433 protein-coding genes, 5 tRNA genes, 3 other RNA genes, 12 pseudogenes and 1 other annotated feature (1 of these 454 cut by a window edge) are annotated in these 461,373 nt (G+C 55.6%); of the genes and pseudogenes, 211 read left to right on the top strand and 242 right to left on the bottom strand.

What is annotated here, in order from left to right; all coding sequences use genetic code 11:
* The 3 genes in view from celB to K2184_RS03615 are tightly spaced (at most 4 nt apart) and all read left to right on the top strand, a layout consistent with a single transcriptional unit that may run on beyond the window.
* Positions 1-739, top strand: partial view of a PTS cellobiose transporter subunit IIC gene (gene celB, locus K2184_RS03625; RefSeq protein WP_004102253.1) — the 3' portion only. It extends 581 nt beyond the left edge of the window; only the last 739 of its 1,320 coding nucleotides appear in the window; its start codon lies beyond the left edge, outside the window; the stop codon is at positions 737-739.
* 4 nt (positions 740-743) lie between these two features.
* Positions 744-1,697: a N(4)-(beta-N-acetylglucosaminyl)-L-asparaginase gene (locus tag K2184_RS03620; RefSeq protein ID WP_163525260.1), complete on the top strand. Its 954-nt coding sequence runs from the start codon at positions 744-746 to the stop codon at positions 1,695-1,697.
* Positions 1,698-1,699: 2 nt separating this feature from the next.
* Positions 1,700-3,157: a leucyl aminopeptidase family protein gene (locus K2184_RS03615; RefSeq protein ID WP_163525258.1), complete on the top strand. Its 1,458-nt coding sequence runs from the start codon at positions 1,700-1,702 to the stop codon at positions 3,155-3,157.
* Between the two features lie 289 nt (positions 3,158-3,446).
* Here the strand turns inward: K2184_RS03615 and K2184_RS03610 are convergent, their stop codons facing one another.
* Positions 3,447-4,646 (bottom strand): MFS transporter, encoded by a 1,200-nt coding sequence (locus K2184_RS03610; RefSeq protein WP_024274212.1) that lies wholly within the window; start codon positions 4,644-4,646, stop codon positions 3,447-3,449.
* Positions 4,647-4,754: 108 nt separating this feature from the next.
* Between K2184_RS03610 and K2184_RS03605 the strand changes: the two genes are divergently transcribed.
* On the top strand, positions 4,755-5,711 hold the full coding sequence (locus K2184_RS03605; protein ID WP_024274213.1) for an AraC family transcriptional regulator: 957 nt from the start codon (positions 4,755-4,757) through the stop codon (positions 5,709-5,711).
* Here the strand turns inward: K2184_RS03605 and K2184_RS03600 are convergent.
* The 7 genes and pseudogenes from K2184_RS03600 to K2184_RS03570 all read right to left on the bottom strand — a co-directional run bounded on the left by K2184_RS03600 (position 5,708) and on the right by K2184_RS03570 (position 10,494).
* The gene (locus K2184_RS03600; protein ID WP_016807429.1) at positions 5,708-6,496 is read right to left on the bottom strand and encodes a pyrroline-5-carboxylate reductase family protein; all 789 of its coding nucleotides are present in this window, start codon (positions 6,494-6,496) and stop codon (positions 5,708-5,710) included. The genes K2184_RS03605 and K2184_RS03600 overlap by 4 nt on opposite strands.
* A gap of 12 nt (positions 6,497-6,508) precedes the next feature.
* Positions 6,509-6,938: pseudogene (locus K2184_RS03595) on the bottom strand (VOC family protein).
* Positions 6,926-7,448 (bottom strand): annotated as a pseudogene (locus K2184_RS03590) (L-2-amino-thiazoline-4-carboxylic acid hydrolase). Before K2184_RS03590 ends, K2184_RS03595 begins: the two co-directional pseudogenes overlap by 13 nt.
* Positions 7,449-7,452: 4 nt before the next feature.
* Complete coding sequence (locus tag K2184_RS03585) at positions 7,453-8,295, bottom strand: transporter substrate-binding domain-containing protein (protein WP_163525256.1); 843 nt, start codon at positions 8,293-8,295, stop codon at positions 7,453-7,455.
* Entirely contained in the window at positions 8,285-9,037 is a 753-nt protein-coding gene (locus K2184_RS03580; RefSeq protein WP_053064904.1) for an amino acid ABC transporter permease, read from the bottom strand. Before K2184_RS03580 ends, K2184_RS03585 begins: the two co-directional genes overlap by 11 nt.
* A 9-nt stretch (positions 9,038-9,046) precedes the next feature.
* Positions 9,047-9,745, bottom strand: a complete 699-nt coding sequence (locus K2184_RS03575; RefSeq protein WP_163525283.1) for an ABC transporter permease subunit — start codon at positions 9,743-9,745, stop codon at positions 9,047-9,049.
* 8 nt (positions 9,746-9,753) lie between these two features.
* Entirely contained in the window at positions 9,754-10,494 is a 741-nt protein-coding gene (locus K2184_RS03570) for an amino acid ABC transporter ATP-binding protein (RefSeq protein WP_004102264.1), read from the bottom strand.
* A 333-nt stretch (positions 10,495-10,827) separates the two neighbouring features.
* On the opposite strand from K2184_RS03570, the gene K2184_RS03565 reads away from it, so the two are divergent.
* Together K2184_RS03565 and K2184_RS03560 are read left to right on the top strand one after the other, a co-directional pair.
* Positions 10,828-11,037, top strand: coding sequence for a YdgH/BhsA/McbA-like domain containing protein (locus tag K2184_RS03565; RefSeq protein WP_004102265.1), 210 nt, complete (start codon positions 10,828-10,830; stop codon positions 11,035-11,037).
* Between the two features lie 71 nt (positions 11,038-11,108).
* On the top strand, positions 11,109-11,297 hold the full coding sequence (locus K2184_RS03560; RefSeq protein WP_004113223.1) for a hypothetical protein: 189 nt from the start codon (positions 11,109-11,111) through the stop codon (positions 11,295-11,297).
* A gap of 41 nt (positions 11,298-11,338) precedes the next feature.
* On the opposite strand, the gene K2184_RS03555 is transcribed toward K2184_RS03560, so the two are convergent.
* Positions 11,339-11,614: a VF530 family DNA-binding protein gene (locus K2184_RS03555; protein ID WP_004102267.1), complete on the bottom strand. Its 276-nt coding sequence runs from the start codon at positions 11,612-11,614 to the stop codon at positions 11,339-11,341.
* A 271-nt stretch (positions 11,615-11,885) separates the two neighbouring features.
* On the opposite strand from K2184_RS03555, the gene K2184_RS03550 reads away from it, so the two are divergent.
* From K2184_RS03550 to K2184_RS03535, 4 genes are read left to right on the top strand one after another with little or no spacing between them, the layout of a single operon-like run.
* The gene (locus K2184_RS03550; RefSeq protein ID WP_016807426.1) at positions 11,886-12,914 is read left to right on the top strand and encodes an isopenicillin N synthase family dioxygenase; all 1,029 of its coding nucleotides are present in this window, start codon (positions 11,886-11,888) and stop codon (positions 12,912-12,914) included.
* Positions 12,915-12,943: 29 nt separating this feature from the next.
* Positions 12,944-13,750 (top strand): MetQ/NlpA family ABC transporter substrate-binding protein, encoded by an 807-nt coding sequence (locus K2184_RS03545; RefSeq protein ID WP_004134110.1) that lies wholly within the window; start codon positions 12,944-12,946, stop codon positions 13,748-13,750.
* The gene (locus K2184_RS03540; protein ID WP_004113226.1) at positions 13,747-14,538 is read left to right on the top strand and encodes a methionine ABC transporter ATP-binding protein; all 792 of its coding nucleotides are present in this window, start codon (positions 13,747-13,749) and stop codon (positions 14,536-14,538) included. The genes K2184_RS03545 and K2184_RS03540 overlap by 4 nt, the downstream gene beginning before the upstream one ends.
* Complete coding sequence (locus K2184_RS03535; RefSeq protein WP_016807425.1) at positions 14,535-15,194, top strand: methionine ABC transporter permease; 660 nt, start codon at positions 14,535-14,537, stop codon at positions 15,192-15,194. Before K2184_RS03540 ends, K2184_RS03535 begins: the two co-directional genes overlap by 4 nt.
* A 31-nt stretch (positions 15,195-15,225) precedes the next feature.
* Here the strand turns inward: K2184_RS03535 and K2184_RS03530 are convergent, their stop codons facing one another.
* Complete coding sequence (locus K2184_RS03530) at positions 15,226-16,272, bottom strand: NAD(P)H-dependent flavin oxidoreductase (RefSeq protein ID WP_032746019.1); 1,047 nt, start codon at positions 16,270-16,272, stop codon at positions 15,226-15,228.
* 91 nt (positions 16,273-16,363) lie between these two features.
* Here K2184_RS03530 and K2184_RS03525 point away from each other — a divergent pair, with 91 nt between their 5' ends.
* Complete coding sequence (locus K2184_RS03525; RefSeq protein WP_023329750.1) at positions 16,364-17,200, top strand: LysR family transcriptional regulator; 837 nt, start codon at positions 16,364-16,366, stop codon at positions 17,198-17,200.
* Here the strand turns inward: K2184_RS03525 and K2184_RS03520 are convergent.
* The 7 genes from K2184_RS03520 to K2184_RS03490 all read right to left on the bottom strand — a co-directional run bounded on the left by K2184_RS03520 (position 17,183) and on the right by K2184_RS03490 (position 24,780).
* Positions 17,183-18,370, bottom strand: a complete 1,188-nt coding sequence (locus tag K2184_RS03520) for a YbfB/YjiJ family MFS transporter (RefSeq protein WP_163525254.1) — start codon at positions 18,368-18,370, stop codon at positions 17,183-17,185. The genes K2184_RS03525 and K2184_RS03520 overlap by 18 nt on opposite strands.
* Positions 18,371-18,578: 208 nt before the next feature.
* Positions 18,579-19,199, bottom strand: coding sequence for a LysE family translocator (locus tag K2184_RS03515; RefSeq protein WP_163525252.1), 621 nt, complete (start codon positions 19,197-19,199; stop codon positions 18,579-18,581).
* A gap of 115 nt (positions 19,200-19,314) precedes the next feature.
* On the bottom strand, positions 19,315-19,836 hold the full coding sequence (locus K2184_RS03510; RefSeq protein ID WP_163525250.1) for a hypothetical protein: 522 nt from the start codon (positions 19,834-19,836) through the stop codon (positions 19,315-19,317).
* 22 nt (positions 19,837-19,858) lie between these two features.
* Positions 19,859-20,911 (bottom strand): fimbrial protein, encoded by a 1,053-nt coding sequence (locus tag K2184_RS03505; RefSeq protein WP_163525248.1) that lies wholly within the window; start codon positions 20,909-20,911, stop codon positions 19,859-19,861.
* A gap of 20 nt (positions 20,912-20,931) precedes the next feature.
* Positions 20,932-23,424, bottom strand: coding sequence for a fimbria/pilus outer membrane usher protein (locus K2184_RS03500; RefSeq protein WP_163525246.1), 2,493 nt, complete (start codon positions 23,422-23,424; stop codon positions 20,932-20,934).
* A 35-nt stretch (positions 23,425-23,459) separates the two neighbouring features.
* Entirely contained in the window at positions 23,460-24,173 is a 714-nt protein-coding gene (locus tag K2184_RS03495; RefSeq protein ID WP_004102279.1) for a fimbrial biogenesis chaperone, read from the bottom strand.
* A gap of 55 nt (positions 24,174-24,228) precedes the next feature.
* Positions 24,229-24,780 carry a fimbrial protein gene (locus K2184_RS03490; RefSeq protein ID WP_004102280.1) on the bottom strand — a complete coding sequence of 184 codons (552 nt, stop codon included), beginning with the start codon at positions 24,778-24,780 and terminating at the stop codon, positions 24,229-24,231.
* Between the two features lie 715 nt (positions 24,781-25,495).
* On the opposite strand from K2184_RS03490, the gene K2184_RS03485 reads away from it, so the two are divergent.
* On the top strand, positions 25,496-25,885 hold the full coding sequence (locus K2184_RS03485; protein WP_004102281.1) for a VOC family protein: 390 nt from the start codon (positions 25,496-25,498) through the stop codon (positions 25,883-25,885).
* Positions 25,886-25,888: 3 nt separating this feature from the next.
* Here K2184_RS03485 and K2184_RS03480 read toward each other — a convergent pair whose 3' ends face one another.
* Both K2184_RS03480 and K2184_RS03475 read right to left on the bottom strand, forming a co-directional pair.
* Complete coding sequence (locus K2184_RS03480; RefSeq protein WP_004113236.1) at positions 25,889-26,107, bottom strand: DUF7661 family protein; 219 nt, start codon at positions 26,105-26,107, stop codon at positions 25,889-25,891.
* A gap of 57 nt (positions 26,108-26,164) precedes the next feature.
* Positions 26,165-26,611, bottom strand: a complete 447-nt coding sequence (locus tag K2184_RS03475) for a glyoxalase/bleomycin resistance/dioxygenase family protein (protein WP_004102284.1) — start codon at positions 26,609-26,611, stop codon at positions 26,165-26,167.
* A gap of 195 nt (positions 26,612-26,806) precedes the next feature.
* On the opposite strand from K2184_RS03475, the gene K2184_RS03470 reads away from it, so the two are divergent.
* Both K2184_RS03470 and K2184_RS03465 read left to right on the top strand, forming a co-directional pair.
* On the top strand, positions 26,807-27,997 hold the full coding sequence (locus K2184_RS03470) for an MFS transporter (protein ID WP_016807413.1): 1,191 nt from the start codon (positions 26,807-26,809) through the stop codon (positions 27,995-27,997).
* A 193-nt stretch (positions 27,998-28,190) separates the two neighbouring features.
* Positions 28,191-28,481 (top strand): hypothetical protein, encoded by a 291-nt coding sequence (locus K2184_RS03465; protein ID WP_026055937.1) that lies wholly within the window; start codon positions 28,191-28,193, stop codon positions 28,479-28,481.
* 35 nt (positions 28,482-28,516) lie between these two features.
* On the opposite strand, the gene K2184_RS03460 is transcribed toward K2184_RS03465, so the two are convergent.
* The 6 genes and pseudogenes from K2184_RS03460 to K2184_RS03435 all read right to left on the bottom strand — a co-directional run bounded on the left by K2184_RS03460 (position 28,517) and on the right by K2184_RS03435 (position 36,251).
* Positions 28,517-31,630 (bottom strand): efflux RND transporter permease subunit, encoded by a 3,114-nt coding sequence (locus tag K2184_RS03460; protein ID WP_163525244.1) that lies wholly within the window; start codon positions 31,628-31,630, stop codon positions 28,517-28,519.
* Positions 31,627-33,096, bottom strand: coding sequence for an efflux RND transporter periplasmic adaptor subunit (locus K2184_RS03455; RefSeq protein ID WP_049128601.1), 1,470 nt, complete (start codon positions 33,094-33,096; stop codon positions 31,627-31,629). Before K2184_RS03455 ends, K2184_RS03460 begins: the two co-directional genes overlap by 4 nt.
* A pseudogene (locus K2184_RS03450) lies at positions 33,096-34,335 on the bottom strand (TolC family protein). Before K2184_RS03450 ends, K2184_RS03455 begins: the two are co-directional and overlap by 1 nt.
* Before the next feature lie 13 nt (positions 34,336-34,348).
* Entirely contained in the window at positions 34,349-34,717 is a 369-nt protein-coding gene (locus K2184_RS03445) for a copper-binding protein (RefSeq protein WP_004113246.1), read from the bottom strand.
* A 73-nt stretch (positions 34,718-34,790) separates the two neighbouring features.
* Positions 34,791-35,210, bottom strand: coding sequence for a hypothetical protein (locus K2184_RS03440; RefSeq protein WP_004113252.1), 420 nt, complete (start codon positions 35,208-35,210; stop codon positions 34,791-34,793).
* A 234-nt stretch (positions 35,211-35,444) separates the two neighbouring features.
* Complete coding sequence (locus K2184_RS03435) at positions 35,445-36,251, bottom strand: MBL fold metallo-hydrolase (protein WP_016808762.1); 807 nt, start codon at positions 36,249-36,251, stop codon at positions 35,445-35,447.
* A gap of 183 nt (positions 36,252-36,434) precedes the next feature.
* Between K2184_RS03435 and tam the strand changes: the two genes are divergently transcribed.
* The gene (tam, locus tag K2184_RS03430; RefSeq protein WP_163525242.1) at positions 36,435-37,187 is read left to right on the top strand and encodes a trans-aconitate 2-methyltransferase; all 753 of its coding nucleotides are present in this window, start codon (positions 36,435-36,437) and stop codon (positions 37,185-37,187) included.
* A 249-nt stretch (positions 37,188-37,436) separates the two neighbouring features.
* Here the strand turns inward: tam and K2184_RS03425 are convergent, their stop codons facing one another.
* From K2184_RS03425 to sad, 7 genes are all read right to left on the bottom strand, one after another.
* Complete coding sequence (locus K2184_RS03425) at positions 37,437-37,877, bottom strand: GNAT family N-acetyltransferase (RefSeq protein ID WP_004102305.1); 441 nt, start codon at positions 37,875-37,877, stop codon at positions 37,437-37,439.
* A 325-nt stretch (positions 37,878-38,202) separates the two neighbouring features.
* Positions 38,203-39,654: a tagaturonate reductase gene (locus K2184_RS03420; protein WP_049127543.1), complete on the bottom strand. Its 1,452-nt coding sequence runs from the start codon at positions 39,652-39,654 to the stop codon at positions 38,203-38,205.
* 292 nt (positions 39,655-39,946) lie between these two features.
* Positions 39,947-40,474 (bottom strand): GNAT family N-acetyltransferase, encoded by a 528-nt coding sequence (locus K2184_RS03415; protein WP_016808765.1) that lies wholly within the window; start codon positions 40,472-40,474, stop codon positions 39,947-39,949.
* A gap of 91 nt (positions 40,475-40,565) precedes the next feature.
* A complete protein-coding gene (locus K2184_RS03410) occupies positions 40,566-41,978 on the bottom strand; it encodes a GGDEF domain-containing protein (RefSeq protein WP_016808766.1) in 1,413 nt (470 codons plus the stop codon).
* A 107-nt stretch (positions 41,979-42,085) separates the two neighbouring features.
* Positions 42,086-42,460, bottom strand: coding sequence for a DUF4186 domain-containing protein (locus K2184_RS03405; protein WP_004102313.1), 375 nt, complete (start codon positions 42,458-42,460; stop codon positions 42,086-42,088).
* On the bottom strand, positions 42,460-43,386 hold the full coding sequence (gene glsB / locus K2184_RS03400) for a glutaminase B (RefSeq protein WP_023329760.1): 927 nt from the start codon (positions 43,384-43,386) through the stop codon (positions 42,460-42,462). The genes K2184_RS03405 and glsB overlap by 1 nt, the downstream gene beginning before the upstream one ends.
* Before the next feature lie 202 nt (positions 43,387-43,588).
* A complete protein-coding gene (sad, locus tag K2184_RS03395) occupies positions 43,589-44,974 on the bottom strand; it encodes a succinate-semialdehyde dehydrogenase (RefSeq protein ID WP_163525240.1) in 1,386 nt (461 codons plus the stop codon).
* A gap of 105 nt (positions 44,975-45,079) precedes the next feature.
* Between sad and ptrR the strand changes: the two genes are divergently transcribed.
* Positions 45,080-45,958, top strand: a complete 879-nt coding sequence (ptrR, locus tag K2184_RS03390; RefSeq protein WP_004102317.1) for a putrescine utilization regulator PtrR — start codon at positions 45,080-45,082, stop codon at positions 45,956-45,958.
* On the opposite strand, the gene K2184_RS03385 is transcribed toward ptrR, so the two are convergent.
* Positions 45,912-46,394: a GNAT family N-acetyltransferase gene (locus tag K2184_RS03385; protein ID WP_004113275.1), complete on the bottom strand. Its 483-nt coding sequence runs from the start codon at positions 46,392-46,394 to the stop codon at positions 45,912-45,914. The two genes, ptrR and K2184_RS03385, sit on opposite strands and share 47 nt — an antisense overlap.
* 144 nt (positions 46,395-46,538) lie before the next feature.
* Between K2184_RS03385 and K2184_RS03380 the strand changes: the two genes are divergently transcribed.
* A complete protein-coding gene (locus tag K2184_RS03380) occupies positions 46,539-47,483 on the top strand; it encodes an L-lactate dehydrogenase (protein WP_004102319.1) in 945 nt (314 codons plus the stop codon).
* A 13-nt stretch (positions 47,484-47,496) separates the two neighbouring features.
* On the opposite strand, the gene K2184_RS03375 is transcribed toward K2184_RS03380, so the two are convergent.
* From K2184_RS03375 to dtnK, 3 genes are read right to left on the bottom strand one after another with little or no spacing between them, the layout of a single operon-like run.
* The gene (locus K2184_RS03375) at positions 47,497-48,258 is read right to left on the bottom strand and encodes a DeoR/GlpR family DNA-binding transcription regulator (protein ID WP_004102327.1); all 762 of its coding nucleotides are present in this window, start codon (positions 48,256-48,258) and stop codon (positions 47,497-47,499) included.
* Position 48,259: 1 nt separating this feature from the next.
* Positions 48,260-49,246: a D-threonate 4-phosphate dehydrogenase gene (locus K2184_RS03370; RefSeq protein WP_004113279.1), complete on the bottom strand. Its 987-nt coding sequence runs from the start codon at positions 49,244-49,246 to the stop codon at positions 48,260-48,262.
* Entirely contained in the window at positions 49,239-50,477 is a 1,239-nt protein-coding gene (gene dtnK, locus K2184_RS03365; protein WP_123830327.1) for a D-threonate kinase, read from the bottom strand. The genes K2184_RS03370 and dtnK overlap by 8 nt, the downstream gene beginning before the upstream one ends.
* Positions 50,478-50,653: 176 nt before the next feature.
* Between dtnK and K2184_RS03360 the strand changes: the two genes are divergently transcribed.
* The 6 genes from K2184_RS03360 (at position 50,654) to K2184_RS03335 (ending at position 56,545) form a co-directional block, all read left to right on the top strand.
* Positions 50,654-51,799, top strand: a complete 1,146-nt coding sequence (locus tag K2184_RS03360) for an iron-containing alcohol dehydrogenase (protein WP_163525238.1) — start codon at positions 50,654-50,656, stop codon at positions 51,797-51,799.
* Positions 51,800-51,817: 18 nt separating this feature from the next.
* Positions 51,818-52,702: a dihydrodipicolinate synthase family protein gene (locus K2184_RS03355; protein WP_163525237.1), complete on the top strand. Its 885-nt coding sequence runs from the start codon at positions 51,818-51,820 to the stop codon at positions 52,700-52,702.
* 112 nt (positions 52,703-52,814) lie between these two features.
* Complete coding sequence (locus K2184_RS03350; protein WP_004113287.1) at positions 52,815-53,576, top strand: TerC family protein; 762 nt, start codon at positions 52,815-52,817, stop codon at positions 53,574-53,576.
* Positions 53,577-53,605: 29 nt separating this feature from the next.
* Positions 53,606-54,778 carry a sialidase family protein gene (locus K2184_RS03345; RefSeq protein ID WP_032728314.1) on the top strand — a complete coding sequence of 391 codons (1,173 nt, stop codon included), beginning with the start codon at positions 53,606-53,608 and terminating at the stop codon, positions 54,776-54,778.
* Positions 54,775-55,245 carry a YhcH/YjgK/YiaL family protein gene (locus tag K2184_RS03340; RefSeq protein ID WP_032728315.1) on the top strand — a complete coding sequence of 157 codons (471 nt, stop codon included), beginning with the start codon at positions 54,775-54,777 and terminating at the stop codon, positions 55,243-55,245. The genes K2184_RS03345 and K2184_RS03340 overlap by 4 nt, the downstream gene beginning before the upstream one ends.
* Positions 55,246-55,264: 19 nt before the next feature.
* Positions 55,265-56,545: an SLC13 family permease gene (locus K2184_RS03335; RefSeq protein WP_004113290.1), complete on the top strand. Its 1,281-nt coding sequence runs from the start codon at positions 55,265-55,267 to the stop codon at positions 56,543-56,545.
* Between the two features lie 134 nt (positions 56,546-56,679).
* On the opposite strand, the gene K2184_RS03330 is transcribed toward K2184_RS03335, so the two are convergent.
* Together K2184_RS03330 and K2184_RS03325 are read right to left on the bottom strand one after the other, a co-directional pair.
* A complete protein-coding gene (locus K2184_RS03330) occupies positions 56,680-57,486 on the bottom strand; it encodes a PhzF family phenazine biosynthesis protein (RefSeq protein ID WP_004113291.1) in 807 nt (268 codons plus the stop codon).
* 9 nt (positions 57,487-57,495) lie between these two features.
* Positions 57,496-58,287 (bottom strand): PhzF family phenazine biosynthesis protein, encoded by a 792-nt coding sequence (locus tag K2184_RS03325; RefSeq protein WP_004102346.1) that lies wholly within the window; start codon positions 58,285-58,287, stop codon positions 57,496-57,498.
* A gap of 205 nt (positions 58,288-58,492) precedes the next feature.
* Here K2184_RS03325 and K2184_RS03320 point away from each other — a divergent pair, with 205 nt between their 5' ends.
* Positions 58,493-59,692 (top strand): sugar transporter, encoded by a 1,200-nt coding sequence (locus K2184_RS03320; RefSeq protein WP_023321061.1) that lies wholly within the window; start codon positions 58,493-58,495, stop codon positions 59,690-59,692.
* 72 nt (positions 59,693-59,764) lie between these two features.
* On the opposite strand, the gene K2184_RS03315 is transcribed toward K2184_RS03320, so the two are convergent.
* Positions 59,765-60,433 (bottom strand): MarC family NAAT transporter, encoded by a 669-nt coding sequence (locus tag K2184_RS03315; RefSeq protein ID WP_004102348.1) that lies wholly within the window; start codon positions 60,431-60,433, stop codon positions 59,765-59,767.
* A 260-nt stretch (positions 60,434-60,693) separates the two neighbouring features.
* Between K2184_RS03315 and marR the strand changes: the two genes are divergently transcribed.
* From marR to marB, 3 genes are read left to right on the top strand one after another with little or no spacing between them, the layout of a single operon-like run.
* Positions 60,694-61,128: a multiple antibiotic resistance transcriptional regulator MarR gene (gene marR, locus K2184_RS03310; RefSeq protein WP_004102349.1), complete on the top strand. Its 435-nt coding sequence runs from the start codon at positions 60,694-60,696 to the stop codon at positions 61,126-61,128.
* A gap of 17 nt (positions 61,129-61,145) precedes the next feature.
* A complete protein-coding gene (marA, locus tag K2184_RS03305) occupies positions 61,146-61,526 on the top strand; it encodes an MDR efflux pump AcrAB transcriptional activator MarA (protein WP_004102351.1) in 381 nt (126 codons plus the stop codon).
* A gap of 31 nt (positions 61,527-61,557) precedes the next feature.
* Positions 61,558-61,776 carry a multiple antibiotic resistance protein MarB gene (gene marB, locus K2184_RS03300; RefSeq protein ID WP_004102353.1) on the top strand — a complete coding sequence of 73 codons (219 nt, stop codon included), beginning with the start codon at positions 61,558-61,560 and terminating at the stop codon, positions 61,774-61,776.
* A gap of 32 nt (positions 61,777-61,808) precedes the next feature.
* On the opposite strand, the gene eamA is transcribed toward marB, so the two are convergent.
* Positions 61,809-62,708, bottom strand: a complete 900-nt coding sequence (gene eamA, locus K2184_RS03295) for an O-acetylserine/cysteine exporter (protein ID WP_004113294.1) — start codon at positions 62,706-62,708, stop codon at positions 61,809-61,811.
* 193 nt (positions 62,709-62,901) lie between these two features.
* Here eamA and ydeE point away from each other — a divergent pair, with 193 nt between their 5' ends.
* Both ydeE and K2184_RS03285 read left to right on the top strand, forming a co-directional pair.
* Entirely contained in the window at positions 62,902-64,095 is a 1,194-nt protein-coding gene (gene ydeE / locus K2184_RS03290; RefSeq protein WP_004102357.1) for an efflux MFS transporter YdeE, read from the top strand.
* A gap of 118 nt (positions 64,096-64,213) precedes the next feature.
* Positions 64,214-64,684, top strand: coding sequence for a helix-turn-helix domain-containing protein (locus tag K2184_RS03285; protein WP_004113296.1), 471 nt, complete (start codon positions 64,214-64,216; stop codon positions 64,682-64,684).
* A 260-nt stretch (positions 64,685-64,944) separates the two neighbouring features.
* Here the strand turns inward: K2184_RS03285 and urtE are convergent, their stop codons facing one another.
* The 7 genes from urtE to K2184_RS03250 all read right to left on the bottom strand — a co-directional run bounded on the left by urtE (position 64,945) and on the right by K2184_RS03250 (position 72,271).
* On the bottom strand, positions 64,945-65,643 hold the full coding sequence (gene urtE, locus K2184_RS03280) for an urea ABC transporter ATP-binding subunit UrtE (protein WP_004102361.1): 699 nt from the start codon (positions 65,641-65,643) through the stop codon (positions 64,945-64,947).
* A 9-nt stretch (positions 65,644-65,652) separates the two neighbouring features.
* A complete protein-coding gene (gene urtD / locus K2184_RS03275; RefSeq protein ID WP_049591920.1) occupies positions 65,653-66,450 on the bottom strand; it encodes an urea ABC transporter ATP-binding protein UrtD in 798 nt (265 codons plus the stop codon).
* A complete protein-coding gene (gene urtC, locus K2184_RS03270; RefSeq protein WP_004102363.1) occupies positions 66,450-67,523 on the bottom strand; it encodes an urea ABC transporter permease subunit UrtC in 1,074 nt (357 codons plus the stop codon). The genes urtD and urtC overlap by 1 nt, the downstream gene beginning before the upstream one ends.
* Positions 67,523-69,097, bottom strand: a complete 1,575-nt coding sequence (gene urtB, locus K2184_RS03265; RefSeq protein ID WP_004113300.1) for an urea ABC transporter permease subunit UrtB — start codon at positions 69,095-69,097, stop codon at positions 67,523-67,525. The genes urtC and urtB overlap by 1 nt, the downstream gene beginning before the upstream one ends.
* A gap of 81 nt (positions 69,098-69,178) precedes the next feature.
* Positions 69,179-70,450 carry an urea ABC transporter substrate-binding protein gene (urtA, locus tag K2184_RS03260; RefSeq protein ID WP_004102365.1) on the bottom strand — a complete coding sequence of 424 codons (1,272 nt, stop codon included), beginning with the start codon at positions 70,448-70,450 and terminating at the stop codon, positions 69,179-69,181.
* A gap of 175 nt (positions 70,451-70,625) precedes the next feature.
* Positions 70,626-71,729 (bottom strand): cobalamin-independent methionine synthase II family protein, encoded by a 1,104-nt coding sequence (locus K2184_RS03255; protein ID WP_024274235.1) that lies wholly within the window; start codon positions 71,727-71,729, stop codon positions 70,626-70,628.
* Positions 71,730-71,878: 149 nt separating this feature from the next.
* A complete protein-coding gene (locus K2184_RS03250) occupies positions 71,879-72,271 on the bottom strand; it encodes a rhodanese-like domain-containing protein (protein WP_004102369.1) in 393 nt (130 codons plus the stop codon).
* Between the two features lie 67 nt (positions 72,272-72,338).
* Between K2184_RS03250 and ftrA the strand changes: the two genes are divergently transcribed.
* A complete protein-coding gene (gene ftrA / locus K2184_RS03245) occupies positions 72,339-73,349 on the top strand; it encodes a transcriptional regulator FtrA (protein ID WP_064370149.1) in 1,011 nt (336 codons plus the stop codon).
* Between the two features lie 339 nt (positions 73,350-73,688).
* Here ftrA and K2184_RS03240 read toward each other — a convergent pair whose 3' ends face one another.
* Positions 73,689-73,814: a hypothetical protein gene (locus K2184_RS03240; RefSeq protein WP_004102372.1), complete on the bottom strand. Its 126-nt coding sequence runs from the start codon at positions 73,812-73,814 to the stop codon at positions 73,689-73,691.
* 242 nt (positions 73,815-74,056) lie between these two features.
* Between K2184_RS03240 and K2184_RS03235 the strand changes: the two genes are divergently transcribed.
* The 3 genes from K2184_RS03235 (at position 74,057) to K2184_RS03225 (ending at position 75,464) form a co-directional block, all read left to right on the top strand.
* Positions 74,057-74,191 carry a hypothetical protein gene (locus tag K2184_RS03235; RefSeq protein ID WP_254925826.1) on the top strand — a complete coding sequence of 45 codons (135 nt, stop codon included), beginning with the start codon at positions 74,057-74,059 and terminating at the stop codon, positions 74,189-74,191.
* A gap of 191 nt (positions 74,192-74,382) precedes the next feature.
* Positions 74,383-74,478 (top strand): protein MgtS, encoded by a 96-nt coding sequence (gene mgtS, locus K2184_RS03230; protein WP_004102377.1) that lies wholly within the window; start codon positions 74,383-74,385, stop codon positions 74,476-74,478.
* Between the two features lie 707 nt (positions 74,479-75,185).
* Complete coding sequence (locus K2184_RS03225) at positions 75,186-75,464, top strand: hypothetical protein (protein WP_024274236.1); 279 nt, start codon at positions 75,186-75,188, stop codon at positions 75,462-75,464.
* A 237-nt stretch (positions 75,465-75,701) separates the two neighbouring features.
* On the opposite strand, the gene K2184_RS03220 is transcribed toward K2184_RS03225, so the two are convergent.
* The 5 genes from K2184_RS03220 to K2184_RS03200 all read right to left on the bottom strand — a co-directional run bounded on the left by K2184_RS03220 (position 75,702) and on the right by K2184_RS03200 (position 81,508).
* Positions 75,702-76,733, bottom strand: a complete 1,032-nt coding sequence (locus tag K2184_RS03220) for a methionine synthase (RefSeq protein WP_004102381.1) — start codon at positions 76,731-76,733, stop codon at positions 75,702-75,704.
* Positions 76,734-76,760: 27 nt separating this feature from the next.
* Complete coding sequence (locus tag K2184_RS03215) at positions 76,761-77,738, bottom strand: DUF1852 domain-containing protein (protein WP_064370147.1); 978 nt, start codon at positions 77,736-77,738, stop codon at positions 76,761-76,763.
* A gap of 320 nt (positions 77,739-78,058) precedes the next feature.
* Positions 78,059-79,288, bottom strand: a complete 1,230-nt coding sequence (locus tag K2184_RS03210) for a diguanylate phosphodiesterase (protein ID WP_064370145.1) — start codon at positions 79,286-79,288, stop codon at positions 78,059-78,061.
* Positions 79,289-79,589: 301 nt separating this feature from the next.
* Complete coding sequence (locus K2184_RS03205) at positions 79,590-80,048, bottom strand: GNAT family N-acetyltransferase (RefSeq protein ID WP_004102387.1); 459 nt, start codon at positions 80,046-80,048, stop codon at positions 79,590-79,592.
* 389 nt (positions 80,049-80,437) lie between these two features.
* Positions 80,438-81,508 (bottom strand): LacI family DNA-binding transcriptional regulator, encoded by a 1,071-nt coding sequence (locus K2184_RS03200; RefSeq protein ID WP_004102389.1) that lies wholly within the window; start codon positions 81,506-81,508, stop codon positions 80,438-80,440.
* A gap of 207 nt (positions 81,509-81,715) precedes the next feature.
* Between K2184_RS03200 and K2184_RS03195 the strand changes: the two genes are divergently transcribed.
* Together K2184_RS03195 and K2184_RS03190 are read left to right on the top strand one after the other, a co-directional pair.
* Positions 81,716-84,823, top strand: coding sequence for a beta-galactosidase (locus K2184_RS03195; protein ID WP_064370142.1), 3,108 nt, complete (start codon positions 81,716-81,718; stop codon positions 84,821-84,823).
* Positions 84,824-84,878: 55 nt separating this feature from the next.
* Positions 84,879-86,129 carry an MFS transporter gene (locus K2184_RS03190; RefSeq protein WP_004113311.1) on the top strand — a complete coding sequence of 417 codons (1,251 nt, stop codon included), beginning with the start codon at positions 84,879-84,881 and terminating at the stop codon, positions 86,127-86,129.
* Between the two features lie 73 nt (positions 86,130-86,202).
* On the opposite strand, the gene K2184_RS03185 is transcribed toward K2184_RS03190, so the two are convergent.
* The 3 genes from K2184_RS03185 to K2184_RS03175 all read right to left on the bottom strand — a co-directional run bounded on the left by K2184_RS03185 (position 86,203) and on the right by K2184_RS03175 (position 87,937).
* Positions 86,203-87,291: an AAA family ATPase gene (locus K2184_RS03185; RefSeq protein WP_016808790.1), complete on the bottom strand. Its 1,089-nt coding sequence runs from the start codon at positions 87,289-87,291 to the stop codon at positions 86,203-86,205.
* Between the two features lie 102 nt (positions 87,292-87,393).
* Positions 87,394-87,654, bottom strand: a complete 261-nt coding sequence (locus K2184_RS03180) for a hypothetical protein (protein ID WP_024274240.1) — start codon at positions 87,652-87,654, stop codon at positions 87,394-87,396.
* Positions 87,655-87,682: 28 nt separating this feature from the next.
* The gene (locus tag K2184_RS03175) at positions 87,683-87,937 is read right to left on the bottom strand and encodes a hypothetical protein (protein WP_004102396.1); all 255 of its coding nucleotides are present in this window, start codon (positions 87,935-87,937) and stop codon (positions 87,683-87,685) included.
* 275 nt (positions 87,938-88,212) lie between these two features.
* Between K2184_RS03175 and K2184_RS03170 the strand changes: the two genes are divergently transcribed.
* Together K2184_RS03170 and K2184_RS03165 are read left to right on the top strand one after the other, a co-directional pair.
* Entirely contained in the window at positions 88,213-88,539 is a 327-nt protein-coding gene (locus tag K2184_RS03170) for a hypothetical protein (protein ID WP_004102397.1), read from the top strand.
* Positions 88,540-88,647: 108 nt separating this feature from the next.
* Positions 88,648-88,920 carry a DUF883 family protein gene (locus K2184_RS03165; RefSeq protein ID WP_004102398.1) on the top strand — a complete coding sequence of 91 codons (273 nt, stop codon included), beginning with the start codon at positions 88,648-88,650 and terminating at the stop codon, positions 88,918-88,920.
* A 233-nt stretch (positions 88,921-89,153) separates the two neighbouring features.
* Here K2184_RS03165 and K2184_RS03160 read toward each other — a convergent pair whose 3' ends face one another.
* Complete coding sequence (locus K2184_RS03160) at positions 89,154-89,465, bottom strand: hypothetical protein (RefSeq protein ID WP_163525234.1); 312 nt, start codon at positions 89,463-89,465, stop codon at positions 89,154-89,156.
* Between the two features lie 208 nt (positions 89,466-89,673).
* On the opposite strand from K2184_RS03160, the gene K2184_RS03155 reads away from it, so the two are divergent.
* Both K2184_RS03155 and K2184_RS03150 read left to right on the top strand, forming a co-directional pair.
* Positions 89,674-90,213: a DUF2058 domain-containing protein gene (locus K2184_RS03155; protein WP_064344407.1), complete on the top strand. Its 540-nt coding sequence runs from the start codon at positions 89,674-89,676 to the stop codon at positions 90,211-90,213.
* Positions 90,214-90,322: 109 nt separating this feature from the next.
* Complete coding sequence (locus tag K2184_RS03150; protein WP_032728331.1) at positions 90,323-90,805, top strand: cold-shock protein; 483 nt, start codon at positions 90,323-90,325, stop codon at positions 90,803-90,805.
* Between the two features lie 227 nt (positions 90,806-91,032).
* Here K2184_RS03150 and K2184_RS03145 read toward each other — a convergent pair whose 3' ends face one another.
* Entirely contained in the window at positions 91,033-91,485 is a 453-nt protein-coding gene (locus tag K2184_RS03145; RefSeq protein ID WP_004102406.1) for a hypothetical protein, read from the bottom strand.
* Positions 91,482-92,042, bottom strand: coding sequence for a UDP-N-acetylglucosamine acyltransferase (locus K2184_RS03140; RefSeq protein WP_004102408.1), 561 nt, complete (start codon positions 92,040-92,042; stop codon positions 91,482-91,484). Before K2184_RS03140 ends, K2184_RS03145 begins: the two co-directional genes overlap by 4 nt.
* Positions 92,043-92,447: 405 nt before the next feature.
* On the opposite strand from K2184_RS03140, the gene K2184_RS03135 reads away from it, so the two are divergent.
* Positions 92,448-93,119, top strand: a complete 672-nt coding sequence (locus K2184_RS03135; RefSeq protein ID WP_163525233.1) for an SOS response-associated peptidase — start codon at positions 92,448-92,450, stop codon at positions 93,117-93,119.
* Positions 93,120-93,294: 175 nt separating this feature from the next.
* Complete coding sequence (locus K2184_RS03130; RefSeq protein WP_163525232.1) at positions 93,295-93,906, top strand: transporter; 612 nt, start codon at positions 93,295-93,297, stop codon at positions 93,904-93,906.
* Positions 93,907-94,000: 94 nt separating this feature from the next.
* On the opposite strand, the gene K2184_RS03125 is transcribed toward K2184_RS03130, so the two are convergent.
* From K2184_RS03125 to K2184_RS03110, 4 genes and pseudogenes are all read right to left on the bottom strand, one after another.
* The gene (locus tag K2184_RS03125; RefSeq protein WP_163525231.1) at positions 94,001-95,269 is read right to left on the bottom strand and encodes a Y-family DNA polymerase; all 1,269 of its coding nucleotides are present in this window, start codon (positions 95,267-95,269) and stop codon (positions 94,001-94,003) included.
* Position 95,270: 1 nt separating this feature from the next.
* Entirely contained in the window at positions 95,271-95,690 is a 420-nt protein-coding gene (locus tag K2184_RS03120) for a translesion error-prone DNA polymerase V autoproteolytic subunit (protein ID WP_004102417.1), read from the bottom strand.
* A 985-nt stretch (positions 95,691-96,675) separates the two neighbouring features.
* Positions 96,676-96,797 (bottom strand): annotated as a pseudogene (locus K2184_RS03115) (hypothetical protein); the annotation flags it as partial.
* 196 nt (positions 96,798-96,993) lie between these two features.
* Positions 96,994-97,401, bottom strand: a complete 408-nt coding sequence (locus K2184_RS03110) for a DUF4354 family protein (protein ID WP_064372184.1) — start codon at positions 97,399-97,401, stop codon at positions 96,994-96,996.
* Positions 97,402-97,925: 524 nt separating this feature from the next.
* On the opposite strand from K2184_RS03110, the gene K2184_RS03105 reads away from it, so the two are divergent.
* The gene (locus tag K2184_RS03105; protein ID WP_004102425.1) at positions 97,926-98,285 is read left to right on the top strand and encodes a hypothetical protein; all 360 of its coding nucleotides are present in this window, start codon (positions 97,926-97,928) and stop codon (positions 98,283-98,285) included.
* Between the two features lie 355 nt (positions 98,286-98,640).
* Here the strand turns inward: K2184_RS03105 and K2184_RS03100 are convergent, their stop codons facing one another.
* The 4 genes and pseudogenes from K2184_RS03100 to K2184_RS03085 all read right to left on the bottom strand — a co-directional run bounded on the left by K2184_RS03100 (position 98,641) and on the right by K2184_RS03085 (position 101,147).
* A complete protein-coding gene (locus K2184_RS03100; protein WP_064370137.1) occupies positions 98,641-98,994 on the bottom strand; it encodes a nuclear transport factor 2 family protein in 354 nt (117 codons plus the stop codon).
* A 419-nt stretch (positions 98,995-99,413) separates the two neighbouring features.
* Positions 99,414-99,693, bottom strand: a pseudogene (locus K2184_RS03095) (SAM-dependent methyltransferase); the annotation flags it as partial.
* A 362-nt stretch (positions 99,694-100,055) separates the two neighbouring features.
* A complete protein-coding gene (locus K2184_RS03090; RefSeq protein ID WP_004102429.1) occupies positions 100,056-100,691 on the bottom strand; it encodes a DUF421 domain-containing protein in 636 nt (211 codons plus the stop codon).
* A gap of 9 nt (positions 100,692-100,700) precedes the next feature.
* Entirely contained in the window at positions 100,701-101,147 is a 447-nt protein-coding gene (locus K2184_RS03085; RefSeq protein ID WP_004102431.1) for a DUF3290 domain-containing protein, read from the bottom strand.
* Positions 101,148-101,608: 461 nt separating this feature from the next.
* On the opposite strand from K2184_RS03085, the pseudogene K2184_RS03080 reads away from it, so the two are divergent.
* A pseudogene (locus tag K2184_RS03080) lies at positions 101,609-101,800 on the top strand (colicin-like pore-forming protein); the annotation flags it as partial.
* Positions 101,801-102,076: 276 nt separating this feature from the next.
* Here the strand turns inward: K2184_RS03080 and dcp are convergent.
* Positions 102,077-104,119, bottom strand: coding sequence for a peptidyl-dipeptidase Dcp (gene dcp / locus K2184_RS03075; RefSeq protein WP_163525523.1), 2,043 nt, complete (start codon positions 104,117-104,119; stop codon positions 102,077-102,079).
* Between the two features lie 160 nt (positions 104,120-104,279).
* Here dcp and ydfG point away from each other — a divergent pair, with 160 nt between their 5' ends.
* The gene (gene ydfG / locus K2184_RS03070) at positions 104,280-105,029 is read left to right on the top strand and encodes a bifunctional NADP-dependent 3-hydroxy acid dehydrogenase/3-hydroxypropionate dehydrogenase YdfG (protein ID WP_004102434.1); all 750 of its coding nucleotides are present in this window, start codon (positions 104,280-104,282) and stop codon (positions 105,027-105,029) included.
* A gap of 88 nt (positions 105,030-105,117) precedes the next feature.
* Positions 105,118-105,804, top strand: a complete 687-nt coding sequence (locus tag K2184_RS03065) for a GntR family transcriptional regulator (RefSeq protein WP_004102435.1) — start codon at positions 105,118-105,120, stop codon at positions 105,802-105,804.
* 51 nt (positions 105,805-105,855) lie between these two features.
* Here K2184_RS03065 and K2184_RS03060 read toward each other — a convergent pair whose 3' ends face one another.
* The 6 genes from K2184_RS03060 to K2184_RS03035 form a co-directional block, all read right to left on the bottom strand.
* Positions 105,856-106,287, bottom strand: a complete 432-nt coding sequence (locus tag K2184_RS03060; protein ID WP_004102436.1) for a universal stress protein — start codon at positions 106,285-106,287, stop codon at positions 105,856-105,858.
* Between the two features lie 268 nt (positions 106,288-106,555).
* Positions 106,556-108,019: a mannitol dehydrogenase family protein gene (locus K2184_RS03055; protein WP_125286387.1), complete on the bottom strand. Its 1,464-nt coding sequence runs from the start codon at positions 108,017-108,019 to the stop codon at positions 106,556-106,558.
* A gap of 234 nt (positions 108,020-108,253) precedes the next feature.
* On the bottom strand, positions 108,254-109,630 hold the full coding sequence (locus K2184_RS03050) for an MFS transporter (RefSeq protein WP_004102438.1): 1,377 nt from the start codon (positions 109,628-109,630) through the stop codon (positions 108,254-108,256).
* A gap of 43 nt (positions 109,631-109,673) precedes the next feature.
* Positions 109,674-110,693, bottom strand: a complete 1,020-nt coding sequence (locus tag K2184_RS03045) for a Zn-dependent oxidoreductase (protein WP_163525521.1) — start codon at positions 110,691-110,693, stop codon at positions 109,674-109,676.
* Between the two features lie 15 nt (positions 110,694-110,708).
* Complete coding sequence (rspA, locus tag K2184_RS03040; RefSeq protein WP_004113339.1) at positions 110,709-111,923, bottom strand: starvation-sensing protein RspA; 1,215 nt, start codon at positions 111,921-111,923, stop codon at positions 110,709-110,711.
* A 210-nt stretch (positions 111,924-112,133) separates the two neighbouring features.
* Positions 112,134-112,460 (bottom strand): YnfA family protein, encoded by a 327-nt coding sequence (locus K2184_RS03035; RefSeq protein WP_004102445.1) that lies wholly within the window; start codon positions 112,458-112,460, stop codon positions 112,134-112,136.
* Between the two features lie 136 nt (positions 112,461-112,596).
* On the opposite strand from K2184_RS03035, the gene K2184_RS03030 reads away from it, so the two are divergent.
* The gene (locus tag K2184_RS03030; protein WP_004102447.1) at positions 112,597-112,938 is read left to right on the top strand and encodes a DUF1283 family protein; all 342 of its coding nucleotides are present in this window, start codon (positions 112,597-112,599) and stop codon (positions 112,936-112,938) included.
* Positions 112,939-112,998: 60 nt separating this feature from the next.
* Positions 112,999-113,559, top strand: coding sequence for a spermidine N1-acetyltransferase (speG, locus tag K2184_RS03025; RefSeq protein WP_004102449.1), 561 nt, complete (start codon positions 112,999-113,001; stop codon positions 113,557-113,559).
* Here the strand turns inward: speG and K2184_RS03020 are convergent.
* Complete coding sequence (locus K2184_RS03020) at positions 113,553-114,263, bottom strand: YnfC family lipoprotein (protein ID WP_004102453.1); 711 nt, start codon at positions 114,261-114,263, stop codon at positions 113,553-113,555. The genes speG and K2184_RS03020 overlap by 7 nt on opposite strands.
* A 102-nt stretch (positions 114,264-114,365) precedes the next feature.
* On the opposite strand from K2184_RS03020, the gene K2184_RS03015 reads away from it, so the two are divergent.
* From K2184_RS03015 to clcB, 6 genes and pseudogenes are all read left to right on the top strand, one after another.
* Positions 114,366-114,617, top strand: coding sequence for a DUF1161 domain-containing protein (locus K2184_RS03015; protein ID WP_004102460.1), 252 nt, complete (start codon positions 114,366-114,368; stop codon positions 114,615-114,617).
* Between the two features lie 148 nt (positions 114,618-114,765).
* Positions 114,766-117,017 (top strand): annotated as a pseudogene (locus tag K2184_RS03010) (DmsA/YnfE/YnfF family dimethyl sulfoxide reductase).
* Positions 117,018-117,027: 10 nt separating this feature from the next.
* Positions 117,028-117,645 (top strand): DMSO/selenate family reductase complex B subunit, encoded by a 618-nt coding sequence (locus K2184_RS03005; protein ID WP_004102463.1) that lies wholly within the window; start codon positions 117,028-117,030, stop codon positions 117,643-117,645.
* Position 117,646: 1 nt separating this feature from the next.
* On the top strand, positions 117,647-118,504 hold the full coding sequence (locus K2184_RS03000) for a DmsC/YnfH family molybdoenzyme membrane anchor subunit (protein ID WP_004113347.1): 858 nt from the start codon (positions 117,647-117,649) through the stop codon (positions 118,502-118,504).
* 39 nt (positions 118,505-118,543) lie between these two features.
* Positions 118,544-119,152, top strand: coding sequence for a Tat proofreading chaperone DmsD (gene dmsD / locus K2184_RS02995; RefSeq protein ID WP_049095544.1), 609 nt, complete (start codon positions 118,544-118,546; stop codon positions 119,150-119,152).
* Between the two features lie 143 nt (positions 119,153-119,295).
* The gene (clcB, locus tag K2184_RS02990; protein WP_064370126.1) at positions 119,296-120,591 is read left to right on the top strand and encodes a voltage-gated ClC-type chloride channel ClcB; all 1,296 of its coding nucleotides are present in this window, start codon (positions 119,296-119,298) and stop codon (positions 120,589-120,591) included.
* On the opposite strand, the gene bioD is transcribed toward clcB, so the two are convergent.
* From bioD to K2184_RS02975, 3 genes are all read right to left on the bottom strand, one after another.
* Entirely contained in the window at positions 120,544-121,239 is a 696-nt protein-coding gene (gene bioD, locus K2184_RS02985; protein WP_004102470.1) for a dethiobiotin synthase, read from the bottom strand. The genes clcB and bioD overlap by 48 nt on opposite strands.
* 127 nt (positions 121,240-121,366) lie before the next feature.
* Complete coding sequence (mlc, locus tag K2184_RS02980; protein WP_004102473.1) at positions 121,367-122,587, bottom strand: sugar metabolism global transcriptional regulator Mlc; 1,221 nt, start codon at positions 122,585-122,587, stop codon at positions 121,367-121,369.
* A gap of 133 nt (positions 122,588-122,720) precedes the next feature.
* Entirely contained in the window at positions 122,721-123,614 is an 894-nt protein-coding gene (locus K2184_RS02975; RefSeq protein WP_004102475.1) for a LysR family transcriptional regulator, read from the bottom strand.
* A gap of 116 nt (positions 123,615-123,730) precedes the next feature.
* Between K2184_RS02975 and K2184_RS02970 the strand changes: the two genes are divergently transcribed.
* Entirely contained in the window at positions 123,731-124,981 is a 1,251-nt protein-coding gene (locus K2184_RS02970; protein ID WP_004102477.1) for an MFS transporter, read from the top strand.
* A gap of 35 nt (positions 124,982-125,016) precedes the next feature.
* Here K2184_RS02970 and K2184_RS02965 read toward each other — a convergent pair whose 3' ends face one another.
* Positions 125,017-125,109, bottom strand: coding sequence for a KPN_01571 family protein (locus tag K2184_RS02965; RefSeq protein WP_004102479.1), 93 nt, complete (start codon positions 125,107-125,109; stop codon positions 125,017-125,019).
* 343 nt (positions 125,110-125,452) lie between these two features.
* On the opposite strand from K2184_RS02965, the gene K2184_RS02960 reads away from it, so the two are divergent.
* Both K2184_RS02960 and asr read left to right on the top strand, forming a co-directional pair.
* A complete protein-coding gene (locus K2184_RS02960; RefSeq protein ID WP_064370123.1) occupies positions 125,453-126,940 on the top strand; it encodes a carboxypeptidase M32 in 1,488 nt (495 codons plus the stop codon).
* 173 nt (positions 126,941-127,113) lie between these two features.
* Positions 127,114-127,482, top strand: a complete 369-nt coding sequence (gene asr, locus K2184_RS02955; RefSeq protein WP_004102497.1) for an acid resistance repetitive basic protein Asr — start codon at positions 127,114-127,116, stop codon at positions 127,480-127,482.
* 146 nt (positions 127,483-127,628) lie between these two features.
* On the opposite strand, the gene K2184_RS02950 is transcribed toward asr, so the two are convergent.
* Positions 127,629-128,237 (bottom strand): LysE family translocator, encoded by a 609-nt coding sequence (locus K2184_RS02950; protein ID WP_004102499.1) that lies wholly within the window; start codon positions 128,235-128,237, stop codon positions 127,629-127,631.
* A 117-nt stretch (positions 128,238-128,354) separates the two neighbouring features.
* On the opposite strand from K2184_RS02950, the gene K2184_RS02945 reads away from it, so the two are divergent.
* Both K2184_RS02945 and K2184_RS02940 read left to right on the top strand, forming a co-directional pair.
* Positions 128,355-129,293, top strand: a complete 939-nt coding sequence (locus K2184_RS02945) for a LysR substrate-binding domain-containing protein (RefSeq protein WP_049591906.1) — start codon at positions 128,355-128,357, stop codon at positions 129,291-129,293.
* A gap of 562 nt (positions 129,294-129,855) precedes the next feature.
* A complete protein-coding gene (locus K2184_RS02940) occupies positions 129,856-130,668 on the top strand; it encodes a trypsin-like serine peptidase (RefSeq protein ID WP_004102503.1) in 813 nt (270 codons plus the stop codon).
* Between the two features lie 4 nt (positions 130,669-130,672).
* Here K2184_RS02940 and K2184_RS02935 read toward each other — a convergent pair whose 3' ends face one another.
* The 3 genes from K2184_RS02935 to mdtJ all read right to left on the bottom strand — a co-directional run bounded on the left by K2184_RS02935 (position 130,673) and on the right by mdtJ (position 133,614).
* Positions 130,673-132,829: a putative bifunctional diguanylate cyclase/phosphodiesterase gene (locus K2184_RS02935; RefSeq protein WP_049101180.1), complete on the bottom strand. Its 2,157-nt coding sequence runs from the start codon at positions 132,827-132,829 to the stop codon at positions 130,673-130,675.
* A gap of 106 nt (positions 132,830-132,935) precedes the next feature.
* Positions 132,936-133,265: a multidrug/spermidine efflux SMR transporter subunit MdtI gene (gene mdtI, locus K2184_RS02930; RefSeq protein WP_017145776.1), complete on the bottom strand. Its 330-nt coding sequence runs from the start codon at positions 133,263-133,265 to the stop codon at positions 132,936-132,938.
* Complete coding sequence (gene mdtJ / locus K2184_RS02925) at positions 133,252-133,614, bottom strand: multidrug/spermidine efflux SMR transporter subunit MdtJ (RefSeq protein ID WP_004102515.1); 363 nt, start codon at positions 133,612-133,614, stop codon at positions 133,252-133,254. Before mdtJ ends, mdtI begins: the two co-directional genes overlap by 14 nt.
* 30 nt (positions 133,615-133,644) lie before the next feature.
* Between mdtJ and K2184_RS02920 the strand changes: the two genes are divergently transcribed.
* The 10 genes from K2184_RS02920 to mdcH all read left to right on the top strand — a co-directional run bounded on the left by K2184_RS02920 (position 133,645) and on the right by mdcH (position 142,566).
* Positions 133,645-133,968 (top strand): hypothetical protein, encoded by a 324-nt coding sequence (locus K2184_RS02920; protein WP_004102516.1) that lies wholly within the window; start codon positions 133,645-133,647, stop codon positions 133,966-133,968.
* Positions 133,969-134,139: 171 nt separating this feature from the next.
* Positions 134,140-135,174: an AI-2E family transporter gene (locus tag K2184_RS02915; RefSeq protein WP_004102517.1), complete on the top strand. Its 1,035-nt coding sequence runs from the start codon at positions 134,140-134,142 to the stop codon at positions 135,172-135,174.
* 341 nt (positions 135,175-135,515) lie between these two features.
* Positions 135,516-137,171, top strand: coding sequence for a malonate decarboxylase subunit alpha (gene mdcA / locus K2184_RS02910; protein ID WP_004102518.1), 1,656 nt, complete (start codon positions 135,516-135,518; stop codon positions 137,169-137,171).
* Entirely contained in the window at positions 137,171-138,013 is an 843-nt protein-coding gene (locus K2184_RS02905) for a triphosphoribosyl-dephospho-CoA synthase (protein ID WP_016807961.1), read from the top strand. Before mdcA ends, K2184_RS02905 begins: the two co-directional genes overlap by 1 nt.
* A gap of 17 nt (positions 138,014-138,030) precedes the next feature.
* The gene (gene mdcC, locus K2184_RS02900; protein ID WP_017145773.1) at positions 138,031-138,330 is read left to right on the top strand and encodes a malonate decarboxylase acyl carrier protein; all 300 of its coding nucleotides are present in this window, start codon (positions 138,031-138,033) and stop codon (positions 138,328-138,330) included.
* Positions 138,323-139,156 carry a biotin-independent malonate decarboxylase subunit beta gene (locus K2184_RS02895; protein ID WP_017145772.1) on the top strand — a complete coding sequence of 278 codons (834 nt, stop codon included), beginning with the start codon at positions 138,323-138,325 and terminating at the stop codon, positions 139,154-139,156. Before mdcC ends, K2184_RS02895 begins: the two co-directional genes overlap by 8 nt.
* Positions 139,156-139,956, top strand: a complete 801-nt coding sequence (gene mdcE, locus K2184_RS02890; RefSeq protein ID WP_004102523.1) for a biotin-independent malonate decarboxylase subunit gamma — start codon at positions 139,156-139,158, stop codon at positions 139,954-139,956. Before K2184_RS02895 ends, mdcE begins: the two co-directional genes overlap by 1 nt.
* Before the next feature lie 128 nt (positions 139,957-140,084).
* Positions 140,085-141,044, top strand: coding sequence for an AEC family transporter (locus K2184_RS02885; RefSeq protein WP_163525519.1), 960 nt, complete (start codon positions 140,085-140,087; stop codon positions 141,042-141,044).
* Between the two features lie 2 nt (positions 141,045-141,046).
* Positions 141,047-141,667 (top strand): malonate decarboxylase holo-ACP synthase, encoded by a 621-nt coding sequence (locus K2184_RS02880; protein ID WP_023321089.1) that lies wholly within the window; start codon positions 141,047-141,049, stop codon positions 141,665-141,667.
* Entirely contained in the window at positions 141,664-142,566 is a 903-nt protein-coding gene (mdcH, locus tag K2184_RS02875; RefSeq protein ID WP_016807962.1) for a malonate decarboxylase subunit epsilon, read from the top strand. Before K2184_RS02880 ends, mdcH begins: the two co-directional genes overlap by 4 nt.
* Here mdcH and K2184_RS02870 read toward each other — a convergent pair.
* The 3 genes from K2184_RS02870 to K2184_RS02860 all read right to left on the bottom strand — a co-directional run bounded on the left by K2184_RS02870 (position 142,556) and on the right by K2184_RS02860 (position 146,555).
* Positions 142,556-143,482, bottom strand: a complete 927-nt coding sequence (locus K2184_RS02870; protein WP_023321091.1) for a LysR family transcriptional regulator — start codon at positions 143,480-143,482, stop codon at positions 142,556-142,558. The genes mdcH and K2184_RS02870 overlap by 11 nt on opposite strands.
* A gap of 213 nt (positions 143,483-143,695) precedes the next feature.
* Positions 143,696-145,351, bottom strand: a complete 1,656-nt coding sequence (gene mqo, locus K2184_RS02865; protein WP_016807963.1) for a malate dehydrogenase (quinone) — start codon at positions 145,349-145,351, stop codon at positions 143,696-143,698.
* A gap of 298 nt (positions 145,352-145,649) precedes the next feature.
* Positions 145,650-146,555: an N-acetylmuramic acid 6-phosphate etherase gene (locus tag K2184_RS02860; RefSeq protein WP_163525517.1), complete on the bottom strand. Its 906-nt coding sequence runs from the start codon at positions 146,553-146,555 to the stop codon at positions 145,650-145,652.
* Between the two features lie 377 nt (positions 146,556-146,932).
* Between K2184_RS02860 and K2184_RS02855 the strand changes: the two genes are divergently transcribed.
* Entirely contained in the window at positions 146,933-148,552 is a 1,620-nt protein-coding gene (locus K2184_RS02855; RefSeq protein WP_016807964.1) for a sensor histidine kinase, read from the top strand.
* Entirely contained in the window at positions 148,549-149,268 is a 720-nt protein-coding gene (gene dcuR / locus K2184_RS02850) for a two-component system response regulator DcuR (RefSeq protein ID WP_016807965.1), read from the top strand. Before K2184_RS02855 ends, dcuR begins: the two co-directional genes overlap by 4 nt.
* On the opposite strand, the gene K2184_RS02845 is transcribed toward dcuR, so the two are convergent.
* Positions 149,249-150,199, bottom strand: coding sequence for an FAD:protein FMN transferase (locus K2184_RS02845; RefSeq protein ID WP_004102540.1), 951 nt, complete (start codon positions 150,197-150,199; stop codon positions 149,249-149,251). The genes dcuR and K2184_RS02845 overlap by 20 nt on opposite strands.
* Positions 150,200-150,264: 65 nt before the next feature.
* Positions 150,265-153,042, bottom strand: a complete 2,778-nt coding sequence (locus K2184_RS02840; protein WP_368082935.1) for a flavocytochrome c — start codon at positions 153,040-153,042, stop codon at positions 150,265-150,267.
* Between the two features lie 627 nt (positions 153,043-153,669).
* Between K2184_RS02840 and K2184_RS02835 the strand changes: the two genes are divergently transcribed.
* Positions 153,670-155,175: an anion permease gene (locus K2184_RS02835; RefSeq protein ID WP_004102542.1), complete on the top strand. Its 1,506-nt coding sequence runs from the start codon at positions 153,670-153,672 to the stop codon at positions 155,173-155,175.
* A 52-nt stretch (positions 155,176-155,227) separates the two neighbouring features.
* Positions 155,228-156,883 (top strand): class I fumarate hydratase FumA, encoded by a 1,656-nt coding sequence (gene fumA / locus K2184_RS02830; RefSeq protein WP_047719788.1) that lies wholly within the window; start codon positions 155,228-155,230, stop codon positions 156,881-156,883.
* A gap of 83 nt (positions 156,884-156,966) precedes the next feature.
* Here the strand turns inward: fumA (K2184_RS02830) and pcaC are convergent, their stop codons facing one another.
* The 6 genes from pcaC to K2184_RS02800 are packed head-to-tail and all read right to left on the bottom strand — an operon-like array spanning position 156,967 to position 162,028.
* On the bottom strand, positions 156,967-157,350 hold the full coding sequence (pcaC, locus tag K2184_RS02825) for a 4-carboxymuconolactone decarboxylase (protein WP_004113382.1): 384 nt from the start codon (positions 157,348-157,350) through the stop codon (positions 156,967-156,969).
* On the bottom strand, positions 157,340-158,110 hold the full coding sequence (gene pcaD, locus K2184_RS02820; RefSeq protein ID WP_163525515.1) for a 3-oxoadipate enol-lactonase: 771 nt from the start codon (positions 158,108-158,110) through the stop codon (positions 157,340-157,342). The genes pcaC and pcaD overlap by 11 nt, the downstream gene beginning before the upstream one ends.
* Positions 158,100-159,452, bottom strand: a complete 1,353-nt coding sequence (locus tag K2184_RS02815) for a 3-carboxy-cis,cis-muconate cycloisomerase (protein ID WP_023321097.1) — start codon at positions 159,450-159,452, stop codon at positions 158,100-158,102. Before K2184_RS02815 ends, pcaD begins: the two co-directional genes overlap by 11 nt.
* Before the next feature lie 9 nt (positions 159,453-159,461).
* Entirely contained in the window at positions 159,462-160,664 is a 1,203-nt protein-coding gene (gene pcaF / locus K2184_RS02810; RefSeq protein ID WP_004102552.1) for a 3-oxoadipyl-CoA thiolase, read from the bottom strand.
* Positions 160,665-160,674: 10 nt separating this feature from the next.
* Positions 160,675-161,331 (bottom strand): 3-oxoacid CoA-transferase subunit B, encoded by a 657-nt coding sequence (locus tag K2184_RS02805; RefSeq protein WP_004102554.1) that lies wholly within the window; start codon positions 161,329-161,331, stop codon positions 160,675-160,677.
* A 10-nt stretch (positions 161,332-161,341) separates the two neighbouring features.
* A complete protein-coding gene (locus tag K2184_RS02800) occupies positions 161,342-162,028 on the bottom strand; it encodes a 3-oxoacid CoA-transferase subunit A (RefSeq protein WP_004102556.1) in 687 nt (228 codons plus the stop codon).
* A 167-nt stretch (positions 162,029-162,195) separates the two neighbouring features.
* Here K2184_RS02800 and K2184_RS02795 point away from each other — a divergent pair, with 167 nt between their 5' ends.
* Positions 162,196-163,002, top strand: a complete 807-nt coding sequence (locus K2184_RS02795) for an IclR family transcriptional regulator domain-containing protein (protein ID WP_004102558.1) — start codon at positions 162,196-162,198, stop codon at positions 163,000-163,002.
* Here the strand turns inward: K2184_RS02795 and smrA are convergent.
* Both smrA and K2184_RS02785 read right to left on the bottom strand, forming a co-directional pair.
* Entirely contained in the window at positions 162,999-163,562 is a 564-nt protein-coding gene (smrA, locus tag K2184_RS02790; RefSeq protein ID WP_024274261.1) for a DNA endonuclease SmrA, read from the bottom strand. The genes K2184_RS02795 and smrA overlap by 4 nt on opposite strands.
* Before the next feature lie 102 nt (positions 163,563-163,664).
* Positions 163,665-164,573, bottom strand: coding sequence for a LysR family transcriptional regulator (locus K2184_RS02785; RefSeq protein ID WP_004102561.1), 909 nt, complete (start codon positions 164,571-164,573; stop codon positions 163,665-163,667).
* A gap of 166 nt (positions 164,574-164,739) precedes the next feature.
* On the opposite strand from K2184_RS02785, the gene K2184_RS02780 reads away from it, so the two are divergent.
* From K2184_RS02780 to uspE, 6 genes are all read left to right on the top strand, one after another.
* Positions 164,740-166,050, top strand: coding sequence for a M20 family metallo-hydrolase (locus tag K2184_RS02780; protein ID WP_017145762.1), 1,311 nt, complete (start codon positions 164,740-164,742; stop codon positions 166,048-166,050).
* The gene (locus tag K2184_RS02775) at positions 166,050-167,495 is read left to right on the top strand and encodes a M20 family metallopeptidase (RefSeq protein WP_016810123.1); all 1,446 of its coding nucleotides are present in this window, start codon (positions 166,050-166,052) and stop codon (positions 167,493-167,495) included. The genes K2184_RS02780 and K2184_RS02775 overlap by 1 nt, the downstream gene beginning before the upstream one ends.
* Before the next feature lie 111 nt (positions 167,496-167,606).
* Positions 167,607-169,133, top strand: coding sequence for a p-aminobenzoyl-glutamate transporter (abgT, locus tag K2184_RS02770; protein ID WP_016810122.1), 1,527 nt, complete (start codon positions 167,607-167,609; stop codon positions 169,131-169,133).
* A gap of 462 nt (positions 169,134-169,595) precedes the next feature.
* Entirely contained in the window at positions 169,596-170,111 is a 516-nt protein-coding gene (ogt, locus tag K2184_RS02765) for a methylated-DNA--[protein]-cysteine S-methyltransferase (RefSeq protein WP_004113396.1), read from the top strand.
* A 193-nt stretch (positions 170,112-170,304) separates the two neighbouring features.
* Complete coding sequence (fnr, locus tag K2184_RS02760; RefSeq protein WP_004102577.1) at positions 170,305-171,057, top strand: fumarate/nitrate reduction transcriptional regulator Fnr; 753 nt, start codon at positions 170,305-170,307, stop codon at positions 171,055-171,057.
* A gap of 138 nt (positions 171,058-171,195) precedes the next feature.
* Entirely contained in the window at positions 171,196-172,146 is a 951-nt protein-coding gene (gene uspE, locus K2184_RS02755; RefSeq protein WP_004102579.1) for a universal stress protein UspE, read from the top strand.
* Positions 172,147-172,273: 127 nt separating this feature from the next.
* On the opposite strand, the gene K2184_RS02750 is transcribed toward uspE, so the two are convergent.
* From K2184_RS02750 to pntA, 3 genes are all read right to left on the bottom strand, one after another.
* Positions 172,274-172,462, bottom strand: coding sequence for a YdiH family protein (locus K2184_RS02750; protein ID WP_004102581.1), 189 nt, complete (start codon positions 172,460-172,462; stop codon positions 172,274-172,276).
* A 145-nt stretch (positions 172,463-172,607) separates the two neighbouring features.
* Positions 172,608-173,996 carry a Re/Si-specific NAD(P)(+) transhydrogenase subunit beta gene (gene pntB / locus K2184_RS02745; protein ID WP_004102583.1) on the bottom strand — a complete coding sequence of 463 codons (1,389 nt, stop codon included), beginning with the start codon at positions 173,994-173,996 and terminating at the stop codon, positions 172,608-172,610.
* A gap of 10 nt (positions 173,997-174,006) precedes the next feature.
* Positions 174,007-175,536 carry a Re/Si-specific NAD(P)(+) transhydrogenase subunit alpha gene (gene pntA / locus K2184_RS02740; protein ID WP_004102585.1) on the bottom strand — a complete coding sequence of 510 codons (1,530 nt, stop codon included), beginning with the start codon at positions 175,534-175,536 and terminating at the stop codon, positions 174,007-174,009.
* Between the two features lie 522 nt (positions 175,537-176,058).
* Here pntA and ydgH point away from each other — a divergent pair.
* The 3 genes from ydgH to folM all read left to right on the top strand — a co-directional run bounded on the left by ydgH (position 176,059) and on the right by folM (position 179,333).
* On the top strand, positions 176,059-177,009 hold the full coding sequence (gene ydgH / locus K2184_RS02735; protein WP_004102587.1) for a DUF1471 family protein YdgH: 951 nt from the start codon (positions 176,059-176,061) through the stop codon (positions 177,007-177,009).
* A 179-nt stretch (positions 177,010-177,188) separates the two neighbouring features.
* Positions 177,189-178,571, top strand: a complete 1,383-nt coding sequence (locus K2184_RS02730) for an amino acid permease (protein ID WP_016810120.1) — start codon at positions 177,189-177,191, stop codon at positions 178,569-178,571.
* Between the two features lie 36 nt (positions 178,572-178,607).
* On the top strand, positions 178,608-179,333 hold the full coding sequence (gene folM, locus K2184_RS02725; RefSeq protein WP_163525513.1) for a dihydromonapterin reductase: 726 nt from the start codon (positions 178,608-178,610) through the stop codon (positions 179,331-179,333).
* On the opposite strand, the gene K2184_RS02720 is transcribed toward folM, so the two are convergent.
* Entirely contained in the window at positions 179,330-179,665 is a 336-nt protein-coding gene (locus tag K2184_RS02720; protein ID WP_064372202.1) for a GlpM family protein, read from the bottom strand. The genes folM and K2184_RS02720 overlap by 4 nt on opposite strands.
* 1,031 nt (positions 179,666-180,696) lie before the next feature.
* Here K2184_RS02720 and iraM point away from each other — a divergent pair.
* From iraM to tus, 4 genes are all read left to right on the top strand, one after another.
* Entirely contained in the window at positions 180,697-181,044 is a 348-nt protein-coding gene (iraM, locus tag K2184_RS02715) for an anti-adapter protein IraM (protein ID WP_004102595.1), read from the top strand.
* A 310-nt stretch (positions 181,045-181,354) separates the two neighbouring features.
* A complete protein-coding gene (gene rstA, locus K2184_RS02710; RefSeq protein ID WP_004102597.1) occupies positions 181,355-182,074 on the top strand; it encodes a two-component system response regulator RstA in 720 nt (239 codons plus the stop codon).
* A 15-nt stretch (positions 182,075-182,089) separates the two neighbouring features.
* A complete protein-coding gene (rstB, locus tag K2184_RS02705) occupies positions 182,090-183,391 on the top strand; it encodes a two-component system sensor histidine kinase RstB (RefSeq protein WP_004113401.1) in 1,302 nt (433 codons plus the stop codon).
* A 76-nt stretch (positions 183,392-183,467) separates the two neighbouring features.
* Positions 183,468-184,400, top strand: a complete 933-nt coding sequence (gene tus / locus K2184_RS02700; protein ID WP_163525511.1) for a DNA replication terminus site-binding protein — start codon at positions 183,468-183,470, stop codon at positions 184,398-184,400.
* Here the strand turns inward: tus and fumC are convergent.
* Entirely contained in the window at positions 184,390-185,790 is a 1,401-nt protein-coding gene (fumC, locus tag K2184_RS02695; RefSeq protein ID WP_004113406.1) for a class II fumarate hydratase, read from the bottom strand. The two genes, tus and fumC, sit on opposite strands and share 11 nt — an antisense overlap.
* 141 nt (positions 185,791-185,931) lie before the next feature.
* Positions 185,932-187,578, bottom strand: a complete 1,647-nt coding sequence (fumA, locus tag K2184_RS02690) for a class I fumarate hydratase FumA (protein ID WP_004102605.1) — start codon at positions 187,576-187,578, stop codon at positions 185,932-185,934.
* Positions 187,579-187,775: 197 nt separating this feature from the next.
* Between fumA (K2184_RS02690) and manA the strand changes: the two genes are divergently transcribed.
* Positions 187,776-188,954 (top strand): mannose-6-phosphate isomerase, encoded by a 1,179-nt coding sequence (gene manA, locus K2184_RS02685; protein WP_163525509.1) that lies wholly within the window; start codon positions 187,776-187,778, stop codon positions 188,952-188,954.
* A 98-nt stretch (positions 188,955-189,052) separates the two neighbouring features.
* Positions 189,053-190,600, top strand: coding sequence for a YdgA family protein (locus tag K2184_RS02680; RefSeq protein WP_004113410.1), 1,548 nt, complete (start codon positions 189,053-189,055; stop codon positions 190,598-190,600).
* A gap of 25 nt (positions 190,601-190,625) precedes the next feature.
* Here the strand turns inward: K2184_RS02680 and K2184_RS02675 are convergent, their stop codons facing one another.
* On the bottom strand, positions 190,626-191,654 hold the full coding sequence (locus tag K2184_RS02675; RefSeq protein WP_004102611.1) for a Mal regulon transcriptional regulator MalI: 1,029 nt from the start codon (positions 191,652-191,654) through the stop codon (positions 190,626-190,628).
* Between the two features lie 174 nt (positions 191,655-191,828).
* On the opposite strand from K2184_RS02675, the pseudogene malX reads away from it, so the two are divergent.
* The 4 genes and pseudogenes from malX to K2184_RS02655 form a co-directional block, all read left to right on the top strand.
* Positions 191,829-192,974 (top strand): annotated as a pseudogene (gene malX / locus K2184_RS02670) (PTS maltose transporter subunit IICB); the annotation flags it as partial.
* Between the two features lie 68 nt (positions 192,975-193,042).
* Complete coding sequence (locus K2184_RS02665; protein ID WP_032442195.1) at positions 193,043-194,812, top strand: recombinase family protein; 1,770 nt, start codon at positions 193,043-193,045, stop codon at positions 194,810-194,812.
* A gap of 514 nt (positions 194,813-195,326) precedes the next feature.
* Positions 195,327-196,190 (top strand): lysozyme inhibitor LprI family protein, encoded by an 864-nt coding sequence (locus K2184_RS02660; RefSeq protein WP_050597781.1) that lies wholly within the window; start codon positions 195,327-195,329, stop codon positions 196,188-196,190.
* Between the two features lie 341 nt (positions 196,191-196,531).
* A complete protein-coding gene (locus tag K2184_RS02655; RefSeq protein ID WP_032442197.1) occupies positions 196,532-197,140 on the top strand; it encodes a hypothetical protein in 609 nt (202 codons plus the stop codon).
* Between the two features lie 305 nt (positions 197,141-197,445).
* Here K2184_RS02655 and K2184_RS02650 read toward each other — a convergent pair whose 3' ends face one another.
* Positions 197,446-197,799 (bottom strand): hypothetical protein, encoded by a 354-nt coding sequence (locus tag K2184_RS02650; protein ID WP_032442198.1) that lies wholly within the window; start codon positions 197,797-197,799, stop codon positions 197,446-197,448.
* A 449-nt stretch (positions 197,800-198,248) separates the two neighbouring features.
* Here K2184_RS02650 and K2184_RS02645 point away from each other — a divergent pair, with 449 nt between their 5' ends.
* Together K2184_RS02645 and K2184_RS02640 are read left to right on the top strand one after the other, a co-directional pair.
* Positions 198,249-198,863, top strand: coding sequence for a recombinase family protein (locus K2184_RS02645; RefSeq protein WP_032442199.1), 615 nt, complete (start codon positions 198,249-198,251; stop codon positions 198,861-198,863).
* A 61-nt stretch (positions 198,864-198,924) separates the two neighbouring features.
* Entirely contained in the window at positions 198,925-199,518 is a 594-nt protein-coding gene (locus K2184_RS02640; RefSeq protein WP_032442200.1) for a DUF1643 domain-containing protein, read from the top strand.
* Positions 199,519-199,851: 333 nt separating this feature from the next.
* On the opposite strand, the gene K2184_RS02635 is transcribed toward K2184_RS02640, so the two are convergent.
* On the bottom strand, positions 199,852-200,568 hold the full coding sequence (locus K2184_RS02635) for a YagK/YfjJ domain-containing protein (protein WP_032442202.1): 717 nt from the start codon (positions 200,566-200,568) through the stop codon (positions 199,852-199,854).
* Between the two features lie 343 nt (positions 200,569-200,911).
* On the opposite strand from K2184_RS02635, the pseudogene K2184_RS02630 reads away from it, so the two are divergent.
* The 5 genes and pseudogenes from K2184_RS02630 to yedF form a co-directional block, all read left to right on the top strand.
* Positions 200,912-201,388: pseudogene (locus tag K2184_RS02630) on the top strand (glucose PTS transporter subunit EIIB); the annotation flags it as partial.
* Positions 201,389-201,435: 47 nt separating this feature from the next.
* Complete coding sequence (locus K2184_RS02625) at positions 201,436-202,608, top strand: MalY/PatB family protein (RefSeq protein WP_163525505.1); 1,173 nt, start codon at positions 201,436-201,438, stop codon at positions 202,606-202,608.
* Positions 202,609-202,932: 324 nt separating this feature from the next.
* Positions 202,933-203,136 (top strand): putative selenium delivery protein YdfZ, encoded by a 204-nt coding sequence (gene ydfZ, locus K2184_RS02620; RefSeq protein WP_004102617.1) that lies wholly within the window; start codon positions 202,933-202,935, stop codon positions 203,134-203,136.
* A gap of 188 nt (positions 203,137-203,324) precedes the next feature.
* The gene (yedE, locus tag K2184_RS02615; RefSeq protein ID WP_064344436.1) at positions 203,325-204,536 is read left to right on the top strand and encodes a selenium metabolism membrane protein YedE/FdhT; all 1,212 of its coding nucleotides are present in this window, start codon (positions 203,325-203,327) and stop codon (positions 204,534-204,536) included.
* A complete protein-coding gene (gene yedF, locus K2184_RS02610; protein WP_004102619.1) occupies positions 204,533-204,766 on the top strand; it encodes a sulfurtransferase-like selenium metabolism protein YedF in 234 nt (77 codons plus the stop codon). Before yedE ends, yedF begins: the two co-directional genes overlap by 4 nt.
* Positions 204,767-204,848: 82 nt before the next feature.
* Here the strand turns inward: yedF and metQ are convergent, their stop codons facing one another.
* Positions 204,849-205,664 carry a methionine ABC transporter substrate-binding lipoprotein MetQ gene (metQ, locus tag K2184_RS02605; protein WP_004102620.1) on the bottom strand — a complete coding sequence of 272 codons (816 nt, stop codon included), beginning with the start codon at positions 205,662-205,664 and terminating at the stop codon, positions 204,849-204,851.
* A gap of 272 nt (positions 205,665-205,936) precedes the next feature.
* On the opposite strand from metQ, the gene add reads away from it, so the two are divergent.
* A complete protein-coding gene (add, locus tag K2184_RS02600) occupies positions 205,937-206,938 on the top strand; it encodes an adenosine deaminase (RefSeq protein ID WP_017145754.1) in 1,002 nt (333 codons plus the stop codon).
* Positions 206,939-207,000: 62 nt separating this feature from the next.
* Here add and K2184_RS02595 read toward each other — a convergent pair whose 3' ends face one another.
* Positions 207,001-208,041 (bottom strand): oxidoreductase, encoded by a 1,041-nt coding sequence (locus K2184_RS02595; RefSeq protein WP_016810109.1) that lies wholly within the window; start codon positions 208,039-208,041, stop codon positions 207,001-207,003.
* A gap of 184 nt (positions 208,042-208,225) precedes the next feature.
* On the opposite strand from K2184_RS02595, the gene blr reads away from it, so the two are divergent.
* From blr to gstA, 13 genes are all read left to right on the top strand, one after another.
* Complete coding sequence (gene blr / locus K2184_RS02590; protein ID WP_017145752.1) at positions 208,226-208,375, top strand: division septum protein Blr; 150 nt, start codon at positions 208,226-208,228, stop codon at positions 208,373-208,375.
* A gap of 103 nt (positions 208,376-208,478) precedes the next feature.
* Positions 208,479-209,849 carry a GH1 family beta-glucosidase gene (locus tag K2184_RS02585; RefSeq protein ID WP_017145751.1) on the top strand — a complete coding sequence of 457 codons (1,371 nt, stop codon included), beginning with the start codon at positions 208,479-208,481 and terminating at the stop codon, positions 209,847-209,849.
* Positions 209,850-210,069: 220 nt separating this feature from the next.
* Positions 210,070-210,285, top strand: coding sequence for a transcription modulator YdgT (ydgT, locus tag K2184_RS02580; RefSeq protein WP_004102628.1), 216 nt, complete (start codon positions 210,070-210,072; stop codon positions 210,283-210,285).
* An 80-nt stretch (positions 210,286-210,365) separates the two neighbouring features.
* Positions 210,366-210,806 (top strand): DUF2569 domain-containing protein, encoded by a 441-nt coding sequence (locus K2184_RS02575; protein ID WP_004102630.1) that lies wholly within the window; start codon positions 210,366-210,368, stop codon positions 210,804-210,806.
* Positions 210,807-210,883: 77 nt separating this feature from the next.
* Positions 210,884-211,465 carry an electron transport complex subunit RsxA gene (gene rsxA, locus K2184_RS02570; protein ID WP_004102633.1) on the top strand — a complete coding sequence of 194 codons (582 nt, stop codon included), beginning with the start codon at positions 210,884-210,886 and terminating at the stop codon, positions 211,463-211,465.
* Positions 211,465-212,043, top strand: a complete 579-nt coding sequence (gene rsxB / locus K2184_RS02565; RefSeq protein ID WP_004102635.1) for an electron transport complex subunit RsxB — start codon at positions 211,465-211,467, stop codon at positions 212,041-212,043. Before rsxA ends, rsxB begins: the two co-directional genes overlap by 1 nt.
* Positions 212,036-214,237 (top strand): electron transport complex subunit RsxC, encoded by a 2,202-nt coding sequence (rsxC, locus tag K2184_RS02560; protein WP_224261033.1) that lies wholly within the window; start codon positions 212,036-212,038, stop codon positions 214,235-214,237. Before rsxB ends, rsxC begins: the two co-directional genes overlap by 8 nt.
* Positions 214,238-215,290, top strand: a complete 1,053-nt coding sequence (rsxD, locus tag K2184_RS02555; protein ID WP_163525475.1) for an electron transport complex subunit RsxD — start codon at positions 214,238-214,240, stop codon at positions 215,288-215,290. It begins immediately after the preceding gene.
* 10 nt (positions 215,291-215,300) lie between these two features.
* Positions 215,301-215,921 (top strand): electron transport complex subunit RsxG, encoded by a 621-nt coding sequence (rsxG, locus tag K2184_RS02550; protein ID WP_004102641.1) that lies wholly within the window; start codon positions 215,301-215,303, stop codon positions 215,919-215,921.
* A gap of 3 nt (positions 215,922-215,924) precedes the next feature.
* Positions 215,925-216,623, top strand: a complete 699-nt coding sequence (locus K2184_RS02545) for an electron transport complex subunit E (RefSeq protein WP_004113426.1) — start codon at positions 215,925-215,927, stop codon at positions 216,621-216,623.
* A 1-nt stretch (position 216,624) separates the two neighbouring features.
* Positions 216,625-217,260 (top strand): endonuclease III, encoded by a 636-nt coding sequence (gene nth, locus K2184_RS02540; protein ID WP_004102645.1) that lies wholly within the window; start codon positions 216,625-216,627, stop codon positions 217,258-217,260.
* A gap of 597 nt (positions 217,261-217,857) precedes the next feature.
* A complete protein-coding gene (dtpA, locus tag K2184_RS02535) occupies positions 217,858-219,363 on the top strand; it encodes a dipeptide/tripeptide permease DtpA (protein ID WP_024274267.1) in 1,506 nt (501 codons plus the stop codon).
* A 107-nt stretch (positions 219,364-219,470) separates the two neighbouring features.
* Positions 219,471-220,076, top strand: coding sequence for a glutathione transferase GstA (gene gstA / locus K2184_RS02530; protein WP_023321116.1), 606 nt, complete (start codon positions 219,471-219,473; stop codon positions 220,074-220,076).
* A gap of 42 nt (positions 220,077-220,118) precedes the next feature.
* Here gstA and pdxY read toward each other — a convergent pair whose 3' ends face one another.
* From pdxY to anmK, 5 genes are all read right to left on the bottom strand, one after another.
* Positions 220,119-220,979 (bottom strand): pyridoxal kinase PdxY, encoded by an 861-nt coding sequence (pdxY, locus tag K2184_RS02525; RefSeq protein WP_004102651.1) that lies wholly within the window; start codon positions 220,977-220,979, stop codon positions 220,119-220,121.
* Between the two features lie 61 nt (positions 220,980-221,040).
* On the bottom strand, positions 221,041-222,315 hold the full coding sequence (tyrS, locus tag K2184_RS02520; RefSeq protein ID WP_004102653.1) for a tyrosine--tRNA ligase: 1,275 nt from the start codon (positions 222,313-222,315) through the stop codon (positions 221,041-221,043).
* Between the two features lie 447 nt (positions 222,316-222,762).
* A complete protein-coding gene (gene pdxH, locus K2184_RS02515) occupies positions 222,763-223,419 on the bottom strand; it encodes a pyridoxamine 5'-phosphate oxidase (RefSeq protein ID WP_024274268.1) in 657 nt (218 codons plus the stop codon).
* 57 nt (positions 223,420-223,476) lie between these two features.
* Positions 223,477-223,800, bottom strand: a complete 324-nt coding sequence (mliC, locus tag K2184_RS02510; RefSeq protein WP_024274269.1) for a C-type lysozyme inhibitor — start codon at positions 223,798-223,800, stop codon at positions 223,477-223,479.
* Between the two features lie 92 nt (positions 223,801-223,892).
* Positions 223,893-225,017, bottom strand: coding sequence for an anhydro-N-acetylmuramic acid kinase (gene anmK / locus K2184_RS02505; protein WP_004102661.1), 1,125 nt, complete (start codon positions 225,015-225,017; stop codon positions 223,893-223,895).
* A gap of 269 nt (positions 225,018-225,286) precedes the next feature.
* On the opposite strand from anmK, the gene slyB reads away from it, so the two are divergent.
* The gene (gene slyB / locus K2184_RS02500; protein WP_004102663.1) at positions 225,287-225,754 is read left to right on the top strand and encodes an outer membrane lipoprotein SlyB; all 468 of its coding nucleotides are present in this window, start codon (positions 225,287-225,289) and stop codon (positions 225,752-225,754) included.
* A 229-nt stretch (positions 225,755-225,983) separates the two neighbouring features.
* A complete protein-coding gene (locus tag K2184_RS02495; protein WP_133497492.1) occupies positions 225,984-227,336 on the top strand; it encodes a sensor domain-containing diguanylate cyclase in 1,353 nt (450 codons plus the stop codon).
* Between the two features lie 41 nt (positions 227,337-227,377).
* Here the strand turns inward: K2184_RS02495 and slyA are convergent, their stop codons facing one another.
* Positions 227,378-227,818, bottom strand: a complete 441-nt coding sequence (gene slyA / locus K2184_RS02490) for a transcriptional regulator SlyA (RefSeq protein WP_016810099.1) — start codon at positions 227,816-227,818, stop codon at positions 227,378-227,380.
* Between the two features lie 171 nt (positions 227,819-227,989).
* On the opposite strand from slyA, the gene K2184_RS02485 reads away from it, so the two are divergent.
* The 3 genes from K2184_RS02485 to K2184_RS02475 are packed head-to-tail and all read left to right on the top strand — an operon-like array spanning position 227,990 to position 231,157.
* Positions 227,990-228,226, top strand: a complete 237-nt coding sequence (locus K2184_RS02485) for a DUF1656 domain-containing protein (protein ID WP_004102668.1) — start codon at positions 227,990-227,992, stop codon at positions 228,224-228,226.
* A gap of 10 nt (positions 228,227-228,236) precedes the next feature.
* Positions 228,237-229,133 (top strand): efflux RND transporter periplasmic adaptor subunit, encoded by an 897-nt coding sequence (locus K2184_RS02480; protein ID WP_004102670.1) that lies wholly within the window; start codon positions 228,237-228,239, stop codon positions 229,131-229,133.
* Positions 229,133-231,157: an FUSC family protein gene (locus K2184_RS02475; RefSeq protein WP_004102672.1), complete on the top strand. Its 2,025-nt coding sequence runs from the start codon at positions 229,133-229,135 to the stop codon at positions 231,155-231,157. Before K2184_RS02480 ends, K2184_RS02475 begins: the two co-directional genes overlap by 1 nt.
* On the opposite strand, the gene sodC is transcribed toward K2184_RS02475, so the two are convergent.
* The 3 genes from sodC to K2184_RS02460 are packed head-to-tail and all read right to left on the bottom strand — an operon-like array spanning position 231,150 to position 232,936.
* A complete protein-coding gene (gene sodC, locus K2184_RS02470; protein WP_049593053.1) occupies positions 231,150-231,671 on the bottom strand; it encodes a superoxide dismutase [Cu-Zn] SodC in 522 nt (173 codons plus the stop codon). The genes K2184_RS02475 and sodC overlap by 8 nt on opposite strands.
* A gap of 59 nt (positions 231,672-231,730) precedes the next feature.
* Positions 231,731-232,627, bottom strand: a complete 897-nt coding sequence (locus tag K2184_RS02465) for an aldo/keto reductase (protein WP_049593052.1) — start codon at positions 232,625-232,627, stop codon at positions 231,731-231,733.
* A gap of 48 nt (positions 232,628-232,675) precedes the next feature.
* Positions 232,676-232,936, bottom strand: coding sequence for a DUF1289 domain-containing protein (locus tag K2184_RS02460; protein WP_153675721.1), 261 nt, complete (start codon positions 232,934-232,936; stop codon positions 232,676-232,678).
* 121 nt (positions 232,937-233,057) lie between these two features.
* Here K2184_RS02460 and K2184_RS02455 point away from each other — a divergent pair, with 121 nt between their 5' ends.
* The 4 genes from K2184_RS02455 (at position 233,058) to rnt (ending at position 236,046) form a co-directional block, all read left to right on the top strand.
* Positions 233,058-233,657, top strand: coding sequence for a TetR/AcrR family transcriptional regulator (locus tag K2184_RS02455; protein ID WP_105890363.1), 600 nt, complete (start codon positions 233,058-233,060; stop codon positions 233,655-233,657).
* A gap of 53 nt (positions 233,658-233,710) precedes the next feature.
* A complete protein-coding gene (locus K2184_RS02450; RefSeq protein WP_163525477.1) occupies positions 233,711-234,808 on the top strand; it encodes an alkene reductase in 1,098 nt (365 codons plus the stop codon).
* Positions 234,809-234,887: 79 nt separating this feature from the next.
* Positions 234,888-235,295: a lactoylglutathione lyase gene (gene gloA, locus K2184_RS02445; protein ID WP_004102689.1), complete on the top strand. Its 408-nt coding sequence runs from the start codon at positions 234,888-234,890 to the stop codon at positions 235,293-235,295.
* A 106-nt stretch (positions 235,296-235,401) separates the two neighbouring features.
* Positions 235,402-236,046: a ribonuclease T gene (gene rnt, locus K2184_RS02440; RefSeq protein ID WP_004102691.1), complete on the top strand. Its 645-nt coding sequence runs from the start codon at positions 235,402-235,404 to the stop codon at positions 236,044-236,046.
* A 50-nt stretch (positions 236,047-236,096) separates the two neighbouring features.
* Here the strand turns inward: rnt and grxD are convergent, their stop codons facing one another.
* Positions 236,097-236,444: a monothiol glutaredoxin 4 gene (gene grxD, locus K2184_RS02435; RefSeq protein WP_004102692.1), complete on the bottom strand. Its 348-nt coding sequence runs from the start codon at positions 236,442-236,444 to the stop codon at positions 236,097-236,099.
* A gap of 339 nt (positions 236,445-236,783) precedes the next feature.
* Here grxD and K2184_RS02430 point away from each other — a divergent pair, with 339 nt between their 5' ends.
* Both K2184_RS02430 and sodB read left to right on the top strand, forming a co-directional pair.
* A complete protein-coding gene (locus tag K2184_RS02430; protein WP_053064937.1) occupies positions 236,784-237,638 on the top strand; it encodes a C40 family peptidase in 855 nt (284 codons plus the stop codon).
* 310 nt (positions 237,639-237,948) lie between these two features.
* A complete protein-coding gene (gene sodB, locus K2184_RS02425; protein ID WP_004102696.1) occupies positions 237,949-238,530 on the top strand; it encodes a superoxide dismutase [Fe] in 582 nt (193 codons plus the stop codon).
* Positions 238,531-238,586: 56 nt separating this feature from the next.
* On the opposite strand, the gene K2184_RS02420 is transcribed toward sodB, so the two are convergent.
* Positions 238,587-239,753, bottom strand: a complete 1,167-nt coding sequence (locus K2184_RS02420) for an MFS transporter (RefSeq protein ID WP_016810093.1) — start codon at positions 239,751-239,753, stop codon at positions 238,587-238,589.
* Between the two features lie 171 nt (positions 239,754-239,924).
* Complete coding sequence (cydH, locus tag K2184_RS02415; protein ID WP_049082851.1) at positions 239,925-240,014, bottom strand: cytochrome bd-I oxidase subunit CydH; 90 nt, start codon at positions 240,012-240,014, stop codon at positions 239,925-239,927.
* Between the two features lie 296 nt (positions 240,015-240,310).
* Here cydH and purR point away from each other — a divergent pair, with 296 nt between their 5' ends.
* Entirely contained in the window at positions 240,311-241,336 is a 1,026-nt protein-coding gene (gene purR / locus K2184_RS02410; protein WP_016810091.1) for an HTH-type transcriptional repressor PurR, read from the top strand.
* Between the two features lie 18 nt (positions 241,337-241,354).
* Here purR and punR read toward each other — a convergent pair whose 3' ends face one another.
* Complete coding sequence (punR, locus tag K2184_RS02405; RefSeq protein ID WP_004102702.1) at positions 241,355-242,266, bottom strand: DNA-binding transcriptional activator PunR; 912 nt, start codon at positions 242,264-242,266, stop codon at positions 241,355-241,357.
* Between the two features lie 112 nt (positions 242,267-242,378).
* Here punR and punC point away from each other — a divergent pair, with 112 nt between their 5' ends.
* A complete protein-coding gene (punC, locus tag K2184_RS02400) occupies positions 242,379-243,563 on the top strand; it encodes a purine nucleoside transporter PunC (protein ID WP_004102704.1) in 1,185 nt (394 codons plus the stop codon).
* A gap of 300 nt (positions 243,564-243,863) precedes the next feature.
* Positions 243,864-245,012 (top strand): cyclopropane fatty acyl phospholipid synthase, encoded by a 1,149-nt coding sequence (gene cfa, locus K2184_RS02395; protein ID WP_004113452.1) that lies wholly within the window; start codon positions 243,864-243,866, stop codon positions 245,010-245,012.
* Between the two features lie 29 nt (positions 245,013-245,041).
* On the opposite strand, the gene K2184_RS02390 is transcribed toward cfa, so the two are convergent.
* Complete coding sequence (locus K2184_RS02390) at positions 245,042-245,683, bottom strand: riboflavin synthase (protein ID WP_004102708.1); 642 nt, start codon at positions 245,681-245,683, stop codon at positions 245,042-245,044.
* A gap of 232 nt (positions 245,684-245,915) precedes the next feature.
* Here K2184_RS02390 and mdtK point away from each other — a divergent pair, with 232 nt between their 5' ends.
* From mdtK to K2184_RS02335, 11 genes are all read left to right on the top strand, one after another.
* Positions 245,916-247,289 carry an MdtK family multidrug efflux MATE transporter gene (gene mdtK / locus K2184_RS02385; protein WP_004113454.1) on the top strand — a complete coding sequence of 458 codons (1,374 nt, stop codon included), beginning with the start codon at positions 245,916-245,918 and terminating at the stop codon, positions 247,287-247,289.
* 209 nt (positions 247,290-247,498) lie between these two features.
* Positions 247,499-247,575: transfer RNA gene (locus K2184_RS02380), tRNA-Val, on the top strand.
* Between the two features lie 4 nt (positions 247,576-247,579).
* Positions 247,580-247,656 (top strand) — tRNA-Val (locus K2184_RS02375).
* A 4-nt stretch (positions 247,657-247,660) separates the two neighbouring features.
* Positions 247,661-247,737 (top strand) — tRNA-Val (locus K2184_RS02370).
* A 441-nt stretch (positions 247,738-248,178) separates the two neighbouring features.
* Complete coding sequence (locus tag K2184_RS02365; RefSeq protein ID WP_004136767.1) at positions 248,179-248,364, top strand: general stress protein; 186 nt, start codon at positions 248,179-248,181, stop codon at positions 248,362-248,364.
* Positions 248,365-248,454: 90 nt separating this feature from the next.
* Positions 248,455-248,952, top strand: a complete 498-nt coding sequence (locus K2184_RS02360) for a YciE/YciF ferroxidase family protein (protein ID WP_004102712.1) — start codon at positions 248,455-248,457, stop codon at positions 248,950-248,952.
* Positions 248,953-248,984: 32 nt separating this feature from the next.
* Positions 248,985-249,491 carry a ferritin-like domain-containing protein gene (locus tag K2184_RS02355; RefSeq protein WP_004102713.1) on the top strand — a complete coding sequence of 169 codons (507 nt, stop codon included), beginning with the start codon at positions 248,985-248,987 and terminating at the stop codon, positions 249,489-249,491.
* 19 nt (positions 249,492-249,510) lie between these two features.
* Entirely contained in the window at positions 249,511-250,383 is an 873-nt protein-coding gene (locus K2184_RS02350) for a manganese catalase family protein (protein WP_017145741.1), read from the top strand.
* A gap of 72 nt (positions 250,384-250,455) precedes the next feature.
* Entirely contained in the window at positions 250,456-251,859 is a 1,404-nt protein-coding gene (locus K2184_RS02345) for a cytochrome ubiquinol oxidase subunit I (RefSeq protein ID WP_133497264.1), read from the top strand.
* Positions 251,859-252,869: a cytochrome d ubiquinol oxidase subunit II gene (gene cydB, locus K2184_RS02340; RefSeq protein ID WP_016810086.1), complete on the top strand. Its 1,011-nt coding sequence runs from the start codon at positions 251,859-251,861 to the stop codon at positions 252,867-252,869. The genes K2184_RS02345 and cydB overlap by 1 nt, the downstream gene beginning before the upstream one ends.
* An 8-nt stretch (positions 252,870-252,877) precedes the next feature.
* Positions 252,878-254,503 (top strand): alpha-amylase family protein, encoded by a 1,626-nt coding sequence (locus K2184_RS02335; RefSeq protein WP_004102717.1) that lies wholly within the window; start codon positions 252,878-252,880, stop codon positions 254,501-254,503.
* On the opposite strand, the gene K2184_RS02330 is transcribed toward K2184_RS02335, so the two are convergent.
* Genes K2184_RS02330 through K2184_RS02315 form a run of 4 tightly spaced genes read right to left on the bottom strand, consistent with a single transcriptional unit; the run spans position 254,500 to position 257,001 of the window.
* The gene (locus K2184_RS02330) at positions 254,500-255,489 is read right to left on the bottom strand and encodes an SDR family oxidoreductase (protein ID WP_049128658.1); all 990 of its coding nucleotides are present in this window, start codon (positions 255,487-255,489) and stop codon (positions 254,500-254,502) included. The two genes, K2184_RS02335 and K2184_RS02330, sit on opposite strands and share 4 nt — an antisense overlap.
* A 21-nt stretch (positions 255,490-255,510) precedes the next feature.
* Complete coding sequence (locus tag K2184_RS02325; RefSeq protein ID WP_004102720.1) at positions 255,511-256,029, bottom strand: 2-oxo-tetronate isomerase; 519 nt, start codon at positions 256,027-256,029, stop codon at positions 255,511-255,513.
* Positions 256,030-256,041: 12 nt separating this feature from the next.
* Positions 256,042-256,488, bottom strand: a complete 447-nt coding sequence (locus K2184_RS02320; protein WP_004102722.1) for a DUF421 domain-containing protein — start codon at positions 256,486-256,488, stop codon at positions 256,042-256,044.
* A gap of 9 nt (positions 256,489-256,497) precedes the next feature.
* On the bottom strand, positions 256,498-257,001 hold the full coding sequence (locus K2184_RS02315; RefSeq protein ID WP_163525479.1) for a hypothetical protein: 504 nt from the start codon (positions 256,999-257,001) through the stop codon (positions 256,498-256,500).
* Positions 257,002-257,344: 343 nt separating this feature from the next.
* On the opposite strand from K2184_RS02315, the gene K2184_RS02310 reads away from it, so the two are divergent.
* The 5 genes from K2184_RS02310 to K2184_RS02290 all read left to right on the top strand — a co-directional run bounded on the left by K2184_RS02310 (position 257,345) and on the right by K2184_RS02290 (position 264,944).
* Positions 257,345-258,343 carry a LacI family DNA-binding transcriptional regulator gene (locus tag K2184_RS02310; RefSeq protein ID WP_032728703.1) on the top strand — a complete coding sequence of 333 codons (999 nt, stop codon included), beginning with the start codon at positions 257,345-257,347 and terminating at the stop codon, positions 258,341-258,343.
* 46 nt (positions 258,344-258,389) lie between these two features.
* Positions 258,390-260,054, top strand: a complete 1,665-nt coding sequence (locus tag K2184_RS02305; RefSeq protein ID WP_049121649.1) for an alpha-glucosidase — start codon at positions 258,390-258,392, stop codon at positions 260,052-260,054.
* A gap of 7 nt (positions 260,055-260,061) precedes the next feature.
* Positions 260,062-261,459: a PTS transporter subunit EIIC gene (locus K2184_RS02300; protein ID WP_004102730.1), complete on the top strand. Its 1,398-nt coding sequence runs from the start codon at positions 260,062-260,064 to the stop codon at positions 261,457-261,459.
* Positions 261,460-261,575: 116 nt separating this feature from the next.
* Positions 261,576-263,150, top strand: coding sequence for a carbohydrate porin (locus tag K2184_RS02295; RefSeq protein WP_163525481.1), 1,575 nt, complete (start codon positions 261,576-261,578; stop codon positions 263,148-263,150).
* A 183-nt stretch (positions 263,151-263,333) separates the two neighbouring features.
* On the top strand, positions 263,334-264,944 hold the full coding sequence (locus K2184_RS02290; RefSeq protein WP_032742641.1) for an FAD-NAD(P)-binding protein: 1,611 nt from the start codon (positions 263,334-263,336) through the stop codon (positions 264,942-264,944).
* A gap of 36 nt (positions 264,945-264,980) precedes the next feature.
* On the opposite strand, the gene K2184_RS02285 is transcribed toward K2184_RS02290, so the two are convergent.
* Both K2184_RS02285 and K2184_RS02280 read right to left on the bottom strand, forming a co-directional pair.
* Positions 264,981-265,130 (bottom strand): hypothetical protein, encoded by a 150-nt coding sequence (locus K2184_RS02285; protein ID WP_004102735.1) that lies wholly within the window; start codon positions 265,128-265,130, stop codon positions 264,981-264,983.
* Positions 265,131-265,151: 21 nt separating this feature from the next.
* Positions 265,152-265,544, bottom strand: coding sequence for a YdeI family stress tolerance OB fold protein (locus K2184_RS02280; RefSeq protein ID WP_004102737.1), 393 nt, complete (start codon positions 265,542-265,544; stop codon positions 265,152-265,154).
* A gap of 371 nt (positions 265,545-265,915) precedes the next feature.
* Here K2184_RS02280 and K2184_RS02275 point away from each other — a divergent pair, with 371 nt between their 5' ends.
* Positions 265,916-266,800, top strand: coding sequence for an SDR family oxidoreductase (locus K2184_RS02275; RefSeq protein ID WP_004113469.1), 885 nt, complete (start codon positions 265,916-265,918; stop codon positions 266,798-266,800).
* 21 nt (positions 266,801-266,821) lie between these two features.
* Here K2184_RS02275 and K2184_RS02270 read toward each other — a convergent pair whose 3' ends face one another.
* Positions 266,822-267,628 (bottom strand): MBL fold metallo-hydrolase, encoded by an 807-nt coding sequence (locus K2184_RS02270; RefSeq protein ID WP_004102755.1) that lies wholly within the window; start codon positions 267,626-267,628, stop codon positions 266,822-266,824.
* Positions 267,629-267,732: 104 nt separating this feature from the next.
* Complete coding sequence (locus tag K2184_RS02265; RefSeq protein ID WP_004102756.1) at positions 267,733-268,368, bottom strand: carbonic anhydrase; 636 nt, start codon at positions 268,366-268,368, stop codon at positions 267,733-267,735.
* 225 nt (positions 268,369-268,593) lie between these two features.
* Between K2184_RS02265 and K2184_RS02260 the strand changes: the two genes are divergently transcribed.
* The gene (locus K2184_RS02260) at positions 268,594-269,223 is read left to right on the top strand and encodes a LysE family translocator (protein WP_004102757.1); all 630 of its coding nucleotides are present in this window, start codon (positions 268,594-268,596) and stop codon (positions 269,221-269,223) included.
* A 13-nt stretch (positions 269,224-269,236) separates the two neighbouring features.
* On the opposite strand, the gene K2184_RS02255 is transcribed toward K2184_RS02260, so the two are convergent.
* Positions 269,237-270,007: a DeoR/GlpR family DNA-binding transcription regulator gene (locus K2184_RS02255; RefSeq protein WP_004113471.1), complete on the bottom strand. Its 771-nt coding sequence runs from the start codon at positions 270,005-270,007 to the stop codon at positions 269,237-269,239.
* Positions 270,008-270,101: 94 nt separating this feature from the next.
* Between K2184_RS02255 and K2184_RS02250 the strand changes: the two genes are divergently transcribed.
* The 11 genes from K2184_RS02250 (at position 270,102) to K2184_RS02200 (ending at position 281,002) form a co-directional block, all read left to right on the top strand.
* Positions 270,102-270,485 carry a VOC family protein gene (locus K2184_RS02250; protein ID WP_023321133.1) on the top strand — a complete coding sequence of 128 codons (384 nt, stop codon included), beginning with the start codon at positions 270,102-270,104 and terminating at the stop codon, positions 270,483-270,485.
* A 30-nt stretch (positions 270,486-270,515) separates the two neighbouring features.
* Positions 270,516-271,154: a CatA-like O-acetyltransferase, family 1 gene (locus K2184_RS02245; RefSeq protein WP_016810075.1), complete on the top strand. Its 639-nt coding sequence runs from the start codon at positions 270,516-270,518 to the stop codon at positions 271,152-271,154.
* 298 nt (positions 271,155-271,452) lie between these two features.
* Positions 271,453-272,676, top strand: coding sequence for an SfnB family sulfur acquisition oxidoreductase (locus K2184_RS02240; protein ID WP_163525483.1), 1,224 nt, complete (start codon positions 271,453-271,455; stop codon positions 272,674-272,676).
* A 1-nt stretch (position 272,677) separates the two neighbouring features.
* A complete protein-coding gene (locus K2184_RS02235) occupies positions 272,678-273,352 on the top strand; it encodes a methionine ABC transporter permease (RefSeq protein WP_004102765.1) in 675 nt (224 codons plus the stop codon).
* 22 nt (positions 273,353-273,374) lie between these two features.
* Positions 273,375-274,151, top strand: a complete 777-nt coding sequence (locus K2184_RS02230) for a MetQ/NlpA family ABC transporter substrate-binding protein (RefSeq protein WP_023321136.1) — start codon at positions 273,375-273,377, stop codon at positions 274,149-274,151.
* Positions 274,152-274,213: 62 nt separating this feature from the next.
* On the top strand, positions 274,214-275,260 hold the full coding sequence (locus tag K2184_RS02225; RefSeq protein WP_004113483.1) for a methionine ABC transporter ATP-binding protein: 1,047 nt from the start codon (positions 274,214-274,216) through the stop codon (positions 275,258-275,260).
* Positions 275,261-275,409: 149 nt separating this feature from the next.
* The gene (locus tag K2184_RS02220; RefSeq protein WP_004102771.1) at positions 275,410-277,113 is read left to right on the top strand and encodes an ABC transporter substrate-binding protein; all 1,704 of its coding nucleotides are present in this window, start codon (positions 275,410-275,412) and stop codon (positions 277,111-277,113) included.
* 43 nt (positions 277,114-277,156) lie between these two features.
* Complete coding sequence (locus tag K2184_RS02215) at positions 277,157-278,116, top strand: ABC transporter permease (protein ID WP_004102780.1); 960 nt, start codon at positions 277,157-277,159, stop codon at positions 278,114-278,116.
* Positions 278,116-279,063: an oligopeptide ABC transporter permease gene (gene opp4C / locus K2184_RS02210; protein WP_004113485.1), complete on the top strand. Its 948-nt coding sequence runs from the start codon at positions 278,116-278,118 to the stop codon at positions 279,061-279,063. Before K2184_RS02215 ends, opp4C begins: the two co-directional genes overlap by 1 nt.
* Positions 279,060-280,040 (top strand): ABC transporter ATP-binding protein, encoded by a 981-nt coding sequence (locus K2184_RS02205; RefSeq protein WP_004102782.1) that lies wholly within the window; start codon positions 279,060-279,062, stop codon positions 280,038-280,040. The genes opp4C and K2184_RS02205 overlap by 4 nt, the downstream gene beginning before the upstream one ends.
* Complete coding sequence (locus K2184_RS02200; RefSeq protein WP_024274290.1) at positions 280,037-281,002, top strand: ABC transporter ATP-binding protein; 966 nt, start codon at positions 280,037-280,039, stop codon at positions 281,000-281,002. The genes K2184_RS02205 and K2184_RS02200 overlap by 4 nt, the downstream gene beginning before the upstream one ends.
* A gap of 78 nt (positions 281,003-281,080) precedes the next feature.
* On the opposite strand, the gene K2184_RS02195 is transcribed toward K2184_RS02200, so the two are convergent.
* Positions 281,081-283,486, bottom strand: coding sequence for a membrane-bound PQQ-dependent dehydrogenase, glucose/quinate/shikimate family (locus K2184_RS02195; protein WP_004113491.1), 2,406 nt, complete (start codon positions 283,484-283,486; stop codon positions 281,081-281,083).
* A gap of 323 nt (positions 283,487-283,809) precedes the next feature.
* On the bottom strand, positions 283,810-284,721 hold the full coding sequence (locus tag K2184_RS02190) for a DUF535 family protein (RefSeq protein ID WP_032728369.1): 912 nt from the start codon (positions 284,719-284,721) through the stop codon (positions 283,810-283,812).
* A gap of 311 nt (positions 284,722-285,032) precedes the next feature.
* On the opposite strand from K2184_RS02190, the gene K2184_RS02185 reads away from it, so the two are divergent.
* Both K2184_RS02185 and K2184_RS02180 read left to right on the top strand, forming a co-directional pair.
* Positions 285,033-285,173 (top strand): hypothetical protein, encoded by a 141-nt coding sequence (locus K2184_RS02185; RefSeq protein ID WP_004102786.1) that lies wholly within the window; start codon positions 285,033-285,035, stop codon positions 285,171-285,173.
* 272 nt (positions 285,174-285,445) lie between these two features.
* A complete protein-coding gene (locus K2184_RS02180; protein ID WP_004102787.1) occupies positions 285,446-286,756 on the top strand; it encodes an L-cysteine desulfidase family protein in 1,311 nt (436 codons plus the stop codon).
* 139 nt (positions 286,757-286,895) lie between these two features.
* On the opposite strand, the pseudogene K2184_RS02175 reads toward K2184_RS02180, so the two are convergent.
* The 4 genes and pseudogenes from K2184_RS02175 to K2184_RS02160 form a co-directional block, all read right to left on the bottom strand.
* Positions 286,896-287,600: pseudogene (locus tag K2184_RS02175) on the bottom strand (hypothetical protein).
* A gap of 63 nt (positions 287,601-287,663) precedes the next feature.
* Positions 287,664-288,050: a RidA family protein gene (locus K2184_RS02170; RefSeq protein WP_004113504.1), complete on the bottom strand. Its 387-nt coding sequence runs from the start codon at positions 288,048-288,050 to the stop codon at positions 287,664-287,666.
* A gap of 24 nt (positions 288,051-288,074) precedes the next feature.
* Positions 288,075-289,493: a Na+/H+ antiporter NhaC family protein gene (locus K2184_RS02165; protein WP_049128529.1), complete on the bottom strand. Its 1,419-nt coding sequence runs from the start codon at positions 289,491-289,493 to the stop codon at positions 288,075-288,077.
* On the bottom strand, positions 289,486-290,673 hold the full coding sequence (locus K2184_RS02160) for a trans-sulfuration enzyme family protein (RefSeq protein WP_049128528.1): 1,188 nt from the start codon (positions 290,671-290,673) through the stop codon (positions 289,486-289,488). Before K2184_RS02160 ends, K2184_RS02165 begins: the two co-directional genes overlap by 8 nt.
* 488 nt (positions 290,674-291,161) lie before the next feature.
* On the opposite strand from K2184_RS02160, the gene K2184_RS02155 reads away from it, so the two are divergent.
* Positions 291,162-291,332 carry a YnfU family zinc-binding protein gene (locus K2184_RS02155; protein ID WP_213799282.1) on the top strand — a complete coding sequence of 57 codons (171 nt, stop codon included), beginning with the start codon at positions 291,162-291,164 and terminating at the stop codon, positions 291,330-291,332.
* Positions 291,333-291,507: 175 nt separating this feature from the next.
* The gene (gene cspF, locus K2184_RS02150; RefSeq protein ID WP_017145721.1) at positions 291,508-291,720 is read left to right on the top strand and encodes a cold shock-like protein CspF; all 213 of its coding nucleotides are present in this window, start codon (positions 291,508-291,510) and stop codon (positions 291,718-291,720) included.
* A gap of 47 nt (positions 291,721-291,767) precedes the next feature.
* Here the strand turns inward: cspF and K2184_RS02145 are convergent, their stop codons facing one another.
* Positions 291,768-292,640 carry a LysR substrate-binding domain-containing protein gene (locus tag K2184_RS02145; RefSeq protein ID WP_004102798.1) on the bottom strand — a complete coding sequence of 291 codons (873 nt, stop codon included), beginning with the start codon at positions 292,638-292,640 and terminating at the stop codon, positions 291,768-291,770.
* Between the two features lie 106 nt (positions 292,641-292,746).
* Here K2184_RS02145 and budA point away from each other — a divergent pair, with 106 nt between their 5' ends.
* The 3 genes from budA to K2184_RS02130 are packed head-to-tail and all read left to right on the top strand — an operon-like array spanning position 292,747 to position 296,010.
* Positions 292,747-293,526 carry an acetolactate decarboxylase gene (gene budA / locus K2184_RS02140; protein ID WP_163525485.1) on the top strand — a complete coding sequence of 260 codons (780 nt, stop codon included), beginning with the start codon at positions 292,747-292,749 and terminating at the stop codon, positions 293,524-293,526.
* Positions 293,527-293,536: 10 nt separating this feature from the next.
* Entirely contained in the window at positions 293,537-295,216 is a 1,680-nt protein-coding gene (gene alsS, locus K2184_RS02135; RefSeq protein ID WP_004102803.1) for an acetolactate synthase AlsS, read from the top strand.
* A gap of 23 nt (positions 295,217-295,239) precedes the next feature.
* Positions 295,240-296,010, top strand: a complete 771-nt coding sequence (locus K2184_RS02130; RefSeq protein ID WP_004113512.1) for a (S)-acetoin forming diacetyl reductase — start codon at positions 295,240-295,242, stop codon at positions 296,008-296,010.
* Between the two features lie 53 nt (positions 296,011-296,063).
* On the opposite strand, the gene K2184_RS02125 is transcribed toward K2184_RS02130, so the two are convergent.
* The 11 genes from K2184_RS02125 to nqrC form a co-directional block, all read right to left on the bottom strand.
* On the bottom strand, positions 296,064-297,134 hold the full coding sequence (locus K2184_RS02125) for an ABC transporter ATP-binding protein (RefSeq protein WP_004102806.1): 1,071 nt from the start codon (positions 297,132-297,134) through the stop codon (positions 296,064-296,066).
* The gene (locus K2184_RS02120; protein ID WP_070555914.1) at positions 297,127-298,896 is read right to left on the bottom strand and encodes an ABC transporter permease; all 1,770 of its coding nucleotides are present in this window, start codon (positions 298,894-298,896) and stop codon (positions 297,127-297,129) included. The genes K2184_RS02125 and K2184_RS02120 overlap by 8 nt, the downstream gene beginning before the upstream one ends.
* Positions 298,897-298,967: 71 nt before the next feature.
* The gene (locus K2184_RS02115; RefSeq protein WP_024274300.1) at positions 298,968-300,056 is read right to left on the bottom strand and encodes an ABC transporter substrate-binding protein; all 1,089 of its coding nucleotides are present in this window, start codon (positions 300,054-300,056) and stop codon (positions 298,968-298,970) included.
* Positions 300,057-300,597: 541 nt separating this feature from the next.
* Positions 300,598-301,083 carry a TlpA family protein disulfide reductase gene (locus K2184_RS02110; protein ID WP_004102810.1) on the bottom strand — a complete coding sequence of 162 codons (486 nt, stop codon included), beginning with the start codon at positions 301,081-301,083 and terminating at the stop codon, positions 300,598-300,600.
* Positions 301,070-301,765, bottom strand: a complete 696-nt coding sequence (locus tag K2184_RS02105; RefSeq protein ID WP_004102812.1) for an ABC transporter ATP-binding protein — start codon at positions 301,763-301,765, stop codon at positions 301,070-301,072. Before K2184_RS02105 ends, K2184_RS02110 begins: the two co-directional genes overlap by 14 nt.
* 4 nt (positions 301,766-301,769) lie before the next feature.
* Positions 301,770-302,900 (bottom strand): ABC transporter permease, encoded by a 1,131-nt coding sequence (locus tag K2184_RS02100; RefSeq protein WP_108704964.1) that lies wholly within the window; start codon positions 302,898-302,900, stop codon positions 301,770-301,772.
* A complete protein-coding gene (locus K2184_RS02095; protein ID WP_004102819.1) occupies positions 302,890-304,173 on the bottom strand; it encodes an ABC transporter permease in 1,284 nt (427 codons plus the stop codon). The genes K2184_RS02100 and K2184_RS02095 overlap by 11 nt, the downstream gene beginning before the upstream one ends.
* Positions 304,174-304,175: 2 nt before the next feature.
* Complete coding sequence (locus tag K2184_RS02090; protein WP_017145720.1) at positions 304,176-305,555, bottom strand: Fe-S-containing protein; 1,380 nt, start codon at positions 305,553-305,555, stop codon at positions 304,176-304,178.
* 262 nt (positions 305,556-305,817) lie between these two features.
* Positions 305,818-306,345 (bottom strand): iron transporter, encoded by a 528-nt coding sequence (locus tag K2184_RS02085; protein ID WP_004102822.1) that lies wholly within the window; start codon positions 306,343-306,345, stop codon positions 305,818-305,820.
* Positions 306,346-306,372: 27 nt separating this feature from the next.
* Positions 306,373-308,313, bottom strand: a complete 1,941-nt coding sequence (locus K2184_RS02080; protein WP_017145719.1) for an FTR1 family iron permease — start codon at positions 308,311-308,313, stop codon at positions 306,373-306,375.
* Between the two features lie 251 nt (positions 308,314-308,564).
* Positions 308,565-309,335 (bottom strand): NADH:ubiquinone reductase (Na(+)-transporting) subunit C, encoded by a 771-nt coding sequence (gene nqrC / locus K2184_RS02075; RefSeq protein WP_017145718.1) that lies wholly within the window; start codon positions 309,333-309,335, stop codon positions 308,565-308,567.
* Between the two features lie 303 nt (positions 309,336-309,638).
* Here nqrC and K2184_RS02070 point away from each other — a divergent pair, with 303 nt between their 5' ends.
* Together K2184_RS02070 and fdhF are read left to right on the top strand one after the other, a co-directional pair.
* Positions 309,639-310,721 (top strand): malate/lactate/ureidoglycolate dehydrogenase, encoded by a 1,083-nt coding sequence (locus tag K2184_RS02070; RefSeq protein WP_004102825.1) that lies wholly within the window; start codon positions 309,639-309,641, stop codon positions 310,719-310,721.
* A gap of 237 nt (positions 310,722-310,958) precedes the next feature.
* Positions 310,959-313,109: a formate dehydrogenase subunit alpha gene (gene fdhF, locus K2184_RS02065; RefSeq protein ID WP_016809484.1), complete on the top strand. Its 2,151-nt coding sequence runs from the start codon at positions 310,959-310,961 to the stop codon at positions 313,107-313,109.
* Positions 313,110-313,260: 151 nt separating this feature from the next.
* Here the strand turns inward: fdhF and K2184_RS02060 are convergent, their stop codons facing one another.
* Positions 313,261-314,412, bottom strand: a complete 1,152-nt coding sequence (locus K2184_RS02060; RefSeq protein WP_023321150.1) for a M20 aminoacylase family protein — start codon at positions 314,410-314,412, stop codon at positions 313,261-313,263.
* 282 nt (positions 314,413-314,694) lie between these two features.
* Here K2184_RS02060 and K2184_RS02055 point away from each other — a divergent pair, with 282 nt between their 5' ends.
* The gene (locus tag K2184_RS02055) at positions 314,695-315,900 is read left to right on the top strand and encodes an MFS transporter (RefSeq protein WP_004102828.1); all 1,206 of its coding nucleotides are present in this window, start codon (positions 314,695-314,697) and stop codon (positions 315,898-315,900) included.
* Positions 315,901-316,000: 100 nt separating this feature from the next.
* Here K2184_RS02055 and K2184_RS02050 read toward each other — a convergent pair whose 3' ends face one another.
* The 8 genes and pseudogenes from K2184_RS02050 to K2184_RS02015 form a co-directional block, all read right to left on the bottom strand.
* Positions 316,001-316,723, bottom strand: coding sequence for an amino acid ABC transporter ATP-binding protein (locus K2184_RS02050; protein WP_004102830.1), 723 nt, complete (start codon positions 316,721-316,723; stop codon positions 316,001-316,003).
* Positions 316,707-317,474: an amino acid ABC transporter permease gene (locus K2184_RS02045; protein ID WP_023321151.1), complete on the bottom strand. Its 768-nt coding sequence runs from the start codon at positions 317,472-317,474 to the stop codon at positions 316,707-316,709. Before K2184_RS02045 ends, K2184_RS02050 begins: the two co-directional genes overlap by 17 nt.
* A gap of 64 nt (positions 317,475-317,538) precedes the next feature.
* Positions 317,539-318,309 (bottom strand): basic amino acid ABC transporter substrate-binding protein, encoded by a 771-nt coding sequence (locus K2184_RS02040; RefSeq protein WP_004102835.1) that lies wholly within the window; start codon positions 318,307-318,309, stop codon positions 317,539-317,541.
* A gap of 95 nt (positions 318,310-318,404) precedes the next feature.
* Entirely contained in the window at positions 318,405-319,304 is a 900-nt protein-coding gene (locus K2184_RS02035; protein WP_163525489.1) for a MurR/RpiR family transcriptional regulator, read from the bottom strand.
* Positions 319,301-320,274 (bottom strand): annotated as a pseudogene (locus tag K2184_RS02030) (ABC transporter substrate-binding protein); the annotation flags it as partial. The pseudogene K2184_RS02030 and the gene K2184_RS02035, both read right to left, overlap by 4 nt.
* Positions 320,265-321,317, bottom strand: a complete 1,053-nt coding sequence (locus K2184_RS02025; protein WP_016807768.1) for a FecCD family ABC transporter permease — start codon at positions 321,315-321,317, stop codon at positions 320,265-320,267. The gene K2184_RS02025 and the pseudogene K2184_RS02030, both read right to left, overlap by 10 nt.
* The gene (locus K2184_RS02020; protein ID WP_004102841.1) at positions 321,314-322,339 is read right to left on the bottom strand and encodes a FecCD family ABC transporter permease; all 1,026 of its coding nucleotides are present in this window, start codon (positions 322,337-322,339) and stop codon (positions 321,314-321,316) included. Before K2184_RS02020 ends, K2184_RS02025 begins: the two co-directional genes overlap by 4 nt.
* Positions 322,336-323,157 (bottom strand): ABC transporter ATP-binding protein, encoded by an 822-nt coding sequence (locus K2184_RS02015; RefSeq protein ID WP_004102842.1) that lies wholly within the window; start codon positions 323,155-323,157, stop codon positions 322,336-322,338. Before K2184_RS02015 ends, K2184_RS02020 begins: the two co-directional genes overlap by 4 nt.
* Positions 323,158-323,714: 557 nt before the next feature.
* Here K2184_RS02015 and K2184_RS02010 point away from each other — a divergent pair.
* Positions 323,715-325,736 carry a TonB-dependent siderophore receptor gene (locus K2184_RS02010; protein ID WP_133497425.1) on the top strand — a complete coding sequence of 674 codons (2,022 nt, stop codon included), beginning with the start codon at positions 323,715-323,717 and terminating at the stop codon, positions 325,734-325,736.
* A gap of 146 nt (positions 325,737-325,882) precedes the next feature.
* Here K2184_RS02010 and K2184_RS02005 read toward each other — a convergent pair whose 3' ends face one another.
* The 7 genes and pseudogenes from K2184_RS02005 to K2184_RS01975 all read right to left on the bottom strand — a co-directional run bounded on the left by K2184_RS02005 (position 325,883) and on the right by K2184_RS01975 (position 332,933).
* On the bottom strand, positions 325,883-326,671 hold the full coding sequence (locus K2184_RS02005; protein WP_004102846.1) for an ABC transporter ATP-binding protein: 789 nt from the start codon (positions 326,669-326,671) through the stop codon (positions 325,883-325,885).
* On the bottom strand, positions 326,665-327,660 hold the full coding sequence (locus tag K2184_RS02000; protein ID WP_163525493.1) for an ABC transporter permease: 996 nt from the start codon (positions 327,658-327,660) through the stop codon (positions 326,665-326,667). Before K2184_RS02000 ends, K2184_RS02005 begins: the two co-directional genes overlap by 7 nt.
* On the bottom strand, positions 327,641-328,678 hold the full coding sequence (locus K2184_RS01995) for an ABC transporter substrate-binding protein (RefSeq protein WP_032728373.1): 1,038 nt from the start codon (positions 328,676-328,678) through the stop codon (positions 327,641-327,643). Before K2184_RS01995 ends, K2184_RS02000 begins: the two co-directional genes overlap by 20 nt.
* Positions 328,675-329,649, bottom strand: a complete 975-nt coding sequence (locus K2184_RS01990) for an ABC transporter substrate-binding protein (RefSeq protein WP_163525495.1) — start codon at positions 329,647-329,649, stop codon at positions 328,675-328,677. Before K2184_RS01990 ends, K2184_RS01995 begins: the two co-directional genes overlap by 4 nt.
* An 11-nt stretch (positions 329,650-329,660) precedes the next feature.
* Positions 329,661-330,812, bottom strand: coding sequence for an acyl-CoA dehydrogenase family protein (locus tag K2184_RS01985; RefSeq protein WP_032728375.1), 1,152 nt, complete (start codon positions 330,810-330,812; stop codon positions 329,661-329,663).
* Positions 330,790-331,894: pseudogene (locus K2184_RS01980) on the bottom strand (LLM class flavin-dependent oxidoreductase). Before K2184_RS01980 ends, K2184_RS01985 begins: the two are co-directional and overlap by 23 nt.
* A gap of 145 nt (positions 331,895-332,039) precedes the next feature.
* Positions 332,040-332,933 carry a LysR family transcriptional regulator gene (locus K2184_RS01975; protein WP_004102856.1) on the bottom strand — a complete coding sequence of 298 codons (894 nt, stop codon included), beginning with the start codon at positions 332,931-332,933 and terminating at the stop codon, positions 332,040-332,042.
* A gap of 107 nt (positions 332,934-333,040) precedes the next feature.
* On the opposite strand from K2184_RS01975, the gene K2184_RS01970 reads away from it, so the two are divergent.
* Positions 333,041-333,637 carry a cysteine dioxygenase gene (locus K2184_RS01970; protein ID WP_004102858.1) on the top strand — a complete coding sequence of 199 codons (597 nt, stop codon included), beginning with the start codon at positions 333,041-333,043 and terminating at the stop codon, positions 333,635-333,637.
* Between the two features lies 1 nt (position 333,638).
* On the top strand, positions 333,639-335,219 hold the full coding sequence (locus K2184_RS01965; protein ID WP_017145710.1) for a rhodanese homology domain-containing protein: 1,581 nt from the start codon (positions 333,639-333,641) through the stop codon (positions 335,217-335,219).
* Positions 335,220-335,523: 304 nt separating this feature from the next.
* On the opposite strand, the gene K2184_RS01960 is transcribed toward K2184_RS01965, so the two are convergent.
* The 9 genes from K2184_RS01960 to K2184_RS01920 form a co-directional block, all read right to left on the bottom strand.
* The gene (locus K2184_RS01960) at positions 335,524-336,927 is read right to left on the bottom strand and encodes a CBM96 family carbohydrate-binding protein (RefSeq protein WP_017145709.1); all 1,404 of its coding nucleotides are present in this window, start codon (positions 336,925-336,927) and stop codon (positions 335,524-335,526) included.
* An 80-nt stretch (positions 336,928-337,007) separates the two neighbouring features.
* Positions 337,008-337,745: a polyphenol oxidase family protein gene (locus K2184_RS01955; protein ID WP_049128009.1), complete on the bottom strand. Its 738-nt coding sequence runs from the start codon at positions 337,743-337,745 to the stop codon at positions 337,008-337,010.
* A 184-nt stretch (positions 337,746-337,929) separates the two neighbouring features.
* Entirely contained in the window at positions 337,930-339,126 is a 1,197-nt protein-coding gene (gene mhpT / locus K2184_RS01950; RefSeq protein ID WP_439237696.1) for a 3-(3-hydroxy-phenyl)propionate transporter MhpT, read from the bottom strand.
* Positions 339,127-339,200: 74 nt separating this feature from the next.
* Positions 339,201-340,217, bottom strand: a complete 1,017-nt coding sequence (mhpE, locus tag K2184_RS01945; RefSeq protein ID WP_004113563.1) for a 4-hydroxy-2-oxovalerate aldolase — start codon at positions 340,215-340,217, stop codon at positions 339,201-339,203.
* Complete coding sequence (gene mhpF, locus K2184_RS01940) at positions 340,214-341,164, bottom strand: acetaldehyde dehydrogenase (protein ID WP_004113566.1); 951 nt, start codon at positions 341,162-341,164, stop codon at positions 340,214-340,216. Before mhpF ends, mhpE begins: the two co-directional genes overlap by 4 nt.
* Complete coding sequence (gene mhpD, locus K2184_RS01935; protein WP_163525718.1) at positions 341,157-341,963, bottom strand: 2-keto-4-pentenoate hydratase; 807 nt, start codon at positions 341,961-341,963, stop codon at positions 341,157-341,159. The genes mhpF and mhpD overlap by 8 nt, the downstream gene beginning before the upstream one ends.
* Before the next feature lie 9 nt (positions 341,964-341,972).
* A complete protein-coding gene (mhpC, locus tag K2184_RS01930; RefSeq protein WP_004113570.1) occupies positions 341,973-342,839 on the bottom strand; it encodes a 2-hydroxy-6-oxonona-2,4-dienedioate hydrolase in 867 nt (288 codons plus the stop codon).
* A 17-nt stretch (positions 342,840-342,856) separates the two neighbouring features.
* Positions 342,857-343,801, bottom strand: a complete 945-nt coding sequence (mhpB, locus tag K2184_RS01925; protein WP_004102884.1) for a 2,3-dihydroxyphenylpropionate/2,3-dihydroxicinnamic acid 1,2-dioxygenase — start codon at positions 343,799-343,801, stop codon at positions 342,857-342,859.
* A 1-nt stretch (position 343,802) separates the two neighbouring features.
* Positions 343,803-345,467, bottom strand: a complete 1,665-nt coding sequence (locus K2184_RS01920) for a bifunctional 3-(3-hydroxy-phenyl)propionate/3-hydroxycinnamic acid hydroxylase (protein WP_023321165.1) — start codon at positions 345,465-345,467, stop codon at positions 343,803-343,805.
* Between the two features lie 190 nt (positions 345,468-345,657).
* Between K2184_RS01920 and K2184_RS01915 the strand changes: the two genes are divergently transcribed.
* The 4 genes from K2184_RS01915 to K2184_RS01900 all read left to right on the top strand — a co-directional run bounded on the left by K2184_RS01915 (position 345,658) and on the right by K2184_RS01900 (position 349,366).
* Positions 345,658-346,464: a DNA-binding transcriptional regulator gene (locus tag K2184_RS01915; protein ID WP_163525719.1), complete on the top strand. Its 807-nt coding sequence runs from the start codon at positions 345,658-345,660 to the stop codon at positions 346,462-346,464.
* A gap of 97 nt (positions 346,465-346,561) precedes the next feature.
* Positions 346,562-347,620, top strand: a complete 1,059-nt coding sequence (locus tag K2184_RS01910) for an ABC transporter substrate-binding protein (protein WP_163525720.1) — start codon at positions 346,562-346,564, stop codon at positions 347,618-347,620.
* On the top strand, positions 347,613-348,617 hold the full coding sequence (locus K2184_RS01905) for a FecCD family ABC transporter permease (RefSeq protein WP_163525721.1): 1,005 nt from the start codon (positions 347,613-347,615) through the stop codon (positions 348,615-348,617). The genes K2184_RS01910 and K2184_RS01905 overlap by 8 nt, the downstream gene beginning before the upstream one ends.
* Positions 348,617-349,366 (top strand): ABC transporter ATP-binding protein, encoded by a 750-nt coding sequence (locus K2184_RS01900; RefSeq protein ID WP_004102894.1) that lies wholly within the window; start codon positions 348,617-348,619, stop codon positions 349,364-349,366. Before K2184_RS01905 ends, K2184_RS01900 begins: the two co-directional genes overlap by 1 nt.
* Here the strand turns inward: K2184_RS01900 and K2184_RS01895 are convergent.
* From K2184_RS01895 to K2184_RS01880, 4 genes are all read right to left on the bottom strand, one after another.
* Positions 349,350-350,090, bottom strand: coding sequence for a substrate-binding domain-containing protein (locus tag K2184_RS01895; protein WP_049128459.1), 741 nt, complete (start codon positions 350,088-350,090; stop codon positions 349,350-349,352). The two genes, K2184_RS01900 and K2184_RS01895, sit on opposite strands and share 17 nt — an antisense overlap.
* Positions 350,091-350,149: 59 nt before the next feature.
* Positions 350,150-350,986 (bottom strand): shikimate dehydrogenase family protein, encoded by an 837-nt coding sequence (locus K2184_RS01890; RefSeq protein ID WP_004102898.1) that lies wholly within the window; start codon positions 350,984-350,986, stop codon positions 350,150-350,152.
* 31 nt (positions 350,987-351,017) lie between these two features.
* Positions 351,018-352,337 (bottom strand): MFS transporter, encoded by a 1,320-nt coding sequence (locus K2184_RS01885; RefSeq protein ID WP_004102899.1) that lies wholly within the window; start codon positions 352,335-352,337, stop codon positions 351,018-351,020.
* Positions 352,338-352,413: 76 nt separating this feature from the next.
* Positions 352,414-354,270, bottom strand: coding sequence for a bifunctional sugar phosphate isomerase/epimerase/4-hydroxyphenylpyruvate dioxygenase family protein (locus K2184_RS01880; protein ID WP_023321172.1), 1,857 nt, complete (start codon positions 354,268-354,270; stop codon positions 352,414-352,416).
* A gap of 126 nt (positions 354,271-354,396) precedes the next feature.
* On the opposite strand from K2184_RS01880, the gene K2184_RS01875 reads away from it, so the two are divergent.
* On the top strand, positions 354,397-355,035 hold the full coding sequence (locus tag K2184_RS01875) for a TetR/AcrR family transcriptional regulator (protein ID WP_004102904.1): 639 nt from the start codon (positions 354,397-354,399) through the stop codon (positions 355,033-355,035).
* Between the two features lie 25 nt (positions 355,036-355,060).
* Here the strand turns inward: K2184_RS01875 and fumD are convergent, their stop codons facing one another.
* Complete coding sequence (fumD, locus tag K2184_RS01870; protein ID WP_004102907.1) at positions 355,061-355,273, bottom strand: fumarate hydratase FumD; 213 nt, start codon at positions 355,271-355,273, stop codon at positions 355,061-355,063.
* Positions 355,274-355,348: 75 nt separating this feature from the next.
* On the opposite strand from fumD, the gene ynhH reads away from it, so the two are divergent.
* From ynhH to lpp, 3 genes are all read left to right on the top strand, one after another.
* Complete coding sequence (ynhH, locus tag K2184_RS01865) at positions 355,349-355,786, top strand: protein YnhH (protein ID WP_418274608.1); 438 nt, start codon at positions 355,349-355,351, stop codon at positions 355,784-355,786.
* The gene (gene pykF, locus K2184_RS01860) at positions 355,783-357,195 is read left to right on the top strand and encodes a pyruvate kinase PykF (RefSeq protein ID WP_004102909.1); all 1,413 of its coding nucleotides are present in this window, start codon (positions 355,783-355,785) and stop codon (positions 357,193-357,195) included. The genes ynhH and pykF overlap by 4 nt, the downstream gene beginning before the upstream one ends.
* Before the next feature lie 312 nt (positions 357,196-357,507).
* Positions 357,508-357,744, top strand: a complete 237-nt coding sequence (gene lpp, locus K2184_RS01855) for a murein lipoprotein Lpp (RefSeq protein WP_003029373.1) — start codon at positions 357,508-357,510, stop codon at positions 357,742-357,744.
* A gap of 64 nt (positions 357,745-357,808) precedes the next feature.
* Here lpp and ldtE read toward each other — a convergent pair whose 3' ends face one another.
* The 7 genes from ldtE to sufA form a co-directional block, all read right to left on the bottom strand.
* On the bottom strand, positions 357,809-358,792 hold the full coding sequence (gene ldtE, locus K2184_RS01850) for a L,D-transpeptidase LdtE (protein ID WP_017145696.1): 984 nt from the start codon (positions 358,790-358,792) through the stop codon (positions 357,809-357,811).
* A 101-nt stretch (positions 358,793-358,893) separates the two neighbouring features.
* Positions 358,894-359,310 (bottom strand): cysteine desulfuration protein SufE, encoded by a 417-nt coding sequence (gene sufE / locus K2184_RS01845; RefSeq protein ID WP_004102913.1) that lies wholly within the window; start codon positions 359,308-359,310, stop codon positions 358,894-358,896.
* An 11-nt stretch (positions 359,311-359,321) separates the two neighbouring features.
* Complete coding sequence (gene sufS / locus K2184_RS01840) at positions 359,322-360,542, bottom strand: cysteine desulfurase SufS (RefSeq protein WP_023321173.1); 1,221 nt, start codon at positions 360,540-360,542, stop codon at positions 359,322-359,324.
* The gene (gene sufD / locus K2184_RS01835) at positions 360,539-361,813 is read right to left on the bottom strand and encodes a Fe-S cluster assembly protein SufD (protein WP_023321174.1); all 1,275 of its coding nucleotides are present in this window, start codon (positions 361,811-361,813) and stop codon (positions 360,539-360,541) included. The genes sufS and sufD overlap by 4 nt, the downstream gene beginning before the upstream one ends.
* A complete protein-coding gene (sufC, locus tag K2184_RS01830) occupies positions 361,788-362,534 on the bottom strand; it encodes a Fe-S cluster assembly ATPase SufC (RefSeq protein ID WP_004102917.1) in 747 nt (248 codons plus the stop codon). The genes sufD and sufC overlap by 26 nt, the downstream gene beginning before the upstream one ends.
* A 16-nt stretch (positions 362,535-362,550) precedes the next feature.
* Positions 362,551-364,038: a Fe-S cluster assembly protein SufB gene (gene sufB, locus K2184_RS01825; protein WP_004102919.1), complete on the bottom strand. Its 1,488-nt coding sequence runs from the start codon at positions 364,036-364,038 to the stop codon at positions 362,551-362,553.
* 2 nt (positions 364,039-364,040) lie between these two features.
* Positions 364,041-364,418, bottom strand: a complete 378-nt coding sequence (sufA, locus tag K2184_RS01820; RefSeq protein WP_004102921.1) for a Fe-S cluster assembly scaffold SufA — start codon at positions 364,416-364,418, stop codon at positions 364,041-364,043.
* Positions 364,419-364,955: 537 nt separating this feature from the next.
* Between sufA and iraP the strand changes: the two genes are divergently transcribed.
* Together iraP and K2184_RS01810 are read left to right on the top strand one after the other, a co-directional pair.
* Entirely contained in the window at positions 364,956-365,297 is a 342-nt protein-coding gene (gene iraP, locus K2184_RS01815) for an anti-adapter protein IraP (RefSeq protein ID WP_004102923.1), read from the top strand.
* 651 nt (positions 365,298-365,948) lie between these two features.
* Positions 365,949-366,275, top strand: coding sequence for a hypothetical protein (locus tag K2184_RS01810; RefSeq protein WP_004102933.1), 327 nt, complete (start codon positions 365,949-365,951; stop codon positions 366,273-366,275).
* A gap of 119 nt (positions 366,276-366,394) precedes the next feature.
* Here the strand turns inward: K2184_RS01810 and K2184_RS01805 are convergent, their stop codons facing one another.
* From K2184_RS01805 to ydiJ, 3 genes are all read right to left on the bottom strand, one after another.
* Positions 366,395-366,643 (bottom strand): GlsB/YeaQ/YmgE family stress response membrane protein, encoded by a 249-nt coding sequence (locus K2184_RS01805; RefSeq protein ID WP_004102935.1) that lies wholly within the window; start codon positions 366,641-366,643, stop codon positions 366,395-366,397.
* Between the two features lie 370 nt (positions 366,644-367,013).
* Entirely contained in the window at positions 367,014-367,424 is a 411-nt protein-coding gene (gene menI / locus K2184_RS01800) for a 1,4-dihydroxy-2-naphthoyl-CoA hydrolase (RefSeq protein WP_064397646.1), read from the bottom strand.
* On the bottom strand, positions 367,421-370,477 hold the full coding sequence (gene ydiJ, locus K2184_RS01795) for a D-2-hydroxyglutarate dehydrogenase YdiJ (protein ID WP_053064976.1): 3,057 nt from the start codon (positions 370,475-370,477) through the stop codon (positions 367,421-367,423). Before ydiJ ends, menI begins: the two co-directional genes overlap by 4 nt.
* Before the next feature lie 203 nt (positions 370,478-370,680).
* Here ydiJ and ydiK point away from each other — a divergent pair, with 203 nt between their 5' ends.
* Complete coding sequence (gene ydiK, locus K2184_RS01790; protein ID WP_004113594.1) at positions 370,681-371,802, top strand: AI-2E family transporter YdiK; 1,122 nt, start codon at positions 370,681-370,683, stop codon at positions 371,800-371,802.
* 212 nt (positions 371,803-372,014) lie between these two features.
* Positions 372,015-372,122: antisense sRNA RprA (gene rprA, locus K2184_RS01785), an RNA gene on the top strand.
* Between the two features lie 74 nt (positions 372,123-372,196).
* Here rprA and ppsA read toward each other — a convergent pair.
* Entirely contained in the window at positions 372,197-374,575 is a 2,379-nt protein-coding gene (ppsA, locus tag K2184_RS01780; RefSeq protein WP_163525723.1) for a phosphoenolpyruvate synthase, read from the bottom strand.
* 342 nt (positions 374,576-374,917) lie between these two features.
* Here ppsA and ppsR point away from each other — a divergent pair, with 342 nt between their 5' ends.
* The 3 genes from ppsR to hemP all read left to right on the top strand — a co-directional run bounded on the left by ppsR (position 374,918) and on the right by hemP (position 377,298).
* Complete coding sequence (gene ppsR / locus K2184_RS01775; RefSeq protein ID WP_017145691.1) at positions 374,918-375,751, top strand: posphoenolpyruvate synthetase regulatory kinase/phosphorylase PpsR; 834 nt, start codon at positions 374,918-374,920, stop codon at positions 375,749-375,751.
* 154 nt (positions 375,752-375,905) lie between these two features.
* Entirely contained in the window at positions 375,906-376,952 is a 1,047-nt protein-coding gene (gene aroH / locus K2184_RS01770; RefSeq protein WP_004102944.1) for a 3-deoxy-7-phosphoheptulonate synthase AroH, read from the top strand.
* Between the two features lie 166 nt (positions 376,953-377,118).
* Positions 377,119-377,298, top strand: a complete 180-nt coding sequence (gene hemP / locus K2184_RS01765) for a hemin uptake protein HemP (RefSeq protein WP_160886036.1) — start codon at positions 377,119-377,121, stop codon at positions 377,296-377,298.
* 34 nt (positions 377,299-377,332) lie between these two features.
* On the opposite strand, the gene selO is transcribed toward hemP, so the two are convergent.
* The 4 genes from selO to K2184_RS01745 all read right to left on the bottom strand — a co-directional run bounded on the left by selO (position 377,333) and on the right by K2184_RS01745 (position 380,873).
* On the bottom strand, positions 377,333-378,775 hold the full coding sequence (gene selO / locus K2184_RS01760; protein WP_023321178.1) for a protein adenylyltransferase SelO: 1,443 nt from the start codon (positions 378,773-378,775) through the stop codon (positions 377,333-377,335).
* Positions 378,776-379,026: 251 nt separating this feature from the next.
* Positions 379,027-379,491, bottom strand: a complete 465-nt coding sequence (locus K2184_RS01755) for an NlpC/P60 family protein (protein ID WP_004102948.1) — start codon at positions 379,489-379,491, stop codon at positions 379,027-379,029.
* 81 nt (positions 379,492-379,572) lie between these two features.
* Entirely contained in the window at positions 379,573-380,322 is a 750-nt protein-coding gene (gene btuD, locus K2184_RS01750; protein ID WP_004113605.1) for a vitamin B12 ABC transporter ATP-binding protein BtuD, read from the bottom strand.
* Entirely contained in the window at positions 380,322-380,873 is a 552-nt protein-coding gene (locus K2184_RS01745; protein ID WP_004102953.1) for a glutathione peroxidase, read from the bottom strand. Before K2184_RS01745 ends, btuD begins: the two co-directional genes overlap by 1 nt.
* Before the next feature lie 225 nt (positions 380,874-381,098).
* Between K2184_RS01745 and K2184_RS01740 the strand changes: the two genes are divergently transcribed.
* Positions 381,099-381,899, top strand: coding sequence for a MetQ/NlpA family ABC transporter substrate-binding protein (locus tag K2184_RS01740; RefSeq protein WP_017145687.1), 801 nt, complete (start codon positions 381,099-381,101; stop codon positions 381,897-381,899).
* A gap of 57 nt (positions 381,900-381,956) precedes the next feature.
* Here the strand turns inward: K2184_RS01740 and btuC are convergent, their stop codons facing one another.
* The 12 genes from btuC to K2184_RS01680 form a co-directional block, all read right to left on the bottom strand.
* On the bottom strand, positions 381,957-382,943 hold the full coding sequence (btuC, locus tag K2184_RS01735; protein ID WP_029496803.1) for a vitamin B12 ABC transporter permease BtuC: 987 nt from the start codon (positions 382,941-382,943) through the stop codon (positions 381,957-381,959).
* Between the two features lie 96 nt (positions 382,944-383,039).
* A complete protein-coding gene (gene ihfA / locus K2184_RS01730) occupies positions 383,040-383,339 on the bottom strand; it encodes an integration host factor subunit alpha (protein ID WP_004102960.1) in 300 nt (99 codons plus the stop codon).
* 4 nt (positions 383,340-383,343) lie between these two features.
* The gene (pheT, locus tag K2184_RS01725) at positions 383,344-385,731 is read right to left on the bottom strand and encodes a phenylalanine--tRNA ligase subunit beta (RefSeq protein ID WP_004102961.1); all 2,388 of its coding nucleotides are present in this window, start codon (positions 385,729-385,731) and stop codon (positions 383,344-383,346) included.
* A gap of 15 nt (positions 385,732-385,746) precedes the next feature.
* Positions 385,747-386,730, bottom strand: coding sequence for a phenylalanine--tRNA ligase subunit alpha (gene pheS, locus K2184_RS01720; RefSeq protein ID WP_004102962.1), 984 nt, complete (start codon positions 386,728-386,730; stop codon positions 385,747-385,749).
* 41 nt (positions 386,731-386,771) lie between these two features.
* Positions 386,772-386,942, bottom strand: coding sequence for a hypothetical protein (locus K2184_RS01715; RefSeq protein WP_153675267.1), 171 nt, complete (start codon positions 386,940-386,942; stop codon positions 386,772-386,774).
* Positions 386,884-387,009, bottom strand: a sequence feature (Phe leader region). (Overlaps the previous gene by 59 nt.)
* Positions 386,960-387,004 carry a pheST operon leader peptide PheM gene (gene pheM, locus K2184_RS01710; RefSeq protein ID WP_001386830.1) on the bottom strand — a complete coding sequence of 15 codons (45 nt, stop codon included), beginning with the start codon at positions 387,002-387,004 and terminating at the stop codon, positions 386,960-386,962. (Overlaps the previous feature by 45 nt.)
* Before the next feature lie 117 nt (positions 387,010-387,126).
* On the bottom strand, positions 387,127-387,483 hold the full coding sequence (rplT, locus tag K2184_RS01705; protein WP_004102963.1) for a 50S ribosomal protein L20: 357 nt from the start codon (positions 387,481-387,483) through the stop codon (positions 387,127-387,129).
* Positions 387,484-387,533: 50 nt separating this feature from the next.
* Positions 387,534-387,731, bottom strand: a complete 198-nt coding sequence (rpmI, locus tag K2184_RS01700) for a 50S ribosomal protein L35 (RefSeq protein WP_001124225.1) — start codon at positions 387,729-387,731, stop codon at positions 387,534-387,536.
* A 96-nt stretch (positions 387,732-387,827) separates the two neighbouring features.
* Complete coding sequence (gene infC, locus K2184_RS01695) at positions 387,828-388,370, bottom strand: translation initiation factor IF-3 (RefSeq protein WP_052746887.1); 543 nt, start codon at positions 388,368-388,370, stop codon at positions 387,828-387,830.
* Between the two features lie 3 nt (positions 388,371-388,373).
* Positions 388,374-390,302, bottom strand: coding sequence for a threonine--tRNA ligase (gene thrS, locus K2184_RS01690; protein ID WP_004102966.1), 1,929 nt, complete (start codon positions 390,300-390,302; stop codon positions 388,374-388,376).
* Positions 390,303-390,743: 441 nt separating this feature from the next.
* A complete protein-coding gene (locus tag K2184_RS01685; protein WP_004103077.1) occupies positions 390,744-390,977 on the bottom strand; it encodes a hypothetical protein in 234 nt (77 codons plus the stop codon).
* Positions 390,978-391,247: 270 nt separating this feature from the next.
* Positions 391,248-392,006, bottom strand: a complete 759-nt coding sequence (locus tag K2184_RS01680) for a DUF481 domain-containing protein (protein WP_024274361.1) — start codon at positions 392,004-392,006, stop codon at positions 391,248-391,250.
* Between the two features lie 286 nt (positions 392,007-392,292).
* On the opposite strand from K2184_RS01680, the gene pfkB reads away from it, so the two are divergent.
* The 3 genes from pfkB (at position 392,293) to K2184_RS01665 (ending at position 394,579) form a co-directional block, all read left to right on the top strand.
* Positions 392,293-393,222, top strand: a complete 930-nt coding sequence (pfkB, locus tag K2184_RS01675; RefSeq protein WP_017145685.1) for a 6-phosphofructokinase II — start codon at positions 392,293-392,295, stop codon at positions 393,220-393,222.
* Between the two features lie 93 nt (positions 393,223-393,315).
* Positions 393,316-393,600, top strand: coding sequence for a type V toxin-antitoxin system endoribonuclease antitoxin GhoS (gene ghoS, locus K2184_RS01670; protein ID WP_004103083.1), 285 nt, complete (start codon positions 393,316-393,318; stop codon positions 393,598-393,600).
* A 106-nt stretch (positions 393,601-393,706) separates the two neighbouring features.
* A complete protein-coding gene (locus tag K2184_RS01665) occupies positions 393,707-394,579 on the top strand; it encodes a fructosamine kinase family protein (RefSeq protein WP_004103085.1) in 873 nt (290 codons plus the stop codon).
* A gap of 19 nt (positions 394,580-394,598) precedes the next feature.
* Here K2184_RS01665 and tonB read toward each other — a convergent pair whose 3' ends face one another.
* A complete protein-coding gene (gene tonB, locus K2184_RS01660; protein WP_016808819.1) occupies positions 394,599-395,336 on the bottom strand; it encodes a TonB system transport protein TonB in 738 nt (245 codons plus the stop codon).
* Positions 395,337-395,547: 211 nt separating this feature from the next.
* On the opposite strand from tonB, the gene K2184_RS01655 reads away from it, so the two are divergent.
* Positions 395,548-395,844, top strand: coding sequence for a YciI family protein (locus tag K2184_RS01655; protein WP_004103089.1), 297 nt, complete (start codon positions 395,548-395,550; stop codon positions 395,842-395,844).
* A gap of 206 nt (positions 395,845-396,050) precedes the next feature.
* Here the strand turns inward: K2184_RS01655 and K2184_RS01650 are convergent, their stop codons facing one another.
* Both K2184_RS01650 and K2184_RS01645 read right to left on the bottom strand, forming a co-directional pair.
* Positions 396,051-397,151 (bottom strand): NADH:flavin oxidoreductase/NADH oxidase, encoded by a 1,101-nt coding sequence (locus K2184_RS01650; RefSeq protein WP_004103091.1) that lies wholly within the window; start codon positions 397,149-397,151, stop codon positions 396,051-396,053.
* 291 nt (positions 397,152-397,442) lie between these two features.
* Positions 397,443-397,616: a YciY family protein gene (locus tag K2184_RS01645; protein ID WP_004103093.1), complete on the bottom strand. Its 174-nt coding sequence runs from the start codon at positions 397,614-397,616 to the stop codon at positions 397,443-397,445.
* A gap of 143 nt (positions 397,617-397,759) precedes the next feature.
* Between K2184_RS01645 and cls the strand changes: the two genes are divergently transcribed.
* A complete protein-coding gene (gene cls, locus K2184_RS01640) occupies positions 397,760-399,220 on the top strand; it encodes a cardiolipin synthase (RefSeq protein WP_004103095.1) in 1,461 nt (486 codons plus the stop codon).
* A gap of 34 nt (positions 399,221-399,254) precedes the next feature.
* Complete coding sequence (locus K2184_RS01635) at positions 399,255-399,584, top strand: HI1450 family dsDNA-mimic protein (protein ID WP_004103097.1); 330 nt, start codon at positions 399,255-399,257, stop codon at positions 399,582-399,584.
* Between the two features lie 69 nt (positions 399,585-399,653).
* On the opposite strand, the gene K2184_RS01630 is transcribed toward K2184_RS01635, so the two are convergent.
* The 7 genes from K2184_RS01630 to K2184_RS01600 form a co-directional block, all read right to left on the bottom strand.
* Positions 399,654-400,490 carry an ion transporter gene (locus K2184_RS01630; protein WP_004103099.1) on the bottom strand — a complete coding sequence of 279 codons (837 nt, stop codon included), beginning with the start codon at positions 400,488-400,490 and terminating at the stop codon, positions 399,654-399,656.
* 45 nt (positions 400,491-400,535) lie between these two features.
* Complete coding sequence (gene oppF / locus K2184_RS01625) at positions 400,536-401,540, bottom strand: murein tripeptide/oligopeptide ABC transporter ATP-binding protein OppF (RefSeq protein ID WP_439237694.1); 1,005 nt, start codon at positions 401,538-401,540, stop codon at positions 400,536-400,538.
* Positions 401,537-402,550: an ABC transporter ATP-binding protein gene (locus K2184_RS01620; RefSeq protein WP_004103103.1), complete on the bottom strand. Its 1,014-nt coding sequence runs from the start codon at positions 402,548-402,550 to the stop codon at positions 401,537-401,539. The genes oppF and K2184_RS01620 overlap by 4 nt, the downstream gene beginning before the upstream one ends.
* 11 nt (positions 402,551-402,561) lie before the next feature.
* Positions 402,562-403,470 (bottom strand): oligopeptide ABC transporter permease OppC, encoded by a 909-nt coding sequence (gene oppC, locus K2184_RS01615; protein ID WP_004103105.1) that lies wholly within the window; start codon positions 403,468-403,470, stop codon positions 402,562-402,564.
* Positions 403,471-403,484: 14 nt separating this feature from the next.
* A complete protein-coding gene (gene oppB, locus K2184_RS01610) occupies positions 403,485-404,405 on the bottom strand; it encodes an oligopeptide ABC transporter permease OppB (RefSeq protein WP_004103106.1) in 921 nt (306 codons plus the stop codon).
* Positions 404,406-404,493: 88 nt separating this feature from the next.
* A complete protein-coding gene (oppA, locus tag K2184_RS01605; RefSeq protein ID WP_163525724.1) occupies positions 404,494-406,125 on the bottom strand; it encodes an oligopeptide ABC transporter substrate-binding protein OppA in 1,632 nt (543 codons plus the stop codon).
* A 749-nt stretch (positions 406,126-406,874) separates the two neighbouring features.
* The gene (locus tag K2184_RS01600) at positions 406,875-407,522 is read right to left on the bottom strand and encodes a YchE family NAAT transporter (RefSeq protein ID WP_064372041.1); all 648 of its coding nucleotides are present in this window, start codon (positions 407,520-407,522) and stop codon (positions 406,875-406,877) included.
* 477 nt (positions 407,523-407,999) lie between these two features.
* On the opposite strand from K2184_RS01600, the gene adhE reads away from it, so the two are divergent.
* Positions 408,000-410,675: a bifunctional acetaldehyde-CoA/alcohol dehydrogenase gene (gene adhE / locus K2184_RS01595; RefSeq protein WP_004103112.1), complete on the top strand. Its 2,676-nt coding sequence runs from the start codon at positions 408,000-408,002 to the stop codon at positions 410,673-410,675.
* A 178-nt stretch (positions 410,676-410,853) separates the two neighbouring features.
* Here the strand turns inward: adhE and tdk are convergent, their stop codons facing one another.
* Positions 410,854-411,471: a thymidine kinase gene (tdk, locus tag K2184_RS01590; RefSeq protein ID WP_016808826.1), complete on the bottom strand. Its 618-nt coding sequence runs from the start codon at positions 411,469-411,471 to the stop codon at positions 410,854-410,856.
* A 144-nt stretch (positions 411,472-411,615) separates the two neighbouring features.
* Here tdk and K2184_RS01585 point away from each other — a divergent pair, with 144 nt between their 5' ends.
* A complete protein-coding gene (locus K2184_RS01585) occupies positions 411,616-411,936 on the top strand; it encodes a hypothetical protein (protein WP_017145681.1) in 321 nt (106 codons plus the stop codon).
* Between the two features lie 93 nt (positions 411,937-412,029).
* Positions 412,030-412,437, top strand: coding sequence for a histone-like nucleoid-structuring protein H-NS (hns, locus tag K2184_RS01580; protein ID WP_004103116.1), 408 nt, complete (start codon positions 412,030-412,032; stop codon positions 412,435-412,437).
* Between the two features lie 133 nt (positions 412,438-412,570).
* On the opposite strand, the gene galU is transcribed toward hns, so the two are convergent.
* From galU to rssA, 3 genes are all read right to left on the bottom strand, one after another.
* A complete protein-coding gene (gene galU, locus K2184_RS01575) occupies positions 412,571-413,473 on the bottom strand; it encodes a UTP--glucose-1-phosphate uridylyltransferase GalU (RefSeq protein ID WP_004103117.1) in 903 nt (300 codons plus the stop codon).
* 197 nt (positions 413,474-413,670) lie between these two features.
* Positions 413,671-414,684: a two-component system response regulator RssB gene (rssB, locus tag K2184_RS01570; RefSeq protein WP_004103118.1), complete on the bottom strand. Its 1,014-nt coding sequence runs from the start codon at positions 414,682-414,684 to the stop codon at positions 413,671-413,673.
* 89 nt (positions 414,685-414,773) lie between these two features.
* Positions 414,774-415,673: a patatin-like phospholipase RssA gene (gene rssA / locus K2184_RS01565; protein WP_004103119.1), complete on the bottom strand. Its 900-nt coding sequence runs from the start codon at positions 415,671-415,673 to the stop codon at positions 414,774-414,776.
* 112 nt (positions 415,674-415,785) lie between these two features.
* On the opposite strand from rssA, the gene K2184_RS01560 reads away from it, so the two are divergent.
* The 6 genes from K2184_RS01560 (at position 415,786) to K2184_RS01535 (ending at position 417,848) form a co-directional block, all read left to right on the top strand.
* Complete coding sequence (locus tag K2184_RS01560) at positions 415,786-416,244, top strand: YchJ family protein (protein ID WP_004103120.1); 459 nt, start codon at positions 415,786-415,788, stop codon at positions 416,242-416,244.
* A gap of 42 nt (positions 416,245-416,286) precedes the next feature.
* On the top strand, positions 416,287-417,129 hold the full coding sequence (gene purU, locus K2184_RS01555; protein WP_004103121.1) for a formyltetrahydrofolate deformylase: 843 nt from the start codon (positions 416,287-416,289) through the stop codon (positions 417,127-417,129).
* Between the two features lie 159 nt (positions 417,130-417,288).
* Positions 417,289-417,373: transfer RNA gene (locus K2184_RS01550), tRNA-Tyr, on the top strand.
* A gap of 35 nt (positions 417,374-417,408) precedes the next feature.
* Positions 417,409-417,493: transfer RNA gene (locus K2184_RS01545), tRNA-Tyr, on the top strand.
* 46 nt (positions 417,494-417,539) lie between these two features.
* Positions 417,540-417,671, top strand: a non-coding RNA gene (locus K2184_RS01540) — RtT sRNA.
* A 46-nt stretch (positions 417,672-417,717) separates the two neighbouring features.
* Positions 417,718-417,848, top strand: a non-coding RNA gene (locus K2184_RS01535) — RtT sRNA.
* 180 nt (positions 417,849-418,028) lie between these two features.
* Here K2184_RS01535 and narI read toward each other — a convergent pair.
* The 5 genes from narI to K2184_RS01510 form a co-directional block, all read right to left on the bottom strand.
* Entirely contained in the window at positions 418,029-418,706 is a 678-nt protein-coding gene (narI, locus tag K2184_RS01530; protein ID WP_004103123.1) for a respiratory nitrate reductase subunit gamma, read from the bottom strand.
* On the bottom strand, positions 418,706-419,416 hold the full coding sequence (narJ, locus tag K2184_RS01525) for a nitrate reductase molybdenum cofactor assembly chaperone (protein ID WP_004113646.1): 711 nt from the start codon (positions 419,414-419,416) through the stop codon (positions 418,706-418,708). Before narJ ends, narI begins: the two co-directional genes overlap by 1 nt.
* Positions 419,413-420,948 (bottom strand): nitrate reductase subunit beta, encoded by a 1,536-nt coding sequence (narH, locus tag K2184_RS01520; RefSeq protein ID WP_004113647.1) that lies wholly within the window; start codon positions 420,946-420,948, stop codon positions 419,413-419,415. Before narH ends, narJ begins: the two co-directional genes overlap by 4 nt.
* Positions 420,945-424,688 carry a nitrate reductase subunit alpha gene (locus K2184_RS01515; protein ID WP_023321185.1) on the bottom strand — a complete coding sequence of 1,248 codons (3,744 nt, stop codon included), beginning with the start codon at positions 424,686-424,688 and terminating at the stop codon, positions 420,945-420,947. Before K2184_RS01515 ends, narH begins: the two co-directional genes overlap by 4 nt.
* A gap of 395 nt (positions 424,689-425,083) precedes the next feature.
* Positions 425,084-426,472: a NarK family nitrate/nitrite MFS transporter gene (locus K2184_RS01510; protein WP_004103127.1), complete on the bottom strand. Its 1,389-nt coding sequence runs from the start codon at positions 426,470-426,472 to the stop codon at positions 425,084-425,086.
* Between the two features lie 311 nt (positions 426,473-426,783).
* Here K2184_RS01510 and narX point away from each other — a divergent pair, with 311 nt between their 5' ends.
* Complete coding sequence (gene narX / locus K2184_RS01505; RefSeq protein ID WP_004103128.1) at positions 426,784-428,562, top strand: nitrate/nitrite two-component system sensor histidine kinase NarX; 1,779 nt, start codon at positions 426,784-426,786, stop codon at positions 428,560-428,562.
* A gap of 10 nt (positions 428,563-428,572) precedes the next feature.
* Entirely contained in the window at positions 428,573-429,223 is a 651-nt protein-coding gene (gene narL, locus K2184_RS01500; protein WP_004103129.1) for a two-component system response regulator NarL, read from the top strand.
* On the opposite strand, the gene K2184_RS01495 is transcribed toward narL, so the two are convergent.
* From K2184_RS01495 to nasR, 7 genes are all read right to left on the bottom strand, one after another.
* Entirely contained in the window at positions 429,220-430,599 is a 1,380-nt protein-coding gene (locus K2184_RS01495; RefSeq protein ID WP_163524890.1) for a YchO/YchP family invasin, read from the bottom strand. The genes narL and K2184_RS01495 overlap by 4 nt on opposite strands.
* A 102-nt stretch (positions 430,600-430,701) precedes the next feature.
* Positions 430,702-433,302, bottom strand: coding sequence for a nitrate reductase (locus tag K2184_RS01490; protein ID WP_163524888.1), 2,601 nt, complete (start codon positions 433,300-433,302; stop codon positions 430,702-430,704).
* Positions 433,302-437,372, bottom strand: a complete 4,071-nt coding sequence (gene nirB, locus K2184_RS01485; RefSeq protein WP_196552864.1) for a nitrite reductase large subunit NirB — start codon at positions 437,370-437,372, stop codon at positions 433,302-433,304. Before nirB ends, K2184_RS01490 begins: the two co-directional genes overlap by 1 nt.
* Before the next feature lie 9 nt (positions 437,373-437,381).
* Positions 437,382-438,170 (bottom strand): ABC transporter ATP-binding protein, encoded by a 789-nt coding sequence (locus K2184_RS01480; protein WP_016808835.1) that lies wholly within the window; start codon positions 438,168-438,170, stop codon positions 437,382-437,384.
* A gap of 10 nt (positions 438,171-438,180) precedes the next feature.
* The gene (ntrB, locus tag K2184_RS01475) at positions 438,181-439,065 is read right to left on the bottom strand and encodes a nitrate ABC transporter permease (RefSeq protein ID WP_004103138.1); all 885 of its coding nucleotides are present in this window, start codon (positions 439,063-439,065) and stop codon (positions 438,181-438,183) included.
* A gap of 1 nt (position 439,066) precedes the next feature.
* A complete protein-coding gene (locus K2184_RS01470) occupies positions 439,067-440,323 on the bottom strand; it encodes a CmpA/NrtA family ABC transporter substrate-binding protein (RefSeq protein WP_004103139.1) in 1,257 nt (418 codons plus the stop codon).
* A gap of 246 nt (positions 440,324-440,569) precedes the next feature.
* Complete coding sequence (gene nasR, locus K2184_RS01465) at positions 440,570-441,766, bottom strand: nitrate regulatory protein NasR (protein ID WP_004113664.1); 1,197 nt, start codon at positions 441,764-441,766, stop codon at positions 440,570-440,572.
* Positions 441,767-441,834: 68 nt separating this feature from the next.
* Here nasR and K2184_RS01460 point away from each other — a divergent pair, with 68 nt between their 5' ends.
* The gene (locus K2184_RS01460; protein WP_004103141.1) at positions 441,835-442,188 is read left to right on the top strand and encodes a DsrE/DsrF/TusD sulfur relay family protein; all 354 of its coding nucleotides are present in this window, start codon (positions 441,835-441,837) and stop codon (positions 442,186-442,188) included.
* Positions 442,189-442,426: 238 nt separating this feature from the next.
* Entirely contained in the window at positions 442,427-442,669 is a 243-nt protein-coding gene (locus K2184_RS01455) for a DUF1883 domain-containing protein (RefSeq protein WP_004103142.1), read from the top strand.
* A gap of 35 nt (positions 442,670-442,704) precedes the next feature.
* On the opposite strand, the gene K2184_RS01450 is transcribed toward K2184_RS01455, so the two are convergent.
* Both K2184_RS01450 and chaB read right to left on the bottom strand, forming a co-directional pair.
* Positions 442,705-443,385 carry a gamma-glutamylcyclotransferase gene (locus K2184_RS01450; protein ID WP_004103143.1) on the bottom strand — a complete coding sequence of 227 codons (681 nt, stop codon included), beginning with the start codon at positions 443,383-443,385 and terminating at the stop codon, positions 442,705-442,707.
* Positions 443,386-443,534: 149 nt separating this feature from the next.
* Positions 443,535-443,765, bottom strand: coding sequence for a putative cation transport regulator ChaB (gene chaB, locus K2184_RS01445; protein WP_004103144.1), 231 nt, complete (start codon positions 443,763-443,765; stop codon positions 443,535-443,537).
* Positions 443,766-444,030: 265 nt separating this feature from the next.
* On the opposite strand from chaB, the gene chaA reads away from it, so the two are divergent.
* A complete protein-coding gene (gene chaA / locus K2184_RS01440) occupies positions 444,031-445,131 on the top strand; it encodes a sodium-potassium/proton antiporter ChaA (RefSeq protein ID WP_004113666.1) in 1,101 nt (366 codons plus the stop codon).
* Positions 445,132-445,219: 88 nt separating this feature from the next.
* Here chaA and kdsA read toward each other — a convergent pair whose 3' ends face one another.
* From kdsA to hemA, 6 genes are all read right to left on the bottom strand, one after another.
* Positions 445,220-446,074, bottom strand: coding sequence for a 3-deoxy-8-phosphooctulonate synthase (gene kdsA / locus K2184_RS01435; RefSeq protein WP_004103146.1), 855 nt, complete (start codon positions 446,072-446,074; stop codon positions 445,220-445,222).
* 247 nt (positions 446,075-446,321) lie between these two features.
* A complete protein-coding gene (gene sirB1 / locus K2184_RS01430) occupies positions 446,322-447,134 on the bottom strand; it encodes an invasion regulator SirB1 (RefSeq protein WP_064355974.1) in 813 nt (270 codons plus the stop codon).
* 3 nt (positions 447,135-447,137) lie between these two features.
* Positions 447,138-447,530, bottom strand: a complete 393-nt coding sequence (gene sirB2, locus K2184_RS01425; protein WP_004103148.1) for an invasion regulator SirB2 — start codon at positions 447,528-447,530, stop codon at positions 447,138-447,140.
* The gene (prmC, locus tag K2184_RS01420; RefSeq protein WP_123830329.1) at positions 447,527-448,366 is read right to left on the bottom strand and encodes a peptide chain release factor N(5)-glutamine methyltransferase; all 840 of its coding nucleotides are present in this window, start codon (positions 448,364-448,366) and stop codon (positions 447,527-447,529) included. The genes sirB2 and prmC overlap by 4 nt, the downstream gene beginning before the upstream one ends.
* Positions 448,366-449,448: a peptide chain release factor 1 gene (gene prfA / locus K2184_RS01415; protein ID WP_004103150.1), complete on the bottom strand. Its 1,083-nt coding sequence runs from the start codon at positions 449,446-449,448 to the stop codon at positions 448,366-448,368. The genes prmC and prfA overlap by 1 nt, the downstream gene beginning before the upstream one ends.
* Positions 449,449-449,490: 42 nt before the next feature.
* A complete protein-coding gene (gene hemA, locus K2184_RS01410) occupies positions 449,491-450,747 on the bottom strand; it encodes a glutamyl-tRNA reductase (protein WP_004103152.1) in 1,257 nt (418 codons plus the stop codon).
* 273 nt (positions 450,748-451,020) lie between these two features.
* Between hemA and lolB the strand changes: the two genes are divergently transcribed.
* The 4 genes from lolB to dauA all read left to right on the top strand — a co-directional run bounded on the left by lolB (position 451,021) and on the right by dauA (position 455,538).
* Entirely contained in the window at positions 451,021-451,632 is a 612-nt protein-coding gene (gene lolB / locus K2184_RS01405; RefSeq protein ID WP_004103154.1) for a lipoprotein insertase outer membrane protein LolB, read from the top strand.
* Entirely contained in the window at positions 451,632-452,480 is an 849-nt protein-coding gene (gene ispE / locus K2184_RS01400) for a 4-(cytidine 5'-diphospho)-2-C-methyl-D-erythritol kinase (RefSeq protein ID WP_024274374.1), read from the top strand. The genes lolB and ispE overlap by 1 nt, the downstream gene beginning before the upstream one ends.
* A 182-nt stretch (positions 452,481-452,662) precedes the next feature.
* Positions 452,663-453,610, top strand: a complete 948-nt coding sequence (gene prs, locus K2184_RS01395) for a ribose-phosphate diphosphokinase (RefSeq protein WP_004103157.1) — start codon at positions 452,663-452,665, stop codon at positions 453,608-453,610.
* A gap of 248 nt (positions 453,611-453,858) precedes the next feature.
* Positions 453,859-455,538 (top strand): C4-dicarboxylic acid transporter DauA, encoded by a 1,680-nt coding sequence (gene dauA / locus K2184_RS01390; protein WP_029496800.1) that lies wholly within the window; start codon positions 453,859-453,861, stop codon positions 455,536-455,538.
* Here dauA and K2184_RS01385 read toward each other — a convergent pair whose 3' ends face one another.
* Both K2184_RS01385 and ychH read right to left on the bottom strand, forming a co-directional pair.
* Positions 455,539-456,585 (bottom strand): MerR family transcriptional regulator, encoded by a 1,047-nt coding sequence (locus K2184_RS01385; protein WP_017145671.1) that lies wholly within the window; start codon positions 456,583-456,585, stop codon positions 455,539-455,541.
* A gap of 209 nt (positions 456,586-456,794) precedes the next feature.
* Positions 456,795-457,070 (bottom strand): stress-induced protein YchH, encoded by a 276-nt coding sequence (ychH, locus tag K2184_RS01380; protein WP_004103160.1) that lies wholly within the window; start codon positions 457,068-457,070, stop codon positions 456,795-456,797.
* A gap of 272 nt (positions 457,071-457,342) precedes the next feature.
* Between ychH and pth the strand changes: the two genes are divergently transcribed.
* Together pth and ychF are read left to right on the top strand one after the other, a co-directional pair.
* Positions 457,343-457,927 (top strand): aminoacyl-tRNA hydrolase, encoded by a 585-nt coding sequence (pth, locus tag K2184_RS01375; protein WP_004103161.1) that lies wholly within the window; start codon positions 457,343-457,345, stop codon positions 457,925-457,927.
* A gap of 117 nt (positions 457,928-458,044) precedes the next feature.
* Positions 458,045-459,139 (top strand): redox-regulated ATPase YchF, encoded by a 1,095-nt coding sequence (gene ychF / locus K2184_RS01370; RefSeq protein WP_016808843.1) that lies wholly within the window; start codon positions 458,045-458,047, stop codon positions 459,137-459,139.
* A gap of 71 nt (positions 459,140-459,210) precedes the next feature.
* Here the strand turns inward: ychF and K2184_RS01365 are convergent, their stop codons facing one another.
* Entirely contained in the window at positions 459,211-460,995 is a 1,785-nt protein-coding gene (locus K2184_RS01365) for a sigma-54 interaction domain-containing protein (protein WP_004103163.1), read from the bottom strand.
* Positions 460,996-461,373 lie beyond the last annotated feature (378 nt).

Here is a 461,373-nt window from a genome sequence, read left to right as displayed (position 1 = left end):
GGCGATTCGCATCGGGTTTGAACACACGCACTACGCCACTATTCACCAGTTCATTTATGAGGTCGTCGCCTCGCCGGTTCGCCATTACGGTACCTCCTATTTCGGCGCACTGATGACCGTATTCAGCATCACTATTCTGTGGTCCGTCGGCATCAACTCCGGTTCAATGATCAACGGCATTATTCGTCCTTTGTGGATGGAAAATCAGACCGATAACATCGCCGCGATTCAGGCCGGCGTGACCCCGCCGCACATTATCACCGAGCAGTTCTTCGATATGATCTGGATGGGCGGCGCGGGCGCAACGCTGTCGCTGGTGATCGCCATGCTGATTTTCGCCCGCAGTAAAAATATGCGCGAGGTCGCCCGCCTCGGGGCCGGCGCTTCCATCTTTAATATCAACGAACCCATCCTCTTCGGCCTGCCGGTGATCATGAACCCGATCATGCTGATCCCCTTTAACCTCGTGCCGCTGGTGCTGGTCACGGTGCAGTACGCGGCGATGAAAATCGGCGCGGTGGCCGTCACCACCGGGGTGTTTATTCCCTGGACGCTGCCGCCGGTGATCAGCGGGTTTATCGTGACCGGACATCTTAGCGGCAGCGTAATGCAGATCCTCAATTTGCTGATTGGCGCCATGCTATACCTGCCTTTCATGCGTATCGTCGATAAGCAGTATCGCGCGGCGGAGACAACCTCCCGTACCGAAACGGACAACACGCTTGCTAAACAGGAGTAAACCAATGTGGGGAATGATTGCCACCTGGCGAATGGCGCTGGAAGGGGTAACGGAAGCCGCGACTGCGCTGGCAGCCGGCGCTGATACCGCCAGCGCCGTGGTCGATGCAGTGGCGGCGGTAGAAGATTTTCCGCTCTACAAATCGGTAGGCTACGGCGGGCTACCGACGGAAAACGGCGAGGTTGAGCTGGATGCCGCCTTTATGCATGGCGATACCCTCGCCTTCGGTGCGGTCGGCAACCTGGTGGATATTGCCAACCCGGTCAAAGTGGCCTACGCCCTCAGCCGCCAGCGCTATAACAGTCTGCTGGTTGGCCAGGGCGCCAGAGAGTGGGCCATCAGTCAGGGATTCGCCGCCAAATCCATGCTGACCGAGCGGGCCATGCAGCACTACCGGAAACGCTGTCGCGAAACGCTGGATAAAGGCCTAAGCCCTTACGACGGCCACGATACCGTGGGCATTATCGGCCTCGACAAACAGGGCTCCATGAGCGTTGCCACCTCGACCAGCGGCCTGTTTATGAAAAAGCGCGGGCGGCTCGGTGATTCTCCGATTATCGGCTCCGGTTTCTACTGCGACAGCGAAATCGGCGCCGCTACGGCGACCGGCGTCGGTGAAGATCTGATGAAAGGCTGTACCAGCTACGAGATTGTCCGGCGAATGGCTCAGGGCATGACGCCGCAGGAGGCGGCGGACTCGGTAGTCTGCGAGCTGGAAGACAAACTGATGTCGCGCTTTGGCCGTGCGGGCGATCTCTCGGTGGTGTGCATGAACCGCCGCGGCGAATTCGGCGCGGCCACCAATATAAAAACTTTCTCCTTTGTCGTCGCCACCGCGACGCAGCCGCTCACCGTATTCTGCGCCGAACGCGTGCAGGAGAAAACCCATTACCGTCCGGTGGACGACGAATGGATGCAGGCCTATGCCGCACGCATTCGCGCCCCCATCGAGGAGTAACCATGCTGGATTATCGCTTAATCAATCAACTGGATAGCGACTGTAACGGCGCGCACCTGGTGACCTGGCCGGGCAGCACGCTGTTAAAACAGGCCCCGCTCAACGACAGCACTCTGCTCACAGAAATGGCGGCGCAGGCCGCCCGCGGCGAGGTGGCTGACACCCGCTTCGGCTGTTCGCCCTTCGCGCGCATCACTCTTATCCCGCAGGCGCACTGGCAGGATGCGCTTAACGACGGGCTGAGCGAGGCGCTGCGGCCGCTATGTAAAAAGCCGGTGAGCGAATCGCTTATCCTTGATTGTTCGCTGGGAAAGACCGCCGGCGCGTTAACCAAAGCGCTGCGCGAACTATTTAATCTCGACTGGCAGCTTGCTGATTTAGGTCTGCATCAGAATACAGCCGTCAGGCCACGCCTGCGTCAGCTGGTCCTCTACGCCTTACCTGAACAGCGGTCGACGCTGGATGCCCTCGCCCATCGTCAACGGGCCACGGCGCACGGTATGCTCGCCGCGCGGCGGCTGGCGGATCTGCCTTCGGAGCAGTGTACGCCGCAATACGTGGTGGAAGAAGCCCGTCGTCTGTGCGCCGATATTCCTGCTCTGCGCTGCGAAGTTCTCGATGAAAAAGCGATTGTCGATCAGGGGCTCGGCCTGCTGCATGCGGTGGGTAAAGGTTCCGAACGCCCGCCGCGCCTGCTGGCGATTCATTATGAGGGCGTCAGCGAGGGCCCGGTTCGCTGCTACGTCGGTAAAGGCATCACCTTTGATACCGGCGGGCTGTGGCTTAAGGAAGGCTCAGGAATGTACACCATGAAGTACGATATGTGCGGTGCTGCCAACGTTCTCGGCCTGATGCTGAGCATCGCCGAGCTGGCGCTACCGGTGCGGGTAATGGGGGTACTGGCGCTGGCGGAAAACGCGATTGGTCCCGGCGCCATGCAGCCGGGCAGCGTCGCCCGGGCCTGCAATGGCCTGACGGTAGAGATCAATAATACCGATGCCGAGGGCCGTCTGGTGCTTTCCGACGCCATTGCCTGGGCCAGCCAGCGGTATCCGCAGGCGCGCTATATTATTGATATTGCGACCCTCACCGGCGCGGTGGTTAAGGCGCTGGGCTATGATTTGAGCGGTTTGATGACCCAAAGCGACACGCTACGAGCGGCGTTGACCGAGGCGGGGTTAAAGAGCGGAGATGAGGTCTGGTCACTGCCGCTGGATAGCAGGCTGAAGAAACAGACCGCAAGCGCAATCGCCGACCTGTGCAACACGCCGGGCAATAACGCAGCGATCAGCGCTTCGGCTGCCTGGCTTTTGCAGCATTTCTGTCCGCCGGAGATCCCGTGGGCCCATCTGGACGTCAGCGGTACAGCGCTGTGGCGAGAAGGTGGTAAAAGCGTCGCTTCCGGTCGGCCTGTTCCGCTGCTGGTGCAGCATCTGCTCGACGATATCGGAGAGAGTTAACCCCTCCCCGGAGGCGATGCTGCGCATCTGTCCGGGCTACGTGTTCTCAGCAGTCAGCGATCCTGTAGCCCGGCTAAGCGCAGCGCGAGCCGGGAAGAAGCCGCAGCAATACCACGTCTCCGCACATTCCCCGGGTTGCGGGTTACCAGCAGCCTGCGGGCCGGTAGCCCGGGCAGGCGCTTTGCGCCGCCCCCGGGAAAAGAGCGCAGAGTGGCAGAATTTCCCGGAGGCGATGCTGCGCATCTGCCCGGGCTGCAAAATCCGCAGGCTCCCTGGCCCGGGAAAGGCCCTACTCCTCGCTCGCCACCGGTTTTACTCTCACCGCAAACAGCACAATCACCATCGCGCTGACCAACAACAAACCGCTGCCGGCGAAAACCCCGCTGGCGCCGTTAAGATCGAACACCGCCCCGCCGCCGGCGGCACCGGCGCTAATCGCCAGCTGGATAGAAGCCACCAGCAGACCCCCCGCGCTTTCCGCCTCATCCGGCACCGTGGTGGCAAGCCAGGTCGACCAGCCCACCGGCACCAGGCCAAAGGCGAAGCCCCACATTGCCACCAGCAGACCGTCCAGCAGCGCGAAGTGGCCGAACGTCACCATCATCAGCGCCAGCACGCTCATCGCCAGCGGTACCAGCGCCAGCGTCATGCGCAGGCTTCTGGCCAACAGATGTCCGGCAATCGACGTGCCGATAAAGTTCGCCACGCCAAAACCGAGCAGGATCAGGGAAACCCCTTCGACGCTGGCCTGCGCCACGGTTTCGAGGAACGGACGCAGATAGGTAAAGAAGGCGAAGTGGCCGCTAAAAATCAGGATTGTCGCCAGCATTCCGCCAACCATGCCCGGACGGCGCAGCACTTTAACCAGGGTGGCAAAGCTGCCCGCGCTCTCCGGCCGCATGGAAGGCAGAACCCACAGTTGCCAGAGCAGCGCAACCACGCTCGGCAGCGCACAGATAAGAAATACGTTGCGCCAGCCGATCAGCGCGCCGAAATAGCTGCCCAGCGGCGCGGCAACCACCGTCGCTATGGAAACGGCGGAAAAGATAATCGCCAGCGCTTTCGGCACCATCGCCGCCGGAACCAGACGCATGGTGGTCGCAGTCGACATCGACCAGAAGCCGCCGATGGCGATCCCCAGCAGCAGGCGTCCCAGCAGCAAAAACTCCAGCGAACCGGCGAAGGCCACCATCATGCTGGAGATAATTTGCAAAACGGAGAAAAACATCAGCACCCAGCGGCGGTCAATATTTCGCGTCGCGGTGGTGATCAGCAACCCGGTAACTAACGCTACCAGCGCCGTCGCGGTCACCGCCTGCCCCGCCATGCCTTCGCTAACGCCCAGGCTTGCCGCCATCGGCGTCAACAAACTGGCAGGAAGAAACTCGGCGACAATCAGGCCAAATACTCCCAGCGCCAGCGCATAGACGGCGCGCCACGCGGGCCTGGCGTTGGCCAGGCTCTCTTCAGCTGCAATGCAGGAACTCATAAACATCTCTCCAGAACAATTAACATTTCGTTAAGGTTAGGCGGTTCTGTTCGGACGATCTATGATACATACTCTGTGATTATTGATAATTCGTCCGGGAATGATGTTATGACTCAGCACGCCCTCGATCTCACCAGCGAACTTCTGCGCGGCATGCGCCTTTCCGGCGTCAACTACCGCCGCATCGAAACCTCGCGCCCTTTTGGCGTCGAATTCGGCTTCGTACCTGGTAAAGCGCAGTTCCACTTTATCAGCCGGGGACCGGTACTGCTGCGCATGGTCAGCGGCCAGCGCCTGATGCTGCAGAGCGGCGATGCGCTGTTTATTCCTAACGGCGATGGTCACGTGCTGCTCTCCGATGACCAGGCAACGGTGGTTAACGTCTCCAGACTGCCCAGCGAACCGGTTTGCGACTCGGTAAGCTGCGTCAAAAACGCCTGCGACGACGCGAAAAGCGACAGCGCCATTATCTTCAGCGCCTGTATGGACTTTGAGCTGGGCGGCATGCAGCCGTTAGTCAAAGCGATGCCCGAAGTGATGCTGGTCAGCAGCCTGCTGACCAGCCGTCCGGAGATCCCGCCGATGCTGGCAGCCATGGAACGCGAAAGCCTCACTCGGCAGGCGGGCTACGCCGGTATTCTGGCGCGGCTGGCCGATGTGGTCGCCGCGCTGATTGTCCGCGGCTGGGTGGAGTGCGGCTGCGGCAACGCCACCGGCTGGGTACAGGTGCTGCGCGATCCTAAACTGGCTAAAGCCATTTACGTTATGCATCAGCAGCCGGGCATTAACTGGAAAGTCGAGGATCTGGCCCGCGAAGCGGGAATTTCGCGTTCGGTATTTGCTGAACGCTTCCTCTCGGCCACCGGCACCACGCCCGCCCGCTATCTTACCGAGCTGCGTATGCGCCTCGCGGTGCAGTACATTTCCCATGAGGGTCAGGCGCTGGAAAAAGTGGCCTTCAGGCTGGGGTACAGTTCTCATGCCGCCTTCAGCCGCGCCTTTAAACGCATTATCGGAAAGGCGCCGGGCGCGCTGCGCGATCCGTCGCGGGAAGAAGGATTTTAGCACTGTCCCAGTTCACGGGTGCGCCTGACCGCCGCCTGTACGCTGCGCTGAAGCCCCGCGGCAAAATCGCTGTTGTTCAACTCATACAGACCATGGATCCCGACTCCTGCAGGGGAATTGTTGATATCCAGAAGCTGGCGCGGATGCTTCTGGCTTTGGCGCAGCATCTCGACCGCGCCGAGCAGGTTTTCCAGCACCACCTCCGTTGCCTGGGGTCGAGGCAGTCCCGCCAGTACGCCGGCATCGGTAAGGGACTCAATAAAGTAGTAAATATAGTTAGGTCCCGCGACGCCAAAGCCGGTAAAGATATCGATCAACCGCTCAGGCAGATACAGCACTTTGCCAAAGCCGCGCAGAAACGGCTCGATCTCAGCCGCGCTGGCGTGGGCGTTTAAGGTCACGCCGCTATAGCCAAATCCGGTATCGGTCAGGGTATTGGGGATCGCCCTGGCAATCGGCGTTGCCGCACCAAACAGGGAGGCCAGCTTTTCCAGGGTCACCCCCGCGATCAGAGATACCACCGTTGTCGAGCCGTTTAGCTGCGCACGCACGCGGTTCGCCACCCCCGCCAGATCGTCCTGCGGACGGATCCCCAGCACCAGCAAAGAGGCCTCGTTTACACCACCGTCGCCCGACAGCCGATAACGGGCGCGCAGAGCCTCGACTCGCGTGCTGTCGATATCCTCGAGCGAGATCGCGTCCGCCCGCAGCGCACCGTGGCTTAATGACGCGCGAATAATCGCCTCCGCCATCTGTCCGGCGCCAATAAAATGGATCCTGGCCATGAGTATTACTCCTTATTCAAAAAGATATTCGCCGTTGCCAACGCGAAAGCGTCGGCCTTTGAGCGCCGGGTCGGCAACGCGAAACCCCAGTTCAGTCAGTTGATTCGCCGCGCCCTGGAGGAAAAGTAACTCTCGACCGCCCACCGCCAGCCCCTGCGAATGGAGCGCAGCGCCACCCGATACAGCGCTTCATTATCCGGCACCAATCGTGACGCATCCCGGGAGAGTAAAAACGTCTCCGCGGCGGAAAGTAGCTCTGTATCATCGGCAATCGTCAGAAATTCGATCCAGGTCAGACCGAAATAGCTCAGCACATTTCAGGTCCCCAACCCGGGTGGCGCCCACCGGCCACCGCGTTGAGCTTTTGCCCGCATAACACCTGAACCGCCGCTTCCGGCTGATTAACAAACTGGACCGCGTGGTCCCACGTTAAGGTTGCCATTCGCCCTCCCGCTCCTCTGCCTGATAAAAACGCAGCCGACAGGCGGCATCGCCGCGAGCCAGCGCGGTCTGCACCTCTAAATGCAGCCCCGGAAACGCGTCAGTTAGCGCACGATCGCCTTCCATGCAGATATCGCACAGCGTCTCAATTTCGCTGGCGCCAGCAGTTGACATAGGGACAGTAGTGAAACAGGACGATAAATTCGGCCCGGCTGGCGCTAACGGGCTCCATCTCATAAACCTGAGATTCCAGACCGCGGGTAAACAGCCCGGCAAACTCCTGCAAATCTTTTCGATCGCGCATTTGCGCGCGCAGCTTATGCCCGATATCGCGGCCATAGTGGCGTATTGCTTCACGGACAGAATCATCCGCGATATCGCGCTGTCGGCTTTCGTCCAACAGGTAACCGATCGTTGCCGCGCGTTTTTCAGTAATGGCGCGCAGCGCCAGGGTCACCTCATCGTTTAAGGTGGCGGCGTTATGCGCCGGTTCCGAGCTTATTTGCGTCATGCGCTTATTCCCAGTCGGTATTTACTTTCACGTCGCTGGCGCCCGGCAGGGCATATACATCTTCGGCGTACCATTTCCGCGAGAGGTCAGCGAGCGTGCCGTCCTTTTTCAGGGCAACCAGTTGCGCGTTAATCGCTTTGATTAGCTGCGGATCGGTATTTTTTTTATACAAATAGACGTTAGGAAACAGGCCGACGGAATCCGAAGCTTTCAGATTAAGATTTAGCGCCTTATTTAACGCCAGCAGCGCGCCAATAGGATAAATCGCCGCATCGTATTCCCCGGAGGCTACCGCTTTAAAGATATCGGCGGCAGACTGCTCGCCGTTGGGCTGCAGGTTAATTTGTTGGCCTGGATGTTTTTTATTGTAGTTTTCAATCACCGTATAACGGGCGTCGGAGGTATGAATCGGCACCAGTTTTTTCTTACCGCTGGCGAGATCGCCAAGGTTATGAATATCGTTCTCATCGTTACGTACAATCAGGCGTAAATCGCTGATCCCGGTCGGCTCGCCGGAGTGGTCGTATTTTTCCGCCCGCTCTTTGGTGAGATAAAAGTGATCCGCCGCGAGGGTATAGGCGCCGGTCGATAGGCCGACGATCATCGCATCGCGAGAGACCGCATTAAAATGAAACGTATAGTCCGTTAACCGCTGGTCCAGCACCTTTAACAGGTCGCCATCGTAACCGGTAATATTGTTGTTATCGTCAACAAAGCTAAAGGGAAAACCGTTAGCATTGACGACAACCTCAACCGTTTTCGCGTTTGGGCTTTTTTCAACCGCCTGCGCGGCGTCCATTCCCATTGCCAACACCAGCGCACTCACCAGTAAAATTTTATTTTTCAAAATACCTTCCCCAAAATGATAACCGTGGAACACTCTTTTCTGCGTTGCCTTGCCAGCGGACGCTCAGAAATCTTTCTGCCCTGCGCAATGCTCTGGCAATCGCCAGGCACAGCACGATATAAATCACCAGCACGACGCAGTAGGCTTCGACAAAATGAAACCCGCGCGCGGCGGCGATATTGGCTTTCGCCATCAGATCAACAACGGTGATGGTGTAAACCAGCGAAGTGTCTTTAATCAGATCGATCAGCACGCTGGTAAAGTTCGGCAGCGCGGATACCGCCGCCTGTGGAAAAATAATGCGTCGGAACTGCGTGAACCCGCTCAGCCCGATAGACCATGCAGCCTCGCGCTGCCCCTTATCAACCGCGTTCCATCCCGCGCGAAAGGTTTCGGCGAAATACGCGCTGAAGATCAGCGACAACGCGGTGACCGCCGCCGCCAGCGGCGAAAGTTTATAGCGGTACATCGTGTCCTGCGGGCCGCCGAACAGCCCGGCGGCAATCCACGGCCAGACGTAAAAAAAGAAATACAGCATCACCAGGACCGGGACCGAACGGCCAAAGGAGAGGAAAACCTTCGCCAGCCATTGAACGCCGGGTACCTGACGAATAATCGTCCACGCCAGCGCTGCGCCCAGCAAAGTGGAAAACAGTAAGGATAAAAACGTTATCGTCAGGGTGACCGGCAGCGCGCTTAAAATAAACGTAAAATTGTCCCGAATGAACGCCAGGCTAAACATGTTAATTTATCACTCCAGCAGGAACTGATATTTCTTTTCAATACGAGTGGTAAAATAGAGAATAATACTATTTAGCACCCAGTAGACGATAATAACGCTAATAAATGCCGCGACTTGTTTAGCCCCGTAGCTATTTTGCGAAATCTTTTGTGCACGGCCAAAAACATCCACAATGCCAATAATATTGACCAGCGAGGTCATTTTCACGAGATTAATTAAAAGATTGCCAAAGACGGGAATAGCAATAATAAGTCCCTGGGGGAAAATAATCCGTCGTATTCCCTTATGCCAGGGAATATTCAGGCTGATAATGGCCTCTTTCTGGCCGCTATCCACCGCGCGCCACGCTGAACGCATCATTTCTGCAAAGTAGGGACTGATGCTGACCGAGATAGACAGCACCGCAAAGGTGGTATCGCTAATCCACAGCGGCGGCAGCGCCAGCGCGGTCAAAATTAATTTGCCGCCGAAGAAAAACAGCAGGATCAGCAGCGCCAGAGGCGCGCCGCGCAGAATGTCGGTATACCCCTTTGCCGCCGCGCTGAGCGGCTTAAAGCGGCTAAACTGCAGCAGCACAATCAGCAGCGCGATCGTCAAACCAAGCAGCAGCGACGCCAGCGTTATGCCGAGAGTCACGGGTAAATTTTCCAGCAGTTTCGGCACTATTCCGGCGATATCCTGCCAGCTAAACAGCGGGTTATTGTTCATCATCAGCCTCAGGCATGATAGTGCAGTTGCGCAAGAAACGCCCGGGTTCGGCCCTGCTGCGCTGCACCAAATATCTGTTCCGCCGGGCCCTGTTCAACGATTTCACCGTTTTCCATAAATACCACCCGGGAAGCGACCTGACGGGCGAACGCCATTTCGTGGGTCACGATGATCATCGTCTGGCCCGCGGCGGCAATGGTCTGAATAAGCTCCAGCACTTCACCGACTTTTTCCGGATCCAGCGCGGAGGTCGGCTCATCCAGCAGCAGAACGGCGGGGTTAATCGCCAGCGCCCGCGCAATACCGATACGCTGCTTTTGGCCGCCGGAGAGACTGTGCGGATAGTGGTCTTTTTTATGCAATAACCCCACCTGCTTTAAGAGTCGTTCAGCAATAGCCAGCGCCTCCTGCCGCGGGCGCTTTTTAGCGTATATCAGGCCTTCGGTAATATTTTGCAGTGCGGTGAGATTATGAAAAAGATTCCACGATTGAAAAACCATAGCGGTTTTTGAGCGTAGTTTTTCAATCTCCTTTTTTCCCGCTTTTGCGCAATCCAGCGCCACGTCATCTATTCTTATTTGCCCGCTATCGGCAGGCTCTAAGAAATTAAGTGTACGTAATAGCGTGGTTTTCCCTGAGCCGCTGGGGCCAATAATGCAAATAATCTCGCCGGAATGAATGCTGAGGGATACCTCTTTTAGCACTCTTTCACCGGAGAAGCTTTTACTGATCTTATTGAGCGTTATCATAATGAGATATTCGTGAATAATGATTATTTGCCGCACACCGGCAATTATTGCTGTACAAAAACTATATTGCCGCCGTTCAGATGATAGCAAACAAGAAAATCATCTATCGAAAGTCAAAAAATAACTTTTTATATATTTGTTATGACAATGAGGCTGGATTGTAATCAAACTTTATTAGCAAAACAGGATAGCGTTAACCGATAATTTTTATTCAGATTTATTGAACAATGAGAACAAATTGTTTCGATTTTAATCATCTCGTCGCCGTCATATCATTTATCACATCGGGGCAACAACGCTCCAACACTGACAAAACGCTTAAGGAATACGACCATGAAATCCATCAAAACTTTCGTTGCAGTTGCCGCACTCTCTATGATCTCTTTCGGTACTTTTGCGCAGAGCATTAGCGCCAGCGCTTCCACACTGGACCGCGCAGAAGCCAAAATTGCCGCTCAGGCCGCAGAGCAAGGCGCGTCTTACAAAATCACCAGCGCTCAGTTCAATAACCGCGTGCATATGACCGCTGAGCTGACGAAATAAAATTTGAAACATTGCCGGGCCGCCGGAAGACACAGGCGACAGCGACAACACGATGAAATAAGGAACAAAATATGAAAAATATCGGCGTAGTCACCGCACTGCTGTTAGCCGCTACCCTTTCGTCCGGCGCGATGGCCGCAGAGAATAGCTTTGCGCGCCCGGAGGCAGGTTCAAATATCGATACATCTGTGCAGCAGAATCATATTGATGTCAGCCATGCCTTTGATAAAGAGAGCCTGACCGCAGGCAATCTTCAGTAAAACACAGCACAGGGCGCGCGCGGAATTATCCGCTGCGCGCCTTACTTTTTCTGCCAGTGTGCCCACGGATTATCCGCCGGCGCTTCCGCTTTTGCCGTATCGGTATCGGACAGCGAATCGATATACAGCGCTTCCACTTCTTTGCGCGCCCACGGCGTACGGCGTAAAAACTTCAGACTCGATTTAATGCTCGGATCGCTTTTAAAGCAGTTAATGTTGATGCGTTTCGCCAGTTCGGCCCAGCCATATTGCGCGACCAGCGCGTTTAACAGCGCCTCCAGCGTGATGCCGTGCAGAGGATCGTTTGGATGCTGCATTGCGTCTTGTTACCTGATTTAAAAATTTTGCTCACCATACTGTCTCCCGACGCTATACGCAACCTGCCTTATCGCCCCTTATCCAGAATTCGCAAAAGCACAGAACCCTCCACGGTCATAAATTAGAAAAGAACGTTATTGGTTGAATATTTTCGCTTAAGGCAAGCTGGCCTCAACCACCCGACTGAGGAATCGATCATGCGCTGTTGTTGTCCCCGAACCCTGAACCTGAATCGACGAAAACACCTGAATACCGCCTTCGGAGAAGACAATGAACGCGACAACCTTACCGATACTGGATCTTGCCCGCTACGCGGACCCCGCTGAAAAAGCGGCGTTTCTCGCCGACCTGCGCCACGCCGCCCGCGATATCGGCTTCTTTTATCTGATCAACCACGGCGTTGATGAGTCGCTGCAGCAGGCCGTGCAGCAGCAATCCCGCGCCTTTTTTGCCCTGCCCGACGATCAAAAGCAGAGGGTGGCAATGATTCACTCTCCGCATTTTCGCGGCTACAACCGCGCCGCTTCTGAATTAACCCGCGGTCAACCCGACTGGCGCGAGCAGTTCGATATCGGCGCCGAGCGCCCGGCCCTGCAGCTTAGCGAACGCGCCCCGCGCTGGCAGCGTCTGCAGGGGCCGAATCTCTGGCCAGAGGCGTTGCCCTCGCTCAAACCCACATTACTGACCTGGCAACGGGAAATGACCCAGGTTGGGATCACCCTGCTGCGCGCCTTCGCCGAAGCGCTGCGCCTGCCGCAGGATGCCTTCGATGGCCTGTATGGTGATAAGCCCAATGAACATATCAAGCTGATCCGCTATCCCGGCCAGCAGGAGACCCAGAGCGCCCAGGGCGTTGGCGCGCATAAGGACTCCGGCTTTCTCAGCTTCCTGCTGCAGGATGAGCAGAAAGGATTGCAGGTCGAAGTCTCTCCTGACCGCTGGATTGACGCGACCCCGCTGGCGGGCAGCTTTGTGGTGAATATCGGCGAGCTGCTGGAGCTGGCGACCAACGGCTATCTGCGGGCAACGGTGCACCGGGTCGTTTCGCCGCCCGCCGACCAGCAGCGGCTGTCGATCGCTTTCTTCCTCGGTGCCCAGCTGGATGCCGTGGTCCCCGTCTACACCCTGCCCGATGAGCTGGCCCGCGAAGCCCTCGGACCAGATAGCGACCCGCAAAACCCGCTGCTGCGCGAGGTGGGCTGGAATTACCTGAAAGGGCGTCTGCGCTCGCATCCTGATGTCGCCGAGCGCTACTACCAGGATGTTTTTCGCGAACGCGCCGAGCAATTGATCGTTTAAACATAACAACAAACACAAGGAATAAGATGATGAAATATGCCGCATTTAAACTGGCAGGGGTTGCACTGTCTCTCTCTCTGGCCTGGACTTCCGCTCAGGCCGCCGCGCTGCGCGTCGCCGCCGACCCGGTGCCGCACGCCGAAATTCTTAACTATATTAAAAAGATCGATCCCAGCCTCGACCTGAAAATCGTCGAACTCACCAGCGGCGTAAACGCCAACGAGCTGTTGGCTAACGGCGACGTCGACGCCAACTACTTCCAGCACGTCCCCTATCTGAAAGATCAGGAAAAAGCGCTGGGCAAAACCTTCGCCGTCGCGGCGACCGTCCATATTGAGCCGCTGGGGATCTATTCGCGCAAGCATAAAGATTTTAAATCGCTGCCCGAGAACGCCACCGTGGCGGTACCGAATAACACCACTAACCTGAGCCGCGCGCTATTCCTGCTGCAAAATCAGGGTTTGATTAAGCTGGCGGCAAAATTCACCGACCCGGCGACCACCCTGGCAACGCCAAAAGATATCGTGGAAAACCCGAAGCACCTGAAAATCCTTGAGATTGAATCCCCGCAGATCCCGCGGTCGCTGGATGACGTTGACCTGGCGGTGATAAACGGCAACTACGCGCTGGAAGCCGGGCTGGTACCGGCCAAAGACGCGCTGGGCCTGGAGAGCGCCACTAACAACCCGTACGCTAATATTCTGGTGACAACGCCGGCGCTGGCGAACGATCCGCGCATCAAGGCGCTGGCCAAAGACCTCACCTCGCCGCAGGTCGCTGAATTTATTCGTAAGCAGTATAACGGCTCGGTGATCCCGGTTGCCCCTCAGTCATGATTGAGATTGTCGGGCTGAGTAAAACCTATGCCGGAACAGGCCGACCGGCGCTAAACGATGTCTCTCTGCATGTGCCGGGCGGTGCCGTTTACGGCATCCTTGGCCGCAGCGGTGCGGGCAAAAGTACGCTGATACGCTGCCTGAATTTGCTGGAGCGGCCCACGGCGGGCCGCATTATTGTGAACGGGAATGATATTACCCGGATGGATAAAAGCGCGCTGCGCGAATACCGGCTGCGCACCGGCATGATCTTCCAGCACTTTAATTTACTTCACGCCCGCAGCGTCGCTGACAACGTCGCGGTGCCGCTGGAGATAGCCAAAGTGCCGAAAGCGGCCCGCCAGGCTCGCGTGGCGGAACTGCTGGAGCTGGTCGGGCTGGCGGATAAAGCCGCCGCCTTCCCGTCTCAGCTTTCCGGCGGGCAAAAGCAGCGCGTGGGGATCGCCCGCGCGCTGGCCGCACGGCCGGATGTGCTGCTGTGCGATGAGGCCACCAGCGCCCTTGACCCCGAGACCACGGCCTCGGTGCTCAACCTGCTGGCGGACATCAATCAGAAGCTGAACCTCACCATCGTGCTGATCACCCACGAGCTGGAAGTGGTGAAAACCCTCTGCGACCACGCGGCGCTGCTGGAGCACGGTGAGATTATTGAAAGCGGCAGAATTGCCGATTTGCTGGTGGCGCCATGGTCGCGGCTAAGGCAGTCGCTGCTGCACGACCCGCAGGCGGAGCGGGACTTCCTCGCTCGCCACGGTTTACACGGGAGGCCCTTATGCGGAGTAGCATGAGTTGGGAAGATCTCTGGCCGCTGTTGTTTCAGGGCACGGTGGATACCGTTTATATGGTCGGCCTGGCGGCGCTGTTTACCGTGCTGCTCGGGCTGCCAACCGGCGTGCTGCTGTTTGTTTCACGCCGCAACGGGCTGGCGCCGATGCCGAAGCTCAACGCCATCCTGGGCGCGATTATCAACTTTGGTCGTTCGCTGCCGTTTATCGTGCTGCTGATCGCGCTGATTCCGTTCACCCGGTTGATTATCGGCACCACCCTCGGCAGTACCGCCGCGGTGGTTCCGGTCACCATTGGCGCCTTTCCGTTCTTTGCGCGGCTGACTGAAAATGCGCTGGATGAAGTGGACTACGGGCGTATCGAGGCGATTTTATCGATGGGCGGCAATATCTGGCACGTCATCTTTAAATCGCTGCTGCCGGAAGCGCTGCCGACCCTGCTGGCAGGCATCACGCTGACCATCGTCATGCTGATCGGCTTCTCTTCGATGGCGGGCGTGATTGGCGGCGGCGGACTGGGCGATCTGGCTATCCGTTACGGCTATCAGCGCTTTAATAACGAGGTGATGGTCGGCACGGTGCTCATTCTGGTCGCGCTGGTACAGGGGGTGCAGATGGCAGGCGACCGTCTGGTTCGCGGCCTCGCCCACCGCCGTTAACGATGAGCGGATGGCCGCGCGCCATCCGCGATTAAAACCCGCTTTCGCTCACCAGCTTTCGTATCAGCTCCGCTGCCGGCAGCTCGCGAATCAGGCTAACGCCCTGTCCGGCCCAGTGGGCGCCGAATTGACGATTTCCCTGCGCTTTTGCCGCCGATGCCAGCGCTTTACCGGCATCATAAGCTACGGGATAAGCCGGAACGAGATGCGGATCGTTTATTTCACGCCAGCCGTTAACCAGACATCTTGCCGGACGTCCGGAGATCGCCGAGGTTAAAACCGTTTGCCCATCAGGCGCGCCTTTGATGGCCTCACGATAGCCGGCATCCGTGGACGATTCCGGGCAGAGCAGAAACGCCGTTCCCAGCTGCGCGCCGTCTGCGCCCAGGTTCATTACGCAGTTGATTCCTGCGCCGTCCATGATGCCGCCTGCCGCAATAATCGGTAGATCAGTATGCCGTCTCATCGCCTGAATCAGGGTAAAGGTGCTCATCCGTCCGTCTGGCCCCAGGGGGTCAAAGATGCCGCGATGGCCGCCAGCCTCGTAGCCCTGGGCAACCACTATATCGACTCCCTGCGCCTCGGCCAGCAGCGCCTCTGCCACGCTGGTCGCACTCGCCAGGGTAACGATACCCTTATCCCGCAGTCGGCGAAGCGTTTCACGATCCGGCACGCCAAAATGGAAGCTCACCGCCGCCGGGGCAAGATCGAGCAGCAGCTCGGCCATTCGCGGCTGCTGATTAAAACTGAGGTAGATTTCCGCCAGCGTCTCCGGCGGATGGCTGGCGAAGCGGGCAAATTCCGGGCGCAGCCGGGCCAGCCACCCGGCTTCACGCTGCCGATCCCTTACCGCTGGTGCGTGGCAAAACAGGTTGACGTTAAACGGACGGCTGGTTAAGCGACGGGTCTGGTTAATCAGCGCCTCAGCCTGCTCTATGGTTGACGACCCCAGCCCCAGCGAGCCGAGCGCGCCGGCGCCGCTGACCGCTGCCGCCAGTTCCGGCGTCGACACGCCAGCCATCGGCGCCTGAATAATGGGATAATCAATAGCAAGCTGCTGCGTCAGCCGGTTTTTCATGGTTTGCCCTGTTAAATTTGTGCATTCGGGCCATTAAAATCTCTTTTAGAGATGATAAGATCAACATTATTTTCAATTTAAGAATAAAAATATGAACCACACCACATTAGAGATTTTTAAAACGGTGGCGGAAGAGCGCAGCGTGACTCGCGCGGCAAAACTGTTGGGACGGGCGCAGTCCAATATCACCACCCGCATTCACCAGCTGGAAGAGGAGCTGGGCGTTGAGCTGTTTGCTCGCGGCAATAAAAGGATGCTTCTGTCCCCCGCCGGCGAGCATTTTTTGGGCTACGCGCTGAGAATCCTCAGCCTGGCCGAGGAGGCCAGACAGGCGCTGCACCCGGCGACGCCGGGCGGTAATCTGCGCATGGGGGCGATGGACGCCACCGCCGCAAGCCGCCTGCCGCAGCTGCTTCCCCGCTTTCATGCTCAGTGCCCGGAGGTCAAACTGACCCTTAAGACCCAGCCAACCCGGCAACTTGCTCAACAAGTACTGGACGCCGAGCTCGATTGCGCGCTGGTGAGTCTGCCGCAGGGAGCGCCTCCGCCTGACGACCTGGAATTTGTCCCGATCTTTCAAGAACAGCTGGTGCTGGTGCTTCAGGCTCACCCGCAACCTTTTCGTTTTGCCGCCTTTGCGGAGGGTTGTACCTACCGGGCGATGGGGGAAGCGTTTCTGGCGCAATCAGAGGAGGCGGAGATCGAGATCCAGGATGTCGGCTCCTACCACGCGATGCTCGCCTGCGTTGCCTCCGGCGGCTATGCCGGCATCGTGCCGCAGAGCGTGCTTGAGACTCTGACGCTGCCCGAAGCCAGCCAGCTGCAACCGGTTGGCCAGGCGATCACCCAGCTTATCTGGCGCAAAGGCTACGCCTCCCCGGCCCTTGAGAAGATGCGCCAACTCCTTGAATCAGCCTCCGACCTTTGACGCTCGCCCCGCCCCCGCTGCCACCAGCGCAGCGGCAGCCAGCAGCGCTATAGCCGCCGCGCTGAGCGAAGGATTAAACGACCCGCTGCGGTCATACAGCGCCCCGGCAACCAGCGGGCCGACAATTTGCCCGATGCCGTAGGTTGCGGTCATAGCGGCAATCATATTGAACGAAACCAGATGATTCAGCCGCCGCCCCTGGGACAGCGCGATGGTCACGGTGCCCAAAAAGGTGCACCCCACCAGCAGCGCGCTCAATATGCAAAACGGCAACGTATGACTCCACGCCGGAAGGATCACGCCAACGGCCTGGATCAGCAAATTAAGGGTAAACGCGCGGCGGTAGCCAAGCCTGATGACCAGCCGATGCCAGAGAAAACAGGAGGGGACGGCGGCAAGACCGAAGATGGCCCAGATCTGCACCGGATCGATAGCGTTCAGCGAACCGCTGAGAAACAGCGGGAGATAGGTGGCGGTAATAATGTAGCCGAAGCCGGCCAGGCCATAAATCAGCAGCAGTTTCCATGCCTCGCGCACCGGCCCCTCGGCCTGCTCATGCTGTGCGGTTGCTGCGGGTTGATAAGCGATAAGGTAGTCTGCGGGGCTCAGCAATAGACGCAGCGCGAGGATAAAAAGCACGCCGGCGCTTAGCGCGCATATTAGCCAGATCTGCTGGCTGGAGAGCGCCAGCGCCTTCCCCAGGGAGATAAATTCCGCCGACAAAAATATGCCCATTCCGACGCCCGAAAAAAGCACCGGCGCACCGTTTGGGTGCTTCATATGCTGGAGCAGCCAGAGTGAGGCGGCAATCAGCGTCACCGCGCTTAATAATCCGGCAATACCGCGAACCGCGATAATCGCCAGCGGAGAAACTAAAACCGCCAGTAAAGCCAGGCACAGTAGCGTCAATAGCGCGGAAAGCAGGCTCAGCCATCTGGCGTCCGTGGGTCTGGCTTTCGCCAGCAGCAGCGCCCCCGCCAGATAACCGGCATAGTTTGCCGAAGCGGCGAGATTACCTTCGCGTAGCGTCAGTACCTGTTCATTAAGCATCAGCGGCAGGATCCCGGTATAGGCAAACCGGCCATAGCCCATACCGACGATCAGTACCACCGATCCGGCCAGCGCCAGCAGAAAGGCCTTCCACTCCGGCCTGAGTTGAAAAACGTTCACCCACTCCCCTCCATTATTATTCTCAAAAAGAGAATAATTTTTAATATTATTCTCTTTTCATTATGATTGCGATTAACCCGACGCGCAAGCAACGCCACGCGACAGCGCGCGGCCTCCAGGAGAAGAAATTTACGGCAAAGGTCGGTGGATGCTTCGGTGAGCAACGAAATGTGGGAGCGAGAAGCTGGGCATCCCTGCCCGGCAGGATTTAGCGGTGGCTAAAAGCCAGCCTGGCAGCAAACAGCACAAAGAGGCCGCCGGTCGCGCGATCCATCCACCGAATGAACAGCGGCGTTTTTAATAGCCGAGCGGCAGAGCGGCTGGTCACAATCAGCGTTAATGACCAGATTGTGCCGATCGCCACATGAATGGCGACCAGCAGGAACGTCCAGGCGATGGGCGAGTGCCCTGCCGGAATAAACTGCGGCAGGAAAGAGACGTAAAAGATCCCCATTTTCGGATTGAGCACATTCCCCATCATCCCTTTTACAAACCAGTTACCTGCCGGGGCCGCCGCCCTGTCCTGATGAACCAAATGACGACGCGGCTTGAGAATTAACTGAATGCCCAGCCAGCATAAATAGACGGCCCCGCACCATTTGAGCAGGTCATACGCCAGTTCCGATGCCGCCAGCAGCGCCCCAAGACCGAAGGCGACCGCAGCTCCCCAGATAAAACATCCCGTATCAATACCCAACGCCGCCTGAAAGGCTTTTTTTCCGCCTTCAACGGTCGCGGTTCGTAAAATTAGCGCGGTATCCAGGCCTGGGGTAAGGGTGAGCAACAGGGCAGCAAAAGAGTAAGCAAACAGGGAATCTGCAACGGACATTTTCTCTCTCCGAAAGCGAAGATTCTAGATAAAACATATTCCAGTGGCAAGCGAAGAATCCCCAATCCTGACGTGCAGTTTTTCAACCATGACGGTAGTCATAGATTAATTTTTGCTAATCCGCGCTTACGTTAAAAAAATGGGGTCGGCGCCTGCTCATATAGGTAATCCACCAGAGAAACCAACGCCGATTTGGAATACTCATCTTTTGCGTAAAAGTATAAACTTTTCGCCGCAGATTCTTTTCATTAATGTTAAGTTCATTTGCAGCCATTCGATAATTGCTTGTTTTACATAACATACTGAAAATTCTTCGCTCATCTTCTTTTAAATTATTAAGAAAGTAGCAAAATTCACACCTGTCTTGAGAGCGATACTCTCGATATAAATTAAGTTTCTTAATGATAGTTACCAGAGAATCCTTAAGGCTAATATGGCGTTTGAGAAACATATTTTCCGCCGGAGGCGAGACGCCTACAACGATATATTTGCGGGTTAAATGGCAATAGCATTCTGACTGCAAATGCATCGCTGGCAGATAGATAAAAGATCTACCGCGATAATATTTATCAAGTTCTCGTTCCAAAGCTTTAAGGCCGTTCAGCGCCAGCGGACTCACTTCCCTTTCTTGCTGCATAATACTTTCCTGAAAAATGCTTTTATTTATACTGAACGGTATACAAAAGTTTACTGTTCGCCTGCCCGGCACTAACATTGCTATCAGTCTGGATATAACGAGCATAGAGCGGAATGTTAATCGTATTGGCTCCGGCTTTATTTTCCCCAGTCCATGCCAGAGAGGACCATGCCTGTTCCGACCGGGTACGGGATATCTGTACGCCAAGACCGGTGGCGCCACCGCTGTCCAGCGCCATGATGCCTCGCGAGCTGTCAACAAAACCATTAACGGACTCCAGAGATACGGAATAATAATTATCAGGTCTGGTGGTCGTAGTGATATTGCCCGTTATATAAGAATCCGCAACATTGTTGTAAGCATTGCGAAAAGTCGTATCACAGGTCAGTACAATACTGGCATCCACCCACGGCGTCGTTGAGTTACCGGTGAAATCGCCGGTGGTATATTCTCCCAACCAGATATCTTTATCCTGAGCACTACAGCTGGGTACAACATAACTTACAGTGCCTCTGAAAGCCATTTTAGTAATTTGCACCGCGCTGCTGTTGAATGCACCGCTGCTGGATTCTGTTGCGTAGAAACTCACCACCGGCAGCGTCGAGGCATCTAAGACGCCGCTAATCGTAGAGTTATTTAACTTAATTAGGTTCATGTTAACTTCAGGCACCAGGACAATATCTGCGCCAGTTGAGCCTACCTCCATGCCGCTTGAATTACTACGAGTATAATATACCCCCAGGCCGTTAATATTAGTTTTATACACCGGCGAACCATTAACAAATACGCCGGTAGTACCGGAGGTATTTTCTATTTTATGGACCCAGTAAATCGTGCCCGTAGCGCAACGTACCGCTGCGGCATCAAAATATTTCCGCACACTCAATAAAACATTATTGTTATGTACATTAGGAGAGATCCGATTAATTGGCAACGAATACGTTTGCAGCGCAGCAGGTGCTGGCGTACTGGTTATAGTGCAGGCCGCTTGAGCATTGGGGGTGACAAAAAATAAGACGACCAGCCCCGAGAACACCCCAGCCGGGAGGCTATTTTTTTTGATAATTTTGCACATAATCACTTATTCCCTTTAGGTTATTCACAACGTAGAGAGAGCTGTTCCAGTGTCTCCGCTTGTCCGTTGCTCAGAACATAAGCCAGGCGGCAAGATTGTTCGCCAGCACGAACCGTTAACACCCCGCGGACCTGCTCGACCCGCGCGTAGATTTGCCCGCCCTGACCTACATAACCCACCGTACGTCCCGAAGCGTCATGAACTTCCGTTCCGAAAGGCAGTGGATGGGCGGCACCTGTCACGGTAATTAATAGCGGATATCCCTGACGGGCCTGATAGCTGATCTTCACTACCGCGCCATCACGCGGGGCAACTCTTTGCGATGTGTTATCCAGCTCTACGCCCCGAGTTGTTCCTTTCGGGTCAAGATGGATATCGTTCAACTGATACGGACTGAGATACGGCACCGCTGCATAGCCCCGTTTGTCAACCTGGATACCGCTATAGCCATTGACGCCAGCGCCCTCAGCGCCTTTAGCCTCTACCAGCGCGAAGGTGTCTCCCTGAAAGGGGCTCAGCGTCAGACCGCCGCTGTGGCCTATCACGGTCCCGCTTACGCCGCCCGAAACGCTGCGGTAATGTCGACCGCTGCCGAACGCCGCATTTAGCGAAGCGAAATTCGCCAGGTACTGCGCGCTCGCCGCCGCGCTGCTGCCGTTACCCTGACTGCTCGTCGTGCCAGACAGGCCGTAGCTGAAGCGGCTATCTTCGCCCAAAGAGCCATTTATACCGGTTCGCAGACTCTGCTCACCGTGACGAGTATGGTCATAGCTAAGGCGCCCCGTTACGGCCTGTCGGCTACTGCCTGGCGTGAAACTGAGATTCACGGAAAGCGTGTCCTGGGAACGTCCGTAGGCGCTCCAGCTGCGTCCGGCGTTAACCCCGTAGCTGAATCGGCCATAATTGTTGCTGTAGCCAAACTGATACTGCTTGTCTACATCTTTGGCGTTCCAGTAGTTCTGCACCGATGAACTCAGGTAAAACTGCCCCCACCCACCCGGCAATCCCTGGCTTGCCGTAAGCGTATAGCGGCTTTTATTACGCCGTATACTATCGGCATGGTTCCCCAGGGTAATCGCTTCACGCGTCTGCATGGCGGTCAAATAGTCCATATATCCGCTGGTCGAAAAACGGTAGGCGGCCAGGGAAAAATGACTGGCCGTTTCGGTGATATTTTTGCTATAGCTGAGCCGGTAGCTCTCGCCACTGCGTATTTCGTCATCCTGGCCCCGCTTACCCAATTCCGTACGAGCGAGGGTGGCATCGGCGCTCACTGCACCTAAGGGGGTCGCAATGCCGATACCGCCCTGACCCGCCCGGTAACGCTCGCTGGCCTGCATTCCGCCGTAAACCGTTAGCCAGTTGGTCACGCCCTGCTGCCAGGTCATCTGCCAGAGTGAAGGGTCGGCGGGCAACGAACGATAGTTCAGTTCACCTATTGAGAGTTCATAACGGGACTGGCCCGGACGTAATAGCTGCGTAACGGAAGCAAATGGCACCTGAAAATGCTGTTCGCTGCCGTCGGCTTCGTAAACGGTGACGTCAAGATCCCCGCCATAGCCGGTAGGATAAAGATCATCAATGACAAACGCCCCCGGACTGACGGTTGTTTCATAAATCAGGTTACCGCTTTGGCGGACAGCAATCCGAGCGCTCGTACGGGCAATGCCCCGAATTTCCGGCGCGTAGCCGCGACGGGAGAGCGGCTCCATGCGCTCATCGCTCTCCAGCTTTAGTCCGCTTAGAGGCAGCGTGTCAAAAAGCTGCCCCGAGGTGTTGATCTGGCCGACAGAAATCCGGCCCTTTAAAGCAGGGAGATCCCGCTGAATATAGGTATTCTGTGTTTGATAATGGCCGCCAGCGTGATTATCCCGGCTCCAGTTGCCGTTATGGCGCAGGTACCAGCTACCAATATTGATGCCGCCGTTGAGACTGGCATAAAGGCTGTCATGGTTATAGCCGTTGTTCTCACTGCTATATGCGCTAAGGTTGTAGCCCAATAGCGCGGCGGGAATACCGCTATCCCACAATGCGGGCGGTACCGCGTCGCGCGCGCTGCGCTGTTCCCAGACCTGCGGCACCTGAATATTGAGCGTTTGCGCATTACTGTCACTCATCACCGTCGCCCCAGGAATCAGCGCCGTCAGGTCTGTACAGACATCAGCACCGCTGTCCCAGGCGCTATCGGGCAGCATCTCGTGGCGAAGCGGAAGCTGCGTAATCAGCTCAGGCGTCAGGCAGGGCGTGGTACCATGTCCTTCTGCGACGTAACGGACATCCTGATTCACTACCGGCTTTTCGTTAAACCATATCCGCAGCCGATGCGTTCCCTCAGACAGGCTCGCGCCATGGCTAAAACGCGATAAATCCGGCGCTGGACCGGTGCCCAGTCTCAGGAATGAAGGATCAAAATGAATCTCAGCGTTTTCTTTAGCCCTGACGTTTAGCGCAAGGGCAGATAATACGGAAACGGACAGCAGCGCCGCTTTACCGGGGAGTGCGATTCCCTGCATGATGACTTCTCCAGGACAGACAGATAGCGAGTGGACTACTTAACGGTAAAATTCTGCGAACGAATGGCGCCGTAATCATCAATCCATTCAGCCTGTACCTGGCTTCCTCGTGAGGCCTTCACGTGGGGAAAAATACGATCGCTGAACGGGTCCACCATATCCACATCCGCAGTTTTTCCTGCCACGGTGAGGGTGGCGAGGGAAATAAAATAGGGCGTTGGATTGATGGCTTTCAGCCCCTGTTCCGTGGCGGCCCAGCTCAGCGCCTGCGGCGCTCTCGCTGCGCCCTCTTTCAGCGAAGCGGGACGCCAGAAGAATTTAATTCGTGAACGCACCGCCAGCTGCAGATAGTTTTCATTTTTGATCTCGCTACCGGGGCGCCCGGGGATTTCCAGCACGTTGAGCCAGTACAAGGATTCACGATCCTGCGGCAGCGCTGAGGTTGTCAGGCTGCTAATGCGCAAGGCCTGGGCCTTGCCAGAGTCAAGACGATTGATCGGCGGCGTCAGAATAAAGGGGGTGGTGATAGTATCAGGTGTAGCCTCACTATCGCCGGTATCCAGCCAGCTTTGCACCAATACCGGACGCTGCCCATTATTACTAACCTGAACGGTAATTTCTTTTTCATCGCCGGGATAGATAACCCGTGTACCATTAATTACCACGCCAGCCTGAACCGGAAAAGTACACAGCGCACTCATCAGACAACTCAGCGCAGCAGGCAAGAAAATAGTTTTCCTTACATCCATGTGATGTCTCCAGAAATTAATTGGGAAGAGAAAGTGTTCTCTCCCCGCAGAAGCATTACTTATAGATGAGGCTATAGGTCACCTGGGAAGCGACAGTACCGGCTACGACGGCGCCTTCAGCGTAATACTCAACATAGTACGGAAGTGAAGCAGTACCGGAAGATATATCAACATAACCAATAGCTGCGGAATCAAATTGTGCAGCATCGCCAACATTAATAACGCTATTGTTCTGACCATCGCGTAATTGTAGAGAAACATTCTCTGCACCGGACGTCTCTGTATTTATCAGACGTCCGGTCGCGTTATTTACTGTATTACCACCTTCAAAGAAGGCTTTCGCCTGAGTTAATGCACCGGTACAACCGCTCAATTCAAGACTGAAACGAGTTTTACCATTTGTTTTAGTCGCGCCATCAAGTGTATTCGCGCTGACGGTTGGCAGCACTACGGCCGCGTTTGCGCCTGCACCACCGATGTTGACATCACAGGTGGCACCGGTAATCAGGCCGCTGAAACTCACGGTACCGGTCTCAGCCGCCATAACGCTGCCAGACATTAATGCAGAAGAAATTGCAGCGGAAAGAATTACGCGTTTAATGTTCATAAATAAACTCCATTTATTAATAATGTGGGGTATTAATAGGGCAGCAAGCCCACACAACACTTTCAGGACATCTCCCGAGGAAATATAAAATATTTATATATCTCACCATGACCGACGGGGTAAATGTACGGTGTTAACTTACACGCCATACAAATTTCAAAAAAAGTTTAATTTCATCTTCTAATGAAATATCGCGGTAAATAATTTTTTTAGCGCAAATGAGATTAACTAATTATTTGTACTGCCGGTGAAATACGTGCAAAACGATACCTACATCGAAACCAACGATCAATACAAAATATTTAATTGCTATCGCTTATCAATAAATATTAAATCGATCGCTGAAACCGATCCATTCAGCAACAGCAGCGATATATCCATATGATTTACATGGATATGCTTTTTTTATTTTTTTCAAAAGCGCCCTTGCTTATCTTTCGAAATATCGCGTCGCATGAGAAAAATCTTAGAAAACGCCAGACCCTCGTTTAAGATGTGTTTAAGTTAAGGACAAAAAATGCCGCAATTATTTAATTAGCCACAATAATAATTAGCACACTTTTTATATTGGCTATCGCTAATTGGCACAGTAAGAGCCATCAAATGGCTGGCCGTCTGAGGGATGACGTTTATGCAAAAGAAAGCTCTCCACGACAAACGATCGGCGTAAAAACGGATACAGTCACCCGACCACCTTTTATTCATACAGGTTCTTATGACTTTTAACGCTATGCGCATCGCCCGGCCGGTCACCGACCTTTCTTTGAGCAGCAGCATGTACTGCACGGGCCTTGGGCTGGAGCAGATCGCGCAGTTTGCCGATCACGCTGGCTTCAGCGGTGTCATGATCGGACGCGGCGATCTCGGCTGGCATCTTGAGTTCACCCTCTGCCACCATCACCCGGTGAAGCCCTCCCCGAGCGAGGAAGATTTGCTGGTGCTCTATTATCCACACACCGCCGAATGGCAGGAACGGTGCGAGAGAATGCTGACCGCCGGCTTTACACCGGTCAGCGCGTTTAATCCGTACTGGAATGTGCACGGCAAAACCTTTGTCGACCGCGACGGTTACCGGGTGGTGCTGCAAAACAGAAGCTGGCGGTAGCCGCTACTCCATCAGCCGGACGTCAGGATGGCGCGGGCTTGCAGCTTCATGAAAAATATCGCCCAGCCAGCCGGGAATTTCTGCTTCCGTGAGGTCATCCGGGATGATAACCCCATGCAGCGGCGAATATTTCCGTTCGTTGAGATCGACGCGGAAGAGTAACCATCGCCCGTCCCGACGCTGGACGCCAATGTGGCGTCCGAATACGTCATAAATCAACATTCCATCACCCTGCTGGTCGCCGAAGTTGATGGACGGCTAATACATTCCATTTGGCTTTCATGCTTTGCCCTCGCGCAGCCACGGGGTTACGGTAATCCCTGCCAACAGCCCTTCCGGGCTCAGCAACCGCGTGACGGTCTGTCCCCAGGGCTCCACGCGATTATCCACCAGCAGACGATAGCCTCTGGCCTTCAGCGCGTCGGTGGCGGTGTCGATATCGCGCACTTCAAACTCCACCCACGCCTGCGGCACCGGCAGATAGTCCGGCCAGAGATCCGAGTCAAAACAGGAGCGCGCCGCCTGAGCCAGCGGCCACAGCGCAAAATGTTTTACCCCATCGAGGGCATGCTGTTCGGTCAGCAAATACTCTTCGTTGCCGGGCATCGGTTTGAGCGGCAGGCCCAGCGCCGCCACATAAAATTCCCTGCTGGCTGGCGTTGATTGGGTGATCGGTCCAAAGCCCGCGACAAAAAGAACATCCATACCGTCTAAATCGTATTCCATACCCTCTCCTGTCAATATCCATGATGCGTTAACAAATTTTATACTCTGCTGCGCACGACTTGCCCAGATTGCTCTTCTCTCATTACTATTTTTAGTGAGTTTGCCTGAATCATTGAAAAAGCGCATGGTCTGCTCGTCGCGCCCGACGACGCTGCGCTATGCTTAGTCTCCCTTTGGTTTCCAGTACTTAGCGTTATGGCCACATCCGTCAGCACCACCCAGCTTAATCTGCGTATTATTTCTATCGTTGTCTTTACCTGTATCTGCTATCTCTCCATCGGTTTGCCGCTCGCCGTGCTGCCCGGCTATATCCATTATCAGCTTGGCTATAGCACCTTTATCGCCGGCGTGGTTATCAGCCTCCAGTACATTTCAACCTTGCTCAGCCGCCCGCATGCGGGCCGCTATACCGATATCTGGGGGCCGAAAAAAGTCGTCAGCCTGGGGATTATTTGCTGTCTGCTCAGCGGGCTCTTCACCCTGCTCGCGGTCTTGCTGCAATCTGCGCCGCCGCTGGCGGTTGCCGCGCTGTTGGTGGGGCGAATTTTCCTCGGCGTCGGGGAAAGCTTCACTGCCACCGGCGCGACCCTGTGGGGGATCAAAACCGTGGGCGCGATCCACACGTCGCGCGTGATCTCCTGGAACGGCGTGGCAACCTACGTGGCGATGGCGGTTGGCGCCCCGCTGGGCGTCATGCTCAACGGCTATTTTGGCATCAGCGGATTTGCCGCCGTCGTGGTGCTGGCTGCGGCGGTTGGCCTGCTCTATGCCCGTACGCGCCAGGACGTCAGCGTGACGGCGGGAATCCGGGCACCGTTTCACGTGGTGGTACGCAAAATCTGGCCCTATGGGATGGGGCTGGCGCTGGGTACCGTCGGTTTTGGGGTTATCGCGACCTTTATTACCCTCTACTTTTCGGCTCATGGCTGGCAAGGCGCGGCGTTTACCCTGTCGCTATTCAGCATCGGTTTTATCTGCATTCGCCTGATTTTAGGTAACACCATTACCCGCTACGGCGGCGTGCCGGTATCGTTAATCTGTTTTGCGATCGAATGTCTCGGCCTGCTGATCATCTGGTATGCCTCCTCGGCATGGATAGCGGGTATTGGCGCCTTTCTCACCGGCTCGGGCTTTTCGCTGATCTTCCCGGCGCTTGGGGTGGAAGCGGTAAAACAGGTTGAAGAGCAGAATCAGGGCACCGCGCTGGGCACCTATTCGGCTTTTCTCGATCTGGCGCTGGGATTAACCGGACCGCTAGCCGGCTGGGTGGCAGGCTACTACGAGCTGGAGACTATTTATTTGTTGGCCGCAGCGGTGGTCGCGCTGGCATTTATCCTGGTTTTGCGCATTTACCTGCTACAACGCGCTGCTCTGCCGCGAACCTGAGGAATACTCTTCGCGCGACCCCTGACGCAAATATGGGTAAAAAAATAATCAATATTTGACTGCAATTCGGCTTCCGTGCCACCATCGCCCCGGCGCCTGGCAAGCGGCGCGATGGTGGCACGGGTGAATATCAGAGACCGCATGTTTAAGGTCCATGCCCGGCCGCAACCTGATTCTGGCGGGAATAAAAGACATGCACCAAAGTTTTAATCAGCGCGTTCATTTCTATTACTGCATTCTGGTGGCGCTGAAAATACACGCAAAATCGAAGAAATCGGGCGGTATCCGCGGGAAAAATAATTTCCTGCTCAAGTGGCTACGCAAAGCGCAGGACAACAATATCTTTCACCCGGATATTACCAGTGAGATCGAATGGCTGCGGGGCAAAATCATTCAGGCCGGCTACGATACCGACCTCGAGCCGATGCTGGACTTTGTCTACGCCACCGCCAAACGCGCGTCCGATCTCAAAAACGCCGACTGATTCACGCCCGAGCCGCCTGGCCCGGGCGTTGCACTTTAGGGTTTGTTGCGGTGCGTCAGAAGATAGACCGCCGGGATCACCAGCATCGACAGCAGCGGCGCGGTGATCATCCCGCCGATCATCGGCGCGGCAATACGCTGCATCACTTCTGAACCTGTACCGCCACCCCACATAATCGGCAGCAGCCCGGCCATAATCGTCGCGACGGTCATTACTTTCGGGCGCACGCGCAGCACGGCTCCTTCGTGTATCGCTTCGTTGAGCGTCCGGTCATTAAGCTCACCGCGCCGCTTCGCGAGCGCCTGGTTTAAATAGAGCACCATAATTACCCCGAACTCCGCGGCCACGCCGGCAAGCGCAATAAAGCCAACGGCGGCAGCCACCGACAGGTTATAGCCCAGCAGCCAGAGCAACCAGACGCCGCCGATCAGCGAAAACGGCAAGGTGCCCATAATCAACAGCGCATCTTTAACGCGACCGAAGGTGACGTAAAGCAGGATAAAGATAATCATCAGAGTAAACGGCAGTACGATTTTGAGCTTCGCGGTAGCGCGTTCCAGATACTCGTACTGCCCGGACCACGTCAGCGAGATGCCATCCGGCAGCCTGACCTGTTTGCTGACCTCGCGCTGCATTTCATCAACCGCGGATTTCAGATCGCGCCCGCGAATATCGACGTAGATCCAGTCCGACAGACGGGCGTTTTCGCTTTTTAGCATCGGCGGGCCATCGGTGATAGCAATATCCGCCAGCTCGGCGAGCGTCACCTGCGCCCCGCTGCTGGTTACCACCGGCAGATCGCGCAGCTTCTGCAGCGAGTCGCGCATTTCGCGCGGATAGCGCACGTTTATCGGATAGCGTTCACGCCCCTCGATAGTCTCGCCAATGTTATCGCCGCCCACCACGCTGGCGACGACCGATTGCAGCTCCTTCACCGACACGCCGTAGCGGGCGGCTTTCAGACGATCGATAGCGATATCGATATAGCGACCACCGTCAAGGCGCTCCGCCAGCGCCGAGGTCACCCCCGGGACATGACGCACGATGCGCTCAATCTCCTCAGCGGTTTTTTCGATCTCCGCCAGATTGTTGCCGTTCACTTTGATGCCGACCGGGCTTTTAATGCCGGTCGCCAGCATATCCAGGCGATTGCGAATCGGCGGTACCCAGACGTTGGCGATGCCCGGCACTTTTACCGCACTGTCCAGTTCGCCGATCAGCTTATCCATGGTCATACCGGGCCGCCATTCGCTTTTCGGCTTGAACTGAATGGTGGTTTCCAGCATGGTCAGCGGCGCCGGATCGGTGGCGCTCTCCGCCCGACCGGCCTTGCCGAACACGCTTTGTACTTCAGGAATCGTCTTGATCAGACGGTCGGTCTGCTGCAGCAGGCGGGCGGCTTCGCGGCTGGAGATCCCCGGCAGCGTGGATGGCATATACAGCAGGTCGCCCTCGTCGATTTGCGGCAGGAATTCGCTGCCGAGCTGCGCCAGCGGCCATAGCGTGGCGACCAGCAGCAGGCCCGCCGCCGCCAGCGTTGCCTTCGGCCACTGCAAGACCTTATCCAGCAGCGGCTCATAGGCGCGTATCAGCCAGCGGTTGAGCGGATTAGCGGCCTCATCAGGGATTTTGCCGCGAATAAAGTAGCCCATCAGCACCGGAACCAGGGTGATCCCAAGCCCGGCGGCCACCGCCATCGACCAGGTTTTGGTGAAAGCCAACGGCGAGAACATCTTGCCCTCCTGCGCCTCGAGGGTGAATACCGGAATAAACGACAGGGTAATGATCAGCAGGCTGCAAAACAGCGCGGGCCCCACCTCCGATGCCGCATGTAGGGCAATTTGCCAGTAGTCGGCGGAAGACGGCTGGCGCTCAGGATGCTCATACCGCCACTGCTCCAGCACCTTATGCATATTTTCAATCATTACGATTGCCGCATCGACCATGGCTCCGATGGCGATCGCAATTCCGCCAAGCGACATCATATTGGCGCTGACGCCCTGATAGTGCATCACGATAAATGCGCCGAGGATCCCCAGCGGCAGCGTGATCATTGCCACCAGCGCGCTGCGGAAATGGAACAGAAACAGCGAGCAGACCACCGCCACAACGATAAACTCTTCGATAAGCTTGTGGGTCAGGGTTTCGACTGAATTTTTAATCAGCTGCGAACGGTCATAAACCGGCACTATTTCTACCCCTGCGGGCAGGCTTTTTTGCACCTCAGCCAGTTTCGCCTTCACCGCATTAATGGTGGTCAGGGCATTTTTGCCCGAACGCATAATGATGATTCCCCCGGCCACTTCGCCTTCACCGTTGAGCTCGGCGACGCCGCGCCGGATCGCCGGCCCCCGGCGCACGCTGGCAACGTCGGACAGCAGCAACGGCACGCCGTCACGCGCAGCGATAACGACCTGCTTAAAGTCGTCGATGGACTTCAGATAGCCGGTGGTGCGCACCATATATTCAGCTTCACCCAGTTCCAGTACCGAGCCGCCGCCCTCCTGGTTGGCGCTCTGAATCGCGCTGATAACCTGTTCGTGGGTAACGTTCAGGGCCCGCAGGCGGTCAGGATTAAGGATCACCTGATACTCTTTGACCATTCCGCCGACGCTGGCGACCTCCGATACGTCCGGCACGGTTTTCAGTTCATATTTCAGGATCCAGTCCTGAATCGCTCGCAAATCCCCGAGGCTATGCTGACCGCTTTTATCGGTAAGCACATATTCAAACACCCAGCCAACGCCGGTAGCATCCGGCCCCAGCGAAGCTTTCGCTTCCGGCGGCAGGCTGCTCTGGATCTGGCTCAGGTACTCCAGCACGCGGGAGCGCGCCCAGTACGGATCGGTGCCATCATCAAACAGTACGTAAACGTAAGCATCGCCGAACATGGAAAAACCGCGCACGGTTTTCGCCCCCGGCACCGACAGCATGGTGGTTGTCAGCGGATAGGTCACCTGATCTTCGACAATTTGCGGCGCTTTTCCCGGATAGCTTACGCGAATAATCACCTGGGTATCGGAGAGATCCGGTAGCGCATCCAGCGGCGCCTGCTGTATCGACCAGACGCCCCAGGCGGCCATAATCAGCGACGCCAGCAGTACCAGCAGACGGTTGCGTAACGACCAGCGGATAACGGCGGCAATCATGGCTGCTCCTTAGCGCCGTTCATCGGCATCATCGAGGTGACTCGCGCTCCATCGTCGGTCAGGACGAAGCTAAACATAACCGACTCGCCGGGGCGCATCTGTCCCTGCTGCTGCGGCGTAATGGCAAAATCCATGATCATCGCCGGCCACTTCAGCGCCGGCACCGGCTGGTGAGCGATGGTCACCGCCCCATCGGTTACAGCTTTGATGACCCCCTGCGTGGTATAGCTTTTTTCCTGCGGATCCTCCCCGGCCATTTGCGGCAGCGCGCTGCGCAGGCTCGCTTCGGAGTCAATCAGGAACTGTCCGGAGGTGACCACCTTCTGGCCCTCTTTGAGGCCGGATTTTATCTCGACCAGACCATTTTGCGTGCGCCCGACGATCGCTTCGACCGGACGGAAATGCCCCTCGCCATCGGCAATTAACACCCGATTGCTGCTACCCGTGGCAATCAATGCCTCTTCAGGGATGGTCAGAACGGCGCGCGCCTGATGCGCCTCGGCCAGCTGAACGTTCAGGTACATACCGGGTTTGAGCTGATGCTGCGGATTGTTCAAAACTACCCGGGCCTTTAACGTGCGGGTGGTCGCTTCCAGATCGGGAAGTAGCTCGCGCACGGAGCCCTGAAAAACGCTCCCGGGCCAACTGCCGGTGGTCGCCGTCACCCGGCTACCCACGCGCAGCAGGCTGGCCTGGCTTTGCGGATAATCAATCACGACCCATACCGGGTCGAGGCGGGCCAGCTCGAACAGCGGCTGGGCTGGGGTGACCTGCGCGCCGGTGCGCACATCCAGCTTGCTGACATAACCATCGTGCGGCGCGCGTACCGTCATCCGGGTTTGCGGTTTCCCGCTGCGCTCAACGCTGCGGATAATCGCTTCCGGCATAAACTGCAGCTGCAGACGATCGCGAGCGGCGGCGGTCAGCCCGCTGTCGCCCAGCCGCCTCACCGCCAGATACTCCTGCTGCGCCGCCGCCCACTGCGGGATCCACAGTTCGGCCAGCGCCTCGTTCTTTTTCACAAACTGCTGAGAGGCGTTAACGTAGAGTTTCTCAATCAAGCCGTTGGCCAGCGCCGGCACCGTCTCGACGCCGCGTTCGTCCACGGCGACGGTAGCAAAAGCGTTAAGCTCCGGCGCCAGTGGCTGACGGGAAACGCTCGCCGTGCGTACGCCAAGATTTTGCTGCTGGCGGGTGCTAATCTTCACCCCTCCCGCATCATCGTCAGCCTCTTCATCGGCATAACGCGGAACCAGGTCCATATCCATAAACGGCGATTTGCCCGGTTTATCAAAACGGGTACCGGGGGCCATCGGGTCGTACCAGTAGAGCACTTTGCGTCCCGCAGCCGTTTCGGTTCCGCCCGGAGTGACAGTCGAGGCGTTCCGCGATCCCAGCCAGTATCCGCCCGCGGCGGCAAGAGCGACGGCCAGCGCCACAAGGGTAAAAGCAGTTTTCAGCTTCATTATTTAACATCCTGTGGAATAAGGTAGCGAACGGCGGCCCACGCGTCAGCGAGCGCTTTCTCGGCGTTGTTGCTGGCGATTTCCCCGTTCAGCAGGTCGCGACGGGCGGCGAGCAGTTCAGGCAGCGCGGAGCTGCCGCCCCGATACTGGGCATTGACGAGACTCACCTTCTTGCGCAGCAGCGGCAGTACCTCGCTTTGCTGGCGATCGTAAATGGCTTTCGCGGCGTTATACTGCGCGATCAGCTGATACTGCTGCGCCTGATGCTCGCGCATCAATAAGGTCAACCGATCGTTGGCTTCATAGGTTCGGGAGACATCCGCAGCGTGGTCTTTATCCTGACGTTTACCCTGAAAAACCGGCAAATCGACGGTAAACATAACGCCGACCATGTCGTCATAGTCATCTCCGCGTCTGGCGTAATAGACCTCAACGCCTACGTCGGGGATCGCCGCCACTTCCGACTGCCCGGATTTTGCTTTAGCCAGATCAGCCTCACGCGCGGCCTGAATCACTTCTGGATGTAGTTTTATCCCCTCGATTAAGGTCGCTTCATCGGCAGGCAGGCGCTCAATGCGCGGCAGCGGGCCGGAAATAACGCGGATATCCTTACCGGTTAGCTGCATCAGACGCGCCTGAGCGATCTGCACATCGCGCCGGGCGTTATCTTGCTCATTTTTCATAGCATTGAGCGCCAGTTCGACGTCGAGCACGCTGCCGGGGGTAGCGCTGGCGCTGCTGACGGCCGCCTTATGCACGCCAATTTGCCGGGAGGTTTCGCTAATCAGCGCCTGTACCGAGCGCAGCGACTTCTGCGCTACCGCCAGCGCCAGCCATGCCTGAGCGGTTTCCCGCTGTAGCCTGGCGCGGATAACATCGGCGTTGGCGGCGGTTCGTCGCGCGTCGGCGGTTATCGAGTCGGCTTTGCGCTCGCGCTTGGTGCTGCTGACGTAGTCCTGCATTACGCCAATCCGCTGCATGGTCATGCCCTCGCGGGTCAGGCGGCTGGCGTTACTTCCCCCCAACGGGACGTTTTCAAGACCAAACTTAAGCTTCGGATCGGGAAGCTCCATGGCGGAATCCGCCATATTCTTCAAAGCGTTAACCTGATGATCGTAGCTCGGCAGAGTAGCTTTCCGCCGCCGACAGGGCCTCTGAGAGCGTCGTCGCCCAGCCGCTGGTGGACGTCAGCGACAGCAAGAGCGGCAGCCCGCAGGCCGCCTTAGTTAAGATGTGCATAATGACTCCGGAATTATTGCGCGGTAATCGAAACGAGCGCGTAGCCGGAGTCGGTCTGGCGGAAGGTGAAATCGACCTGCTGTCCCACCGGCAGCTTTTTATCTTGATGTCCATCGAGCGCAAAGCTCATCGTCATCGCCGGCCAGTTCAGCCCGGGAACCGGAGAATGGGCAATCACCACTGCATCGTCGCGCCAGGCTTTAATCACCCCGCTTGCCGAATAAAGCGCGGCGGTATTCTCGGGCTTATTCATCCCCGGCATTTCCGCCATCGCGGACATATTATGCTGATGCATCGCGCCATCTTCCGCGCTGGCGGAAAATGCGGTGAAAGAAAAGGTCAGAACGCTGGTAAAAAGCAGAAAAATAGAGGTCGAACGCATAATTAATACTCCGAAAAAAACATAAAGTCGCCCGCAGAACGGGCAGTTCTGATGGATGTTTTTTAACGGAGCGTTATTCTCTGAAACGGCAGAAACGTATTTCAGCCGGCGGACCGGTGACCGGCGGCGTGTGCCAGTCCATACGTTCAGCGCAAATCTCCTGCTGCGGCGAAACCACCAGCAGGGTGGTTTCGCCGGGCAATGCATTCAGCTGTAGAGAGGTGGAGGTATTAGGTTGCGCAGTGTCGGGGTCGCAGTGTTTCTCACAGATGACTTTCTGCCCGACGTTATCCATGCCGGACATGGTCATCATGCCATCAACGATGTGATGAATTTGCACCTGCGGCGCGACCGGCTGCTGCTGGCCGCCGTGGTGCGCCGCGACGGCAAGCTGTAGATTGAGTAGCAGCCAACAGGCAATAACAAGCCCGGCGCGGATGCGAAGCCGACGTCGGGTGGCTTGTTTGAATAATGCCTGTAGTGACTGAATCATAGTAATATTCGCAATAGGACGACCGCTGAATTAAAGCACACCCGCCCAAAGAATTAAACGCTATTACATAATTAAAACCGCGAGTTAAATAGAATGAAGTTTCTCGATAAATATTTACACGTCATCGCAAAATTAACGTTTGACCTTCCCCCAGGGGGAAGGTGTATAGCGCGGCGTCGATGTATTTAATAAATAGCCAAAGTGTTATTTATATGTAATCAGCAGCCGTACACGTCATCCCTGATCCAGTACTAACGTATCGCCGGTCGCCGGGGCACTATCCGCCGATAACCACCAGCGTCCCCACGAACCGGTACAATGGCAGGCCATCACTTTCTCCACCTTCTGCTGGTGCAAAAATTGCTTTATCTGGCGTATTCTCCACGGCGGCGCGCGGCGCAGATGAAGTCCGCCGATGATGGCGTATATCTGCTGGACGCCGGTAACCTTCTGACAGTGGCGAAGGGTATTGATCAAGCCGCGATGTCCGCAGCCGCAAATAATGATTAAGCCTCGCGTCGAGCGGTAAATCAGTACGCCCTCATCGGCAATATAATCCTCCGCTGGGGATAGCCCCGCCAGCACGCCATAAGCTCGCGGCCTGGCAACCGCGATCTCACCTGACCACATCAGCCGCTCGCTGATAGCCAACGGCTGGCGACTGTATTCCATGCGGTGGCGGGAATAGTCGATCTCTCGCGACAGCTTTTTGACCTTTACGCGATGCCCGCCGATCGATAACGCCGAATAGCGCGTTTGCCCGACCTGCGGATGGCAAATAATACGGCTATTGTCCGGCAGCCACGGCACGCCGCCGCAGTGGTCATAATGACCGTGAGAAAGTACCGTGGCGGTCAGGTTAGATAAAGAAACCCCCATGCGCTGCGCATTATGCAAAAAGCTGCCGTCAGGGCCGGTATCAAACAGAACCCGGCAGGTTTCATCCTCAACAACAAGGCTTAGCCCAGGTTTCACCTGCAACAGTTTATCCTTGTCCTTACCAAGCCGGTTCTCAAGTAACATCTTAATGATTAAAGCCATTTCATACCCATTGACCAGAGAATTGCGCGCATACTCTAGCCTGTTGTCTACAGGAGTACCGTGACCCGCCCGGCACATGTAGAAGTGACAACGTCACAATATGACTCAGCCGAACTTGCTGCTTTGCCAGATGCACATTGCCGTCTATGCTGTTGGACGAGTTTCTCGCAACCGGAGCGTACTATGGCAGACTGGAATCCCTCACTCTATTTGCAATTTGGCGCTGAGCGAACGCGGCCTGCCGCCGAGCTTCTTGCGCGCATTGCCCATCATCCCGTGACGCTGGCCGTTGATTTAGGCTGCGGGCCAGGCAACAGCACCGCTCTGCTGCAAGATGCCTGGCCGGACGCGACGATTATCGGCATTGATAATTCCCCGGCAATGCTGGAAGAGGCCTCACAAAGGTTGCCGAACTGTGGGTTCGTTGATGCGGATATTGCCGCTTATCGCCCGGAGCGTCCGGCGGATCTGATATACGCCAATGCTTCGCTGCAATGGCTCCCGGATCATCAGCGGCTGTTCCCTTTTCTGGTGAGCAATCTTGCAGAAAACGGCGTACTGGCGGTGCAGATGCCCGTTAACTGGCAGGAGCCGTCCCATACCCTGATGCGTCAGGTTGCAGAAGAGCTTGGGCACCCGGCCAGCGGACGGCATCCGCTGCCAGAGGTACAGGAGTATTATGATATGCTCACTGCCTGCGGCTGCGAGGTGGATATCTGGCGCACCACCTACTTTCACCCGCTGGCATCGCATCAGGCCATTATCGAATGGCTGCAGTCAACGGGCCTGAGACCATTTTTACAGCCACTTGATGAGCCGCAGCGCGAAGCGTTTCTCGAGCGCTATCTGGAAAAGTTGAAACGGCACTATCCGTTACAGTGTAACGGAAAGGTATTGTTATTATTTCCGCGCCTGTTTATCGTCGCGCGCCGTTAGCCCGGCGGCTGAAAGTAAAGGAATAAAGGGAGTCAGAACGAGAATACTACGGCGTCAGGAGCGGGCGCCGTAGGGTCTGATTTACCAGGCAAGGTGATGAACCAGGGAGAGATCCCACGCGGTGGCCAACAGCGAAAGAAACATGATTAAATTCACCACCGTTTCTATGTGTTTTTCCATATTTGTTTCTCCTGAGCCGTTTCCCCTGTTTTACAGGGAAAAGCTTAACAACTTCTTAATCTCAGATTGTCAGAGCGTCACGCGGTAACGAACATAGTCATCGGCTGGCGTGAATTCATCATACAGACGCCGGGCCGGATTGTCGGTGCGAGTGTGCCAGTACAAGCGCGACCACCCTTTTTCTTTTCCTTCCGTTTGCAGCGCCTGTATTAAGGTTCTGGCGATGCCTTGCCCGCGCATCTGCGGGGCGACAAACAGATCTTCCAGATAGCAAATGGGCGTCTTAACCCATGTTCCTTCGTGGAGGATACAAATCGCAAAGCCCACCACATTGCCATCCACCACCGCGAAACGACCCAGCATCGGCGAAGCGGCATCGAGCATCCGCTGCCAGGTGTATTCTGTGACCTCCGTTGGCTGCGGGCTACCGTAGAAACGGGTATAACCCTGCCAAAGCGATAACCACTGTGCTTTATCCTGCCGATCGGGTTCGCGAATCTCAATGACCATGGGCCGACTCCTCGTTTTGATAAGGCATTATTTTCCGGTGCAATAATTAGTTCAAGCGCCCGGCACACAATTCATCTTTTTCTCTTAATTGCCCCACCTTTGTTGCCGGACCCATTTTGCACGATCTGCCAGACCTGCGTGAAAGAAAAAACTAAAAGTATGTTGTAACTAATTAAGGTTCAAAAATAACCCGGCGGTGGCCGGGTTGAAATTAATGCTAATTCTGCTCAGGCGTTGCGCCCGGATGACGAGCGGACGGCGGCTGGCAGCTTATCTGGCCGATAATCCGTCCTTATCTGCTCGTCGGGCGGCGCCCTGCGCTATATCAGCACAGCGGCTGAACGGCGGCGCGAATGCCGTAGCGCAGAATCGCATCCAGATCCTGCGTCACCTGCTCGACCAGGCCTGAAACTTTGCTCAGGTCCTGCTCCCAGTGGGATTCAACGGATAGTACGGCTTTTACCAGCTCGCCGGTGGTGATTTGCGCATCCCGATGCTGGGCCCATAGCGCCTTGTAGCGCTCCATCCATTCAGCATCATCCTGAACCGGATAGCTCTCACCGTTACGTTCGCCGCGATAAAACGCGATCAGCGCTGCCAGTGCGAAGGTCAGGCGCGACGGGAGCTTGCCCTCTTTCTTCTGCGCCGCCAACAGCTGCGGCAGAATACGGGTGCGGTATTTGGTCATGCCATTAAGCGCGATAGACAACAGCTGATGCTTAATATACGGGTTGCGGAAACGGCCAGTGACCGCACTGGCGAAAGACTCCAGCTCATCGCGCGGCAGGTCGAGAACAGGAATGATCTCCTGGTAAATCGCTTTCTCAACGAAAGCGCAGATTTCCTTATCGTTCATCGCCTCGCCCACGGTATCGAGACCCGCCTGGAAGGCGACCGGCACCAGCGCGGTGTGCGCGCCGTTAAGAATCGCCACTTTACGCTCTTTATACGGCTTAATATCGTCCACGATCAGGACGTTAAGCGGCAGCTTATCCAGACGCAGCTCTGCGGCCAGGGACTTCGGCCCCTGAATAACAAACAGGTAGAAATGTTCAGCGGTATCGAGGAAACCGTCTTTATACCCCAGCTGTTCTTCAATCTGCGCGGCTTCATCACGCGGATAGCCGGTCACGATACGGTCTACGAGCGTAGAACAGAAGGCGTTCGCCTCATCCAGCCAGGTGATAAACGCTTCCGGCAGCGCCCACTCCTGGGCATAGCGCAGCACCAGTTCACGCAGCGCCTCGCCGTTGTAATCAATCAGCTCGCAGGGAATGATCACCCAACCTTTATCCGCCGCGCCGGAGAAGTGGCTGTAGCGTTCAAACAGCAGGCGAGTCAATTTTGCCGGATAGCTTACCGCTGGCGCATCGTCAAAGCGGTCGCCGGCGTGGTAGCTGATCCCGGCCTCAGTGGTATTGGAAAACACAAAGCGCATATCCGGATTATGCGCCAGACGCAGCAGCTCCTCATAATCGGCATAGACGCTGATTTCACGATTTACCGATCGAATCAGACGCGCATCGCTCACCGCTTCGCCCTTCTCATTCAGGCCGCGAACAATCGTGGTATAGAGGCCGTCCTGGGTGCTGAGAGACGGCGGGAATGCGCTCTCAATCGGACGCACGATCACCACGCCGGAATTCAGGTCGGTATGCTCGTTCAGCAGATCGATCTGCCAGTCGATAAACGCGCGCAGGAAGTTGCCTTCGCCAAACTGAATGATACGTTCAGGGTACTGCGCGCCCGGGAAATCGCGACGGTTTAGTGTTTTCACAATGGGTTCCCTCATAGAGTAGTCATACAACCTGAGTAATTGGTCCAATAAGTTATCAGGTTTTTAGCCAGGTGAAACCCCGTTTTGATCAAAGCTGTATGCAATATCAAATTTGTCGCCGAAATATTTCTCTCTGCACGACAAAACGGTGAACCGTTTGTACAGCGCTTAGTCGGGCAATAGTCGGAGCGAGGACGTGGCCGGGTAACGCGGCGAGGGAGACAAGCCCCGGCGGCTTATCAACTCAGCTGCCGGGGCGTGTGAATGAGGCAGGTTGCAGTATATGATGAGATTACAAAAGTTTATAGAACAGCGATGTCGCCGTCAGTTCGCCGTCCGGCATCAGCGCATAGCGAGGAATTTCCCCGGCCTTTTCCCAACCGCATTGCACGTAAAAATTCTCGGCTCCGCTGCCGGTCGCCGTATCCAGCACCAGAACGCTCTTGCCCTGCTCGCGCGCGATCGCTTCCAGCCTGGCCATCAGCGCATTCGCCAGACCCAGGCGACGCGCATTTTGGTGAACCAGAAGTTTAGCGACGTCGGCGCGGTGCGGTTGGTTTTCCGGCTGGTCGATAATGAGCTGCACCGTACCAACGAGCCGCTGCTGCTCATCCGCCGCGGCGATGACGACCCGCTCCCCGGCTGCCACGCTCTGCGCCATTCGCAGCCAGAACGCCGTCGCGGTTTCAGGGGCGAAAGGCAGCATAAAGCTCACCGAGGCCCCGCCGTTGACGCAGCTGACGAGGATATCGGTTAATTCAGGAAGATGTTCGAGAATATCGTCACGCGACAGCGTGCGCAGAGAAAAGGATGTGGTCATCGGTAACTCCTTGAAATTGACCACATCACTATATTTTTTAACTTATATTTAACACAAGTGAATCTATCATCGTATTTTCTTATCGTAGGATTCAGGCCATCTTTTGCGTAAAAATACGATTGCGCCCGGCATTTTTCGCCTGAATCATATAATCGTCGGCAGCCATCAGCAGCTGGTTGAAGAGATCCGTAATTCTGGCGGCGCCAAGCGGCTGGCTCTCGAGCCCCATGCTGATGGTCAGCTGGATTTTGCTCTGACCCCAGGTGAAGGTTTGCGCTTCAATACCCTGGCGAATTTTTTCTGCCAGCAGCTGCGCTTCCTGACCGGATGAGGTCAGCGCTGCGACGGCAAACTCTTCCCCGCCGATACGCGCGACCATGCCCTCTTCTCCCACCAGCTGCCGCACCTGCTGCGCAAACTGGGCCAGCATACAGTCGCCGCATTCATGTCCCCAGCGATCGTTGACCTGCTTGAAGCCGTCGATATCCAGCACCATCACCGTTAGCAGCGTATTTTCCGCGATCGGCTGGCGCTTCAGCGCTTCGCTTAACCCAGAGCGGGAATAGACCCGAGTCTGGAAGTCAAAGTCGGCACGCAGGGCCAGCTGTTTGACCAGATTGTTAATCGCCTCAACGCTGGAAGCGACGATAACGGGGCTTATCAGCATCGCAGCGATCCCCAGACGCGTCGAAAACAGCTGCCACGGCTGCATCCGGCTATCGGGCGAAAGGTGGATAAGCGAGTTCGCCACCAGCAGAATTTCGCTAATGCCGGTAATAAAGGTCAGCAGACAGGTCAGCGGCAGCGGGTAGCGAATAGCGCACCAGATCAGCGCCGGTAACGGGAAGGTGATGCTCCCGGCGCCGCCAACCGCTACGCCGAGCACAATCGACAGCACCAGCGCAATCGCCGGCAGCAGCTGGCGCAGGCGAAAACGCCCGAACGCCGAAGGGAGCGTGAGGGTCAAGATAAACGGCAGGATCAGCACGGCGGTTGAGAACTGTTCGCTAAACCAGTCCGCCAGCTGCGGGATAAACGTTGCGCGCTCGACATCTACCGACCCCAGCGCGCCCACGGCGGCGCAGAGCAGCGCTGCCAGCAGGCAGTAGCAAAACAGGCTAAGCGCGTTAATCGGTCCCGGCATCGAGTCCGTCCGGCGCTTGTCCCATAAAATGAGCTGCGCCAGAGTGACAATAAAAACGAGATTGGAGAAGTTGATCAGGAAGGAGGCGAAGCCCATCCCCCAGCGCGAGGTTAAACCGTCATATACCAGCATGGCGGCAAAACAGATGGCGTAAAAATAACTGCGATTTAGCCAGATATAACGCGCAAAAATCCCCGCCATTACCGCATTCAGCGGCCAGAAAAACGACAGTTCTTGTACCAGACGCAGCATCGCGCCAAAGAAATGCAGGAGTAGCGTTAAAGTGAACAACACCAGCGCATCACGCACGGGTTGTTCCTCACGAAACAGCGTGAATGACCGAATCGACAGTGGAGACATTCATGATTATCCGTCTAATTGTTTCAGGCAATTATTATGTTAATAATTAGTTAGCGGTTCATCATATCATGAGAATAATTATCAGGCATATACCGACGCCCGATGAATTACGCTCTGCCGCGGTCCGGCGAGTTCATCTGGATCACCAGCCAGTGGTGAATCACCTGCACCACGTAGCGCTGTTCTGCCTCGCTGAGGCCCCGCCCCCGAGGGATAGCGTGCCACTTTTCCAGGCAGCCGCGACAGCAGGTCGCGGTGGCGTGCTGGGCGATGAATACCGGGTGTCCGCGCATCGGAGTCTGTTTGCCATCGTTAGGAATTTGCGCCGGAGCCAGGCGCCTGGCGATAAAATCAGCCGCGTGCTGGTCGATAACTTCCGCCCCCTTATCATAGCAATACTGCCGTTCCTTTACGCCGAGGCGAAAGCGGGAGCGAAAAGTGGAACGCTGCAGGCGGGCGAACAGATTTTCTATGGGCACCATCAGAATACCGACCTCCCCAGTTTTTGCGTCAGTTTTTCCAGTAAAGCGATCCCGGCCAGCGAGTTCCCGGCGTCATCGAGCTCGGGGCTCCAGACCGCAATCGCCATCTCCTGCGGAACGATGGCCACAATCCCGCCGCCGACGCCGGATTTCGCCGGTAAACCGACGCGCCAGGCAAACTCACCGGCGTTCTGGTACATGCCGCTGGTCATCATCAAAGCGTTGACCTGCCGCGACTGAATGGGGGCGATAACCGGCGTCGCAAGATGCGGGGCGATACCCCGGTCGGCAAGGAACAGAAAGGTACGCGCCAGCTCTACGCAGCTCATCTCCAGCGAACAGTAGTGAAAATAGTTTTGCAGTACCGTGGCAACATCGTTGTGAAAGTTGCCGAAGGATTTCATTAGCCAGGCAATGGCGGCATTACGCGCCGAATGATCGAACTCCGAGCGGGCGACCACCGGATCGTAGGCAATATCGCTCACCCCGCTCAGGCGCCGCACGATTTCCAGCATCCGCTGACGGGGCGCGCTAAGACGGCTTTGCAGCATATCGCAGACCACCAGCGCCCCGGCGTTAATAAACGGGTTACGCGGTTTGCCTTGCTCAATTTCCAGCTGCAACAGCGAATTAAAAGGCTGGCCGGAGGGGTCTTTACCCACCCGCTGCCAGATCTCCTCTTCCTGATAGTGGTTCATCGCCACCACCAGACTGAGGACTTTGGAGATAGATTGAATCGAGAAACGCTCGTGGGCGTCACCGGCGCTGTAGTGCTGACCGTCCACCGTACAGATTGCCACGCCGAGCTTATCGCCGCTGACCCTGGCCAGGGCAGGAATATAGTCCGCCACTTTACCGCGGCCAATCAGCGGCCTGACTTCAGCCAGAATGGCATCGAGCATTGCGTTATTAATTACCGTCGCCACGCGCGGCTCCTTGCCAACATCAAAATTCGGGCGGTAATTATAGGCGCACCTGTCGCGAAGAAACAGCCTCTTTGTTGCTCCTGCATCGCCAGGGTGAAGGGTCGCTCGTCAGCGGGGCCTGTCAGGGCGACCAAACCGGCAAATCGCACGAATCGGTAGCCCGGGTCAGGCGTTAGCCGCAACCCGGCGATTTTTCCGCAGTCTAGCGGCGATCTCTCCAGACGGTCTGCACGTTGCAGAATTCATGCAGACCAAAATGGGAGAGCTCGCGGCCAAATCCGCTTTTCTTCACGCCGCCGAACGCCACGCGGGCATCGCTGGCGCAGTAGCCGTTAATAAACACGCCGCCGCACTCCAGCTCATCGGCAAAGCGTTGGGCCTGTGCTTCGCTGGTGGTATATACCGTTGCAGAAAGGCCAAACTCGCTATCGTTCGCCAGCGCCAGCGCGTGGTCGGCATCGCGAGCTTCGGTAATTGTCGCCACCGGGCCAAACAGCTCCTGGCGGAAGCCGGTCATCTCAGCGGTGACGTTGCCCAGCACCGTCGGCGCATAGTAGTTGCCCGCGCCGGCGATTTTTTCCGCGCCCAGCAGCAGGGTCGCTCCTTCTTTTAAGGTCGCGCGCACCTGCTCATGCAGCTCATCGCGCAGATCGAAACGCGCCATCGGCCCGATGTAGTTTTGTTCATCGCGCGGATCGCCCATTTTGAGCGCGGCGACGGCGGCGACAAATTTCTGCGTAAAGGCCTCGGCAATGCCCGCCTCGACGATAAAACGCTTCGCCGCGGCGCAGACCTGCCCGGTGTTCTGGTAGCGGCCGATCACCGCCGCTTTCACCGCCTCGTCGAGGTCGGCATCGTTGAGCACGATAAACGGATCCGAACCGCCCAGCTCCAGGACGCATTTTTTCAACGCCGCGCCGGCCTGCGCGCCAATCGCCTTCCCGGCCCGCACGCTGCCGGTAACGGTCACCGCGGCGATACGCGAATCGTTGATCATCTGCGAAACGCTATCGTTGGTGGCATTCACCCAGCCAAACACCCCGGCCGGAACGCCGGCTGCGGCAAAGATTTCACCGATCATCGCCGCGCTTCCCAGTACGTTTGGCGCATGCTTAAGCAGATAGCTGTTGCCCGCCAGCAGAATCGGTACCGCGCCGCGCAGCACCTGCCACACCGGGAAATTCCACGGCATGATGGCGAGGATAGCGCCCATCGGCCGGTACTCAATGACCGCTTTATTATCTTCAACCAGCGTCGCTTCGGTTTTGAGCATCGCCGGTCCGTGCTCGGCATACCAGTCGCAGAGATTTGCCGATTTCGCGACTTCCCCGCGCGCCTGAGCGATCGGTTTTCCCATCTCCAGGCTAATCATTTGCGCCAGCGTTTCGCCGCGCGCGCGCATCGCGTTACCGACATGACGCAGCGCTGCCGCGCGTTCCGCAACGCTAACGTTGCGCCACTGACGATAAGCTTGTTCCGCAAGGGCAACGGCCGAATCGACTTCTTGCTCGCTCGCCCAGGGCAGAGACGATATGGTTTCACCTGTGGTCGGGTTCACGGAAACCGCATGAGTGGCAGATACATTCATCGTTAATCTCTCTGTGTTGATTGCGAAGTGACCTTATTCTGGCTTACCCTACCCTTCATTAAAAATGAATAATATTAAGCAACCTGTTCACAAAAGAAGAATGCCATGGACCTGACCCAGCTTGAAATGTTTAACGCCGTCGCCAGCACCGGCAGCATTACCCAGGCCGCGCAGAAGGTGCATCGCGTGCCGTCGAACCTGACCACGCGCATTCGCCAGCTGGAGGCGGATCTCGGCGTAGAGTTGTTTATTCGCGAAAACCAGCGTCTGCGCCTGTCGCCCGCCGGGCATAGCTTTTTACGCTATAGCCAGCAGATCCTCGCCCTGGTAGATGAGGCGAGAATGGTGGTCGCCGGAGATGAACCTCAGGGGCTGTTTTCCCTCGGCTCGCTGGAAAGTACCGCCGCCGTGCGCATTTCACCAACCCTGGCGCACTTTAATCAACGTTACCCCAAAATTCATCTGGCCCTCTCCACCGGCCCTTCCGGCACTATGATCGACGGCGTCCTGGAGGGAAACCTGAGCGCGGCGTTTGTTGACGGCCCGCTGGTGCATCCGGGGCTTGAGGGGTTACCGGTATTTCCCGAAGAGATGATGATCGTCGCGCCCTTTGGCCACCCGCCCATTGCGCGCGCCAGTGAAGTGAATGGCGCCAGCGTCTATGCTTTTCGCGCCAACTGCTCCTACCGCCGCCATTTTGAAAGCTGGTTTCATGCCGATCGCGCCACGCCGGGACGCATCCATGAAATGGAGTCCTACCACGGGATGCTGGCTTGCGTCATTGCCGGCGCCGGTCTGGCGCTGATCCCACGCAGTATGCTGGAGAGCATGCCGGGCCATCAGCAGGTTTCTGCCTGGCCGCTGGCGGAAGAGTGGCGCTGGCTGACCACCTGGCTGGTCTGGCGGCGGGGGGCGAAAACCCGTCAGCTCGACGCGTTTATAGCGCTGCTGAACGAAGATCGGCAAGCAGCATCTTCTCCATAAAGATGCTTAACGGATCCGGCTGATACGGCGCAAAGGCGCTACGGGTCTGGTAGCCATTGCGCGTATATAACGCAACGGCGGCGTGCTGATGGATGCCCGTTTCCAGGCGCACGGTATGGCATTCGCGATTTATCGCCTCTTCCTCCAGCGCGGCCAGCAGTCGTTCTCCCAGCTGCTGCCCGCGATGGGCCGGGTGAATAAACACCCTTTTCATCTCGCCAACCCCCTCTTCGCCGAGCACGATCGCCCCGCAGCCGACGGCGTGGCGCTGCGTATCGCGAATAAGAAGCGCAATAACCGACTCCGCCGGTAGCGCGCTCAGGTCGATCAAATGGTTGCTCTCAGCCGGGTAGAGCGTCTGCTGATACGCGTCCAGTTCGGCAATTAAGGCCATCAGATCCGGGTGGTTTTGCGGGGTTGGGGTGATTGTGTACATAGAGAAGCTCCTTTTTGACCATACTGTAGCGCGGAGCGTCTCGCAGGCGGCCATAGCATTAACTTATCGCTTCACACCTCGCTTGCGCTTCCCCCTAAAGTGGCAGTAATTTTGCGTCATGACGACATTTATCAGGAACAAACCATGAATACCAAAGCGCGCAAGGTCATGATTATCGGGGCAGGCAACGTCGGCGCCTCTGCGGCCTATGCCCTGTTGAATCAGAATATTTGCGAGGAGTTAATCCTCGTGGACCTGAATAAAGCCCGCGCCGAAGCGCACGCCCAGGACCTGAGCGATGCGGCGGCCTACATGCCGGGGATGATGACGATTTCCTCGCGGGAAGCCAGCGACTGCGCCGATGTTGATATTGCGGTGCTCACCGTTTCCGGCGGCGCGCTCAAACCGGGCCAGACTCGACTGGACGAACTGACCAACACGGCGACAATTGTAAAAAGCCTCATTCCGCAAATGATGAGCGGCGGTTTCAACGGTATTTTTTTGATTGCCACCAACCCCTGCGACATCATCACCTGGCAGGTATGGCGGCTTTCAGGTCTGCCGCGCAGCCAGGTGCTGGGTACCGGCGTCTGGCTGGATACCACGCGCCTGCGCAGAGTGCTGGCTCAGGAGCTGGATATCGGCGCGCAGAGCATCGACGCCTTTATTCTCGGCGAGCATGGCGACACCCAGTTTCCGGTCTGGTCGCACTCAGCGGTTTACGGCGCCGCCATCGGCGATGTGTACCAAAAGCATACTGGTCAAATTCTCGACCGGGAGCGGATTGCGGAAAAGGTGCGCAGGCTGGGATTTGAAATTTACGCCGGTAAAGGCTGCACCGAATACGGCGTCGCCGGGACTATCGCCGAAATCTGCCGCCATATTTTCACCGGCAGCCATCGTGCGCTGGCGGTATCGTGTATTCTGGATGGCGAATACGGCATCACCGGCGCGGCGGCAGGCGTACCCGCGGTGCTTACCCAAAGCGGCGTACAGCAGATCATTGAGCTGCAGCTGGCCGATGATGAAGCAGAGAAGTTCCGCCGCTCTGTGGAAGTGATTAAAGCCAATATCGCCCGCCTACCGTAACCCGCTTTCCCGGCTAGTCGGCAATGATCAGCCGGGGATGGATATGCCCCAGCAGTTCACGCGTCTCTTCCGGCAGATGATTATCGGTGATGATATCGGTGAGCGAGTCAAGATGGGTGATGTTAAACAGCGACCAGGCGCCGTATTTTGAGCTGTCCGCCAGCAGAATGCGCCGCCGGGCGTTCGCGATTAAATCCCGCTTCAGCGCCGCTTTCTCTTCCGTTGGCGAGGTTACGCCCTTCTCCAGATCCCAGCCGTTGCAGCTGACGAACGCCAGATCGGGCCAGATATTTTGCAGCAGACGGCGTCCGTGATCGCCGATGCAGGACTGGCTGCTGTCGTCGATGCGTCCGCCGATGATGGTAACTTCAATTTGCTTAAATTCCGAGAGAAACAGGGCGATATGCAGATCGCTGGTGATCACCCGCAGCGGCAAGTGGGTTATCTGCCGGGCAAGTTCGATCATCGTGGTTCCGGCATCGAGGACGATGGCGTCCCCGGCCTTGACTAACGCCGCCGCCGCGCTGGCGATGGCGTATTTTTCCTGCAGACTGCGCTGGGACTTCTCTTGGGTGGTGGGCTGTGAAGGAATAAACCGGTTGAGCGTGACGCCGCCGTGGGTACGGCTGATGACCCCTTCCTGATCGAGCTTAATCAGGTCGCGGCGAATCGTCGCCGGCGAGGCGTGAGTCGCCGCCACCAGCTGGTCCACTGTCACCAGATTATGGCTCTTCAGAAAATCCATAATCTGCTCTAACCGGTTATATCCCTTCATGTTATTCCTGTGCGATTTGCATGGCGAGCTCAATAGAGGTTGCCATGCTGTCAGACTTAGCTTTACCTGTCCAGGCAATATCAAACGCCGTGCCGTGGTCTGCGGAAGTGCGGATAAACGGCAGTCCGGCGGTAATATTTACCCCATCATAAAATCCAAGTAATTTTAGCGGAATATGCCCCTGATCGTGATACATCGCGACCACCATATCAAACAGACCTTCGTGACACTGCATAAATACCGTGTCCGGCGGGCATGGCCCGGTCACGTTGAGCCCTCTGGCCTTCATCGCTTCAACGGCCGGACCCACGATACGAATCTCTTCATCGCCAAACAGACCGTTTTCCCCGGCGTGAGGGTTCACTCCGGCAACGGCAATGCGCGGATTAGTGAAACCCACCCGGCGCAGGAAGCTATCGGCGATGCCGATCACCGTTTCAACTCGCGGCTGGTTCAGATTATCAAGGAATTTTCGCAGCGCCACGTGGGTAGAGATATGGATCACTTTGAGCTTATCGGTATATAACACCATCGCAAAATCTTTGGTTTGCGTCAGATGGGCGAGCATTTCGGTATGTCCCGGGAAGTTGTGCCCGGCCAGATGCAGCGCTTCTTTATTGAGCGGCGCGGTAGCGATCGCAAACACCTCACCCGCCATCGCCAGCTCGGTCGCTCGCTTGATGCAGCGGTAAGCTAAATCCCCCGCCTGCGCCTGCACTTCCCCCGCGCGTAGTCCTTGCGGATCGGCTAGCGGTTCGTCGATAACGTTAATCGTGCCCGCGCTGAACTGCGCCTGTTCCGGACGATCAATGATACGCAGCTCGGCGGGCGGGGTTATCCCCATCGCCAGGATCCGCCGCAGCGTCTGCGCGCAGCCCACCACCACGACCGGCGCGCCGTTGAGTTTCCCCTCAACCAGCGATTTGATAATAATTTCCGGGCCAATGCCTGCCGGGTCTCCCATCGTTACCGCAATGATGTTAGTCACTCATTTTCTCCTCAATAAAATTCACAACCTCCAGCAGGGTGGTTTCCGTTCCGAATCCGCCTGCCTTGGTCATTACCGGCCGCTGCCAGCTACTACCCAGAAAATTGCCGAACGGCACGCATTGCGCCACCCGGCCTGTAATATGAAATCCGCTGGCGCCCAGCGCCTGCGCCACGGCGATCGCCACGTCGCCGCCGGATAAATAGAGCGCTCCCGGCTGGCTCTGCGCGATGGCCAGCGCGCTGACTCGCGCCAGGTATGCGCAGATGCGCTCGCCAAGGGCAGTGCGATCGACCCCATGCCGACGACACAAGGCTTCAACCGCCTTTCGCGCCTCGCTATCGGGTCGGGTGGTGATAACGCAATGATTATTTTCGCTCAATACCGCCACGATACGCCGGGCATCAAGGGCGGCATCGCCGTCAAAGGCCATAGCCACATCAATGTCGACCCGCCGGACGCGCGGATGCTCATTAAGGCGGGCAACCTGCTGTTGCGCGATTTCGCTCATTGAACCGACCACGGCCAGCAGCGGGCCGTACGGTATAGTCGCCAGCCGACGCGCCAGGGCGTCGCATAGCCCCGCAGACCCCACCAGCAGCACCCGCTGCTCGCACAGAGCGACCGTGGCGATAATGGCGTCCAGCTGCTGGTTTTCTTCGGCATCGACGATCAGCACCCGCGGCGTCTCAACCGTTTGTTCCAGCTCTGCCGCCAGCCCGGGGACCGTTGTCCTACGGCACAGCAAATCGCTTTGTTGGGCGACCACGGCGGCGATATCCGCGCTGCTGACCGGCGTTTTCGGGTCGGTCGCGAACTCGGTTTCATTCACCGGCGAGCCGTGCACATAGCACAGCCCCCGGCGCGTCACCCGGCCAGCCGCCGGAAAAGCCGGCGCCAGAACTGCTACGGCGCAGTTTAGCGCGCGCATCGTTGCTTCCAGCTCGGCGCCGAGATTGCCGCGCAGCGTGGAGTCGATTTTTTTCACCGTCCAGCGCGGCTGAAAACGCGGCAACACCGCCTGTAAAAGATGCGTGATGCGCCGTGCCGCCTCTGCGGCGGGCTGCGCGCGGCTGTCGCTATTGAGGATCAGCGCCTGCGCCTCTCCCTGGTAGCTGGCGCTAAACGCCACTTCCGCCCGCATCCCCGTCTCCGCCAGGCTGACTCCCGCGTCATTTGCGCCGGTAAAGTCATCCGCCAGAACCAGCACCTTGTTATCGCCGCTGCCCATCATGTTCCCTTTTCAAGCTGTTCGAAATTGATAATGATTATATTCAATCACAATTGATTAAATGTGAGCAAGCTCAAGTTATTAAATCTCGCTATAAATTATAACTTCATCCCACAATGTGAGTGACCCGAACAATAGATGATTAAGTTTAATCATCCATAAGACAGGAGAAAGAAGTGGCAACCATTAACAGCACCCTGATTAGCGGCGCGGGCGCGTTTACCGCCCTGCTACCGCTGCTGACCGGCAAACAGCGCATTTTGCTGGTCACCGATGCCAACGTTGGCAAACTCGATGCCGCACGGCAGATCCGTACGCTTCTGGAAGACGAAGGGCGTCAGGTTCAGATCGTTGATTCCGTACCCGCAGAGCCAAGCCAACATGATATGACGCAAATTCTGCGCCTCGTCAGCGCTAACCAGCCGGAGCTAATTGTCGGGATTGGCGGCGGTAGCGTTCTGGATGTGGCCAAGCTGCTCTCGGTTCTGCTGCATCCCGACTCGCCGGGGCTTGAGGCGCTGCTGGCCGGCGAAAAGCCGCAGCAAAAGGTGACCTCGTTATTAATTCCCGCCACTGCCGGCACCGGTTCCGAAGCCACGCCGAACGCGATCCTGGCAATCCCGGAACAGAATACGAAGGTGGGGATTATCTCCCCGGTTCTGCTGCCGGATTATGTTGCCCTGCTGCCGGAATTAACCACCAGCATGCCCGCGCATATCGCCTCCTCTACCGGCATTGACGCGCTGTGTCATCTTATTGAGTGCTTTACTTCGACCGTTGCCAATCCGGTTAGCGATAACGCGGCGCTGATTGGCCTGCGCAAGCTGGTGCGCAACATCGAGCTATCGGTGAGCGAGCCGCACAATCTGGCGGCGAAGCTGGAGATGCTGTGGGCCTCTTATTATGGCGGTGTGGCTATTAACCATGCGGGCACTCATCTGGTTCATGCCCTTTCCTATCCGTTAGGCGGCAAATATCACCTGCCGCACGGCGTGGCTAACGCCATTTTGCTGGCGCCTTGTATGAAGGTGGTGCGCCCACACGCGGTGGCGAAATTTGCCCAGGTCTGGGATCTGCTCCCTGAAGCCGACCTGACGCTTAGCGAAGAAGAGAAATCCCATGCACTGGTCGCCTGGCTCGCCGCGCTGGTGAAACGCCTGCAGCTGCCCGATAACCTTGCCGCGCTGGGCGTACCGCCAGAAAGCATCAGCGAACTGAGCGAAGCGGCGCTGAACGTCAAGCGTTTACTGAATAATGCGCCATGCAGCGTTAACCAGGATCAGGTTGAGGCGGTTTACCGCCCCCTGTTTCCCGCACAATAACACCAGGGAAGAGATGAAATGAGCAATTCAATTACCGGCGTTCTGACCGCCATCATCACGCCTTTTACCGCAGAGGGAGCCGTGAATATCCCGGCGCTAAGGCAGCAGGTGCAGCGCCAGCTCGCCGCGGGCAACGGTATTTTTTGCGGCGGTACCAACGGCGAATTCTTTGTGCTGAATGAAGCGGAAAAAATCGCCGTCGCTAAAGCCTGCGTGGATGAAGTTGCCGGTCGGGCGCCGGTGGTGGCGCATATTGGCGAAGTGTCGACTCGCGAAACGATCCGCCTGGGTCAACAGATCGAACAACTGGGCGTTGACGCGGTCTCCGTGATTACCCCCTGGTTTGTGCCGCTAAAACAGGATGAGCTGATCGCCCACTATACCGCCATTGCTGACGCCCTGAGTGTACCGGTATTTCTCTACAACATCCCGGCGCGCACCGGCAACACCATTGAACCGCAAACCGCGCGCGCGCTGGCGCAGCATCCGAACATTATCGGCGTCAAAGACAGCGCCGGCAGCTACGAAAGCCTGAAGGGTTTCCTCGATGCGGTCCGGGATATCGCCGATTTTGACGTGCTGAACGGCCCTGATTCGCTGATACACCAGGGTTTTGTTGATGGCTGCTCCGCCTGTATTTCCGGGCTGGCAAACGTCGCGCCAAAAGAGATCAACGCCATCTGGGCAAATTTTAAAGCGGGCAATGTTGAGGGCTCCCGCCAGGCTCAGGAGAGCGTCACCGGTCTGCGTACCGATCTTTATAAAGTGGCGTTCTCGCCGGCGGCGGTAAAAAAAGCGCTGCAGCTGATGGGCCACGATGTTGGCGACAGTCGCTACGCGGTGAGCTTCACCTCGGCGCAGTGCGCGGAAATTAATCAAATTATTGCCAAATATATTTCCTGACGATAGCGGAAATAGTTAATTAAATTTCCGGCACTGGTGTAAACAAAAAATCAGTGCCGGGAATATTTAATATTTTGTATATAACGTCTTACGTAACGTAAGGGATGTTTCAATGTTTATATGGATGCTTGACCCTGAAATATGGTTGACGCTGGTAACGCTCACATTTCTGGAGATTATTCTCGGGGTCGATAATATTATCTTTCTCTCGCTGGTAGTGGCCAAACTGCCACCGCATCAACAAAATGTTGCGCGTAAGTTGGGATTAAGCGGCGCAATGGTTATGCGCGTGCTATTGCTGGTATCTATTGCCTGGCTGGCGCATATAACGGTGCCGCTGTTTACTATTGCGCATTTTGTCGTATCGGTGCGCACCATCATTTTATTTGTCGGTGGTTGTTTCCTTATTTACAAGTCACTGCAGGAGATACGCGGTGAACTGCAGCTGGAAGAAGAGTCGCACGGCGGCGGCCAGCGTCAGCTTTCGCTGGCGGGCGCGGTTGTCCAGATTATGCTACTGGATATTGTCTTTAGCCTGGATTCAGTTATTACCGCAGTCGGTTTGTCGCAACATATTTTCATTATGATTACGGCAGTCATTATTGCTGTTGGCATTATGATGTTCGCGGCAAAGACCATTGGCGATTTTGTCAATAACACGCCAACGATGAAAATGCTCGCTTTAACCTTTTTGTTGCTGGTGGGGATATTACTGGTCGCGGATAGTCTGGAGATACACATTGCAAAAGGTTATCTCTATTTTGCCATTTTCTTTTCGCTGGCGGTGGAAACGCTCAATATTATTCGTAATAAAAAAATCATTAAGGCTTCGCAGCCCGCAGAAGCTTACGACTCATTACAGCTAAACAAATAAAACCCTACTGAAAATAACGGAGTATGAATATGTCTGTAACCGCAATTCGTGACGGAATCATTAATCAGCATGAACAGGACGCGCGGGTCGAAACCGCGATGTTACCGTCATCCTGCCCGCAAAACCATGCGGCAAACCTGCTGCCGCTGCCGGACGGCTCCCTGATGTGCGTCTGGTTCGGCGGTACCCAGGAAGGCGTTGCCGACATTTCCGTTTGGGGATCGCGTCTGCTGCCCGGGAGCCGCCAGTGGAGCGATGCGGTCAAATTGTCTGATGACGCCAGCCGTTCCGAGCAAAACCCGGTGCTGTTTCTGGCGCCGGATAACGTGCTATGGCTGCTGTGGACCGCGCAGATCTCCGGCAACCAGGATACCGCCATCGTGCGCTATCGCCAGTCAACGGATCTGGGCCAAACCTGGGGCGAGATTGCCACCCTGCTCGATAAGCCCGGCACCTTTATTCGCCAGCCGATCACCGTCCTCGACAACGGCAACTGGCTGCTGCCGGTCTTCTACTGCCGCACTCAACCGGGTGAAAAATGGGTTGGCAACGACGATATCAGCGCCGTCAAAATCTCCTCCGATTGCGGCAAAACCTGGCGCGACGTCGAAGTACCGCAAAGCCTGGGCTGCGTACATATGAACATCACCGCGCTGCCGGGCGGCACGCTGGTTGCGCTGTTCCGCAGCCGTTGGGCCGACAATATCTACTACAGTCAGTCCGTCGATAACGGCGAAAGCTGGTCAGTGCCTGAACCGACTGAACTGCCCAATAACAACTCATCTATTCAGGTGACTACCCTCGCCAGCGGCGAACTGGCGCTGGTCTTTAACCACATGAGCGCCGCCGGCGCGCGGGAACGCCGGGCATCGCTTTACGACGAAATCGACGATGGCGATAACAGCCGTAAAGAGCCGGAAGTGACCAGCGGGCGTTCGGCCTTCTGGGGAGCGCCGCGCGCGCCGATGACTGTAGCCATCTCCGCCGACGGCGGTAAAACCTGGCCATGGCAGCGCAACCTCGATGAAGGCGACGGCTACTGCATGACCAATAACTCGCTGGATAAGCGCAATCGCGAGTTCTCCTACCCGAGTATCAAACAAGGGGCGGACGGCACGCTGCACATTGCCTACACCTGGTTCCGCCAGGCGATTAAATACGTGCACGTTTCGCCCGAGTGGGTGAAGGAGTCCGCACGATGATCGTCGGCAACCTTAACGCCCTGCCGCTGGCAGGGCTTCCCCCGGCGCTGCGGCAGATCCTCTCCCTTCCGCAAGCCACGCTAGCGGCGCTGCGCGGCAGGCCGGACGGCCGCTGGCAGCCGGAAAACTGTCGCTGGTATTGCAATATCGGCGAAGCGCATACCCAGCCGACCGCCCAGCGGCACACCGAATATCACCATCAGTGGGCCGATATTCAGGTGATGCTGGCGGGCTGCGAGGTGATTAACGCCGGAATGCTCTGCGTCGCGCAGGATAGCGATGAAGAGCGCAAACCGGATCTGTTTATCGCCCGCGATTGCCCGTTGCAGGTATCCATCACCCTGTATCCCGGTGATTTTGCGATATTTCTGCCAGGCGAACCCCATCAGGCGCTGTGCGCGGTAGACATGCCGTCAACGGTACGCAAAGCCGTATTTAAAGTGCCGAGCGACATGCTGGAAGGGTAAATAAGAAGGAGAAATAACAATGACAATGGAAATGATTCTGGCGCTGGGCATTCTGGTGCTAATGATAGTTCTTATTATGTCAGACAAAATGGCGTTTGGCGCACCGCCGCTGCTCGCCTGTCTGCTATTGGTTGTGACAGGGCTCTCCAACGTTCAGCAGGCCTTTGCCGGGTTTGTTAACTCAAGCGTCATTATGATCGCCGGCTTTATGGTGGTGATGGCGGCGCTGCAGAAAACGCGGCTGATCGGTAACGTAAAATCGGCGATGGTTAATCTGGTAAATAAAGGCAGCTATAAAAGCTACGCGCTGCTACTGGTGATTGTCATGATTGGCGCCAGCCTGGCGGGTACCGGTTCAACCGGCTACTACGTGCTGATTCTGTCACTGGTTTCGACCATCCCCTACAGCAAGAAGCTGCCGACCTCAAAGCTGATGATGCCGCTGGGATTCGCCACCAATCATCCTCTGTTCCCGGTTAACGTCGCGCTGCTGTTTGGCGTCACCGCCACGGTACTGCAAACCGCCGGTTTCAACGAGGAGATTTCAATGGTGAAATTTGCTCTGGTCAATCTGGTGATGTCGCTGGCCTTTTTGGCCTGGTGCCTGGTTGCGTATCGCTTTTTACCCGATCACCCGATCGCCGATGCCTCCGAGGAAGCGATGGCGGTACGCGAAGAGGAAGCCGTGGTGCTGCCCGCGTGGAAAGAGTATTGCACCGTTGGCGCCTTTGCGTTCAGCGTCGTGGGTATGATGCTGATGAACCAGTTAGGCAACATCGCCTATGTCGTACCGGGTCTCGCCGCTGCTTTCGTGATGATGATTAACGTCGTCGACTTCAAAGAGGTTCGCGATCATATGGGCGCGCCGGTTATCCTGATGATGGCCGGAGTGATCGGCGTCGCCGATGCGCTGGCAGGCACGGGCTTCACGGCAATGGTCGGCGATGCGGTGGCGGGCGTGCTCGGCGCAAACGTATCGCCCTTCGTGTTTATTTTTATCTTTGCGCTACTGACCAGCACCTGCTCAACCTTTACCGGGTCGAACATGGGCTCGGTGTATATCTTCGCGCCGATCGCGATCGCCGCCTGTACCAGCCTCGGCCTCAACCCTACCGCAGCCGCGATTGCGGTGGTCATTTCTGGCTGGAACGGTGGCTATATGCCGATTGACGGTATGCCGGCAATGATTCTGGGAATGGGAAAATATAAATTACCGGAATTCTGGATATTCTCGGTGCCGATGTACTTAATACGGATTCTGGCACTGTGCGTCGGCGCGATTGTGATATTCCCGATGTAGTTTTCTTTTCAATCTGTTCTGGTCTGACGCGATAGTGGCTCTGGTTTTTCGTGGAGTACGCAGGAGACGTTTGCCCAACACGCGGGGATGGATAAGGGATCGGCAGGTTTATTGCCGATCCCTTTTTATTTTGCTTACTCGCCTGACGTTATTTCACGTAGCGTGATTACGCCATTTAAATAGGTTACCGCCTGGCCGCTCATTAATACCCGCTCGCCCTTTAGCTCGCAGCGAATATCACCGCCGCGCGCGGAAACCTGCCGCGCCAGCATCTGGGTTTTGCCCAGCTTCGCACGCCAGTAGGGAATCAACATGGTATGCGCAGAACCGGTTACCGGATCTTCCCACACCGCTTCTCCCGGGGAGAAAAAGCGGCTGACGAAGTCATATTCGCCGCTGCCTGCGGCGGTAACGGTAACTTTATGCTCACCCGGGATCATCGCGGTAATATTCGGCCGCAGGGCTTCTAGCAGGTCGCGAGAGGCCAGCTCGATAAGCCATGCGCGTCCCTTACGCGCGTGCAGATAGCTATCAATACCCAGCGCGGAGAGCATCGCGGCGGGCGGCTCACCCTCCTGCGTTTCTCCCGCCGGGAAATCCAGCGTCAGCCACTCGCCTTCACGGCTCACGGTCAGGCGACCGGAAGCGGTCGCGAAGTGAATGACCGCGTCAGGATAATCCAGGTGATGAAATATCACGTGCGCGCTGGCAAGCGTAGCGTGGCCGCAGAGATTGACCTCGTTGCGGGTGGTAAACCAGCGAAGCGCAAAACCATCGCTTTCTGGCACCACGAACGCGGTTTCCGACTGGTTGTGCTGCTGCGCCATGTTAAGCAGCAGCGCATCCGGCAGCCACTCTTTAAGCAGGCATACCGCCGCCGGATTGCCGGCAAAAGGCTGGTCGCTGAAAGCCGCCACCAGATAAAAAGGGATTTCCGTCACCCGGCCTCCTTAACGCAGCGTAATCGTGCCGATTAAATAGGTCGTCGCCTGACCGCCGATCAGAACCCGCTCGCCCCGCCACTGGCAGCGCAGATCGCCGCCGCGGGCCGAAACCTGCCGCGCCTGCATCTCCGTTTTGCCGAGCTTTTCGCCCCAGTAGGGAATCAGCATGCTGTGGGTCGAACCGGTCACCGGATCTTCCGCCACCGCCTCGCCCGGGCAGAAGAAACGGCTGACAAAGTCATACTCTTCATCCGCCGCGCTGATACAGATCATTTTACCGAGGCGCTGGAGTCTCTGCATATCCGGGCGCACGGCTTCCACCTGCTGGCGGTTGGCCAGAATCACCAGATAATCGCGCGCCACGCGTATCTCCTGCGCTTCGCGCAGTCCGAGCCCGGCCAGCAGTTCCGCAGGCGGCTGCTCAACGGCGGTCGTCGCCCAGGCCGGGAAATCCAGGGTCAGCCAGTCGCCGCTGCGCGTGACGCGAAGCTCGCCAACAAAACGGGTGCTAAAGACAATCGTTGATGACGGGTGATCGAAATATTCAAAAATCACGTGCGATGCCGCCAGCGTCGCATGGCCGCAAAGGTTGATCTCATCCAGCGTGGTAAACCAGCGCAGCTCGTATCCTTCATCGGTGCGGACGAAAAACGCCGTCTCCGACTGATTATGCTGTTGCGCCATTTTCAGCAACGTTTCGTCCGGCAGCCATTCGGTGAGCGGGCAAACTGCCGCTGCGTTGCCGCCAAAGCTATGGTCGCTGAACGCATCGACCAGATAAAAATTAATTTCCTGCATCGTTCGGTCCCTTCATCTTCTTTACTTATCGATAACATGACATAAACGAGATAATTGCACACCTTTTATAAGAAAATTAATCCGTTAGGTTCAGGTATTTCCTTCAAACAAAAATGAGACTCAGATCACAAAATGGTTGTGTTTTAGGCAGCGATCGTTTTAAGATCGTGCCACTTCTTTCCTCTTTGTAACCAGCCCTGAACTTATGATGACAAATACGGTTTCACGCAAGGTCGCGTGGCTGCGCGTAGTCACGCTTGCGATTGCGGCATTTATTTTTAATACCACCGAATTTGCGCCCGTTGGCCTGCTGTCGGACATTGCTGACAGCTTCGGCATGGAAACGGCGCAGGTGGGGATTATGCTGACGATCTACGCCTGGGTCGTCGCGCTGATGTCGCTGCCCTTTATGCTGTTGACCAGCAAGATGGAGCGCCGTCGTCTGCTGGTTGGCCTGTTTATTCTGTTTATCGCCAGCCACGTGCTGTCGTTCCTGGCATGGAACTTTAACGTGCTGGTGATCAGCCGTATCGGTATCGCTTTTGCCCACGCGGTATTCTGGTCGATTACTTCAGCGCTGGCGATTCGTATGGCGCCAGCCGGTAAACGGGCGCAGGCGCTGAGCCTGATTGCTACCGGTACCGCGTTGGCGATGGTTTTCGGTATCCCGATCGGCCGTATCGTCGGGCAGTACTTTGGCTGGCGCACCACCTTCCTGGTTATTGGCCTGGGAGCGCTGATCACCATGGTATGCCTGATCAAGCTGCTGCCCAGGCTGCCGAGCGAGCATTCAGGTTCGCTGAAAAGCCTACCGGTGCTGTTCCGCCGCCCTGCGCTGCTGAGTATTTATTTACTGACGGTGATTGTGGTGACCGCGCACTATACCGCCTATAGCTATATTGAACCGTTCGTTCAGACGGTCGCCGGCCTGAGCGGCAACTTCGCGACCGTGCTGCTGCTGACGCTGGGCGGCGCGGGTATCGTCGGCAGCATTCTGTTTGGTAAGCTCGGCAACCTGCATGCTTCCGGATTAATCAATGCGGCGATTGGCCTGCTGCTGGCGTGTCTGCTACTGCTGCTGCCCGCCTCGCACAACGCTAACCACCTGATGCTGCTGAGCGTCTTCTGGGGCGTGGCGATCATGATTATCGGGCTTGGTATGCAGGTTAAAGTGCTGGCGCTGGCGCCGGATGCAACCGACGTGGCGATGTCGCTGTTTTCGGGGATCTTTAATATCGGCATCGGCGCTGGCGCGCTGGTGGGCAGTCAGGTCAGTACCCATCTGTCGATGGCATCGATTGGCTATGTCGGCGCGATCCCGGCCGTCGTCGCGTTAATGTGGGCGGTGATGATTTTCCGCCGCTGGCCGATCTCGCTGGACGACCATCAGCCGCATCACTCCTGATCGTTCGACTAAAAAAAGCCTGCCGGTTGTAAAACGGCAGGCTTTTTTATTTTTCCTGTCGACGCAAAGTCGTCAGGCGTGATAGGTCGAAATAATCTCCAGCACGCCGTTGATGATGAATTGCACGCCCATACAGACCAGCAGGAAGCCCATCAGGCGGGAAATCGCCTCGATACCGCCCTTCCCGACCAGACGCATAATCGCTCCGGAGCTGCGCAGGCAACCCCACAGAATAATGCCGACCAGCGCAAAAGTAATCGGCGGCGCCGCCAGCACAACCCACTCCGGGAAGTTTGCGCCGTGCTTCACCGTCGACGCCGAGCTGATAATCATCGCGATCGTCCCCGGCCCTGCGGTGCTCGGCATCGCCAGGGGAACGAAGGCAATATTGGCCGTCGGTTCATCTTCGAGCTCTTCCGATTTGAGCTTAGCTTCCATCGAATCATGGGCCTTTTGCTGCGGAAACAGCATCCGGAAGCCGATAAAGGCGACAATCAGCCCCCCGGCGATACGCAGTCCGGGAATCGATATGCCAAAGGTGTTCATCACCACCTGCCCGGCGTACCACGCGACCATCAGGATAGCGAACACGTAGACCGAGGCCATCAGCGACTGCCGGTTACGCTCGGCGTTATTCATGTTTCCGGCCAGGCCAAGGAACAGCGCCACGGTAGTCAGCGGGTTTGCCAGCGGTAGGATCACAACCAGTCCCAGGCCTATCGCTTTAAAAAGATCCATCATAGTGAGTTAAAGTCCTGTAAATATTGGATTATCAAAAAATGACGCGCGCCGAGTATAGCGTCGGTTGTCAGGGTAGCGCGAGTTCCCGGCAGAATGTATCCATCATGCAATAAATCATAAGACAACCGCGCCAAATAGAGTGACCTGCATCACAACTATCCGTTTTAGCAAATCGTGGCATCGGCTTATTCATCAGGTTGACTTATATTTGCCTAGGCAATAATATCTCCCGCAACTAAGTCATTGCCTGGGCAACCATCGTGAAAAGTACAAGCGACCTGTTTAACGAAATGATCCCCCTCGGACGCTTGATCCAGATGGTTAACCAGAAAAAAGATCGCCTGCTCAACGACTACCTCTCACCGATGGATATTACGTCCACCCAGTTTCGGGTGCTCTGTTCCATTCGTTGCGAAGTGTGTATTACCCCCGTTGAGCTGAAAACCGTCCTTTCCGTCGATCCGGGCGCCATGACGCGCATGCTTGACCGCCTGGTCTGTAAGGGCTGGATTGAACGGTTACCCAACCCGACTGACAAGCGTGGCGTACTGGTGCAGCTAACGCCAGACGGCGCAGCCCTTTGTGAGCAGTGTCATCAGGTTGTGGGTCAGAAATTGCACCAGGAACTAACAAAAAATCTGTCGACGGATGAAGTGGCCACTCTTGAGTGCCTGCTCAAAAAAGTTCTGTCGTAATAAGAAGAGGTAAGATGATGTCCAGACGCAATAACGACGCCATCACTATCCATAGTATTTTGTCGTGGATCGAGGATAACCTGGAATCGCCCCTGTCGCTGGAGAAGGTTTCAGAGCGCTCAGGTTACTCCAAGTGGCACCTGCAAAGAATGTTCAAGAAAGAGACCGGTCACTCGCTGGGACAATATATCCGCAGCCGTAAGCTGACCGAGATTGCGCAGAAGCTGAAGCAGAGCAACGAGCCTATCTTATACCTGGCCGAGCGCTATGGCTTTGAGTCGCAGCAAACGCTGACGCGGACTTTCAAAAACTATTTCGATGTTCCGCCGCACCAGTATCGTATTACTAACGTGCCGGGCGAGTCGCGCTACCTGCTCCCGTTGAACAACTGTTGTTAACCGCCTGCAAAAAAGACGTATTGAGGAAATCATGAAACTATTCGCTTCCGCCGCCATCGTGCTATTGGCGCTGGTCTCCAGCCAGAGTTATGCGGAGCAGACCACCACTCCGGTTCGCCACAACAACCGGGATGCGATGATTATTCCTTCCGAGCATAATGATTCGCCTTTTGATTTCAATCACATGGCTTCGGGCAGTGATAAATCAGATGAACTGGGCGTACCCTATTACAACCAGCAAGGCCTGTAAAATCCCTTTAGCCCCGTCACCGGGGCTTTTTTTTATCCTCTCGCCATTCCAGGACGCACGATCCGCAGGCCGAAAACGTTGATATACAGCCCGGCCATAATGAGCACGGCCCCCAGCAGTTGCAGGCTATTCAGCGTTTCGCCGAGCAGCAAGGCGGCGCTGGCCATTCCCACCACCGGCACCAGCAGCGACAGCGGCGCTACGCGCCAGGTCTCATAGCGACCGAGCAGCGAACCCCAGATCCCATAGCCGACAATCGTCGCAACAAACGCCAGATACAGTAGCGACAGAATCGTTACCCCATCGATATGCAGCAGGCTTGCCGCCATGATCTGCGGACCATCGAGAAGCCAGGAGGCCAGCATAAAAGGCAGCACCGGGATCAGCGCGCTCCACACGACTAAAGACATAATCGGCGGCCGGCTCGCATGGGACATGATTTTTTTATTGAAGATGTTGCCGCAGGCCCAGCTCAGCGCCGCCGCCAGGGTCAGCATAAAGCCCACCAGCGGAACATGCTGTCCGCCGAGGCTGGCCTCGACCAGCACCAGGACGCCGAAAATCGCCAGTGCGATACCTGCCAGCTGTTTCGCCTGCAAACGCTCGCCGAAGATAAACGCGCCAAGAATAATGGTAAAAAAGGCCTGCGCCTGCAGCACCAGCGAGGCTAGCCCGGCAGGCATACCGAGGCTAATCGCGCAGAACAGAAACGCAAACTGGCCAAAGCTAATAGTCAGACCGTAGCCCAGCAGCAGAGTGAGCGGAATTTTTGGCCGCGCGACGAAGAGCAGCGCCGGGAAAGCCACCAGCAAAAAACGCAGTCCGGCGAGCATCAGCGGCGGCATATTATGCAGCCCCACCTTGATCACCACGAAATTCAGCCCCCATACCACCACCACCAGCAATGCCAGCAGCCCGTCTTTTCGCGTCATACCCTGCCTCGGTTGTTATTGGATTTTTTGTGAACAAAATCAAACTACAGAATAATTCGTCCGCCGCCTAGATCATTATTTTCGGTAGGTCGCTGGCGTGCTTTTCATCACCGATGGGAACTATACAAGCGTCGGTTAGCATGCTATTTGTGATCGGGACAACAAAAATAACATCACTTCAGGCAAGGAAAAAATGATACCGACACTCAGGCGCTCAACGGCGGCGCTGCTGGCTTCGTCGTTGCTGTTAACGATTGGCCGCGGCGCAACGTTACCTTTTATGACGATCTACCTCACCCGGCAGTACCAGCTGGAGGTGGATAAAATCGGCTATGCGCTGTCGAGCGCGCTGATCGTCGGGGTACTGTTCAGCATGGGGTTTGGCATTCTCGCCGATAAGTTCGATAAAAAGCGCTATATGACTCTCGCCGTGCTGGCGTTTATTGGCGGTTTCATCGCTATTCCGCTGGTCAATAGCGTCGCGCTGGTAGTGTTTTTCTTCGCGCTGATTAACTGCGCCTACTCGGTATTCTCCACCGTCCTGAAAGCGTGGTTCGCCGACGTGCTGTCGCCGGAAAAGAAGGCGCAGATTTTTTCTCTTAACTACACCTTTCTTAATATTGGCTGGACCGTTGGACCGCCGATCGGCACTCTGCTGGTGATGTACAGCATTAACCTGCCGTTCTGGCTGGCAGCGGGCTGCGCCGCGCTGCCGCTGGTGTTTATTCAGCTGTTTGTCCAGCGCACCAGCGCCGCGATTGCTGAGGATAATGCGGTCCAGTGGTCGCCTTCGGTGCTGCTGCGCGATCGTGCGCTACTGTGGTTTACGCTCTCCGGCCTGCTGGCGTCATTCGTCGGCGGCTCTTTCGCTTCCTGTATTTCCCAGTATGTGCTGGTGGTAGCGGACAGCGATTTTGCTGAAAAAGTGGTTGCCGTGGTACTGCCGGTCAACGCCGCCGTCGTGGTGGCGCTGCAGTACGCGGTCGGCCGTCGCCTCACCGCGCGTAATATTCGCCCGCTGATGACCTTTGGTACGGTCTGTTTTGTACTCGGACTGGGCGGTTTTGTTATTTCCGATAATAGCCTGCTGCTGTGGGGCCTCTCTGCCGCCGTCTTTACGCTTGGTGAAGTGATCTACGCGCCGGGTGAATATATGCTGATCGATAACATTGCTCCGCCGGGCATGAAGGCCAGCTACTTTTCCGCCCAGTCGCTGGGCTGGCTGGGAGCGGCTTTTAACCCGATGCTGACCGGGACGATTCTGACCCATCTGCCGCACTGGTCGCTGTTTGCAATATTGATGCTCGCTATTATTGCCGCCTGGCTGATGATTTTCCGTGGGATGAACGTACGCCCGTGGAACGGTAGTGCGGTCGCCCGCGCCTGAGCCCAGGCGCCGTGCGGCTGTCAGGTTGCTGTCGCCCCCCTGTCGGGTTTCGATCGTGGTTGCCGACAGCCTGCTCAATAATACTCCATCTCAGGTTTTTCACCCGGAGAGAGTCACGATGAACAGTAGCAATCAGGTTAAACAATTACGTTTACAGCGCGCCTGGTCCCAGGAGCAGCTCGCCGAGCTGGCGGGCGTGAGCGTGCGGACCATTCAGCGCATTGAGAACGGGGACCGCCCCGGTCTGGAGACCCTTAGCGCGCTTGCGGCAGTCTTTGAAGTTAACGTCGCCGAGATTAGCGGCGATTCGCCGGAAGGCCATGACGAATCGCTGGATTTACGCATTGAGGAAGCCAAAGCGCGTGTCGAACGCGAAAGCCGTTTTTACCGTTCACTGACCGTGGCGGTCGTGGTTTGCGTCCTGCTGGCGGCGCTGAACTGGCTGACCGGCGCGGACAGCTACTGGTCCGCATGGGTGGCGATCATCTGGGGGGCGCTGCTGGCGGTAAAAGGATTACGCCTGTTTGTGTTTGGCGAATGGATCAAAAACTGGCGTCAGGCGCGGCTGCAGCGGCTGCTGCGAAAGTAACCTACTGAGCGATGGTGCGCGCTTCTCCCGGGGGCGGCGCAAAGCGCCTTGCCCGGGCTACGGGCCCATCGCCGTCTGCAAGCGGTAGCCCGGACAGATGTGCCGCATCGCCTCCGGGAAACCATATCTAATGTGGCCTCTGATGAGCCCCGGGGTGGCGCAAACCGCCTTGCCCGGGCTAAGGGCCAGCAGACGGCTGTATACCTGTAGCCCGGCTAAGCGCAGCGCGAGCCGGGGAGAGACCGCCATCCGGGAAAGGCCTATATGGTAACCATCCCGCGGACGCCTTCGGCTTCCATATCGCTGCCGCTGCCCTGTTGGATAATCGCCCCGCGCGACATCACCAGGTAGCGGTCCGCCAGCCCGGCGGCGAAATCGTAGAACTGCTCGACCAGCAGGATCGCCATATCACCGCGATTCGCCAGCTGGCGGATAACTTCGCCAATCTCCTTGATGACCGACGGCTGAATACCTTCCGTCGGTTCGTCAAGAATCAGCAGCTGCGGGCGGCTGGCCAGCGCGCGGCCAATGGCCAGCTGCTGCTGTTGCCCGCCGGAAAGATCGCCTCCGCGCCGCTGCTTCATGCTTTTCAGCACCGGAAACAGCTGATAAATCTCTTCCGGCACCGCGCGCGCGTCGCGGGCGGGAAAGCGGGACAGCCCCATCAGCAGATTCTCCTCGACCGTCAGGCGCGGAAAAATCTCCCGCCCCTGGGGCACGTAGGCGATCCCCGACTGCACCCGCTGGTGCGGTTTACGGTGGGTGATATTCTTCTCCTGCCACAGCACTTCGCCGCTGCGCGCCGGGATCAGCCCCATCAGGCACTTCAGCAAAGTGGTTTTCCCCACCCCGTTGCGTCCGAGCAGGCAGGTGACCTCCCCCTGACGCGCGGCAAAATCGACGCCGCGCAGAATATGGCTGCCGCCATAATATTGATGTAGTTGATTAACCTGTAGCATCCGCGCTCCTTAGCGTCCGAGATAAACTTCAATCACCTGTTCGTTGGCCTGCACCTCGCGCAGCGATCCTTCCGCCAGCACCTGTCCCTGATGCAGCACCGTCACCCGGTCGGCGATGGTCTCGACAAAGCCCATGTCATGCTCAACCACCATCAGCGAATGCTGACCGGCAAGGGTGCGGAACAGCTCGGCCGTATACTCCGTTTCTGCATCGGTCATCCCGGCTGCGGGCTCGTCCAGCAGCAGCAGATGCGGCTCCTGCACCAGCAGCATGCCGATCTCAAGAAACTGCTTTTGCCCGTGCGACAGCAGCCCCGCCGGCCGATAGCGTTCGCCCTCCAGCCGCAGCAGACGCAGGGTTTCGCTGATTCGGTCGGCCTGCTCGCTGGTCAGGCGCGCCCGCAGGCTGGCCCACACCGATTTATCGCCTTTCATTGCCAGTTCGAGATTTTCTGCCACCGTCAGCGCCTCAAAGACCGTCGGTTTCTGGAACTTGCGTCCGATCCCCTGCCGGGCGATGGCGATAGGATCGAGGGTCGTTAAGTCCACCGACTGATCGTAAAGCGCCCTGCCGCTCTGCGGCCGGGTTTTGCCGGTGATGATGTCCATCAGGGTGGTTTTACCGGCGCCGTTCGGCCCAATCACGCAGCGCAGTTCGCCGACGCCAATCTGCAGCGACAGGTCGGTCAGCACCTGAAAACCGTCAAAGTTGACGTTAATCTTTTCCAGCTGCAGCACCGGATCGGTCTGCTCACGAAAGCGGTCCGTCGGCAGCTGGCGGGTAAAGAGCTCTTCATCCGGTTGCATCAGCGATCTCCTTTACGCAGCAGGCCGATAACGCCACGCGGTAAAAACAACGTCACGATAATAAAAATCAGCCCCAGAAACAGCTGCCAGTACTCCGGCATCGCCATGGTAAAGTAGCTCTTCGCGCCGTTGACCAGCCCTGCGCCAAGTACCGGGCCGATTAGGGTTCCACGACCGCCCAGCGCCACCCAGATGGCCGCCTCGATAGAGTTGGTTGGCGACATTTCGCTGGGGTTGATGATCCCGACCTGCGGCACGTACAGCGCCCCCGCAAGGCCGCACAGCACGGCAGAAAGCGTCCAGACCAGCAGCTTAAATCCGCGCGGGTCGTAGCCGCAGAACATCAGGCGGTTTTCAGCATCGCGCACCGCCGTCAGCACGCGGCCAAATTTGCTTTGCGCCAGCAAATAGCCAATCCACAGAGTGAGCAACAGCAGCAGCACCGTCGCCATAAACAGCGCTGCCCGGGTACCAATGGCGGTGACGGGGAAACCGAGCAGCGTGGTAAAGCCGGTAAAGCCGTTATTACCGCCAAAGCCGGTTTCGTTGCGGAAAAAAAGCAGCATTCCGGCGTAGGTCAGCGCCTGGGTCATGATCGAAAAATAGACGCCTTTGATTTTCGAGCGAAAGGCAAACCAGCCAAACACCAGCGCCAGCAGACCGGGCACCAGCACCACCAGCAGCATCGCCCAGGCAAAATGCTGGGTGCCCCACCAGAACCACGGCAGCTCGCTCCACGATAAAAACGACATAAAGGCCGGTAGTCCGTCGCCCGCCGCCTGGCGCATCAGATACATGCCCATGGCGTAGCCGCCGAGGGCAAAAAAGATCCCATGGCCAAGCGAGAGCATCCCGGCATAGCCCCAGACTAAATCCAGCGCGACAGCGACAATAGCGTAGCAGAGGATCTTACCGGTCAGCGTCAGCAGCCAGGCGGAAACCGCCAGCGGATGCGTAGCAGGCAGCAGCGCCAGAAACGGCATACTCAGCAGGCCCAACAGCAGCAGAATGCCGATCCACCGCAGCGGGCGCGGCGCTTTGCGCGCCAGCGTTAAGGTAACAGGTTGGCTCATCAGTCAATAACCCTCCCTTTGAGGGCGAACAGTCCCTGAGGACGTTTCTGGATAAACAGGATAATCAGTACCAGTATCAGGATTTTGCCCAGCACGGCCCCCATTTGCGGCTCAAGGATTTTGTTAAAGATGCCAAGACCAAACGCCGCCGCCACGCTGCCGGCCAGTTGACCGACGCCGCCGAGCACCACCACGAGGAAGGAGTCGATAATGTAGCCCTGGCCCAGCTCTGGCCCGACGTTGCCGAGCTGCGATAGCGCAACGCCGCCCAGTCCGGCAATACCGGAGCCGAGACCAAACGCCAGCATATCGACCCGGCCGGTAGGGACGCCGCAGCAGGCCGCCATCGCGCGGTTCTGCGTCACCGCCCGCACGTTCATCCCCAGGCGGGTTTTGTTCAGCGTCAACCAGGTGAAAAGCAGCACCAGCAGCACAAAGGCCAGTACCGCCAGACGGTTCCACGGCAGGATAAGATTCGGCAGAACCTGCACGCCGCCGGAAAGCCACGCCGGATTGGCGACCTCGACGTTCTGCGCGCCAAACAGCATCCGCACCAGCTGGATCAGCATCAGGCTGATCCCCCAGGTGGCCAGCAGCGTCTCCAGCGGGCGACCGTAGAGATGACGGATCACGGTGCGCTCCAGCGCCATGCCGATCCCGCCGGCAATCAGGAACGCCACCGGCAGCGCAATCAGCGGATAGAAGGCCAGCCACTGCGGGGCCAGTTGCGCCAGCGCCTGCTGAACCAGCCAGCAGCTGTAGGCGCCAATCATCAGCATTTCGCCGTGGGCCATGTTGATGACCCCCAGCAGTCCGTAGGTGATCGCCAGGCCGAGCGCGGCGAGCAGCAGGACAGAGCCGAGGGAGAGGCCCATAAACGCCTGTCCGAGCAGATCGCCCAGCAGCAGGCGGTGCTGGATTTTGCTCAGGCTCTCCTGCGCCGCCGCGCGGATCGCCGGGTCTGGCTCATGCCGGGCGTCGGTATAAGGCGTCAGCAGCGCCTGGGTTTCCGGGTCGCCTGAGTGACCGAGCCGTTCAATGGCCGCCAGCCTCTGCGCAGGCTGCGGACTGGTTAGCTGCAGACGAGCAAGCGCAATTTCCAGCAGCGATTTGACCGCGCCGTCGGTTTCCGCCGTCAGGCGCTGCTGTAACAGGACCGCCATTTCTGGCGTCGCTTCGCGCTGGAGGGTTTTTGCCGCAGAGGCCCTTTCCGTGACGTTGTCACTGACCAGCTGATGCGTGGCCAGCGCCCCTGCCGCGAGGTTACGCAGACGATTGGTCAGGCGTACCGGTTTTATTGTTCCTTCGGGAGCCGCAACCGCGCCCAATGCCAGTAGCTTATCACCCTGCTTGCTGAACGCATGACCGCGACTATCCGATTGTAATGTCTCGCTTTTCAGCGCCCTTAGCAGCGGTAAACGCGGCGCTGCAGGCGCGACGGCCCACTGCTCAAGCAGCAGCGCCTGTTGGCTGCGGGTGGCTGCCACGAAATCGTCGGCGTCGGCTGCCTGCGCCCGCCACGGCATCAATACCAGCAGCAGCGCAAAATAACTCATAAGGCGCAATGGGTTCATGGTGGTCCTCCTTACCCGGGAAATCGGGCCGTGCCCGAACGACAGAATCCGTCACCCCGGCTTAGCGCCGGGGTTCAACGTTTAGTTACTGGCGCTTTTTACCGGGTGATCCGGTTTTTTGTCGTTTCCGGCGATCCACGGGCTCCACGGCTGGGCGCGAACGGGTGCTTCAGTCTGCCAGACCACGTTAAACTGGCCGTTGCTTTCGATTTCACCGATCATGACCGGTTTATGCAGGTGATGGTTGGTCGCATCCATCGTCAGGGTGAAGCCCGACGGCGCTTTAAAGGTCTGACCGGCCATGGCTTCCCGAACTTTATCGACATCGGTGGTCCCCGCTTTGGTTACCGCCTGGGCCCACATATGCAGACCGACCCAGGTTGCTTCCATCGGATCGTTGGTGACCACACTATCCGCGTTCGGCAGCTTATGCGCTTTGGCCCAGGCGCGATAATCGGCGACAAACTGTTTGTTGGTAGGGTTATCCACGGATTCGAAGTAGTTCCACGCCGCGAGATTGCCCACCAGCGGTTTGGTATCAATCCCGCGCAGCTCCTCTTCACCCACCGAGAAGGCCACTACCGGAACATCGGTCGCTTTTAGCCCCTGGTTAGCCAGCTCTTTATAGAACGGAACGTTGGAATCACCGTTGATCGTGGAAACCACCGCCGTTTTACCGCCGGCGGAAAACTTCTTAATGTTGGCGACGATGGTCTGGTAATCGCTATAGCCGAACGGGGTATAGACCTCTTCGATGTCTTTATCCTGAATGCCTTTGGCGTGCAGGAACGCGCGGAGAATTTTGTTGGTGGTGCGCGGATAAACGTAGTCGGTACCCAGCAGGAAGAAGCGCTTCGCCCCGCCGCCGTCTTCGCTCAGCAGATATTCCACCGCCGGGATAGCCTGCTGATTTGGCGCTGCGCCGGTGTAGAAGACGTTCGGCGACATCTCCTCGCCTTCATACTGTACCGGGTAGAAAAGCAGGCCGTTCAGCTCTTCAAATACCGGCAGAACCGATTTGCGCGACACCGAGGTCCAGCAGCCGAACACCGCCGCGACCTTATCCTGCGTAAGCAGCTGACGCGCCTTTTCCGCAAACAGCGGCCAGTTTGAGGCCGGGTCAACGACCACCGGCTCCAGCTTTTTACCCAGCACGCCCCCTTTGGCGTTAATGTCGTCGATCGCCATCAGGGCGACCTCTTTAAGCGGGGTTTCGGAAATCGCCATCGTCCCTGAGAGCGAATGCATAATCCCGACTTTGATGGTGTCGGCGGCGTATACCTGCAAGGAGAAGCCCATGCTGATAACAGAGGCGGAGAGAGCAAAAGCTTTTAATAGTGTTCGACGCTGCATGTGTGTCACTCCTGAATAGCGCAAAAACAAAAATGAATTAACGACTAACCGGAAGTGATAAGGCAAAAACAATGCCAGCTTTTGCAGGGGCGTGAAAGCGTGATGAACCAGACGGGAAAAGCGAAGCGACGGGCAGCGTTGCCTTAAAATAGTGCAACGCTGCGCTATAAAAGCGTTACCAGACCTGAGCGGCGATACCGGTGACCAGACGGACCTTGTCCCACTGCTGGGCTTCCGTCAGCGAGTTCCCCTCTTCGGTAGAGGCAAAACCGCATTGCGGGCTAAGGCAAATTTGCTCCAGCGGGACGTACTGCGCCGCCTCCCGCAAACGCGCCTTCACGCCTTCCGGGTTTTCCAGCTCGCCATTTTTAGTGGTGATCAGGCCCAGCACCACCTGCTGATGGCCAGGGCGGATAAAGCGCAGCGGCGCGAAGTCGCCGGAACGGTCGTTATCGTACTCCAGGAAGAAGGCATCGATGTTCACTCCACCGAACAGCACTTCGGCAACCGGCTCGTACCCGCCCTCGGATATCCAGGTTGAACGGAAGTTACCGCGGCATACGTGCAGACCAACGGTCAGATCCTGCGGTTTTCCCTCGAGGGCCTGATTCAGCACGCGGGCATAGATGCGCGCCAGCTCATCGGGATCTTCGCCGCGATCGCGTATCTGCTGGCGCTGTTCATCGGAGCACAGATAGGCCCAGACGGTGTCATCAAGCTGTAAATAGCGGCAGCCCGCATCGTAGAAGGCGCGGATGGCATCGCGCCAGGTGGTCGCCAGATCGTCGAAATAGTCAGCGAGGTCCGGATAAACCGTCGCGTCAATATCTTTGCGCCCGCCGCGGAAGTGTAAAACGCTTGGGCTGGGGATGGTCATTTTCGGCTGCGCGCTGCCGCTGATGCTCTTCAGATAGCGAAAATCCTCCAGCATCGGGTGATCGCCAAAGGCCAGTTTACCGGTGACGCGTACCCCGTGCGCTTTGGTTTGTACCCCGTTGAACTGGATACCCTTTTCGGAATCGTAGCGTTCGACGCCCTGCAAACCGTCAAAGAAATCAAAGTGCCACCACGCGCGGCGGAACTCACCGTCGGTCACCACGTGCAGCCCACACTCGCACTGCTGCTGCACCAGATGACGAATAGCTTCATTTTCTATCTGCCGTAGCTGCTGCGCGTCAATAGCGCCTGCAGCCAGCTGTTGGCGAGCCTGTTTGATGGCGTCCGGACGTAAAAAACTGCCGACGATATCTGCGCGGAACGGGGCCTGATGACGTTGCATGGTGTCTCCTTAGCGGCGGGCAAGGTTAATTGCCCGCCGTGATAGTTCATTATTTGAATATTTAGACTTCTGGATGTCTATATGTCCAGATACTGTCATGCAGACGATTCATCGGCAAACGAGAATAATTCATGGCACATGAAATAAATTCATTTTGCGAAAGGTAGCCCTTCATCTTCCCAGCCTGTCAGGCCGCCGAGCATCATTTTTACCGGACGTCCCAGCAGCGCCAGCTTCATGGCGGCAACATCTGCTCCGTTGCAATGCGGCCCGGCGCAGTAAACCACAAACAGCGTATCCTCAGGCCACTGCGCCATTCGGGTTGCATCAATTTGTCGGTGCGGTAAATGCAGGGCCCCCGGCAGATGACGACGGGCAAAGGTTTCCTCACTGCCGACGACATGTAGCAGAACAAAATCCACGTCTTCTTCGCGCATCGCGCTGTAGACATCGGCGCAGTCAGTTTCGAGGCTTAGCTTATGACGAAACCAGGCGGCGGCATCGGTAGAGCTGGCGGGGGTAATCGCGGTTACAACACTCATGGCATCTTCTCCTTGTCTGTGGTACCACTACTTTAATTAACCGCCTGCACGACATCTGCCGATAACCATGACTGAAAACGCTGAAATCATGACAACCCCATCCGTGACGTTGTCACGCCACCGGGTGGTTGCCCTCGCCTACGATGGCCTGTGTACCTTTGAATTTGGCGTCGCGGTAGAGATCTTCGGCCTGCCGCGTCCGGAAATGGGCGAGCGCTGGTATCGTTTCGCCGTGGCCGCTGTGGATGAAGGCGAGCTGCGGGCAACCGGCGGGATACGTCTGATGACCGACGGCGGCATGTCGTTGTTAAGCGAAGCGGACACGATCGTAGTGCCCGGCTGGCGCAGTATCGATTCCCCTGTACCGCCTGACCTGTGCCAGGCATTGGTTGCCGCCCATGCGCGGGGCTGCCGGATAATTTCGATCTGCTCCGGGGTGTTCGTTCTGGCCGCTGCCGGGTTGCTTAACGGCCGCCAGGCGACCACCCACTGGCGCTACACCGATCAGCTGCGGGCGCGTTTTCCGCTGATTGAAGTCATTGATGACGTGCTGTACGTCGGCGCTGAGGGCGTGATGACCTCCGCAGGCAGCGCCGCAGGAATCGATTTATGTCTGCATCTGGTGCGCGAGGATTTCGGAATTGATGCGGCGAATATTGTCGCGCGGCGTTTAGTGGTGTCCCCCCATCGCGACGGCGGACAGGCGCAGCAGATTGTTCGGCCGGTAGCCAAAGCGCGAGAAAGCCAGCGACTCGGACTATTATTCGATTTTCTGCACCAGAATCTCGCCGCCAACCATACAGTGGCATCGCTGGCGGAAAGAGCCGGTATGGGCTCACGGACCTTTTTACGCCGTTTTGAAGACGCTACCGGCAGAACCCCTGCCCGCTGGCTGCTTGATGAGCGACTGCTGCGCGCGACCCAGCATTTAACCCACAGCCGCCTGAGCGTTGAGCAGATTGCCGAGCTTTGCGGTTTCGCGAATGCCAGCACCCTGCGCCATCACTTCCGCCAGCAGTATGCGCTTAGCCCGTTGCAGTATCGAAAAAAGATGCAGAGTGAAACAAACCGAGCGTAATTTATCAGCGATATTGTCGCTCGGAGGAATGTGGTAAATGATTGTTTTGCGGGCTCAGTTACTTCACGTGTCATCTTAGATACGCGCATATCGCTAGTGCGAGACACTGGGCCGTCAATTCATATTCTATGGCCAGTGAACGATAAGCCTGGCCGGAAAAATCGTGCCGGCATATTGATACCGGCCGAAAGCGACTACGCGGTTATTCATTCAAAAGCAAAGTGAAAACCACCGCAATTGTCGTCGTCTTTTATCGATATAAATCAGTCTGCGGAGATGAGCTTAAAAGAAATAAACCGCCCGAAATAAAAGGCGGTTTTTTGAATATCCAGACAGCCGTTATTTAATGACATCCGGGTCTTCAGGGACTACCGGATCGTTTACGTCCGGACTTTCAGGTAAATCTTCGTCAGGTAAAGGGTCAGTACCCGGTAGCGGTTCAGTAATATCTGGGCGTTCTACCATAATGCCTCCTAAACAACGTGTGAAAGGGCTATTTGCTTTTGTTCGGTTTCTGGCTGCCTTTATCATCTTCAGGCATTTTTTTCGGCTGTTTTGGCTGGTCTTTTTCTGAATTTACAGTTGAAGATTTCATAGGAAACTCCATTAGCATATGTAGCGTTGTGCTACTCGTTAACTATAGTGCAGAATGAATTATAGCTAAGGAGTTATTGAGTAAATCGCTATTCAATGAGGTAATTTTTAATATGAGCATTGATATCGTTAAAGATTATTTAAAAAGTATTTTTTTACCGCTTGTGCTTGTTAATTACCAATTTCCTGCTGCTCTGTGTGGTTTCGCCAATGGCTGTATCCTGCGCCATCAATTCCGCCAGCAGTAGATGCTTAGCCCGTTGCAGCATCAAAAGAGTATACAGCCTGACCGATATGCGGCTTTTTGGTCTGTGAAATAGTCACTATCGGCAATTTGTTAAGCGTTTGTTTAGATTGCGCAAGTTAAGATATGTTCAACAACCGTAAACCTGTTCAATGAGGACAATTTAGCGCATAGCAAAACTAATGGAGGTTAATCATGCTGGGAAATATGCATGTATTTATGGCAGTTCTGGGAACCATTCTGTTCTTTGGATTTCTTGCCGCGTATCTAAGCCACAAATGGGATGACTGATGAACGACGATAATCCCCACCCGTAAACGCCCCCTGCTGCTGATGCACCAGGGGGCGTTTTTGTTAGCATGGTTTTTTTCTTCGTGAAACTCTTAACCGTTGTTTCCCTCTAGCCCTTGGCTTAATAATAATTTAGCCAGCAGTTATGGGCACTAACTTAATCGATATTCTTAACGGAGAATCTTTTTTCTACTTGATCTCTGGCCCGTGCCATTCAAGTTTATCTCTCATTTCCTTCGGGACCAAAGAGAACAGAGAAGAAATTCTCTTTAATTGATGCTCGTATAAGAAACTTTTCTTTTCACTACAGTCCTCACAGTACCAGCGAGCATTTTTATTTAAAAAGCAAATATCTAAATCATTAAAATCATCATACTTCAACAGTAAGTAAAACTCATGTATAAGCTGAGATTCATAATATACAGACCTATCCCTTGCTTTAAAAAAAGCACCATGAGTGGACACGCTTCTTATTTGCAACAAACTCCCTTGAAGGATATCTAAGTATATGTCTTTTTTCCCATAACATGATAGCGGGGGCTACAACCTTACCAACGCCCCAACCTGCAACCCACATTGCAGCATCAGCCAGAGCCTCCTTAACCCATAACTTTAATCCGAGGTATCAGATTCAAATATCGCTGACCGCAGACAGGCTCGTGATGAGCCATGTTATACTTGTTGATTACTGGCAAGGAGGGAGAAATATGCGTATCAATACCAAAATGAGGCTGGCAGCACTGTTATACCTTATGGCGGCCTACGCTGTTGCCCTGCCGGCACTGGCGCTGTTCACGGACCTGGTGATAAACGGCGGGATTATTGATATGTGGCAAGGCTCGTATTCATTTTTGAACCTTCTTGATCTGCGTAAAATTCTTTATCTGCAGTTTGCCGGGCTGGGCGCTATCCTGGGTTTTGTCTACTGGCTATTTTTCTTTAGAAAATACCGTCATCACGATCCGCTGGATAAATATTTTAAGTAGCGCCGGGCGCTACTTATTGATTTATCCTGCAGGTTCATCGCTCAGCAGTTAATCACTACGTCAGAAATATCGCATTGCCGCTATTCCCTGCGCTGAATATCGGATAGTCAGCAGCGGCAATGCTTACCTGCCCTTTTGCGGCTCGATGGCGGTTTGACAACAAACGGTTAATTCAGGGCCAGACATGAGTCAGTGATTAACGCGCAGATTATACCGCCACGCGCACAGCTCTGGGTGCTATTTACCCTGAAGTTCCCTGCGAATAATTTCCGCCCCGGCGCTTAACGCATTGAGCTTGCCGGTTGCGACCCGCCGCGATAGCGGCGCCATACCGCAGTTGGTTGAAGGATAAAGCTTATCGGCATCAACAAACTGCAGCGCCTTACGTAAGGTTGCGGCGACCTCCTCCGGCGTTTCGATCGCATTGGTCGCCACGTCGATAGCGCCCACCATCACTTTTTTACCGCGAATCAGTTCAAGCAGATCCATGGGAACATGCGAGTTATGGCATTCCAGCGAAATGATATCGATACTGGAGGTTTGCAGTTGAGGAAACGCTTCTTCATACTGTCTCCACTCCGTCCCCAGCGTCTTTTTCCAGTCGGTATTGGCTTTGATGCCATATCCATAGCAGATATGCACCGCGGTTTCGCATTTGAGTCCTTCAACGGCTCTTTCTAATGCCGAGATCCCCCAGTCATTGACCTCGTCAAAGAATACGTTAAAGGCGGGCTCGTCAAACTGAATAATATCAACGCCGGCGGCCTCCAACTCTTTGGCTTCCTGATTGAGTATTTTCGCAAATTCCCAGGCGAGTTTTTCGCGGCTCTTATAGTGATCGTCATAGAGCGTATCAATCATAGTCATCGGCCCGGGGAGCGCCCATTTGATCGGCTGTTTGGTAAGCTGACGTAAAAAACGCGCATCTTCAACAAAAACGGGCTTTTGCCGCTCGACGGCCCCCACGACGGTCGGGACGCTTGCATCATAACGATTACGGATTTTGACGACTTCGCGCTTTGCGAAATCCACGCCGCTGAGGTGCTCAATAAACGTGGTGACAAAGTGCTGGCGCGTTTGTTCGCCATCGCTGACGATATCAATGCCGGCGCGTAGCTGATCGAATAAGGACAAACTCAGCGCATCTTTTTTCCCGTCGATTAATTCCTGGCTTTCGAGTTTCCATGCAGACCATAGTTTCTCAGGCTCTGCAAGCCAGGAAGGTTTCGGTAAGCTGCCGGCCGTTGAAGTAGGAAGTAATTTTTTCATTATAAATAGCCTTATATCTGCGATGGATTAAAGAGCGGAATGAGCAGACCACTGCTCAAGAATATTTTTATACGGTTTGATAAAGTGCTCTTCAGTAAACTTCCCCTGCTCTATAGCCAGCTGGCTACGCTCTTCCCGGTCATAAACTATTTTGGTTAACGAATGATCCTGATGATTCAGATCGGGCTGATAGCACAGGCCTGCTGCGGAGTTAGCGTTGTAGATCTCAGGCCGGTATATCTTCTGGAACGTCTCCATCGTGCTGATGGTACTCATCAGCTCAAGGCTGCTGTAATCGCTCAGTAAATCTCCGGTAAAATAAAATGCCAAAGGCGCTACGCTGTTTTTCGGCATAAAATAGCGGACCTGCAGGCCCATTTTTGCAAAATACTGCTCGGTCAAAGACGAGGCGTTAGGCCGATACTCAAGGCCTAATACCGGATGGCGGTTTCCGGTCTGCTGATAGGTGTCTTTACTGGACACGCTGAGGCAGATCACCGGCGGCTTTTTGAAATTGGCTTTATATTCGGCGGAATGAACGAAATGCTTAAAGATCTTCCCGTGCAAGTTGCCAAAATCATCTGGGATGCTAAAGCCAGAACGTTGTTTATTATGGTCCGGTAGCAATACGCTGAAGTCATAGTCGCGAACATACGAGGAGAAATTATTGCCAACGATGCCTTCAATACGCTCACCCGTTCTTTTATCAATAATTGTGGTTTGCAATATCTCAATCGCCGGAAAGGTGGTTCCAGTCTCTTCAATAACCATTTCCACGGAAATAATATTCAACGCAACAGAGTAGCGATCGCTTTTGGGATTATCCCAGTGCGCCAGCATATTGAACCGATTGTCTATCATGATTAAGGTGTTGCGCAAATTCTCCTGCCGATTTTTGCCGCGAGCCAGATTAGCAAAGTTGGTCGTAATACGCGTACTTTCCGAGGGGTTATAGTTTTCATCAAACAGTGTGCTTTTAATGGTAAACGTAAAATCTTTATTCATGGCGATCTGGCATCCTGGTTTTGCAATGAAAAGTGATTATCGGACGAATTCCCGGCGTTAACGGATTTGCTCGCCAGCACTCTTCATGTTGCCAATAAGTTAATATTAGCTAATTTATGCCAGAGCCCCGCAAGGAGGGAAAGCGACTTAATTTCATTGCAACATGAGCCATTTTCATGATCTGGCTCACAGCCTGGTTCAGCATCGCTGTAGGCGGGGATTGAGAGGATTCGCGGCGGGCGCAGGCGCTCAGATGGCCGCTACCGGGCCGCATAAATCGAAGCGCGGCGATCGGAAGGCCGCGCGAAGATAACACGTTTTTACGCCTGTACGAGGCTATCCGCTGTGTTCACCGGCCAGCGTATCTCTCCTACGCCGTTCAGTTCGGGCAGGGCAAACAAGAACCCCTGAAATCGCTTGATACCCGCGGATTCAAGCCAGCACCACTCTTCAATACGTTCAATCCCTTCCGCCACCACAGCAATTTCCAGCTCATGACAGCAGCTGATGATAGAACGGACGACGGCCTGCTTAGGGCCGCTCAGGTGGATATTGGTAATAATCTCACGATCGATTTTGACTTTGTCAGGCTGGATTTTGGTTAACAACGACAGTCCGGCATAACCGGCACCAAAATCATCAATAGCCAGTCCCATTCCGGAGACGCGCAGTTTTTTAATCGCACTACTAAACTGGCTGAAACCGGAGATCATTTCGTCTTCAGTCACTTCCACGATAACCTGTTCAGGCATCAACCCATACTTTTTAATTTCCTGCAGCAGGAATTCCACGGCATCGGGAACCACCACCAAAGACATCGGCAGAATATTAATGGATATTTTATGATCGCCGATGTCTATTTCTTTTGCCAGCGCGAAAGCCACCGATTTAGATTTGAGGTCAATTTCATAACGTTTATCATGGTCGATTGAAGCAAAAAAGCTCGCCGGACTCCCACCATCTTTATTACGAATAAGCGCTTCCAGTGAAGTGATATGACCGGCCAGGGGCTCAATAATGGGCTGAAATGCAAACTGGCAGAATTGAGTATCAACTGGGGAGCGTTCAGGTGTATGAAAGGGCGATCTTTGTGGGATAACTGACCATTTGTCAGGCTGGAAATACTGGGAAACCGGGAGAGCTCTTTTTTGCGTTATAAACGTATGAATAAATTTATAAACGCGCTCTTCCGTCAGAAGATAGCTCTTCAACTTGCTTAGCTGGCGAACGGTTTTCAGCACGGCATCGGCTTCTAGCGTATCCAGATCAAAGTACATCATACCGACGTTTTCGAAGCGCCTGCGCGGGGCGTAATCTCGCATCAGCTCGACGACACCAAAGTGTCGGCTGTCGTGTTTAATCTTGCTGAAGAGCTGCTCCAGAATACTTTCGTCACCTTCAAGCACTTGAAGGATAACATTATCTTTAAAAAGAAGAATACCTGAAACGCCATGAGACATATTATTAACATTCGCTTTTTCAACCAGCAAAGAGAGATTAATTTCATGAGTTAAAGGTATCTGACTTCTGTAAATCAGGGTTGTCAGCATAATCCCATCCAGATTTTTGCCAGGAGAAAAGAGACTGTGTAACACACTTTCACTTTTAAACACAGCTTATTTATAATATTTTGCATCCATCCACAAATCCAACTGGAGACTTATCCTTAATGTAAAAAATACACGCCCCCACCGCTAATAAAAACCTCTTAAAGCCAAAAATAAATTTACAATATCCGATGAGGACCCTGGTAGATTCAGAAATATAAAAAATGCATCCAGACTATTTATTTTCTGTTTATCAGGCCGCACCGGCAATGGCATGAAAAATATAAAGAGCAAGATGAAGCGGCTAAAGCTGGCTAGTGTCGCTGTCCTGGCAAATATATCCCTGCTCGCGCATGCGCAGTAGACTCTCGGCGCTGGCGCAGACCATACCCGTTGTCAGCATTTCAAAACCAAAACGGCGGTAGAAGCCGACTTTATCCACCACCGAATAGATAAAGGTTTTGCCAAACGGCCGCAGCCGCTCGCTGACCGCCTGCATCAGCAACTTCCCGTATCCCTTCCCCTGGCAGTTCGGGGCCACCGCAACATCCGCAAGATAGCTGCACCAGGTCAGATCGCTAATCGCGCGGGCAACGGCGACCAGCTGACCCTTTTCATAGCCAAACCAGCAAAAAGTACTATGACGAAACGCCCGTTCAACCAATGCAACATCGCGCTGATTAAGTCCCGCATCGGCAATGATCTCCGCAACCCTGCGCCAGTCAACAGACTCCAGGTGCTCTTTCTCTTTTAATACCATCATGATATTGCCCTTCACTCGCCAGCCCTGGCTTTCAGCATAGCTGAACGACGCTGAAAAAAGAGAGGCCGGCCCGCCAGGCCAATAGCATATTATGCTGTGGTAAAAACTATGGCCTCGGGAAATCTTCTGACACCCAGCGGAAAAACCAGCGCATTTATGCTTGCAGCAGGCGATTAACCCGCCAGCCAGCAGAATTAAATAAAATCAGAACGTTTTCCGTCGGCAAAAAATGGGCAAAAAAAACCGCCATGTGACTGGCGGTGAATGAATGCTTGCATGGATAGATTGTATTTTGCATTTTTACGTGCAGAGCACGAGCAGCTCTGTCTACGTCTCTAATCGGTACGCTACCACAGGCTACTTCAATGAAAGCTAAACGGCGGTGGCGCTCATAGCTTTTCCACCAGCGCCTTAAGTTGACTAATCAGCTCATCTTTCTCCCCCTCCCCGTTCCCCGTAACGGGCCAGGTGGACTGGCGGATAATCAGGCGGGTGGGCAGCAGTTCGCGAATTTTCAGCTGTGGGGCAGCCATAAGCTTGATCAGCAGCTCGACCGCCCTTTTCCCCAGCACGTTGAAATCCTGGGCGACGGTGGTCAGCGGCGGCTGGAAGTAGAGGCTGTCCGCCGTGTCATCATAACCGGTCACCGAGATGGCCTGGCTGCCGGTACGATAAAGCTGCGCCAGCGCGCTCAGCACCCCGAGCGCCATTTGATCGTTAGCGACCACGATCGCGCTAATGCGCGGATGCTGATGCAGCAGCTCGAACGTTTTACTCCAGCCGCTGGCGGCACTCCAGTCGCCAAATACCGTTACCGCATTACTGACGCCCAGGCGGTGCAGCGCCTCGCGCCAGCTGCTGAGCCGCATTCGCGCGGAGATCGAGCTCTCCGGCCCGGCAAGCAGTCCGAACTCGCGGTGTCCGGCGTCCCACAAATGCCGCACGCAGGCGCCACATCCATCACGATGATCGAAACGCACGCCGCAAACGTCGGCCTCCGGCGAAACATCGAGAAACATGCAGGCTATATCTGGATTCTCCGCCACCAGACGCTCCGCAAGACTACTTTCCAGCGGCAGGCTGATAATCGCTCCGCGAATATGCTGGGCGCGAAACTCATTGAGTCGCGCTTGCAGAGACGCGTAATCGACCTGCACCGGCATCGCAATTGAGACCTCAAGCTGATGCAAACCAGCATAGCTTTTCACCGCCGCGGCGATTTGCGAAGGCGCGTGCAGCGTCAGCGAGGCGGTAATCAGCCCAATCGACGGCGCGGACTTACCCGCCAGCAGCTGCGCGGAGCGGTTTGGTACATAGCGCAGCGTCTGCATCGCGCGGATCACTTTTTCGCGGGTTCGTTCGGACACCACCCCAGGATTATTCAGCACCCGGGAGACCGTTTGCTGAGAAACGCCGGCCTCGCGGGCCACATCGTCAAGCGTTGCCAGGCGACGCTGCATAGTGCACTCCTTCTGAATCAAAACCTCAATGTCGTCCGCTAACATTTTATGTTTAAAAGACGACAAAAATCAGCTGTTTTCCCAGCTTTTCGTGATCGCCGGTGGGTTTCATTTTCGCCAATATTGCGGCTATAGCGAAAATAACTGATAACAAAATCATATTGTCTAGCGAACGACATTTTTATCACTTATCCGTCAGGAATGCGTATGCAACAACACCACTCTATTTCCGCCGCAGCAGCCACGTTCCATCAGATTCTCGCCCGCGAGGACTGGCAGAACCAGACCATTACCCATCTCAACCGTTTACCGGCCCACCCGACTTTCGCCAGCTGGCGCGATACCGACGCCGCGCGGAAAAACCAGCCCTCCGCGTTCCGCCGCCGGCTTGACGGCCAGTGGCAATTCTCCTGGGCCCGCAGCCCGTTTGACGTGGATGCCCGCTGGTTGGAAGACGATCTGCCGGACAGCCGCAGTACGCCGGTACCCTCAAACTGGCAAATGCAGGGCTACGATGCGCCCATCTATACCAACGTTCGCTACCCTATCGACACCACCCCGCCGCGCGTTCCGCAAGAGAACCCGACCGGTTGCTACTCATTGACCTTTCGCGTTGATGAGAGCTGGCGGGCAGACGGCCAGACGCAGATTATCTTCGATGGCGTCAACTCCGCGTTTCATCTGTGGTGCAACGGCGAATGGGTCGGTTATTCGCAGGATAGTCGTCTGCCAGCGGCCTTCGATCTCTCCCCCTATCTTCAGCCGGGCGATAACCGTATCTGCGTGATGGTGATGCGCTGGAGCGCGGGAACCTGGCTTGAGGATCAGGATATGTGGCGCATGAGCGGTATCTTCCGCTCGGTCTGGCTGCTGAATAAACCGACGTTGCACCTCTGCGACGTCCAGCTTACGCCGCAGCTGGATGCCCTCTACCGCGATGCCGAACTGCTGGTGAACTTAAGCGTCGCCTCACCGGTCGCGCTGCTGGAGGAGCTGACGGTGAAAGTCGAACTGTGGGATGACGATCGCCTGGTCGCCAGCCACCAGCAGTCGCCCGGTTCGCCGATTATCGATGAGCGCGGAAACTATGCGGAGCGCGCGGCCATTCGTCTGCCGGTAGAACGTCCGGCGCTATGGAGCGCGGAAACGCCAGACTGCTATCGGGCGGTCGTGTCGCTATGGCGCGCTGATGAACCGATCGAGGCCGAAGCCTGGGATATCGGTTTCCGCCGCGTTGAAATCAAAAACGGCCTGCTGCTGTTGAACGGCAAACCGCTGCTGATCCGCGGCGTCAACCGTCACGAGCATCACCACCAGCGCGGACAGGTCGTTACCGAAGAGGATATGGTGCAGGATATTCTGTTGATGAAGCAGAACAACTTTAACGCCGTACGCTGCTCGCATTATCCAAACACCCCACGCTGGTACGAGCTGTGCAACCGCTACGGCCTGTACGTCGTTGATGAAGCCAATATAGAAACCCACGGCATGGTGCCGATGAATCGAATATCCGACGATCCGGCCTGGCTACCGGCCTTCAGCGCCCGCGTCAGTCGAATGCTGCAAAGCAACCGCAACCATCCGTCCATTATTATCTGGTCACTGGGGAATGAGTCCGGCGGCGGCGGCAACCATGAAGCGATGTATCACTGGCTGAAGCGCAACGATCCCTCCCGCCCGGTACAGTACGAAGGCGGCGGCGCCGACAGCACCACCACCGATATTATCTGCCCGATGTACGCCCGCGTTGACCGCGACCAGCCGATTCCGACGGTGCCGAAATGGGGAATCAAAAAGTGGATCAGTCTGCCTGGGGAACAACGCCCGCTGATCCTCTGCGAATACGCCCATGCGATGGGTAACAGCCTCGGCAACTTTGCTGATTACTGGCAGGCATTTCGCGACTATCCTCGCCTGCAGGGCGGGTTTATCTGGGACTGGGCGGATCAGGCCATCAGTAAAACCTTCGACGACGGCAGCGTTGGCTGGGCCTACGGCGGTGATTTTGGCGACAAACCGAACGATCGCCAGTTCTGCATGAACGGTCTGGTGTTCCCCGACCGCCGCGCGCATCCTTCCTTAATCGAGGCCAAACATGCGCAGCAGTACTTCCAGTTTGCGCTGCTCGCGCAATCCCCGCTGCGTATCCGCCTCAGCAGCGAATATCTGTTCCGCGCCACCGATAACGAAGAGCTGCGCTGGCAGGTTCAGGCCGCGGGTGAAACTTTTGCTGAGGGTAGCGTGAAGCTGGCGCTTTGCCCGGAGGGCCAGAGTGAGCTGACGTTGTGCGATGCGCTGACGCTGCCCGCCGGCGCGGAAGAGGTGTGGTTGACGCTGGAGGTGGTCCAGCCCCAGGCCACCGTCTGGTCCGACGCCGGGCATCGCGTTGCGTGGCAGCAGTTCCCGCTCGCCGCGCCGCTGGCGCTACGCGGCCCTCGGTCTGCCGGTATCGCGCCAGCGCTGGAGAGCAGCGACGCGGCCTGGATTGTCCGCAGCGGCTCGCAGCAATGGACCATCGATCGGCAAAGCGGTCTGTTAACCCACTGGCAGGTGGACGGCGTGGAACAGCTGCTGACCCCGCTGCGCGACCAGTTTGTGCGCGCACCGCTGGATAACGACATTGGCGTCAGCGAAGTGGAGCGTATTGACCCTAACGCCTGGGTAGAGCGCTGGAAAAGCGCCGGACTTTACGAGCTCAGCGCCCGCTGCGTCCAGTGCGACGCTCAGCGCCTGGCCCATGAAGTGGTTATCGATAGCCGCTGGCACTATCTGCGCGGCGACGAAGCGGTGATTGTCAGCCACTGGCGGATGACATTTGATAGCGAAGGCAAGCTGCATCTGGCGGTCGATGGCGAACGTGCCGGCACCCTGCCGCCGCTGCCGCGCATCGGGCTGAATTTCCAGGTTCCGGACCAGCACCAACCGGTATCCTGGCTCGGCTACGGTCCGCATGAGAACTATCCGGACCGCCGCACCAGCGCCTGCTTCTCCCGCTGGCAGCTGCCGCTGGAGGAGATGACCACGCCGTACATTTTCCCGACGGAAAACGGCCTGCGCTGCGACAGCAAAACGCTGGACTGGGGGCGCTGGCACGTGGGAGGCAACTTCCACTTCTCCGTACAGCCCTATGGCACCACGCAGTTAATGGAGACCGATCACTGGCACTGGATGAAGCCGGAAAACGGCGTCTGGATCACCCTCGACGCTCAGCACATGGGCATCGGCGGCGATGACTCCTGGACGCCCAGCGTACTACAGCAATGGCTGCTGCTTGAGACACAATGGCAATATCAGTTAACGATTCACTTCCAATAATAATCGGGGGCGCAAGCCCCCAACCTTACAGGCATAATAATATGGAATATTCACAATGAAACTCTCTGAACTGGCGCCACGAGAACGGCATAATTTTATATATTTCATGCTGTTCTTTTTCTTCTACTATTTCATCATGTCAGCCTATTTTCCCTTTTTCCCGGTGTGGCTGGCGGAAGTTAACCATTTAACCAAAACCGAGACGGGGATCGTCTTCTCCTCTATTTCGCTATTCGCGATAATCTTCCAGCCGGTTTTTGGCCTGATTTCGGATAAGCTCGGTCTGCGCAAGCATCTGCTGTGGACGATTACGATTTTGTTAATCCTGTTTGCGCCCTTTTTTATTTTCGTCTTTTCGCCGCTGCTGCAGATGAATATCATCGCGGGCGCGCTGGTGGGCGGGATTTATCTGGGGATCGTCTTTTCCAGCGGCTCCGGGGCGGTAGAAGCCTATATTGAACGCGTCAGCCGCGCCAACCGTTTTGAATACGGTAAAGTCCGCGTCTCCGGCTGCGTCGGCTGGGCGCTGTGCGCGTCAATCACCGGCATTTTATTTAGTATCGACCCGAACATTACGTTCTGGATCGCCTCCGGTTTCGCTCTGATCCTCGGCGTACTGCTGTGGGTATCAAAGCCGGAGAGTAGCAACAGCGCCGAGGTTATCGATGCCCTGGGCGCCAACCGTCAGGCTTTCTCCATGCGCACCGCCGCAGAGCTTTTGCGGATGCCGCGCTTCTGGGGCTTTATTATTTATGTCGTTGGCGTCGCCAGCGTCTATGACGTTTTTGACCAGCAGTTCGCCAACTTCTTTAAGGGCTTTTTCTCCAGCCCCCAGCGCGGCACTGAAGTATTCGGCTTCGTCACCACCGGTGGGGAATTACTTAACGCGCTAATCATGTTCTGCGCCCCGGCGATTATTAACCGGATTGGCGCTAAAAACGCCCTGCTAATTGCCGGGATGATTATGTCAGTACGCATTTTAGGATCGTCTTTCGCTAACTCGGCGGTGGAAGTGATCATTTTAAAAATGCTGCATATGTTCGAGATCCCGTTCCTGCTGGTCGGCACCTTTAAATATATCTCTTCGGCATTTAACCCGAAGCTCTCGGCGACCCTGTTCCTGATCGGTTTCAATTTATCAAAACAGCTGTCAGGCGTTGTGCTCTCGGCGTGGGTAGGACGGATGTATGATACCGTCGGCTTCCATCAGGCCTATCTGATCCTGGGCTGTATTACCCTAAGCTTTACCCTCATCTCGCTGTTCACCCTGAAAGGCAGCAAAACCCTGCTCCCGGCCGCGGCATAACATCAGGCCGCCGGAAACCCTCCGGCGGCGCTTCGGCAATACACCGTTAATACACCAAATAAGTCAGTTGCCGCTAGCTGGCGATCCGCGTTTCACCATCGCTATTTTTCAGCCCGTAAATCCGGGCTTCCGCCATGGATGAAACCAGCTCAGCCAGCTCCGCGGAGTGGCTGGTTAGCCAGATTTGGCTATAGCGGGAGGCTTCGACAATCAGCCGGGCCAGCGCGGGGAACATTTGACGATGCAGGCTGTTTTCCGGCTCGTTAATAGCCAGAAATGCCGGCGGACGCGGGCTCAACAGCGCCACCGCCAGGCACAGGAAACGCAGCGTGCCATCGGACATTTCCGCCGCCAGTAAAGGTCGCCAGACGCCATTGCGGCGCATCTTTATCGAGAAACGCGAATTCTCATTTTCACAGTAAAATGTACACTCCGGGAACGCTTCGCCGAGGATCTCATGCAGCAGCTCTTCGGCGCCGATTTCCACGATGGTCTGAAAAGCGGCGGCAAGGTTGTGCCCATCGCTGTCCAGCACCGGTGAGCGGTAACCTACCGTCGGATGACGCAACGGCGAGAGTCTGCCTATATTGAATTCGTGATAAAAGCGCCAGTGGCGCATGGTTTCCCTGACCCTGGAGACTTCAGGAAAGCGGTGCGGCTCGCCCAGTTGGCCAAAAATCGATTCATTCTCATAAATCGCGTCGGTAAAAGTGCTTTTTTCACCATTGACGTCAACCAGGAACGCCGCCTGGTTTTTGCGTTCCAGCACGCGCGATGAAGGGCGTCGGGAAAATCCTGCCAGCCAGATAGACTCCTCTTTAACGATGGGATCCAGCTGGAACTGAGTCGGATACGGCAGTTTTTCCGGGAAACCTACCTGCAGCTGGTAGTCAAACTCATCGGTCAGGCAGGCAATCTGCAGCCGCCGCGGAAAGCGATCGTTCGGCGCGCTCGGCCCGGACCACATAATGTTCTCCAGGCCGCCTTCATCGCTGATATAACCGGAGAACTTTCCATCGGCGCAGGCGGTTAACAGATGGATGGCTTTATAAATGTTGGATTTGCCGCAGCCGTTGGGGCCAAAGACGATATTCAGCGCGCCGAGTTCCAGCTCAATATCCCTGACCGATCTGAAATTTTTTATCCGGATATGGTTAATCATAAATTCCCGAAACTGATAGAAGCGTTTCGCTCTACTGTATCGGAGGCAAAAGGAAAACGAAATATGAGGAGACCGGACGACAAGCGATCGCCCGGAACCTGCTTAGCCGAAGAGTTTTTTCATGCCGCGAGTTAGCGCGACTCTTTTGAGTTTTTCCGTATCCTCATGGCTCTCGTTGAAAACGCCGAAAAAATAGCGTTCATCATCAATGGTCTGCGATACGATTCTGTAGCTCAGCGGCTGACCGGATTTCGCGCCATACTGCGCAGGCGTCACGGAAATCTCCGTCGCGTTATCGGCAACGCTGACCATCAGGCCGTCGCCTTTCCCTCCAACCAGCATCACCTTAATTAACGGGTGCACCATGTCTCTCCCGGGTTGAGGTCAATGATTAATTTTCGATGGCCGCTGGCTGACAGTTGGCCGCTGCGCCGCCCTGGCCGGACGAGCCTTTCGGGGAAGCCGGACGCGCGCCCTCTTTACCAACAACGGGCGGTAACGGCACGCCTTCTTTGTCCACCGCAGGCGGCGCCTTCTGGCAGGTCGCCGTTTTCGTCACATCTGCGCCCCAGGCGGGCATTTGCAGACTCAGGAGCGCCACGGGAGCAAGCAGTAACGTATTCTTCAGTACTTTCTTATAGTTCATACCGGCCTTGAGTAAAAAATGTATTTCTCATGCTGAGCTAAGCGCTGATTATTAGTAGTAAAAGCTGACAAATGATGAAGGAAAAAAGAGGAATTGTGAACATCAATAGTTCTTATTTATGAATTGCGACGTTTCCAGCCCCAGCGCCCGAGGGATCTTATATCTAAGAATTATCTCAATCAATTGAAATAACAGGAATACCACCAATTCTGGCGAAGTTTTTTACAGGAGCACCGCTCTATACTGAAAACGAAAATAACCATCAGGATTATACAATGACAAAACTCCCTCTGATACTTCTTCTGGCTGGCGCGGGGCTATTACAGGGCTGCTCGGCGTTCGATAAACATCACGGCGTTAACTGGGGCGAAGGTACCTGCCCGACTCCCGCGCCAGAAGCGATTAGCAAATCGAAGCAGCTGATTATTGAGGATGGTAAAACCCTCAAATGCCAGATTCGTCCTTATGTCAGCAATATGGCCTGTCAGGGGATCACCGATAAAACTCATGCCGATGGCGTCGTTTGCCAGAACGGATTAGGGCAATCAATTTTGTTTACCTTCGACGATAAAGGCGTACTGCAAAAACACGGTAGCGTGTAAGCGCTCACGCTAGGGAAAATTCCTGGAGTGACGCTCGCCGCGGCCCGAACATTGGTACTTCGCCTGTTAGCCACTAGACTTAAATAAGTCAAACGAAAGGAGAGTCTCATGTCATCACAAGAGTATGAAAACGACGCGCAGAATCTGGCCGATAAAGTGGGCAATAAAGTCAATGAATTTGCCGGGGAAGCCCAGCAGCAGTTTGGTGATGCGGTAGATTCGCCGAAACATCAGCTAAAAGGCGCGGCCCGTAAATACGCCGCTCAGGCTTCGGATGCCGTTTCAGAGGTCTCCGAGCGCGTCAGGGAAAATCCGTTAACCGGACTGCTGGCCGCCGGCGCTATCGGCCTGGTCATTGGTCTGTTGGCAGGACGGAAGTAATTCTCCAGCCTGCGGGCCTGAAAACTGATGGCAAGCCGGTTTTACACCTTTCCCCTATTCCAGCCCGCCAATGGCTGAGAAACACCGGAGTGTTATCAGGTTACGCACTCTTCACCGGCCCGGTAAAGCGCTTGCCGCTACCGGGCTATTTCTCCCCTATGCGGTTTGTCAGCCATCAGAAGCGTTGAGAGCCTGAACGTGGGGTATTGCTGCAAGAAATCCTTAAAGCGCCCTTAAATTCCCACTACCGCAGCCACCTCAAACTGGAAAACGTACGGATCGGACAGCAGCTGGAATTGCTCATCATCGGCATAGGTGACGGCGACATGGTACTCTTCACCGGCAAAAGCGATGATAGCATCCAGATCGTTCCAGTAGGTCGCCAGAAAGAAGTGATCCCACTCCCCCTGCGTTTCCCGCCTGACGAAGGCGCCCGCGTTGCCGGCAATGCTCCGCGAATGCTGCACCCCAGTTGCCTGCAAATGCCCCGCAAACGCATCGCCAAACGCAACGGGAACACAACCATGCCAGGTTCTGACAATCATCGACAGACTCCATATAAAATCAATAAAAATGAATTTATAGCAAATAAAATCGCCACTGTGTGATTTTTTATTCATTTCACACTTTTGCGTCGACACCCTTTTTTGCTGCCGTTTCTGCTTCTATCCCCAGGCCCGACCCTGCACGCTGACACATCCGCTAAAATTACAGGTATAATCCCACAAATTATTCAGCGGATTCAGAAACGAGATGACAAAACTCACCTTACAAGAGCAGATGCTAAAAGCCGGCTTAGTGACCAGCAAAAAGATGGCCAAGGTTCAAAGAACGGCGAAAAAGTCACGCGTTCAGGCGCGCGAGGCCAGAGAGGCGGTGGAAGAGAATAAGAAAGCGCAGCTGGAGCGGGATAAACAGCTTAGCGAGCAGCAAAAGCAGGCAGCGTTATCGAAAGAATATAAAGCGCAGGTCAAACAGCTCATCGAGATGAATAAAATCGATATTTCTAAAGGCAATATTGATTTTAATTTCACGGATAACAATTTCATTAAAAAAATCGCCGTGGATAAACTGACCCAGGCACAGCTGATAAGCGGTCGCCTCGCCATTGCGCGCCTGGCGGGTGATAGCGACGGCGAGAGCAAATACGCGATTATCCCGGCAAGCGTAGCCGATAAGATCGCCCAGCGCGACGCCAGCAGCATTGTCTTAAACAGCGCGCTCAGCGCGGAAGAGCAGGATGAAGACGATCCGTATGCTGATTTTAAAGTACCTGATGATTTGATGTGGTAAACCGCGCAAGCCCGCTCAGGCAAAAGATTTAGACGTAGTCTGCGCGGGCAATGTGCTTTACACTGCGCGCGGCAAAAAATTGAGTAGATAAACGATTAACCAGGCGGTAATGGCGATGAACGGAACGATCACAACGTGGTTTAAAGATAAAGGTTTTGGATTTATCAAAGATGAAAACGGCGATAATCGCTACTTTCATGTGATTAAGGTTGCCAACCCTGAGCTGATTAAAAAGGATGCGGCGGTCACTTTCGAACCCACAACCAATAACAAGGGTTTGTCAGCGTACGCCGTGAAGGTCCTCCCGGAAAGCAAATATATCTATATCGCAGGCGAGCGGATTAAGCTCACGTCGATAAAATCTTACCTGGTTTATAACGAGGAGGAGCCTGCCGACGCCCGCATTGATAAAGAGAACGCGGTCCTCTCCGTGGGCCTGCTGATGGGAAATATCAGGCCAAAATCAGCCGCTAAGCCCGGGGAAATGCGTTCGGTCAAAAAGCTGGCCATCACCACCTTCCAGGGCACCACGCTCATCTTCACGGAAGATGAGATAGACATCGACGCCACGGTGAAACTGCTTAAGGTGTAAGATCCTTCGGTGAAGAAAGCCGGGGCAGAGCTCACTTTCTGCCGCCCGCCTGCCCATGCAGCCTGACGTTTCCCGAACTGGTGTTGTGCAGCCGGGTACCGGGACAGTGGCGCAGGTTTGGCTCTTCTGTAAGCCGCAAAAAAACAGCCGCAACGCGCAGGTTGCGGCTACCTTCAATACGCTTAACTGGCAGCTATCAGGCTCTACGCCCGGCGTTCATTGCTGTATCAATGCCGAGGATCGGCAATGATACGTGAAGGACTGCCGTATAGTACGAGTATCTTATTACCTTCGACAAACAAGGGGGTATTACCTTGTACAACGGTCATCAGATTACCGTTTTCCGTTTCGATAACATATTCCATCCCCGTCTGTTTTGTCGCAGAAGCTTCAAGCGCTGCGCCGGTTAGCCCCCCGACAACCGCCCCGCCAATAGCGCCGACAATATTCGCGCGAGTGCCTCCTCCAATTGCAGACCCTGCAGCCGCTCCCGCGGCCGTACCCGCAGCACCGCCCAAAGCGGATGTGCCACGAATATCGACCGGTCGCGCGCTAATGATAGTGCCGGCAATAGAGCGATTCACCATGCCTACCGAACCCACGGAATAGCTATTCGGGGAAATATCCTGCGCACACCCCCCTAACAACGTGAGCATCGTGATTAAAGCGACCCGTCTCATTTATCTACCTTCGAAGGGAACATCGGGCGGGAGAGTTCAATGCTTTCTAACGCTTGTAAGAACTGCGTAATATTGTTTTGTACCGCGCGGTTTATTGATTCACGGGCGCGAACAACGCCCACGAAGGCATAGGATGCAGGCACAGTTCCAGTAGATTCGATATCTTGCGTATAAATAATATCGCCATTAGAGCGGTTAATTACCTCATAACGCGCAACGGCTTTCGTTGTCATGGCCATGCCAAAGCTCGGAACGTCAATCGCTAAGACTTTCACGTTAAGGCTCACCGTATTAGCAGAGTTATCTTTAAAGATCGCCATTCTATCGAGCGCCTCTTGTAACGAGTCTCGCCAAATGGGGGTAATGGTTTCCATCCCCGCGACGATATCGCCTTTCTGCTCATCGGGACGCGCAAGCGAAACCGTGAGTGATTTTAGCTGTGCATCAATTTTCTTTTGGCTAACGCCAACGCCAGGTGTAGAAAAATTCAGAGGTGGAACGCTGGCACATCCTGTTAAAGACCCAATAACAACAGCAATTAAGAGTAGTTTTTTCATTATTTATCCCCGTTAGTTGTAAGGTCATCCTAACGTAATAAATAATCCAGATATATTGATTTTAATCAGTTAGTTAAATAATAGGATAAACATTATCTCTGACATGGACGTTAAATGGGTTTTGCCATCGCTTTTTGGGCTATCGGCTACGCTCAAAACATTTATCACTGCAATCAGATAAAAGCGCGCAGGATACTGAAAGATAGACACTAATTTATTCAGAACTTTCTCAGGTTTTAATTTTTTAAAGGGATTGAGTAGCGGATATTTGCGCCATAAACCGGGCCCTGCTCAACGAACGTCGAGAGGGCCAGGTCCGCCGCGATTGCAGCCACGGCGCCGTTGAAAATAGAGGAGAAGCATACTGACCTATACTTAAAATCTGATATCCGATGAGAGGTGGCTATGTGCGGACGTTTTGCTCAATCACAAACCAGGGAAGAATATCTGACCTATCTGGCTGAAGAAGCCGAGCGCGACATTGCTTATGATCCGCAGCCTATAGGACGCTATAACGTGGCGCCCGGTACCAAAGTTCTGTTGCTCAGCGAACGTAACGAACGGCTGCACCTCGATCCGGTACACTGGGGTTATGCCCCCGGGTGGTGGGACAAACCCGCGCTTATTAACGCTCGTGCCGAAACCGCGGCCACCAGCAGAATGTTTAAACCGCTATGGCAGCATGGCCGGGCGATTTGCTTTGCCGACGGTTGGTTCGAGTGGAAGCGTGAAGGCGATAAAAAACAACCCTACTTCATCCATCGTAAAGACGGTAAGCCTCTATTCATGGCGGCGATCGGCAGCGTACCTTTCGAACGCGGCGATGAAGCGGAAGGGTTTCTTATCGTCACGTCCGCCGCCGATCGAGGCCTTGTCGATATTCACGACCGCCGCCCGTTAGTGCTGGAGCCTGAAGCTGCCAGGAAATGGATGCGCCAGGATGCCGGTGGGAAAGAAGCGGAAGAGATTATTGCCGACGGGGCGGTTTCCGCAGACCATTTCGCCTGGCACCCGGTATCGCGAGCGGTAGGTAATGTGAAAAACCAGGGACCGGAATTGATACAAGCGCTCAGCTAAGCACAATCTGCATATACCTCTACAGGCGCGATCGTTCCATGTTCGTAAAATATATCACCCAGAATAAGCTAATCCGCATTATGTGTTAAAGAAAGGTTATTATACAGCACAAAGTGAACAGAATTTACATTAACGTCACCTATCATATTCGCCATAATGAAAATTGGTGATGTTAATGACTGTACTTAAAAGCTTTTTCTTCTTCCTTGGCGCGGTTTGTACCTGCGCATTTGTGGTACTTTGCCTGTGGGTCGATATACATTATTGGGATTATAATATTTCGGAATTATCACTCACTGAAATTGTTCAGGAGTTGGTGTTAGCTACCATTGTTGTTATTCATTTTCTGCTGGCGAAGCAGTATAAATCCATGCGCTACTGCAATATTCTTATTGGCGGCTTTTTCCTTGCCATGCTAATTCGTGAGCTGGACGCCCTTTTTGATCTTATTTCTCACGGGAGTTGGGTGTGGTTTGCGCTGATTGCCGCTCTGGCAGCCTTAATTAATCCACTTATTCATTATCGTCAGACCATGGAACAGCTTACACAATATACCCGTACGCCCGGGTACGGCATGTTAATCAGCGGGCTGCTGGCTATTCTGGTCTTCTCCCGACTCTTCGGTATGCAAGGTTTATGGCAGGCCATACTCGATGACGGTTACGTTCGGGTTGTAAAAAATGTCGTTGAGGAAGGCAGTGAATCATTCGGTTATATGCTTTGTCTCACCGCCTCTATTGGTTATTACTGCAATTTTCGCGGAACCCTGGGGCAGGAATCAACCTGAACCCTGCGCTGATATTGGCGTGTTATCCGAGCTGCGAGCTCAAACAGGCAACTTGCTAAGAACGGAATGGTATAGATCTGCGGCGTTCTCCCTATCACCTGACCTGAAGCAAATCGCTGTATCTCGTGGTGTAACGCGGCGAAAGCATCTCTCTTTTCATTTGCCATGCGGTCTGAATACCCTGCCCGGCAAAATAAAGGGTGCCTCTTCCCTCTTGCGAGTTGAGATGATCGAGCACTTCCATAAGCTTGCCGCTGTTATGCCGCGGGGCGTTGTCATCAAACAGGTTTAACTGCGCGACGCCCTGGCTAAAAAAGTCGCCGAGCATGACGCCAGCTTTCTGATAGCGGTGGCCATCGCGCCAGATTTTATCCAGGCACTTTACCGCCGCATGGATAATGTCGCGGGAATCCTGCGTGGGGATGAGAAGCATCACCTGGGCGCTGTTGCCATAGTAAGGCTCATTCAGTGCAAAGGGGGAAGTCTTCACGAACGTCGAAATAAAGCGGCAGTACTGATGCTCACCGCGCAGCTTTTCAGCCGCGCGGGCGGCATAGCTGCAGATCGCCTGACGCACCTGCTCATACTCGGTGACGCGTTCGCCGAAAGATCGGCTGCAGACGATCTCCTGCTTTGCCGGCGGGAATTCTTCCAGCTCAAGGCAGGGCTCGCCGCGAAGTTCTCTTACCGTTCGCTCCAGTACGACATTAAAATTTTTTCGGATAACCCATGCGCTCTGCTCTGAGAGATCCAGAGCCGTTTTGATGCCCATCGTATTCAGTTTCTTACTGATGCGTCTGCCAACGCCCCAGACATCCTCCACGGGAACCAGGGCCAACAGCCGGCGCTGACGCTCAACGTTCGACAAATCAACCACGCCGCCCGTCTGCCTTTGCCATTTTTTAGCCGCATGATTGGCGAGCTTAGCAAGGGTTTTCGTTTGGGCAATGCCAACGCCAACGGTCAGATGCGTACGCTTAAGAACCGTAGCGCGGATCTCTTTACCAAACTCCGTCAGGTCACGGCAGTTTCGCACCCCCGTTAGATCGCAAAAAGCCTCATCAATGCTGTAAATCTCTACCCGCGGCAACATCTCCTCAAGCGTTGTCATCACGCGGTTGGACATATCCGCGTAAAGCTCGTAATTGCTGCTGAAGCAAACTACGCCAGCCCGTCTGAAAAGATCCTTTTGTTTGAAAAACGGTTCTCCCATCGTTATCCCGGCGGCTTTAGCTTCTACGCTGCGCGCAATCACACAGCCATCGTTATTGGAAAGGACAACCACCGGCCGCCCTTTTAAATCGGGTCTGAACACCGTCTCACAGCTGGCATAAAATGAGTTCACGTCACACAGGGCGAACATCTCAGCCAGCCGCTTTGATGATATACGTCACCACACCGAATACATCCAGCGTGTCCTCGCTACCCACGACGATGGGGGTATAAGCGATATTCATCGGATTGAGCTGAACCCGTGGATGAAGCTGCAGCTTCTTAACGGTGAACTCCCCGTCCACCGCGGCAATCACGATATCGCCATGGACTGCAGTTCTTGAGCTATCCACGACCAGAAGATCCCCCTCACCAATGCCCGCATCCTTCATGCTATCGCCCGCAGCTTTGACAAAATACGTCGCTGAGGGGTGATTGACTAACAGTTCGTTCAGGTCGATTCGTTGTTCAACATAATCCTGAGCGGGGCTCGGAAAACCACATTGAACGAGACAACTGTATAGCGGAAGTGAAAGGACTTCTCGCAGCTCTGCTGGGGTGTAAAAAATCATTGTAAGTATCCGCTCACATAAATACTGCTTATACATACAGTAGATTTAACCCGGCGACATATCAATATAGGTTCCGTCTATCAATTTACCTCACTGTCGTAACATATTGATGTAACGAGTAAGGTAAGTCCTAAAGTGTTCCCGTCGATAAACTGTTTGTTGGTTTTGCCAGCAGTGCGAGGATAAAATTTTGTCGCTATGGTTCTGCCTTCATAGCAAATTGCTCACCTGCAGCTCTTGCATACGGTTCGCAGGTGAGCAAACTGATCCCGCAGGGAAAATGACTTTTCCGCAGTTTGTACCGTGCATTTCTTGATATATCGGCGAACCGTTGCATAATTAAGATAATGCGCATCGTGCCCTTCTTCACGGGATATGCCAGTAGCAGCGCTATTCAACAGGAACCGCTTCTGCAGCTCACCCCCAGTCTGACCAGGCCATCGACACCTTCAGTAATAGCGTTTTTGAATGTTATTCAACAGCTTCATTCTATGAAGGCAGAAACACGTTTTCTCAAAAAAATCTTGAAATGAGGATTTAAGCCCATGAAATATGTATAGTTACAATGATATAGAAATAATTAAAGCCAACCTCGAGTGGATTGTTAATCAAACGACTGCGAATTCCCGGAGCCCCTCAGTTTCCGATCGCAAAACGCTCAACAGCCTTCAGGAGCTCATACAGAGCTATGAAGGGCTACTTGAGTTAATCATCCAGTATGGAATTGCTGTAGTAGATAGGGAAATCATCGAAGGGCTGTCCCTTACAGAGAAGTTTATTGCTAAGGTTAAATCGAATGCGCATGCATTTTAGCCCCCCCAACAGAATCTCCAGGCCAATATTGATGCGTTTAAGGGGTGACGCTGGAGAAGAAAACAAACAAAAACCGGGCTCTGGCACCCGGTTCTCTTTGACTTGATAAAGCGATCGACTCACTCAGCCCGCGGTTTTCCGGCACCGGCTCAATATCAGGATCCTGCCCGCGCTACTGGCGATAACGCTCAGCTAAATTAGATCAGTTCTGTTGCCGCGAGACAACACCGCCTCGCGCAAGCGCTGGCCGTTTTCTCGCGTTAAACTGCCCTGCTCAACGAATCACCGGCAGCCCTGGTCCACTATCTGCTTAATCCAGTCGGTTAACCCGGAAGCCCGCCGCATGCTTATACTTTGCTGGCGAGGAAAAGGAAGGATAAAAAAGGGAGAGCAATCTGTTTTGCTTTAATTATTTATATTAAAGAAAAACAGGCCGCTAAAGGTAAATCCCCTGACCTGTTTATCCGACATTAATAATCCTAAAAAAGAGTTATTTACACTGGGAACCTAAACCAAGTTTGACATAAGGTAATGACAGCATATCGGGTTCAGTACTGGAAAAGTAAATGACGCCAGTGCGGGACTCTCCTGGCTTATATGGGGATAAAAGTTCTAACTGTATCCCATGCCCCATTAAGGTTTTCCCCATATTATCATCGAGGTAAAAACACATTTTATTATCTTTACCAGGAACCAAAGGTTCACTGGAGTTGTTGTTAACCGTAACCTGATATGATAGCAAATGCTCAGCTTTCCCCGTCACGCTGTTCCATACACTTCCGGCCCCCTCTTTCTGCGCATAGATAGTGACGTCTGGGGACTTAACGGCGGAAATCGCCTGTCCGGCGGCCATTAAAGATAGAAACAGACTAAAAATTTTAATTTTCCTGGAGAACATTATAATCCCTCACGCTAAAAACTTAAGAACAGGTACTAACATGACAACACAGCAAGGTTAAGTCACACTCTTGCTATTTACAATACATTTATCGCTTATTTCATCCCTTTAGCTTAAATCTTATAAAAACTCACATTTTGATGTGGGCGCACATCACACAGAACATTTAAATAAGAAAAGAGGGACGTTTGATATTTTATTATAAAGCATGAGATGACTGCCTGCTTTTGTAACAAAATGTATTAGCCATTGAATTACGGAACTCACCAGTTAAATTATAAGCATGGAAATCAGTATCTGACTAAGTAAAAATCATCATTGATTGTGACCTGCCCCATATATTTTTATTCAATGGATGATAAACATAACAAATATAAAAATTGACAACCACGGGTGTTATTTAAATTTGCTTTTTTAAATAACACAATTACAACAATTGATAATATCAAGATACTAAAGGTAAACATTTGCATAGTTATTTTTTGCGGCTTACCCTAAAGCCTCATATCAGGAGTTTATTCCCAATGAAGATATCATTATTAGCATTTATATTTATAACCCTGACCGGCTGTGTGGACCCCGGCCTTGTCGGGATACATCCAGAATTACGCACGAGTTATTTTAATGGTTATAAAAATGAAGTCGCGTCATGCTTACAATCCGCAGCGGTGAACAACGACTTATTGATGCAACAGGATGACTCGCTGCCAGACGGTTCCTATAGATATAACATTCTGGACGCAGGAGGAAACACCGTAGCATGGGTTGATATAGCAGATTTTAGCGGAAAGCAAAGCACCGTAAGTTTTTATTATGCCCGCCATAACAAGGATATGTATGAAGCTATTTCATCAATAATTGCACAGTGTAAAAGGGTGTCTTAAGGATAAAGATTGATTTTGGGGAAGAAAAATCTGCCTCGACAATCCCCCACGCATGACCATTCCCGCCGGGCGTTTTGATGTCCCTACGGTTACCGTCGGCAACGGATCCGTTACTTGCTGCCCGGTAGCTCCGGTTCGGAATTTGGTCAGTTATCGTTGGGGCACCATAGTCGCAGGCGCGCAGCTCGCGATAATCAATGCCATAACCCAGCCAGCAATCTCGTTCCACTTAAAATTAGGCTATGTTTTAATACAGAGTTGATATTATAACAATTTATAAAGGGAAGTTATTACACTTCCCTTAACGAAAATTTTAAGAAATTTGCAAACTATTCACATAGGGTAAATATTTATTTTATTCAATAGGTAAATTGCGCAATTTCAAGAAAGATAGCTTATCCCAGTAGCCTCTTTGAAATAAAATTTTATTATTTACTATTTGAAAAAAACCGCAACCTCTCAAACCGAATGGGTCACGCCACTCTAAAATTGCCCATTGCCCATCTTCGAAAATGTTTTCAACGATACAAACCATTTGTGCGTAAGAAAAATCTTGTTCAAACATTTTCTTTATAGCCTCTTTCCCAACAACTGGCTCATTGGCAACCTGATGGTTTATTGCATTATCATCATATAATTCTGAGATGGTTTCTATATCTGCATTATTAAATGCGTCAACCCATTGGCAAAGTACTTCTTTTGGCTTCATATACTTTAACTCCTCGGTATGTGATAATTTTTATTTTAATTTGCAATATAAAAAAATCTAATTTCATTAATGCATACTACTTTTACAATTAATTTCAAGACAATGTATACATTAAACGCATACAGGTTCTCGAGCTTTAAAATCCATTGCTCTTGCAAAAGCAAGGAATATATTGCATTGAACTACTTGATCTATTTTTGAACCTAATACGAGCATTTCTTTTAAATATCAAAGCAACGGCTCTTGTTGAGATACTGATGGTTTTTAACTATCTGAAATCAAAGATTTAACATTTGCCATAATATGGCCTCTAAATCTTTAAATATACTATTATTATGGTATATCACCAAAAACTATCAACTTCAACATTTATTTAAAACCAGGCCAAAAATTAAAACACCATGAGGATTCAGTACTCAAAATGCCTCTCTAACGCCAGCGCGTAGATCATCTCCCCAGTTGTCCCAATCCAGCTTTCCATATTTTTTTACCGTGCCATCCGTTTGGTCCGACACGTTCAAGATGTGGGGGATCAAAAACCACCACAGAAAACGATGAGGCTTCAAAAGGTAACCTGCGAAAATCGGCGATAATATCGGGGATTATAACCAACTGTCGGCCATCACAAAGGGCATGCCGCTCGGCATGGATATCGCTGAATATGCCGCGCTCGTCATGTTCAGGGAGGCACAACAACATGGCCCTTTGTGTTCAAAACCCCATGCTGATGGCGATAGTCACCATACAAAGACGCGGCGATCTCACCAAAATGAAGTTCTCTGATAAGCGGGGAAGATAATTGCAAATGGCGCTCTGTCAGCAAACCATTTCACCTGGCGCCCTGTTCGCACGGTTAGTAACATGAAAAAAATGGCCAGAACTGATGATGCTACCAATAGCCTATAGCTTTGAAAACGTCCGCTATCCGTCAGAAGCGGATGTTGATGCTAAAGACCTGAGATAGAGGTACACCAGAAATGGCAGCCTCCTGATACTTACCCCTCTACAAAAAATCACCAATATCAGTTGGATGCTGATAACAAGGGCATTAGTTTTGGGTTTTATTTTTCATATCCGTATAAATTGATTCTACCTGATAAATACTCACCTAAATACACTTCACTGATTTTATTGAAGCCTTGCTTTATAACTTCGTTTTCTAACCAGTCACTATTCTTGTTAAGGATTTCGAGCAGATCATGGTTGGCCAAACCATCCACTATGATTGGATAACGTATATTTTCATCACCATTTTGTATAATGGTTAACTGACCATTTTGTTCAAGTATCACTCGTTTAAGCTGTTCTATTTCATAAATACCACTTGCTCTTAATTTGAACATCAAATCATTAGCTGAAACACCATTGCGTAAACATTCCTTAACATTGACACTTCCATTATGAACCAAAGTAATAGGCTTTCCATCAAGAATTCTTTTTACTAACCGATTATTTTCTTTTAAAAACTTAAGAACAAAAACCAGAAAAGTCCATATAATTAATACCAGAACAAATTGTAGTACTGTTATTGATTCATTGTAAATTACGCCACCAATAATCCCCCCCAGCACATAGTTCTGAACCTGATCCATTGCGGATGAAGGGGCCAGATTTCCCTTTCCCATGAGATTTATTTGAACAATTAAGCACAGTATTCCCAGTCCCAACTTTATTATGATAGGTGTATAAATTATCATTTCTATTCCTCAGTTTTTCACGATTTCAACATCTGGGGTTACTAACGAAACCTCTACCAGGCTGTATGTTTTTTGATCCAGACTTAAGTTGACACGATAATAAAAATCATTAATTTTAACGATAATGCCATCCGAAAGTTGTACTGAACTGGAGAATATAGAATTAACACTCACTTTTTTTTCTTGCGACAACAACCTAATAAAGTTGACCATTTGTGATGACCTGGAGTGTATATTTTGGCTATCGGTATAATCTGCATACTGAACACCAGAAATGAAGAGTAAAAATAAGAACGCAATGATCGTTAAGTCACGATATTTAGTTTGTAAACGATGGCGCATATACAGGCTAAAAACAACGATCAGGATAAATAATGTACTAAATATAATAATGTATTTTAAATAATCATTGATATTAGACTGCATTTGTAGATAATCGATGCCATAAAATCTCATAAATTTATAATCCCTAAACCTTCAATACCCCATTTTCGTTATAGTAACGCATAGCCTCTTACAGCCATGATGTTACTTAACAACCAGTAATTATCAGCCATCAGCTGCAATTTGTCATTATCTTTTAAGCCGTAAGTGGAGCATCGATGGATTAAGTATCTGCATATGGGGGGGTTGGCTCATGGAGCATTCTTATTTGGAATGAACAACTTAATCAAAGGTTCAAGCGCGCAGCCGAAGGTTCTTCAAAATTGACCATCCATTTTGCAAAGATCTTCACAAATAAGTCTGGGACTCCCTGCTGAAAACCTTGTGCCGGAAATGAACATTTTGAGGCTACTGATGTAAGTATCCCGTATAATCGTACCATTCACATTTAGAGATCCTCCGTCATAATCAGTCGGCCAACTAGTTTGCCGACCTGTACCTTGAGAACCGGGCGCTAAGTTGAGACTGATAACTGGCATCCTTTCTTTGTTAAAGTGCAGACAATCGCTATCGATTTAGCCGCCACGCATCTCGCAGCATTAGCTTTTGCCGCCGTTTTGTCTGGTCCGGTAGGAGTGCTGGGATGTGGCTTAATTATGGCTGGAATTGGTGCTATCGTTAACGATACCATCGTAGAAGAAGCTAACAAAATTATCGCTATTTAACACCAATTTAGTTTTGTAACTAATACAAAGCTATTATTATTTTATAATGGCTTCCTTCGATTGCAGAACTCTGCAAGCGATGCCAAAGGAATCGCGGATAAGAAATCAAATATATAATACAAAGTAAATTTATAGGTTTCAGTGGCATCAAATGGGCCATGCCTCATGATATTTTGGGGAAAAGTTTTGGCGGGATTTTGGGGAAGAAAAAAATAGACACAAAACCGGGCTCTGCTGAACTGCGCCCGGTCTTCTTCTACTCGCCAAAACGCTCGACTAACTCAGCCCGCGGTTTTCCAGCATCGGCTCAATCTGCGGATCGTGTCCGCGCCACTGGCGATAAAGTTCTGCTAAATCAGTACTATTGCCGCGAGACAAAATCGCTTCGCGGAAGCGCTGGCCGTTTTCACGAGTTAAACCACCCTGCTCAACGAACCACTGGTAGCCGTCATCCGCCAGCATCTGCGTCCACAGATAGGCGTAATAACCCGCGGCGTAGCCGCCGCCGAAAATATGCGAAAAGTAGCTGCTGCGATAGCGTGGCGGCACGGCGGGAAGATCCATTTTCTCCGCATGCAGGGCTGCGGCTTCAAAAGTATCAACGTCATCGGGTAGCTTATCCACGGCTACGCTGTGCCAGTGCATATCCAGCAGTGCCGCCGCGAGCAGCTCACTCATATCGTAGCCTTTATTAAACTTCGCCGCGCGGAACATGCTGTCGCGAAGCGCTGCCGGCATGGCCTCGCCGGTTTGGTAATGCCGCGCATAGTGGGCAAACACCTGCGGCTCGCTGGCCCAATGTTCATAAATCTGCGAAGGAAACTCAACAAAATCGCGTGGCGTATTGGTTCCCGACAGGCTGGCGTACTTCTGGCTGGCAAACAGCCCGTGCAGCGTATGGCCAAACTCGTGAAATAAAGTGATAACTTCATCCCAGGAAAGCAACGCGCTGTGCCCGGCTTTCGGTTTCTGATAGTTACAGACGTTGTAGATAACCGGATGCTGCGCACGCAGGGTGGATTGTTCGACAAATACGCCCATCCACGCCCCGCCGCTTTTGCTATCCCGCGAGAAATAGTCGCCATAAAAAAGTGCGATACCCTCGCCGCTAGCGTCGATGATTTCCCAGACCCGCACGTCAGGGTGATAAACCGGGATATCGAATCGTTCCACAAAGCGAATGCCAAACAGCTGTGTCGCTGCCCAGAATACGCCATCACGCAGAACGCGCTCGAGAGCAAAATAGGGCTTAAGCTGTGCTTCATCGATAGCAAATTTCGCCCGGCGCACCTGTTCTGCGTAATAGAGCCAGTCCCACGCTGCCGCGCGGAAGTCGCCGCCTTCCTGATCGATAACCTGCTGAATATCCGCCAGCTCCTGTTCGGCTCGCGCCCGCGCCGCCGGAGCGATTCGCCGCATAAAGGCAAACGCCTCTGCCGGGGCGCCCGCCATCTGATCGGCCATCGACCAGCTGGCAAAGTCATCTGCGCCCAGCAGTTGCGCTTTGCGCGCGCGGATTGCCGTCAACCGCAGCACCAGCTCGCGTGTGTCATTCGCATCGCCCTTCTGATTTCGCGTCCAGCCAGCTGCAAAAAGATTTTCTCGCGTTTGCCGATCATGCAACGAAAGCAGCGCAGGCTGCTGGGTGGTATTGAGCAGAGAAAGCAGCCAGCGTCCGCTTAACCCTTTCTCCTGCGCGGCTTCTGCCGCTGCGCTTATCTCATCATCGCTGAGACCTGTGAGCTGATGAGCATAATCCACTGCCAGGCCCCCCGATTTTACCGCCGCCAGCAGGCGCTGTTGGAACTGGCTTTGCAGCGCCGCCGCTTCGGTATTCAGCGCGCGCAGCGCCGCTTTTTGCTCTTCCGCAAGCGTGGCTCCCGCAAGGGTAAAGCGTTGCCAGGTTACCTCAAGGAGACGTCTGGACTCGGCGTCAAGGGAGAGCGATTCTCGCCGCTCCCACACCAGCTTCACCCGCTGAAAAAGAGCATCGTTGAGCCAGATATCGTTAGCCAGTTCAGCCAGCTCGGCGGAAAACTGCTCATCGAGTGCCTGAATGGTCGGGTTAGTCTCCGCGCCTGCCATCGCAAAAAAGACGTTGGTTACCCGCGCCAGCAGCTGACCGCTCTGCTCCAGGGCCTCCAGGGTATTGGCAAAATCAGCCGGCTGCGGGTTATTAACGATAGCGGCAATTTCTTTACGCTGGCGACGAACGCCTTCGTCGAAGGCGGGTCGGTAATGGCTGACGTCAACCAGATCGAAACGCGGCGCCTGATAAGGCAGCAGGCTAACGCTGAAAAAAGGATTGTTCTCCGACATCTTCATCTCCTGAAAACGATTATCCTGTAAGATTAGGCAACTCATTGATTGACCGCAATCAATACTCTGTGTATCGACGTCTGACTGATGATTTCCATTACCCGTCGCCGGGATCGCGTGCTATGGTATGAAGACACAAAAAGCGTTGAGGAACAGTAAGATGATTATCCTGGTTACCGGAGCAACCGCGGGTTTTGGTGAAAGCATTACTCGCCGTTTTATCGCTAACGGTCACAAAGTGATTGCCACCGGGCGTCGCGAAGAACGCCTGAAAACTCTTAAGGATGAGCTGGGCGAGAATCTTTATACCGCCCAGCTGGACGTACGCAATCGCGCAGCCATCGAAGAGATGATTGCCGGGCTGCCGGCTGACTGGCAGGCGATTGATGTTCTCGTCAATAATGCCGGGCTTGCGCTGGGTCTTGAACCCGCCCATAAAGCCAGCATTGAAGACTGGGAAGACATGATTGACACCAATAACAAAGGGCTGGTTTATATGACCCGCGCCGTTCTGCCGGGAATGGTTGAACGTAATCGCGGCCATATCATTAACATCGGCTCGGTCGCCGGCGCGTGGCCATATGCAGGCGGTAACGTCTACGGCGCGACCAAAGCGTTTGTGCGCCAGTTCAGCCTGAACCTGCGTACAGACCTGCACGGTACGGCCCTGCGCGTGACCGATATTGAACCGGGCCTGGTTGGCGGAACCGAATTCTCTAACGTGCGCTTTAAAGGTGACGACGCGAAGGCGGGTAAAGCCTACGAGAATACCGAAGCCCTGACGCCGGAAGACGTCACCGAAGCGGTCTGGTGGGTCGCGAACCTGCCAAAACACGTCAACATCAACACCCTGGAAATGATGCCGGTCAGCCAAAGTTTTGCCGGACTGAACGTTCACCGTCAGGGCTAAGCTCCGTGACCCGGCCTGCAGGCCGGGTCTGGGCTGGACGGTAAAAATCCCGTAAAATAGCGCAACTACCTTATAAAAGTAACCATCAATGGCCGCAGAAGCTCAACTGAATCCGACACAGCCCGTAAATCAGCAAATTTATCGTATCCTTCGTCGGGATATCGTCCATTGTCTGATTCCGCCCGGAACCCCGCTTTCGGAGAAAGAAGTCTCCGTGCGCTTTGACGTTTCTCGCCAGCCGGTGCGCGAGGCCTTTATAAAACTGGCTGAAAATGGCCTGATCCAGATCCGTCCGCAGCGCGGCAGCTACGTAAATAAGATCTCTCTCTCGCAGGTACGCAACGGTTGTTTTGTCCGCCAGGCTATCGAATGCGCCGTGGTGCGACGCGCTGCCGGAATGGTGAATGATGAGCAGCTCTACCAGCTTGAGCAAAATCTTAATCAGCAGCGCACGGCGGTTGAGCGCCAGCAGTTAACCGATTTTTTCCAGCTGGATGATGAGTTTCATCAGAAGCTTTCGCAAATTGCCGACTGCCAGCTCGCCTGGGATACCGTTGAAAACATTAAAGCCACCATTGACCGGGTGCGCTACATGAGCCTCGATCACGTCACGCCACCCGATATGATGCTGCGCCAGCATTATGATATTTTCCAGCCGCTGGTGGCCCGCAACCCGGATGCGGTTGAAAAGGCGATGAGCCTGCATCTGCAAGAAATTAGCGAATCCGTGCTGCTGGTACGTCAGGAAAATAGCGACTGGTTTAGCGAAGAGTAAAATGCGTAGCGGCAGAACGTTTCTCTGCCGCCAGAAACAAAATGATCGGTATTATCTGACAACCAAAACCGGTATTTTGGCGTGGCGTAAAATCGACTCGGCGTTAGAGCCCAACAGATGGGTTGATATTCCCGGTTTACGGGAACCAATAACGATAACATCAAATTCTTCATTACTGCTCACCGCCAGGATTTCATCACGTACGTTGCCAAACACCACCCTGGAGTGAATTCGCCCGGCGGGAATCGAGAACAGACGGGATATCGTCTTCATTTTTTTCTCCGACTCCTCGCGCATATAGGCTTCAAACTTACGTATATCAGCCGCAAAGCCGCGCAATATTGAGCTACTGCTGTTCGGCAGAACGTTGAGCAGCGTTATTTCACCTTCATCCGCTGAGGCCAAAAACTCGGCATGACGCACCGCCTTATCACTTAAATCCATTTCAAAAACGTCTACTGGCAACAAAATTTTTTTGTACATAGACCGTTCTCCTTTTTTCTGAGAAAACTTAGTAAGTTAACTCATCATGCCATAGTTACTTCAGCAGGTGAATGATAAATCCCCCAAATAAATACTTTAGAGATTAAAATAAACGCCAATTATTTATACTTAACTGTTGTTAGATAAAGTTATGTATATTCAACGATCTGGATCAAGATTTATTATTTAAACAGCCCTCCCTGAACATAAAAATAGTGTTCAGAAATGGTATGTAACAGTAATGCCGCCATCATCGGCGGCACCATGTTTAGTTCTCCTGAGCCCAGGCGGCAACGGTCGCTTTGGCTCCGTGTTTTTTCAGCGACAGATAAGCGCGCGTAACCTCATTAACAAACCGGGGCTCCTGGCTCAGGTCCTGGCCGAAAATAGCCTCAATGCCCATCAGCGCTTTAACCCGCTCTTCTCCGTCCGCGCTATTTTGGACAGTCTGCTGGATGATCGGCAATAGCGGATCGGAAATTTCAATTTCCTGCCCCCGGTCGTCCACCCCGCTGACGTAGCGCATCCAGCCGGCAACGCCCATCGCCAGCAGCGTAAAGTCGCTGCCATGAACCAGGTGCCAGCGAATCGAATCCAGCATCCGCTGCGGTAGCTTCTGACTGCCGTCCATGGCTATCTGCCAGGTACGGTGCTGCAGCGCCGGGTTGCTATAGCGATCGATCAACAGGCCGGCATAGCGTGCCAGATCAACGCCCTGCACGCTTAGCGTCGGCGCCTGCTCAGTCATCATCAGCGCATGCGCGGCGCGGCGATAGTTGTCGTCCAGCATGCAGTCATTAATATGCTGGTAGCCGGCCAGATAGCCCAGCCAGGCAAGGAAAGAGTGGCTGCCGTTTAGCATACGCAGCTTCATCTCTTCAAACGGCAGCACGTCAGAGACCAGTTCGGCGCCGGCTTTCTCCCATTCTGGACGACCGGCGACAAAGTTATCTTCGATGACCCACTGGCGAAACGGCTCACAGGCGACGCCCGCCGGGTCACGAACGCCGGTAAGCTGCTCAATTTTCTCTAATGTATCGGCCGTTACCGCCGGAACGATGCGGTCCACCATAGTGGAGGGAAAAGTGACATTACGCGCAATCCACTCGGCTAACTCAGCATCGACAGCGTTAGCATAGGCGCAGACGACATTACGCATTACGTGACCGTTTTCCGGCATATTATCGCAGGACATGACGCTGAACGGCGGCAGTCCTGCTGCTTTGCGCCGCGCCAGCGCTTCAACCACCACGCCCGGCGCGGATTTCGGTTGATGAGGATGTTGTAAATCGGCAGCAATTAACGGATGGTCCAGCTGCAGCTGGCCGCTGGCCGGAGAGTGGCAGTAGCCCTTTTCAGTAATGGTCAGTGACACAATCGCGACCTCGGGCTCGCACATTTTCGCCAGTACGCTTTCCAGGCCATCCACCTGGGCATGTATCGCCTGCTTAACCACGCCAACAACGCGAGCGGTCCAGGCATCGGCCGACATTTCCGCGACGGTATAAAGTAAATCCTGCTGCTGCAGGTCGGCAATCTGCTGTTCGCCGCCGATCAGGTTTACCTCAATATAACCCCAGTCGCTGTCGTGCTCCGTCGCCAGAATATCTGTATATACGGCCTGATGCGCGCGATGAAATGCGCCAAAGCCCAGATGGACAATGCGCGGAACGAGACGGTTACGATCGTAGGATGGCAGCGTGGCATGCGCTGTTAAAAGCATATTTTCCATGGTGGCTCTCATATTTATGATTTCTGGATCCCCACATGAAGTGAGAATAGGCTGTTGATATAAACCCTCTCATGCAACCGGTATGATATCCTTGACCTTTATCAACTACCATACAAGACAGAGTGGGTTATTTACCGTACTATTTCACGCACTAAAAGCGTGAAAAATGCCGGGCTAAAGGCCCGGCAGATTGTTATTTTTGGCTATCATCATTCGGTGCGGAATGTATGCTGCTTAAATATATTGTCCGTTGCCCACCGCTTTATTCTGCGGTGCGCAATCCGCTGCATCATTCAGCAAGCTCAGATCGCGATCGCGAACTTCAGGCATCAGGATGGCAGAAATTAAGCCGATGATTGAGTAGCACACCAGCATAACAACAATGGGCATCCATGAACCGGTCATATTACAGAAGATACCGGCCAGAACAGGACCAAAGCCAACCGCGACTAAACCACCCGCCTCTTTAGAGATTGCCATGCGGGTAAAGCGGTTACGTGAGCCGAATATTTCAGCCATCGTAATATTTTCCAGCGCAAACAGGCCTAATACAGCGACGTTATGAATAACGATTAATGACGCCATAATGGTGCTCGCGCTGTAGCTTTTATCAACAATAATCGACAGCATCGGCCAGGCCAGAATAATGGCTGAAATATTGATGATAATATAAGGGATGCGGCGCCCTACTTTATCTGACAGCCAGCCCAGGAATGGAATGGTGATAAAACCAATCACGGAGCTGATCATTAGCGCATCGGTGGGGATACCTTTATCAAACATTAAGGTTTGAACCAGATAGCCCGCCAGGAACGTTTGCAACAGCCCTGAATTTCCGGCCTGCCCAAAGCGCAGCCCCGTGGCCAGCCAGAAAGACTTACTTTTCAGCATTGCGCTGAAGGAGCCTTCCTGAGCGGCCACTCCATTTTGCAGACTGCCTTCTTCGCTCACCTTTTCAAATACCGGGCTTTCTTTCAGATTGAGGCGCAGCCAGATGGCAAAGATCATCACCACTACGCTGGCGAGGAACGGCACACGCCATCCCCACGCGACGAGCTGTTCGCGATCCAGCACGAAGAACATCACCGCCCAGATAGCCGTAGCGCTTAAGGTACCGCAGTTGGTTCCCATCGCTACCAGCGAAGAGATAATTCCGCGCTTACCTTTCGGCGCATATTCCGCCAGCATGGTGCCCGCACCGGATATTTCAGCGCCCGCGCCCAGTCCCTGAATAATGCGTAATGTGACCAGCAATACCGGCGCTAAAATCCCCACCTGCGCATAGGTTGGCAGCACGCCAATGAGCGTAGTGCAAATACCCATCATCGTGATGGTAATAAACAGGACTTTCTTACGCCCAATACGGTCGCCCATTTTACCGAAAATAAAGGCGCCGACGATGCGCGCAATATAGCCTGCGCCGTAGGTGCCCATCGCCAGAATAAGCGCCATAGCGGCAGATTGCTCCGGGAAAAATATCTCGTGGAAAACCAGCGCTGCGCCCAGGGAATAGAGCTGGAAATCCATAAACTCCAGCGCAGTACCTAACCAACCAGATACGGCTGCACGAATGAGATCGGAAGTGGTTCTCTCATTTTTAACGGTAGTCATAATGATTATCTCTAATTGTAGGGTACAAAGTCCGCACCTGTTATTATTGCCCGAAGGTTAATAAAACCTTGCAGCAACGTTTTCTGTCATTTTCAAAAAGCTCAAGAGCGTCAACAACGTGTTGATACGCAAATTCGTGGGTAATCAACTCCTGCGGATCAATTAACCCTTGTTCTAACCAATCAATGACCACGGGGAATTTATTGGCGTTAAGCCGCGATGAGAAAATCGACAGTTCTTTGCCCGTAATTCCTTGCTGCGCCACCTGCGAAGGCTCAGCCGAGAAGCCCATCAAGACAATTCTTGCCGCCGGCGAGGCCAGGGTAACCGCCTCTTGTAAAATAGAGGGATGGCAGGCCGCATCAATGATCAGCGTCGGAAGGATCCCCTGCGCCTTCAGCGTGTCAGCCAGAGGCTCATTGCTGTTGTTAATTACCCAATCCGCTCCGTTACGCTCGGCCATCTGCAGGCGTTCATCGATGCGGTCGACAACGATAACCTGCTTAACGCGGTACACCCGCTTCAGCACCTGTATGGTCGTCAGGCCCATAGGACCCGCGCCGTATACCAGCGCAATATCCTGGTCGGTCGGCGAAACGTGCCCGGTAACGTTGGCCGCAATAGTGAAAGGCTCAATCATCACCGCATCCTTGTCGGAAACGTTGTCAGGCACCCGCCAGGCATTTTTCGCCGGCACCACCGCGTATTCGCTAAACCCCCCGTCCCGATGCACGCCAAGCACCACTAACGAAGTGCAGACGTTCGGCTTGCCCACGGAACAGGGGTAGCAATGACCGCAGCTAATGACCGGATCAACGCTCACGCGCTGGCCGATGGCTTTGTCGGTAACGCCCTCGCCAATGGCGTCGATAACGCCAAAAAATTCATGGCCTATCACCCGCGGGTATTTGGCAAACGGATTATGTCCACGGTAAATATGGCTATCGGAACCGCATATTCCCGCCAGTTTCACCTTAACCCGTACTTCTCCTGCGGCAGGTTGCGGGAGCGGACGCTCTTCAATCACCAGTTCATTCGGCTGACGAATTACGATACTTTTCATTTGTTATTTCCTTCGTTACCAGTTCCACAACGTGCCGTCTTCCAGACGTGCGACAGGCAGATAAGCCGGTTCATAGGGGTATTTCGCGGCCAGTTTTTCATCAAATTCGATACCGAGTCCTGGTTTTTCCCCCGGGTGCATATAGCCGTTATCAAATGTCCAGCTATGCGGGAAAACTTCCAGCATCTGCTCGGAGTAGCCCATATATTCCTGTACGCCGAAATTCGGTACCCACAGGTCGAAATGCAGCGCGGCGGCCATGCAGACCGGAGAGAGATCGGACGGCCCGTGCGAGCCGGTGCGCACCTGATAAAGCGAGGCGAAATCGGCAATCCGGCGCATTCCTGTAATCCCGCCTGCGTGAGTGATGGTGGTACGGATATAGTCAATCAGCTGCTCTTCAATCAGCTGTTTACAGTCCCAGATGCTGTTGAACACTTCTCCAACGGCAATCGGCGTGACGGTATGCTGACGAATTAAACGGAAGCACTCCTGGTTTTCTGCCGGGGTCGGGTCTTCCATCCAGAACAGGCGGTACTCTTCAATGCTTTTGCCAAAACGCGCCGCTTCGATCGGCGTCAGGCGATGGTGCATGTCGTGCAGCAGATGCTCGTCAAAACCAAACTTTTCGCGCACGGCGGCAAACAGGCGCGGAGTGAAATCGAGATACTTTTCGGTGGACCATAGCTGTTCTTCCGGCCACTGGCCTTTCGTTGCCGGTTCGTAGGCCTGGCCTTTACCTTTCGCCATACCGTAAGTGGTTTTCATTCCCGGCACGCCGCACTGCACGCGAATCGCTTTAAACCCCATCTCTTTATGGCGCGCGTAGTCGTCCAGCACTTCGTCAATAGAGTGGCCGGTGGTATGGCAATAAACCATGACCCCTTCCCGCGAAGCCCCGCCCAGCAGCTGATACAGCGGCATACCCGCAGCCTTCGCTTTGATATCCCACAGCGCCATATCGATAGCGGAAATCGCCGACATCGTGACCGGGCCGCGACGCCAGTAGGCGCCCTTGTAGAAAAACTGCCAGATATCTTCTATGCGGTGCGCATCGCGGCCAATCAGCTGCGGGCAGAGGTGATCCCGCAGATACGATGCAACGGACAGCTCGCGGCCGTTTAGCGTCGCGTCACCTAAACCGACGATACCATCATCAGTGGTGATCTTAAGGGTGACGAAGTTGCGTCCCGGGCAGGTGACGAAAACTTCAGCGGCAACGATCTTCATTTCTTCTTCCTTACTTCTATGCGGTTAGTGAACAAAATTAAAACATCAGACCTACTACCATACAAGTATAACGATCGAAAAAGACGCGACAGATCACATTATCTCAGCGCGGTCAGGGAGGGTATAAACGGAGAAGGAATGGGCTAATGCACAAGACAAAGAGGCCGGGATAGCGGTATTTACCCCGGCTTTTTTAACAGAAAAGAAGGGCTAAGCGCGTCCCCAGCCGGCCACAATAATCAGCATGCCGCACAGCGCAACCAGCGCCCCGGCCCAATCATAATGGCTCAGTTTGACGCCATCGACGAAACGCAACCATAGCAGAGCGGTGCAAACATATACCCCGCCATAAGCGGCGTACACCCGCCCACTTGCCTCCGGGTGCAGCGTCAACAGCCAGACAAAAAGCGCCAACGCCAGGCCGGTCGGAATCAGTAGCCAGGGCGTCGCCCCACGTTTTAACCATAGCCACGGTAAATAGCAGCCAATGATTTCACACAGCGCGGTGGCAAAGAAAAGCAGCGTGGTTTTTACCATTTAAAACGTCGTAAGTTGAGCAAGCGTTAACTCATTCTACGCAATAATGGCCGTCGTTAACTCTATTTTGTCGGGTATGCCGTCGAAAGGAGATGTAGTAAACTCACACCACGGGGATCACTTAAAGGAAATCGTGATGAACACAACACTGAACAAACGCTGGTGTCTGACCGCCCTGCTGGCGCTGAGCGCGATGGTCTTTACCGCATCGTCGTTCGCCAAAACGGACAAGCTGGTCATTGAGTCCGGCGACAGCGCCCAGAGCCGCCAGCAGGCCGCGATGGAAAAAGAGCAGTGGAACGACACCCGCTCTTTACGCCAGAAGGTCAACAAGCGCGCCGAAAAAGAGTGGGATAAAGCCGACGTGGCTTTTGATGCCCAGGACAACTGCCAGAAGAGCGCGAACGTCAACGCGTACTGGGAACCTAACACCCTGCGCTGCCTTGACCGCCGCACTGGCCGCACTATTACTCCGTAATGTATGGCGCCTGCGGGCGCCATAATCAGTAAAACTTCGCTATAACACACAGGTATTCCCATGACTGACGCTTATCACGTCAAACTCCGCCCGCTTGAGCGCGAAGACCTCCGCTTTGTCCACCAGCTCGACAACAACGCCAGCGTTATGCGCTACTGGTTTGAAGAGCCCTATGAAGCCTTTGTTGAACTTTCCGACCTGTACGACAAGCACATTCACGATCAGAGCGAACGCCGCTTTGTTATTGAATGCGACGGCGAAAAGGCCGGACTGGTTGAGCTGGTTGAAATCAACCACGTGCACCGTCGCGCTGAGTTTCAGATCATCATCTCCCCTGATTATCAGGGCAAAGGACTGGCCACCCGCGCCGCGAAGCTCGCCATGGATTACGGCTTTATGGTGCTCAACTTATATAAGCTCTACCTTATCGTCGATAAAGAAAATGAAAAAGCGATCCACATCTACCGCAAGCTCGGATTTATGGTGGAAGGTGAACTGATCCACGAATTCTTTATTAACGGTGAATATCGCAATACCATCCGTATGTGCCTGTTCCAGCACCAGTATCTGGCCGAGCATAAACCACAGGGCCAGACGCTGCTGAAACCGACGGCTCAGTAATAGTCAATGGTGCTTTTGATGGTGTAGTGGCGGATCAGCGCAGGCTGTACGCTGTCGTCGACAACCTTAAGCTCACAGCTTACCGGGTTGTCGTGGTCGTCGTAATCGCAGGTCTGACTTACGTTGCCCAGCGTGCGGTCATTAAAGATGCTCACTGCGGTGTAGTCCATCTTTTTGCGCGGATCGGACGACGGCGTTGAGCTTACCGTAAAACGCTCGCCTTTAGCGGTGGTCGTTTTACCCAGCGGATAGCCTTCGCTATCATAGCGGTAGGTCGCGGTGCTCTCCTTGCCGCGAGCGGTGACAACAAATCCGTTATCATCGGTTTCCCACGACACGCCCGCCGAAGGCATTTCCGCCAGCTGGCATTTTCCTTGCAAACGCAGGCGTTTTTCCTGGCTTTGCGCATCCAGATAGTAGTTCGCGTCCAGCACCAGCGCCGCGCCGGTTTTGTTCTCCAGGTCTTCAAATGCCAGCAGGTCAAAGCACCCTTCGCTGGATAAACGCCCTTTAACCCACTTCACCACTTCATCATGTTCGTCATACAGCGTCTGGCTAAACTCTTTCACCGGCCCACGCAGCGGATCGAACTCAAATTCGTTAGAAAAACTCGCCATTTCGGGAGTGAAGGCCTGAGGTGCTCCCTTTTCATCGCAGGCGCTAAGCGCTCCGACAGCCAGTAACAGCAAAAACCGTTTTTTCACGCGCGATTCCTTTTGTGCATAGTACAATCATATTAGCAAATACAATTGTTTACACCACTTCTGCTATGCTTAATTCTGGATAACGTCAATAAGGAGTTTATGATGAAACTATCCCCCTGGCTCTGTGCGGCCCTGCTTCTGGGTTCGACAGCTGCTTTCGCGGCGCCGGATTCCTGCGAGCGGGTAAAAAGCGATATTCAGCAGAAAATCATCAACAACGGCGTCCCGGAATCGGGCTTTAGCCTGGCGATCGTCCCGAACGACCAGCCCGATCGGCCCGGCGAGCAGGTGGTCGGCCACTGCGCCAACGATACCTTTAAAATCATCTACACCCGCGACAGCGGCGCGCAGTAACCTCACCGCATGACTGGAGAAGTCTTATCCCTTGGTTGACCGGGGATAAGATCTCTCTACTCCGTTTTAAGTAAGATCCCTCACTCTCCACGCCGACATTAAGCAGGCGTTGGCATTACGCCATTATAACAAAATCATGGAGTGAGCAATGTCTAACCAGGAACATACCGACGGCCTTACCCGCCGAACGCTAATCAAATCGACCGCCCTTGGTTCGCTGGCCCTCGCCGCCGGCGGTTTATCGCTGCCTTTCAGCCTGCGCAATGCCGCCGCCGCGGTGCAAGACGCTACGCGCGGTGAAGAACGGATTGTCTGGGGGGCCTGCTCGGTCAACTGCGGCAGCCGCTGCGCGCTGCGTTCACACGTGCGTGACGATGAAGTCGTCTGGGTCGAAACCGACAATACCGGCGCGGATATTTATGGCGATCACCAGGTGCGCGCGTGCCTGCGCGGCCGTTCCATTCGCCGGCGCATTAATCATCCCGATCGCCTTAATTATCCCATGAAGCGCGTCGGTAAACGCGGCGAAGGCAAGTTTGTCCGCATTAGCTGGGAAGAGGCGCTGGATACGATTGCTGGCAATCTCAAACGCATCGTCAAAGATTATGGCAACGAAGCCGTTTATATTAACTACTCTTCGGGGATTGTCGGCGGCAACATGACGCGTTCGTCACCCACCGCCTCAGCGGTGGCGGCATCACTTATTATTTAGAACAGGCGCGCGAGCGCTCTAACGCGCGAATGATCGTTATCGACCCGCGCTATACCGATACCGCCGCCGGGCGGGAAGATGAGTGGATCCCGATTCGCCCCGGCACCGACGCCGCGCTGGTGGCCGGCATCGCCTGGGTGCTGATTAATGAAAATCTGGTCGATCAGCCATTCCTCGATAAATACTGCGTCGGTTACGATGAGAAAACGCTGCCGGCAGATGCCCCGGCGAACGGGCATTACAAAGCGTATATTCTCGGCGAGGGTGACGACGGCACGGCGAAAACCCCACAATGGGCATCGCGGATCACCGGCATTCCCGCCAACCGCATCATCAAGCTGGCCCGGGAAATCGGCAGCACGAAACCGGCTTATATTTGCCAGGGATGGGGACCACAGCGCCAGGCTAACGGTGAACTATCGGCCCGAGCGATCGCCATGCTGCCGATACTGACCGGCAACGTCGGCATTAACGGCGGCAACAGCGGCGCCCGCGAATCCACCTATACCATTACTATTGAACGCCTGCCGGTGCTGACCAATCCGGTTAAAACCGCCATCTCCTGCTTTAGCTGGACCGACGCCATCGCTCGCGGCCCGGAAATGACCGCCACCCGCGACGGCGTACGCGGCAAAGAGAAGCTGGATGTGCCAATTAAATTCCTCTGGAACTATGCCGGCAACACCATCATCAACCAGCACTCGGATATCAATAAAACCCACGAGATCCTGCAGGATGAAAGCAAATGCGAGATGATCGTGGTTATCGAAAACTTTATGACTTCATCGGCCAAATATGCCGATATTCTGCTGCCGGACCTGATGACCGTCGAGCAGGAAGATATTATTCCCAACGATTACGCCGGCAATATGGGTTATCTCATTTTCATTCAGCCGGTCACCTCCGCCAAATTTGAGCGCAAACCTATCTACTGGATCCTTAGCGAAGTGGCAAAACGGCTTGGCGAGGATGTCCACCAGAAGTTTACCGAAGGCCGTACCCAGGAGCAGTGGCTGCAGCATTTGTACGCGAAAATGCTGGCGAAAGACCCGGCGCTCCCGAGCTATGACGAACTGAAAAAGATGGGGATTTATAAACGTAGAGACCCCAACGGCCACTTTGTCGCCTATCGCGACTTCCGTAAAGACCCGGCCGCCAATCCGTTAAAAACCCCGTCGGGTAAAATCGAGATTTACTCCAGCCGTCTGGCGGAGATCGCCGCAAACTGGCAGCTCGAAAAGGACGAAACCATTAGCCCGCTGCCGATCTACGCCTCAACCTTTGAAGGCTGGGATGATCCTTTACGCGAGAAGTTCCCGCTGCAAATGTTCGGCTTCCACTACAAGGCGCGCACCCACTCAAGCTACGGCAATGTGGATATACTGCAGGCAGCCTGCCGTCAGGAGGTGTGGCTAAATCCTCTGGACGCCGAAAAACGCGGGATCAAGAACGGCGATATGGTGCGCGTATTCAACGCCCGCGGCGAACTGCGGATCCCGGCCAAGGTGACCCCGCGCATCATGCCCGGCGTGTCGGCGATGGGCCAGGGGGCCTGGCATGATGCCAATATGAATGGCGATCGTATCGATCGCGGCTCGTGTATCAATACGCTGACGACGCACCGCCCTTCGCCGCTGGCTAAGGGCAACCCGCAGCACACCAATCTGGTCGAAATCGAGAAGGTTTAAGGAGTAAACCATGAGCGCTCAGTATGGATTTTTTATCGACTCCGCCCGCTGCACGGGCTGTAAGACCTGCGAGCTGGCCTGTAAGGATTATAAAAACTTAACGCCTGATGTCAGCTTTCGCCGCATCTACGAATACGCGGGCGGCGACTGGCAGGAAGATAACGGCGTGTGGCAGCAAAACGTCTTCGCCTATTACCTGTCAATCGCCTGCAACCACTGCGCAGATCCGGCCTGCACGAAAGTATGCCCCAGCGGCGCCATGCACAAGCGCGATGACGGTTTCGTGGTGGTGAACGAAGAGGTATGCATCGGCTGTCGCTACTGCCATATGGCCTGCCCTTACGGTGCGCCGCAGTACAACGCGGCAAAAGGCCATATGACTAAATGCGACGGCTGCTACGACCGGGTCGCCGAAGGTAAAAAACCGATATGCGTCGAGTCCTGCCCGCTGCGGGCTCTCGACTTTGGCCCCATCGAAGAACTCCGCGAAAAACACGGTCAGCTGGCCGCCGTCGCTCCGCTGCCGTCTGCGCACTTTACCAGGCCGAGTATCGTGATCAAACCGAACGCCAATGCGCGTCCGTGCGGCGATACCACCGGCTATCTGGCCAACCCGAAGGAGGTATAAAATGGGAAACGGATGGCATGAATGGCCGCTGGTGCTGTTTACGGTGCTGGGGCAAAGCGTCGCAGGGGCGATTATCGTCAGCGGGCTGGGCTGGCTTTCGCTGAATAACAACTCCGAAGCCCGGCAGCGCCTGGTGCGGGGCATGTTTTTTATCTGGCTGATAATGGGGATTGGCTTTCTCGCGTCAATCATTCACCTCGGCTCGCCACTGCGGGCATTTAACGCCCTTAACCGGGTGGGATCATCGGCGTTAAGCAATGAAATTGCCAGCGGCGCGCTGTTTTTCGCCGTCGGGGGTTTCTGGTGGCTGGTGACGATTCTCGGGAAAATGCCGCGGGTTCTGGCGAAAGCCTGGCTCCTGCTGACTATGCTGCTCGGCTGCCTGTTCGTCCTTGAGATGACCATGGTGTACCAGATTGATACCGTGCCGACCTGGTATAATGCCTACACCACCGCCGCATTTTTCCTGACAATGGTGCTGTGCGGGCCGCTTTTCGCCGCCCTGCTGCTGCGCGTAGCCAACGTGCCGTTTAACGGCAGAGTTTTCGCTTCGATGAGCGTGCTCGCGCTGCTGGCAAGCCTGGCGGTCGTCATATTGCAGAACAGCGAGCTGGCGGAGATCCACAGCTCCGTACAGCAGGCCAGCGCACTGCTGCCTTATTATGGCTGGCTGCAAATCCTGCGGTTAGTTCTTTTGGCGCTGGGTCTCGGCTGCTGGATCTGCCCGCTGGCAAGACGCCAGAATCCGCGCATCGCCAGCTTGCTGCTCGGACTGGCACTGGTGATGCTCGGCGAGTTTATCGGCCGCGGCCTGTTTTATGGTCTCCATATGACCGTGGGTACGGCGATTGCCGGTTAATAAACGGGTGCTGCGGCACCCTCTGCTGTAAGGAATGGTATGATGCAATCGCAAGACCGCGACGCTGTCGCACTCAGCGCCCGCACGCTGGGCGCTCTGTTCTCTTTTGCGCCGGACAGCGAGCAGGCTGCTCCGCTGGTTGCGGCCCTGCGCGACGGCAGCTGGCGAAGTCAGTGGCCCTACGCGGTGACGGACGGCCTGGCGGCGCTGTTCGCTCGCGAGGACGATGAACCGCTGCCGGAAGCCTGGCAGCGGCTGTTTATCGGTCCGTGGGCGCTGCCTGCGCCGCCGTGGGGCTCCGTCTGGCTGGATAAAGAAAGCGTGTTGTTTGGCGACTCAACGCTGGCGCTTCGTGAATGGATGCGGGTAACCGGCATCGCGCTGTCCGAACAACGTTCGGAGCCGGAAGACCACTTTGGCACCCTGCTACTGCTGGCAGCCTGGCTGTGCGAATCTGCTCAGGATGAGGCCTTTAACCAGCTTCTGGCCTGGCATCTCCTCCCGTGGTCCGGCCGCTTTCTGAGCGTATTTGTGGCCGAGGCGAATCAGCCTTTTTATCAGGCTCTTGGCCAGCTGGCGCAAGAGACGCTGGCGCAATGGCAGGCGCGGCTGCCCTGTGCGGTGGCCGAGAAACCGCTCTACCGTTAACTCCCTCAGCTGATGCCCGCCAGCCGGGCATCACCTGCAAGTGACAATGTCACCTTTCCGCTTCATTCGCACTTATCGCTTTTGCTTATATCTTTATATCCAGAGAAAATAAGCCATCTGTTTCGCGCTAATCGTATTCGCTAATGCATCGTCTTCACGCTTATCCTGATGTCCAGGTTATGTTTCGCCGTCTGGTCATTGCCATGCTGGTCGGCGTCTTCGCCGCCCTCGCGGTTGCCCTGTTCCGCCATGCAATGGCGGGACTGGAAAGCCTGTTTCTGAGCAACGACAGCGGAAGTCTGGTGAACGCCGCTGAGTCTATGCCCGGATGGCGTCGGCTGTTAACGCCAATGCTGGGCGGCCTTGCCGCAGGCGCCCTGCTATGGTTCTGGCAGCGCCGCAGTGTTGAACGTCCGCACGCGCCAACCGACTACATGGAAGCTCTCGAGACCGGCGACGGCGGGTTTGATACCCCGGCCAGCCTGGTAAAATCGCTGGCCTCTCTGCTGGTGGTCACCACCGGCAGCGCTATTGGCCGGGAAGGGGCGATGATCCTGCTGGCCGCGCTGGCCGCCTCGCTGTTCGCCCGCCGATTTACGCCAAAAGATGAGTGGAAGCTGTGGGTCGCCTGCGGCGCCGCCGCCGGGATGGCCAGCGCATACCATGCGCCGCTTGCCGGCAGCCTGTTTATCGCCGAGATCTTATTCGGCACTCTGATGCTGGCGTCGCTTGGTCCGGTCGTCATTGCTGCGGTAACCGCCCTGCTGCTCACCAATCTGCTGAACGGAAGTTCGGCGCCGCTCTACCACGTTGAGTTTCACGCCACCCTGCGCGCGACCCACTATGGGTTAATGCTGGCAACGGGTTTGCTGGCCGGGCTTTGCGGGCCGCTGTTTATCTGGCTGATGAGCTATAGCCATCAGTGCTTTGTCCGGCTGCGTCTGTCGCCCCCCTGGCAGCTGGCGCTGGGCGGGCTTATTGTCGGCCTGCTCTCGCTTCTCGCGCCGGCCGTCTGGGGAAATGGCTACAGTGTCGTACAAAGCTATCTGCTTTCGCCGCCGCTCTTCAGCGCTATCATTCTTGTCTTTGTCTGCAAGCTGCTCGCCGTGCTGACCAGCAGCGGTTCCGGCGCGCCGGGGGGGGTGTTTACGCCAACGCTGTTTGTTGGCCTGGGGATCGGCATGCTATTCGCCAGCCTGACGGGACTGTGGCTACCTGATTACCAGGAGATCGCGATAATGATAGGCTTAACCGGCATGGCGGCGTTTCTGGCGGCGACAACCCATGCGCCGATTATGTCCACGCTGATGATTTGTGAAATGACCGGACAGTACGTTTTACTGCCCGGTTTATTGATTGCCAGCGTACTGGCATCGGTGCTGTCGCGGACGTTACGCCGGGATTCTATCTACCGCCATCATCTCGCCGAGCATCGATAAGTCGATATACTGGCTCAGTTCGCGCTGTTCCGCGCGCGGCAAGTAAGGCAATTCACCGATGAGCGGCGCTGGCAGTTTTTTGCTCAGCACATCGATAATTTCAGCATAATGCGCCAGGCCCGGATTAATACGATTGGCAACCCAGCCAATCAGCGGCAGGCCGTCGTTAGCGATAGCCTGTGCGGTCAGCAAGGCATGGTTGATGCAGCCTTCCTGAATCCCCACCACCATCAGCACCGGCAGCTGTTCCTGTACCACCCACTCCGACAGCGGACGCAGATCGTTCATCAGGCTGCGCCAGCCTCCGGTACCTTCGACCACCACATGCTCAACCTGCGCGCTCATGCGCTGCAGGCCGTCCGACAACAGACCGTAGTTGATTGGGCAACTATGCGCCACGCTGCTTTCATCTTCGCTTAACGCGATGGGATTGACAGCATCATACGGTAACACCAGCGATGACACGCTCTGTAAAACCAGCGCATCTTTGTTCCGCAGTCCGTCCGGCGTCTCTTTACTGCCCTTCGCCACAGGCTTGTACCCGGCTACGCTTTTGCCGCTGGCAGCGAGTGCCTGCAACAGCGCACGGGAAACGACTGTCTTGCCGACAGAAGTGTCAGTACCTGTTATGAAGAAACGCTTAAACATCACTAACCCCACAGTTATGTTGATGAAATATACGGGAGAGAAATAATCAACTGTGGAAAAAGTCTACGCGATGCCATCGAGGGCGGGCTTGAGATAGCGCAATTTTTGGTGTGAATATGAAAAAATGTTAACCCTGTAACAGTCGTATGAGCAACGATCCGTTATAGAGGGCATCCTTTACCAGAGCCGCACCAGCCATCGTTCCCCGGTTAGAAAACTGCGTGCTTTCAACGGCAATATGTCGGCTGTAGGCCGGTAACGATTGTTGTCGAATGCAATCAGATATTGCCGGAAATAAAATATCAGCGGCGAGGTTGAAAGGTGAACCGATAAGGATTTTCTGCGGGTTAAAGAGGTTAACCATAATCGCCAGAATCCGCCCAACGTGGTTCCCGACGCCGCTGATAATGTCGCGTGCAAGTAAATCCCCCTGCAGCGCGGCCTCACATAGCCACTCGACGCTGAGCGGTTGCTGATGCAGCATTGAGCTCATCGACTTGGCCATGCGGATCTGCGCCAGTTCCAGCACGCTCTCGACGCTGGCAATGGTTTCCAGACAGCCATGGTTGCCGCAATAGCAGCGTTTACCATACGGGTCGACCTGAGTGTGGCCGATTTCAACCAGACTGCTGCTGCCCGCGTGCAGCAGACGACCGTCGGTGATCACCCCCGCCCCCACGTTGTGGTCGATAACCACCTGAATCACATCGCGCGCCCCCCTGGAGGCGCCAAACAGCGATTCGGCCATGGTCCAGGCGCTGATGTCGTGCTGAATATAGACCGATACGCCGGTATGATTGGCTAAAATCTCGCCCAGCGGCATATCCTTAACGTCTTCATAAAATGGCATCCGGTGAATAATACCGTGCTCGGTGTCGATAATTCCCGGCATAGTGACGGCAATGGCGGTTAAACGCTCCAGCTTCTTTTGGTGACGAATAAAGAACTGGTCTACGTGATCGAGGAGCCGCGTCGCAAAGGGCTGGACGTGTTGTAATGCCAGCTCCAGCTGCTCTTCCACCACCAGCGCGCTGCTCAGATCGCGAAGCGCGAGGTGGATTTCGCCGCGGCTGATGCGGATTGAGAGGTAGTGCCAGGCTTCGGTTTCCACCATCAACCCTACGGCGGGCCTTCCACGGCTTCCCGGCTCCTGGATTTCCGTTTCCTGCACCAGATGCGCTTCCAGCATTTCGCGGACGATTTTAGTGATACTGGCAGGCGCGAGCTGCGCGAAGCGCGAGAGGTCGATGCGCGACACCGGGCCAAGCTGATCAATCAGGCGATAAACTGCGCCCGCGTTGGTCTGCTTTATTTGATCGATATGGCCTGGCTGACTGTCCGCTACCACCGTTGACTCCCTTTATTTTCGCGCTTCGAAATAAACTGAGGGCTATGGTGAAGCACTTCAACGGTACTCGTCAAATTTTTACTTAGCCTTGTGATTTACCGCACATTTTTAGCCCTGATTTGTCTTAAATGCATCACCTGGCGCTGGCCAGCAGCGATTCGCGAAAACGGCGCGCCGCCTGACCCTGCTCACGATGCTTAGACCATACCAGCCACATTTCCGAGACCGCATCCTGCTCTTCGATGGGCAACCAGCACATTTCCGACAGCTGAACCCGCCGGAATGAGGCCGGTAAAATCGACACGCCAAGCCCGGCGGCAACCAGGCCGATAATGGTCATGGCTTCCCCCACCTCCTGGGTGATGACCGGCGTCAGGTCGTAGCGGCGCATTAACCCCAGAATATCGTCATACAGTCCGGTACCGACATGAGGATCAAAAAAGACGAACGGCTCCCGCGCCAGCTCCCGCAGGCTAACGCCAGGCTGGCTCGCCAGCGGATGGTCGCGGGGCACCATCGCCAGCAGCGGTTCACGCAGCACTCTTTCCCAGACCAGCGTTTCCGGCAGTTGGGTGTTACGCATCAGCCCCAGGTCCAGCGCCCCTTCGTTTAGCGGCACAATCTGCTCGCGAGTGTTGGTTTCCCGCGTCTGAATATGCACATCCGGATAGCGATGGCGGAAGGTCGACAACGTGTCCGATACCGCCTTAATAAAGGGAGCCGACGAAGTAAAGCCAATGCGTAGTTCACCGGTCTCGCCGTGGTGAAGACGAGCGGCCCGCGCGGCGGCATCTTCCACCTGCGAGAGGATCTGCCGACTATCGGCGAGAAACTGCTTGCCGGCATCCGTCAGGCTAACGCTGCGGTTGGTACGAGCAAACAGACGTGCGCCAATTTGCTGCTCAAGGATTTGAATCTGCTGGCTAAGCGGCGGCTGAGATATGTTCAACCGCGCCGCCGCATGACCAAAATGGAGTTCTTCCGCCACCGCAATAAAGTAGCGCAGATGACGCAGCTCAATATTCATATTTAAAACGTCTTATTTGAGATTATTAATATATTAGACAGAATATTTACATTTTCATACCCTTAATAAGTGCCCTGCAAGGTCATTTAACTCTGTATATCAGCAAGGATTTTTCCGTGAGCCGTACAACTACCGCTGACGCCGTCCCGGCAAGCGACGTCAGCGACACCATCGCTCCTCAGCCAAACCAGTTTATCAAACGCGGCACTCCGCAATTTATTCGCGTTACGCTTGCGCTCTTCTCTGCCGGACTGGCGACTTTCGCGCTGCTTTATTGTGTTCAGCCGATCCTGCCCGTGCTCTCCACTGAATTCGGCGTCTCACCAGCCAGCAGCAGTATCTCGTTGTCCATCTCCACCGCCATGCTGGCGGTCGGCCTGCTGTTTACCGGCCCGCTCTCTGACGCGATTGGCCGCAAACAGGTAATGGTGACGGCGCTGGTGCTGGCTTCCTGCTGCTCCCTGCTGTCGACGATGATGTCCAGCTGGCACGGGATCCTGATTATGCGCGCCCTGATTGGTCTGTCGCTGAGCGGCGTGGCGGCGGTCGGCATGACCTACCTGAGCGAAGAGATCCATCCCAGCGTGGTGGCGTTCTCGATGGGGCTGTATATCAGCGGTAACTCCATCGGCGGCATGAGCGGTCGTCTGCTGACCGGTGTATTCACCGATTTCTTCGGCTGGCGGATTGCGCTGGCGGTCATTAGCGGCTTCGCCCTTGCCGCAGCACTGATGTTCTGGCGCATCCTGCCGGAATCGCGCCATTTCCGTCCGACCTCGCTGCGACCAAAAACGCTGCTGATCAACTTTCGTCTGCACTGGCGCGATCGCGGGCTGCCCCTGCTGTTCCTCGAAGGTTTTTTGTTAATGGGGTCCTTCGTCACTCTGTTTAACTATATTGGCTATCGCCTGATGCTCTCGCCGTGGTCATTAAGCCAGGCGGTCGTAGGCCTGCTTTCGGTGGCCTATTTAACCGGAACATGGAGCTCGCCAAAAGCCGGTGCGATGACCGTGCGCTATGGCCGCGGCCCGGTGATGTTGTTTTCCACGGCGGTTATGCTCGGCGGGCTGTTGATGACGTTATTCTCATCGCTGTGGCTGATTTTCATCGGCATGCTGCTGTTCTCTGCGGGATTTTTCGCAGCCCACTCGGTCGCCAGCAGTTGGATCGGCCCACGAGCCCGCCGCGCGCGTGGCCAGGCCTCGTCGCTCTATTTATTCAGCTACTATCTGGGATCCAGCATGGCGGGGACATTAGGCGGCGTGTTCTGGCATAACTACGGCTGGAACGGCGTTGGCGGGTTTATTGCGCTGATGCTGCTGGCTGCGCTGCTTACCGGCGCCTGTTTGCACAAGCGCCTGAAGTAACGCGGGCTTGCGTGGCCTGAAGCGGGCCACGCAGTTCACCACATTCCCAGTACCGACGACATGCCCATCAGTTCTCTGACGGCGTCCATAGAAAGCAGTGCGATAAACAGCCAGGTAAACGGATTCATAATCCACCTCACATCAGCGGCCTGTCTATGTTTATATTTTAGCCAACCACAGAGAAAGAAACTGCTATTTTGCGCACATCCGGATTATTTCGAGCCAAACATAAAATACGCAATCGATTAATCATGACATTATGCTGATGAACCGTCCGGGCAATCACTTACCCGTCTGTACCACCTTACTCCATTAGGGTAGCTGTAGCTGTGGTCAGATGGTCAATTCCAGCGCTGCCTGACGTCCAGGTCAGCATCACCCCGGTTTTTTCATTGTGGGAAAGGTAAAGGAATTGTGATGGAATACTCCTCATTCTCACCTATGCAAACGCAGCCAACAGGATCCGACAATATGGAAAAAAGATCGCCGTATCAGTCACTTGTAAAGACCTTCCAGCGCCTTTCCCGCTTTTCGCATCTCTCCGCCATCGCCGGCTGGGACATGTTCACCATGATGCCGCCCGGCGGCAGCGCGGCCCGCGGCGAAGCGCTGGCTGAGCTTGGCGTTTTGCAACATCAGATTCTGACCGATAAAAAAGTGGGCGAATGGCTGCGCAATGCGCTTCAGGAAGAGCTGAACGATGCTGAGCAGGCAAACCTGCGCGAGATGACCCGCCAGTACGAGCAGGCGGCGCTGCTGCCGGAAAGCCTGGTGGAAGCGAAATCACTGGCGGGTAGCCGCTGCGAGCACGCCTGGCGCAGCCAGCGTCCGGCGAACGACTGGCAGGGCTTTGCTGAAAACCTGCGGGAAGTGGTCAAGCTGAGCCGCGAAGAGGCGCAGATTCGCGCCGCGGCAAAAGACTGCTCCCGCTATGACGCGCTGCTGGATATTTTTGAACCGGATATGACCAGCGCGCGTCTTGATGTGCTGTTCGCTGACCTCAAGTCATGGCTTCCCACGCTGCTGGAGAAAGTGGTTGAAAAGCAGGCGCAAACGCCACTTCTCGAACCTCAAGGGCCGTTTCCGATTGCTGACCAGCGCGAACTGGGGCTGGAAGCGATGCGTGTACTGGGCTTTGATTTTGATGGCGGACGGCTGGATATCAGCGCCCACCCTTTCTGCGGCGGCGTGCCCCAGGACGTGCGTATCACCACGCGCTACAACGAGAACGATCTGCTCAGCGCGCTGTTTGGCGTGATTCATGAAACCGGTCACGCACGCTACGAACAAAATCTGCCGCGTAACTGGATCGATCAGCCCATCGCTCTCGCCCGCTCTACCGCAATCCACGAGTCGCAAAGCCTGTTTTTCGAAATGCAGCTCGGCCGCAGCGAAGCCTTTCTTCAACGCCTGCTGCCAACGGTACGCCGGTACTTTGGCGAGCAGCCGGCCTTTAGCCGCGACAACTTTATCGCCTGGAATCAACGCGTCAAACCGGGCTTTATCCGCGTCGACGCCGACGAGGTGAGCTATCCGGCGCACGTCATTCTGCGCTACGAAATTGAACGTGCGTTGATTGATGGCGATATCGAGGTTGATGATATTCCGGCGCTGTGGGATGAAAAAATGCAGCACTGGCTGGGACTGTCTACTACCGGCAACTATCGGGACGGCTGTATGCAGGATATCCACTGGACCGATGGCGGTTTTGGCTACTTCCCGTCCTACACGCTGGGCGCTATGTACGCCGCTCAGCTGATGGCTTCCGCCAGACGGGCGCTACCGCAGCTAGAAAGCGATATCGCCAACGGTAACTTTACCGCCCTCTTCGATTGGCTGCGGCAGAATATCTGGCAGCACGGCAGCCGTTTCACCACCTCGCAGCTGATACAGCATGCGACCGGGGAAGACCTTAACAGCGACTTTTTCCGCCAGCACCTCACCTCGCGGTATCTGTAAGCTACGGGCGTCGGGCCGCTCCCGGCGCCCAATTATCCCCGGTGAGAGCAGGTTGTACATACGGTTACACGCCGATACCAAACACTCACGGAAACCTCGATAAGACAAGCATATAGTTCTTTCAACGGCCCCGCAGTGGGGTTGAAACAAGAAACCTTTTCGAGGATATCAGAATGAAAAAAGTATTAGCTCTGGTCGTTGCCGCTGCTATGGGTCTGTCTTCTGTCGCTTTCGCTGCCGATGCCGCCACCACCGCCACTCCGGCTCCGGCTGCTGCAACTCACAGCACCACCGCTAAAGCGACCCATCACAAGAAACACCATAAAGCCGCTGTTAAACCGGCTGCAGAGCAGAAAGCGCAGGCGGCTAAAAAGCACAAGAAAGCAGAAGCTAAACCGGCTGCCGCCCAGAAGGCTCAGGCCGCCAAAAAACACAAAAAGGCCGCCGCTAAACCGGTAGCTCAGAAAGCCCAGGCTGCGAAAAAGCACCACAAAACCACCGGGCACCATACCGCTAAAGCTGCTGCCCAACCGGCTGCTTAATCTCCCGGGTGAGATTGATTGATATAATACCGGCGCTGGCTTCAGCGCCGTTTTTTTCCGGAGAGCACTATGCTGCGGCGCTACCGTTTTGAGCTCATCCTGATCCTGCTGATTATCTGCGCGCTGGTCGCCAGCCGTTTTTTCCTCTACTGAAGACTTAGCTGCCAGAGGTTGTAGCCCAGGCCGTAAAGCGCCAGAATTAGCAGGAAAAACGCCGACACCGTTGTTAATCGCTGGGCGTAACGCGCCGTTAACCAACGACGAACCGCCAGAATATAGAGCGTAAGCACGCCTAAGTCGATCATCACCCATACCGCCGTCAGGAGCCCCAGGCTCAAACCGAAGCTGTCGGTTACAGAAATAAACTGCGGAAAAAACGCGGCAAAAAACAGGATATCTTTGGGATTGCTTAACGCGGTCGCAAATCCTGCCATCACCCCACTACGCTTTTTCAATGCATCCTGCGTCACCGGCTCTGCACGTAACATCCCCAGCGCAAGTCGAATAATAAACAGCGACCCGATCGTCGCCATCAGCGTTAGCGCGCGTGGATCAAGCGCCACTATGCCGTTCAGCATCGCAGCAGCAGCGGCCAGCAGCACTAAAGAAGCCAGATTCCCGCCAATCATCGTGCGCACCGCACTGGCAAAGCCTTCCCGCGCCGCCGCGCCGGTCACTAACACCACCACCGGCCCCGGGGTGGCAATAAGCGCCAGTACCGTCAAAGAGTAGGCCGTCAGCAAAGAGATATTCATGATTTAAACTCACCATTTCCCAATTAAAACCCTATCTTCCTCTCTGATTTCAGAGTTGAAAAACGACTTATAGTGAGTTTGAATGTGAGTTTTACTCAATATTGAAAATCTCTGCCAATGTCTATGCCGCCGCTCTACGCACTGCGCGCTTTTGAAACCGCCGCTCGGCTTGGTTCGTTTAGTCAGGCCGCCGCGGCGCTGCACGTCACGCCCGGCGCCGTCAGTCGCCACGTCAGCACCCTGGAGTCATGGTTTGCATGCCGGCTTTTTGTTCGCCATGGCCCAAAGGTCACGCTTACCGATGCCGGCTATCAGCTGGCGAAGGCGCTGAATGAGAGTTTTTCATCGATAGACCGGGCCTGCCAGACCCTGCGTCGTCAGGCAGGCAAGCTACGGCTGAAGGCGCCGTCAACGCTTACGATGCGCTGGCTATTGGACGTCCTGCAACAGTTTCGCCAGCAGCACCAGCGACCGGAAGTGGAAATGAGCAGCCTGTGGATGGATCGCGACAGCGTCGATTTTACTCAGGAGCCATTCGACTGCGCAATCCTCCTGGGAGATGGCAATTTTGGCAATAATAACTGCTGCAGCCTGCTTTTTGCCGAATGGTTAATCCCGCTTTGCGCACCGGGGATGATGCAGCAGGCCAGGCAAGATTTAGCGGCCTGCACGCTGATACATCCGTCCACCGATCGCCGTGACTGGCGGCGCTGGCTCGAGCATTATGAGCGACCTGCGCCGGATATTGCTCAGGGCATCGTCTTTGATACCCTTGAGCAAGGCACCATGGCGGCGATGAGCGGGCACGGCGTCAGCATTGGCGATCTGCTGCTTAATCTACCCGCGATACGCGCCGGGCTGCTGGCCTTACCCTTCCCGACGGCGGTAACTACCGGCGAAGGCTACTATTTTGTCTGGCCGAAAAACCCTCTCAGCCCACAGCCCATCGCTTTACTGCATCACTTTTTAAATCAGCATATCCCCGGCCCGCTCCCCGATAATATTCTCCGCCGGGGAGAGGAGCCCGAATTAGAGAACGTGAACCGCGGCAACTAATAGATAGCCCGTAGCGCCCCAGATCATCGCGGATACGACCGAAACATAAACTAATGCGCGAATACCTTGTTTAGACATAAATCCTCCCGTACATCGGGTGTTAGACATTGCAGATATCATCGCCGGGATAACATCTCTGTTTGCTCAACAAGCGGGTAGCAATAACAACGTTTACGGTGAGAAAATGTTTCGCTTTGAAAGTAAGTAAGAAACAGGTAAAGAAGTGCGTTTTTCCTGTGAAGAAATTGCATATTTTACCCAATAGCGGCTTTTTTTTTCTGAATGGACTTAAGAATAAGCTGAAGCGGAAATCAGGTTATGTTCCCTCATCTGATGTACGTTCGGATACACGATTTATGTTGCTTCCGCCGCCCTTTTCTGCGGAAATAGCGCCGCGGCCAAACAGCGTTAACATCTTGAAATAACACCATTGATCCGTCATGAAGGCGCGTTTTTGGCTGGATTAGCCCGCCGTCTGGCTTAATTAAAATTGTTCTTAACTTTCATAAACTTAAATCTGCTGCTACTTTCAATAGACATAATTATCTCCCCAGAGAGTGATATGCGTAGAGACGTACTGTTATTACTGTGTTCGATCTGTCTTTTCCCTGCGCTGGTGCAGGCCGATGATGATGGCATGAGTGCGAAAGATATTAAGACGCTGTTTTTTGGTCATGACGACCGTAAACCCGTCAGCAATCCCACAGACGATCCCTGGGATGCTATCGGGCAGCTGGAAACCGCCAGCGGTAATCTCTGTACCGCCACGCTGATTTCCCCCAATCTGGCGCTCACCGCCGGGCACTGTCTGCTTACGCCACCTAAAGGTAAGCCAGACAAACCCGTCGCTCTGCGTTTTATCTCGCGTAAAGGCGGCTGGGTGTACGAAATTCACGGTATCGAAGGTCGGGTAGATCCTTCACTGGGCAAACGGCTTAAGGCAGACGGCGATGGCTGGATAGTTCCCAGCGCCGCGGCGCCGTGGGATTTTGGCCTTATCGTGCTGCGCTACGCCCCTTCCGGCATTACGCCGGTGCCGATTTTTAGCGGCAGCAAAGCCGATCTGACCGCCGCGCTAAAAACCGCCGAACGAAAAGTGACTCAGTCTGGCTATCCGGAAGATCATCTGGATAATCTCTACACCCATCAGGATTGCGTGGTCACCGGCTGGGCGCAGGCATCGGTGCTCTCCCATCAGTGCGATACGCTGCCGGGCGATAGCGGCTCGCCGCTGCTGCTGAAAACTGATGATGGCTGGCAGGTGATTGCGGTTCAAAGCTCGGCGCCTGGACCAAAAGATCGCTGGCGAGCGGATAACCGCGCCATCTCGGTGACCGGTTTTCGCGATAAGCTGGAAGCCCTGGCCGCCCAGTAAGCGGTCAGCCCTGCTGCTGGCGCAGTTGCAGTAACGACGTGACGGGCATCGGTTCGCTAAAATAGTAGCCCTGCAATCTGTCGCATCCCGCCCGCCGCAGCAGCGCCAGCTGTTTTTGATTCTCTACGCCTTCCGCCACCACCGTGATGTCCAGCGCCCCGGCAATTCTCACGGTACCGCGCACCAGCTCTGCGGCCTGGGTATCAACATCCACCAATCCGGCCAGCGATTTATCGATCTTGAGGCTGTCGAAGCTGAAGCTGCGTAAGTAGCCGATGCTGGAGTAGCCGGTACCAAAATCGTCGAGCGCTACCGCGATACCCAGCGATTTTAAATTTTTAATCGCCGTTCTCGCGCGGTCGGGATTCTCCAGAACATAGCTCTCGGTAACCTCAAGCTGAAGGCGACGGGCCGGAAAATGGCAGCGTCCCAGCACCTGGACCACCCGCGACTCGAACTCCGGATCGCGGAACTGCGCCGGGGAGATATTTACCGACAGAAGCAGATCGCCTAACGGCTGCAGATCGCTGCAGGCGCGATGCAGGACAAATTGACCGAGGGCGTATATCAGGCCGCTGCTTTCGGCGATACCGATAAACGCATCCGGCGGCAGCGCCCCCTGCGGGCGTCGCGGCCAGCGCAGCAGCGCTTCTACCCCTTCCATCACCAGCGTATCAGCGTTGACGATCGGCTGATACCAGACATCGAACTCTTCGTTCTCCAGTCCCTGACGAATGCCATTCTCGATATTGAGCTGATACTGCCGCGCGTCGCTGAGCGCGTCGTCATACCAGGTGGTACGCCCTTTGCCAGTCTTTTTAGAGTGGTACATAGCAATATCGGCGCGACGAAAAAGCTCCGTGCTGGAGCAGCTTGCCGGCACGCCGCTGGCAATACCGATACTGGCGCTGATATAGATTTTGCGTCCGCTCAGGATAATCGGTGCGTTTAACAGTTCCAGCACCGCGCGGGCAAAGGCCGAAGCCTGATTGGCCGCCTCTGCGCCGCTTATCGTCATTGCGAACTCGTCGCCCCCCATCCGCGCCAGCATCCCTTCCGGGGGAACCCGCTCCCGCAGCGCCTTCGCTATATGCAGGATCAGCGCATCGCCGACGTCGTGACCGTAGTTATCATTAACGTCCTTAAAGCCGTCGAGATCGATAAACACCACGCTTTGCGTCTGATAGCGCGAATTTTCACAAACCTGATTAAGCCGTTCGATCAGCGCCCGCCGGTTAGGCAGGCGGCTCAGCCAGTCGGTCATGGCGGTATGACGCGCCACGCTTTCGCCACGCGCCAGTTTGTACAGCCCGAGGCAGCTGAACAGGATAAACAGCAGGATCAGCCCTGCCGCCACCGCTGCAATCAGCCGAATGCTGTTCGATGCCGCCCGCGACGCTTCGGCGCCGGGCAGGCCGGGCTGCCAGCTCAGGTAGCCCACGGTTTCCCCGGCCTGGGTACGTAGCGGAATGCTATATTCGCCGCCGGTCTGGGTGACATGCAGATTGCGAATCTGGAACGTATCGCCAAGACGTTCAAGCATTTGCGGGTTGATATGGCGGGTAATCACCAGATAGCGGCGGGTATCATCAAACACCTGCAGGCGTCCGACCGTCGGACGGATCAGGCCGATGCCGATAAAAGCAATACCGGCGCGGGTGCGGGTAATGCCTGCCCAGGCGCTTTTACCGCTGCGCAGCGCGGCGGCATGCTGCGAAATAAGCGCGTGGAAGCCGCTGCCGAGAAACTGCGTATCCTGCCCGGAGAAGGGCTGGCTGCGAAACGATCCCCACAGTACGTGGTAGTGCTGATCGAGTACGAAAGTACCGTCATAGAGATTGTTAATCTTGAAACCAGAACCCCAGGAATTATAGAGCCACTGCGGATCGAGCCTTCCGGCATAGGTCTGACTCACGGCATCATCCCAGACGGAATTATCCAGAACCAGCGACAGCACGCGGTTAACCGACGTCTGCACCGCGCCATTAACCGATAAAACGGAGCGATGCTTATCAATTTCGTTCGCTTTCTGGCCAATCAGATGCTGGGAGAGATAGAGCAGAAAAACCACCGACACGATGAGGCCGATCCCGGCGAAAAAGATCATGATGGAAAGCGTTCTGGCGGAGGGAATATTGCGCCAACCTGGCAAGTGAATCATGTTCTGCCCTCATCACGGCCGGTGGCTAAATTGCCCGAACAGGCTCATTTTTTAAGCGTAATACAGAGAGCAGATTTTGCCGCCCGCATTCGCAGGCGGCATCATATCAGGCGAGTTTAATTAACACCATGCCGGCCACCAGCAGGATCACCCCGATCCAGCCTTTATGGTTCAAACGCTGGCCAAACAGCACCCAGCCGGCGGCAATGGTCGCCGCGATACCGAAACCGCCCCACAGCGCATAGGCTACCGACAGGTCAATCCCCTTGACCGCCTGCGAGAGCGCGCTAAAGGCGCCAAGCACCGCAGCCAGCGACATCACGCCATAGAATTTACGGCGAAAGCCGTCGGAAAACTTAAGAAAAACGTTGGCGATAATTTCCAGCGCAATCGCCAGCGCCAGCCAGGCGGCGTGGATCCACTCAAACTGTTGCATGCGCTTTCTCCTTGCCTGGTTTTACCGCTTTCTGCGTCCCGGATTTGATCAAGACAATCCCGGCGACCAGGGTGACCAGCCCGGCGATTTTTATCATCGACAGCGTCTCATCAAACAACAGAACGCTAAAAATGGTGATCAGTAAAATCCCAATCCCTTCCCACAGGGCGTAGGCTACGCCGAGGGCGATTTTTTTCACCGCGAACGCGAGAAAAATATAGGAAAGCGCGATCATAACCAGCATTAAAATAAAACCAGTATGCCCGCCGCTTACGCTTGCCCATTTCATCGACAAAGTGCCGGTAATTTCAGCAACGATAGCTAAAGCTAATAAAATCCAATAAAACATGATTCCTTCTCCTGCTTGAGAATATAATCCATGACGGCTTACTGCGAAGTAAACCGGAAAAATTCTGACGTTAATTTAGCCGTGCGCAGCGCGCCAGCTCAGGCAGAGAGAAGAAAACTAAAGCGCCGAGCGCCAGTGCTGCTCGCCGAGGAAGCGGGAGTTGAAGAGGGATACTGCAGGGTGATAAGAAATATACATCCTGAACTGATTGTCCATAAAATTACAATTATCCGCGGTATTGCTTCTCATCATTTGCGGATGAAAATTGTCCTCTGTAGTTATACACACGCAGATTTGTACCATAACGCCACATTTAACTCAAAGTCTTTGCAGTTCTTTACCTCGGATATTTGATTTGGATTAGCTTTTTACTGGGGTGTTCGCCATTATGATAGCGTTTCGTCAATTATTTATTCATGGGTCGCGCTTTTCATTTTAACCAACGCGACGCGTTGAGACGCTGTCTTTGCCAGCGTCTACAATAAACGCATATTAGACCCCATTTTTTCTCTCGCAGGGAGCGGTATGGCCAAACCCATCATTACGCTTAACGGCTTAAAAATTGTCATCATGCTTGGCATGATGGTGATCATCCTGACTGGTATTCGCTTCGCGGCGGATATTATCGTTCCTTTTATTCTGGCGATCTTTCTGGCGGTAGTGATTAACCCGCTGGTTCAGCTCATGGTGCGCTGTCGGGTGCCGCGGGTACTGGCTATTTCGCTGCTGGTCGGCGTCATTGTCCTGCTGGCCGTGGTGCTACTGGCCTCGCTGGGCACCTCGCTTAACGAACTGGCGCGCACGCTGCCGCAGTACCGCAATTATCTTTATGAACCGATGCAGACTATCGCGCCCTGGCTGCAGCGCTTCGGCTTTACCGTCTCGGTGGTAGAGCTTAATAAGTACATTGACCCTAACGCGGTGATGACGCTGGTGACCAGTCTGCTTACCCAGCTTTCAAACGCCATGTCCTCTATCTTCCTGCTGCTGCTGACGGTGGTATTTATGCTGCTGGAGGTCCCGCAGCTTCCGGCAAAGCTGCAGCAGCTGATGTCGCGGCCGGTGGAAGGCATGGGCGCGATTCAACGGGCGCTGGATAGCGTCTCCCACTACCTTGTATTAAAAACCGCCATCAGCCTGGTGACCGGACTGGTAGTCTGGGGAATGCTGGTGCTGCTGGACGTTCGCTTTGCCTTTATGTGGGGGCTGCTGGCTTTTGCTCTCAACTATATTCCGAATATTGGCTCGGTCCTCGCGGCGATCCCGCCGATTTTACAGGTGCTGGTCTTCGGCGGTCTGTACGAAGCGCTGGTGGTCCTGGCGGGCTATCTGGTGATTAACCTGGTGTTCGGCAACATCCTTGAACCGCGCATTATGGGCCGCGGGCTGGGGTTATCGACGCTGGTGGTCTTCCTGTCGTTGATTTTCTGGGGCTGGCTGCTGGGTCCGGTAGGGATGCTGCTTTCGGTACCGCTGACGATCATTGTCAAAATCGCCCTCGAACAGACGGTGGCCGGGCAGAGTATTGCCTTTCTGCTGAGTGATTTGAGTAAAAACTAACGACATTGCACGCGCTTTTCCCGGAGGCGATGCTGCGCATCTGTCCGGGCTACCGGCCTACAAGCGGCTGTGAACCCGTAGCCCGGCTAAACGCAGTGCGAGCCGGGGAGAAGCTGCGCCACCGGAAAATTCCCCCACTCTTCACTTTTATCTCTACGTCGCCTCCTCGTAGACCAATCATTCACTATCATTATTGATCGCCATCACATCTCTGCCCCACCAATCATTACTCTTACGCTAACGATTCTCCATCGGCCTTAATTGATGCCCGCCACGTCGCGACGCACACTTATTCCCACACCAGGACAATCAAAACGATTCGTCGAATCAGGAGGTTAATAATGAGTGCCGAACAAACGACGGGACGCGTCTGGAACCGTCGCCGTACGGAAAAACAGCGGCGACTGGCCGAGGCCAGAGTCTCAGGCAAAGTGATCCCCACCGACCAGCTGGTTGCGGCCCTTGAGCAGCTGCTGGCCCCCGGCGACCGCGTGGTGCTGGAAGGTAACAACCAGAAACAGGCTGATTTCCTCTCGCGGATGCTGGCGGAAGTTAACCCGCAAAAAATTCACGACCTGCATATGATTATGCCGAGCGTCGGGCGCAGCGAGCACCTGGACCTCTTCGAAAAAGGTATCGCCCGCAAGCTCGATTTCTCCTTCTCCGGTACCCAGAGCCTGCGTATTTCGCAGCTGCTGGAAGATGGCCTGCTGGAAATCGGCGCTATCCACACCTATATCGAGCTTTATTCCCGTCTTTATGTAGACCTGTCGCCGAACGTCGCGCTGATCGCCGGTTATAAAGCCGACCGCAAGGGCAACCTGTACACCGGGCCGAGCACCGAAGACACTCCGGCGCTGGTAGAAGCCGCCGCGTTTCATGACGGCATCGTTATTGCCCAGGTTAACGAACTGGTGGATGACGAATGCGATCTGCCGCGCGTGGATATCCCCGGTTCGTGGATTGACTACGTAGTCGTCGCGGATAAACCGTTCTTTATCGAGCCGCTGTTTACCCGCGATCCGCGCCTGATTAAACAGGAACATATCCTGATGGCGATGATGGCGATTAAAGGCATCTACGCCGAGCATCAGGTGCAATCCCTGAACCACGGGATCGGCTTTAACACCGCCGCCATCGAACTGCTGCTACCAACCTACGGCGAACAGCTCGGTCTGAAGGGTAAGATCTGTAAACACTGGACGCTGAATCCGCACCCGACGCTGATTCCGGCGATTGAAAGCGGCTGGGTAGAGAGCGTCCACTGCTTCGGCGGCGAGCTGGGGATGGAAGAGTACATTCGCGCGCGTCCGGATATCTTCTTTACCGGCGCCGACGGCTCCATGCGCTCCAACCGCGCCTTCTGCCAGCTTGCGGGACAGTATGCGGTAGATATGTTTATCGGTTCGACCCTTCAGGTTGACGGCTACGCTAACTCCTCCACGGTGACCCGCGGCCGCCTCTCCGGCTTCGGCGGCGCGCCGAATATGGGCCATGATCCGCACGGTCGCCGCCACGCCACGCCGGCATGGCTCAACATGATTACCGAACCGGACCCGATGCAGCGCGGTAAAAAGCTGGTGGTACAGATGGTGGAAACGTTCCAGGCGGGCGTGAAACCGACCTTCGTGGAAAAACTTGACGCCGTTGAAGTCGCCAAAACCTCCGGGATGCCGCTGGCGCCGGTAATGATTTACGGCGATGACGTTACCCATGTACTGACCGAAGAAGGCATCGCCTATCTCTATCGGGCGGAAAGCCTTGAAGAGCGCCGGGCTATGGTAGCCGCCGTGGCCGGGATCACCGATATCGGTCTCGGCGTTGATGCCAAACGCGTGGCCGCACTGCGCCAAAGCGGCAAAGTCGTGTATCCGGAGGATATCGGTATCCGCCGCAGCGATGCCACCCGCTCCCTGCTTGCCGCCGGTAGCGTGGCCGATCTGGTTGAGTGGTCCGACGGTCTGTACAACCCACCGGCAAAATTCCGGAGCTGGTAATGAAAAAACTCTCTCCCCAGTTTGCTGAAACCCGGGCCCGCTGGCTGGCCCATACCGCCAGCGCCTGCCTCGTTGACGAGGCGCGACTCAGCCCTAAACCGGGCCTGGTCGATAGCCGCGGCAACGGCGCGCATCAGGATCTGAGCCTGGCGCTGATGGAGCGTTCAGCCCGCAGCCTGCAGCCAACGTTTCATGCGCTGGCCCAGCAGAGCTGGCTGCGGCCGGCGGACGTTGCCCTGCGTGAAACCGTTGGCCGGCTGGGCCGCGAAGGCGAAGCGCAGATGATGCAGGCGACTGCCGGGGTCAATACCCATCGCGGCGCTATCTGGGCGCTGGGCCTGCTGGTCAGCGCGACGGCGATGCTGGGAGGAGAGGGTCATGCACAGAGGATTGCGGAAACCGCCGCCGCCCTCGCCCGTCTGCCGGATGCCTGCGCGCCGAAAACTTTCAGTAAAGGCCTGCGCGCCAGCCGCCGCTGGCAGGTTCCGGGCGCGCGGGAAGAAGCGCAGCGCGCTTTTCCGCACGTCACTACCCTTGCCCTGCCGCAGCTATTGCGCAGCCGGGCCGAGGGAGCCAGTGAAGAGCAGGCCCGGCTTGATGCGCTGATGGCGATTATGACTTCGCTTAGCGATACCTGCGTGCTCTCCCGCGCCGGAATGGCGGGCCTTGAAGCGATGCGGCAAGGCGCTGGCGAGGTGCTGGCAGCGGGAGGATGTGCGACAGCCAGGGGACGCGCCGCGCTGGCGCGTCTTGATGCGCAGATGCTGGCGCAGAACGCCTCGCCGGGTGGCGCGGCGGATCTTCTTGCCGCCACCCTGTTTCTCGACCGGGTTTCCGCTTAACGCATTCAGAGGATGTTATGGAACAGATTAAATTGTCATTCCCTGCCAACCGCGCCTTCAGCGGCAAAGCGCTGGCAGGCGTTGTAGGCTCCGGCGATATGGAAGTGCTCTATACCGCCGGACAGAGCGATACGCTTAACGTAGAAATCACCACCTCCGTGGACAACAGCCAGGCGCGCTGGAACGCGCTATTCGAACGGCTGAGCCTGATTAACGGCCTGCCCGGCGGACAGCTGATCATCCACGACTTCGGCGCCACGCCCGGCGTCGCGCGGATCCGTATTGAACAGGTTTTTGAGGAGGTGGCTCATGCGTAACGATCGCAGCTTTATTGAACTCCGCGCTCGTGAACGCGCCCGCACCCTGCTGGATGACGGCAGCTATCGCGAACTGCTGGATCCTTTCGACGGCATCATGTCGCCGTGGCTCGGCGCGCAGGGCATCGTCCCGCAATCCGACGACGGTATGGTTGTTGCAAAAGGGACCATCAATGGCCAGCCGGCGGTGGTGATTGCCATTGAAGGTACCTTCCAGGGCGGCAGCATGGGTGAGGTCTCCGGCGCGAAAATGGCCGCCGCCCTTGAGCTGGCGGCGGAAGATAACCGCAACGGTATTCCCACTCAGGCCGTGCTGTGTCTGGAAACCGGCGGCGTGCGCCTGCAGGAAGCCAACCTGGGCCTTGCTGCCATCGCCGATATTCATGCCGCAATAGTCGACCTGCGCCGCTATACCCCGGTGGTCGGCATCGTTGCCGGCACCGTCGGCTGCTTCGGCGGAATGTCCATCGCCGCGGCGCTGTGTAGCTACCTGATTGTCACCCGTGAAGCGCGTCTGGGCCTCAACGGGCCGCAGGTTATCGAGCAGGAAGCGGGGATTGAAGAGTATGACTCCCGCGACCGTCCGTTTATCTGGAGCATGACCGGCGGCGAAATTCGCTACGCCAGCGGCCTGGTCGATGCCCTGGTAGGCGATGGTATCAACGCGGTGAAAAGCGCGATGAACGAGGCGATCGCCAAAGGCGTGCCCGCGCAGCATCGCAGCGACACATATGAAGATTTCCTGACCCGTTTGACCCGATTCGATACCCGCCAGCAGGCGGACACCGCGCAGATCAAACAGCTATTCGCCCGGGAGGTGAAATAATGAGCCAGTTCACTAATCGCGCCGCGCTGTGGCTAAATCAGCTGGCGCCGAATGCCCCGCTAATGACCGGTCTGTGCCCATCGGTGCAGGTTGCCGACGCCGATTTTAACGGTGAAAGCGCCCGTTTTATCGCCGTGGTACCGGATGCTAATAACCATTACCCACGCGCCGCTCAGGGTGAAGTTGGCCTGCTCGAAGGCTGGACGCTGGCAAAAGTGGTCAACGAAACCCTCGACGCCGATGCCGATAAAACGGTGAAGCGCCCGATTATCGCGGTTATCGATGTCCCCAGCCAGGCCTATGGCCGTCGCGAAGAAGCATTTGGTATTCATCAGGCGCTGGCTGGCGCCGCAGGCGCATACGCGAAGGCGCGTCTTGCCGGGCATCCGGTGATTGGCCTGATCGTCGGCAAAGCGATGTCCGGGGCGTTTCTCGCCCACGGCTACCAGGCTAATCGACTGATCGCGTTTAACGACGCCGGGGTACTGGTGCATGCGATGGGTAAAGAGTCGGCCGCGCGGATCACCCTGCGTACCGTTGAAGCGCTGGAGAAACTGGCGGCAACCATTCCGCCTATGGCCTATGACGTCAGCAACTACGCGACGCTCGGCCTGCTCTCCGCTCTGCTGGATATCAGTAATCCTGACGCACCGGACGCCCGCGATCTGACTCTGGTCACCGATACCCTGCGCGACGCCATCGCTGACGCCCGCCGGGATGCCTCACTGAAGTGCCGCCTTGGCGCGGAGAACCGCCGTAGTTCCCAACTAGTACGCGATCGCATGCGCGCCAGCTGGTAGTCAGTCCCTAAGTAGAAGAAAACCTGCCGGAAGCGGCCACCCGGGGCGCCATCGAGCGCTCCGGGAAGGAACCGCTTTTAGAAATTATAACAATCGCGCCAGTACTCTTTTTCATTTACAGGTGATATATGACTTATGTGATTATTCATGCCCTCGTGCCGATTTTTGTCATCATGCTGCTGGGCTTCTGGGCCGGCAAGGCCAAAATGGTCGATAACAAAAACGTCTCTTTACTCAATATTTTCGTGATGGATTTTGCCCTCCCCGCGACGCTGTTTAGCGCCACGGTGCAAACCCCATGGAACGGTATCGTCGCGCAATCGCCGCTGGTACTGGTACTGACCGGGGCCATGTGGATTACCTATGCGGCCATCTACTTCCTCGCTACCCGCGTATTCAAGCGCTCGCCGCAGGATGCCGCCGTGTTGACCCTGACCGTAGCGCTGCCTAACTACGCCGCCCTTGGTCTGCCGATTCTGGGCAGCGTGCTCGGCGAAGGCGCATCAACATCCCTCTCCGTCGCCGTTTCCATCGCTTGCGGCTCGGTACTGATGACGCCGTTCTGTCTGCTGATTCTGGAGCGTGAAAAAGCGCTTGCCGCCGGCGAGAACAGCGGTTCGACGCTGGCGATGCTGCCGGTACTGATGTGGCGTTCAGTGAAAAAACCGATAGTCTGGGGGCCTCTGCTGGGGGTTGTCCTTTCGGCGATCGGTCTCAAAATGCCGGATCTGCTGCTGGCCTCTATTAAACCGCTGGGCCTGGCGGCGACCGCCGCGGCGCTGTTCCTGACCGGTGTCATTCTGTCGGCGCGTAAGCTGCAGCTCAATGCGCTGATTGCCACTTCCACTCTCGTCAAACTGCTGGTTCAACCGTTTATCGCCTGGGGTCTGGTGATGCTGCTGGGGCTGCACGGTTCTATCGCCATTACCGCCATTCTGATGATTGCGCTGGCGGCCGGTTTCTTCGGCGTGGTCTTCGGCAACCGCTTTGGCGTACAGTCGCCGGATGCGGAAGCGGTGCTGCTGTTAAGCTCGGTTCTGTGTATCCTGTCGCTGCCGCTGTTTATCACTTTAACTTCAGGGATCTAACGATGCTATCAACGCCGCGTCCTCACGATTTAGTCTGGTTGAATAGTGCCGCCGCGCTGGAGGCGATCGAGGAACATTGGGTCGCTCAGCACTGGCGCACCAGCCTGCCGGTGGTGGTACGACGCGACGTTGACATCAGCGCCCGCATTCCGGTGGGCGTGCGGGGCATGAAGCGCGAACAGCGCGCTGCGGGGTGGGTACGGAGGGAGAATATCGTCCGAACCATTACCCCGGAAACGCTCGCCGATCGCCTGCTGCTTCTGCGTTCGCCGTTTGTCTCTCAGCCGCCGGTACAGGCGGCGATATCACTGACCTTGCACGACTGGCCGTGGCGCTGGGGCATTACCGGCAGTACCGGCTATGCGCTGGCCACCGAAATTCCCGTGCTTCACGCCGCCAGCGATCTCGATCTGCTGATCCGCGCGCCGCAGCCGCTCGACCGCGAAGCGCTGCTCGCCTGGCAGTCCCGCGTCGCCCGTCTGCCCTGCCGGGCGGATACCCAGGTCGAAACGCCTGCAGGGGCATTCGCGTTAAACGAGTGGCTGCGAGATGGCCGCGCCCTGCTGAAAACGTCCCGCGGCGCGCGCCTGACCGCTACGCCATGGAACAGGGAGGAAGCATGAAAATTCTCTTTACCTTTCCCGGTCAGGGAAACCAGCGGCCGGATATGCTCGCCGCCCTTCCCGACCGCCAGAACATCCTTGCCGAGGCGCGTACCGTGCTCGGCGATGAAGTAGACCATTTAGATACCGCCGCTGCGTTAAAACATACCCGTGCAGTGCAGCTGTGCTTGCTGATCGCAGGCGCAGCCTGGGCGCGGGAGCTACAGCGTCAAGGTGTGAAGCCGGACATAGTCAGCGGCCTGTCGATAGGGGCTTTCCCGGCGGCGGTCATTGCCGGCGCGCTGGATTTCACCGACGCCCTGCGGCTGGTGGCGCTGCGCGGCGATTTAATGGAGCAGGCTTATCCCCACGGCTACGGGCTTACCGCGATTATGGGCCTGACGCTCAACCGCGTGGAAAAGCTGATTGCCGATAGCGACCTCTATATTGCCAACCTTAACGCTGAAACGCAGATTGTCATTGCCGGACGCGACGACGAGATGGCCCGCGTGGCTCAGCTGGCGCTGGCGGCTGGCGCCAGTAAAGCTCAGCGGCTGGCGGTTAGCGTCCCTTCCCACTGCGCGCTGCTGAATGAACCGGCGGCTAAGCTGGCAAAAGCCTTCGCTGACGTCACGCTGCAACGACCGTGCTGTGCGTATCTGAGCGGCTCCACGGCGCGCGTTTTATGGGACCCATTAAAAATCGCCGACGATCTGGCGCTGAATATGGCGCGAACCGTGCGCTGGCAGGAAGCGATGATCGCCGCTGATGAACGGGACGCGCGGCTGGCAATCGAGATGCCGCCCGGCGGGGTGCTAACCTGCCTCACCCGCCAGGCGGGCTGGCGGGGAGAGAGCATTTCGCTGGAGCGCAGCGGTATCGACGTCGCCCGTCACCTGGCAAACCGGCTTAATGGCTAAGGCTACGGGCGTACATCCGCCCTTCCGCCGCCAGCGCCAGCAGGTCGGCGTCGCGCTCGCGCTGGTGTGAGTAGACAATGGAGATCAGCTGGCGCATCTGATAGGGCTCCGCCAGCTTCAACAGCTGAACGTCATTTTCATACACCTTTTTCATTCGTCCCGGCAGTAGCGCAAAGCCCACGCCCGCCTGCACCAGGCTAATCATCGAAAAAATATCGTTAACCCGGGTGACGATTTCAGGTTGAAATCCCGCCACCTGAAAAGCGTCCTGAAATCCGGCATAGGTGGCAAACCCTTCCGCCAGAGAAACGAATTTACGCCGCGCATAGTCGCGCAGCTCGGCGGGCGTTGAGGTGTCCAGTTGTTCCGTCGCCGGGGCGGCAAGAAAGATATCATCCTCAAACAGCGGGACCACATCAAAAGCTGAATTGTTGAATTCACCTTCGTTGGTGGCGATCAGGATCGCATCGAGCGCGTCATCTTCCAGCATATCCAGCAGCATCTGATTGGAACCCATGGTGAGATCCAGTTCCAGTTCCGGCCGCCGCAGCTTCATGCCCATAATAATGCGCGGTACAGTTTCAAGGGTCAGAGAGTAAAGCGTGCCGATTCGCAGCCGCCCTTGTCCGACACCCGCTACTTTACGCGTAGCTTCCAGTCCGCGGGTCATCAGGCTGATCACGTCCTGGCAGTACTCCAGCAGCGTCCACGCCGCCGGGAGGGGCAGCAGGTTGCGCCCTTTGTGAATAAACAGCGGGCAGCCAACGCCCTCTTCCAGCGTATGCAGCGCCCGGTGGACGCTAACGCCGCTCAGCTGCATTGATTCTGCGGTTCGGGCAATATTGCCCTTTGCCATAAACATCATAAATACCGACAGCTTGCGGAAGGTGATGTCCTGATTAATATCGTCTTTCATTGCCCCGGGCTCCGCTTTTCGGTCTTCATTCGCATTTTCTTTTGTGATTTCAAGACAGTATAACCGCAATTCACAATTGAAGGATTAGCCGGAAGGGGGATATCGCCGGGGGAAGAGATTTTAGCAATTTAGCGTTTTCGCCGGGGCAGCGAAGAGAGGCCAGTAGGCCCGGTGAGGCGTCAGCCGCCACCGGGCAATGTCAACGACGTGGGCTTACAGCGCCATATCGTGCTGCGGCGATGTTTCCGCCTTCGGCTCTGCCGGTTTGGCGGTCATTACCGGAGCGGAGACGTTCATTTCAATCACCGGCGGTTTGGTGAGCTGTAGCGCCGCTGCGGTATCATCCCACACCTGCTGGGTCAGCGCGACGTTGCCGTTCAGCTTCTGGCCATAGCTCGGTACGATATCGCGAATGCGGCTCTGCCATTCCGGGGAATTAAACTGCGCCGGGAACATCTGCTTGATCACGTTCAGGGCAATCGGCGCGGCGGTGGAAGCCCCCGGCGAAGCGCCCAGCAGCGCGGAGATGGTTTTCTGTTCATCCACCACCACTTCGGTACCCAACTTCAGTACGCCGCCCTTCTCGGCATCTTTTTTGATGATCTGCACGCGCTGGCCAGCCTGAATCAGCTTCCAGTCCTCTCTGCGCGCGCCAGGATAGTACTCTTTCAGCGCGGCAAAGCGGTCATCGTCGCTGAGCATCACCTGGCTGATGAGGTATTTCACCAGGTCAAAGTTATCCAGACCGACATGAGTCATCGGCAGCACGTTACTGGTAGTCGTGGTGCTCAGCAGGTCGAGGAAGGAACCGTTTTTCAGGAACTTAGTTGAGAAGGTCGCAAACGGCCCAAACAGCACCACGCGCTTGCCGTCGAGGAAGCGGGCATCCAGGTGCGGCACCGACATCGGCGGCGCGCCAACCGAAGCCTGACCGTAAACTTTTTGACGATGCTCGTTGGTTACCGCCGGGTTTTCGGTCATCAGGAAGGAGCCGCCCACCGGGAAACCGGCGTAGTTATCCGCCTCCGGAATACCGGTTTTTTGCAGTAATTTCAGAGCACCGCCGCCGGCGCCGATAAATACGTATTTCGCATCGATCGCCCGCTCTTCGCCGCTATTTACGTTTTTGATTGTCACGTGCCAGGAATTATCAGCATTGCGTTTAAAGGCGGTCACTTCAGAAGACGTTTGCAGGGTGAAGTTGTTATTTTTCTTCAGACTACCGATCAGCTGGCGGGTTATTTCCCCATAGTTTACGTCGGTACCCACCGGTGTCCAGGTCGCCGCCACGCGCTGCTGCGGATCGCGACCTTCCATGACCAGCGGCGCCCACTGTTTTATTTGTTGGTGATCGGTGGAGAATTTCATCCCCTGGAATAAGGTCGTTTGCTGCAGCGCGGCATAGCGCTTTTGCAGATAATCCACGTTATCGCCCCAGACAAAACTCATATGCGGGGTGGAGTTAATAAAGGAGTGCGGATCGTGCAAAATGCCGCGCTTGACCTGCGCCGTCCAGAACTGGCGGGAGATCATAAATTGTTCGTTAATATCCAGCGCTTTGCTGACGTCAATGGTGCCATCCGGGCGTTCCGGCGTATAGTTCAGCTCCATATTCGCGGAGTGCCCGGTACCGGCATTGTTCCAGCCGTTAGAGGACTCCAGGGCGACGCCATCCAGCTTCTCAACCATGACCTGATTCCAGTCCGGCTGTAACTCATGCAGCCAGGTTCCCAGCGACGCGCTCATGATGCCGCCGCCAATCAGCAGGAAATCGGTTTTTTTCGAGGTATCGTCATTTGCAAAGGTCGCCGAGCTGACGAACATCGCTAATGCGGTCATAGATATAATCGTATTTTTAATTGCAGGCATAATAGAAATATCACATAGCACAAGTGTAATAAGAGCCTGCATATTAACGCACTTTTACTTTATTTTAAAATGTCATTTACACATTCGCACGCATAGCTAATTATTGTTAACCTGGTTTTTTAACTTAAAAAAGTAAAATATTGCCCAAAGCAATAAATATGCATCGGTGGTTTATTTGCAACCCGAAAAATTAAATCAGAGTAAACGGATGGTTAGTGAGGAATGATATTGCCGTACCGGAGGAATGATATTGCCTTCATCGGCGCGTATTGCGGAAATACGCGCCGCCAGGTTAAGTTCAGGCCACCGGCTGCGCTGCCCGTAGCGCAATCCGCAGACTGTCGTTATGCTCTGCCAGCAGCTCGCGCGCCTGCCAGGCATCCAGCCCGCTGAGAAGCATCAAGATTGCCGTCCGGCAGTGCTGATTGCAGCTGGCCAGCGCGGCTTTGGCCTCACTGCGCGAGCACGCCGTCGCCGCCATTACGATGGCAATCTGCCGCTCGGCCCAGCGCGGCGTGCTGGCCTGCAGATCGACGCGCAGGTTTTCATACACTCGCCCGCTACGAATAGCCAGCCCGGTGGTCAGCATATTGAGGATCTGTCGCTGCGCAATTTGCGCCTTCGGATTGCCAAAGCCAGCCACCGCTTCCGGCCCGGTTTGCGGGGCGATAATAATATCCGCCAGCTGGGCGGCTTCGCTATTGGCCTGCTGCGTCAGAACCGCAATTGGCGCGCCCAGCGACCAGGCATGACGCATCGCCCCCCAGACCCACGGCGTCTTGCCGCTTACCGTCAGCGCCAGCAGCATATCCTGGTTGCTGAACTGTAACGCCTGTAGTTCAAAGGCGCCAAGATCGTAATCATTCGCCGCGGTTTCCATCTCCTGCAGCGCAGCGGCAGGGCCGCCGGCGATAAGTCCGACCAGCGAATGTTTCCCCTCCGGCGTAAACTCACTTACCGTCTGCACGGCGGCACGACCTGACGCCCCGGCACCGATAATCACCAGTCGCCCTCCCCGACTCAGCGTCGCCGTGGCGTTATCAATCAGGCGCGCGATCTCCGGCAAACATGCTTCGACCGCTTGGGCAATCTGCCGATCGTCCTTATTCAGCAGCGTCAGCATATCGAGGGTGGCAAGACTCTCTATATGGGTAGTTTCAGGGTGGCGTCGTTCCATCATTGAAGCGGTTGGCTTACTGCTCATAAAAACCTCCGTTTAGAACCGAAAGAACCTTCGGGGGCGAAAGCGCTGGCCTGCGGCAAACCCTTTCATTGACCATGGCTATTAATTGCAGTGTAAAGCTTTCATGACGCGCTTTACCGCCACGGGAGTCACAGTTTTGCCCCCCTGAAGCCATTCAGCCATCGACTGGTCGTTATTCAGACAATGGTCCGTTGAGCGCAATGATTCTTAACCAGGAAAATATCCGGCACGCTTCGCCCGCAGGAAACATCCGGAATAAACCCCACCGCGATCTTCAACGCTGGCGTATCAGAGTTATTTGGCTTTTATTACACGGCTTTATGAAAGCCACGCATTCAGCGATAATACGCATCTAACCGTTTTATCCTGGGGTCGGTATGAATGAATTAGCGCAGCAGGCAGCGCCCGCGCGTAAACGCCCGATGAGTATGAAGCTGAGCACCGCCGTGACCTTAATGATTGGCAGCGTCATCGGTTCCGTATTGATTCTGGTCTACGCCCTGTGGTTTATGCAGATAAGCGGCGCAACCCGCGATGGCGTCAAGGATACGGCGCTGGCGGTGGCGCGGACGCTGGCCGACTCCCCGGAAGTTAAGCGGGGTCTGACGCTGCCGCCTGAACGCGGAATCATTCAGCCGCTGGCTCTGGCCGTCAGCAAACGCAATGGCCTGCTGTTTGCCGTCGTGACCGATATGGACGGGATTCGCTACTCGCATCCTGATGGCCAGATTATCGGCAAACCCTTTATCGGCGATGACATCCTGCCTACGCTGAAGGGCAAAGAGAATGTAGCCGTCAATCACGGCGTGCTGGCCCCCGCGCTGCGGGTATTCACCCCGGTCTTTGACGATAGCCGCCGGCAAATCGGCGTGGTGGCGATTGGTATTTCGCTGAGCAAAGTCGATACGCAGATCGCCGACAGCCGCTGGGATGTGCTCCTCACCGTGCTGTTCAGCGCGCTGGTTTGCGCCGTCGGTACCTGGAGCCTGGTTCGCGGCCTGAAGCGCGTTCTGCTGGGCCTCGAGCCGCAGGAGATCTCAACGCAGTTCCAGCAACGCCAGGCGATGCTGCATTCATTAAAAGAGGGGGTGGTGGCGGTAGATGCCGACGGCAAGGTGACGCTGATTAACCCCGCCGCGCGCGACGTTCTGTTTAGCGGCCCTGGACGCGATATCGCGCAAACGCCGCTGCTGGCTGATTTGCAGGAAGTTTTACATACCGGCGAGCCGATCTACGATCGGGAGCTCGGCTGTAATGGTCTGCTGCTGATCAGTAATACGGTGCCGGTCCGCAGTCAGGATGAGGTGGTCGGCGCGATTAGTACCTTCCGCGACAAGACCGAAGTCAGCCAGCTGCTGCAGCGGCTTGACGGGATGGTGAACTATGTCGACGCCCTGCGCACCACCTCACATGAGTTTATGAACAAGCTGCACGTAATTCTCGGCCTGTTGAATATGAAAAGCTACGATAAGCTGGAAGAGTACGTGCTGCAGACCGCCCACACCTATCAGGCGGATATCGGCGAAATTCAGCATCGGATCAAATCGCCAGTGGTGGCCGGCTTTTTGATCGGCAAAATACAGCGCGCCAAGGAGCGAGGTTTTACCCTCACCCTTGCCGAAGAGAGCCTGGTGCCGGACTGCCCGAATGAAAAACAGGTCACCGTGCTGGTCACGGTGCTGGGCAACTTAATCGAGAACGCGCTGGATGCTATGAGCGGCCAGGCCGAAGGCGAAGTCGGCCTGCTGCTGCATTATCAGAACGGCTGGCTGAGCGGCGAAGTCAGCGATGATGGCCCCGGCATCCCGGCAGACTTTATCGAGGATATTTTTAATAAAGGCTTCTCCACCAAAGGCGAAAATCGCGGCGTCGGGCTGTTTCTCGCCAGCCAGCAACTTCGTGAACTGGGCGGGTCGCTGGCCGTGGAATCCGAGCCCGGTGTGTTTACCCAATTTTTTGTTCACCTCCCCTGGGACAGTAAAAGGAAAAGTGCGTGATAAATGTATTAATTGTTGACGATGATGCCATGGTTGCTGAACTGAACCGCCTGTACGTGGGACGAGTCAGCGGCTTCCGCTGTAGCGGCACCGCGTCTACGTTGAGTAAAGCCAGGGAGATGATTAACGACAAGGATCTGGAGATTGACCTGGTGCTGTTGGATGTCTATATGCAGCAGGATAGCGGCCTGGATCTGCTGCCCGCTATCCGCGCCTCGGGACGGGCCATCGACGTGATTATGATCACCTCAGCCGCTGACGCCGCGACGGTTCAGGCTTCTATGCGCTACGGCGTGGTGGACTATCTGATCAAACCCTTCCAGTTTCCGCGTTTTGAAGAGGCCCTGACCGCCTGGCGCGAAAAACGTAAGCTGATGACCGGTCAACCCTATTACGAACAAGCGGACGTTGACCGGCTGCTGCACGGCAATGTGCCGGATGCCGCGGATGCCCGTAAATTGCCGAAAGGCTTAACCCCCCAGACGCTGCGCACCCTCTGTCAGTGGATTGATGCCCACCCGGACGTGGAGTTTTCCACCGACGAACTGGCGGCGGCGGTGAACATATCTCGGGTCTCGTGCCGTAAATACCTGATTTGGCTGGCGCAAATTAACATTCTCTATACCAGCATTCATTATGGCGCCACCGGACGTCCGGTGTATCGCTATCACCTGATAGCCGAGCAATACAATCTGCTTAAGCAGTACAGTCACTAAGCCGGTAGCCGTCATCCAGCAGCTGAAAGCGGAACCGGCGCTGTGAAGAGAGGATAACGTCGCGGTTTTTGGTAACGAAAATCGCTTCGATATCCTCACGCTGGCGCAGGGCCGCGCAGCCTTTCTCCACGCCAAGGCCATAAATCAGGGTCGTCCAGATATCGCCGTCCAGCGAGTCGGCGGAAATAATGGTTACGCTTTCCAGCTCATTATCCAGCGGATAACCGCTGCGCGGATCGAGTATATGGTGCCAGCGTTTGCCATCCTGCTCGAAATAGCGTTCGTAAATGCCCGAGGTCACCACCGACTGCCCCGCCACCGCAATGCTGCCGATCAGCGCATCCGCCGCTGAGTACGGCTTTTTCAGCCCGATAGACCACTCACCGAGCGTGTGGACGTTGCCGCCGAGATTAATCAGCGCGGCGTTTATGCCTTGCTGCTGCAAATAGTCGCGCACCCGATCGGCGATATAGCCTTTGGCAATGGCCCCAAGATCGATCTCCATCCCCGTCCGCGCAAGGTAGACGCTGCTGGCGGCATCATCGAGGATCACATCCTGCGGACGCGTTAGCGCCAGTCGGGCGGCAATATCGGGTGCCGCGGGCACGCTGCGGCCCTGAAAGCCGATGCGCCACAGCTTCACCAGCGGGCCAATCGCCAGATTAAACGCGCTGTCGCGCACCATGCTGGCGGCTTTGGCGCATTTGATCAGCGCGTAGACCGGACGGCTTACCGTCACCGGATGCCGCCCGGCGGCCTGGTTGATATCCATCACCTGGGAGTGCGCGCGGTTAACGGTGAAAAGATCTTCGTAGCCCTTAATCAGCTGAAAAACGCGTGAAGCGAGCGGTTCATCGTGAACATAGAGCTTGAGGAGAATGGGCGAACCCATCAGCACGGCGGAGTAGCTGTAGACGCGGTTGTCGGACATATCATACTCCTGAGAGATAAGAAGCCGGGCCGTCTATTTGCCAGCCCGGCAGGTGTCGCTGACGCTTAACCTCTGGCGCGTTTCGCCGCCTGATGGCCCGCGAGGGTACCGAAGATAATGATATCGGCCACTGCGTTACCGCCGATGCGGTTACCGCCGTGGATGCCGCCAACCACTTCACCTGCGGCAAAAGCGCCCGCAATCGGCTGTTGACCGGCGTTCAATACCGCGGTTTCCGTATTGATGGTCACGCCCCCCATCGTGTGGTGAACCCCCGGGGCGATGCGAATCGCATGGTACGGGCCTTCATTAATCGGCGCGCGCAGCGCGGTAGTGCGGCCAAAATCATCGTCATGCTGTTTTTCAACAAAGCCATTATAGCGTTCCAGCGTATTGAGGAAGGCATGGTAATCCATCCCCAGTTTCTCCGCCAGCTGGCGCGGCGAGCTGGCGCTGGTGACGAAACCTTTAGCAATGTACTCGTCGGCGGCTTTGTTTTTCGCCCGGACGTGCTCGTCAAAGATGATATAAGCGAAGTGCTCCGGCAGCGCGATAATCGCGGCGGAAACCTTATCGCGGGTCTCCATTTCATTGAAGAAGCGGTTGCCCTGCTGGTTCACCAGAATAGCCCCGCCGCCGCGGATCGACTCGGAAATCAGATACGAGGTTTGCTGCTCGACGGTCGGGTGAATCTGGATTTCGCCCATATCCACCGTCCCGGCCCCGATGCGTTCAAGCAGCGCGATACCGCCGCCGGTCGCCCCTCTATGGTTGGTGGTCACGAAGCCGGCCAGATCCGGGCGGTATTTCACCACCATCGCGCTGTTGGCGCTGAAGCCGCCGGTAGCCACGACAATGCTCTTCGTCTGTACCACAACGGTTTCTTTTTCATCGTTAAGCAGGCGTACGCCGCTCACCTCATCGTCGGTCATCAGGATCTCTTCAACCGACGTATCCAGCAGGACATCGATCCCGCGTTTAGTGATATTACGCACCAGGCCGCTGATCAGGTAGCCGCCGACCGCCGACCCGTCGCGCGGACGGTGGGTGCGGTCGATGCTCATCCCGCCGGTAGTGGTGATATCGTTAAGCATAATGCCGCGACGCGCCAGCCACTCAATGGCTTCCGGCGCATTTTCCACGAAGCGGCGCAGCAGCTGCGGGTCGTTTTTGTTCTTACCGCCTTTCAGCGTTTCCTGGTAAAACAGCTCTTTGCTATCTTCAATACCTTTCACGCGCTGGAAGCGGGTCTCTGCGGCGTTCATCCCGGCTGAAGCTTTAATCGTGTTGCCGCCAATGGTCGGCATTTTTTCAACGATCAGCACGCTCGCGCCTTCATCGTGCGCCTGAATCGCCGCCGCCAGCCCGGCTCCGCCGCTGCCGACCACCACCACATCGTAGCTTTTCGGCGCCGCTTCGCCCGCGCCCTCTTCGGCGGCCAGCGCTTTACTGGACTTCAGCATCGCTTTGGACACCGCTTTTTTCACCGCTTCGCTCTGGCTGGTTGCGCCGGAAATCGCATCCACGTGCGGAGTATTAGCGCTGAGAATACGTTCGCGGATCTCTTCAAAGCTGGTGGTGAACTCGACGGTCTGCACCGGGCTTGCCGCCAGCTCGATATCGGCGATGCGGTCGTTTTCAAGGCTGACGTTGATAACCAGCTCGTTGGCGTCGTCCTGAACGGTTTCGACGAACATCCCCGGTTTGAATTTGGCGTCGCCCATGCTCATATCGCGGATCATTGCCTCCACCAGCGAGAAGCGCCACAGCGGTTCCGGGATGTTCAGAGCTTCACGCTGGGTGCTGTCAATAAACAATTCCAGCTCTTCGCCGGCGGCAATGCGCGCCGCCCAGTCAGGGTAAGCAATGCAGGCACGCCCCACCGCCATCAGATCATAGCCATGATCCAGCCCCTGCTCCGCATCGGCTGCGTTAACGACCCCGCCCACGCCCATCACCGGCACCTGAGCCAGGGTTTCAGAGCGCATGGCGCAATATTTTTCAATTAGCGGCGTGGGATCGGTAGTATCGACAATCGACGGGCGCAGCGTTGCGCCAACGGAGAAGTGGAGATAATCCACGCCGCGGGCGGCCAGCTTTTCCAGCAGATACAGGGTGTCATCAAAACGGATGCCCGGGACTTCCATCTCTTCCGGGGAGAAACGATAGCCGATGATAAAGGCATCGTCGGCGTACTGGCGGGCCATTTTATGAGTGATATCCAGCACTGCCAGCGGGAATTTCGCTCGATTGTCGCGGCTGCCGCCCCACTCGTCGTCGCGCTGGTTAGAGTTTGGCGAATAAAATTGCTGGATCAGATAGGTATTCGCGCCGTGAATTTCTACGCCGTCGAACCCGGCCAGAATGGCGCGGCGCACGCCGTCGCCAAACTTCGCGATCATGCCTTCAACTTCATCACCGCTCAGCGCGCGCGGCGTCGCAGCGCCATCGCGCGGCGCGGCAATGGCGCTGGGCGCGACCGGCTGGCGTCCACCGATAAGCTGCGGATCGACCATCCGGCCGCCGTGGTAAATCTGCAGAATCGCTTTTGAGCCTTCCGCTTTGATAGCGGCGGCGATTTTCGCCAGTCCGGATATTTTTTCATCGTTATCGATGCCGATAGCGCCCGGGAACGCCAGGCCGTAATCATCGATAAAGCAGCATTCAACAATGATGGTGCCGATACTGCCGGCGCGAGCGCGATAGTACTCCACCAGTTCGCTGGTTACGGTTCCGTCAAAATAACCGGTACAGGTTGTCATCGGCGCCATTAACAGGCGGTTTTTAAGCTCGGTACCGTTCGGTAAAGTAAAAGGACGCAAAATTCGTGGATAACTGGTCATAATGACGCTCCAGATTATAAATATTAAAAATTGAGAATCAGGCGACGGAATTGTTTTTGCTTGTATTTAGTAATCCCTTAAGTCATGCCCATAATATAGCGCTTTTTTTAGTTACCAAAGATATTACGTTAGTTAAAAAACTATTTAATACCAGCAATAACACCAATACCTCCTTTGTATTATTAATTAAAAATAAATTATTCACAAAAACAGGACTAATCATAACAATCAGGAAACCATTGTTAACATGAACCCCCACCGGGAAACCAATAAATACACATATATTTCAACAAGATAAATTTTAATTACTTTATCGCGCTCAATTTATATTTAACATCTATCTATATTTCATACAAATAAACACCTCACTAAACAGGGTTATTAGAGATAATAAAAATTTGCTCAACAACCCGCTTTTTTTGATCTCCATCAATTGCAATACCGCATGAAAGCGCAATATATAAATAACCAATCTTTTTAATTTAGCGCCCAACAAAAAGCGTTAAATAATGGTCATCGGCATAACCAGAATCGACGATTAATAATTAAAGTAAGTTTTGCAACTAAAGAAATCGAAAGGTTGGTCGGTGACAAAACCCAATTTTTAACTACTTGCAGATACTCATTATGAAAGAGAAAAAGACAACCATACCGCCTGCCGGTGCAGCCCCCCAGGCTGCTTATAAACGTCTACTGATGATGGCGATGCCCATTATCGTTGCCGTCCTGCTGTTGTTCATCCCGGTGCCCGAGGGCCTGCCCCCTTACGCCTGGCACTACTTTGCCATTTTCGTCGGCGTCATCGTCGGTCTAATCTTTGAACCGCTGCCCGGCGCGGTCATCGGTATTACCGGCGTGGTGGTGATTGCCCTGTGCAGCCAGTGGCTGCTGTTCAGTCCTGAACAGCTCGCCGCACCCGGCTTTAAGCTTGCCGGCGCCTCCTTTAAATGGGCGGTGAGCGGTTTCGGTAACTCCACCGTGTGGCTGATCTTCGGCGCCTTTATGTTTGCCGCAGGCTACGATAAGACCCAGTTTGGCCGCCGTCTGGCGCTCATTCTGGTGAAATATCTTGGCCGCCGTAGCCTGACGCTGGGCTACGCCATCACCTTCGCCGATCTGCTACTGGCGCCGTTCACCCCCTCCAACACCGCGCGCAGCGGGGGGACCATCTACCCGATTATCGCTAACCTGCCGCCGCTTTATGGCTCAAAACCCAATGACCCAAGCGCGCGCCGCATCGGCTCCTACCTGATGTGGGTGGCGATCACCGCCGCCTGTATCACCAGCTCGATGTTTCTCTCAGCTCTGGCGCCGAACCTGCTGGCTCTGGCGCTGGTGAAAAGCATTGTTGGCATCAATATCTCCTGGGGCACCTGGTTTATCGCTTTCCTGCCGCTGGGTATCCTGCTGATTCTGGCAATGCCGCTGCTGGCCTACTGGTTCTATCCGCCAGAAGTCAAAGTCAACGATGAAGTGCCGCTGTGGGCCGCCCGCGAGCTGGAAAAACTTGGCCGCCTGTCGCGCAATGAAATCCTGCTGCTGGTCTTCGTCTGCTTCGCGCTGATGATGTGGATCTTCGCCGCCGAGTGGATTGAACCGGCGCTGGCCGCCCTGCTGGTTATCGTGCTGATGCTATGGACCGGCGTACTCTCATGGAACGATATCACCAGTAATAAAGCGGCATGGAATACCTTCGCCTGGTTTGCGACCCTGGTGGCGCTGGCCGACGGTCTCTCCTCCACCGGCTTTATCGCCTGGCTGGGTAAAGAAGGCGGCGCGCTAATGAGCGGCATCTCTCCGGGCGTGGCTACCGTTATCCTCCTGCTGGCGTTCTATCTGCTGCACTATCTGTTTGCCAGTACCACCGCCCACACCACCGCGCTGCTGCCGGCGATGCTGACTATCGCCTCCACCATCCCGGGTATGAACATGCAGGTCTTCGTGCTGCTGATGGTGACCTCGCTCGGCGTGATGGGGATTATTACCCCCTACGGTACCGGCCCCAGCCCGATTTACTACGGCAGCGGCTATCTGCCGACCAAAGACTACTGGCGTCTTGGTACGATTTTCGGCGCCATCTTCCTGGCTGCCCTGCTGCTGATTGGCTATCCGTGGATGTCCATGATGTTCTGATTCATAACCGCCGGGGCCAACTCCGGCGGTTTTACTCTTAGGGAGCAAAGCAATGTCGACTAAACCTTTTGTCTATCAGGAAGCCTTTCCGTTAGCGCAAGATAAGACTGAATACTATCTGCTGAGCAAGGATCACGTTTCCGTGACCGAGTTCGAAGGTCAGGAGATCCTCAAAATCGATCCTCAGGCCCTCACTCTGCTGGCGCAGCAGGCCTTCCACGATGCGGCATTTATGCTGCGGGTGGATCATCAGAAACAGGTCGCGCAAATCCTTCTCGACCCTGAAGCCAGCGACAACGATAAATACGTGGCGCTGCAGTTTCTGCGCAATTCTGAAATCGCGGCGAAAGGCGTGCTGCCCACCTGCCAGGATACCGGTACGGCGATTATTATGGGCAAGAAAGGCCAGCGCGTATGGACCGGCGGCGGCGATGAGGCGGCCCTCGCCCGCGGCGTCTATAACACCTATACCGAAGACAACCTGCGCTATTCGCAGAACGCCGCGCTGGATATGTATAAAGAGGTCAACACCGGCACCAATCTTCCGGCGCAGATTGATCTCTATAGCGTTGACGGCGACGAATATAAATTCCTCTGTATGGCCAAAGGCGGCGGCTCGGCCAACAAAACCTATCTGTATCAGGAAACCAAGGCGTTAATCACCCCGGCGAAGCTGAAAAACTATCTCGTCGAGAAAATGCGCACGCTCGGCACGGCCGCCTGTCCACCGTACCATATTGCCTTTGTGATTGGCGGCACCTCGGCAGAGGCCACGCTGAAAACCGTTAAGCTGGCCTCAACGAAGTATTACGACGGCCTGCCGACCGAAGGCAACGAGCACGGCCAGGCCTTCCGCGATATTCAGCTGGAAAATGAGCTGCAGCTCGCAGCGCAAAACCTCGGCCTCGGTGCGCAGTTCGGCGGTAAATATTTCGCTCACGATATTCGCGTCATCCGCCTGCCGCGCCACGGCGCGTCGTGCCCGGTAGGCATGGGCGTCTCCTGTTCAGCGGATCGCAATATCAAAGCCAAAATCAACCGCCACGGTATCTGGATTGAGAAACTGGAGAGCAATCCGGGCCAGTATATTCCTGAACACCTGCGCCAGCAGGGTGAAGGCAGGGTCGTCAGCATTAACCTTAATCAGCCGATGAGCGAGATTCTGGCCCAGCTTTCCGCCCACCCGGTTTCAACGCGTCTGACGCTCAACGGTACCATTATTGTGGCCCGCGATATCGCCCACGCGAAGCTGAAAGAGCTTATCGATAACGGTGAGGAACTGCCGCAGTACGTTAAAGATCATCCGATTTACTACGCGGGCCCGGCGAAAACTCCGGAAGGCTATGCGTCAGGCTCCCTTGGCCCGACTACCGCTGGCCGTATGGATTCCTACGTTGATCTGCTGCAATCCCACGGCGCAAGCATGGTCATGCTGGCCAAAGGCAACCGCAGCCAGCAGGTGACCGACGCCTGCCGCAAGCACGGCGGTTTTTACCTCGGCAGCATCGGCGGCCCGGCTGCGGTACTGGCGCAGCAGAGTATTAAGAGCCTGGAGTGCGTGGCCTGGCCGGAACTGGGTATGGAAGCCATCTGGAAAATCGAAGTGGAAAACTTCCCGGCATTTATTCTGGTGGATGACAAAGGCAACGATTTCTTCCAGCAGATCCAGAATAAGCAGTGCGCGGGCTGTTCACAGCAAAGAGGATGATATTACCCGCCCCTGGTGGCGGGTCACTGTCGAAGGCCGTCGCGTGACGGCCTGAGATGAGCGACAAACCTGCCGGGTGGCGGCTAAACAGCATCCATCTCATCAAACACCTGCTGCGCCAGATGCATCGTCGCGTTGGCCGCGGGCAGGCCGCAGTAAAGCGCGGAGTGCATAATTAACTCTTTTAACTCATCGCGGGTAACACCGTTATTAAACGCCGCCCGCAGATGCATTTTCAGCTCAGCCTCGCGATTCAGGGCAATCAGCATGGCGATGGTGATCATACTGCGGGTATGGTGATCGAGCCCCGGTCGGGTCCAGGTCTCTCCCCAGGCGTAGCGGGTAATGAAGTCCTGGAACTCTTCATTCAGCGGCGTCAGCTTTTGCAGCGTCTTATCGACATGCGTATCGCCAAGCACCTTGCGACGAACTGTCATTCCCTGCTGATAACGCTGTTTATCGTCCATGCTGTTGTTCCCCCTCAATAAAGCCCAGCAGCGCCGAGCTGAACGCCCGCGGCGCTTCGATATTCGATAAATGCGATGCCGCCAGCACCACTACCTCAGAGGTCGCGATCTGCTGATGCAGAAAGTTCGCATCGGCCACTGTAGTGACAGGGTCACTTTCACCGGCAACGATCAGCATCGGAACGGCAATCTGCCCGACCTCAGCGCGCAGATCGGCGGCGGCCAGCGCTTCACAGCAGACCGCATAGCCTTCCGCATCGATATGGGTCAACTGGTGACAGAGCGCTGCCACCACTTCCGGCGTCTTCTGACGAAACGCGTGGGTAAACCAGCGATCCGCCGCGCCTGCGGCCACCACTTCCATACCTTCCTGACGCACCGCGCGGGCGCGCGACAGCCAGCTTGCCTGGTCACCAATACGCGCGGCGGTGTTGGCGACGACCAGCCCGTAAAAACGTTCCGGAGCAAAGCGTCCCAGCCACAGACCGGTCAGACCGCCCATGGAAATTCCGCAAAACCAGGCTTTGGCAATATTAAGATGATCGAGCAGCGCAACCACATCTTCGCCGAGCTGCGCCAGCGTCACTTTACCATTTTTACGCGTGGCGCCATGACCGTGGGTATCGTAGCGCAGCACGCGAAAATGCTGCGTCAACGCCTCGATCTGCGGCTGCCACATCGCCCGGGTGGTGCCCAGCGAGTTAGAGAGAACGATGACCGGCGCGTCTTGCGGCCCGTCAATCTGATAATCAACATTCAAGACGTTGCTCCTTATATCGCGCCACGACCTGGCGCACGAAGAGTGCTGAGCTGCCGGTCGCCGTTGCCGGGTCCAGCAGTTGGGTTAAGCGGCTGGCGGAGAGATGCTCGCTGACCAGCGGATCGTTTTCCAGCACGCTCAGCAATGAGCGAGACGTATCCAGCGCCTGACGACACAGCGCTTCAACCCGGTGATGGGCCTCGGCTTTACCGATAAATTCCGCCAGCGCCAGGGTAACGGCCTCAGCCATAATCAGGCCGTGGGTCATCTCAAGGTCGGCGCGCATCTTGTGCGCGAAGACCTGCATGTCGCTGACCAGCGCCTCGCTCTGCGTCAGCGCGCCGCCGACGAGGGTGATGAGCTCCGGCAGCGTTTCCCATTCCGCCTGCCAGCCGCCCAACGCCCGCTCATGCTGCTGGATCTGGCCAGCATACAGCGTCGCCACCAGGCCCGGCGTTCGCTGAGCGGCGGTCAAAATAGCGGCGCAGGAGATCGGGTTACGTTTGTGCGGCATGGTTGACGAACCGCCGCGCCCTTCGGCAACCGGTTCACCCACCTCTGCCACTTCGGTTTGCATCAGTAGAGAAAAATCATTCGCGAATTTACCCAGCGTACCGCAGACGCCTGCGTACCATGCCCCGACTTCCAGCAGCCGGTCGCGCTGGCTGTGCCAGGGCGCGTCCGGAAGCTGCAGGTCGAGCGCTTTCGCCAGCGCGGCGGCGATCGGCGGCGCCTGCGTTTTTAGGGAATCCAGAGTGCCCGCTGCGCCGCCAAACTGCAGCGCCAGCACCCTTGCCCGCATCTCTCGCAGACGCACCTGCCAGCGCAGCAGCGCATCCAGCGTCCCGGCAAGCTTCAGGCCGAAAGTGACCGGCAGCGCATGCTGCATCCAGGTACGGCCAGGCATCACCGTATCCTGATGGCGCTCCGCCTGACGGGCTAATGCGTCGAGCAGACGCTGTAACAGAGACTCCGTTTCCGCCAGCGCGCCGCGCAGCTGTAGAATAAAACCGGTATCGATAGCATCCTGGCTGGTGGCCCCCCAGTGTACGTAGCGCGCTGCCGCCTCATTCCGCTCTTTGACCCGAGCGGTCAGCTGTTTGACCAGCGGGATCGCCAGATTCCCGGCGCTGGCGGCGGCCTGCCCCAGCGCGGAAAAGTCGATTTTTTCGTGCCGGCAGCTCTCGATGATGGGATTGAGCGCCGTCTGCGGCACGAGGCCGCATTCGACCTCGGCGCGAACCAGAGCGGCCTCAAAGTCCAGCATCCCCTGCACCCGCTGTACATCGCTGAACCAGTCTGTCAGCGGGCTGGTACGCAGCATCGGGGTCAACAAACTCATTATGGCTCCTTAAACGCGTTCAATTATCAGCGCGATCCCCTGACCAACGCCGATACACATAGTGCATAGCGCATAGCGCCCACCGGTACGACGCAGTTGATACGCTGCGGTCATTGCCAGACGACCGCCGGAGGCGCCCAGCGGATGACCGAGGGCAATCGCGCCGCCGTTAGGATTGACGTGCGCCGCATCGTCGGGCAAACCCAGATCGCGCGTGACCGCCAGCGCCTGAGCGGCAAAGGCTTCATTCAGTTCAATGACGTCCATCTGCCCAAGCGTTAACCCGGTTTGCGCCAGCACTTTACGCACCGCCGGCGCCGGACCAAATCCCATAATTCGCGGCGCAACGCCTGCCGTCGCGACGCCCACTACGCGCGCCAGCGGCTGTAAATCATTGGCGGTCAGCGCCTGCTCGCTGGCTAACAGCAGCGCACAGGCGCCGTCGTTAACTCCGGAGGCGTTGCCTGCCGTCACCGTACCGTCGGCGCGCACCACGCCGCGCAGCCTGGCCAGCGCCTCCGCCGTGGTGCTGCGCGGGTGCTCATCGCGGCTAAAGAGTAGTGGTTCACCCTTACGCTGCGGCACCGAGACGGCGATCAGCTCGTCGGCAAATCGCCCCGCTTCCTGCGCCGCCGCCGTGCGCAGCTGGCTGCGCAGCGCAAACGCATCCTGATCGGCACGAGAAATGGCGAAATCACCGGCCACGTTTTCCGCCGTTTCCGGCATCGAATCCACGCCGTACAGCGCTTTCATCTGCGGGTTGATAAAGCGCCAGCCGATGGTGGTATCTTCCATCTGCATCGTGCGGCTAAAGGCGCTTTCGGCCTTGCCCATCACAAACGGCGCCCGCGACATGCTCTCCACGCCGCCGGCGACCATCAGCTGAGTTTCGCCGCTTTTAATCGCGCGCGCTGCGATGCCGATCGCATCGAGGCTGGAACCGCACAGGCGATTGACGGTACTGCCCGGCACGCTTTCCGGCAAGCCAGCCAGCAGCAGCGCCATCCGCGCGACGTTGCGGTTATCTTCACCCGCCTGGTTAGCGCAGCCGTAAATCACATCATCAATGCGCGCCGGATCGAGGCCCGGGTTGCGCTCCAGCAGCGCCTTGAGCGGCAGTGCCGCCAGATCGTCGGCGCGTACGGTGGCAAGAGTACCGCCAAAGCGACCAAACGGCGTACGCACCGCATCACAGATAAATGCCTGATTCATCATAGGTTCCTTACGCGCTTTCCGCCAGTTGTGCAAAAGTCAGCGTCACCGGAGTGATGCGCTGCAGTTCCTCAAAAGAGAGGCCGTTAAAGATTTCCCGTACCACCGGGCCGCTTTCGCTGATATCGATGACCGCCAGATCGGTATAGATGCGGCTTACGCAGCCGACGCCGGTCAGCGGATAGGTGCAGTGCTCTACCAGCTTGCATTCACCGTCGCGGGTCAGATGATCCATCATCACGAAGACCTGACGAGCGCCAATGGCCAGATCCATCGCCCCGCCAACGGCAGGTATCGCGTCGGGCGCGCCGGTACTCCAGTTCGCCAGATCGCCGCTGGCGGAGACCTGGTAAGCGCCGAGTACGCAGATATCGAGATGACCGCCGCGCATCATGGCGAAGGAGTCGCCGTGATGGAAATAGCAGCCCCCCTCAAGCAAAGTCACATACTCTTTTCCGGCGTTAATCAGCTCCGGGTCCTCTTCCCCCGGCAGCGGTTTCGGCCCCATCCCCAGCAGGCCATTTTCGCTGTGCAGAAAGATTTCTTTATCAGCGGGAAGATAGTTAGCAATGCGGGTAGGCAAGCCGATCCCCAGATTGACATAAGCGCCTTCAGGTATATCGCGAGCCACGCGCTGGGCCATCTCATCGCGAGTCAGTTTTTGCATAACGGGGTCCTCAGGCGCTTTTAGCGGCAATCAGGTTTTCCAGGGAGAAGACGCGCTGAACAAAAATGCCCGGGGTAATGATGCTCTCCGGGTCAAGGCTACCGAGGGGCACCAGCTGCGAGACTTCCACGATAGTGGTTTTCGCGGCGGTCGCCATAATCGGGCCGAAGTTGCGCGCCGCCTTGCGGTATACGAGGTTTCCCCAGCGGTCGCCTTGATGGGCTTTGATCAACGCAAAGTCGGCCTTGATAGGATATTCGAGCACATAGTGACGCCCGTCGATCTCGCGAGTCTCTTTCCCTTCCGCCAGCGGCGTACCGTAGCCGGTTGGAGTGAAAACCGCGCCGAGGCCCGCCCCTGCCGCCTGAATACGCGCCGCGAGGTTCCCCTGCGGTACCAGCTCCAGCTCAACTTTGCCGCGGCGATAGAGGTCATCGAAAATCTGCGAGTCAACCTGACGTGGGAACGAACAGATCATTTTTCGCACCCGCCCGGCTTTCAGCAGCGCCGCCAGTCCCACTTCGCCATTGCCCGCATTGTTGTTGATAATGGTTAAATCGCGGGCCCCCTGTTCTATCAAGGCATCTATCAGGTACGTCGGCTGGCCGGCGGGGCCAAAACCGCCAATCATAATCGTCGCCCCGTCGTGGATCCCGGCGATGGCATCACTTAGCGTCGACACGCTTTTATCAATCATCAGGTCGCTCCCGTATGTGCGGTAATCGCACTTTTATTCGTTGTTCGCACAAAATGTGACCCGCTTAACGATGCTGGTCAAGGGCGATAATCGAAATATGGTGCGATAATCGAACATCGTGTATGTTTAGCGAAAGAATGTGATCGACGGCAAATTGGGAGAGGAAAATGGAGAAACATCCAGACGATTTATTGACCGGCGATAGCGAGCCGTTTAAGGGCGATCCCAACTTCATGGCCTCGCTGGCGCGCGGGCTGGAAGTGATCCAGGCGTTCACTCCGCAGCGCCCGCTGCTCTCTATTTCGCAAATCAGTCAAAAAACCGGCATTCCGCGCGCGGCGGTACGTCGCTGTCTGTATACGCTAAGCAAGCTGGGGTTTGTGTACGCCGAAGATGGTAAAAATTTCCAGCTGCGGCCGAAAATTCTGGCGCTGGGCCACGCCTGGCTGGCCTCCACGCCGCTGGCGCGCTCGGCGCAGCCGGTACTCAAGCATTTAAGCGAAATGCTCAATGAATCCTGCTCTATCGCCACCCTCGACGGCGACGATATTCTTTATATCGCCCGCGCCTCCAGCTCGCGAATTATGACCATCGACCTGGACATCGGCAGCCGCCTGCCGGCATGGGCAACGTCAATGGGGCGCGTGCTCCTGAGCTATCAGCCGGAAGAGAAGCTGAACGATATGCTGGGTCGGGTTACGATGATTCGCTACACCCCGCAAACCGTTGATTCGGTCGCCAGGCTGCGCGCTGAGCTCAAACGCGTACGTCAGCAGGGTTATGCGCTCAACGATCAGGAGCTGGAGATGGGGCTGCGCTCGCTGGCGGTACCGTTGTTTAATCCCCAGGGCCAGATTCAGGCGGCGCTGAACGTCGGGGTGCACGCCGGACAGGTTTCCGCCCAGGAGATGCTCGAACGCGTATTACCCGAGCTCCAGAAGGCAGCCCGGGAATTAACGCTGCTGATGCGCTAGCGGCTGCGCTTGGCGTGGCGCTCCCGGTTCTCCAGCTTAGCCTCGGGCGATTTTCGTAGCGCCACGTAGCAGGCGCCGCTGCCGCCGTGGTGCGGTAGCGCCGCGCAGAACGCCTGGACTTCCGGTAGCTCCACCAGCCAGCGCGACAGGTAGCTACGGATAATATTGGCGTGCGCGTTGTCGTCGCGCCCTTTGCCATGAACGATCAGCAGATTCCGCAGCCCCTCTTTTTGCGCCTGAACCACAAAAGCAAATAACATCTGTCGGCACTTTTCCACCGGCTGACGCAGCAGATTAAGGCTCGCCTGCTGGCCATATTTGCCGCGCCGGAGCTTCTCCAGCACGCCGCTTTGCAGCCCTTCGCGTTTAAACTCCAGCGCGGTGGCCAGCGGCACGATATCGAGATAACCGGTGGTCAAAAAGTTATCCAGCTGCAGGGTGTCAACCCGCTGTACGGCGCGGGTTTTCCGCTCGGGATGCCAGTGAACATCGTTGTTGCGTTTCAGAGGCTGAACGTCCTCCATGGCGCCAAGAAATAGGGATTTGTCGTCAAGGTTCATGCGCGTTCCTCCAGCTACTACCGGGAGGGTACTATAGCCGCCTCACGACGCCTCCTCAACGCGTTTAGCCATTTATGCTGGCAAATCGGAGGCCCGAGGCGATTAGGGAAACAGTTGACGACTTTGGCGACGAAACAGGGTGATTAATGATGCCGTCAAAGGCGTTTGCCGCATATCGCGGCGCTGAATCAGATAGTAGGTGGCTTTGGGTAATGCTTCGCAGATGGGGATCATCACCAGCTTATCCGCCATCATCGGGTCGTTACCCAGTTCTACCGGCAGAATGCTGAGAAAATCGCTTTTCACCACCAGACTGATGCACGAAGAGAAAGTCTCGCAAACGATATCCACTTTCGGCGCCAGTCCGGCCTGGTTAAACATTTCCTGTAACTGTTTGAAATAGCTGCCACGCGGCGTCGGCATCGTCCAGTGATGTTCGAGCAACGCCTTGAGTGAAGTCGCTTTTGCCGCCGGGTGACCGGCGCGGGCGAATACCGCAAAGGGTTTCTCAAATAGCTTCTCAAAACTGAATTCATGATCGTACGGACCGGGATAGTAAGTATTGATAGTGAAGTCCAGCTCACCCTGCCGCAGTTCATTAATCATCGCCAGCAGCTGACCTTCCATAATCCGCACCTTCACCAGCGGATGCTGCTGATGAAAACGGCAAATGACCGAAGGCATCAGCGATCGCGCTACGCTGGCGCCAAGGCCGATATTAATCTGCCCGGCCTTTTCTCCCTGGCGCTGCAGCAACTCATCCTGCGCCGCCCGTAGCTCTTCCAGAATCAGGCTCGCATGTTGATAAAAGCTTTCGCCGTTTTCAGTCAGCGCCACCCCCTGGCTACGGCGCACAAACAGCTGTGCGGAGAGCCCTTCTTCCAGCTCTTTAATCGCTTTAGTTAACGCCGGCTGCGAAATCGCCAACGCCCGACTGGCGCCGCGAATACTGCCTTCACGCGCGACCTCAACAAAGGCGCGAATCTGATGAAATTTAATCTGAAATGACATATCGCAAGTGATAACCAATGTTTATCAGACAGAAGAAAATGACATCTACTGTAATCGATCATGCTGTGGCAGGTTAAGGGTGAGTATGCATGAAAGGGCATAGCGATAAGCAAACGCTATCACTTCGTGAACACTATCACAGTTTTTGATTATGACAGGAAAGGTTATGCCGCAACTTAATGAATTCATCCGCCAGCTGGCGCCAAAAATGATCGAATGGCGTCGCGATTTTCACCTGCATGCGGAATCCGGCTGGCTGGAGTTCCGCACCGCCAGCAAGGTGGCGGAGATATTAGACGCTCTGGGTTATCAGCTGGCGCTGGGGCGCGACGTTATCGATGCCGATAGCCGTATGGGTCTGCCTGATGAAGAGACGCTGGCGCAGGCGTTCCAGCGCGCTCGCGCCCAGGGTGCGCCGGAGCGCTGGCTACCAGCGTTTGAAGGCGGCTTCGCCGGGGTGGTAGCGACGCTCGACACCGGGCGGCCCGGGCCGACTTTGGCGTTTCGCGTCGATATGGATGCGCTCGATCTCAACGAGCAGCACGACGATAATCATCGTCCGCATCGCGATCGTTTTGCCTCCTGCAACGAAGGCATGATGCATGCCTGCGGCCACGACGGTCATACCGCAATCGGCCTGGGGCTGGCGCACGTGCTCAAGGAATATGCCGCGCAGCTCAACGGGACGATTAAGCTGATTTTCCAGCCGGCAGAAGAAGGTACCCGCGGCGCTCGCGCCATGGTGGCGGCGGGCGTACTTGATGACGTGGACTACTTCACCGCCATTCATATCGGTACCGGCGTCCCTGCCGGCACCGTCGTTTGCGGCGGCGATAACTTTATGGCCACCACCAAATTCGATGTGCAGTTCAGCGGCGTCGCCGCCCACGCTGGCGGTAAACCTGAAGATGGACGTAATGCGCTGCTGGCTGCGGCTCAAGCCGCCCTTGCCCTGCATGCCATCGCGCCACATAGCGCCGGGGCATCAAGGGTTAACGTCGGCGTCATGCAGGCCGGTACCGGGCGTAACGTAGTTCCCTCCTCCGCGCTATTAAAAGTCGAAACCCGGGGCGAAACCGACGCTATTAACCAGTACGTATTTGAGCGGGCTAAGCAGGCTATCGCCGGCGCGGCGACGATGTATGCAGCCAGCTACCAGCTGCACCTGATGGGCGCGGCCACCTCCAGCGCCCCGTCGCCGGCGTGGGTGGACTATCTGCGTCAACAGACAGCGCAGGTCCCCGGCGTTAAACAGGCCGTCGATCGTATCGCTGCCCCGGCGGGTTCCGAAGATGCCACCCTGATGATGGCCCGGGTCCAGGAGCGCGGCGGTCTCGCCTCATACATGATATTCGGCACGGAACTGAGCGCTGGCCACCACAACGAAAAATTCGATTTCGACGAAAGCGTGATGACCCAGGCCGTCGCCACGTTAGCGCGCATCGCCCTGAACTTTCCCTGGCAGCGAGGTGTGTAATGGAACAGGTTTATCAATTTGTCGATGACATTATTGAGGGGCGGCGCAACGATTTTTGCGCCATTGCCGATGATATCTGGGATCATCCGGAAACCCGCTTTCAGGAGTTCTGGTCCGCCGCGCGTTTGGCCGATGCGCTGGAAGCGGAAGGTTTTCAATTGACCCGCAATGCGGGCGGGATCCCCAACGCCTTTATCGCCAGCTTTGGTGAAGGCCAACCGGTGATTGCCCTGCTCGGCGAATTTGACGCCCTGGCGGGGCTCAGCCAGCAGGCTTACTGCGCAGCGCCCGCATCTCCAACGCCGGGGGAAAACGGCCATGGGTGCGGGCATAACCTGCTTGGTACGGCGGCGTTCGCCGCGGCGGTCGCCGCCAGGAACTGGCTGCTGCAACAAGGCGGCGTCGGCACGCTTCGTTTCTACGGATGTCCCGGCGAGGAAGGCGGTTCCGGGAAGACCTTTATGGTCCGCGAGGGGTTATTCGATGACATCGACGCCGCCCTGACCTGGCACCCGGAAGCCTGGGCCGGGATGTTCAGCACCAGTACCCTTGCCAACATTCAGGCGGCATGGCGGTTTACCGGCACCGCGGCGCACGCGGCAAACTCTCCGCATCTTGGCCGCAGCGCGCTGGATGCCGTGACGCTGATGACCACCGGCAGCAACTTCCTTAACGAACATATTATCGAAAAGGCGCGGGTGCACTACGCCATCACCGATACCGGCGGCGTCTCTCCTAACGTTGTTCAGGCGCAGGCGGAAGTGCTGTATCTCATTCGCGCCCCGGAAATGGCCGACGCACAGCAAATCTTCGCCCGGATCGAAAAAATCGCCCAGGGCGCCGCGCTGATGACCGAGACCAGCGTCAGCTGTCGCTTCGAAAAAGCCTGTTCCAGCTATCTCCCCAACCGCACCCTGGAAGCGGCGATGTATCAGGCGGTATGCCATTACGGCACGCCGCACTGGAGCGAGGAAGAGCGCGCTTTCGCCGCCGAAATTCGCACGACCTTAAGCGCTAACGATATTCATAACAGCCTGAAAAACATTGCCGATACCAGCGGAGACGAGGGGAAAGCATTCGCCCGCCGCCACCGCGAGACGATCCTTATCGATGAAGTGGCGCCGTGGGCGGCTACCGATAACATCCTTGCGGGCTCTACCGACGTCGGCGACGTAAGCTGGAAAGCTCCCGTAGCCCAATGCTTCAGCCCCTGCTTTGCCGTCGGGACGCCGCTGCATACCTGGCAACTGGTGAGCCAGGGCAGAACCTCCATCGCTCACAAAGGAATGCTTCTGGCGGGGAAAATACTGGCTGCAACGGCCATTCGTTTGTTCAGCGACAGGTCGCTACTGACTACCAGTCAGCAGGAACTGGCACAGGTTTTAGCCGAAAGGCCCTACCAGTGTCCGATCCCGCAGGACGTCAAGCCTTCGATTTTAAAATAATAAAAGACCTCCGGATGGAGTACAGCAACGCGTTGAGCGCAAAAAAACAACTGCTGACACGCCCTGGGGTTAAGAGACAAACAACACAACAACGACAACTGAGGAACGCCCATGAGTATGTCATCCATACCGTCGCCTTCCCCCACCGGTAAGCTCTATGGCTGGGTTGAAAAAATTGGTAATAAGGTCCCGCATCCGTTTTTACTGTTTATCTATCTGATCGTGGTATTAATGGCCGCCACCGCCATCCTGTCGGCGCTGAACGTCAGCGTCCAGAACCCCACCGACGGCTCGCGAGTGGTGGTGAAAAATCTGCTCAGCATTGAAGGATTACACTGGTTTTTGCCGAACGTGATTAAAAACTTCAGCGGTTTCGCGCCGCTGGGAGCCATTCTGGCTCTGGTTCTGGGGGCTGGATTTGCTGAACGAGTGGGCCTGCTGCCTTCGCTGATGGCAAAAATGTCATCACACGTTAGCGCCCGTTACGCCAGCTATATGGTGCTGTTTATCGCCTTCTTTAGCCATATCTCTTCCGATGCCGCGCTGGTGATTATGCCGCCGTTAGGCGCCCTGATGTTCCTCGCCGTCGGCCGCCACCCGGTTGCCGGGCTGCTGGCGGCAATCGCCGGGGTCGGCTGCGGCTTCACGGCCAACCTGCTCATCGTCACCACCGATGTCCTGCTCTCAGGAATCAGTACCGAAGCGGCCAAAACCCTTGACGCCTCGCTGCACGTCAGCGTGATCGATAACTGGTACTTTATGGCAACTTCGGTGATCGTTCTCACTCTGGTCGGTGGATTGATTACCGATAAGCTGGTCGAGCCGCGCTTAGGTCAATGGCAAGGCAAAAGCGATGAAACGCTGCAATCGTTAACGCCAGAACAGCGCTTCGGCCTACGCGTGGCCGGTATTGCCGCGCTGTTATTCATGGCGGTTATCGCGCTGATGGTCGTGCCGGAAAACGGTATTTTGCGTGACCCCGTTAAGCATACCGTGATGCCTTCGCCATTTATAAAAGGGATCGTCCCGCTCATCATCTTTTTCTTCTTCGTCGTCTCACTGGCTTACGGCATTGCCACCGGCAAAATTCGCCGCCAGGCCGATCTGCCTCCGCTGATGATTGAACCCATGAAAGAGATGGCAGGTTTTATCGTGATGGTCTTCCCGTTGGCCCAGTTCGTCGCCATGTTTAACTGGAGCAATATGGGAAAATTTATGGCCGTCGGTTTAACGGACCTGCTGGAGAGCGCGGGAATGAGCGGCGTGCCGGCGTTCGTCGGCCTGGCGCTGCTATCCGCCTTTTTGTGTATGTTCATCGCCAGCGGTTCGGCAATCTGGTCGATTCTGGCGCCGATCTTCGTGCCGATGTTTATGCTGCTGGGCTTTCACCCGGCATTCGCGCAGATTCTGTTTCGTATTGCCGACTCATCGGTGCTGCCTCTGGCGCCGGTATCGCCGTTTGTGCCGCTATTTCTCGGCTTCTTACAGCGCTACCGGCCCGAGGCTAAACTGGGAACCTACTACTCGCTGGTCTTGCCTTATCCGCTCATTTTCCTTGTCGTCTGGCTACTGTTGCTGGTGGTCTGGTATCTCGCAGGACTCCCTATCGGACCGGGTATTTATCCGCGATTGCCTTAATGTCGCCAAAGGCCAGGGAAGGCCGCCAAACGTTAGCGCCAGGTCGTGCGGTTACGGATAACTTTATACAGGCCCTCAATCGCCAAAGAGATCAGATGAATTGCTAAGCCGCTGATAATCACTACTACAACGCCAGTCATCATATATTGCATATCACCACCTTTGTTGAAAAAACAGCGAAGAAACGCCAGGAAATATGGCCTCAAAGAATGCCAGTCAATTCATAAAGAGTACCGGCGCCTGCCGGTAAATAGCCCTCTCTGTACAGGAAAATTCGCCGCCGGATAACATCGCATTGCCCGCGCGCCAGTTAGTGAATACCGCAATAAACATCGCTTTACTCACATCATAATTAATAGTCCATGTTGACCCTCTCTGTTGACCTTTTCGGGGTATAGTTTGCCAACCTCGCCTCATGCTATGGTGATGTCCTGTCAAACTAACCTCGATGAAGGATTACCGATGCTGACGCTGCTACAAGATAAAATTGACACCCCGCTGGGGCCGCTCTGGGTGATTTGCGATGAGCAGTTCAACCTGCGGGCCGTTGAGTGGGATCAGCATCGCGATCGCATGGAGCAACTGCTGGATGTTCATTATCGGCATGAAGGTTACCAACGGGTAGATTCCCGCAATCCCGGTAACCTGAGCAGTAAGCTCAGTGATTATTTCGCGGGCGATCTCGCCATTATTGATACGCTTCCTACCGCTACCGCAGGCACCCCTTTTCAACGGGAAGTCTGGAAAACGCTGCGCACTATCCCCTGCGGTCAGGTCATGCATTACGGTCAACTGGCGGAGGCGCTGGGTCGACCGGGCGCAGCGCGCGCCGTGGGCGCTGCTAATGGTTCAAATCCGGTCAGCATAGTGGTGCCCTGCCATCGGGTGATCGGACGCAACGGAACCATGACCGGCTATGCCGGAGGCGTGCAGCGAAAAGAGTGGTTATTGCGCCATGAGGGGTATCTGCTTCTTTGACCGTAAGTGCCTTTTTGGAAGCTTCCGGTAACTTTACAATCCAAATTAGCCAGATAACCTATTAATAATCAAATGGATAACTAACAAAATGGATTTACCCTCTTAATATTACGTGTTTCAGAGGTTCGAGGCTTACCTGCTCACCAAAAAGATGTTAAAATTGACCAATATCAATTAAAGCCTGAGCAGACTTATGATCCCGGAAAAGCGAATTATACGACGCATTCAGTCTGGCGGTTGTGCAATCCATTGCCAGGATTGCAGCATTAGCCAGCTTTGCATCCCTTTTACTCTGAACGAGCATGAGCTTGATCAGCTTGATAACATTATCGAGCGGAAAAAGCCTATCCAGAAAGGACAGACCTTGTTCAAAGCCGGTGATGAGCTGAAATCGCTGTATGCAATTCGTTCTGGCACCATTAAAAGCTACACCATTACCGAACAGGGTGATGAGCAGATTACCGGTTTCCATCTGGCGGGCGATCTGGTCGGCTTTGACGCTATCGGCACCGGCCACCACCCGAGCTTTGCCCAGGCGCTGGAAACCTCAATGGTCTGCGAAATTCCGTTCGAAACGCTCGACGACCTATCCGGCAAGATGCCGAATCTGCGTCAGCAGATGATGCGTCTGATGAGCGGTGAGATCAAAGGCGATCAGGATATGATCCTGCTGCTTTCTAAAAAGAACGCAGAAGAGCGCCTGGCGGCCTTCATCTACAACCTGTCCCGCCGTTTTGCACAGCGTGGTTTCTCCCCGCGTGAGTTCCGCCTCACCATGACGCGCGGCGATATCGGCAACTATCTGGGCCTGACGGTTGAAACCATCAGCCGCCTGCTGGGTCGTTTCCAGAAAAGCGGTATGCTGGCGGTTAAAGGAAAATACATCACCATCGAAAACAGCGACCTGCTGGCGCAGCTTGCTGGTCAGGCCCGCAACGTCGCCTGATAGTTCCTTCCTATCCGGCCAGATCGCGAATTTTTTTCTCATTTGTTGATCTGGCCAGGCTTATCCCCTGTTTCATTTCATCCATATAGGTTATCTTTTTAATTACAGACTGTAGTTACAGTTGTAAGGAGACCCTGTATGGCGAAGTATCAGAACATGCTGGTAGTAATCGACCCCAATCAGGACGACCAGCCTGCATTGCGGCGTGCGGTGTATCTGCACCAACGGATTGGTGGACGCATCAAAGCCTTTTTGCCGATCTATGATTTTTCCTATGAAATGACCACCCTGCTCTCCCCGGACGAGCGTACCGCTATGCGCCAGGGCGTAATCGGGCAGCGTACCGCCTGGATTCGCGAGCAGGCCAAATTTTATATTGAGTCCGGCGTACCCATTGACATCAAAGTGGTGTGGCATAACCGCCCCTTCGAAGCCATTATTCAGGAAATCATAAGCGAGAAGCATGATTTGGTTCTGAAGATGGCGCACCAGCACGACAAGCTGGAAGCGGTGATTTTCACGCCTACGGACTGGCATCTGCTGCGCAAATGTCCGTGCCCGGTCTGGATGGTTAAAGATCAGCCGTGGCCGGAAGGCGGCAAAGCGCTGGTGGCGGTTAATCTCGCCAGTGAAGAGAACTACCACAACGCGCTCAATGAAAAGCTGGTAAGAGAAACCATTGAGCTGGCGGAACAGGTTAACCATACTGAGGTCCATCTGGTGGGCGCCTATCCGGTTACGCCTATCAATATTGCCATTGAGCTACCGGATTTTGACCCCAGCGTCTACAACGACGCCATACGCGGCCAGCACCTGTTGGCCATGAAAGCGCTGCGGCAGAAATTCGGCATCGATGAAAACCGTACTCATGTTGAAAAAGGGTTACCTGAAGAGGTCATTCCAGACCTGTCGGAGCATCTCCAGGCGGGGATCGTGGTGCTGGGTACGATTGGCCGTACCGGGCTTTCAGCGGCCTTCCTCGGCAATACCGCTGAACAGGTAATCGACCACCTGCGCTGCGATCTGCTGGCGCTGAAACCGGATCAGTATCAGACGCCGGTTGAGCTTGATGACGAAGAAGACGATTAACCAGCGCCGTTTATCGCTGTCATAACAATCCTCCCCTGCCCGCGCGGGGGATTTTTTTGCCATGTCGATAGCAAAAATAAAGGGCCTCATGGCCCTTATTTCAACAGCTATATCGGTAACGAAAACGTTAGTGGATACCTAAACGCCAGGCGTGATCGATCTCTTCTTTAAGCTCCATGGATGAGAGCGCCATCAAATCAGCAAACTCAAGTTCCAGTAGTTTCAGCTTTTTCAGATACTGCGCGGGGGTTAGTGCAGCGGGGTCACGACGCAGAAATTCGATAGCCAGTTGCGTGGGGGTTAACTCGGTATCCATAATATCCTCAGTTTGGGTGAAAAACAGGCGTATTATATCACTCTGAACTGATGATTTTATGAGCAAATCATGGCTTCGCTGGCTATATAAAAAAGCCGTCTCAGAAGAGACGGCTTAAGAAGCACAGGTTTTAAAAGACCTGACTCTACAGCGCTTTCAGAATCGCATCGACGCTGGCTTTGGCATCGCCAAACAGCATGTGGGTGTTCTCTTTGAAGAACAGCGGGTTCTGTACGCCAGCATAGCCGGTGTTCATTGAACGCTTGAATACAATCACGTTCTGCGCTTTCCACACTTCCAGCACCGGCATACCGGCGATTGGGCTGCCCGGATCGTCCTGCGCCGCCGGGTTAACGGTATCATTAGCGCCGATAACCAGCACGGTGTCAGTGTCGGAGAAATCATCGTTGATCTCGTCCATTTCCAGCACGATGTCATACGGGACTTTCGCTTCCGCCAGCAGGACGTTCATATGGCCCGGCAGACGTCCGGCGACCGGATGAATACCAAACCGGACTTTGATTCCGCGCGCGCGCAGTCGTTCGGTGATTTCCGCTACCGGATACTGGGCCTGCGCAACCGCCATGCCGTAGCCCGGAGTGATAATGACCGACTGGGAACTTTTCAGCATCTCAGCGGTTTCTTCAGCGCTGATTTCGCGATGCTCGCCCACTTCTTCATCTCCTGTGGACGCCGTACCGTCAGAACCAAAACCACCGGCAATAACGCTGAAGAACGAACGGTTCATCGCCTTACACATGATATAAGACAGAATCGCACCGGAAGAACCCACCAGCGCACCGGTGACAATCAGCAGGTCGTTGCTGAGCATAAAGCCCGCCGCCGCCGCCGCCCAACCGGAGTAGGAGTTCAGCATTGACACCACCACCGGCATATCCGCGCCGCCGATGGAGGCCACAAGGTGCCAGCCAAAGGCCAGCGCGATGACGGTCATCACCAGCAGGCACAGCACCTGCATGCCAATGCTGTCGGTACGCACGAAGACGATCAGCAGCAGGAAGGATACGACCAACGCCGCCAGGTTCAGCTTGTGGCGGTTCGGCAGCATCAGCGGCTTAGAGGACATCTTGCCGCACAGCTTGCCAAAGGCAACCACGGAACCCGTAAAGGTGACCGCACCGATGAAGATGCCGAGGAACACTTCGGTCAGATGAATATTGACCAGAATCTGTTCCATACCGGTTTCGTGCTGCAGATAGCTGTTAAAGCCAACCAGCACCGCCGCCAGGCCAACGAAGCTGTGCAGAATCGCCACCAGCTCCGGCATCTCGGTCATTTCGACTTTCTTCGCCAGACGAATACCGATAGCGCCGCCGATGACCATCGCCAGCAGGATCCACGCGACGTTGCTGCTGTCCGGCCCCAGAATGGTCGCCACCAGCGCAATCGCCATCCCGGCAATACCGTAGTAGTTGCCCTGCTGGGAGGTTTCGTGTTTGGAAAGCCCCGCCAGGCTAAAAATAAACAGAATCGCGGCAACAATGTATGCAGCTGTAACTAATCCACCAGACATTTGTTACCCCTTATCCTTTGCGGAACATTTTCAGCATGCGCTGAGTGACGGTGAAACCACCAAAAATATTAATGCTGGCGATCAGCACCGCGATAAAGCTCAGAAAGCTGACCCAGCCGCCGTGGCCTATCTGCAATAATGCCCCGACGACGATAATGCCGGAGATGGCGTTGGTGACCGACATCAGCGGCGTATGCAGCGCATGGGAGACGTTCCAGACTACGTAATAACCGACCACGCAGGAGAGCGCGAAGACGGTAAAGTGGCCGAGAAACTCTTTCGGCGCGACGCTTGCCAGCCAGCCGAACAGAATAATCGCCAGCGCCATCAGCGCATACTTGCGCAGCGGCGAGCTCGGTTTCTCCTCTGTTTTTGGCGCTTCAACCTTTTTCGCTGCCGCCTGCGGCTGAGCAGAAACCTGAATGGGCGGAGCGGGCCAGGTGATTTCACCCTCGCGAACCACGGTAACGCCGCGGATAACGACATCATCAAAATCGATAACGACATTGCCGTCTTTCTCTTTACACAGCAGTTTAAGCAGGTTAACCAGGTTAGTGCCGTACAGCTGCGACGACTGCGTCGGCAGACGTCCCGGCAGATCGGTATAACCGATGATCTTCACGCCGTTAGCGGTGGTGACCACTTCGCCCGGTACGGTGTATTCGCAGTTGCCGCCGTTTTGTGATGCCAGATCCACCACTACGCTGCCCGGTTTCATGGAGTCAACCATTTCGCGGGTGATCAGCTTCGGCGCCGGTTTGCCCGGAATCAGGGCGGTGGTGACAATAATATCAACATCTTTGGCCTGCGCGGCAAAGAGCGCCATCTCGGCTTTGATAAAGGCTTCGGACATGACTTTGGCATAACCGTCGCCGCTGCCCGCCTCCTCTTTAAAATCCAGCTCAAGGAACTCGGCGCCCATACTCTGCACCTGCTCTTTGACTTCCGGGCGGGTATCGAACGCGCGGACAATCGCGCCCAGGCTGTTCGCCGCGCCGATGGCCGCGAGCCCGGCAACCCCTGCGCCGATGACCATTACCTTCGCAGGAGGAACCTTACCTGCTGCGGTAATCTGCCCGGTAAAGAAGCGACCAAACTCATGGGCGGCCTCAACAATCGCGCGGTAGCCGGCGATGTTGGCCATCGAACTTAACGCATCCAGCGACTGCGCGCGCGAAATACGCGGCACCGAATCCATCGCCATCACGTTAATATTCCGCGCCGCCAGTTTTTCCATCAGCTGCGGATTTTGCGCGGGCCAGATGAAGCTGATCAGCGTCGTGCCCGGATTCAGCAGCAGAATTTCATCGTCATCAGGGGCGTTAACTTTCAGAATGACGTCAGACTGCCACACGTCATTACCGCTCACGATCTCCGCTCCAGCCTGAACGAAGGCTTCGTCGTCGAAACTGGCCAGTTTACCGGCGCCGCTTTCTACCGCGACGCTGAACCCGAGTTTCAGCAGCTGCTCCACCGTTTTCGGCGTTGCGGCGGCCCGGGTTTCCAGGGCGAGTCTCTCTCTTGGTACACCAATACGCATAGTTTTCCCTTCCATCGGTTTTTGATGATGGTTTACTTTTCTTACAAACGACCGTTGCGAAGGCGGATGAACGCGCCTGGCAACATATGTCTGAAAAAATGAAACAGTAACAAACTTTTTATAACCTACTGAAAATACCGATTGTGATCTACAGCGATAAAACAGAAATTTTGATTTTATTGGTAAAACGCACGGCTAACCGTGTCAGGCAGCAATATTTACCTCATTTTCATGCCAGCACCTGATAATTCGCCTGGATGAGGGGTTAATTCACCATTTATCGCCATCTGGATCATAGTATTAACATTACGTTAACTTATGAAAGTGATATTGATTATCGATTTTGCTGGTCAAGCGGCTGTTTTTTCAACATATCGAAAAATGTTATATTTCTGCACTATACGTTTAGAGCGACAACTGAAAATTGACGCAGACAGTCACTCACGATAAATGCAATAATCAAACGTTTTCAGTCAACAACAACACCAGTACATGGTTTGCGCAAGGCAAAGGATTATTTTTATGAAGCTTAAGAACTCACTCCTGGCGTCTGCTCTTCTGGCTACAACCGCGTTGTCTGCCCACGCAGCGACCGAGCTGACCCCGGAGCAGGCGGCGGCGCTGAAGCCCTACGATCGCGTAGTGGTCACCGGTCGTTTTAACGCCATTGGCGACGCCGTGCAGGCAGTTTCCCGTAAAGCGGACAAAGAAGGCGCAGCTTCCTTTTATGTTGTCGACACGTCTGATTTTGGCAGCGGCGGCAACCTGCGCGTAACGGCCGATTTTTATAAAGAAAACGCCCCGCAGGCCGACGCGCCTAAAAATCGCATTATCAACGGCGTGATGGAATTACCGAAAGACCAGGCCGTTGAGCTGGAACCGTTCGATACCGTTACCGTGCAAGGTTTCTACCGCAGCCAGCCGGAAGTCAACGACGCCATCACTAAAGCGGCTAAGGCCAAGGGCGCCGCCTCTTTCTTTATCGTGCGCCAGGTTGATGCTAACCAGGGCGGCAACCAGCGTATCACCGCTTATATCTACAAAGCGGATGCCAAAAAGCGCGTTCTGCAAAGCCCGGATGCGATCCCGGCCGATTCAGAAGCCGGACGCGCCGCGCTGGCAGAAGGCGGAGAAGCGGCTAAGAAAGTGGAAATTCCGGGCGTTGCGACGACCGCAGCGGTCGGTTCCGGCACTGGCGTAGGCCGTTTCTTTGAAACGCAATCCTCTAAAGGTGGACGTTACACCGTCACGCTCCCGGACGGCACCAAAGTTGAGGAAGTGAACAAAATTACCGCCGCGCAGATGGTTCCTTATGACAGCATCAAGTTCACCGGTAATTTCGGTAACATGACGGAAATCTCCTACCAGACGGCTAAGCGCGCCGCGAAGAAAGGCGCGAAGTACTATCACATCACACGCCAGTGGCAGGAGCGCGGTGGCAACATCACTATCAGCGCCGACCTGTATAAATAACGGCGTCTGAACTGAACAAAAAGGCGGCGATCTGTCGCCTTTTCTTTTTTTTTCATTTATCTCCATTGCATGCATACAAAACACTCCGTAAAATCCCGCGCCTTAGCGTAATCCTCCATTTTTATGCGATTCCGCCAAATAAATATTCTTAGATTGATGATTGTCACCTCGGGAACGCCATGGAAAAGAAACTGGGCCTTAGCGCCCTGACCGCGCTGGTACTCAGCTCGATGCTGGGCGCGGGTGTATTCAGTCTGCCGCAAAACATGGCGGCCGTCGCCAGTCCTTCCGCGCTGCTGATTGGCTGGGGCATTACCGGCGTGGGGATCCTGTTCCTCGCCTTCGCTATGCTGCTGCTTACCCGCATCCGCCCCGACCTCGATGGCGGCATATTTACCTACGCCCGCGAAGGCTTCGGTGAACTGATTGGTTTCTGCTCCGCCTGGGGCTACTGGCTGTGCGCGGTTATCGCGAATGTTTCCTATCTGGTTATCGTGTTCTCGGCGCTAAGCTTTTTTACCGATACTCCCGAGCTGCGCCTGTTCGGCGATGGCAACACCTGGCAAGCTATCGTCGGCGCATCCGCGCTGCTATGGATTGTCCATTTCCTGGTGCTACGCGGCGTCCAAACGGCGGCGGGTATCAATCTCGCCGCGACGCTTGCCAAGCTGCTGCCGCTCGGCGCGTTTGTCGCGCTGGCCGCCTTTGCGTTTCGCATGGAGACCTTCCGGATTGATTTTAGCGGTCTGGCGCTGGGCGTGCCGGTATGGGAGCAGGTGAAAAACACCATGCTGATCACCCTGTGGGTATTCATCGGCGTGGAAGGCGCGGTCGTGGTTTCCGCTCGCGCGCGTAATAAACGGGATGTCGGACGCGCAACGCTGTTGGCGGTACTCTCCGCGCTGGCGGTCTACCTGCTGGTGACGCTTCTCTCTTTAGGCGTCGTACCGCGGAGCGAGCTGGCGGAAATACGCAATCCGTCAATGGCCGGGCTGATGGTGCAAATGATGGGCCCGTGGGGCGAGATCGTGATCGCTGCCGGGCTGATTATCTCCGTCTGCGGCGCTTACCTGAGCTGGACGATAATGGCGGCGGAAGTCCCCTATCTGGCTGCAACCCATAAAGCCTTTCCGCGTCTGTTCGCGCGCACCAACAAAAACAATGCGCCGTCGTCTTCGCTGTGGCTCACCAATATTAGCGTGCAGGCTTCACTGGTATTGATTTGGCTGACCGGCTCGGATTACAACACGCTGCTGACGATCGCCTCCGAGATGATTCTGGTCCCTTATTTTCTGGTCGGCGCATTTCTGCTGAAGATTGCCCGGCGCCCGCTGCACAAGGCGGTAGGCGTCGGAGCCTGCATTTATGGCTTATGGTTATTATATGCGTCCGGCCCTGTGCATTTATTGTTGTCAGTGATACTTTACGCTCCGGGTCTTCTGGTGTTCCTGTATGCCCGTCGTACACACCAGCACGATCGCCCGCTTAAACGCCGTGACCTGGCATTAATTGGTTTTTTGCTGGTTGCCGCCGTACCGGCAACGTGGATGTTGGTAGGGTAAGCGGTTACCCTGCCGCTGAACTCATAGGAGATACCCATGGCTGACATCCAGCCTCGCCCGATCCTGATTACCGGTGGAGGCCGTCGCATCGGTCTCGCCCTGGCTCGCCATTTTCTGGCCCGGCAGCAGCCCGTTATGATCAGCTACCGCACATGGTATCCGGCCATCGACGAACTGCGTAATGCGGGTGCCGTTTGTCTGCACGCGGATTTCAGCACTGACGACAGCATTCTGGCGTTCGCCGAAGAAGTAAAAGCGCAGGCCGCCGACGGCCTGCGCGCCGTCATTCATAACGCCAGCGGCTGGATGGCTGAAAAACCGGGGATCCCGTTAACCACGGTGCTCGCCAGCATGATGCAAATTCACGTCAACGCCCCTTACCTGCTCAACCATGCGCTGGAGAGCCTGCTACGCGGTCACGGACAGGCCGCCAGCGATATTATTCACATTACCGACTACGTCGTGGAGCGCGGCAGCGACAAGCATATTGCCTATGCGGCCAGCAAGGCGGCAATGGATAATATGAGCCGCTCGTTCGCTCGTAAGCTGGCGCCGGAAATCAAAGTTAATGCCATCGCCCCATCGCTGATTTTATTTAATGAAGGCGATGATGCGGAGTACCGCAAACAGGCCCTCGACAAATCGCTGATGAAAATCGCGCCGGGTGAAAAAGAGATCGTTGATCTGATCGAGTATCTCTTCGGCAGTCACTACGTTACCGGGCGCTCGTTTGCCGTCGACGGCGGACGACATCTGCGCTAGTGAAAACGGCTCCAGCCGATAATCAACAGCCACGCGCACAGGCTCCAGCACACCACCGCGCCTGCCAGAGCAAACGGCAGGCGCATGATGCCGGTGAAATACCATAGCGAAAGCAAATAGATAAAGTACGGAATGATCGACCACATTCCGAATACGATGGTGGTTCGCAGCGCCTCGATCCCCCGCTCGCTGGCAACGATATAGTGCGCAATCAGGGCGAAAGTGGGAAAGAGCGGAATCAAGCCGGCGATATAGTAATTCTTCGTTTTAGAAAGTATGCCGATCAACACGACGACCAGCGCGCCGAGCAGCGCTTTTATCAACAGCCCCATTCCTTTGCCTTAACATTTAAACAACAAGAACCTGCAGCATAACCTAAGTCCCGCTGTTGATAAATGTGCAAACGCAGACACCATGGCGCAGAATCCGCCAGCGCCCTGAATCCCATCATCACAATGGCCTCGCCTATCACTCTGATGCCTTATGAACAGTTATTAATGCTTGCCGTAGTGACAATTTACCAGGAAACAGAGTCTGCTATTTCCGGCTAATTTTACGCCTGCTAACCCCATGAGCTTAAATAAATTATTTTATCAAACGAGGCGTAAAGGATTAGTCGATTTTTCGTTCATTATAGCGGATTAAGATTTATCGCAAGCATTATTGCTCATCCATTTAGCGTATTTCTTTTTTGCAGCCTCCGCAGGCAAAGCCCCCTTCCTGAACGCCGGCCTTCCGTTTTTACGGGCCTACAAAAGAAATAAATATCAATTATATCGTGCGTTAAATAGAGCTATTATCTGGAACTAAATGATACACATCAATACCTACTAAATATGGTAGAAACCATTTATTGACATGGATGGTTTTTCATCTTAATCGCTTGCTTTTGCGTTATTCTACTTGCGCATAACCTTAAATAGCGCACGTAGCCTTTTTTGAGAAAAAGAGCACAATAAGGCACAATTTATTGACTTAGATCAATATAAAACCGATTTCATATAAAAGCATACTTTGCCATTAATCAAAGCAACCGCAGTGAATAAGATCGTAATTAACTGATTTTACGATCTTTCGATCTAAACATAATATCCATTGCAGAATATAATTCTGTTCATAACATGCATTTCAGTTTATTAGTTCACTCCTGCCGAGTTTTTCGAATCTTTTACTTGTTGCTATTATCTTTACTAGTATTAGACACTCATATAACCGCAATCATTTTATATTAGCCTGAATAAGAACCAGCTAAAGGAATCTTCATGTTCGGACCTGCGTTATACACAATCCAAAAGCATCTGAAACTCATTAAACTATATTTATCAACGCGAAAATGCTCGTGAATTACTGGAGAGCGTCTAGCATGGAGTGGAATATTGAAAATAGTCTTGTATGTCCTTTAACTGGAACAGGATTTTCAGTTGCGGCCAGTGCCAGAAATCTGAAATTAATTATATGGTATAATGGAGATTATTTTTTGAACATCGGTTCGGTTATTAACATCACGCAAGATGACGTCTTCATAAACGGTGAGCCCGGCGACTTACAGGTTATTCATGCTTTTCCCTATAGCGAAAAGCTATGGTCAACGCTGACAAAGTTTATCCAGTGCCCCGGCAATCAAAATCCAACGCTGCTAATTTGCAACCGAAGAAGCATCTGCAAATTCGTCCTCTGCCCCTACGGCGCCAGGCAAAAGAGCATGGAATAAGGCAGCTTCGATCTCACCTTAATTTAGCAGCATCTATTTTGTACGGGCAGAAGCTCTTCAGCCAGTCCTGCCCGCATCCAGCACGATGCGCTAAACGCGCGGCAAAGCATAAATCTGATCAATCATTGCGCGAATTCAGCCATCATAGCGAATTTCATCGCTAACTCATAGCTCATATTGATGCCCGAATAGTTTACAATGACAACAGTGAATTAACGGGCTACGCCCTGATGATGCCTTAAGCGTGGCACTGACCGCGCCTAAGGGCAACAGATTCAATCAGCCAGAGATGAGTGTAAGCATACACGCTATGAATAAAATTGTTTTCGTTGAGGATGATGCCGAAGTAGGCGCGCTGATTGCGGCCTATCTCGGGAAACATGATATGGACGTCGTGGTTGAGCCTCGCGGTGACCGTGCCGAAGAGGTTATCGCGCGCGAAAAGCCCGATCTGGTGCTGCTGGATATCATGCTGCCCGGTAAAGATGGGATGACGTTGTGCCGGGATTTACGCGGCCAGTGGCAAGGGCCCATCGTGCTGCTTACGTCACTGGATAGCGATATGAACCATATCCTGTCGCTCGAAATGGGCGCCAGCGATTATATTCTGAAAACAACGCCACCCGCAGTGCTGTTAGCCCGACTGCGTCTGCATTTGCGCCAGCATGTCCCCCCCCAGGACAGTAGCGGCGTCCCCTCCTCGCTGACGCCGCATAAAGCGATCGCTTTTGGTTCGCTGAGTATCGATCCGGTCAATCGTCAGGTTATGCTCAGCGGGGAAAACGTCGCGTTGTCCACCGCGGATTTCGATCTGTTATGGGAGCTGGCGACCCACGCAGGACAAATTATGGATCGGGATGCGCTATTAAAAAACCTGCGCGGCGTAAGCTACGATGGTATGGACCGCAGCGTCGACGTCGCCATTTCGCGTTTGCGCAAAAAGCTTCTCGACAACGCGACTGAGCCTTATCGCATCAAAACGGTACGCAATAAAGGCTATTTATTCGCCCCGCACGCGTGGGACAATTAATTTACGGATCTGGCTATGAAAAAGCTGTTTGTACAGTTTTACCTCCTGCTGTTCGTCTGTTTTCTGGTAATGACGATGATGGTCGGCCTGGTGTACAAATTTACCGCCGAGCGAGCAGGCCGCCAGTCGCTGGATGATTTGATGAAGAGCTCGCTGTATCTGATGCGCAGCGAGCTGCGCGAGATCCCGCCGCGCGACTGGAGCAAAACGCTCAAAGAGCTGGACCTTAATCTTTCATTCGATCTGCATATCGAGCCTATCAGCAAATTCAAGCTCTCGGAAAACTCGATGCAGCATCTGCGCGCTGGCGATATCGTAGCCCTGGACGATCAGTACACCTTTATTCAGCGTATCCCTCGTAGCCACTACGTGCTCTCCGTCGGCCCGGTACCGTATCTCTATTTTTTGCATGAGATGCGCCTGCTGGATCTGGCTCTGATGGCCTTCATTGCTATTTCGCTGGCCTTTCCCGTATTCATCTGGATGCGCCCCCACTGGCAGGATATGCTGCGTATCGAAACCGCCGCTCAGCGCTTCGGCGACGGGCATCTTAGCGAGCGGATCCACTTCGATAGCATGTCCAGCTTCGAACGGCTGGGCGTGGCGTTTAATCAGATGGCCGATAATATCAACGCGCTTATCGCCAGCAAAAAACAGCTGATCGACGGTATTGCCCATGAACTGCGCACCCCGCTGGTGCGTCTGCGCTACCGCCTGGAGATGAGCGAGAACCTTACAGAAGCCGAATCACAGGCGTTAAATCGCGATATCGGCCAGCTGGAGGCCCTGATTGAAGAGCTGCTGACCTATGCGCGCCTCGATCGCCCGCAGAATGAACTGAAGCTGACGACCCCCAATTTCCCGGCGTGGCTCGGCGATCGCGTAGAAGATATTCAGGCGGTGAATCCCCAGCGCGACGTTGCGCTAAGCGAAGTCGTGGACGGAAATTACGGCGCGCTGGACATGCGCTTAATGGAACGAGTGCTGGATAACCTCGTGAACAACGCCCTGCGCTACAGTAACCAGCGTATTCAGGTCAGCCTGACGCTGCAGGGTTCGCGCGCAACGCTGCGCGTCGAAGATGATGGTCCAGGTATCGCGCCCGCTGAGCGGGAGAAAGTGTTCGAGCCGTTTGTTCGTCTCGACCCCAGCCGCGATCGCGCCACCGGCGGCTGCGGTCTTGGTTTGGCTATCGTCCACAGTATTGCCCAGGCAATGGCTGGCGAAGTCCATTGCCAGGCGAGCGAGCTCGGTGGCGCCTGTTTTTGTTTTAGCTGGCCGGTTTATCATCAGCTGCCGAATTTTACCTCGGCCTGATGAGCCCTTGCGCAGGAGCTGAGGTCTGCTATAGTTTAAAAAAACATAAAGTATGTTGTAACTAAGGTGGAGAAATATGGCCAGCTATGACCTCGTTGAACGTCTGAACGACACCTTTCGCCAGCTCGAGCGTGAACTGCAGGCGCTTAAACAGGCCCTGAGCCAGTGCCGTCTGCTGGCTGCGCGCGTCTTTGAGCTGCCGCCGGTCAGCAAAGATGCCGAACACCAGCCGCTGGAGAACATCAACGTGGTTCAGCACACCGGTAAACCCGCGCTGGAGATGGCGCTCAAACACTATAGCCACCTGTTTATCCAGCAGCAGTCGGAAACCCGCAGCAGTAAGGCTGCCGTGCGTTTGCCCGGCGCGATCTGCCTGCGAACTGAGGCCAGCGAGCAGGCAGAACTATTACGCAAGATCGCCCATATCAACGTTCTTAAAGCGACCTTCGAGAAGATTATCACCGTCGATTCCGGTCTTCCCGCTACCGCACGATTTGAGTGGGTCCATCGCCACCTGCCGGGACTGATCACGCTGAGCGCCTATCGCACGCTCACCCCGTTAATTGACCCGAGCACTATCCGCTTCGGCTGGGCCAATAAGCATGTGATTAAAAATCTCACCCGCGACCAGGTTCTCATGCAACTGGAAAAAAGTCTTCAGTCGCCCCGCGCGGTTCCGCCGTGGACGCGCGAACAGTGGCAAAGCAAGCTGGAGCGAGAGTACCAGGATATTGCCGCCCTGCCGCAGCGGGCAAAGCTGAAGATAAAGAGGCCGGTAAAGGTTCAGCCTATCGCCAGGGTGTGGTATAGCGGGCAGCAAAAACAGGTGCAATACGCCTGTCCAGGGCCGATGATCGCGCTGATATCCGGCACGCAGGGCGTTAGCGTGCCGGACCTCGGAGAGCTTCTGAACTATGACGCCGGGAGCGTGCAGTATCGTTATAAACCGCAGGCGCAATCGCTCAGGCTAATGATTCCGCGACTGCACCTGTGGCTGGCTAGCGAATAGCCATACTGCCTACCATATCTTCAGGGCGCACCCAGCGGTCAAATTCCTCTTCCGTCAGGTAGCCGAGCGCCAGCGCGGAGGCCTTGAGCGTTAACCCCTCTTTATGCGCCTTTTTGGCAATTTCCGCCGCTTTGTCGTAGCCAATATGAGTATTCAAGGCGGTAACCAGCATCAGCGACTCATTGAGCAACTGGCTGATGCGCTCGCGGTTAGGTTCAATGCCTGACGCGCAGTGCTCATTAAAGCTCGCCATACCATCAGCCAGCAGCCGCACCGATTGCAGGAAATTGTGGATCACCATCGGGCGGTAAACGTTGAGCTCAAAGTTGCCCGAAGCGCCGCCGATGTTTACCGCGACATCGTTACCCATCACCTGACAGCAGACCATAGTGAGGGCCTCGCACTGGGTCGGGTTAACCTTGCCCGGCATAATCGACGACCCCGGTTCATTTTCCGGGATCGCAATTTCGCCGATGCCGCAGCGCGGACCGGAGGCCAGCCAGCGCACATCGTTGGCGATTTTCATCAGCGAAGCGGCCAGCCCTTTCAGCGCGCCGTGGGCATGCACCAGCGCATCAACGGTCGCCAGCGCTTCAAACTTGTTCGGCGCGGTCACAAACGGTTGGCCGCTCAGGGCCGCCAGCTCGGCGGCGACGCGTACAGCGTATTCCGGATGGGTATTAAGCCCGGTTCCCACCGCCGTGCCGCCCAGCGCCAGTTCCGCCAGATGGGGCAAGCTATGGTCAATATGCCGGAGGTTATGCTCGAGCATGGCGACCCATCCTGAGATCTCCTGGCCGAGCGTCAGCGGCGTCGCATCCTGCAGGTGGGTGCGGCCGATTTTGACAATATCGTTGAAGGCCAGGGATTTATCATTAAGCGTTTGCTTCAGAATGTTGAGCTGCGGGATCAGCTTTACCCGAAGCGCAATCATCGCCGCTACGTGCATCGCCGTCGGGAAAACGTCGTTAGAGCTCTGGCTCTTGTTAACATCATCGTTAGGATGCACCTTACGCTCCATCCCGCGTACCCCGCCCAGCAGTTCACTCGCACGATTAGCCAGCACCTCATTCATATTCATGTTGCTTTGCGTACCGGAGCCGGTTTGCCAGATTGCCAGCGGAAACTCGTCCGGATGCTTGCCTGCCAGCACTTCATCCGCAGCCTGAATAATCACCTGCGCTTTTTCTGCGCTCAGAAGACCGAGATCGTTATTCACCTTTGCCGCCGCACGCTTGGTCAGCGCCAGCGCATGAATAAGCTCGACCGGCATTTTTTCCGTCGAGATGCGGAAATGTTCCAGCGAGCGCTGAGTCTGCGCGCCCCAAAGCCTATCGGCAGGCACATCGATTGCGCCCATAGAGTCTTTTTCACTGCGATGCGTTGTCATTACTTTCTCCTTGGATTCAAAGTGCGTAATAGCGACAAAGCTCACCTGCTTAAAGCGTAAAGTATGGGTCAGATTTATAAGTTATTTTGGTGGTTCGTGCCGCTAAGCGGCATAAAAAACCGCCCCGAAGGGCGGCTGAGCTTATTTCACGCAGCGGGCGCACTGCGAACTCTGGATCTGCTGGAAGAAGTCATTGCCCTTATCATCCACGAGGATAAACGCCGGGAAGTCTTCAACTTCAATTTTCCAGATAGCCTCCATCCCCAGCTCCGGCCAGGCCACGCACTCCAGACTACGGATGCTCTGCTGCGCCAGTACCGCCGCCGGACCGCCGATGCTGCCGAGGTAGAAACCGCCGTGCTTGTGACAGGCGTCGGTCACCTGCTGGCTGCGGTTACCTTTGGCTAACATGATTTTACTCGCTCCATGCGCCTGCAGCAGATCGACGTAGGAGTCCATACGGCCTGCGGTGGTCGGGCCAAGAGAACCGGAAGCGTAGCCGTCAGGGGTTTTCGCCGGGCCCGCGTAGTAGATCGGGTGGTCCTTGACGTACTGCGGCAATTCCTCGCCATTATCGATGAGCTCTTTCAGCCTGGCGTGGGCGATATCGCGCGCCACGATAATCGTACCGCTCAGCGACAGGCGGGTCGACACCGGATACTGCGACAGCAGCGCCAGAATATCGCTCATCGGCTGGTTCAGATTGACCTTAACCGCTTCTCCCTCGCCGGCCTGACGCAGATGCTCGGGAATATACTTGCCCGGATTGCTCTCCAGTTTCTCAATCCAGATCCCCTCGCGGTTGATCTTCGCTTTGATGTTGCGATCCGCGGAGCAGGAAACGCCCATGCCCACCGGACAGGAGGCGCCGTGGCGCGGCAGGCGGATGACGCGAATATCGTGGGCGAAATATTTACCGCCGAACTGCGCACCGAGGCCAAGGTTCTGCGCTTCCAGCAACAGCTCGTTTTCGAGCTGAATATCGCGGAAGGCCTGGCCGTGCTCGTTGCCCTCGGTCGGCAGACCATCGTAATACTTCGTTGAGGCCAGCTTAACGGTTTTCAGAGTAGACTCCGCCGACGTGCCGCCAATCACAAAAGCAATATGGTACGGCGGGCAGGCCGCGGTCCCCAGCGTGCGCATCTTCTCGACGAGGTAATTTTTCAGCTTCGCCGGAGTAATTAACGCTTTGGTTTCCTGATACAGATAGGTTTTGTTAGCCGAGCCGCCGCCTTTGGCGATGCAGAGGAATTTGTACTCCTCGCCGTCGGTAGCGTAGAGGTCGATTTGCGCAGGCAGGTTAGTGCCGGTGTTGACCTCTTTATACATATCCAGCGGCGCGTTCTGCGAATAGCGCAGGTTATCCTGGATATAGGTGTTGTACACGCCCTGCGCCAGCGCGGCTTCATCACCGCCGCCGGTCCACACGCGCTGACCTTTCTTGCCGGTGATAATTGCGGTACCGGTGTCCTGGCAGGTCGGCAGCACGCCTTTGGCGGCAATATCCGAGTTGCGCAAGAACTGTAGCGCCACGTATTTATCGTTGTCGCTGGCTTCCGGGTCGTTGAGAATATCGGCGACCTGCTGCTGGTGCGCCGGGCGAAGCATAAAGGAGGCGTCGTGGAAAGCGTGCTGTGCCAGTAAAGTTAGCGCCTGAGGTTCAACTTTCAGAACTTCCTGGCCGGCGAATTCGGCGACGGAGACGTAATCACTGCTGAGGAGGTAATACTCGGTATCGTCCTTTTTCAGTGGAAAAGGATCCTGATATACAAAGGGTTTATTCGACATTGTACTCTCACTTACTGCTTGGCTGATTATATTTCAGGCAGACACTCCATTTGCCCGTAGAAAAGCGAGTCGATCGATTCTACACAATTTTTTAACAAAAACTGAGACAAGGACGACTTTTTCTTCGCACCGGTTGCTTCTCGGGCGTTTGCTGGTTTAATAGTGCCATTACTATCAAGTGGAAACAGGGATTGAGAATGCAAAAACTCATCAACTCAGTGCAAAATTACGCCTGGGGAAGTCATACCGCCTTAACCGAACTTTATGGCATTGCTAACCCAAACAACCTGCCGATGGCGGAGCTGTGGATGGGCGCGCATCCGAAGAGCAGCTCGCAAATTCTCGATGACGCCGGAACGCCGCGTTCTCTGCGCGATGCAATCGACAGCGATAAAACGACCCTGCTTGGCACCAAAGTTGCCGAGCGTTTTGGTGAACTGCCGTTCCTGTTTAAAGTGCTGTGCGCCGCCCAGCCGCTCTCTATTCAGGTTCACCCGAACAAACGGGCCTCGGAAATCGGGTTTGCCAAAGAGAATGCCGCCGGGATCCCGCTTGATGCCGCCGAACGTAACTATAAAGATCCGAACCACAAGCCGGAGCTGGTTTTCGCGTTAACGCCGTTCCTTGCCATGAACGCCTTCCGCGAGTTTTCCGAAATCGTGAAGCTGCTGCAGCCGGTAGCTGAAGCGCATCCGGCAATAGCGCAGTTCCTGGCGCAGCCTGACGCCGCCCATCTGAGCCAGCTGTTTGCCAGCCTGCTGAACATGAAAGGCGACGAAAAAGCGCACGCCCTGAGCGTACTGCAGAGAGCGCTGGACAGCGAGCAGGGAGAACCATGGCAGACTATCCGCCTGATCGCCGAGTTCTATCCGGACGATAGCGGCCTTTTCTCTCCGCTACTGCTCAACGTGGTCAAGCTGAATCCCGGCGAGGCGATGTTCCTGTTTGCGGAAACGCCGCACGCCTACCTGCAGGGCGTGGCGCTGGAGGTGATGGCCAACTCCGACAACGTCCTGCGCGCGGGATTGACGCCGAAGTACATCGATATTCCGGAGCTGGTGGCAAACGTCAAATTTGAACCCAAACCCGCTGGCGAACTCCTGACCCAGCCGGTCATTCACGGCGCGGAGCTGGACTTCCCCATCCCGGTTGACGATTTTGCTTTCTCGCTGCACGACCTTTCAGCGCAGGCGTCCACCATCGCCCAGGATAGCGCGGCGATCCTGTTCTGCGTCGAGGGTGAAGCGACGATCGTGAAAGGCGAACAGCGCCTGACGCTGAAGCCGGGCGAGTCGGCTTTCGTGGCGCACAACGAATCACCGGTACAGGTCAGCGGCAGCGGTCGCGTGGCGCGCGTGTTTAATAAGCTCCAGTAAGTTACTGAACTTTTTAGCCACAGTTGCTAGACTTTCACTCATCATGACAACACAACCAGGCGGCCCAATCCGCCTGGTTTCATTTATGGACAAATGCTATGAAAAAATCGCTGGTCGCAGCAGGAGTTATCATCGCGCTGGGCGTCGTCTGGACGGGCGGCGCGTGGTACACAGGGAAGCAGCTGGAAAGCCGCATTGCCGATATGGTGCAGCAGGCGAATGCTCAGCTGCAAAGCAGCGCGCCGCAGGCTGGCGTAGAGCTCACCTATCAGGACTATCAGCGCGGTCTGTTCAGCAGCCGTTTACAACTGGTCCTGAAACCCATCGCCGGCAAAGCGCCCCGCTGGCTGGCCGCCGGACAGTCGCTGGTGTTTGACGAAGTTGTCGATCACGGCCCCTTCCCGCTGGCTTCACTGAAATCCTTTAACCTCGCCCCGGCGATGGCATCCGTCAAAACCACCTTAGTGAACAACGAGGCCAGCAAGTCGCTGTTTGACATTGCAAAAGGCGAAACGCCGTTTACTATCGATACCCGCATCGCCTACAGCGGCGACAACCAGTCCGCTATCGTGCTGAAACCGCTTGATTACGCGAAAGACGACGAGAAAGTCACTTTTAGCGGCGGCCAGTTCCAGCTTAACGCCGATCGAGAGGGAAAAACCCTCAGCCTGAGCGGCGAAGCGGGCAGCGGGCAAATTAACGCGGTCAACGAATACAATCAGAAGGTACAGCTCACCTTTAATAATCTGAAAACCGACGGTTCCACCGAAATGGCCAGCTTCAACGAGCGTATTGGCAAGCAGGCCATCTCGCTGGAAAAACTGGCGATTGGCGTTGAAGGAAAAGAGCTGGCGCTGTTTGAAGGGATGAAAATCGACGGCAACTCTTCGCTGACCGCAGACGGCAAAGGGATTAACAGCCAGCTGGACTACACCGTCAACAGCCTGAAGCTGCAAAATCAGGATATCGGTAGCGGCAGGCTGACCCTGAAGCTGGACAATATTGATGGTGAAGCTTTCCATCAGTTCAGCCAGAAGTACAATGCCGACGCCCAGGCGCTGATGGCGGACCCTCAGCTGGCGCAGAATCCTGAGCTGTACCAGCAGGCGCTAACGCAAACCTTCTTTAGCTCACTGCCGATGATGCTGAAAGGCAGCCCGTCCCTGACCATTTCTCCGCTGAGCTGGCGCAACGCGAAGGGCGAAACCACCCTGAATCTATCGATTCTGCTCAAAGATCCGTCGCTGACTACCACTCCGCCGCAGACGCTGGCCGAGGAAGTGGATCGTAGCGTCAAATCTCTCGACGGCAAGCTGGTGATCCCGGTCGATATGGCGACGGCGTTTATGACTCAGATTGCCGGGCTGGAAGGCTATCAGCCCGCCGACGCCGCTAAGCTTGCAGAGCAGCAGGTGAAAGGCCTGGCGGCGATGGGACAGATGTTCCGTATTACCACTATGGAAGATAACGCCATCACCTCCAGCCTGCAGTATGCTGACGGCCAGGTGACGCTGAACGGGCAGAAAATGCCGCTGGATGAGTTTGCCGGGATGTTCGGTTTAGCGCTTCCCCCTGTCCCGGCGCCCGCTGAGCCGCAGGAGACGCTGCCGCAAGAAGTGGTACCGCCAGTCGCGCCGCAGCAATAAATGATATATAGCCCCTCACCAGGGGCTATTTACGCGTAATCAGCCGAGGAGAGATGATCTGGTTTCGCGCCGCTCCCTGCCCCTCTTCCATACGCCGTAAAATACACTCCGCCAGGCTTTGCCCCATCTCCCGGGCGGGAGTCGTAACCCAGGTCAGCGGCAGATCATCCAGCGCCTCCTCGGGTAATTCCGCAAATGCCGCCAGCGCGACCCGCTGTTCGAAATAGCTTTCAACGCCATCCTCTCCGCTCTGTCGCCCGGCGCGCATCAGGCCAAACCACGCCCCGGTCGCGATCACGCTGTTATAACAGAGCACGGCGCTAATGGTCGGGTTTTGCCGCAGCAGGGCCGTCATCGCCTCCGCCGCCTGCTTCTGGCTTGAGCCGCACTCCACTACCCACTCGCTATGAAACGGCAGGCCATATTTCAGCAGGGTGGCGCAGTAGCCGCCAACCCGTTCGGCGCGCGTCAGGGATGAACTTTGCCCTCCCAGCCAGGCAATGCGCTGATGACCGCGGCGGATCAGGTGCTCGGTGACAATTTGCGCCGCCTGCATATTATCCGGGCGGATCAGGTCCACATCGTCGAGATAGCTGGCGCGGGAGGCGAAGACCAGCGGCATTCCGGCTTCCGCCGCGCGATCGCGCAGTTCGCCCCCCCGATCGATGGCGCCGGCAATCACTACGCCATCGACCCCCTGCGAAACCAGGGTATCAAAACGCTGGAGCATTTTTTCTCCGCTGTGCCCGCCCTGGGTGAGGAAGACCATTCTGCCCTGCGACTCAAGCGCATCGGTCAATCCGGCGGTCATCTCCGCGTAGAAAGGCTTCGACAAGTCGCTGACGATCAGGCCAATCACCCCGCTCTGGCCGCCGCGCAGGGACGCCGCCTGGCGGTTACGCACAAAGCCCAACTGTTCAATGGCGTGATTGACGCGCTCGCCGGTTGCCGACGAAATACGCCCCTTGCCGCTCAGTACCAGCGAGACGGTACTGACGGATACCCCCGCCGCCTGCGCGACATCATTAATGGTAATTTTTTTCGCGATAGCCATAACTGCAGGCCGACTCCCTTTGGCTGTCGATAAAACGTTTTATCAGGATGCCCTCTTTATAAACTTTATTATCGCTGGAATATGTGATTTTTATCGCACTAAAGTTTGGTAAAACGTTTTATCTTTTCGTGGCGTTGCATCCTACCGATAACTTTTAGAACCAGGATTCATGTTATGACGGCGAAAACAGCAAACAAAATTACCTTGTGGGAGTTTTTCCAGCAGCTCGGGAAAACCTTCATGTTACCCGTAGCATTACTCTCCTTTTGCGGGATCATGCTGGGGATCGGCAGCTCTCTGAGCAGCCATGATGTCCTGACGCTTCTGCCGTGGCTGGACGTGCCGCTGCTGCAGGCCGTTTTCGTCTGGATGGGCAAAGTCGGCTCCTTTGCCTTCAGCTTTCTGCCGGTGATGTTTTGTATCGCCATTCCACTGGGTCTGGCGCGAGAAAACAAAGGCGTCGCCGCGTTTGCCGGTTTTGTCGGCTACGCGGTAATGAACCTGGCGGTAAACTTCTGGCTGACGGCCAAAGGTATTCTGCCGACCACCGATGCCGCCATCCTCAAAGCCAATAACATCCAGAACATTATCGGTATTCAATCGATCGACACCGGGATCCTCGGCGCGGTGATCGCCGGGATCATCGTCTGGATGCTGCACGAACGTTTCCATAACATCCGCCTGCCCGACGCGCTGGCCTTTTTTGGCGGTACCCGCTTTGTGCCCATTATTACGACCGTGGTTCTCGGCCTGGTCGGTCTGGTGATCCCGCTAATATGGCCCGTTTTCGCCATGGGGATTAACGCACTCGGCCAGGCCATCAATAGCGCAGGTGATTTCGGACCGATGATCTTCGGCACCGGTGAACGCCTGCTGCTGCCTTTTGGCCTGCACCATATTCTGGTGGCGCTGATCCGCTTTACCGAAGCGGGCGGCACCCTGGACGTTTGCGGTCATAGCGTCAGCGGCGCGCTGACGATTTTCCAGGCCCAGCTAAGCTGCCCGACCAGCCACGGCTTCGCCGAGAGCGCGACCCGCTTCCTGTCACAGGGTAAAATGCCGGCATTCCTCGGCGGCCTGCCGGGCGCAGCGCTGGCGATGTATCACTGCGCGCGTCCGGAAAATCGCCATAAGATTAAAGGCCTGCTGATTTCCGGCGTTATCGCCTGCGTGGTAGGCGGCACCACCGAACCGCTGGAATTCCTGTTCCTGTTCGTCGCGCCGGTTCTCTACGTTATCCATGCGTTACTGACCGGCCTGGGCTTTACCGTAATGGCGATCCTCGGCGTGACAATCGGCAATACTAAGGTAAACTACATCCCATTAAGATTCGAAGCGTAAAAATCAATACCCGCCTCTTCGATGGGGTATCCGTGAGGTGATGGCTTATGTCTGCATATGTTACAATCCCAAGAAATACACTTCTTCCCGCGAAACACAATGTCATGAATCGTCCACGCTTATATTCGTATATCCGTTACTCCAGCGAACGGCAAGGCAAAGGTAACTCGCTTGAACGTCAAAAAAGCTACATTGCTAAGATGGCGAAACAGATCGCCGAAGAATACAAGTTGGAGGTTTTCGAGGAGTATCAGGATTTAGGCGTATCCGCGTACAAGGGTAAAAACCTTCAAGAAGGCGCGTTATCCGATTTCATAGCCCAAGTGAAATCCGGTGTGATACCAAAGGGGTCTTTCCTTTTGATTGAATCTCTTGACCGCTTCTCGCGTCAGAACGCAATGCAAGCGGTTAATTTGTTCACCGGTTTACTGCTTAATGGCATCACGGTTATCACCGGGATTGACAGACAGGTTTACAAGCATACTGATGCAAATAACGATACATTTCAGCAACTGATGTTTAGTGTGATGTTGTTCAGTCGTGCAAATGAAGAGAGTTCAACCAAATCGCAACGAACCATTGCTAGTGCGCTATCCAAGATAGAACGTCACCAGCAACGGAAACCGGGTGATCCTGTAATCGCAATAAAAGAGTTAGGATCGGATAAATGGTGGACAGATTCGAGTAGTGGCTATGTTAACCCGCATCCGGTACTGTTCCCCATAGCAAAAGAAATTATCCAGTTGAAACAAGATGGTTGGTCTAACCGGATGATCCTTCAGCACCTAAAAAACAGCTACGATGGGCCGATTATTGGCAACAAAAAATCAAAAGGTATATGGAATATGCAGCATTGCTCCAGAATCCTTGAACCGGCTATTTATGGGCGAAAAGTGATTACGATAAACAATGCAGAATACATTCTGGACGATTATTACCCTGCGATTATCAGCAAAGATGAATACGAAGCATTAAAACTTCAAGTAGGAAACAAAGGGTTTGCCCCTAATCGTGAGAGTAACCCAGAAATACCGTTACTTTCCGGTATTGGTATTCTGTACTGCGCACACTGCTCATGCTATATGGTTAAAGCCAAATCAACCCTTAAAAACCATCCACATGCTTACCGTTACCAGTGTGCATCCAGGGATTTACATCAAGATTGTAATAAGTGGGGATTCAGAGCAAGCACCCTTGAACGGACAATTTTACAACTGATAGCTGACCGAGTTTTCTTGCCGACAAAATCTCAACCATCTGGTTTAGAAGGTAAAATAGCAGATATACAATCACAAATTGAGAACTATGTATTAGCTATAGGTTCAGCTAAAAGTCCAGAAATCATTAACAACATCACTTCGAAAATTGATCAACTGGAACAAGAAAAACAAAGACTGGTAGTGGCAAAAAGATTATACGATGAATCAATCGTGCAAATGAACACTGAAGGGTGGGACAAGTTCAGGGAGTTTGACATTAATGACGCCCTAGCCCCTTTACGAGCAAAAATAAGGGCAAGCATTAAGACCGTTGTTATGCGCGTTGATTGCTTCAGAATAGATAAGAAACACAATTTGTTTACCATCACATACCGCGATCAGCAGAAACAACGCGTTGTTATCGAAAACAACTCAGGCTGGAGGAAGGGTAAGGTTTATGTTGAGGTGCAGACTATCAACAACACTCAACTTATTGAATCTGAAGGTTTCATACTGCACGACCATATTGACATATTAATCAACCGAGATAAGTTCATGATGGAAGTGAAAAAACGACTCGAGAATCCTAGAACCCTGATCGATGAACTGACAGAATAAAGACAAATGTTAACGCCGATACAAAATTACCTCACATGCCAACATTAGCAGTAGATATTCTCACCATCCATCTCTGTATCGCCATGAATCGCTCTGTATCTTGTCAGAGCATTCAAGGCTTCTCTTGTATCATTTGATACCAAAACCCCGTGAAACTCGATACAGGGCGTTTTAGCACAATGACTATTAATCACATCATATTCACTACATCTACAAGCTGAACCCATTGATCCACTTCTTATAGGATCAGTGATCTGCTCCCTGTGTAAGACCCCCAGAATATTCCCTTTGCCCTTCACTAGCAGATAAAAGCGTTTAAATCAATATGTTGATGATATCCACAATCATCGTTTGATGTTTTTTACACCACGATATCGATCGGTTAAAACGATCGATTTTCAATTCTTGATAGGATCAGAAGATCAATTTAACATATAAGCCGCATAGACAAAGAACCTATGTACCCTTTACTCAGGGTTTGTTAATAACAACTAAAACAAGGATGCTCTAAAAAATGAAACCGTTAAAATCTTTTAAAATCATTATGTTGCTATCAATTACTCTCCCAGCAGCAGCACTAGCAACTCCAAGTAGCTTCAATGGTTTCCATGATATTGGTTCTATAGATGAATTAATGGCCCTTCCACGAGAGGAGCTTTGTTCGAACGGCGGGCCGTCGCGAAGTGAAATCGATCTAATACTCCTTGATGGGCCACTAGCCCTGCCTATGTATCAAAATGATCCAAATGCAGCTCGCTTGCTTCTCAAAGAACAATCCCAAAATATCAGAGCCAAGATTAAGCAAAAATGTTCAGCCAAAGATAGTGTCCCCCTACGAAAACTGACGAAGGCAATGCTTAGTAATGAGGAAGAAATGTGCAAAGCCGGTGCGCCAACTAAAGACGAACTCAAGGTTTTTATAAAGGAATCGAACGAAATTGATATTGATGAGCAACTAAGAAAAATGCCTTATGAGGGACGCCTTCTTATGGAGGAGGCCGCAAAATTGAACGGAACTACATTCCGTGAAATGTTCATAGACGATGTGACTAACGCTGCGGCAAAAAATTGGGAAAAAGCCTGTTCAGAAAAATCATATCTTAAAAAGAGTAAAAAGAAAGGCAGTGATAGTAAAAATGATGACACAGAACCAAATTTCGAAAGCGAAGACAAGGCTGATTTCAGCAAAGAATATAATGTTAGTGATCAAAAATTAAACGACGCATGGCAAAATTTAAATAAAGAAACCCGTAAGAGTTTGTTACCAGCACAAAGACAATGGATAAAATCAAAGTCTGCCTGCAATGGCAACTGGGAATGTCTCACTAATATGACGAACGAGCGTATTCTTGAACTGGAAGCTGAAAATGGAAAATAATGGACTAGTTAGAGTATTGAAAAACGAATGGTTGCAGTCATCTCCTGATAGTTCCTACTCCGGGAAACATATAGTTGGACGATTTCATCTAACAGATACGTTCATCGTAAAATATATGATGCTGGTACATGAAGTCGATATACCGGATTCGTGGGTTAGTAATAGCTTCACTAACATACCAGATATCGACACCCGCAAGGTTATGTATATGGAATGCAGTGATATGTTATCGAATGACACAATGAACGAGATCCGTAACGCGATTAAATCCCCACCAGAAAACATGAGATTATATCGAAATAGCGATCAAGTAATTAGTATAGAAATCATGGAAGAATGAAATGAATTCATCATACGTACACTATATTAAAAAATCCTTTATAGCTGTTGCTATAATTTATGGCATCGGTAACATCTTGTACGGACTATCAACCACTCCAGACCAACCTAACACACCGGAAACAAAGGTCGTAGAAAATACGAATACAGCCCCGTCACACCAACCAACGGAACCACCAAAGCCACTGACAGTCGATATATTTCCGAGAATGTACACAACCGGGGAAGTGTATGCACGATTTCAAGAGCATGAATTCCGTGCAAAAAATGACTTCAAAAATTGCCGATTGATGGTTACAGGGAAAATAACAGATATTGGTACTGTTACTTTCAGCAAAAAACCTCTGGTAACCTTGAGTATTCCCGGTTCAGATGAGGGATTGAAATTCATATTCGAAAATACAGACTCCAATAACGACGAATTGGCTGCGTTGAATATTGGAAAATCGATAGTAATCGCCGGGAGAAATGCGCGACCAGGATCCTTTGGTGGCGTATTTCTCGATGACTCTATACTAATGTCAGACATGATCTCCAAGGAACCACATAAACAGCGAAAAATTCTTGTTGCCAGTGACGGAATTTTTGACAGAGTAATTTGTCGTAGGTAACTTTTCATGTCCTTAATATGCAGGGGAAAATCCCCTGTATCACTCACCAACAGATTAATTCTATCATTCAATAAATCATAGGTTGTGGTTCACACTTTGATAAAAAATACCTGGCCGATAAGTCAGCTTTGTATCCCATTTCATCAGACACCAGAAGCGGTGGAGTGCGGGTTGTAGCCCACAATGTATCCCATTCTGTATCTCATTTAAAACACTTTAAAGTGTACCCAATGTATGTGAATTCCGGCTGAGAAATTTTACATAGCCATTTCGTTAGAACCCTGCAAACATTGCAGAACCAGCAACTACTTTTCCTTTTTCTGTACTTCACCAGTAAGCGCATTAATTGAACAATCATAAGTAACCTCAAACTCACCTGGAGCCGAGAGTTCACTTTTGATACTTTCCATCACTGATTTAACTGCTTCTACATCAAAATGATGAAGCACTGTAAAACTGCATTTTTTTAAGCCTAACTTCTCTTCAGCAATAAGGTTTTCTTTTTTTCCTTCAATAACAGGCCGTATAAGGTCTGCGGCAAGCGTGGTTTCGTACTGAAGAACGATTTTTCTTATAGTTTCACTCGGTGAGTCAAAATCCGTACTTAGCGCACCTAACCGAGCATAAACTTCATCATCAATTCTAATTGTCTTACTCATTTTACTTTCCTCTGATTGAATCTTGTGAAGCACAATACCCCAAAAACAAACAAAGTAAAACAAAGTTTACAATGTTTACAAAGCTTACACAGTTCACACAGTTCACACGGCTTGTAAGGTTCACTTGTCGCACCGAGACAACTTAGCTTGCTTTGCTAACTGAGTTAACAGAAGAAAAGATTGAAAAAAGTTGTGTTGTCTTGATTAATCGATAAAGTCTGAGGTCTCCACTCCGCCATAATGCATCAAGTGCTTAGTGCAAAAAAAAAGCCCCCCTACTCTGAGATTGAGGCTATATCAAATATCTTGGGGTTTTGTGCGTCTCATAAGGGTATACCCGATATAGACCATGAAACATTGTCTCAATAGGGTTTCAATGAACTCTATTGACTACAAATACAGGTTATGTATCATATGGGTATTAATTAAAAACTCTAATGAGAAAACCCATGAATGTCCGTATCTATTGCCGCGCATCTACAGAAGGCCAACATGCCGATCGTGCACTGATTAGCCTGCGCGAATTTGCGCAAAGCAAGAACTGGCAGATTGCCGAAGAGTACATTGAGAATGCCAGCGGTGCGAAGCTGGATCGCGTAGAGCTAATGCGCCTACTTGCGGAAGCTCAACCGGGTGATCTGCTTCTTATTGAAGCGATTGACCGTCTCAGCCGTCTTAAACATGAAGAATGGGCTGAACTTAAAGCTACGCTGAATAGTAAAGGGCTGGTTATTGTATCAATAGATTTGCCAACCAGTTGGCAGATGGTTGAAATGTCCGGGAATGACCTTACCAGTGGCATTCTGCGTGCAGTGAATGCAATGCTGATCGATATCCTAGCGACAATGGCACGACAAGATTATGAGACCCGGCGTAAACGCCAGGCGCAGGGGATCGCGAAAGCAAAACAGGCAGGTTTGTACACGGGGAAAGAAAAAGATCTGGAAGCCCGTGAGACAGTTCGCGAAATGCTAGCGCAGAACGTTAAACCAGCTCACATCATGAAAGCGGCGGGTATCAGTCGCGCCACGTTTTACCGAATCAAGAAGGAGTTAGTGAGCTAATCATATTACCTCAAACCAACAGTTTCAGCAGTCAAACTGCACATGACATCAAGGAGTCAAGTTGAGCGCTAAATTCGAAGTTACAGGTCTCTTTTACGAGTCGAATGGTTTCAAATTACGAAGGTATCTCGATATAAAGCGAGCCAACATTACTCTCGATGAGCCTGATCTCATGGTTGTAATGATGAACCCTGGTTCATCTTACCCTTTGAATGGTATTGATAATAGCTCCTTACCATCAGAGGCACATCCAGATACTACACAAAAACAGATTATGAGAGTTATGGATGCGGTGGGGTTTGATTATGCAAGAATTCTGAATTTGTCAGATCTTCGCACGTCCGATTCAAGCGAGCTGTATCGTTTCTTGAAATCCGATGAATGTAGTTTAGTAGAGCACTCCATTTTTTCGCCCAATCGTCAGTCTGAGCTAGAGCAGCTTTTTGTCGAAGGTATACCGGTTATTTTTGGCTGGGGTGTAAACCAAGCTTTAGTTCCTCTAGCCAAGCTGGCAATAGAAGCTTTGCGTATTAGTAACCCTCTCGGAATTTTAAAGCCAAACACTAGATACTCGTACTTTCACCCCCTGCCAAAAATCTACGCAAAGCAACTTGAGTGGGTTCAGCATGTAATAAGCCAAAGCACTCGGACATAGCAAAGATGCGCAGCTTTTTGGTTTTGGGATGTTCTGCTAACACCTAACAGTAGACTTTAATACCTGTACAGTTAAATGTCTGCAATTGGCACGGAGCAGAACAACTATCTAGTCATGGACTTGACGATCCATGCCCATGCATTGCATCTATCAGTATAATCTTTTGGGTTTTAAAACCCGGCAAAGTGAGCTAAAATCATAAGCTAACCAATAACCATATCTGAAAAACATCGCCAGAGGCCCTGAGAGCGATTCTCAGCAACTTTTACCACAAAAACAACCAAACCCACGACCGTTCAAATGAAATCGCTCTACGTGCTTCCTACGCAACATTTACGAATTCTGCGTTTTGCAACTCAGCTTCGATGTTGAATAGTTTCGTGTTCCCTTCCCCGTCTGCAACTTACTTCTCTCTTTTGCCAGATAGGATAACCAGAATACCGGGCCTTCAAGTGACTCAGCATTATCACGGTGAACAACGTAGTGATCAGGATAGTCTTTAGTAGCCCTAGACAAGTTTACCAGTGTCGCTTTACCACCCGTCAGTTTCATCCAGACTTCAGTAATAATACCAGCTATCCCTCTGTCCGGAGTACCAAACCAGTTGACCAATCGATGTGGAAGCGCAATCCAGCAATGGTAATGAGGTTGTGATGCTTTTTCCTGTTCACACACCCAGCCATAAGCAAAGTTGATTATTTTTTCCGAAAAGCCGTTGTTCCTAGACTCCAGACGTGCACGTAATCGCTTGAACAGTTGACGTATGTATTTGTTACCAGCGTCTGCAGAAGTGAATTCAGGGAGATGAAGATCAAAACGGGTAAGGAACACTCGGCTATAAAGCCCCAGCACTGCTTTTAGCTCGTTGACCATCGCCACAAGGATATCATGCCGAACACCAGATCCTTTGGAGTTAATAGGGTATTCATGACCATCATGGACAAAAGAGCCGCCATTGATGATTTTGTAACGACCGTGCTCATGGTAGACGGTATGGAAGCAAGGGGCTGATAGAATCGATGGCTGGGAATGAATTTGAGGTTGTTGCATTTTTGTTAAATCTCATTTTTTTTATTTTTCTGATAAAGATCACACCACACTATTAAATAGTTACTACCTAATAACCACGGCAAAATGCGGGCATTTGCTACATAGCAAAACCGCTTTGTATCTGACATAGAGGATGTTTCCCAGGGGAGAAATACTACGGAACAAAGTTTACGAAAGTATTTATTCAACTTTAAAATATACCATCATCCAATTAGATTTGCAATGTTTTTTTCATTGCATCCCGAAATACACCGTTGAAGGTATGGAGGCCGCTATAGTTTTCGGCGTTAACGCAACTTGGTTGTTCAATAGCGTATATAGAAAACTCGATTATACCTATTACACTTCAGTGAACACCGACGGCAACGTTATCGACTTTGTGGTATTCGGCATTCTGCACGGTCTGTCCACCAAGTGGTACATGGTACCGGTGGTTGCGGCCATCTGGTTTGCGGTTTACTACGGTATCTTCCGTTTCGCGATCTCCCGCTTTAACCTGAAAACGCCGGGACGCGATATTGAAACAACGAGCGCATTTGAGAAGGCTGTCACCGGCGTGACCGGCAAATCAGGGTATAACGTTCCGGCGATTCTGGCCGCGCTCGGCGGCGCGGAAAATATCGTTTCGCTCGATAACTGCATTACCCGCCTGCGTCTGTCGGTTAACGATATGAGCAAAGTCGACAGCGCCGCGCTGAAAGCGAATCGCGCCATCGGCGTGGTTCAGCTCAACCAGCATAACCTGCAGGTAGTGATTGGCCCGCAGGTGCAGTCGGTAAAAGATGAAATGGCTGTCCTGATGAATACCGTCGAGGCATAAGCTCCGCCCCCGCCTTGCGGCAGGGGGCCAGGATGAAGGAAGTTGCGATGTTTGATTTTTCAAAGCAGATCGACCGTCACGGTACCTGGTGCACGCAGTGGGATTACGTCGCCGACCGTTTTGGCGTAACCGACCTGCTGCCCTTTACGATCTCCGACATGGATTTCGCCACCGCCCCCTGTATTCTTGATGCCGTCAGCAAACGTCTGGGGCACGGTGTTTTTGGCTACAGTCGGTGGAAAAATGATGAATTCCTCGGCGCGGTGAGCCACTGGTTCGCCAGCCGTTTTCATAGCCCAATCAACCGCGAAGCGATTGTTTACGGGCCATCGGTGATCTATATGGTCGCGGAGATGATTCGTCAGTGGTCGGCAGTGGGCGACGGCATCGTGGTACACACTCCGGCCTACGATGCCTTTTATAAAACCATTGAAGGCAACCAGCGGCGCGTCGCGGCCGTGCCGCTCTCTCTCGACAACCATCACTGGCGCTGCGATATGGCGGCCCTGGAGCGGGTACTGGCTCAGCCGCGTAATACCGTTCTGCTGCTGTGCAGCCCGCACAACCCCACCGGCAAGGTCTGGACCCGTGAAGAGCTGGAAACCATGGCGCAGCTGTGTGAGAAACATGGGGTAAAAGTGATTAGCGACGAGATCCATATGGACATGGTCTGGGACGGGCAGCAGCACATCCCGTGGTGCGACGTGGCCCGCAGCCCCTGGGCGCTCTTCACCTCCGGCTCGAAAAGCTTTAACATTCCGGCATTCACCGGCGCATACGGGTTGATTGACGATCCCGCCGTGCGCGAAAGCTATCTGCACGCGCTGAAGAGCCGCGATGGCCTCTCATCACCTTCCGTGCCGGCGCTGGTCGCCCATATTGCCGCCTATCGCGAGGGGGCGCCCTGGCTGGATGCCCTGCGCGGTTATTTGCAGGAAAATATGCGCTTCATCGCTGGCGAACTGAATCAGGCGTTTCCGGAGCTAGGCTGGCAGCCACCGCAGGCGACTTACCTGGCGTGGATTGACCTGCGCCCGCTGGCCGTTGACGATCGCGCCCTGCAAAAAGCACTTATCGAGGAGCAGAAGGTCGCCATTATGCCCGGCTACACTTACGGCGAAGAGGGTAAGGGCTTTGTCCGTCTCAACGCCGGTTGCCCACGCGAGAAGCTGGAAAAAGGCGTGCAGGGATTAATCGCCGCCCTGCGTTCGCTGCGCTAATTATTTTCCCTTCAATAATCAGGTAGCGGGCTCCCCGCTACCGCTGGCGTTTATTTCACCGGCGCTTTGCGCGGTACAAACATTAAGCGCGAATAAAATCATAGTTCTCTCTGTGCCACGCCGATGAGATTCACCTGACCGTGGAAAAAATAACCTCTGGCTTATTAACCGTCTCAATCCCGCTCCCCTGCCTGCCCCCGACCTAAGAGTCTCCGGGCATAATGAGACCAAATTTTGACGAGACGCAAAAAAATTCGCGCCGCAAAGGTGTATTTAATTGCCGCTTTTCATTCCCGTCAAAGTATTAATCAGGAGGACGAAATTATGAAAACTTACGATCGTAACCGTAATGCTATCTCTACCGGCAGCATGGTTATGGTAGCCGATAGCGGCGCGACGGGCGTCATTAAGGCCATCCACGCTGAAGGTAAAACGGCGGAGCAGATCCGTCGTGCTGATTGCGTGGAAATAGACGGACACGAAGGGTTATTTAGCCCGCTGAACCTGATTCGTCTGGGCTTTAACTGAATTCGCGTACCGTCATTAACAGCAGGCCGCGAATAAGCGGTCGTGAAAGGCCACCAGCGCGTGGCCTTTTATATTCTCTTTATCGGTCAATTTGATCCTGTCGAGCGTTTTCAGGAACTAAACAGCGTAGTATCGCCCCTCTTCAACCCGCTACGGGTAATATACCTTCTGAGTTCAGAGGCATCTTCATGACATGGCAACAATTCAAACAGACGTGGCTGATTAAATTCTGGTCACCCGTTCCCGCCGTTATCGCCGCGGGGATTCTCTCAACCTACTACTTCGGCATTACCGGCACTTTTTGGGCCGTCACCGGCGAATTTACCCGCTGGGGCGGACAATTGCTGCAACTTATCGGCGTGCACAGCGAAGAGTGGGGGTACTACAAACTCATTCATCTTGAGGGCACCCCGCTCACTCGCATCGACGGCATGATGATCATCGGCATGTTCGGCGGCTGTTTCGCCGCTGCGCTGTGGGCGAATAACGTGAAGCTGCGTTTTCCTCGCAGCCGGGTGCGTATTCTGCAGGCCGTCGCCGGAGGCATCATTGCCGGCTTCGGCGCCCGTCTGGCGATGGGCTGTAACCTGGCCGCCTTCTTCACCGGTATCCCGCAGTTTTCTCTGCACGCCTGGTTCTTTGCCATCGCGACGGCTATCGGCACCTGGTTCGGCGCGCGTTTTACCTTGCTGCCCATCTTCCGTATTCCGGTTACGATGCAAAAAGTGTCGCAGGCGTCGCCGCTGACGCAAAAACCTGACCAGGCGCGACGCCGGTTCCGTCTCGGGATGGTGGTCTTTTTTGCCATGATCGCCTGGGGTCTGCTCACCGCGGCTAACCAGCCGAAGCTCGGCCTGGCGCTGCTGTTTGGCGTCGGGTTTGGCCTGCTTATCGAACGCGCGCAGATCTGCTTTACCTCTGCCTTTCGCGATATGTGGATCACCGGACGCACCAATATGGCGAAGGCAATCATTTTCGGTATGGCGGCCAGCGCCATCGGGATCTTCAGCTACGTGCAGCTTGGCATGGAACCAAAAATTATGTGGGCCGGCCCCAACGCGGTCATCGGCGGTCTGCTGTTTGGCTTTGGAATCGTCCTGGCGGGCGGCTGCGAAACCGGCTGGATGTACCGCGCGGTGGAAGGCCAGGTGCACTTCTGGTGGGTTGGGCTGGGCAACGTGATAGGTTCAACGATCCTGGCATACTACTGGGACGGACTCTCCCCGGCGCTGGCTACAAGCTGGGATAAAATCAACCTGCTGGCGACATTCGGGCCTTTCGGCGGCCTGCTGGTGACCTATCTCCTGCTGCTGATCGCGCTGGGTTTGGTTATTGGCTGGGAAAAACGCTTTTTCCGCCGCAAATCTCTCGCCACCTCAACGGTTAAGGAAAGCGCATGAAAACTCTGGTCCCGGACTATCGCCTGGATATGGTTGGCGAACCCTGCCCCTATCCTGCCATCGCCACGCTTGAAGCGATGCCCTCGCTGAAGAAAGGCGAAATTCTTGAAGTGGTCAGCGACTGCCCGCAGTCGATTAACAATATCCCGCTGGATGCCAAAAATCACGGCTATACCGTGCTCGATATTCAGCAAGATGGGCCAACCATCCGCTATTTGATTCAAAAATAGCCATCAAAAAGCCGGTAGCACGCTACCGGCCGTTATATGCGCTTGCCCGTCGGCGGCTGACGCCATACCGGGTATGAAACGATTACCAGCCCTTAACCGCATCGCCTTTATAAAGCTGTTCTGCCGCCGCGGCCACCTCATCGCTCTGGTAGGCCTTCACCAGATTTTTTACCTTTTCGCTATCTTTGTTTTCGATGCGGCTCGCAAAGATATTGACGTAGGGCGAATCTTTGCTTTCCACAAACAGGCCGTTGCGCGACGGTGACAGGCCCACCTGGCTTGAGAAAGTGGTATTAATTATCGCCATGGTTATCTGCTGGTCGTCCAGCGCGCGGGTAAGCTGCGGCGCCTCAATCTCGACGATTTTTAAGTTTTTCGGGTTATTAATGATATCAAGCGAAGTGGGCAGCAGACCGGTGCCCTCCTTCAATGTAATCAGCCCCTGCTTTTGCAGTAGCAGCAGCGAGCGTCCGAGGTTAGTTGGGTCATTGGGAACGGCCACCTGAGCGCCATCGGGCAGCTGGTCGACCGAACTGATTTTCTTCGAATAGGCGGCAATCGGATAAACGAACGTCGTGCCAACCTGAACCAGCTTATAGCCGCGCTCCTGAATTTGTTTATCCAGATAAGGCTTATGCTGGAAAGCATTAGCATCAAGATCGCCGTTGTTCAGCGCTTCGTTGGGCAGGACGAAATCATTAAACGTCACCACTTCGACGTCGAGATTGTACTTCTCTTTTGCCACTTTTTGCGCCACCGCCCAGACCTCCTGGTCAACGCCTGCGCTAATGCCCACTTTGATGTGGTTAGGGTCCTGCTCGCCAGGTTTGCAGGCTGCCAGCAACAGCGAGCTTGCGACAACCAGCGGTACTGCAATTTTTTTTAACGTAAAGATCATATTCCCAGGGTCCTTTTTAAAATAGCCTGCCATTCATTGCAGGAAAACCAGCGCCAGAGACTATAGAAAATCACACGGGCGAAATTAAATACTGATTCACTATGATTAATAGCGTTTTGCTATGAGCGAATGCGACATGCGGCTCAGAGAGAGGGGAATCTTTCCTCACCACTCCCTTTTTCATTGATTTATTCGGTATTTTTCTCCTCTTTTAACCATTTATCGTTCTGATGTACAATGACGCGCACTTTAACTAAAAAAAGAGTGCGACCATGATTGATTTAACTTTGCCATTAACCGACATCCATCGCCATCTTGACGGTAATATCCGGGCCCAAACTATTCTCGATCTTGGCCGCCAGTATAACCTCGCACTTCCGGCAAATACGCTCGAAACATTACGTCCTCATGTACAGGTCACCAGCAATGAGCCCGACCTGGTCAGCTTCCTCTCTAAGCTGGATTGGGGTGTAAAAATGCTCGCTTCTCTGGATGCCTGCCGCCGCGTTGCCTATGAAAACCTTGAAGATGCCGCGCGCAACGGACTGCATTACGTCGAACTGCGTTTCTCTCCGCGCTATATGGCGATGACCCACCAGCTGCCGGTAGCGGGCGTCGTCGAAGCGGTGATCGCTGGGGTAAAAGAAGGCAGCCGCGACTTTAACGTTGAAGCCCGTCTGATCGGTATTCTGAGCCGCACCTTCGGCGAAGCGGCGTGCGAGGAAGAGCTCGAAGCCCTGCTCGCCCACCGCGACGGCATTACCGCCCTCGACCTCGCCGGCGATGAACTTGGCTTCCCGGGGAATCTGTTTATGGAGCACTTCCGCCGCGCGCGCGATGCGGGCTGGCGGATCACGGTCCATGCAGGCGAAGCCGCCGGTCCGGAAAGCATCTGGCAGGCCATTCGCGAGCTGGGAGCCGAACGCATCGGCCACGGCGTGAAGGCGGTGCAGGACCCGGCGCTGATGGACTATCTCGCCGCGCAGCGCATCGGCATTGAGTCCTGTCTGACCTCCAATATCCAGACCAGCACCGTGCCGTCGCTGGCCCGGCATCCGCTGAAAACTTTCCTCGAGCACGGCGTGTTGGCCTGCATTAATACCGACGACCCCGCCGTCCAGGGCGTCGATATTATCCACGAATATACGGTTGCCGCCCCGGCTGCCGGCCTGAGCCGCGAGCAGATTCGCCAGGCGCAGATCAACGGCCTGGAACTCGCCTTTTTAAGCGCCGGGGAAAAAGCAGCGCTGATGCAGCGCGTTCAGCAGGCTTGATCGACTCCCCCGTGATAAACGGGGGTCATTCAACGCCGGGCGGTTGTTGTCGCCGGGATGACCTAATTCAGACACAGCGTCGTTCGATGTCTGGCCGACTCGAGGCCAAGCTCAATCAGCTCCATAATCTGAATCGCCTGGCTTGCCGGAACCGGATTAGTGCCGCTTCCGTTAAGTGCATCGCGAATAGCGGCATAATAGGCCGGATAGTTACCCGGCAGCGTAAGCCACGACTCCTCGGTTATGTCCTCGCCCTCCGCTCGCGTCAGCACCCCGTCGCGCATATCGTATCCCCAGTCTTCCTGCGGCAGACGTTCGCCGCTTTTCAGCCGCTCCTCCTGCGGGTCGAGACCGTATTTCACATAGCTTCCTCGCGAACCGTGGATAATAAAGCGCGCCGTTTCCGCCGCAGCGACCAGAGTTCCGTGCAGCACGACACGACGCTGCGGCCAGGCTAAAACCGCATGAAAATAGTCGGTGGACTGGGAGCCCGGACGTAACTGCGCCAGATCAACCTGCATGCTAACCGGCAGGCCGAAGAGATTTACCACCTGGTCCAGCAGATGCGGGGCAAGATCGTACCAGATGCCGCTCCCCGGTCCGCCTTGTTCACGCCAGCGATTACGCACCTGCGGTCGATAGCGATCGAAATGAGACTCAAAGTATCCTACTTCCCCCAGTAGCCCTTCGTTGATCAGCGCTTTTACCGTCAGAAAATCGCTGTCCCAGCGGCGGTTATGGAATACCGACAGCAGCCGCCCGCCGCTTTTTGCCAGCGCTTCAAGCTCACGCGCCTGTGACAGTGTCACGGTAAAGGGTTTATCGACGACTACGTGCTTGCCCGCCTCCAGCGCGGCCTTGGCCAGCGGAAAATGGGTGTCGTTTGGGGTCGGGATCACCACCAGATCGATATTGGGGTCGTTCAAAATCCGCTCTGGCCCGCTAACCACCGGCATTGCAGGCCAATCGGCATGCACTTTATTTTCATCACTGCTGGCCACAGCGGCCAGCGTCATCCCTGGCGTACCGCTGATTAGCGGCGCATGAAAGGTCTTGCTAGCGTAGCCATAACCGATTAATCCTACCCGGATAGCATCACTCATTTTTTACCCCCTTAACGAGAATAACGGTGTCCCAGTTACGCTGCGGATAAGACCTCTGTTAACGCATGTTGCCCGCGTTATCGCGCAGCATTACGTCATTTGCGCAACTAAGTTCATGTAACACTTGCGTTACTTCAATCCTCTAGTACCATTTCCTTCTGGTTTCACAATTTGCTACAGAGTTATGGAAAACGTTTTTAACCGTATTGTAGAACTTATTGGCTGGATTGTTTTAGGCGTCTCAGCCCTGCTTTTAGTTATCGCTCATCATATTGATAACTACCAGTCCCCACCTACCGTTGATACTGTTCAGGCGAAGCCGCTGGCGAAATAAACAGTGACCCGCTTCGCAACTATGCAACCGGTTTCTGAAACCGGTTGCATAGCGGTACAGGGTTTTATTACACTCTCCTTATCAATCGATAAGGAGTTTCTTCATGTCCGGATTTCCGCAGCATTTTTTATGGGGAGCCGCTACCGCAGCCTGGCAGGTTGAGGGCGGACACGATGCCGACGGCAAAGGCCCTTCTATCTGGGATATCTACTCCCATCTCCCAGGCACCACTTTTCAGGGCACCACCGGCGATATCGCCGTAGACCATTACCATCGCTTTCGCGAAGATGTTGCGCTGATGGCGGAAATGGGTCTGCAAAGCTATCGCTTCTCAATTTCATGGCCGCGTCTGCTGCCCGAAGGCCGCGGCGAGGTTAACGAGGCTGGGGTTCAGTTCTACAGCGATCTGATTGATGAGCTGCTGGCGCATAATATTGAACCGATGATCACCCTGTATCACTGGGATCTTCCGCAGGCGTTGCAGGAGGAAGGCGGCTGGGAAGCGCGCAGTACGGCGGAAGCGTTCGCTGAGTACGCCCGCCTCTGCTATCAGCGCTTCGGCTCGCGGGTCAAATTGTGGGCGACCTTCAACGAAACTATCGTCTTTATCGGGCATGGCTATATTAACGGCATCCACCCGCCAGCGGTGCGCGACCCTGCGCGCGCGATTCAGGCCTGCCACCACGTCTTTATCGCCCATGCGCTGGCCGTGAAAGCGTTTCGTGAAATGGCAGTCGAGGGGCAGATAGGTTTTGTCAACGTACTGCAGCCGCATACCCCTTTAACCAACAGCGAGGAGGATATGCGCGCGACGGCGATGGCGGATGCTATTCACACCCACTGGCTTTACGATCCGGTGCTAAAAGGTCAATACCCTGAAGAGCTCCTGCAACAAACCCAGGCGCTGTGGGGCGTTCCGGCTTTTGCCGCAGGCGACGATGCGCTGCTGCGTGAAAACCGCTGTGATTTTATCGGCCTGAACTACTACCGCCGCGAAACCGTCTCAGCGCAGCCCCCGGAGGTTCCGACCGGCGGCGAACCCGGCGTCGACGGGCTGTTCTATTTTGTACGCAACCCGCAAAGTACCTATACCGAATGGGGCTGGGAAATTTGGCCTCAGGGGTTAACCGACGGGATCATGATGATTAAAGCGCGCTACGGTGACATACCGATTTACATCACCGAAAACGGACTCGGGGCCATTGACCCGATCATCGATGGCGAAATCGTCGACGACCCGCGTATTGACTATCTGAGTAGCCACATAACTGCGCTGGAAAAAGCGCTGGAACTGGGCGCTGACGTGCGCGGCTATTATCCCTGGTCCTTTATTGATCTATTAAGCTGGCTCAACGGTTATAAAAAACAGTACGGCTTTGTTTATGTCGATCATCAGAACAATCTGGCGCGTAAACGTAAAAAGAGCTTTTTCTGGTACCAAAACGTTATTGCCAGCCGAGGCGAACAGCGTTAATCTTCTCTCCCAGGCGCCATCCGGCGCCTGATTCAGTTCTGGAATACTCTTAAATTCCTTTTTACCAGGCCAGAAACATCATCTGTTCTTGTTCCGGGTATTTACAACCGAAATAATTCCATACAGTTTACTGAAAAAAAGGAACGGCCGGTTGAGAACAGGTTTACACAGAATGGGTATATTCAACTTAAATTATTCTGATTATAAAATGGATACGCAAATGACCGTTCAGGACTACTTATTAAAATTTCGTAAAATCAGCACGCTGGAAAGTCTGGAAAAACTTTTTGATCACCTTAACTATTCCCTGACCGATAACGAAGAGATCGTCAACATGTATCGCGCCGCAGACCATCGTCGGGCGGAGCTGGTTTCTGGCGGCAAATTGTTCAACATTGGCGAGGTGCCCAAGTCCGTCTGGCGCTACGTGCAATAAAGACTGTCATCATTCACGCCAGTTGCTTATACTTCCGGCCCTGCTTTTATTGATAACTGGCGTTAAATTCGGGAGTAATAATGTCCTCTGACTCTGTGGAACGTATTGGCGGATGGCTTCTGGCGCCGCTGGCATGGCTCCTGGTGGCCCTGCTTAGCGCCTCATTGTCGCTGCTGTTTTTTGCTGATGCTCTGATGTCTTCCCAGACTTATACCCTGCTGCGCAATATGAGTACTGAACATCTCGCCTTGTGGATTGCTTCGCTGGCCTTCGCGATCGCCATGTGGTACTACACGCTGTGGTTGACCATTGCCTTTTTCAAGCGGCGGAAAGGGGTGCCAAAGCATTACATTATCTGGCTGCTGATTACGCTTCTGCTGGCGGTAAAAGCATTTGCCTTTTCCCCAATATCAGACGCTCTGGCGCTGCGCCAGCTGCTGTTTCCCCTTCTCGCTGCGGCGCTGCTGGCTCCCTATTTCAAGCGTTCTGAACGGGTTAAGCGGACCTTTGTGAATCCGTAATAACCACACAGTTAACCTGTTGTCGCCGGTATCGATTTATTCGATAATAGACGGCTTTTTCTATTTCAGGTCGAATAATGGCTGATTATTTACTGCTCTTTGTTGGCACCGTTCTTGTTAACAACTTCGTGCTGGTGAAGTTTCTGGGACTGTGCCCGTTTATGGGGGTTTCCAAAAAGCTGGAAGCCGCTATGGGAATGGGGCTCGCCACCACCTTTGTGATGACGCTGGCCTCAATTTGCGCCTGGCTGATTGATACCTGGATCCTTATTCCGCTGGACCTGGTCTATTTACGGACCCTGGCCTTTATCCTGGTTATCGCCGTAGTGGTGCAATTTACCGAAATGGTGGTGCGTAAAACCAGTCCGGCGTTGTATCGCCTGTTGGGCATCTTCCTGCCGCTGATCACCACCAACTGCGCGGTGCTCGGCGTTGCGCTGCTCAACATTAACCTCGGGCATAATTTCCTGCAGTCTGCGCTGTACGGCTTTGCTGCCGCCGTCGGCTTTTCGCTGGTGATGGTGCTTTTCGCCTCCATCCGCGAGCGTCTGGTGGTTGCCGATGTGCCGGCGCCGTTTCGCGGTAATGCCATTGCGCTGGTCACTGCCGGTTTAATGTCCCTCGCCTTTATGGGCTTTAGTGGTTTGGTGAAGTTGTAATGAATGCTGTCTGGATAGCCGTGGTTGCCATTAGCCTGCTGGGGCTGATTTTCGGCTTAATTCTGGGGTACGCTTCGCGCCGTTTTGAGGTGGAAGATGACCCGGTGGTAGAAAAAATTGACGCCCTGCTACCGCAGAGCCAGTGCGGTCAGTGCGGTTACCCCGGCTGTCGTCCCTACGCGGAAGCCGTAGGCACTCAGGGTGAGAAAATTAACTGCTGCGCGCCCGGCGGCGAAGCGGTGATGCTCAAAATCGCTGAACTGTTGAACGTCGACCCGCAGCCTACGGACGGCGATGCGCAAGAAGCCGTACCTGCGCGAATGCTGGCGGTGATCGACGAAGCGAACTGCATCGGCTGCACAAAATGCATTCAGGCCTGTCCTGTGGATGCCATCGTCGGCGCCACCCGTGCGATGCATACGGTGATGAGCGACCTCTGCACCGGCTGTAATCTTTGCGTCGCGCCTTGTCCGACGCAATGTATTGAACTGCGCCCGGTGGCGGCGACGACAGAAACCTGGAAATGGGATCTTCAAACCATCCCGGTACGCATTATTCCCGTGGAACAACATGTTTAAGTTATTTTCCGCATTTCGCAAAGACAAAGTCTGGGACTTCAACGGCGGCATTCATCCGCCGGAAATGAAAACCCAGTCTAACGGTACCCCGCTGCGTCAGGTTTCCCTGCCGCAGCGTTTTGTCATCCCGCTGAAACAACACATCGGCGCGGAAGGTGAGCTCTGCGTCCAGCCGGGCGATCGCGTCCTGCGCGGCCAGCCGCTAACCCGTGGCTGGGGCAGAATGCTGCCGGTGCACGCGCCAACGTCCGGCATCGTGGCGGCGATTGCCCCCCACTCGACCGCCCACCCTTCCGCGCTGGCGGAAATGAGCGTCATTATTGATGCCGATGGCGAAGACCGCTGGATTGAGCGCGATGGCTGGAACGATTACCAGAATAAATCCCGCGAAGAGCTGATTGAGCGCATTCACCAGTTTGGCGTAGCCGGGCTTGGCGGCGCCGGTTTCCCCACCGGCACTAAGCTGCGCGGGGGCGGCGACAGAATCGAAACATTAATCATCAACGCGGCGGAGTGTGAGCCCTATATCACCGCTGACGATCGCCTGATGCAGGATTGCGCGGCGCAAATCGTTGAGGGAATTCGCATCCTTGCCCATATTCTGCAACCTGCACAGGTGCTGATCGGCATCGAGGATAATAAACCGCAGGCGATTTCGATGCTCCGCGCGGTACTCGCCGACACGCACGGTATTTCGCTGCGCGTAATCCCGACGAAATACCCCTCAGGCGGTGCAAAACAGCTGACGCAAATCCTCACCGGTAAACAGGTGCCCCACGGTGGGCGCTCCTCTGATATCGGCGTATTGATGCAAAACGTCGGCACCGCCTATGCGGTGAAACGTGCGGTGATAGACGGCGAGCCGCTGACGGAGCGCGTAGTCACCTTAACCGGCGAAGCGGTCACGCGTCCGGGCAACGTCTGGGCGCGCCTGGGTACGCCGGTCAGCCATCTGCTAAAAGATGCCGGTTTCTGCCCAGGCGCCGATCCGATGGTGATTATGGGCGGCCCGCTGATGGGCTTCACCTTGCCCTGGCTCGACGTGCCGGTGGTCAAAATCACCAACTGTCTGCTGGCGCCTTCGGCGAGCGAAATGGGCGAACCGGAAGAGGAAAAAGGCTGTATCCGCTGTAGCGCCTGCGCGGACGCCTGCCCGGCCGATCTTCTGCCGCAGCAGTTATACTGGTTCAGCAAAGGGCAGCAGCACGACAAAGCCACCAGCCATAACCTCGCCGATTGTATCGAGTGCGGCGCCTGCGCCTGGGTTTGTCCAAGCAATATCCCGCTGGTGCAGTACTTCCGCCAGGAGAAAGCCGAGATATACGCCATTGCGCAAGAAGAGAAACGCGCAGCGGAAGCGAAAGTCCGCTTTGAGGCGCGTCAGGCTCGCCTGGAACGGGATAAAGCCGCAAGGCTGGAACGTCATAAGCAGGCAGCCGTACAGCCAGCAGCGAAAGATCAGGATGCGATTAACGCCGCCCTTGCCCGCGTACGTGAAAAGCAGCGCAACGCGGCACAGCCGATTATCGTGCTCTCCGGCGAGAAACCGGATAACAGCGAAGCCATCGCCGCTCGCGAAGCCCGTAAGGCCGAGGCGCGGGCGCGCAGGGCTGAGCAGCTGGTAGTCCCGGCTGAACCTGCCCCGGACGCAGAGCAACCTGCTACCGTTGACCCGCGCAAGGCCGCCGTCGAGGCCGCGATCGCCCGCGCCAAAGCGCGCAAAGCGGGCCTGCAGGCAGCCCCGGCTGAACCTGCCCCCGCCGCAGAACAGCCTGCTACCGTTGACCCACGCAAGGCCGCCGTCGAGGCCGCGATCGCCCGCGCCAAAGCGCGCAAAGCGGGCCAGCAGGCGGCCCCGGCTGAACCTGCCCCCGCCGCAGAACAGCCTGCTACCGTTGACCCACGCAAGGCCGCCGTCGAGGCCGCGATTGCCCGGGCCAAAGCGCGCAAAGCGGGCCAGCAGGCAGCCCCGGCTGAACCAGCCCCCCCCGCAGAACAGCCTGCTACCGTTGACCCGCGCAAGGCCGCCGTCGAGGCCGCGATTGCCCGGGCCAAAGCGCGTAAAGCAGAACAACAGCAACAAGCAGTTCCCCCGTCGGCAGCCAATGATGACGGCCGCAAAGCGGCAGTCGCTGAAGCAATCGCCCGCGTTCAGGCCCGGAAAGCGTCCCGGCAGGCAGTTAACGAGGATTAAATGGTTTTCAGAATCGCAAGTTCCCCCTACACTCACAATCAGCGCCAGACTTCGCGGATTATGCTGCTGGTGCTGCTCGCCGCCATACCCGGTATTGTGGTTCAGACCTGGTTTTTCGGCTGGGGTACCGTACTGCAAATTATCCTCGCCGCCGCCACGGCGTGGGGAGCCGAAGCGGCCATTCTTAAACTGCGCAAACAAAATATCCCGGCGATTCTTGCCGATAACTCAGCGCTGCTGACCGGCCTGCTGCTGGCGATCAGTATTCCGCCTTTTGCGCCGTGGTGGATGGTCGTGCTGGGCACTGCGTTTGCGGTGATTATCGCCAAACAGCTGTACGGTGGACTGGGTCACAATCCTTTTAACCCGGCAATGATTGGCTACGTGGTGCTGCTGATCTCTTTCCCGGTGCAGATGACCTCCTGGCTCCCGCCCCATGAGATAGCCGCCAATGTATCCGGTTTTAGCGACGCGCTGAGGATGATTTTCACTGGTCATACGGCTACCGGCGGGGACATGAACAGCCTGCGAATCGGCATTGACGGCATCAGTCAGGCAACGCCGCTGGATACCTTCAAAACCTCGCTCCATGCCGGTCATGCGGTGCAAGAGATCCTCCAGTATCCTGTCTACGGCGGCGCACTGGCCGGTCTCGGCTGGCAGTGGGTTAACGTGGCTTATCTGGCGGGCGGTCTGTTCCTGCTATGGCAAAAAGCCATTCGCTGGCATATTCCGCTGAGCTTCCTGCTGAGCCTTGCCGTTTGCGCCACCCTGGGATGGCTATTCTCACCAGAAAGCCTCGCCTCACCGCAAATTCATCTGCTCTCCGGCGCCACCATGCTGGGCGCCTTCTTTATCCTGACGGACCCGGTGACCGCTTCCACCACCAATCGCGGTCGCCTGATCTTCGGCGCGCTGGCGGGGTTACTGGTGTGGCTAATTCGCAGCTTTGGCGGCTACCCGGATGGCGTCGCCTTTGCCGTTCTGCTGGCCAATATTACCGTTCCCTTGATCGATTACTACACGCGCCCGCGCGCGTACGGCCACCGCTGAGGACCCGAACATGTTACAAAGCATGCGTAAACACGGCATCACGCTGGCCCTCTTTGCTGCGGGTTCGACCGGGCTGACGGCCGCCATTAACGAACTGACTAAAAGCACCATTGAAGACCAGGCCGCCCAGCAGCAAAAAGCCTTATTCGACCAGGTTATGCCGGCCAATTTATATAACAACGACTTGCTGAAAAGCTGTTATCGGGTAACCGCGCCGGAGCTGGGAAAAGGCGAGCATAAGGTCTGGATTGCTCAGAATGGCGATAAAGCGGTTGCAGCGGTGATGGAAGCTACCGCGCCGGACGGCTATTCAGGAGCCATTCAGCTACTGGTTGCCGCCGACTTTAAAGGTACCGTGCTGGGTACCCGCGTCACCGAGCATCATGAGACGCCGGGCCTGGGCGATAAGATCGAGCTTAGAATTTCTGACTGGATCACCCTCTTTGCCGATAAAGTGATTCATGGGCAAAACGATAGCCACTGGGCCGTGAAAAAAGATGGCGGCGATTTCGATCAGTTTACCGGGGCTACCATTACTCCGCGCGCGGTGGTCAATGCCGTCAAGCGTGCGGGCCTGTATGCGCAAACTCTGCCCGCGCAGATTTCTGCTTTCACTCCCTGTGGAGACTAGACCATGAGCGAAGTAAAAGACGTTATTGTTCAGGGGCTGTGGAAAAACAACTCCGCGCTGGTTCAGCTGCTGGGGATGTGTCCTCTGCTCGCCGTCACCTCTACCGCCACCAACGCTCTTGGGCTTGGGCTGGCGACGACGCTGGTTCTTACCCTGACTAACCTGACCATTTCCAGCCTGCGTCGCTGGACGCCGGCGGAAATCCGTATTCCGATTTACGTTATGATCATCGCTTCGGTGGTGAGCGTCGTCCAGATGCTGATCAACGCTTATGCGTTCGGCCTTTATCAGTCTCTGGGGATTTTTATCCCGCTTATCGTCACCAACTGCATTGTGGTCGGGCGCGCTGAGGCCTTTGCCGCGAAAAAAGGCCCGGCGCTATCGGCGCTGGATGGTTTTTCCATCGGCATGGGGGCGACCTGCGCGATGTTTGTCCTCGGCTCGATGCGGGAAATTCTCGGCAACGGTACCCTGTTTGATGGTGCCGATAGCCTGCTCGGCAGCTGGGCAAAGGTTCTGCGTATAGAAGTATTTCATACCGATACGCCGTTCCTGCTGGCAATGCTGCCGCCGGGCGCATTTATTGGCCTCGGCATGATGTTGGCGGTAAAATACCTCATTGATGAACGTAGCAAACAGCGCAAAGCCAAAGCGGCGCAGGCCGGGATCGTTGCGCCCTCTGATGTGACGGGAAAAGCATAGGATGAACAAGAGTAAACGCCTGGAGATCCTCACCAGGCTCAGGGATAACGACCCGCACCCCACTACGGAGCTGAATTTTAACTCGCCGTTTGAATTATTGATCGCCGTGCTGCTCTCGGCGCAGGCTACCGACGTTAGCGTCAATAAAGCTACGGCGAAACTCTACCCGGTCGCCAACACGCCGGCGGCGATGCTGGCGCTGGGCGTAGAGGGCGTTAAGTCGTACATTAAGACCATCGGCCTGTTCAACAGTAAAGCAGAAAACGTCATTAAGACCTGCCGGATCCTGCTTGAGCAGCATAACGGCGAAGTACCGGAAGACAGAGCCGCGCTTGAGGCGCTTCCCGGCGTCGGGCGCAAAACCGCTAACGTCGTGTTGAACACCGCCTTCGGCTGGCCGACAATCGCTGTCGATACGCACATTTTCCGCGTTTGCAACCGGACACAATTTGCGCCTGGTAAAAACGTTGAACAGGTGGAAGAGAAGCTGTTAAAGGTGGTTCCGGCGGAATTCAAAGTGGACTGCCATCACTGGTTGATTCTGCACGGCCGTTATACCTGTATCGCCCGTAAACCGCGCTGCGGTTCCTGCCTGATTGAAGATCTTTGCGAGTTTAAAGAGAAGGTCTACTCCTGACCCTACCAGAGCCATAACCCTTCATAAGTCATGGCTCTGGTGCATACCCCATTTTTCCGATGTTCACGCCATCCATTTAGCCTTCTTATGGCTTATTATTCCGCTATATAACCATCGATCAGCTTATTCATTTTTTTCAGAGGCAAAATTTCTATACATTTGTGATCCAGATCACTGAGTCAATTTCTTGTTGCTTTGTTGTTAACTTATTAATACGAAAACCTGCTGATTTAAATACCTCCAACTTAAATACCAACACAATAACCCATCATTTTTTAGGATTTTGGGCTATATCACTGGATGCAAGCGCAAACAGCAGAACATATGGCCTTTATGCGAAAACTTTCCGATTCTGACAGATAAAAACGCTGCCATTAACGAAACGCTGAAATTTAACTCTGCATAACATTTATATGTCCGGTGTATTATAACGCTCAGGATATGTGTAACAGATTATTGCAAAGCTATTGCCTGATGGCACAGGATAGTGAACATTACCTGCCGTTTTCCCTCCAGAATAACTATAAAGGCGGCGGTCTGCGAAGATTGCGCCCCGAGCACCCCCCGTTAATATGGGATGTAAAAAAAGAGGTATTTGTGTCTACTGCAAACAATAAACCAACGGAGAGCGTGAGTTTAAACGCTTTCAAACAACCACGATCGTTCTATCTCATCTTCTCTATTGAGCTATGGGAACGTTTTGGTTTCTACGGCCTGCAAGGGATTATGGCCGTTTACCTGGTTAAACAGCTGGGTATGTCAGAAGCGGATTCTATCACTCTGTTCTCCTCCTTTAGCGCCCTGGTATACGGTCTGGTGGCGATTGGCGGCTGGCTGGGCGACAAGGTGCTCGGCACCAAGCGCGTCATTATGCTCGGCGCCATCGTTCTGGCTATCGGCTACGGCCTGGTCGCGTGGTCCGGACACGATGCGGGCATCGTGTATATGGGGATGGCAACGATTGCCGTGGGTAATGGCCTGTTCAAGGCTAACCCCTCTTCCCTGCTCTCGACCTGCTATGAAAAGAACGATCCGCGTCTGGACGGTGCATTTACCATGTACTATATGTCCGTCAATATCGGCTCCTTCTTCTCTATGCTGGCGACACCGTGGCTGGCGGCAAAATTCGGCTGGAGCGTCGCTTTCGCTCTGAGCTTTGTAGGCCTGGTGATCACCATCGTCAACTTCGCTTTCTGCCAGCGCTGGGTTAAGCAGTACGGTTCCAAACCTGACTTCGCACCGGTGCACGTGGGCAAACTGCTGGCCACTATCGTTGGCGTGGTCGTTCTGGTCGCGATTGCAACCTGGCTGCTGCACAACCAGGGCATTGCACGTATGGCGCTGGGCGTGGTTGCTCTGGGCATCATCGTTATCTTTGCTAAAGAGGCCTTTGCGATGCACGGCGCGCCGCGTCGCAAAATGATCGTTGCGTTTATTCTGATGCTGCAGGCGATCATCTTCTTTGTGCTGTATAGCCAGATGCCGACCTCCCTCAACTTCTTTGCTATTCGCAACGTTGAACACTCTCTGCTGGGTATCGCTTTTGAACCTGAACAGTATCAGGCGCTGAACCCGTTCTGGATCATTATCGGTAGCCCGATTCTTGCCGCCATTTACAACAAGATGGGCGACACCCTGCCAATGCCGATGAAGTTCGCTATTGGTATGGTCCTGTGCTCCGGCGCCTTCCTCGTGCTGCCGCTGGGCGCGAAGTTCGCCAGCGATGCGGGTATCGTCAACGTCAGCTGGCTGGTGATTAGCTACGGTCTGCAGAGTATCGGTGAACTGATGATCTCCGGCCTGGGCCTGGCGATGGTTGCGCAGTTGGTTCCGCAGCGCCTGATGGGCTTCATCATGGGCAGCTGGTTCCTGACAACCGCTGGCGCTAACCTGATCGGCGGCTACGTTGCGAACATGATGGCAGTACCGGACAACGTCACTGACCCGCTGATGTCGCTGGAAGTTTACGGCCGCGTGTTCCTGCATATCGGTGTCGCAACTGGCGTTATCGCTATCCTGATGCTGCTGACGGCGCCGAAGCTGAACCGCATGACCCAGGACGATGATAAAACGGCAAAAGCCAGCGATACCGCCACGGCTTAAGCTCCCTGGGAAAACCGATAAATTAAACCGCTAACGCTCTGTTAGCGGTTTTTTTTTGCCCCTGGGCGGACTAACATACAGAAAACCGCAGCCACGAGGAGTCACCGATGAAACTGTTCTATAAATCCGGCGCTTGTTCTCTAGCCTCGCATATCGCGCTACGCGAAAGCGGGCTGGACTTTACCCTGCAGGGCGTTGACGTGATGAAAAAACGCCTTGAAAACGGGGAGGATTATTTGCTGGTTAACCCCAAGGGTCAGGTACCGGCGCTGCTGCTGGACGATGACGTGCTGCTGACGGAAGGCGTGGCCATTATGCAGTATATCGCCGATCGCGTACCGGACCGCCAGCTGCTGGCGCCGGTAGGAAGCATCGCCCGCTACCAGACCCTGGAGTGGCTAAACTACGTGGCGACGGAACTGCATAAAGGCTTTACACCGCTGTTTCGCCCGGATACGCCGGAAGATTTCAAACCTATCGCCCGCGCGCAGCTGGATAAGAAAATGCAGTACGTGAACGAATGTCTGCAGGATAAAGAGTGGATTAACGGGCATCGTTTCACCATTGCGGATGGCTACCTGTTCACCGTACTGCGCTGGGCCTACGCCGTGAAGCTGAATATGGAAGGTTATAGCAATATCGCGGCCTGGATGAAACACGTTGCCGCGCGCCCGGCCGTAGCCGCTGCTCTTGAGGCTGAAGGGCTGAAGTAAAACCGATGCTTGCCCGACATGTCGGGCAAGTTCATACCCGCCTTAAAGCTGGGTGGCGCTAAAGTAGTGCTCCGGCTGCGCAATACGATCCTGAGCCGCCACAACCTGAAGCTCATATTCCTGCATGTTTTTAGTCGCCAGCATGATTTCATAAACCGCGGCGGTCACGTGCTCCAGCGCATCGCGCAGAGTGGCGCCCTGCAGCAGTTTGACCAGCAGCAGCCCGCTGGTAACGTCACCGACGCCTACCGGCTGGCGCATGCCAAAATCCACCAGCGGACGGCTGATATGCCAGGCTTCCTGCGCGGTAACCAGCAGCATCTCAAAACGATCCATACTCAGTCCGGCACGCGAGAGATGCTTCACCAGCACCACCTCCGGCCCCTGAGCAATCAGCTCGCGCGCGGCCAAAACCGCCTCGTTAACGTTTGCCACCGGATGCCCGCAGAGGATCTCCAGCTCAATCAGATTTGGCGCAATAATATCGCTTGCCGGCAGCGCGTAGCGCACGTGAAACTCCGCTACGCCCGGCGCCACGATGCAGCCCTTTTCCGGATGACCCATTACCGGGTCGCAGAAATATTTCGCAGCCGGATTGGCGGCTTTAACCTGACGCACGATGCCAAGAATATGTTCGCCCTGTTCAGCCGATCCCAGATAGCCGCTTAGCACGGCGTCACAGCGCTGCAGTTGGTTAATATCGGCAATCCCCTGAACAATCTCCGTCAAATGCGCTGGCGGCATCACGCAGCCGGTCCATTTACCGTATTGGGTATGATTGGAGAATTGTACGGTATTAAGCGGCCAGACGTTGGCGCCAAGGCGGCGCATCGGAAATTCAGCGGCGCTGTTGCCCGCATGGCCAAACACAACGTGGGACTGGATGGCGAGGATGTTCTTCATCTTAATTACCTGAGAGCAAAAAATAAGGGGCGCGGTTTCCCACGCCCCTGCCTTTACGCAATTACTTCCAGCAGACCAGACAGTAATTTTTCTTACCGCGGCGCAGTAAGGTGTAGCGACCAAAGAGACGGTCGGCGTCGACAAATACGTATTCCGGGTCGGACTGTTTTTCGCCGTTGATGGTCACCGCATTGGATGCGATGGTTTTACGCGCCTGACCGCGGGACGGCTGCAGTTCAGAATCCACCAGCGCCTGCATCAGATCGGCGCCTTTATCCATTTCGATCATCGGCACGCCATCCTGCGCCAGCTGTTCGAAATCGGCTTCGCTCAAATCGCTCAGGTTGCCGTTGAACAGGCTCTCGGTAATGCGCTTTGCCGCCACCAGACCTTCTTCACCGTGCACCAGACGGGTCACCTGCTCGGCCAGCACGTACTGGGCGCGCGGCGCTTTACCGCTGTTTTTGTCTTCCTCCTCCAGGGCATTGATTTCAGCTATGTCCATAAAGGTGAAGAACTTAAGGAAGCGATAAACATCGGCATCCGCGGTGTTGATCCAGAACTGGTAGAACTTATACGGACTGGTTTTCTTCGGATCGAGCCACACTGCGCCGCCTTCGGTTTTACCGAATTTCGTGCCGTCGGCTTTGGTGATCAGCGGAACGGTGAGGCCAAAGACCTGATTCTGGTGCAGACGGCGGGTCAGGTCGATACCGGAAGTAATGTTACCCCACTGGTCAGAACCGCCGATTTGCAGCGCTACGCCGTGCAGCTTGTTCAGGCAAGCAAAGTCGTAGCCTTGCAGCAGGTTGTAGGAGAACTCGGTAAAAGAGATGCCCTGGTCGTCGCGATTAAGACGCTGCTTCACCGCTTCTTTGTTGATCATCTGATTTACGGAGAAGTGCTTGCCGATATCACGCAGGAAGGTGAGCACGTTCATGCTGCCAAACCAGTCGTAGTTATTCGCGGCGATGGCAGAGTTATCACCGCAATCAAAGTCGAGGAAAGGCGCGACCTGTTTGCGAATTTTATCTACCCACTCCTGCACGGTATCTTCAGTGTTCAGTTTACGCTCAGCGGCTTTAAAGCTCGGGTCGCCAATGAGACCCGTCGCGCCGCCAACCAGCGCAACAGGCTTATGGCCCGCCTGCTGAAAGCGTTTCAGGCATAACAATGGAACAAGATGCCCCAAGTGCAAGCTGTCGGCGGTAGGGTCGAAGCCGCAATAGAGCGCGATCGGGCCTTGCGCCAGTCGCTCTGCTAACGCTTCCTCGTCCGTCACCTGGGCTACCAGCCCCCGCTCCTGCAATTGTTTAATCAAGTTACTGCTTGCCATCAAATTCTCCATCTATAAACGACTGCACCTCTGCCGGTACACGACTTTTCGCCAGACGCGAAAAAAAACATCTATACCCTAAATAATTCGAGTTGCAGGAAGGCGGCAAGTGAACGACAAATTCGTCAGGAACGAATTTGAACAACCGAAGATGACCTTCGGTCAGGGACATGGATGTCCCTGATTCATCCCGATGAGCTTACTGTAGTAAGTGATTCGGGTGAGTGAACGCAGCCAACGCACATGCAACTTGAAGTATGACGGGTATACGCAAAATTGTTCAAGCTGCATCGCGGCGGCAAGCATATGAAAGCTCAGGGAACTTACACAGGTAAGCGACAGAGCGGGCAGGCGCAGCGGATAAAGATGCAGCTTGAAAAATGAAGCGTATAGAATAAAGCGCCAGGCCACGATGCACCAGCGCTTAAGACAACATTTTTGCGTCCTTTATGGCGCCAGTCGGTCGATCTGCCAGCCGCTGTTTTGACGCTGATAGAGAAAACGATCGTGCAGACGATGCTCTCCGCCCTGCCAGAACTCCATCTGTTCAATACTGACGCGGAATCCGCCCCAGAAGCTCGGCAGCGGAACTTCGCCCTGCTGGAACTTTTGCTTCAGCTCGAGGAACTTACTTTCGAGGATGCCGCGAGCCGAAATACGGCTGGACTGCTGCGATACCCAGGCGCCAATCTGACTGTCGCGCGGGCGGCTGTGGAAATATTTGACTACTTCCAGCGTCGACAGGCGTTCCGCTTTACCGATAACCATGACCTGGCGCTCCAGCATATGCCATGGAAACAGCAGGCTGATGCGGGGATTTTTTTCAATCTGGTGGGCTTTGCGGCTGCCGAGGTTGGTATAAAACACCAGGCCTTTCTCATCGTAGTGCTTGAGCAACACGATGCGCTGGTAAGGCTGCGAGTTTTCATCAACGGTCGCGACAACCATCGCCGTCGGGTCAGCGAGCTTCGCATCACAGGCCTGCCGCAGCCAGCGTTCAAATAATGCCAGGGGTTCGGCAGGAAGGTCGTGGCGACGCAGGCCACCACGGGTATATTCACGGCGCAGATGCGCAATTTGCTGCAATTCGTCGTTATCAGACATGGCAATTGAGAAAGTCATCAATGGGTGGCGTTATTGTGCGCCCCCATGACTGAAATCTCAACGTTTGGCGGTTTGCAGCTGACAGTTTTCCAGCACAATACGGTCGCGTTTATAAACGGTGGCGCTATCGCCTTTAGACCAGAAGACGTATACGCCATCGGTATAGCGCGCGCCGGAGGCGGAGAGACCCTGCTGTAAATTTAACTGCTGGTTGTCGTAAATGAAGCTGACCTGCTGGCGAGTATTATTGAGATGGACGGTTAACGGTTTTTGCTCGCACTGGTACTCGAGGGTATCCGTGTTCATCCGCTCAACAAACTGGTTGTAGTAGCTACAGCCTGCGAGCATAAAAGGTACAGCAAGAATAAGTATTTTTTTCATCAGTATGCCTTCGACTTTCCCGGTCCGGGAAGGCATAACGCCCTCCCTCAACGTTGGCCAGTTTACGAAGAAACCGGCGCGGGTGATTTCAGTTAACTCTGATTTTGTTGCGGATTGGCCGGGAAAATCGCGCCCAGTACGGTTGCCTGCGACGCGCCGGTCACGGAAGGGAGATTGCCGGGTAAGCCGGCGAGGGTACGCCACGCCAGCCACGCGAAAGCCAGCGCTTCCATATCATCACCGCTAATGCCCGCCTCATCGGTCGTCGACACTTCGGTTCCCGGCAACAGCGCCGCCAGACGAGCCATCAGTAGCGGGTTACGCGCACCGCCGCCGCATACCAGTAGACGCTCGCAGCCTCCGCTTAGCAGCACCTGTTCGCTGATGCTGACGGCAGTCAGTTCGGCCAGGGTCGCCTGAACATCCTGGGCACGAAGCCCCGGATAACGCGCCAGATGCTGCGTGAGCCAGCCGTAGTTAAAGTATTCGCGCCCGGTACTCTTCGGCGCCGGCAGGGCAAACCAGGGATCGCTGAGCATATCCTGCAGCAGCGGCAGCACAATTTTCCCCTCGCTGGCCCACTGCGCGTCTTTATCATAGGGTTTGCCGCACTGGCGCCAGACCCACGCGTCCATCAGCATGTTGCCTGGCCCCGTGTCGTATCCACGTACCGGCTGCCCCGGCGCCAGTAAAGAGAGATTGGCAATACCGCCGATATTGAGAATCATGCGGCGCTCTACCGGATGCGCCAGCAGCGCATGATGGAAAGCAGGAACCAGCGGCGCCCCCTGCCCCCCGAGCGCCATATCGCGGCGGCGAAAGTCTCCGACCACGGTTACGCCGGTGCGCGCGGCAATCTGATTATTGTCGCCTATCTGCATAGTGTGCGGCGCATCACCCGTTGGCTCATGCCAGACCGTTTGCCCATGGCAGCCGATGGCGATGATATCTGCTGCCTGTAGCTTTTCCTGAGCCATTAGCGCCAGAACCGCATCGGCAAACAGCCGCCCCAGCCGCGTATCCAGCCGCCCTAGCTGCGAAAGCGTGAGCGGCTGCCCCTGACAGATAGCCAGAATCTGTTCTTTAATCGCAATGGGGATGGGATACGTCAGGCTGGCCTGCTGGGCGACCAGATCTTCATTAATTGCTGCAAGCACAACATCCACACCATCAAGGCTGGTGCCGGACATGACGCCGATAAAGCGGCCTGATTTCATACGCTTTCCTTCATTCCATGACTCTCGTATATCCCCACACTCCACCATAAACGAGGGGGCAATGCTATGCTGCTATAATACTTTTTAACAATACAAGCAGCGCGATGGTACTTAGCGTAAAGAACTTATGTTTAGTTTAGGTTGAGACGACTCTGATTATTATTTTTTGTATAGTCACGGTATCTGCTATGCCAGCAGACGCTTAAATGCCATATAATTGGCTACAAGGAAGTTCAACAGAACGCTTCTTGTGAACAGGAGATTCATAAATGATTTTACGTGTTTTGGCTGTCTCGATGATTGGTTTTACGCTTGCAGGTTGCGTCAGCAACAGCGGCCTGTCCGGCGATGTTTACTCCGCATCCGAAGCCAAACAGGTCCAAAGTGTGACCTACGGCACCATTGTGCATACCCGCGCGGTTCAGATTCAGGGCGGAGATGAAAGCAATGCTATCGGCGCCATTGGCGGCGCGGTGCTCGGTGGTTTCCTGGGTAACACCATCGGCGGCGGCACGGGTCGCTCTCTGGCAACCGCAGCAGGCGCTGTCGCGGGCGGCGTAGCCGGTCAGGGCGTCCAGGGCGCAATGAACAAAACCCAGGGCGTTGAGCTGGAAATTCGCAAAGATGATGGCAATACCATCATGGTGGTGCAGAAACAAGGCAGCACGCCGTTCTCCGTCGGACAACGCGTGGCTATCGCCGGCAGCGGCAGCCAGGTTACCGTATCCCCGCGCTAAATCTTTTCTCTGCGGCCCTTGCGGGCCGCTCATTTATATAAAATATGTATCGTTTATCATTATAAATAAACACTGAAAATATATTTATATTTTTCCGTCTACCCTCCACAACTTGCGCCTGCTCAATATTCTCCCCTCCGCTATCAAGTAATCTGCACCCTATATTACGCAAAACATTTACGACAGAGACGTCGTTTTACCTTTGCCCTTTTATTCAGGGATGTTGACTATGTTTATTAATCTCAAACGCTTGCCTGACAGGCTATTTCTTTACACTGTCGTATGCGGTTTTTCTATTACTACGATTAATTTCGTTACCGGCTCATTAATTCATCGTATCTCTACAACTTCATCAATGCTGTTTCCCGTATTGACTATCTCACTGATGGGTTTCCATATTATGATTGCCTGTTTTATGGGCATGAAATATCTGTGCGATAAAAAGCAGCTGTACCTGGCGCCAATAGCCTTCGCTTTTGCCTGTTCGGCCCTGTTGATGCTCGGGACCATAGGCAGCTACCCGGACTGGCTGGTATGCGCCCAGGGGCGCCCCATCAACCAGAATGACGCGCTGATTTTTTATTTTTTCCGCAACGTCATGATGGCCGTTTTATTTATAACTTCGATCGTTTTATATCGGCTTCGCCACCGTACCACTCATTCAGGAAAGATTCACGGTCTGGTACTGCTGGGTTGTTTTATTTTGATCGCCGCAACGCTCATATTGTCGTGGGTTCATTCCAGCAACTCACCATTACTGAGCATTGAATTCATTGATAATCTGACCTATACCTTTACGCCGCTATGGCATAACCGGGTTGGCTGGGTATTAATTGGCACATGGTCATTTACGCTGATTTTACTTATTAGCCTGACCCGGCTACGCAATATATTCTGGTACAGCGGCGCTTTTTTTTGTACCGCCTATATATTTACGCTGCTGGTTCTGCTCTCTACGGTCAACGGTAACGCTCATTCCTGGAACCAGGCGCGGCTCTTTGAAACGCTGAGCACTCTGTTTTTGATTTTAGTTCTGCTTGTGGATGTTTTTATCCTCTACCGGGAGTCAAACGAAAGGTACGTTCGCTCGTACCAGAATTCTATTCGCGATCCCCTGACCCGGCTGTATAACCGCAGCTATTTCTACGACACGCTGAATCAACGATTAACAAAAGTCTCTGCATCACAGCCGCTATCGGTCATTGTCTGCGATCTTGACCGCTTTAAGCGCATCAACGACACGTACGGCCACGTGCAGGGAGATAAGGTCATTCAGTTTGCTGCCAGCGTGCTGCAGAATAACGTGCGCCAGGAGGACATTGCCGCGCGTATCGGCGGGGAAGAGTTTGCCCTGCTGCTGGTCAATATCGGCGCCAACGAAGCGCTGGCCATTGCCGAACGCATCCGCCTGTCCGTCAGTGAACAGCATGAAGGGTTACCGGAAAGAATGACCATCAGTATGGGGGTTTTCACCACTCAGGATGCGCATATTGCGGCGGAGGAGTGCGTCAAGCGCGCTGATACCGCCATGTACGAAGCGAAAAACACCGGGCGTAATCGCGTAGTCGTCTGGCAGGCGTAAATAAAAAAGAGGCCTTGAGAAGATTCAAGGCCTCGTTAAGGTCAATCTTTTGCCTGGAGATCGAGGATGTTGTGTTCAAGTTTACGAATCAAATTGAGCAGCGTTTCCACCTCTTCTTTAGAAACGCCGGCCAGAATCTCATCACGCGTTTTGCCGATAACCTCTTCCATTTCGTTGATCAGGGGTTCGGCTTTTTCGGTAAGCTTGATACGTTTTGCCCGCCGATCGTTTGCACAGGTCTGGCGAGAAATAAGCCCCTTTTCCTCCAGCTGGTCGAGCGTGCGAACCAGCGAAGGCTGCTCAATACCAATGGCTTTCGCCAGCTGAATCTGCGACTGTTCAGGCGGCAGCTGGTGAATGTTATGCAGCGTGACCCAGTGCGTCTGCGTTAACTCCAGAGGTTTCAGGCGATGGTCGATTAGCGCGCGCCAGACGCGTACCAAACGTGCCAGATCAGAACCAAGTGGCGATTCCAATTTCATCTCCTTATAATTAGCTTGCTAAGTTATTATACTGATTTTAGAATAGTGTGCAGCATTTAAATTACCAAAACAAATGAATTACCTGATTCACTAAAATCAGAACAATGATTTACAATGTGAATAATCGCATAACCTGAACATTCATCCTGAAACGGCAAAGGATTTTTGCTTGTGAAACTGAGTCTTAACACTACCGGATTGCCGCTCCAGGACCTGGTGTTCGGCGCTTCGGTCTATTTTCCTCCTGTCTTTAAAGCCGTTCTGCTGGGCTTCTTTATCTGGTTGGTCGTTCATCGTCAGCTGCGGGACTGGATGTACGCAGGTGAAATCTGGCACCCCCTGCTCATGGATCTCTCCTTCTTTGCGCTCTCCGTTTGTCTGGCGCTGGTTTTACTGACTATCTGGTAATGTTCATTACATGAAGAAACTAAAATATTTATCCACGCTGCTGGTCGCCGCGCTGGCCATTATTGCCGCCTGGCTGGTCTGGAATTACTACACGCAGTCCCCGTGGACCCGCGACGGGAAAGTCCGGGCCGAGCAGGTAGGCGTCACGCCGCAGGTGTCCGGGAGCATCCTGCAGCTCAACGTACGCGATAACCAGCTGGTTAAGGCCGGTGAAGTGCTGTTCAGAATTGATGATACGCCTTATAAAATTGCGCTGCTCAACGCCCAGGCCCAGCTCGACAAGGCTCGAGCTGAAGTTGCCCGCGCGCAGGCTGAACAGAAAAAAGCCGCCAGCGATGCCGCTCGCCGACGCCATCTCTCCGAGAATTTCATCTCCGCAGAAGATTTAGAAAACGCCAATACTGCGCTTAATACCGCTAATACCAACCTGGCAGCGGCTAAGGCCGTTGTGGGAGCCGCCCAAGCCACCCTCGATCATGCCCAATGGCAGCTCGCGCAGACCGAAATTAAGGCCCCGGTTGACGGCTGGGTAACGAACCTTTCGACCCGCATTGGCGACTACGCAACCGTAGGCCATCCGCTTTTTGCCCTCGTCGACAGCCACTCCTTTTACGTGATCGGTTATTTTGAAGAAACGAAACTGCGTAATATCCGTCCCGGCGATAGCGCGCAGATCGTCCTCTATAGCAGCAAACAAAAGTTACAGGGTCACGTAGGCAGTATCGGACGCGCTATTGTCGATCAGAGCGTAGAGAGCGGAAGTGGTCTGGTGGCGAATATTAAACCGAATATTCCCTGGGTACGCCTTGCTCAGCGCGTGCCGGTGCGCATTGAGTTTGACCATCTGCCGCCGGATATCACGTTGGTCTCCGGTACCACCTGCACCGTTGCCATTGGCCCACAGTAATGAAGCTACAGGCCCTGACGTGGCGCTCTCTTCCCTGGATTAAGGCCAGCCGTCCGCAGTGGCGCTATGCCCTGCGTAACGGGATTGCCATGTGCCTGGCACTGAGCGTCGCCTACTGGCTGAATCTTGACGAACCCTACTGGGCGATGACTTCCGCCGCGGTAGTCAGCTTTCCCACCGTCGGCGGCGTGATCAGCAAAAGCTTTGGCCGTATTGCCGGCAGCCTGCTCGGCGCCTGCGCGGCGCTGCTGCTGGCCGGTCATACGCTCAACGATCCGTGGCTATTTCTTTTTAGTATTTCGGCGTGGATAGCCCTCTGTACCTGGGCCTGTGCGATGTTCACCAATAACGTCGCCTATGCATTCCAGCTTGCGGGCTACACCTGCGCGATTATCGCTTTCCCGGTTATCAATATTACCGATGCTAACGAACTGTGGACTATCGCCCAGTCGCGCGTCTGCGAGGTTATCGTCGGTATATTGTGCGGCGGGCTAATGATGATGATTTTACCGAGTACCTCCGACGGCACCACGCTACTGAGCGCGCTAAAAAATATGCATGCCCGCCTGCTGGAACACGCCAGTCTGCTGTGGGTCCCGGAAACAACCGATGCTATCCGGGCCGCGCACGAGAGCGTGATTGGGCAAATCCTGACCATGAATCTGCTGCGCATTCAGGCCTTCTGGAGCCATTATCGCTTTCGCCGGCAAAATCCGCTGCTCAACTACCTGCTACATCAGCAGCTACGAATGACCAGCGTCATTTCGAGCCTGCGGCGGATGCTGCTTAACTGGCCCGCCGCGCCCGCTCGTACTCGCGAGATTCTGGAGTCTTTGCTCAGCGAGTTAGCGCTTTCAAACGCCGATGCTTACAGCGTTGCCCGCATTATCGCGCCGCTTGCGCCGCCCGCCGATGCCGACTACCGACACATCGCCTTCTGGAAGCGCCTGCGCTATTTTTGTCGCCTGTATCTGGAGAGCAGCCGCTGGCTCAAGCGCATCGAAAACGCCACCGCGATCACCGAATTCAACGTACCTTCCGCACCCGCGCTGGCCCGCCATACCGATCAGGCCGAAGCTCTCTGGAACGGGGTTCGCGCTTTTTGCGCGCTGGTGATGGTCGGCGCATGGGGTATAAGCACCCAGTGGCAGGCCTGCGCTGCAGCGCTTACCCTGGCGGCTATCTGCTGCGTGCTCTATTCGGTTTCACCCTCACCGTTTAAATCATTAACGCTTTTAATGCGTACCCTGATCCTGCTTTCGCTCTTTAGCTTTGTCGTGAAGTTTGGCCTGATGGTGCAGATAACCGATTTATGGCAGTTTTTGCTATTTCTGTTTCCCTTGCTCACCACCATGCAGTTGCTCAAACAGCAGATGCCAAAGCTCGCCGGACTGTGGGGGCAGTTGATCGTTTTTATGGGCTCATTTATTTCGGTCACCAACCCGCCGGTATACGACTACGCTTCGTTTCTTAATGATAATCTGGGAAAAATCATTGGGGTAGGACTCGCCTGGCTGGCTTTCGCCATTATCAGTCCAGGTTCAGACGCGCGTAAAAGCCGTCGGCACATCCGTGCGTTACGGCGTCACTTTGTCGACCAATTGAGCCGTCGTCCGCAGCATAGTGAACATGAATTTGAGTCGCTGGTTTATCATCACATCAGCCAGCTTAGCAACAGTCAGGATGCGCTGGCGCGCCGCTGGCTGCTACGCTGGGGCGTCGTGTTACTCAATTGTTCCCACGTGGTGTGGCAACTACGCGACTGGGAAACGCGCTCCGACCCGCTCTCGCAGGTGCGCGATCTGTGCATTAGCCTGCTGCGTGACGTGATGAGCGAGCGCGGCGTTCAGCAGCGCCCTCTCGCTTCAACGCTGCAGGAACTGCAGCGCATCTGCGACGCGCTTAATCGCCACCACCAGCCCGCCGCCAGAGAGCTGGCGGCGGTTATCTGGCGACTCTGGTGCGCCCTGTCTCAGCTGGAACAGGCGCCGATCGCAGGAACGTTGACGGAAAGGACTACTTGATGACGCCGCAGGCGAAGCGCTCGCCGCCACCGCCGAGAGGCTGCGGGCTGTCGGACATATTATCGCCCCCCACGTGAATCATCAGCGCCTTGCCTTTCACTTCATCGAGGGTTTTTAAACGCGGCGCGACCACCGGCTGGGTGGCTTTTCCGTCGTTATTAACCACCAGGAACGGCAGATCGCCGAGATGACCGGCGCCGTCAGGACCTTCATGCTTTCCGGTGTTTTGCGGATCGTAATGTCCGCCGGCTGCGCCAGCGGCGACGGCTTTACCTTCTTTGATGGCCGGCTGGCAGCTACCGTTGGCGTGAATATGGAAGCCGTGCTCGCCGGGAGGCAGCGCTTTCAGGTCCGGAGTAAACTCAAGACCTTTCGCGGTTTCACTAATTTTCACGCTACCGATGGCCTGACCAACGCTCTGGCTGGTCACAAGATTGATATCGACGCTTTCGCTGGCCGCCTGCACGCCCGCACAGGCGGCCAGGGTAAGTATGGCGAGAATACATCGTTGCATAACACCTCCTCAATGGCTCTATCACTATTCAGTGTAGGCCATTGCTGAGGTGTCGGTGTTTACGGAACGTCGTAGCCTAAGGCCGCTTTGCGAATGCGGAACCACTGCTGACGGCTCATATTTAGCTTTTCAGCGACAACCGCCGAGCGCACGCGCTCAATTTTTCCTGAACCAATAATTGGCAGCGGCTGCGACGGCAGACGCAGGATCCAGGCATACACCACCTGCTCAATGCTTTCCGCATTGAGCTCCTGAGCGACGCGGACCAGCTCATCGCGCAGCGGCTGGAAGCTTTCGTCGTTAAACAAACGGCCGCCGCCGAGGCAGGACCAGGCCATCGGTCGGATGCGCAGCTGCTGAAGCTGATCGAGCGTACCGTCAAGCAGCAGCGGCTGGTGAACCGGGGAAATTTCCACCTGATTGGTCGCCAGGGTAAACGGCAGGCGCGACTGCAGCAGGGTAAACTGGGCGGGGGTAAAGTTCGACACGCCGAAGTGGCGAACCTTGCCGCTATGATGTAAAGCCAGGAAGGCCTCAGCCACTTCGTCAGCATCCATCAGCGGGTCCGGGCGATGAATCAGCAGCAGGTCCAGATGGTCGGTCGCCAGATTACGCAGCGACTGCTCCGCGCTCAGCACAATATGGTCGCGGTCGGTAATATAGTGGCCGATGGTATTTTCTGCCCGCGCTTTCGTGGCAATTCCGCATTTGGTGACGATCTCCATCCGGTTGCGCAGATGGGGCGCCAGCTTTAACGCTTCGCCAAACGCCGCCTCACAGCGATAGTCGCCGTAAATATCGGCATGATCGATGGTGGTGATGCCCAGATCCAGGTGTTGCTCCACAAAGCCCACCAGCGCCTGAGCGGACATCTTCCAGTCCATCAGACGCCAGTAGCCCATCACAAAACGAGAGAATTCCGGCCCCTGGGGAGCCATAGCAATACGCTGAACCATAACAGCTTCCTCAATAAAAAAGTGTCCTGAGTATACGCAATTTTTTGCTTAAAACAGTGAGGGTTGCTGCGGTTCTTCCGCACTATCCTGCTTAGCTGCGCGTAATTTACGCAGCAGCCGCTGGCGACACAGACGCAGAACATCCTGCTTTTGCGCATCGCTCATTTTCTGCCAGTTGAAACGCTCATCGCGGCTACGCATGCACCCCCGGCAGTAGCCGCGTTCATCAGACTGACAAATCCCCCGGCAGGGACTCTGTACCGGGAAGAACTCCAGTTGTTCAGCCACTTCGCCTCTCCAGCCGCTCATCTCTGTCTTTATTGAAGACGTTTCATCCGCCGTACGCAAATTTTGTTCGTCGCCCTCTGCGCCAGGCAGCATTTTTAATTATGGCTTGCATTAGACCAATCGGTCTATTACAGTGAGCGCCATGAACAAACACAGTGAATGCAATACCCGCGAACATATCCTGGCCACCGGCGAGCAGCTTTGTATGCATCGGGGTTTTACCGGTATGGGGCTGAGTGAACTGCTAAAAACAGCGGAAGTGCCGAAAGGTTCTTTCTATCACTATTTTCGCTCTAAAGAAGCCTTTGGCGTAGCGCTGCTCGACCATCACTACGCCGGATATCTTCAGCGCCTGGTTGAGCATTTTGCCCACGGCGAGGGAAACTATCGCGACCGCCTTTTGGCCTACTATCAGCATACGCTGACCCAGTTTTGCCAGCAGGGCATCATTAGCGGCTGCCTGACGGTGAAGTTGTCGGCAGAGGTCTGCGATCTGTCGGAAGATATGCGCACCGCGATGGATAAAGGGGCCAGTCAGATCATTACCCTGCTGGCCGATGCGCTGGAGCAAGGTCGTCAGGAAGGTAGCCTCACGTTTGACGGTGACGCATTAACGCTCTCGCAGGTGCTTTACTCTCTGTGGCTGGGGGCGAATCTGCAGGCCAAGATTACGCACAGCGCAACGCCGCTGGAAAGCGCCCTGGCCCACGCTAAAAAAATTATTGCTGCGCCTGCCCTATAACAGGCGTTTTTATTTAACCCGTTTCAAGACGACCGGTCTACTCAGGAGTCATTATGTCAGAATCAAAGTTGTTTACCCCGTTGAAAGTAGGTGCGGTAACCGTGCCGAATCGCGTGTTTATGGCTCCGCTAACGCGTCTGCGCAGTATTGAGCCGGGGGATATTCCCACCCCGCTGATGGGCGAATACTACCGCCAGCGCGCCAGCTCCGGCCTGATTATTTCCGAAGCGACCCAGATTTCCGCTCAGGCTAAAGGCTACGCGGGTGCGCCAGGGCTGCACAGTCCGGAACAGATTGCCGCATGGAAAAAGATCACCGCCGGCGTCCACGCTGAAAACGGGCGTATTGCCGTCCAGCTGTGGCATACCGGGCGTATTTCGCACAGCAGCATCCAGCCCAGCGGCGCCGCCCCGGTTGCACCATCGGCCATCAGCGCGGGCACCCGGACTTCGCTGCGCGACGAAAACGGCCATGCCATTCGCGTTGACACCTCAATGCCGCGCGCGCTCGAAACCCACGAGATCCCAGGGATCGTTGATGATTTCCGTCAGGCGGTAGGTAACGCCCGCGATGCCGGATTCGATCTTGTCGAACTGCACTCCGCCCACGGTTACCTGCTGCACCAGTTCCTTTCCCCTTCTGCCAACCATCGTACTGACCAGTACGGCGGCAGCGTGGAAAATCGCGCTCGCCTGGTGCTGGAAGTGGTTGATGCGGTGAGTAAAGAGTGGAGCGCCGACCGTATCGGTATTCGCGTCTCGCCCATCGGCAGCTTCCAGAACGTCGATAATGGCCCGAATGAAGAAGCCGACGCGCTCTATCTGATCGAAGAGCTGGCGAAACGCGGTATTGCCTACCTGCACATGTCCGAACCGGACTGGGCTGGCGGCCAACCGTACAGCGATGAGTTCCGCCAGAAAGTGCGCGACCGTTTCCCGGGCGCTATTATCGGCGCGGGCGCCTACACGGTTGAAAAGGCCAACGATCTGATCGGTAAAGGGCTGATCGATGCCGTGGCCTTTGGTCGCGACTACATTGCTAACCCGGACCTGGTGGCGCGCCTGCAGAAAAAGGCCGCTCTGAACCCACAGCGTCCGGAAAGCTTCTACGGCGGCGGCGCGGAAGGTTATACCGATTACCCTACCCTGTAATCCGTCCATTGATAGCGGCGGGTTATCGCCGCTATACTCAACGCTCTGATGTATCAAAATAAACTGCATAGGGGACATTATGCGCTTACTTCACACCATGCTGCGCGTTGGCGACCTGCAACGTTCTATTGAGTTTTACACCAACGTGCTGGGCATGAAACTGCTGCGCACCAGCGAAAACACTGAATATAAATACTCGCTGGCATTCGTGGGTTACGGCGAAGAAAGCGATACCGCCGTGATTGAGCTGACCTACAACTGGGGCGTGGATAAGTACGATCTCGGTAACGCGTATGGTCATATTGCGCTGAGCGTTGAAAACGCGGCGGAAGCCTGCGAACGTATTCGTCAGAACGGCGGCAATGTGACCCGTGAAGCCGGCCCGGTTAAAGGCGGTACGACGGTCATCGCCTTCGTCGAAGATCCGGATGGTTATAAAATCGAGCTGATTGAAGAGAAAGACGCCGGAAAAGGCCTCGGCAACTAATCTGCTGCGGGCGCCCGCGGTGCCCGCTGTTTTATCCCCTTCCTGCTGCAAGCCGCGGCAAAATTTGCCATAATGCGCGCTACTTTTTTCCAGCTAAGAGAATCTGATGTCCGAGAACGCTCAACTGAATGGTCTGTGCGACCGTTTTCGCGGTTTTTATCCAGTGGTAATTGATGTTGAAACCGCCGGATTTAATGCCAAAACCGACGCCCTGCTGGAGATCGCCGCTATTACGCTGAAAATGGACGAAGAAGGCTGGCTCATGCCGGACGAAACGCTGCATTTTCATGTTGAACCTTTTGAGGGCGCAAACCTGCAGCCCGAAGCTCTGGCTTTTAACGGTATTAACCCCAACGATCCCGAGCGCGGTGCGGTGAGCGAATACGATGCGCTGCACGCGATTTTTAAAATGATCCGCAAGGGCATGAAAGAGAGCGACTGCAGCCGCGCTATTATGGTCGCGCATAACGCCACATTCGACCATAGCTTTACCATGGCGGCGGCAGAACGTGCGGGGCTGAAACGTAATCCATTCCATCCATTCGTCACCTTCGATACCGCGGCCCTGAGCGGTCTTGCGCTTGGCCAAACGGTATTGTCGAAAGCCTGTATCGCCGCCGGAATGGCATTTGACGGGACTCAGGCCCACTCTGCGCTTTACGATACCGAACAAACGGCGCAGCTATTCTGCGAAATCGTCAACCGCTGGAAGCGTCTTGGCGGCTGGCCCTTACCCGTGGCCGAAGAATAAATGAAAAAAAAGCGACTTCACAGGAAGTCGCTTTTTTATTTAAAGCAAAATTACTCTGCTTTCGGCTCGTCAGTTTTGTACTTAGCGGCCGTTTCTTTGATCAGCTGCTGCAGTTCGCCGCGCTGATACATTTCAATCACGATGTCACAGCCGCCGACCAGCTCACCGTCTACCCACAGCTGCGGGAAGGTTGGCCAGTTAGCGTATTTAGGCAGCTCCGCGCGGATGTCCGGGTTTTGCAGGATATCGACGTAGGCAAAACGTTCGCCACAGGCAGAGAGCGCCTGAACGGCCTGAGCGGAGAAACCACAGCTTGGCAGCTTCGGAGACCCTTTCATATACAGCAGGATCGGGTTTTCAGCGATTTGACGTTGGATTTTTTCTAAAGTCGTGCTCATTGTCGTGCTTCCTTAAACTTCTCTACGGCAGTAATTTGTCATTGTAGCGCCCTGAACGCAGGACCGATAATAACATTTTTTTCACTTGCCTCATTTTATCTTCTGTAGGCAAAAGTTGCCTCAAAAATATCATTTTATTGCTATACGCAGCAACGCGTTGCGCGTTTTTCATGCGGCGAGCCCGCCGGGAGACGCATTTTTTTGCAAATGTTAACCAAACGAGACTTTAGATACAAAAGAGTATTAACTTTCCACGATTTTATGCTTTAGAATCGATGCGTTTTGTCATTCATCGTCAGGCATAGGTATATGTCTGTAATTTAATCAGGGGATTGCTCAGTGGCGCGTCTTAACAAAATCGCGATTTCGCTCTGTGCATTACTTTTCACATCTATTTCACTTACGCCGCTGGCGCATGCTTCCGGGCATACGCACGCTTCGGCCACGCCCAAAGCGCATCCGGCTAAAGGCACTACCGCAGAGCGTAAGAAAAAAGCAGCCAGTTCCAAAAGTAAAACCACCGCCAAAACCTCCAGCAAAAAAACACCGACCGCCAGCCGCAGCAAAATAACCGCTTCACGCCAGACCGCCAGCGCCACCAAAAAATGCGTCCTGCGCAAGGGCTACAAAAAGCTGTGCGCCAGCTCGACAAGGTCGATTGCGGAAAGCAAGCTGGCCGCGGCGAGCCTGCAGAAAAAGTGCGTGGTGCGTAAAGGCTATAAAACACGCTGCAAACCCATTGCCGACGAGCCGCAGCTGACTATCGCCGATGCGCATAAAGCGCGGGTACAAAAAGCGCAAAGCACCGCGATGTCAAAGTTGATGGATCAGATTGGCAAACCTTATCGCTGGGGCGGGACCTCTCCGCGCACCGGATTTGATTGCAGTGGTCTGGTCTATTACGCCTATAAAGACCTGGTTAAAATTCATATTCCGCGCACTGCCAATGAGATGTATCACCTGCGCGACGCTCGTCCAGTGGATCGCGGCGAGCTGCAAAGCGGGGATCTCGTCTTCTTCCGCACCCGCGGGCGCGGGACGGCAGATCACGTCGGGGTATACGTCGGCAACGGCAAGTTTATTCAGTCTCCGCGCACCGGTCGCGATATACAGATTACCTCTTTAAGCGACGATTACTGGGTACGCCACTACGTCGGCGCGCGTCGCGTTATGACGCCGAAAACCATTCGCTAAATGTGCCTTGTCGCTGCGGCGACAGGGTAACTCTCTCTTTTGCCACATCTTTTAATTTGCTACTATTACCTTGCGCAATACAGGGTTATTGCGCGCACCAGACCCAGAATAATTGCAGCAGCATCACAGAACGCCCTGCCGTTTTGAACCGCGCTTGCGCAGGCCCAAAGGGGCGAGGCATAAGTCGAGTCTTGCGGCAGCTCAGCGCATCCCGGGAGCGAACAACAGTACATGACCGGGGTAAGTGCAGGTAGTCAACACAGATGCCGCTGGGATTATGAAGGGTATAACGATAAAAAGGAGAGTAGCAATGTCGTTCGAATTACCTGCATTACCATATGCAAAAGACGCCCTGGCGCCGCACATTTCAGCGGAAACCCTGGAATACCACTACGGTAAGCACCACCAGGCCTATGTGACTAACCTTAACAACCTGATCAAAGGCACCGCGTTTGAAGGCAAAACCCTGGAAGAGATCGTGCGTTCTTCCGATGGCGGCGTCTTTAACAACGCCGCGCAGGTCTGGAATCACACCTTCTACTGGAACTGCCTGGCGCCAAACGCCGGTGGCGAACCGGAAGGCGAACTGGCGGCGGCTATCGCTAAATCCTTCGGCAGCTTCGCGGATTTCAAGGCCAAATTCACCGACGCGGCGGCAAAAAATTTCGGCGCAGGCTGGACCTGGCTGGTGAAAAATGCCGACGGTAGCCTGGCCATCGTCTCTACCAGCAACGCCGGTACGCCGCTGACCAGCGACGCTACCCCGCTGCTGACCGTGGATGTCTGGGAACATGCGTATTACATCGACTACCGTAACGCCCGTCCGAACTATCTGGAACACTTCTGGGCGCTGGTAAACTGGAAGTTTGTTGCCGCTAATCTGGCAGCATAAAAGCCAACCGCAGAAGCATTGCTGCTTCTGCGGTTATTATTTCACTTCACGTGAACTTAATGGTTAGCAAACGCCTCTTCCGGTTGCGCCCGCCCGCTGAACAGCACCAGCAGTAGCGCTACGCCCGCGATAATCGCTCCCATCACCGGTACGAACGCATATCCCAGGCCGCCGGATATAACCGCGCCGCCCGCCGCCGCGCCCAGCGCGTTACCAAGATTGAAGGCCCCGATATTAACCGATGAAGACAGCCCCGGCGCCTCATGAGCGACGCGCATCACGCGCATCTGCAAAGGCGGTACCACCGCAAACGTCGCCGCCCCCCAGACAACCATACTTATCGCCGCTCCCACCTGCGACTGAGCCAGCAGCGGGATCGCCAGCATAATGACCATAAGCAGCAGAAGAAAGCCCTTCAGCGTTGCGGTAACGGAACGGTCGGCAAACTTACCGCCGAGATAGTTACCCAGCGAGAAACCGACGCCAATCAGCACCAGCATGGCGGTCACAAACAGCGGTGAAGCGTGGGTGATGGTATGCAGAACCGGGGAGATATAGGTATAAAGCGTGAACATCGCCCCGGCGCCCAACACGGTGGTCAATAGCGCCGACAGCACCTGCGGACGCATCAGCACCGCAAGTTCCTGCTTCACGTCCGGACGTTCGCCGGCGCTGCCCTTCGGTAGCGACAACCACAGGCCGATCATCGCTACAACGCCCAGCCCCGCCGTTGCCAGGAACGACATTCGCCAGCCGATAGTTTCGCCCAGCCAGGTTGCCGCAGGAACACCGCCGATATTGGCGATCGTCAGCCCCATAAACATCGTTGCTACCGCGCTGGCCTGCTTATGTTTAGGCACCACGCTCGCCGCCACCACCGAGCCGAGACCGAAGAAGGCGCCGTGGTTGAGGCTGGTAATAATGCGCGACAGCAGCAGCGTAGTGTAATCCGGGGCAATTGAAGAGAGCACATTACCGAGGGTAAAAATGGCCATCAGAAAGATTAGAGCATTTCTGCGCGCGCGGTGGGAGAGCAGCAGAGTCATTAACGGCGCACCGACCATCACGCCGATGGCATAAGCGCTAATGAGCATTCCCGCCGCCGGAATGGACACATCCACGCCTTTAGCAATAACCGGTAATAGTCCCATCGGGGAGAACTCGGTCGTGCCGATACCAAAGGCGCCGATCGCCAGCGCGAGCAGGGGAAAGTTGATTTTCATGCAGGAACTCCATCAGGCCGCCTTCAGCGACGGCATCTTATTCAGAAGTCAAAAGCATGACATCAATCACAGAAAAACAAAAGTAAACGAAATGGCAAAAGATTTTTGCGAAATTGATAATAATAGGCGGGGGGGGTAAAGGGAGAGCGGCCCCTCCCTCTCAGTAAAGAATCAATGCAGTACTGCAGTCAAACCTGCGGCAACAATCAAACCCAGAACAATAATCGTTGTCGTCAGCGAAAACTTTAAATTTGTATCCATCAATTTTTCCCCCTGATTATCCCCACATGAAAAGTGAGCTTGCTCATTTTTACACAGAATAGCGTAAAAATCTTCCGAGATTTAGAGTGATGCACATTTTTGCTCTTCCCCTTTGCCCCAAGATCGGACAAAATCCCACGCTAATTTGAAAGCGTATCGGCCATTGACCCCTTCCTGTCGTTCTGTGTCGTTTTCCCGACGTGATGCCATGATCCATTTTGGCGCCAGGGTGTGTACAGGCAATCGTTTACGTACCGATAAACAGACGATCAGGTCAAGGTCTGGAGTGAGAAGTAATGGCAACTATTAAAGATGTAGCGAAACGCGCAAACGTTTCCACTACAACAGTATCACATGTAATTAACAAAACCCGATTCGTAGCGGAAGAGACGCGCAATGCGGTATGGGCGGCCATTAAGGAGCTGCATTACTCCCCCAGCGCCGTTGCTCGCAGCCTGAAGGTCAATCACACCAAGTCTATTGGTCTGCTGGCGACCAGCAGCGAAGCGGCTTATTTCGCCGAGATTATCGAAGCGGTCGAGAAAAGCTGCTTCCAGAAGGGCTATACCCTTATCCTCGGCAACGCCTGGAACGACCCGGAGAAACAGCGCGCCTATCTGTCAATGATGGCGCAGAAGCGCGTTGATGGCCTGCTGGTGATGTGCTCCGAGTATCCGGAATCAGTTTTAAGCATGCTGGAAGAGTATCGCCACATCCCGATGGTGGTCATGGACTGGGGCGAGGCAAAAGCCGACTTTACTGATTCGGTCGTCGATAACGCCTTCGAAGGCGGCTATATTGCCGGACGCTACCTGGTTGAACGCGGCCACCGCGATATCGGCGTGATCCCAGGCCCACTGGAGCGTAACACCGGTGCGGGCCGGCTGGCAGGCTTTATGAAAGCCATGGAAGAAGCGCAGATCGGCGTTCCGGAAAACTGGATTGTCCAGGGCGATTTTGAACCGGAGTCCGGCTATCGCGCCATGCAGCAAATTCTCAACCAGCATCCTCGCCCGACGGCTATTTTCTGCGGCGGCGATATTATGGCCATGGGCGCCATCTGCGCGGCGGATGAAATGGGGCTGCGCGTGCCGCAGGATATTTCGCTGATCGGTTATGATAACGTGCGCAACGCCCGCTACTTCAGCCCGGCGCTGACCACCATCCATCAGCCTAAAGACTCTCTGGGCGAAGCGGCCTTTAATATGCTGCTGGATCGCATCGTCAATAAGCGCGAAGTCTCGCAGTCGATTGAAGTCCATCCGCGTCTGGTCGAGCGCCGCTCTGTGGCCGACGGCCCGTTTGTCGATTACCGCCGTTAACCTTTCCTGCGGCGTCGGTTATTCCGGCGCCCGCAGCCACTCCCGATTCAGCGTTTCGCTATCGCCAAGATAATCCAGCAGCCATAACAGGGCCGGAGAGGCATCGCTTTGTTGCCACGTCAGACAGCAGGCAGCATCCGGGAATGGGTTCTCCAGCTCCAGCGCCGTCCATTCACCGCTATCGAGCCACGGCTTTGCTAAATGCCCGGGCACCATCCCGACGCACAGCCCCGCGGAGAGACAGGTTTCAGAGGCATCCCAGTCCGGCACAACCACCCTCTTCTGGTTATCGAGCAGCCAGGTGGTCCGCTTCGGCAGCGAGCGTGAGGTATCCTCTCTGACCAGCGATGGCCAGTTGCGCAGGACGTCATCGCTTAAAGGTCCCGTCATTTTGGCCAGCGGATGGTGGCTTGCGACGACGCAGTCCCAGCTCAGCATTCCCATATCCCGAAAGGCGTAGCGGCCCCCGACCGGAATTGAGCGCGTTGCGCCGATCGCCAGCTCCACGCGACCGTCGGCCAGCGCATCCCAGACGCCGTTGAACACCTCCTGAAAAACAATCAGCTCAACGTCATCAAAGTGACGATAGAAATCAACGATCATCTGCCGCATACGCGTTGGCTTAACGATATTATCCACCGCGATAGAGAGCTGTCCGCGCCAGCCGTTGGCTATCTGCTGACACTGCTGGCGGGTGATCTGCATTTTTTTGATAACAGATCGCCCTTCCTGCAAAAACCAAACGCCGGCAGGGGTTAGCTCGACATCCCGATGGCGGCGTTCAAATAGCGGCACCGCCAGCCACTCTTCCAGCTGACGCACGGTATAGCTGACGGCCGAAGGGACGCGGTGCAATTCCTGCGCAGCGGCGCTAAAGCTGCCGTTGCGGGCGACAGCATCGACAACTTCAAGCGAGTATTCAGACCACATTTTCTGCCTGCAAAATTTTTGAATTCACCTGACAAATATTAGCGTTTCACAAGCCTGAATGCACTCCCTACACTCTGCGCCATCGTACCTGCATCACTAAAAAGAGAATGATATGCAACAACCTGGGAAAGGATTTTTAGTCTGGCTGGCCGGACTCAGCGTTCTGGGCTTTCTGGCCACCGATATGTACCTGCCGGCTTTTGCGGCCATGCAGCAAGATCTGCATACCTCAGCGGCGTCGATCAGCGCCAGCCTGAGTCTGTTTCTCGCGGGCTTTGCGCTGGGCCAGCTTTTCTGGGGGCCCATCTCCGATCGTTACGGCCGTAAACCGGTGCTGTTGAGCGGACTGGCCATCTTTGCCATCGGCTGTCTGGGCATGCTTTGGGTCCGCGATGCTACGCTGATGCTGGCGCTGCGTTTTATCCAGGCTCTGGGGGTTTGCGCCGCCGCGGTGACCTGGCAGGCCATGGTGACCGATTATTATCCTGCCCAAAAAACCAACCGCATTTTCGCCGCCATTATGCCCCTGGTGGGATTATCGCCTGCGCTGGCGCCGCTGCTCGGCAGCTGGTTACTGGTTCATTTTGAATGGCAGGCTATTTTTGCCGTTCTGTTCGCCATTACCCTGCTGTTAATGCTGCCAGCCCTGCGCCTGAAGGCGGCGAAAAAAAGGATCGTCAGCGCCCAGCAGAAGCTTACGTTCCTCGCCCTGCTGCGTTCGCGGGAATATAGCGGCAACGTGCTGATCTACGCCGCCTGTTCCGCCAGCTTCTTTGCCTGGCTGACGGGGTCGCCGTTTATCCTTCACGAGATGGGCTACGGCCCGACCGTTATCGGCCTGAGCTATGTTCCGCAAACCATCGCGTTTCTGGTAGGTGGCTACGGCTGCCGGGCGGCGCTGCAAAAATGGCAGGGCCAGCAAATTCTGCCGTGGCTGCTGGCGATCTTCGCCGTCAGCGTGGCCGCCACCTGGCTGGTTGGCCTGCGGGAAAATGCAACCCTGGTGGGATTAATGATTCCGTTCTGCGCCATGGCAGTGGTGAATGGCGGTATCTATCCTATCGTCGTCGCCCAGGCGCTGAAGCCCTTCCCTGAGGCGACAGGCCGCGCCGCGGCGTTGCAAAACACCCTGCAGCTTGGCCTCTGTTTTTTGACCAGCCTGCTGGTCTCCACGCTGATCGCCACTCCGCTGCTAACGACCACCAGCGTGATGCTGGTCTCCATCGTGCTGGCCGGAATCGGCTACCGCATGCAGCATAAGGCCGCGCATCTGGAAACAGAATCGTCACATGCTTAAGGTATTCTGCTGATAGTTGCCAGATCCAGTAGTTAGCTTGCTAAGATATTTTTGTTGAAAGCCTGTTTTTAGCGGCCTATACTGGATCCGGCATCACATAAATAGAAAGATTAGTTGATTTTTAACGGGAGCAGGATGCATCCCGTTTTACCATGGAAGGCCTTTCGGCAAGGGTTATCTCCCTTCCTCTGTTCTACGTCGGATAGCAGCCTTACGGATTATCCGTGAGATTTCTCACAAAGCCAAAAAAGCGTCTACGCTGTTTTAAGGTTCTGATCACTTGGGCGTGATGGAGAAGCTATGAGTTCATCGTGTATAGAAGAAGTAAGTGTACCAAATGATGACTGGTACCGAATCGCAGCTGAATTATTAAGCCGTGCGGGCATTGAAATTAATGGTCCTGCGCCCTCCGATTTGCGGATTAAAAACCCTCATTTTTTTAAACGCGTTTTGCAGGAAGGGTCGCTGGGTTTAGGCGAGAGCTATATGGACGGCTGGTGGGATTGCGAGCGGCTGGATATATTTTTCCATAAAGTATTACGCGCCGGTCTGGAAAATCAGCTTCCCCATCATTTCAAAGATACCCTGCGTATCGCCACTGCACGCTTATTCAATCTGCAAAGTAAAAAACGGTCCTGGATTGTCGGGAAAGAGCATTACGATTTAGGCAACGATCTGTTCAGCCGCATGCTCGATCCCTATATGCAGTATTCCTGCGCTTACTGGAAGGATGCGCAGAATCTGGAAGACGCACAGCAGGCAAAATTAGATCTCATCTGCCGTAAACTTCAGCTTGAGCCGGGGATGCGGGTGCTGGATATCGGCTGTGGCTGGGGTGGACTGGCCTACTATATGGCCAAAAATTACCAGGTCAGCGTTGTCGGCGTCACGATTTCAGCTGAGCAGCAAAAAATGGCCCAGCAGCGCTGCGCAGGTCTTGACGTTACTATCCTGCTGCAGGATTACCGCGACCTGCAAGAGAGCTTTGACCGTATCGTCTCAGTCGGCATGTTTGAACATGTCGGGCCGAAAAATTACGCCACCTACTTCGACGTGGTCGACCGGAATTTGAAACCCGAAGGCCGCTTCCTGCTGCATACTATCGGCTCGAAAAAAACCGACCATAACGTCGACCCGTGGATCGATAAATATATCTTCCCTAACGGCTGTTTGCCCTCAGTACGCCAGATTGCCGAAGCCAGCGAGCCGCATTTTGTTATGGAAGACTGGCATAATTTCGGTGCCGACTACGACACCACGCTAATGGCCTGGTATGAGCGCTTTCTGAATAGCTGGCCGGAAATTGCCGACAATTATTCGGAGCGCTTCAAACGCATGTTTAGCTATTACCTGAATGCCTGCGCCGGCGCTTTCCGCGCGCGCGATATTCAGCTCTGGCAGGTGGTTTTTTCTCGCGGTGCCGAACACGGCCTGCGCGTAGCCCGCTAAAAATTCCCCCGCTTCGGCGGGGGAATTTATTATTCGGCCGCGTTTTTCAGGGCCACTGCTGCTTCTTTTGCCGCCAGAACGCGCTCAACGGTATCGATAACGGCCTGAGTCTGCGGATCGATCTCAATATTTACCCGGTCCCCCAGCTTTTTCACGCCAAGGGTGGTGCGCTGCAGCGTTTCCGGGATCAAATGCACGCAAAACCGGGTGGGCGTCACTTCCCCTACCGTGAGGCTAATACCATCGACGCCGATATAGCCTTTATAAAGGATATATTTCATCAGCGTCGGGTCCTGAACCTTAAACCAGATTTGGCGATTATTTTCCGACGTCAGAATTTTAACCACTTCCGCGGTGGTCATAATATGGCCTGACATCAGGTGGCCGCCAATTTCATCGCTGAATTTTGCCGCTCGTTCGACGTTAACGCTGTCGCCCTCGCGCAGCGCGCCCAGATTGGTGATGCGCAAGGTCTCTTTCATCAGGTCAAAACTCACTCGCGCGCCATCGATATCGGTGACGGTTAAACAGCAGCCGTTATGAGCTACCGAAGCCCCGGTTTCGAGCCCCGCAAGCATATGCTCAGGCAGCTCCACGACGTGGGTGCGAAAGTTGGGTTTTTCATCAATGGCCACCACTCTGGCGGTCCCCTGCACAATACCGGTAAACATATTTTGCTCCTGTATGAATTCGTAACGGTATCAAGACCGTTTTAGGCTATGACACGAACAATAACAGGTGGCAAAACAGGTTGCCAGCGCACAACGTGTTGTGCGATTTTTTCACTGGCTAAATGGCTAATCCTCGCTACAATAGTCTGGCAAATCCCTCTGCTTTTTCTTCTTGCTGCCCCTGATGGCGGCTTTTTTAGTCCTCCAATAACAACAATATAAAGGTGTTTACGTGCAGAAGTATTTTATTGAAGCGCGTCAGTTATTAGCACTGGCTATACCCGTTATACTCGCCCAGGTCGCCCAAACCGCCATGGGCTTCGTCGATACCGTGATGGCGGGCGGCTACAGCGCCACCGATATGGCGGCCGTCGCCATCGGTACCTCCATCTGGCTGCCGGCAATCCTCTTCGGCCACGGTCTGCTGCTGGCCCTGACGCCCGTTATTGCTCAACTGAATGGTTCCGGCCGTCGCGACCGCATCGCCCACCAGGTACGCCAGGGGTTCTGGCTGGCGGGCTTCGTCTCGATCCTGGTCATGGTGGTACTGTGGAACGCCGGCTACATCATCAGCTCCATGCATAACATCGACCCGGCGATGGCGGAGAAGGCGGTCGGCTACCTGCGGGCGCTGCTGTGGGGGGCGCCAGGCTATCTGTTATTCCAGGTGGCGCGTAACCAGTGTGAAGGCCTGGCGAAAACCAAGCCGGGCATGGTAATGGGATTTATCGGTCTGCTGGTCAATATTCCGGTGAACTACATCTTTATCTACGGTCACTTTGGCATGCCTGAGCTCGGCGGGATCGGCTGCGGCGTGGCGACGGCTTCGGTGTACTGGGTGATGTTTTTCTGCATGCTCTCCTGGGTTCGCCGCGCGCGTTCGATGCGCGATATTCATAACGCTGAGCGCTTCAGCAAACCGGATTTCGCCGTTATCCAGCGTCTGGTGCAGCTGGGCCTGCCGATTGCGCTGGCGCTGTTTTTCGAAGTGACCCTGTTTGCCGTCGTCGCGCTGCTGGTCTCACCGCTGGGCATTGTCGACGTGGCCGGGCACCAGATTGCCCTAAACTTCAGCTCGCTGATGTTCGTATTACCGCTCTCCCTGGCGGCGGCGGTGACCATTCGCGTCGGTTTCCGTCTCGGGCAAGGCTCGACGCTGGAGGCGCAAACGTCGGCCAGAACCGGCGTCGGGGTTGGAGTGTGTTTGGCCGTGATTACGGCGGTTTTCACCATTCTGATGCGTGAGCAAATCGCCCTGTTGTATAACGATAATCCTGAGGTTGTCGCGCTGGCGTCCCAGCTGATGCTGCTCGCGGCGATCTACCAGATCTCTGACTCCATACAGGTGATCGGCAGCGGCATCCTGCGCGGTTATAAAGATACGCGTTCCATCTTCTTTATTACCTTTACCGCCTACTGGGTTCTGGGGCTGCCGAGCGGCTATCTGCTGGCTCTGACCGATATCGTGGTGCCGCGCATGGGTCCTGCTGGCTTCTGGTGCGGATTTATCATTGGCCTCACCTCCGCTGCCGTAATGATGATGCTGCGCATGCGTTTCCTGCAGCGTCAGCCTTCCAGCGTCATATTGCAGCGCGCCGCGCGCTAATCTCTGGCGGCAATTTATCGATACCTGACGGCGCTGATTCAGCGCCGTTTTCGTCTATTGATGAGCAAATCCTCTTTCGCATCAGTAAAATATAACCAATATGAATAAAACTTCTGCGATCGCGAGAAATCTGGAAGAAAAGTGACGTTTGCCTCTTGCCACAACCCCTCCCTGCCGCTAATATGCGTCCCCGTTGCCACTGCAACAATGCGTTCATAGCTCAGTTGGTTAGAGCACCACCTTGACATGGTGGGGGTCGTTGGTTCGAGTCCAATTGAACGCACCATAATGCGTTTATAGCTCAGTTGGTTAGAGCACCACCTTGACATGGTGGGGGTCGTTGGTTCGAGTCCAATTAAACGCACCATAATGCGTCCGTAGCTCAGTTGGTTAGAGCACCACCTTGACATGGTGGGGGTCGGTGGTTCGAGTCCACTCGGACGCACCATTTCACAGCCTCGTGATCTGGTGCCTTATTTCTCTCCCGCATTGAATTATCCTAAAATGACCTTCAGCATTGGCAAAACGCTATTTTCTGATTTTTCCCGGTTGTGTTCTTAATATCTTTCACGATTCCGACAACTTATTTTTCGCGCTTATGTAAAGAGACGTAAAGCCCCGCGTCGCCCGAGTCCCCCCGTATTAACGCAGCGGTCATAAATATATCCTGCAGCAATATAAATGTTTTCGTTAGTTCCTAGCCTGTTATGCTCGCAGTCGCTTTAAACAAGCGGAACGGTAGCCGCGGCATAATTCAGATTATTTCAAAAAATATCACCGCAAACCGGTTTGACTGTTCAAAAATACCGACTAAATTTAATTGCTGAACGACAACGGATACGTAATTAAATCGTATCTACCTGACATAAAATCACAGAGGTATGAAAATATGGCAGAACATCGTGGTGGTTCCGGTAATTTCGCTGAAGACCGTGATAAAGCATCTGAAGCTGGACGTAAAGGCGGTCAGCACAGCGGTGGCAATTTTAAAAACGATCCGCAACGTGCATCTGAGGCCGGTAAAAAAGGCGGGCAAAATAGTCATGGTGGTGGACGCAAATCTGACAACTCCTGATTATTAATCGATTCATTCTCTTGTAATTAATAAGAGTATCCTGCGGGTCTGCGGACTCGCAGTTATTCTCTAGTATTAAGGATATTCCCAATGAATATGAAGAGCATAGAAGACGTTTTTATTCATCTGTTATCGGATACTTATAGCGCAGAAAAACAATTAACCCGCGGCCTGGCTAAACTAGCCCGGGCGGCGTCAAGCGAGCAGCTTAGCGCCGCATTCAAAGCGCATCTGGAGGAGACCCAGGGGCAAATTGAACGTATCGATCAAATTGTCGAACAAGAAGCCAATATTAAAATTAAGCGCATGAAATGCGTGGCGATGGAGGGGCTTATAGAAGAAGCTAACGAGGTTATTGAGAGTACTGAGAAAAATGAAGTGCGCGATGCCGCGTTAATTGCCGCTGCGCAAAAAGTTGAACATTATGAAATTGCCAGCTACGGCACTCTCGCCACTTTAGCCCAACAGCTGGGTTATAAAAAAGCGGTTAAGCTTTTAACAGAAACGTTAGAAGAAGAGAAGTCAACCGATCTGAAATTAACTGACCTTGCGGTCGGCAATATTAATAAAGAAGCACAAAATAAATAGCCAGAAAATAACCTGATATTAAGGAGTTCATTATGAATCACGTTGAACACTATCACGACTGGCTACGCGATGCGCATGCAATGGAAAAACAAGCAGAATCCATGCTGGAGTCGATGGCTGGCCGTATCGATAACTACCCCGATTTGCGCAGCAGAATTGAACAGCACGTCACCGAAACCAAGCGCCAAATTACGGTTCTGGAAGAGATTCTGGATCGTAATGATATATCGCGGTCGGTGCTGAAAGATTCAATGAGTAAAATGGCTGCGTTAGGTCAATCTATTGGCGGCATGTTCCCTTCCGATGAAATCGTTAAGGGTTCAATTAGCGGCTATGTTTTCGAACAGTTTGAAATCGCGTGTTATACCTCTCTGCTTGCCGCTGCGAAAAGAGCCGGTGACACCGCGTCTATTCCCGCCATCGAATCCATTCTGGCGGAAGAGCGGGCCATGGCCGACTGGCTGCTGAAACATATCCCGCAAACAACGGAAGAGTTCCTTCTGCGCTCTGACGCAAAAGGCGTTGAAGCTAAAAAATAAGCAATAAGGATAAGAGCCTATGTTCCGACACGTTAAGCAACTTCAGTATACCGTCAGGGTCGCGGAACCTAATCCGGGGCTGGCTAATCTCCTTCTGGAGCAATTCGGCGGCCCTCAGGGCGAACTCGCCGCCGCATGCCGATATTTCACACAGGGCCTGAGCGATGACGATCCGGGTCGCAAGGATATGCTGATGGACATTGCTACCGAAGAGCTGAGCCACCTTGAAATTATCGGCTCGCTGGTAGGTATGCTCAATAAAGGGGCGAAAGGCGCCCTGGCGGAAGGTACGGAAAACGAAGCCGATCTGTACCGCTCGCTTACCGCTAACGGCAACGACAGCCATATTACCTCTTTGTTATATGGCGGAGGCACGCCGCTGACCAATTCCGCCGGCGTGCCCTGGACCGCAGCATACATTGACACCATTGGTGAACCCACCGCGGATTTACGCTCCAACGTGGCCGCCGAGGCGCGCGCTAAAATCATCTATGAGCGCCTGATAAACGTTACCGATGACCCCGGCGTGAAGGATGCGCTGGCCTTTCTGATGACCCGAGAAGCCGCCCATCAGCTCTCTTTTGAGAAGGCGCTTCAATCCATCAGAAACAACTATCCGCCGGGCAAACTACCGCCAATCACTGACTACGCCAGCACCTACTACAATATGTCAGAGGGCGATGACATTCGCGGCAGCTGGAATAGCGATCTGCACTTCGAGTATGTTGCGAATCCGCAGCCTGCGGTAGATGGCGGAGATGGCGGTGCCAGCGTTAAGCTAACGGCCGAACAAAAGGCCCTGGTGAAAACCATGGCGAAACGCACCCAATCCGACCCGGAAGGCGATCCTCTCACCGGCGCAGAACTTGGCGCGGGTAAGAAAAAGCCGTAATCAGCAACGATCGGTTGTTAATCACTTCCCCCTGCCTGGTTCGGGGGGTTGTTATGTGATGGGGTTCAGAACATGTTTGAACTCGATGCGTTTAATCTGGCAAGGCTACAGTTCGCATTTACCGTCTCTTTTCATATCCTGTTTCCGGCGATTACCATCGGACTGGCCAGCTATCTGGTGGTGCTGGAGGGGATGTGGCTGCGGACAAAAGATGACGTCTGGCGCTCGTTATATAATTACTGGCTGAAGATTTTTGCCGTTAATTTCGGCATGGGCGTGGTATCAGGCCTGGTGATGGCCTATCAGTTCGGTACCAACTGGAGCGGTTTCTCTCAGTTTGCCGGGAGTATTACCGGTCCCCTGCTGCTGTATGAAGTCCTCACCGCGTTTTTCCTCGAAGCGGGCTTCCTGGGCGTCATGCTTTTTGGCTGGAACAAAGTCCCCCCAGGACTGCATTTTTTCACCACCTGCATGGTGGCGCTCGGCACGCTAATGTCCACCTTCTGGATCCTCGCCTCCAATAGCTGGATGCAGACGCCGCAGGGCTTTACCATTGAAAACGGCCACGTCATTCCCCAGGACTGGCTGGCGATTATTTTCAACCCATCTTTCCCGTATCGCCTGTTACACATGGCGATCGCCGCTTTTCTCAGCAGTGCGATGTTCGTGGGCGCCTCTGCCGCCTGGCACCTTCTGCGCGGGAACAATACCCCTGCCATACGTAAAATGTTCTCCATGGCGATGTGGATGGCCCTGCTGGTTGCGCCAATTCAGGCCTTCGTTGGCGATATGCACGGCCTCAATACCCTTGAGCATCAGCCGGCAAAAATCGCCGCCATAGAAGGCCACTGGGAGAATAAACCCGGCGAGGCCACCCCGCTGCTGTTGTTTGGCATACCGGATATGGAGGAAGAGCGTACCAAATACGGGCTGGAAATTCCGGCGCTTGGCAGCCTGATCCTGACCCATAGCCTGGATAAGCAGGTCCCGGCGCTGAAAGATTTTCCGAAAGAGAATCGGCCAAACTCCCTCATCGTTTTCTGGTCGTTCCGTATCATGGTGGGTATGGGCGTGCTGATGATTGCCCTCGGCGTCTGGAGCCTGTGGCTTCGCTATCGGCAGCGTCTTTTCCACTCTCGCGCCTTCCAGTGGAGCGCCCTGGCGATGGGGCCGGCAGGACTGCTGGCGCTGTTGGCCGGCTGGATCACGACCGAAGCGGGACGTCAGCCCTGGGTCATTTATGGTTTTTTACGCACCCAGGATGCGGTTTCGCTGCACAGCACGGCGCAAATGGTCGTCAGCCTGCTGGTCTTTATCGTGGTGTACTGTTCGGTCTTTGGCGTCGGTTATTACTACATTGTCCGGCTTATTAAGAAAGGGCCGCAGCCCGTCAGCGAATTGACATCGTCAACGTCCGGCACGCCGGCTCGCCCCCTTTCTGCCGCAGAAGCCGTGCCTGAAGAGGAGACTCGCTAATGGGCATCGATATCCCCGTTATCTGGTTTGTCATCATTGTATTCGCCACATTGATGTATATCGTTATGGACGGCTTCGATCTTGGCATCGGAATTTTATTCGGCTTTGTACCGAATGCTCATGAACGCGACGTGATGATGAATAGCGTCGCCCCGGTGTGGGATGGCAATGAGACATGGCTGGTGCTGGGCGGCGCGGGGCTATTTGGCGCCTTTCCCCTGGCCTACGCCGTTATCACCGATGCGCTGGCTATCCCGCTCACCGCCATGCTCATTGGCCTGATCTTCCGCGGCGTCGCCTTTGAGTTCCGCTTCAAGGCCACCCCCTCGCATCAAAAGTTCTGGGACTACTCTTTTGTCAGCGGCTCCCTGCTGGCGACCTTTAGCCAGGGGATGGTGGTAGGCGCGGTCATCAACGGTTTTGAGGTCGCCGACCGCAGGTTTGCCGGCTCGGCGCTCGACTGGCTGACGCCCTTTAGCCTGTTCTGCGGCTTAGGACTGGTCGTCGCGTATATGCTGCTTGGTACGACCTGGCTGATTATGAAAAGCGAAGGCGCCCTACAACAGCGCATGCGTGAGCTGACTCGCCACACGCTTCTGGCGCTGATGGCGGTCATCGCCGTTGTGAGCGTCTGGACGCCGCTGGGCTGGCCCTCCGTGGCTGAGCGCTGGTTTACCCTGCCTAATTTCTACTGGTTTGTACCCGTTCCTGTACTGGTCATTGCCTTAAGCCTGTGGATCTGGCGGTTAAGCGCCCATCCTGGTAGCCATGCCCGCCCTTTCCTGCTTACGCTTGGGCTCATTTTTCTTGGCTTTAGTGGTCTGGGTATCAGTCTCTGGCCCAACATCATCCCTCCGCATATTACGCTGTGGGAAGCCTCCGCGCCGCCCGCCAGCCAGCTCTTTATGCTGGTAGGGACCCTGCTTATCATTCCGGTGATTTTGGTTTACACCGCATGGAGCTACTACGTATTCCGCGGCAAAGTTTCCGGCACTGAAGGCTATCACTGAGGTGCGCTATGGCGGACTGGCATACGCGAGCCATCATTTATCAGATTGATTCAGCCCTGTTTTACGATCTCAACGGCGATGGCTGCGGCGATATCGCCGGAATGACGGCGAAGCTGCGCTATATTCGCCGAATGGGCGCGACGGTGATCTGGATAACGCCCTTCTACCTGACGCCTTTTCTGGATGAGGGTTACGATGTCAGCGATCATCTGCAGGTCGATCCGCGCTTTGGACAACTGGCGGATATCATTGCCTTTATCGAGCAGGCCCGTGAACTGGGGATGCAGGTCATTATTGAATTGCTGATTCAACATACCTCTGACGCGCACCCCTGGTTTCAACAAGCGCGCCGCAGTCGACGCTCGCCGTTTCGCGACTATTACCTGTGGTCAGACAACGATGATGATGATACGCCGCCGATGTTCCCCGGCGTCGAAGAGAGCATCTGGTCCTGGGATGCTGAGGCCGGGCAATATTATCGGCATATGTTTTATCGTCATGAACCGGATCTCAACCTGGCCTCGCCAGCGGTCATCAAAGAGGTCGAAAATATCGTCATTTTTTGGCTAAAGCTGGGGGTGTCCGGCTTTCGCCTCGATGCGGCCTCACATCTGACTAAGCAGGCCGGACGCGGCGAGGAGAAACGCGGGCTGTGGCTTCTCGAACATCTACGCCGCCTGATTGAACGGCACAACCCGCAGGCCATACTGCTCGGCGAAGTCGACGTTGAGGTGGCGGAGTATCGCGACTATTTTGGCGATAATAATCGACTTAATATGGTGCTTAACTTCTGGTTGAACAAAAATTTTTACGTCAGTCTCGCGAGTAAGAACGCCCGTCCGCTGATCGACGCCATCACGAAAACCATCGTGCCGCCCGACGCCTGCTGCTTCGCCAACTGGCTACGTAATCACGATGAACTGGATCTTGAAGGGGTAGGCCGCAAGAAAAAGCAAACCGTGATGGATGCCTTCGCCCCGGATAAGGAGATGAACGTTTACCAGCGCGGTATCCGCCGTCGGCTGGCCCCCATGCTGAACGGCGATCGGCGGCGGCTGGCGCTCTGTCATGCCGTACTCTTTTCGCTCCCCGGCGTACCGATAATGCGCTACGGGGATGAAATTGGGATGGGTGACAATCTGGCCCTGGAAGAGCGCTACGCGGTGCGCACGCCGATGCAATGGGCCGGCTCAGCGGGCGGCGGTTTCTCCGCAGCCGATCCTGCTACTTTTGTCGCTCCATTGATCGATAAGGGGCCGTTTCGCTATCAGAAGGTCAACGTCGCTGATTCACTGCTGCACCGCCATTCCCTTCTGCATCGCATTATAGATATCGCCAATACGCGGTGCGAGTTTCCGGAAATCGCCGTTGCGCCTTTTCGCATTATCGGCATCGATCGGCAGGCGATTCTGGGGATTTGCTACGATGCCGACCAACGCCGCGTCATCACCTTTCTTAATTTCAGCGACAAGCGCGTGCGCTTCACCGCGAAAGAGATTGCCGAGGGCGTCTGGACGCCCTGCCTGGCCGACAAAACCTATGCTGACGACCTTGTTGCGGGTAAGCGCGTTGAGCTGGAGATTGGCGCCTATGGCTACCGATGGTTCTGGACCAACAGTAGCGCGCTGCGTTAGCGTTTTTTACGCGAGATAAACCATTTTGCCAACAACCATCCCGCCGCTGCCGCGCCGCCGAGCAGCGCTTTTCCCGGCACGCCGGAGGTGATGGCGGCGGCGCGATACTTCGCCTCTGAGGAAAAACGCCCGTGGGTTTTATGCAGTCTGCTGACCGGCTGTTGTAGATAATCCTGCCGGTCAGCGACATTCCTGTGCCGGGTCATTTGCCCTTCCCATGCTTTATTAACCATCAGTCGATCGAGGAAGCCGGGGAAGAGAAATTGCCCAACGATAGACTGGATTGTGCCGCTCCCCACCCAGAGTTCACGCACGGGCCTGCGTGCAACGTTGAAGATAGCCTCTGCGGCCACCTCCGGCTGATAGACGGGGGGCACCGGGCGCATCGCCCAGGCAAACTTATTGCGCGCCCACTCAAACTGCGGCGTATTCAGGCCAGGCATCTGTACCATTGAGATACTCACGCCGCTCTTTTCATGCATCAGTTCCGTGCGAACCGCATCGGTAAAGCCCCGAATCGCGGCCTTCGCCCCGCAGTAGGCGGACTGTAGCGGAATGGAGCGATAGGCCAGCGCGGAACCGACCTGGATAATGATGCCGCGATCGCGGGGCGTCATTAGCTCCAGCGCGGCGCGGGTGCCGTTGACGTAACCAAGATAGGTGACTTCGGTGACCCGCGAAAATTCATCGTGGGTCATCGTCCTGAAAGGCGCCAGCACCGCGCACATGGCGTTATTGACCCACACCTCGATAGCCCCTAATTGCTTTTCGATCTCGCAGGCGGCAGTGTTAATCGCATCCGCATCAGCGACATCGGCCTGAACGACATGCACCCGAACGCCAAACTGCCGCAGCGCCTGCTGCGTCGCTTCAAGGCTTTGACGATCGCGGGCGATAATTCCCACGTCATAGCCTGCCCGCGCAAAGCGAACAGCCGTTGCTTTGCCGACGCCCGCAGTACCGCCGGTGATCGTCATGACCGCCATAGAACCTCCGCCATGAAAGTGTTATTCGCCCTGCCAGCCGGGCAGTTTCTCCATCAGCATCGCCAGCGAGTAGCGTACGGATTTCTCAACGACATCCTGGCAGCCGCCGGAAAACAGCACCTTCTGCGCGTCGATTGCGCCGCGAAAATTCCATGCGAACCAGACGGTTCCCGCAGGCGTCCCGTCCTCGCCGCCGTCCGGCCCAGCGTATCCGCTTATCGCGATGCTGATATCCGCTCCGGAACACTCCAGCGCGCCCGCCGACATCTCTTCCACGGCCTGTCGACTGACGGCGCTATACTTTTCCAGCGTCGAAGCCTTAACGCCGAGAAGTTTTTGCTTCGCACGGTCGCTAAAGGTGATTAAACCAATATCGTAAAACGCAGCCGTATCCTCCTCCGCGCACAGCGCTGCCGCCAGGCTTCCCCCGGTACACGACTCAGCGGTGGTTAAGCGTAAACGACGGTCGGTCAATGCGATGGCGACTTGTTTGGTCAGCTCACCGGTGGTTTTCGCCTGGTTATAAGGATTATTCGCCATAAAGATACCTTCTTAACTTTCAGCAGGAATAATAGAAATATGTCCGTTCCTTTCCAGTATGGCATATTTGATTTTACTTAATTCCGTAATACCCTGATTCTGCCGTGCGGCCACAAGAATATCATCGCAGGAGACATCCACTTTTTTGAGTTTATCAATTAACGGAACGCCGTTTTCGACTAAAATTACCGGGCAGCCATCAAGCGCTGACTCGGCGCCAGCCATATATTTTTTCATTAATCCAAAGAGCATATCCACCACCACCAGCGTGATAATCGTCAGCATGGCGCCGGTAACCGAAAAGTCGTTCCCCAGCAGCGCCTGTTGTGTCGCTTCGCTGATGATAAGTAATAAAATCAGATCAAAGCTGGTCATTTGTAATAGCGCCCGGCGTCCGGCGATTTTAAAAACCACCAGCAAAATTAAATAAATGGCCAGCGCCCGCAACACCATCTCCATCACGTTCTCCTAAGGATAAATAAATTGCCAGAAGCGAATTTCAGGTTCGCTATTAAGCTGTAAAGCGTGGTTCAGCTTGCCGGGAGCGGTGGGCGTAACGTAGAGCCATATGGAAAAATTTTCCATACTTTTCAAATTATTATAAACCAAAAAGAGTCGATCGTCCTTACTGTACATGCTATCTGGCTGGGGCCAGATAGTATTGGTTTCGAGCGATGAAGTAAAATCACCGCCAAGGCTAAAAACATATTTATTGGCGACGCGCGAATGGGCAGTAATTTTTAGTCGGAACTCAGTTTGCAAACGGCCAAAACGCTCATAAACCACGGTTAAATTTTGCTGGGCATTTCTTTTTTCAGCACGGCTCAAATAGCCGGTGGAAAAAATCCCGGCCAGCGCTGCGAAGATGATTAATAATAATATCCCGAGCCCGATCTTACGAGCAGCGCATTCAAAATTAAGAAAAAGTTCACTCTCTTTTATCCCGGGCAGCTTCTCTTTTTCACTGACCATTTTTCACCTCACCGTTGCGCTTATCATCGCGGCGCCAGCTTAAGGAATAGCAATCAGGTTTAATATGTCAAGTTCATCGCGGCAAACCAGGAATATTAGCAAAACAAAATACCGTGCATTATTCATTGCGCCGCTTCTCCCCTCCCCACGCTCAGACCCGAACGGTCTTGCCGACCCGGCGGTCCGCGTCGCGAACTCACCTTCAACGGATACGCAAACCGTAGCACGCGGATAGCGCAGGAAAAATTTATTGTGAGTCAGGTCATGTTTTATAACAAGGCGGTTGACCCGGCCGGTCAGCAAAAATATTTTATGCCCATGTGATATCGATTTCATAACCATCATGGCAACCATAAAAGACGTAGCAGAAAAAGCAGGTCTGTCGGTGACGACGGTCTCCCGCTTCCTGAACAATCATCCTTATATCGCTGAAGATAAAAAGGAAAAAATTCTCGCGGCGATGAAAGAGCTCGATTACGAGCCAAGCACCGTCGCGCAGCAGATGCGCGGCGTGAAAACCCACCGCATTGGCGTACTCATTTCGAGGATCACTAACCCCTTTTTCGCCAGCCTGGTGGACGCTCTCGAAGTCACCGCGCGTAAACACGGCTACTCAGTGCTGATCGTTCAGAACCACAATAGCGCGGGCGAAGAGGAGAACTGTCTCGATCTGCTGAAGAAAAAGATCATCGACGGCCTTATCTTGTGCGCCGTCGAAAGTGATAAGGACGTGATCGAGCAATATCAGAAATATGGTCCGATCCTGCTGTGCAACACCAGCATCGATAACACGACTCTGCCCGTGGTCAGAATGGACGATGAACTGGCGACCTATCGCGCCGTCAGTTGGCTGCTGCATAAAGGGTATAGAAGAATCGCCTACTCTACCGGCGGCGCATTCCAGCAAAAGGGCCACGGTAGCAGAAGGAACCGCGGCTTTATTGCCGCCATGCAGCAGGGGCAGCAGCCGATTGACGAGCGGCTGGTTTTCCGCCACGTACACACCTGGCGCGACGGACAGCGTCTGGCTGAGCAGATCCTACAGATGGCCAAAAGCGAACGTCCCGATGCAATTTTCGCCGGCAGCGATGAAGTCGCCTGCGGCTTAATTTCTGCGCTCTCAGCCAACGGCATCAGCGTTCCCGGCGAACTGGCGGTCATGGGCTTTGATAACCTTCCGGTGGCGGAGATGGTGCATATTCCGCTCACTACCGTTAGCCAACCCATTGAGCAACTGGGCCGCATCTCGGTAGAACGCCTGCTGGCCCTGATCAACAACACGCACTATCGCTATGACGAGGAAGACCTGAAATCGGAACTGGTCATCCGGGCCTCGGCGTAATTTTTTTTAACTCAATATGGTATCGATTTCATACTCAGGAGAAACGATGAATCAGTCACAACAAGGGGCATGGTGGAAGGAAGCGGTCATTTATCAGGTGTACCCAAAAAGCTTCTATGACAGCAATAACGATGGCATTGGCGATATCCAGGGGATAATCGCGAAACTGCCGTATCTGAAAACGCTGGGCATCACCATGATTTGGGTCTCGCCGTTCTACCTCTCGCCGGGTGCGGACAACGGCTACGATATCGCCGACTACTATGCAGTGAACCCCGATTTAGGTCAGCTGCAGGATATTGACGATCTGATTAAGCAGGCAGGCGAACTGGGGATTGGGATCATGGTGGATCTGGTGGTTAATCATACCAGCGATGAACACCGCTGGTTCCAGGCCGCACTGGCGGACCCTGCCTCAAAATACCGTGATTACTACATCTTTAAGCCCGCCGTTGCTGGTGCCGCGCCTAATAACTGGCGTTCGATTTTTGGCGGCAGCGCGTGGGAAAAAGTGGCTGGCGAAGAGTGCTACTATTTGCACGTTTTTCATAAAAAACAGCCCGACCTGAACTGGGAAAACCCGCAGCTGCGCCAGGAAATCTACGCCATGATTAACTGGTGGCTGGATAAAGGCATCGCCGGTTTTCGCATCGATGCAATTACGTTTATTAAAAAAGATCAGGATTACGCCTCCCTGCCCGCCGACGGCGTAGATGGTCTGGCCTCCATTAAAACGAAATCGCGCAACCGTCCGGGAATTGAATGTTTTCTGCACGAGCTGAAAGAACACACCTTCAACCGCCATCGCTGCGTGACGGTGGGCGAAGCACCCGGCGTGCCTCTGCAGGAGTACGACAGCTATATCGGGCCGGACGGCTATTTCAATATGATCTTCGATTTTCACGCTGCCGATATCGATGTCGAGAACGGCTCGGAGTGGTTTAAGCAGCGCAACTGGCGCGTAGGCGAATTCAAAGAAGCGCTTTTTGCCAGCCAGCGCGCTTTTTGTCAGGCCGGCTGGGGGACGACGTTTATTGAAAACCACGACCAGCCCCGCGCGCTGTCCAAACTCATCCGCGACGCGGATTACCAAAATGACATCGGTGCCAAAGCGCTGGCCGCGATGTACTTCTTTATGGCCGGAACGCCGTTTATTTACCAGGGCCAGGAGCTGGGGATGAAAAATTTCTGCCGGCAGTCAATTGCGGAATTTGACGATATTTCCAGTCTGGATAACTATCACCGCTCCCTGGCGGAAGGTTTCTCTGAACAGCAGGCGTTAGGCTTTATTAATCAGCGCTCCCGGGACAACTCGCGAACGCCCTTCCCGTGGTCGAATAGCGTCAACGGCGGATTTAATCAGGGTGCGCAGCCCTGGCTGGCGTTTTCTTCAACCGACTTTAGCGTCAATGCGCAAAGCCAGATAAACGATGCGCATTCGGTGTTCGCGTTTTACCAGAAGATGATCGCCTTGCGGAATAAGCACTATCCGCAAGCGCTGATTTATGGGTCATTCGCCGCCGTGGAGGACGTTGACGAGCGTATCGTTGCCTACCAGCGCGCAACACACAACGAACGTTTTATCTCTATCACCAACTTAAGCGCGCAGCATCTGCCTTACACGCTCCCGGCAGGAGAGATTGTACTCAATAATTATGCCGACGCCGACGCCACCCTGAAACCTTATCAAACCATTCTCGTTAAGGAATGAGTTAAATATGAACAAATATAAAAATATCGCCGTTGAGATAGTGAATACCATCGGCAAGGAAAACATTGCTTCCGCCACCCACTGCGCCACCCGATTACGTTTGCAGGTAAAAGACCGGCAGAAAATCGATGATGATAAAGTCCGTAATATCAGCGAAGTTAAAGGCGTATTTTTCAATTCCGGTCAGTATCAGATAATCCTCGGTACGGGGATCGTCAATAAGGTTTATCAGGAGTTTGTTAACGAATATCAGGTTGCCGAAGTCAGTAAGGATGAAATGACGAAGCAGAGTTCGGGCCGATTACAGCGGGGAATACGCAACTTATCGGACGTTTTTGTGCCAATTGTCCCGGTTCTCGGGGCGACCGGTCTGTTTCTCGGTCTGAAAGGGGTCATTTTTAATGATACCGTGCAGGCGTGGTTTGGCAGCAGCGTCCATCAGGTTCCGGCGGCCCTGCAAACGCTGACCACGGTACTCTGCGATACCGCTTTCGCCTTCCTGGCGGCTTTTATCTGCTGGTCAGCCTTTAAGAAGTTTGGCGGTACGCCGATTATCGGTTTTTTAATCGGCCTGATGCTGGTTTCCCCGGCGCTGCCGAACGCCTATGACGTGGCGTACGGCAATAGCAGCCCGATTTATGTGTTTGGCGTTATTCCGCTGGTGGGCTATCAGGGGTCAATTTTGACCGCACTCATCACCGGTATTATCGGCGCAAAACTGGAAATCTTTTTCCGCCGGGTGATGCCCAACTCGATGGACCTGATTTTCACGCCCTTTATCGTCATTCTGATTGCTGTGGCCATCGCTTTACTGATTTTAGGTCCGCTGGTACATGGGTTTGAACACTACGCCGTGATGGCTATTCAGCAATTTTTGACGCTGCCTGCGGGTATTGGCGGCCTGTTAATCGGCTTTATCTATCCCATTGCCGTAATGACCGGAATGCATCACATGTTTATTATGATTGAAACCTCGCTGATTGCCGGCACCGGGTTTAATCCACTCATTACGGTTTGCGCGATGTACGGTTTTGCCAACGCCGCCGTATGTCTGGCTATTTCACTGAAGGCGAAAAATATCGCGTTTAAAACCGCCGGAATTTCCGCGACCATTACTCAGCTATTAGGCGTCTCGGAACCGGCTTTATTCGGTATCGTGATGCAATCCGGGCTTCGGGCGATAATGGTGATGCTCACCAGCTCAGCGCTGGGCGGCATGATTCTGTCGCTGCTGTCGATAAAAGCGAACTCATACGGTCTGGCGGTCCTGCTGTCGCCGCTAATGTATCTCTACGATCGCTATCAGTTTGTCACCTATATTACCGTGGGACTCGCGGTGTTTATTTTTGCTTTTATTATTACATTCCTTTTTGTCAAAACTGCTAACACCCGCAAAGAGAGCTGAAAATAATACAACCCGAATATTAATTTAGCCTGCGGATAACTATCCCGTTTATTAGCACAGTCATCTGTGCTCTGCACCCGCACGTCCAGAGCACAGCCACTCTTGTACAGGTATAAATGATGAAAGCCTATATGCTTACGCTCTGCGCGCTGGCTTTGCCAGCATCCGCCGCTGCGGCGGATACCACCCTGAATGAAATTAATGCCCGGCTTGAAAGACTTGAGGCCGAATTAAAGCAGTCGCGCATCCAGTTACAGGATGCGACGCGGAAAATAGATCGCGCGGAAAAAAGAGCGGCCAGCGCCGAACAAAACGCGGCGCGCGCGCAAGAAAGACTGCTGGCCGTTGAGCACAGAACCGACCAGGATCTGGCGTTAATAAAAAACCAGCCGGCGCAGAATGTCGTCGCGCAGGCGAAGCTTCAGGAAATCACCTTCGGCGGCTACGCGCGCAGCGGCATATTAACAAGCAAGGGCACAACCAGTACCGTCGGGCCTTCCCTGACGCCTGCGGGCAGCACCGGGGGGAGCGTCGGTCGCCTTGGCAATGAGTCGGATACCTATGTGACCGCCGATATTAACTACCGGCGAAAATATGATAACAATAGCCAGCTGCGTTATTACATGAAAATCGCCGAGTGGGATAAAACCTATAATACCGACAGTTCCTTTAACGGCCAGATGAACGTCCGTCAGGCTTTTGTCGAAATGAGCGATATGCCCGCATTTAGCGGCGCGTTTAAACAGGCGACGCTGTGGGCCGGTAAGCGGGAAGATCGGGATAACTTCGATATTCACTGGCTTGATTCCGATATGATGAATTTAATCGGTACCGGAGCCGGTATTTATGATGTGAATTTCTGGGGAGATATCAAGACCAACCTCGCGGTATATGGCCGTAATTTCAACGATATCGATACGATGGACAACGTTGAATATAACAACATGACCGGCGCGGATAACACGTATATTCAAAACTATACCTTCTCGCTGAATCACCGTCTGGCGAACTGGCAGTGGATGCTCAACGGCCTCTACTCGCAGGACAACGACAAACGCATAAACGATGGTCTGGCGTCGGATAAAGCGGCCTCGCAAGGGTTTAACACCATGCTGGCGTACCACGGCGACAGCTTCTACGGCCTGCGCCCCGGCAGTACGAAAACCGCGCTGCTTTATGGCCGCGCGCTGGGAGCTGAAGTTCGCGGCCCGGGCTCCGACGGTTATTTGATTCAACCGGCATGGACCGTGAAGTTCGCCTCTTACGGTATCACATCACTCACCGACAGGCTGAGCTTCGCGCCGCTGATCGTCGCTCAGAGCAGCAATAATCGCTATATCGATTCTGACCATTACGACTGGGTCACCCTGAACGCAAGAATCATTCAGCAAATTAATCAGAACTTCGCCCTGCAATACGAAACCAGCTATCAGTATATGGATATCGACCCGAAAGGTTTTAACGGCAACAGCGCCGCCAGCGGTAGCTACTACAAGCTGACGTTTGCTCCTACTTTCAAGCTGCAAAACGTCACGGACTTCTTTGAGCGTCCGGAAATCCGCTTTTTTGCCACCTGGATGCGCTGGGATAAATCGCTGGATAACTACTCCTCAACAGACGCCTTCGGCAGCGCCGGATACCATAGCGCTGGTACGCTGTTCTTCGGCGCCCAGCTCGAAACCTGGTTCTGAAAACCGCGTCTCGTCGGCTCATCACAAGGGAGAGGCGCGCCAGCCATTGGCCCTCTTCCACATTTTGAACCACAATTATTGTGCCAGATTTCCGTTACCCGGAAATGAACTATCGTGGAGCTTTTCAACTGGCGGAAGGCCACCGATAACAAATGTGATAACAACAACGGCGGGTCAGTCATTATGAAGAAAATTGCCATTATCGGCGCAGGTCCTACCGGGATTTATACCCTGTTCTCATTGCTTAAACAGGGCGAGCCGCTGGACGTGTCAATTTACGAGCAGGCCGAGGAAGCGGGCGTGGGTATGCCCTATAACGATGAAGAGAATTCGCGCATGATGCTGGCCAATATCGCCAGTATTGAAATCCCTCCTGTACAAAGCACCTATCTTGACTGGCTAAAAGCCCAGAGCCCGTCGCGCCTGGCGCGCTATGGCGTAGAGTATGAAACATTGCACGATCGCCAGTTTTTGCCGCGCATCCTGTTGGGCGAATACTTTCGCGACCAGTTTCTTGCGCTGGTCGTAAAGGCCCGGGAACTGGGATTTAACGTCCAGGTCAATGAGTCCTGTCGGGTCAGCGACCTGCAGGCGACCAAAGAAGGAGTGAGGCTGTGGGTGGAGGAGCAGCCCGTCGCCGAAGTGTTTGACCTCGCGGTGCTTGCCACCGGTCATGTCTGGCCGGATGAAGAAGAGTCAACCCGCACCTGGTTTCCCAGTCCGTGGTCTGGGCTGATGGAAGCCACCATTCCGCCCTGCCGGGTGGGAATTATGGGCACCTCGCTAAGCGGAATTGATGCCGCAATGGCCGTCGCCGTCCAGCACGGTCAGTTTATCGGTTCCGACGATGAGGCGCTCACCTTCAGGCTTAACGAAACCAGTCAGGCGCTGCACATCGTGCTGATGTCGCGCTCCGGCATTCTTCCGGAAGCGGATTTTTACTGTCCTATTCCCTGGGAGCCGCTGGAAATCGTCACCGACAGCGCGATGGAAAATGCCATCGCCGCAGGAAGCGACGGCCTGCTTGACCGGGTCTTTGCTTTGCTGGCGCAGGAAATTGCCCTGGCCGACCCCCTGTGGAGCGAAAATATCGCCCTTCACAGCCTTAACGCCGATAGCTTCAGCGAAGCGTGGTTTGCTAAACGCCAGCAGCATAACCCTTTCCACTGGGCGATGGATAACCTTGAAGAAGTTGAGCGTAACAAGCGCGCGCGCTACACGGTCCCCTGGCGCTACGTTATCCTGCGGCTGCATGAAGCCGTTCAGGCGATGGTGCCCCACCTTAATGACCGCGACCGGGAGCGATTCAAAAACGGCCTTGCCCGGGTCTTTATTGACTGCTATGCCGCCATTCCTTCGGAGTCTATCCGCCGACTGCTGGCGCTGCGCGAAGCGGGCGCGATCGGCATTCTCGCCTTAGGGCATGATTATGATATGGCGGTGCAGCAGGAGAAGACGGTGATTACCAGCGGGCAAAATCGCTATACGTTTGACGTGTTTATTGATGCGAGGGGGCAAAAAGCGCTGAAAAATAAAGATCTCCCCTTCCCGCATTTGAGGGAGCAACTGATGGCGACGGGCGAAGAGATCCCGGAGGTTGGCGACGACTATACGTTAAGAGAGCCGCCCGTAGCGCGCGGGCGTATTGCCTTCGCCGCAATCCCCTGGCTGATGCACGACCAGCCTTTCGTTCAGGGGATTACCGCCTGCGCGGAGATCGGCGCAGCAATAGCCAGGGCGATATCGCAGCCGGCGAGCCGCTCACGCAGACGTTTAGCGCCCTTCGATCTTTAAGAAAGAGAACTAGCCGCCCGTTAACGGCGGCTAGTTTTAGCGTTTTTCAGGTTGGGGATGCCAGGGATCTTCTTTATGATCTTCGCTGTCGTCTCTTTTACGCGGAACTTCACCCTGCTCGCGCGGATCCTCTTTCGACGGATGACGACCGCGTTTATCCGGGTCGGCTGGATGCTGTACGGACATCTATTCCTCCTGTTTGCAAGGTTATTTCTGGATCCGGTCGACCCGCACCACTGGCGGCGTCATTTTCTTATCGAGACTGCCGTTAATGCTGATCATCTGATCGGGCTTCACTTCCCGGCCATCAAAAACTGCCGCGGGAATAATGACCCCTATGGTGTCGGTTTTATCGCGGAAGCTGTAGCGGTCATCACCCTGCTGCTCGATAAGATTGCCGCGTAATGAGATGGTGGCCCCATCATGCATTTCCATGGCCTGGCGCACGGTCATGATTCGCCCGTCCTCGGTCCCACGATAGCCATCATCAATCTTGTGCGGCGGCGGCGGCGCAGCGTCTTTTTTAAATCCGCCATCATCCGCGGCAAAAACGCCCTGAGCCATCAACGAACAAAAAATAACTGGCAGTAACTTTTTCATCAACAACACCTCCGGCGTATTTTCATCTTGTCTTAATAAGTCTGGGTGCTGATGTTCATTTTCACAAGCTAATGGCTAATGAATCGTCTGAGAAATATATTTCCTGGCTCGACAGGCGGAGAAAATATTACCGCCAGGCCGCAATAAAATGCGCTAAATATACCGTCAGGCTTGCGATAGAATAATCCTAAAATACTAAACGCCTCTACCGCCTCACATTTCGAAAAGTTTCCCGGCAATCAGTAAATTACCGTTCAGAGATGAACGTAAGCGCAAAAATTATAAAAACGAATCCGTTCGATTATTCGTCAATCATCCACGACAGGCTGACCTGGCAACTACGCTTAATCTTTTAACACGAGGAGGTCAGTATGAGCGAGAACGCTAACAATACCGCGAAGTATCCCCGTCCCCCCTTTGTTGACCAGCCGCAATCGCCGCCGGGTCTTGCCGAAGAGATGAAGCCGCAGCCGGATCACGGCGAACTGAGCTACGTCGGTTCCGGTCGGCTGGCAGGTAAGCGCGCGCTGATCACCGGCGGTGATTCCGGCATTGGGCGCGCGGTAGCGATCGCCTTCGCCCGCGAGGGCGCTGACGTGGCGATCAACTATCTGCCGGAAGAGGAGTCCGATGCTGAAACCGTGATTGCCCTGATTGAGGCCGAAGGGCGTAAAGCCGTAGCGATTCCGGGCGATGTGCGCGATGAAGCCTTCTGTGAATCCCTGGTCGAGCAGGCCGCCAGCCAACTCGGCGGACTGGATATTCTGGTCAATAACGCCGGACGCCAGCAATATTGCGAGTCGCTGGAAGAGTTAACCACCGCCGACTTTGACGCCACCTTTAAAACCAACGTTTATGCGGCCTTCTGGATCACCAAAGCCGCCCTGCGTCATCTTAAAGAACACAGCGTAATTATTAACACCTCATCCGTGCAGGCCTTTAAGCCGAGCCCCATCCTGCTGGACTACGCGCAAACCAAAGCCTGCCTGGTGGCATTCACGAAGTCGCTGGCTAAACAGCTGGGGCCGAAAGGTATCCGGGTGAACGCGGTCGCGCCCGGCCCTTACTGGACGGTGCTGCAGTCAAGCGGCGGCCAGCCGGATGAAAAAGTGCGTCAGTTCGGCGCCGATACGCCGCTGGGCCGTCCAGGGCAACCGGTGGAGATCGCGCCGCTGTACGTTACCCTTGCCTCTGATGCCTGCTCCTTCACCTCCGGCCAGGTGTGGTGCTCCGACGGCGGCGACGGCGTGCTGTAACCCGTTGCGGCGGCGGACCTCTCAGCGGCCCGCCGTTGTGCGCAGACAGTCGAGATACTTCTGCGCTGAATCCAGTACGATCTGACGGGCATTTTTGGTGATGTTCTGCCCTTCGAAGGCGCCGTACAGCGCACCGAAGGGCGCATCGCCCAAACGCTCAACGATATTCTCGACGCTGGGGGCCGCCAAAGGCAGCAGATTAGGATAGCTCCACATAAAAGAAACAGCGCGTGCGCCCGGCGTGACCTGGATAATATCTCCCGCCAGCATAATACCTCCCTCTTTTGCCCAGTGCAGAACGGTTCCCCCGGCGAAATGCCCGCCCAGGCGCAGCAGCCGTACCGACGGAAGGATCTCCAGCGCATCCCCTTCCCATAATGTGATGGCAGGGCTATCGCGCATAATCCATTCGCGATCGCTGGCATGAAGATAAATGCGCGCATCAAAGGCTGCTGCCCAGTCCTGCATCGTGGTGTAGTAGTGAGGATGAGAAATGGCGATCGCTTTTATCCCGCCAAGCGCGGTAATCAGCGTTTTGCTGGCGGCATCAAGATTAGCGATGCAGTCCCACAGAATATTCCCCTGCGGCGTGAGCAGCAGAAAAGCGCGCTGATCGATAGCAAATTTCGGTACCGTCCTGAAACTCAACAGCCGTTCGTTATGCTGCTGCCATTTATTCATATGCGTCGCGATCAGATCGTCAGGTTTAATCCAGGCCTGTCCGCTGGCCGGGACGTACTGGCGTTCATCCTCACAGATACGACAATGGTTCAGGGTATTGCCGCGATCGTCGTAAGACGTACCGCAGGTTGCGCACAGCGTAATCATCACATCTCCTTTAGAATCATTCAGGAAGTCGTAATGAGTATGGCAGAAGGGAAATTTATGGCAGGAAGGCGGGCTTCGCAGGGCTTCCGTGCCCTGAGAGGAATTTATTCGAAATAGACGTCAGGGTTTTCCGACAGCGACACGAAGGTTTTGCTGTTTTTATCCAGCGCGCGAATGTCGCCGCTTTCAATATCGTAGAACCAGCCGTGCAGACGCAACGTGCTGTCGCGCAGGCCGACGGCAACGGAGGGGTGGGTTTTAATATTGTTCAGCTGGGCGATGACGTTTTCCTGCACCATACCGTTGACTTTATCGGTCTCGTTAGCCCAGGTTTTCTTCTCCACGACGGCCTTCGCCGCGTCGGAGTAGCGCAGCCAGTGGGACACGGCAGGCATCGGCTCCAGACACTGGCAGGTGGCGATGGCTTTCATCGCGCCGCAGTTAGAGTGGCCGCAGATGACGATATCGGTCACGCCCAGCGCGACGACGGCGTACTCGATTGTCGCGGAAACCCCGCCCGGTTCAGGGCCAAATGAGGGGACGATATTCCCGGCGTTACGGATCACAAACAGCTGACCCGGCTCCTGCTGAGTCACCAGCTCCGGGACCAGACGGCTATCGGAACAGGAGATAAACAGCGCTTTGGGATTCTGGCTGGATGCCAGGCTGCGAAAGAGCTCTTTACGTTGCGGGAAGATCTCTTTCTGGAAGTTGAGGAAGCCCTCAATGATATGTTGCATAGCAGTGTCTCTTTTCTCTGTTTTAATGACGATATGACAAAGATCACATTTAGCCAGTTTATCACTGACGCGCGAAATGGGAATCGTTATTCGAGGATGAGATAAAACATCGTCCCGCAAAGCCTGGTGACAGCGCGGTAAAGATTGTTTATTTTTTGACAGAGAAAACATTGATGAGCCGGAGCCCCATGCGACTTTAGCGCTCAACATCAACCAGGAGCGCTTATGTTCTTATCCAGCCTGATGGCCATTGCCGCGGTTCTCATTATGGGCGTTATCAGCCCCGGTCCAAGCTTTATTTACGTGGCCCGCAACGCCGTTGCGCGCTCGCGGGTGCACGGTCTGGTCACCGCGCTGGGAACCGGCGCGGGCGCGGCTATCTTTTCGATAATGGCCATGATGGGGCTGCAAAAAGTGCTGACGGCGGTGCCGGAAATGTTCATCGGCCTGAAGGTTGCGGGTGGCCTGTATCTGCTGTGGCTGGGTTATAAAATTTACCGCGGCGCGGCGCAGCCGATGGATTTTGCCGCAGGCGGCATGGCGGCGGAACATTCACTATTGAAAACCTTCCGCGATGGCCTTTATACCCAGCTCAGCAACCCGAAAACGGCGCTGGTATTCGCCTCTATCTTTACCGCCCTGCTGCCGGAACGCATCCCGTTGGCCTTTTACTATATCGTGCCGCTGATGAGCTTCCTGATCGACGTCAGCTGGTATTCGCTGGTGGCGCTGGTGCTCTCTTCCGCCCGCCCGCGCAGCGTCTATCTGCGCATGAAGCGTAAGATTGATATCGTCACCGCCACGGTACTGGGCGCGCTCGGCCTGCGCCTGATTGCCACTTCGCTGTCAAAGTAGGCCAACATACCGTTTAAACGGTATAAATACGGATGTCGTGCTCGCTGAACGCGTCGCGATATTCCCGGCTAATATTTTCCTCCACGACCAGTACGTCAATGGCGCTGCTCTCGACCACCACGAAGCGCGCCACCGCCGGGATCTTATCGGAGGTCAGGCCGACAATAATTTCGCTGCACTGTTTAATGACCGCTTTTTTAAATTCGCAGTCGGAATAGTCAAAGCCTGTCAGGCCCGACTCAGGCGCCATGGCGCAGCCGCCGATAAACCCCTGATCGAAAAGCATACCCTGAATCTGCGCCACGGCGGAGGCCCCCACGCAGCCGCCGGTGGCGCGTTGGATCTGCCCGCCAAGCATCACGACGTCATACAGCGGTTTTTTGAGCAATACGGCAGCGATCTCGGGGGAGTTGGTGACCACCGTTAGCGCCAGCTCCGCCGGTAGCGCCTCCGCCATCGCCAGATTGGTGGTGCCGGTATCAATGAATATGCAGCCGCCGGGCTTCACCAGCTTTGCGCATTTCTGCGCGATTCTGCTTTTTGTCGCCGTATTTTTCTCTTTGCGCGCGCTGTAGTCACCGGCCTCAGGCAGGGTCATCACCGCGCCGCCGTAGACCTTTTTGCAGTATCCCTCGCGGCTAAGCTCATGTAAATCACGTCGAATCGTATGCTCGGAGACGTTCAGACGGCTGGCCAGTTCGGCGCAAACCACTCTGCCGTTCTCCTGGAGGATCTGGCAAATAAGCGCTTGTCGTTGTTTAGGAAAAGCAGCATAATCGAGCAAAAAATAACTCCTGAAAGATTGTTCATCGAGCAATAAAGCGCATAATCGTGCATTCGTACCCTGACTGTCAACACACCCTATACCGAGGTTTGCCATGAAAATTGCCCATATCGCCCTTTGGACCCGTCAGCTTGAGCAACAGGCCCGCTTCTGGGTAGCCTTCTTCGACGGTGAGATAAATGAGAAGTACTGCAGTCAGACCAACCCGGGGTTTGAATCCTTTTTTGTCAGGATCGGCGATGATATTGCCATTGAATTGATGACCAAGCCGGGATTGACTGCGCTGACGGCGGATAATAACCACACCGGCTGGGTGCACCTGGCGATAACCGTTGGCGGTACGGAGAACGTCGACAGGCTGGCAAAACGCGCCGCTGAGCAGGATATTCTGGTTTCTGCGCCTCGGACCACCGGTGACGGCTATTATGAAGCGGTAATTAAAGACCCCGATGGCAACCTGATTGAAATCGTCGCATAGTGTCAGACAGTGATTCAACAGGAGACGCCCGTGGCCAACTATCACGTCATAGACAAACAAACCTGGCCGCGAAAAGATCATTTTGATTTTTATCGCGGTTTTGCCAATCCCAGCTTTAATCTCTGCGTTCCTGTCGAGGCGCAGCGGCTATATGAGTGCGCGAAAGATCGCGGCGTCTCGTTTTTCCAGCTGGCCCTCTTCGCCCTTGTGCGCGCAGCGAACGAGGTGCCGCAGCTTAAACAGCGGCTGTTGGGCGACGATATTATCGAATATGACCAGCTGGCGGTGATGACGCCAGTGATGACCGCCCAGGAAGGTTTCCGCCAGGTCTGGTGCGAGAATGCCGCCGATTTTGCCGCCTTCAGCCAGGCCGCCACGCCAAATATCGAGGCGGCAAAACACACCGCGCCGGCGCCGCTTATCGTCAACGGCGAAAATTTCTTCTGCGCCAGCTGCCTGCCGTGGCTGCATTTCAGCGCTATGACTCACGCTGAGTATTACGTTGGCGCGTCGGTGCCCGCCCTCACCTGGGGCAAGCTGAAAAACGGTATTATTCCGGTCGCGGGCAAATTCAATCACGCCTTTGTCGACGGCCTGCACGCCAGCCGTTTTTTTGCCCGCGTCGAAGAAAATTTTGCTCAACCGGAGATCCTCTGGCAGGCGCGATAATTCCCCGCCATCCCTCAACGACACTCGAGCCCCGGTAAGCCGGGGCCGAAACGCCTGCGTGACTCCCGGCCTGTTCACTCTGCCCACTGTTGCAAATCCAACATGCTGATTCATTCTGCGTTGCAATTGCAGCAGTACGAGCGCGTACCAAAAAACTAACTTACTGTTTAATAAACATTAAATAAGAAACGCGTTCTGGCATAGCCTTTGCTTTAACAGTTATATAACCCACTGGAATTATTAGGCATTTACTTAGCTATTTTTAGCATATGCCGTTTATTAACCATGAGATGTGACTATGCCCGACGAAAAACAGACCCTTCACTATTGCCGCCAGACGCCAAAGGCATACGTTATCCGCAGCGATGACGAAGCCATCGCCATCGCCCATGAAATCGCGGCGGTACTGCAGCCCGGCGCGGCGCAACGCGATCGCAGCGGCAGCGTGCCGCCGGAGATTATCGATACCTACTCCAATAGCGGCCTGTGGGGTATCACCGTCCCGCGGCAATGGGGCGGAGCCGAGGTATCCGCCGCCACGCTGGCCCAGGTGATAGCGATTATTTCCGCCGCCGACCCGTCGCTGGGGCAAATTCCCCAGAACCATTACTGTCTTCTGGAGGATATCCGTCTGCAGGGCAGCGAAGAGCAGCAGGCATTTTTCTTCGCTCAGGCGCTGCAAGGCTATCGCTTTGCCAACGCGCTTTCTGAAACCGGCGGCAAGACGGTACTCGATATCCGCACTCGCCTGGAGGCCAGCGAACGCGGTCTGCGCATCACCGGTCGAAAAGGCTACTGCACCGGTTCGCTCTACGCCCACTGGATCGGCATTCTGGCGCTCGATGCAGAGAATAACGCGCAGCTGGCGTTTGTGCCGCGCGAATCGGCTGGGCTGACGGTCATCGACGACTGGGCCTGCCTCGGCCAGCGTACCACCGCCAGCGGAACGGTCCTGGCGGAGAATCTTGTCGTCGAGCCTTTCCACCTGTTCCCGACCTGGAAATCCTACGCGACGCCAACCCTTGCCGGGCCGTTTGCCCAGCTCACCACCGCCGCTATCGACCTGGGGATTGCCCGCGCGGCGCTTAACGACACGGTGAACTTTGTCAGCCAGTTCGCTCGCCCGTGGATCGATGCCGGCGTTGAGCGGGCCAGCGAAGACCCGCTGACTATCTACCATATTGGCCAGCTTGACAGCCGGCTGGCCGCCGCCAATGCGCTGCTGGAGCGGGCCGGCAAAGTGCTCGATCGCTATAAATACGCACTGAGCGAGGATAACGTTGCTCAGGCGTCTATCGCCGTGGCGCGCGCCAAGGTCTTTACCACCGAAGCGGCGCTGGAAGCCGCCAGCCGCCTGTTTGAGCTTAGCGGCACCCGCTCAACCAGCATCGCCCTCAATCTTGATCGCCACTGGCGCAACGGCCGCGTCCACACCCTGCACGATCCGGTGCGCTGGAAATATCAGCTGCTGGGCAACTGGGTGCTGAACGGCATTCCTCCACAACGCCATGACTGGAACTGAGATGAACGGCGCGCTGGCTTTTTTCGCTGATATCGACTGGGGTGACGTGGCGCAGGCCAGCCTCGATACCTTGACCATGCTGGGCTGGTCGCTGGGCTTTACCGTGCTGATTGGCCTACCGCTGGGAATTGTGCTCTATCTCAGCGGCCAGCCTCGCCTGCTCCATGCTCCGCGCCTCTATCGCCTGCTGTCGCTGGGGGTCAACGTTCTGCGCTCGCTACCCTTCATCATTTTATTGATTGTGATGATCCCGGTGACGACGCTGATTACCGGCACCTCGCTGGGCGTTGAAGGCACCATTCCGCCGCTGGTTGTCGGCTGCGCGCCTTTCTTTGCCCGGCTGGTTGAGACCGCGCTGCGCGAGGTGGAGCACGGTCTGGTGGAGGCCAGCTGGTCGATGGGCGGCAACACCTGGCAGCTAATCTGGCACACCCTGCTGCCGGAGTCGCGCGCCGGGCTTATTGCCGCCGTGACCGTGACCGCGATTTTACTGGTCGATTATACCTCCATGGCAGGGGTCATCGGCGGCGGCGGGCTGGGCGACCTGGCCATCCGCTTTGGCTATCAGCGCTTCCAGACGGACGTGATGGTGATAACCGTTCTGCTGCTGATTGCGCTGGTGCAGATAGTACAAATGAGCGGCGATCGTCTGGTGAAGGCGATGAGCCGCAAATAACAATAGCTTCAGGAATAAGACAATGAAAAAAACAATCCTCGCAGCGGGGCTTCTGGCCCTTTTCTCCCTGTCCGCCAGCGCCAATGAGACGCTGACCGTGGGCGCAACGCCGGTCCCCCATGCCGAAATTCTCGAATTCGTGAAGCCCGAGCTGGCGAAACAGGGGGTCGATCTGAAAATTAAAGTCTTTAACGACTTTATCCAGCCTAACCAGCAGCTGGCGGAGAAAAATCTCGACGCCAACTACTACCAGTACCGCCCTTTCCTTGATAACTACAATCAGACCCGCCATACCCATCTGCTTCCGGTGGTCGGCGTGCATATTGAACCCTTTGGCGCTTATTCGAGTAAATATAAAACGCTCAAAGAGGTACCGGATGGCGCCACCGTTGCCATTCCGAACGATCCGGTGAATACCGGTCGCGCGCTGGTGATGCTCAGCAATGCCGGGCTGATTACCCTGAAAAACCCGCAGGATCCGCAGTCGGCGACCAAAGATATCACCGCTAATCCGCACCGTTTTAAAATTCGCGAGCTGGAAGGCGCGATGCTGGCGCGGGCGGTGAATCAGGTCGATCTGGCGTTTATCTTCGCCAACTATGCGCTGGAGGCCGGAATTGATACCGACAAGGCGCTGCTGGTGGAAAAAGGTAGCGATCTGTACGTCGAGTATCTGGTGGCGCGTCCCGACAACATCAACGATCCCGGCATTCAGAAGCTGGCGAAAGCCCTGAACTCAGACCGCGTGCGCAGCTTCATTCTCACCCGCTATAAAGGCAAAATCCTGCCCGGTTTTTAATCGCCGGATGTTCATCGGCAGCCTGCAGGCTGCCGTTTAATTTCGTTAACAGAGCCGCCATCGTGACGCAAAAACCCAACGCCACAACGCATATTCAGTTGAGCCAGATAAGTAAAGCCTACCCCAACGGCGTGCAGGCGCTGCGGGATATTAATCTGCAGATCGCTCAGGGAGAAATCTTCGGCATTATTGGCCGCAGCGGCGCCGGAAAATCAACCCTGCTGCGCCTGTTCAACCGCCTGGAAAACGCCGACAGCGGTGAGATTACCATTCACGGCGAACATACTCGGCACTACTCCCGCAGCCAGCTGCGCGACCTGCGCCGGCGGGTCGCGATGATCTTTCAGCACTTTAATTTAATGGCGACCAAAACGGTGGCGCAGAACGTTGAGCTGCCGCTGAAAATGGCCGGGGTACCGCGGGCGGAAAGGCAGAAACGGGTTGCGGAGATCCTGGCGCTTGTCGGCCTCAGCGATCTGCGCGACAGCTGGCCGGCTAAGCTTTCCGGTGGCCAGAAGCAGCGCACCGGTATCGCCCGTGCGCTGGTCACGCAGCCGGAGATCCTGCTGTGCGACGAAGCCACCTCGGCCCTCGACCCGGAAAATACCCTTGCAGTACTAAAACTCCTTAAAGAGATCAACCAGCGCCTTGGTTTGACCATCGTGCTGATCACCCATGAGATGGACGTCATTCGCACCCTCTGCGACCGGGTCGCGGTACTTGAGCACGGAGAAATTATCGAACAGGGCGAGGTGTGGCGAGTATTTGGTCATCCCGGACATGCTGTCACGCAAAGCCTGCTCGGCACGCTCCATCATGACCGTGCGGAAGAACGACTCTCGCTGAGCGAAAACCAGCAGCTGGTCACGCTGCATTTTGACGGCAGCAGCGGGCAGGAACCGGATTTACAGCGCATCGCCGCGCTGCTGGGCGCCGATGCCCGCCTGTTATACGGCAGCTGCGAGCAGATTCAGGGACGGGTGATTGGCCAGCTGCGGATACGCCTGGCGAAGCCGCTGGCCAATCCTCATTTACAGCAGCATGCCGGCTGGGTGGCTGACCGCTTAACCCTTTCCGGCGATACGGCAGCGAAGAATGCTGGCGTTTAGCGCAAAAGTGGCAGATTAATACTGAATTATTGCTAATGCTAAATTGCTATAAGCCATAGCCTTTCGGTGTTAGACAGGGCGCTAAGCGCCTCTTATCTTTCGTCATGATTTGTAAATACACTACGCAATTCTTTGATGAGGGAGCACTTTTGTCCAGACTACTGCACGGGTTAAAAACCAAACAGACGCGGTTCGCGCTTGCTCTGAAAATCGCGTTGCTCGGCGGCGCGGTGGCATTTTCTTCTGTCGCCATCGCCGACGAGATCTTAAAAGAAGGGATCACCCCGGCCAGCGATGCCAGCCAGATCCCCGCAGCGGCAAAGCTGCGTAAAGATACCGTCGTGGCCGGCATTTCCGAGCCGCAGGGCATTTTTAACCCCTACTTCTTCGTCAACGGCTGGGATGAAAACGTCACCAACGTGATCTTCTCCCGCCTGATCGACTGGGACAGCCACGGCAAACTGGTGCCGGGTCTCGCCGAAAGCTGGACGGTCAGTCCGGACAACAAGGTCTACACCATCAAGCTGCGCCCCAATCTGACCTTTAGCGACGGCTCGCCGCTGACGGCTGACGATGTCGCCTTTACCCTCACCGTGCTGCTGGACCCGAAATACGACGGCGATACCGATATTACGCTCGCCAATATCGCCGGCGGCGCGGAGTACAAAGCGGCGAAAGCCGATAGCGTCAGCGGTCTGAAAGTGCTGGATCCCTTGACGCTCCAGGTGACCACCACCCAGCCGGGCGCGACGACGTTGGCAAAAATTGGCGGTCCGGTACTCTCCAGAGCGTATTACGGCAAAGGCTACCAGCGCGGCAATCTCGATTATCTGCGCACCCTGCACGGCAAACCGCTGGGCAACGGTCCTTACGTTTACGACAAATACATCCCCGGCCAGGAGATTCGTTTCCACGCCAACAGCCATTTTTATCGCGGTACGCCCCCCACTCCGCGCTTTATCTATCGCGTGACCAACCCGGCGACCAACTTTCAGCTCTTCCAGACGGGCGAAACCGACTACGACGCCTTTACCTCGCGTCCTGACGATATCGAACAGCTGAAAATGCTCGGCTTTGCCAACATCAACCTTTACGGCTCCAGCGACTACAGCCAGGTGGAGTTTAACGTCCGCCGCCCGGCGCTGAAGGACGTCAAGGTACGCCAGGCGCTGATTTACGGCCTCGATCGCCAGAAGCTGATTGATGTGGTCTACCAGGGCTACGGTAAAGTAGCGATTGAGCCTATCGCGCCAATCTCCTGGGCCTGGAACGCCGACGGAGTGAACCCGTATCACTATGACCCGGCGCAGGCGAAGAAGCTGCTGGACGATGCCGGCTGGAAACCGGGACCGGACGGTATCCGCGTCAAAGAGGGCAAACGCCTGGAGTTAACCCTGCTGGTGAGTAAGAAAGTGCTTAACGATGCGCTGATCCCTATCGCCAAAGAGAACTGGCAGCAGATTGGCGTCCTGTTAAAACCGCAGGTCGTCGATTTCAACGCCCTGATGGCGCAGCGTAAGTCGGGTAATTACGATCTGGCGTCGTTCAGCACCAGCACCCTTAACGACCCGCATGATGGCGTCTGGGATTTTTACAGCGCGGAAGCGAAAGAGTCCGGCTATAACAATCCGCAGGTCGATAAGCTGATTACCGAAGGTAACTCGGTGCTCGACGTTGAGAAACGCAAGCCTATCTACCACCAGCTGTATCAGGTACTGGCGCAGGACCCGCCGGTTATCCTTCTCGGCTACCGCGAAATTCTCTCGGCGAGCAGCGCCCGGGTCACCGGCTTCAAACCGGATATCTACAACGGCCTGACCGGCAGCCTGCCGGATGTCAAAATCGTTAAGTAAATCCCCAGCCGCCGGGATGTCCGGCGGCTGACGTGAGAATGCCATGAGAAATTTCATCCTGAGACGGCTGCTGCAAACGCTGCCGATGCTGCTGCTGGCTTCATTCATTATCTTTATGCTGTTTGCCAAAACGCCGGGCGATTTTATCGACGGCAATATCACCCTCACCGCCGCCCGCGCCGCCGAACTGAAGGCGATTTACGGTCTGGACCAGCCGTTACTCACCCGCTATATCCATTGGCTTGGCCAGCTGCTGCGCGGCGATCTTGGGTTCTCGTTGCAGTACCAGATTCCGGTCAGCCAGCTGCTTAACCAGTACATCTGGAACTCCTTCCTGCTGGCCAGCGTGGCGCTGGTGTTCTACTGGGGGATTGGTCTGACGGTCGGCGCAATCTCGGCGCTGAAGCCCAACTCGCTGTTCGATCATCTGGTGAGCGTCGCGGTCTTCGCCGCCATGTCGTTCCCGACCTTTTTCCTCTGTCTGCTGCTGATTAAGTGGTTCGCCGTCGACCTGCACTGGCTGCCGGTTGGCGGGATGACCCGTACCGGCAGCGACGACAGCGGCTGGGGCTATGTGCTACAGGTTGCCGCCCATCTGGTGCTGCCGGTGCTGGCGCTGGTGATGCTCCAGGCAGGTAGCCTGACCCGCTATTTTCGCGCCAGCATGCTTGAGGTGGTGAAAATGGATTTTATCCGCACCGCCCGCGCTAAAGGGCTACGCGAACGCACGGTTATCCTGAAGCACGCCTTGCGGAACGCCCTGCTGCCGATCATTACCCTGCTCGGCTTCGAGCTGCCGGGGCTGTTTTCCGGGGCGATCATCACCGAAAAAGTATTTAACTGGCCCGGGGCTGGACATATTCATATTGATTCGCTGGCCGCCCGCGACTACCCGGTGTTAATGGGATTCACCCTGTTTCTGGCGGTGCTCACCATTCTTGGCAATCTGCTTGCCGATGTGCTTTACGCGTGGGTCGACCCGCGCATTCGCGTGAGGTCCTGATGCTCAGTTCCCTGTTCTCTTCCAACCGACGCCTGCGCGACGCGGAAATTCCGGCGCTGGCGCAGGTTACGCCGTCCCCCTGGCGTCAGGCCTGGCAGGCGCTGCGTCACAATCGTCTGGCGATGCTGTGCCTGCTGCTGCTGGTCATCATGGCCCTCTGGTGTACGCTGGGGCCGCTGTGGTCGCCGTGGAAGGACGATGCTACCGACGCGCTGATGATCAACAAGCCACCCGGCGCGCAGCACTGGCTGGGTACCGATTTTCTCGGTCGCGATATTTACACCCGCCTGCTACTGGCCGGACGCATTTCGCTGATCATCGGCCTGCTGACCATGCTGCTGTCGGTCACCCTTGGCTATCTGCTCGGCGCGCTGTCGGGCTACGCCGGCGGCCTGACCGATAAACTCATCATGCGTTTTGCCGATCTGGTGATGACCATCCCCGGCCTGCCGCTGCTGATTGTCGCGGGAGCGATGCTCTCCGAGCTCGATTTCTCGCCGAATTCACGCATCTATATGGTGGTAGTTATGCTGAGCCTGCTGGAGTGGCCGAAGCTTGCCCGGCTGGTACGAGGGCAGTGCCTCTCCCTGCGCGAGCGCGACTTTATGCTGGCGACCCAGGTGCTGGGCTTGTCGGCGCGGCGCCGTCTGTTTGGTCATCTGCTGCCGAATACGGTACCGATTCTGGTGGTGATGGCGACGATGGCGGTGGCTAACGCTATTCTCAGCGAGTCGGCGCTTAGCTACCTCGGGCTTGGCGTTGTGCCGCCGACGCCGTCGTGGGGCAATATGATGGACGCCGCTAACAGCCTGATCGATTTTCAGCGCCGCCCCTGGCTATGGATGCCGCCGGGGATCGCCATTTTTATCACCGTCATTGCCATCAACGTGCTGGGCGATGGTCTGCGCGACGCCATGGACCCCAAAATGAAACAGAGGCTGAAATGAGTCGCGCATTAATTACCTTTAATCAACTTTCGGTCTCTTTTGCCGCCGACAAAGGCCGGGTACGCGCGGTGCAGGAGGTGTCGTTCACTATCCGCGCCGGGCAGACCGTTGGCGTCGTCGGCGAATCCGGCTGCGGTAAAAGCGTTACCGCCATGTCATTAATGGGCCTGCTGCCGCCGCAGGCGGCGCGCATTGACGGTGGGGAGATACTTTTCGAGGATCAGGATCTGCTGCGGCTGAAAAATGCCCATATGGCCGATCTACGCGGCAATCAGCTGGCGATGATTTTTCAGGAACCGATGAGCGCCCTTAATCCGGTACTCACCGTCGGCGAGCAGCTGTGCGAGCCGCTTATTCGCCACCGCGGCGAGTCGCCGAAGATCGCATGGCAGCACGCTATCCAGCTTCTGGCTGATGTTGGACTGGCGCGCGCGGATAGCCTGATGGCCAGCTATCCACACCAGCTTTCCGGCGGCATGCTGCAGCGGGTGATGATCGCCATGGCGCTGAGCTGCCAGCCGAAGCTGCTGATTGCCGATGAGCCGACGACCGCGCTGGACGTCACCGTGCAGGCGCAGATCCTGCGACTGCTGCGCGACCAGGCGCGAGCCAACCGGATGGCGATGATGCTGATTACTCACGATCTCGGGGTTATCGCGCAGATGGCCGAACACGTGGTGGTGATGTACGCCGGGCGTATCGTTGAGCAAGGTGCGACAGCCGCCATTTTGCGTAACCCGCAGCATCCCTATACCCAGGGGCTGATCGCCTCGCGCCCTGTGCCGGGGGAGCGGCGGCGACGCCTCTACTCAATCCCCGGTAAGGTACCGGACCTCGCCGCCCTTCCCGCCGGATGCGCCTTCGCCGAGCGCTGCGCAAAAGCCACCGCGCGCTGCCGACAGAGCATTCCGCCGCTATCGGGGCATAACCGGCAGGCCGCCTGCTTTTACAGTGAACTTTCGGAGTCCGTGGCATGAGTCATGAATACGTGATTGAAGTGGATGGGCTAAAAAAACACTTCCCGCTACGCGATGGGCTATTCGGCCAGCAGACCGGCGTGCTGCGGGCCGTGGATGGCGTGAGCTTTAAGATTCGCCGGGGCACGATTTTTGGCCTGGTAGGCGAATCCGGCAGCGGGAAAACCACCGTTGGCCGCACGCTGCTGGGGCTATACGAGAAGACCGCCGGCAGCGTGAAGTTTCGCGGCCAGGAGCTTGCCGAACTGTCGCCGCAGGCGATGCGCGCGCTGCGGCCTAAAATCCAGCTGGTTTTTCAGGACCCCTACAGTTCATTAAACCCGCGCATACGCATTGGCGTCGCCATCGGCGAGGCGATGCTGGAACACAAGCTCTGTCGCCGGGCGGAGCTGTATGACAAAACCCTTGAGGTGATGCGCATCTGCGGGCTGTCTCCGCAGCATTACAACCGCTTCCCGCACGAATTTTCCGGCGGCCAGCGTCAGCGCATCGGCATTGCCCGTGCGCTGATCTTAAACCCGGATTTTATTATTGCCGATGAACCGATTTCAGCCCTCGATGTGTCGATTCAGGCGCAGATTATCAATCTGTTTTCCGACCTGCGAGACGACCATGGGGTGACGTTTTTGTTTATCTCCCACGATCTGGGGGTAGTAGAGCATCTGTGCGATGACGTAGCGGTAATGTATCTCGGTCAGTTAGTAGAGACCGCCAGCCGCGATGCGCTATTCAGCAGCCCCCTGCATCCCTACACCCGGGCGCTGCTGGCGGCGGTACCGACCCTCGATCCGGACAGCGAGCCGGTCGCGGCGCTACAAGGTGAAATTCCCGACCCGTCCCGGCCCCCTTCCGGCTGTCGTTTTTCTTCGCGCTGCCCGCAGGCCAGCGACCGCTGCCGCCGTGATATTCCGCTTCTAAGGGAAGTTGCCGACGGCCACCTCGTCGCCTGTCACGCGGTTTAGCGCCGGGTAATCTTCAGAGCATAAAAAAACCGCCCCCACGCAGGGGCGGTTAGTTGCGTAAGAGCGAACCGGCTGCGGCTACTCTTCCAGCGCGAAGGCAATAATATCATCGCCCACGTCCGGCGAGTGGCTGGCGCCCCCGGCGGAGATCACCACGTACTCTTTACCGCTTTTTGGTGATTTATAGATCAGCGGAGCCGCCACTGCCCCTACCGGCAGACGAGCGCGCCATAGCTCTTTACCGGTAGCGGAATCCAGCGCGCGCAGGTAGTTATCCTGGGTACCGGCGAAGAAGACCAGTCCGGAAGCCGTGGACGTTGGGCCGCCCAGCGTCGGCATACCCAGCGGGATATGCATGTGCGTTTTCAGCCCCAGCGGACCGGTATCCTCTACCGATCCCATCGGTACCTGCCATATCAGCTGGCGGGTATTGAGGTCGATGGCGCTCATGGTGCCAAACGGCGGCGTATTACAGGGAACGCCCAGCGCCGACTGCAAGATATCAATCCGCACGCCGCCGTATGGCCCGGCAATTTGCGGACGCACGGTCCCCATAAAGCCGGGCACCTCGTCGGTGGAGACTTTGTATTTCGCCATATCCTCTTTGCGCACCAGCGACATTCTCAGCGGCATCCGCATATCATTGACGAACAGCGTTCCTGTACGCTCATCGATAGTGATACCGCCCCAGTTCATGCCGCCCAGCAGGCTCGGCCATTCGATGTACGGCTTCTCTGACGGCGGCGTGTACATACCCAGATAAGTCGACGCTTTGAAGTCGATACGGCACATCAGCTGATCGAACGGCGTCACGCCCCACATCGACTTCTCGGTGAGCGGCTCGACGCCCAATTGCGGCATGCCGGTGGAGAACGGCTGGGTGGCGGAGAGATGCTCGCCTTCCGCGCCGTCGTGGGCCACAGGTCGCTCTTCTACGCGAGTCACTGGCTTGCCGGTACGCCGGTCGAGCACGTAAATCTGCCCGGTTTTGGTGGTCTGGATCAGGACCGGAACCTCTTCACCCCGGTCGTTTTTCATATGGAACAGTACCGGCTGCGACGGCAGGTCATAGTCCCAGATATCATGATGCACGGTCTGGAAGACCCACTTCGTCTCCCCGGTGCTGGCATCCACCGCCACCACGGACGAGCCATATTTCTCTTTGGCCGCGTTGCGATCGCCGCCCCAGTAGTCCGGCGGACCGTTACCGGTCGGCAGATAAATCAGATTCAGCTCTTTGTCAAAGCCCGGCACCGTCCAGACGTTCGGCGTTTCGAGAGTGTAGACGCGCCCTTTTACCGGATCGGTCACGTTTTCCGGCTGGCCGACGTCCCACGCCCACACCACTTTGCCGGTACGGACGTCAAACGCGCGCACCACGCCGGAGGGTTCGCCGTGCACGATATCGCGCACCCAGCCGCCGAGCACCGCAATATGCCCCATAATCACCGGCGTTGAGGTCGGATGGTAGCGTTTGCTGTTTTCGGTATTGTCCATACCCTGTTTCAGATCAACGCTACCGTGGTCGCCGAAGTCATCGCACAGCTCGCCGGTTTTGGCGTTCAGGGCGATCAAGCGGGCGTCGACCGTTGACACCAGGATGCGCTGCGGACACTGCTGCAGCGACGGGCTGGCCTTCTCCTCTGCGCTCAGAGAATCATCACTCTGCGCATCCCAATAGCCAACCCCGCGGCAGGTGACGTGCTCGGCGGTTTGCGCGTGCGGGTCAAAACGCCAGCGCGCTTTACCGGTATCCGCATCCAGCGCGGTGACCACGTTCAGCGGCGTACAGGAGTACAGCGTATCGCCAATTTGCAGCGGGGTATTTTCATCGACGCCAATTCCGGCGCCGGTAAGCCGCCGGCCGGTATGGTACGTCCAGGCGACTTTCAGGTTTTTGACGTTTTGCGGCGTAATGTCCTCGTACGGCGCAAAACGGGTGCCGGAGGCATCGCGACCGAAGAACGCCCAGTTATCGCTTCTGGCAGCCAGGGTCGGCGTTTTGTCGTCGCTCGCTTTCACCACGCCGTTATGAATACCGCCGTGCGGGTAAAAGGCCGAGACCAGCGTCGCCAGCAGCACGAGGAAAATCGCCGAAGCGCTCCAGTTGGCGTAGCGTACCCGCGTACGCGGCATCGGCAGCGTCGCCGACAGCCACAGCGCCAGCATCAGCATCAGCGCAGGCACCACCAGTCGTGGGATCAGTCCCCAATAACTGAGCTGCACTTCATACAGCGCCCAGGCAAGGGTCAACAGAAAAGTCAGAATGGCAAAAGGCAGGACATATCGACTGCGGGCGAGATAGCCGACGGCGATAAGCAGATAAGCAATACCGGCGAGCAGATACCAAGCGCTGCCGCCCAGCGAGAGGAGTTTGCCCCCCCAGATGGTGAAAAAGAGCCCAATGCCAAAGCTCAGTAATACAAAGAGTAATCGGTAGACGGTGAAGAAAATTCCCCTTCCGCTACCTTGTCGTTCGTCCATATTTCATCCCATACGACGTCAGTCGAAAAAACCAAAACATCTTATATAAACAGCGCTTTATCAGACCGATAAGGGCACAGACCGCATATCATGTTGGTTGGACGCTCTCAGGCAGAGCGAAGAACGTAAGGAATTATATGTATTTGTAAAAATAATGTAAAACTATCACGCATGAAATGTTTAAAATTTTTTAATTTATAAAACTAATTTATCAGATGAAGCGGTTGTAAGGCTGAACGCGCGGAGTTGAGGCGAGGAAAGATGAAGGGCAAAACGATTGTCGACCCGCAGCCCCCTGCGGGTCGACAATCTTCACTTTATGCTTATCCGGCGTTACGGCAGAGGCAGATGTCGCCTAGCGCGGCGGCAAGATCCAACTGCGCCAGCTCCTTCAGACCTTCACGCTTGATAAACTGGCTACGGTGCTTACTTTTAACCTCTTCCAGGCTTTTCTTAATCTCGGTTGGCGGTAATTTATACCAGCCGCGTCGATGCTTCTCGCCGCCAATTTCCAGCCAAAGCTCAGAATAACGAGTTTTTACTCTGTCGCTTTTAACATGAAAATCACTGTCGATAGCATAGATCTCCTTGATATTGAAAAAGGCTAAAAAACCGTACAGCAGAGTGATAATTAAGTTTTTAGGACGGGTGCCGTAAAGCTCTTTCGTCAGCGCCTTCACCTCTTCATTATCGATATCTTTCCCTCCCTGAATACCGCCAATCCAGGCGCGGCCATCGTCAGTGCAGGAAAAACAGATACTGTAGACGCGTTTATCGCCAAGGAACATTAACAACATGAGCTCCCCTTCCTCCTGAAAAGGCGATGCCAGGAGCTTCACATCAATACTGCTACCGTTTTTCAGCGGAATGGCGATAAGCGTACGGCCAAAGTTCGCCATATCATACAGCTGCGGCAAGGCCTCGGGACGAAAGCTTTTTTCTATAAAATTCAAAGAGCCATGAGCGATATCGAGTTTCGCTCTTTTTGACATCTTTTTATTTAAATAGGCTTTAAAGGGTTTATCTTCAAAGTTAACCAACCCCTCGGTGGCTCCCGTTAATTTCGCGCAAGCATAGCTGGCGCATAATGTCTGATATTCTTTGTATTTCCCTCCGGTTAAAGATATTTCTCTGCATTTACGCAGTACCTTTTTATAGCTGAGTTTAACCTGACAAATAAATTTATTATGTTTCCGCCATTCTTTGACGGCGGCTACTGCGGTTGTCGATACCATTGACCATAATCCATAGATACATCCATAAGCACGGCAATATTAGCATAATCTTTACAAGTCAATGGCCAGTGTGGCGCTCGTTGTCGATTTGTTTAACAAATAGCGTGATAAACATTCAACAATTTGATGGCTAAAAATGAAATATCCGCTCAACTATTGTTTGTCGCCGCCCACGCCTTTTCTCGTCTCGCCTTGCGCAATAAAACATCCGCGCTTACCGCTATGTGCTACCGGGGCTCAGGCCGGGTGCATCCGCCTGCCGTTTTGCCTATACTTGCACACGGTCAACACTGAACTTAAATGGGTAACGCATGGAAATTGATCTCGATAACCTGGTTTTTAGCGGACTGGAAGAAGCGCAAGAGCGCAACGCTGAACGACTTGAAGATGCCGATAAAAAAGCGCAGGCCATTGTGGCCGATGATGACTGCGGCGACGCCTGTAAGATCTAACGACCAAACCGGCTACTCTGCCGGTTTTTTTATCCCGCCAGCGCAGCCCTCGCCATAAAGCCGTTTGCAACGCGCTTTTTAAAGAAAAATTTTCTCCCAAAGCGCTATTTTACAAATTGAACGTGCAACTTTTTTCTCTGCTGAGTGCGGTAATATTTTGATTATCGTTCCTGCGAGCCGCGCCGTTTTCTGGCCCGCAGGCGCAAATCAATGTCGAGGAGAAAGTCATCCCCTCGATGGCCATTTTTCTGCACCGCTCCAGAGGCTCAGTCATGTCACACCGGGAAAATCGTGCTAAATGGAACCTGTTTATTCAGGCATTAAAACAGGAAGTGAAACCCGCTTTAGGCTGTACCGAACCGGTATCTGTCGCCCTCGCCTGCGCCGTGGCGGCGCAGCAGCTCTCTGGCGCGATTGTGCGGATCGAAGCTGCGGTCTCGCCGAATCTGATGAAAAATGGTATGGGCGTCACCATCCCGGGTACGGGGATGACCGGCTTGCCTATCGCCGCGGCTCTCGGCGCTATCGCCGGCGACCCGCAGGCGAATCTGGAAGTGCTTAACAAGGCCACCCGTCGGGAAATTGATGCCGCCAGGGCGCTACTTGAGGTTGGCGCCGTGCGCGTGGTGCTACAGGAACCCTGCGACGAGACTCTGTACGTTCGCGCCAAAGTCTACGCGGGCGACCAGCATGCGACGGTCACCATCACCGGCGACCACACCAACGTGGTGGCGATTGAGAAAATGGGTGAGCCTCTGTTTGTTAAGGACGCAAGCGCGAACGCTGCTCCCGCCTGCGATCCGCTGGCGCAGGTCGCCCACAGTTCGCTGCGCGAGATCTATGATTTCGTTAGCGAAGCGCCTGCGCAGACGCTGGAATTTATGCTCGAGGCTGGCGCAATGAACAACGCCCTTTCAAAGAAAGGGCTGAGCAAAGAGTGGGGATTGCATATCGGCCCGACGCTAAAGCGCCAGGTCGACAAAGGACTGGTTTCCGATGATATGTTTAACGAGATCCTCTACCGCACCAGCGCCGCGTCGGATGCCCGCATGGGCGGCGCATCGCTGCCGGCGATGACCAACTCCGGCTCCGGCAACCAGGGCATCACCGCCACCATGCCGGTGGTCGTGGCCGCAGAGCGTCTTCACGCCAGCCAGCAGCAGCTGGCCCGCGCGCTGGCGCTATCACATCTGGTCGCCATTTATATTCACTGTCAACTTCCGCGGCTATCGGCCCTCTGCGCCACCACTACCGCCGGAATGGGTGCCGCGGCGGGGATTATCTGGCTGATGAACGGCAGCTTTGACACCATCGCCATGGCGGTTAATAACATGATTGGCGACGTCAGCGGCATCATATGCGATGGCGCTTCCGGTAGTTGCGCAATGAAAGTGTCCACCAGCATCTCTTCCGCCTGGAAAGCAGTTCTGCTGGCGCTGGATAATTCGGTTGTTTCCGGCAACGACGGTATCGTCGATCGCGATGTGGAAAACTCCATTCGTAATCTTTGCGCCATCGCCGGTCGGGCCATGCAGCATACCGACCGACAAATTATCGAAATCATGGCGCACAAGCGTTATTAGGTTTGACGCGGCGCTGGACGAATGGATGCCGGGCGTTGTCCGGCGGTAAAGCGTCCACTGCCCCTCCGCCGCAGCATGTAAAAAAACCACGCCGGCATGCACGCGCGGGCGTGGTTCGATTTTTGGTTAACGTCGTTGTTCAGACGCGAGGATAGTAAGCAAAGAGCGCCGGCGCGCCGCCGGTATGGACAAACATCACCGGCCCGCTGCCGGTGAAACGCGTTATTTTCACGCCATCGATCAGGCCCGCCATCGCCTTGCCGGTATAGACCGGATCAAGCATGATCCCCTCCAGCCGCGCCAGCAACGCCACCGCCTCCATCCCTGCGGTATTCGGCATGCGTCCCCGCGCTGCCGGAGGACACCACCACGGACTGCACACATCTGCTCGCACTGCTCCGCTATCTCCAGCGCGCACTCAACGTAGCCCAGCGACCCCAGCGCGTTTGAGCCGCCGACGGGAACAATATAGGGTTTCGCCCCTTCTGCCGAAAGCCGCTCGCTGAACTGCTGCAGCCGCGCATCCGGATCGTAAAGTTCTGCAACCCTTTCTGACTCGCAGCCCATCAGGCTAAACAGCAGATGGTTGCCGTTGCAGAGATAGTTAGGCTCCGCGGTTTGAATGGGATTCTCCAGCAGCGCTGCGCACTTCAGACCCATCTGCCGCCAGAAACTCTAGCTTTCTGAGCTTATTACCGCCCATGCCAGGATGCGAAATATCGTCACGTTTTATAGAGATATCGCGCTGCAAATATTCCGACAGCCGCTGCAGATGCTGAACGGGAGTGACGCCACCAACCAGCGCGACGCGCGCTAAGCTGTTGAGATAATGTTTTACCGACATAGCACTCTCCTTGATATAAAAACGGCGGCTAATAAGCCGCCGTTGAGCCGTCTTTCGCGTGAGTTATCCCTGCCAGGCGATAGCTTCAATTTCTACTTTAACGTCCTTTGGCAGCCGGGCGACCTCTACGCAAGAGCGCGCCGGGAAAGAAGCGTTACGCTGAGTGAAGAACGCCGCGTAGGCATCATTAATGGCGGCGAACTCGTTCAGATCCTTGACGAAGATAGTCATCTTACAAATATTGGCGACCGTCAGGCCGCCGGCCTCAATGATTGCCTGAATATTCTCGAGGCTCTGTCGGGTCTGGCCTTCGGCGCACTCGGGAATAGTGCCCGTTTGCGGATCGATGGGTAGCTGACCAGATGTAAAAATAAAATTTCCGCTGCGCACGCCCTGGATATAGGGGCCAATTGCCTGCGGCGCATTTTCTGTCGCGATAGCCTGAGTCATAGCAAATCCTTTAAGAATATTGAGTTAAAGAGTGAAGCCGACAATTAAATAAACAATGAGCGCCAGCCCGCCCGTCACCAGCGCATAAGGCAGCTGGGTGCGAATATGTTCAATATGGTCACAGTTGGTCGCCATCGATGCCACGATGGCATCACTGGAGATAGGCGAAGTCATATCACCAAAGATTGAGCCGGAAATCGCCGCGCCGATCATAAAGTGCGGATCGATGCCTAAGGACACGCCGAGCTGGACGCCAATTGGAATCATGATGGCGAAGGTTCCCCAGGAGGTACCGGTGGCCAGCGACATCACCGCGGCAATCAGGAAGATAAAGCCGATCGAAAAGCCGGATGGAATAACGCCGGAGGTTATCGAAGCAATATACTGTCCGGTATTCAGTTCCGCCGAAATATGCCCCATCAGGAAGGCCAGAATCATGATTGAGCTGATTTTCACCATACTGGCGTAGCCGATATACAGCTCTTTAAAAAAGTTTTCTACGTTCAGAATACCGCGCAAGCGAAACCAGATAAAAGAGACGACGGTGCCAAACATAACGCCGGAGTAGACCGACATGGAGCCGCTGCCTTTGGAGAATTGTCCCTCGCCGGTGATATATAGCACTACCGGCACCATAAGTACGGTGGAAAGGATTGGAATAAAGAAGTTGAGCAATGAGTTGCAGGCCGGATGGTCAATCACCGGGTCCGCTTCCTCTTCGCCATGCTCTTGTTCTATTTCCGTCTGGACCGTTTCAAACTTAACCTCCGCCTTTTTCATCGGCCCCCAGCTACAGCCGGAGAGGATATAAAAAAGCACTGAGGCTAATGAAAACCAGGCCATCGTATTCCAGACCATCGAGCTTGCCAGCACTTCAAATGGCTCGCCGGTCAGGTAGCCTTGCGCAATCTGGACGCCGATAACCCCCATCATCGCCGCTCCCCAGCCGTTGATCATCACCGACGAGCAAACGGACACGCAGGAAGTCTGGATAATATAGGACATCTTTTCCGGCGAGACTTTATAGCGCCGGGCAAGGTTTTTCGTTGATGCGCCGGCAATCAGCTGGTTTATCGAACTCTCGATAAAGATTAACGATGTCACCACCATCGCCAGTAGCTGGACCGACTTTTTATTGGTGACGAAATCATTTTTCTCCGAAAGAAACTGCACCAGCTTTCGCACGCCGCCGGTGACCACAATCAGCCGCATAATGCCGCCGATCATCACCATAAAAATAATCGTTCGCGCATTACCGGCGGAGGCAAAGGTTTCAATAATTCCGTTCAGCGTGCCGGCAACGCCCTGGATAATGCTGTGGTGAATCACCGCATAGCCGACAAAAATACCGGTAAGCAGAGAGAGGATCACCTGGCGGGTCAGAATCGCCAGAATAATGGTGACCAGCGGAGTAATTATCGTCCAGATGCCATAATCATGCATGATGGTTATCCTGTTTGAGGTCCATAGCGGCGAAGGCAATATCCAGGTCCTGGAGTAAGTCATCGATATGTTCAATGCCGACGGAGAAGCGCAGAGTCGTGTCATAAACGCCGATCGCTTCCCGCTCCTCTTTTGACATCGAACCGTGGGACATTGAGGCCGAATGGTTAATCATGCTCTCTACCCCGCCCAGCGATTCCGCCAGCACAAAATAGTGCAGACCGCCGATAAAGCGTTTCAGGCTCTGCATGTCTCCCTTCAGGGTCGCGGTCACTACCGCGCCGCCCGAACGCATTTGCTTCTTGCATAGCTGATGCTGAGGGTGCGACAGCAGCCCCGGATAATAGACGCTGGCAATCGCCGGATGGTTTTCCAGATATTCCGCCACGCGCAGGGCATTACTGCACTGACGCTCCATGCGCAAATCCAGCGTTTTCATACCGCGCAGGGCAAGGTAGGCATCAAAGGGCGAGGCAATAGAGCCGATCGTTGTTTTAATAAAATCGAGCCTCGAGGCGAGCACTTCATTATTGGTAATAACCGCGCCGCCTATTAAATCAGAATGTCCGCCAACATATTTACTGGTGGAGAGCATGACCATGTCCGCCCCCATTTCAAGCGGTTTATGGTTCCAGGCGCTGGCAAAGGTATTATCAACGCAGGTGGTAATGGCGTGTTCTTTAGCAATACGACACACTTTCGCGATATCGACCAGTTCAAGTAATGGATTGGTCGGCGTTTCAATCCAGATTAAGGCGGTATTTTCCCGAATATTCGCCATCAGGCTCTGCTCATCGTTCAGATCGATATAGGAAATTGTGGCGCCGGTGGTGTGCGTTTTTAATTTCTCAAACAGCCGCCAGGTTCCGCCGTAGACGCCCTTCATCGCAATAATGTGTGCGTCTTTGGGCAATAGTTCCATTACGATATTGGTGGCCGCCATTCCCGATGCGGTAGCGGTGGCATATATCCCCCCCTCCAGCTCGGCAAGTGCGGATTCATAAGCTTTACGCGTTGGATTGGAAACCCGGGAATAACAAAAATCGCCGCCTTCATAAAGGTTAGGCTGGATAAAAGAGCTGGCTGTGACAATCGGGGTAAATATAGCGTTGGTTACCGGATCGGATTGGCTTCCAGCATGAACGGCCAGGGTAGCAATATCTTTAGTTCTGGTTTTCATAGGATATACTCAAACTATTATTAGTCATAAAATATCGTGAGTTTTTATTTACGTGGTCAGCGAAGTTGGCACATAAGACTGCCGCCAAAACTCCGTTTAATAGCCAAAAAATAAACGGTCATATAATCATCAACATCGTGATTTGCGTTCTTCGACCACCATTAAAATGTATATTAGGCGCGGAAGAAAATCTTACCTATTTTCCCTCTAATCCGCGAATAATGGAGAAAATTGTTCTCTGCGCGAAAAAATCACCCACCATTAACTGATTGATAAATAAAACATTGACTTTAAAGGGTGATGTTAATCACAAAAATATGGGGGAAAACTTACTCTTTAACCGCCTGCGGCCACGAAACGATTTTTCTCATACTGGTGCCAGCGATAGGGTTCCTGAGTTCCCTCATTTACGCGCTATGCAGAATGAGTTAGAGCTATTTGCGGCGCAATGCTGTATGGTCGTAAGCCCTTAACTCAGGAAATATCATATGTCAGAACGCAAAGACGCTAAAACTCGCCGTAATTATCTCGTAAAATGCTCCTGCCCTAACTGCTCTCAGGACTCAGAACACAGCTTCAGCCGAGTACAAAAAGGTGCTCAACTCATCTGCCCCTACTGCCATAAATTTTTCCAGTCCTCTGCAAAAACCGCTGCTTAATTATCCCTTGTCAGAAGCCGATTATTGCGCATGATTGCACAATAATCAGCCAGCGCTGATGGCGTTTTTTTGGCAAAGTAAAAGCCCGCAAGCGCGGGTTTTATTTCGATTTGCATAGACTTCCCACTCACTTACTGTATAGTCGTGCCGGTTTTCATATTTAAAAGGTATTTATTTGTTCCAAAAAATGACAGGTATTGTCAAAACATTTGATAATAAAACAGGCAAAGGCCTGATCATCCCCTCCGATGGTCGCAAAGACGTACAGGTTCATATTTCCGCACTATCGCCCGGCGAGCCAACCACAATCAGCCCCGGCATCCGCGTCGAATTTCGTCGAGTCAACGGACTGCGTGGCCCGACCGCCGCCAATGTTTATCTTTCTTAAAACACAGTATAAAACGTCAATAGCTGCTGAATAAGTCACCTCGCCGGTTAAAACATGGCCAGGAAATGCTTCACCGTGCGCGAACGCTCGTAGCGTCGCCAGGCGATAGCAATATCGGTTTTTAGCGGCGCGCCCGCCAAAGGGTGGTAGCTGACGCCAGGTAGCGTGATGCAGGTCATCGACTGCGGCACCAGCGCAAAGCCGAATCCGGCTTCCACCATGCTGAGCGACGACGATATTTGCGATGACTGATAGGCTCGCTGCACGTCAATACCGGCGCGCAGATAGCTGTTGAACACCAGCTCATACAGGCCAGGGGCCACTTCGCGCGGAAAAAGAATCGGCGCCACGTCGGTAAGCTGCTCGAGCGCGAGTTCATCGCATGACGACAGCGGATGCGAACGCGCCAGCGCGATCACCATCGGCTCCTGATCGATAATCCGCAGATTAAAGGCTTTACTGCTTTCACAAGGCAGGCGTACAAAAGCAATATCCAGCTCCGCTTCGCCAAGCGCACCCATCAGCGTCGCCATATTGCCCTCGATTTGATGCAGCGTTACCGCCGGGTAACGTTGTTGGAACTGCTGCAGCAGGCTAAAGATCTGCGGATGGAAGGCATCAGAACTGGTAATGCCCAGCGCCAGCCGACCGTTCAGTCCGCGGGCGATCCCTTTCGTCTTTTCGAGCGCCGCATCGCTCAGGGCGAGGATCTGGCAGGCATCCTCATAGAACGACTCCCCCGCTTCCGTTAGCTCAACGCCGCGCGTTAAACGGCGGAAAAGCGGCGTGCCAATTTCCCGTTCAAGCCGTTGAATTTGTTGGCTTAAAGGCGGCTGTGAGATACCAAGTTCTTTTGCCGCTTTAGTGAAATGTCGCGCCTCGGCGACGGCGACAAAGTAGCGCAGATAACGAAGTTCCATATCGAAAACGTCTCAAACAAGCATAGATTCTATATTGGAACTGTGAGCTGAATCGCGTCAACATTTATTTAACCTTTCTGATATTCGTTGAACGAGGAAGCGGGTAATGAACTATTCTGCTGAATGCTCTTGTGAAGAGAGCCTGTGTGAAACTCTACGAGGGTTTTCCGCGCAACATCCCGATAGCGTCATCTACCAGACCTCTCTGATGAGCGCGCTGTTGAGCGGCGTTTATGAAGGCAATACCACCATCGCTGATTTACTCACCCACGGCGATTTTGGCCTGGGAACCTTTAATGAACTGGACGGCGAGCTGATCGCGTTTAGCAGCGAGGTATACCAGCTGCGCGCCGACGGCAGCGCCCGTAAAGCCCGAATGGAACAGCGCACGCCGTTTGCGGTGATGACCTGGTTTCAGCCGCAGTATCGTAAAACGTTCGATAAACCGGTGAGCCGCCAGCAGTTGCACGACATTATCGACCAGCAAATACCCTCCGATAATCTCTTCTGCGCCTTGCGCATTAACGGTCATTTTCGTCATGCGCATACCCGCACCGTACCGCGCCAGACCCCGCCCTACCGGGCGATGACCGACGTGCTCGACGACCAGCCGGTATTCCGCTTCAACCAGCGCGAAGGGGTACTGGTCGGCTTCCGTACCCCGCAGCATATGCAGGGCATTAACGTTGCCGGCTACCACGAGCATTTCATCACCGATGACCGTCAGGGCGGCGGTCATCTGCTCGATTATCAGCTCGACCACGGCGTGCTGACCTTTGGCGAAATCCACAAATTGATGATTGACCTTCCTGCCGATAGCGCCTTCCTGCAGGCGGATCTGCACCCAGACAATCTAGATGCCGCCATTCGCTCAGTCGAAAACTAAGGAGATTCTCGTGGATAATCAACATCAACCTCGCCAGTGGGCGCATGGCGCCGACCTGATCGTCAGCCAGCTGGAGGCCCAGGGCGTTCGCCAGGTCTTCGGCATTCCGGGGGCAAAAATCGATAAGGTCTTTGATTCGCTACTGGACTCCTCAATTCGCATTATCCCGGTACGCCACGAGGCCAACGCCGCCTTCATGGCCGCTGCGGTTGGCCGCATCACCGGGAAAGCGGGCGTCGCGCTGGTCACTTCCGGCCCCGGCTGCTCCAATCTGATTACCGGTATGGCCACCGCTAACAGCGAAGGCGATCCGGTGGTGGCGCTGGGCGGTGCGGTAAAACGCGCCGACAAGGCCAAACAAGTGCACCAGAGTATGGATACGGTGGCGATGTTCAGCCCGGTAACCAAATACTCGGTGGAAGTCACCGCATCCGATGCGCTGGCGGAGGTCGTGTCTAACGCATTTCGCGCCGCCGAGCAGGGACGGCCGGGAAGCGCCTTCGTCAGTCTGCCGCAGGATGTCGTCGATGAGCCAGTCCACGCCAGGGTGCTGCCCGCCAGCGAAGCCCCGCAGACCGGCGCGGCCCCGGACGACGCCATTGAGCGAGTGGCGAAGATGATTGCCGTGGCAAAAAATCCGGTATTCCTGCTCGGTCTGATGGCCAGCCAGACGGAAAACAGCGCGGCGCTCCGCGAATTGCTGAAAAAAAGCCATATCCCGGTCACCAGTACCTATCAGGCCGCCGGCGCGGTAAATCAGGACCACTTTACGCGCTTTGCCGGACGGGTTGGGCTGTTCAATAACCAGGCCGGGGATCGGCTATTGCATCTCGCCGACCTGGTCATCTGCATTGGCTATAGCCCGGTGGAGTATGAACCGGCGATGTGGAATAACGGTAACGCCGCGCTGGTGCATATCGACGTACTGCCCGCTTATGAAGAGCGCAACTATACCCCGGATATCGAGCTGGTCGGCGATATCGCTGCCACGCTGCACAAACTCTCCGGGCGTATTGACCACCAGCTGGTTCTGTCGCCGCAGGCCGCGGAGATTCTTGTTGACCGCCAGCACCAGCGGGAACTGCTCGATCGCCGCGGCGCGCAGCTAAACCAGTTTGCGCTTCATCCGCTGCGCATCGTTCGCGCCATGCAGGATATCGTCAACAGCGACGTAACGCTGACCGTCGATATGGGGAGCTTTCATATCTGGATCGCCCGCTATCTCTACAGCTTCCGCGCTCGTCAGGTCATGATTTCCAACGGTCAACAGACCATGGGGGTGGCACTGCCGTGGGCGATTGGCGCCTGGCTGGTGAACCCGCAGCGCAAAGTGGTTTCGGTTTCCGGCGACGGCGGTTTCCTGCAATCCAGTATGGAGCTGGAGACCGCCGTAAGGTTAAAAGCTAACGTCCTGCATATCATCTGGGTCGATAACGGCTACAACATGGTGGCAATTCAGGAAGAGAAAAAATATCAGCGGCTATCCGGCGTTGAGTTCGGCCCGGTGGATTTTAAAGCCTATGCCGAAGCCTTCGGCGCCAGAGGGTTCGCGGTCGAGAGCGCCGCCGCCCTTGAGCCGACGCTGCGGGCGGCGATGGACGTCGATGGCCCCGCCGTGGTCGCCATCCCCGTCGATTACAGCGACAACCCGCTGCTGATGGGCCAGCTTCATCTCAGTCAACTACTTTGAGTCACTACAGAAGGAATCCAGCAATGAAAAAAGTCGCACTCGTGACCGGCGCAGGCCAGGGTATTGGTAAAGCTATCGCCCTTCGCCTGGTTCAAGATGGCTTTGCCGTGGCCATCGCCGATTATAACGATGCCACCGCACAGGCGGTTGCTGACGAAATTAACCAGCACGGCGGCCAGGCGCTGGCGGTGAAGGTCGATGTCTCGAAACGCGATCAGGTTTTTGCCGCCGTTGAGCAGGCGCGTAAAGGCCTTGGCGGTTTTGACGTGATCGTTAACAACGCCGGGGTCGCGCCCTCTACGCCTATCGAAGAGATTCGCGAGGACGTCATTGATAAAGTCTACAATATCAACGTTAAAGGCGTTATCTGGGGCATTCAGGCCGCGGTAGAAGCGTTTAAAAAAGAGGGGCACGGCGGCAAGATCATCAACGCCTGCTCCCAGGCGGGCCACGTGGGTAACCCGGAACTGGCGGTCTACAGTTCAAGCAAGTTTGCCGTGCGCGGCCTGACGCAAACCGCCGCCCGCGATCTGGCGCATCTGGGAATTACCGTTAACGGCTACTGCCCGGGGATCGTCAAAACCCCCATGTGGGCGGAAATTGACCGTCAGGTTTCCGAAGCGGCGGGCAAACCGCTGGGCTACGGAACCCAGGAATTTGCGAAACGCATTACCCTCGGTCGTCTTTCCGAACCGGAAGACGTCGCGGCCTGCGTCTCTTATCTGGCCGGTCCGGACTCCAACTATATGACCGGTCAGTCGCTGCTGATCGATGGCGGTATGGTATTCAGTTAATAATAAATAAGCTCTGACATGGTTTGCCCCGGCCTCAGCGCCGGGGCTTTTTTTCAGCCTTTCGGGAAGATCCACAGATCGTTGACGGGCAAGGTAAGATGGCAACGTTCGGCATCGCGCAGTGCGCTACCGTAGGCGCGAATAGCGAAATCATCGCCTTCGGTGCGAAACAGATACTCCCAGCGGTCGCCGAGATACATACTGGTCAGCAGCGCTAATTCCAGCATGTTCTCTTCAGGCGAGGAGGCTATGCGCAGGCGTTCAACACGAATGACCGCCGTTGCTTCCGCCCCCACGCTGACCCCTTCCCCGGCCATTCCCCACAGTGCCCAGCTGGCGCCCTCAATGCGCGCCCGACCGTTATCCAGATCGGTGACGGTGCCGTGCAGCCGATTATTGCTGCCCATAAACTCGGCGGCAAACAGCGTTCTCGGGCTGCCGTACATCTCCTGTGGAGTTCCCTGCTGCTCGATGACGCCGTTATTGAGCAGCAAAATGCGATCGGAAATCGCCATCGCCTCATTCTGATCGTGGGTCACCATCAGCGCCGACAGACCCAGCTTGACGATCAGCTCGCGCAAAAAGACCCGCGCCTCTTCCCGCAGCTTAGCGTCGAGGTTCGACAGGGGTTCATCCAGCAGAATGACCGGCGGGTTATATACCAGCGCCCGGCCGATGGCCACGCGCTGCTGCTGTCCTCCGGAGAGCTGATGCGGGTGGCGATTGCCAAGATGCCCCAGGCCCAGCTGATCGAGCACGCTCTGCACCCGCTGTTTGATCTCCGCGGCGGCGACCTTACGTAGCCTGAGGGGGTAAGCCACGTTCTCAAATACCGTTTTGTGCGGCCACAGGGCGTAGGACTGGAACACCAGACCCAGGTTACGCTCCTCCGCCGGAATTTCACTACGCGGGTTGCCGTCATAAACGCGGGTTTTACCGATAGCGATCGTGCCGCTGGTGGGCTTCTCCAGCCCGGCGACCGCCCGCAGCAGCGTGGTTTTTCCGCTCCCCGATGGGCCGAGCAGCGAGACGACTTCCCCCCGCCTCAGCTCCATAGATACGCCCTTCAGTACCGGGTTATCGCCGTAGGTCAGGTGCAGGTTTTCTACCGATAATTCAATCATGTAATTTCACTCCAAAGCGCAGGGCGATGCCCAGACCCACGACCACCAGCAGGATATTAATAAACGAGAGCGCGGCGACGATATCGATAGCCCCCGCCGCCCACAGCGACACCAGCATCGAACCGATAGTTTCCGTTCCCGGAGAGAGCAGATAAACCCCGGTCGAATATTCGCGCTCGAAGATAAGAAACATCAGCAGCCAGGAGCCAATCAGGCCATAGCGCGACAGCGGCACCGTGACGTGGCGGGTGATCTGCCCGCGCGATGCGCCGGTACTGCGCGCCGCCTCCTCCAGCTCAGGCGCCACCTGCAGCAGCGTCGAGGAGATGAGCCGCAGGCCGTAGGCCATCCAGACCACGGTATAGGCCAGCCAGACGCTAAAAATGGTATTACGCAGCGCGCGCAGCTGAACAATCAGATGGTCGCGCAGCCACTCAGCCACCGGCAGCGCCGAGAGCCAGCCGTTTTTCAGCGACTGATCCAGCCACATCGGCAGAAACAGAAACACCCACAAAAATGCCAGCCCGGCCAGCAGCCCCGGCACCGCACGCGGCACCAGCACGCTGTAGTCGAGAAAGCGCGTGACGTTATCCGGTTTGCGGTGCATCGCGATGCCTACGAACAGATAGCAGACCACCGCCAGCGCGCCGCCGATGACCCCAATCGCCATAGAGTTAACGATGGCGCGCAGCAAATTCGGCTGCTGCCAGATGTTGCGGAACGTCGCCAGCGAGAGTTCATCCCACAGCGGAACGCCAACCCCCCAGTTCGAAATAAAGGCCCGCAGCGCAACGCCGATCAGCGGTACGCCGATGGTAACCGTCAACCAGGCCACCACGACGATACCGGCGACCCAGCGCCATTTCCCCAGCGGCAGCGCCCGGGCCTGCGATGCTTTCCCCTTCATGGTGACAAAGCGGTTGGCGGTACGCATCAGGCGGCGCTGGAGCATCACCAGCGGAATGGTGATGCAGATCAGCACCACCGCCACCGCTGCCATCAGATGATAGGAAGGCGTGCCGAGCTTGTTGGTCAGTTTATAAAGATAGGTGGCCAGCACCATATTGCCTTCCGGGTCCCCCAGCACCAGCATCAGGCCGAAGACTTCCAGGCCGAGAAAAAACAGCAGTACGCAGGCATAGAGTATGGACGGCCGTACCATCGGCAGGCTCACCGAGGTCATGACCTGCAGCGGCGATGCGCCAACCGTTCGCGCCGCTTCTTCCACATCCGAACCGACGCTGCGCAGCGCGGAAGAGATATAGAGATAGGCGTGTGGAACGTGCGTCAATCCGGCGATCGCCACGATGCTGAACATCGAATAGATATTCCAGGGCACAAAACCGATCAGCTGCTCGACCCACTGCGAAAAGAAGCCTACCGGTCCCGCCGCCACCACGTAACCAAAGGCCAGCACCATCGGCGATACGAAAATCGGCACCAGAATCAGCGGCTCAATAATCCGTCTGCCGGGTAAATCGGTGCGCACCATTAAAAAGGCGAGGATCCCGCCGAGAGGAATGGCGATCGCCACCAGGCCGAAGGCGAGAATAAAGCCGGATTTTAGCGCCAGATAAAAATCCGGATCGGTAAAGATAAATTCGAAGGCCTCAAGGCTAAATGCCTTCGAGCGGGCAAAAAAGGGTGCCGAGAGAAAGCTCTGCACCACGATAAATAGCAGCGGGACATAAATGGCCAGCGCCGTTATCAGGACAACAATTCCGCGCGGCAACCCCTGCCACTTTCGGCGTAAGATATTCATAAGCGATCCCTTTAAACCTGGCGGGTATCATGTGGGCTGCGCATCCTGAAAAGATGCGCAGCGCCGGAGGGTTATTTCGCCGCGGCGGTGCGCCACTGTTTGATAAATTCCAGGCGTTGTTTCGGCTCAAGATACGCCAGCAGCGTTTCATCGACCGGAATGGGCTTCAACGCGCTGCCGAGCATTTTGGTCATACCGTCGATATCATTTTTACCTTCGATATCATTGCGCAGGGAGGGAATATCGGCCTGGTTCGCCAGGATGCTTTGCCCCTTTTCCGAGAGCACGTAATCAAACCACAGCTTCGCCGCATTCAGATGCTCGGCTTCTGCGGTAATAAACGAGACCCGCGAGAGCACCAGCACATAATCTTTCGGGTACGAGATACCCAGCGAAGGGTCGTTTTTCGCCCGCGCCTCCGCGTATGAACCGAGGATGTTGTAGCCAATCAGGTTTTCCCCGGAGGAGACGCGCTCCATCATCGTCCCGGTGGACGATTGCACGGTCAGCCCGCCTTTCGCCATTCCCGCCAGGTCGTCAAAGTAGTGAGCATCGGCTTTACTGTCCTGAACCGCCAGCATAAAACCCAGGCCCGATTTTTCAATATCGTAGGTAGTGACCTTGCCCTTGAACTTATCAGCCTGACTGGCGATCAGCTTCGCCAGCGCGGTGTGCGAATCAGGAACATCCCCTTGCGGGATCAGGCGCTTATTATAGATAAAGACCACCGGTTCATAGGTGGTGCCGTAGGCTTTTTGCTGCCAGACCGCCCATTTCGGCAGCTTATCTTGTTCCGGGGAGGCATACTGCTCCGCATAATCGGTGGCAAGCTTCAGCGCCGTATCCATTGAAGAACTCCAGACCACATCGCCGCTTCCGCCGCCCGCTGCCTGCTCGCTGATATAACGGTTGTACAATTCGGTACTGTTCATATCGTTATATTCAACTTTAATGCCGGGATATTGCGCTTCAAAACCTTTAATTAACGGACCTGCGGCCTTAGTATCCGTGGTTGAGTAAATCACCACCTTGCCTTCTTTAATCCCCGCATCCACGACCTTTTGATAATCCGCCGGATAGCCCTGAGGGAGCGCAGCAAAGGCCTGACCGGAGAATATGGCCGTCAGTGAAATCACTAAGCCACTAATTTTCATATACATAAAATCAACCTTTAAGCATCATTTATTGAATGTAAATTTAACATATAGCGTGACGTAAGAACCTTGCAACGCCTGGGAATGTTTTTTTACGGCTTTTGTGACGCTGACGTAATTTAAATGATGGTGATTGAGATTTGGCAAAAGCCTAAAACGTTGAGGTGATGAAATATTAAGAAAAGATTAAGTTTTTCTGTTTTTAAACCTGCCGAATAAGGCATTCTTAAATAAACGAATAAAACTTGTTGGCGCAGGACGCGGTAAATCGCTGACTTCCATATCATGAATGGCAGCGGCTAATAGCCGACGCTACGGAGTCAGTATGTATAAGCGAAAACTCCCGGGTCGCGGCTGACGCCTTATCCGGGCTACGGGACCGCTGACGGTGTGAATCCGTAGTCTGGCTAAGCGCAGCGCGGGCCGGGTGAACGCTAAGCCGGTGCATTTGGCTTCACACCTGTCCCGGAGGCGGTGCTGACGCACCTGTCCGGGCTACCGGCCCGAGAACCTGTAGCCCAGCTAAGCGCAGCACGAGCTGGGGAATTTACCGTTGCGCCAGCTGGCGCAAAACCGTTCGTAGTTCATCGGGCTTACGCATCCCCTGATGCCAGTCCAGCACTCTACCGTCGCCATCAATTAATATTGATGTTGGCGTACCGATAACCTGATAACGCTCCTGAGTTATTTTCAGCCGATCGCGCAGCACCGGATAGCTAATCCCATGCTTCGCCAGCAGCGGCGCGATATCCACGGTATCCGGATCGGTATTCACCCCCACCACCACCAGCTTATCCGGCCAGCGCTGGCTGAGCGCCTGTAAGGTATCCATCTCTGCCAGACAGCCGCCGCAGCCTGCGGACCAGAAATTAAGATAGACCGCCTTCCCTCGCCAACGATCGAGGCTGACCGGCGACTCCTGTAAATCGAATGCCGCCAGCGCAGGTGCCGTTTCGCCGCGAGCCAGCTTCTCTTCTTTGCAGCCGCTAAGCAGCGCCAGCGTCAGAAACAGCATCACTTCAGGCATGCGCATGATGATTCACCTCCTCGCCGAGATACTTTCCGTGCTGCAAACGCACGATGCGGTCAGCGAATTGACCCAGCGCCGGGTTGTGGGTCACCATCACAATGGTTCGCCCCTGGCGGTGTAAATCGGTCAGCAGATCCAGCACCCGCTGCTCGTTCTCTTCGTCAAGGTTACCGGTCGGCTCATCGGCAAAAATAACCGGCGGCTCGTTAACCAGCGCCCGGGCAATGCAGACGCGCTGCTGTTCCCCGCCCGACAGCTGGCTCGGTAAATGGGTCACGCGATGCTCAAGTCCCACCTGAGCCAGCACCGCTCTGGCGGCGCTCTCATCCACCACGCTGTGGTAATGCTGCGCCAGCATGATGTTTTCCAGCGCCGTCAGAAACGGGATGAGATGGAACTGCTGGAAGACGAGGCCAATTTTCTGCGCGCGAAAGCGACGGCGCCCCTCTTCATCCAACGCCGCGGCGTCGGTGCCATCCAGGATCACCTGTCCTTCACTGGCGGTATCCAGACAGGTAAGAATGTTCATCAGGGTCGTTTTGCCGGAACCGGAGGCGCCCATGATGGCAACAAACTCGCCGCGTGCGATGCGCAAATTAATATCCTCCAGCGCCGTAACTTCCCCGAACCGCTTATATAAATGACGCGTTTCAATCGCCATTTGACGCAAAGACGTGACGGTCATGGCGTTACTCTCCTTTCAGCACTTTCGCCGGTTCGACGCTCACCGCACGCCGCACCGGAACAATGGCCGCCAGCAGGGCGACCAGTAAAGACAGAACCAGGGTCAGCGGCAGCACCGGCAGACGCAGCGAGATGCTGGCGTTAAACACCGTTAATCCCAGCAGCTGCGCCAGCAGATAGCCCACCACCCAGCCGCAGACTACCGCCGCGAGGGTAATAATGCTGGTCTCCAGCAGCATCTGGCGGGTAATATCGCCGTTGCTGGCGCCCAGCGCTTTTTGCAGCGCAAACTCTTTCGCCCGCTCACCGACAATCGCCATCAGGGTGGTGTTAACGCACAGGGACGACAGCGCGAGGATCACCATCGACACCAGCCCCATCAGCCCCTTAATTTTATCCAGCACCTGCCCCTCGGAAGCCGACACTTTGCGCACCGGACGAATCTCAAGGTTCGGGTACTGATGCTGCAGCTGGCTGGCATAGCGCTCCACCTGGCCCAGGTCATTGCTGACGCTAAGCAGCCCGTGACTGATCGCGCCGGGCTTTTGCAGCCAGGACTGCGCCACATCGAGGCTGACGATCAGCATATTGTCGGTCGCGTCCCCCGCCTCTACGATGCCTTTAATCAGCAGCGTCTTACGCCGGCTATGGTCTACCAGCGTCACGCTATCGCCAACATTCAGTGCCAGTCGCTGCGCCAGTTTGACGCCAATCATCGCGTTGCGATCGTCAAAGCTGACGCCGATCCAGCTGCCGTTGACCTGCCAGTAAGGCACCAGCTTTTGCAGCGACTCAAACCACACCCCGACCATCACTACTTTCTCCAGCTCAGTACGCGCCGTACCGTACAGCCACGGACTGGCGCCGTGAATCAGGCCCGCCGGCGCGCCATCAAGAATGGCCTGAAGCTCCGGCTGCGGCATGCTGGCGCCGTGGCCCGGACCAATATAAAAATTGGCGCCGAAGGTGCGCAGCTCTTCGCTCATTTTGCTATTGATATCGAACCACACGGCGGAGAGTGCGGTCACGATGGTCGCCCCTACCGCCAGCGCGGCAAACACCACGCTGACCCGCTGCATTCTCAGCCGCAGCGCTCGCCACACCAGCAGCCACAGCATGTCGCGCTTAGCGGCCATATAGCACCTCCACAGGGTAAAGACGAGCGATCCGGCGGGCCGGGAACCAGGTACCGATTAAAGCAATCAGCACCGCTATCACCAGCACGCAGGGCACCACCACCCAGGCAAAATTCAGCGGCGTAGCAAACAGCATCAGGCCAATAGCCTTTGCCAGCCCCCAACCGGCGATACAGCCCAATGCGCCGCCGACCAGGCCGCCCAGCGCCGCTTCAAGGTAAAACAGCAGCAATATTTGCCACTGGCGGGCGCCCAGCGCTTTCATGAGACCAATCTCTTTGGCGCGCTCCATAATCGTACTGGTCATCAACGAGGCGATGCCCATCGCCGCCGCAGCCAGCGCGGCCAGAGTCACCACCCCCATCAGCAGCTGAATTTTGTCGATAACCACACCTTCCGAAGCAGCAACCTGCCAGACCGGACGCACCTCGGCGCCGGAAATGGCCTCTTCCAGCTGGTGGGCGATGGACGATACGTAGGCGGTGCAGTACCAGAGATCGTACTCTTCGGCATTCAGCGCCTCGAGATCCTCACGGGCACGGCGCGACAGCTCGTTCTCCGGTACCGTCAGCGCCGAGACGCGGATCGCCTGCACTTTTCCCGGTAGACCGAGCAGCTGCTGCACGACGCTAAGCGGCATCACCAGTTGGTTATCCTCATCGCCGCCGCTGGACAAAATACCGCTCACCTGGACGTTCAGCACCCTATCCGCAACGTTGAGGACCAGGCGATCGCCGGGCTGCCAGCCGTAGTTTCGCGCCAGCGCGTGACCGACCAGCGTTTGCGGCGTCTCGCCGACCGGCTCCTGCGGCCATGCGCCGGTCACCTGCCAGAAGGGGCTGACCGTCCGCTGTCCGGTCTCGTACCCCTCTTCATCCGGGATACTGACCGGCTGGCTAAAAAAAGTGCCCAGCACGCGAATATCCTGTCCTGCAACGTTTACCTCGCCACCGAGCATCGGGGCAAAGCCAACGATGTTATTGCGCCAGAAAATATCTTTGATGTTCGGCAGCTCGGATTCATCAAGAAAGTCGTCGCTGGCCAGCGGGTTGCTTTGCTCGCTGAACAGCGCGGGCAGCGCCGCCTGCCCGGCGGGCTCAATTAAAATATTGGCGCCGTAGGATTTCAGCTCGCGGGACATCTTGTCGCCGATATCGATAGAGACCGCCAGCAGCGCCGAGATCAGGCTGGTCGCCAGAAACACGGTCAATACCGCCAGCGCTTTGCGCCGCAGGTTGCGCCCCCACGACTGGTAGATCATTCGCCACAGCATGGTTACTCCTCCTTCACCGCGTCGGGCACAAACTGCTCTGGCGCATTGCGGAAACGGTCATAGTTGGCTTCAGAGGAGAAGAACCAGGTTTTACCGCCATAGCTGTATTTGTAGTCGGCGCGGGTGTTGGTCAGGGTGGAGCCATCCACCGGGTCGGTGACGTTAATCGTCAGGACGGTAGAGAAATAGTTACCTCCGCTGGCCAGCGCCGCGCCGGGTATCGTCAGCTGTTTGTCATCGTTGCGCCAGCCGTCGATCGGCACCGGGTTACAGCCGCCGGGCTTGCCAATCGAGGGGATAAAAATGTGCACACCGCAGGCGACACAAATCACCTGATTGCCTTCCATAACGTAGCCCTGATCGCCGCACAGCAGGCAGGCGTCAAACACCACGCCAAAGCGCAGCTTATCGGGATAGCGGTTAATGATAAAAAAGCGAATCGCTTTGCCGTCGTCCGCCACCCAGACGAAGCGATGCAGTTTGCCATCTCGAACCTGCTCGACCGGAATATGCACCTGGCCGTCGGCGGCCAGCGTAACCGCCTGCGCCTCGGACAAGCGCGGCGGCTGCGAAGCCACCAGATTCCACCATAGCTGGCCGCCGATAATCGCCAGCGCGCAGCAAACGGTGGTCAACCACAAACGGCTGGCTTTACGGCGTTCGGCCAGCGCAAGGCGGCGGGAGATGGGGTCCTCCGCGGCTTTAACCGCCCAATAATAGCGGCGTAGCGCCGGGATCCAGCACAGACACAGCAGCAGCAGTATCGCGGCGGCGGCCCAGTTATACATCGCCGCGTTGTTGGTCACCCTGGCGACAAAGCTCAGCAGCGGTTTCAGCAGCGGTAGCACCTGTAGCTTCATCAACAGCAGCAGCAGGTTACCGCCGAGCGGTAGCCACAGCAGGACCAACAGCAGCAGGGCCAGCGGCCAGTAGAAGCCGCGCATTCTGCGCAGCAGCATGGCGCAGAGCGCGCAGGCAAGGCACAGCAGCGCGAACGCCACAGCCAGCGCGGTGATATTCAGCAGCAGATCGGTGTTCAGAACGTGCGTGGAGGTCAATCCGCCCAGGTTCGGGTCCAGCGCCCAGTGCCGGGCTGCGCCGAAAGTGAGGAGCCATTGCCACAGATAGCGAACGCGCGGCGAAGACCAGCTGAAGCTCAGTAAAAACAGCAGCGATACGAGGATTTCAGCGCCGACCAGCAGAAGCTCCAGCGTCTGGCTCGGGCGAATATACAGCCCGGCCAGTAGTCCGCAGCCCAGCGCGGTAAGCAGCGTCCAGACCAGCGGACGCAGGACGGGAGGCGCGCCGCGCGCCCAGAGTACGGCGGAAAGCAGCGCAATGCAGAAAAAGGCCTGTAGCGTCGTGACGAAAAAATAGCTCATGACTTTAACTCAGTACGGCGGATGAATAACACGCCGCAGGATGACCGCCCGGCCATCCTGCGTGAAAACACTCGCATCTGAGGATGCTGAGACTGATGACAACCCTGCTTTAACGATGGCGTCGCATTTCTGGCGGCTAACGCCTCACTCTGCTTACAAAAAAGTAATATCAGCAAGTTATGCGTTACCACAGGATCGCGGATGCGAAACGGAGATTTGCAGCAGAGCGCGCTTTGTCAACAATCTGAGCCTCCGGAGACGCTTAGTTCAGACCGACATATTTAAACTCATAGCTCACATCAAACGGCTTCCACCAGCGGCCGACGCCGGTTTCACTATCGGTATGGCGGTGCATCCCGGCTTTCGACGGCGGGTCAATGTGGTAGGTGACTTTATAGTTACCCACGCCCATCATCTTGATGTTCGCGCCGTAGTGCGGGCCGTCGCTCGCCACCATCGGCATAAAGGTGCCTTCCTGTTTTTCGCCGGTATCGCTATTGACCAGGGTGTAGGAGATCGTCAGATAAGGGATCCATTCACCTGCGCCAAAACCATTTTTACCGCCTTCTACCGCGTGAATATCCGCTTCCAGATGGATATCCGACTTCGCTGCCGGCAGCCCCATGCCGCGCGGCTCCATATCAATAGGCTGCAGGTAAACCGCGGCGATCTCCATTTCATTCATGGTGACCGGCTCGCCGGCCGGATACTCTTTAAAGGCCAGCGCCGCGGGCGCGGTGAAGATACTGGCCAGGGTGGCGCTGATCATCAGGGTCTTCTTCATGGTCATCTGACTCATCCTCTCGTCTTAAAATGGTTAGCAATGCGTTTTTATGGTTTCAGCGGGTGCCTGACGACGGCGCATGATCCATAGCGCCGCCAGCGCCGCGAGCAGCAATATGCCCTGCGGCAATAGCGTTTCCACATAGGGGTAAATTCCCAGCCAGCTGATTTCCGGTATTCCGGCGATCAGCGTTGGCTGAAATAGTTTGCCCTCCACCAGTTCCAGTACCCCTTTTCCGGCGAAGACAAACGCCATCAGGTACATAAAACCGCCGGTGAACAGGAAGAAGGGTTTGAGCGGTAGCCGGACCACCGAGTAGCGCATGACGAGCCAGGCGATCAGCAGAACGACACAGCCGATAACAAACCCGGCGCCGATGGCAAGATGGCCCGGCAGCCCCTGGGCATCGCCAATCAGGGCGTAATAGAACAGCACCGTTTCGGCCCCCTCGCGGTAGACCGCAAGGAAGCTGGTTAACCACAGTCCCACCAGCGAACCGCGCGACAGCGAATGGGAGAGTTTGCCCTCAAGCCAGGCCTTCCAGTGGCGGGCTTCAACTTTGGACAGTAGCCAGTAGCTCATAAGGAACAGCATCACTACCGCAATCAGCATAGTGATCCCCTCCAGCAGCTCGCGGCTGGCGCCGGATTGAGTAAACAGCAGCTGGAAGATAAACGCCGTCGCCACGCTGGCGACCAGCGCCACCATCACCGACTGGCGGATCAGCGGCAGTTTGTCGTGATGGTTGTTTTTAACCAGATACGCGACGATAGCCGCCACAATCAGCAGCGCTTCCAGCCCTTCGCGCACGATGATCATCAGGCTATAGAGCAGCAGGCTCCACTGGGTCTCTTCGCCTTCGCCAAGCATGGTGACCGCTTTTTGCAAATCCGCCTCAAGGGCGGCGGCTTCCGCGGCCAGCCTCTCCTGCGGCTGTCCGGCCTTCATCAGGCTGACCATACGGGTAAAATGGGCCTCCAGAGAAGTTTTAAAGGCCGCATCGCGAGAACCGATTTTGTTCTCCATCCCGGTGGCTTCAAAGCGGTCGAAATAGATGTCCTGTACGTCGAGGATCGCCTCCTGCCCCTCCCCATTTTGATAGCGCGTTAGCGCGGCGTTGATGCTCTGGTTAATCCCCTGGGCGACGCTTGCCCAGTCCGCGCGGGCGGTCGTTTCATCAGCCAGCGCGGCGTTATCGGCGCCAGAGGGAGCGCCCATCGGCCGATCGTCGCGGGTGGTTGGCAGACCCGGCAGAATGTCTTCCAGATCCTGTAATAGCGTGGTGACCTGATACGACACCTCGTTCAGGCGGTCAGGCTGGGCGGCCAGAGTCAGCAGCGCGCTAAACTGTTGGTTAATGGCGGCCGCTTCCTTCGCCGAGCGATTTTGCCGCACCGAGGTTTCCATTCCGGAGTTTTTAAATCCCTGATACTGCGCCTGCTGCACCTGCTGGCTGGCCTGCGCGTAGTTGCCGGCCTGATACTCCGTTACCGCCTGCGCCAGCCTGTCGTCAAGGGTGCGGAAGCTCTCCTGCCAGTGCTGCGCAATGTCATCGCGCGTAAGCGCGGTATGCTGCTCTTCCGCCACCAGCCGATGCCCGCCGTCCAGCACCGGCTCAACTTCACGCAGCGCCTGCTTCAGCCCGTCGATACGTGCCTGCACCTCGCCGATCGGTTTGCCCTCACCGATCATGCGACGGATCTCACCGAAAGTGCTCTCCATCTCGTAGCTCTTACGCGCCGAGATATTGATCCGAATTGGCCCTTCAAGGTTTTCAAACACTTCAAAGTAGGCCATTTGCACTTCGCGCCGCGCGTCGGTATTTTTTTGCTGCTGATAAAGTTCTGCCGTTTTATCAAGACGTTGCTCGATATCTTCGATATAAGGCGCATACTGGGTCTGCGCCATCGCGCACGCGCTGCCAAACAACAGGCTCAACAGCATCAGCAGCAGGAAGGAACGAGGGCCGGTCATGACAAATCCCTTGCGATTTAATGATAATGATTATCGTTGTCATTTTTACTCGCAATGTACATGACCTGGATCATGAAAATGTCAACCTGTGACAATTTATGTAAAATGTTGCAAAGAAATAATTATTAATAACTATCCGTTATTAGCGCGTGAGTGACGCCTGGCTTGCGCGAAATAGCTGTCGTGAGCGCATAAAAAAAACCGGCGCGATCTTCGCGCCGGTTATGGAGCATATTTTGGCTTGTGCGATATTAACGGCGTAATATCTCAGGGTTATGCTGTAGCTGCCGGAGAAAATTACCGTAGCCCTGCTCACCCACCCAATAATTAATACTCTTCTCGACGCCGACGGAGGTTAACGTCGCGCCGCTGATACCATCCACGGTGTAATCATCGTGCTGGCCAGGAGTATTTTGTACGACCTTCAGCGCCGGCTGGCCGTTATTATCGCGTATTTTTTTGCCCGGCCATTGGCGACGCCATTCGGGATCTGTCACGCGCGCGCCCAGCAGCGGCGTCTCATTTTGCTGATAATACAGCAGGTCTTTTACCGTGCGACCATCGGTAGCCAGCGCGATCAAGCCATACATCATCGATTTTGCCCCTTTACCGTAAAAGGGCAGTATAACCTGCTGAATTTCATTATCATTATTGCGAATAAGATAAACCACTGCCCGCGGGCAGCGCTGGCGAATGGGCGTCGGGTTCTGCGCTACTGCCGGTTCACCGCAGCCTTTTTGCCCAGCGGTATCCTCTCCCGGCGCAACAAACTGGCCGCTATCCAGATTAACCTGACGGACGATCACCCGTTTTGCATAGAGCGATTTCAGCGCCTGCGGATCGCGAGGTTCGTTGCCGGTTAAACCCGCCACCTGCAGTACCGCATTTTCTGTCGCCGCATTTTCCGGTACGGCATAATTGTCTTTGGACAGTAAAAACCAGGCGACAACAATTGCAAAAATAAGAATACAAAACACCATCAAAATTAAAACAATAATTTTACCTTTACGCATGCGCTTCATTTTCCCATCGGTTGGCATCCTTAATACAGAGTGCAATCATTTGCCTCTGGCTGTCCAGAGCTGATGATAATTATTATCGTTATCATTAATTCTGCGGAGCGCCAAAGCCGGCGGGATAAATATCCCCGACTGCAGAGAAAAATATCTCCCCCCTATTTTTTATTTCTCCCCTGTTCTCTGGAGATGATCGCCCAGCGTAACGACAGCCGCGCGCAAACCTTGATCTTCGCCGTTGCTCAGCGCAGCATGGAACGGCAAACACACTAAAACAATAATCCGCAACCCACTCACAGGAGAGAATCAGTGCAAACAGGACATCGCTTCCAGGCCACGGATCTGCATCATTTTGTTAAAACCCTTTTCGCCCATATGGGAAGCTCCCCCACCGAAGCGTCGCTTATCGCCGACCATCTGGTTGCCGCCAACCTGGCCGGGCATGACTCCCACGGCGTAGGCATGATCCCGAGCTACGTACGATCCCACGCGCAGGGCTATCTGCAGCTCAACCGCCACGCCAGCGTGATGAAGGACGCGGGTGCGGTTGTCACGCTGGACGGCAACGGCGGCTTCGGCCAGGTCGTGGCCCATGAAGCCATGCAGATCGGTATTGAGAAGGCGAAACAGCACGGTATGGCCGCCGTGGCGCTGCGCAATGCGCATCATATTGGCCGCATCGGCTACTGGGCGGAACAGTGCGCCGCCGCCGGAATGATCTCTATCCATTTCGTAAACGTGGTTGGCAACGTGATGGTCGCCCCGTTCCGCGGCAAAGATAGCCGCTTCGGCACGAACCCGCTGTGCGTGGTTTTTCCGCGCGCCGGCCATCCGCCGCTGCTGCTGGATTACGCCACCAGCGCCATCGCTTTTGGTAAAACCCGCGTTGCCTGGCATAAAGGCGTGCCGGTCCCCGCGGGGTCGCTGATCGACGCTCGCGGCGTCCCCACGACCGACCCGGCGGTGATGCAGACGTCGCCGCTGGGGGCGCTGCTGACCTTTGCCGAACACAAAGGCTACGCGCTGGCGACGCTGTGCGAAATTATCGGCGGCGCGGTATCCGGCGGTAAAACCTCGCATCAGGAGACCCTGCAGGGCAGCGTGGACGCTATCTTCAACTGCATGACCACCATTATTCTCAGCCCGGAAGCGTTCGATGCGCCGGATATGCAGCGCGAGACCGAAGCGTTTATCGACTGGTGTAAACAGTCGCCGCACGAGCCGGACGCGCCGATTCTGGCCCCGGGCGAGTGGGAAGAGGCTAACCGCCAGCAGCGCCTGGCGGAGGGCATTCCGCTGGACGCCGGAAGCTGGCAGGCGATTTGCGCCGCCGCCGAAGAAGTTGGTTTACCCGCCGACACCCTCGCGCGGCTGCGGCAGAAGCTGGCCTGATTTTCCCGCCATGACGCCCGCCCGGGCGTCATGTCATCGTCATTAGTGTCGACATCACTGCCGCCATCTCTTTTTCGAACAAATATTATCTTTATATTCAATGTATTAATTATTGGCACGCGCTGTGCATAACGCTTGCGTCATTTGCCGGTACGCTGGCTTATGGCGCCCTGACACCGGCGGGCCGGGCCCGGTCTGTCCGTTGTTGTTTATTCACTGTTAACAGGTCTGTTACTGATGAAAAAAATCACGAGCGTTTGCCCTTATTGCGGGGCCGGTTGCAAACTTAAGCTGGTCGTCGAAAACAATAAAATTATCCGAGCCGAAGCCGCTGATGGCGTCACCAACCAAAATCAGCTGTGCCTTAAAGGCTATTACGGCTGGGATTTTCTCAACGATACCCAGCTGCTGACGCCACGTCTGCAGCAGCCGATGATTCGCTATCAAAAAGGCGGCAAATTCACCCCGGTAAGCTGGGATGAAGCTATCCGCTATACGGCGAAAAAACTGCGTGAAATAAAGGAGAAGCATGGCCCGCGCGCCATTATGACGACCGGTTCATCCCGCGGTACCGGCAATGAAACCAACTATGTGATGCAGAAGTTCGCCCGCGGCGTGCTCCACACCAATAACGTCGACTGCTGCGCCCGCGTCTGCCACGGCCCGTCGGTAGCCGGACTTCAGCTGGCGCTGGGTAACGGCGCGATGAGCAACTCGATCAGCGATATCGAAAACTCAAAATGCCTGCTGGTCTTCGGCTATAACTGCGCCGACTCCCACCCTATCGTCGCCCGCCGGGTGATTAAAGCCCGGGAAAACGGCGCGAAAATCATCGTCTGCGACCCGCGCCGTATCGAAACCGCCCGCATCGCCGATCGCCATCTGCAGCTCAACAACGGCAGCAATATGGCGCTGGTCAACGCCTTCGCCCACGTCCTGCTGGAAGAGGATCTCTATAACCACGATTACGTCGACCGTTTTACCGAGGGGCTCGACGCCTATCGCGAAACGGTAAAAGACTATTCACCTGAAGCCGTTGAGGAGATAGTCGGCGTGCCGGCCGCTGAAATTCGCCAGGCGATGCGCATGTTTGCCGCCGCCCCCTCCGCGACCATTATGTGGGGCATGGGCGTCACCCAGTTCGGCCAGGCGGTGGACGTCGTCAGAGGGCTGGCCAGCCTCGCGCTGTTAACCGGTAACCTCGGACGCGCCAACGTCGGCGTAGGCCCGGTGCGCGGGCAAAACAACGTTCAGGGCGCCTGCGATATGGGCGTATTGCCAAATATGTTCCCCGGCTACCAGGACGTCACCGACGCCAGCGTTCGCGATAAGTTTGCTAAAGCATGGGGCGTTAACCCGGCGGTCATGGACGACCAGGTCGGCACCCGAATCACCGAAGTGCCGCACAAAGCGCTGGCCGGCGAAATCAAAGCCTACTACATCATGGGGGAAGATCCGCTGCAAACGGAAGCCGATTTGGGCCTGGTGCGCAAAGGGATTGAGGCGCTCGATTTCGTGGTGGTGCAGGATATCTTTATGACCAAAACCGCAGAGATCGCCGATGTGCTGCTGCCCGCCACCTCCTGGGGCGAACACGGCGGCGTCTTCACCTGCGCCGATCGCGGTTTCCAGCGCTTCGAGCAGGCGGTTATTGCCACCGGCAACGTTAAGCGCGACTGGGAAATCATTTGCCTGCTGGCCAGCGAAATGGGCTACCCGATGCATTACGACAATAACCAGCAAATCTGGGACGAAATGCGCGAGCTTTGCCCCCTGTTCTACGGCGTCACTTATGAAAAAATGGGCGATATGAACCACGTTCAGTGGCCGTGTCCGACGCTGGATCACCCCGGGACGCCGTGGCTGTATAAAGATAATCTCTTCGACACGCCGACCGGCAAAGGCCAGCTGTTTGCCGCCCCGTGGCGAGCGCCGGCCGAAACCCCGGATGAAGCCTACCCGCTGGTGCTCTGTACCGTGCGCGAAGTGGGCCACTACTCGTGCCGTTCGATGACCGGTAACTGCGCGGCCCTGCAGTCGCTTGCCGATGAGCCGGGCCGGGTGCAAATCAATCGCGCCGACGCGCAGCGCCTCGGCATCGCCGATCAGCAGCTGGTGTGGGTGAGCTCGCGACGCGGTAAGGTGATTACCCGCGCCGACATTAGCGATCGCATTAACCAGGGCGCGGTGTATATGACCTACCAGTGGTGGGTGGGTGCCTGTAACGAGCTGACGCAGGATAATCTCGATCCGATCTCGAAAACGCCGGAAACCAAATATTGTGCGGTGAAGGTAGAGGCTATTGCGGATCAGCGCTGGGCCGAGCAGTATGCATGGAACAGCTACAGCGAGATGAAAGCCCGCCTGAAAGCGGCCGTGAACGTGTAAAACACCGGAGGGAGAGACGTGCTTCTCCCTCCATATCAAGTTTTGCTCCCGGGGGCGGCGCGCAACGCGCCTTGCCCGGGCTAGGGGTTCAGTGCCGTCTGCGGGCCGGTAGCCCGGACAGATGCGCAGCATCGCCTCCGGGATCGGTCTCTTACGCCAGCAGCGTCTCCACCAGCGTCGTCCACAGCGCCACGCCGTGCGGAATCAGTTCATCGTTAAAATCATAGCCGGCATTATGCAGCGGCTTTGACGCCGTCTCGCCATCGGTGCCGATCCAGAAATAAGCGCCCGGGCAGGCCTCCAGCATACAGGCAAAATCTTCCGACGCCATGGACGGATTACCGTTCCAGATCACCGCCGACTCGCCCAGAAGCGCACTCGCCACCTCACGAACCTTCTGCGCTTCGGCAGGATGGTTGGTGGTCACCGGATAGCCGGGATACCAGGCGATTTTGCCTTCCACGTCTGATACCTGCGGCTGGGCGGCGACATAGCTCTCGATCAGCCCCCTGACCCGCTCGCGCACCTGGTTGTTCAGGCAGCGAAAGGTGCCGCGCAGCACGACTTTATCCGGCAGCACGTTAATCGCCTCCCCGCCGGAAATCTGGGTAATGCTTACCACCGTGGATTCCTGCGGCGACAGGCGGCGCGACGGAATGGTTTGCAGCGCCATAATCAGCTGTGCCGCGGCGACAATCGGGTCCGCCCCGCGCTCCGGCATCGCCGCATGGCAGCTCTTGCCGGTCAGGGTGATTTCAAACGCATCGAGAGAGGCCATCATCGCTCCGCTGCCGATCGCCACCTGGCCCAGCGGCATACCCGGCCAGTTGTGCAGCGCGTAAATGGCATCCATCGGGAAGCGCGCAAACAGCCCCTCTTCCACCATTTTACGCGCGCCGCCCAGGTTCTCTTCAGCAGGCTGAAAAACAAAGTGCACGGTGCCGCGAAAGCATCGGGTCTGCGCCAGATGGGCCGCCGTCGCCAGCAGCATCGCGCTATGGCCGTCGTGGCCGCAGGCGTGCATCACGCCCGGGTTTCGCGATTTATAGCCGACGTCGCTCAGCTCGGTTATCGGCAGCGCATCCATATCGGCCCGCAGGCCAATTACCGGACCGGGGCCGTTCTCCAGCGTCGCGACCACGCCCGTACCCGCCAGCCCGCGATGCACCTGAAGGCCAAATGAAGCGAGCAGTTCAGCCACCCGGCGCGACGTTTCCTGTTCCTGATACCCCAGCTCAGGGCAAGCATGAAAATCACGTCGCCAGCGAATGGCCTCGGCGATCAGTGAAGGGGACACAGCCATGACATACTCCTTTCCTGCACAGCTTCAGCGCTGAACGAGTGTTTTATGCGATTTTTTAGGGCTACGGGTAACCCGCTAGCCTATTGGTTATATCCTTTCGCCCGCTCGCTGACAACTTCCGCCAAACCCAGCGCCAACGCGCCCCTGCGCGGCATCCGGCCTGCACTGCGTTTTTTTGTAGTCATATCAACGGTGACATAAGGCGTGCGATTAATTATTATGCAGCTATACTGGCGTTTTGCCGAATAATTCACTCTACAGACCTCCTTAACCGAAAATAAAATGTTCAACCCAGAGCAGAATCGTCTTGCCCCCACGCTGGCGATGATCATGGCGGCTTCATTAGTGGGATTTATCACCGGATACACGGTGCCCTTAATCAGTCTGGAGCTGGCGCAGCAGCAGATTGATACCGTTTACGTCGGCCTGCTGGCCGCGCTTCCGCCAGCGGGGATGATGATCTCCTCCTTCCTCTCACCCGCGCTGTGCCGGCGTTTCGAGATGGGGCTTCTGCTCTCCGTCAGCCTGGTGGCGCTGGCGGCGGCAACGATCGCCTCCTGCCTGTCGTTTGATATGCTTCATCTCCTGCTGCCGCGTCTGGTGACCGGCCTGGCGTCAGGGGTAATTATCGTCATTGGCGAAAGCTGGATCACCGGCGGCGCGGCGGGGAAAAATCGGGCCACCCTGACCGGCATTTATGCCTCCGCCTTTACCGGCTGTCAGCTGGCGGGGCCGCTGCTGATCTCCGCCGGAGAGGCCTGGCAATCCTGGACGCTGCTGCTGGTCGGCGTGGTGACCCTCGCCTGCCTGCTGATGCTGCGCCACCTGCCAACCGGCAGCCGCGAACGGCTGGCGGAACGGGCCAGCTGGCGCAGCCTCGGCGCTTTTTTACCGGTGCTGGCTTCCGGCGTTTTCTGCTTTGCCTTTTTTGATGCCAGTATACTGGCGCTGCTGCCGCTTTACGGTATGGATAAAGGGCTGAATGAAGTGACGGCGGTATTGCTGGTTACGGTAGTACTTACCGGCGATGCCGTATTTCAGGCGCCGCTGGGCTGGATTGCCGACCGCTTCGGCATCCGCCGCGTACATCTGACCTGCGCAATGGTCTTCTGCCTCGCCCTGCTGGCCCTGCCGTTCCTGCTGGCATCGTACATCCAGCTGATTGTCGGCTGCCTGATTCTCGGCGCCGCGGCGGGGGCACTCTATACCCTGTCGCTGGTCCGCGCCGGGAAAACCTTCTCCGGGCAGAAGCTGATTATGATCAACGCCCTGCTGGGCTTCTTTTGGTCTGCGGGCAGCGTGGCCGGCCCGGTGGTCAGCGGCTTGTTGATTAGCGTCTCGGGCTATGACGGCCTGCTGATCACGCTGTTTGTCAGCGGCGCGCTGTTCCTGCTGATTCAGTGCCTGGGCAAAAACGAAAAAGCGCTACTGGCGGACGAACGTGAGCGCGAAGAAGAGAGGGATGATATTCGCGAGGCGGCGCAGTAACGCTTAAGGGCAGTCACGGTTTGACAGAACGAAAGCGCCCTCATCGCCCGCGCAAGGTCTTCTCCCCGGCAGCGCCGTCGCGCGCCGGGGCCGGGAGTCGTTACAGCACTTTACTTAAAAACGCGGCGGTGCGCGGGTTAGTCGGCGCGCCAAAGATCTGCGCCGGTTTACCCTCTTCCTGAATGATGCCCTGGTCGATAAAGATAACCCGGTCGGCCACTTCACGGGCAAAGCCCATCTCGTGGGTTACGATCACCATGGTCATCCCTTCGCTGGCGAGATTTTTCATCACCTCCAGCACGTCGCCCACCAGCTCAGGATCGAGCGCCGAAGTGGGCTCATCAAACAGCATAATCGATGGCTTCATCGCCAGCGCGCGCGCGATGGCCACGCGCTGCTGCTGGCCGCCGGAAAGGCTGGAGGGCCAGGCGTCGCGCTTATCGCTCAGTCCGACTTTCGCCAACAGCTCTTCCGCCAGATGCGTTGCCTCCGCACGCGCCATGCCGCGCAGGCTCATCGGGGCCATAATCAGGTTTTCCAGCACCGTTTTGTGCGGGAACAGATTGAAGCGCTGAAAAACCATACCAACGCTTTCCCGCATCTTATTCAGGTCGGTCGCGCGATCGTGAGCGGCATAGCCGTTCACCTCGACTTCGCCTTCGCTAACGGTTTCCAGCGCGTTCATGCAGCGCAGGAAGGTGCTTTTCCCGGAACCGGACGGCCCAATGATACAGACTACTTCCTGTGGCTTAATATCACAGCTGATGCCGCGCAGAACGTGGCTGTCGCCGAAGCGCTTGTGTAAATTATGAATGTGAATCACTTTTGCCAAACCTCTTTTCCAGACGGTTAACCAGCTGCGCCAGCAGGAAAGTAATAACCCAGTACACCAGAGAGATGGTCAGGTAGGGTTCCCAGTAGGTGGCGTAAGCGCCGGAAACGGTGCGCGCGGCGTAGGCCAGGTCCGCCAGACCAATAGCCGACGCCAGCGAGGAGTCCTTGACGATGGCGATGGCGTTGTTGCCCAGCGGAGGCAGTATGCGGCGAAACGCCTGCGGCAGAATCACCTGACGCATGGTTTTCCACCACGGCATTCCCAGCGCGCGGGAAGCTTCCATTTGCCCCTTATCGATCGACTGGATCCCGGCGCGGAAGATCTCCGACACGTAAGCCCCGGCGTTCAGCGTAATCGCCACGATACAGGAGAGAAACGCGCCATAGTTTGAGCGCAGCTCGCGGGCAAAATCGGCGCTCATCATGCCGCTGGTCACCAGCAAACCGTCGCGGGGATTGATAAACAGCGGCACCAGCGCAAAGTGCACCACCATAATTTGCACGAACAGCGGCGTGCCGCGAAACGCGCTGACGTAAAAGCGCACCGGAAACTGCACCAGGTAACGCAGAACGTACTTCCATATCCCATGTTCGGCTTTCGCCATGCGCCCCAGCCCGAGGGTCAGTCCCCACAGGGTGCCGAGGATCACGCAGATAATGGTACATTTAATGGTCATCAGGGCACCGTCCATAAACAGCGGACCGTACTCCTCAATGATCTCCCAACGGAATCCCGTCATAGCCCTTCCCTAAAAAATACGGCTATCGCCAGTGTCGATAGCCGTGATGAAAACAAAAATCGAATTATTGCTGCGCTGGCAGTGTCGGAACGTTCTCGTCGAACCAGGTTTTATAGATTTTGGCGTAAGTGCCGTCAGCGACGATCTTCTGTAAACCGGCGTTTATTTTCGCCTGCAGCTCGCTGTTGCCTTTGGCCACCGCGATGCCGAAATACTGGCGCTCAAATTTGGCATCCGGCACCAGCTTGAACTGCTTCTCGGGGTGCTGCTTAATGTAATATTTCACCACGCCGACGTCGCCGACCGCGGCGCTTACGCCGTCTTCAAACAGCTCCTGCAGCATCAGCGGGGTATTATCAAAACGCTTGATTGACGTGCTGTTCTTACCCAGCACCTCGGAAACCACAATATCGCCGGTGCTGGAGTTCACCACGCCGACTTTCTCATTTTTCAGCGCCTCAAGGGAGGTGACTTTCGAATCCGCCGGCACGACGATGGACTGCTCGGCCGGGAAATAAGGGGCGGAGAAATCCACCATTTGCTTACGCTTATCGGTGATGGTGATCCCGGAAATAATAATGTCGCGATCGCCGGTACTGAGGGTGGCGAAGATCCCTTCCCACGGCGTATTGACCAGTTTGATATCAAAGCCTTCCGCTTTGGCGATCGCTTTAATGATATCGATATCAAAACCTTCCAGCTGTTTTTGGCTGTTCTCAAATTCAAACGGGCGATAGGTGCCGCCGGAGCCCACCACATACGTTTGCTGAGCCGCCTGAGCGGTGCCGATCATTGCTGCCACCAGGCAACATGCTTTCATCCAGTTCTTAACCATGACAACTCCGTTTTATGCATTAATTTTGCATAAAAATACACACAGTCAGCATGGCATGCAACCGGAAACCTTCCCGACGGTAAATTATCTGTCGTTTAGCTTCGTTTACCGCCGGATTTACCAATAGCCCGATGCAATTCATTGATCCGCTTCATCGATTTCACCGTTTTTTGCGGCGCGGTGGAGGCGACCGACAGCACAATCATCTCCAGGCATACCAGCACCGTACCGTGCAGCGGCACCCGACCATTATCGCCGCCGCGCGGCACCTCAATCACCACCTGCGCCTCCTGGCTAAAGCGGGAATCCACCGCCTGGGTCAGCAAAATCGTCGGTATTCCCAGTCGCCGGGCCTCGCGCAGGGTCGTCATCCCCTCCCGGTGCGGCGACTTTTGCCCCATCATAATCAGCACGTCGCCGCGCTGCAGGCCGATCAACTGCTCGGCGAGGCTAAACCCGGTGCGGTTCATCACGTACGAAGGCAGACCGATGCGGCTCAGCAGCCGGGCGGTATATTCCGCCAGAATGCCCGAGGCGCCGATCCCGAAAATCCCCACCTGGCGGGCGTCGGTCAGCAGCACCACCGCCTGGGCCACCGCCGCACGGTTGGCGGGGCGCGACAGCACTTCGCAGGCCCGCTGATGCCCGTCCAGCACGAAATCGATGCTCGAATTGACGTCGCTGGACAAGGCGCTCACCGTGGAGATCATTTTTTCCGACGAGGTCGCCGACGGGCCGAACCAGCGCTCCATGGTCTGCTTCAGCTCCCGCAGGCCGGCGAAGCCGAGCGCCTGGATGGCGCGCACCACCGTGGCGTCCGAGGTATTCGTCGCGGCGGCGATTTCCATAGCCGTGCGCTCCAGCACCGCTTCCCGGTTTTCGTTGATATAGCTCACCACCGCCAGCAAACGTGGCGACAGTTGATGCGCGCGAGCGCGAAAACGTTCACCGAACAGGTCCACCCGTCCCTTCTCTCTTTTAACCACCGTTTTCATTGCAATCCCTCGGGCAAAGGACGACCGGCAATGTGCGACTGCACCTGGGCGACCATCAGCGACAGCGCGGCGTAGGAGTTAGAGATAACCTCCTCGCGCGGCAGCAGAATATAGCGCCCGGTGCGGCAGGCGCGCATAAAGTCGCACCAGCCGGGCATCACGCTCTCCATCGCCTGCAGCTCATCCTGCGGCCTGCCGCCGGTATCGGAACGCCAGGTGGCAAATACGAAATCGGCGTCCAGCGCCGGTAGCTGCTCGGCGCTGACGTCAATACGCTGGCCATCGGGGATGTTGTCGATCAGCAGCGGAAAGCGAAATCCGGCATCGCGCAGCACGCGGCCCAGCGTATGATAAGAGTGATGCACGGTAACCTTGCCGTTGTTGGCCTGAATCACCGAAACCACGATTTTTTGCGTGTCCACAATCGACTTCAGCTGGGCAATCTGCGCCTGATAGCGGCGTTCGAGAATCAATAACCGCGGCTGGGTGCCGGTGAGCTGCGCCAGCTTGCTATAGATGCGCGGCGCGCTGCCCTGCAGGTGGTCGATGCTGACCGTCGGCGCAATCTTCTCCAGCTGCTCCACCGAAACGTGGCGGCTGGGCTCGGTAATAATCAGGTCCGGTTTCGCCGCGGCTACCGCCTCGAGATCGATATCCGCCGTGCCGATAAACCGAATGGCGCTGTTATCAAAATCAACGCCGGTCAGCTGAGCGCTGGCGCGTAAAAAGTGGCTGCCGTCCGGACGCGTCCGGCCATGGCTGGCCACCGGCGGGACGCCAAGCTCAATCAGCGGGATGGTGATATCCAGATCGTGCATCGACACAATGCGCTGCGGATGTCGTGGAACGGTGACCGTGCGACCTAAGTCATCGGTAAAGGTTTGCGTATCGGCGGCCGAGGCGACGCCCGCCAGCAGCACCAGCAGAGAAACGAACCAACGCATAGCGATCCTTTTTGATTTACAGGGCGTCACGACGACGCCAGAGCAGAACGATAAAAAACGGGCAACCGACCAGAGCGATGACGATCCCAGCGGGGATCTGCAGCGGCGCGAACGCCAGTCGGCCAATGGTATCGGTGACTAACACCAGCAGCGCGCCAATTAACGCGCTGCCGCAGAGCAGCGCCACCTGGCCGCCGCGCAGCAGAAAACGCGCCATATGCGGCGCCATCAGGCCAACAAAGCCAAGGCTACCGACGCAGGAGACGCTGGCGGAGGTGAGCAGCACCGGCGCGAAAAAGCGCAACAGGGTGAGCTGCTGCAGACGTACGCCGAGGCCGATGGCCGTGCGGTCGCCGAGCAGCGCCACATCGGCGGCCCTGGCGGTCAAAAAAAGGATCATCGCCCCGGGCAGCGCCCAGCAGAAGGCAACGACCAACAGCGGCCAGGTCGCCGCGTGCAAACTCCCCGCCAGCCAGATCATCGCCGTTTGTACATCGCGCACGTCGGCGGTGGTCATAAAAATACCGACCGCCGCCGCCAGCGTCCACGACACGCCGATGCCAATGAGAATAAAGCGCGGGCGCGAACAATCGCGGGCCAGCGCCAGAACCAGCAGCGCCACCAGCACGCCGCCGAGCATTCCCGCCAGCGGCCGCCAGACCAGGCCCACCGCCGGGAAGAACAGCACCAGCGCCAGGACGACAATGCTGGCCCCCTCCTTCACCCCGATAAGCCCGGGATCCGCCAGACCGTTGCGGGTAATGCTCTGCATCGCCGCGCCGGCCAGACCGAGCATCGCCCCGCACAGCAGCGCCATAAACAGCCTCGGCAGGCGGATATCAAACAGAATAAATCGCTGCTGTTCGCCCACGTTTTCCCCACCCAGCAGCGCATGGAACAGGGTACCGGAGGACATCGGGAAACTGCCGCGGGTCAGGCCAAACAGCGCCAGCAGCAGGATGACGAGCAGCGCAACAGCGGCGATGTTTAATGCCGCGGGCCGCAGCAGAATGTGCCAGCGGCCGCAGGTCAGCGGCCGAAAGCCGGCGCGACGGACGGCATTTTTCATTTAAAAAACCTCGCGGCGATAACAATAAACACCGGCGCCCCCACCAGCGCGGTCATTGCGCCGGTCGCCAGCTCCTGGGGGGCCGCCAGCGTGCGGGCGGCGATATCCGCCAGCAGCAGCACCAGGGCGCCAACCGGAGCGGCCAGCGGCAGCGCCAGGCGAATATCTTCGCTAATCAGCCGGCGCACCGCGTGGGGGACCACCAGCCCGACAAAGCCGATCGGCCCGGCCACCGCCACCGCGGAGCCGCACAATAGCGCAATGGCGGCCAGCCCCAGCAGGCGGGTCTGAACGATTTTCACCCCCAGCCCCAGCGCGACCTTATCGCCCAGCGCCAGCACGTTCAGACGCGGGGCAATGATCAGCGCGATCGTCAGCCCCGCCAGCGCCGGAAGTAGCGCAGCGCGCAGCGTTTGCCAGTTCAGCCCGGCAAGATCGCCCGCCAGCCAGGTACGCATCGCCAGTAGCGTTTGTTCATCGAGGATCAGAATCGCCGCCGTCACCGCCGAGGCAAAGGCCGACAGCGCCACCCCGCACAGGGTAATGCGCAGCGGCGTGACGCCACCGCGACCGGACGACGACAGCAGCATCACGCCGCCAAACAGCAGCGCCGCGCCGCAGGCGGCGGTCAGCGGCCTGGCTAACGCGACGCCGCCGAGGCTGATCCCCAGCGCCGATGTCGCCACCACCGCCAGCGAAGCGCCGGCGTTAAGACCGAGAATATGCGGCTCACCCAGCGGATTGCGGATCACGGTTTGCAGCAGCAGGCCCGCCACGCCGAGCGCCGCGCCGGTGAGCAGCGCCGCCGCGAGACGTACCAGACGTAAATCAACGATAATTCGGTGGTCAAAATTGCGCGGATCGTAATGGAACAGCGCCTGCAACACCGTTTGCGGGGCAATCCAGCGCGCGCCGAGCCCGAGATGCACCAGCGAGCCGCCCAGCAGCAGCAGGCTCAGCAATACCAGCGCCAGCCGGGGCCGGGATTGTCGGCGCTGAAGCAGCAGCGCGGAGGCGCTCATAAAGCTTTCTCCTCACGAGCGCGGAACGGCATAAAAAAGGGCTTGCCGGTCTGCGGGTTGAGCGACATCTGAACGTCCACGTCAAAGACGTTTTTGATCAGCTCCGGCGTGCAGATTTCCTGTTCATTAATCACCCCGGCGATCTGCCCTTTTTTGAGAAATACCAGCAGGTCGGCGTAGTTCACCGCAAAGTTCAGGTCGTGCAGGACGGTCACCACGGTGCGGCCGTGTTCGCGGGTTAAAGTTTGCAGCAGTTCGAGGATATCGACCTGATAGCGCAGATCGAGCCAGGTAGTAGGTTCATCCAGCAGAATCGTCGCCGTTTGCTGAGCGAGGGCCATTGCGATCCAGCAGCGCTGGCGCTGGCCGCCGGAGAGGCTATCCACCGGTAAATGAGCGAATTCTGCGGTGCCGGTGAGCCGTAGCGCCTCTTCCACCGCCCGTTCATCGGCTTGCGACCATTGCCGCATCAGCCCCTGCCACGGATAGCGCCCGCGCGAAACCAGTTCAAAAACCGTCAGCCCCTCCGGGGTCAGCGGCGATTGCGGCAGAATGCCCAGCCGACGGGAAACCTCCCGGGTCGGCATCTGGTGAATCACCTCGCCGTCCAGACGTACGCAGCCCCCCAGCGGCTTGAGCATCCGGGCGATAGTCGACAGCAGTGTCGATTTACCCGAACCGTTGGCGCCGGCCAGAACGGTCATTTTCCCGTGAGGAATGGTGAGATGAATATTGTCGATAATTAACGTCTGGCCATATCCGGCCGACAGGGAATCAAGGACGATTCCCTGCTCTGCAGGCAACACCCGCTGTGGCATAACTCGCTCCCGCGCCGCAACGGCGTGGCGTCGGGCCCGCGCGTTCCGCACTCAAACATAAATAAATCTCATTCTCTTTTGATCATGCGGTGGATGAATGTAGTAGTCAAGACCCTATTACCGCGTCTGGCTTCACGCTTTATCACCTCCGCGTCAATGACCAGGTAAAAAATTTATTATCAATAAAAACAAGAAAATAAACGCTTATCATCGCGTCAGATCGCCGCTAAATGATTGATTATTCATTTCGCCGATTTTTTATCTTACATAACGTTTACTACTACATTTCTTCGTGTTTGAATGATTCTCAATTACATATCTGGCGCGCGTTACGGCGTAAAAAACAGCCAGGTTTATTTTCCAGGGCAATGATTTTATTGGCTTTACCTCACCGCAAAGGCGAGGTTCGTTCACGAGAAACAACAATGACTCCATTAAATGTCCCTTCTTCGGCATTAAAAGGGCGTGCGCTTTTTTCACTGATTTTTTTCACCTCACCGGGATTATTGGCAGCGGTTAATAGCGCCGATACAACAAAAAAAACCGCCGACGAGACCATGACGGTCGTGGCCGACGGCAGCAAGCAAAACGCCACTAACGGTTATCAGCCGGTCAATACGTCAACCGCTACCCTGACCTCCATGCCGATGCTGGATATTCCTCAGGTCGTCAATACTGTCAGCGAACAGGTGCTGCAGGATCAGCACGCGACGAACCTCGATGAAGCGCTGTATAACGTCGCCAACGTGGTGCAAACCAATACCCTCGGCGGAACCCAGGATGCCTTTACCCGCCGCGGCTTCGGCGCTAACCGCGATGGTTCAATCATGACCAACGGCTTGCGCACCGTACTGCCGCGCAGTTTTACCGCCGCCACCGAACGCGTCGAAGTGCTTAAAGGCCCGGCCTCAACGCTGTACGGTATTCTCGACCCCGGCGGATTAATCAACGTGGTGACCAAACGCCCGGAGCGCACTTTTGGCGGCTCTGTTTCCGCCACCTCCACCAGCTTTGGCGGCGGTACCGGCCGATTTGACGTCACCGGCCCCATTGACGGGACGCCGCTGGCGTATCGGGTTATTGGCGAATATCAGCATGAAGATTACTGGCGTAATTTCGGCAAAGAGAAGAGCAGCTTTATTAACCCCTCTCTGACCTGGTTCGGCGAGCGGGCGACGGTGAACGTGTCATATTCGCACCGTAACTACAGTACTCCCTTCGATCGCGGCACCATCTTCGATCTGAACACCGGTCATGCGGTGAACGTCGATCGTAAAACCCGTTTTGATGAACCGTTTAATATTACCGACGGTTATTCCGATCTCGCGCAGCTGAATGCCGAATACCGTCTCAGCGACGCCTGGACCGCCCGCTTCGACTACAGCTACAGCCAGGATCATTACAACGACGATCAGGCCCGGGTAATGGCCTACGACTCAGCGACCGGCAACCTGACCCGCCGCGTCGATGCCACACACGGTTCAACCCAGAAAATGCACTCTTCGCGAGCGGATTTACAGGGTAACGTGGTTATTGGCGGCTTTTACAACGAGATCCTCACTGGTCTGGCCTATGAGAATTACGATCTGCTGCGCACCGATATGATCCGCTGTAAGAACGTCAAGGGTTTCAATATCTATAATCCGGTCTACGGTACTGTTGGCAAATGCTCCAGCGCTTCGGCATCCGACAGCGACCAGCGCATTCAGCAGGAGAGCTACGCGGGCTACGTTCAGGACGCGCTCTATCTTACCGATAAATGGATTGCCGTTGCCGGAGTGCGCTATCAGTATTACACCCAGTACGCCGGTAAGGGCCGCCCGTTTAACGTCAATACCGACAGCAGCGACCAAAAATGGACGCCGAAAGCGGGCCTGGTTTATAAGCTGACGCCGTCCGTTTCGTTGTTCGGTAACGTAGCGCAGTCGTTTATGCCGCAGTCCTCTATCGCCAGCTATATCGGCAACCTGCCGCCGGAAGAGTCCACGGCGTACGAGCTGGGCGCAAAGTTTGAGCTGTTCAACGGCGTCACCGCCAATATTGCGCTGTTTGATATTGATAAGCGCAACGTTCTCTACACGGAATCCGTGGGTGATGAAACCGTGGCGAAAACCGCCGGTAAGGTGCGCTCTCGCGGCGTCGAAGTTGACGTGGCCGGATCTTTGACCGATAACCTGAGCGTCATCGCCAGCTACGGCTATACCGATGCGAAGGTCACCGACGATCCGGATTACAAAGGCAAACCGCTGCCGAACGTGCCGAAACACACCGGTTCGCTGTTCCTGAGCTATGACATTCATAACGTCTACGACAGCAATACGCTGACGGTGGGCGGCGGCGGTCGCGCGGTGAGCAAACGTTCCGGGACCAACGGCGCGGATTATTATCTGCAGGGCTATGCGGTGGCGGATGTGTTTGCCGCCTATAAGATGAAGCTACAATATCCGGTCACCCTGCAGGTTAACGTGAAGAACCTGTTCGATAAGACCTATTACACCTCCTCCATCGGCACCAATAACCTCGGTAACCAGATCGGCGATCCGCGGGAAGTGCAGTTTACGGTGAAGATGGATTTTTAAGCCTCATCCCTGTCCCGGATCGCGGCGCGCGGCGCCTTATCCGGGCTACCACACCATAGCCCGGGCAAGGCGCGGCCCTACCGCGCCGCTCCCGGGACTACCCGCCGAACGGTCAGAATGAGCACGCCCCCGGTTAGCACGTTGCCTTACCAATCCTCTCCCTGGCCAAGAATACGCAGAATATCCTGACGATGCTGCAGCAGCAGCGGATTGTCGCGATGGCGAGGATACGCCAGCGGCAGCGCAAACTCGGCGATAATCCGCCCCGGCCGAGGCGACATGATTAACACCCGATCGCACAGTAGCAGCGCCTCTTCGATATCGTGAGTGACCAGCAGGCTGGTATAGCCCTGCTGCTGCCACAGGGCGATCAGCTCCCGCTGCATGCTGATGCGGGTAAGCGAATCCAGCTTGCCCAACGGTTCGTCGAGCAGCAGCAGACGCGGTTCATTCAGCAGCGCGCGCGCCAGCGCCGCACGCTGCGCCATCCCGCCGGAAAGCTGGCGCGGCAACGCCTCACTAAACGCCTGCAGACCCATTCGCGCAATCAGCGCATCGGCTTTTGGCTCAAGCCCCTTTTTCCCCTGCGCCTGCGGCCCCAGCAGCACGTTTTGCCGCACCGTCAGCCACGGATAAAGGGTCGGGTCCTGAAACACCAGTATTCGCTCGGGCCCTGGCCCGCCCATCGCCGCCTCATCAATCTGAATTTGCCCGGCCTGCTGCGGCTCCAGTCCCGCCAGCAGCCGCAGCAGAGTGGATTTACCGCAGCCTGAAGGACCGAGCAGCGCGACGCTTTCTCCGGGCCGCAGCTGCAGGCTGATATTCTCCAGCACCGGCACCGTCCGTTTGCCGAGGGTAAAAGCATGATGCAGATGGCTTATCGACACCGCCGCGCCGGTCGATGCCGCCTGAGAAGTGGCGTTCGCGGTTACCATTGCATCCCTCCCCGCTGCCAGCTCAGCAGCCGGTCGCGCACCATAAACAGCCCGCTAATCAGGCCGGAGCAAAGCAGCGCCATCACCAGCAGCGCCGCGTACATATTGGGATAGGCCGCCCAGCCCTGCGCCCACTGCAGATAAAAGCCGATCCCGGATTTCACGCCGACCATTTCGGCGACAATCAGCACCGAAAACGACGCGCCCAGCCCCATAAACAGGCCGACAAAAACGTTCGGCAACGCGGCGGGGATCGCCACGCGCAGGATCAGGAAACGCTGGCTGGCGCCCAGGGTGCGCGCCACGTCATACCACGCCTTATCGATGCCGATAACCCCGGACCAGGTCAGCACGGTCACCGGGAACCAGGTGCTGAGCGCGATCAGAAACACGCTGGCGCCAAAGCTGGAAGGGAAGATAAACAGGCACAGCGGCAGCAGCGCGGTGGACGGCACCGGCCCCAGCAGACGTAACACCGGATGCACCCAGTAGCCGATCCGCTGGGACCAGCCGATCGCCAGCCCGCTGATAAAACCGCAACTGGTGCCCAGCAGCACCCCGAGCCCGAGCAGCCCCAGCGAATGCAGAAGGCTATCGAGCAGGCGCGGCCAGTCATCGTGCAGCACCTCAATCAGCGCCTGCGGCGGTGCGAAAAACGGCACCGGCAAAAATGCCGTCTTTGCCGTCAGCCCTTCCCACAGCGCAAAGAGCAGCGGCAGCAGCGCCAGCCACTTTCCGGCATGCTGCAGACGCGTCCCCCGCAGCCGCCAGTAGCGGTAGCTCAGCGCCAGCACCAGCAGCCCGCCGCCGAGGGTGAACTGCGCCAGCGCCCACCCTTCGCTAAACGGCCAGCGCCGCCCGGCATCGGGCCAGGCCAGCGTATACAAGCCGCCCAGCAGCCACAGCGCGGCGGCCAGCCAGCCTTCCGTCCACCGCGGCCTGCCGCTTGCCGGGCGCGCCAGCGCCCGTTCAGGCGAAAACGTTGACATAAATGCTCTCCGCAAACTGATGGGGATCGGTTCCCGGTTTAATGACCTGCACCCGCTGAAGATCCACCGCGTACTGGGTCAGCTCTTTAACAAACGCTTCGCCCACTGCGTGATGACCGTGCCCCTGGCCGTGGAGAATGCCGCTGACCTCCGCCTCATTGGTATTCAGCGCATGGGCGAGGAAGGATTGCGCCACGCTCTCCGGGTGCGCGGCGGCATAGCTGTGCGCCTCAAGAATCGCCTGGGTGAGCGCGGCGGCGGCCGGTTTATGATCGCGCGCCAGGCTACCGCTGACCCCCAGTACGCAGCAGCTCAGCCTGGCATAATCGCCGGTCATATTGCTGGCGATAAGCTGATATTTACCGGTTGCCAGCAGGCGATAGCTGAAAGGTTCGCTGCCGCTGATGGCGGCGATTTCGCGTTTATCCAGCGCCACGCTGAGCAAATCTGCCGGATAGACTTTCCACTGCACATCGCTTATCGGATCGATACCGTGGCGCTTAAGCAAGATGGCGAAGAAGTTTTTATCCGGCCCGGCCATATCGGTGACGCCGATGGTTTGCCCCTTCAGGCTCTCCAGGCCGCCGAACGGCGAGTTTTTCGCCGTCAGCAGGTTCAGGCAGCCGCCGTGGGTTCCGGCGGTGAGCTTCACGTCGAAGCCCTGCTCCAGCGCCTTCAGCCAGCGCAGCGCCATCCCGACGCCAGCATCGGCCTTGCCGGTGGCAATCGCCTCCAGCAGCACGTCCGTCGAGTTGCCGAAGTTAACGAACTCCACGTCGAGATTGTATTTACTGAAGATCTTCTGCTGCTCGGCGACGGCGACTGGCGCCAGGCACACCGCGCTTTTGTTAATCGCCAGCTTGATTTTGTACGGCTGCGCCAGGCGCAGGGCCGGGTGTTCCTCACCGCTCGCCATGGCCGCCATATCGTGAGCCCAAAGCGGCAGGGATGCGCCGGCCAGCGCAAGGCTGCCGGTCAAGCGTAAGAAACGACGGCGGGAAAAAGCAGAGGTTATCATGGCGTCGCCTCCGCATGGGCCTGCGCGGCAGGCACGCTAAAGCCGTTATCAAACGTCGGCGTCACCTCCAGCTTAGCGCGGATCAGCCCGTTGGCGAGATAAAAATCCGCCGTCGACTGCTGCTGGGCGACCGTCTTCGCGTTCAGAGGCTGCCACTGCGACTGGCGATTGGCAAACTGCGCGCGGGCGATATCCGCCGGGAAGCGAATAATCTCCCCCAGGGTTTTACCGTAGCTATCGAGATTGGCATACGCCCAGCGCTCGGCGCCGGCCAGGCGATTGAGGTAATCCTGCAGCGCCGCGCGCTTCTGCGGGTCCTTCAGGGCATCATCGGTTGCCGCCAGGAAGGTGTTGCCCGGCAGCAACCCTTTGCCGCTGACCAGGATCTGCCCCTCGGCGGTCTTCACCAGCTGCGTGGTGTACGGCTCCCAGGCCGCCCAGGCATCAACCGAACCGTTGAGCAGCGCCACTTTGGCGTCCACCGGACCGAGAAACACCCACTGCACATCCTTTGGCGAAATTCCCGCCTGCTCCAGCGCTTTCAGCGCCACAAAGTGGCCAATCGATCCTTTACCGGTAGCGATGCGTTTGCCTTTTAAATCCGCGGCGCTTTTCAACGCGCTGCCGGGCGAGACCAGCACCGCGGTGCCGGCCGGGTTGCTTTTATCGACGGCGATGGCTTTAACCGGCGCGCCGTTAGCCAGCGCGAACAGCAGCGGCGCATCGCCGATTATCCCCGCATCCACCGCCCCGGCGTTAAGCGCTTCCGCCAGCGGCGCGGCGGCCGGAAACTCGGCCCATTTAATCTCATATGGGAGATTCTGCAGGGCGTTGGCGGCCTCCAGCTGCGAACGCATGCCGCCTTTTTGATCGGCAATTCGCAGGGTGATTCGCTCCTGAGCCGCCGCATAGCCGCTGAGGACCAGCAGTATGATCGCGCCGCCTAAAGCGGTAACATTAAATCTGCGCATGAGAATTATCCTTATTTTTGAAAAGCGTGTTTGCCGGCCGCCAGCCACGCGCTGTCGCTCTGCGGGGTGTGTACCCGTCCGCACAGCACGTTACGATAGTGGCGTTCCAGAGGATTTTGCCGACTCAGGCCATGGTTGCCGGTGAGCTCCAGCGCCAGGTTTACCGCCTGAATGGCGTTGTCGGTAATCGTGACTTTCGCGAGATTCGCCTCAAAGGCGGAAAAGCCCAGCTGCGCGGCCTTTTCCAGCAGACTGCGATTGACCAGTAGCCAGCCGTCAATCTGGCCGACTTTTTCCTGCACCCGCGGCAGGCTGGAAAGCGGTTGCCCAAGGCTCCCCGGGATACGCGTACCCAGCCAGGACACCAGCCAGTCGCGGGCCGCCCGCGCGATGCTGTCGTAAATTGCCGCCAGTAGCGCCGTGTGGCGGTTGGCAAACAGGCGAAACTGTTCAGCATCCGGCGCGGGAGGCGCATCGGCAGCCCATACATCCACCGCGTGATCGGCGGCCACCTGCACGTTGTTGAGCACCACTTCATGGCTGCCGGTTGCCCGCATTCCGCCGTGGTCCCAGCTTTTGACGACGCTAATACCGTCACTTTCGCGCGGCACCAGCCAGGTGCCGACCAGCGGCGGAGCGTCGTCGCTGCGGCCCCAGATGGCCAGCCAGCTCAGCCCCTCAATACCGGTGGTATAAATTTTATGGCCATTAATCTGCCACCCTTCCGCTTCCGCGCGGCGGGTCGCCACGGTTTGCGGCAGGCCGCCGCGCGCCGGGGAGCCCAGTTCCGGCTCCACGCGCAGGCTGTTGATCAATCCTCCCCGCTCAACGGCATCGTGAAAAACCCGTTGGCGCAGCGGCTCGGACCAGTTCTCGTTTTCCGCCAGCCGCAGATGATGCAGGTACTGCATGCAGACAATCAGCGCCGTCGCCGGTTCGCCCCAGGCAATAGCGGCAATCGCCTGCTGGAGCCTGGGAAGATCGGCACCTGCCCCGCCGTACTGCAGCGGTACGGCGAGGCTTAAAAAGCCGCGCTGGCGCAGACGGTCGATATTGTCGCGGGGAAAGTCGCCGCTGGCGTCGAGGCTGGCCGCCTGCTCCGCCATCAGGTGGCGAATCTCCGCGAGCCGTCGCGCCCACTCATCGGTAGCCGGATGTTTCACGATGCGCGCTCCGCCGCGGTGCGCAGGGCCGCTTTTTCGCGGGCGATCGGCAGCAGCGCTTTACCGTACTCCTGGGCATCGTTGAGCGGATCGAATCCGCGGATCAGGAAGTTGCGCACGCCGAGGTCGTAATAATCGAGCAGCGCGTCAGCAACCTGTTCCGGAGTCCCTACCAGCGCGGTAGAGTTGTGGCCGCCGCCCACCAGCTGCGCAATTCCGGTCCACAGACGTTTATCTACCACCTTGCCCTGCGCTGCGGTGGCCCGTAGACGCTGCGCCCCGACGCTGTCAGGCTTGGCTTTGAAGCCGTCCCCGCTCTGCGCCGCCCGTTCGGTGGCGACGTGCAGAATATGCTCGGCTTTTTCCCAGGCCTCAGCTTCGGTCGCGGCGATAATCGGCCGGAACGAGACGCTGAAGTCGATTTCTCGCTGATGTTTCGCCGCCTCGGCCCGCACGCGCTGGATGGTTTCCTCCGTTTGCGCCAGCGACTCGCCCCACAGAGCGAAAACATTGGCGTGCTTGCCGGCCACGGCGATAGCGGCTTCCGACGAGCCGCCGAAGTAGAGAGGGATATGCGGTTTTTGCAGCGGGCGTATCGCCGACCACGCCTGTTCCGCCTGATAAAAGTCATTGGCGATATCCACCGGCTGTTCGGCGGTCCACACCTTGCGGACGGTCTCAAGGAAGGCATCGGTACGCGCATAGCGCTGGTCGTGATCGAGATAATCGCCGTCGCGGCGTTGTTCGGCGTCATTGCCGCCGCTGATGATATGCACCGCCAGCCGTCCGCCCAGCAGATGTTCAAGGGTAGCGAACTTACGCGCGGCGAGGGTCGGCGAGACAAAACCGGGACGATGAGCCAACAGGAAGCCGATCTTTTGCGTCGACAGGCCCGCCAGCGCGGTCACCAGGAATCCGTCGGGTTGATCGGACCAGTGGCCCACCAGCAGGCGGTCAAACCCGGCGGCCTCGTGGGTTTGCGCGAAACGCACGATGTAATCGCGGTCAAAAATCGGACCGACCGGGGCGATGGTTTCCGACGACAGGCGGTGGCCGATCATGCCGAGAAATTGAATGCTCATGCAGAACTCCTTGTAGCAGGATAATGAGTGGGCCGCCGCGGCGGCGCGTTTTCATTACCCTATACACGGGCTCTTAATGAACAAAATGCATTTTTATCATATCTTAATATGCGAGATAAGCATTTATAAAAATTATATATACGTTTCAGCCAGATACGTTTAGCTGCTGAACGACTTTGCCGGCGAAAAAAGTCAGCGGCTGGCTCAGATTAGCCAGATTCTGCGCGTGAACCAGCCACAGATGCACCTCGGGCTGGAAATCCGCCAGCGTCAATATTGTCACCTCATCGCGCCACGGGCTGGCGGCCAGCGCGGCGCGCGGGACCAGGCCAAGCCCCAGCCCTTGCGCCACGAGGCTGATTTGCAGCTGAGCGCCGGCGGTCTCAACATTCAGCGCCAGACGCAGCCCCTGGGACTGCAGCTCGCGAATCAGCCCGGCCCGCAGGCCGCAGCCGTCGGGATTAAGCACCCAGCCTTTTTCCGCGCAGTCGCGCAGCGCCCCGGCGTGAAGACGCCAGCTTTTGGCCGCAATCACCGCAATATCCAGCGGGCACAGCAAGCGCCCGCCGTAGCCCTCAGCAAAGCGTTGCTGTTCCGGCCCCATCGCCAGCACGCCGTCCAGCTCGACGCTTTCAAGGCGCTTTTGCAGCAGCCCGCTCCAGCCGCAGGTCACCTGCGGTCTCAGGGCGGGAAACTGCTGGCGCAGCGCGGTCAGCGCCGGCTGCAGCGCAATTTCCGCCACGCTCTGCGGAACCCCGAGACGCAGGATGCCGTGCGGCTCGGCCTCGGGGTCGAGCAGGCCGTACAGCTTTTTGGTCTCCCGCTTGATGCTCAGGCACTGCTCGTAAACCCGGTGCCCGGCGGCGGTCAGGGTGAGCGGCCGGGTCTGACGCTCAAGCAGCGTCACGTTGAGGGTTTGCTCCAGTCGCTGAAGTCGGCGGGTTATCGCCGATTGGGTAATACCGAGATATTCCGCGGCCTGATTAAGCGAGGAGAACTGCACGGTGGCCAGCAGTGCGTCAATGTCGTCGATGCGCATAGCGTCCTTAATGTGATTTTTGCATATTAATATATGCGGAAATTGCATTTTAATTATATTAACGCCTTTGCTAGCGTAAAGACCAGTCCCGACAACAGGAAGCGACCATGACCGCACCGCGAGTGGAAAAATTACGCCAGTTTATTCAGGACCTTGATGCCCTGCATCGCGAATTTGCCGATGAGCCAGCCCTGCTTGACGCCGTGGCTCAGCGCCTGGCCACGCTGGTAAAAAAAGATGACTGGCTGCCGGAAGAGTACACCCTGCCGCACCCCCACCATTATCAGCAGTATCTACTGCATGCCGATTCCGGACAGCGATTTTCCATCGTCAGCTTCGTCTGGGGGCCTGGGCAATCGACGCCGATTCACGATCATCGGGTGTGGGGCGCCATCGGCATGCTGCGCGGCGCGGAGGAGAATCAGCGCTACCGCCTGGACGAGCGCGGCCAGCCGGTGGTCAGCGGCGTTGCCGAACGCCTCTCCCCTGGTGAAGTAGAAAAAGTCTCTTCCCGCGATGGCGATATTCACCGGGTGAGCAACGCCCTCGCGGATAGCGTCTCGATCAGTATTCACGTTTACGGCGGCAATATCGGCGGCGTCAGGCGCGCGGTCTATACCCCGGAAGGCCTCGTCAAACCTTTTGTCTCCGGTTACTCCAATCGCCACTTGCCCAATATCTGGGATCTCTCAAAGGATAATTAATATGCCCATCTGTTCTTATCGCCCGACCGCTCAGCTGCGCCAGGCGCTGCTTGACGGCGCGGAGCTGGCGCTGATCGATGTTCGCGAAGAGGCCGACTTTGCCCGCAGCCATCCGCTGTTTGCCGCTAATCTGCCGCTCAGCAAACTGGAGCTGGATGTTTTTCGACGCGTGCCGCGCCTGACGACGCCGATTACCGTCTATGACGGCGGCGAAGGTCTGGCGGAGCGGGCCGTCGAGCGCCTGCAGAGCTGGGGTTATCAGGATGTCGCGCTGCTGGAAGGCGGCCTCTCGGGGTGGCAACGCAGCGGCGGGGAGCTGTTTCAGGACGTGAATTCGCCGAGTAAAGCGTTCGGCGAGCTGGTAGAGAGCGAGCGGCATACCCCCTCGCTGAGCGCCGGGGAAGTGAAGGCGCTGCTCGAGGGTCAACAGGAGGTGGTGGTCGTCGACGCGCGCCGTTTCGATGAGTATCACACCATGAATATTCCCGGCAGCATCAGCGTGCCCGGCGGGGAGCTGGCGCTGCGCATCGAGGGCCTGATTCCGTCACCGCAGGCGACGGTGATCGTCAACTGCGCGGGGCGCACGCGCAGTATTATCGGCACGCAGTCGCTGCGCAACGCCGGTTTGCCCAATCCGGTCTACGCGCTGCGCAACGGCACCATCGGCTGGACCTTAGCCGGGCTTGACCTTGAGCGCGGCCAGCAGCGCCGCTACGATGCCGATTTTCGCGCCTCAGTCGAACGCGCGACGGCGGTGAGACAGCTGGCGGAGCGCGCCGGCGTCGCCTTTATAGACACCGCAACCCTTCAGCGCTGGCTGCGGCAGCCCGCGCGTACGACTTACCTGTTTGACGTTCGCAGCCCGGAGGAGTACGCCGCAGGCCATCTGCCGCTGAGCGTTAGCGCGCCCGGCGGGCAGCTGGTGCAGGAAACCGACCATTTCGCCAGCGTGCGCGGAGCGCGGATTGTGCTGATTGCCGATGACGCGATACGCGCGCCGATAACGGCGTCCTGGCTGGCGCAGATGGGGTGGGAAGTGGCGGTGTTAAATGATGCGCGCCCTGAAGACTTTAGCGAGCGCGGTACCCCCGCGGCCAAAGTACCGCCGGGGCCGCAGGCGGAGGAGATTTCGCCACAGCAGTTAGCGGAACAGCTGCGGGTACCCGGCACCGTGGTGCTGGACTTCACCACCAGCGCCAACTATGTCGCCCGGCATATCCCGGGCGCTTACTGGCTGGTTCGTTCGCAGCTGCGCCAGGCGCTGGAGGTGATACCGCAAGGAGAACGTTACGTTGTCACCTGCGGCAGCAGCCTGCTGGCCCGCTACGCAGTGCCGGAGGTAGCGGCTTTAACCGGTAAACCGGTGCAGCTGCTGAGCGGCGGCACCCTGGCGTGGATTGATGCCGGACTGGCGTTGGAGCATGGCGAGACGCATCTGGCGACGCCGCGCAGCGATCGCTATCAGCGCCCATATGAAGGTACCGATAACTCCCCGGCGGCAATGCAGGCCTACCTCGACTGGGAGTTCGGCCTGGTTGAACAGCTGGCGCGCGATGGTACGCACGGGTTTACGGTATTGTGATTTCCCCCGCTCGCGCTGCGCTTAGCGGGGCTACGGGCCCCTGTACTCTGCTCCCGGGGGCGGCGCAAAGCGCCTGCCCGGGCTACAGGTTTACTGCCATCTGCCATCCCGTAGCCCGGACAGATGCGCAGCATCGCCTCCGGGAAATTATGCCGCACTGTTCTCTGCTCCCGGGGGCGGCGCTAAGCGCCTGCCCGGGCTACAGGTTCACCGCCATCTGCCATCCTGTAGCCCGGACAGATGCGCAGCATCGCCTCCGGGAGATTATGCCGCACTGCACTCTGCTCCCGGGGTATAGCCACGATCAGGTCTCCGGCGTATTTTTAAAACCCATCAGCATCAGCATCGGCTCCTGCTGCGACCCCGCGGGATCGAAATGATAGCGGTTGCCCTGACGGTCTCCGCCGATATACCACGAGATCTCGGTTTTGCCCTCAGCCAGCGCCTTGCGCACCGCTTTATCAACATCGATCGTCCGGTATTCACGCTTTGAATTAAGATACAAAACCCCATCAGAGCTGTAGTTGCAGGACGGACGATGATTCCAGGTCACGCTGTTTGCGCTCCAGTCGTTGCTCGCCGGATAGAGGAAAATCTGATCCGCGCCGTTGGTTTCCACTTTTCCACCGTAGATCCGCAACTGATATTTAAACAGCGAAGCGTCCTGACCCTGCGGCAGCGGCGGGATCGGGAATTTCACCAGCGTCATGGTTTCCGGGTTATGCGTGCGCCCGCCGTTTTTCCAGTTATCGCTGACCACCAGATTTTCCGGAGCGGCATGGGTCACCGTCGGCTCGGTGCTGTCCACCAGCGCGTTCTCCTCTACCGTGGAGAAGCCATAAGGCACCGCGCTACCGCAGTCGATCCCCTTATTCATGCAGCGCTCGGTCATATAGTGCGCTGCCTCAACCGTCCAGCCGTTCATGAAATCCGCGTGCGCCGTATAGATGCTGCCCCAGCGCTCTTGACGCTTGTCGCCGTCCATGACCGGATCCATTGAAAGCTGAATTTTTGCCGTATCCAGCGTTTTTATCTGCGGCAGAACATATGCCACGTTCATGTTTACGGTCGGAATTTTCACCGGGTAATCGCCTGGACAGGCGCCATTGACGTCGTATGTCGCGTTACTGTGGCCGTGCGTCGGTTTCAGGTTGACGCCATCCCAGCAGTTGGGGAACTGGATACCGATATTAAACTGTACCGCATCCCCCGCTTTGCGCAGCCCGCAAATCTGATCGGCCTTATTGGTATAGCCATTGCCGTTGGCGCAGAGAAAGGTAATGCGCGAACTGGGAGCAGAACCGTGATGATCGCCCGCCAGCAGTTCGAGACCGGCCGGGAACGGATGCAGCGGATGCTGTTCGACTTTGCTGGTCTGGTAGTAGGTTTTTTGATAGGCCGGCGCGACCACCTGACCGTCCGGCAGCTTCAGCGATGGCGCCCAGTAGGCGGAGCTGTCGGCTTTGTTATCGCAGGTGGTTTCCGGCTGGTCGCGCAGCGTCTGATAGGTCGACACTGCGTCAGTATGGGTGTTGCCAAAAAAATCATGCCACATAGCCTGATTCGGTTTGCCGAACATCATAATGGCGTCATCGCCCAACGTATGGTGATAAGCGCAGACCACGTGGGCCTGCGGGCCGGCATGAGCAGAAAACGCGCCGGCGGCCAGCAGCGGCGCAAGAGTTAAAGCGAACGGGTTCAATTTCATTTTGCAATCCTCCTTGTTTGAAGGAGTGCAGAGATAGCAAACGCCCGCCGATGTTACACATCATCAAATATCATTTCGTCTCATCGGCCCGCACTATCAGGTTCGCGCATGATCCATGAGTACTGAAATGACTTCGGCGCCGGGAAATGCGTGCGCCGACGAAACGACCCCAGCAGCTGCGGCGTGCAGTAGGTACAGCTCCCCAGCCACTCCATGTTTTCTTCCGGCAACCCCGCGCTGCGCAGCAGGAGATGGGCAAAGGCCCGCAGATCGAACCAGACATTGTCGTCAGCGGTCGCTTGCGCCTGCTCCCCCACTGACGCCGCCTGATGGGACAGGAAGAGCTGCTCCCGATGGCGCTTTGCCAGCTCGCCTGCGGGCATTGCCAGCAGAGCCTGATAGAAGTCGGCGGTGACTTCGTAGCAGCAGGCGTGAATATGCGGCCCGCTCACCACCACCAGATCTTGCGGGGCGACGTGATAACGCTGAAACAACGCCAGGCTATTTTCAATAATTCCGCTGGCCGCGCCGCGCCAGCCTGCGTGGACGCTACAAATATAGCGCCCATCGCGCGACGCCATCAGCAGCGGCAGACAGTCGGCGGTCACTACCCCTATCTTTTGTCCGCTGACGGCGGTAAACATCGCATCGGCATGGGGTCGCTCCGCCTGCGGCGCCAGATACTCATGCACGATGTTGCTGTGAACCAGTTTAACCGGCGCCATTTCGCTATAGGGAAAGGCGGCGGTTTCATGGACGTCGAGAAAGGCATACCGGATGCCGGGGATAGTGCTCAGTAAGCGGGAGGTAAAAGACATGATGCCCGGAAGAATCAATGGATGATGATTTAACCTATGCCAAAGTAGAGAGATGCGCAAGGCGAAGGACAGCGCCCCGGCTCGCGCTGCGCTTAGCCGGGCTACAAGCAACAAACTGCTGCGGGCCGGTAGCCCGGGCAAGGCGCGGGTTTACCGCGCCGTCCCCGGGAATAAACGAAAATGCTCAGGCCAGCGCGGCGCGCTTTTGTCGGCTCATCAGCCAGAACACCGCCACGCCCGCCAGCAGAATGCCGGGGGCGGACGCCGCCATCACCCCGACGGTGCCGGTGCCCAGCGCCAGCATTTTGCCAGCCAGCAGCGGACCGCTCATCGCGCCGAGACGGCCAATCGCCACCGCCGTTCCCACGCCCGTGGCGCGGATTTCGGTGCGATAGAACAGCGGAGCCAGCGCATACAGCACGCTCTGGCCGCCGGTGGCAAACAGGCCGGCGACAAAGCCGGAGAAGAGCATTGCGGTCAGCGAGGACGCGGTTCCCAGGGCCAGCAGCGACGCCAGCATGCCGATATAAATTAGCAGCGACATCCATAGCGGACTGAGCTTATCCATCAGCGCCCCCAGCAGCAACGTCCCGCAGGCGGCGCCGAACTGCAGGACAAACATCACCCCCGCCGCCTCGCTGGGGCTGAATCCCTGGCCAACTAACAGCATCGGCAGCCAGTTGATCAACATATAGACCACCAGCAGCGTAAAGAAATAGCACAACCACAGGAGCAGAGTAACGGCGGCGTTGCCCGGCGCAAGGAGCGTGCGTAGCGGCACACCCTGTGCGCTGCGCCGAAACGCCTGCGATTCCGGCAGCCAGCGCATCAATAATGGCACCAGCAGCAGCGGAACGATACCGCCGACCCAGAACACCGTTTGCCAGGCCGCGGCAAGGCCGAAAAAGCCCAGCGCCGCCGCCAGCGCCGCGCCGATGGGCACGCCGCAGTACATCAGGCTGACCGCCCTGCCGCGAAAACGAGGACCCGCAGCCTCGGAGGTTAAAGCAATCAGATTCGGCAGCGCCGCGCCAAGCCCGACGCCGGTTAACAGGCGCGCCAGCAGCAGCGTCGGATAATTCCATGCCAGCGCGGTGGCGATTGAGAACAGGCCGAAGAGCAGCACCGAGCCGAGCAGAATTCGCTTGCGGCCGTAGCGATCCGCCAGCATGCCGCCCACCAGCACGCCGGGCAGCAGGCCGAGGATCCCGGCGCTGAAAATCCAGCCCATCTGCATTTTATCCAGCGCGAACGCCTGCGCCATGCCGACGGCGGCGATGCCCGCCGCCTGGAGATCCAGCCCTTCCATCAGGGCCACCATAAAACAGAGCCCGACGGTTAACATCAGGCGCGAATTGCTTGCAGTCGTTGTTTGGGTCATAGGGTACCTTTGCGATATCCGGACAAGCGGAGCAGGTAAATGGCGGCTGATACGTTGCCAGCCGCGCGTTGCTTTTATTGATGACGATTGAGCAGGTCCAGCGCGACGTCGACGATCATATCCTCCTGACCGCCCACCATCCGCCGTTTGCCCAGTTCGACGAGGATATCCACCGCGCTCAGGCCGTAGCGCTCGGCGGCCACTTCGCTGTGGCGCAGAAAGCTGGAGTAAACCCCGGCATAGCCCAGCGCCAGCGTTTCGCGGTCAACCCGCACAGGGCGATCCTGCAGCGGGCGCACCAGCTCATCGGCGGCGTTCATCAGGGCATACAGATCGGTGCCATGATTCCAGCTGAGCTTATCGGCGGCGGCGATAAACACCTCCAGCGGCGCGTTGCCCGCACCGGCGCCCATCCCCGCCAGGCTGGCGTCGATGCGGTCGCAGCCCTCTTCCACCGCGGCGATGGAGTTGGCGACGCCGAGGCTCAGGTTATGGTGTGCGTGCATCCCGGTGGCGGTTTCCGGCTTCAGCACCGATTTGAGGGCGCGGAAACGATCGCGAATATCGCGCATATTCATCGCCCCGCCGGAATCGACAACGTAGATACAGGTCGCGCCGTAGGATTCCATTTTCAGCGCCTGCTGCGCCAGCTGCTCCGGAGTGGTCATATGGCTCATCATCAGGAAGCCGACGGTGTCCATGCCCAGCTCGCGGGCGAAGGCGATATGCTGCGCGGAAACATCCGCCTCGGTGCAGTGGGTGGCCACGCGCACAACCCGCGCGCCTGCCTGATACGCATTTTTCAGGTCATGCAGGGTACCGATGCCGGGAAGCAGTAAAGTCGCGATCTTCGCCTGGCTGACCGACTCCGCCGCCGCTTCAATCCACTGCAGGTCGCTGTGCGCGCCGAAGCCGTAGTTAAAGCTGGAACCCTGCAGGCCGTCGCCGTGGGCTACTTCGATTGAATCCACTCCCGCGCTATCCAGCGCCCGGGCAATCTGGCGTACATTGTCGAGTGAGTATTGATGGCGAATCGCGTGCATCCCGTCGCGCAGAGTCACGTCGGAGATATAGAGTTTTTTGCCGTTCATGCTGCTTCTCCCGTCGCGTCATTCAGCGCCTGGGCCATTTTTTCCGCCGTCGCCAGCGCCGCCGACGTCATAATATCGAGGTTACCCGCGTAAGCGGGCAGATAGTGCGCCGCCCCTTCGACCTCGAGGTAAACCGCCGTTTTCAGGCCGGAGAAGCGGCCGACGCCCGGCAGATTCACCGGTTTATCTTCCGGGATGACCTCAAACTGCACCTGCTGCTTCAGGCGATATCCCGGCACATAGGCCTGCACCGCCGCCGCCATCTCGGCGATCGACGCGGCAACCGCCTGCTGCGATGCCGCTTCGCTCAGGACATAAACGGTATCGCGCATCATCAGCGGCGGCTCCGCCGGATTCAGCACGATAATCGCTTTGCCTTTCGCCGCGCCGCCCACTTTCTCAATGGCCTGCGAGGTGGTTTCGGTAAATTCATCAATGTTAGCGCGCGTCCCCGGTCCGGCAGATTTGCTGGCAATCGAGGCGACGATCTCCGCATAGTGCACTTTTGCCACTCTGGATACCGCCGCCACCATCGGGATAGTGGCCTGGCCGCCGCAGGTCACCATATTGACGTTACCCTCGGCAAGATTGGCCTCGAGATTGACCACCGGCACGCAGTACGGGCCGATGGCCGCTGGGGTCAGGTCGATCACGCGGATCCCCGGTTTGGCTTCCCGCAACGCGGCGTCGTTTTTCACGTGCGCCCCGGCGCTGGTGGCGTCAAAAACCACATCGATATCGGCGAATTCCGCCATCTGCATCAGCCCGCCAACGCCCTCGTGGGTGGTGGCGATGCCCATACGCCGGGCGCGGGCCAGGCCGTCAGACTCAGGGTCGATGCCGACCATCACCGCCATCTCCAGGTGCTGCCCGTGGCGCAGAATTTTGATCATTAAATCGGTGCCGATATTGCCGGAGCCGATAATGGCGACTTTACGTTTACTCATTACGCTGTTCCTCTTCGGCGACAAAGGTCGCCGCCACTGAACCTAAACCGTCGATATGGGCGATAAAACGATCGCCGGCGGTAATCGCCACCATCGGGCCTAACGCTCCGGTGAGCACGATATCGCCCGCCCGCAGCGGCTCGCCGAGGCTGGCCATTTTGCGCGCCAGCCACACCGCCGCGTTCAGCGGATGGCCAAGGCATTCGCTGCCGCGCCCGCTGGAGACCTCTTCCTCGTTACGGGTCATGCGCATCACGCAATGTTTCAGATCCAGCCCATCCGGACGCCGCGCCGGACTGCCCAAAACGTAAACGCCGCAGGAGGCGTTATCGGCGACCGTATCGACAAAGCCAATCGACCAGTCGCGGATACGGCTGCCGACCACTTCCAGCGCCGGCAGCACCCAGTCGATGGCGGCGTACAGTTCATCAAAAGTGGTATCGGCATGCGGCAGATCCTGTTTCAGCACCAGGGCGATTTCGGCTTCCACCTTCGGCTGCAGCACCCGGGAGAACGGCACATTGGCGTTATCGCCGTAGCACATGTCGGCAAACAGGGTGCCGAAGTCCGGCTGGTCAACGCCCAGCTGCTGCTGCACTTTAGGATGGGTCAATCCCACCTTGCGTCCCACCACCCGGCGGCCGTTCGCCACGTGGTGCTGCACGTTCATCCGCTGGATAGCATAGGCCGCTTCGGCGTTGTCGACGCCGAGGAGAGCTCGCAGCGGTTCAATCGCCCGGCCGCGACTTTCCGCCTCAAGCAACCGTTGCGCCAGGTGTTCAAGAGATAAAGTTGTCATTCTGCTTCCTCAGGCACGTGCCAGAAAATCGAGCACCAGCTGGTTAAAACTCTCCGCGTGCTCCCACTGCGCCCAGTGGCCGCAGTCGCGATAGATATGCAGTTCGGAACCGTTAATGCCCGCCAGCAGGCGCAGCCCGGCGTCCATCGGCACGAAGCGATCGTTACGCCCCCAGACGATCAGGGTCTGCGCGCGGATTTCGCCGAGACGCGGGCTAAAGTCCGGGAACTGCTTCGGGTTGGCTTCGAGACTTTTGACGAAATTATCCAGATGCTCCCGGCGCGATAGCATGTTGTTGAGACGCGCGTCGAACAGGGCGTCAGTCAGATCGCGGGTATCGAAAACAAAGATGTTCATCATCTTTTTCAGGTTTTCGATGGTCGGTTCGCGATACAGGCCGTTCAGCAGCTTGATGCCTTCCGTCGGCATCGGCGTAAACAGGCTCATGCCGCCGGTTCCGCCGCCCATCAGCACCAGTTTGCCGACGCGCTCCGGCCAGCTGAGGGTAAAGGCCACCGCGCTGTGTCCGCCCATCGAGTTGCCCAGCAAATGCACATTGCTGATATCCAGCTGATCAATGACGCTTTTCAGCACCCGGGCGTTCAGGTCGGAGCGGGAGCCGCGATTGACGATAGCATCGCTTTTCCCCCAACCGGGGCAGTCCAGCAGAATGACCCGATAGCCCGCCTCCACCAGCGGGTCGATATTGCGGCTAAAGTTGGCCCAGCCGGTAGCTCCGGGGCCGGAGCCGTGCAGCATCACCACGGTTTCGTCACCCTGGCCGCAGTCATTAAAATGGATGCGTAATGTTTCTCCGCCCTCTTCCACGTTGAGAAAGCGGCTGGTGGCGGCTTCGGTTTGCGGTTGGTAGCTCATCATATTCTCCCGTTAATTCAGTTCTGCACTGTGGCGCTCAGCGAGCCAAACCCGGCAATCCACTCGGGGATTGGTCGGTAATAGCGACCTTCGCAGCGCCAGCGGCCAAATGCGGATAGCGCGGCAAAGGCGGCCACCCAGGTTTTAATTTCGTGCGTTGATTTCCCGGCCATTGCCGAAAGCTCTTCGTTACTGACGGCGTCCAGCTCCGCCAGCCGCCCCTGCTCCAGCAGGCTCATGAAGCGGGTATCCCAGACCGGATTGAGCGGATAGAGCGAGTGCTGATCCTCGATAAACTGCTTCGCCGCGCTAATCACGCGCTGCTGGCGCAGTTCCCGTTCGTCCGGCGGCAGCTGCCTGCCGCTGCCCAGCAGCCGGTCGCGCATATGGGCATCGGCCTTCGCCAGCTCCGGTACCGGCGGCTGATGCGACAGGCCGCCGGAGCCGAGGATTAATACCCGTTTATTGAGGGTGGTCAGAAAGCGGCCGATGGCTTCGCCCAGCATGCGGGTACGCTGAAAGCCCGGCAGCGGCGACGCGACGCCGTTGATAAACACCGGCAGAACCGGCAGCGTATCCAGCCCGCCGAGCAGGAACTCCAGCGGTTGCGCGAAGCCGTGATCCACCTGCATGCAGTAGGAGACCGCCAGATCGATGCCCTCCTTCATCACCGCGTGGGCGCAGGCCTCCGCCAGCGCCGTCGGCACCGGCAGAACGCCGCTGGCGCTGCTGAAATCGCCGATAGAAGTTGCGCCGATGCCTAAACAGAACGGCGGCATCACATCGTAGAAAAAGCCGTTGTAGTGATCGGGGGCAAACAGCACCACCAGCTCCGGATCGAAAGCGGCAATACGCGCCCGCGCGTCGGCAATGGTGCCGTTAACTTCGTCCAGCACCGCCTGTTCCGGGTCAACGTAACCCACCAGCGGCGTATGCGAGAGGCAATGAAGATAAGCGTTCATATCAGGCCACCTGTTCAATCACGGTTGGCGCTTGCGCGGAGGCCAGCTGCATCTTGCTCGCCAGCGCGTTGAGCTTTTTGCCGAGGGTTTGCGGGATAGCCACGGTCGCGACGAAGCGATCCGGACGCACCACGGCGATGGCGGTATCGTGCTGCGCGAACCAGTTTTTCAGGCGGTTTTGCGTATCGCCCACGCGGATAACGCCGGGCACGTTGTCCTGATCGCAATGAATCTGTACTTCCGGCACGACCTGGATGAACTGCACCCCGACCGCGCGCCAGCGCGCAATCTGCTCGTCGGTGAGCCCCCACCGGGGATTGCAGCCCCAGGCGATAATGGCGAACCTGGCGCCTATCACCTCATCGAGCAGCGTCACCTGCCCCGTTTCCAGCGTGACCTTCGGCTGGATAAACATTTTGCCAACCGGAGACGTTTTGCCTTCGCCTTCCGCCAGCAGCGCGCCGTCGCGATACTGCGGCATCGGCTTGAAACGCATTTCAAGGAAGTAGCGTTTGACCGGCGGCAGATAATTCAGCAGCCACGAAATTCCGTCGCGCACCGCGCCGTGCCAGCGTTTCGGCGGCGCCAGGACGTTGCCGGCGGTGACCGACAGGTCGATCATCGCTTTGGCGTGATCGCGCCGCTCCTGCTGGTAGCTGTCCAGCAGCGCCTCTCCGGCTTTGCCGTTCACCACCAGCGCCAGTTTCCAGGCCAGGTTAAAAGCATCGCGCATACCGCTGTTGTAACCCTGTCCCTGCCAGACCGGCATGATGTGCGCCGCGTCGCCCGCCAGCAGCACGCGATCGACGCGAAAGCGTTCGGCGATGCGTGCGTTATGGGTATAGACGCGCTGGCGAATCAGTTCGACGTTATCCGGGTCCGGCAGCACTTTGCTCAATAGCTGGCGCATCTTGTGCGGCTCGCTGAGCTGGGCTTCGGTTTCGCCGGGCATGACCATAAATTCGAAACGCCTGACGCCGTGCGGTAGCGCGGCGGAGACGTACGGGCGCACCGGGTCGCAGCACAGATAGACATGCGGCGTCGCCAGCGGATCGTTGGCAATATCGATAACAATCCATTGATTCGGCGCGGTTTTCCCTTCAAAAGGAATATTCAGCGTGCGGCGAATAAAGCTGGCTCCGCCGTCGCAGGCCACCAGCCAGTCGGCGCGAACGGTTTCCCGCTCGCCGCCGCTGCCTTTAACATTTAACGTGACACCGTCACTATTCTGGCTAAAGGCTTCAACTTCGCGGGAAAACAGGCAGCGCACGTGGGGAAAGCGGCTGAGTCCGTCGTACAGCACGGCATCGACCTGCGGTTGAATAAACGCGTTACGGCGCGACCAGCCAAACTCGTCGGTCATCGGCTGAATATCGGCAAAGCAGCGCCCTTTGGGGGTGAGAAAGCGCATCGCGTGCCACGGCGTGGTATGCGGCAGCACGTTATCTACCAGCCCCACGGCCTGCATCGCCCGCAGCGCCTCATCGTCGATACCGATGGCGCGGGGATAATCGATCAGCGACTCGAGCTTCTCGATCAGCACCACGCTGACGCCCATCTGCCCGAGGTAGTTGGCGATCGTCAGGCCAACCGGGCCGGCGCCGGCAATCGCGACCTGCGCGCTGTGCTGTACGGCGGGCTGGATATCAGGATTGGATGTTGTCATTTTCAAAACCTCACGCTTCGGACAAATTGCCGCCACTGCACTAATGTCAGCGAGGCAATTTGTTAACTAAATGTGAATTTATTTTTATTGTGAGGTCAGTATAGGGTTGGCGATTTACGCTACAATCAAAACATCACCTGATGTGCACCTGGTGCACAAGATTGTTTAAACTGATTTTTATTGAGGATGCATGAACGAGAATTCGTCGGCGGAATACAAAACAGTACGCGGATTGAGCCGCGGATTATTGTTATTAAATTTGTTAAATAAATTCGACGGAGGCGCGACGGTCAGCACCCTGGCCGAGTTTAGCGGTCTGCATCGTACGACCGTCAGGCGGCTGCTGGAAACGCTGCAGGATGAGGGTTACGTGCGCCGCAGCCGCTCCGATGACAGCTTTCGCCTGACGATTAAAGTGCGTCAGTTAAGTGAGGGATTTCGTGACGAACATTGGATTTCTGCCCTCGCCACGCCGCTGCTTGGCGAGCTGCTGCGCGAGGTTTTATGGCCGACCGATATCACCACCCTGGACGTTGATGCGATGGTGGTGCGCGAAACCACCCACCGCTTCAGCCGCCTCTCCTTCCACCGGGCAATGGTCGGCCGCCGCCTGCCGCTGCTGCTGACCGCCTCCGGGTTAACCTGGCTGGCTTTCGCGCCGGAACACGAACGACGCCCGATCATCGATATGCTGGCTGCCCGCCCGGAAGCGGAGTATCAGCTGGCGCGCGAGCCGGAAAAACTGGCCTCCATTCTCGAACGCACCCGGCAAAACGGCTACGGTGAAAACTTTCGCGGCTGGCAGCAGGAGGAGAAAATCGCCTCCATTGCCGTTCCCGTTCGCCGTCGGCAGCGGGTTATCGGCTGCCTGAACCTGGTCTATATGGCCAAAGCCATGACCATTGACCAGGCGGCGCAAAAGTATCTCGCCTCGCTGCAAAAGGTCGCAAGGCAGATAGAGGAACGGATGTCCGATGAAGAGGTTTTCTATCAGTAGCCCTGTCCATAAGGGGTAAATAGCCCGTTAGCCATTGCGCCCGGCTACGTTGTATATTCTAATATATAACGATTATTCATTTGCTGCCGAGCCTGTTATGTTCAGATACCCGCACGTTTTATTTCTCCTGACGCTGTCAGGCGCAAGCCTGTTCACCGGTCAGGCCTTTGCCGATCGCACCCTCACCGACCAGCTGGGCCGTGAAGTCACCCTCCCCGACCACATCACCCGCGCCGTGGTGCTCCAGCACCAGACCTTAAACCTGCTGGTGCAACTTAATGCTGCTGACGACGTCGTCGGCGTCTTGAGCAGCTGGAAAAAACAGCTTGGCCCGCAGTTTGCGCGCTTTATGCCGAACATTGAAAAACTGCCGATGCCAGGCGATCTCACTCAGGTCAATATCGAGAGCCTGCTGGCGCTACATCCGCAGGTAGTCTTCGTTGCCAACTATGCGCCGCAGGCGATGATCCAGCAGATCCAGAGCGCCGGGATCCCGGTGGTGGCGATCTCTCTGCGCCAGGATGCCGCAGGGGAGAAAAACAAAATGAACCCGACAATGGCCAATGAAGAGCAGGCCTACAATGAGGGGCTGAAACAGGGGATCCGCCTGATTGGCGAAGTGGTCGGTCGCCAGGATCAGGCCGAACAGCTGATTGATTACACCTTCAGCGCGCGCAGTCTGGCCAATGCGCCGGTTGCCGACATCCCGGAAAATGAGCGGGTGCGGGTGTATATGGCCAATCCGGATCTCAACACCTACGGTTCGGGCAAATATACCGGCCTGATGATGAAGCACGCCGGAGCGCTGAACGTAGCCGCCGCCAGCGTGAAGGGGGCGCGCCAGGTCTCGCTGGAGCAGGTACTACAGTGGGATCCGCAGGTAATTTTCGTTCAGGACCGCTACCCGGAGGTGGTCAAACAGATACAAAACGACCCGCAGTGGCAGAGCATTGACGCGGTCAAAAACCATCGCGTGTGGCTGATGCCGGAGTACGCCAAGGCCTGGGGCTATCCGATGCCGGAGGCGCTGGCGATTGGCGAGCTGTGGATGGCGAAAAAGCTCTATCCATCACGCTATAACACCATTGATGTCGATGCGAAGGCGCAGGAGTACTATCAGCGTTTCTACCGCGTGAAGTGGTCGCCGGATGCTTAGTCATCGTCATCCGGCTCTGCTGCACTGTACCCTCGCGCTGGTAACGCTCATGATTGCACTCGCCTCTATCTGCCTCGGGCAGTATCCGTTAAGCCTGGCGGAGGTTTTTCGCCAGCTGGCGCATCTTTCCCCCCTCGACGGCGTCGCCGGTCAGGTGGTGTGGTCGGTCAGACTGCCGAGGATCGTGATGGCGCTGCTGGCCGGCGGCGCGCTGGGGCTGTGCGGGGCCACCTTACAAGGGGTGTTCCAGAACCCGCTGGTCGACCCGCATATCATCGGCGTCACCTCCGGCTCCGCTTTCGGCGGGACGCTGGCGATTCTGCTGGGACTCAATGCCGCGCTGATGATGACCTCGACCTTTCTCTTCGGCCTTGCCGCGCTGATGCTGGTCTATCTAATCGCCGCGCTGCAGGGGCGCGAAAGTACCCTGGTACTGATCCTCTCAGGAATTATCCTCAGCGGCTTTTTTGCCGCCCTGGTGAGCCTGATGCAGTATCTGGCCGATACCGAAGAAACGCTGCCGAATATCGTCTTCTGGCTGCTCGGCAGCTTTGCCACCGCCAGTTGGCATAAAGTCCTGCTGATGGCGCTACCGGTAGCCTGCGCCGCGATGGTGCTGTTCAGGCTCCGCTGGCGGATTAACCTGCTGGCGCTGGAGGAAAAAGAGGCCCGCGGGCTGGGCGTTTCGGTGACCGCGCTGCGTCGCGGGGTGCTGGTGTGCTGCGCGGTGCTGGTCGCCGCTCAGGTGGCGGTCAGCGGCAGCATCGCATGGGTCGGGCTGGTGATCCCGCATCTGGCGCGGCTGCTGACCGGCGCCGATCACCGGCGTCTTCTCCCTATCGCCTTCTGGCTCGGCGGCGGTTTTATGATCGTCGTCGATGACCTTGCCCGCACGCTAACCCAGGCCGAAATTCCCATTGGTATTTTCACCGCGCTGCTTGGCGCGCCGCTGTTCACCTGGCTGCTGGTGCAGTCGCGACGCACGGGCGCGCGCTGATGACCCTTTCCCTGAATTTAAGCAACCTGCTCTACGGTTATAGCCGACCGCTATTCGCACCGCTGAACCTGCAGTGCCGCTCCGGTGATATCTGGGCGGTACTTGGCGCCAACGGCCGCGGCAAAAGCTCCCTGCTTGATACCCTGACCGGCGTCCTGGCGCCGCTCGGCGGCCAGTTTACCGGCACCGGCGGTATCGCCATCGTGCCGCAGCATTTTCGTCCAGCCTTTAGCTGGCTGGTACGTGACGTGGTGCTGATGGGGCGGGCGCGCCACGTTAACCTGTTCGCTCAGCCATCGGCGGACGACGAGCGCCAGGTCCAGGAGGCGCTGGCGCAGCTGGGGATCGCGACGCTCGCCGACAAGGTGTTCCGTGCGCTGTCCGGCGGCCAGCAGCAACTGGTACTCATCGCCAGGGCGCTGGTGGGCGCCAGCCAGAATATCCTGCTGGATGAACCCTGCTCGGCGCTGGATCTGGCCAATCAGCAGCTGGTGCTGCAGCTGATTAGCGACCTGGCATATCGCCAGAAGCGGACGGTGCTGTTTACCACGCACGATCCCACCCACGCTCTGCAGGTAGCGAACCAGACTTTGCTACTGCTCCCCGACGGTGAATGGCTGGCGGGAGAATCCACCGCCGTACTGACGGAAGAGAATCTTCAGCGCGCGTATGGTTTGGCGGTACGCAAAATCTGTCACCCGGGCTCGGCGCTGCCGCTGCTGGCCCCGCAGTTTACGATTCGCCGTTGATGACCAAAAAGCCGGCGTTTTTCAGAAAATGCTGGCCCTCAGCGCCGAGGATAAAGCGGCACAGACGCTGCGCCCCGGCGCTCTGTTCAATCTGCGTCAGTTGATAATCGCAGCGAACATTCCACGCCGGCGGAATAACCAGCGTGCGCAGATCGCCGCACACCGCCATCTGCGCGGCGTAATGCGCATAGCCGATAAACAGATCGGTTAAATTTTGCCGAATGAGCCACGCCCCGGCGGTTTCTCCCGCAGGCACCGGCAGGGAGTCTCGACCGCCTACCAGCGGACGCGCGCGCGCCATGATGGCGGCACCGACGCCGGGACAGCGCTCTTCAATGTGGGAGAAAAGCTGCCAGGTGTAGTCGCCTGAAGGGTCGCAGCCCGGCGTTGAGGTTGCCAGACGCAAGCCCGGGTCGCTGAGCAGCGTCAGCCACTCCCGCGCCTCGGTTCTCGCGTCGCGCCGGACGGTCAGCATCAGCTGATTCCGGGCGAACCAATAGCACTCTCCGGCCAGCCCCGCCTGACGCAGCGCCTGCGGATGATGGCTATTGGCCGAGGCGAACACGGAGCACGGCTCTCCGGCCTCAATGCGCTCGCGCAGCAGACCAGCCGGACCGAAATGGACGTCGACCGGGATGCCGGTCTGTTGCTGAAAGCGCGCCAGCAGAGGAATGAAAGCGCTTTTCAGGCTTCCCGCAGCCAGCAGCTTTAGGGAGGGAGTCATAAGAACCATCGATATATAGTCATAAATACAGCGCTATAATAACGCAGGTTCAGATCATTTCAGTAGCCAATTTCCGCCAGTTCGCGCAGCTGTTCCGGCGTTGCCACCGGCAGGTTAAAGAAGCGCAGATAGGCCGGGATCATTTCAAACAGCATGTCGGTGCCGCGCTGAATGGGGCAGCCCGCCGCCCGCGCGGCCTGCAGTAGCGGAGTAAATTCCTGGGCCATAACCACTTCGCCAACAAAAGTGCCCGGCGCCAGGCGCTGCGGGTCCAGCGGCAGCGGATCGCCCTCTTTCATCCCCAGCGGCGTAGCGTTGACCACCAGATCGTGCCCCTGCGGGTCGCGCTGCATCAGAGTGATATCCAGCCGAGGATAGTGCTCGAGCAGACGTCCGGCCAGCGCTTCCGCCGTCTGCGGGCGGACGTCGTACAGCGTCAGGGCGCTGACGCCCGCTGCCGCCAACGATGCGGCAATGGCCGAGCCGACGCCGCCGCTGCCCACCACCAGCGCCCGCGCCCCTTGCGTCGCGAACCCTTTGCGCCGGATACCGAGAACAAAGCCTTCTCCGTCAAACATATCACCGCTGAGCGTGCCGTCGGCTTCGGGGCGAATCGCGTTACAGGCGCCCGCAATTGCCGCCGTTGGGCTAAGATGCTGCACCAGCCCGCAGGTGGCAATTTTGTGCGGCATGGTGACCAGCGCGCCAATAATATTGGTCATTTTAAATAGCATCGGGACAAAGGCGGCGTAGTCCTCAGTCTTCACGCCCATCGGCACTACTTTGGCGTCAACCTGTCGATCGGCAAACCACGGGTTATAAATCATCGGCGCTTTAAACTTCGCGGTCGGATAGCCAAGATGCGCTATCAGCCGCGTATTTCCACTAATCACCATTCCCTGCTCCTTTAACAACGACTGCATCACGTTACTGCGAAAGTTCGATACGCTTGACGTCACCCAAAATAAACACATATGCCGCTACGCCCAGCAGCGCAGCGCCGCCGATATAAACAAGCGCGTAGAAGAAGTTGCCGGAGGCCGCGACGATGAAACCGATGATCAGCGGCGTCAGGATCCCGGCAAGATTAGCGCAGAAGTTAAACAAGCCGCCGGTCAGACCGCCAAGGCCTTTCGGCGCGATATCGGAAATTAACGTCCAGCCCAGGCCGACCATCCCCTGGCCAAAAAAGGCGAACGACATCACCAGAATCACCGCCAGATCGCTGGTCAGCCAGTTGGCGGAGATAATCGTGCTCGCCATCAGCAGACCGGCAATGATCGGCAGTTTACGCCCGAGATTCGCCGAACCGGTGGCCTTCAGCAGCTTATCCGAGACCCAGCCGCCGAACATCACGCCGCCCGCCGCCGCCAGGAACGGCATGATGGCAAAGAAGCCGACCTTAATCCACGGCATATGGCGTTCGGTGGCCAGATAAGTTGGAAACCAGGTCAGGAAGAAGACCAGCACCGTATTACCGGCAAACTGCCCGATGCTGGCGCCGAGAATCTGTCTTTTCGCCAGCAGCTGGCGAATCAGCGGCCAGCTAAAGGCGGTATGCTGCTCTGCGCCGGTGGACATTCCGCCGCCGTTGACGATGTGCTCGCGCTCCTGCTGATTGAGGTGTTTATCTTCATGCGGCTCGCGATAGCAGCGCCACCACACCAGCGCGAACATCACGCCGACTGCGCCGACGCTAATAAACAGCGCGCGCCAGCCGAAGCTGCCCATTATCCAGAACAGCAGCGGCGAAAAGCAGGCCAGCCCGAGATATTCGCCGACGGTATAGACCGCCGTCGCCTTCGCCCGCTCCTGCTGCGGGAACCAGGCGCTCACCACCCGACTGTTCACCGGGAAACAGGGCGCTTCGCTGACGCCGAGGCCAAAGCGGCACAACAGCAGACTTTTCAGGCCAACCGCCAGGCCGTGGAACATGGTGAATAGCGACCACAGGGTCAGCGCCAGAAAATAGGTCACTTTGTTGCCGAAGCGGTCAAGGAAGATGCCGCCGGGGATCTGCGCCAGCGCGTAGGTCCAGGCAAAGGCGGAGAACACGATGCCCATCATTGCGGCATCAATACCCAGCTCAGCGGTCAGCTGCGGCGCGGCGATACCCAGCACCGTACGGTCGAGATAGTTGATCATGGTGCCGACGGCCAGCAGCGCAAGAATACCGATACGCCGCCGGGAGGGCCTCACGCCGGACGCGGCCGCCGCCGTCGGGTGATTGTGGCTATAAGAGTTCATAGTCGTTTCCTGTCATAGGGTACAGCCGGATATTGTTATTGTGTTTGCAACGTTGGGTGGTGAACCATCTGCTACATTACTCGGTGTACTGCATTGCTGACAAGCGTACAGCTGCATTTACAGCACCATAAAGTGCGTAACCGTTGCGGCGCTCGGTCAGTTCAAAGAAAAAGCGTCCCACCGCAATCGGTCGGGTGTAGAGGTGAAAGAATTCGCCGCCGCTGCCATCGCGATCGTAAAGAATTTGATGATTCTTCAACAAGTTAACAGGAACATCTTTCCCATAACGGGCCAGCAAATCTTCATAGTAGTTCGCCGGAATCGGCAGCGCATTGACGGCAACCTCGGGCACGCTTGCAAGCGTGGAGGATAAATCGCGGCAGGCAAAAGCCGCGTGCTGTAAACCAGCTCCCTGATAACAGGCCACTGAACGGGCAATTTGCGTGGCGCGGCTTTGCGAAATATTCAGCGCAAAGCGGATGTCGCCCTGCGGACTGCGTACCGCCAGGCTGCGCACCAGCCCGTACGGATCGGGTAGCGTTTGTTCATGCTCAAGGATAAAACCGAATACGGTGCGGAAAAAAATGATCCAGTTATCGCGGCTATCCGACTCCATGCCAAGTGCCAGGTGATCGATACCACAATAATCGTCGCGCGGCGTGACGTCCGTGCGCAGATGGAAATCGCGCGTGTAGATGTCGTCGCCCACTTCAATCAGATAAATCAGGCTACCGTCCGGGGCGCAAACCGCCGGGATTGGGCTTTCGTTGGGCCCGGCATCGCCCTGCCAGGTGGCATAGCCCAAGGCGCGGGCGCGCTCGACGATTGCCGCACTCTGGCTGACGCGTAGCGCCATAGCGCAGAGAGAAACTCCGTGACGCTGATGAAAATGGTCGGCCCAGCTATGCGGTTGGGCGTTAACCACCACCCGCGCCCCACCGTTGCGCCAGAGGGAGACGCGTTTTGAGCGATGCGTCCCCTCTTCGGCAAAGCCGAGCTGCGCCAGCCTGTCTCCGAGTACTCCCGCCTGCGATGGCGTGGCGGCAAACTCGATAAACTCGAGCCCGGCATAGACCGGTAGTTCAGCCGGTGCAAACAGCGGCGCGCGGCTTTCCGGCAGCCGGTGGCGGACCTGCTCTTCCAGCCACAGCAGCGAGCGATAGCCATCTTTCGCCGTCGCACCGTTGGGAGAAGCCCGGAAGCTGTCGTTAAAAATCTCCAGCGACCAGGGGCCACGATAGCCGCAGCGGATAATCTCGCAGGCAAAATCCACCAGCGGCAGCTGTCCCTGACCGGGGAAGCAGCGGAAGTGGCGGCTCCATTCGAGGATATCCATTTTCATCAGTGGCGCGTCGGCCATCTGTACAAAGGTGATTTTCTCCAGCGGCACGTCCGCCAGCTGCGCCAGCGTGTCACCGCGCGCCAGCACGTGGAAACTGTCGAGCACAATACCCAGCGCCGGGCTATCGACGCGTTTGACCCGCGCCCATGCCTGATGCCAGCGGTTAACGTGGGTGCCCCAGGCCAGCGCCTCGTAGCCGATAGTGATGCCTTCCTGCTCCGCCAGCTCAGCCAGAGCGCGTAAATCGGCCACCTGCAGTTCGACGTCGGCGGAACAGTCCGGCTGAACGTTACTGCACAGCAGCATGGTATCGCAGCCCAGCTCATGCATGAGCGCAAATTTGCGTCTGGCGCGTTCCATATTAGCGGTGAACTGGGCGCGGCTGGCGCCTTCAAAATCACGAAACGGTTGAAAAAGCGTGATTTTTAGCCCTAAATCAGCCGCCAGGTGGCGGATATCGGCCGGCGTACCGGTATAATAGAGCAGATCGTTTTCAAAAATTTCGACGCCCTGATAGCCCGCCGCTGCGATGGCATGGAGCTTCTCGGGTAAGGTACCGGAAATCGAGACGGTGGCGATGGAGCGCAACATAGTGTCCTCGGGTCATGAGCTAACTTAATGACCTGAATATGAATCATTTGGTTCAATTGCGCCATGACTGGTTGCAAAATTGTGATCAATATGTGTATTTTTTGCATCTCAAGAAAAGGAGCCGTTATGTCTGCCGTTGCTCATGATGAAGCACAATCGCTTAAGGAGCGGATCTTCGCCGCCGCTATTACCGTTTTCGCCGAGCACGGTTTATCGGGCGCGCGAATGGAGCAAATCGCCACCGAAGCGCAGACCACTAAACGCATGGTGGTCTACTACTTCAAGACCAAAGAGCAGCTTTATCAGGCCGTGCTCCAGCACGTCTACGCGAGGATCCGCGAAACCGAGCAGCAGCTTGGGCTGGAAAACGTGCCGCCGGTTGAGGCGCTGGTGCAGCTGGTAAAGTGGAGCGTGCGCTATCACGCCACGCACGCCGACTATATGCGGGTTATCTGTATGGAAAACATGCAGCGCGGCAAGTGGCTGAAAAGCTCCGGACAGCTGAAACCGCTAAACCGTACCGCTCTGTCGATTCTGGAAGATATTCTGCAGCGCGGCCAGCAGCAAGGCGTGTTTCAGGCGGGTCTGGAGGCGCGCGATGTGCATCGATTGATCAGCAGCTTTAGCTTCTATCAGGTGTCGAACTTTTATACCTTTAGCAGCCTCTATCTGGACGACCCGATGCCGGCCATTGATGATGAAGCGATGGTCGCCCACCACTGCGATATTGCCGTCAAAGCGGTGATACGCTTTGTGATTTCATAAAGCTCAGGGAAACGCGCAGGTCCGGCTAGCTGCCGGAAAGCGCATGGACCACCTTCTCCATCGCTTCCTGCGTCAGCGCTGAGCGCTTGACCTTCGGGTTTGCCAGGGCGGTACGCAGCACGCCGGCGATAACGATATGCTTTGGCTCCTGACCCAGGTCGCGCATCTCAAGCACGACTTTACCGACTACGCGGCACATTTCCTGATACAGCGCCTCATCTTTGGCTGTGTTTCCCATGCTATTTGGCTCTCAAATTTTCATTATCAATCAAATCATTATTGATATATTTCCCGCTTAAATCAAACCAGCGCGATGATTTCGCCTCAGCGACGTATTTTTGCTGGCAAAGTTGTGAATAAATCCGCATTTCCGCCCGCTTTATCTTGTCAGCTGATGAAAAAATGTGTTGCGCATAAGCGTAGGTTTAGTTTGCATTTTGTTAAGTATATAACTATAGAAATGAAACATGGTTTTCATTTTCTTTTTTGGATTGGGCAACGTATAATGCCCGGCAAATTCTTATTGAATGGTTTCAGCGCATTGGATTGCATGACTAAACGCATAACACGTTGCCTCTTTTCATGGGCTGAACCGCCAGCACACATTCTTCTGCACGCTCTTTTGTTGTCACCTATCCTTAGAGCGTGGCATAGCAACTTTCGTAATACAGGTTTAACTCTGCGGCAGTACGCCCGCGGAGTCAGATTCCCCATCCCTATCCTTCACAACTTAAAGATTAAACTGTCATGAAAAAGACCAAAATTGTTTGCACCATCGGTCCGAAAACCGAATCCGAAGAGATGTTGACCAAAATGCTGGACGCCGGTATGAACGTTATGCGTCTGAACTTCTCTCACGGTGACTATGCGGAACACGGCCAGCGCATCCAGAACCTGCGCAATGTGATGAGCAAAACGGGCAAGAAAGCGGCAATCCTTCTGGATACCAAAGGTCCGGAAATCCGTACCATTAAGCTGGAAGGCGGTAACGACGTCTCCCTGAAAGCGGGCCAGACTTTCACCTTCACCACCGACAAATCGGTAGTAGGTAATAACGAAATCGTTGCGGTGACCTATGAAGGCTTCACCAGCGACCTGAGCGTCGGCAACACCGTACTGGTCGACGATGGTCTGATCGGTATGGAAGTCACCGCGATCGAAGGTAACAAAGTTGTTTGTAAAGTGCTGAACAACGGCGACCTCGGCGAGAACAAAGGCGTTAACCTGCCGGGCGTATCTATCGCTCTGCCGGCGCTGGCTGAGAAAGACAAACAAGATCTGATCTTCGGTTGCGAGCAGGGCGTGGACTTTGTTGCGGCCTCCTTTATCCGTAAGCGTTCTGACGTCGTGGAAATCCGCGAGCACCTGAAAGCTCACGGCGGCGAGAAGATCCAGATCATCTCTAAAATTGAAAACCAGGAAGGCCTGAACAACTTCGATGAAATCCTCGAAGCTTCTGACGGCATCATGGTTGCGCGTGGCGACCTGGGCGTTGAAATCCCGGTTGAAGAAGTTATCTTCGCGCAGAAAATGATGATCGAAAAATGTATCCGCGCGCGTAAAGTCGTTATTACCGCGACCCAAATGCTGGATTCCATGATCAAAAACCCGCGTCCGACCCGTGCGGAAGCGGGCGACGTGGCTAACGCCATCCTCGACGGCACCGATGCTGTCATGCTCTCAGGCGAATCCGCAAAAGGTAAATATCCGCTGGAAGCGGTCACCATCATGGCGACCATCTGCGAACGTACCGACCGCGTGATGACCAGCCGTCTTGAGTACAACAACGATAACCGTAAGCTGCGCATCACCGAAGCGGTCTGCCGCGGTGCGGTTGAAACGGCTGAAAAACTGGAAGCGCCGCTGATCGTCGTCGCGACCCAGGGCGGTAAATCCGCGCGCGCCGTACGTAAATACTTCCCGGATGCAACCATCCTGGCGCTGACCACCAACGAAACCACCGCGCGTCAGCTGGTGCTGAGCAAAGGCGTGGTAGCGCAGCTGGTTGAAGAGATCGCCTCTACCGACGCTTTCTATCACCTCGGTAAAGAGCTGGCGCTGCAGAGCGGCCTGGCGCGCAAAGGCGACGTGGTTGTTATGGTTTCCGGCGCATTAGTCCCGAGCGGAACCACCAATACCGCTTCCGTGCACGTGCTGTAATAATTTACAGGTTAATTAGTATTTCCTTTAAAGGCGCCTCATTGAGGCGCTTTTTTTTATTCCAGCACTAGCTGCTATTAATAAAAATGCAAATCGGAATTTACTATTTAACGCGAGATTATCTAAGATGAATCCGATGGAAGCGCGCTGTTTTCTCTCGCCTTTTTAAGGTTACCTGATGATTTCGATGCTTCTTTGAGCGAACGATCAAAAATAAGCGTATTAAAGTAAAAAAATATTCTCATCACAAAAAAGTTTGTGTAATACTTGTAACGCTACATGGAGATTAACTCAATCTAGAGGGTATTAATAATGAATCGTACTAAACTGGTACTGGGCGCGGTAATCCTGGGTTCTACTCTGCTGGCTGGTTGCTCCAGCAATGCTAAAATCGATCAGCTGTCTTCTGACGTTCAGACTCTGAACGCTAAAGTTGACCAGCTGAGCAACGACGTGAACGCAATGCGTTCCGACGTTCAGGCTGCTAAAGATGACGCAGCTCGCGCTAACCAGCGTCTGGACAACGCAGCTACTAAATACCGTAAGTAATAGTATCTGTGTAATAAAAATGGCGCACATTGTGCGCCATTTTTTTTGCCTCTCGTTCCCCCGCCTACTGCACCCTTTTTGCTTCGTCTACCGGCGCACTCTGTACGGACAGGCCCGACGTCGAGCTGCTGCCCGCGGATACCACCACCGGATATCCTGCTCGCCGGGTCAGCGCGCGTTTAAGCATGGCCTCATCCACCGCTTTATCGCCGGAGAATTGATGGAACTCCGCAGGAAGCGTATAGGCCATCGTCTGCGGGTTGCTGGTCTCATCCGGCGTCAACGGTCGATGAACTTCAACATAGCGCTTACCGTCCGGCTCCACGGCGAACTTGACCGGCTGATTGATAATCCGCACCGGCGTCCCGCTTTTCACCTGATTGAATAACGCCTGAATATCCGCCGCATTCATGCGCATACAGCCGGAGCTGACGCGTAGTCCGACGCTATCTGGCGCACTGGTGCCATGAATAAGATATTCCCCGTTGCCGTATGCCAGGCGCAGCGCATAACGCCCCAGCGGGTTATTCGGTCCTGCGGGCACGACCGGCGGCAGCTTAATTCCTTTCTCCAGCGAGCGAGCGCGAATGCCTGCCGTCGGTGTCCAGGTCGGGTTCGGAATTTTCTGCCCTATTCGCGTGGTCATCTCCGGGGTCTCCAGCCCCTGCTGACCAATCCCGAGGGGATAAACCTGCACCTGGTTCATTCCCGGCGGGAAGTAGTACAGGCGCAGCTCGGCCAGGTTGACGACGATCCCTTCCCGCGGCACGTCCGGCAGCAGCATCCGGGAGGGAATCAGCACCTGGGTACCCGGTTTAGGCTGCACCGGGGCAATCGTATCGTTCGCTTCGAGGATCAGCATCGCTGCGGTATCGAAACGACGGGCAATCGCCTGCAGGTTGCGATCATCCTCCTGTACCGTCCAGGACTGGTTCTCACCAATCAAACGACTGTTGGCAGGGGGAAGAGGGTAATCGACGGCCCAGGCTGCATGTGACGCGCTGAGGGCGCTCAGAACGGCTATGGTGATGAGAGAAGCGCGTTTCATACTGAGATTCCTTCTTTCGCTGATAAAACGCCAGGCCTGTTATGCACAACGGGAGGTTCCCCTCCCGTCGCGCATAACAGAATGAAATCTACTGTTTAATTCTAGCTAAGATTTGCCGCCTTCGCGCGGATTGCGCGGATCATCGCTTCCAGTCCTTGCGACCGTGAAGGCGTCAAGTGCTGCGTGAGGGCCATTTTTTCAAACCACGGGCGTACATCAAAAGCGAGGATATCCTTCGCCGTCATCCGATCGTAAAGAATAAACACCACCGCGATAAGCCCTTTCACAATAGCGGCATCGCTATCGCCGCGAAGCGCAATTGCGCCGCTCTGCTCCTGCGTCATCACGATCCATACCTGGCTCTGGCAGCCCTGAATGATGTTCTGCGCGCTATGCTCTTCCGGGCTCAGCGGCGCAAGGCGCTGCCCCAGTTCGATGATATAGAGATATTTCTCTTCCCAGTTCGCGCAACGGCTAAAGTTGCGCAGCAGTTTGTCTTTATCAGGTAACGCCGCCATAGTTGCTTCCTTTAGCTTAACAATTTGTGGATCCGCTGCAGGCCCGCTACCAGCCGGTCCACCTCTTCCGTGGTATTGTACATCGCCAGCGACGCCCGGCACATGGCAGGGACGCCGTAGAACTCCATGAGCGGCATGGCGCAATGGTGCCCGGTACGTACCGCAATGCCGTAGTTATCCAGGAAGCTGCCGACATCGTAGGCATGATGCTTGCCGAGATTAAAGGCAATCACCCCGAGCCGATTTTGCGGACCATAAAGGGTTAAATCCGCCACGCTCTCCAGCGCCTGCAGCGCGTAGCGCATCAGGGTTTGTTCATATTCCGCGATCTGCGTCAGACCCAGCGCGCTGACGTAATCCAGCGCCGCCCCCAGCCCGATGATACCACCGGTGTTCGGCGTTCCCGCCTCGAAGCGCCACGGCGCTTTTGTCCAGGTCGTGCCTTGCGTCAGGCTGACCGTGGCGATCATCGACCCGCCCCCTTCCCAAGGCGTCATATCCTGCAGGATATCCTGCTTAACGTAGAGCATGCCGATACCGGTGGGGCCGTAAAGCTTATGCGCGGAAAATGCGTAGAAATCACAGTCCAGAGCCTGCACGTCCACCGGATGGTGCATCACCGCCTGCGCGCCGTCCACCAGCACTTTGGCGCCGTGCTGATGGGCTAAAGCCACCAGGGCGGCGACCGGGTTTTCGGTTCCCAGCACGTTAGACACCTGGGTGATTGCCAGCAGCCGGGTGCGCTCATCAAACAGGCCGGGGATGGCATCGAGCTGCAGCGTACCGTCCTGATTCAGCGGGATAACCCGCAGTTCGGCGCCCACCCTGGCGCACAGCATCTGCCACGGCACGATATTGGCGTGATGCTCCATCGCGCTGACGATGATATTGTCCCCTGCGCCGACGTTAGCATTGCCCCAGCTGTTCGCTACCAGATTAATGCCTTCCGTGGTACCGCGAACAAACACCAGCTCTTCTGCCGATCGGGCATTCAGGAACGTCGCCCCCTGCTGACGCACCTGCTCCATCCGCGCCGTGGCTTCCGCGCTAAGGGTATGAATGCCGCGGTGTACCGCCGCATAGCCGTGGCGGTAAAACTCCGCCTCGGCGTTGATCACCGCTTCCGGCTTCTGCGCGCTGGCGGCGCTATCAAGGTAGGCCAGCGGCTGACCGTTCACCTCGCGATTAAGCACGGGAAAATCCGCGCGCACGCGTTCCACAGAAAATGTCATGCTTTACCTCCCGGCAAACGCTGGCCAATACGCGCCAGTATCTGCTGCCTGAGCGCCTCATCATCGATCGCTTCCGTGAGCTCCGCGGCAAAGGCGTAAAGAATCATCTGCTGCGCCGCCTGCTGCGTAATGCCGCGCGAACGCAGATAAAACAGCTGTTCATCATCAATGCGCCCGATGGTCGCGCCGTGGCTGCACTTCACGTCATCAGCGTAGATTTCCAGCTGCGGCTTGGTATCCACTTCGGACAGGCGGCCAAGCAGCAAATTATTGTTGGTCATCTGGCCATCGGTTTTAATCGCATGCTGGGCGACGTTGATCAGTCCATTAAACACCGCGCGCCCTTTATCGTTGACGATGGTTTTGTGCAGCTGACGGCTGTTACAGTATCCGACCTTATGATCGAGCCAGGTGCGACTGTCGCACACTTCGTTGTTAACCGGCATCGCCAGCGAGTTAATCCGCAGGTTGCTGTTTTCACCGTTCAACTGCGTGCTGGTGTGGTGGCGTAGTACCGAGGCGCCGAGCAGAAAACTGCTGCTGAAGGCGGAGGCGTCGCGTCCGAGGGCCAGATCGTTATGGGCAAAGTGGTAGCTTTGCGCATTTTCAAACGCCAGCTTGATATGCTGCAGGTGGGCGTTATCCGCCACGGACATCGTCAGCCTTGCGCCGGTAAAATGGGCGGCGTCGTTGAGGCTCAGATAGTGTTCGATAATAGTCGCCTGCGCGCCGCTCTCCAGCTCCAGATGGTGGCGATAGTGGGCGGTGTTCATTTCATCGCCCGGCAGCCCGCGCGTCATGTGCACGATCAGCAGCGGCTTTTCCGGTCGCTGGTGGCGCCCGACCCGGATATGGGTGACGCTGGTCGCCAGGCTTTCGGTCAAATGCAGAAAAACTTCGGGCTGAACGGCATCAGGCAGCGGCTGACGGTCGTTATCTACCCGCACCTCAAAGCCGCTGGCGGTCAGGTCGTCGCTCAGGCGTTCGTTAAACTGGCCGTCGACAAAAACCAGACGCCATGCGTCCAACGCCAGCCCCAGGGCGTCGCGTTGGGCCGCCGTCAGCGTCTGCGGTTCCGCAGCGACAAAAGTATGGTTCAGTAACGCATCCAGCGGGGTATATTTCCAGTTTTCATGTTTACGCGTCGGCAGCCCCAGCCGCAGAAGCTGTTGCAAATGCTGATGCGCCTGCGGGCTGCGCTGCTCGCTTTGCGCTTCAAACAGATGGTGCCACTGCTGCAGCGCGTTACTGCTGTTCGGTAAGCCAGCCATAGCCCTGCTCCTCCAGTTGTTTGACCAGAGTAAAATCGCCGGATTTAACAATCCGCCCCTGGTACAGCACGTGGACGTAATCCGGCTTGATATAGTCGAGAATGCGCTGATAGTGGGTGACGATAATAAACGAGCGCTTGCCGTCGCGCAGCGAGTTGACGCCGTCGGAAACAATCTTCAGGGCGTCGATATCCAGCCCGGAGTCCGACTCGTCCAGGATGCACAGCTCCGGTTCCAGCACCGCCATCTGCAGGATATCGTTGCGCTTTTTCTCGCCGCCGGAGAAGCCGACGTTAACCGAGCGGGTCAGCAGATCCTCCGGCATCTTCAGCAGCTTAATTTTGTCCTCCATCAGGTCCTGGAAGTCAAAACGGTCAAGCTGCTCCTGGCCGCGGTAGCTGCGCACGGCGTTCAGCGCGGTTTGCAGGAAAAACTGATTGCTGACGCCGGGAATTTCAACCGGATACTGAAAGGCCATGAAGATGCCCTCGCCAGCGCGATCTTCAGGGGAGAGTTCCAGCAGATCTTTGCCTTTAAACTCCACGCTGCCGCCGGTCACCTCATAGTCTTCACGTCCGGCAAGCGTGGCGGAGAGCGTACTTTTACCGGAACCGTTCGGGCCCATAATGGCATGCACTTCGCCGGGGCGAACGTCCAGATTCAGTCCGCGCAGGATCTCTTTGTCTTCAACGGCGACCTGCAAATTTTTTATACTTAACATCTTATTTCCTTTGTTATCAGCCGACGCTGTGTTCAAGGCTAATCGCCAGTAATTTTTGCGCTTCTACGGCAAACTCCAGCGGCAGCTCTGAGAAGACATCCTTACAGAAACCGTTAACGATCATCGAGATGGCATCATCTTCGCTGATTCCGCGCTGCAGACAGTAGAACAGCTGATCTTCGCCGATACGGGAGGTGGTCGCTTCGTGCTCAAGCTGCGCGCTGTTATTACGGCATTCTACATACGGGAAGGTATGCGCCCCGCTGTCCGGGCCAATCAGCATGGAGTCGCACTGGGTGAAGTTGCGCGCGTTGGTCGCGGTGGGCATGATTTTGACCAGGCCGCGATAGCTGTTCTGGCTGTGGCCGGCTGAAATCCCCTTCGAGATAATCGTCGAACGGGTGTTTTTGCCGATATGGATCATCTTGGTGCCGGTGTCCGCCTGCTGGTGGCCGCTGGTCAGCGCTACCGAGAAGAACTCGCCAATGGAGTTATCGCCGCGCAGAATACAGCTCGGATACTTCCAGGTGATCGCCGAGCCGGTTTCCGACTGGGTCCACGACATTTTGCTGTTCTCGCCTTCGCACAGGGCGCGCTTGGTCACGAAATTAAGGATCCCGCCGGTATTATTGTCGCCGGGGAACCAGTTTTGCACCGTGGAGTACTTCACCTCGGCATCTTTATGAATGATCACCTCCACCACCGCCGCGTGCAGCTGGTAGCTATCGCGTACCGGCGCCGAACAGCCTTCGATATAGCTCACGTAGCTGCCTTCGTCGGCGACCAGTATGGTGCGTTCGAACTGGCCGGTCTTCTCGGCGTTGATGCGGAAATAGGTCGACAGCTCCATCGGGCAGCGCACGCCTTTGGGCACATAGATAAAGGTGCCGTCGGAGGCTACCGCCGCGTTAAGGGCGGCAAAGAAGTTGTCGTTACCCGGTACCACGGTGCCGAGGTATTTCCTGACCAGTTCAGGGTGATCGTGAATCGCTTCGCCGAAGGAGCAGAAAATAATCCCCTGCTCCGCCAGCTTTTCGCGATAGGTGGTCGCCACGGAAACCGAGTCAAAAATGGCGTCGACGGCCACCTCCCGCCCTTCGCGAACCGGTACGCCGAGAAGGTTAAACGCCTCTTCGACTTCGCTGGTCAGAAATGCGCTGGACCCCGTTTGCTGTAGAGCTCCCGGCTCAGAAGCGCAGGCGTCATCGCAGTTGCCGCAGGAGGGCGCTGAGTAATAGCTGTAATCCTGATAATTCAGCTTGTCGTAGTGCGCTTTCAGCCAGTGCGGCTCTTCCATTGCCTGCCAGGCCTTGAAGGCGTTCAGACGAAACTCCAGCATCCATTCTGGTTCATTGCGGCGTGCAGAAATCGCCCGAACCACCTCTTCATTTATGCCTTTCGCCAGCTCATCGGTCTGTAGCTGGGTAAAAAAGCCCTCTTTATAGTTGAGTGGCCCGCCGCTCCAGGTTTTGACATCGTCAGTTGCTTCAGTATTACGAGACATAGTTACTCCGCCTGAACGCCAAAACTTTCGCCGCAGCCGCATTCGTGCTGCGCTTTGGGGTTATGAAATTTAAAGATCTGGTTTAAACCTTCGCGGACGTAGTCGAGCTCGGTGCCATCGATAAACGGCATGGCCTGCAGCGGCGCCCACAGTTTCGCGCCATCGCGCTCAAAAAGCAGATCGTCCTGCGCCGGTTCAGCGATGAGTTCGAGAACGTAGCCAAAGCCGGCGCAGCCGCTGGTTTTAACGCCCAGGCGTAGCCCCTGCTTGTCGGGTTGTTTGCTGACCAGTTCGCGAATATGGGCGGCGGCGGCTGGGGTCATCGCCAGGCCGCGCCAGCTGAAATCTTCGGGATTAAAAGTTCCTGCATGTGAATCCATCGCTCTACCTCATAGGTTGACGCCATCAGGGCATACCCACTATGTTAGTGATAATGATTATCACTTCAACCCATCCGGAGAAGGGGTATTGTCCCCGCCGGCTCATTTCTTGCGCTTTTTATAAGCATAGACCCTGTGCTCGGCGTTTTCAGCCTGCGAATTTCTGTTTTAATATATTGAAAAATAATAAGATATTGACGTTTGGCGCGCTTAATTGCAGGCAATGGCAAAGATGTATCGAAAATACCGATTTATAAAATAGGCGCGGGAAAAAGCACTTTTCATCTACTTGCTGGACATTCAATGAGTTACACGCTTCAGGCCGCAACAAGCCAGCGTGCCGGCAGCAAAATCATCTGACAGCACATTGAGATAAAGCCATAGCGACGGATCGCCTGCAACCGATAATGAAAATACCCCACTACCACTGATGATATATTTTCTGGCATATTTATCTTCAATGGATATTTCGCTGATCCTGCAACGAATATAACCAGCGTGATCTTCGGCGTTTAACTCATTGATTTAAGGATTATCATGAATAATGTCATTCTCAGCATCATCGCGAAAATTTCAGCGATGGATGCAGAAAACAAGCAGCTTGCTGCGCAGGTTGAGGCCCAGTCGCTGCTGATAAGCGCATTGATGCTTGCCATTGGCGAGGAAGGAGGGGTCGCGGAGCTGGTTGGGAATGTGACCAAAGCAATTAACTCGGTGCTTGAATCATCGGAAGATATTCTTAAATCCGACGCTGAGCTTCTGCTGACTAAATTTCAGGAGCAAATAGCGCTCACGCAATTGATTAATACCCACGAAGATAAAATTAATCAAGCCGCACTCGGCGGCGGAGAGGCGACCAAAGGCAAACGCGTGGACTAAGCGGAGCCCTGCTTCCAGCGAAGTCCTGCCGCCTGTTCGTCGCGTCGGCGTCCACCGTGGCATCGGTTGATGCCGCGCTGCGCATAACGAGGCGCGGCGGCCAATAAACGGTATTAATATTTTCTTCACGTGCGTATCCGGCGGGACGATGGCATTTGCCTCCCATTGCCCCTCTGGCTCCCGCGCCGCCTGATGCGCCACTCGACCAACATGCCAAATTGAGACGCTGTTTGCCCCCTCACTAACGCGAATCCATTCATGCAACGAAACCTATTCGTTTTCATTATAAGTGCTGTCATTTCACAGAAATAAAGATTTATTCAGTGCCGGCTGGCTCCTGTAGAATGCGCTGCTAAATTTCCTTCATCTTTTCACGCAATGTCGCAACGGCGACCAATCGGGAACCTGTGTTGTACTGAACTATGGATATAGAAACAGATGTCATGTCGATGTGTATGGTCGTCCTGTTAATTATTAGCGTTTTGCTCGATTAACCCCATTTCCCCCTTAAATTTCGTAAGCCTCACCGTCGCGGACAGGCTTTCACATTCGTGAAGAAATAAGGAGATTCATAGGATTCGCCCACCGTGGGATTGTTTGCCAAAAGCGTTGCCTCTAAGCTTTTATCGACATACTTATGAGGTAACAAAAATGAAAAAAACTATCATTGCGCTCTTCGCCGTCGTTTCGATTACCGTCACCAGCGCATTCGCCGCCGATGCAGAGAAAGCCGAAACGCCCTTACCGGCGGCTGAGGCGCATAATGCTGGCCATCCCCCCTTCGAGCTGACTCAGGGTTATGGCCCAATGCCTTTCCCTGTGCCGCCGAAAAAACCGGTTATTTTCTCCGCCACCGTAGCCACCGATAATCCGGTCGAAACGATCAATAAACTCACGCCGCTGATTCCAGCCAGCAAAGCTAAACATTATGAAGTGCGCGTTGAAGTCGTGCCGGTCCCCGATATGCCCGCGCTGTAAGCGCGCATCGTGGTAATAGAATGAAAGAGGGGAAATTAAACACTCGGACATTTTAGAAGTATTAAAAAGGCTGCCGACAATGGCGGCAGCCTCTGCACTTTATGGCGTTGCTGGTGCGGTTAGCTTCTGATCTTACGGTAGATGAAGAGTACGACCAGCGCACCAATCACCGCGACGACAAAGCTGCCGAAATTAAAACCGTCGACCCGGCCAAAGCCGAAGAAAGTACTAATCCAACCCCCGACAACTGCACCGATGACACCGAGAATTACGGTAACGATAAACCCGCCGCCGTCTTTCCCCGGCATAATCCACTTGGCTAAAATACCGGCAATAAGCCCAAAAATGATCCATGAAATGATACCCATAGCTAACTCCGTCCTCTTGTTACCTTGTAAATTCTGGTATTAAAAATATTAGCATAAATATTAACGATGTTTGATAAATTTATATTTAACATGGATGAGCTTGTCATATCAAAGATAATGGTCTACGCGCTAAAGATGTCGCACAAATAAGCGACCAAAAAATATAAAAGGTAGAAGGCTAATAATCCCTGGTGAGCAGCAAAGTTAAGCCAGGACTTTTCTTATAAAGCGTTAACATTGGGCCTGGTTAAATCTCAATACAAATAACAGTGCAAACCGGCAGCTAGCGGATATAGCGTAGGTACGTTCAGCGGTGATGAAGGATGGCAGGTAATAAGTATTAAGGGGGAAATCTTCCCCCTTAATTGACTTAAATTACGGCTGTGGTCAACCGCGACGAACAGCAAAGACGCCCCTGCTCATCAGTAATGTCGATCTGCCACACCTGGTGACGGGAGCCGACGTGCAGCGCCCGGCACACGCCGCGAACCCTCCCGCTGCGCACCGAACGTATATGGTTGGCATTGACCTCCAGACCGACCACCTTCTGTTCGCCTTCGCTGCACAGGTAGCCCGCCACCGAACCTAACGTTTCCGCTAATACCACCGATGCGCCGCCGTGCAGCAGGCCAAACGGCTGATGGGTACGGCTGTCTACCGGCATGGTCGCGGCGATGGTCTCGTCGGTCATGGCCTCGAAGCGTATATCCAGCAGGCCGACCATGTTCCCGTCGCCCATCGCATTCAGTTGCTCCAGCGTGCTGTAACGTTTCCAAATCATCCCATAATCTCCAGTAGCGCCTGCAGCGGATGGCGTACGCCGCTGCCTTCAATACGCTTCACCTGGCTACGGCAGGAGTAGCCGGTGACCAGACAGCGGTTGCGCGGCAGGCGCTGCATCGCCTGCTGCCAGGAGAGCGCGTAGATGGCCAGCGAATTGGCGTGATTCTTCACTTCATGACCGTAGGTCCCGGCCATACCGCAGCAGCCCACGTTAACGTTTTCCAGCTTCGCGCCAAAGCGTGCGAAGATATCCGCCCACTGCCGGGTAGAAGCGGGAAGCGCCGTCACCTCAGTACAGTGACCAAACAGATACCACGACTCGCCGCCTTGATCCTGCGCTGCGGTTTCCGTCAACGCCTGCGGCAACCATTCATGCACCAGCATCACGCGAAAATCGCCGCGCTTGTCACCCAGCACCTGGTTGTATTCATCGCGATAGCAGAGCACCAGCGCCGGATCGACACCCACCATCGGCATGCCGAGCTGGGCCACGCGGTTAAGGAAGTCGGCAGTTTTCTGCGCGGTGCGCGCGAATCGCGTCAGAAAGCCCTTAATATGCTGCGCCTTGCCGTTGGGAGAGAACGGCAGCAGCACCGGCTGGTATCCCACTTTCTCGATCAGGCGAACAAAGTCGGCAACCACCTGCGCATCGTAATAGCTGGTGAAGGGATCCTGAACCACCAGCACCCTCTTCGCCCTCTGCTCAGGGCTCAGCGCTTCCAGCTGTTCCAGGGTGGTATTCGCCGAACGGTGGCCGACCATCTGCTGCTTCAACGATGGGACGGAAAGCAGCGGAAGATCAACCATACCAATATGCTTTTCCGATAGCTTGCGCATCCACGGCTGATTGATAAAGAAGTTGAAGGTCTTTGGCGCATGCGCCATCAGCGGCGCGTAGGATTCAACCGTCGCCACCAGATGGTCGCGAACCGGGCGCAAATAGCGGCTATGGTAAAGTTGCAGGAAACGCGAACGGAACTCCGGAACGTCGATTTTAATCGGACACTGGGTCGAGCAGGCTTTACAGGCCAGACAGCCGGACATCGCCTCTTTAACCTCATGGGAGAAATCGTACTCGCCTTTACGTGCATGCCAGCTATTGCGGGTACGCTCCACCAGAGTACGCAGGCTGGCGCGTTTTTCCGGCAGATCTTTTTCCAGCTGATTGGGGTCGATGCCGCGGTCCGCCAGCAGGCGCAGCCATTCACGCACCAGCGTTGCCCGCCCTTTCGGCGAGTGAATACGGTGGTTGCTGACCTTCATCGACGGGCACATCGGGCTTTTGGCATCAAAGTTGAAGCACAGGCCATTGCCGTTACACTCCATCGCGCCGCGCCACGAGCTGCGCACGGCGATGGGGATCTGCCGATCGAATGTCCCGCGCTTGACCGCATCCACCTTCATCATCGGCGCATCAACGCCTTCCGGAGGACAGATTTTACCCGGGTTCAGACGGTTATCCGGGTCAAACGCGGCTTTAATTTTGCGCAGTTCGCCGAACAGCTCTTCGCCGAAGAATGCCGGACTGTATTCAGCGCGAAAACCCTTGCCGTGTTCCCCCCACAGCAGACCGCCGTACTTAGCGGTTAACGCGACCACGTCATCGGAGATCCGCTTCATCAGCATCTCTTGCTGCGGGTCACACATATCCAACGCCGGCCGCACGTGCAGCACGCCGGCATCGACATGACCAAACATACCGTAGCTCAGCCCGTGGCCGTCGAGCAGCTCACGGAATTCAGCAATATAATCGGCCAGGTGTTCCGGCGGCACGCAGGTATCTTCGGCGAAAGGTATCGGTTTGGCGGCCCCTTTGGCATTCCCCAGCAGCCCAACCGCTTTTTTCCGCATCGCGTAGATGCGCTCGACGCCGTCCAGCTCGTGACAAACCTGCCAGCCGATTACGCCTGCCTCGTTGCGTGCTATCAGTTCATCCAGGCGCTGACACAGGGTCGTCACCTGGCCGTCAATCAGTTCGGCGTCATCACCGGCGAACTCGACGATATTCAGCCCCAGCATTTCCTTATCCGCAACGTCGGTAATGAGCTCGCTAACCGAATGCCAGACAATATCCTCCCGCGCCAGATTGAGCACCTTCGAGTCGACCGTTTCGACCGAAAGCGCCTTCGCTTCCACCATAAACGGCGCGTTGCGCAGCGCAGAGTTAAAGGAATCGTACTTAACGTTGACCAGCCGGCGCACTTTCGGCAAACGGGTGATATCCAGCCGCGCTTCGGTAATAAACGCCAGCGTGCCTTCGGAACCGGTCAGGATTCGGGTCAGATCAAATTCGCTCATGTCGTCGTTGAACACGTGGCGCAGATCGTAACCCGTGAGGAAACGGTTAAGTTTCGGGAATTTATCGATAACCAGCTGCCGCTGCGCTTTGCAGCGTTGATATACCGTGCGATAGATCCGCCCGATCGCCGACTGTTCTGCGCCCAGGGTTTCCGCCAGCGCCGCCGGGATTGGCTGAGTGTCAAGAATATCGCCGCCGATCAGCACCGAGCGCACCCCGAGTACGTGATCGGAGGTTTTACCGTAGACCAGCGACCCCTGCCCGGAGGCGTCGGTGTTGATCATCCCGCCAAGCGTGGCGCGGTTGCTGGTCGACAGTTCCGGGGCAAAAAAGTAGCCGTGCGGTTTAAGAAACTGATTAAGCTGGTCCTTAATGACCCCCGCCTCCACCCGCACCCACCCTTCTTCGGGGTTGATTTCAATAATGCGGTTCATATAGCGGGACATATCGACGATGATCCCGGCGTTCAGCGCCTGGCCGTTCGTGCCGGTGCCGCCTCCGCGCGGGGTAAAGATCAGCGTTTTAAAACGCTCTTCCGCTGCCAGTCTTGCCAGCAGAGCCACGTCTGCCGTGGAACGGGGGAATAAAATCGCATCCGGCAACAGCTGATATACACTGTTATCAGTTGCCATCGTTAGCCTGTCGGCATAGCTGGTGGCGGTATCGCCGGTAAAACCCTGTTGCTCCAGTACCTGCAAAAAATTCAGCACCAGTTGAACGACACCTGGCGCTTGAGAAATCTGTGGGATCATGACGCTCGACCCTGCCTGACTATGTTGTGTTGTAAGTGATTAATCGTTTGCGTGACGCACCCAACTTTTTATCACATTTTTTTCATATGCGCCCGCCAGAATTAAGGGCAAAATCAGGCGCGCGAACTTATTGATATTATTATCAGTACATGGAATTACGCTGCGTCAGCCTTTTGACGCGACTGCAAAGGTAAAATTTCACTATGATTAACCCCAATCAGCCCCGGGATATACCGCAAGTTCTGCTGTCGGTGCTGTTTTTGTCCCTGATTATTATTTCCTGTCTGTGGGTCGTTCAGCCATTTATTCTGTCATTTGCGTGGGCCGGTACGGTGGTCATCGCGACCTGGCCGGTACTTTTGCGCCTGCAGAGCCTGCTTTTCGGCAAACGCTCTCTGGCCGTACTGGTAATGACGCTGCTGCTTTTTTTACTCTTCGTTATTCCTATTGCGCTACTGGTCAATAGTCTGGTGGACAACAGCGTGCCATTAATAAAAGTGGTGACCAGCGGCAACTTTACCCCGCCGGATCTGGCGTGGCTGAATACGGTTCCGCTGATCGGCGATAAGCTGTACACCGGCTGGCATAATTTGCTGGAGATGGGGGGCACGGCGATTATGACTAAAATTCGTCCTTATCTCGGCACCACCACCACCTGGTTTGTTGGTCAGGCGGCGCATATCGGCAAGCTGCTGGTCTACTGCGGTCTTATGCTACTGTTTAGCGCGCTGCTGTACTGGCGCGGTGAACAGGTCGCCTATGGTTTCCGCCACTTCGCTACCCGTCTGGCCGCCAAACGCGGCGACGCGGCGGTGATCCTCGCCGGTCAGGCAATTCGCGCCGTGGCGCTGGGAGTGGTCGTGACGGCCCTGGCCCAGGCGGTGCTCGGCGGTATTGGTCTCGCGGTCAGCGGCGTGCCCTACGCGGCGCTGCTCACCGTGGTGATGATTTTTACCTGTCTTGTCCAGCTGGGGCCTTTACTGGTTCTGGTACCGTCAATTATCTGGCTCTACTGGAGCGGCGATACCACCTGGGGTACCGTACTGCTGGTGTGGAGCTGCGTAGTGGGCACCATGGACAATTTTATCCGCCCGCTATTGATTCGTATGGGCGCCGACCTGCCGATGATTCTGATCCTTTCCGGCGTTATCGGCGGTCTGGTGGCGTTCGGCATGATTGGCCTGTTTATCGGGCCGGTTCTGCTGGCGGTCTCCTGGCGACTATACGACGCGTGGGTTAACGAAGCGCCGCCGCCGCCGAAAGATCCCGATCTGGTGCTTGAGGAGCTTAGCGAGCTCAATACCCGAGCCTCGCAGGATAAATAAGTCAACGGGCGGGGGAACCCGCCTTTTGCCATTGCGCCTTGACCGCTGTCGGGCACACCGCCCTCAAATATTAAGAAACACTAATATATTCCTCACAACAGTCCGCATTCCTCTGCCCACTAACCACATTTGCTTCGCAGATTCTTTACCTTAATTTAACTATTGAGAGGAATCCGATCGACGCAAAAAGCCTCAGTGCCTAGTATTAGCTCACGGTTATAAATCAATGCCTTGATTTATAAGCATGGAAATCCCCTGAGTGAAACAACGAATTGCTGTGTGTAGTCTTTGCCCATCTCCCACGATGGGCTTTTTTTTGCCCGTACGCTGACGGCTGAAACAAAAAATCCCCGCCATTGCTGACGGGGATTGCGCATTTTGTTTAGCGAAAAACTTACTTATTCAGCTCCGCCAGGCCAAGCCAGGTTTGCACCACGGTATCCGGATTGAGGGAAAGGCTATCGATTCCCTCTTCCATCAGCCAGGCGGCAAAATCTTCATGGTCTGACGGACCCTGCCCGCAGATACCGACGTATTTACCCTGTTTCTTCGCCGCGCGGATAGCCATCGACAGCAGCGCTTTCACCGCGTCGTTACGCTCATCGAACAGCTCGGAGACCACGCCGGAGTCGCGATCCAGACCCAGCGCCAGTTGCGTCATATCGTTGGAGCCAATGGAGAAACCGTCGAAGTATTCGAGGAACTGCTCAGCCAGCAGCGCATTCGATGGGATTTCACACATCATAATCAGCTTGAGGCCGTTCTCGCCGCGCTTGAGGCCCTGGCGCGCCAGCTCTTCAACCACCGCTTTTGCCTGCGCGACGGTACGAACAAACGGCACCATGATTTCGACGTTGGTCAGGCCCATATCGTTACGCACGCGTTTCACTGCTTCACACTCCAGCGCGAAGCAGTCACGGAAGCTTTCGGAGACATAGCGGCCGGCCCCGCGGAAGCCCAGCATCGGGTTTTCTTCTTCCGGCTCATAACGCTCGCCGCCGACCAGGTTGGCGTATTCGTTAGATTTGAAGTCGGAAAGGCGCACGATGACCCGTTTCGGGAAAAATGCCGCGCCAAGCGTCGAAATACCCTCGGTCAGGCGACCGACGTAAAACTCTCTCGGCGAGTCGTAACCTTTCATCAGCTCGCGGATTTCGTTCTGCAGACCCGATTCCTGATCGTCAAACTCCAGCAGCGCGCGCGGGTGAACGCCGATCATCCGGTTGATAATAAACTCCAGACGCGCCAGGCCCACGCCTTCGTTCGGCAGGCAGGCAAAGTCGAAAGCCCGGTCCGGGTTACCGACGTTCATCATAATTTTCAGCGGCAGATCCGGCATATCGCCGACGGTGGAACTCTTGACGCTGAAGTCAAGAATTTCGGCATAGACGTAGCCGGTATCGCCCTCGGCGCAGGAGACGGTTACATTCTGGTTTTCCTGGATGCGATCGGTGGCGTTGCCGCAGCCCACTACCGCCGGGATCCCCAGCTCACGCGCGATAATCGCCGCATGACAGGTCCGCCCGCCGCGGTTGGTGACGATCGCCGCCGCTTTTTTCATGATCGGTTCCCAGTCCGGGTCGGTCATGTCGGTCACGAGAACGTCGCCGGGCTCGATACGGTTCATTTCGCTGATATCATGAATGACTTTCACCGGACCCGCGCCGATGCGGTGGCCGATCGCGCGCCCTTCCGAAATAATCTGCCCTTGCGCATGGAGGGTATAACGCTCCATCACCTGGCCGCGCGAACGGACGGTTTCCGGACGCGCCTGGACGATAAACAGCTTACCGGTATGGCCATCTTTCGCCCATTCGATATCCATCGGGCGGTTGTAGTGCTTCTCGATTTGCACCGCCTGCTGGGCCAGCTCCTGCACTTCCGCGTCGGTCAACGAGAAAACGTCGCGCTGCGCCTGCGGCACGTCTTCGATACGCACCTGCTTGCCGTGCTCCTGAGTTGGAGCATAAACCATGCGGATCTTCTTCGACCCCATGGTGCGGCGAACAATCGCCGGCCGTCCCGCTTCCAGCGTCGGTTTATGGACGTAGAACTCATCGGGGTTCACCGCCCCCTGCACCACCATCTCGCCAAGCCCCCAGGCGGAGGTGATAAACACCACCTGATCGAATCCGGATTCGGTATCGATGGAGAACATTACGCCGGATGATGCCAGATCGGAGCGCACCATCCGCTGTACCCCGGCGGATAGAGCCACGCCGCGGTGATCGTAACCCTGATGCACGCGATAGGAAATGGCGCGATCGTTAAACAGCGAAGCAAACACGTGCTTCACCGCGACGAGCACGGCGTCAAAGCCCTGCACGTTAAGGAATGTCTCTTGCTGACCGGCGAAGGAGGCATCCGGCATATCTTCCGCCGTTGCGGAGGAGCGCACGGCAAAGGAGGCCTCAGCGTCATCGGCGGACAGCTGGGTATACGCGTCGCGAATCGCATTTTCCAGTTCGCTCTGGAACGGCGTATCAATGATCCACTGACGGATCTGCGCGCCCGCTTTCGCTAATGCGGAAACGTCGTCAATGTCGGTTTCATCCAGCAGTTCATAGATGCGCTGGTTCACGCCGCTTTGGTCCAAAAACTGATTAAAAGCATCAGCGGTGGTGGCAAACCCGTTCGGTACGGACACACCCATACCTGACAGATTTGTAATCATTTCACCAAGGGAGGCATTTTTGCCCCCAACCCTGTCTACATCATTCATGCCGAGTTGGTTATACCAAAGCACCAGCGGTGACGAGCCATTGTTGGACATCGAGACAATCCTTTTGTGATTTAATACCAGTGATAAATAATTCACGATCGACTACGGGATTTATCCTGACATAATTATGCCGTTGAAAAAAACGGTGAATCGTTCAAGCAAATTATTTTTTCGTTTTTAGGATTCTTTTCCGGATATAGCTAAGCCAATGATTCTTCTAAAATCTGATGAAATTTGATACAAAAGATACGCAGTTGCGAAAAATGAACCAACCTTTTCATTAAAAATAAAAATAGCGTTTCACTTTTTAAATTTGAGACAAAGCCTGGAGTGATATGCTTAAATTTAATATCTGCTTTCAGCTAATTAAACTCTTTATACCGGATGGTCAAAATGGAAAGTGCTGTAGATCGCCACGTATTTTATATTTCCGACGGTACCGCTATTACGGCGGAAGTTCTGGGTCATGCGGTCATGTCGCAATTCCCGGTAGCCACCAGCAGCGTAACCCTGCCGTTTGTCGAAAATATCAGCCGCGCGCGCGCCGTGAAGGAACAAATTGACGCCATTTTCCAGCAGACCGGTATTCGACCGCTGGTGTTCTATTCCATCGTGCTGCCGGAGATCCGCGAGATCATCGTGCAAAGCGAAGGCTTTTGTCAGGATATTGTTCAGGCGCTGGTGGCCCCCCTGCAGCAGGAGCTACGCCTGGACCCGACGCCAATCGCTCACCGCACCCACGGCCTGACCCCGGGTAATTTGAACAAATACGACGCGCGTATCGCCGCTATCGACTACACCCTTGCTCATGATGACGGGATTTCGCTGCGCAACCTCGATCAGGCCCAGGTGATCCTCCTCGGCGTTTCGCGCTGCGGGAAAACGCCTACCAGCCTGTACCTGGCGATGCAGTACGGTATCCGCGCCGCCAACTACCCGTTTATCGCCGATGATATGGACAATCTGATTCTGCCGGCATCGCTTAAGCCGCTCCAGCACAAACTATTCGGCTTAACTATCAATCCGGAGCGGCTGGCGGCCATCCGCGAAGAGAGACGGGAAAACAGCCGCTATGCTTCTATGCGCCAGTGCCGGATGGAAGTCACCGAAGTTGAAGCGCTGTATCGCAAAAATAAAATCCCTTGCCTGAACAGTACCAATTACTCCGTTGAAGAGATCGCCACCAAAATCATGGATATTATGGGGCTAAGCCGCAGAATGTACTAACACACTAGTACGATATCAAAAATTTGTTTATGCTATCACCCGTGGCCTATACAGGATCATGCCCTGCTCTTGCAATAAGCAGGGATTGGTTTATCGTGATGCGCATCACTTCCCGGCATTTTCGCCGCGGAAGAAACAGATTTTTGAGACCCCAATGAATAAAACAGACGAATTGCGTACCGCGCGCATTGAAAGCCTGGTAACGCCCGCGGAACTGGCGCAACGGCACCCCGTGTCCCCCGATGTTGCCGCCCACGTTTCTGCTTCGCGCCGCCGAATCGAAAAAATTCTCAACGGTGAAGATCGCCGCCTGCTGGTAGTGATCGGTCCCTGTTCCATTCACGATACTGATGCGGCGATGGAGTATGCGCGCAGACTGCAGGGTATGCGCGAACGCTATCAGCCGCAGCTGGAAATCGTGATGCGCACCTATTTTGAGAAGCCCCGTACGGTGGTTGGCTGGAAGGGGCTGATCTCCGACCCCGACCTGAACGGCAGCTACCGGGTGAATCACGGCCTTGAACTGGCGCGTAGCCTGCTGCTGCAGGTGAACGAGCTCGGCGTCCCCACCGCTACCGAGTTTCTCGATATGGTGACCGGACAGTTTATTGCCGATTTGATTAGCTGGGGCGCTATCGGCGCGCGTACAACCGAAAGCCAAATCCATCGCGAAATGGCCTCTGCGCTCTCATGCCCGGTGGGCTTTAAAAACGGTACCGATGGTAATACCCGTATCGCCGTTGATGCCATCCGCGCTTCCCGCGCCAGCCATATGTTCCTGTCGCCGGATAAGCAGGGCCAGATGACCATCTATCAGACCAGCGGGAATCCGTACGGCCATATTATTATGCGCGGTGGTAAAAAACCGAATTACCACGCTGCCGACATCGCCGCCGCCGGAGAAGCGCTGGCAGAGTTCGACCTGCCGGAACAACTGGTGGTGGATTTTAGCCACGGTAATTGCCAGAAACAGCATCGCCGTCAGCTGGAAGTTTGCGCCGATATATGTCAGCAGATCCGCTCGGGCTCGAACGCAATCGCCGGGATCATGGCCGAAAGCTTCCTTAAGGAAGGTACGCAAAAGGTCGTTGCCGGCCAGCCGCTGACCTGGGGACAATCGATTACCGATCCCTGCTTGAGTTGGGAAGACAGCGAACGGCTGCTGGATGAATTAGCCGCCGCAACCGCCACCCGCCTCTAGTCCCCTTCCCCGTCGCGATCGCGGCGGGGAGATTTTTCTCGCCAATGTCCGGCCGGACACCTGCTAAATCTGGTAAAGCGTTAAATAAAGCTTGCCGTCAAAAACAACATTATTGATAATGATTATCATTGTTGCCTTGATTTTTATTTTTAGTGCTATGACGCGTATGGATAACACTGCCACAGCAGAAAAAACAAAAGACAATGCCCCGTATCCCGTTCCGACGGACAAAGAGATAAGCAGCCGGACATTATTAGGCAGCGAAGGACGGGTAGTGATTGAACATGGCGGTCAGCGCTATCTGCTGCGTCAGACTCATTCGGGCAAGCTGATCCTGACCAAATAATGCTCCCCGCCGGAAGAGGCAGGGAGAATGGTGATTAGCTCGAGCAGCTCACTTCAAGGCGCTTTCCCCAGTCCGGAGGACGCTGGCTATACTCATCCGTGCGATCGACAAAGGGCTGAGAAAGTGCGCTATGCAGACGTTCCAGTTCACGCATATCCCCCTGCTCTGCCTGCTCAATGGCTCGTTGAGCCAGCCAGTTGCGCAGCACGATAGCCGGATTCACGCTGCGCATTTGCGCCTGCCTTTGCGCATCGTCAATCTGTTCATCGCGCAAGCGCGCGCGATAAGCGGCAAACCAGCTATCGAACCTCTCACGATCAATAAATTCGTCGCGCAGCGGCGTGGCGGCGCTCTCCTGCTCGCTAAGGCTTAGCATCCGGAAGGTCCGCGTATAGTCGCTGCCCTCGCGCTCCATCAGAGAAAACAGGCCGTCCAGCAGCTCGTTATCCCCTTTTTGCTGGGTCAATAATCCCAGCTTGTCGCGCATACGCCGGCCATATGCCGTCAGCAGCGCGTGCTGGTAGTCATCCAGCGCGCCGTTCAGCGCTTCCGCGCTGATAAACGGCGAGAGCGCTTGCGCCAGGCGCTGCAGATTCCATAGTCCTACCGCCGGCTGATGATCAAAGCTATAGCGCCCCTGATAGTCGGAATGATTGCAGATAAAGCCAGGCTGAAAATCATCAAGGAAGCCGTACGGGCCGTAATCCATCGTCAGTCCGAGGATCGACATATTATCGGTATTCATCACCCCGTGGGCGAAGCCGACCGTTTGCCAGCTGGCAATCATCTCCGCGGTTCGGGTGACAACATCCCTGAACCACACAATGTATTTATCCGCTTCATTTTGCAGATGAGGCCAGTGGTGGCGAATCACATAATCCGCCAGCAGCTGTACTTTTTGCGGCTCGCGGCGATAGTAAAAGTGCTCAAAATGGCCAAAACGCACGTGGCTTTCCGCCAGGCGCATCAGCATTGCCCCTTGCTCGACGGTTTCGCGGTACACCGGCGTATCGCTGGCGACCATTGCCAGAGCGCGGGTGGTGGGAATACCCAGCGCATGCATCGCTTCCGAGGCCAGCCCTTCGCGGATCGTTGAGCGCAGCACCGCCCGCCCGTCCCCCATGCGCGAATAGGGTGTCAGCCCGGCGCCCTTCAGGTGCCAGTCAACGCGGCGGCCATCGGCCAACTGCTGTTCGCCAAGCAGAATACCGCGCCCGTCGCCGAGCTGTCCGGCCCACGAGCCGAACTGGTGGCCGCTGTAGACCTGCGCCAGCGGCGACATCCCCGGCAGCAGCGCTTCGCCGCCCCATACGCCAGCGCCCTTGTCCAGGTTAAACAACGACTCGGGAATGCCCAGCTCTTGCGCCAGCGGCGCGTTATGCCAGACAAGGCGCGCGTTCTCCAGCGGCGTGGGGGCTAATGCAGTGTAAAAATCCGGCAGTTCATCACGCCAGTGGGTAGTAAAAGACAGGGTCATGTTTCCTCCTGCCTTCAGTGTAGTGCCTTCAACAAATTATTAACACGGGGCGAGTGCGGGGTTATTGCAATAATAAGCCGCACGGGGATTTAGCACGCTTCTGCCATTGCCCGGTAGCGTACCGGGAAGAGACGCGGATCGGCTGGTCTAATTTGGGGGGGATAGCTGAATCGGCAAGCATGGAGCGCTATCTCTCAGCCGCTTTGCCATGATGAGCAGGGAGACAGGGGCTCCCTGCTCATTAGCTAACGTTAGATCCTGCGCGCCTGCCAGAAATTTTTATGCCAGTAGACATTATCCAGCGATGAACGCGTGACGCCCTGGCTGGTGGAAGCATGAATAAACTGGTTATCCGTGTCGTAAATACCGACGTGCAGACCGCTCTCGCCGGATCCGGTTTTAAAGAAGACCAGATCGCCGGGCAGCAGTTCGCTTTTATCGATTTTAGTGCCGATTTCCGCCTGTTCGCGGGTTTCGCGCGGCAGCTGTAACGCAAATTTATCGCGAAACGTCATCAGCACGAACCCCGAGCAATCAACGCCGCGCGGCGACATTCCGCCGTAGCGATACGGCGCTCCCCGCCAGTTCCTTAACTGCTCATTCAGGTTGGCAACGACGGTAATCGAATCAGCCAGCCGCGGATTTGGCGGCGGTGCACGGTGACTGCTACAACCCGCGAGAAATAACGCAACGCACAAAACGAGCCAGAAACGCATCTCAGACGAATCCTCTGTTCCCTATCCGGTTATCGGAATAATTTACCTTGTTTATCAATTCGCTGGCAAGCTGACTGCGTGCTACTGTGACGCAACGAGCATAAGATGACCCGCCACCTCAACCCGCTGAAACTCCATGGCATAGGCAGCGGTTAAATTCTCCTCGCTTAACACCTCCGCGGTGCTGCCGCAGGCGATAGTTTGCCCCTGACAGATAAGCCAGGAGCTGTGGGCGTGCCGGAGAGTATGATTAAGATCGTGGCTGCTCATGACGATGGCAATGCCTGATGCGCAGAGATCGCTAAGCAGTCGATCGAGCGCGGCCTGCTGCGCCACGTCCAGGCTGTTCATCGGTTCATCCAGCAGTAGCAGTTGACCGGACGCGTTAGCCTGACGATGAATCTGCAGTATCACCGCCGCCAGGCGCACGCGCTGCCACTCCCCACCGGAGATGTGATTCACCTGACGTCCAAGCTTATCGCCTAAGCCCAGCTTCTGCGCAATGGCCGTCAGGAGTCCGTTTTGCGCCTCGTTCTGCAGATGCAGCGATAGGTAATGCCAGACCGGCATGGCGAAAGGCGGCATCTGGTGCTGGCTTAAGTAGGCGCGATGACGCGCCAGCTCCTGCGCCGGCCAGTCATTCAGAAGACGTTCATTCAGTCTTACCTGCCCCGGGCCGGTAGAGAGCCCCGCCATACGTGCCAGCAATGTGCTTTTCCCCGCCCCGTTTGGCCCCACCAGATGAATAATCTCTCCCGGTCTGATATCGGCTGAAAACGGCGCCAGCCGTCCAGGCTCTTCGACATCCTGTAGCTGCATCAAAAACGGCATTATTTCGCTAATGCTCCTTTAATAGCGGCCACCAGCTGCGGGTCATCCGGCGTCATATCCGGAGAGAAACGACCGATAACCTGGCCGTCGCGGCCAATCAGGAATTTTTCAAAGTTCCACAGAATGTCGTCGACATACAGCGGCGCGCGGCCTTTACTGGCCATGCGTTCATAGAAACCGCTGCCTGCTGGAGCAACGGCCTGAGGCGCCGCCGCAATCAGCTTTTGATACAACGGCGCGCGATGTTCGCCGTTGACGTCAATTTTGCTGAACATCGGGAAGGTCACGCCGTAAGTCGTACTGCAGAACGTTTTAATCTCCTCTTCGCTGCCCGGCTCCTGCCCCAAAAACTGGTTGCAGGGAAAGCCCAGCACGCTGAAACCTTCGCTTTCTAAATCCTTTTGCAGCGCTTCCAGTTGCTCATACTGCGGCGTCAGGCCGCATTTTGACGCAACGTTAACGATCAACAGCACTTTGCCTGCCCACGGAGCAAGCGTTGTTTTCTCACCATCGATAGTGGTGACATCAGTATTAAGAATATCGTGTTGCATAGCCTTCCCTCAGTGAATAAAACCGGTGACTGCTTCAGGTGATCTCTATCTACTGTAGCGGATTCAGACCAGGGCATTCTACCTGGAATCGCCCTGGAGTGTCTCTTGATGTAACAGGCTGCGCAACATGAATTCATCTCAACACCGGTACAGAGCAATTCAGTGTACAGTGGTGAATGGATGTAATAGCATTTCGTTAATTGTTAATTTGAGAGAGTTTTATTGATGAAAAAGATGTTTAGCACCGTGTTAATTGCGGCCTCCGTCGCGCTGTTATCGGCCTGCTCGCCGGATGAAGATAATAAAGTTAAAGTCGCGATCAATACCGGGCCGGATGAGGCTATCTGGAAAGTCGTAGAACAGGTGGCTAAAGAGAAATACAACCTCGACGTGGAGGTCATCTCTTTTAATGATTACGTCCTGCCGAACGAAGCGTTAAACAATAAAGACGTTGCTGCTAACGCCTTCCAGACGCTGCCTTACCTTGAAGCGCAATCAAAAGAACGCGGCTATAAGTTTGCGATTGTCGGTAAAACCTTCGTCTTCCCGATCGCCGCTTACTCGAAGAAAATCAAAAATATTAGCGAACTGCCTGACGGCGCGACGATCTCCATTTCTAACGAAACCACCACCCTGGGCCGCAGTTTGCTGTTGCTACAGGCGCAGGGCTTGATCAAGCTGAAAGACGGGACAGGCTACCTGCCGACGACGCTGGATATTATTGATAATCCTAAACAGCTGAAGATTGTGGAAGTCGACACGCCGCAGCTGACCCGTACGCTTGACGACCCGAACGTCGCCCTGTCGATTATTAATACCAATTTCTCCGCGCAGGCTGGTCTGTCCGCCGCTCGCGATGGGTTATTTATGGAGGGGCCGGACTCTCCGTACGTCAACGCCATTGTTGCGCGCGAAGATAATAAAGACAGTAAAAAAGTTCAGGAACTGAAAGAGGCCTTCCAGACGCAAGCCGTTGCCGACAAGGCAGCGGAAGTCTATAAAGGCGATGCGATTAAGGGCTGGTAATGGATCGGCCGCATACAGAGGCGGCAACAAGCCAGCCCCTGTCTGTATGGCCGCCCGTTAATGCGGGCGGCCTGATTTAAGCAATAACCAGATAAACACCGGCGCCCCCAGGGTGGCGGTCACTACGCCAATAGGCAGCTCCGCCGCAGATAGCGCCAGCCGCGCGACGATATCCGCCCCCAGCAGCGCGCTGGCGCCCGCCAGCAGACAAGCCGGAAGCAGTACGCGGTGATCGCTCAAACCACATAAACGCAGAATATGCGGGATAACCAGACCGATAAAGCCAATCGCTCCAGCCAGCGCCACGCTGACGCCCACCAGCCAACCGGTCGCGACCACCAGTACCTTTCGCCATAACCACAGCGGAAGCCCCAGTTGACGCGCTGAAACCTCCCCCAGCGCGAGCAAATTAAGCGGCTGCGATTGCAGGCATCCCCAGGCCAGTACCGGCAGCAGCGCCAGCATCAACCACAGCTGCTGCCAGTCTACGCCGCCAAATCCGCCCATCATCCAGTACATCAGCTGGCGGAGATCGAAAGAGGTAGAGAAATAGACTGCCCAGGTCATCAGCGCGCTACAAATAATACCGAGCGCCACACCCGCCAGCAGCAGACGGCTGGTAGACAGATGCCGCCGGGCGAAACGTAGCAAAATAAAGGTTATGACCAGCGCGCCCGCGATTGCACACAGCCCCAGCGCCCAACCAGGAAGCAGTCCTTTTCCCAGCAATACGGCAGCAATCAGGCCGACTCCAGCGCCGTTTGAGACCCCCAGCAGGCCGGGCTCCGCCAGCGGGTTTTCAAACAGCGCCTGCATAATCGCCCCGGAAAGCGCCAGCGCGGCGCCCACCAGCAGAACGGCCAGGGTGCGCGGCAGACGTATCTGCCAGATAAACAGCTCACCTTTGGCGCTAAACCATTCGCCGGGGCCAATCCACTGGTCGCCCGCGCACAGGCTAATGGTCGACGTAGCCAGCAGCAGCAAGGTTAATACGGCAAGCCAGCGCCGGCTGCGGCGCCGTTGAATTTGAGCAAAGGTCAGCATAGATTTCTGCATCGGGGAAAAGGATGTGATTGATTTTACGGTATTCGGCGAAGAAAAGAAAAAAGGCCGCATCGCGGCCTTTTTAGTTAGTTCAGATTATTTGTCTCTGGGTGACGCATTTTCGACGCGGCTTTTTAGCTTCTGGCCAGGTCTGAAAGTCACCACTCGCCGGGCTGTAATAGGGATATCCTCTCCCGTTTTCGGGTTACGGCCCGGGCGTTGGTTTTTATCACGCAAATCGAAGTTGCCGAACCCGGAGAGCTTTACCTGCTCCCCGTTTTCCAGAGCGCGACGGACCTCTTCGAAAAACAACTCTACCAGCTCTTTGGCATCCCGCTTGCTAAGCCCAAGCTTATCAAACAGATATTCTGACATTTCAGCTTTTGTAAGCGCCATAGGTTCAATCCCTCAATGATGCCTGGAATCGCTCTTTCAATGCCTCTACACATTTGGCGACGGTAGCGGCAATCTCCTCTTCTTCGAGTGTACGGCTGGTATCCTGGAGGATAAGGCTGATAGCGAGGCTCTTGAAACCTTCCGCTACGCCCTTGCCGCGGTACACGTCAAATAAGTTTACGCCAACTACCTGATTTACGCCAACTTTCTTACACTCGGCTAAAACATCGGCAGCGGGAACGTTTTCTGCCACAACGACGGCGATGTCGCGACGGTTCGCCGGGAAGCGAGAAACTTCACGCGCCTGAGGCACCACGCGGTCTGCAAGCTTGTTCCACTCCAGTTCAAATACCAGAGTGCGACCGTTCAGATCCAGTTTACGTTCCAGCTCGGGATGAACAACCCCAATAAAACCAATACGTTCACCTTTCAGATAAATCGCTGCCGACTGGCCCGGATGAAGCGCATTATTAGCTTCGATACGGAATTCGATGTCGGACAGCTTACCGGTCAGGTCGAGTACAGACTCAAGATCGCCTTTTACATCATAGAAATCGACGGTCTCTTTTGCCAGGTTCCAGTGTTCTTCATAGCGGTTGCCGCAGATAACGCCAGCCAGCATCAGATCCTGACGAATACCCAGCGGAGCCTGGGTATCAGGCACAAAGCGTAAACCGCTCTCAAAGATGCGTACGCGGTTCTGCTGACGATTCTGGTTGTAGACCACCGTTGCTAACAGACCGGTCCACAAGGAGAGGCGCATCGCCGACATTTCGCTGGAGATCGGGCTCGGCAGAATCAGCGCTTCCTCGCCGGCGTGGATCCACTGCTGTACTTTCGGATCGACAAAGCTATAGGTAATCACTTCCTGGTAGCCTTTGTCATTAAGCAACGTTTTCACGCGCTTAAGCGACAGATCCGCTTCGCGGTGGGTGCCCATAATCAGGCCCGCTTGTACCGGTTCATCAGGAATATTGTTATAGCCATAGACGCGGGCAACCTCTTCGACCAGGTCTTCTTCGATCTCCATGTCGAAACGCCAGCTCGGCGCCACGGCATGCCACTCATCCTGTCCTTCGGTAACTTCACAGCCCAGACGACGCAGAATGTCGCTAACCTGCGTATCTTCAATGTGATGGCCAATCAGACGATCCAGTTTGCTGCGGCGCAGACGGATGGTCGCAGGCTTCGGCAGAGTCGCTTCATTGGTAACGTCAATAATCGGGCCCGCTTCACCGCCGCAAATATCCATCAGCAGGCGGGTAGCACGCTCCATTGCCTGATACTGCAACGCGGAGTCCACGCCGCGCTCGTAGCGGTGCGAAGCGTCGGTATGCAGGCCATGGCGGCGGGCGCGGCCGGTAATGGATAGCGGACTAAAGAACGCGCATTCCAGCAGAACGTTTTGCGTTTCATCGTTTACGCCGGAGTGCTCGCCGCCGAAAATACCGCCCATGGCGAGTGCTTTCTGGTGGTCAGCGATAACCAGAGTATCGCTATCCAGCTTCGCCTCGGAGCCGTCAAGCAGAACCAGCGTTTCACCTTCATGCGCCATACGTACGATGATTCCGCCTTCAATGCGGTCTTTATCGAATGCGTGCATCGGTTGACCGAGCTCAAGCAGAACGTAGTTGGTCACGTCAACCACGGCATCGATGGAGCGAATACCGCAGCGGCGCAGCTTCTCTTTCATCCATAGCGGCGTCGGCGCTTTGACATTGATGCCTTTTACCACACGCCCCAGATAGCGAGGACACGCTTCCGGCGCGTCAACCTGGATTGGCAGAACATCGTCGATGGTGGCGGCAACCGGAGCCATTTCCGGGACATTCAAAGGCGCCTTGTTGAGCACGGCAACATCGCGGGCCACGCCGATAATTCCCAGGCAGTCGGCACGGTTTGGCGTGACGCTGATTTCGATAGTGTTATCGTCAAGCTTCAGGTATTCACGAATATCGGTACCCAGCGGCGCGTCGGCAGGCAGTTCGATAATACCGCTGTGATCGTCGGAAATTCCCAGTTCGGAGAAGGAGCACAGCATGCCTTCCGACGGTTCGCCGCGCAGCTTTGCCGCTTTAATTTTAAAATCGCCCGGCAGAACGGCGCCGATGGTAGCAACAGCAACCTTCAGGCCCTGACGGCAGTTTGGCGCGCCGCAGACGATGTCCAGCAGACGTTCTCCGCCGACGTTAATTTTTGTGACGCGCAGTTTATCGGCATTCGGGTGCTGAGCGCACTCAACCACTTCGCCAACGACAACGCCGTTAAAGCTGCCCGCCACCGGCTCTACGCCGTCAACCTCAAGGCCGGCCATCGTTATCTGATCCGACAGCGCTTCGCTATCGATGGCCGGGTTAACCCACTCGCGTAACCACAGTTCACTGAATTTCATTGTTCTGTCCTGCCCTTATTTAAACTGTTTGAGGAAACGCAGATCGTTTTCGAAGAACGCGCGTAAGTCGGTCACGCCATAGCGCAGCATGGTCAGGCGCTCCATACCCATGCCGAAGGCAAAGCCGGAATAGATTTCCGGATCGATGCCCACGTTACGCAGCACGTTTGGATGCACCATACCGCAGCCGAGCACTTCCAGCCATTTACCGTTTTTACCCATCACGTCAACTTCTGCAGACGGCTCAGTGAACGGGAAATAGGACGGACGAAAACGAATCTGCAGGTCTTCTTCAAAGAAGTTACGCAGGAAATCGTGCAGCGTTCCCTTCAGGTTGGTGAAGCTGATGTTAGTGTCAACGATCAGACCTTCCATCTGATGGAACATCGGGGTATGCGTCTGATCGTAGTCGTTACGATACACGCGGCCGGGGGCAATAATGCGGATTGGCGGCTGCTGATTAGCCATGGTGCGGATCTGTACGCCTGATGTTTGCGTGCGCAGCAGGCGCGTGGCATCAAACCAGAAAGTGTCGTGGTCAGCGCGTGCCGGGTGGTGGCCTGGAATATTCAGCGCATCGAAGTTGTGATAATCATCTTCGATCTCCGGGCCAGTCGCGACGGTAAAACCGAGCTCACCGAAGAAACTTTCAATACGGTCGATGGTACGGGTCACCGGATGCAGGCCACCGTTCTCGATACGACGCCCCGGCAGAGAGACATCAATGGTTTCCGAGGCCAGACGCGCGTTGAGCGCTGCGCTTTCGAGCGCTGACTTGCGCGCGTTAAGCGCCTGCTGGACCTGCTCTTTCGCTTCGTTGATAACCGCACCGGCTGCCGGACGCTCTTCAGCAGGCAGCTCACGCAGGGTCGTCATCTGAAGGGTCAGGAGACCTTTTTTACCCAGGTATTCCACGCGGACGTTGTCCAGCGCAGCAACATCTGATGCCTCGTTAATGGCTGCCTTCGCACTGGCAACCAGCTCTGCGAGATGTGACATGGTTTTCCTCATTATGTCGGTGCAGACACCGGTTATGGTTATTATTTTGCTCTCACTATTTCGAGCCGCAGACGGCGGGCAATCCGCCCGTTGTCAGAATGACCAGGGCCAGCCACTCGTCTGGGGCTTGAAATAGAACAAGCCAGTTCAGATACAAAAAAAGCCTCCACAGTGGGAGGCTTTTTGGCGCTGTTTTCCGTTTCTTCTTTCACGCGCTAGCCTCCTGAGTTCAGGTGCTAAAGTAAAAAAAGAAGCGGAAAATAGCAGCATTCATGCTTGCATTACCTTGTCTGGTAAAAACGTAAGATCGATATTGAAAAGCTTACGCGAATAAAAGTCAATGTATTGATAGTCTTGAAACGAAAAGAGGGAGACAAGCTCCCTCTTTCAACTGGCTTATGCCAGAGCTGCTTTCGCTTTTTCGACCAGCGCGGTGAACGCTAATTTGTCGAATACTGCGATGTCAGCCAGGATCTTACGGTCGATTTCAACAGAGGCTTTTTTCAGGCCGTTGATGAATTTGCTGTAAGAAATACCGTTCTGACGTGCTGCTGCGTTGATACGCGCAATCCACAGTTGACGGAACTGACGCTTTTTCTGACGACGGTCACGATAAGCGTACTGACCAGCTTTGATAACAGCCTGGAAGGCAACGCGGTATACGCGAGAACGCGCACCGTAGTAGCCTTTAGCTTGTTTCAAAATTTTCTTGTGACGTGCACGGGCAACTACACCACGTTTTACGCGAGCCATATGTGCTCTCCTGTATCTATTCTAATTAAAAAGTTAAAAGGGTTAACGACTTATGCGTACGGCAGGCACGCGATGACCAGGCCCAGATCGCCTTTGGAAACCATGGCTTTCGGACGCAGGTGACGTTTACGCTTGGTAGCTTTTTTGGTCAGAATGTGACGCAGGTTAGCGTGCTTGTGCTTAAAACCACCTTTACCGGTTTTTTTGAAGCGCTTAGCAGCACCGCGTACGGTCTTAATTTTTGGCATTTTAATAACTTCCACTTCGCATTGTTAATAAACGAAACATAGGCGAACAACGGCTGTGGAACCCGCAGGCTCCACAGACATTGCTACTTGAAGGCCTTACTGTTTCTTCTTAGGAGCGAGCACCATGATCATCTGGCGGCCTTCGATCTTCGTTGGGAAGGATTCGACTACTGCCAGTTCACTCAGATCGTCACGGACGCGGGTAAGCACTTCCATACCGATCTGTTGGTGGGCCATCTCACGGCCGCGAAAACGCAGCGTGATCTTGGCCTTATCGCCATCTTCCAGAAAGCGAATCAGGCTGCGGAGTTTTACCTGATAATCGCCATCGTCGGTGCCAGGACGGAACTTAATTTCCTTAACCTGGATAACTTTTTGCTTTTTCTTCTGTTCCTTAGAAGACTTGCTCTTTTCATAAAGGAACTTGCCGTAGTCCATGATACGACAAACTGGCGGTTCGGCGTTAGGGCTGATTTCAACTAAATCTACTCCAGCTTCTTCAGCTTTTTCGATTGCTTCTCTCAGACTCACAATACCCAAAGCTTCGCCTTCCAGACCAGTTAAGCGAACTTCCAGGGCGCGAATCTCGCCATTAATACGATTCGGACGTGCCGTTTGAACTCGTTTTCCGCCTTTAATACCTTATTCCTCCAGTTGTTTTAGACTGCGGCTGCGAATCTCTTGTTGCAGCTTCTCGATAACTTCATTTACGTCCAGGCTGCCCAAGTCTTTGCCACGACGGGTACGCACGGCGACTTTGCCGGCTTCTACCTCTTTGTCGCCACAGACCAACATGTAAGGGACACGACGTAAAGTGTGCTCGCGGATTTTAAAGCCTATCTTCTCATTTCTCAAGTCTGCTTTTACGCGAATGCCCGCATTTTGTAGTTTACGCGTCAATTCGTTAACGTATTCAGCCTGAGAATCAGTAATATTCATGACCACAACCTGCACCGGCGCAAGCCAGCTTGGGAAGAAGCCCGCAAACTCTTCGGTCAGGATGCCGATGAAGCGCTCCAGCGAACCAAGAATTGCGCGGTGAATCATTACCGGAACCTGTCGTTCGTTATTTTCACCCACATAAGAGGCGCTTAAACGCTGCGGCAGGGAGAAGTCCAGCTGTACAGTACCGCACTGCCATGCACGATCGAGGCAGTCATACAGGGTAAATTCAATTTTCGGACCGTAGAACGCGCCTTCACCCAGCTGATACTCAAACGGGATGTTGTTCTCTTCCAGCGCAACGGCCAGATCCGCTTCAGCACGATCCCAGGTCTCATCGCTACCGATGCGTTTTTCCGGGCGAGTCGACAGTTTGACGACGATTTTCTCGAAGCCAAAGGTGCTGTACATATCGTAGACCATACGAATACAGGCGTTCACTTCATCGCGAACCTGATCTTCAGTACAGAAGATATGGGCGTCGTCCTGAGTAAAGCCACGTACGCGCATCAGGCCATGCAGCGCGCCTGACGGTTCGTTACGATGGCAGCTACCGAATTCAGCCATACGTAACGGCAGATCGCGGTAGGATTTCAGACCCTGGTTGAAGATCTGTACGTGACCCGGGCAGTTCATCGGCTTGATGCAGTATTCACGGTTCTCAGAAGACGTGGTGAACATCGCATCTTTATAGTTGTCCCAGTGGCCGGTTTTTTCCCACAGCACACGGTCCATCATAAACGGACCTTTAACTTCCTGATACTGGTACTCTTTCAGCTTAGAACGCACAAAAGTTTCCAGTTCGCGGAAGATAGTCCAGCCATCGTTATGCCAGAATACCATACCCGGCGCCTCTTCCTGCATATGATACAGGTCGAGCTGCTTGCCGATTTTACGGTGATCGCGCTTAGCGGCTTCTTCCAGACGCTGCAGATAGGCATTTAAGGCTTTTTTATCTGCCCATGCGGTCCCGTAGATGCGCTGCAGCATTTTATTGTTGCTATCGCCGCGCCAGTAGGCGCCAGCGGTCTTCATCAGTTTGAAGTGATGGCAGAAACGCATATTCGGCACATGCGGTCCACGGCACATATCGACATATTCTTCATGATGATACAAACCGGGTTTGTCATCATGAGCAATGTTTTCATCAAGAATGGAGACTTTATAGCTCTCGCCGCGCTTCACGAAGGTTTCACGCGCTTCGTGCCAGCTGACTTTCTTCTTAATGACGTCGTAGTTTTTCTCGGCGAGCTCGTGCATACGCTTTTCGAGCGCGTCGATATCTTCCTGGGTCAGGGTATGGTCCAGATCGACATCATAGTAAAAACCATTGTCGACAACCGGGCCGATCGCCATTTTGGTATTTGGCCACAGCTGTTTAATTGCGTGCCCTAAAAGGTGCGCACAGGAGTGACGAATAATCTCAAGACCATCTTCATCTTTCGCGGTGATGATAGAGAGCGTCGCGTCGTTTTCAATTAAGTCACAGGCGTCGACCAGCTCGCCGTTGACACGACCCGCAATGGTGGCTTTCGCCAGACCGGGGCCAATATCCAAAGCGACGTCCATCGGGCTCACAGCATGATCAAAATGGCGTTGGCTGCCATCAGGAAGCGTAATTACAGGCATTTCATGTCCTTATTTGCAGTGGTGCCCCACACGAAAGAGCACATACAAAACAATATAATCATAATTATCAACATGTTCCGGCTCAGTTCCCGCTTCACTCTGCGAAAATATGTGCACGCTCGTTCACCGACGCGTACCCACCTGCAGCCGCCTGTTGATAACACCGACGGTTAGTTTACACATCATTACTGCGTGATTAAAGTCACATGAGACTAAATGGTTATTGTTGATGGGAAAAAAAAGGGGGGCGCGACTAACGCAGCGTAATTCTTTCGCAACAAGATGCACAACGCAGGACGGGATGACCCATAAAGGATATTTATGATTTCACATAAATAGTGAATGTTTAACCGAAAACGCGCAAAGCAAAACCGGTACAACATTACCCGGTTTGCTGCTTCACGAAATAATTAAAGGGGGATGTTAAATGGTGATGAAATATCAGGACCATTCCCCGGCAACAAGTTTATGAACATCAAAAGCATCGTTCATTGACTGCCCGGTTGATTGTGAACCCGGCGCAATGTTGGAACCCGCTTCGACATCGGTGGCTTTAGCAATGCCAACTTGCGTATGATCGTTATTACCCGGCTGCGGTGCGGGAGCGGCGGCAAATGCGCCAAAAGACAGCGTGCACAGCATCACGGCCGCGAGTGCGATTTTGCTATTTCTCATGATAGTCATTCTCTTATTTGTTTCAGGTAATAGAACGGAATCGTTATCTCCGCCTGTGTTCCACAGTATAGATCCAGATCACATTTTTGTCCGACCCAATATTTATCTTTTCGTGTCAAATTAACTGCATATTTGTCAGCAAAAAGACAATTATGAGGAAATTATGAAGGCCGGTTCTTTTTATAAAAAACAAAACAAGAGACCAAAAATAATAATGCCACTTTATGCCAAATTTAAAACAAACAGGCCGGAATATCCGGCCTGAAAATATTACATTTTATATCCGAGCGATAGCGTTGTACGACGATCGGTGTGTTCCGGTGCCGAGGATGGCGGTTCCGAGTTCCACGTCAGGTTATAGGCCACTTTGAGCGCAAAATGCGCATTGATCGCCACATTCAATGCACTTTCCGAGTTCAGCGTCGTATCTTCAGCGCCGAATACCGAAACGCCCTGGGTAAATCGGGCGTTATCGGTCATCTGCCAGGCATAAGTGCCGGAAGCGTAGCCCAGCGGCTGGGTATCGTTATCTCCATCGGTATACTCGTCGTAACGCACGCCGGGACCGAATTCGAAACGCAGGCTGTGTACCGGACCGTTCATGATCTGCCGACCATAACCCGCGGTGAACACATCACGCTGCTGATAGCCATTGTAACGATCGGTCAGCCAGCTGGCCTGGCCAAAGATATAGTTCTGATCGGTCAGGTTATACCGGCTACGTCCACCCAACGCGTACTTTTCCGAAGAGCGCTGATCGTTTGACGATGTATTGCTGGCATTTCCCCACAGCGACCATGCGGTCGTATTGCCATACCAGGTCAACGTGGAGTCTGCGGTCATTGAGGAACTTTTCGTATTGCCGGACTGCGCCAGATAGCCGGCGTTAACAGTTCCTTCGAAAGGTTTTTTGGCAGAAGAAGGGTCATCCATGACAGTAAAAACGGAATCATCGGCCATTGCGTATGCAGACGCAAAGAGCCCCCCCGCCAGCATTGCCGCTGCGGGTACTGTCTTCAAAAGCTTCATTTAATTTTAAGTCCGTACAACCTATAAGGAGACCAGGAGGGTCCCGGAAACTTTCGCGAGGATCGCAGATTGCCGCTCCAGGAAAGGGAGTAAATTATAAAAAAGCACGATTAACTTAGCAATCAATTACTCTTTCGTTTTTTGTATAAGACCCTTCTTAAAACAATTTTTATTTCATAAAGATAAAAGCCAGGCCCGGCGAAAATCACTTGCGGCTTTCCCTCACCTCCTTTAAGTGCCATGCTTAAAATCAGAGCAGCTAAATTCGTATTATGGAGGAAACCGGATGACCAAAATCTATACGCTCACGTTAGCCCCCTCGCTCGACAGCGCCACGCAAACCCCGCAAATTTACCCTGAAGGCAAGCTACGCTGTAGCGCCCCCGTATTTGAACCCGGAGGCGGCGGTATTAACGTGGCGCGAGCCATCACGTTTCTTGGCGGCAGCGCCACCGCTATCTTTCCCGTCGGCGGCGCAACGGGTGAACATCTGACCGCGCTGCTGACGGATGAGCATGTTCCCGTCGATACGGTAGAAACCCATGACTGGACGCGACAGAATCTTCACGTTCACGTGAACGCCAGCGGCGAACAGTATCGTTTCGTGATGCCGGGCGCGGCGTTAACCAAAGAAGAGCTTCATCTTCTGGAGCAAAAAGTTCTCGCCATTGCTCCAGGCTCGTTGCTGGTGATTAGCGGAAGCCTGCCGCCGGGCATCAGCGTCGAAAACCTGACGCAGCTGGTCAAAAACGCTCAGCAGCATGGCCTGCGCTGTATTGTTGATAGTTCCGGCGACGCGCTTGCCGCCGCGCTTGATGTCGGCAATATCGAGCTGGTTAAGCCGAACCAGAAAGAGCTCAGCGCGCTGGTACAGCGGGACCTGAGCCAACCGGATGATGTGCGTCTTGCCGCGCAGGAGCTTATTCGGTCAGGCAAAGTCCAGCGCGTTGTCGTCTCTTTGGGCGCACAGGGGGCGCTGGGTGTTGATATGAATGGAAGTGTCCAGGTCGTACCGCCGCCGATGAAAAGCCAGAGCACCGTCGGCGCCGGCGATAGCATGGTCGGCGCCATGACGTTAAGGCTGGCGGAAAATGCCTCACTTGAAGATATGGTTCGCTTTGGGGTGGCGGCGGGTAGCGCGGCAACGATAAATCAGGGCACCCGCCTTTGCTCGCTGGAAAATACGCAAAAAATCTACGACTACCTGCGCGGTTGATTACGCCTCACTCCCTCTGTCTTTACAGGGGGAGTCGCCAAATCAACAGGATGGTCTATGCTAAAAAAGCCATGGATAACAATGGGGTGAAAAATGAGTAGCGAAATTACTGCCTGGGTGGTCACGGTTCGTTTTCACGAAGAGACGTTAACGGAAATTAATGAGCTTAGTAATCACCTGACTCGCGCCGGATTTACCCTGGTTTTAAACGATGATGAAGGCAACCCCCACGAGTTGGGAACCAACGTTTTTGGTCTGCTTTCCATGCAGAATGCCGAAGAGGTCAAAGCCTTGAGCGCGGGTTTAGCCGAAACTGCGCTGGGAAGAACCGTCGACGTTACCGTTGCCACATTCAGCGAGTGGTTAAAAGCTCAATAAGTGCGATTGACGCGACAGAAAACGTTCAGTTGTGCGTCAGTTCGAATTTTGCGCCTGGGTTATGCGCTAACCTTATGAAAAGTTGGCAAACATGGGGAGAGACGGCATGTGGCAAGCGATCGGCAAATTATTAAGCGATTTGCATACCGAAGCAGCTGAAATCGAACTGCGCAACGAACTACCCGGCGGCGAGATCCACGCGGCCTGGCATTTACGCTTCGGCGGCCGGGATTACTTCGTAAAGTGCGACGAACGTGAGCTTTTACCCATCTTCACGGCCGAGGCAGACCAGCTTGAGCTACTGTCACGCAGCAAAACCGTGAACGTACCGCAGGTTTTTGCCGTAGGCAGCGACCGGGATTACAGCTTTCTGGTGATGGAATACCTCCCTCCTCGCCCGCTGGATGCGCACAGCGCTTTCCTGTTAGGCCAGCAAATCGCCCATTTACACCAATGGAGCGACCAACCGCAGTTTGGTCTGGATTTTGACAACGATCTTTCCACAACGCCTCAGCCGAACGCCTGGCAACGTCGCTGGTCTACGTTCTTCGCCGAACAACGCATAGGCTGGCAGCTGGAGCTGGCCGCCGAGAAAGGTCTGCATTTTGGCGATATCGATAGTCTTGTCGATACCGTCCAGCAGCGGTTGAGCAATCATCAACCGCAGCCGTCGCTGCTTCACGGCGATTTATGGTCCGGTAACTGCGCGCTCGGGCCTGACGGGCCATACATTTTCGACCCGGCCTGCTACTGGGGCGATCGCGAGTGCGATCTGGCGATGCTGCCGCTGCATCCGGAACAGCCGCCGCAAATCTACGATGGCTATCAATCCGTTTCGCCGCTGCCGTCCGGTTTTCTCGAGCGGCAGCCAATTTACCAGCTCTATACGCTGCTGAATCGGGCTATCCTGTTTGGCGGCCAGCACCTGGTGACGGCGCAAAAAGCGCTTGATGACGTCTTAATGGAAAAGGCCCCGTAAGGGGCCTTGTTTCTGCGGGTTAGTTAATTTGAACGCCTTTCATGCGGAACTGAATAGTCATGGTAATACCGGTCCCCGGTTTACCCGGCTCATAGCGCCATTTGCGTAAGGCGCTTTTCACTTCACGTTCAAACATATTGGCTGGCTGGGCCGAAAGGATCTGCACGTTATCCACGCGCCCATCCGCTGTCACGTCAAACTTAACCCGTACGCTTCCTTCAATCCGCAGCGCCTGGGCACGTGCCGGATAGGTCGGCTCTCCGCGGCTTAACGCCCGCGGTCCCGAAGGCGCCGTGACGGTTGGTTTAGCGGTAGCGGTTGAAGTGCTCGGCGCGGTACGCGCTGGCGCCGTATTTGCATTTTCAAAAGGCGAGGCCGGGCGCGTCTCCGCCGGTTTTACATCCCGCTTCGGTTGCTCAACTTTTTTTTCCGGCTTTGGTTTAGGCTTTGGCTTCGGTTTAGGCTTCGGTTTATGGATAACCACCGGCGCCTCTTTTGGCGGTTCCGGAAGCGCTTCCGGCTCAGGCTCGGGTTCCGGTTCAACAACGGGTTCTACGACCGGCTGCGCCGCCTGAGGCGGTTCCAGATCTGCCGGGGCTACCATAGTGATCTCAATGGGTTGCGATGGCGAAGGCCGTTCAATAACCTGATGTACCGAAGTATAGAGCAACGCCGCGACAACACCGCCGTGGATAACCACGGACAGTAGCGTAGGCCACGGAAAGCGGCGAGGTAAATCAAAGGTCATTGCGCTCATAGTCGTTTCTGTTGAAAAATGATGTCCCGATTTTAAATGCAAATAGCAATCATATTCAACTAGGGTTGTTGGCTTGTATCAAAATTTGCCCTGTTTTCTGACAAAAAGCCTCCGGAGCATGGCATTCTGAGGATCGTCAGCATCTTTGCATTGCAGTCAACGACGGTTTCACTTAACGTGATTCGCCAATTTATTGATAAGGAGCCATGCCGTGCTTTACGTTATCTACGCTGAAGATATCGCCGACTCTCTGGAAAAACGGACGTCGGTACGTCCCGCCCACCTGGCGCGTTTGCAATTATTACATGATGAAGGTCGTTTACTGACCGCAGGCCCAATGCCTGCCGTAGACAGTAATGAACCCGGCGCGGCGGGCTTTACCGGCTCAACGGTCATTGCGGAATTTGAATCACTGGAAGCGGCGCAATCATGGGCCAATGACGATCCCTATATTGCCGCAGGGGTTTATCAGAAAGTGTCGGTCAAACCGTATAAGAAAGTCTTTTAGAATCTAAAATTTTTAAGCAATAAGAGTGCGTTAAAAGTTTTATCTATGGCGATCGTTCATGAGAGGACGCTTCCGTGTCCGCGAGTACGCAATGGTCGCCATCCTTATTTCCCTTCACCTTCTCGATTCCAGCAGTCGCTGTAAGCAACGTCATGATGATAACCGTTGCCGGCGGCGCATCAGCACCGCCGACTTGCTGTTGTTGATTAGCTATTGGAGTGCAGCGTGCCTTTGAGACCATGTGGTTCCGAGCGAAGATATTGTGGCGGAACGCTCACATGGGCTCCCAGAGCGGCAGCTGCCTGCCAGGGCCAGTGCGGATTGTAGAGCGCCGCGCGGGCAATGGCGATGAGATCGGCGTCGCCATGGCTTAACGCATCTTCCGCCTGCTGGGGTTCCGTCACTAAGCCCACCCCAATCACCGGGATATTCACCCTCTCCCGGATTTCACGGGCGAACGGCAGCTGATAGCCCGGGCCAACCTGAATCGCCTGATGAGGCGACAATCCACCGCTGGAAACATGAATATAGTCGCAGCCGAGAGCCTCAAGCTTCTGGCTGAAAAGAATTGATTGTGCATTATCCCAGCCGCCATCAACCCAATCGGTCGCAGAAAGTCGCACTCCCACCGCGATGTCCTGACCGACAGCCTCGCGAATGGCCTGAAAGACTTCGAGCGGGAAACGCAAGCGGTTCTCCAGAGACCCGCCATACTCGTCGGTGCGCTGGTTACTGAGCGGAGAAAGGAACTGATGAAGCAGGTAACCATGAGCAGCATGCATTTCAATCAACTCGATACCCATCCGCTCAGCGCGTCTGGCGCTGTCTGCGAATGCCTGCTTGATGCGTTTCATCTGGTCCTGAGTAAGCTCAACCGGAGGACGATCGCCCTCGCCATAGGCCAGCGCTGATGGCGCAACCGCGTCCCATCCGCCAGCATCATGTGCCAGCTGTTGTCCCCCCAGCCAGGGGGCTGCGGAAGATGCTTTTCTCCCGGCATGGCCCAGTTGGATGCCGATGGGGATTGAAGAGTACTGGCGTATATCTTTCAGTACGGCGTGTAATGCGGCCTCCGTTTCGTCATCCCATAAGCCCATATCAGCCGGGGTGATTCGCCCTGCAGGCTCGACAGCGCTGGCTTCGATAATCAGTAAACCTGCGCCGGAAAAAGCCAGTTGTCCAAGATGGATACGATGCCATGCCGTCGCCTTGCCATTGTCGGCGGAATACTGACACATTGGAGCAATGACAATGCGATTCTCAAGTTCCAGCTTACCGATTCGCACCGGACTAAAAAGTTGACTCATAGATACCTCTCAATAATAGAAGCCTTACGGACATTATAAGTAGCATGTGTTGATGCATGGTACTTCCCGTTTTTTGCGTTTATACGCGTTGAGCCAGCCTTATGAGCCGGGAAAAGGTGTTGTGGCGATGAGCCTTCCTGCCAGCATTCGGCTAATGCAAACAATAACCCAGGATCCGGTGCGAAAAAGGGTTTCTCTGGCTAAAGAAAGAGGGTGTCAATATAAGAGTATGCTCACAACGAAACGCGGATAAAACAGAGGCACCGCGAACGGTGCCTTTTGTTTCGACTCTCAAAACTCAGAGAAGGTGAACAGCAGAGAGTGACGTTGCCGTTTAACCAGCTCCTTTCTGATGGAGAGGATGCGCATATTGCGACGCGATTGGCCTTCCAGCCAGCGTGCTTTACGGCGACTCACCTGTCTAAGCATGCGCCAGCGCCCTACTTCCGTTCTACTACGCTTCATTGCAACTACTCTACGAGTGAAAACAGCCTGCATTATAGACCGATGAATCGGGCTAACCAACGCTTTCGCTGCGTTTTTATTTGCCAGATGGATGCTGATGCGTAAACTCATGTCATCAAGTCATTCAAAAGGATTTTTCATCTATGACAACCTTTTACACGGTGGTGAACTGGCTGGTTATACTCGGTTACTGGCTACTTATCGCCGGTGTAACATTACGGATATTAATGAAAAGACGCGCGGTACCGTCAGCGATGGCGTGGCTGCTGATCATTTATATCCTTCCGCTGGTAGGGATTATCGCCTATCTCTCATTTGGCGAACTGCATCTGGGTAAACGTCGCGCCGAGCGCGCGCGGGCCATGTGGCCATCGACGGCTAAGTGGTTGAAGGATCTTAAGGCCTGCAAGCATATCTTTGCCGAAGATAATAGCCCGGTCGCGGAATCCTTGTTCAAGCTCTGCGAACGTCGTCAGGGAATTGGTGGCGTTAAAGGCAACCAGCTACAGCTGCTTACCGAATCCGATGACGTCATGCAGGCGCTGATTCGCGATATTCAGCTCGCTCGTCATAATATCGAGATGGTGTTCTATATCTGGCAGCCCGGCGGCATGGCCGATAAAGTCGCAGAGTCATTAATGGCGGCGGCGCGGCGCGGCGTGCACTGCCGGCTGATGCTGGACTCCGCGGGGAGCGTGGCTTTCTTCCGCAGCCCCTGGGCCGCCATGATGCGTAATGCCGGCATTGAAGTCGTCGAAGCGCTGAAGGTAAACCTGATGCGCGTCTTCCTGCGCCGCATGGACCTGCGTCAGCACCGCAAAATGGTCATGATCGATAACTATATTGCCTATACCGGCAGTATGAATCTGGTCGATCCGCGTTTCTTTAAGCAGGACTCCGGCGTAGGCCAGTGGATCGATCTGATGGCGCGAATGGAAGGTCCGGTCGCGACAGCCATGGGCATTGTCTACTCCTGCGACTGGGAGATTGAAACCGGAAAACGTATTTTGCCCCCGCCGCCGGACGCGAACATTATGCCGTTTGAAGAGGCCAGCGGGCATACGATTCACACCATTGCCTCGGGCCCGGGATTCCCGGAAGACCTGATCCATCAGGCTCTGCTGACTGCCGCCTATGCAGCCAAAGAGCATTTGATCATGACGACACCTTATTTTGTGCCCAGCGACGATCTGCTGCACGCCATCTGCACTGCCGCCCAGCGCGGCGTTGACGTCAGCATTATTTTGCCGCGCAAGAACGACTCGCTGCTGGTCGGCTGGGCCAGCCGCGCTTTCTTTACCGAGCTGCTGGCTGCCGGGGTGAAAATCTATCAGTTTGAAGGCGGTCTGCTGCATACCAAGAGCGTGCTGGTTGATGGCGAACTTAGCCTCGTGGGTACCGTTAACCTCGATATGCGTAGCCTGTGGCTTAACTTCGAGATCACGCTGGTGATTGACGATGCCGGTTTCGGCAGCGATCTGGCCGCGGTGCAGGATGATTATATTTCCCGCTCGCGCCTGCTGGACGCCAGGCTGTGGTTAAAACGTCCGCTGTGGCAACGGATCGCCGAGCGACTGTTTTACTTCTTCAGTCCGTTGCTGTAAAACGTGCCAATCAGATGTTTAATGGGTAGCAATCATGGATATGGATTTAAACAACCGCCTGACCGAAGACGAAACGCTTGAACAGGCCTACGACATTTTCCTTGAACTGGCCGTCGATAACCTCGACCCGGCGGATGTCATTCTGTTCAACCTGCAGTTTGAAGAGCGCGGCGGCGCCGAGCTGTTTGACCCGGCACCGGACTGGGAAGAGCACGTGGATTTCGACCTCAATCCTGACTTCTTCGCTGAAGTGGTGATTGGCCTGGCCGATGAAGATGGCGGCGAAATTAACGATATTTTTGCACGCGTGCTGCTTTGCCGCGAGAAAGACCACAAGCTCTGCCATATCCTGTGGCGCGAATAAGCTCTTTCTTAAGCAAATAGCTAAAAAAAGAAGAAGCCTGCCTGAGTGAATCAGCGCAGGCTTTTTTATTTATTCCGGCAGTTCGCTGCCGCAAGCATTGCAGTAGCGAGCACCTTTTTCATGAGCGTGATGCTGACAGTGCGGACACTGGCGCTGCGTGCGGCGATTCTGAAAGGCGGCGGTCATATGGCTGGTAATTAAGCCGGTAGGGATCGCAATAATCGAGTAGCCAATTAAGATAAGTATGGATGCCAAAATGCGCCCCAGCGGCGTATGCGGCGTAATATCGCCATACCCTACCGTAGTTATCGTCACTATCGCCCAGTAAACCGACGCATTTAGCGTAGTAAAACCGTATCGCGGCCCCTCAACCAGATACATCAGGGAGCCAAAGATCACCATCACAATGGCAATAAAAGAATAGAACAGGATCAGCTGGTGGCGTGCGCTGACGATAGCGGACCAGAAAATATTCAGCGACGGCATAAAGCGCAGTAGCTTAAGGATGCGCAATGCCCGGATGGCGCGCATCGCCCGCCAGGCAAACACGTACTCAATACTGATCTCGGGCCATAGCCACATAACATAAAGCGGTAAAATGGTGGCCAGGTCAATAATTCCCCAGAAGCTGAAAATATACTTTAGCGGATTCGGCCAGCTGATAATGCGCAGAAAATACTCAAAAGTAAAAACCGCCGTGACGATAAGTTCGAGCCAGACGAAAATATGCCATTCGTCTAATGTTAGATGATATTGCGTACCGAGCCCGGACTCGATAAATATCACCAGCACGCTGAGCAGGGCAAATATGCCGCAAAGTCCCTCAAAATGACGACCGGAACGGCGATTTTGATCGAAGAGTAAATGATACAGCCGCAGACGAGCGGCATGAATATGAAAAGCCACGTAAACCTCGCTAATAAAAGGGCTGACTTACGTCAGCCCCAGAGATTATAACGGGTCTACCTTCAGGCAGGAAACCGCATGGCGGAAACTGCCCTCCAGCACCGGTCGCGTTTTTGCGCACTCCGGCCCGGCGATGGGACACCTGGTGCGGAATACGCATCCCGACGGCGGATTAATCGGCGATGGCAGCTCCCCTTCCAGCAGCTGGATCGTTTTATTCTTTTCCTTATCGGGGTCCGGCACCGGCACCGCCGACATCAACGCTTTGGTATAGGGGTGCAGCGGATTATGGTACACCTCATCGTAGGTGCACAGCTCCACGGCATGACCAAGATACATCACCAGCACGCGGTCGGAAATATGCTTTACGACCGCCAAATCGTGGGCGATGAAAATCAGCGACAGCCCCATTTCCCGCTGCAGCTGCTGCAGCAGGTTAACCACCTGTGCCTGAATCGACACGTCCAGCGCAGAGACCGGCTCATCGCAGATAATGAGCTTCGGTTCAAGAATTAGCGCGCGCGCAATACCGATACGCTGACACTGGCCGCCGGAGAATTCATGCGGATAGCGGTTAATCAGGTTCGGCAGCAGGCCCACTTTCATCATCATCGCCTTCACGCGGTCGCGAACTTCCTGGCGCGGCATTTTTGGATGATAGGTGCGCAGCGGCTCGGCAATAATTTCCCCGATCGTCATGCGCGGATTGAGCGACGCCAGCGGATCCTGAAAGATCATCTGAATATCGCTACGCACGTCGCGCCACTCTTCGGCCTTCATGCCAAGTAAATCTTTGCCCAACCAGGCGACTTTACCGTCGGTGGCTTTCACCAGACCAATGATCGCGCGCGCGAACGTCGACTTTCCGCAGCCTGACTCCCCGACCACGCCCAGGGTTTCCCCTTCATACAGACGCAGCGTCACGCCATCTACCGCTTTCAGCGTTTTTGACGGCTGCCAGAACCACTGTTTACCGTCTTTAATATCAAAGTGCACCTTCAAATCGGCGATTTCGAGCAGGACTTTTCTTTGTTCCGTTACGGCGTTCATAGCAAATCCCCCACCGGTTGAAAGCAGGCGCGCAGGCGGCCAGGTGCAAACTCCTCCAGAGGCGGAGCGCTATTGCAAATCTCCATCGCATGCGGGCAACGCGGCTGGAATGGACAGCCCTTAGGCAGACGCAGCAGGTTCGGCGGGTTACCGGGAATCGTCAGCAGGGCATCGCCTTCCGCATCCAGCCTCGGTACTGCATTGAGCAGACCGATGGAATACGGATGCGAGGGTTGGTAAAAAACGTCGCGCGCCTCGCCATACTCCATGGTACGCCCGGCATACATCACCAGCACCTTGTCGCAGATGCCGGCGACAACGCCCAGGTCGTGGGTAATCATGATGATTGCGGTATTAAATTCGCGCTTAAGCTCATTGAGAAGCGTCATGATTTGCGCCTGTACGGTCACGTCCAGCGCCGTGGTCGGTTCATCGGCGATCAGCAGCTTAGGCCGGCACAGCAGCGCCATCGCAATCATCACGCGCTGGCGCATCCCGCCGGAAAACTCGTGTGGGTACATTTTCATCCGCTTGCGCGCTTCCGGCATTTTGACCGCATCCAGCATTTTCACCGACTCTTCAAACGCTTCGGCTTTACTCAGCGCTTTGTGCAGCATCAGAACTTCCATCAGCTGCTCGCCTACCCGCATATAGGGATTGAGCGAGGTCATCGGGTCCTGAAAAATCATGGAGATCTGCTCGGCGCGCAGCTTATTCAGTTCGCGCTCCGGGAGGTTAAGGATCTCCTTACCGTTAAAGGTCGCTGAACCCCCGATGCGACCGTTTGCCGCCAGCAGGCCCATCAGCGCAAAAGCGGTCTGCGACTTACCGGAACCGGACTCGCCCACGATGCCTAAGGTTTCCCCGGCCCGCAGATTGAAATTGAGATCGTTGACCGCGGTCACATCGCCATCGGGGGTACCAAAGGTGACGCGGAGATCTTTCACATCCAGAAGCAATCCGGATTGTTGGGCAGTCTGCGGCGTTTTCGCCGTTTCAATCGTACTCATGACGGCGCTCCTTAGCGGTCTTTCGGGTCGAGGGCATCACGCAGGCCATCGCCGATAAAGTTAAAACAAAACAGCGTAACTACCAGGAAACCGGCAGGAAACAGTAGCAGCCACGGCGACACTTCCATCGAGTTGGCGCCATCGCTGAGCAGCGCGCCCCAGCTGCTTAACGGCTCCTGGGTCCCCAGACCGAGGAAACTTAAGAAGGATTCAAACAGAATCATGCTTGGGACCAGCAGTGAGGCATACACCACAACCACTCCAAGCACGTTAGGCACGATATGGCGGATAACGATATTGCGCGTTGAAACGCCGCCGACCTGCGCAGCCTCAATGAATTCTTTCCGCTTCAGGCTCAAGGTCTGACCGCGAACGATACGCGCCATATCCAGCCAGGAGACCATGCCTATAGCCACGAAAATCAGCAGGATATTCTGGCCAAAGAAGGTCACCAGCAGAATGACGAAGAACATAAACGGGAAGGAGTTGAGGATTTCCAGCAGGCGCATCATCACCGAATCCACTTTGCCGCCCAGATAGCCAGAAAGCGAACCGTAAAGCGTTCCCAGAATCACCGCCACCAGCGCAGCAGCAACGCCAACCATCAATGAGATACGCCCGCCGATAGCCACGCGCACCAGCAGATCGCGGCCGGAAGAGTCGGTACCAAAGTAGTGGCCGGACTCCATATCGGGCGCGCTGGACATCATGCCCCAGTCAGTATCGTAATAGGAGAACTGCGTTACCATCGGCGCGATGGTAACGAACAGCGCAATAATCACCAGCACAATCAGGCTGGCAACCGCGGCGCGGTTATGCATAAAGCGGCGGCGGGCATCCTGCCAGAGGCTACGCCCCTCGACTTCCAGTTTTTCACTGAAGTTTTCCAGCGCCTCGTTGTTTTTCTTACTTAACATCATGGCGAACCCCAGCGTCAGTAACGAATTTTCGGATCGATAACGGCATACAGCACGTCAACAATCGCGTTAAACAGAATGGTCAATGCGCCCACCAGAATGGTCAGGCTGAGCACCAGCGAGTAGTCGCGGTTCAGCGCGCCGTTGACGAACAGCTGACCGATTCCCGGCAGACCATAAATCGTTTCGATAACCATTGAGCCGGTGATAATACCGACGAAGGCGGGCCCCATATAGGAAAGTACCGGCAGCAGCGCAGGCTTTAAGGCATGGCGCAGAATAATACGGCGCATCGGCAAGCCTTTTGCCCTGGCGGTGCGGATGAAGTTAGAGTGCAAAACCTCGATCATCGAACCGCGGGTAATACGCGCGATACTGGCGATATAGGCTAACGACAGAGCGACCATCGGCAAAATCATATATTGCAGCGCCCCGCCGTTCCATCCCCCGCCCGGCAACCAGTGCAGCGTAATGGCGAATATCATGACCAGCAGTGGCGCCACCACGAAACTCGGTATCACGACCCCGGTCATTGCTATCCCCATCACGGCAAAATCCCATTTTGTATTTTGCTTCAATGCTGCAATAACCCCGGCCGTCACGCCGAGCACCACCGCCAGAAAAAACGCGGCGAAGCCTAATTTGGCTGACACCGGGAAGCTGGAGGCCACCAGATCGTTGACAGAATAATCTTTATATTTAAAAGAAGGACCGAAATCACCGTGCGCCAGCTGCTTCAGGTAGTTGAAGTACTGAGTCATGATGGGGTCGTTTAAATGGTATTTTGCTTCAATATTCGCCATGACTTCCGGCGGCAGCGTGCGTTCACCGGTAAAAGGGCTTCCCGGCGCAAGACGCATCATGAAGAAAGAGATAGTAATAAGAATAAATAGCGTCGGAATCGCTTCCAGACAGCGACGTAAGATAAATTTTAACATTGCCCGTACCTTCTGGCGTGTGCCTTCAATAGTGCGATGAAATAAGACACCGTGAGGCAGGCAATGATGCCTGCCTCACGTATTGCCATTAGTGCTTCACAATGTACATATTTCTTGTGTAAGTATTATCCAGCGGATCTTTACCGGTATACCCACCTACCCACGGCTTAACCAAACGGGCGTTAACATAATAGAAGACCGGTACAATGACGGAGTCTTTATCCAGCTGCTGCTCGGATTGTGCATAGAGATCCGCGCGCTTTGCTTCATCGCTGGTTTTCAGCGCTTCGGCAATAATCTTGTCGAAAGCCGGGCTCTTATAATGCGAAGTGTTGTTTGAGCTGTCACTCAGCATGGTATTCAGGAAGGAAGTGGGTTCGTTGTAGTCCGCGCACCAGCCGGCACGTGCGACATCGAAGGTACCCTGATGGCGATTATCGAGGAAGGTTTTCCATTCCTGATTTTCCAGCTTCACGTTGACACCCAGATTTTTCTTCCAGATCGAAGCCACGGCGATAGCCAGTTTTTTGTGCAGATCGGAAGTGTTATAGAGCAGATTGAAAGTCAGCGGCTTGTCAGCAGAATAGCCGGCTTCGGTCAGCAGTTTTTTCGCTTCTTCATTACGTTTTTCCTGTGACCACTTGAACCACTCAGGTTCGATGAGCTTCATGCCATCGGTATACGGCGGCGTATAGCTATAGGCTGGCAGGTCGCCCTGGTTTTTCACTTTATTGACAATAATGTCGCGGTCCAGCGCCATCTTCAGCGCGGTACGCACGCGAACATCGGTAAACGGCGCTTTCTGGTTATTGATTTCGTAGTAATAAGTACACAGATACGGATCGACGTGAACTTCTTGCGGGATCTCTTTTTTCAGTTTCTGGAACAGTTCGATCGGCATATTGTTATAGGTCATATCGATTTCGCCGCTGCGGTAGCGGTTGACGTCGGTGACTTCAGAAGCGATCGGCAAAAAAGTAACCTGATTAATAACGGTTTTGCCGTTATCCCAGTAGTTAGCATTACGTTCCAGTACAATACGTTCGTTCACTACCCAGTCTTTTAATTTATACGCGCCGTTGCTGACGATATTGGCCGGCTGGGTCCATTTGTCACCAAATTTCTCAATAGCGGCTTTAGAAACTGGAGAAACGGATGGGTGCACGAGAAGTTTGTAGAAATAAGGTACCGGTTCGCTAAGGGTCACTTCGAAGGTATGATCGTCCAGCGCTTTGACGCCCAGATCGGTTGCTGGCTTTTTCCCGGCGATGATGTCGTCAACGTTGGCCAGGTGACCGTACTGTAAATAACTTGCATAAGGCGAGGCTGTTTTCGGATCCGCCAGACGCTGCCAGCTATAAACAAAATCTTGCGCGGTAACCGGCGAACCGTCGGACCACTTAGCATCTTTACGCAGATGGAAGGTCCAGACTTTAAAATCTTTGTTGTCCCATTTTTCCGCCACACCCGCCACCGGATGGCCATCAAGGTCGCTTACCAACAGCCCTTCAAACAAATCGCGGCTAATATTGGACTCCGGCACGCCTTCAATTTTGTGCGGATCGAGAGACTGAACTTCGGAGCCGTTGTTACGTACCAGCGTTTGTTTATCCGCCAGCTGTACCCCTGCCGGTACATCTGCCGCCACCGCGGCGTTGATTGTCATTAATGCAGAGAGTACGCCTGCGGCTACCAGGCTTTTTTTCGTGATGATGGTCATGTGTTTGTTACTCCACTCATTATAATTACTGGCTATTTAACCAGCCTGTTTTCTCTTTTCTGGATTCTGAACAGTGCAGGAGTTTATGCAGCTGCCAGCGAGTACTGCTTGCTATCACCGACTTATTTATTACGACCGCTCAAACGGCAGCCTTGACGTCGATTCTTACCCCCCTGTCCGGGGGCGATTTTAAGTCGCAATGAGCTATTTAATAAGAATTCTCATTTGCGCATGAATTCACTAAAGATCACGCCGGAAAGTACCAAAACGCTTTATTGTCCGCCAATGCAATTTGCAAATATGTTACCGGATTCTCTTTTGTCGCCAGATCATTGCGGTAGCCGAGTCAGCATCAGGCAGGGCAATGTTTAAAAAATTGTTATTTATCATGACGTTAAAATAAAATACTCGCATTGAATGCCAAATCTCAGTGAATCGATGAAATTTTGTACGAAAATTTAACATTCGCTTATTATTTAGCACATTCATCTGCTTCACGAGATAAATTACTAATATCATTTCGATTATCAGACGGCAAGCGCCAGAGAATGATGTGAAGAAAATAACAGTAGCGACTGTGGGTAAAACGGCAGGAAAGACGTAAATTACAGGGGTAATTAACTGAAAATAAATAACATTATCAGGCATTAAAAAAACGTATACCAGCCAGATAAATCACCATTTTTGATATGTTTTACTGATATTTAGCAAACGCGGGACAATGAGCCCCGCGCACAAAGCGATGCAGGTTAATTCATCAGCCCTGGAAACAGCGCCTTTATACCGGTCACGATAAACTCAATCCCGAGAGCCATCAGCAACAGTCCCATAATACGGGTAATTACGTTGATACCGGTTTGACCAAGTAAACGAACCAGCCAGGGGGCCATACGGAAAATGCCCCAGCAGCACAGCGCAAAAAGCGCGATAGCGACGGAAAAGCCAACAAAGTGGGCGACACTGTGATAGCGCGTTCCCCAGACAATAGTCGAACTGATGGCCCCGGGACCGGCCATCAGGGGCAGCGCCAGCGGCACCACGCCAATACTCTCGCGAATGGCCGTTTCTGATTTTTCTTGCTTGTTCTGTTTATCCTCGCCCAGCTTGCCGCTAATCATCGACATGGCAATGGTGACGACCAGAATCCCGCCGGCAATGCGGAAAGAATCAATGGAAATGCCGAAGACCTGCAGAATTGCATCGCCCAAAAACAGCGACGTGAGCAGGATAATGGCGACGGACAGGTTGGCGGTCAGGTTGGTTTTGTTGCGTACGGCCGCCGTCTGGTAGCTGGTCATACTAATGAACACCGGAATAATGCCAACCGGGTTTACCAGCGCAAATAACCCAATAAAAAATTTAAAGTAGGCTGAAAAATCGAACAACGACTGAATCACAGGGCGCTCCGCAGCATCATAAAAATGGCTGTTGACAGTTACCAGCATAAAATATCCGCGAGAAGATACGCTGTTTGATAGCATAATTCATCTCTATTCATCTGGAAGTACATAATAAGGCTGGAATGTTATTTATTTGTTTATGCAATGCTATTTAGTCATTTAATTAGCATACCGTATCATTACACTTGAGCAAATTGGTCAAAAAATGACCTGCTGAAAGGTATCAGCTTTGCCGATTATTGATTTAGATCACATAATTTGTACTCAGAAGTGAGTAACCTTGTTTACACACAGAGAGGAGGCACAACAGCGGTACCTGAAAGAAAAAACAAAAGCTTTTTTAGTCAATCGGTGAAGTCAGAAGCACAAAATTCTTTACGTTAACATTTAAATGCAAGCAGTTAACACACTGTCTATACTGTCGAATCGAGCTACTGATTCACTAAAAAAGTTTAACATTATCAGGAGAGCATTATGGCTGTTACTAATGTCGCTGAACTTAACGCACTCGTAGAGCGCGTAAAAAAAGCCCAGCGTGAATATGCCAGTTTCACTCAAGAACAAGTAGACAAAATCTTCCGCGCCGCCGCTCTGGCCGCTGCAGATGCTCGAATCCCTCTCGCTAAGATGGCCGTTGCCGAATCCGGCATGGGCATCGTCGAAGATAAAGTGATCAAAAACCACTTTGCTTCCGAATACATCTATAACGCCTATAAAGATGAAAAGACCTGCGGCGTCCTGTCTGAAGATGACACCTTTGGTACTATTACAATCGCTGAACCGATTGGTATCATCTGCGGTATCGTCCCGACTACTAACCCGACTTCAACCGCTATCTTTAAATCTCTGATTAGCCTGAAGACTCGTAACGCCATCATCTTCTCCCCGCATCCGCGTGCTAAAGATGCAACCAATAAAGCAGCTGATATCGTACTGCAGGCGGCTATCGCTGCCGGCGCGCCGAAAGATCTGATTGGTTGGATTGACCAGCCTTCCGTAGAACTGTCCAATGCGCTGATGCATCACCCGGATATAAACCTGATCCTCGCTACCGGCGGTCCGGGCATGGTTAAAGCAGCGTACAGCTCTGGTAAACCGGCAATCGGCGTAGGCGCGGGTAACACTCCCGTTGTTATCGACGAAACGGCTGATATCAAACGCGCCGTCGCATCCGTACTGATGTCTAAAACCTTCGATAACGGCGTTATTTGTGCTTCCGAGCAGTCCGTAGTCGTTGTAGATTCCGTATACGACGCCGTTCGCGAACGTTTCTCCAGCCACGGCGGCTACCTGCTGCAGGGCCAGGAGCTGAAAGCGGTTCAGAATATCATTCTGAAAAATGGCGCGCTGAACGCCGCTATCGTTGGTCAACCTGCGTATAAAATCGCTGAGCTGGCAGGCTTCACCGTTCCTGTGTCCACCAAGATTCTGATTGGTGAAGTCACCGACGTTGATGAAAGCGAGCCGTTTGCCCACGAAAAACTTTCCCCGACGCTGGCGATGTATCGTGCGAAGAACTTTGAAGACGCGGTTGATAAAGCGGAAAAACTGGTTGCTATGGGCGGTATCGGCCACACCTCCTGCCTGTATACCGACCAGGATAACCAGCCAGAACGCGTTGCTTACTTCGGTCAGTTGATGAAAACCGCACGTATCCTGATCAACACCCCGGCTTCTCAGGGTGGTATCGGTGACCTGTATAACTTCAAACTCGCACCTTCCCTGACTCTGGGTTGTGGTTCATGGGGTGGTAACTCCATCTCGGAAAACGTTGGTCCTAAGCACCTGATCAACAAGAAAACCGTTGCTAAGCGAGCTGAAAACATGTTGTGGCACAAACTTCCGAAATCTATCTACTTCCGTCGTGGCTCACTGCCAATCGCGCTGGATGAAGTGATTACTGATGGTCACAAACGCGCGCTGATCGTCACCGACCGTTTCCTGTTTAACAACGGCTACGCAGACCAGATCACTTCCGTACTGAAAGCGGCCGGCGTTGAAACAGAAGTTTTCTTTGAAGTGGAAGCTGACCCGACTCTGACCATCGTCCGTAAAGGCGCTGAGCTGGCGAACTCTTTCAAACCGGACGTGATTATCGCCCTGGGCGGCGGTTCCCCGATGGACGCGGCGAAAATCATGTGGGTCATGTACGAACATCCGGAAACCCACTTCGAAGAGCTGGCGCTGCGCTTTATGGATATCCGTAAGCGTATCTACAAGTTCCCGAAAATGGGCGTTAAAGCCAAAATGGTGGCGATCACCACCACGTCTGGCACCGGCTCTGAAGTCACGCCGTTCGCCGTTGTTACCGATGATGCAACCGGGCAGAAATACCCGCTGGCTGACTATGCCCTGACCCCGGATATGGCGATTGTTGATGCCAACCTGGTCATGGAAATGCCGAAATCCCTGTGTGCTTTCGGTGGTCTGGATGCGGTGACCCATGCGCTGGAAGCTTACGTTTCCGTACTGGCTTCCGAGTTCTCCGACGGCCAGGCGCTGCAGGCGCTGAAGCTGCTGAAAGAAAACCTGCCGGCGTCTTACCATGAAGGTTCTAAGAACCCGGTAGCGCGTGAGCGCGTACACAGTGCTGCAACGATCGCCGGTATTGCGTTTGCTAACGCCTTCCTGGGTGTATGTCACTCCATGGCGCACAAACTGGGTTCTCAGTTCCACATTCCTCACGGTCTGGCGAACGCCCTGTTGATCAGCAACGTTATCCGCTATAACGCCAACGACAACCCGACCAAACAGACGGCATTCAGCCAGTACGACCGTCCGCAGGCCCGTCGTCGCTATGCGGAAATCGCTGACCACCTGGGTCTGACTGCACCGGGTGACCGCACCGCAGCGAAAATCGAAAAACTGCTTGGCTGGCTGGAAGAAATTAAAGCTGAACTGGGTATTCCTAAGTCTATCCGCGAAGCTGGCGTGCAGGAAGCTGACTTCCTGGCCCACGTTGATAAGCTGTCTGAAGACGCATTCGATGACCAGTGCACCGGCGCCAACCCGCGCTATCCGCTGATTGCCGAGCTGAAACAGATTCTGCTGGATACCTACTACGGTCGCCATTACGTCGAAGGCGGCGTGGAAGAGAAGAAAGAAGCCGCGCCGGGTAAAGCTGAGAAAAAAGCGAAGAAATCCGCTTAATCTCACCGTAGTCAAGAACGTTAATACCAGCCCCATCTTATGATGGGGCTTTTTTTATCTCCCCCGTTCAGCGGCCCACATAAGGTCTCAGACGGCCGAAATGTATAATCAAGGGTTCAGGGTTGAGGAATAAAAAAAGGCGCTATATAAGCGCCTGAGAGGGTCTCACGGGAAGGTATTAGCAGGTGTGCTGCCTGTTCTGCACAAAGCTTAAAGAACCGACGCTCAACGCCTCCTTATAATGCTTGCGGCAGACGGACACATAGCGTTCATTACCGCCAATCACTACCTGTTCCCCCTCATTGTACGGCCGCCCCTCCTGGTCGAGGCGCAAAACCATGCTCGCTTTACGACCGCAGAAACAGATAGTTTTTAATTCAACCAGCTTATCTGACCACGCCAGCAAATATTGACTGCCGGTAAAAAGTTCACCGCGAAAATCAGTACGCAGTCCATAGCACAGCACGGGAATATCCAGCTGGTCTACGACTTCAGACAGCTCATGCACCTGTTCGCGCGTCAAAAACTGGCTCTCATCAACTAATACGCAGTGAATCGGCTGACGTCTATGTTCGTCGGCAATGTCGGTAAATAACGCTGTCTGCGTATTATACAACCGCGCCGGCGAGGAGAGGCCAATCCTTGAACTCACTTTCCCTGAACCAAAGCGATCGTCAATCTCTGCGGTATAAACCAGAGTACGCATCCCTCGCTCCTGGTAATTGTATGAAGACTGCAACAGAGCGGTAGACTTGCCTGCATTCATTGCTGAATAGTAGAAATAAAGTTGTGCCATCGGCCGCGTAACCCCAATCAATGTGTTTTTTCGCAGCAAAATTGTATCATATATTCACTCACTATCAGCCCTCACCGTGTGGGTATTGCCGGGAATGTTCGGTCAACGAATGCCTGATAGATTAAGCATCTTAATTGAAGGGGAATGCCTGCTATTCGTGCGCCAACAGCGGTCCGCTCTCACATCGCTATTGCGCTTTTGTGCTTACCAGGCATTTTTCTGATAGCTATAACCGCGCTGGACAAGTGTTTTATATTAAACATCATCGCCGCTGCTGCGCTAATACTGACAATGATATTTATCCATGCAAAGTATAATTTTTCTCATCGCGCAACAGAAAAAGCATACTATCTCAGGGTTTTAGCTTATGTTTTCCACCGCGCTATAAGCAGGAAAGATGTGAACCCGCACATAAAATTTAAGTTAAATGAATTAATTCCCGAGACAAATAACAAGTTATTTTGACTTCCTTACATTCTCCCCTATTGCACATCTGAATTTATCGCTCTATTATTAGACCAACAAACCACCCCACAATATAAGTTTGAGATTACTACAATGAGCGAAGCACTTAAAATTCTGAACAACATCCGTACTCTTCGTGCACAGGCAAGAGAATGCACCCTTGAAACGCTCGAAGAAATGCTGGAAAAATTAGAAGTTGTCGTTAACGAACGTCGTGAAGAAGAAAGCGCTGCGGCTGCGGAAATTGAAGAACGCACTCGTAAACTGCAGCAATATCGTGAAATGCTGATTGCTGACGGTATTGATCCTAATGAACTGCTGAGCACTATGGCTGCAGTTAAAGCGGGAACTAAAACCAAGCGCGCTGCACGTCCGGCTAAATACAGCTACGTTGACGAAAATGGCGAAACTAAAACCTGGACTGGTCAGGGTCGTACTCCGGCAGTGATCAAGAAAGCGATGGATGAGCAAGGTAAAACGCTGGACGATTTCCTGCTGTAATATCCCCGCGCATCCGTTTAAAAATCCCGCTTCGGCGGGATTTTTTTTATCCGCTAATCGGACCTGTGCCCTGCGGACATAAAAAAACCGGGAAACGAATCTCGCTCCCGGTCGTGCATTGTGTAGCGATCAATTACTTCGCGATGGCTTTTTCCAGCCAGGATTTAAATTCAGCGCCCAGCGACTTATGGCGCACGCCATATTCAACGAAGGCCTGCATATAGCCCAGCTTATTACCGCAGTCGTGGCTTTTGCCTTTCATATGATAGGCTTCAACGGTCTCTTTTTCGATCAGCATATCGATGGCATCGGTCAGCTGAATTTCGTCACCGGCTCCCGGAGGCGTTTTTGCCAGCAGCGGCCAGATATCGGCGCTCAGCACATAGCGACCTACAACTGCCAGGTTAGACGGCGCTACGTCCGCTTTCGGTTTCTCAACAACGCCGACCATCGGTACGCTCTCACCCGGCTGCAGGGACTGGCCCTTGCAATCGACAACGCCGTACGCGGTCACGTCAGCAACCGGCTCAACCATAATCTGGCTGGCTCCGGTCTCATCAAAACGAGCGATCATTTCCGCCAGGTTATCGCGGGACAGATCGGATTCATATTCGTCAAGAATAACGTCCGGTAAAATAACCGCGACCGGCTCATTGCCGACAACCGGATGCGCGCACAGCACAGCATGGCCCAGACCTTTAGCCAGCCCCTGACGCACCTGCATAATAGTCACGTGCGGCGGACAAATAGATTGCACTTCTTCCAGCAGCTGGCGTTTTACACGTTTTTCCAGCATGGCTTCCAGTTCAAAACTGGTATCGAAATGGTTTTCGATGGAGTTTTTAGAAGAGTGCGTCACCAGAACAATTTCTGTAATCCCGGCGGCGATACATTCGTTAACAACATATTGAATTAATGGCTTATCTACCAGCGGCAGCATTTCTTTCGGAATAGCCTTAGTAGCGGGCAACATCCTGGTGCCTAATCCCGCAACCGGGATGACAGCTTTTCTTACTTTTGAATTAAGCGCAGCCATTGAAATCTCCTGGACTGTTCGTTTTTTAAACTTCTCGTTAATAATATGGTATCGAGTATATCAGCCTGTTCAGTTGAACCTGTTCCGAAAAGGATTAGATATCTCCGAATTAGGAATTTTACGCATTAAACCCGGCGATAGTACCACCACAAAAGATCGCGTGGTAATCCCACTTGGGTAAAAATAAGCGCAATTGTTCACTCCGCAGACAACATAAGGCGTAAACGTCCCCCGGCCCCCCAAATTTGGCACTGCCATGATGCGCAGCGTTGACTAATTTGGTTGAGATAGGCATTACCCAGGGTACCTAACGGAACGCCATTGCTAATCTGAATTTGGTGTTCCCCCGTATTCAACGTGCCATTCAAACCCGCGGAAACCAAAATTAAATTTTTCAAGCCGCTATGGTAATACCCTACCAATAATGGAAATTGCCCCGGCAGGTTAGCCTGACGCAGTAATTGATTGACCTGTTTCAGCAGGCTCCCCATCTCCGGTAAACGCTGTCCCTGATGAGCAAGCTGCTCCTGCAGCAGGCCATTGAAAAGGGCGCGCAGTAATAAAGCAGCAAGAACCCCATTATCACCCGCTCGCGTGACGTCCAGACAATAAAACGCCAGATCGTTTTCTGATAGCGGCGCAATGTCGAGCACGAGACCGGGCTTATCGACGGAGACAAGCTGCCGATAGTGAATACGGCAGTTCGACATCTCCTGTTGGACCGGGGGCTGAAGCTCCTGTAGCAGCCTTGACGCCGCGGAGGGATCGCTGACCAGCGCGTCCCAATCCTCAAACAGGCGTTCCTCCTCTTCGACACGAGAATTAAACATGTTGGGGTAGAGGCAGGCGTACACGGTTTCTCGCAGGCGATCGAAATCTTTTACCGGTTTAAGAAGAATGTCCTGCACGCCAAGGCGCAGCGCTTTGGCGATATCCGCCATATTTTCCGTCGCTGAAATCATCAGAATCGGCAGCTGCTCGCCCTGATTGCGCACATGCTCCACCAGCTGCAGGCCGTTCATTCGCGGCATGGAAATATCGCATATCATCAAATCGGGTTTTGACTCGGCCATTTTTTGAAGTGCATCCACGCCATCTTCCGCCTGGACGATGGTCGCGCCCAGCGAAGCTAACCAGGTGTGCATAAGTGAGCGGAAAACGGGTTCGTCTTCAACTATCAGAATCTGTTTTCCCGCCAATGGCTGCGTCATGATCTCTCCCCTGACTGACGATAAGTTAATAGTGGCACGCGATTCACGCTACCGCCTGTCAGAATTTACTTAAGTATGCATCAAATGCGCTACACGGAGGTACGCACTAAAGGTAATAGTTCATCCATTCTCTTTTCCACTGCCAGATGTCCGGCAGCGATAGCTTCGCCGGCACGGTGGAAATCCAGCGTGGAGATTTGCGGGCAAAAGGGCTGAATCAGGATATCCGGCGGGTCGCCCGCCATACGGTTTCGCTTAAGACGATTTTCCAGAACCTGAATGGAAGTCGACATGATCTCCATTGCCGTCGGCGCTACCGTCGCCCGACGTGAGGTCATACGCGCCAGGCGGGAGCGCAGCCGTGAATGCCACGAAAAATCTTCTTCGGCCTCCGGACGCGGCACCTCCATGGATAATAAATCCTGCTGCATCAGATGCGCGTCGTGCTGCAAATCAACGGCAATAACGATATCCGCGCCCATTGCCCGAGCCAGGGATACCGGCACGGGATTAACCACCGCGCCATCCACTAGCCAGTAACCATTATGCATGACCGGCGACATCAGACCAGGCATACTGCACGAGGCACGAATCGCCAGATGCAGATCCCCTTCCGTAAACCATAGTTCGCGACCGGTACTTAAATTGGTGGTAACTGCCGCAAAACGACGCTCGCAGCGTTCAATCTCGGTGACCGGTAGCAGTTTACGATATTGGCTAAATACCCGTTCGCCCCGCAGCAAGCCCCCTCGCTGCCAGGAGAGATCCATTAATTTCAGGACGTCCCAGTTGCTAAAAGAGCATACCCATTTCTCCAGCGCCGGAAGGCGGTTGCAGGCGTAAGCTGCCCCCACCAGCGAGCCAATAGAGCACCCTGCGATGACATCAACGTCAATGCCCGCACGCTGTAATGCATTAATCACACCGATATGCGACCACCCGCGGGCGGCTCCTGCCCCTAGCGCCAGACCGATCTTGAGCTTTCTCATTCTTACCGAAACATATCCTTCCACTCCGGGCATGGCATCATCGCCATACCTCAGTTAACATATTGCGCTTTGGCGGCGTATCGCCGTCTTTCTTTATCCCATGGAGGCCGTTTTGTCGCCATTATGCCCCTGCGGCAGCGCTCTGGAGTATAGCGCATGTTGTCAGCGTTATCTGGCTGGCACGCAGCTTGCGCCAGATCCGTCACAGCTGATGCGTTCCCGCTATAGCGCATTTGTTATGCAGGACGCCGACTATCTGATTAAAACCTGGCACCCCTCCTGTCAGGCGCAACAGTTTCGCGCGGACCTGGAGAACGGGTTTAAGCAAACTCAATGGCTGGGTCTCACCGTCTTTGCTGCCGATGAAGGCAGAAGTCCCGATGAAGGCTACGTCAGCTTTATCGCGCGTTTCACTGACAATAACCGCTCCGGCGCCATTATTGAACGATCCAGATTCTTAAAAGAAAACGGACAGTGGTACTATATTGACGGAATGCGACCGCTGATCGGTCGTAACGACCCCTGCCCTTGCGGTTCAGGTAAAAAATTTAAAAAATGCTGCGGCCAGTAAGCCAGCAGCAGGAATAGCAAACACTACAGGATTTTCCCCGCGATGCATTCACTACAACGTAAAGTACTACGCACCATTTGCCCTGATCAGAAAGGCCTCATCGCGCGTATCACGAATATCTGCTATAAGCACGAGCTGAACATCGTGCAGAACAATGAGTTCGTTGACCACCGGACCGGCCGCTTCTTTATGCGTACCGAGCTCGAGGGTATTTTCAATGACTCCGTTCTGCTGGCTGACCTCGACAGCGCGCTGCCGGAAGGCTCGATTCGTGAGCTCAACCCAGCAGGCCGCCGCCGAGTCGTCATTCTGGTGACTAAAGAGGCGCACTGCCTCGGCGATCTGCTGATGAAAGCCAACTATGGCGGACTGGACGTAGAAATCGCCGCCGTCATCGGCAATCACGAAACCCTGCGCTCGCTGGTTGAACGCTTTGATATTCCCTTCCAGCTGGTGAGCCATGAGGGGCTAACCCGCGAAGAGCACGATAAGCAGATGGGTGATGCTATCGCCGCCCATGAACCGGATTACGTCGTGCTGGCGAAATACATGCGGGTGTTGACCCCCGAGTTTGTCTCCCGCTTCCCGAATAAGATTATCAATATTCACCACTCATTCCTGCCGGCGTTTATCGGCGCGCGTCCGTATCATCAGGCCTATGACCGCGGGGTGAAGATTATTGGCGCAACCGCCCACTACGTGAACGATAATCTGGATGAAGGCCCCATCATCATGCAGGACGTTATTCACGTCGATCACACCTACACCGCAGAAGATATGATGCGCGCTGGCCGCGACGTTGAGAAAAACGTTCTGAGCCGCGCATTGTACCAGGTGCTTGCACAGCGGGTGTTTGTTTACGGCAACCGAACGATTATTCTTTAATCGATAATGAAATTAACTGGTTAGCTTTACGGCTTTACGCGTAAAAATCAGGCAACCAGTTTATTTTTAGCAAACGAATACTTTACAGTGGCGCGTCATTTGATATGATGCGCCCCGCTTCCCGATAAGGAAGCAGGCCAGTATTAAGCATTACCCCGTGGTGGGGTTCCCGAGCGGCCAAAGGGAGCAGACTGTAAATCTGCCGTCATCGACTTCGAAGGTTCGAATCCTTCCCCCACCACCATTTCAAGCTTTACCTCGACAATATGAATTACCCCTGGTGGGGTTCCCGAGCGGCCAAAGGGAGCAGACTGTAAATCTGCCGTCATCGACTTCGAAGGTTCGAATCCTTCCCCCACCACCATCACTTCTCTGTTACACCGCTACCTGCTCAAAGCACATTGCCATATATTCTCCCGATGCAGGGAAGGATGAGAAGCTTCGATTAAGGTTCGAGTCGAGCGTCAGCGAGACAACGTTGCCGCAGGCAACGGCCCGAAGGGTGAGGAGCGAAGCGACGAATAATCCTTCCCCCACCACCATCACTTCTCTGTTACACCGCTACCGGCTCAAAGCACATTGCCATATATTCTCCCGATGCAGGGAAGGATGAGAAGCTTCGACCAAGGTTCGAGTCGAGCGAAAGCGAGACAACGTTGCCGCAGGCAACGGCCCGAAGGGTGAGGAGCGAAGCGACGAATAATCCTTCCCCACCACCATCACTTCCCTGCAGTACCTCAGCAAAATCAAATAATCAAAACCGTCTTAGTTAGCTCTTTTATTGCTCCAGAACTGATTCTGTATTTCTGCCATATATGCCCCGGCAGCGCTACGCCGGGAGCAGACCGCACCAATGAAAAACCCTGCCGCAGCAGGGTTGAGCTTTACACGAAATAGAATCAGCGACGGGCGCGAACAATCTGGTATTTGCGCGTCAGGTACTCGACCGGCGCGCTCCAGATATGCACCAGACGGGAGAACGGGAACAGCACAAACAGCGTCATCCCCAGCACCAGATGCACGCGGAAAATAAACGCCACGCCGTCCAGATGCTGCGAAGCCCCGCCGTGGAAGGTCACCACCGACTGCGCCCAGCCCACCAGCTTCATCATTTCGCTACCGTCCATATGCTGAGCGGAGAACGGAATAGTCAGCAGACCCAGAGCGCACTGCACCATCAGCAGGGAGAGGATCAGAATATCCGCTCCGGTGGTGGTGGCGCGCACGCGGGGGCTCAGCAGACGGCGTTTCAGCAACAGTAGCCCGCCCACCAGCGTCATGACGCCGCAGGCGCCGCCCGCGATCATCGCCATCTTCTGCTTCACGTCAACCGGCAGGAATGACTCGTACATCCAGTGCGGCGTCAGCATGCCGAGAAAATGACCGGCAAAAATTCCCAGAATACCGATATGGAACAGGTTCGAGGCCAGATTCATCCCTTTACGGTCCAGCATCTGGCTGGAGGCCGCACGCCAGGTGTACTGCCCATAGTCGTAACGTAGCCAGCTGCCGACCAGAAATACCGTCCCGGCGATATACGGATAGATGTCAAAGAAGAACATATTCAGGAAGTGCATTAGTGCTGTCCTCCGTTAGAGATATTCAAATATTGCGGGGCAACGGCTCCGGCAAAACGACGCTGGTGAGCGGAGATCTCCGACTCGCCGCAGCCCTGATCGGCAAAGAATTTCACCTGTTCTTCTTCCCAGACGGCGTCCAGCGCCTGCGGCGTATCGTCGCGGGCCTCATCGGCGATTTTTTCCGCCACTTTCTGGCTATCTACCTGGGCGTGTGCCAGCTTGAGCAGCAGCTCAAACAGTACCGCGTAGCGGCTATCGCGCTGCTGCAGGCGAGCGCTCAGTAGACCGAGAATCGGCGCAACGTCCTGCAATCCGCCGCGCGCTTCCGCCTCCGGCAGCTGCGCCAGATACTCAAGATACAGCGGGAGATGATCCGGCAATTCGCGGCTATCCAGCTGCAGACCGTGGCGTTCATACTGCGCCATCAAGTCGACCATTGCCTGGCCGCGATCGCGGGATTCGCCGTGCACGTGCTCAAACAGCAGCAGCGAGGTCGCACGGCCGCGATCGAACAGCTCACTGTAGCGAGACTGCGCGTCCAGCACATCCTGGGCGGTCAGGTCGCGCAGGAAAACGCTCAGCTTATGGGCATCCTCCGGCGCGAGCTTTTCCGAAGAGGCAATAGCGTCGAACAGCTCCTGCTGATGCTGCCATAAGGCAGCGTCAGGGTACTCAAGAAGGCGCGACACAATGACGAGTTCAATCATGGGTGCGGCTCCGTTTTGCTGGTGACGTCGATAGCATCGATACGGCGGCTGTTGAACAGATTAAACTGGCTATCAGAACCGTGGCATCCGTCACCGAAGGTGAAGCCGCAACCGTTTTTCTCCGGGAAAGCATCGCGGGCCTGCTCGCGATGGCTGCTCGGCACCACGAAACGGTCTTCGTAGTTGGCGATAGCCAGATAGCGATACATCTCCTGCGCCTGGGCTTCAGTGAGGCCAACCTCTTCCAGCGCCCGGGTATCCAGTACGCCGTCTACGGTTTCCGCGCGTTTGAAGTGGCGCATCGCCAGCATGCGTTTCAGCGCCAGCAGCACCGGCTGGGTATCGCCCGCGGTTAGCAGGTTTGCCAGATACTGAACCGGGATACGCAGGCTTTCGACGTCCGGCAGAATACCGTTGCTGCCCAGTTCACCCGCATCGGCGGCTGACTGAATCGGCGACAGAGGCGGCACGTACCAGACCATAGGCAGGGTGCGATATTCCGGATGCAGCGGCAGCGCCAGCTTCCAGTCCATCGCCATTTTGTACACCGGCGACTGCTGGGCGGCTTCGATAACCCCCTGCGGCACGCCGTCCTTCAGCGCCTGCTCAATCACTTTCGGGTCGTTCGGGTTGAGGAACACGTCCAGCTGACGCTGATACAGGTCTTTCTCATTCTCCGTGCTGGCGGCATTTTCAATCGCGTCCGCGTCATACAGCAGCACGCCGAGGTAGCGAATACGCCCCACGCAGGTTTCCGAACAGACGGTCGGCATCCCGGATTCGATACGCGGGTAGCAGAAAATGCACTTCTCTGATTTGCCGCTCTTCCAGTTGAAATAGATTTTCTTGTACGGGCAACCGGTGATGCACATGCGCCAGCCGCGGCACTTGTCCTGGTCGATCAGCACGATGCCGTCTTCTTCACGTTTATAGATCGCGCCGCTCGGGCAGGTCGCGACGCACGCCGGGTTCAGACAGTGTTCGCACAGGCGCGGCAGATACATCATAAAGGTGTTTTCGAACTGGCCGTACATCGCCTTCTGCATGTTTTCGAAGTTCTGGTCTTTGGCGCGTTTTTCAAATTCGCCGCCCAGAATCTCTTCCCAGTTCGGACCGCTGGTGATTTTATCCATCCGCTGGCCGGTGATCAGCGAGCGCGGGCGAGCGATCGGCTGATGTTTGCTTTCCGGCGCGTTGTGCAGATTCTGGTAGTCGTAATCAAAGGGCTCGTAGTAGTCGTCGATGCCCGGCAAATGCGGGTTAGCAAAGATTTTACCCAGCAGCATCGCGCGGTTGCCCATGCGCGGCTGCAGCTTGCCATTGATCTTACGGATCCAGCCGCCCTTCCACTTTTCCTGATTCTCCCAGTCGTTCGGGAAACCAACGCCCGGCTTACTTTCAACGTTGTTGAACCACGTGTACTCCATACCCTCGCGGCTGGTCCAGACGTTTTTACAGGTGACTGAACAGGTATGACAGCCGATGCACTTATCGAGATTCAGCACCATGCCGACTTGTGAACGAATTTTCATTTTACGCTCTCCTGTACCTGGTCGTTACCTTCGCCATCTAACCAGTTAATATTCTTCATCTTACGTACCACCACGAACTCGTCGCGGTTAGACCCTACCGTGCCGTAGTAGTTAAAGCCGTAGGCCAGCTGCGCATAGCCGCCGATCATATGGGTCGGCTTTGGCGTAATACGAGTCACGGAGTTGTGAATCCCCCCGCGCTGTTCGGTGATCTCAGAACCCGGCAGGTTTACGATACGTTCCTGCGCGTGGTACATCATGGTCATCCCGGCCGGTACGCGCTGGCTTACCACCGCGCGGGCGGTCAGCGCGCCGTTGCTGTTAAACACTTCGATCCAGTCGTTATCTTCGATCCCCAGATCTTTGGCGTCCGCTTCGCTCATCCAGACAATCGGCCCGCCGCGCGACAGCGTCAGCATCAGCAGGTTGTCGCTGTAGGTGGAGTGGATCCCCCACTTCTGGTGCGGCGTCAGGAAGTTCAATGCCTTCTCCGGGTTGCCGTTGGATTTCGCGCCCATCACCGTTTTCACCGACCGGGTGTCGATTGGCGGACGATAAACCAGCAGGCTTTCGCCAAAATCACGCATCCACTGGTGATCCTGATACAGCTGCTGGCGGCCGGAAAGCGTGCGCCACGGGATCAGTTCGTGAACGTTGGTGTAGCCGGCGTTATAGGAAACGTGCTCATCTTCGAGTCCGGACCAGGTCGGGCTGGAGATAATTTTGCGCGGCTGGGCCTGAATATCGCGGAAGCGGATTTTTTCCTCTTCTTTATTCGTCGCCAGGTGCGTATGGTCACGACCGGTAAATTCGCTGAGCGCCGCCCAGGCTTTAACCGCCACGTGGCCGTTGGTTTCCGGCGCCAGGGTCAGAATCATCTCTGCCGCATCAATGGCGGTGTTAAGCATCGGCTGGCCTTTCGCCGGGCCGTCCGCTTTGGTGTAGTTGAGCTTGCGCAGCAGATCCATCTCGCTCTGGGTATTCCAGGCGATGCCTTTACCGCCGTTGCCGATTTTCTCCATCAGCGGGCCGATAGAGGTAAAGCGTTCGTATGTCGCCGGATAATCGCGCTCGACGGTCAGAATATGCGGCGCGGTTTTCCCTGGAATCAGGTCGCATTCGCCTTTTTTCCAGTCCTTAACGTCCAGCGGCTGCGCCAGTTCGGCGGCGGAGTCGTGCTGGATAGGCAGCGTTACCACGTCGGTTTCCTGACCCAAATGACCCACGCACACTTCGGAGAACTTTTTCGCGATATCTTTGTAGATATCCCAGTCGCTTTTCGATTCCCAGGCCGGGTCGACGGCGGCAGACAGCGGATGAATAAACGGATGCATATCCGAGGTATTCATGTCGTCTTTTTCATACCAGGTAGCGGTCGGCAGCACGATGTCGGAGTAGAGGCAGGTACTCGACAGACGGAAGTCGAGGGTCACCACCAGATCCAGCTTGCCGTCGAGACCGTTATCTTTCCACTCCACTTCTTCCGGCTTCACGCCGCCCTGCTTGCCGAGATCTTTGCCCTGAATACCGTTTTCCGTACCCAGCAGGTACTTCAGCATGTACTCGTGGCCTTTACCCGAGGAGCCCAGCAGGTTGGAACGCCAGATAAACAGGTTGCGCGGATGGTTTTTACCGTTTTCCGGCTGCTCTGCGGCAAAGCGAATGGAACCCTCTTTCAGCGATTTGACGGTGTAATCGACCGGCGTCATGCCCGCTTTTTTTGCCGCATGCGCAATACGCAGCGGGTTGGTGCCCAGCTGCGGCGCCGACGGAAGCCAGCCCATACGCTCGGCGCGCACGTTGAAATCAATCAGGTGGCCGCTGTAGCGGGATTTATCCGCTAACGGCGACAGCAGTTCCTGCGCGGTTACGGTTTCATAGCGCCACTGGCTGGAGTGGTTATAGAAGTACGATGTGCTGTTCATATGGCGCGCCGGACGCTGCCAGTCAAGGGCAAACGCCAGCGGCTGCCAGCCGGTCTGCGGACGCAGTTTTTCCTGGCCGACATAGTGCGCCCAGCCGCCGCCGCTCTGACCAACGCAGCCGCAGAAGATCAGCATATTGATAAGACCGCGATAGTTCATATCGAGGTGGAACCAGTGGTTCAGACCGGCGCCGACGATGATCATCGAACGGCCGTGGGTCTTATCGGCGTTATCGGCAAACTCCCGCGCGGTGCGGATAATATGCGCCCGGGAAACGCCGGTGATTTTCTCCGCCCATGCCGGGGTATACGCTTTGAGGTCATCGTAGCTGCTGGCGCAGTTTTCATCGCCGAGTCCGCGATCCAGGCCATAGTTCGCCATGGTCAGGTCGTAGACGGTGGTGACCAGCACGGTAGAACCGTCGGCCTTCTGCAGGCGTTTTACCGGCAGTTTGTGCAGCAGCACGTTTTCCAGCTCGACTTTATTAAAGTGCTCGGTACCTTCGCCGCCAAAATAGGGGAAGCCAACGTTAGCGATATCGTCGTGGCCGCCCAGCAGGCTCAGGCGTAGCTCGACATCTTCGCCGGTTTTACCGTCGCGCTGTTCAAGATTCCATTTACCTTTGTCGCCCCAGCGGAAACCGATAGAACCGTTCGGTACGGTGATTTCGCCCTTCTCATCAAAGGCGACGGTTTTCCATTCCGGATTTGTTTCCTGACCTAATGCATCCACCAGATCAGCTGCGCGCAGCATGCGGCCTGCGGCGTAATAGCCATCGCGCTCTTCGAGCATCACCAGCATCGGCATGTCGGTGTAGCGGCGCACGTAATCGGTAAAGTACTGGCTTGGTTTGTCGAGGTGGAACTCGCGCAGCATGACGTGACCCATCGCCAGCGCCATCGCCGCATCGGTACCCTGCTTCGGCGCCAGCCACAGATCGCAAAGCTTGGCGATTTCGGCGTAGTCAGGGGTGATAGCAACGGTTTTAGTGCCCTTATAGCGAACTTCGGTGAAGAAGTGGGCATCCGGGGTACGGGTCTGCGGTACGTTGGATCCCCAGGCAATGATATAGCTGGAGTTGTACCAGTCGGCAGATTCCGGTACGTCGGTCTGCTCGCCCCAGGTCTGCGGTGATGCAGGCGGCAGGTCGCAGTACCAGTCGTAAAAGCTCAGGCAGGTCCCGCCGATCAGCGACAGATAGCGCGCGCCGGAGGCATAGGAGACCATCGACATCGCCGGGATGGGCGAGAAGCCGGCTACGCGGTCCGGGCCGTAGGTTTTGACGGTATAGACGTTAGAGGCGGCAATCAGCTCGTTCACTTCCTGCCAGGACGAACGCACGAAACCGCCGCGGCCGCGCGCCTGCTTAAAGCTTTTCGCTTTGTCGGCATCTTCAATAATCGAGGCCCATGCGTCAACCGGATCGCTGTGCTGTACTTTCGCTTCACGCCACATTTTCATCAGGCGTTTGCGCATCAGCGGGTACTTCAGGCGATTAGCGCTGTAAAGATACCAGGAGTAGCTGGCGCCGCGCGGGCAGCCGCGAGGCTCGTGGTTTGGCATATCCGGACGGGTGCGCGGATAGTCGGTCTGCTGGGTTTCCCAGGTGACAAGACCATTTTTGACATAAATCTTCCAGCTGCATGAGCCGGTGCAGTTGACACCGTGGGTGGAGCGCACAATTTTGTCATGCTGCCAACGTTGACGGTATCCATCCTCCCAGTCCCGGTTGGTTTTTAGAAGCTGGCCGTGCCCATCGGCAAAGGTTTCACCCTTCTGTTTGAAGTAGCGAAACCGGTCCAGGAATTTACTCATCGGGTTTCTCCTGTGTGGAGCCTGACGGCTCTCTGATAAATCGACATTGCTGGATTTGCAGCGAAGGTAACGCTATGAAAGAGGGAGAGAATTGATAACGATCAAGACGATAGGGCTTATAAAAGCCGCTCCGGAAGCCTGATACCACCAAAGTAGTATTTATTTCTATTTTATATCTATATGATTTACATATAAATTCATCTAAAAAACCTGCAAAGGCCAGGGTTTTGCCATTCGCCATGGTATTAAGGGGTAGATGCTTATGCCGCTATTTTATTTGTGACTCCGGACTGCTTTTAAAATAACCCTCAACGATTAGCATGTTGTAACTAAATAATAAATAAAAAAAGGGCGCAACGATATTTGCGCCCTTTGCAGAAACTCACCAGAAAATATTATTTCTGCTTGCGTCCGTAGATTGCCCAGGTAATCACCACGCAGGCGATATAGAACACCAGGAATACCTTCATTGCTCCGGCCGGCGAGCCGGTCAAATCCAGCGAGATACCAAACGCTTTTGGAATAAAGAAGCCGCCAATGGCGCCAATCGCTGAAATAAAGCCCAGCGCCGCCGCCGTATCGGTCGCCGCTTCACGCATGGCCTGCGCTTCGCTGCCGCCCTGCGCCTTGACGCGATCCATCGTCATTTTACGGAAGATAACCGAGATCATCTGGAAAGTAGACGCGCTCCCCAGACCAGCGGTCAGGAACAGCACCATAAATACCGCGAAGAAGGCAATAAAGTTACCGCCCTCGCCGTGGGTCGGCAGCGTCAGGAACAACAGGCCGCAGAAGATAGCCATGACCACAAAGTTCACCAGCGTCACTCGAGTCCCGCCGAGTCGGTCGGAGATCGCCCCGCCGGTCGAGCGTGCCAGTGCGCCGATAAACGGCCCGAAGAACGCATAGTGCAGAATCTGCACATCCGGGAACTGGGTCTTGGACAGCATGGCGAAGCCCGCCGAGAAGCCGATAAACGAGCCGAAGGTGGCAAGATAGAGCAGCGCCATAATCCACAGATGCGCGCGCTTCAGTACCGGCAGCTGCTCGCTCAGCGACGCCTTCGATGCCGACAGGTCGTTCATGAAGAACCACGCCGCCAGGGTGAAGATAATCAGGAACGGCACCCAGATCCACGCGGCGTTTTCCAGATATAGCATGGAACCATCCGGCTGTTCGCTGCCGGTACCGCCAAAGACGGCGAAAATAGACAGGGATACCACCAGAGGAGCAACCAGCTGCATCACGCTGACGCCCATATTACCGAGGCCGCCGTTGATACCCAGCGCGCCGCCCTGCTTCTGTTTCGGGAAGAAGAAGCTGATGTTAGCCATACTGGAAGCAAAGTTCGCCCCCGCGAAGCCGCACAGCAGAGAGATGATCACGAAAACGCTGAAAGGCGTAGAGGTATCCTGCACCGCGAAGCCTAACCATACGCAGGGTACGATCATGATCCCGGTACTGAACGCAGTCCAGCGACGACCGCCGAACAGCGGCACCATAAACGCGTAAGGCACGCGCAGCAGCGCGCCGGACAGCGCCGGGAGCGCGGTCAGCATAAACAACTGGTCGGTAGTAAACTGAAAGCCGACTTTATTGAGGTTGACGGCAACGGCGCTGAACAACATCCAGACGCAGAATGCCAGTAAAAGACACGGAACGGAGATCCACAGATTGCGGCTGGCGACGCGATGACCGCGCTGCTGCCAGAATTCAGGATCTTCAGGACGCCAGTCGCTAATGACTGAGCTGTTAGTCTTCTCCGGGATTGAAGAGTGACTCATAGACACCTCTGATGATTCATATTAACCCTGGCTACCTTATGGGTTACAGGCGGCGGTAAGTTGATATAAATCAAAGGAAAAGTTGGCGCTAATTTGGCTAAAAAAAATTCATCACCCGAAGTGAGTAGCTATTTCTGCGCAAAAAAGTGTGGTTTTTCACGCCAGTGCCGGGATTACCTCAACGCCTGCCACCAGCCCATCGCAGGCTGACAATTAAGGGGTAATCCTTTGGGGGTATGGGTATACTCCAGGGGATGTCCGAGAATAAGCGCCACTCCCGGATAATTTGCCGGTCAGGAGCCCCATATCCCATGTTGAAACGACTTTTTACGCCGCTGACGCTGGTTAATCAACTCGCGCTGATCGTTCTGTTGGCCACCATCATCGGCGTCGCCGGAATGGCGATCTCTTCCCGCCTGGTGCATGGCGTTCAGGGCAGCGCGCATGCCATCAATAAAGCCGGTTCGCTGCGCATGCAGAGCTATCGCCTGCTGGCGGCGATACCGCTGACCGACAGCGATCAAAAGCTGCTGGATGAAATGACGGCAACCGTCTTTAGCCCGGAACTGCAGTACGCCGCTCGCCATGACGATCAGCAGCGGCAGCTCCAGGCGCTGCAGCACTACTGGCAGCTGGAGCTGGCGCCGGGAATGCGCAAAGCGCAAAATCAGGCCTCGGTCGCGACGGATGTCGCCGGCTTTGTCGACCGCATTGACCAGTTGGTTACCGCTTTCGATCACACCACCGAGGAGCGGATTAAACACGTTGTCTGGATCCAGCGCATCATGGCCGTTGGGATGGCGCTGCTGCTGGTATTTACCATCGTCTGGCTGCGCGCCCGCCTGTTACGTCCGTGGAAACAGCTGCTCGGTATGGCCCGAGCGGTGAGCCGACGTGATTTCACCCAGCGGGCGCAGATTAACGGGCGCAACGAGATGGCGACGCTCGGCATGGCGCTGAACAACATGTCCAAAGAGCTGGCGGAGAGCTATTCGGTGCTTGAACGCCGGGTGCAAGAAAAAACCGCCGGCCTGGAGCAAAAAAACGAGATCCTCGCCTTTCTGTGGCAGGCCAACCGCCGCCTGCACTCTAACGCGCCGCTCTGTGAACGCATTTCGCCCGTTCTTAACGGTTTACAGGGGCTGACCCTGCTGCGCGATATTGAAGTTCGCGTCTACGACCTTGAAGACGAAGACAACCATCAGGAGTTTTCCTGCCACTCCGATATTCAGTGCGACGACAGGGGCTGTTATCTCTGTCCCCGCGACCTGCCGCCGCTGCCTGATACCGGCACCACTTTAAAATGGCGGCTGTCGGATGCCCATAATCAGTACGGTATTTTACTGGCCACCCTGCCCGCCGGGCGTCATCTGAGCCACGATCAGCAGCAGCTGGTTGACACGCTGGTGGAACAACTTACCGGCACCCTCGCTCTCGATCGTCATCAGGAGCGCCAGCAGCAGCTAATCGTCATGGAGGAGCGCGCCACTATCGCCCGCGAGCTCCACGACTCCATCGCCCAGTCGCTCTCCTGTATGAAAATGCAGGTTAGCTGCCTGCAAATGCAGGGCGATGACCTGCCGGAAGCGAGCCGCCAGCTGCTGGGGCAAATCCGTAATGAACTGAATACCTCCTGGGCTCAGCTGCGCGAACTGCTGACGACCTTCCGGCTACAGCTCACCGAGCCGGGACTACGTCCGGCGCTGGAGGCCAGCTGCCAGGAATACAGCGCCCACTTCGGTTTTACGGTACGCCTGGACTATCAGCTGCCGCCGCGTTTTGTGCCGTCGCATCAGGCCATCCATCTGCTGCAAATCGCCCGGGAAGCGCTCAGCAACGCGCTGAAGCACGCCAATGCCACCGATGTCAGCGTTACCGTGGCGTTGCGGGACAATCAGGTCCGTCTGACGGTGGCCGATAACGGTCGCGGCGTACCGGACCATGCGGAGCGCAGCAACCACTACGGCCTGATTATCATGCGCGATCGCGCTCAGAGCCTGCGCGGGGACTGCCAGGTTCGGCGCCGGGAAACCGGCGGTACCGAAGTGGTGGTCACTTTTATCCCTGAAAAATCGTTTTCAATCCAATAAGGAGAACTCCATGAGTCAACAGGAACGGGCAACCATCCTTCTCATCGACGATCACCCGATGCTGCGCACCGGCGTCAAACAGCTGATCAGCATGGCCCCGGATATCCAGGTTATCGGCGAAGCCAGCAACGGCGAGCAAGGTATTGCGATGGCGGAATCATTGGATCCTGATTTGATTCTGCTGGATCTCAATATGCCGGGCATGAACGGTCTGGAAACGCTCGACAAGCTGCGCGAGAAGTCGCTGTCCGGCCGCGTGGTGGTGTTTAGCGTCTCCAATCATGAAGAAGACGTGGTGACCGCGCTGAAACGCGGCGCCGACGGCTATCTGCTGAAGGATATGGAGCCGGAAGATTTGCTGAAAGCGCTACAGCAGGCGGCGGCAGGCGAAATGGTGCTCAGCGAAGCGTTAACCCCGGTGCTGGCTGCCAGCCTGCGCGCTAATCGCGCTACCTCAGACCGCGACATCAGCCAGCTAACCCCGCGCGAGCGCGATATTCTCAAGCTGATTGCCCAGGGCCTGCCAAACAAAATGATCGCCCGCCGTCTGGATATCACCGAAAGTACCGTTAAAGTGCACGTCAAACATATGTTGAAGAAAATGAAGCTGAAATCGCGCGTGGAAGCGGCGGTTTGGGTCCATCAGGAGCGCGTATTCTAGGGCAGATGCTGCCACGAAACGCCATCGGCCGGTACGCGTACCAACGGCTCAGTCAGCGCCAGTGCGATCTCATTGGATGAGACGCGCTGACCCGTTTTATCCTCCACCACCAGCGAAAGATGCCAGCGGTTGCTTGCCCCGGCTTCGCTGTTCCAGCGCGGCATAATCACGGTCCAGCCGTCCGTACTGTTGGCCTCTATCGGCGAGGTCAGGCTCAGCGCCTGGGTATCGCCCTGCCAGCTTAGCGACTTAATTCCGTGCAGGCTACGAATCTGTAGTTTCAGCTGCACCGTCTCCCCGGGCTGAAGATCCCAGGGCGGCGTCGCCAGATAAACCGACAGCGTTTTGCGCTGGCGATATTCAACCACCGGCAGATTATCGCGTTCCGGGCTATCGTAGCGGCTGCCGCGAAGCGATCGGCTAACGGCGACTTCATCGGCCGCCAGCTGCTGTTTCAGAGGAACGCCAAAACGATAGTTCAGCTTTAACCCAATATCGTTTTGGCTGACGCCGCTCTCGCCCTGCTTATGTTTGGCGGTCACCGTGACCAGCGGAACGGGGGTGTAATTCAGCCCCACCGACACCGCGACCGGATTGTGATAGCCGGTGCCCGAATGGAACAGGTCAACGCTATCGCCGAAGTACTGCTCCACGCTCACGCTGGTATTAATGTGCTGATAAAACGGCAGCCGCGCCTGAGCGGTCACATCGTAGCCGCTCGCCATACGCTGCTGCTGAGTCAGGCTACTCCCCTGCTGCCAGCCGCCGAGCGGCTGGTAGTAGTTAGCCGACAGGCGCAGCGATTCGCCCCAGGCTTCGGCCCCGACGCTGCCGCGCGCCATGCGCTCATCAAGCACTTTATCGTAGAAGGAGTTGTAGCCCAGCAGCCAGGAGCCCATCCGCCAGCGCTGGCCGAGGCCGACGTTGCCGACCAGACCGTTATCCCGCTGGGTGACCGAGTACTGGTTCCAGGTGAGATAGTCGCCGTTATCCTGAAGAGGAACAAACCAGCTCCCCTTGCTGCCGGTAAAATTGCCCTCTCTATCGACCAGCAAATCGACGTTGGCGTTGCCCCACGGCGAAAGCCAGCTTTCCAGCTGGTGGCTGACTTCGTTGCCCAGCCGGCTCATAGCAAATACACGCGCCTGTTCGCCGGTTGTCAGCCCATTATCGCTCATGCTGGCTTCGCCAAATTTTTTCGCCATCTCGGCAAAATGTTTTGCGTCGTCATCGACCTGCGGCGCCAGGCCAAGGTCGGGTAAGCTTTCAGGGCCTCTGGAAAAGGCCTGAGTATCCTGCAGCGCGCGGGCGGGAGCGCCTGTCAGCAGCAGGAGAAGCGGTAAATAAGGGGTTATACGGAACGACAAGGAGCTCAAATCGGTTACGTCTACTCATAAAGTGATGGCGGCAAAAGTTAAGTTTATCGTTTTTTACCCGCCCTGGCAGCCTCCCGCACGATTCCAGGAATATACCGAATATCAGGCCTGCGCCAGCTTCGCCGCCAGCAGCGCCTTAAGTTCCGGGATACAAGAGCCGCAGTTGGTGCCGCATTTGAGCTTTGCTCCCAGTGCGGCGGGCGTACGGCAGCCAGTAGCAATCGCTTCGTCTATCGCCCGTTCGCCCACGCTAAAGCAGCTACAGATAATGCGTCCGCGCGGTACCTCATCGCTACCCTTTCTGCCGCTCAATAATGCGTGACGCTGGGTAGCATTCGGCGGAGGGCTGCGAAACGCGGCGCTAATCCACTCGGCATCCACGCGCGGTTCGTTGACATCGCTCCACCAGCCGAGCATCAGCTCTTCCCCCTGCCACGCCAGCAGGTTCCAGATGCTACCGCCTTTGGCTGTCTGTAGTTGCCACCCTTTTCGCTGGCACCACTCAATAAGCCACTCGCGGGAGGCGATATCCCCCGCCAGCGAAAGATGAATGATTCCCTGCGATGCCCGCCGCCGCCAGTGTAGTGAAGCGGGTAGCGGAACCGACAAGCGAGAAAAAAGCTCGCCTTTCCACGCTGGTAGCCAGGCAGCTATCGCCACTGCCGCCTGTTTACTTTCCGGCTGCCCGGAGTGCGGGTCAGTGACTGCAGACAGCAGGTTATTCACCCGTCCCTGGCGAGCAAACTGATCATTCCAGTGCATCGGCACAAACAGCGACCCGGGACGCTGGCCATTGCTGACAATCACTTTTGCTACCATCACCCCATTCGGTGAGCGCACCCGCGCCAGTTCGCCTTCCAGCAGCTGATAGCGCGTCGCGTCCGCTGGCGCGACTTCCACCACCGGCTCGTTAATATGCTGCATCAGACGCGGCACCGCGCCGGTGCGGGTCATGGTGTGCCACTGATCGCGGATCCGCCCGCTGTTGAGGATCAGCGGATAGAACGCATCGGTGACCGCCCGAGTGGGCTGCGGGGTCACCGGGATCATGCGCAATTTGCCGCTGCGGTGCCACCCCTTGAGCAAATCCCAGCTTGCCTGACTGCGGCTCACCGGCCAGCGCACCGGTTCCAGCGCCTCCCACGCTTCGCGGCTGAGATCCGCCAGTCCGCCGATATCAAATGCCCGCTGGCCATCATTTTCATATCCTGAAAGCGCGGCGTGTTCGCTGAACACCTCGTGCGGGTGCTGCCAGGCAAAAGCGGAGCCGAAGCCCAGCGCCTGGGCCACGCGGGCGACGATCCACCAGTCGGCTCTGGCCTCCCCCGGTGGCGCCATGAAAGCGCGCTGGCGTGAGATCCTTCGTTCGGAGTTGGTTACCGTGCCGCTCTTCTCTCCCCACGCCAGCGCGGGAAAGCGAATATGGGCAAAGCGTCCGGTATCGGTAGCGGCGGCGACGTCGGACACGATGACCAGCGGACAGGCCGCCAGCGCTTTGCTTACCACATGGCTGTCCGGCAGCGACACTACCGGGTTGGTGCCCATAATCCACACCGCTTTCACCTCGCCGCGGCCAATGGCGGCGAACAGATCCACCGCCGCCAGCCCCGGCGTTTGCGCCAGACGTTCGGTCCCCCAGAAGCGCGCCAGACGCCGTAAATCGTCGGTTTCAAAGTTCATATGCGACGCGAGCATGGTCGCCAGTCCGCCCACCTCGCGTCCGCCCATGGCGTTAGGTTGTCCGGTCAGCGAAAAAGGCCCGCAGCCCGGACGCCCATATTTACCGCTCGCCAGGTGAACGTTAATGATAGCGTTACATTTATCGCTGCCGCTGGCGGACTGGTTAATCCCCATGGTATAGAGCGTGATGGCGCGGGGAGCGGCGATAAACTCGCTGTAGAAATCGGCGATCTGCTGTCGCGGCAGGCCGCAGAACTGCGCGACGTGGTTGATATCCCAGTCCTGCGCGATGGCCAGCGCCTGCGGCGCATCGCTAAAATCGCCGCAGATGACGTCGCGGGCGGCAATGGCGTTCAACAGGCCGACAAATAGCCCGCCGTCGCTGCCGGGAGCCAGCGCCAGATGCCGGTCCGCAATATCGCAGGTGGCGGTCCGACGCGGATCAATGACCACCACCCGCATTTGCGGATTGTCGCGCTTCGCCTGCGCCAGCCGCTGATAGAGTACCGGATGCGCCCAGGCGGCGTTCGACCCGACCAGCACCACCAGATCGCTGTTTTCCACGTCCTCATAGCTGCACGGCACCACATCAGCGCCCAGCGCCCGTTTGTAGCCGGTGACCGCTGAAGACATGCACAGCCGTGAATTAGTATCGATATTTGCCGCGCCGATAAACCCCTTCATCAGCTTATTGGCCACGTAGTAATCCTCGGTCAGCAGCTGGCCGGAGGCATAAAACGCCACCGCTTGCGGCCCGTGCTCGTCGATAATCTCCCGCAGACGCGAACCCGCCGCTGCCAGCGCCTGGGCCCAGGTCGCGCGACCGCCATCGACTTCCGGGAAGAGCAATCTTCCCGTCAGCCCGACGGTTTCGCCCAGCGCCGCCCCCTTCACGCACAGGCGGCCAAAGTTTGCCGGATGTTGTTCATCCCCGCGTACGGTAACCTGGCCGTCGGCATTCAGGCTGGCGATAATGCCGCAGCCGACCCCGCAATAGGGGCAAGTGGTCCTGGTTTCATTCATCACGAGGCCTCCGCGCGCGCCAGCAGCTGCTGGTTGCCAACCCATACTTTACCGTTCTCCACTTTTACCGGCCATGCGCGTACCGCCAGTTCGCCGTCGTCGCACTGGCGGCCATCGCGCAGGCGAATACGCTGCTTATACAGAGGCGAAATCACGATCGGTTCACCGCCCGCATCGCCCAGCAGGCCGCGCGAAAGAACGTTGGCCTCGCTGCCCGGTTCAAGATTATCGAGGGCATATACCTGATCGCCAAAGCGGAACAGCGCAATCTGCCGCTCGCCGAGCCGCGCGCCAATCCCCGCCTGCTGCGGGATGGCGTCGAGATCGCAAATGGCCTGCCACGGGCGGGACGGCAGCGCCGGTTCGGCCTGCGCCGCGAACGGGGCCAGCTGCGGCTGGCCGCGCAGGGTTTGCCGCTGCACCGCTTCGTCCGGCTCATCGCTGTTCACGTAGGAGCGGAACAGCGCCAGCCGCTGCGGATCGTTAAGGGTGGTTTGCCATTCGCACTGGTAGCTCTCGACCACCCGCGCCATCTCCTGCTCCAGCTCTTCGCCGATGCCAAGGCTGTCTTCGAGGATAACCGCGCGCAGATAGTCGACGCCTCCCTCAAGATTATCCATCCAGGTACTGGTACGCTGCAGACGGTCGGCGGTACGAATATAGAACATCAGCAGCCGGTCGATACTGCGGATAAGGGTGGCTTCATCCAGATCGCTGGCGAACAGGTCGGCATGGCGCGGCTTCATACCGCCGTTGCCGCAAACGTACAGATTCCAGCCCTTCTCCGTAGCGATGATGCCAATATCCTTGCTCTGGGCCTCCGCGCATTCGCGGGTACAGCCGGAGACCGCCATTTTAATTTTGTGCGGCGCGCGCAGCCCCTTATAGCGATGTTCGAGGGTTACCGCCAGGCCGGTGGAATCCTGGACGCCATAGCGGCACCAGGTTGAACCCACGCAGGATTTCACCGTCCGCAGGGATTTGCCGTAGGCGTGGCCGGTTTCAAATCCCGCCTCGGCCAGCTCGCGCCAGATTGCCGGGAGCTGCTCCAGGCGCGCGCCGAACAGATCGATACGCTGGCCGCCGGTCACTTTACTGTACAGCTGATAGCGTTTGGCGATCTGGCCGATCGCAATCAGCCCGTCCGGCGTCACCTCTCCCGCCGCCATACGCGGCACCACCGAATAGGTGCCATCTTTCTGAATATTGGCGAAGTAGCGGTCGTTAGTGTCCTGAAGAGGCAAATGCGCCGGCTTCAGCAGATATTCATTCCAGCAGGAGGCCAGCACCGAGGCCGCCAGAGGTTTACAGATCTCACAGCCGTGACCGCGTCCATAGCGGGTAATAAGCTGTTCGAAGGTGCGAATATGGTTGACGCGTACCAGGTGATAGATCTCCTGCCGCGACCACGCAAAATGCTCGCAGATATCCTTTTTGACTTCAACGCCCTGCTCGGCAAGCTGATACTCCATCACCTGTTTTACCAGCGCGCTACAGCCGCCGCAGCCGGTCGCCGCTTTGGTGCAGCTTTTTATCGCCGCCATATCGCCCGCGCCGCCGTTCACCACCTGGCAGATATCGCCTTTGCTGACGTTGTGACAGGAGCAAATCTGCGCGCTGTCCGGCAACGCCGCCACGCCGAGCGCTTTTGGCGCGCTGCCCTCCAGCGCCGGAAGGATCAGGCTTTCCGGGTGATTGGGTAAAGCCATACCGTTAAGCATCATCTGTAGCAGCGTGGCATAGTCGCTGGCATCCCCGACCAGCACCCCGCCGAGCAGTTTGTTGCCCTCCGCGCTGACTACAATTTTTTTGTAGATCTGCTGCGGCCCATCGGTCCACTGATAGCTCTGACAGCCCGGGGTGCGCCCCTGGGCGTCGCCGAACGAGGCGACATCAACGCCCAGCAGCTTCAGCTTAGTGCTCATATCCGCGCCGCTAAAGCAGCCTTCCTCGCCCGCCAGGGTAGCCGCTGCGGCGCGCGCCATCTGATAGCCAGGCGCCACCAGACCATAAATTTTGTTCTCCCACAGGGCACATTCGCCGATTGCCAGCACGTCCGGGTCGGAGGTACGACACTGGTTGTCGATACAAATCCCGCCGCGTTCGCCCACTTCCAGCCCGCCGCTGCGCGCCAGCCTGTCCTGCGGGCGAATACCGGCGGAGAACACCAGCATATCGGCCGCCAGCGAGCTACCGTCGGCAAAGTTCAGCTGTAGCCCCTGTTCGTTGCGAACAATCTCCGTCGTCGCCTTGCTGGTATGCACCCCGACGCCCAGTTGACTGATTTTTTCTCGCAGCATTGCCGCGCCGCCGTTGTCCAGCTGCACCGCCATCAGGTTCGGCGCAAACTCGACAACGTGAGTTTCCAGCCCCAACTGCTTCAGCGCGTTGGCCGCTTCCAGCCCGAGCAGCCCGCCGCCGATAACCACACCCCGTCGGGCGGTTGCGGCGCGGGCGGCAATCTGGTCGAGGTCGTCAAGCGTACGATAAACAAAACAGCCCTCGAGATGATGACCCGGCACCGGCGGAACAAACGGGTAAGACCCCGTCGCCAGCACCAGCTTATCCCAGTGGGTTTCGTGGCCGAAGGCATCGCGCACCACCCGCGCTTCGCGGTCGATGCTGGCGACCGATTCGCTCAGGCGCAGCTCAATACCGTGCTGAGCGAAAAAATCGCCCTCAACCAGCGACAGCGATTCTGCGCTGCGTCCGGTGAAATATTCAGTCAGATGAACCCGGTCGTAGGCGGCATAGCGTTCCTCGCAGAACACCACAATCCGATACCGTTGATGAAGGCGACGGTCGACGCATTGCTCAAGAAAATGGTGGCCGACCATACCGTGTCCGACCAGCACTAAAACAGGTTTTGTCATCATAATTTTTCCCGCAGCGCGCGGCTGCATCGTTGAAGAGGGATCGAAGAGCCACTCTGCCGGCGCCGGGGCATCCGCCCCCAGCAGAGCGGTGAGGGGCGCAGCGCTGCTGCAATCGCCCAGCAGCAGTACGCCGCGCAGCTTACCGTCGCGCAGCAGCAGGCGCCGGTAGTGGCGGTCCAGCGGGTCCCAGCTGATACAGCTTTCATCCTGTTCTGCGGCCCGCAGCTCGCCCGCGCTGAACAACTCGATACCGCTGACCTTCAGACGAGTGCCGCTATCCTGCCAGCAAAAATCTTCGCCTGGGGTAGCGCACAGGCGGGCAGCCAGCACCTCCGCCTGGCGCAGGCATGGCGCCACCAGCCCCCAGGTCCGACCGTCGATTTCACAGCACTCCCCGATGGCGCTGACGCCCGGCTGCGCGGTTGCCAGCTGGCGGTCAACGAGGATTCCGCGGGCGCAGGCCAGCCCGCTGCGCTCGGCCAGCCGTTTGTTCGGCTGCACGCCGGTCGCCAGCACCACCCGCGAGGCGGCAAACGCGCGGCCGTCCTCCAGCCGCACCTGATGTGCATCAATAGCGGCGATACGGCTCTCCATCACGCAGCGAATCCCGCGCTCGGCAAGCAGCATTTGCAGCTGCTCGCCGGCAAAAGCATCGATTTGCTGCTCCATCAGCCCGCTTCCGCGATGAAGTAAAGTGACACTGTCACCATAACGCCGCAGCGCCGCGGCGGCCTCTACGCCGAGTACGCCCCCGCCGATAACCACCGCCGGGCCGTCGATGGCCAGGATGCCCTCGACGTCCGCCAGAGTGCGGAAAGCAAAAACGTGCGGCTGCGTAATGCCCGGTAACGGCGGCACAAACGGTAGCGAGCCTGTGGCGAACACCAGTTCATCCCAGCTAACTACCCCTGCGGTGGTTTGCAGCGTACGGGCATGAATATCCACCGCCGTAACCGTCTCGCCGGCGCGTACCTTAACGTTATGCCGTTGATACCACGTCTCGGGCAGCAGTCTCGTCTCGCCTGCTGTTTTCTCTGCGCCCAGCACAGGCGACAGCTGAATGCGGTTATAGGCCTGGCCGGGTTCATCGCCGATAATGGTGATGCTAAACCGCTGCGCATCCCGTTCTACCAATGCCTGCGCCAGGCGCGTGGCCGCCATACCGTTACCAATAATCACCAGTTGCCGCGTCATCGCCGCCCCCTATGCCGCTTTCGGCTGTTTTTCATAGAGGAAGTGCAGGATCTGCTGACGCAGATGGTGATAACGGCTATCGTCCGCCAGCTGCACGCGATTGCGCGGGCGCGGCAGGTTAACATCGAGGATCTCCCCGACCGTCGCCGCCGGACCATTGGTCATCATCAGCACCCGGTCGGAAAGCAGCACCGCTTCATCAACATCATGGGTAATCATCACGATGGTAGTATTCAGCGACTGCTGAATCTGCATCACCGCGTCCTGTAAATGCGCCCGCGTCAGGGCATCAAGGGCGCCAAAGGGTTCATCCAGCAGCAGCACTTTCGGCTTCATCGCCAGCGCCCGGGCAATGCCAACGCGCTGCTTCATACCGCCGGATATTTCTCCCGGGCGCTTGTGCAGGGCGTGCCCCATCTGGACCCGTTCGAGGTTGTGCTCAATCCACTCTTTGCGCTCGCCTTTGCTCATGCTGCGGCGGAAGACCTGATCCACCGCCAGCGCAACGTTATCGAAGCAGGTCAGCCACGGCAGCAGAGAGTGGTTCTGAAACACCACCGCGCGTTCCGGGCCCGGCCCGGCGATTTCACGGTTATCACACAGCAGGCCGCCCTCCGTCGGCAAGGTAATCCCGGCAATCAGATTCAGCAGAGTTGACTTACCGCACCCTGAGTGACCAATCAGGCTGATGGTCTCCCCCTCGTAAATATCGAATGAGACATTCTGCAGTGCGAGGAATTCGCCGCTGGTGGTATTGAAACGCTGGCTGACGCCCTGGACCTGAATGAGTGGTTTCATCTGCGACTCCTTATTTATCCTGCCAGCTAAAACGACGGGCGAGCAGCATCAGCCCCTGTTCCAGCAGCAACCCGACCACGCCGATAATGACGATGGCAATGATGATGTTTTCAACGTTGAGGTTGTTCCACTCGTTCCAGATCCAGAAGCCGATCCCTAAGCCGCCGGTGAGCATTTCGGCGGCGACGATCACCAGCCAGGCGATACCAATCGAGAGACGAACCCCGGTCAGCACCGCGGGTAAGACCGCCGGAAAGAGGATCTTGCGCATCACCGTCCACTCGGAAAGCTGCAGCACGCGGGCCACGTTGAGGTAGTCCTCAGGAATACGCCGCACGCCCTCGGCGGTGTTAATAACCATCGGCCAGATCGAGCAGATAAAAATGGTCCAGCTCGAGGCCGGTTCCGCCTTCTGGAACAGCAGCAGGCCAATAGGCAGCCAGGCCAGCGGGCTGACCGGGCGCAGCAGCGCAATCAACGGGTTAAACATCCGGGCGAAGAATGGCGAACGACCGATCAGAAAGCCCAGAGGAATGCCCGCCAGCGCGGCAAGGCCAAACCCCACCGCCACGCGCTGCAGCGACGCCAGCACGTTCCAGCCGATCCCCATATCGTTCGGCCCGTCCTGATAAAACGGATCGGCAAAAAGGGTCAACGCGGAATCCAGCGTGCTGAGCGGCGTCGGGAAACCTTTGCTGTTTATTGCTGCCAGCTGCCAGCCCAACAGCAGCAATCCCAGCCCGAGCAGCGGCGGCAGCAGACGTTGGGTAGCATCGCGCAGCCAGCGGCTGAACGGAGGCGTGGTTTTGCGAACCTGCAGCGGCGGCAGGGTGATCACTTCGCCGGGCGCCTTTCCAGCGCTGGCCTGCGGTTGAGTTTTATATGCGTGTTTCATCTCATGCCCCTTTACGTTGAATCGCGAAACTGCTGGCATAGCCTTCCGGGTCGGCCCCATTCCAGACCTTGCCGTCGAGCAATGTGCTGCTGCGCATCGGCTGCTTCGGCGCGCCGATCCCGCCGACAGCCAGCGCCGCCTCTTTCCAGACGTCAATGCGATTAATGCGCTGCGCCACCGCCTGATAATCCGGCGACGCCTTCAACAATCCCCAGCGGCGGAACTGGGTCAAAAACCACATGCCGTCCGAGAGCCATGGAAAGCTCACCTCCCCCTGTTCGTAGAAGCGCATCGGGTGCGCATCCTGCCAGCGGCGACCGATACCATTGTCGTATGCGCCGAGCATGCGCCCGGTGAGGTACTGCTCTTTCGTGTTCAGCCACGCGCGTCTGGCGAGTATCCGCGCCGTTTCGCGAGTATTCTCCACGGAAGCATCAATCCAGCGTTGGGCCTCCATCAGCGCCGCCACCAACGCCCGAGCCGTATTCGGGTTACGCTCAACCCACTCGCTGCGGGTGCCGAGAATTTTTTCCGGATGTTCCGGCCAGATATCCTGAGAAGTGGCGACGGTGAAGCCGATGCGATCGTTAATGGCGCGCGCGTTCCACGGCTCGCCGACACAAAAACCGCTCATATTGCCGATACGCATGTTCATCACCATCTGCGGCGGCGGCACAACGACGGTGCGGATATCGTCGAAAGGGTTAATTCCACCGCTCGCCAGCCAGTAATAGAGCCACATCGCGTGGGTGCCGGTTGGAAAGGTATGGGCGAAGGTGTAGCTGCCCGGCGCCTGCTGGTCGATCCGTTTTTTCAGTCCGCCCAGGTCGGTGACGCCCTTCTCCTGCAGCTCGCTGGAGAGCGTAATCGCCTGCCCGTTGCGGTTAAGAGTCATCAGATTGGCCATCGCCTGGGGTTTACTGGCGATCCCCAGCTCAAGGCCGTAGAGCATGCCGTACAGAATGTGCGCGGCGTCCAGCTCTCCGGCAACCAGCTTGTCGCGCACTGCCGCCCAGCTGGCCTCCTTGCTCGGGACGAGGGTGATGCCGTACTTTTTATCGAATCCCTTTAGGGAAGCGATGGCTAAGGGGGCACAGTCGGTCAGCGGAATAAAACCCACCCGCACGGTGGTCTGTTCCGGCTTATCCGTCCCCGCCGCCCATGCCGCCTGCATCATGCCGGGCAGCAGCATCGCGCCGCCTAGCGCCGCCCCCGTCTGTAATAAACGCCGTCGTGAAATTGAAAACGTATCGCCCATATCTGCTCCAGAAACGCGCAAAAAAAAGCGCCCGGCGGTGCTTACGCACCGCAGGACGCCTTTATCCATGGACATACGCACCGCCATTGGCCCGCTGCCCAAAACCTTATTCACTCATTTTTTCTAATGCAAAGCAGATGCCAGATTTGCAGAAGGCCATATTGTGCGCTTTTGCTTAGCCAGCGGCCTTGCTATACGCAAAACGCTGCACCGTCGGCTGGCAATAAATGCTCGCTAATCGTGCAACTACTCCTTTGGGGTTGTCTGCCAGAGTGATTTTACCGTTAGCAGCGCACGGGCTATCTCCACCATCCGCTGGTTCTTATCCATCGCCATTTTTCGCAGCGTCTGCCAGGCCTGTTCCTCCGGCATCCCCTGATGGGTCATCAGCACGCTTTTCGCCTTCTCAATCAGTTTGCGCTCTTCAAGGGCTTCCTTTAACGATGCAAGCTGGCAGGAGAGTTGCTGAAGCTCAAGGGCCTGCTGGCGTACCAGCGGCAGCAGCTGTTTGTCCAGCCGCAGGGCGATACTGTCCTCAGCCTCATCCCAGTTTGCGGGCGGCAACTGCATGCTCTGCTCTTCGCCTTCCAGCAGGGCGGCGGTGGCGTTGAGCAGGTCGACGATCAGCCGCTCTTCCACGCCACGGAGCTGCTCAAGGCGCTGGGTCTGTGCGCAAAACCAGCGGAGCGCCGTTTCTCCCTCGTCTACTGGAGGCTGGCGGGTACAGGCAACCCGCCGCAGCTGTTCAATCTCCAGGCTGGCCAGGCACTGGCTGGCAAACAGAGTGATGAGGGGCGGATAGCTTAAGGCCTGAAAACTATCGAAACAGGGCTGCTGGCCATCAATGCGGTCCACCAGTTGCTGACGCAGTTCATCGCTGAACTGCCCGCGGGCAAAGCCTAGCGCGCCCAGCGCACGTTCCTGTCCGGCCAGCTCTTTTCCCTGCATAAAGCTATAGAGCGCTACCATACGTCCAGCGATTTGCGGGTCGTCGATACTGTCATTGAGCTGCGGAACAATATTCAACAGATGGCGAATAATACGACTAAACTGCCCGGTCGCCTCTTCGGCAGGAATGTTCCGGGCGCGCACGCGTTGGCGCAGCGCCGCAAGCTGCGTCAAATACCACGCCGCGCAGGCAATGCGCCAGCAGAGCGCGCTGCTGGCGGCATCACGGGCGGGTTCCAGCGCGGCGTTGAAACGTGTGAATTGCTCATCGACCAGCGCCGCTGCCGCCCGGCACTCCGCCGAGTACAGTCTGCCGCCCGAGCACAGCCAGATATTCGACGCGCCGCGTTCGCACTGCAGCATATGCACCAGCGAACTTATCTCTCCTGCCAGCGACCCCAGCTGCGACAGCTGACGTAGCTGCTGTTTCTGGCGTCGCCGCGCGCGCGCAAACCAGTCGACCACCTCAGGCCTATTGCCAGCCGTATTATTCATACCCCTCTCCCGGGTTAACGCTTTATACTTCAGCCAAGCAATAACCGTGCCTTATAGAAGGAGTCCTTATGCAACGTATTGTGATTATCGCTAACGGTGCCGCCTACGGCAGCGAATCTCTGTTCAACAGCCTGCGTCTGGCGATCGCCCTGCGCGAGCAGCAGTCCGACCTTGAACTCAAACTGTTTTTAATGTCCGATGCGGTCACCGCCGGCCTGCGCGGGCAGAAGCCAGCGGAAGGCTACAATATTCAGCAGATGCTGGAGATCCTCACCGCGCAAAATGTGCCGGTGAAGCTGTGTAAAACCTGTACCGATGGCCGGGGGATCAGCGCGCTGCCGCTGATTGATGGCGTGGAGATTGGCACCCTCGTTGAGCTGGCGCAGTGGACGCTGGCGGCGGATAAAGTCCTGACCTTCTAAAAATCCCCGCGCTCACGGGATTAAATATTAAGCTGGCGGCGTTTACTAATCGAAAACAATGCCAGCTGAAAGCTTTCAGGCACAACGTCATTTTTGTTTAATCTTTATTCTTTTTTTTGATCAAAATCAGCATCCGCATCCCTCCCCTTTGGTGTTATGCACAGAGCAAAGTGTGAACAATATCACGCGGGTTAATGGGCTGGCAGGATGCTGTAGACAGAAACGGGGTTAAGATTAAATGGCAATGGTAAAAGCAAGTTTGACGTTGTTTGGCGGTGACACATTGGTGGTGCGTTGTTCTGAACGCTGCCATATTCACCTGATGAGTGCCAAAGTGCCTGGCGATAGTCACGCTGATGTTCTGAGCGTACAGGACAGAGATAGCGCGTATCTGACCGTGCCTTACAGCGGCACCTGGAACGTTCTCATCGACAGCCACAGCCAGTCGCTGGAACACTCTATCAGCTACGTTCCCGCCTGATAGCAAACGCCCGGGTCTCCCCGGGCGATTCATTCTTACGCCAGCCCCGGCTGGCTATTCTCACCAAGCAGATGACGTACCTTACCGACTAAATCGTCGAGGCAAGCGTCGTGCATGCCGAGTTTGCGCAACTCCTGATCGAGCGCGAACAGATACTGAGCGTTGGTGCCAAGCGGCCCGCTGGCGCGCGCTATCAGCGGCGCAATCACCTGCGCGCTGGTGTCCGCCTCAAACAGCGGATGTCGCGGGTCCATAATAAAGACCAGCGCATTGACGGTGCGACCATCGTCAAGCTCCAGCTTACACCAGGTCGGCAGGTAGCAGCCGGTAATCATCTCCCGCTTCCACAGCAGCGTCAGCTCTTCTTCCAGCGATTCATCGGGCAGGCGGTAGGCGACGCCGGTCGTGCGCCCACCTTCTTTCAGCGCCAGCATGCGGCCCGGCTGCATGGCGCTACCGCGCCCGGCGGTGAGCCGCAAACAGAACGCGCGGTGCCAGCCCGGTAGCGTACCGGTACAGGATTCGCGATATTCCAGCGCCGGGTTCCACATTAGCGAACCGTAACCAAAGATCCACACCGAGCCGTCATCCGGACGACAGGCCAGGGTCGCCGCCAAAGAGGCGGCCCGTTGTTCTGCCGACCAGAGAAGCGATTCCTCAATAGCGCCAAACGCCGTTTTACAATCTGCATTCAGTAAGAAATCACGAGTTAACACTGTCTACTACCTCCGCCACTGCCCGCTTCCGGCGATTATCTGGTGCCATCCGTGAAGTATTGCCGAATTATTATCCAGCTTTATTCGACAATAAGCAATGAACGGGCCGCGGGCAAGCGGACAGTCAGCGGAGGCCGCGGCAAAAGGTATTATTTCTTCTTATGCCACTTATCATCCTCACCTTTTTGATATTCATTTTTCACCGCTGCCCAGGCCACTTTATGCGCCGTCTCTTCGCGGCTGGCGTCATCACGCCGGTCCTCTTTATGTTTATACTGCTCCCAGGCACTATTAAAGGCTTCTTTGTAAATCTCCTGGGCGTGGGCGGGCAGTACGTGCTGAACGCTGTCGGGCAATTCACTTTTGTTGCTATAGGGCATGGCAACCTCCGGTTTAAGGGTGAATAGTGAGTCTGGTAGAGGATCAACCGGCTGGCAAGGCGACAGATAAATGAGAAAGATGTTTTAGTAATTATCTGAATAATAAATACAAAAAAATAGTAACCGCAGTTTATGGCAATCTATCACTTTTACAGGACTATAGTGGTAAATTTAAGTAAAAAAACAAATTAGTTTAATCAATGTCTGTTATTTTATTAACTTACGATATCTATAATTATAACACCTGCATAGCTGGAGATAATTCATGACCGATGCACATGAGGCGGTAAAAACCCGCCACAAGGAGACCTCCCTCGCCTTTCCGGTTCTGGCGCTGGCGGTGCTGTTCTTCTGGGGAAGCAGCCAGTCACTGCCAGTGGTCGTTGCGATTAATATTCTGGCGCTGGTCGGCATACTAAGCAGCGCCTTTAGCGTCGTCCGCCACGCCGACGTGCTGGCCCACCGCCTTGGCGAACCTTACGGATCGTTAATTTTAAGCCTCTCAGTGGTGATTCTTGAAGTCAGCCTGATTTCCGCATTAATGGCTACCGGCGACGCCGCGCCGACTCTGATGCGCGATACGCTTTATTCGATCATTATGATTGTTACCGGCGGGCTTGTCGGTTTCTCTTTACTGCTGGGCGGGCGCAAATTCGCCACCCAGTATATGAATCTGTTCGGGATTAAACAGTACCTTATCGCCCTCTTTCCGCTGGCGATAATCGTTCTGGTCTTCCCGATGGCGCTGCCCGGGGCCAACTTTACCACCGGCCAGGCGCTGCTGGTGGCGCTGATCTCCGCCGCTATGTATGGCGTCTTCCTGCTGATTCAAACGAAAACGCACCAGAGCCTGTTTGTTTACGAACATGAGGATGACGGCGACGACGATGACCCGCATCACGGCAAACCGTCGGCGCACAGCAGCAAGTGGCACACCGCCTGGCTGCTGATACATCTGGTTGCGGTTATTGCGGTCACTAAAATGAATGCCAATCCGCTGGAGACGCTGTTGACCAGCATGAACGCTCCCGTTGCCTTTACCGGCTTCCTGGTGGCGCTGCTGATCCTCTCCCCGGAGGGCCTTGGCGCGCTGAAGGCCGTATTAAACAATCAGGTCCAGCGGGCGATGAACCTGTTTTTCGGTTCCGTGCTGGCCACCATTTCCCTGACCGTACCAGTAGTGACGCTTATCGCCTTCCTCACCGGTAACGAACTGCGTTTTGGCCTTGGCGCCCCGGAGATGGTCGTGATGGTCGCCTCGCTGCTGCTGTGCCAGATATCGTTCTCTACCGGACGCACCAATGTGCTGAACGGTGCGGCGCATCTGGCGCTGTTCGCTGCCTACCTGATGACCATTTTTGCCTGAGCCTCCCCCGGCGGCGTCATGCCGTTCGGGGAGATCAAAAAAGCCTGCCGGTTGTAAAACCGGCAGGCTTTTGTCGTTTCAGCGGCGATTACTTGCTGGTATCGAGCTCATCAAAGCTTTTAACGAGATCGTCGATGGCTTTCATCTGCTTGAGGAACGGCTCCAGTTTATCCAGCGGCAGCGCGGAAGGACCGTCGCATTTCGCGTGCTCCGGATCCGGATGCGCTTCAATAAACAGACCCGCGATCCCAACCGCCATCCCGGCGCGCGCCAGTTCGGCAACCTGAGCGCGACGGCCGCCGGAGGCCGCGCCAAACGGGTCGCGGCACTGCAGGGCGTGGGTAACGTCGAAGATAACCGGTGAGTTATTGGAGGCTTTTTTCATCACCCCAAAGCCCAGCATATCGACGACCAGGTTGTCGTAGCCGAAGTTTGCGCCGCGATCGCAAAGGATCACTTTGTCGTTGCCGCCTTCGATAAACTTATCGACGATATTGCCCATCTGGCCCGGACTCACGAACTGCGGTTTTTTCACGTTGATAACCGCGCCGGTTTTCGCCATCGCTTCAACCAGATCGGTCTGACGGGCGAGGAACGCTGGCAGCTGAATAACGTCCACCACGTCAGCGACCGGCTGCGCCTGGCTGGCTTCGTGAACGTCGGTGATGATTTTCACGCCGAAAGTCTGTTTCAACTCCTGGAAAATCTTCATCCCTTCTTCCAGACCCGGCCCGCGATAGGAGTGGATGGAAGAACGGTTAGCTTTATCAAAAGAGGCTTTGAACACGTAAGGAATGCCCAGCTTCTGCGTAACGGTCACGTAGTGTTCGCAGATACGCATCGCAAGATCGCGGGACTCCAGCACGTTCATGCCGCCAAACAGCACGAATGGCAGGTCGTTTGCTACGTTGATATCACCAATGCTAACCACTTTTTGTTTCATAAGTTCGCCTTATCAGGGTGTAACCGGAATGGTTTCAGACTAAAGCCTATCCAATCAGGACTATTTTACTTGCCATTTTGGACCTGGGCAGTGCTCGACAAAATACGAAAGTATTTTGAACGCCCTTCAGGGCGGCCCGGAGGGCGAGCGTCGCGAGTCAATCCTCACGTACTACGTGTACGCTCCGGTTTCTGCGCGCTGTCCGTGTCCAAACTGGCTGCGCCAGGAACGCCTGCTGGGATTGGCTTTAATGCAATGTAATTTGTTTGTGCGAAATGGTGTTGATCTGCGCGCGGATCATCTCGCTGATGGGATCCTCCGGGCACTGTTCAACGAAGTAATTAAGGTCCTGCAGCGCCACGTGATCGCAATCCAGCTGGGCGTATATCAGCCCCCGGTCGCGAATTTCGTACGGGTCTTCCGGATTGAACTGCAGCAGCGCTTCGCTGGTGCGTAGCGCCAGCTCCATCTGCCGCTCTTCCATCAGCGCCGATTTAAGGGTATCGAGCAGCTTGCGGATCACCTCCGCGTTATCCGCTTCATCAAGGTCTTCGTTAAACAGCTCGGCAACCGGGCTAATATTGCCCTTCAGCCACACTTCCAGCGTATGCTCGTTGAGCGTTTCGCCGTTAAACGGATTAATGAGCCACATCTCCTCGCTCTCTTCAGGGTCGGCGCGAAGCAGCATCTGGGTCGGGAAAATCACCGGCACCACCGGTAGCGCCAGACCCTGAGCAATCCACAGCAGGATCGCGCCTAACGACACCGCGCTACCCTGGCGATTATTCAACACTTTATCAAGCCATAGCACGTCGGACAGACGGTAAACGCCGCGCGAATCGCTAAAGCCCCAGTCATTGTAGAAAAGCTCCAGCAAACGCTCTATCTGGCGCTCCTGGTCCCACGAGGAGGCAATCTCCTCCCGCGCCAGGGCCAGCAGCCGCTCCAGCTCATCCTGCACATAGTGCGTCGGAAAATCGTCGCGGATTAATTCAGAAATGAGGACCATGCCGTCACATAACGGCGCTTTATTAAATTCGAAATCAGCTAACGACCTCATGCCTTACCCCAGTAACGGTGTTCTTGTGATGGCGAGTTGAATAATGATAAACAACACCACCAGGGCCAGCAGAAAGGCGACAAACCGGCTCTGCTGACTGCGCGGACGACGACGGCCCAGCGCGATAAATCCCAATGCGATATAAATGATAACGCCAAACAGCTTCTCAGTCAGCCATGTACCCTCTTCGGTAAACGGCAGATAGTGCGTTATTGCCATTAATCCGGCGCCGCTGAGAAACAGCAGCGTATCGCTGCAGTGCGGCGCGATGCGAACCCAGCGCTGGTCGAGCCGGCGATTGCCGCTCCAGTGCCACCAGTAGCGCAGGACAAACAGGCTGACCGAGACCACCACGCAGGCGATATGCAGATACAGGACAGCGTTAAACAGATTCATACGCCTCCCTGATATTGCCCGAGCGTCAGACGCTCGTTGTCGCCGTAGTCGCGGCAGGTAGCAATATTGCCATAACCCGCCTCGCGAAAGATTGCGCGCACCGCTTCCCCCTGCTTCCAGCCGTGTTCCAGCAGCATCAAACCGCCGGGAGTCAGGAAGCGGCGGCCTTCGCGAATGATGTAAGTCAGATCGGCGAGACCGCCATCGGCGGCGACCAGCGCCGTTTTCGGCTCAAAGCGCACATCGCCCTGCGCAAGATGCGGGTCGGTTTCATCAATATAGGGTGGATTACTGACGATGATGTCGAACGGCTGTGCGGCGAGCGCGCTATACCAGTGGCTTTGCAGCACGGTAACGTTCTTGATGGCGAGGTGCTCAACGTTACGCGCCGCCAGCGCAACCGCATCGGGCATAAAGTCAACGGCGGTGACGTGGCAATCGGGGCGTTCACTGGCCAGCGCCAGAGCGATAGCGCCGGTGCCGGTACCGAGATCGAGAATGCGGCACGGCTTGCAGGGTAACCGCATCAGCGTCTGCTCAACAAGGCATTCGGTATCCGGACGCGGGATCAGCGTGGCCGGAGAAACGAACAGCGGCAGCGACCAGAATTCGCGCTGGCCCACCAGGTGAGCCACCGGCTCGCCCCGTGCGCGACGGCTCAGCAGCGTTTCCAGCTCGACGGCCTGCTCCGCCGTCAGCGCCGTTTCGCCAAAGGCGAGAATATAGGTCCGCGCTTTGCCGGTCACGTGACCCAGCAGGATTTCGGCATCCCGGCGCGGGCTTTCACTTTGGCTCAGACGAGCGATGGCCTGCGTCAGCCACTGCTGAAAAGTCATCATTCCTGCTCGGAAAGGGCTGCCAGCTGATCGGCCTGATACTCCTGAACGATCGGCTCAATCAGCATATCCAGCTTGCCTTCCATCGCTTCATCCAGACGGTAAAGCGTCAGGTTGATGCGGTGATCGGTCACGCGGCCCTGCGGATAGTTATAGGTACGGTTACGATCGCTGCGATCGCCGCTGCCCAGCAGGTTACGGCGCTCGGAGGCTTCCGCCTGCTGGCGTCTGGAGACTTCCGCGGCGCGGATACGCGCGCCAAGTACCGATAGCGCTTTGGCTTTGTTTTTATGCTGGGAACGCTCATCCTGGCATTCGACGACAATGCCGGTCGGCAGGTGGGTAATACGAATTGCCGAGTCGGTGGTGTTAACGTGCTGACCGCCCGCGCCGGAGGAGCGGAAGGTATCGATGCGCAGGTCGCTCGGGTTGATATCCGGCATTTCGGCTTCCGGGAGCTCCGGCATCACCGCCACGGTGCAGGCGGAGGTGTGGATACGCCCCTGGGATTCGGTGGCCGGGACGCGCTGAACGCGATGGCCGCCGGATTCGAACTTCAGTCGCCCATAGACGCCGTCGCCGCTGATTTTGGCAATCACCTCTTTGAAGCCGCCGTGCTCGCCTTCGTTGGCGCTCATGATTTCCACGCGCCAGCGGCGTGATTCCGCGTAACGGCTATACATACGGAACAGATCGCCCGCGAACAGCGCCGCTTCATCACCGCCGGTGCCGGCGCGAACTTCAACAAACGCGTTACGCTCGTCGTCCGGATCTTTTGGCAACAGCAGAACCTGCAGCTGCTGCTCCATCTGCTCGCCCTTTTCTTTCGCTTCGCGCAGCTCTTCCTGCGCCATTTCGCGCATCTCCGGATCGTCGAGCATCATCTGCGCGGCTTCAATATCATCCTGCAGCTGACGCCAGTCGGTATAGCAGCGCGCGACGTCGCTCAGCTGCGCGTATTCGCGCGACAACGCCCGAAATTTATCCTGATCGGCGATGGTTGCGGCATCGCCGAGGAGCGCCTGAACTTCCTCATGGCGTTCATAGAGGGCTTCCAGTTTGGCAACAATAGAAGGCTTCATAGGCGTAAATTCACCCTGTCCTAAAAAAGAGATAAAGGTGCGCTATTCCAGCCCGAGGCTGTTGCGCAGAATATGCAGGCGTTCATCATCCCCGTCACGGGCGGCCTGCTGAAGAGATTTGGTTGGCGAGTGGATCAGGCGGTTAGTGAGCTTGCGCGCCAGATCCTGCATGATTTCCTGCGCATCGCCGCCCTGATTGAGCGCTGCCAGCGCTTTCGCCGTCAGCTCCTCGCGGACCTGCTCGGCCTGGGAACGATATTCGCGGATGGTCTCGCTGGCGCTCTGGGCGCGTAGCCAGGCCATAAACTCGCTGGCTTCCTGCTCAACAATGGTTTCCGCCTGCACCGCCGCGGCTTTACGCTGCGCCAGATTGTGCTGAATGATGTTTTGCAGATCGTCCACGCTGTAAAGATAGGCGTTCGCCAGCTTGCCAACCTCCGGTTCGACATCGCGCGGAACGGCGATATCAACCAGCAGCATCGGCTGATTGCGGCGCGCCTTCAGCGCGCGCTCCACCATCCCCTTGCCGATAATCGGCAGCGGGCTGGCGGTAGAACTGATGATGATATCGGCCTCTTTCAGCCGCTCGTCGATATCGCTCAGCGCGATCACCTCCGCGCCGACTTCATCGGCCAGCGCCTGAGCGCGCTCGCGGGTGCGGTTGGCAATCACCATCTTGCGGACTTTATGTTCGCGCAGATGGCGAGCCACCAGTTCGATAGTCTCACCGGCGCCGACCAGCAGCACGGTCACGCTGGAGAGTGATTCGAAGATTTGCCGCGCCAGAGTACAGGCAGCGAACGCCACGGAGACCGCGCTGGCGCCGATATCGGTTTCGGTGCGCACCCGTTTGGCCACTGAGAACGACTTCTGGAACATGCGCTCCAGTTCACTGACGTTCAGGTGCCCACGGCTGGAATCCGCAAAGGCTTTTTTCACCTGCCCGAGGATCTGCGGCTCGCCCAACACCAGCGAATCAAGACCGCTGGCGACGCGCATCAGGTGACTGACCGCCTCGTTGTCCTGATGCCAGTAGAGGCTTTTACGCAGGTCCTCTTCATTTAAACCGTGGTAGTCGCACAGCCAGCGAATCAGAGCTTCCTGGAGGTTATCCTGCTCTTCGACGCTGAGATAAAGTTCCGTGCGGTTACAGGTCGACAGCACCACTCCGCCCTGCACCATTGGCTGGGCCAGCAAGCTCTCCAGCGCCTGATCGAGCGTATCCGGCGAAAACGTTACGCGTTCTCGCAGCGCTACAGGAGCTGTTTTGTGGTTAATGCCAAGAGCTAAAAGGGTCATTGTGAGGGAGTAGTACCAGCGTTGCTAAGGTTAGTCTGCAGGCATCATACAGGATGCGCGTAATCAATAAAAGAGAGGCTCCCCTTTTGGAGTAATAGCTAATCTGTAATAGCCATTAACGGTAATTTTTTGATTTCAGACAACTTGAACGTAGACGCTACCGCCCGGCAACGCTAGCATTAATGGTTATAATTGTAACCCGCTACACAAATCGGCCACCTGTTTCTCTCATCCGCCGCATTTCACTGTAGACATCAAGGATTTGTCATCATTATGAATCGACTGTTCCGCCTGTTGCCGCTGGCAAGCCTCGTTCTGACCGCCTGTGCGATTAATGCTCCGAAAGGGCCGGGTAAAAGCCCGGATTCTCCACAGTGGCGTCAGCACCAGCAAGATGTCCGCAATCTTAATCAGTTCCAGACGCGCGGCGCTTTTGCTTATCTTTCTGATGAGCAAAAAGTCTATGCCCGCTTCTTCTGGCAGCAGACGGGCCAGGACCGCTACCGCCTGCTGCTGACTAACCCGCTCGGCAGCACCGAACTGTCGTTAACCGCCCAGCCGGGCAACGTGCAGCTGATTGACAATAAAGGCCAGACTTACACGGCGACCGACGCCGAAGAGATGATTGGCCGCCTGACCGGCATGCCGATTCCGCTCAATAGCCTCCGGCAGTGGATCATTGGCCTGCCGGGCGAGGCCACCGACTACTCGCTTGATGACCAGTATCGCCTGCGCGAACTGAACTACACGCAAAACGGCAAAACCTGGCACGTCACCTGGGGCGGCTACACCTCAGACACCAAACCTTCGCTACCAGCCAATATGGAACTTAACGACGGCAGTCAGCGCATCAAGCTGAAAATGGATAACTGGATTGTGAAATGATGACCCGCTGGCCCTCTCCCGCAAAACTGAATCTGTTTTTATACATTACCGGGCAGCGCGCCGACGGTTACCACACGCTGCAGACGCTTTTTCAGTTTCTGGATTATGGCGACACGCTGACGATTGAACCGCGCGACGATGGCCAACTGCGTCTGCTAACGCCGGTTGACGGCGTACCGGATGAAGAGAATCTGATTATTCGCGCGGCCAGGCTGTTAATGCAGGCCGCAGCGCAGGACGGGAAGCTTCCTGCAGGCAGCGGCGCCGATATCAGCATTGATAAGGTGCTGCCGATGGGCGGCGGCCTCGGCGGCGGCTCGTCCAACGCGGCCACCGTACTGGTGGCGCTGAATCACTTGTGGGGCTGTAATCTTCCGGAAGATGAGCTGGCGGCGTTGGGTCTGCAGCTCGGCGCCGACGTGCCGGTGTTCGTTCGCGGCCATGCGGCCTTTGCTGAAGGCATCGGGGAAATTCTCACCCCGGCCGAACCGGAGGAAAAATGGTATCTGGTGGCGCATCCGGGGGTCAGCATTCCAACGCCGATCATTTTTCGCGATCCGGAACTTCCGCGCAATACCCCGGCCAGGTCAATTAATACGTTATTAAAATGTAAATTCGGCAATGATTGCGAGGTTATCGCAAGAAAACGTTTTCGTGAGGTTGATGCGGCGCTTTCCTGGCTGTTAGAATATGCGCCGTCGCGCCTGACTGGCACCGGTGCATGTGTATTTGCTGAATTTGACACTGAATCCGCCGCTCGTCAGGTGCTTGAAAAAGCCCCGGCATGGCTGCATGGCTTCGTGGCGCGAGGTGTTAACATCTCTCCGCTCAAGCAGGCGCTGCGCTAAGTTCTGCTTATTATAGCAAATCTGGCGAAAACGCCGGGGAAACTGAGTTACGGTGACAACGTCACCCTGTTCCAGACGTTGCATCGGGCTCTTTAAATACACCGCCTGGATGAAATCGTGCCCACCCGCACAGTTTTTGGCCCATTTCATCCACCACTGGACGCATGCCTGAGGTTCTTCTCGTGCCTGATATGAAGCTTTTTGCTGGTAACGCCACCCCGGAACTAGCACAACGTATTGCCAACCGCCTGTACACTTCTCTTGGCGACGCCGCTGTAGGTCGTTTTAGCGACGGCGAAGTCAGCGTACAAATCAATGAAAACGTACGCGGTGGTGATATTTTCATCATCCAGTCCACTTGTGCTCCCACCAACGACAACCTGATGGAACTGGTTGTTATGGTTGATGCTCTGCGTCGTGCTTCGGCAGGTCGTATCACCGCTGTTATCCCCTACTTCGGTTATGCTCGCCAGGACCGTCGTGTTCGTTCTGCTCGTGTTCCTATCACCGCGAAAGTGGTTGCTGATTTCCTGTCAAGCGTCGGCGTTGACCGCGTTCTGACCGTTGACCTGCACGCAGAACAAATTCAGGGCTTCTTTGACGTTCCGGTGGATAACGTATTCGGCAGCCCGATCCTGCTGGAAGATATGCTGCAGCTGAACCTGGATAACCCTATCGTGGTTTCTCCGGACATCGGCGGCGTGGTTCGCGCTCGCGCTATCGCCAAGCTGCTGAACGATACCGATATGGCTATCATCGACAAACGCCGTCCGCGCGCTAACGTTTCTCAGGTGATGCACATCATCGGTGACGTCGCTGGTCGTGACTGCGTGATGGTTGACGATATGATCGATACCGGCGGCACCCTGTGTAAGGCCGCAGAAGCGCTGAAAGAGCGCGGTGCTAAACGCGTATTCGCCTACGCAACGCACCCGATCTTCTCCGGCAACGCCATCCAGAACATCAAAAACTCTGTGATTGACGAATTCGTCGTCTGCGATACCATTCCGCTGACGCCGGAAATCAAAGCGCTGGAAAAGGTACGTACTCTGACACTGTCTGGTATGCTGGCCGAAGCGATTCGTCGTATCAGCAACGAAGAATCTATCTCTGCTATGTTCGAACATTAATCGAGCCCGGCACAAAAACCCGCTGCGGCGGGTTTTTTTGTCTCTGAACCTTTTATTCTTCCACAATATCATTCGGCATGCGTCAAGGCGGCAAGTGAATGAATCCCGGGAGCGTACCGGCAGTACGTGATCGAGGTAAATGAACGCAGCCAGCAGAGAGGCATCCGAAGGATGACGTGGATATGACCAATGCCTCCTTCACCTGCCATTTAGTTGACAGATGATGCGCTCATGGATGAAACATTATTGTGAACAGATTATTTTCCTCACATGTGATGCCTTTCCGCGCCCTCATCGACGCTTGTTGGAAAGAAAAATATACCGCTTCGCGGTTTACCCGTGATGTGATCGCCGGGATTACCGTCGGGATTATCGCTATCCCGCTGGCGATGGCGCTGGCAATTGGCAGCGGCGTGGCGCCGCAGTATGGTCTCTACACTTCTGCTGTGGCGGGGATCGTGATTGCGTTAACCGGCGGCTCGCGCTTCAGTGTTTCCGGGCCAACCGCCGCTTTTGTGGTCATTCTCTACCCGGTCTCGCAGCAGTTCGGCCTTGCGGGACTGCTGGTTGCAACTTTGATGTCTGGGATCTTCCTGATTCTTTTCGGCCTGGCACGCTTTGGCCGGCTGATTGAATATATCCCGCTATCGGTTACCCTCGGCTTCACCTCCGGGATCGGTATCACCATTGGTACCATGCAGATTAAAGATTTTCTCGGTCTGCAGATGGCGCACGTGCCTGAACATTATCTGCAGAAAGTCGGCGCGCTGGTTATGGCGCTGCCGACGATTAATCCCGGCGATGCCGCCATCGGTATTGTCACGCTGGGCACGCTGATTATCTGGCCTCGCCTGGGTATTCGTCTGCCGGGCCACCTGCCGGCGCTGCTGGCAGGCTGCGCGGTCATGGGCGTGGTTAATCTGCTCGGCGGCAGCGTCGCCACCATCGGCTCTCAGTTCCACTATATTCTCGCCGACGGCAGTCAGGGCAACGGTATTCCGCAGCTGCTGCCGCAGCTGGTGCTGCCGTGGGATATGCCCGGTTCGGAGTTCACGCTTAGCTGGTCCTCGCTGCGGGCGCTGCTGCCGGCGGCGTTTTCCATGGCCATGCTCGGGGCGATTGAGTCCCTGCTGTGCGCCGTAGTGCTGGACGGCATGACCGGCACCAAACATAAGGCCAATAGCGAGCTCATTGGCCAGGGGCTGGGCAATATCGTCGCTCCGTTCTTCGGCGGCATTACCGCCACCGCCGCCATCGCCCGCTCGGCGGCCAACGTCCGCGCCGGGGCGACTTCGCCGATTTCCGCCGTGATCCACGCGCTGCTGGTCATTATGGCGCTGCTGATCCTCGCTCCCCTGCTCTCCTGGCTGCCGCTTTCCGCTATGGCGGCACTGCTGCTGATGGTGGCATGGAATATGAGCGAAGCGCACAAGGTTGTTAACCTGCTGCGCTATGCGCCAAAAGACGACATTATCGTCATGCTGATGTGCATGTCGCTGACCGTACTGTTTGATATGGTCATCGCGATCAGCGTCGGTATTGTGCTGGCCTCCCTGCTGTTTATGCGCCGGATCGCGCGTATGACCCGCCTCGCGCCGGTGAACGTCGAAGTTCCTGACGACGTTCTGGTGCTGCGCGTGATTGGCCCGCTATTTTTCGCCGCTGCGGAAGGGCTATTTACCGACCTCGAAACCAGAGTGGAAGGTAAGCGTATCGTGGTGCTGAAATGGGATGCGGTGCCGGTGCTGGATGCCGGCGGGCTGGATGCCTTCCAGCGCTTCGTGAATAAGCTGCCGGAAGGCTGTGAACTGCGCGTGTCGAATCTGGAGTTTCAGCCGCTGCGCACGCTGGCGCGCGCCGGCGTTAAACCCATTCCGGGTCGTCTGAGCTTCTACCCGGACCGCAACGCCGCGCTGGCGGATATTTAATTATTCGGCGGCAGGCCCCTGCGCCTGCCGCATCATCACGCCAATCGCCTGCTGAAGCCAGCTGAGCACCTCGGAAGTCATCCACGTTCCTTTCATCAAATGCGGCTCCTGCTCCATGGCATAGCGAAACTTCTGCTGCGTCTGCGCATCTTTACCCGCGTAAGACTGGAACAGCGCCAGCCAGCGCTGCGCCAGCTGCTGACCTTCCGGGGAGGCCGGGTCTCGCTTCTCACGACAGGCCCGATGCAGGTCGGCCACCAGCGCCGGCCACTCCATCAGGCGATCGAAATAGTGCTGCCGGGTAAAGGCCAGCTCTTCGGCGGTCAGATAGCGCGCCCAGATGGCCAGCTTGCTTTCGGCAAAAGCACGGGTAATGAAATCAATCATCTCCGGCGTCACCCCAGTTTGTTCACGCATCTGCGGTTCGGCGGCGTGCATCTCATTCAGGCGAGTCAGAAACTCCGGCCTGCCGGCGGTATCCTGCTCCAGCTGCTCCATCCAGCGGGTTGCCAGCGCAATCGCCCGCGGCTCATCTGCCGGGCAGCGTTCGCCCATGAGCTGCTGCGCTTCCCCCACCAACTCCAGCCATGTCTGGTTACGCTGCTCATCCTGCTCCGCAAACGGCAGCACCTGTAATTCCTGTTGACTAAACCAGCGATCGTACATTTTCATCAGCTCCAGCGTTTGTACCCAGGACTCGAGATCGGGCTCGCCTCCGCTGTCCAGCTCTTCGCGCAGCAGCGCCAGGCGCTGGCGCAGCGTTGAGAGAGTTTGCAGTTGTCGGTCGAGGGTGGCGATCTGCTTGACCAGCAGATCGGACAGCGAGAAGGCGTCCCGGTCGAGATAGTCCTTAATTGTGGCGAGTTCCAGCCCGGCCTGCGCCAGCGCTTTAATCATATGCAGCCGCTGAACGGCCGCCAGATTATATAACCGGTAACCCGCCGCGCTTCTGGCCGAAGGCGTCAGCAATCCCGTTTGTTCATAGTGATGTAACGTGCGGACGGTCATTCCGGCGCGCTTCGCCAGTTCTCCCACCTGAATTAACATGGCTGCTCCTTTCGTATACCAGTGGCACGACTCTGCTGCCTGACGTGACGTCAGGGTCAAGCGCTAAATACGGGGAGGGTATTAAGCAGACTATGCCGAAGAAGCACAATGAGAGAAATAAGGAATTGAGACGACAGCAGAAAGACAGCCTGACCAGGCTGCATGAAAACGCACCAGCCGTTGACAACGGCTGGTGGTAAAGAATTCACTCAGCTGTGGCGATGCTGATCGCGGCGGCAGCGTTTATCGTAGTGGCGAACCCACCAGTATCTGTCGCTGACCTGTTCATGACCGCCGATACGCGCGCCCGCCAGCCACAGTACCGCGCCGACAAAAATACTTAATATCGCGCCGTGTGCGAAAAACTGCGGCAGGTCAAGCTGCGGAAGCTGGTTTAAAATGGAATAACCAACGCCGACAACCATGACGACCAACCCCAACCCCATCAGTACATTACCGAGTAACGAAGCGTTTCTGCGTTTCATATGTCACCTCCGGAACCTTGGGTTGCATGGGAATATCCCCAAATCTTATAGGTGTAGTATAGACAATAGCCAATATAGCGATTGCGTGGACGATCACATAAGCGAACATCTTGCCAACAAAAGTTTACAAATAACCTACTGAACAACATCAAATTCTAATTGTTCAAAGCCGTGATTATCCGTTCCGGCCGCGCTTCGCTGGCAGAATTTTGTCAACCGCGCGCGCAGACAGTACACTACGCGCCAGAGAACGATCCAAGCAGGATAAAAAAGTGAGCATAAAACTGATTGTCGGCCTGGCGAACCCCGGCGCTGAATACGCAGCGACCCGACATAACGCCGGCGCCTGGTACGTGGATTTATTGGCAGAACGCTACCGCGCGCCGCTGCGCGAAGAGAGCAAATTCTTCGGCTATACCTCGCGGATTAACCTTGCGGGCGAGGATGTTCGCCTGCTGGTCCCAACGACCTTTATGAACCTGAGCGGTAAAGCCGTCGGCGCGATGGCGACCTTTTTTCGCATTAACCCGGATGAAATCCTGGTCGCCCACGATGAGCTCGACTTACCGCCTGGCGTCGCTAAGTTCAAGCTGGGCGGCGGTCACGGCGGCCATAATGGCCTGAAAGACATCATTAGCAAGCTGGGCAATAACCCGAACTTTCACCGCTTACGCGTGGGAATCGGCCATCCGGGCGATAAAAATAAAGTTGTCGGTTTTGTGCTGGGCAAGCCGCCCGCCAGCGAGCAGAAGCTGATTGATGAGGCCGTTGACGAAGCGGTACGCTGCACCGAAGTGTGGATGAAGGATGGCCTGACCAAAGCGACCAACCGTTTACACGCTTTTAAAGCGCAATAACCGGTCGGCGTGCGGAATTTTTGTCACGCACCGTGTATAATAGGCGAAGTTATTTACTTTTCTACAATCTGTTCACTGTAACAGGTTGATTATCCAAAGATTAAGGTGATTTAAATCATGGGATTCAAATGCGGTATCGTCGGTTTGCCCAACGTCGGCAAATCCACCCTGTTCAATGCGCTCACCAAAGCGGGTATTGAAGCGGCCAACTTCCCCTTCTGTACCATTGAGCCGAACACCGGTGTCGTGCCGATGCCCGATCCGCGTCTGGACAAACTGGCTGAAATCGTTAAACCGCAGCGTATTCTGCCGACCACGATGGAATTCGTTGATATCGCGGGCCTGGTCAAAGGCGCCTCCAAAGGCGAAGGCCTGGGCAACCAGTTTCTGACCAACATCCGCGAAACCGAAGCTATCGGTCACGTGGTGCGCTGTTTCGAAAACGACAACATTATCCACGTTAACAATAAAGTGGACCCGGCTGACGATATTGAAGTGATCAATACCGAACTGGCGCTCTCCGACCTGGATACCTGCGAACGCGCCATCCATCGCGTGCAGAAGAAAGCCAAAGGCGGCGATAAAGACGCGAAAGCCGAGCTGGCGGCGCTGGAAAAATGCCTGCCGCACCTTGAGAATGCCGGTATGCTGCGTTCGTTAAAAACCCTGACCGACGAAGACAAAGCGGCGATTAAATACCTGAGCTTCCTGACCCTGAAGCCGACCATGTATATCGCCAACGTCAACGAAGACGGCTTTGAGAACAACCCTTATCTCGATAAAGTCCGCGAAATCGCCGCTGCCGAAGGTTCGGTGGTCGTCGCCGTTTGCGCCGCCGTTGAGTCCGATATCGCCGAGCTGGACGATGCCGACCGCGATGAGTTTATGGCCGAACTGGGTCTTGAAGAGCCTGGCCTGAACCGCGTTATCCGCGCCGGTTACGAACTGCTGAACCTGCAGACCTACTTCACCGCAGGCGTGAAGGAAGTTCGCGCGTGGACTATCCCGGTCGGCGCAACGGCTCCGCAGGCCGCAGGTAAAATCCACACCGATTTCGAAAAGGGCTTTATCCGCGCGCAGACCATCGCCTATGAAGACTTTATTACCTACAAAGGCGAACAGGGTGCCAAAGAAGCCGGGAAAATGCGCGCTGAAGGTAAAGACTACATCGTAAAAGATGGCGATGTGATGAACTTCCTGTTCAACGTTTAAGCCTTTCTGTGCTCTGAGACCAGTCATAAAATCCACGCTCTCGCGTGGATTTTTTATTGACGCCGTTCCCGTCAGTTCTGACCCGCCGCCAGCGAATATTTCTTTATTTTGCGATACAGCGTGGCGATGCCGATACCCAGCTCGTCCGCTGCCTGCTTTTTATTACTGTAGCGAGAGAGGGCGTCACGGATCATCTGCCGCTCCATCTCTTCCAGCGCCGTTACGTTTTCCTCCTGGGCGATGGTCGCTGCCGCTGAAACAGGCGCTGTCGGCTGGCTCGCCAGTTCACCGCTGCTCAACAGATTGGGCGGCAGGAGGGACATATCGATAATCTCGCCCGAGGGCACCACGTTGACCAGGTACTCCATCAAATTGCTGAGTTCGCGAATATTGCCCGGCCAGCGGTAGCGTTTGAGGAAATCGATCACATCCTGCGCGACGCCGGGGTAAACCAGGTTGAGCCGACCGGTATGCAAATGCAGAAAATAGTGAATCAGTAGCTCAATGTCGTCCTGGCGTTCGCGTAGCGGCGGCAGACGCAGCGGGATGACGTTCAGGCGATAGTAGAGATCTTCGCGGAACTTCCCTTCCGCAATGTACTGGTCAAGGTTTTGATTGGTTGCGGAAATAATGCGGATATCGACCTGAACCGGATGGCTGGCGCCTACCGGCTGAATCTCTCGTGATTCGATGGCCCGCAGCAGCTTGGCCTGCAGGGTGAGCGGCATATCGCCAATTTCATCCAGGAATAGCGTTCCGCTGTTGGCCGCCTGAATCAGGCCAGTCTTACCGTTAGCCGATGCGCCGGTAAACGCCCCCTTCACGTAGCCGAACAGTTCACTCTCCAGTAGCTGCTCGGGGATGGCGGCGCAGTTAATGGCGATAAAGGGCTTCGTGTGGCGGTCGCTGAGCTTGTGGATAGCGCGGGCAACAACCTCTTTCCCGGTCCCGCTCTCGCCGGCTATCATCACGCTGGACGGGCTTGGCGCCACGCGGCTGATGAGCTTTTTCAACTGCCGCATAGGCCGACACTCGCCAACCATTGCTTCAATTTGCGGCCCTTCCTGCCCGCAGCTGAAATCGCCAGAAGAGTGCGACTGGTGAAAGGCCATTAAAAACAGCCATTGATCCTGCACCGCGTGCAGCTGGCCGATAATGAGCTCCTTGCGATCGTCAAAGGAGATAATGTGCTGCATATGGCCGTGCTTAAAATTATCTTCGAAGGTCAAAGGCTGAAACTGGATGGACTTGCCAATAACGTGGCCCTGCGTCACGCTCATTATTTTCAGCGCGGCCTGGTTGGCAAATTTAACTTTTTGATCGTTGCCTACCACCAGCACGCCCTGGTCCATATTTTCAATCATGGTTAAAAATATTTTGTGGATATTATCGCCAACTGCCCGTTCCTGTAAAAAGCGGGAAACGAATATGCTGGAGACGTGGCGAACATAATCTGAAAATTCCTGAATGTTCTCATTAATACGTTCCTGCTGCTCGCGGGTTAGCGCCACCAGGCTAATAACGCCAACGCAGCGGTCGTGATACATCACCGGAGTGCCGAGGAACGCTTTCTCTTCGCACTTGTCCTTATTGTTACAATCTTTGCAGAGAGGATCGAAGCGGGAATGGGTGACGACCTTTTCGCTCTGTGTTTCAATAATGTAACGAAGAAGCCGTGAATTTGAATTTAATTTATAGCCAATCTGCTTACTATAAGCCCCGGTTCCCGCAACGCGGTATAATTCGTTATCGACAATCTCAACCTCCAACTGTAGTACGCTGGACAACATCCTTGCAAACTTCTGAATTGTAGGCTGAATCTGCATTAAAATGGAAGGTGCTTTGGACGGTATCATGTATATCGGCCTTCTATTATTGCTCACCTGATCGGCATCGAGCGAGGCGGTTTTATTTATCTCTGAAGAATGATACCACTCCCTTTAGCGGCGAGCATTGATATAGATAGGGCCGATCCCCCCACCTTATCTTAAATATGCAATAGCTATCACAGTTCCTTATCAATATGATAAATTCACAGCGGATTTTATCATATTGGCGCAGTGTGAAGATGATAATCGTATTATTCACTGCGCCCTCCCTTGCCTGTACTGCTGGAATTGACGCCAGTGGCACAAATGTCAGCGTTTCCCTGCCGGAGAAACACGCCTGAATTCGTGACCGAGTTAGCATAATCTCAACCATTCAATTTTGACCGTCGCCTCTTGCGGAGGATT

Source organism: Klebsiella sp. K5-306 (assembly GCF_051835185.1).
Lineage (GTDB): Bacteria > Pseudomonadota > Gammaproteobacteria > Enterobacterales > Enterobacteriaceae > Klebsiella > Klebsiella oxytoca.
Note: the sequence above shows the minus strand (reverse complement) of the source record. Positions and strands in the feature narration are given on the sequence as shown.

Coding starts and splice junctions, on each gene's coding strand:
- K2184_RS03620 (WP_163525260.1), top strand. CDS start 744: ATGTGGGGAATGATTGCCACCTGGCGAATGGCGCTGGAAGGGGTAACG.
- K2184_RS03615 (WP_163525258.1), top strand. CDS start 1,700: ATGCTGGATTATCGCTTAATCAATCAACTGGATAGCGACTGTAACGGC.
- K2184_RS03610 (WP_024274212.1), bottom strand. CDS start 4,646: ATGAGTTCCTGCATTGCAGCTGAAGAGAGCCTGGCCAACGCCAGGCCC.
- K2184_RS03605 (WP_024274213.1), top strand. CDS start 4,755: ATGACTCAGCACGCCCTCGATCTCACCAGCGAACTTCTGCGCGGCATG.
- K2184_RS03600 (WP_016807429.1), bottom strand. CDS start 6,496: ATGGCCAGGATCCATTTTATTGGCGCCGGACAGATGGCGGAGGCGATT.
- K2184_RS03580 (WP_053064904.1), bottom strand. CDS start 9,037: ATGTTTAGCCTGGCGTTCATTCGGGACAATTTTACGTTTATTTTAAGC.
- K2184_RS03575 (WP_163525283.1), bottom strand. CDS start 9,745: ATGAACAATAACCCGCTGTTTAGCTGGCAGGATATCGCCGGAATAGTG.
- K2184_RS03570 (WP_004102264.1), bottom strand. CDS start 10,494: ATGATAACGCTCAATAAGATCAGTAAAAGCTTCTCCGGTGAAAGAGTG.
- K2184_RS03565 (WP_004102265.1), top strand. CDS start 10,828: ATGAAATCCATCAAAACTTTCGTTGCAGTTGCCGCACTCTCTATGATC.
- K2184_RS03560 (WP_004113223.1), top strand. CDS start 11,109: ATGAAAAATATCGGCGTAGTCACCGCACTGCTGTTAGCCGCTACCCTT.
- K2184_RS03555 (WP_004102267.1), bottom strand. CDS start 11,614: ATGCAGCATCCAAACGATCCTCTGCACGGCATCACGCTGGAGGCGCTG.
- K2184_RS03550 (WP_016807426.1), top strand. CDS start 11,886: ATGAACGCGACAACCTTACCGATACTGGATCTTGCCCGCTACGCGGAC.
- K2184_RS03545 (WP_004134110.1), top strand. CDS start 12,944: ATGAAATATGCCGCATTTAAACTGGCAGGGGTTGCACTGTCTCTCTCT.
- K2184_RS03540 (WP_004113226.1), top strand. CDS start 13,747: ATGATTGAGATTGTCGGGCTGAGTAAAACCTATGCCGGAACAGGCCGA.
- K2184_RS03535 (WP_016807425.1), top strand. CDS start 14,535: ATGAGTTGGGAAGATCTCTGGCCGCTGTTGTTTCAGGGCACGGTGGAT.
- K2184_RS03530 (WP_032746019.1), bottom strand. CDS start 16,272: ATGAAAAACCGGCTGACGCAGCAGCTTGCTATTGATTATCCCATTATT.
- K2184_RS03525 (WP_023329750.1), top strand. CDS start 16,364: ATGAACCACACCACATTAGAGATTTTTAAAACGGTGGCGGAAGAGCGC.
- K2184_RS03515 (WP_163525252.1), bottom strand. CDS start 19,199: ATGTCCGTTGCAGATTCCCTGTTTGCTTACTCTTTTGCTGCCCTGTTG.
- K2184_RS03510 (WP_163525250.1), bottom strand. CDS start 19,836: ATGCAGCAAGAAAGGGAAGTGAGTCCGCTGGCGCTGAACGGCCTTAAA.
- K2184_RS03505 (WP_163525248.1), bottom strand. CDS start 20,911: ATGTGCAAAATTATCAAAAAAAATAGCCTCCCGGCTGGGGTGTTCTCG.
- K2184_RS03500 (WP_163525246.1), bottom strand. CDS start 23,424: ATGCAGGGAATCGCACTCCCCGGTAAAGCGGCGCTGCTGTCCGTTTCC.
- K2184_RS03495 (WP_004102279.1), bottom strand. CDS start 24,173: ATGGATGTAAGGAAAACTATTTTCTTGCCTGCTGCGCTGAGTTGTCTG.
- K2184_RS03490 (WP_004102280.1), bottom strand. CDS start 24,780: ATGAACATTAAACGCGTAATTCTTTCCGCTGCAATTTCTTCTGCATTA.
- K2184_RS03485 (WP_004102281.1), top strand. CDS start 25,496: ATGACTTTTAACGCTATGCGCATCGCCCGGCCGGTCACCGACCTTTCT.
- K2184_RS03480 (WP_004113236.1), bottom strand. CDS start 26,107: ATGTTGATTTATGACGTATTCGGACGCCACATTGGCGTCCAGCGTCGG.
- K2184_RS03475 (WP_004102284.1), bottom strand. CDS start 26,611: ATGGAATACGATTTAGACGGTATGGATGTTCTTTTTGTCGCGGGCTTT.
- K2184_RS03470 (WP_016807413.1), top strand. CDS start 26,807: ATGGCCACATCCGTCAGCACCACCCAGCTTAATCTGCGTATTATTTCT.
- K2184_RS03465 (WP_026055937.1), top strand. CDS start 28,191: ATGCACCAAAGTTTTAATCAGCGCGTTCATTTCTATTACTGCATTCTG.
- K2184_RS03460 (WP_163525244.1), bottom strand. CDS start 31,630: ATGATTGCCGCCGTTATCCGCTGGTCGTTACGCAACCGTCTGCTGGTA.
- K2184_RS03455 (WP_049128601.1), bottom strand. CDS start 33,096: ATGAAGCTGAAAACTGCTTTTACCCTTGTGGCGCTGGCCGTCGCTCTT.
- K2184_RS03445 (WP_004113246.1), bottom strand. CDS start 34,717: ATGCGTTCGACCTCTATTTTTCTGCTTTTTACCAGCGTTCTGACCTTT.
- K2184_RS03440 (WP_004113252.1), bottom strand. CDS start 35,210: ATGATTCAGTCACTACAGGCATTATTCAAACAAGCCACCCGACGTCGG.
- K2184_RS03435 (WP_016808762.1), bottom strand. CDS start 36,251: ATGGCTTTAATCATTAAGATGTTACTTGAGAACCGGCTTGGTAAGGAC.
- tam (WP_163525242.1), top strand. CDS start 36,435: ATGGCAGACTGGAATCCCTCACTCTATTTGCAATTTGGCGCTGAGCGA.
- K2184_RS03425 (WP_004102305.1), bottom strand. CDS start 37,877: ATGGTCATTGAGATTCGCGAACCCGATCGGCAGGATAAAGCACAGTGG.
- K2184_RS03415 (WP_016808765.1), bottom strand. CDS start 40,474: ATGACCACATCCTTTTCTCTGCGCACGCTGTCGCGTGACGATATTCTC.
- K2184_RS03410 (WP_016808766.1), bottom strand. CDS start 41,978: ATGTCTCCACTGTCGATTCGGTCATTCACGCTGTTTCGTGAGGAACAA.
- K2184_RS03405 (WP_004102313.1), bottom strand. CDS start 42,460: ATGGTGCCCATAGAAAATCTGTTCGCCCGCCTGCAGCGTTCCACTTTT.
- sad (WP_163525240.1), bottom strand. CDS start 44,974: ATGAATGTATCTGCCACTCATGCGGTTTCCGTGAACCCGACCACAGGT.
- ptrR (WP_004102317.1), top strand. CDS start 45,080: ATGGACCTGACCCAGCTTGAAATGTTTAACGCCGTCGCCAGCACCGGC.
- K2184_RS03385 (WP_004113275.1), bottom strand. CDS start 46,394: ATGTACACAATCACCCCAACCCCGCAAAACCACCCGGATCTGATGGCC.
- K2184_RS03380 (WP_004102319.1), top strand. CDS start 46,539: ATGAATACCAAAGCGCGCAAGGTCATGATTATCGGGGCAGGCAACGTC.
- K2184_RS03375 (WP_004102327.1), bottom strand. CDS start 48,258: ATGAAGGGATATAACCGGTTAGAGCAGATTATGGATTTTCTGAAGAGC.
- dtnK (WP_123830327.1), bottom strand. CDS start 50,477: ATGGGCAGCGGCGATAACAAGGTGCTGGTTCTGGCGGATGACTTTACC.
- K2184_RS03355 (WP_163525237.1), top strand. CDS start 51,818: ATGAGCAATTCAATTACCGGCGTTCTGACCGCCATCATCACGCCTTTT.
- K2184_RS03350 (WP_004113287.1), top strand. CDS start 52,815: ATGTTTATATGGATGCTTGACCCTGAAATATGGTTGACGCTGGTAACG.
- K2184_RS03345 (WP_032728314.1), top strand. CDS start 53,606: ATGTCTGTAACCGCAATTCGTGACGGAATCATTAATCAGCATGAACAG.
- K2184_RS03340 (WP_032728315.1), top strand. CDS start 54,775: ATGATCGTCGGCAACCTTAACGCCCTGCCGCTGGCAGGGCTTCCCCCG.
- K2184_RS03335 (WP_004113290.1), top strand. CDS start 55,265: ATGACAATGGAAATGATTCTGGCGCTGGGCATTCTGGTGCTAATGATA.
- K2184_RS03325 (WP_004102346.1), bottom strand. CDS start 58,287: ATGCAGGAAATTAATTTTTATCTGGTCGATGCGTTCAGCGACCATAGC.
- K2184_RS03320 (WP_023321061.1), top strand. CDS start 58,493: ATGATGACAAATACGGTTTCACGCAAGGTCGCGTGGCTGCGCGTAGTC.
- K2184_RS03315 (WP_004102348.1), bottom strand. CDS start 60,433: ATGATGGATCTTTTTAAAGCGATAGGCCTGGGACTGGTTGTGATCCTA.
- marA (WP_004102351.1), top strand. CDS start 61,146: ATGTCCAGACGCAATAACGACGCCATCACTATCCATAGTATTTTGTCG.
- marB (WP_004102353.1), top strand. CDS start 61,558: ATGAAACTATTCGCTTCCGCCGCCATCGTGCTATTGGCGCTGGTCTCC.
- eamA (WP_004113294.1), bottom strand. CDS start 62,708: ATGACGCGAAAAGACGGGCTGCTGGCATTGCTGGTGGTGGTGGTATGG.
- ydeE (WP_004102357.1), top strand. CDS start 62,902: ATGATACCGACACTCAGGCGCTCAACGGCGGCGCTGCTGGCTTCGTCG.
- K2184_RS03285 (WP_004113296.1), top strand. CDS start 64,214: ATGAACAGTAGCAATCAGGTTAAACAATTACGTTTACAGCGCGCCTGG.
- urtE (WP_004102361.1), bottom strand. CDS start 65,643: ATGCTACAGGTTAATCAACTACATCAATATTATGGCGGCAGCCATATT.
- urtD (WP_049591920.1), bottom strand. CDS start 66,450: ATGCAACCGGATGAAGAGCTCTTTACCCGCCAGCTGCCGACGGACCGC.
- urtC (WP_004102363.1), bottom strand. CDS start 67,523: ATGAGCCAACCTGTTACCTTAACGCTGGCGCGCAAAGCGCCGCGCCCG.
- urtB (WP_004113300.1), bottom strand. CDS start 69,097: ATGAACCCATTGCGCCTTATGAGTTATTTTGCGCTGCTGCTGGTATTG.
- urtA (WP_004102365.1), bottom strand. CDS start 70,450: ATGCAGCGTCGAACACTATTAAAAGCTTTTGCTCTCTCCGCCTCTGTT.
- K2184_RS03255 (WP_024274235.1), bottom strand. CDS start 71,729: ATGCAACGTCATCAGGCCCCGTTCCGCGCAGATATCGTCGGCAGTTTT.
- K2184_RS03250 (WP_004102369.1), bottom strand. CDS start 72,271: ATGAGTGTTGTAACCGCGATTACCCCCGCCAGCTCTACCGATGCCGCC.
- ftrA (WP_064370149.1), top strand. CDS start 72,339: ATGACTGAAAACGCTGAAATCATGACAACCCCATCCGTGACGTTGTCA.
- K2184_RS03240 (WP_004102372.1), bottom strand. CDS start 73,814: ATGGTAGAACGCCCAGATATTACTGAACCGCTACCGGGTACTGACCCT.
- K2184_RS03235 (WP_254925826.1), top strand. CDS start 74,057: ATGAGCATTGATATCGTTAAAGATTATTTAAAAAGTATTTTTTTACCG.
- mgtS (WP_004102377.1), top strand. CDS start 74,383: ATGCTGGGAAATATGCATGTATTTATGGCAGTTCTGGGAACCATTCTG.
- K2184_RS03225 (WP_024274236.1), top strand. CDS start 75,186: ATGCGTATCAATACCAAAATGAGGCTGGCAGCACTGTTATACCTTATG.
- K2184_RS03220 (WP_004102381.1), bottom strand. CDS start 76,733: ATGAAAAAATTACTTCCTACTTCAACGGCCGGCAGCTTACCGAAACCT.
- K2184_RS03215 (WP_064370147.1), bottom strand. CDS start 77,738: ATGAATAAAGATTTTACGTTTACCATTAAAAGCACACTGTTTGATGAA.
- K2184_RS03210 (WP_064370145.1), bottom strand. CDS start 79,288: ATGCTGACAACCCTGATTTACAGAAGTCAGATACCTTTAACTCATGAA.
- K2184_RS03205 (WP_004102387.1), bottom strand. CDS start 80,048: ATGATGGTATTAAAAGAGAAAGAGCACCTGGAGTCTGTTGACTGGCGC.
- K2184_RS03200 (WP_004102389.1), bottom strand. CDS start 81,508: ATGCAGCGTCGCCTGGCAACGCTTGACGATGTGGCCCGCGAGGCCGGC.
- K2184_RS03195 (WP_064370142.1), top strand. CDS start 81,716: ATGCAACAACACCACTCTATTTCCGCCGCAGCAGCCACGTTCCATCAG.
- K2184_RS03190 (WP_004113311.1), top strand. CDS start 84,879: ATGAAACTCTCTGAACTGGCGCCACGAGAACGGCATAATTTTATATAT.
- K2184_RS03185 (WP_016808790.1), bottom strand. CDS start 87,291: ATGATTAACCATATCCGGATAAAAAATTTCAGATCGGTCAGGGATATT.
- K2184_RS03175 (WP_004102396.1), bottom strand. CDS start 87,937: ATGAACTATAAGAAAGTACTGAAGAATACGTTACTGCTTGCTCCCGTG.
- K2184_RS03170 (WP_004102397.1), top strand. CDS start 88,213: ATGACAAAACTCCCTCTGATACTTCTTCTGGCTGGCGCGGGGCTATTA.
- K2184_RS03165 (WP_004102398.1), top strand. CDS start 88,648: ATGTCATCACAAGAGTATGAAAACGACGCGCAGAATCTGGCCGATAAA.
- K2184_RS03160 (WP_163525234.1), bottom strand. CDS start 89,465: ATGATTGTCAGAACCTGGCATGGTTGTGTTCCCGTTGCGTTTGGCGAT.
- K2184_RS03155 (WP_064344407.1), top strand. CDS start 89,674: ATGACAAAACTCACCTTACAAGAGCAGATGCTAAAAGCCGGCTTAGTG.
- K2184_RS03150 (WP_032728331.1), top strand. CDS start 90,323: ATGGCGATGAACGGAACGATCACAACGTGGTTTAAAGATAAAGGTTTT.
- K2184_RS03145 (WP_004102406.1), bottom strand. CDS start 91,485: ATGAGACGGGTCGCTTTAATCACGATGCTCACGTTGTTAGGGGGGTGT.
- K2184_RS03140 (WP_004102408.1), bottom strand. CDS start 92,042: ATGAAAAAACTACTCTTAATTGCTGTTGTTATTGGGTCTTTAACAGGA.
- K2184_RS03135 (WP_163525233.1), top strand. CDS start 92,448: ATGTGCGGACGTTTTGCTCAATCACAAACCAGGGAAGAATATCTGACC.
- K2184_RS03130 (WP_163525232.1), top strand. CDS start 93,295: ATGACTGTACTTAAAAGCTTTTTCTTCTTCCTTGGCGCGGTTTGTACC.
- K2184_RS03125 (WP_163525231.1), bottom strand. CDS start 95,269: ATGTTCGCCCTGTGTGACGTGAACTCATTTTATGCCAGCTGTGAGACG.
- K2184_RS03120 (WP_004102417.1), bottom strand. CDS start 95,690: ATGATTTTTTACACCCCAGCAGAGCTGCGAGAAGTCCTTTCACTTCCG.
- K2184_RS03110 (WP_064372184.1), bottom strand. CDS start 97,401: ATGTTCTCCAGGAAAATTAAAATTTTTAGTCTGTTTCTATCTTTAATG.
- K2184_RS03105 (WP_004102425.1), top strand. CDS start 97,926: ATGAAGATATCATTATTAGCATTTATATTTATAACCCTGACCGGCTGT.
- K2184_RS03100 (WP_064370137.1), bottom strand. CDS start 98,994: ATGAAGCCAAAAGAAGTACTTTGCCAATGGGTTGACGCATTTAATAAT.
- K2184_RS03090 (WP_004102429.1), bottom strand. CDS start 100,691: ATGATAATTTATACACCTATCATAATAAAGTTGGGACTGGGAATACTG.
- K2184_RS03085 (WP_004102431.1), bottom strand. CDS start 101,147: ATGAGATTTTATGGCATCGATTATCTACAAATGCAGTCTAATATCAAT.
- dcp (WP_163525523.1), bottom strand. CDS start 104,119: ATGTCGGAGAACAATCCTTTTTTCAGCGTTAGCCTGCTGCCTTATCAG.
- ydfG (WP_004102434.1), top strand. CDS start 104,280: ATGATTATCCTGGTTACCGGAGCAACCGCGGGTTTTGGTGAAAGCATT.
- K2184_RS03065 (WP_004102435.1), top strand. CDS start 105,118: ATGGCCGCAGAAGCTCAACTGAATCCGACACAGCCCGTAAATCAGCAA.
- K2184_RS03060 (WP_004102436.1), bottom strand. CDS start 106,287: ATGTACAAAAAAATTTTGTTGCCAGTAGACGTTTTTGAAATGGATTTA.
- K2184_RS03055 (WP_125286387.1), bottom strand. CDS start 108,019: ATGGAAAATATGCTTTTAACAGCGCATGCCACGCTGCCATCCTACGAT.
- K2184_RS03050 (WP_004102438.1), bottom strand. CDS start 109,630: ATGACTACCGTTAAAAATGAGAGAACCACTTCCGATCTCATTCGTGCA.
- K2184_RS03045 (WP_163525521.1), bottom strand. CDS start 110,693: ATGAAAAGTATCGTAATTCGTCAGCCGAATGAACTGGTGATTGAAGAG.
- rspA (WP_004113339.1), bottom strand. CDS start 111,923: ATGAAGATCGTTGCCGCTGAAGTTTTCGTCACCTGCCCGGGACGCAAC.
- K2184_RS03035 (WP_004102445.1), bottom strand. CDS start 112,460: ATGGTAAAAACCACGCTGCTTTTCTTTGCCACCGCGCTGTGTGAAATC.
- K2184_RS03030 (WP_004102447.1), top strand. CDS start 112,597: ATGAACACAACACTGAACAAACGCTGGTGTCTGACCGCCCTGCTGGCG.
- speG (WP_004102449.1), top strand. CDS start 112,999: ATGACTGACGCTTATCACGTCAAACTCCGCCCGCTTGAGCGCGAAGAC.
- K2184_RS03015 (WP_004102460.1), top strand. CDS start 114,366: ATGAAACTATCCCCCTGGCTCTGTGCGGCCCTGCTTCTGGGTTCGACA.
- K2184_RS03005 (WP_004102463.1), top strand. CDS start 117,028: ATGAGCGCTCAGTATGGATTTTTTATCGACTCCGCCCGCTGCACGGGC.
- K2184_RS03000 (WP_004113347.1), top strand. CDS start 117,647: ATGGGAAACGGATGGCATGAATGGCCGCTGGTGCTGTTTACGGTGCTG.
- dmsD (WP_049095544.1), top strand. CDS start 118,544: ATGATGCAATCGCAAGACCGCGACGCTGTCGCACTCAGCGCCCGCACG.
- clcB (WP_064370126.1), top strand. CDS start 119,296: ATGCATCGTCTTCACGCTTATCCTGATGTCCAGGTTATGTTTCGCCGT.
- bioD (WP_004102470.1), bottom strand. CDS start 121,239: ATGTTTAAGCGTTTCTTCATAACAGGTACTGACACTTCTGTCGGCAAG.
- K2184_RS02975 (WP_004102475.1), bottom strand. CDS start 123,614: ATGAATATTGAGCTGCGTCATCTGCGCTACTTTATTGCGGTGGCGGAA.
- K2184_RS02965 (WP_004102479.1), bottom strand. CDS start 125,109: ATGAATCCGTTTACCTGGCTGTTTATCGCACTGCTTTCTATGGACGCC.
- K2184_RS02960 (WP_064370123.1), top strand. CDS start 125,453: ATGGAAAAAAGATCGCCGTATCAGTCACTTGTAAAGACCTTCCAGCGC.
- asr (WP_004102497.1), top strand. CDS start 127,114: ATGAAAAAAGTATTAGCTCTGGTCGTTGCCGCTGCTATGGGTCTGTCT.
- K2184_RS02950 (WP_004102499.1), bottom strand. CDS start 128,237: ATGAATATCTCTTTGCTGACGGCCTACTCTTTGACGGTACTGGCGCTT.
- K2184_RS02945 (WP_049591906.1), top strand. CDS start 128,355: ATGTCTATGCCGCCGCTCTACGCACTGCGCGCTTTTGAAACCGCCGCT.
- K2184_RS02940 (WP_004102503.1), top strand. CDS start 129,856: ATGCGTAGAGACGTACTGTTATTACTGTGTTCGATCTGTCTTTTCCCT.
- K2184_RS02935 (WP_049101180.1), bottom strand. CDS start 132,829: ATGATTCACTTGCCAGGTTGGCGCAATATTCCCTCCGCCAGAACGCTT.
- mdtI (WP_017145776.1), bottom strand. CDS start 133,265: ATGCAACAGTTTGAGTGGATCCACGCCGCCTGGCTGGCGCTGGCGATT.
- mdtJ (WP_004102515.1), bottom strand. CDS start 133,614: ATGTTTTATTGGATTTTATTAGCTTTAGCTATCGTTGCTGAAATTACC.
- K2184_RS02920 (WP_004102516.1), top strand. CDS start 133,645: ATGACGGCTTACTGCGAAGTAAACCGGAAAAATTCTGACGTTAATTTA.
- K2184_RS02915 (WP_004102517.1), top strand. CDS start 134,140: ATGGCCAAACCCATCATTACGCTTAACGGCTTAAAAATTGTCATCATG.
- mdcA (WP_004102518.1), top strand. CDS start 135,516: ATGAGTGCCGAACAAACGACGGGACGCGTCTGGAACCGTCGCCGTACG.
- K2184_RS02905 (WP_016807961.1), top strand. CDS start 137,171: ATGAAAAAACTCTCTCCCCAGTTTGCTGAAACCCGGGCCCGCTGGCTG.
- mdcC (WP_017145773.1), top strand. CDS start 138,031: ATGGAACAGATTAAATTGTCATTCCCTGCCAACCGCGCCTTCAGCGGC.
- K2184_RS02895 (WP_017145772.1), top strand. CDS start 138,323: ATGCGTAACGATCGCAGCTTTATTGAACTCCGCGCTCGTGAACGCGCC.
- mdcE (WP_004102523.1), top strand. CDS start 139,156: ATGAGCCAGTTCACTAATCGCGCCGCGCTGTGGCTAAATCAGCTGGCG.
- K2184_RS02885 (WP_163525519.1), top strand. CDS start 140,085: ATGACTTATGTGATTATTCATGCCCTCGTGCCGATTTTTGTCATCATG.
- K2184_RS02880 (WP_023321089.1), top strand. CDS start 141,047: ATGCTATCAACGCCGCGTCCTCACGATTTAGTCTGGTTGAATAGTGCC.
- mdcH (WP_016807962.1), top strand. CDS start 141,664: ATGAAAATTCTCTTTACCTTTCCCGGTCAGGGAAACCAGCGGCCGGAT.
- K2184_RS02870 (WP_023321091.1), bottom strand. CDS start 143,482: ATGAAAGACGATATTAATCAGGACATCACCTTCCGCAAGCTGTCGGTA.
- mqo (WP_016807963.1), bottom strand. CDS start 145,351: ATGCCTGCAATTAAAAATACGATTATATCTATGACCGCATTAGCGATG.
- K2184_RS02860 (WP_163525517.1), bottom strand. CDS start 146,555: ATGAGCAGTAAGCCAACCGCTTCAATGATGGAACGACGCCACCCTGAA.
- K2184_RS02855 (WP_016807964.1), top strand. CDS start 146,933: ATGAATGAATTAGCGCAGCAGGCAGCGCCCGCGCGTAAACGCCCGATG.
- K2184_RS02845 (WP_004102540.1), bottom strand. CDS start 150,199: ATGTCCGACAACCGCGTCTACAGCTACTCCGCCGTGCTGATGGGTTCG.
- K2184_RS02840 (WP_368082935.1), bottom strand. CDS start 153,042: ATGACCAGTTATCCACGAATTTTGCGTCCTTTTACTTTACCGAACGGT.
- K2184_RS02835 (WP_004102542.1), top strand. CDS start 153,670: ATGAAAGAGAAAAAGACAACCATACCGCCTGCCGGTGCAGCCCCCCAG.
- fumA (WP_047719788.1), top strand. CDS start 155,228: ATGTCGACTAAACCTTTTGTCTATCAGGAAGCCTTTCCGTTAGCGCAA.
- pcaC (WP_004113382.1), bottom strand. CDS start 157,350: ATGGACGATAAACAGCGTTATCAGCAGGGAATGACAGTTCGTCGCAAG.
- K2184_RS02815 (WP_023321097.1), bottom strand. CDS start 159,452: ATGAGTTTGTTGACCCCGATGCTGCGTACCAGCCCGCTGACAGACTGG.
- pcaF (WP_004102552.1), bottom strand. CDS start 160,664: ATGAATCAGGCATTTATCTGTGATGCGGTGCGTACGCCGTTTGGTCGC.
- K2184_RS02805 (WP_004102554.1), bottom strand. CDS start 161,331: ATGCAAAAACTGACTCGCGATGAGATGGCCCAGCGCGTGGCTCGCGAT.
- K2184_RS02800 (WP_004102556.1), bottom strand. CDS start 162,028: ATGATTGATAAAAGCGTGTCGACGCTAAGTGATGCCATCGCCGGGATC.
- K2184_RS02795 (WP_004102558.1), top strand. CDS start 162,196: ATGGAGAAACATCCAGACGATTTATTGACCGGCGATAGCGAGCCGTTT.
- smrA (WP_024274261.1), bottom strand. CDS start 163,562: ATGAACCTTGACGACAAATCCCTATTTCTTGGCGCCATGGAGGACGTT.
- K2184_RS02785 (WP_004102561.1), bottom strand. CDS start 164,573: ATGTCATTTCAGATTAAATTTCATCAGATTCGCGCCTTTGTTGAGGTC.
- K2184_RS02780 (WP_017145762.1), top strand. CDS start 164,740: ATGCCGCAACTTAATGAATTCATCCGCCAGCTGGCGCCAAAAATGATC.
- K2184_RS02775 (WP_016810123.1), top strand. CDS start 166,050: ATGGAACAGGTTTATCAATTTGTCGATGACATTATTGAGGGGCGGCGC.
- abgT (WP_016810122.1), top strand. CDS start 167,607: ATGAGTATGTCATCCATACCGTCGCCTTCCCCCACCGGTAAGCTCTAT.
- ogt (WP_004113396.1), top strand. CDS start 169,596: ATGCTGACGCTGCTACAAGATAAAATTGACACCCCGCTGGGGCCGCTC.
- fnr (WP_004102577.1), top strand. CDS start 170,305: ATGATCCCGGAAAAGCGAATTATACGACGCATTCAGTCTGGCGGTTGT.
- uspE (WP_004102579.1), top strand. CDS start 171,196: ATGGCGAAGTATCAGAACATGCTGGTAGTAATCGACCCCAATCAGGAC.
- K2184_RS02750 (WP_004102581.1), bottom strand. CDS start 172,462: ATGGATACCGAGTTAACCCCCACGCAACTGGCTATCGAATTTCTGCGT.
- pntB (WP_004102583.1), bottom strand. CDS start 173,996: ATGTCTGGTGGATTAGTTACAGCTGCATACATTGTTGCCGCGATTCTG.
- pntA (WP_004102585.1), bottom strand. CDS start 175,536: ATGCGTATTGGTGTACCAAGAGAGAGACTCGCCCTGGAAACCCGGGCC.
- ydgH (WP_004102587.1), top strand. CDS start 176,059: ATGAAGCTTAAGAACTCACTCCTGGCGTCTGCTCTTCTGGCTACAACC.
- K2184_RS02730 (WP_016810120.1), top strand. CDS start 177,189: ATGGAAAAGAAACTGGGCCTTAGCGCCCTGACCGCGCTGGTACTCAGC.
- folM (WP_163525513.1), top strand. CDS start 178,608: ATGGCTGACATCCAGCCTCGCCCGATCCTGATTACCGGTGGAGGCCGT.
- K2184_RS02720 (WP_064372202.1), bottom strand. CDS start 179,665: ATGGGGCTGTTGATAAAAGCGCTGCTCGGCGCGCTGGTCGTCGTGTTG.
- iraM (WP_004102595.1), top strand. CDS start 180,697: ATGGAGTGGAATATTGAAAATAGTCTTGTATGTCCTTTAACTGGAACA.
- rstA (WP_004102597.1), top strand. CDS start 181,355: ATGAATAAAATTGTTTTCGTTGAGGATGATGCCGAAGTAGGCGCGCTG.
- rstB (WP_004113401.1), top strand. CDS start 182,090: ATGAAAAAGCTGTTTGTACAGTTTTACCTCCTGCTGTTCGTCTGTTTT.
- tus (WP_163525511.1), top strand. CDS start 183,468: ATGGCCAGCTATGACCTCGTTGAACGTCTGAACGACACCTTTCGCCAG.
- fumC (WP_004113406.1), bottom strand. CDS start 185,790: ATGACAACGCATCGCAGTGAAAAAGACTCTATGGGCGCAATCGATGTG.
- fumA (WP_004102605.1), bottom strand. CDS start 187,578: ATGTCGAATAAACCCTTTGTATATCAGGATCCTTTTCCACTGAAAAAG.
- manA (WP_163525509.1), top strand. CDS start 187,776: ATGCAAAAACTCATCAACTCAGTGCAAAATTACGCCTGGGGAAGTCAT.
- K2184_RS02680 (WP_004113410.1), top strand. CDS start 189,053: ATGAAAAAATCGCTGGTCGCAGCAGGAGTTATCATCGCGCTGGGCGTC.
- K2184_RS02675 (WP_004102611.1), bottom strand. CDS start 191,654: ATGGCTATCGCGAAAAAAATTACCATTAATGATGTCGCGCAGGCGGCG.
- K2184_RS02665 (WP_032442195.1), top strand. CDS start 193,043: ATGTCTGCATATGTTACAATCCCAAGAAATACACTTCTTCCCGCGAAA.
- K2184_RS02660 (WP_050597781.1), top strand. CDS start 195,327: ATGAAACCGTTAAAATCTTTTAAAATCATTATGTTGCTATCAATTACT.
- K2184_RS02655 (WP_032442197.1), top strand. CDS start 196,532: ATGAATTCATCATACGTACACTATATTAAAAAATCCTTTATAGCTGTT.
- K2184_RS02650 (WP_032442198.1), bottom strand. CDS start 197,799: ATGAGTAAGACAATTAGAATTGATGATGAAGTTTATGCTCGGTTAGGT.
- K2184_RS02645 (WP_032442199.1), top strand. CDS start 198,249: ATGAATGTCCGTATCTATTGCCGCGCATCTACAGAAGGCCAACATGCC.
- K2184_RS02635 (WP_032442202.1), bottom strand. CDS start 200,568: ATGCAACAACCTCAAATTCATTCCCAGCCATCGATTCTATCAGCCCCT.
- K2184_RS02625 (WP_163525505.1), top strand. CDS start 201,436: ATGTTTGATTTTTCAAAGCAGATCGACCGTCACGGTACCTGGTGCACG.
- ydfZ (WP_004102617.1), top strand. CDS start 202,933: ATGAAAACTTACGATCGTAACCGTAATGCTATCTCTACCGGCAGCATG.
- yedE (WP_064344436.1), top strand. CDS start 203,325: ATGACATGGCAACAATTCAAACAGACGTGGCTGATTAAATTCTGGTCA.
- yedF (WP_004102619.1), top strand. CDS start 204,533: ATGAAAACTCTGGTCCCGGACTATCGCCTGGATATGGTTGGCGAACCC.
- metQ (WP_004102620.1), bottom strand. CDS start 205,664: ATGATCTTTACGTTAAAAAAAATTGCAGTACCGCTGGTTGTCGCAAGC.
- add (WP_017145754.1), top strand. CDS start 205,937: ATGATTGATTTAACTTTGCCATTAACCGACATCCATCGCCATCTTGAC.
- K2184_RS02595 (WP_016810109.1), bottom strand. CDS start 208,041: ATGAGTGATGCTATCCGGGTAGGATTAATCGGTTATGGCTACGCTAGC.
- blr (WP_017145752.1), top strand. CDS start 208,226: ATGGAAAACGTTTTTAACCGTATTGTAGAACTTATTGGCTGGATTGTT.
- K2184_RS02585 (WP_017145751.1), top strand. CDS start 208,479: ATGTCCGGATTTCCGCAGCATTTTTTATGGGGAGCCGCTACCGCAGCC.
- ydgT (WP_004102628.1), top strand. CDS start 210,070: ATGACCGTTCAGGACTACTTATTAAAATTTCGTAAAATCAGCACGCTG.
- K2184_RS02575 (WP_004102630.1), top strand. CDS start 210,366: ATGTCCTCTGACTCTGTGGAACGTATTGGCGGATGGCTTCTGGCGCCG.
- rsxA (WP_004102633.1), top strand. CDS start 210,884: ATGGCTGATTATTTACTGCTCTTTGTTGGCACCGTTCTTGTTAACAAC.
- rsxB (WP_004102635.1), top strand. CDS start 211,465: ATGAATGCTGTCTGGATAGCCGTGGTTGCCATTAGCCTGCTGGGGCTG.
- rsxC (WP_224261033.1), top strand. CDS start 212,036: ATGTTTAAGTTATTTTCCGCATTTCGCAAAGACAAAGTCTGGGACTTC.
- rsxD (WP_163525475.1), top strand. CDS start 214,238: ATGGTTTTCAGAATCGCAAGTTCCCCCTACACTCACAATCAGCGCCAG.
- rsxG (WP_004102641.1), top strand. CDS start 215,301: ATGTTACAAAGCATGCGTAAACACGGCATCACGCTGGCCCTCTTTGCT.
- K2184_RS02545 (WP_004113426.1), top strand. CDS start 215,925: ATGAGCGAAGTAAAAGACGTTATTGTTCAGGGGCTGTGGAAAAACAAC.
- nth (WP_004102645.1), top strand. CDS start 216,625: ATGAACAAGAGTAAACGCCTGGAGATCCTCACCAGGCTCAGGGATAAC.
- gstA (WP_023321116.1), top strand. CDS start 219,471: ATGAAACTGTTCTATAAATCCGGCGCTTGTTCTCTAGCCTCGCATATC.
- pdxY (WP_004102651.1), bottom strand. CDS start 220,979: ATGAAGAACATCCTCGCCATCCAGTCCCACGTTGTGTTTGGCCATGCG.
- tyrS (WP_004102653.1), bottom strand. CDS start 222,315: ATGGCAAGCAGTAACTTGATTAAACAATTGCAGGAGCGGGGGCTGGTA.
- pdxH (WP_024274268.1), bottom strand. CDS start 223,419: ATGTCTGATAACGACGAATTGCAGCAAATTGCGCATCTGCGCCGTGAA.
- mliC (WP_024274269.1), bottom strand. CDS start 223,800: ATGAAAAAAATACTTATTCTTGCTGTACCTTTTATGCTCGCAGGCTGT.
- anmK (WP_004102661.1), bottom strand. CDS start 225,017: ATGAAATCAGGCCGCTTTATCGGCGTCATGTCCGGCACCAGCCTTGAT.
- slyB (WP_004102663.1), top strand. CDS start 225,287: ATGATTTTACGTGTTTTGGCTGTCTCGATGATTGGTTTTACGCTTGCA.
- K2184_RS02495 (WP_133497492.1), top strand. CDS start 225,984: ATGTTTATTAATCTCAAACGCTTGCCTGACAGGCTATTTCTTTACACT.
- slyA (WP_016810099.1), bottom strand. CDS start 227,818: ATGAAATTGGAATCGCCACTTGGTTCTGATCTGGCACGTTTGGTACGC.
- K2184_RS02480 (WP_004102670.1), top strand. CDS start 228,237: ATGAAGAAACTAAAATATTTATCCACGCTGCTGGTCGCCGCGCTGGCC.
- K2184_RS02475 (WP_004102672.1), top strand. CDS start 229,133: ATGAAGCTACAGGCCCTGACGTGGCGCTCTCTTCCCTGGATTAAGGCC.
- sodC (WP_049593053.1), bottom strand. CDS start 231,671: ATGCAACGATGTATTCTCGCCATACTTACCCTGGCCGCCTGTGCGGGC.
- K2184_RS02465 (WP_049593052.1), bottom strand. CDS start 232,627: ATGGTTCAGCGTATTGCTATGGCTCCCCAGGGGCCGGAATTCTCTCGT.
- K2184_RS02460 (WP_153675721.1), bottom strand. CDS start 232,936: ATGAGCGGCTGGAGAGGCGAAGTGGCTGAACAACTGGAGTTCTTCCCG.
- K2184_RS02455 (WP_105890363.1), top strand. CDS start 233,058: ATGAACAAACACAGTGAATGCAATACCCGCGAACATATCCTGGCCACC.
- K2184_RS02450 (WP_163525477.1), top strand. CDS start 233,711: ATGTCAGAATCAAAGTTGTTTACCCCGTTGAAAGTAGGTGCGGTAACC.
- gloA (WP_004102689.1), top strand. CDS start 234,888: ATGCGCTTACTTCACACCATGCTGCGCGTTGGCGACCTGCAACGTTCT.
- rnt (WP_004102691.1), top strand. CDS start 235,402: ATGTCCGAGAACGCTCAACTGAATGGTCTGTGCGACCGTTTTCGCGGT.
- grxD (WP_004102692.1), bottom strand. CDS start 236,444: ATGAGCACGACTTTAGAAAAAATCCAACGTCAAATCGCTGAAAACCCG.
- sodB (WP_004102696.1), top strand. CDS start 237,949: ATGTCGTTCGAATTACCTGCATTACCATATGCAAAAGACGCCCTGGCG.
- K2184_RS02420 (WP_016810093.1), bottom strand. CDS start 239,753: ATGAAAATCAACTTTCCCCTGCTCGCGCTGGCGATCGGCGCCTTTGGT.
- cydH (WP_049082851.1), bottom strand. CDS start 240,014: ATGGATACAAATTTAAAGTTTTCGCTGACGACAACGATTATTGTTCTG.
- purR (WP_016810091.1), top strand. CDS start 240,311: ATGGCAACTATTAAAGATGTAGCGAAACGCGCAAACGTTTCCACTACA.
- punR (WP_004102702.1), bottom strand. CDS start 242,266: ATGTGGTCTGAATACTCGCTTGAAGTTGTCGATGCTGTCGCCCGCAAC.
- punC (WP_004102704.1), top strand. CDS start 242,379: ATGCAACAACCTGGGAAAGGATTTTTAGTCTGGCTGGCCGGACTCAGC.
- cfa (WP_004113452.1), top strand. CDS start 243,864: ATGAGTTCATCGTGTATAGAAGAAGTAAGTGTACCAAATGATGACTGG.
- K2184_RS02390 (WP_004102708.1), bottom strand. CDS start 245,683: ATGTTTACCGGTATTGTGCAGGGGACCGCCAGAGTGGTGGCCATTGAT.
- K2184_RS02365 (WP_004136767.1), top strand. CDS start 248,179: ATGGCAGAACATCGTGGTGGTTCCGGTAATTTCGCTGAAGACCGTGAT.
- K2184_RS02360 (WP_004102712.1), top strand. CDS start 248,455: ATGAATATGAAGAGCATAGAAGACGTTTTTATTCATCTGTTATCGGAT.
- K2184_RS02355 (WP_004102713.1), top strand. CDS start 248,985: ATGAATCACGTTGAACACTATCACGACTGGCTACGCGATGCGCATGCA.
- K2184_RS02350 (WP_017145741.1), top strand. CDS start 249,511: ATGTTCCGACACGTTAAGCAACTTCAGTATACCGTCAGGGTCGCGGAA.
- K2184_RS02345 (WP_133497264.1), top strand. CDS start 250,456: ATGTTTGAACTCGATGCGTTTAATCTGGCAAGGCTACAGTTCGCATTT.
- cydB (WP_016810086.1), top strand. CDS start 251,859: ATGGGCATCGATATCCCCGTTATCTGGTTTGTCATCATTGTATTCGCC.
- K2184_RS02335 (WP_004102717.1), top strand. CDS start 252,878: ATGGCGGACTGGCATACGCGAGCCATCATTTATCAGATTGATTCAGCC.
- K2184_RS02330 (WP_049128658.1), bottom strand. CDS start 255,489: ATGGCGGTCATGACGATCACCGGCGGTACTGCGGGCGTCGGCAAAGCA.
- K2184_RS02325 (WP_004102720.1), bottom strand. CDS start 256,029: ATGGCGAATAATCCTTATAACCAGGCGAAAACCACCGGTGAGCTGACC.
- K2184_RS02320 (WP_004102722.1), bottom strand. CDS start 256,488: ATGGAGATGGTGTTGCGGGCGCTGGCCATTTATTTAATTTTGCTGGTG.
- K2184_RS02315 (WP_163525479.1), bottom strand. CDS start 257,001: ATGGTCAGTGAAAAAGAGAAGCTGCCCGGGATAAAAGAGAGTGAACTT.
- K2184_RS02310 (WP_032728703.1), top strand. CDS start 257,345: ATGGCAACCATAAAAGACGTAGCAGAAAAAGCAGGTCTGTCGGTGACG.
- K2184_RS02305 (WP_049121649.1), top strand. CDS start 258,390: ATGAATCAGTCACAACAAGGGGCATGGTGGAAGGAAGCGGTCATTTAT.
- K2184_RS02300 (WP_004102730.1), top strand. CDS start 260,062: ATGAACAAATATAAAAATATCGCCGTTGAGATAGTGAATACCATCGGC.
- K2184_RS02295 (WP_163525481.1), top strand. CDS start 261,576: ATGATGAAAGCCTATATGCTTACGCTCTGCGCGCTGGCTTTGCCAGCA.
- K2184_RS02290 (WP_032742641.1), top strand. CDS start 263,334: ATGAAGAAAATTGCCATTATCGGCGCAGGTCCTACCGGGATTTATACC.
- K2184_RS02285 (WP_004102735.1), bottom strand. CDS start 265,130: ATGTCCGTACAGCATCCAGCCGACCCGGATAAACGCGGTCGTCATCCG.
- K2184_RS02280 (WP_004102737.1), bottom strand. CDS start 265,544: ATGAAAAAGTTACTGCCAGTTATTTTTTGTTCGTTGATGGCTCAGGGC.
- K2184_RS02275 (WP_004113469.1), top strand. CDS start 265,916: ATGAGCGAGAACGCTAACAATACCGCGAAGTATCCCCGTCCCCCCTTT.
- K2184_RS02270 (WP_004102755.1), bottom strand. CDS start 267,628: ATGATTACGCTGTGCGCAACCTGCGGTACGTCTTACGACGATCGCGGC.
- K2184_RS02265 (WP_004102756.1), bottom strand. CDS start 268,368: ATGCAACATATCATTGAGGGCTTCCTCAACTTCCAGAAAGAGATCTTC.
- K2184_RS02260 (WP_004102757.1), top strand. CDS start 268,594: ATGTTCTTATCCAGCCTGATGGCCATTGCCGCGGTTCTCATTATGGGC.
- K2184_RS02250 (WP_023321133.1), top strand. CDS start 270,102: ATGAAAATTGCCCATATCGCCCTTTGGACCCGTCAGCTTGAGCAACAG.
- K2184_RS02240 (WP_163525483.1), top strand. CDS start 271,453: ATGCCCGACGAAAAACAGACCCTTCACTATTGCCGCCAGACGCCAAAG.
- K2184_RS02235 (WP_004102765.1), top strand. CDS start 272,678: ATGAACGGCGCGCTGGCTTTTTTCGCTGATATCGACTGGGGTGACGTG.
- K2184_RS02230 (WP_023321136.1), top strand. CDS start 273,375: ATGAAAAAAACAATCCTCGCAGCGGGGCTTCTGGCCCTTTTCTCCCTG.
- K2184_RS02215 (WP_004102780.1), top strand. CDS start 277,157: ATGAGAAATTTCATCCTGAGACGGCTGCTGCAAACGCTGCCGATGCTG.
- opp4C (WP_004113485.1), top strand. CDS start 278,116: ATGCTCAGTTCCCTGTTCTCTTCCAACCGACGCCTGCGCGACGCGGAA.
- K2184_RS02205 (WP_004102782.1), top strand. CDS start 279,060: ATGAGTCGCGCATTAATTACCTTTAATCAACTTTCGGTCTCTTTTGCC.
- K2184_RS02200 (WP_024274290.1), top strand. CDS start 280,037: ATGAGTCATGAATACGTGATTGAAGTGGATGGGCTAAAAAAACACTTC.
- K2184_RS02195 (WP_004113491.1), bottom strand. CDS start 283,486: ATGGACGAACGACAAGGTAGCGGAAGGGGAATTTTCTTCACCGTCTAC.
- K2184_RS02190 (WP_032728369.1), bottom strand. CDS start 284,721: ATGGTATCGACAACCGCAGTAGCCGCCGTCAAAGAATGGCGGAAACAT.
- K2184_RS02185 (WP_004102786.1), top strand. CDS start 285,033: ATGGAAATTGATCTCGATAACCTGGTTTTTAGCGGACTGGAAGAAGCG.
- K2184_RS02180 (WP_004102787.1), top strand. CDS start 285,446: ATGTCACACCGGGAAAATCGTGCTAAATGGAACCTGTTTATTCAGGCA.
- K2184_RS02170 (WP_004113504.1), bottom strand. CDS start 288,050: ATGACTCAGGCTATCGCGACAGAAAATGCGCCGCAGGCAATTGGCCCC.
- K2184_RS02165 (WP_049128529.1), bottom strand. CDS start 289,493: ATGCATGATTATGGCATCTGGACGATAATTACTCCGCTGGTCACCATT.
- K2184_RS02160 (WP_049128528.1), bottom strand. CDS start 290,673: ATGAAAACCAGAACTAAAGATATTGCTACCCTGGCCGTTCATGCTGGA.
- K2184_RS02155 (WP_213799282.1), top strand. CDS start 291,162: ATGTCAGAACGCAAAGACGCTAAAACTCGCCGTAATTATCTCGTAAAA.
- K2184_RS02145 (WP_004102798.1), bottom strand. CDS start 292,640: ATGGAACTTCGTTATCTGCGCTACTTTGTCGCCGTCGCCGAGGCGCGA.
- budA (WP_163525485.1), top strand. CDS start 292,747: ATGAACTATTCTGCTGAATGCTCTTGTGAAGAGAGCCTGTGTGAAACT.
- K2184_RS02130 (WP_004113512.1), top strand. CDS start 295,240: ATGAAAAAAGTCGCACTCGTGACCGGCGCAGGCCAGGGTATTGGTAAA.
- K2184_RS02125 (WP_004102806.1), bottom strand. CDS start 297,134: ATGATTGAATTATCGGTAGAAAACCTGCACCTGACCTACGGCGATAAC.
- K2184_RS02120 (WP_070555914.1), bottom strand. CDS start 298,896: ATGAATATCTTACGCCGAAAGTGGCAGGGGTTGCCGCGCGGAATTGTT.
- K2184_RS02115 (WP_024274300.1), bottom strand. CDS start 300,056: ATGTATATGAAAATTAGTGGCTTAGTGATTTCACTGACGGCCATATTC.
- K2184_RS02110 (WP_004102810.1), bottom strand. CDS start 301,083: ATGCGCATGCCTGAAGTGATGCTGTTTCTGACGCTGGCGCTGCTTAGC.
- K2184_RS02105 (WP_004102812.1), bottom strand. CDS start 301,765: ATGACCGTCACGTCTTTGCGTCAAATGGCGATTGAAACGCGTCATTTA.
- K2184_RS02100 (WP_108704964.1), bottom strand. CDS start 302,900: ATGGCCGCTAAGCGCGACATGCTGTGGCTGCTGGTGTGGCGAGCGCTG.
- K2184_RS02095 (WP_004102819.1), bottom strand. CDS start 304,173: ATGCTGTGGCGAATGATCTACCAGTCGTGGGGGCGCAACCTGCGGCGC.
- K2184_RS02090 (WP_017145720.1), bottom strand. CDS start 305,555: ATGAGCTATTTTTTCGTCACGACGCTACAGGCCTTTTTCTGCATTGCG.
- K2184_RS02085 (WP_004102822.1), bottom strand. CDS start 306,345: ATGACCATGAAGAAGACCCTGATGATCAGCGCCACCCTGGCCAGTATC.
- K2184_RS02080 (WP_017145719.1), bottom strand. CDS start 308,313: ATGACCGGCCCTCGTTCCTTCCTGCTGCTGATGCTGTTGAGCCTGTTG.
- nqrC (WP_017145718.1), bottom strand. CDS start 309,335: ATGAAGCGCATGCGTAAAGGTAAAATTATTGTTTTAATTTTGATGGTG.
- fdhF (WP_016809484.1), top strand. CDS start 310,959: ATGAAAAAAATCACGAGCGTTTGCCCTTATTGCGGGGCCGGTTGCAAA.
- K2184_RS02060 (WP_023321150.1), bottom strand. CDS start 314,412: ATGGCTGTGTCCCCTTCACTGATCGCCGAGGCCATTCGCTGGCGACGT.
- K2184_RS02055 (WP_004102828.1), top strand. CDS start 314,695: ATGTTCAACCCAGAGCAGAATCGTCTTGCCCCCACGCTGGCGATGATC.
- K2184_RS02045 (WP_023321151.1), bottom strand. CDS start 317,474: ATGACGGGATTCCGTTGGGAGATCATTGAGGAGTACGGTCCGCTGTTT.
- K2184_RS02040 (WP_004102835.1), bottom strand. CDS start 318,309: ATGGTTAAGAACTGGATGAAAGCATGTTGCCTGGTGGCAGCAATGATC.
- K2184_RS02035 (WP_163525489.1), bottom strand. CDS start 319,304: ATGAAAACGGTGGTTAAAAGAGAGAAGGGACGGGTGGACCTGTTCGGT.
- K2184_RS02025 (WP_016807768.1), bottom strand. CDS start 321,317: ATGAAAAATGCCGTCCGTCGCGCCGGCTTTCGGCCGCTGACCTGCGGC.
- K2184_RS02020 (WP_004102841.1), bottom strand. CDS start 322,339: ATGAGCGCCTCCGCGCTGCTGCTTCAGCGCCGACAATCCCGGCCCCGG.
- K2184_RS02015 (WP_004102842.1), bottom strand. CDS start 323,157: ATGCCACAGCGGGTGTTGCCTGCAGAGCAGGGAATCGTCCTTGATTCC.
- K2184_RS02010 (WP_133497425.1), top strand. CDS start 323,715: ATGACGGTCGTGGCCGACGGCAGCAAGCAAAACGCCACTAACGGTTAT.
- K2184_RS02005 (WP_004102846.1), bottom strand. CDS start 326,671: ATGGTAACCGCGAACGCCACTTCTCAGGCGGCATCGACCGGCGCGGCG.
- K2184_RS02000 (WP_163525493.1), bottom strand. CDS start 327,660: ATGTCAACGTTTTCGCCTGAACGGGCGCTGGCGCGCCCGGCAAGCGGC.
- K2184_RS01995 (WP_032728373.1), bottom strand. CDS start 328,678: ATGATAACCTCTGCTTTTTCCCGCCGTCGTTTCTTACGCTTGACCGGC.
- K2184_RS01990 (WP_163525495.1), bottom strand. CDS start 329,649: ATGCGCAGATTTAATGTTACCGCTTTAGGCGGCGCGATCATACTGCTG.
- K2184_RS01975 (WP_004102856.1), bottom strand. CDS start 332,933: ATGCGCATCGACGACATTGACGCACTGCTGGCCACCGTGCAGTTCTCC.
- K2184_RS01970 (WP_004102858.1), top strand. CDS start 333,041: ATGACCGCACCGCGAGTGGAAAAATTACGCCAGTTTATTCAGGACCTT.
- K2184_RS01965 (WP_017145710.1), top strand. CDS start 333,639: ATGCCCATCTGTTCTTATCGCCCGACCGCTCAGCTGCGCCAGGCGCTG.
- K2184_RS01960 (WP_017145709.1), bottom strand. CDS start 336,927: ATGAAATTGAACCCGTTCGCTTTAACTCTTGCGCCGCTGCTGGCCGCC.
- K2184_RS01955 (WP_049128009.1), bottom strand. CDS start 337,745: ATGTCTTTTACCTCCCGCTTACTGAGCACTATCCCCGGCATCCGGTAT.
- mhpT (WP_439237696.1), bottom strand. CDS start 339,126: ATGACCCAAACAACGACTGCAAGCAATTCGCGCCTGATGTTAACCGTC.
- mhpE (WP_004113563.1), bottom strand. CDS start 340,217: ATGAACGGCAAAAAACTCTATATCTCCGACGTGACTCTGCGCGACGGG.
- mhpF (WP_004113566.1), bottom strand. CDS start 341,164: ATGAGTAAACGTAAAGTCGCCATTATCGGCTCCGGCAATATCGGCACC.
- mhpD (WP_163525718.1), bottom strand. CDS start 341,963: ATGACAACTTTATCTCTTGAACACCTGGCGCAACGGTTGCTTGAGGCG.
- mhpC (WP_004113570.1), bottom strand. CDS start 342,839: ATGAGCTACCAACCGCAAACCGAAGCCGCCACCAGCCGCTTTCTCAAC.
- mhpB (WP_004102884.1), bottom strand. CDS start 343,801: ATGAACGCTTATCTTCATTGCCTCTCGCATACGCCGCTGGTGGGTTAC.
- K2184_RS01920 (WP_023321165.1), bottom strand. CDS start 345,467: ATGACAACATCCAATCCTGATATCCAGCCCGCCGTACAGCACAGCGCG.
- K2184_RS01915 (WP_163525719.1), top strand. CDS start 345,658: ATGAACGAGAATTCGTCGGCGGAATACAAAACAGTACGCGGATTGAGC.
- K2184_RS01910 (WP_163525720.1), top strand. CDS start 346,562: ATGTTCAGATACCCGCACGTTTTATTTCTCCTGACGCTGTCAGGCGCA.
- K2184_RS01905 (WP_163525721.1), top strand. CDS start 347,613: ATGCTTAGTCATCGTCATCCGGCTCTGCTGCACTGTACCCTCGCGCTG.
- K2184_RS01900 (WP_004102894.1), top strand. CDS start 348,617: ATGACCCTTTCCCTGAATTTAAGCAACCTGCTCTACGGTTATAGCCGA.
- K2184_RS01895 (WP_049128459.1), bottom strand. CDS start 350,090: ATGACTCCCTCCCTAAAGCTGCTGGCTGCGGGAAGCCTGAAAAGCGCT.
- K2184_RS01890 (WP_004102898.1), bottom strand. CDS start 350,986: ATGGTGATTAGTGGAAATACGCGGCTGATAGCGCATCTTGGCTATCCG.
- K2184_RS01885 (WP_004102899.1), bottom strand. CDS start 352,337: ATGAACTCTTATAGCCACAATCACCCGACGGCGGCGGCCGCGTCCGGC.
- K2184_RS01880 (WP_023321172.1), bottom strand. CDS start 354,270: ATGTTGCGCTCCATCGCCACCGTCTCGATTTCCGGTACCTTACCCGAG.
- K2184_RS01875 (WP_004102904.1), top strand. CDS start 354,397: ATGTCTGCCGTTGCTCATGATGAAGCACAATCGCTTAAGGAGCGGATC.
- fumD (WP_004102907.1), bottom strand. CDS start 355,273: ATGGGAAACACAGCCAAAGATGAGGCGCTGTATCAGGAAATGTGCCGC.
- ynhH (WP_418274608.1), top strand. CDS start 355,349: ATGATTTCGCCTCAGCGACGTATTTTTGCTGGCAAAGTTGTGAATAAA.
- pykF (WP_004102909.1), top strand. CDS start 355,783: ATGAAAAAGACCAAAATTGTTTGCACCATCGGTCCGAAAACCGAATCC.
- lpp (WP_003029373.1), top strand. CDS start 357,508: ATGAATCGTACTAAACTGGTACTGGGCGCGGTAATCCTGGGTTCTACT.
- ldtE (WP_017145696.1), bottom strand. CDS start 358,792: ATGAAACGCGCTTCTCTCATCACCATAGCCGTTCTGAGCGCCCTCAGC.
- sufE (WP_004102913.1), bottom strand. CDS start 359,310: ATGGCGGCGTTACCTGATAAAGACAAACTGCTGCGCAACTTTAGCCGT.
- sufS (WP_023321173.1), bottom strand. CDS start 360,542: ATGACATTTTCTGTGGAACGCGTGCGCGCGGATTTTCCCGTGCTTAAT.
- sufD (WP_023321174.1), bottom strand. CDS start 361,813: ATGGCTGGCTTACCGAACAGCAGTAACGCGCTGCAGCAGTGGCACCAT.
- sufC (WP_004102917.1), bottom strand. CDS start 362,534: ATGTTAAGTATAAAAAATTTGCAGGTCGCCGTTGAAGACAAAGAGATC.
- sufB (WP_004102919.1), bottom strand. CDS start 364,038: ATGTCTCGTAATACTGAAGCAACTGACGATGTCAAAACCTGGAGCGGC.
- sufA (WP_004102921.1), bottom strand. CDS start 364,418: ATGGATTCACATGCAGGAACTTTTAATCCCGAAGATTTCAGCTGGCGC.
- iraP (WP_004102923.1), top strand. CDS start 364,956: ATGAATAATGTCATTCTCAGCATCATCGCGAAAATTTCAGCGATGGAT.
- K2184_RS01810 (WP_004102933.1), top strand. CDS start 365,949: ATGAAAAAAACTATCATTGCGCTCTTCGCCGTCGTTTCGATTACCGTC.
- K2184_RS01805 (WP_004102935.1), bottom strand. CDS start 366,643: ATGGGTATCATTTCATGGATCATTTTTGGGCTTATTGCCGGTATTTTA.
- menI (WP_064397646.1), bottom strand. CDS start 367,424: ATGATTTGGAAACGTTACAGCACGCTGGAGCAACTGAATGCGATGGGC.
- ydiJ (WP_053064976.1), bottom strand. CDS start 370,477: ATGATCCCACAGATTTCTCAAGCGCCAGGTGTCGTTCAACTGGTGCTG.
- ydiK (WP_004113594.1), top strand. CDS start 370,681: ATGATTAACCCCAATCAGCCCCGGGATATACCGCAAGTTCTGCTGTCG.
- ppsA (WP_163525723.1), bottom strand. CDS start 374,575: ATGTCCAACAATGGCTCGTCACCGCTGGTGCTTTGGTATAACCAACTC.
- ppsR (WP_017145691.1), top strand. CDS start 374,918: ATGGAAAGTGCTGTAGATCGCCACGTATTTTATATTTCCGACGGTACC.
- aroH (WP_004102944.1), top strand. CDS start 375,906: ATGAATAAAACAGACGAATTGCGTACCGCGCGCATTGAAAGCCTGGTA.
- hemP (WP_160886036.1), top strand. CDS start 377,119: ATGGATAACACTGCCACAGCAGAAAAAACAAAAGACAATGCCCCGTAT.
- selO (WP_023321178.1), bottom strand. CDS start 378,775: ATGACCCTGTCTTTTACTACCCACTGGCGTGATGAACTGCCGGATTTT.
- K2184_RS01755 (WP_004102948.1), bottom strand. CDS start 379,491: ATGCGTTTCTGGCTCGTTTTGTGCGTTGCGTTATTTCTCGCGGGTTGT.
- btuD (WP_004113605.1), bottom strand. CDS start 380,322: ATGCCGTTTTTGATGCAGCTACAGGATGTCGAAGAGCCTGGACGGCTG.
- K2184_RS01745 (WP_004102953.1), bottom strand. CDS start 380,873: ATGCAACACGATATTCTTAATACTGATGTCACCACTATCGATGGTGAG.
- K2184_RS01740 (WP_017145687.1), top strand. CDS start 381,099: ATGAAAAAGATGTTTAGCACCGTGTTAATTGCGGCCTCCGTCGCGCTG.
- btuC (WP_029496803.1), bottom strand. CDS start 382,943: ATGCTGACCTTTGCTCAAATTCAACGGCGCCGCAGCCGGCGCTGGCTT.
- ihfA (WP_004102960.1), bottom strand. CDS start 383,339: ATGGCGCTTACAAAAGCTGAAATGTCAGAATATCTGTTTGATAAGCTT.
- pheT (WP_004102961.1), bottom strand. CDS start 385,731: ATGAAATTCAGTGAACTGTGGTTACGCGAGTGGGTTAACCCGGCCATC.
- pheS (WP_004102962.1), bottom strand. CDS start 386,730: ATGTCACATCTCGCAGAGCTGGTTGCCAGTGCGAAGGCAGCCATTAAC.
- rplT (WP_004102963.1), bottom strand. CDS start 387,483: ATGGCTCGCGTAAAACGTGGTGTAGTTGCCCGTGCACGTCACAAGAAA.
- rpmI (WP_001124225.1), bottom strand. CDS start 387,731: ATGCCAAAAATTAAGACCGTACGCGGTGCTGCTAAGCGCTTCAAAAAA.
- thrS (WP_004102966.1), bottom strand. CDS start 390,302: ATGCCTGTAATTACGCTTCCTGATGGCAGCCAACGCCATTTTGATCAT.
- K2184_RS01685 (WP_004103077.1), bottom strand. CDS start 390,977: ATGAGAAATAGCAAAATCGCACTCGCGGCCGTGATGCTGTGCACGCTG.
- K2184_RS01680 (WP_024274361.1), bottom strand. CDS start 392,006: ATGAAGCTTTTGAAGACAGTACCCGCAGCGGCAATGCTGGCGGGGGGG.
- pfkB (WP_017145685.1), top strand. CDS start 392,293: ATGACCAAAATCTATACGCTCACGTTAGCCCCCTCGCTCGACAGCGCC.
- ghoS (WP_004103083.1), top strand. CDS start 393,316: ATGAGTAGCGAAATTACTGCCTGGGTGGTCACGGTTCGTTTTCACGAA.
- K2184_RS01665 (WP_004103085.1), top strand. CDS start 393,707: ATGTGGCAAGCGATCGGCAAATTATTAAGCGATTTGCATACCGAAGCA.
- tonB (WP_016808819.1), bottom strand. CDS start 395,336: ATGAGCGCAATGACCTTTGATTTACCTCGCCGCTTTCCGTGGCCTACG.
- K2184_RS01650 (WP_004103091.1), bottom strand. CDS start 397,151: ATGAGTCAACTTTTTAGTCCGGTGCGAATCGGTAAGCTGGAACTTGAG.
- K2184_RS01645 (WP_004103093.1), bottom strand. CDS start 397,616: ATGAAGCGTAGTAGAACGGAAGTAGGGCGCTGGCGCATGCTTAGACAG.
- cls (WP_004103095.1), top strand. CDS start 397,760: ATGACAACCTTTTACACGGTGGTGAACTGGCTGGTTATACTCGGTTAC.
- K2184_RS01635 (WP_004103097.1), top strand. CDS start 399,255: ATGGATATGGATTTAAACAACCGCCTGACCGAAGACGAAACGCTTGAA.
- oppF (WP_439237694.1), bottom strand. CDS start 401,540: ATGAACGCCGTAACGGAACAAAGAAAAGTCCTGCTCGAAATCGCCGAT.
- K2184_RS01620 (WP_004103103.1), bottom strand. CDS start 402,550: ATGAGTACGATTGAAACGGCGAAAACGCCGCAGACTGCCCAACAATCC.
- oppC (WP_004103105.1), bottom strand. CDS start 403,470: ATGATGTTAAGTAAGAAAAACAACGAGGCGCTGGAAAACTTCAGTGAA.
- oppB (WP_004103106.1), bottom strand. CDS start 404,405: ATGTTAAAATTTATCTTACGTCGCTGTCTGGAAGCGATTCCGACGCTA.
- oppA (WP_163525724.1), bottom strand. CDS start 406,125: ATGACCATCATCACGAAAAAAAGCCTGGTAGCCGCAGGCGTACTCTCT.
- adhE (WP_004103112.1), top strand. CDS start 408,000: ATGGCTGTTACTAATGTCGCTGAACTTAACGCACTCGTAGAGCGCGTA.
- tdk (WP_016808826.1), bottom strand. CDS start 411,471: ATGGCACAACTTTATTTCTACTATTCAGCAATGAATGCAGGCAAGTCT.
- K2184_RS01585 (WP_017145681.1), top strand. CDS start 411,616: ATGCCTGCTATTCGTGCGCCAACAGCGGTCCGCTCTCACATCGCTATT.
- hns (WP_004103116.1), top strand. CDS start 412,030: ATGAGCGAAGCACTTAAAATTCTGAACAACATCCGTACTCTTCGTGCA.
- galU (WP_004103117.1), bottom strand. CDS start 413,473: ATGGCTGCGCTTAATTCAAAAGTAAGAAAAGCTGTCATCCCGGTTGCG.
- rssB (WP_004103118.1), bottom strand. CDS start 414,684: ATGACGCAGCCATTGGCGGGAAAACAGATTCTGATAGTTGAAGACGAA.
- rssA (WP_004103119.1), bottom strand. CDS start 415,673: ATGAGAAAGCTCAAGATCGGTCTGGCGCTAGGGGCAGGAGCCGCCCGC.
- purU (WP_004103121.1), top strand. CDS start 416,287: ATGCATTCACTACAACGTAAAGTACTACGCACCATTTGCCCTGATCAG.
- narI (WP_004103123.1), bottom strand. CDS start 418,706: ATGCACTTCCTGAATATGTTCTTCTTTGACATCTATCCGTATATCGCC.
- narJ (WP_004113646.1), bottom strand. CDS start 419,416: ATGATTGAACTCGTCATTGTGTCGCGCCTTCTTGAGTACCCTGACGCT.
- narH (WP_004113647.1), bottom strand. CDS start 420,948: ATGAAAATTCGTTCACAAGTCGGCATGGTGCTGAATCTCGATAAGTGC.
- K2184_RS01515 (WP_023321185.1), bottom strand. CDS start 424,688: ATGAGTAAATTCCTGGACCGGTTTCGCTACTTCAAACAGAAGGGTGAA.
- K2184_RS01510 (WP_004103127.1), bottom strand. CDS start 426,472: ATGAGTCACTCTTCAATCCCGGAGAAGACTAACAGCTCAGTCATTAGC.
- narX (WP_004103128.1), top strand. CDS start 426,784: ATGTTGAAACGACTTTTTACGCCGCTGACGCTGGTTAATCAACTCGCG.
- narL (WP_004103129.1), top strand. CDS start 428,573: ATGAGTCAACAGGAACGGGCAACCATCCTTCTCATCGACGATCACCCG.
- K2184_RS01490 (WP_163524888.1), bottom strand. CDS start 433,302: ATGAATGAAACCAGGACCACTTGCCCCTATTGCGGGGTCGGCTGCGGC.
- nirB (WP_196552864.1), bottom strand. CDS start 437,372: ATGACGCGGCAACTGGTGATTATTGGTAACGGTATGGCGGCCACGCGC.
- K2184_RS01480 (WP_016808835.1), bottom strand. CDS start 438,170: ATGAAACCACTCATTCAGGTCCAGGGCGTCAGCCAGCGTTTCAATACC.
- ntrB (WP_004103138.1), bottom strand. CDS start 439,065: ATGAAACACGCATATAAAACTCAACCGCAGGCCAGCGCTGGAAAGGCG.
- K2184_RS01470 (WP_004103139.1), bottom strand. CDS start 440,323: ATGGGCGATACGTTTTCAATTTCACGACGGCGTTTATTACAGACGGGG.
- nasR (WP_004113664.1), bottom strand. CDS start 441,766: ATGAATAATACGGCTGGCAATAGGCCTGAGGTGGTCGACTGGTTTGCG.
- K2184_RS01460 (WP_004103141.1), top strand. CDS start 441,835: ATGCAACGTATTGTGATTATCGCTAACGGTGCCGCCTACGGCAGCGAA.
- K2184_RS01455 (WP_004103142.1), top strand. CDS start 442,427: ATGGCAATGGTAAAAGCAAGTTTGACGTTGTTTGGCGGTGACACATTG.
- chaB (WP_004103144.1), bottom strand. CDS start 443,765: ATGCCCTATAGCAACAAAAGTGAATTGCCCGACAGCGTTCAGCACGTA.
- chaA (WP_004113666.1), top strand. CDS start 444,031: ATGACCGATGCACATGAGGCGGTAAAAACCCGCCACAAGGAGACCTCC.
- kdsA (WP_004103146.1), bottom strand. CDS start 446,074: ATGAAACAAAAAGTGGTTAGCATTGGTGATATCAACGTAGCAAACGAC.
- sirB1 (WP_064355974.1), bottom strand. CDS start 447,134: ATGAGGTCGTTAGCTGATTTCGAATTTAATAAAGCGCCGTTATGTGAC.
- sirB2 (WP_004103148.1), bottom strand. CDS start 447,530: ATGAATCTGTTTAACGCTGTCCTGTATCTGCATATCGCCTGCGTGGTG.
- prmC (WP_123830329.1), bottom strand. CDS start 448,366: ATGACTTTTCAGCAGTGGCTGACGCAGGCCATCGCTCGTCTGAGCCAA.
- prfA (WP_004103150.1), bottom strand. CDS start 449,448: ATGAAGCCTTCTATTGTTGCCAAACTGGAAGCCCTCTATGAACGCCAT.
- hemA (WP_004103152.1), bottom strand. CDS start 450,747: ATGACCCTTTTAGCTCTTGGCATTAACCACAAAACAGCTCCTGTAGCG.
- lolB (WP_004103154.1), top strand. CDS start 451,021: ATGAATCGACTGTTCCGCCTGTTGCCGCTGGCAAGCCTCGTTCTGACC.
- ispE (WP_024274374.1), top strand. CDS start 451,632: ATGACCCGCTGGCCCTCTCCCGCAAAACTGAATCTGTTTTTATACATT.
- K2184_RS01385 (WP_017145671.1), bottom strand. CDS start 456,585: ATGTTAATTCAGGTGGGAGAACTGGCGAAGCGCGCCGGAATGACCGTC.
- ychH (WP_004103160.1), bottom strand. CDS start 457,070: ATGAAACGCAGAAACGCTTCGTTACTCGGTAATGTACTGATGGGGTTG.
- ychF (WP_016808843.1), top strand. CDS start 458,045: ATGGGATTCAAATGCGGTATCGTCGGTTTGCCCAACGTCGGCAAATCC.
- K2184_RS01365 (WP_004103163.1), bottom strand. CDS start 460,995: ATGATACCGTCCAAAGCACCTTCCATTTTAATGCAGATTCAGCCTACA.